This window comes from Zoogloea sp. GDB6 (assembly GCF_056724105.1).
This window is the reverse complement of record NZ_CM161497.1, coordinates 4,619,433-5,072,579: the sequence shown is the minus strand read 5'-3', so window position 1 is coordinate 5,072,579 and position 453,147 is coordinate 4,619,433. Positions and strand designations below refer to the sequence as shown.

401 protein-coding genes, 4 tRNA genes, 1 other RNA gene, 2 pseudogenes, 1 CRISPR repeat array and 1 riboswitch (2 of these 410 running past the window's edge) are annotated in these 453,147 nt (G+C 65.7%); of the genes and pseudogenes, 202 read left to right on the top strand and 206 right to left on the bottom strand.

From position 1 onward, the window contains the following. The 5 genes from AC1PQG_RS23120 to AC1PQG_RS23100 all read left to right on the top strand — a co-directional run. Positions 1-665, top strand: the 3' portion of a protein-coding gene (locus AC1PQG_RS23120) for a sll0787 family AIR synthase-like protein (protein ID WP_481120081.1). It extends 328 nt beyond the left edge of the window; only the last 665 of its 993 coding nucleotides appear in the window; its start codon lies beyond the left edge, outside the window; the stop codon is at positions 663-665. Further along, positions 662-1,903: an MSMEG_0565 family glycosyltransferase gene (locus AC1PQG_RS23115; protein WP_481120080.1), complete on the top strand. Its 1,242-nt coding sequence runs from the start codon at positions 662-664 to the stop codon at positions 1,901-1,903. The genes AC1PQG_RS23120 and AC1PQG_RS23115 overlap by 4 nt, the downstream gene beginning before the upstream one ends. Beyond that, positions 1,896-2,189, top strand: a complete 294-nt coding sequence (locus tag AC1PQG_RS23110) for an MSMEG_0570 family nitrogen starvation response protein (protein WP_481120079.1) — start codon at positions 1,896-1,898, stop codon at positions 2,187-2,189. Before AC1PQG_RS23115 ends, AC1PQG_RS23110 begins: the two co-directional genes overlap by 8 nt. A 67-nt stretch (positions 2,190-2,256) precedes the next feature. Next, entirely contained in the window at positions 2,257-3,561 is a 1,305-nt protein-coding gene (locus AC1PQG_RS23105) for an MSMEG_0569 family flavin-dependent oxidoreductase (protein ID WP_481120078.1), read from the top strand. Between the two features lie 29 nt (positions 3,562-3,590). Next, positions 3,591-4,499 carry a Pnap_2097 family protein gene (locus AC1PQG_RS23100; protein WP_481120077.1) on the top strand — a complete coding sequence of 303 codons (909 nt, stop codon included), beginning with the start codon at positions 3,591-3,593 and terminating at the stop codon, positions 4,497-4,499. Between the two features lie 7 nt (positions 4,500-4,506). Here the strand turns inward: AC1PQG_RS23100 and AC1PQG_RS23095 are convergent, their stop codons facing one another. The 6 genes and pseudogenes from AC1PQG_RS23095 to AC1PQG_RS23070 all read right to left on the bottom strand — a co-directional run bounded on the left by AC1PQG_RS23095 (position 4,507) and on the right by AC1PQG_RS23070 (position 14,079). Continuing rightward, the gene (locus tag AC1PQG_RS23095) at positions 4,507-7,473 is read right to left on the bottom strand and encodes a PAS domain-containing protein (RefSeq protein ID WP_481120076.1); all 2,967 of its coding nucleotides are present in this window, start codon (positions 7,471-7,473) and stop codon (positions 4,507-4,509) included. An 88-nt stretch (positions 7,474-7,561) separates the two neighbouring features. Then, positions 7,562-9,148: a tetratricopeptide repeat protein gene (locus AC1PQG_RS23090; RefSeq protein WP_481120075.1), complete on the bottom strand. Its 1,587-nt coding sequence runs from the start codon at positions 9,146-9,148 to the stop codon at positions 7,562-7,564. A 209-nt stretch (positions 9,149-9,357) separates the two neighbouring features. Further along, entirely contained in the window at positions 9,358-10,137 is a 780-nt protein-coding gene (locus tag AC1PQG_RS23085) for an enoyl-CoA hydratase/isomerase family protein (protein WP_481120074.1), read from the bottom strand. 78 nt (positions 10,138-10,215) lie between these two features. After that, positions 10,216-11,067 (bottom strand): 3-hydroxybutyryl-CoA dehydrogenase, encoded by an 852-nt coding sequence (locus AC1PQG_RS23080; protein WP_481120073.1) that lies wholly within the window; start codon positions 11,065-11,067, stop codon positions 10,216-10,218. Between the two features lie 37 nt (positions 11,068-11,104). Beyond that, a pseudogene (locus AC1PQG_RS23075) lies at positions 11,105-11,527 on the bottom strand (acetyl-CoA C-acyltransferase); the annotation flags it as partial. Positions 11,528-11,673: 146 nt separating this feature from the next. Continuing rightward, on the bottom strand, positions 11,674-14,079 hold the full coding sequence (locus AC1PQG_RS23070; protein WP_481120072.1) for a hypothetical protein: 2,406 nt from the start codon (positions 14,077-14,079) through the stop codon (positions 11,674-11,676). Between the two features lie 139 nt (positions 14,080-14,218). Between AC1PQG_RS23070 and AC1PQG_RS23065 the strand changes: the two genes are divergently transcribed. The 7 genes from AC1PQG_RS23065 to ruvB all read left to right on the top strand — a co-directional run bounded on the left by AC1PQG_RS23065 (position 14,219) and on the right by ruvB (position 19,713). Beyond that, the gene (locus AC1PQG_RS23065) at positions 14,219-15,181 is read left to right on the top strand and encodes a UbiA family prenyltransferase (protein WP_481120071.1); all 963 of its coding nucleotides are present in this window, start codon (positions 14,219-14,221) and stop codon (positions 15,179-15,181) included. Further along, positions 15,178-15,864 (top strand): HAD family hydrolase, encoded by a 687-nt coding sequence (locus tag AC1PQG_RS23060; protein ID WP_481120070.1) that lies wholly within the window; start codon positions 15,178-15,180, stop codon positions 15,862-15,864. The genes AC1PQG_RS23065 and AC1PQG_RS23060 overlap by 4 nt, the downstream gene beginning before the upstream one ends. Next, a complete protein-coding gene (locus AC1PQG_RS23055) occupies positions 15,864-16,205 on the top strand; it encodes a hypothetical protein (protein WP_481120069.1) in 342 nt (113 codons plus the stop codon). Before AC1PQG_RS23060 ends, AC1PQG_RS23055 begins: the two co-directional genes overlap by 1 nt. Next, positions 16,202-16,813 (top strand): glutathione S-transferase family protein, encoded by a 612-nt coding sequence (locus tag AC1PQG_RS23050; protein ID WP_481120068.1) that lies wholly within the window; start codon positions 16,202-16,204, stop codon positions 16,811-16,813. Before AC1PQG_RS23055 ends, AC1PQG_RS23050 begins: the two co-directional genes overlap by 4 nt. Positions 16,814-16,846: 33 nt before the next feature. After that, the gene (gene ruvA / locus AC1PQG_RS23045) at positions 16,847-17,437 is read left to right on the top strand and encodes a Holliday junction branch migration protein RuvA (protein WP_481120067.1); all 591 of its coding nucleotides are present in this window, start codon (positions 16,847-16,849) and stop codon (positions 17,435-17,437) included. Positions 17,438-17,560: 123 nt separating this feature from the next. Further along, positions 17,561-18,640 carry an AI-2E family transporter gene (locus tag AC1PQG_RS23040; RefSeq protein ID WP_481120066.1) on the top strand — a complete coding sequence of 360 codons (1,080 nt, stop codon included), beginning with the start codon at positions 17,561-17,563 and terminating at the stop codon, positions 18,638-18,640. Next, positions 18,637-19,713: a Holliday junction branch migration DNA helicase RuvB gene (gene ruvB / locus AC1PQG_RS23035; protein ID WP_481120065.1), complete on the top strand. Its 1,077-nt coding sequence runs from the start codon at positions 18,637-18,639 to the stop codon at positions 19,711-19,713. The genes AC1PQG_RS23040 and ruvB overlap by 4 nt, the downstream gene beginning before the upstream one ends. Here the strand turns inward: ruvB and AC1PQG_RS23030 are convergent. The 5 genes from AC1PQG_RS23030 to AC1PQG_RS23010 form a co-directional block, all read right to left on the bottom strand. After that, positions 19,710-20,240, bottom strand: coding sequence for a hypothetical protein (locus tag AC1PQG_RS23030; protein ID WP_481120064.1), 531 nt, complete (start codon positions 20,238-20,240; stop codon positions 19,710-19,712). The genes ruvB and AC1PQG_RS23030 overlap by 4 nt on opposite strands. A gap of 118 nt (positions 20,241-20,358) precedes the next feature. Further along, positions 20,359-21,543, bottom strand: a complete 1,185-nt coding sequence (locus tag AC1PQG_RS23025; RefSeq protein ID WP_481120063.1) for a class I SAM-dependent rRNA methyltransferase — start codon at positions 21,541-21,543, stop codon at positions 20,359-20,361. Positions 21,544-21,743: 200 nt separating this feature from the next. Then, the gene (locus AC1PQG_RS23020) at positions 21,744-22,394 is read right to left on the bottom strand and encodes a DUF484 family protein (RefSeq protein ID WP_481120062.1); all 651 of its coding nucleotides are present in this window, start codon (positions 22,392-22,394) and stop codon (positions 21,744-21,746) included. Between the two features lie 31 nt (positions 22,395-22,425). After that, positions 22,426-23,265 carry a diaminopimelate epimerase gene (dapF, locus tag AC1PQG_RS23015; RefSeq protein ID WP_481120061.1) on the bottom strand — a complete coding sequence of 280 codons (840 nt, stop codon included), beginning with the start codon at positions 23,263-23,265 and terminating at the stop codon, positions 22,426-22,428. Continuing rightward, positions 23,262-23,675, bottom strand: coding sequence for a CoA-binding protein (locus AC1PQG_RS23010; RefSeq protein WP_481120060.1), 414 nt, complete (start codon positions 23,673-23,675; stop codon positions 23,262-23,264). Before AC1PQG_RS23010 ends, dapF begins: the two co-directional genes overlap by 4 nt. Before the next feature lie 87 nt (positions 23,676-23,762). On the opposite strand from AC1PQG_RS23010, the gene sppA reads away from it, so the two are divergent. Next, the gene (gene sppA, locus AC1PQG_RS23005) at positions 23,763-25,598 is read left to right on the top strand and encodes a signal peptide peptidase SppA (protein ID WP_481120059.1); all 1,836 of its coding nucleotides are present in this window, start codon (positions 23,763-23,765) and stop codon (positions 25,596-25,598) included. Between the two features lie 78 nt (positions 25,599-25,676). On the opposite strand, the gene AC1PQG_RS23000 is transcribed toward sppA, so the two are convergent. Together AC1PQG_RS23000 and AC1PQG_RS22995 are read right to left on the bottom strand one after the other, a co-directional pair. Beyond that, entirely contained in the window at positions 25,677-26,015 is a 339-nt protein-coding gene (locus AC1PQG_RS23000; RefSeq protein WP_481120058.1) for a DUF2782 domain-containing protein, read from the bottom strand. 46 nt (positions 26,016-26,061) lie between these two features. Next, complete coding sequence (locus tag AC1PQG_RS22995) at positions 26,062-26,787, bottom strand: LOG family protein (protein WP_481120057.1); 726 nt, start codon at positions 26,785-26,787, stop codon at positions 26,062-26,064. A 60-nt stretch (positions 26,788-26,847) separates the two neighbouring features. Between AC1PQG_RS22995 and polA the strand changes: the two genes are divergently transcribed. Both polA and AC1PQG_RS22985 read left to right on the top strand, forming a co-directional pair. Further along, on the top strand, positions 26,848-29,574 hold the full coding sequence (polA, locus tag AC1PQG_RS22990) for a DNA polymerase I (RefSeq protein ID WP_481120056.1): 2,727 nt from the start codon (positions 26,848-26,850) through the stop codon (positions 29,572-29,574). A 97-nt stretch (positions 29,575-29,671) separates the two neighbouring features. Further along, the gene (locus AC1PQG_RS22985) at positions 29,672-30,964 is read left to right on the top strand and encodes a lytic murein transglycosylase (RefSeq protein ID WP_481120055.1); all 1,293 of its coding nucleotides are present in this window, start codon (positions 29,672-29,674) and stop codon (positions 30,962-30,964) included. On the opposite strand, the gene AC1PQG_RS22980 is transcribed toward AC1PQG_RS22985, so the two are convergent. Continuing rightward, positions 30,887-31,282: a response regulator gene (locus AC1PQG_RS22980; protein ID WP_481120054.1), complete on the bottom strand. Its 396-nt coding sequence runs from the start codon at positions 31,280-31,282 to the stop codon at positions 30,887-30,889. The genes AC1PQG_RS22985 and AC1PQG_RS22980 overlap by 78 nt on opposite strands. A gap of 112 nt (positions 31,283-31,394) precedes the next feature. On the opposite strand from AC1PQG_RS22980, the gene queF reads away from it, so the two are divergent. From queF to AC1PQG_RS22955, 5 genes are all read left to right on the top strand, one after another. Further along, positions 31,395-32,246 carry an NADPH-dependent 7-cyano-7-deazaguanine reductase QueF gene (gene queF / locus AC1PQG_RS22975; RefSeq protein ID WP_481120053.1) on the top strand — a complete coding sequence of 284 codons (852 nt, stop codon included), beginning with the start codon at positions 31,395-31,397 and terminating at the stop codon, positions 32,244-32,246. Continuing rightward, positions 32,243-33,295, top strand: a complete 1,053-nt coding sequence (gene murB / locus AC1PQG_RS22970) for a UDP-N-acetylmuramate dehydrogenase (protein WP_481120052.1) — start codon at positions 32,243-32,245, stop codon at positions 33,293-33,295. The genes queF and murB overlap by 4 nt, the downstream gene beginning before the upstream one ends. Before the next feature lie 81 nt (positions 33,296-33,376). Then, complete coding sequence (locus AC1PQG_RS22965) at positions 33,377-33,943, top strand: hypothetical protein (protein WP_481116259.1); 567 nt, start codon at positions 33,377-33,379, stop codon at positions 33,941-33,943. Between the two features lie 85 nt (positions 33,944-34,028). Beyond that, complete coding sequence (locus tag AC1PQG_RS22960) at positions 34,029-34,388, top strand: cupin domain-containing protein (RefSeq protein ID WP_481120051.1); 360 nt, start codon at positions 34,029-34,031, stop codon at positions 34,386-34,388. Positions 34,389-34,418: 30 nt separating this feature from the next. Next, the gene (locus AC1PQG_RS22955) at positions 34,419-34,901 is read left to right on the top strand and encodes a hypothetical protein (RefSeq protein WP_481120050.1); all 483 of its coding nucleotides are present in this window, start codon (positions 34,419-34,421) and stop codon (positions 34,899-34,901) included. 28 nt (positions 34,902-34,929) lie between these two features. Here AC1PQG_RS22955 and AC1PQG_RS22950 read toward each other — a convergent pair whose 3' ends face one another. Continuing rightward, positions 34,930-35,739 (bottom strand): alpha/beta hydrolase, encoded by an 810-nt coding sequence (locus AC1PQG_RS22950; protein WP_481120049.1) that lies wholly within the window; start codon positions 35,737-35,739, stop codon positions 34,930-34,932. 311 nt (positions 35,740-36,050) lie between these two features. On the opposite strand from AC1PQG_RS22950, the gene AC1PQG_RS22945 reads away from it, so the two are divergent. Together AC1PQG_RS22945 and AC1PQG_RS22940 are read left to right on the top strand one after the other, a co-directional pair. Next, positions 36,051-36,872: a PhnD/SsuA/transferrin family substrate-binding protein gene (locus AC1PQG_RS22945; protein WP_481120048.1), complete on the top strand. Its 822-nt coding sequence runs from the start codon at positions 36,051-36,053 to the stop codon at positions 36,870-36,872. Next, the gene (locus AC1PQG_RS22940; protein ID WP_481120047.1) at positions 36,869-39,286 is read left to right on the top strand and encodes an EAL domain-containing protein; all 2,418 of its coding nucleotides are present in this window, start codon (positions 36,869-36,871) and stop codon (positions 39,284-39,286) included. Before AC1PQG_RS22945 ends, AC1PQG_RS22940 begins: the two co-directional genes overlap by 4 nt. Here AC1PQG_RS22940 and AC1PQG_RS22935 read toward each other — a convergent pair. The 6 genes from AC1PQG_RS22935 to cas4 all read right to left on the bottom strand — a co-directional run bounded on the left by AC1PQG_RS22935 (position 39,247) and on the right by cas4 (position 47,630). Continuing rightward, positions 39,247-39,792 carry a hypothetical protein gene (locus AC1PQG_RS22935; protein ID WP_481120046.1) on the bottom strand — a complete coding sequence of 182 codons (546 nt, stop codon included), beginning with the start codon at positions 39,790-39,792 and terminating at the stop codon, positions 39,247-39,249. The genes AC1PQG_RS22940 and AC1PQG_RS22935 overlap by 40 nt on opposite strands. Before the next feature lie 82 nt (positions 39,793-39,874). Further along, the gene (locus AC1PQG_RS22930) at positions 39,875-40,144 is read right to left on the bottom strand and encodes a cupin domain-containing protein (RefSeq protein WP_481120045.1); all 270 of its coding nucleotides are present in this window, start codon (positions 40,142-40,144) and stop codon (positions 39,875-39,877) included. A gap of 472 nt (positions 40,145-40,616) precedes the next feature. After that, entirely contained in the window at positions 40,617-41,708 is a 1,092-nt protein-coding gene (locus AC1PQG_RS22925; protein WP_481120044.1) for an IS5 family transposase, read from the bottom strand. A gap of 128 nt (positions 41,709-41,836) precedes the next feature. Then, a CRISPR array of direct repeats spans positions 41,837-45,475; the repeat unit is 37 nt; unit sequence GTTTCAATCCACGTCCGTTATTGCTAACGGACGAATC. Positions 45,476-45,661: 186 nt separating this feature from the next. After that, positions 45,662-45,952: a CRISPR-associated endonuclease Cas2 gene (cas2, locus tag AC1PQG_RS22920; RefSeq protein WP_481120043.1), complete on the bottom strand. Its 291-nt coding sequence runs from the start codon at positions 45,950-45,952 to the stop codon at positions 45,662-45,664. A 10-nt stretch (positions 45,953-45,962) separates the two neighbouring features. Beyond that, on the bottom strand, positions 45,963-46,991 hold the full coding sequence (gene cas1c / locus AC1PQG_RS22915) for a type I-C CRISPR-associated endonuclease Cas1c (protein WP_481120042.1): 1,029 nt from the start codon (positions 46,989-46,991) through the stop codon (positions 45,963-45,965). Positions 46,992-46,994: 3 nt separating this feature from the next. Further along, positions 46,995-47,630 (bottom strand): CRISPR-associated protein Cas4, encoded by a 636-nt coding sequence (cas4, locus tag AC1PQG_RS22910; protein WP_481120041.1) that lies wholly within the window; start codon positions 47,628-47,630, stop codon positions 46,995-46,997. A gap of 8 nt (positions 47,631-47,638) precedes the next feature. On the opposite strand from cas4, the gene AC1PQG_RS22905 reads away from it, so the two are divergent. After that, complete coding sequence (locus AC1PQG_RS22905; protein WP_481120040.1) at positions 47,639-47,761, top strand: hypothetical protein; 123 nt, start codon at positions 47,639-47,641, stop codon at positions 47,759-47,761. Between the two features lie 7 nt (positions 47,762-47,768). On the opposite strand, the gene cas7c is transcribed toward AC1PQG_RS22905, so the two are convergent. From cas7c to AC1PQG_RS22880, 5 genes are all read right to left on the bottom strand, one after another. Beyond that, the gene (gene cas7c, locus AC1PQG_RS22900) at positions 47,769-48,650 is read right to left on the bottom strand and encodes a type I-C CRISPR-associated protein Cas7/Csd2 (RefSeq protein ID WP_481120039.1); all 882 of its coding nucleotides are present in this window, start codon (positions 48,648-48,650) and stop codon (positions 47,769-47,771) included. Continuing rightward, on the bottom strand, positions 48,650-50,389 hold the full coding sequence (cas8c, locus tag AC1PQG_RS22895; RefSeq protein ID WP_481120038.1) for a type I-C CRISPR-associated protein Cas8c/Csd1: 1,740 nt from the start codon (positions 50,387-50,389) through the stop codon (positions 48,650-48,652). Before cas8c ends, cas7c begins: the two co-directional genes overlap by 1 nt. After that, a complete protein-coding gene (cas5c, locus tag AC1PQG_RS22890; protein WP_481120037.1) occupies positions 50,386-51,042 on the bottom strand; it encodes a type I-C CRISPR-associated protein Cas5c in 657 nt (218 codons plus the stop codon). Before cas5c ends, cas8c begins: the two co-directional genes overlap by 4 nt. Before the next feature lie 35 nt (positions 51,043-51,077). Further along, positions 51,078-53,375: a CRISPR-associated endonuclease Cas3'' gene (locus tag AC1PQG_RS22885; protein WP_481120036.1), complete on the bottom strand. Its 2,298-nt coding sequence runs from the start codon at positions 53,373-53,375 to the stop codon at positions 51,078-51,080. Between the two features lie 64 nt (positions 53,376-53,439). Beyond that, positions 53,440-54,417 carry a helix-turn-helix transcriptional regulator gene (locus AC1PQG_RS22880; protein ID WP_481120035.1) on the bottom strand — a complete coding sequence of 326 codons (978 nt, stop codon included), beginning with the start codon at positions 54,415-54,417 and terminating at the stop codon, positions 53,440-53,442. 186 nt (positions 54,418-54,603) lie between these two features. On the opposite strand from AC1PQG_RS22880, the gene AC1PQG_RS22875 reads away from it, so the two are divergent. The 4 genes from AC1PQG_RS22875 (at position 54,604) to AC1PQG_RS22860 (ending at position 60,625) form a co-directional block, all read left to right on the top strand. Next, positions 54,604-55,380 carry a 3-hydroxybutyrate dehydrogenase gene (locus tag AC1PQG_RS22875; protein ID WP_481120034.1) on the top strand — a complete coding sequence of 259 codons (777 nt, stop codon included), beginning with the start codon at positions 54,604-54,606 and terminating at the stop codon, positions 55,378-55,380. A gap of 243 nt (positions 55,381-55,623) precedes the next feature. Beyond that, positions 55,624-57,468: a nitric oxide reductase activation protein NorD gene (locus tag AC1PQG_RS22870; protein ID WP_481120033.1), complete on the top strand. Its 1,845-nt coding sequence runs from the start codon at positions 55,624-55,626 to the stop codon at positions 57,466-57,468. A 296-nt stretch (positions 57,469-57,764) separates the two neighbouring features. Then, a complete protein-coding gene (locus tag AC1PQG_RS22865; RefSeq protein WP_481120032.1) occupies positions 57,765-59,162 on the top strand; it encodes a cytochrome-c peroxidase in 1,398 nt (465 codons plus the stop codon). Positions 59,163-59,200: 38 nt separating this feature from the next. Next, positions 59,201-60,625, top strand: a complete 1,425-nt coding sequence (locus AC1PQG_RS22860) for a hypothetical protein (RefSeq protein WP_481120031.1) — start codon at positions 59,201-59,203, stop codon at positions 60,623-60,625. Between the two features lie 12 nt (positions 60,626-60,637). Here the strand turns inward: AC1PQG_RS22860 and AC1PQG_RS22855 are convergent, their stop codons facing one another. Next, positions 60,638-61,453: an EAL domain-containing protein gene (locus AC1PQG_RS22855; protein WP_481120030.1), complete on the bottom strand. Its 816-nt coding sequence runs from the start codon at positions 61,451-61,453 to the stop codon at positions 60,638-60,640. A gap of 206 nt (positions 61,454-61,659) precedes the next feature. On the opposite strand from AC1PQG_RS22855, the gene AC1PQG_RS22850 reads away from it, so the two are divergent. Then, complete coding sequence (locus AC1PQG_RS22850; protein ID WP_481120029.1) at positions 61,660-63,408, top strand: serine hydrolase domain-containing protein; 1,749 nt, start codon at positions 61,660-61,662, stop codon at positions 63,406-63,408. Here the strand turns inward: AC1PQG_RS22850 and AC1PQG_RS22845 are convergent. After that, a complete protein-coding gene (locus AC1PQG_RS22845) occupies positions 63,381-64,268 on the bottom strand; it encodes a LysR family transcriptional regulator (protein ID WP_481120028.1) in 888 nt (295 codons plus the stop codon). The two genes, AC1PQG_RS22850 and AC1PQG_RS22845, sit on opposite strands and share 28 nt — an antisense overlap. A 123-nt stretch (positions 64,269-64,391) precedes the next feature. Here AC1PQG_RS22845 and AC1PQG_RS22840 point away from each other — a divergent pair, with 123 nt between their 5' ends. Then, complete coding sequence (locus AC1PQG_RS22840) at positions 64,392-64,991, top strand: cysteine hydrolase family protein (RefSeq protein WP_481120027.1); 600 nt, start codon at positions 64,392-64,394, stop codon at positions 64,989-64,991. Positions 64,992-65,052: 61 nt separating this feature from the next. On the opposite strand, the gene AC1PQG_RS22835 is transcribed toward AC1PQG_RS22840, so the two are convergent. Then, positions 65,053-65,379: a DUF1840 domain-containing protein gene (locus AC1PQG_RS22835; protein ID WP_481120026.1), complete on the bottom strand. Its 327-nt coding sequence runs from the start codon at positions 65,377-65,379 to the stop codon at positions 65,053-65,055. A 130-nt stretch (positions 65,380-65,509) separates the two neighbouring features. Here AC1PQG_RS22835 and rarD point away from each other — a divergent pair, with 130 nt between their 5' ends. From rarD to AC1PQG_RS22815, 4 genes are all read left to right on the top strand, one after another. Further along, positions 65,510-66,403: an EamA family transporter RarD gene (rarD, locus tag AC1PQG_RS22830; RefSeq protein ID WP_481120025.1), complete on the top strand. Its 894-nt coding sequence runs from the start codon at positions 65,510-65,512 to the stop codon at positions 66,401-66,403. 57 nt (positions 66,404-66,460) lie between these two features. Further along, on the top strand, positions 66,461-67,378 hold the full coding sequence (locus AC1PQG_RS22825; RefSeq protein WP_481120024.1) for an ROK family protein: 918 nt from the start codon (positions 66,461-66,463) through the stop codon (positions 67,376-67,378). Between the two features lie 5 nt (positions 67,379-67,383). Then, complete coding sequence (locus tag AC1PQG_RS22820) at positions 67,384-68,055, top strand: MOSC domain-containing protein (RefSeq protein WP_481120023.1); 672 nt, start codon at positions 67,384-67,386, stop codon at positions 68,053-68,055. 93 nt (positions 68,056-68,148) lie between these two features. Next, complete coding sequence (locus AC1PQG_RS22815) at positions 68,149-68,487, top strand: hypothetical protein (protein ID WP_481120022.1); 339 nt, start codon at positions 68,149-68,151, stop codon at positions 68,485-68,487. A gap of 6 nt (positions 68,488-68,493) precedes the next feature. On the opposite strand, the gene AC1PQG_RS22810 is transcribed toward AC1PQG_RS22815, so the two are convergent. From AC1PQG_RS22810 to AC1PQG_RS22795, 4 genes are all read right to left on the bottom strand, one after another. Then, a complete protein-coding gene (locus tag AC1PQG_RS22810) occupies positions 68,494-68,805 on the bottom strand; it encodes a hypothetical protein (protein WP_481120021.1) in 312 nt (103 codons plus the stop codon). Positions 68,806-68,985: 180 nt separating this feature from the next. Next, positions 68,986-70,911 carry a PAS domain-containing hybrid sensor histidine kinase/response regulator gene (locus tag AC1PQG_RS22805; protein ID WP_481120020.1) on the bottom strand — a complete coding sequence of 642 codons (1,926 nt, stop codon included), beginning with the start codon at positions 70,909-70,911 and terminating at the stop codon, positions 68,986-68,988. Then, positions 70,908-72,200, bottom strand: coding sequence for a cyclic di-GMP phosphodiesterase (locus AC1PQG_RS22800; RefSeq protein ID WP_481120019.1), 1,293 nt, complete (start codon positions 72,198-72,200; stop codon positions 70,908-70,910). Before AC1PQG_RS22800 ends, AC1PQG_RS22805 begins: the two co-directional genes overlap by 4 nt. Before the next feature lie 53 nt (positions 72,201-72,253). Then, the gene (locus tag AC1PQG_RS22795; protein ID WP_481120018.1) at positions 72,254-75,142 is read right to left on the bottom strand and encodes an ATP-binding protein; all 2,889 of its coding nucleotides are present in this window, start codon (positions 75,140-75,142) and stop codon (positions 72,254-72,256) included. Positions 75,143-75,328: 186 nt separating this feature from the next. Between AC1PQG_RS22795 and AC1PQG_RS22790 the strand changes: the two genes are divergently transcribed. Further along, on the top strand, positions 75,329-76,081 hold the full coding sequence (locus tag AC1PQG_RS22790; RefSeq protein ID WP_481120017.1) for a sulfite exporter TauE/SafE family protein: 753 nt from the start codon (positions 75,329-75,331) through the stop codon (positions 76,079-76,081). A gap of 3 nt (positions 76,082-76,084) precedes the next feature. Here the strand turns inward: AC1PQG_RS22790 and AC1PQG_RS22785 are convergent, their stop codons facing one another. From AC1PQG_RS22785 to AC1PQG_RS22695, 19 genes are all read right to left on the bottom strand, one after another. Then, positions 76,085-79,258 (bottom strand): eCIS core domain-containing protein, encoded by a 3,174-nt coding sequence (locus tag AC1PQG_RS22785; RefSeq protein WP_481120016.1) that lies wholly within the window; start codon positions 79,256-79,258, stop codon positions 76,085-76,087. Positions 79,259-79,368: 110 nt separating this feature from the next. Next, a complete protein-coding gene (locus tag AC1PQG_RS22780) occupies positions 79,369-80,766 on the bottom strand; it encodes an ATP-binding protein (protein ID WP_481120015.1) in 1,398 nt (465 codons plus the stop codon). A 10-nt stretch (positions 80,767-80,776) separates the two neighbouring features. Continuing rightward, a complete protein-coding gene (locus tag AC1PQG_RS22775) occupies positions 80,777-82,603 on the bottom strand; it encodes a contractile injection system tape measure protein (protein WP_481120014.1) in 1,827 nt (608 codons plus the stop codon). 13 nt (positions 82,604-82,616) lie between these two features. Next, positions 82,617-85,367 (bottom strand): hypothetical protein, encoded by a 2,751-nt coding sequence (locus tag AC1PQG_RS22770; RefSeq protein WP_481120013.1) that lies wholly within the window; start codon positions 85,365-85,367, stop codon positions 82,617-82,619. After that, complete coding sequence (locus AC1PQG_RS22765; protein WP_481120012.1) at positions 85,360-88,068, bottom strand: hypothetical protein; 2,709 nt, start codon at positions 88,066-88,068, stop codon at positions 85,360-85,362. Before AC1PQG_RS22765 ends, AC1PQG_RS22770 begins: the two co-directional genes overlap by 8 nt. Continuing rightward, positions 88,068-91,202 carry a hypothetical protein gene (locus AC1PQG_RS22760; protein WP_481120011.1) on the bottom strand — a complete coding sequence of 1,045 codons (3,135 nt, stop codon included), beginning with the start codon at positions 91,200-91,202 and terminating at the stop codon, positions 88,068-88,070. The genes AC1PQG_RS22765 and AC1PQG_RS22760 overlap by 1 nt, the downstream gene beginning before the upstream one ends. 6 nt (positions 91,203-91,208) lie before the next feature. Beyond that, the gene (locus tag AC1PQG_RS22755) at positions 91,209-91,634 is read right to left on the bottom strand and encodes a GPW/gp25 family protein (protein ID WP_481120010.1); all 426 of its coding nucleotides are present in this window, start codon (positions 91,632-91,634) and stop codon (positions 91,209-91,211) included. A 10-nt stretch (positions 91,635-91,644) separates the two neighbouring features. Next, positions 91,645-91,917, bottom strand: coding sequence for a PAAR domain-containing protein (locus AC1PQG_RS22750; protein WP_374479028.1), 273 nt, complete (start codon positions 91,915-91,917; stop codon positions 91,645-91,647). A gap of 19 nt (positions 91,918-91,936) precedes the next feature. Then, positions 91,937-93,631, bottom strand: coding sequence for a type VI secretion system tip protein VgrG (vgrG, locus tag AC1PQG_RS22745; RefSeq protein ID WP_481120009.1), 1,695 nt, complete (start codon positions 93,629-93,631; stop codon positions 91,937-91,939). Between the two features lie 73 nt (positions 93,632-93,704). Next, positions 93,705-94,373: a CIS tube protein gene (locus AC1PQG_RS22740; protein WP_481120008.1), complete on the bottom strand. Its 669-nt coding sequence runs from the start codon at positions 94,371-94,373 to the stop codon at positions 93,705-93,707. Positions 94,374-94,376: 3 nt separating this feature from the next. Then, complete coding sequence (locus AC1PQG_RS22735; protein ID WP_374479022.1) at positions 94,377-94,538, bottom strand: DUF5908 family protein; 162 nt, start codon at positions 94,536-94,538, stop codon at positions 94,377-94,379. Positions 94,539-94,551: 13 nt separating this feature from the next. Then, the gene (locus AC1PQG_RS22730; protein ID WP_481120007.1) at positions 94,552-94,995 is read right to left on the bottom strand and encodes a phage tail protein; all 444 of its coding nucleotides are present in this window, start codon (positions 94,993-94,995) and stop codon (positions 94,552-94,554) included. Between the two features lie 32 nt (positions 94,996-95,027). After that, positions 95,028-95,462, bottom strand: a complete 435-nt coding sequence (locus AC1PQG_RS22725) for a phage tail protein (protein ID WP_079435316.1) — start codon at positions 95,460-95,462, stop codon at positions 95,028-95,030. Between the two features lie 80 nt (positions 95,463-95,542). Continuing rightward, positions 95,543-97,501: a phage tail sheath family protein gene (locus AC1PQG_RS22720; protein ID WP_481120006.1), complete on the bottom strand. Its 1,959-nt coding sequence runs from the start codon at positions 97,499-97,501 to the stop codon at positions 95,543-95,545. A gap of 27 nt (positions 97,502-97,528) precedes the next feature. Continuing rightward, complete coding sequence (locus AC1PQG_RS22715; protein ID WP_481120005.1) at positions 97,529-98,530, bottom strand: hypothetical protein; 1,002 nt, start codon at positions 98,528-98,530, stop codon at positions 97,529-97,531. Continuing rightward, the gene (locus AC1PQG_RS22710; RefSeq protein WP_481120004.1) at positions 98,527-99,096 is read right to left on the bottom strand and encodes a Pvc16 family protein; all 570 of its coding nucleotides are present in this window, start codon (positions 99,094-99,096) and stop codon (positions 98,527-98,529) included. Before AC1PQG_RS22710 ends, AC1PQG_RS22715 begins: the two co-directional genes overlap by 4 nt. Positions 99,097-99,267: 171 nt before the next feature. Continuing rightward, positions 99,268-99,822 carry a crossover junction endodeoxyribonuclease RuvC gene (ruvC, locus tag AC1PQG_RS22705; protein ID WP_481123051.1) on the bottom strand — a complete coding sequence of 185 codons (555 nt, stop codon included), beginning with the start codon at positions 99,820-99,822 and terminating at the stop codon, positions 99,268-99,270. 13 nt (positions 99,823-99,835) lie between these two features. Further along, the gene (locus tag AC1PQG_RS22700; protein ID WP_481120003.1) at positions 99,836-100,693 is read right to left on the bottom strand and encodes a DMT family transporter; all 858 of its coding nucleotides are present in this window, start codon (positions 100,691-100,693) and stop codon (positions 99,836-99,838) included. Beyond that, complete coding sequence (locus tag AC1PQG_RS22695; protein WP_481120002.1) at positions 100,690-100,923, bottom strand: hypothetical protein; 234 nt, start codon at positions 100,921-100,923, stop codon at positions 100,690-100,692. The genes AC1PQG_RS22700 and AC1PQG_RS22695 overlap by 4 nt, the downstream gene beginning before the upstream one ends. 190 nt (positions 100,924-101,113) lie before the next feature. Between AC1PQG_RS22695 and AC1PQG_RS22690 the strand changes: the two genes are divergently transcribed. Both AC1PQG_RS22690 and AC1PQG_RS22685 read left to right on the top strand, forming a co-directional pair. Beyond that, entirely contained in the window at positions 101,114-101,590 is a 477-nt protein-coding gene (locus AC1PQG_RS22690) for an EVE domain-containing protein (protein WP_481120001.1), read from the top strand. A gap of 17 nt (positions 101,591-101,607) precedes the next feature. Then, positions 101,608-102,411 carry a sulfite exporter TauE/SafE family protein gene (locus tag AC1PQG_RS22685; RefSeq protein ID WP_481123050.1) on the top strand — a complete coding sequence of 268 codons (804 nt, stop codon included), beginning with the start codon at positions 101,608-101,610 and terminating at the stop codon, positions 102,409-102,411. A 54-nt stretch (positions 102,412-102,465) separates the two neighbouring features. On the opposite strand, the gene AC1PQG_RS22680 is transcribed toward AC1PQG_RS22685, so the two are convergent. Both AC1PQG_RS22680 and AC1PQG_RS22675 read right to left on the bottom strand, forming a co-directional pair. Continuing rightward, positions 102,466-102,927, bottom strand: coding sequence for a bacteriohemerythrin (locus AC1PQG_RS22680; RefSeq protein ID WP_481120000.1), 462 nt, complete (start codon positions 102,925-102,927; stop codon positions 102,466-102,468). Positions 102,928-103,155: 228 nt separating this feature from the next. Next, positions 103,156-103,938 carry an enoyl-CoA hydratase/isomerase family protein gene (locus AC1PQG_RS22675; protein WP_481119999.1) on the bottom strand — a complete coding sequence of 261 codons (783 nt, stop codon included), beginning with the start codon at positions 103,936-103,938 and terminating at the stop codon, positions 103,156-103,158. Between the two features lie 226 nt (positions 103,939-104,164). On the opposite strand from AC1PQG_RS22675, the gene AC1PQG_RS22670 reads away from it, so the two are divergent. Both AC1PQG_RS22670 and AC1PQG_RS22665 read left to right on the top strand, forming a co-directional pair. After that, complete coding sequence (locus AC1PQG_RS22670; protein WP_481119998.1) at positions 104,165-104,500, top strand: DUF485 domain-containing protein; 336 nt, start codon at positions 104,165-104,167, stop codon at positions 104,498-104,500. Continuing rightward, positions 104,500-106,164 carry a cation acetate symporter gene (locus AC1PQG_RS22665; RefSeq protein ID WP_481119997.1) on the top strand — a complete coding sequence of 555 codons (1,665 nt, stop codon included), beginning with the start codon at positions 104,500-104,502 and terminating at the stop codon, positions 106,162-106,164. The genes AC1PQG_RS22670 and AC1PQG_RS22665 overlap by 1 nt, the downstream gene beginning before the upstream one ends. A 120-nt stretch (positions 106,165-106,284) precedes the next feature. Here the strand turns inward: AC1PQG_RS22665 and AC1PQG_RS22660 are convergent, their stop codons facing one another. Continuing rightward, positions 106,285-106,953 carry a GntR family transcriptional regulator gene (locus AC1PQG_RS22660; RefSeq protein WP_481119996.1) on the bottom strand — a complete coding sequence of 223 codons (669 nt, stop codon included), beginning with the start codon at positions 106,951-106,953 and terminating at the stop codon, positions 106,285-106,287. Between the two features lie 283 nt (positions 106,954-107,236). Between AC1PQG_RS22660 and scpA the strand changes: the two genes are divergently transcribed. The 6 genes from scpA to AC1PQG_RS22630 all read left to right on the top strand — a co-directional run bounded on the left by scpA (position 107,237) and on the right by AC1PQG_RS22630 (position 116,310). Next, the gene (gene scpA, locus AC1PQG_RS22655; RefSeq protein ID WP_481119995.1) at positions 107,237-109,399 is read left to right on the top strand and encodes a methylmalonyl-CoA mutase; all 2,163 of its coding nucleotides are present in this window, start codon (positions 107,237-107,239) and stop codon (positions 109,397-109,399) included. Positions 109,400-109,466: 67 nt separating this feature from the next. Next, on the top strand, positions 109,467-110,459 hold the full coding sequence (gene meaB, locus AC1PQG_RS22650; RefSeq protein ID WP_481119994.1) for a methylmalonyl Co-A mutase-associated GTPase MeaB: 993 nt from the start codon (positions 109,467-109,469) through the stop codon (positions 110,457-110,459). A gap of 36 nt (positions 110,460-110,495) precedes the next feature. Beyond that, positions 110,496-112,031 carry an acyl-CoA carboxylase subunit beta gene (locus AC1PQG_RS22645; protein WP_346287192.1) on the top strand — a complete coding sequence of 512 codons (1,536 nt, stop codon included), beginning with the start codon at positions 110,496-110,498 and terminating at the stop codon, positions 112,029-112,031. A gap of 20 nt (positions 112,032-112,051) precedes the next feature. After that, a complete protein-coding gene (gene accC, locus AC1PQG_RS22640) occupies positions 112,052-114,055 on the top strand; it encodes an acetyl-CoA carboxylase biotin carboxylase subunit (RefSeq protein ID WP_481119993.1) in 2,004 nt (667 codons plus the stop codon). A 228-nt stretch (positions 114,056-114,283) separates the two neighbouring features. Beyond that, a complete protein-coding gene (locus tag AC1PQG_RS22635) occupies positions 114,284-115,027 on the top strand; it encodes an ABC transporter substrate-binding protein (RefSeq protein WP_481119992.1) in 744 nt (247 codons plus the stop codon). Next, positions 115,027-116,310 (top strand): GGDEF domain-containing protein, encoded by a 1,284-nt coding sequence (locus tag AC1PQG_RS22630; RefSeq protein ID WP_481119991.1) that lies wholly within the window; start codon positions 115,027-115,029, stop codon positions 116,308-116,310. Before AC1PQG_RS22635 ends, AC1PQG_RS22630 begins: the two co-directional genes overlap by 1 nt. Here AC1PQG_RS22630 and AC1PQG_RS22625 read toward each other — a convergent pair. The 5 genes from AC1PQG_RS22625 to AC1PQG_RS22605 all read right to left on the bottom strand — a co-directional run bounded on the left by AC1PQG_RS22625 (position 116,301) and on the right by AC1PQG_RS22605 (position 122,587). Further along, the gene (locus tag AC1PQG_RS22625) at positions 116,301-117,563 is read right to left on the bottom strand and encodes an Hsp70 family protein (protein WP_481119990.1); all 1,263 of its coding nucleotides are present in this window, start codon (positions 117,561-117,563) and stop codon (positions 116,301-116,303) included. The genes AC1PQG_RS22630 and AC1PQG_RS22625 overlap by 10 nt on opposite strands. A 139-nt stretch (positions 117,564-117,702) precedes the next feature. Continuing rightward, complete coding sequence (locus AC1PQG_RS22620) at positions 117,703-118,053, bottom strand: YajD family HNH nuclease (protein ID WP_481119989.1); 351 nt, start codon at positions 118,051-118,053, stop codon at positions 117,703-117,705. Beyond that, the gene (rocD, locus tag AC1PQG_RS22615) at positions 118,050-120,179 is read right to left on the bottom strand and encodes an ornithine--oxo-acid transaminase (protein ID WP_481119988.1); all 2,130 of its coding nucleotides are present in this window, start codon (positions 120,177-120,179) and stop codon (positions 118,050-118,052) included. Before rocD ends, AC1PQG_RS22620 begins: the two co-directional genes overlap by 4 nt. Before the next feature lie 137 nt (positions 120,180-120,316). Beyond that, on the bottom strand, positions 120,317-121,852 hold the full coding sequence (gene ubiB, locus AC1PQG_RS22610; protein WP_481119987.1) for a ubiquinone biosynthesis regulatory protein kinase UbiB: 1,536 nt from the start codon (positions 121,850-121,852) through the stop codon (positions 120,317-120,319). 72 nt (positions 121,853-121,924) lie between these two features. Beyond that, a complete protein-coding gene (locus tag AC1PQG_RS22605) occupies positions 121,925-122,587 on the bottom strand; it encodes a hypothetical protein (RefSeq protein ID WP_481119986.1) in 663 nt (220 codons plus the stop codon). A gap of 154 nt (positions 122,588-122,741) precedes the next feature. On the opposite strand from AC1PQG_RS22605, the gene argS reads away from it, so the two are divergent. From argS to AC1PQG_RS22585, 4 genes are all read left to right on the top strand, one after another. Then, positions 122,742-124,475, top strand: a complete 1,734-nt coding sequence (argS, locus tag AC1PQG_RS22600; RefSeq protein ID WP_481119985.1) for an arginine--tRNA ligase — start codon at positions 122,742-122,744, stop codon at positions 124,473-124,475. Between the two features lie 18 nt (positions 124,476-124,493). Then, on the top strand, positions 124,494-125,261 hold the full coding sequence (locus tag AC1PQG_RS22595; RefSeq protein ID WP_481119984.1) for an SPOR domain-containing protein: 768 nt from the start codon (positions 124,494-124,496) through the stop codon (positions 125,259-125,261). Positions 125,262-125,290: 29 nt separating this feature from the next. Then, positions 125,291-125,932, top strand: coding sequence for a thiol:disulfide interchange protein DsbA/DsbL (locus AC1PQG_RS22590; RefSeq protein WP_481119983.1), 642 nt, complete (start codon positions 125,291-125,293; stop codon positions 125,930-125,932). Positions 125,933-126,004: 72 nt separating this feature from the next. After that, positions 126,005-126,772 carry an SDR family oxidoreductase gene (locus tag AC1PQG_RS22585; RefSeq protein ID WP_481119982.1) on the top strand — a complete coding sequence of 256 codons (768 nt, stop codon included), beginning with the start codon at positions 126,005-126,007 and terminating at the stop codon, positions 126,770-126,772. Between the two features lie 21 nt (positions 126,773-126,793). Here AC1PQG_RS22585 and AC1PQG_RS22580 read toward each other — a convergent pair whose 3' ends face one another. The 5 genes from AC1PQG_RS22580 to ald all read right to left on the bottom strand — a co-directional run bounded on the left by AC1PQG_RS22580 (position 126,794) and on the right by ald (position 132,854). Then, positions 126,794-128,347 (bottom strand): DHA2 family efflux MFS transporter permease subunit, encoded by a 1,554-nt coding sequence (locus tag AC1PQG_RS22580; RefSeq protein WP_481119981.1) that lies wholly within the window; start codon positions 128,345-128,347, stop codon positions 126,794-126,796. A 3-nt stretch (positions 128,348-128,350) separates the two neighbouring features. Further along, positions 128,351-129,598, bottom strand: coding sequence for an EmrA/EmrK family multidrug efflux transporter periplasmic adaptor subunit (locus tag AC1PQG_RS22575; RefSeq protein WP_481119980.1), 1,248 nt, complete (start codon positions 129,596-129,598; stop codon positions 128,351-128,353). 23 nt (positions 129,599-129,621) lie between these two features. Next, the gene (locus tag AC1PQG_RS22570) at positions 129,622-131,043 is read right to left on the bottom strand and encodes an efflux transporter outer membrane subunit (RefSeq protein WP_481119979.1); all 1,422 of its coding nucleotides are present in this window, start codon (positions 131,041-131,043) and stop codon (positions 129,622-129,624) included. A gap of 109 nt (positions 131,044-131,152) precedes the next feature. Then, complete coding sequence (locus tag AC1PQG_RS22565) at positions 131,153-131,629, bottom strand: MarR family winged helix-turn-helix transcriptional regulator (RefSeq protein WP_481119978.1); 477 nt, start codon at positions 131,627-131,629, stop codon at positions 131,153-131,155. A 109-nt stretch (positions 131,630-131,738) separates the two neighbouring features. Continuing rightward, positions 131,739-132,854 carry an alanine dehydrogenase gene (gene ald, locus AC1PQG_RS22560; protein ID WP_481119977.1) on the bottom strand — a complete coding sequence of 372 codons (1,116 nt, stop codon included), beginning with the start codon at positions 132,852-132,854 and terminating at the stop codon, positions 131,739-131,741. Positions 132,855-132,957: 103 nt separating this feature from the next. Here ald and AC1PQG_RS22555 point away from each other — a divergent pair, with 103 nt between their 5' ends. Further along, the gene (locus AC1PQG_RS22555; RefSeq protein WP_481119976.1) at positions 132,958-133,776 is read left to right on the top strand and encodes a helical backbone metal receptor; all 819 of its coding nucleotides are present in this window, start codon (positions 132,958-132,960) and stop codon (positions 133,774-133,776) included. A gap of 13 nt (positions 133,777-133,789) precedes the next feature. Here the strand turns inward: AC1PQG_RS22555 and AC1PQG_RS22550 are convergent, their stop codons facing one another. The 4 genes from AC1PQG_RS22550 to AC1PQG_RS22535 all read right to left on the bottom strand — a co-directional run bounded on the left by AC1PQG_RS22550 (position 133,790) and on the right by AC1PQG_RS22535 (position 138,127). Then, the gene (locus AC1PQG_RS22550) at positions 133,790-134,608 is read right to left on the bottom strand and encodes a mechanosensitive ion channel family protein (RefSeq protein ID WP_481119975.1); all 819 of its coding nucleotides are present in this window, start codon (positions 134,606-134,608) and stop codon (positions 133,790-133,792) included. A 61-nt stretch (positions 134,609-134,669) separates the two neighbouring features. Further along, positions 134,670-135,170, bottom strand: a complete 501-nt coding sequence (locus AC1PQG_RS22545) for a putative toxin-antitoxin system toxin component, PIN family (protein WP_481119974.1) — start codon at positions 135,168-135,170, stop codon at positions 134,670-134,672. Between the two features lie 91 nt (positions 135,171-135,261). Beyond that, the gene (locus tag AC1PQG_RS22540) at positions 135,262-137,088 is read right to left on the bottom strand and encodes a PHA/PHB synthase family protein (protein ID WP_481119973.1); all 1,827 of its coding nucleotides are present in this window, start codon (positions 137,086-137,088) and stop codon (positions 135,262-135,264) included. 16 nt (positions 137,089-137,104) lie between these two features. Next, positions 137,105-138,127, bottom strand: a complete 1,023-nt coding sequence (locus AC1PQG_RS22535) for an MBL fold metallo-hydrolase (RefSeq protein ID WP_481119972.1) — start codon at positions 138,125-138,127, stop codon at positions 137,105-137,107. A 127-nt stretch (positions 138,128-138,254) separates the two neighbouring features. On the opposite strand from AC1PQG_RS22535, the gene AC1PQG_RS22530 reads away from it, so the two are divergent. From AC1PQG_RS22530 to AC1PQG_RS22475, 12 genes are all read left to right on the top strand, one after another. Continuing rightward, entirely contained in the window at positions 138,255-138,692 is a 438-nt protein-coding gene (locus AC1PQG_RS22530) for a MerR family transcriptional regulator (RefSeq protein ID WP_481119971.1), read from the top strand. Positions 138,693-138,888: 196 nt separating this feature from the next. Beyond that, positions 138,889-140,031 carry a carbonate dehydratase gene (gene can / locus AC1PQG_RS22525; protein WP_481119970.1) on the top strand — a complete coding sequence of 381 codons (1,143 nt, stop codon included), beginning with the start codon at positions 138,889-138,891 and terminating at the stop codon, positions 140,029-140,031. A 113-nt stretch (positions 140,032-140,144) separates the two neighbouring features. Then, positions 140,145-140,585, top strand: coding sequence for a PaaI family thioesterase (locus AC1PQG_RS22520; protein ID WP_481119969.1), 441 nt, complete (start codon positions 140,145-140,147; stop codon positions 140,583-140,585). A gap of 16 nt (positions 140,586-140,601) precedes the next feature. Further along, on the top strand, positions 140,602-141,222 hold the full coding sequence (locus AC1PQG_RS22515) for a DsbA family protein (protein WP_481119968.1): 621 nt from the start codon (positions 140,602-140,604) through the stop codon (positions 141,220-141,222). Positions 141,223-141,322: 100 nt separating this feature from the next. Then, positions 141,323-141,925, top strand: coding sequence for a DsbA family protein (locus AC1PQG_RS22510; protein ID WP_481119967.1), 603 nt, complete (start codon positions 141,323-141,325; stop codon positions 141,923-141,925). 11 nt (positions 141,926-141,936) lie between these two features. Further along, the gene (locus AC1PQG_RS22505; RefSeq protein WP_481119966.1) at positions 141,937-142,521 is read left to right on the top strand and encodes an LOG family protein; all 585 of its coding nucleotides are present in this window, start codon (positions 141,937-141,939) and stop codon (positions 142,519-142,521) included. A gap of 66 nt (positions 142,522-142,587) precedes the next feature. Continuing rightward, on the top strand, positions 142,588-142,788 hold the full coding sequence (locus AC1PQG_RS22500; RefSeq protein ID WP_481119965.1) for a DUF1289 domain-containing protein: 201 nt from the start codon (positions 142,588-142,590) through the stop codon (positions 142,786-142,788). A gap of 9 nt (positions 142,789-142,797) precedes the next feature. Continuing rightward, positions 142,798-142,977: a DUF1289 domain-containing protein gene (locus AC1PQG_RS22495; protein WP_481119964.1), complete on the top strand. Its 180-nt coding sequence runs from the start codon at positions 142,798-142,800 to the stop codon at positions 142,975-142,977. Positions 142,978-142,986: 9 nt separating this feature from the next. Then, positions 142,987-143,904, top strand: coding sequence for an MBL fold metallo-hydrolase (locus AC1PQG_RS22490; protein WP_481119963.1), 918 nt, complete (start codon positions 142,987-142,989; stop codon positions 143,902-143,904). A gap of 154 nt (positions 143,905-144,058) precedes the next feature. Beyond that, the gene (rapZ, locus tag AC1PQG_RS22485) at positions 144,059-144,898 is read left to right on the top strand and encodes an RNase adapter RapZ (protein WP_481119962.1); all 840 of its coding nucleotides are present in this window, start codon (positions 144,059-144,061) and stop codon (positions 144,896-144,898) included. Continuing rightward, on the top strand, positions 144,895-145,305 hold the full coding sequence (locus tag AC1PQG_RS22480; RefSeq protein ID WP_481119961.1) for a NusG domain II-containing protein: 411 nt from the start codon (positions 144,895-144,897) through the stop codon (positions 145,303-145,305). Before rapZ ends, AC1PQG_RS22480 begins: the two co-directional genes overlap by 4 nt. Continuing rightward, positions 145,286-145,843 (top strand): Gx transporter family protein, encoded by a 558-nt coding sequence (locus tag AC1PQG_RS22475; RefSeq protein ID WP_481119960.1) that lies wholly within the window; start codon positions 145,286-145,288, stop codon positions 145,841-145,843. Before AC1PQG_RS22480 ends, AC1PQG_RS22475 begins: the two co-directional genes overlap by 20 nt. Here the strand turns inward: AC1PQG_RS22475 and AC1PQG_RS22470 are convergent. Next, a complete protein-coding gene (locus tag AC1PQG_RS22470; RefSeq protein WP_481119959.1) occupies positions 145,818-146,282 on the bottom strand; it encodes a ribonuclease HI family protein in 465 nt (154 codons plus the stop codon). The genes AC1PQG_RS22475 and AC1PQG_RS22470 overlap by 26 nt on opposite strands. Positions 146,283-146,422: 140 nt before the next feature. Here AC1PQG_RS22470 and AC1PQG_RS22465 point away from each other — a divergent pair, with 140 nt between their 5' ends. The 3 genes from AC1PQG_RS22465 to fumC all read left to right on the top strand — a co-directional run bounded on the left by AC1PQG_RS22465 (position 146,423) and on the right by fumC (position 149,626). After that, complete coding sequence (locus AC1PQG_RS22465; RefSeq protein WP_481119958.1) at positions 146,423-147,631, top strand: glycosyltransferase family 4 protein; 1,209 nt, start codon at positions 146,423-146,425, stop codon at positions 147,629-147,631. A 3-nt stretch (positions 147,632-147,634) separates the two neighbouring features. Beyond that, positions 147,635-148,159, top strand: a complete 525-nt coding sequence (locus tag AC1PQG_RS22460) for a phosphatase PAP2 family protein (protein ID WP_481119957.1) — start codon at positions 147,635-147,637, stop codon at positions 148,157-148,159. A gap of 81 nt (positions 148,160-148,240) precedes the next feature. Further along, the gene (fumC, locus tag AC1PQG_RS22455; protein ID WP_481123049.1) at positions 148,241-149,626 is read left to right on the top strand and encodes a class II fumarate hydratase; all 1,386 of its coding nucleotides are present in this window, start codon (positions 148,241-148,243) and stop codon (positions 149,624-149,626) included. Here the strand turns inward: fumC and AC1PQG_RS22450 are convergent. Then, positions 149,566-150,507, bottom strand: a complete 942-nt coding sequence (locus AC1PQG_RS22450; protein WP_481119956.1) for a zinc dependent phospholipase C family protein — start codon at positions 150,505-150,507, stop codon at positions 149,566-149,568. The two genes, fumC and AC1PQG_RS22450, sit on opposite strands and share 61 nt — an antisense overlap. A gap of 150 nt (positions 150,508-150,657) precedes the next feature. Between AC1PQG_RS22450 and AC1PQG_RS22445 the strand changes: the two genes are divergently transcribed. Further along, a complete protein-coding gene (locus AC1PQG_RS22445) occupies positions 150,658-154,071 on the top strand; it encodes an ATP-binding protein (RefSeq protein WP_481119955.1) in 3,414 nt (1,137 codons plus the stop codon). Between the two features lie 33 nt (positions 154,072-154,104). On the opposite strand, the gene AC1PQG_RS22440 is transcribed toward AC1PQG_RS22445, so the two are convergent. Next, complete coding sequence (locus AC1PQG_RS22440; protein WP_481119954.1) at positions 154,105-154,434, bottom strand: YnfA family protein; 330 nt, start codon at positions 154,432-154,434, stop codon at positions 154,105-154,107. 107 nt (positions 154,435-154,541) lie between these two features. Between AC1PQG_RS22440 and AC1PQG_RS22435 the strand changes: the two genes are divergently transcribed. From AC1PQG_RS22435 to AC1PQG_RS22385, 11 genes are all read left to right on the top strand, one after another. Beyond that, positions 154,542-155,963, top strand: a complete 1,422-nt coding sequence (locus AC1PQG_RS22435; protein ID WP_481119953.1) for a sensor histidine kinase — start codon at positions 154,542-154,544, stop codon at positions 155,961-155,963. Continuing rightward, entirely contained in the window at positions 155,960-158,395 is a 2,436-nt protein-coding gene (locus tag AC1PQG_RS22430) for a two-component system response regulator (RefSeq protein WP_481119952.1), read from the top strand. The genes AC1PQG_RS22435 and AC1PQG_RS22430 overlap by 4 nt, the downstream gene beginning before the upstream one ends. A 175-nt stretch (positions 158,396-158,570) precedes the next feature. Next, complete coding sequence (locus AC1PQG_RS22425; RefSeq protein ID WP_481119951.1) at positions 158,571-159,440, top strand: phosphate/phosphite/phosphonate ABC transporter substrate-binding protein; 870 nt, start codon at positions 158,571-158,573, stop codon at positions 159,438-159,440. Between the two features lie 9 nt (positions 159,441-159,449). After that, positions 159,450-162,206: a response regulator gene (locus tag AC1PQG_RS22420; RefSeq protein ID WP_481119950.1), complete on the top strand. Its 2,757-nt coding sequence runs from the start codon at positions 159,450-159,452 to the stop codon at positions 162,204-162,206. Between the two features lie 73 nt (positions 162,207-162,279). Then, a complete protein-coding gene (locus AC1PQG_RS22415) occupies positions 162,280-163,401 on the top strand; it encodes an HD domain-containing phosphohydrolase (protein WP_481119949.1) in 1,122 nt (373 codons plus the stop codon). A 106-nt stretch (positions 163,402-163,507) separates the two neighbouring features. Continuing rightward, a tRNA-Val gene (locus tag AC1PQG_RS22410) sits at positions 163,508-163,584 on the top strand. Between the two features lie 83 nt (positions 163,585-163,667). Beyond that, complete coding sequence (locus tag AC1PQG_RS22405) at positions 163,668-165,845, top strand: UvrD-helicase domain-containing protein (protein WP_481119948.1); 2,178 nt, start codon at positions 163,668-163,670, stop codon at positions 165,843-165,845. Further along, positions 165,836-166,504, top strand: coding sequence for an RluA family pseudouridine synthase (locus tag AC1PQG_RS22400; RefSeq protein ID WP_481119947.1), 669 nt, complete (start codon positions 165,836-165,838; stop codon positions 166,502-166,504). The genes AC1PQG_RS22405 and AC1PQG_RS22400 overlap by 10 nt, the downstream gene beginning before the upstream one ends. Positions 166,505-166,666: 162 nt before the next feature. Further along, positions 166,667-168,157, top strand: coding sequence for an efflux transporter outer membrane subunit (locus AC1PQG_RS22395; protein ID WP_481119946.1), 1,491 nt, complete (start codon positions 166,667-166,669; stop codon positions 168,155-168,157). 10 nt (positions 168,158-168,167) lie between these two features. Continuing rightward, the gene (locus AC1PQG_RS22390) at positions 168,168-169,352 is read left to right on the top strand and encodes an efflux RND transporter periplasmic adaptor subunit (RefSeq protein WP_481119945.1); all 1,185 of its coding nucleotides are present in this window, start codon (positions 168,168-168,170) and stop codon (positions 169,350-169,352) included. A gap of 130 nt (positions 169,353-169,482) precedes the next feature. Then, positions 169,483-170,079, top strand: a complete 597-nt coding sequence (locus tag AC1PQG_RS22385) for a hypothetical protein (protein ID WP_481119944.1) — start codon at positions 169,483-169,485, stop codon at positions 170,077-170,079. A gap of 83 nt (positions 170,080-170,162) precedes the next feature. On the opposite strand, the gene AC1PQG_RS22380 is transcribed toward AC1PQG_RS22385, so the two are convergent. The 4 genes from AC1PQG_RS22380 to AC1PQG_RS22365 all read right to left on the bottom strand — a co-directional run bounded on the left by AC1PQG_RS22380 (position 170,163) and on the right by AC1PQG_RS22365 (position 172,869). Continuing rightward, positions 170,163-170,585, bottom strand: a complete 423-nt coding sequence (locus AC1PQG_RS22380) for a bacteriohemerythrin (protein WP_481119943.1) — start codon at positions 170,583-170,585, stop codon at positions 170,163-170,165. 155 nt (positions 170,586-170,740) lie between these two features. Then, complete coding sequence (locus AC1PQG_RS22375) at positions 170,741-171,043, bottom strand: DUF5710 domain-containing protein (RefSeq protein WP_481119942.1); 303 nt, start codon at positions 171,041-171,043, stop codon at positions 170,741-170,743. A gap of 133 nt (positions 171,044-171,176) precedes the next feature. Then, positions 171,177-172,307 carry a hypothetical protein gene (locus AC1PQG_RS22370; protein ID WP_481119941.1) on the bottom strand — a complete coding sequence of 377 codons (1,131 nt, stop codon included), beginning with the start codon at positions 172,305-172,307 and terminating at the stop codon, positions 171,177-171,179. A gap of 488 nt (positions 172,308-172,795) precedes the next feature. Continuing rightward, positions 172,796-172,869, bottom strand: a tRNA-Gly gene (locus AC1PQG_RS22365). A 68-nt stretch (positions 172,870-172,937) separates the two neighbouring features. On the opposite strand from AC1PQG_RS22365, the gene thiS reads away from it, so the two are divergent. The 4 genes from thiS (at position 172,938) to AC1PQG_RS22345 (ending at position 175,067) form a co-directional block, all read left to right on the top strand. Next, the gene (thiS, locus tag AC1PQG_RS22360) at positions 172,938-173,165 is read left to right on the top strand and encodes a sulfur carrier protein ThiS (RefSeq protein ID WP_481119940.1); all 228 of its coding nucleotides are present in this window, start codon (positions 172,938-172,940) and stop codon (positions 173,163-173,165) included. 88 nt (positions 173,166-173,253) lie between these two features. Then, positions 173,254-174,039 (top strand): thiazole synthase, encoded by a 786-nt coding sequence (locus tag AC1PQG_RS22355; protein ID WP_481119939.1) that lies wholly within the window; start codon positions 173,254-173,256, stop codon positions 174,037-174,039. A 61-nt stretch (positions 174,040-174,100) separates the two neighbouring features. Continuing rightward, positions 174,101-174,838: a tRNA (guanosine(46)-N7)-methyltransferase TrmB gene (gene trmB / locus AC1PQG_RS22350; protein WP_481119938.1), complete on the top strand. Its 738-nt coding sequence runs from the start codon at positions 174,101-174,103 to the stop codon at positions 174,836-174,838. Position 174,839: 1 nt separating this feature from the next. Next, positions 174,840-175,067: a hypothetical protein gene (locus AC1PQG_RS22345; protein WP_481119937.1), complete on the top strand. Its 228-nt coding sequence runs from the start codon at positions 174,840-174,842 to the stop codon at positions 175,065-175,067. A 70-nt stretch (positions 175,068-175,137) separates the two neighbouring features. Here AC1PQG_RS22345 and AC1PQG_RS22340 read toward each other — a convergent pair whose 3' ends face one another. After that, on the bottom strand, positions 175,138-176,010 hold the full coding sequence (locus tag AC1PQG_RS22340) for an LpxL/LpxP family acyltransferase (RefSeq protein ID WP_481119936.1): 873 nt from the start codon (positions 176,008-176,010) through the stop codon (positions 175,138-175,140). Continuing rightward, entirely contained in the window at positions 176,007-176,894 is an 888-nt protein-coding gene (locus AC1PQG_RS22335) for a lysophospholipid acyltransferase family protein (protein WP_481119934.1), read from the bottom strand. Before AC1PQG_RS22335 ends, AC1PQG_RS22340 begins: the two co-directional genes overlap by 4 nt. Positions 176,895-177,108: 214 nt before the next feature. On the opposite strand from AC1PQG_RS22335, the gene metK reads away from it, so the two are divergent. Next, positions 177,109-178,275: a methionine adenosyltransferase gene (gene metK, locus AC1PQG_RS22330; RefSeq protein WP_481119932.1), complete on the top strand. Its 1,167-nt coding sequence runs from the start codon at positions 177,109-177,111 to the stop codon at positions 178,273-178,275. Between the two features lie 66 nt (positions 178,276-178,341). Here the strand turns inward: metK and AC1PQG_RS22325 are convergent, their stop codons facing one another. Beyond that, the gene (locus AC1PQG_RS22325; protein WP_481119931.1) at positions 178,342-179,313 is read right to left on the bottom strand and encodes an MBL fold metallo-hydrolase; all 972 of its coding nucleotides are present in this window, start codon (positions 179,311-179,313) and stop codon (positions 178,342-178,344) included. A 45-nt stretch (positions 179,314-179,358) separates the two neighbouring features. Then, complete coding sequence (locus AC1PQG_RS22320) at positions 179,359-179,679, bottom strand: cupin domain-containing protein (protein ID WP_481119930.1); 321 nt, start codon at positions 179,677-179,679, stop codon at positions 179,359-179,361. Between the two features lie 433 nt (positions 179,680-180,112). On the opposite strand from AC1PQG_RS22320, the gene AC1PQG_RS22315 reads away from it, so the two are divergent. Beyond that, positions 180,113-182,518, top strand: a complete 2,406-nt coding sequence (locus tag AC1PQG_RS22315) for a sensor domain-containing diguanylate cyclase (RefSeq protein WP_481119929.1) — start codon at positions 180,113-180,115, stop codon at positions 182,516-182,518. 41 nt (positions 182,519-182,559) lie between these two features. Here AC1PQG_RS22315 and ccmI read toward each other — a convergent pair whose 3' ends face one another. The 16 genes from ccmI to AC1PQG_RS22235 all read right to left on the bottom strand — a co-directional run bounded on the left by ccmI (position 182,560) and on the right by AC1PQG_RS22235 (position 199,689). Further along, a complete protein-coding gene (gene ccmI, locus AC1PQG_RS22310) occupies positions 182,560-183,798 on the bottom strand; it encodes a c-type cytochrome biogenesis protein CcmI (protein WP_481119928.1) in 1,239 nt (412 codons plus the stop codon). Then, entirely contained in the window at positions 183,795-184,289 is a 495-nt protein-coding gene (locus tag AC1PQG_RS22305) for a cytochrome c-type biogenesis protein (RefSeq protein WP_481119927.1), read from the bottom strand. Before AC1PQG_RS22305 ends, ccmI begins: the two co-directional genes overlap by 4 nt. Position 184,290: 1 nt before the next feature. Next, positions 184,291-184,884, bottom strand: a complete 594-nt coding sequence (locus AC1PQG_RS22300; RefSeq protein ID WP_481123048.1) for a DsbE family thiol:disulfide interchange protein — start codon at positions 184,882-184,884, stop codon at positions 184,291-184,293. After that, positions 184,878-186,833, bottom strand: a complete 1,956-nt coding sequence (locus AC1PQG_RS22295; protein WP_481119926.1) for a heme lyase CcmF/NrfE family subunit — start codon at positions 186,831-186,833, stop codon at positions 184,878-184,880. The genes AC1PQG_RS22300 and AC1PQG_RS22295 overlap by 7 nt, the downstream gene beginning before the upstream one ends. Positions 186,834-186,950: 117 nt before the next feature. Next, on the bottom strand, positions 186,951-187,391 hold the full coding sequence (ccmE, locus tag AC1PQG_RS22290; protein WP_481119925.1) for a cytochrome c maturation protein CcmE: 441 nt from the start codon (positions 187,389-187,391) through the stop codon (positions 186,951-186,953). A 2-nt stretch (positions 187,392-187,393) separates the two neighbouring features. Beyond that, on the bottom strand, positions 187,394-187,576 hold the full coding sequence (gene ccmD / locus AC1PQG_RS22285; RefSeq protein WP_481119924.1) for a heme exporter protein CcmD: 183 nt from the start codon (positions 187,574-187,576) through the stop codon (positions 187,394-187,396). Next, positions 187,573-188,322: a heme ABC transporter permease CcmC gene (gene ccmC, locus AC1PQG_RS22280; protein WP_481119923.1), complete on the bottom strand. Its 750-nt coding sequence runs from the start codon at positions 188,320-188,322 to the stop codon at positions 187,573-187,575. Before ccmC ends, ccmD begins: the two co-directional genes overlap by 4 nt. 30 nt (positions 188,323-188,352) lie before the next feature. Next, positions 188,353-189,018: a heme exporter protein CcmB gene (gene ccmB, locus AC1PQG_RS22275; RefSeq protein WP_481119922.1), complete on the bottom strand. Its 666-nt coding sequence runs from the start codon at positions 189,016-189,018 to the stop codon at positions 188,353-188,355. Beyond that, on the bottom strand, positions 189,015-189,629 hold the full coding sequence (gene ccmA / locus AC1PQG_RS22270) for a cytochrome c biogenesis heme-transporting ATPase CcmA (protein ID WP_481119921.1): 615 nt from the start codon (positions 189,627-189,629) through the stop codon (positions 189,015-189,017). Before ccmA ends, ccmB begins: the two co-directional genes overlap by 4 nt. Positions 189,630-189,742: 113 nt before the next feature. After that, positions 189,743-190,450, bottom strand: coding sequence for a nucleotide-binding protein (locus AC1PQG_RS22265; RefSeq protein ID WP_481119920.1), 708 nt, complete (start codon positions 190,448-190,450; stop codon positions 189,743-189,745). Between the two features lie 84 nt (positions 190,451-190,534). Beyond that, the gene (locus AC1PQG_RS22260; RefSeq protein WP_481119919.1) at positions 190,535-191,311 is read right to left on the bottom strand and encodes a class I SAM-dependent methyltransferase; all 777 of its coding nucleotides are present in this window, start codon (positions 191,309-191,311) and stop codon (positions 190,535-190,537) included. A gap of 211 nt (positions 191,312-191,522) precedes the next feature. Beyond that, the gene (locus AC1PQG_RS22255) at positions 191,523-191,918 is read right to left on the bottom strand and encodes a GNAT family N-acetyltransferase (RefSeq protein WP_481119918.1); all 396 of its coding nucleotides are present in this window, start codon (positions 191,916-191,918) and stop codon (positions 191,523-191,525) included. Positions 191,919-191,921: 3 nt separating this feature from the next. Further along, positions 191,922-192,431: a GNAT family N-acetyltransferase gene (locus AC1PQG_RS22250; protein WP_481119917.1), complete on the bottom strand. Its 510-nt coding sequence runs from the start codon at positions 192,429-192,431 to the stop codon at positions 191,922-191,924. 99 nt (positions 192,432-192,530) lie between these two features. After that, the gene (locus AC1PQG_RS22245) at positions 192,531-196,103 is read right to left on the bottom strand and encodes an indolepyruvate ferredoxin oxidoreductase family protein (RefSeq protein ID WP_481119916.1); all 3,573 of its coding nucleotides are present in this window, start codon (positions 196,101-196,103) and stop codon (positions 192,531-192,533) included. A 160-nt stretch (positions 196,104-196,263) separates the two neighbouring features. Continuing rightward, a complete protein-coding gene (locus AC1PQG_RS22240; protein ID WP_481119915.1) occupies positions 196,264-198,297 on the bottom strand; it encodes an SDR family NAD(P)-dependent oxidoreductase in 2,034 nt (677 codons plus the stop codon). Between the two features lie 165 nt (positions 198,298-198,462). Continuing rightward, positions 198,463-199,689: a methyl-accepting chemotaxis protein gene (locus AC1PQG_RS22235; protein WP_481119914.1), complete on the bottom strand. Its 1,227-nt coding sequence runs from the start codon at positions 199,687-199,689 to the stop codon at positions 198,463-198,465. 241 nt (positions 199,690-199,930) lie between these two features. Here AC1PQG_RS22235 and AC1PQG_RS22230 point away from each other — a divergent pair, with 241 nt between their 5' ends. From AC1PQG_RS22230 to ubiA, 4 genes are all read left to right on the top strand, one after another. Further along, positions 199,931-200,311, top strand: a complete 381-nt coding sequence (locus tag AC1PQG_RS22230) for a RidA family protein (RefSeq protein WP_481119913.1) — start codon at positions 199,931-199,933, stop codon at positions 200,309-200,311. Between the two features lie 71 nt (positions 200,312-200,382). After that, positions 200,383-202,419 (top strand): ATP-dependent DNA helicase RecG, encoded by a 2,037-nt coding sequence (gene recG, locus AC1PQG_RS22225; protein WP_481123047.1) that lies wholly within the window; start codon positions 200,383-200,385, stop codon positions 202,417-202,419. 142 nt (positions 202,420-202,561) lie between these two features. Continuing rightward, complete coding sequence (locus AC1PQG_RS22220) at positions 202,562-203,077, top strand: chorismate--pyruvate lyase family protein (protein WP_481119912.1); 516 nt, start codon at positions 202,562-202,564, stop codon at positions 203,075-203,077. Beyond that, on the top strand, positions 203,074-203,955 hold the full coding sequence (ubiA, locus tag AC1PQG_RS22215) for a 4-hydroxybenzoate octaprenyltransferase (RefSeq protein WP_481119911.1): 882 nt from the start codon (positions 203,074-203,076) through the stop codon (positions 203,953-203,955). Before AC1PQG_RS22220 ends, ubiA begins: the two co-directional genes overlap by 4 nt. Positions 203,956-203,958: 3 nt before the next feature. On the opposite strand, the gene waaA is transcribed toward ubiA, so the two are convergent. Beyond that, positions 203,959-205,236, bottom strand: a complete 1,278-nt coding sequence (gene waaA, locus AC1PQG_RS22210) for a lipid IV(A) 3-deoxy-D-manno-octulosonic acid transferase (RefSeq protein ID WP_481123046.1) — start codon at positions 205,234-205,236, stop codon at positions 203,959-203,961. Positions 205,237-205,421: 185 nt separating this feature from the next. On the opposite strand from waaA, the gene AC1PQG_RS22205 reads away from it, so the two are divergent. The 4 genes from AC1PQG_RS22205 (at position 205,422) to AC1PQG_RS22190 (ending at position 219,382) form a co-directional block, all read left to right on the top strand. Next, a complete protein-coding gene (locus AC1PQG_RS22205; RefSeq protein ID WP_481119910.1) occupies positions 205,422-206,429 on the top strand; it encodes an NAD-dependent epimerase in 1,008 nt (335 codons plus the stop codon). A 339-nt stretch (positions 206,430-206,768) separates the two neighbouring features. Further along, positions 206,769-216,371 carry a DUF4214 domain-containing protein gene (locus tag AC1PQG_RS22200; protein ID WP_481119909.1) on the top strand — a complete coding sequence of 3,201 codons (9,603 nt, stop codon included), beginning with the start codon at positions 206,769-206,771 and terminating at the stop codon, positions 216,369-216,371. 131 nt (positions 216,372-216,502) lie between these two features. After that, entirely contained in the window at positions 216,503-217,330 is an 828-nt protein-coding gene (locus AC1PQG_RS22195; protein ID WP_481119908.1) for a SapC family protein, read from the top strand. 78 nt (positions 217,331-217,408) lie between these two features. Next, positions 217,409-219,382 carry a glycosyltransferase family 9 protein gene (locus tag AC1PQG_RS22190; protein WP_481119907.1) on the top strand — a complete coding sequence of 658 codons (1,974 nt, stop codon included), beginning with the start codon at positions 217,409-217,411 and terminating at the stop codon, positions 219,380-219,382. On the opposite strand, the gene AC1PQG_RS22185 is transcribed toward AC1PQG_RS22190, so the two are convergent. The 4 genes from AC1PQG_RS22185 to AC1PQG_RS22170 form a co-directional block, all read right to left on the bottom strand. Continuing rightward, complete coding sequence (locus AC1PQG_RS22185; protein WP_481119906.1) at positions 219,334-220,959, bottom strand: hypothetical protein; 1,626 nt, start codon at positions 220,957-220,959, stop codon at positions 219,334-219,336. The genes AC1PQG_RS22190 and AC1PQG_RS22185 overlap by 49 nt on opposite strands. Positions 220,960-221,033: 74 nt before the next feature. Beyond that, positions 221,034-222,323 (bottom strand): glycosyltransferase family protein, encoded by a 1,290-nt coding sequence (locus AC1PQG_RS22180; protein WP_481119905.1) that lies wholly within the window; start codon positions 222,321-222,323, stop codon positions 221,034-221,036. Continuing rightward, positions 222,320-223,369, bottom strand: coding sequence for a glycosyltransferase family 4 protein (locus tag AC1PQG_RS22175; protein WP_481119904.1), 1,050 nt, complete (start codon positions 223,367-223,369; stop codon positions 222,320-222,322). The genes AC1PQG_RS22180 and AC1PQG_RS22175 overlap by 4 nt, the downstream gene beginning before the upstream one ends. Positions 223,370-223,400: 31 nt before the next feature. After that, positions 223,401-224,825, bottom strand: a complete 1,425-nt coding sequence (locus tag AC1PQG_RS22170; RefSeq protein ID WP_481119903.1) for a class I SAM-dependent methyltransferase — start codon at positions 224,823-224,825, stop codon at positions 223,401-223,403. A gap of 208 nt (positions 224,826-225,033) precedes the next feature. On the opposite strand from AC1PQG_RS22170, the gene AC1PQG_RS22165 reads away from it, so the two are divergent. Next, a complete protein-coding gene (locus tag AC1PQG_RS22165) occupies positions 225,034-226,125 on the top strand; it encodes an acyltransferase family protein (RefSeq protein ID WP_481119902.1) in 1,092 nt (363 codons plus the stop codon). Between the two features lie 55 nt (positions 226,126-226,180). Here the strand turns inward: AC1PQG_RS22165 and AC1PQG_RS22160 are convergent, their stop codons facing one another. Genes AC1PQG_RS22160 through AC1PQG_RS22150 form a run of 3 tightly spaced genes read right to left on the bottom strand, consistent with a single transcriptional unit; the run spans position 226,181 to position 228,566 of the window. After that, positions 226,181-227,428, bottom strand: coding sequence for an ABC transporter ATP-binding protein (locus AC1PQG_RS22160; protein WP_481119901.1), 1,248 nt, complete (start codon positions 227,426-227,428; stop codon positions 226,181-226,183). Continuing rightward, a complete protein-coding gene (locus tag AC1PQG_RS22155) occupies positions 227,425-228,225 on the bottom strand; it encodes an ABC transporter permease (RefSeq protein ID WP_481119900.1) in 801 nt (266 codons plus the stop codon). Before AC1PQG_RS22155 ends, AC1PQG_RS22160 begins: the two co-directional genes overlap by 4 nt. A 20-nt stretch (positions 228,226-228,245) precedes the next feature. After that, entirely contained in the window at positions 228,246-228,566 is a 321-nt protein-coding gene (locus AC1PQG_RS22150) for a hypothetical protein (protein ID WP_481119899.1), read from the bottom strand. 100 nt (positions 228,567-228,666) lie between these two features. Between AC1PQG_RS22150 and AC1PQG_RS22145 the strand changes: the two genes are divergently transcribed. Beyond that, positions 228,667-229,776, top strand: coding sequence for a glycosyltransferase (locus AC1PQG_RS22145; RefSeq protein WP_481119898.1), 1,110 nt, complete (start codon positions 228,667-228,669; stop codon positions 229,774-229,776). Here AC1PQG_RS22145 and AC1PQG_RS22140 read toward each other — a convergent pair. Next, a complete protein-coding gene (locus tag AC1PQG_RS22140) occupies positions 229,746-230,894 on the bottom strand; it encodes a glycosyltransferase family 4 protein (RefSeq protein WP_481119897.1) in 1,149 nt (382 codons plus the stop codon). The two genes, AC1PQG_RS22145 and AC1PQG_RS22140, sit on opposite strands and share 31 nt — an antisense overlap. Positions 230,895-230,924: 30 nt before the next feature. On the opposite strand from AC1PQG_RS22140, the gene AC1PQG_RS22135 reads away from it, so the two are divergent. The 4 genes from AC1PQG_RS22135 to AC1PQG_RS22120 all read left to right on the top strand — a co-directional run bounded on the left by AC1PQG_RS22135 (position 230,925) and on the right by AC1PQG_RS22120 (position 234,087). Beyond that, positions 230,925-231,791, top strand: a complete 867-nt coding sequence (locus AC1PQG_RS22135; protein WP_481119896.1) for a DNA ligase — start codon at positions 230,925-230,927, stop codon at positions 231,789-231,791. A gap of 90 nt (positions 231,792-231,881) precedes the next feature. Continuing rightward, a complete protein-coding gene (locus tag AC1PQG_RS22130; RefSeq protein WP_481119895.1) occupies positions 231,882-232,139 on the top strand; it encodes a hypothetical protein in 258 nt (85 codons plus the stop codon). Positions 232,140-232,145: 6 nt separating this feature from the next. After that, positions 232,146-232,664 carry a hypothetical protein gene (locus AC1PQG_RS22125; RefSeq protein ID WP_481119894.1) on the top strand — a complete coding sequence of 173 codons (519 nt, stop codon included), beginning with the start codon at positions 232,146-232,148 and terminating at the stop codon, positions 232,662-232,664. 133 nt (positions 232,665-232,797) lie between these two features. Next, positions 232,798-234,087: a glycosyltransferase gene (locus AC1PQG_RS22120; RefSeq protein ID WP_481119893.1), complete on the top strand. Its 1,290-nt coding sequence runs from the start codon at positions 232,798-232,800 to the stop codon at positions 234,085-234,087. 70 nt (positions 234,088-234,157) lie between these two features. On the opposite strand, the gene AC1PQG_RS22115 is transcribed toward AC1PQG_RS22120, so the two are convergent. Genes AC1PQG_RS22115 through AC1PQG_RS22095 form a run of 5 tightly spaced genes read right to left on the bottom strand, consistent with a single transcriptional unit; the run spans position 234,158 to position 241,093 of the window. Then, on the bottom strand, positions 234,158-235,537 hold the full coding sequence (locus AC1PQG_RS22115; protein ID WP_481119892.1) for a TolC family outer membrane protein: 1,380 nt from the start codon (positions 235,535-235,537) through the stop codon (positions 234,158-234,160). Positions 235,538-235,540: 3 nt separating this feature from the next. Next, positions 235,541-236,914, bottom strand: coding sequence for an HlyD family type I secretion periplasmic adaptor subunit (locus tag AC1PQG_RS22110; RefSeq protein WP_481119891.1), 1,374 nt, complete (start codon positions 236,912-236,914; stop codon positions 235,541-235,543). 36 nt (positions 236,915-236,950) lie between these two features. Beyond that, positions 236,951-238,678 carry a type I secretion system permease/ATPase gene (locus AC1PQG_RS22105; protein WP_481119890.1) on the bottom strand — a complete coding sequence of 576 codons (1,728 nt, stop codon included), beginning with the start codon at positions 238,676-238,678 and terminating at the stop codon, positions 236,951-236,953. A gap of 27 nt (positions 238,679-238,705) precedes the next feature. Continuing rightward, positions 238,706-240,430: a type I secretion system permease/ATPase gene (locus AC1PQG_RS22100; RefSeq protein WP_481119889.1), complete on the bottom strand. Its 1,725-nt coding sequence runs from the start codon at positions 240,428-240,430 to the stop codon at positions 238,706-238,708. Positions 240,431-240,451: 21 nt separating this feature from the next. Next, a complete protein-coding gene (locus AC1PQG_RS22095) occupies positions 240,452-241,093 on the bottom strand; it encodes a hypothetical protein (RefSeq protein ID WP_481119888.1) in 642 nt (213 codons plus the stop codon). A 135-nt stretch (positions 241,094-241,228) separates the two neighbouring features. Here AC1PQG_RS22095 and AC1PQG_RS22090 point away from each other — a divergent pair, with 135 nt between their 5' ends. The 3 genes from AC1PQG_RS22090 to AC1PQG_RS22080 are packed head-to-tail and all read left to right on the top strand — an operon-like array spanning position 241,229 to position 244,949. Continuing rightward, positions 241,229-242,239 (top strand): MraY family glycosyltransferase, encoded by a 1,011-nt coding sequence (locus AC1PQG_RS22090; RefSeq protein WP_481119887.1) that lies wholly within the window; start codon positions 241,229-241,231, stop codon positions 242,237-242,239. Between the two features lie 8 nt (positions 242,240-242,247). Beyond that, positions 242,248-244,113 (top strand): polysaccharide biosynthesis protein, encoded by a 1,866-nt coding sequence (locus tag AC1PQG_RS22085; protein ID WP_481119886.1) that lies wholly within the window; start codon positions 242,248-242,250, stop codon positions 244,111-244,113. A gap of 2 nt (positions 244,114-244,115) precedes the next feature. After that, positions 244,116-244,949, top strand: a complete 834-nt coding sequence (locus AC1PQG_RS22080) for a symmetrical bis(5'-nucleosyl)-tetraphosphatase (RefSeq protein ID WP_481119885.1) — start codon at positions 244,116-244,118, stop codon at positions 244,947-244,949. Between the two features lie 4 nt (positions 244,950-244,953). Here the strand turns inward: AC1PQG_RS22080 and AC1PQG_RS22075 are convergent, their stop codons facing one another. From AC1PQG_RS22075 to AC1PQG_RS22025, 11 genes are all read right to left on the bottom strand, one after another. Further along, the gene (locus tag AC1PQG_RS22075; protein ID WP_481123045.1) at positions 244,954-245,817 is read right to left on the bottom strand and encodes a lysophospholipid acyltransferase family protein; all 864 of its coding nucleotides are present in this window, start codon (positions 245,815-245,817) and stop codon (positions 244,954-244,956) included. Further along, complete coding sequence (locus tag AC1PQG_RS22070; protein ID WP_481119884.1) at positions 245,703-246,476, bottom strand: GNAT family N-acetyltransferase; 774 nt, start codon at positions 246,474-246,476, stop codon at positions 245,703-245,705. Before AC1PQG_RS22070 ends, AC1PQG_RS22075 begins: the two co-directional genes overlap by 115 nt. A 146-nt stretch (positions 246,477-246,622) precedes the next feature. Further along, positions 246,623-247,081 (bottom strand): outer membrane lipoprotein, encoded by a 459-nt coding sequence (locus AC1PQG_RS22065; RefSeq protein ID WP_481119883.1) that lies wholly within the window; start codon positions 247,079-247,081, stop codon positions 246,623-246,625. A gap of 14 nt (positions 247,082-247,095) precedes the next feature. Next, the gene (locus AC1PQG_RS22060; protein WP_481119882.1) at positions 247,096-248,031 is read right to left on the bottom strand and encodes a carbohydrate kinase family protein; all 936 of its coding nucleotides are present in this window, start codon (positions 248,029-248,031) and stop codon (positions 247,096-247,098) included. 97 nt (positions 248,032-248,128) lie between these two features. Further along, positions 248,129-249,595 carry a DUF3426 domain-containing protein gene (locus tag AC1PQG_RS22055; RefSeq protein WP_481119881.1) on the bottom strand — a complete coding sequence of 489 codons (1,467 nt, stop codon included), beginning with the start codon at positions 249,593-249,595 and terminating at the stop codon, positions 248,129-248,131. Beyond that, the gene (gene prmA / locus AC1PQG_RS22050) at positions 249,592-250,494 is read right to left on the bottom strand and encodes a 50S ribosomal protein L11 methyltransferase (RefSeq protein ID WP_481119880.1); all 903 of its coding nucleotides are present in this window, start codon (positions 250,492-250,494) and stop codon (positions 249,592-249,594) included. The genes AC1PQG_RS22055 and prmA overlap by 4 nt, the downstream gene beginning before the upstream one ends. A 47-nt stretch (positions 250,495-250,541) precedes the next feature. Continuing rightward, complete coding sequence (accC, locus tag AC1PQG_RS22045; protein WP_481123044.1) at positions 250,542-251,903, bottom strand: acetyl-CoA carboxylase biotin carboxylase subunit; 1,362 nt, start codon at positions 251,901-251,903, stop codon at positions 250,542-250,544. A 9-nt stretch (positions 251,904-251,912) separates the two neighbouring features. Beyond that, positions 251,913-252,371: an acetyl-CoA carboxylase biotin carboxyl carrier protein gene (accB, locus tag AC1PQG_RS22040; protein ID WP_481119879.1), complete on the bottom strand. Its 459-nt coding sequence runs from the start codon at positions 252,369-252,371 to the stop codon at positions 251,913-251,915. A gap of 59 nt (positions 252,372-252,430) precedes the next feature. Continuing rightward, positions 252,431-252,928, bottom strand: a complete 498-nt coding sequence (gene aroQ / locus AC1PQG_RS22035) for a type II 3-dehydroquinate dehydratase (RefSeq protein ID WP_481119878.1) — start codon at positions 252,926-252,928, stop codon at positions 252,431-252,433. Positions 252,929-252,988: 60 nt separating this feature from the next. Further along, entirely contained in the window at positions 252,989-253,549 is a 561-nt protein-coding gene (locus AC1PQG_RS22030; RefSeq protein ID WP_481119877.1) for a TlpA family protein disulfide reductase, read from the bottom strand. Next, positions 253,546-254,172, bottom strand: a complete 627-nt coding sequence (locus AC1PQG_RS22025) for a hypothetical protein (RefSeq protein WP_481119876.1) — start codon at positions 254,170-254,172, stop codon at positions 253,546-253,548. Before AC1PQG_RS22025 ends, AC1PQG_RS22030 begins: the two co-directional genes overlap by 4 nt. An 86-nt stretch (positions 254,173-254,258) precedes the next feature. On the opposite strand from AC1PQG_RS22025, the gene mpl reads away from it, so the two are divergent. Further along, positions 254,259-255,605, top strand: coding sequence for a UDP-N-acetylmuramate:L-alanyl-gamma-D-glutamyl-meso-diaminopimelate ligase (mpl, locus tag AC1PQG_RS22020; protein WP_481119875.1), 1,347 nt, complete (start codon positions 254,259-254,261; stop codon positions 255,603-255,605). Positions 255,606-255,611: 6 nt separating this feature from the next. Here mpl and AC1PQG_RS22015 read toward each other — a convergent pair whose 3' ends face one another. Genes AC1PQG_RS22015 through AC1PQG_RS22000 form a run of 4 tightly spaced genes read right to left on the bottom strand, consistent with a single transcriptional unit; the run spans position 255,612 to position 258,879 of the window. Further along, on the bottom strand, positions 255,612-256,673 hold the full coding sequence (locus AC1PQG_RS22015) for a COX15/CtaA family protein (RefSeq protein WP_481119874.1): 1,062 nt from the start codon (positions 256,671-256,673) through the stop codon (positions 255,612-255,614). Continuing rightward, positions 256,670-257,569 carry a heme o synthase gene (gene cyoE, locus AC1PQG_RS22010; protein ID WP_481119873.1) on the bottom strand — a complete coding sequence of 300 codons (900 nt, stop codon included), beginning with the start codon at positions 257,567-257,569 and terminating at the stop codon, positions 256,670-256,672. The genes AC1PQG_RS22015 and cyoE overlap by 4 nt, the downstream gene beginning before the upstream one ends. A gap of 21 nt (positions 257,570-257,590) precedes the next feature. Then, positions 257,591-258,145: a hypothetical protein gene (locus tag AC1PQG_RS22005; RefSeq protein ID WP_481119872.1), complete on the bottom strand. Its 555-nt coding sequence runs from the start codon at positions 258,143-258,145 to the stop codon at positions 257,591-257,593. Next, a complete protein-coding gene (locus AC1PQG_RS22000) occupies positions 258,145-258,879 on the bottom strand; it encodes an SURF1 family protein (protein ID WP_481119871.1) in 735 nt (244 codons plus the stop codon). The genes AC1PQG_RS22005 and AC1PQG_RS22000 overlap by 1 nt, the downstream gene beginning before the upstream one ends. 28 nt (positions 258,880-258,907) lie before the next feature. On the opposite strand from AC1PQG_RS22000, the gene AC1PQG_RS21995 reads away from it, so the two are divergent. Next, positions 258,908-259,102 (top strand): twin transmembrane helix small protein, encoded by a 195-nt coding sequence (locus tag AC1PQG_RS21995; protein ID WP_481119870.1) that lies wholly within the window; start codon positions 258,908-258,910, stop codon positions 259,100-259,102. Here AC1PQG_RS21995 and AC1PQG_RS21990 read toward each other — a convergent pair. The 5 genes from AC1PQG_RS21990 to AC1PQG_RS21970 form a co-directional block, all read right to left on the bottom strand. After that, positions 259,099-259,971, bottom strand: coding sequence for a cytochrome c oxidase subunit 3 (locus tag AC1PQG_RS21990; protein ID WP_481119869.1), 873 nt, complete (start codon positions 259,969-259,971; stop codon positions 259,099-259,101). The two genes, AC1PQG_RS21995 and AC1PQG_RS21990, sit on opposite strands and share 4 nt — an antisense overlap. 10 nt (positions 259,972-259,981) lie before the next feature. After that, a complete protein-coding gene (locus AC1PQG_RS21985; RefSeq protein ID WP_481119868.1) occupies positions 259,982-260,539 on the bottom strand; it encodes a cytochrome c oxidase assembly protein in 558 nt (185 codons plus the stop codon). Positions 260,540-260,680: 141 nt separating this feature from the next. Beyond that, positions 260,681-262,279 carry a cytochrome c oxidase subunit I gene (ctaD, locus tag AC1PQG_RS21980; RefSeq protein WP_481119867.1) on the bottom strand — a complete coding sequence of 533 codons (1,599 nt, stop codon included), beginning with the start codon at positions 262,277-262,279 and terminating at the stop codon, positions 260,681-260,683. Between the two features lie 10 nt (positions 262,280-262,289). Continuing rightward, positions 262,290-263,465: a cytochrome c oxidase subunit II gene (coxB, locus tag AC1PQG_RS21975; RefSeq protein WP_481119866.1), complete on the bottom strand. Its 1,176-nt coding sequence runs from the start codon at positions 263,463-263,465 to the stop codon at positions 262,290-262,292. Positions 263,466-263,507: 42 nt separating this feature from the next. Next, positions 263,508-263,981 (bottom strand): DUF2244 domain-containing protein, encoded by a 474-nt coding sequence (locus AC1PQG_RS21970; RefSeq protein WP_481119865.1) that lies wholly within the window; start codon positions 263,979-263,981, stop codon positions 263,508-263,510. A 128-nt stretch (positions 263,982-264,109) separates the two neighbouring features. Between AC1PQG_RS21970 and AC1PQG_RS21965 the strand changes: the two genes are divergently transcribed. Then, positions 264,110-264,718: an SCO family protein gene (locus AC1PQG_RS21965; RefSeq protein ID WP_481119864.1), complete on the top strand. Its 609-nt coding sequence runs from the start codon at positions 264,110-264,112 to the stop codon at positions 264,716-264,718. A 58-nt stretch (positions 264,719-264,776) separates the two neighbouring features. Here the strand turns inward: AC1PQG_RS21965 and rpoH are convergent, their stop codons facing one another. Further along, the gene (rpoH, locus tag AC1PQG_RS21960; RefSeq protein WP_481119863.1) at positions 264,777-265,631 is read right to left on the bottom strand and encodes an RNA polymerase sigma factor RpoH; all 855 of its coding nucleotides are present in this window, start codon (positions 265,629-265,631) and stop codon (positions 264,777-264,779) included. A gap of 438 nt (positions 265,632-266,069) precedes the next feature. On the opposite strand from rpoH, the gene AC1PQG_RS21955 reads away from it, so the two are divergent. The 17 genes from AC1PQG_RS21955 to AC1PQG_RS21875 all read left to right on the top strand — a co-directional run bounded on the left by AC1PQG_RS21955 (position 266,070) and on the right by AC1PQG_RS21875 (position 287,445). Beyond that, a complete protein-coding gene (locus AC1PQG_RS21955; RefSeq protein WP_481119862.1) occupies positions 266,070-267,716 on the top strand; it encodes a 6-pyruvoyl-tetrahydropterin synthase-related protein in 1,647 nt (548 codons plus the stop codon). Next, positions 267,716-269,206: a glycosyltransferase family 39 protein gene (locus AC1PQG_RS21950; RefSeq protein ID WP_481119861.1), complete on the top strand. Its 1,491-nt coding sequence runs from the start codon at positions 267,716-267,718 to the stop codon at positions 269,204-269,206. Before AC1PQG_RS21955 ends, AC1PQG_RS21950 begins: the two co-directional genes overlap by 1 nt. Further along, entirely contained in the window at positions 269,203-269,586 is a 384-nt protein-coding gene (locus AC1PQG_RS21945; protein ID WP_481119860.1) for a GtrA family protein, read from the top strand. The genes AC1PQG_RS21950 and AC1PQG_RS21945 overlap by 4 nt, the downstream gene beginning before the upstream one ends. Next, on the top strand, positions 269,583-270,620 hold the full coding sequence (locus AC1PQG_RS21940) for a glycosyltransferase family 2 protein (protein ID WP_481119859.1): 1,038 nt from the start codon (positions 269,583-269,585) through the stop codon (positions 270,618-270,620). The genes AC1PQG_RS21945 and AC1PQG_RS21940 overlap by 4 nt, the downstream gene beginning before the upstream one ends. Before the next feature lie 50 nt (positions 270,621-270,670). After that, a complete protein-coding gene (locus AC1PQG_RS21935) occupies positions 270,671-271,492 on the top strand; it encodes a glycosyltransferase family 2 protein (RefSeq protein WP_481119858.1) in 822 nt (273 codons plus the stop codon). 42 nt (positions 271,493-271,534) lie between these two features. Then, complete coding sequence (locus tag AC1PQG_RS21930) at positions 271,535-271,921, top strand: GtrA family protein (RefSeq protein ID WP_481119857.1); 387 nt, start codon at positions 271,535-271,537, stop codon at positions 271,919-271,921. Positions 271,922-271,931: 10 nt separating this feature from the next. Then, positions 271,932-272,870 carry a glycosyltransferase family 2 protein gene (locus AC1PQG_RS21925; protein WP_481119856.1) on the top strand — a complete coding sequence of 313 codons (939 nt, stop codon included), beginning with the start codon at positions 271,932-271,934 and terminating at the stop codon, positions 272,868-272,870. 283 nt (positions 272,871-273,153) lie between these two features. Beyond that, complete coding sequence (locus AC1PQG_RS21920) at positions 273,154-274,338, top strand: response regulator (protein WP_481119855.1); 1,185 nt, start codon at positions 273,154-273,156, stop codon at positions 274,336-274,338. Further along, positions 274,335-277,016, top strand: a complete 2,682-nt coding sequence (locus tag AC1PQG_RS21915; protein WP_481119854.1) for a PAS domain-containing hybrid sensor histidine kinase/response regulator — start codon at positions 274,335-274,337, stop codon at positions 277,014-277,016. The genes AC1PQG_RS21920 and AC1PQG_RS21915 overlap by 4 nt, the downstream gene beginning before the upstream one ends. Before the next feature lie 4 nt (positions 277,017-277,020). Beyond that, the gene (locus tag AC1PQG_RS21910; protein ID WP_481119853.1) at positions 277,021-280,965 is read left to right on the top strand and encodes a response regulator; all 3,945 of its coding nucleotides are present in this window, start codon (positions 277,021-277,023) and stop codon (positions 280,963-280,965) included. Between the two features lie 94 nt (positions 280,966-281,059). After that, on the top strand, positions 281,060-281,560 hold the full coding sequence (napF, locus tag AC1PQG_RS21905) for a ferredoxin-type protein NapF (RefSeq protein ID WP_481119852.1): 501 nt from the start codon (positions 281,060-281,062) through the stop codon (positions 281,558-281,560). Then, positions 281,557-281,844, top strand: a complete 288-nt coding sequence (locus AC1PQG_RS21900; RefSeq protein WP_481119851.1) for a chaperone NapD — start codon at positions 281,557-281,559, stop codon at positions 281,842-281,844. Before napF ends, AC1PQG_RS21900 begins: the two co-directional genes overlap by 4 nt. Beyond that, positions 281,841-284,405: a nitrate reductase catalytic subunit NapA gene (napA, locus tag AC1PQG_RS21895; protein ID WP_481119850.1), complete on the top strand. Its 2,565-nt coding sequence runs from the start codon at positions 281,841-281,843 to the stop codon at positions 284,403-284,405. The genes AC1PQG_RS21900 and napA overlap by 4 nt, the downstream gene beginning before the upstream one ends. Before the next feature lie 160 nt (positions 284,406-284,565). Next, positions 284,566-285,414, top strand: a complete 849-nt coding sequence (napG, locus tag AC1PQG_RS21890; protein WP_481123043.1) for a ferredoxin-type protein NapG — start codon at positions 284,566-284,568, stop codon at positions 285,412-285,414. Positions 285,415-285,416: 2 nt separating this feature from the next. After that, positions 285,417-286,277 carry a quinol dehydrogenase ferredoxin subunit NapH gene (gene napH, locus AC1PQG_RS21885; protein WP_481119849.1) on the top strand — a complete coding sequence of 287 codons (861 nt, stop codon included), beginning with the start codon at positions 285,417-285,419 and terminating at the stop codon, positions 286,275-286,277. Next, positions 286,277-286,765: a nitrate reductase cytochrome c-type subunit gene (locus tag AC1PQG_RS21880; RefSeq protein ID WP_481119848.1), complete on the top strand. Its 489-nt coding sequence runs from the start codon at positions 286,277-286,279 to the stop codon at positions 286,763-286,765. Before napH ends, AC1PQG_RS21880 begins: the two co-directional genes overlap by 1 nt. A 23-nt stretch (positions 286,766-286,788) precedes the next feature. Further along, a complete protein-coding gene (locus tag AC1PQG_RS21875) occupies positions 286,789-287,445 on the top strand; it encodes a NapC/NirT family cytochrome c (protein ID WP_481119847.1) in 657 nt (218 codons plus the stop codon). A gap of 180 nt (positions 287,446-287,625) precedes the next feature. Here the strand turns inward: AC1PQG_RS21875 and AC1PQG_RS21870 are convergent, their stop codons facing one another. Beyond that, a complete protein-coding gene (locus AC1PQG_RS21870) occupies positions 287,626-288,744 on the bottom strand; it encodes a phosphoserine transaminase (RefSeq protein WP_481119846.1) in 1,119 nt (372 codons plus the stop codon). Positions 288,745-288,754: 10 nt separating this feature from the next. Further along, positions 288,755-289,972 carry an ATP-grasp domain-containing protein gene (locus AC1PQG_RS21865; RefSeq protein ID WP_481119845.1) on the bottom strand — a complete coding sequence of 406 codons (1,218 nt, stop codon included), beginning with the start codon at positions 289,970-289,972 and terminating at the stop codon, positions 288,755-288,757. Positions 289,973-290,261: 289 nt separating this feature from the next. Here AC1PQG_RS21865 and AC1PQG_RS21860 point away from each other — a divergent pair, with 289 nt between their 5' ends. The 4 genes from AC1PQG_RS21860 to AC1PQG_RS21845 all read left to right on the top strand — a co-directional run bounded on the left by AC1PQG_RS21860 (position 290,262) and on the right by AC1PQG_RS21845 (position 294,012). Continuing rightward, entirely contained in the window at positions 290,262-290,687 is a 426-nt protein-coding gene (locus AC1PQG_RS21860) for a c-type cytochrome (protein WP_481115998.1), read from the top strand. 26 nt (positions 290,688-290,713) lie between these two features. Continuing rightward, entirely contained in the window at positions 290,714-292,093 is a 1,380-nt protein-coding gene (locus tag AC1PQG_RS21855) for a cbb3-type cytochrome c oxidase subunit I (RefSeq protein ID WP_481119844.1), read from the top strand. A gap of 257 nt (positions 292,094-292,350) precedes the next feature. Then, positions 292,351-293,652: an ammonium transporter gene (locus tag AC1PQG_RS21850; RefSeq protein WP_481119843.1), complete on the top strand. Its 1,302-nt coding sequence runs from the start codon at positions 292,351-292,353 to the stop codon at positions 293,650-293,652. A gap of 36 nt (positions 293,653-293,688) precedes the next feature. Continuing rightward, positions 293,689-294,012, top strand: a complete 324-nt coding sequence (locus tag AC1PQG_RS21845) for a hypothetical protein (protein ID WP_481119842.1) — start codon at positions 293,689-293,691, stop codon at positions 294,010-294,012. Here AC1PQG_RS21845 and AC1PQG_RS21840 read toward each other — a convergent pair. Beyond that, positions 293,991-295,424, bottom strand: coding sequence for a bifunctional aminoglycoside phosphotransferase/ATP-binding protein (locus AC1PQG_RS21840; protein WP_481119841.1), 1,434 nt, complete (start codon positions 295,422-295,424; stop codon positions 293,991-293,993). The two genes, AC1PQG_RS21845 and AC1PQG_RS21840, sit on opposite strands and share 22 nt — an antisense overlap. 107 nt (positions 295,425-295,531) lie before the next feature. Between AC1PQG_RS21840 and AC1PQG_RS21835 the strand changes: the two genes are divergently transcribed. From AC1PQG_RS21835 to AC1PQG_RS21825, 3 genes are all read left to right on the top strand, one after another. Further along, positions 295,532-295,771 carry an oxidoreductase-like domain-containing protein gene (locus AC1PQG_RS21835; protein WP_481119840.1) on the top strand — a complete coding sequence of 80 codons (240 nt, stop codon included), beginning with the start codon at positions 295,532-295,534 and terminating at the stop codon, positions 295,769-295,771. Positions 295,772-295,820: 49 nt separating this feature from the next. Next, positions 295,821-295,892, top strand: a riboswitch (S-adenosyl-L-homocysteine riboswitch). Positions 295,893-295,979: 87 nt separating this feature from the next. Continuing rightward, positions 295,980-299,681, top strand: coding sequence for a methionine synthase (metH, locus tag AC1PQG_RS21830; protein ID WP_481119839.1), 3,702 nt, complete (start codon positions 295,980-295,982; stop codon positions 299,679-299,681). A gap of 93 nt (positions 299,682-299,774) precedes the next feature. Beyond that, complete coding sequence (locus tag AC1PQG_RS21825) at positions 299,775-300,407, top strand: trimeric intracellular cation channel family protein (RefSeq protein WP_481119838.1); 633 nt, start codon at positions 299,775-299,777, stop codon at positions 300,405-300,407. Between the two features lie 82 nt (positions 300,408-300,489). Here AC1PQG_RS21825 and AC1PQG_RS21820 read toward each other — a convergent pair whose 3' ends face one another. From AC1PQG_RS21820 to AC1PQG_RS21810, 3 genes are read right to left on the bottom strand one after another with little or no spacing between them, the layout of a single operon-like run. Further along, positions 300,490-301,287: an AAA family ATPase gene (locus AC1PQG_RS21820; RefSeq protein WP_481119837.1), complete on the bottom strand. Its 798-nt coding sequence runs from the start codon at positions 301,285-301,287 to the stop codon at positions 300,490-300,492. Further along, on the bottom strand, positions 301,284-301,556 hold the full coding sequence (locus AC1PQG_RS21815; protein WP_481119836.1) for a cytochrome C oxidase subunit IV family protein: 273 nt from the start codon (positions 301,554-301,556) through the stop codon (positions 301,284-301,286). The genes AC1PQG_RS21820 and AC1PQG_RS21815 overlap by 4 nt, the downstream gene beginning before the upstream one ends. After that, a complete protein-coding gene (locus AC1PQG_RS21810) occupies positions 301,553-302,143 on the bottom strand; it encodes a cytochrome c oxidase subunit 3 family protein (protein WP_481119835.1) in 591 nt (196 codons plus the stop codon). Before AC1PQG_RS21810 ends, AC1PQG_RS21815 begins: the two co-directional genes overlap by 4 nt. Before the next feature lie 147 nt (positions 302,144-302,290). Here AC1PQG_RS21810 and AC1PQG_RS21805 point away from each other — a divergent pair, with 147 nt between their 5' ends. After that, the gene (locus AC1PQG_RS21805) at positions 302,291-303,262 is read left to right on the top strand and encodes a diguanylate cyclase (RefSeq protein ID WP_481119834.1); all 972 of its coding nucleotides are present in this window, start codon (positions 302,291-302,293) and stop codon (positions 303,260-303,262) included. Positions 303,263-303,280: 18 nt separating this feature from the next. On the opposite strand, the gene AC1PQG_RS21800 is transcribed toward AC1PQG_RS21805, so the two are convergent. Further along, on the bottom strand, positions 303,281-303,595 hold the full coding sequence (locus AC1PQG_RS21800) for a hypothetical protein (RefSeq protein ID WP_481119833.1): 315 nt from the start codon (positions 303,593-303,595) through the stop codon (positions 303,281-303,283). Between the two features lie 111 nt (positions 303,596-303,706). On the opposite strand from AC1PQG_RS21800, the gene AC1PQG_RS21795 reads away from it, so the two are divergent. Both AC1PQG_RS21795 and AC1PQG_RS21790 read left to right on the top strand, forming a co-directional pair. Then, positions 303,707-304,969, top strand: coding sequence for an AmpG family muropeptide MFS transporter (locus AC1PQG_RS21795; protein ID WP_481119832.1), 1,263 nt, complete (start codon positions 303,707-303,709; stop codon positions 304,967-304,969). Positions 304,970-304,985: 16 nt separating this feature from the next. Then, positions 304,986-305,693, top strand: coding sequence for a uracil-DNA glycosylase family protein (locus tag AC1PQG_RS21790; RefSeq protein WP_481119831.1), 708 nt, complete (start codon positions 304,986-304,988; stop codon positions 305,691-305,693). 81 nt (positions 305,694-305,774) lie between these two features. Here the strand turns inward: AC1PQG_RS21790 and AC1PQG_RS21785 are convergent, their stop codons facing one another. Continuing rightward, positions 305,775-307,319, bottom strand: coding sequence for a helicase HerA-like C-terminal domain-containing protein (locus AC1PQG_RS21785; protein WP_481119830.1), 1,545 nt, complete (start codon positions 307,317-307,319; stop codon positions 305,775-305,777). A gap of 158 nt (positions 307,320-307,477) precedes the next feature. On the opposite strand from AC1PQG_RS21785, the gene AC1PQG_RS21780 reads away from it, so the two are divergent. Next, positions 307,478-309,022, top strand: coding sequence for an extracellular catalytic domain type 2 short-chain-length polyhydroxyalkanoate depolymerase (locus AC1PQG_RS21780; protein WP_481119829.1), 1,545 nt, complete (start codon positions 307,478-307,480; stop codon positions 309,020-309,022). 77 nt (positions 309,023-309,099) lie between these two features. Further along, entirely contained in the window at positions 309,100-309,831 is a 732-nt protein-coding gene (locus AC1PQG_RS21775) for a YebC/PmpR family DNA-binding transcriptional regulator (RefSeq protein ID WP_481119828.1), read from the top strand. A gap of 114 nt (positions 309,832-309,945) precedes the next feature. On the opposite strand, the gene AC1PQG_RS21770 is transcribed toward AC1PQG_RS21775, so the two are convergent. Continuing rightward, positions 309,946-310,845, bottom strand: a complete 900-nt coding sequence (locus AC1PQG_RS21770) for a PEP-CTERM sorting domain-containing protein (RefSeq protein WP_481119827.1) — start codon at positions 310,843-310,845, stop codon at positions 309,946-309,948. Positions 310,846-311,106: 261 nt separating this feature from the next. On the opposite strand from AC1PQG_RS21770, the gene AC1PQG_RS21765 reads away from it, so the two are divergent. Then, positions 311,107-311,883 carry a ferredoxin--NADP reductase gene (locus tag AC1PQG_RS21765; RefSeq protein ID WP_481115979.1) on the top strand — a complete coding sequence of 259 codons (777 nt, stop codon included), beginning with the start codon at positions 311,107-311,109 and terminating at the stop codon, positions 311,881-311,883. 137 nt (positions 311,884-312,020) lie between these two features. Here AC1PQG_RS21765 and infA read toward each other — a convergent pair whose 3' ends face one another. From infA to ybgC, 12 genes are all read right to left on the bottom strand, one after another. Next, positions 312,021-312,284 (bottom strand): translation initiation factor IF-1, encoded by a 264-nt coding sequence (gene infA, locus AC1PQG_RS21760; protein WP_079435438.1) that lies wholly within the window; start codon positions 312,282-312,284, stop codon positions 312,021-312,023. Between the two features lie 844 nt (positions 312,285-313,128). Continuing rightward, positions 313,129-313,204: transfer RNA gene (locus AC1PQG_RS21755), tRNA-Lys, on the bottom strand. Positions 313,205-313,247: 43 nt separating this feature from the next. Then, positions 313,248-313,323: transfer RNA gene (locus tag AC1PQG_RS21750), tRNA-Lys, on the bottom strand. 134 nt (positions 313,324-313,457) lie between these two features. Continuing rightward, positions 313,458-314,141 (bottom strand): 7-cyano-7-deazaguanine synthase QueC, encoded by a 684-nt coding sequence (gene queC / locus AC1PQG_RS21745; RefSeq protein WP_481119826.1) that lies wholly within the window; start codon positions 314,139-314,141, stop codon positions 313,458-313,460. 73 nt (positions 314,142-314,214) lie between these two features. Then, entirely contained in the window at positions 314,215-314,874 is a 660-nt protein-coding gene (queE, locus tag AC1PQG_RS21740) for a 7-carboxy-7-deazaguanine synthase QueE (protein ID WP_481119825.1), read from the bottom strand. Positions 314,875-314,933: 59 nt separating this feature from the next. Further along, on the bottom strand, positions 314,934-315,680 hold the full coding sequence (gene ybgF, locus AC1PQG_RS21735) for a tol-pal system protein YbgF (protein WP_481119824.1): 747 nt from the start codon (positions 315,678-315,680) through the stop codon (positions 314,934-314,936). Then, entirely contained in the window at positions 315,680-316,237 is a 558-nt protein-coding gene (gene pal / locus AC1PQG_RS21730) for a peptidoglycan-associated lipoprotein Pal (RefSeq protein ID WP_481119823.1), read from the bottom strand. The genes ybgF and pal overlap by 1 nt, the downstream gene beginning before the upstream one ends. 50 nt (positions 316,238-316,287) lie before the next feature. Beyond that, positions 316,288-317,574, bottom strand: coding sequence for a Tol-Pal system beta propeller repeat protein TolB (gene tolB, locus AC1PQG_RS21725; protein WP_481119822.1), 1,287 nt, complete (start codon positions 317,572-317,574; stop codon positions 316,288-316,290). 20 nt (positions 317,575-317,594) lie between these two features. Continuing rightward, positions 317,595-318,629 carry a cell envelope integrity protein TolA gene (gene tolA, locus AC1PQG_RS21720; RefSeq protein WP_481119821.1) on the bottom strand — a complete coding sequence of 345 codons (1,035 nt, stop codon included), beginning with the start codon at positions 318,627-318,629 and terminating at the stop codon, positions 317,595-317,597. Further along, the gene (tolR, locus tag AC1PQG_RS21715; RefSeq protein WP_481119820.1) at positions 318,626-319,033 is read right to left on the bottom strand and encodes a protein TolR; all 408 of its coding nucleotides are present in this window, start codon (positions 319,031-319,033) and stop codon (positions 318,626-318,628) included. Before tolR ends, tolA begins: the two co-directional genes overlap by 4 nt. Before the next feature lie 16 nt (positions 319,034-319,049). Then, positions 319,050-319,724, bottom strand: a complete 675-nt coding sequence (gene tolQ / locus AC1PQG_RS21710) for a protein TolQ (protein WP_481119819.1) — start codon at positions 319,722-319,724, stop codon at positions 319,050-319,052. Continuing rightward, positions 319,711-320,169 carry a tol-pal system-associated acyl-CoA thioesterase gene (gene ybgC, locus AC1PQG_RS21705; protein WP_481119818.1) on the bottom strand — a complete coding sequence of 153 codons (459 nt, stop codon included), beginning with the start codon at positions 320,167-320,169 and terminating at the stop codon, positions 319,711-319,713. Before ybgC ends, tolQ begins: the two co-directional genes overlap by 14 nt. A 308-nt stretch (positions 320,170-320,477) precedes the next feature. Here ybgC and dksA point away from each other — a divergent pair, with 308 nt between their 5' ends. The 11 genes from dksA to AC1PQG_RS21650 all read left to right on the top strand — a co-directional run bounded on the left by dksA (position 320,478) and on the right by AC1PQG_RS21650 (position 330,453). Beyond that, positions 320,478-320,912: an RNA polymerase-binding protein DksA gene (dksA, locus tag AC1PQG_RS21700; protein ID WP_481115969.1), complete on the top strand. Its 435-nt coding sequence runs from the start codon at positions 320,478-320,480 to the stop codon at positions 320,910-320,912. 44 nt (positions 320,913-320,956) lie between these two features. Continuing rightward, entirely contained in the window at positions 320,957-322,015 is a 1,059-nt protein-coding gene (locus AC1PQG_RS21695; RefSeq protein WP_481119817.1) for a CobW family GTP-binding protein, read from the top strand. Further along, positions 322,012-322,377 carry a hypothetical protein gene (locus AC1PQG_RS21690; protein ID WP_481119816.1) on the top strand — a complete coding sequence of 122 codons (366 nt, stop codon included), beginning with the start codon at positions 322,012-322,014 and terminating at the stop codon, positions 322,375-322,377. Before AC1PQG_RS21695 ends, AC1PQG_RS21690 begins: the two co-directional genes overlap by 4 nt. A gap of 84 nt (positions 322,378-322,461) precedes the next feature. Next, positions 322,462-323,898, top strand: coding sequence for a hypothetical protein (locus AC1PQG_RS21685; protein ID WP_481119815.1), 1,437 nt, complete (start codon positions 322,462-322,464; stop codon positions 323,896-323,898). A gap of 11 nt (positions 323,899-323,909) precedes the next feature. Then, complete coding sequence (locus AC1PQG_RS21680) at positions 323,910-324,818, top strand: metal ABC transporter substrate-binding protein (RefSeq protein ID WP_481119814.1); 909 nt, start codon at positions 323,910-323,912, stop codon at positions 324,816-324,818. A gap of 10 nt (positions 324,819-324,828) precedes the next feature. Beyond that, a complete protein-coding gene (locus tag AC1PQG_RS21675) occupies positions 324,829-325,398 on the top strand; it encodes an ATP-binding cassette domain-containing protein (RefSeq protein ID WP_481119813.1) in 570 nt (189 codons plus the stop codon). Further along, on the top strand, positions 325,395-326,186 hold the full coding sequence (locus tag AC1PQG_RS21670) for a metal ABC transporter permease (protein WP_481119812.1): 792 nt from the start codon (positions 325,395-325,397) through the stop codon (positions 326,184-326,186). The genes AC1PQG_RS21675 and AC1PQG_RS21670 overlap by 4 nt, the downstream gene beginning before the upstream one ends. Before the next feature lie 73 nt (positions 326,187-326,259). Then, positions 326,260-327,486, top strand: a complete 1,227-nt coding sequence (locus AC1PQG_RS21665; RefSeq protein WP_481119811.1) for an STAS domain-containing protein — start codon at positions 326,260-326,262, stop codon at positions 327,484-327,486. Between the two features lie 72 nt (positions 327,487-327,558). Next, the gene (gene hslV, locus AC1PQG_RS21660) at positions 327,559-328,098 is read left to right on the top strand and encodes an ATP-dependent protease subunit HslV (protein WP_481119810.1); all 540 of its coding nucleotides are present in this window, start codon (positions 327,559-327,561) and stop codon (positions 328,096-328,098) included. Next, complete coding sequence (gene hslU / locus AC1PQG_RS21655) at positions 328,095-329,432, top strand: ATP-dependent protease ATPase subunit HslU (protein WP_481119809.1); 1,338 nt, start codon at positions 328,095-328,097, stop codon at positions 329,430-329,432. Before hslV ends, hslU begins: the two co-directional genes overlap by 4 nt. Positions 329,433-329,580: 148 nt before the next feature. After that, the gene (locus AC1PQG_RS21650) at positions 329,581-330,453 is read left to right on the top strand and encodes an AEC family transporter (RefSeq protein ID WP_481119808.1); all 873 of its coding nucleotides are present in this window, start codon (positions 329,581-329,583) and stop codon (positions 330,451-330,453) included. Between the two features lie 16 nt (positions 330,454-330,469). Here AC1PQG_RS21650 and AC1PQG_RS21645 read toward each other — a convergent pair whose 3' ends face one another. From AC1PQG_RS21645 to AC1PQG_RS21635, 3 genes are read right to left on the bottom strand one after another with little or no spacing between them, the layout of a single operon-like run. Then, positions 330,470-330,871: an RNA-binding S4 domain-containing protein gene (locus tag AC1PQG_RS21645; protein WP_481119807.1), complete on the bottom strand. Its 402-nt coding sequence runs from the start codon at positions 330,869-330,871 to the stop codon at positions 330,470-330,472. Then, complete coding sequence (locus tag AC1PQG_RS21640; protein WP_481119806.1) at positions 330,868-331,410, bottom strand: response regulator transcription factor; 543 nt, start codon at positions 331,408-331,410, stop codon at positions 330,868-330,870. Before AC1PQG_RS21640 ends, AC1PQG_RS21645 begins: the two co-directional genes overlap by 4 nt. After that, a complete protein-coding gene (locus AC1PQG_RS21635) occupies positions 331,407-332,666 on the bottom strand; it encodes an ATP-binding protein (protein ID WP_481119805.1) in 1,260 nt (419 codons plus the stop codon). Before AC1PQG_RS21635 ends, AC1PQG_RS21640 begins: the two co-directional genes overlap by 4 nt. 290 nt (positions 332,667-332,956) lie before the next feature. On the opposite strand from AC1PQG_RS21635, the gene AC1PQG_RS21630 reads away from it, so the two are divergent. Together AC1PQG_RS21630 and AC1PQG_RS21625 are read left to right on the top strand one after the other, a co-directional pair. Then, on the top strand, positions 332,957-333,175 hold the full coding sequence (locus AC1PQG_RS21630) for a Nif11-like leader peptide family natural product precursor (protein WP_481115955.1): 219 nt from the start codon (positions 332,957-332,959) through the stop codon (positions 333,173-333,175). Positions 333,176-333,433: 258 nt separating this feature from the next. Continuing rightward, positions 333,434-333,640 (top strand): cold-shock protein, encoded by a 207-nt coding sequence (locus tag AC1PQG_RS21625; protein WP_079435412.1) that lies wholly within the window; start codon positions 333,434-333,436, stop codon positions 333,638-333,640. 208 nt (positions 333,641-333,848) lie between these two features. Here AC1PQG_RS21625 and AC1PQG_RS21620 read toward each other — a convergent pair whose 3' ends face one another. From AC1PQG_RS21620 to AC1PQG_RS21590, 7 genes are all read right to left on the bottom strand, one after another. Beyond that, on the bottom strand, positions 333,849-335,519 hold the full coding sequence (locus AC1PQG_RS21620) for a cation acetate symporter (RefSeq protein ID WP_481119804.1): 1,671 nt from the start codon (positions 335,517-335,519) through the stop codon (positions 333,849-333,851). Further along, a complete protein-coding gene (locus AC1PQG_RS21615; RefSeq protein WP_481119803.1) occupies positions 335,516-335,827 on the bottom strand; it encodes a DUF485 domain-containing protein in 312 nt (103 codons plus the stop codon). The genes AC1PQG_RS21620 and AC1PQG_RS21615 overlap by 4 nt, the downstream gene beginning before the upstream one ends. A 104-nt stretch (positions 335,828-335,931) precedes the next feature. Beyond that, positions 335,932-337,563: an electron transfer flavoprotein-ubiquinone oxidoreductase gene (locus tag AC1PQG_RS21610; protein WP_481119802.1), complete on the bottom strand. Its 1,632-nt coding sequence runs from the start codon at positions 337,561-337,563 to the stop codon at positions 335,932-335,934. A 95-nt stretch (positions 337,564-337,658) separates the two neighbouring features. Continuing rightward, a complete protein-coding gene (locus AC1PQG_RS21605; RefSeq protein ID WP_481119801.1) occupies positions 337,659-339,449 on the bottom strand; it encodes an acyl-CoA dehydrogenase C-terminal domain-containing protein in 1,791 nt (596 codons plus the stop codon). A 79-nt stretch (positions 339,450-339,528) separates the two neighbouring features. Then, positions 339,529-340,464, bottom strand: coding sequence for an electron transfer flavoprotein subunit alpha/FixB family protein (locus tag AC1PQG_RS21600; protein WP_481119800.1), 936 nt, complete (start codon positions 340,462-340,464; stop codon positions 339,529-339,531). A gap of 99 nt (positions 340,465-340,563) precedes the next feature. Further along, a complete protein-coding gene (locus AC1PQG_RS21595; RefSeq protein ID WP_481119799.1) occupies positions 340,564-341,313 on the bottom strand; it encodes an electron transfer flavoprotein subunit beta/FixA family protein in 750 nt (249 codons plus the stop codon). Positions 341,314-341,335: 22 nt separating this feature from the next. Further along, positions 341,336-342,976: an acyl-CoA synthetase gene (locus AC1PQG_RS21590; protein WP_481119798.1), complete on the bottom strand. Its 1,641-nt coding sequence runs from the start codon at positions 342,974-342,976 to the stop codon at positions 341,336-341,338. Between the two features lie 234 nt (positions 342,977-343,210). Here AC1PQG_RS21590 and AC1PQG_RS21585 point away from each other — a divergent pair, with 234 nt between their 5' ends. From AC1PQG_RS21585 to AC1PQG_RS21575, 3 genes are all read left to right on the top strand, one after another. Next, positions 343,211-345,301 (top strand): PAS-domain containing protein, encoded by a 2,091-nt coding sequence (locus AC1PQG_RS21585; RefSeq protein ID WP_481119797.1) that lies wholly within the window; start codon positions 343,211-343,213, stop codon positions 345,299-345,301. 16 nt (positions 345,302-345,317) lie between these two features. Further along, positions 345,318-346,037: a response regulator transcription factor gene (locus tag AC1PQG_RS21580; RefSeq protein WP_481119796.1), complete on the top strand. Its 720-nt coding sequence runs from the start codon at positions 345,318-345,320 to the stop codon at positions 346,035-346,037. Between the two features lie 129 nt (positions 346,038-346,166). Further along, positions 346,167-346,643 (top strand): copper chaperone PCu(A)C, encoded by a 477-nt coding sequence (locus AC1PQG_RS21575; protein WP_481119795.1) that lies wholly within the window; start codon positions 346,167-346,169, stop codon positions 346,641-346,643. A 38-nt stretch (positions 346,644-346,681) separates the two neighbouring features. Here the strand turns inward: AC1PQG_RS21575 and AC1PQG_RS21570 are convergent, their stop codons facing one another. The 4 genes from AC1PQG_RS21570 to AC1PQG_RS21555 all read right to left on the bottom strand — a co-directional run bounded on the left by AC1PQG_RS21570 (position 346,682) and on the right by AC1PQG_RS21555 (position 350,358). Continuing rightward, positions 346,682-347,179, bottom strand: coding sequence for a CZB domain-containing protein (locus AC1PQG_RS21570; protein WP_481119794.1), 498 nt, complete (start codon positions 347,177-347,179; stop codon positions 346,682-346,684). Positions 347,180-347,260: 81 nt separating this feature from the next. Continuing rightward, positions 347,261-347,635, bottom strand: coding sequence for a hypothetical protein (locus AC1PQG_RS21565; protein WP_481119793.1), 375 nt, complete (start codon positions 347,633-347,635; stop codon positions 347,261-347,263). After that, complete coding sequence (locus tag AC1PQG_RS21560; RefSeq protein WP_481119792.1) at positions 347,628-349,322, bottom strand: AAA family ATPase; 1,695 nt, start codon at positions 349,320-349,322, stop codon at positions 347,628-347,630. The genes AC1PQG_RS21565 and AC1PQG_RS21560 overlap by 8 nt, the downstream gene beginning before the upstream one ends. Before the next feature lie 139 nt (positions 349,323-349,461). Continuing rightward, entirely contained in the window at positions 349,462-350,358 is an 897-nt protein-coding gene (locus tag AC1PQG_RS21555; protein ID WP_481119791.1) for a LysR family transcriptional regulator, read from the bottom strand. A gap of 97 nt (positions 350,359-350,455) precedes the next feature. Between AC1PQG_RS21555 and AC1PQG_RS21550 the strand changes: the two genes are divergently transcribed. Further along, positions 350,456-351,349 (top strand): DMT family transporter, encoded by an 894-nt coding sequence (locus AC1PQG_RS21550; protein WP_481119790.1) that lies wholly within the window; start codon positions 350,456-350,458, stop codon positions 351,347-351,349. 39 nt (positions 351,350-351,388) lie between these two features. Here AC1PQG_RS21550 and ppnN read toward each other — a convergent pair whose 3' ends face one another. Beyond that, positions 351,389-352,771, bottom strand: coding sequence for a nucleotide 5'-monophosphate nucleosidase PpnN (ppnN, locus tag AC1PQG_RS21545; RefSeq protein WP_481119789.1), 1,383 nt, complete (start codon positions 352,769-352,771; stop codon positions 351,389-351,391). A gap of 295 nt (positions 352,772-353,066) precedes the next feature. On the opposite strand from ppnN, the gene AC1PQG_RS21540 reads away from it, so the two are divergent. Together AC1PQG_RS21540 and cowN are read left to right on the top strand one after the other, a co-directional pair. Then, positions 353,067-353,711, top strand: a complete 645-nt coding sequence (locus tag AC1PQG_RS21540) for a Crp/Fnr family transcriptional regulator (protein WP_481119788.1) — start codon at positions 353,067-353,069, stop codon at positions 353,709-353,711. Between the two features lie 86 nt (positions 353,712-353,797). Further along, a complete protein-coding gene (gene cowN, locus AC1PQG_RS21535) occupies positions 353,798-354,106 on the top strand; it encodes a N(2)-fixation sustaining protein CowN (protein ID WP_481119787.1) in 309 nt (102 codons plus the stop codon). Positions 354,107-354,116: 10 nt separating this feature from the next. On the opposite strand, the gene AC1PQG_RS21530 is transcribed toward cowN, so the two are convergent. Next, positions 354,117-355,622, bottom strand: coding sequence for a diguanylate cyclase domain-containing protein (locus tag AC1PQG_RS21530; RefSeq protein WP_481119786.1), 1,506 nt, complete (start codon positions 355,620-355,622; stop codon positions 354,117-354,119). Positions 355,623-355,867: 245 nt separating this feature from the next. Beyond that, positions 355,868-356,083, bottom strand: coding sequence for a VF530 family protein (locus AC1PQG_RS21525; RefSeq protein ID WP_481119785.1), 216 nt, complete (start codon positions 356,081-356,083; stop codon positions 355,868-355,870). Positions 356,084-356,249: 166 nt separating this feature from the next. Here AC1PQG_RS21525 and AC1PQG_RS21520 point away from each other — a divergent pair, with 166 nt between their 5' ends. Continuing rightward, positions 356,250-356,657 (top strand): MAPEG family protein, encoded by a 408-nt coding sequence (locus tag AC1PQG_RS21520; protein WP_481119784.1) that lies wholly within the window; start codon positions 356,250-356,252, stop codon positions 356,655-356,657. Between the two features lie 18 nt (positions 356,658-356,675). Here the strand turns inward: AC1PQG_RS21520 and lgt are convergent, their stop codons facing one another. The 4 genes from lgt to uvrA form a co-directional block, all read right to left on the bottom strand. Then, positions 356,676-357,461, bottom strand: coding sequence for a prolipoprotein diacylglyceryl transferase (gene lgt / locus AC1PQG_RS21515; RefSeq protein ID WP_481119783.1), 786 nt, complete (start codon positions 357,459-357,461; stop codon positions 356,676-356,678). A gap of 101 nt (positions 357,462-357,562) precedes the next feature. Beyond that, entirely contained in the window at positions 357,563-358,261 is a 699-nt protein-coding gene (locus tag AC1PQG_RS21510; protein ID WP_481119782.1) for a YceH family protein, read from the bottom strand. 160 nt (positions 358,262-358,421) lie between these two features. Beyond that, a complete protein-coding gene (locus AC1PQG_RS21505) occupies positions 358,422-359,330 on the bottom strand; it encodes a DUF1186 domain-containing protein (RefSeq protein ID WP_481119781.1) in 909 nt (302 codons plus the stop codon). Between the two features lie 93 nt (positions 359,331-359,423). Then, a complete protein-coding gene (gene uvrA / locus AC1PQG_RS21500) occupies positions 359,424-362,249 on the bottom strand; it encodes an excinuclease ABC subunit UvrA (RefSeq protein WP_481119780.1) in 2,826 nt (941 codons plus the stop codon). Positions 362,250-362,339: 90 nt separating this feature from the next. On the opposite strand from uvrA, the gene AC1PQG_RS21495 reads away from it, so the two are divergent. The 8 genes and pseudogenes from AC1PQG_RS21495 (at position 362,340) to AC1PQG_RS21460 (ending at position 369,485) form a co-directional block, all read left to right on the top strand. After that, on the top strand, positions 362,340-363,512 hold the full coding sequence (locus AC1PQG_RS21495) for an MFS transporter (protein WP_481123042.1): 1,173 nt from the start codon (positions 362,340-362,342) through the stop codon (positions 363,510-363,512). 33 nt (positions 363,513-363,545) lie between these two features. Continuing rightward, positions 363,546-364,184 (top strand): single-stranded DNA-binding protein, encoded by a 639-nt coding sequence (gene ssb / locus AC1PQG_RS21490; RefSeq protein WP_481119779.1) that lies wholly within the window; start codon positions 363,546-363,548, stop codon positions 364,182-364,184. 237 nt (positions 364,185-364,421) lie between these two features. Next, positions 364,422-364,835, top strand: a complete 414-nt coding sequence (locus AC1PQG_RS21485) for a VOC family protein (RefSeq protein ID WP_481119778.1) — start codon at positions 364,422-364,424, stop codon at positions 364,833-364,835. 324 nt (positions 364,836-365,159) lie between these two features. Then, a complete protein-coding gene (locus AC1PQG_RS21480; RefSeq protein ID WP_481119777.1) occupies positions 365,160-365,627 on the top strand; it encodes a hypothetical protein in 468 nt (155 codons plus the stop codon). A 710-nt stretch (positions 365,628-366,337) separates the two neighbouring features. Then, positions 366,338-366,859 carry a DinB family protein gene (locus AC1PQG_RS21475; protein WP_481119776.1) on the top strand — a complete coding sequence of 174 codons (522 nt, stop codon included), beginning with the start codon at positions 366,338-366,340 and terminating at the stop codon, positions 366,857-366,859. Positions 366,860-367,137: 278 nt separating this feature from the next. After that, positions 367,138-367,824 carry a hypothetical protein gene (locus AC1PQG_RS21470; RefSeq protein WP_481119775.1) on the top strand — a complete coding sequence of 229 codons (687 nt, stop codon included), beginning with the start codon at positions 367,138-367,140 and terminating at the stop codon, positions 367,822-367,824. Between the two features lie 138 nt (positions 367,825-367,962). Continuing rightward, positions 367,963-368,798 (top strand): annotated as a pseudogene (locus AC1PQG_RS21465) (IS110 family RNA-guided transposase). Between the two features lie 291 nt (positions 368,799-369,089). After that, positions 369,090-369,485 carry a hypothetical protein gene (locus tag AC1PQG_RS21460; RefSeq protein WP_481119774.1) on the top strand — a complete coding sequence of 132 codons (396 nt, stop codon included), beginning with the start codon at positions 369,090-369,092 and terminating at the stop codon, positions 369,483-369,485. A gap of 261 nt (positions 369,486-369,746) precedes the next feature. Here the strand turns inward: AC1PQG_RS21460 and AC1PQG_RS21455 are convergent, their stop codons facing one another. Then, positions 369,747-369,911, bottom strand: a complete 165-nt coding sequence (locus AC1PQG_RS21455) for a hypothetical protein (protein WP_481119773.1) — start codon at positions 369,909-369,911, stop codon at positions 369,747-369,749. 99 nt (positions 369,912-370,010) lie between these two features. Here AC1PQG_RS21455 and AC1PQG_RS21450 point away from each other — a divergent pair, with 99 nt between their 5' ends. The 4 genes from AC1PQG_RS21450 (at position 370,011) to AC1PQG_RS21435 (ending at position 376,636) form a co-directional block, all read left to right on the top strand. Further along, complete coding sequence (locus AC1PQG_RS21450) at positions 370,011-370,292, top strand: hypothetical protein (RefSeq protein WP_481119772.1); 282 nt, start codon at positions 370,011-370,013, stop codon at positions 370,290-370,292. 305 nt (positions 370,293-370,597) lie between these two features. Then, on the top strand, positions 370,598-371,821 hold the full coding sequence (locus AC1PQG_RS21445; protein ID WP_481119771.1) for a helix-turn-helix transcriptional regulator: 1,224 nt from the start codon (positions 370,598-370,600) through the stop codon (positions 371,819-371,821). A gap of 434 nt (positions 371,822-372,255) precedes the next feature. Then, positions 372,256-373,839 carry a methyl-accepting chemotaxis protein gene (locus AC1PQG_RS21440; RefSeq protein WP_481119770.1) on the top strand — a complete coding sequence of 528 codons (1,584 nt, stop codon included), beginning with the start codon at positions 372,256-372,258 and terminating at the stop codon, positions 373,837-373,839. Positions 373,840-373,873: 34 nt separating this feature from the next. Further along, positions 373,874-376,636 carry a response regulator gene (locus tag AC1PQG_RS21435; protein WP_481119769.1) on the top strand — a complete coding sequence of 921 codons (2,763 nt, stop codon included), beginning with the start codon at positions 373,874-373,876 and terminating at the stop codon, positions 376,634-376,636. An 83-nt stretch (positions 376,637-376,719) separates the two neighbouring features. Here AC1PQG_RS21435 and AC1PQG_RS21430 read toward each other — a convergent pair whose 3' ends face one another. Then, the gene (locus AC1PQG_RS21430; protein WP_481119768.1) at positions 376,720-377,655 is read right to left on the bottom strand and encodes a helix-turn-helix domain-containing protein; all 936 of its coding nucleotides are present in this window, start codon (positions 377,653-377,655) and stop codon (positions 376,720-376,722) included. Between the two features lie 86 nt (positions 377,656-377,741). Between AC1PQG_RS21430 and AC1PQG_RS21425 the strand changes: the two genes are divergently transcribed. Then, entirely contained in the window at positions 377,742-379,187 is a 1,446-nt protein-coding gene (locus AC1PQG_RS21425) for a cytochrome P450 (protein ID WP_481119767.1), read from the top strand. On the opposite strand, the gene AC1PQG_RS21420 is transcribed toward AC1PQG_RS21425, so the two are convergent. The 13 genes from AC1PQG_RS21420 to AC1PQG_RS21360 all read right to left on the bottom strand — a co-directional run bounded on the left by AC1PQG_RS21420 (position 379,163) and on the right by AC1PQG_RS21360 (position 396,678). Beyond that, positions 379,163-380,896, bottom strand: a complete 1,734-nt coding sequence (locus AC1PQG_RS21420; protein ID WP_481119766.1) for a putative bifunctional diguanylate cyclase/phosphodiesterase — start codon at positions 380,894-380,896, stop codon at positions 379,163-379,165. The two genes, AC1PQG_RS21425 and AC1PQG_RS21420, sit on opposite strands and share 25 nt — an antisense overlap. Positions 380,897-380,946: 50 nt before the next feature. Further along, on the bottom strand, positions 380,947-381,714 hold the full coding sequence (locus AC1PQG_RS21415; RefSeq protein WP_481119765.1) for an oxygen-binding di-iron domain-containing protein: 768 nt from the start codon (positions 381,712-381,714) through the stop codon (positions 380,947-380,949). A gap of 30 nt (positions 381,715-381,744) precedes the next feature. Further along, the gene (locus AC1PQG_RS21410; protein WP_481119764.1) at positions 381,745-382,344 is read right to left on the bottom strand and encodes a methyl-accepting chemotaxis protein; all 600 of its coding nucleotides are present in this window, start codon (positions 382,342-382,344) and stop codon (positions 381,745-381,747) included. 11 nt (positions 382,345-382,355) lie between these two features. Continuing rightward, on the bottom strand, positions 382,356-384,293 hold the full coding sequence (locus tag AC1PQG_RS21405) for a methyl-accepting chemotaxis protein (protein ID WP_481119763.1): 1,938 nt from the start codon (positions 384,291-384,293) through the stop codon (positions 382,356-382,358). Between the two features lie 35 nt (positions 384,294-384,328). Further along, a complete protein-coding gene (locus tag AC1PQG_RS21400) occupies positions 384,329-384,862 on the bottom strand; it encodes a chemotaxis protein CheW (RefSeq protein WP_481119762.1) in 534 nt (177 codons plus the stop codon). Between the two features lie 33 nt (positions 384,863-384,895). Further along, entirely contained in the window at positions 384,896-386,539 is a 1,644-nt protein-coding gene (locus tag AC1PQG_RS21395; RefSeq protein ID WP_481119761.1) for a methyl-accepting chemotaxis protein, read from the bottom strand. Positions 386,540-386,577: 38 nt separating this feature from the next. Then, positions 386,578-388,731 (bottom strand): chemotaxis protein CheA, encoded by a 2,154-nt coding sequence (locus tag AC1PQG_RS21390; RefSeq protein ID WP_481119760.1) that lies wholly within the window; start codon positions 388,729-388,731, stop codon positions 386,578-386,580. 2 nt (positions 388,732-388,733) lie between these two features. Continuing rightward, entirely contained in the window at positions 388,734-389,042 is a 309-nt protein-coding gene (locus AC1PQG_RS21385; protein WP_481119759.1) for an STAS domain-containing protein, read from the bottom strand. A gap of 28 nt (positions 389,043-389,070) precedes the next feature. Further along, positions 389,071-389,439: a response regulator gene (locus tag AC1PQG_RS21380; protein WP_481119758.1), complete on the bottom strand. Its 369-nt coding sequence runs from the start codon at positions 389,437-389,439 to the stop codon at positions 389,071-389,073. Between the two features lie 10 nt (positions 389,440-389,449). Next, entirely contained in the window at positions 389,450-390,127 is a 678-nt protein-coding gene (locus AC1PQG_RS21375; RefSeq protein ID WP_481123041.1) for a methyl-accepting chemotaxis protein, read from the bottom strand. A gap of 899 nt (positions 390,128-391,026) precedes the next feature. Further along, positions 391,027-391,665, bottom strand: coding sequence for a response regulator (locus tag AC1PQG_RS21370; protein WP_481119757.1), 639 nt, complete (start codon positions 391,663-391,665; stop codon positions 391,027-391,029). Continuing rightward, positions 391,662-393,167, bottom strand: a complete 1,506-nt coding sequence (locus AC1PQG_RS21365; protein WP_481119756.1) for a PAS domain-containing sensor histidine kinase — start codon at positions 393,165-393,167, stop codon at positions 391,662-391,664. Before AC1PQG_RS21365 ends, AC1PQG_RS21370 begins: the two co-directional genes overlap by 4 nt. A 19-nt stretch (positions 393,168-393,186) precedes the next feature. Next, on the bottom strand, positions 393,187-396,678 hold the full coding sequence (locus AC1PQG_RS21360; protein WP_481119755.1) for a PAS domain-containing sensor histidine kinase: 3,492 nt from the start codon (positions 396,676-396,678) through the stop codon (positions 393,187-393,189). Positions 396,679-397,176: 498 nt separating this feature from the next. On the opposite strand from AC1PQG_RS21360, the gene AC1PQG_RS21355 reads away from it, so the two are divergent. Both AC1PQG_RS21355 and AC1PQG_RS21350 read left to right on the top strand, forming a co-directional pair. After that, positions 397,177-397,803, top strand: a complete 627-nt coding sequence (locus AC1PQG_RS21355; protein ID WP_481119754.1) for a response regulator — start codon at positions 397,177-397,179, stop codon at positions 397,801-397,803. A gap of 482 nt (positions 397,804-398,285) precedes the next feature. After that, on the top strand, positions 398,286-398,792 hold the full coding sequence (locus AC1PQG_RS21350) for a hypothetical protein (RefSeq protein WP_481119753.1): 507 nt from the start codon (positions 398,286-398,288) through the stop codon (positions 398,790-398,792). A gap of 38 nt (positions 398,793-398,830) precedes the next feature. Here the strand turns inward: AC1PQG_RS21350 and AC1PQG_RS21345 are convergent, their stop codons facing one another. The 12 genes from AC1PQG_RS21345 to AC1PQG_RS21290 all read right to left on the bottom strand — a co-directional run bounded on the left by AC1PQG_RS21345 (position 398,831) and on the right by AC1PQG_RS21290 (position 410,325). Beyond that, positions 398,831-399,343 (bottom strand): hydrogenase maturation protease, encoded by a 513-nt coding sequence (locus tag AC1PQG_RS21345; RefSeq protein ID WP_481119752.1) that lies wholly within the window; start codon positions 399,341-399,343, stop codon positions 398,831-398,833. Beyond that, positions 399,300-400,766 carry a Ni/Fe hydrogenase subunit alpha gene (locus tag AC1PQG_RS21340; protein WP_481119751.1) on the bottom strand — a complete coding sequence of 489 codons (1,467 nt, stop codon included), beginning with the start codon at positions 400,764-400,766 and terminating at the stop codon, positions 399,300-399,302. The genes AC1PQG_RS21345 and AC1PQG_RS21340 overlap by 44 nt, the downstream gene beginning before the upstream one ends. A gap of 10 nt (positions 400,767-400,776) precedes the next feature. Next, positions 400,777-401,334 (bottom strand): NADH-quinone oxidoreductase subunit B family protein, encoded by a 558-nt coding sequence (locus AC1PQG_RS21335; protein ID WP_481119750.1) that lies wholly within the window; start codon positions 401,332-401,334, stop codon positions 400,777-400,779. Then, positions 401,331-402,038 carry a 2Fe-2S iron-sulfur cluster-binding protein gene (locus AC1PQG_RS21330; RefSeq protein WP_481119749.1) on the bottom strand — a complete coding sequence of 236 codons (708 nt, stop codon included), beginning with the start codon at positions 402,036-402,038 and terminating at the stop codon, positions 401,331-401,333. The genes AC1PQG_RS21335 and AC1PQG_RS21330 overlap by 4 nt, the downstream gene beginning before the upstream one ends. Next, positions 402,035-403,846, bottom strand: a complete 1,812-nt coding sequence (locus tag AC1PQG_RS21325) for an NAD(P)H-dependent oxidoreductase subunit E (protein WP_481119748.1) — start codon at positions 403,844-403,846, stop codon at positions 402,035-402,037. The genes AC1PQG_RS21330 and AC1PQG_RS21325 overlap by 4 nt, the downstream gene beginning before the upstream one ends. A 78-nt stretch (positions 403,847-403,924) precedes the next feature. Further along, the gene (locus AC1PQG_RS21320; protein ID WP_481119747.1) at positions 403,925-405,079 is read right to left on the bottom strand and encodes a MalY/PatB family protein; all 1,155 of its coding nucleotides are present in this window, start codon (positions 405,077-405,079) and stop codon (positions 403,925-403,927) included. Positions 405,080-405,104: 25 nt separating this feature from the next. Next, positions 405,105-406,037: a cysteine synthase A gene (gene cysK, locus AC1PQG_RS21315; protein ID WP_481119746.1), complete on the bottom strand. Its 933-nt coding sequence runs from the start codon at positions 406,035-406,037 to the stop codon at positions 405,105-405,107. Positions 406,038-406,153: 116 nt separating this feature from the next. After that, positions 406,154-406,639 (bottom strand): D-glycero-beta-D-manno-heptose 1-phosphate adenylyltransferase, encoded by a 486-nt coding sequence (rfaE2, locus tag AC1PQG_RS21310; protein WP_481119745.1) that lies wholly within the window; start codon positions 406,637-406,639, stop codon positions 406,154-406,156. Positions 406,640-406,717: 78 nt separating this feature from the next. After that, positions 406,718-407,878: a cardiolipin synthase ClsB gene (gene clsB, locus AC1PQG_RS21305; RefSeq protein ID WP_481119744.1), complete on the bottom strand. Its 1,161-nt coding sequence runs from the start codon at positions 407,876-407,878 to the stop codon at positions 406,718-406,720. Between the two features lie 10 nt (positions 407,879-407,888). Beyond that, positions 407,889-408,641 (bottom strand): endonuclease/exonuclease/phosphatase family protein, encoded by a 753-nt coding sequence (locus AC1PQG_RS21300; protein ID WP_481119743.1) that lies wholly within the window; start codon positions 408,639-408,641, stop codon positions 407,889-407,891. A gap of 112 nt (positions 408,642-408,753) precedes the next feature. Continuing rightward, positions 408,754-409,854 carry a quinolinate synthase NadA gene (gene nadA / locus AC1PQG_RS21295; RefSeq protein ID WP_481119742.1) on the bottom strand — a complete coding sequence of 367 codons (1,101 nt, stop codon included), beginning with the start codon at positions 409,852-409,854 and terminating at the stop codon, positions 408,754-408,756. Positions 409,855-409,872: 18 nt separating this feature from the next. Beyond that, positions 409,873-410,325: a rhodanese-like domain-containing protein gene (locus AC1PQG_RS21290; RefSeq protein WP_481119741.1), complete on the bottom strand. Its 453-nt coding sequence runs from the start codon at positions 410,323-410,325 to the stop codon at positions 409,873-409,875. 63 nt (positions 410,326-410,388) lie between these two features. On the opposite strand from AC1PQG_RS21290, the gene AC1PQG_RS21285 reads away from it, so the two are divergent. From AC1PQG_RS21285 to AC1PQG_RS21235, 11 genes are all read left to right on the top strand, one after another. Further along, complete coding sequence (locus AC1PQG_RS21285) at positions 410,389-411,567, top strand: cation diffusion facilitator family transporter (protein WP_481119740.1); 1,179 nt, start codon at positions 410,389-410,391, stop codon at positions 411,565-411,567. 197 nt (positions 411,568-411,764) lie between these two features. Continuing rightward, on the top strand, positions 411,765-413,174 hold the full coding sequence (gene glnA, locus AC1PQG_RS21280) for a type I glutamate--ammonia ligase (RefSeq protein ID WP_481119739.1): 1,410 nt from the start codon (positions 411,765-411,767) through the stop codon (positions 413,172-413,174). A 175-nt stretch (positions 413,175-413,349) separates the two neighbouring features. After that, positions 413,350-413,793 (top strand): DUF4124 domain-containing protein, encoded by a 444-nt coding sequence (locus tag AC1PQG_RS21275; RefSeq protein ID WP_481123040.1) that lies wholly within the window; start codon positions 413,350-413,352, stop codon positions 413,791-413,793. 70 nt (positions 413,794-413,863) lie between these two features. Next, positions 413,864-414,937: a nitrogen regulation protein NR(II) gene (gene glnL, locus AC1PQG_RS21270; RefSeq protein WP_481119738.1), complete on the top strand. Its 1,074-nt coding sequence runs from the start codon at positions 413,864-413,866 to the stop codon at positions 414,935-414,937. Between the two features lie 84 nt (positions 414,938-415,021). Beyond that, positions 415,022-416,428 (top strand): nitrogen regulation protein NR(I), encoded by a 1,407-nt coding sequence (gene ntrC, locus AC1PQG_RS21265; RefSeq protein ID WP_481119737.1) that lies wholly within the window; start codon positions 415,022-415,024, stop codon positions 416,426-416,428. A 180-nt stretch (positions 416,429-416,608) separates the two neighbouring features. Continuing rightward, positions 416,609-417,412, top strand: coding sequence for a biotin--[acetyl-CoA-carboxylase] ligase (locus AC1PQG_RS21260; protein WP_481119736.1), 804 nt, complete (start codon positions 416,609-416,611; stop codon positions 417,410-417,412). Beyond that, positions 417,412-418,131: a type III pantothenate kinase gene (locus tag AC1PQG_RS21255; protein ID WP_481119735.1), complete on the top strand. Its 720-nt coding sequence runs from the start codon at positions 417,412-417,414 to the stop codon at positions 418,129-418,131. The genes AC1PQG_RS21260 and AC1PQG_RS21255 overlap by 1 nt, the downstream gene beginning before the upstream one ends. 70 nt (positions 418,132-418,201) lie before the next feature. Next, a complete protein-coding gene (locus AC1PQG_RS21250; RefSeq protein WP_481119734.1) occupies positions 418,202-418,912 on the top strand; it encodes an SPOR domain-containing protein in 711 nt (236 codons plus the stop codon). Beyond that, positions 418,909-419,532: a dephospho-CoA kinase gene (gene coaE, locus AC1PQG_RS21245; RefSeq protein ID WP_481119733.1), complete on the top strand. Its 624-nt coding sequence runs from the start codon at positions 418,909-418,911 to the stop codon at positions 419,530-419,532. Before AC1PQG_RS21250 ends, coaE begins: the two co-directional genes overlap by 4 nt. Positions 419,533-419,586: 54 nt before the next feature. Continuing rightward, positions 419,587-420,342, top strand: coding sequence for a cell division protein ZapD (gene zapD, locus AC1PQG_RS21240; protein ID WP_481115882.1), 756 nt, complete (start codon positions 419,587-419,589; stop codon positions 420,340-420,342). Continuing rightward, positions 420,342-420,548, top strand: coding sequence for a DNA gyrase inhibitor YacG (locus AC1PQG_RS21235; RefSeq protein WP_481119732.1), 207 nt, complete (start codon positions 420,342-420,344; stop codon positions 420,546-420,548). Before zapD ends, AC1PQG_RS21235 begins: the two co-directional genes overlap by 1 nt. On the opposite strand, the gene AC1PQG_RS21230 is transcribed toward AC1PQG_RS21235, so the two are convergent. Further along, positions 420,549-421,487, bottom strand: a complete 939-nt coding sequence (locus tag AC1PQG_RS21230; RefSeq protein WP_481119731.1) for a Nudix family hydrolase — start codon at positions 421,485-421,487, stop codon at positions 420,549-420,551. After that, on the bottom strand, positions 421,484-422,347 hold the full coding sequence (locus tag AC1PQG_RS21225) for an ATP-binding protein (protein WP_481119730.1): 864 nt from the start codon (positions 422,345-422,347) through the stop codon (positions 421,484-421,486). Before AC1PQG_RS21225 ends, AC1PQG_RS21230 begins: the two co-directional genes overlap by 4 nt. A 186-nt stretch (positions 422,348-422,533) precedes the next feature. Here AC1PQG_RS21225 and mltA point away from each other — a divergent pair, with 186 nt between their 5' ends. Next, a complete protein-coding gene (gene mltA / locus AC1PQG_RS21220; protein ID WP_481119729.1) occupies positions 422,534-423,784 on the top strand; it encodes a murein transglycosylase A in 1,251 nt (416 codons plus the stop codon). A 136-nt stretch (positions 423,785-423,920) separates the two neighbouring features. Continuing rightward, positions 423,921-424,769, top strand: a complete 849-nt coding sequence (locus AC1PQG_RS21215; RefSeq protein WP_481119728.1) for an EAL domain-containing protein — start codon at positions 423,921-423,923, stop codon at positions 424,767-424,769. Positions 424,770-424,794: 25 nt separating this feature from the next. Here the strand turns inward: AC1PQG_RS21215 and AC1PQG_RS21210 are convergent, their stop codons facing one another. The 3 genes from AC1PQG_RS21210 to AC1PQG_RS21200 all read right to left on the bottom strand — a co-directional run bounded on the left by AC1PQG_RS21210 (position 424,795) and on the right by AC1PQG_RS21200 (position 427,172). Beyond that, the gene (locus AC1PQG_RS21210) at positions 424,795-425,523 is read right to left on the bottom strand and encodes a DsbC family protein (protein WP_481119727.1); all 729 of its coding nucleotides are present in this window, start codon (positions 425,521-425,523) and stop codon (positions 424,795-424,797) included. 39 nt (positions 425,524-425,562) lie between these two features. Then, a complete protein-coding gene (locus AC1PQG_RS21205) occupies positions 425,563-426,726 on the bottom strand; it encodes a UbiH/UbiF family hydroxylase (protein WP_481119726.1) in 1,164 nt (387 codons plus the stop codon). A 65-nt stretch (positions 426,727-426,791) separates the two neighbouring features. Continuing rightward, the gene (locus AC1PQG_RS21200; protein ID WP_481119725.1) at positions 426,792-427,172 is read right to left on the bottom strand and encodes a hypothetical protein; all 381 of its coding nucleotides are present in this window, start codon (positions 427,170-427,172) and stop codon (positions 426,792-426,794) included. Positions 427,173-428,026: 854 nt separating this feature from the next. On the opposite strand from AC1PQG_RS21200, the gene AC1PQG_RS21195 reads away from it, so the two are divergent. From AC1PQG_RS21195 to AC1PQG_RS21105, 19 genes are all read left to right on the top strand, one after another. Beyond that, positions 428,027-428,461 (top strand): hypothetical protein, encoded by a 435-nt coding sequence (locus AC1PQG_RS21195; protein ID WP_481119724.1) that lies wholly within the window; start codon positions 428,027-428,029, stop codon positions 428,459-428,461. 43 nt (positions 428,462-428,504) lie between these two features. Next, positions 428,505-428,890, top strand: an RNA gene (gene rnpB / locus AC1PQG_RS21190) — RNase P RNA component class A. Between the two features lie 334 nt (positions 428,891-429,224). Continuing rightward, positions 429,225-429,671: a division/cell wall cluster transcriptional repressor MraZ gene (gene mraZ, locus AC1PQG_RS21185; protein WP_481115872.1), complete on the top strand. Its 447-nt coding sequence runs from the start codon at positions 429,225-429,227 to the stop codon at positions 429,669-429,671. Continuing rightward, positions 429,671-430,597, top strand: a complete 927-nt coding sequence (gene rsmH / locus AC1PQG_RS21180; RefSeq protein WP_481119723.1) for a 16S rRNA (cytosine(1402)-N(4))-methyltransferase RsmH — start codon at positions 429,671-429,673, stop codon at positions 430,595-430,597. The genes mraZ and rsmH overlap by 1 nt, the downstream gene beginning before the upstream one ends. A 1-nt stretch (position 430,598) precedes the next feature. After that, positions 430,599-430,865, top strand: coding sequence for a cell division protein FtsL (ftsL, locus tag AC1PQG_RS21175; RefSeq protein WP_079436376.1), 267 nt, complete (start codon positions 430,599-430,601; stop codon positions 430,863-430,865). Next, a complete protein-coding gene (locus AC1PQG_RS21170; RefSeq protein WP_481119722.1) occupies positions 430,862-432,619 on the top strand; it encodes a peptidoglycan D,D-transpeptidase FtsI family protein in 1,758 nt (585 codons plus the stop codon). The genes ftsL and AC1PQG_RS21170 overlap by 4 nt, the downstream gene beginning before the upstream one ends. Next, positions 432,620-434,137, top strand: a complete 1,518-nt coding sequence (locus AC1PQG_RS21165) for a UDP-N-acetylmuramoyl-L-alanyl-D-glutamate--2,6-diaminopimelate ligase (protein WP_481119721.1) — start codon at positions 432,620-432,622, stop codon at positions 434,135-434,137. It abuts the gene before it with no gap. Beyond that, positions 434,134-435,510: a UDP-N-acetylmuramoyl-tripeptide--D-alanyl-D-alanine ligase gene (locus AC1PQG_RS21160; RefSeq protein ID WP_481119720.1), complete on the top strand. Its 1,377-nt coding sequence runs from the start codon at positions 434,134-434,136 to the stop codon at positions 435,508-435,510. Before AC1PQG_RS21165 ends, AC1PQG_RS21160 begins: the two co-directional genes overlap by 4 nt. 60 nt (positions 435,511-435,570) lie before the next feature. Continuing rightward, positions 435,571-436,659 carry a phospho-N-acetylmuramoyl-pentapeptide-transferase gene (gene mraY / locus AC1PQG_RS21155; protein ID WP_481119719.1) on the top strand — a complete coding sequence of 363 codons (1,089 nt, stop codon included), beginning with the start codon at positions 435,571-435,573 and terminating at the stop codon, positions 436,657-436,659. A 6-nt stretch (positions 436,660-436,665) separates the two neighbouring features. Next, on the top strand, positions 436,666-438,057 hold the full coding sequence (gene murD / locus AC1PQG_RS21150) for a UDP-N-acetylmuramoyl-L-alanine--D-glutamate ligase (protein ID WP_481119718.1): 1,392 nt from the start codon (positions 436,666-436,668) through the stop codon (positions 438,055-438,057). Next, a complete protein-coding gene (ftsW, locus tag AC1PQG_RS21145) occupies positions 438,054-439,289 on the top strand; it encodes a putative lipid II flippase FtsW (RefSeq protein ID WP_481119717.1) in 1,236 nt (411 codons plus the stop codon). Before murD ends, ftsW begins: the two co-directional genes overlap by 4 nt. Beyond that, complete coding sequence (gene murG / locus AC1PQG_RS21140) at positions 439,289-440,347, top strand: undecaprenyldiphospho-muramoylpentapeptide beta-N-acetylglucosaminyltransferase (RefSeq protein ID WP_481119716.1); 1,059 nt, start codon at positions 439,289-439,291, stop codon at positions 440,345-440,347. Before ftsW ends, murG begins: the two co-directional genes overlap by 1 nt. 9 nt (positions 440,348-440,356) lie before the next feature. After that, positions 440,357-441,751 carry a UDP-N-acetylmuramate--L-alanine ligase gene (murC, locus tag AC1PQG_RS21135; protein WP_481119715.1) on the top strand — a complete coding sequence of 465 codons (1,395 nt, stop codon included), beginning with the start codon at positions 440,357-440,359 and terminating at the stop codon, positions 441,749-441,751. Positions 441,752-441,767: 16 nt separating this feature from the next. Continuing rightward, positions 441,768-442,682, top strand: a complete 915-nt coding sequence (locus AC1PQG_RS21130; RefSeq protein ID WP_481119714.1) for a D-alanine--D-alanine ligase — start codon at positions 441,768-441,770, stop codon at positions 442,680-442,682. Beyond that, on the top strand, positions 442,675-443,550 hold the full coding sequence (locus tag AC1PQG_RS21125; RefSeq protein WP_481119713.1) for a cell division protein FtsQ/DivIB: 876 nt from the start codon (positions 442,675-442,677) through the stop codon (positions 443,548-443,550). The genes AC1PQG_RS21130 and AC1PQG_RS21125 overlap by 8 nt, the downstream gene beginning before the upstream one ends. Further along, on the top strand, positions 443,547-444,776 hold the full coding sequence (gene ftsA, locus AC1PQG_RS21120; protein ID WP_481115860.1) for a cell division protein FtsA: 1,230 nt from the start codon (positions 443,547-443,549) through the stop codon (positions 444,774-444,776). The genes AC1PQG_RS21125 and ftsA overlap by 4 nt, the downstream gene beginning before the upstream one ends. Before the next feature lie 150 nt (positions 444,777-444,926). Continuing rightward, positions 444,927-446,066 carry a cell division protein FtsZ gene (gene ftsZ, locus AC1PQG_RS21115; RefSeq protein WP_481115859.1) on the top strand — a complete coding sequence of 380 codons (1,140 nt, stop codon included), beginning with the start codon at positions 444,927-444,929 and terminating at the stop codon, positions 446,064-446,066. Between the two features lie 168 nt (positions 446,067-446,234). Further along, complete coding sequence (gene lpxC / locus AC1PQG_RS21110) at positions 446,235-447,152, top strand: UDP-3-O-acyl-N-acetylglucosamine deacetylase (protein WP_481119712.1); 918 nt, start codon at positions 446,235-446,237, stop codon at positions 447,150-447,152. 8 nt (positions 447,153-447,160) lie between these two features. Then, positions 447,161-447,349: a hypothetical protein gene (locus AC1PQG_RS21105; RefSeq protein ID WP_481119711.1), complete on the top strand. Its 189-nt coding sequence runs from the start codon at positions 447,161-447,163 to the stop codon at positions 447,347-447,349. Here AC1PQG_RS21105 and AC1PQG_RS21100 read toward each other — a convergent pair. Next, positions 447,346-447,777, bottom strand: coding sequence for a DciA family protein (locus tag AC1PQG_RS21100; protein ID WP_481119710.1), 432 nt, complete (start codon positions 447,775-447,777; stop codon positions 447,346-447,348). The two genes, AC1PQG_RS21105 and AC1PQG_RS21100, sit on opposite strands and share 4 nt — an antisense overlap. Positions 447,778-447,920: 143 nt before the next feature. Between AC1PQG_RS21100 and secA the strand changes: the two genes are divergently transcribed. From secA to argJ, 3 genes are all read left to right on the top strand, one after another. Continuing rightward, a complete protein-coding gene (secA, locus tag AC1PQG_RS21095) occupies positions 447,921-450,647 on the top strand; it encodes a preprotein translocase subunit SecA (RefSeq protein WP_481119709.1) in 2,727 nt (908 codons plus the stop codon). A 106-nt stretch (positions 450,648-450,753) separates the two neighbouring features. Beyond that, on the top strand, positions 450,754-452,193 hold the full coding sequence (locus tag AC1PQG_RS21090) for an HDOD domain-containing protein (RefSeq protein WP_481119708.1): 1,440 nt from the start codon (positions 450,754-450,756) through the stop codon (positions 452,191-452,193). A gap of 90 nt (positions 452,194-452,283) precedes the next feature. Next, on the top strand, positions 452,284-453,147 hold the 5' portion of the coding sequence (gene argJ, locus AC1PQG_RS21085; protein WP_481119707.1) for a bifunctional glutamate N-acetyltransferase/amino-acid acetyltransferase ArgJ. 375 nt of this gene lie beyond the right edge of the window; the window shows 864 of its 1,239 coding nt (coding positions 1-864); the start codon lies at positions 452,284-452,286; its stop codon lies off the right edge, out of view.

Here is a 453,147-nt window from a genome sequence, read left to right as displayed (position 1 = left end):
CGCTGATGCGCGGCCTGTCCGACGCGGCGGCGGCCTTTGGTGTGCCGCTGGTCGGCGGCCACAGCAACACCCGCTGCGACCGCGCCCAGCTGGCGGTGGCGGTGCTCGGCGAGGCGACGCGCCTGCTGACCAGCTTCGCCGCCCGCCCCGGCGACGCGCTGGTGATGGCAGCCGACCTGCGCGGCGCCTACCGGGAGCCCTTCGACAACTGGGACGCGGCCACCGCCGCCGACCCCGCTCGCCTGCGCAGCGACCTGGCCTTACTGCCGGAGATTGCCGAGGTCGGCCTTGCCCACGCCGCCAAGGACATCAGCCAGGCCGGTCTGCCCGGCACCGTGCTGATGCTGATGGAGTGCTCCGGGGTCGGCGCCCGCATGGACCTGGACGCCGTGCCGCGGCCGGCCGGCGTGGCGCTGGCGCGCTGGCTGCGCTCCTTCCCGAGCTTCGGCTACGTGCTGGCCTGCCGGCCGGCGCAGGCGGACGCCTTGTGCGCCCGCTTCCACGCCCGCGGCATTGCCGCCGCAGCCATCGGCACAGTGACTGACGGCAGCCGCTTGATGCTGGGTCAGGGCGGCGCCGAGGGTCTGTTCCGCGACCTGGCCGTTGAGCCCTTGATGGGCGTCGGTCCGCAACGCGGCGTCTCGTCACAAGGAGGCCGGTCATGAACCGCGACAACCGCCCACTGCGCATCGCGTTGCTGACCCATTCCACCAACCCGCGCGGCGGCGTCGTGCATTGCCTGGAGCTGGCCGACGCGCTGGTGGCCCTCGGCCACCGGGTCACGCTGCACGCGCCGGCGGCGCCCGGCACGCGCCTGTTCCGCAGCACCGCCGCGCAGCTGTGCTTGATCCCCGAGATGCCGGCCGGTGGCGATCTGCGCGAACGCGTCGAGCGGCGCATCGCGACCTTCACCGAATGGCTTTCCCAGCCCGGCCACGCCGACTTCGACGTCTTCCACGCCCACGACGGCATCGGTGCCAACGCGCTGTACGAGCTGCAGGCACGCGGCGTGCTGCCGGGCTACGTGCGCACCGTCCATCACCTGGAGGACAGCTTTGGCGATGCGCGTCTGGATGCCCTCGAGCGCCGCTCCATCGCCGGCGCAGCGCGCCTGCTGTGCGTCAGCCCGAGCTGGGCGGCGCGGCTGGCGGAGCGCTGCGGGCGTGCCGCGGAGGTGGTCGGCAACGGCGTCAACCTGCGCCGCTTCGGCCCCGCCGCCGGGGCCCGCGACCGCCAGCTGCGGCAGCGCCTGGGCCTCGGCGCCGGGCCGGTCTTCCTGGCCGTCGGCGGCATCGAGGCGCGCAAGAACACCGTCGCTACGCTGCGTGCCTTCGCCCGCCTGCGGGCCACCCTCGGCAATGCCCGGCTGGTGGTGGCCGGCGGCGCCAGCCTGCTCGATCACGGTGCCTGCCGGCGCGACTTCGACGCCGTGCTGGCGTGGGAAGGGCTCGCCGCGGCGGCGCTGCCGGACGACGGCGGGCCGCTGCCGCCGGAGGCGCCGGTGATCCTCGCCGGCGTCCTGGCCGATGCCGACATGGCGCCGCTGTACCGGCTCGCCGATGCGCTGGTCTTCCCGTCCCGTGTCGAGGGTTTTGGCCTGGCCATCGTCGAGGCGATGGCCTGCGGCACGCCGGTGGTGGTGTCGCAGATCGCGCCCTTCACCGATTTCCTCGCCGACGGGGACTGCCTGTGGGCCGATCCCGACGACCCGGACTCCATCGCCAACGCCATGTGCCGGGCGCTGATGCCCGGCACCCGCGAGCGCATCGTCGCCCGCGGCTTCCAGGTGGCCGCCCGCCACGACTGGCCGACCTGCGCCCGCGCCCACCTGCCGGCCTACCGGGCCGTGGCGGACCTGCCGCTTCCTGTCTCCCAACCTGCCAAGGAGCTCAACCATGCCTGAAATGTATTTCCACGTCCGCTGGCCCGACGGCCGCGAGGAGCGCTGCTATTCGCCGTCCCTGGTGATCGGCGATTTCCTGCAGCCCGGCCGCAGCTACCCGGTGGCCGACTTCGTACAGCGCTGCGAGCAGGCCCTCGGCGAGGCCAGCGCGCGGGTCCAGCAGAAGTACGGCTACTTCTGCTCCAGCGCCATGGACCAGCTCGGCCGCATCCGCGACGCCGCCCGCCCCTTCGAGGGGAGCGACGGCACGGTGCAGGTCGAGTCCTTCCAGCCCGGCGCGCGCTGAGCCGCCGCCCGTTCCCGCCGTCTTTGCCCATCCATTCCCGCGTCCATCCTCTTTTCAAGGAGCCGTCATGAACACCCTGTTTCCCCAATCCACCCAGCTGCTGGCGCGCCGCGACTACCCCGTGGTGATCGTCGGCGGCGGCCAGGCCGGCCTGTCCACCAGCCACTTCCTGCAGCAGCACGGCATCGCCCACATCGTCTTCGAGAAGAACCGGGTCGCCCATTCCTGGCGCAACGACCGCTGGGACACCTTCTGCCTGGTCACGCCGAACTGGCAGTGCCGCCTGCCGGACTTCCCCTATCAAGGCGACCATCCCCAGGGCTTCATGCTGAAGGACCAGATCGTCGACTACGTGGAGGCCTTCGCCCGCAAGATCGCGCCGCCCATCGTCGAGGGCGTGGCGGTCAATCACGTGCTGCGCGGCAAGTCCGGCCGGCTGGAGGTGAGCACCAGCGCTGGCCACTTCACTACCGACCACATCGTGGTGGCCACCGGCGGCTACGACATCCCCATCGTGCCGGCCTACGCGGCCAGCCTGCCGGCCCACATCCACCAGGTGCACTCGGTGGACTACCGCAACCCGGAATCCCTGCCGGCCGGCGAGGTGCTGGTGGTGGGTTCCGGCCAGTCCGGCGTGCAGATCATGGAAGACCTGCACCTGGCCGGCCGCAAGGTGCACCTCTGCGTCGGCCCGGCGCCGCGCTCGCCGCGCGTCTATCGCGGCCGCGAGGCGACCGAGTGGCTGATGGACATGGGCTACTACGAGCTGACCGTCGATCGCCATCCCCTCGGCGAGAAGGCCCGCGAGAAGACCAACCACTACATGACCGGGCGCGACGGCGGCCACGAGATCGACCTGCGCAAGTTCGCGCGGGACGGGGTCAGGCTCTACGGCAGCCTGGCCAACATCCAGGGCGCCACGCTGGAGTTCCTGCCCGACCTGACGGCCAACCTGGACGACGCCGACGAGGTGTACGTCAGCATCCGTAACGATATCGACAAGTACATCGCCGCCCATGGTATCGACGCGCCGGAAGAGCCGGCCTTCACCAAGGTCTGGGCGCCGGAGGCCGACCCGCTGAGCGTGGACTGCGCGGCGGCCGGCATCACCACCATCGTGTGGGCCATCGGCTTCCGCCCGGACTACCGCTGGATCGAGCTGCCGGCCTTCGACGGGCGCGGCCATCCCAAGTACCAGCGCGGCGTGTCGCCGGTGCCGGGCCTGTACTTTCTGGGCCTGCCGTGGCTGCACACCTGGGGTTCCGGGCGTTTCCTGGGCATCGCCGACGACGCCCGCCACCTGGCCGGCGTGATCGCCGGGCGCGTTGCGCAAGGGGCCGAGGCCGAGCCGCCCCACGCGGCCGTGGCCTGAGGCGCGACAGCCGAGAAAGGAGGCTTCCGATGCTCGAACTCGTCCTGTCCGAAGCGTTCCGCCCGAGCGCCCCGGCCCTGCACGGCCGGCAGCGGGTCGGCATGCCGCAGCTGGCCTTGAACGGCCTGTCGGAGAGCTGGCTGCTCGCCGACTGTGGCGACCGTCACTGGCAGCTGCTGGCGGCCGCCGCCGGCATGCCGGTGTCCCGCCTGCGTGACGGAGGCGGGCGGCGCGTCTATCCGGCCTTCCGGGCGGTGCGTCTGCGCCACGGCCGGCTCGGCAGCGTGGCGGAGGACGACGAGCTGGAGGTCGCAAGCCAGCTCGGGCGCGTCAGCCGCACGCAGTTCTACAGCAAGCACGTAGTGTCGGCCGGCGCCGGCCTGTGCGCGGTGGTGGAGATGCAGTCGGTGTTCGTCGCGCGGGAGACGGCCGGGCTCAATACCTCGGCCGTGCGCAGTCCGGTGGCGGGGCTGGAGCACGTGCCGGCGCTCGACGAGGGACTGCGCTTCGCCGAGCTCAACCGGCGTGTGGCTCAGGCGCCCCAGGAGCGGGAGCCGGGCCGTGCGGCGCGCGGCGGGCACAGTTATGCGCCGCTGTCGGTGCGGCCCTGTCCGTCGCTGTATTTCAACGGGGCGGGCTTCCTGTATTTCGCGCGCTTCCACGAGCTGGTCGATCAGGCCGAATGGAGCTGGTTCGGCCCCCGTGCGGCAGCCTGCGTGACGACCGAGCGGCATCTGCTGTACCACGGCAACGCCGACGTGGGCAGCGCGCTGTCGGTGCAGCTGTGTGCCGTGGAGCAGGGCGAGGCGGGGCTGCATCACCACTGCCAGTTGCTGGCCTCGGCGGACAAGCGCCCGCTCGCCGACGTGTTCACCCGGCGCAGCCAGCGCCTGGAGCAGGGGGATTTTCTCGAAACCCTGTTCGAGCCGCGGGGCTGACGCGGTGTCAGCTCTGTGTGACCGGCTTCTCCAGCCACCTGAGGAGGATGGCGTACAGGGCGTCGGGCTCGAAGGGCTTGGCGATGAAGTCGTTCATGCCGGCGGCCAGGCAGTGTTCCCGGTCTTCGGCGAAGGCGTTGGCGGTCATCGCCAGGATCGGCACTTCGGCGCGCTGACCGGGCAGGCGGCGGATCTCCCGCGTAGCCTGCAGGCCGTCCATCACCGGCATCTGGATATCCATCAGGATCAGAGCGTAGTCCTGTTCGCCGGCCAGGCGCAGGGCTTCGGCGCCGTCCTCGGCCAGGTCGCAGCGGAGGCCGGCGTCGCCGAGCAGCAGCAGGGCGACCTCCTGGTTCACCGGGTTGTCCTCGACGAGCAGTACGTGCGCGCCCGCATGGTTCCGGCTCAACCTGGCTTCCAGGCGCCCGTCGGACGGATCCGCCGCCACAGGGTGCGTGTCGCCGGGCTTGCCGAAGCGTCCGCTCATCCAGAAGGTGCTGCCGGTGCCTGCTTCGCTGCGTACGCCGACTTCGCCGCCCATCAGTTGGGCGATATGGCGGGTGATCGCCAGGCCCAGGCCGGTGCCGCCATATTTGCGGGTGGTGGAGTTGTCGGCTTGCTCGAAGGCCTCGAAGAGGTTGGCCTGCTGTTCCGCCGACATGCCGATGCCGGTGTCGCTGACCTCGAAGCGCAGCAGATAGCCGTCGGCGTCTTCTGCTAGTAGATGGCCACACAGGCTGATTGTGCCGTGCTCGGTGAATTTCAGCGCGTTGCCGATGTAATTGACCAGCGCCTGGGACAGGCGCGTCGGGTCGCCGTGTAGCACCTCCGGCAGGCCCGTGAAGTCGGTGTGGAGCTGCAGGCCCTTGGCCGCCACCGCGTCGCCGGTGACGGCCAGCGTGGCGTCGAGCATGTCGTGCAGCCGGAAGTCCCGCTCGTCGAGGGCCAGCTTGCCGGCCTCGATCTTCGACAGGTCGAGGATGTCGTTGATGATCTGCAGCAGGTGCCTGCCGGAAGCGGCGATCTTGTCGAGCTGTTCGGCCTGGCGTTTGTTGACGTGGCTGCGCCGGACCAGGTGGGCCATGCCGATGATGCCGCTCAGCGGGGTGCGGATCTCGTGGCTCATGTTGGCCAGGAAGGCACTCTTGGCGACGTTGGCGCCCTCCGCTGCGGTCTTGGCCTCGGCCAGTTCCAGCGTGCGGAGGGTGACCAGTTCTTCCAGGTGGTGGCGGTAGCGGTCGAGTTCCTCCAGGTTGCGCTGCCTCTCGGTGATGTCTTCCTGCACCGCTACGTAATGGCTGATGCGACCGTCGGCCTGACGGATCGGTGTGATGATGGACAGGGCGGTGTAGCTGCTGCCGTCCTTGCGCCGGTTGAACAGCTCGCCCTTCCAGGTTTCGCCATGCTGGAGCGCGCGCCACAGGGACTGGAAGGTCGCTGGCGGCGTGCGGCCGGACTGCAGGAAGCGTGGGTTGTGTTGCAGCACTTCGTCGCGGCTGTAGCCTGTGTTGCGCAGGAAGGCTTCGTTGGCGTACTCGATGCGGGCGTCGAGGCCGGTGATGAAGATGTTGCCGGGGCTCTGCTCGACGGCCTGGGCCAGCTTGCGCAGCTGCTCCTCGACCTTCTTGCTCTCCGTGATGTCCAGCGAGATGCGGCATACGAAGCGGGCCGCGCCCGATGCGTCGAGGATGGGGAACATGTGCGACATGAAGGTGTGCGGCTGGCCGTCCACCAGCATGTTCTCCTCGATCGCATGGGGCTGCAGGGTTTTCAGCACGCAGGCGTCATTGGCGCGGAAGGTCTCGGCGGTGTCCACGGGGTAGAGATCGAAATCGGTCTTGCCGACGATCTGGTCTTCGCGGCGTGTGTGGATGGCCTGGAAATTGGGGTTGGCCAGCGCGTAGCGGCCGTCCGGTGTCTTGAGGGTGAGGGCCGAGGGGTTGTGGCGGACGATCGCACCGAACTTGAAGTCCCGTTCCATCAGCGCCGCTTCGGCCTGGTAGCGTTCGGTGATGTCGCGGGACAGGATGAGGACGCGCGCGTCGGGGCCCGTGTTGCTGCCCTTGCGGGCGACCGACAGCTCGAACCATTTGCACTTGCTGTCACGCCCGAGGCGGAGCACCTGGCCGTAGGAATGGCCCCTGGCGATGGCTTCGCGGATCGCTGCGAGCACGCCCGTGGCGGCGTCGGCGGGCAACACGTCGGTGACCTTGCGCCCGAGCAGGCGGGTTTTCTGGTCGGCCAACTGGGCCGGGTTCTGGGCCCAGATGCCCCGGTAGACGCCCTCGGCGTCCATGTCGAAGAGCAGGTCGGGAATGGCCTGCAGCGTGGCGGTCAACTCGGCATTCAGCTGGCGGATCGTGTCGGCGGTGTGCTGGTGCTCGGTGATGTCTCGGGAAATGCCGAAGACGCCGATCACACGGCCATCGGGGCCGCGGAGGGGGCCCTTGGTGACATGCAGGACGCACATGCCCCGCGGGGTGGCGACGTTTTCCTCGTAGGTCCGGGTGTCGCCGGTGGCGATGATCTGGCGGTCGATGGCGATCAGGCGTTCGGCCTGCTCGGGCGGAAAGAAGGCATGGTCGCCCTGGCCGTGTACGCTGGCGGCGGGATGTCCGAGGATCTGGCTGGCGGCCCGGTTGATCAGCATGTAGCGGCCTTCCAGGTCTTTTGCGAAGATCGCGTCCTGGGAGCTTTCGGCAATCGCTTCCAGCAGCTGCAGCGTCTGCTGGCGCTCGCTGCGGGCGTGGGAGGTGCGCTGCCAGGCGTGCTGCATCAGCGTGTACAGCAGTACGGCGGTGACGGCGACGAAGATCCAGCCCTTCGCGATGCTGGCGAAGGTTCTCTGCGCGGGGTCGGTGAGCAGGGCTTCCAGCGCCTTGTCGGACAGCAGGATCCACGCGGAGGCGAACAGGACGTAGATCGCGACGACTCTCAGGATGTGCGGGCGTTCTTCGGGTGGGCGGCCTGTCATGGAAATCTCGGCAGCAAACGGCGTCTGGACGCGCGGTGGTTGGTATTCCGACCCCGGCCATCATCGACAGGTCGGCCGCAAACTTCAATCAAGTTTTCCACGCTGCGCGAAGTTGTTCCAGTGCGGCGGCCAGCGCTGCCACCGGCGTGTGCCAGTCGCCGTGCTGCAGCTGGTGGAACAGCCGCATGGTGGGGTACCAGGGGCTGTCGGTGCGTGCGCGTAGCCAGCGCCAGTCGGTCTTGCGGGCCGGCAGCAGCACCCAGCAGGGGCGGCCGAGGGCGCCGGCCAGGTGGGCGACGGAGGTGTCCACACTGATCAGCAGATCGAGGCCGGCGAGCAGGGCTGCGGTGTCCGCGAAGTCGCCCAGATGGGGCGCCAGGTCGACCAGCGGAAGCGCCTGCGGGGCGGGCGGCAACGGCTGGCGGCTCTTCAGCAGGCTGAAGAAGCGTACGCCCGGCACCGTCCATAACGGGGCGAGGCTGTCCAGGGCCGGCAGGGAGCGTGCTTCGTCGTTGCTGTGATTGGGATTGCCGCGCCACACGAGGCCGACCCGCAGGGCGCCGTCGTCGCCGGTCGCGTCCAGCAGCGGGGCCAGCCGGCGGACCCGCTGCGGATCGGCGTGCAGGTAGGGCGCTCCGGCGGGAATGGAGTCCAGCCTGGTGCCGGCATGCAGCGGCAGGCTCAGCAGCACGGTCCAGTAATCGTGCTGGGCAAGCAGGGCCAGCCCTTCGTCCTGGTCGACCACCTGGTCGGCGCCGGCGAGGGTTTGCATCAAGGGCGTGAGTTCCGGACGGCAGGCCACTGTGACCCGGCTGGCGCCGAGCGACTTCAGCCACGGGACGTAGCGGCAGAACTGGATCTCGTCGCCGTAGCCCTGCTCGGGAAGGACGATGATCGTACGCCCCTGCAGCGGTTCGCCCTGCCATTGCGGCGTGCTGGTGGAGAGGGGGATCTCGCCCTTGCGGCGGGCCCGGACGAGCCGGCTTTCATGGTGCGGCCAGCCTTCGTCGAAGCGCCCCTGGACCAGCAGCAACTGGGCCAGATTGACGTGGAACTGGGGAAAGTCGGGCTGTAGCGCCAGGGCGTGGCGGAAGGAGGCCTCGGCGGCGCGGGCATCGCCTTGGTCGGTGAGCAGCACGCCGAGGTTGCAGTGGGCGGTGGCGAAGTTCGGGTCCCGGGCCAGTGCGGTGCGGTAGAGCGCGAGGGCTTCGTCGGGTCGGCCGTGGTGGGCGAGCAGGTCGCCGTGGTTGGTGAGGATGGGGGCCGAGTCTGGTGCAAGGGCCACGGCGCGGCGCTGGTACTGCTCGGCCTCGGCCAGCGCGCCGCGCTCCTCCAGCAGCAGGCCCAGGTTGGTGTGCAGGTTGGCGTCGTCCGGCAGCAGTGCGAGGGCCCGGCGCCACGCGGTTTCGGCTTCATCGACGGCGCCGAGGCGCTGCAGTGCGATGCCGAGGCCGTTCCAGGCCTGGGCGTAGTCCGGGACGAGTTCGCCGAGGCGCTGCCAGTAATCGGCAGCGTCAGCGTTCTGATCGAGCTGGCTGGCGCTTTCGGCGGCAATCTCCAGCAGTGCCGGGTCGCCGCCGCCGAGGCTCAGGCCCATGCGGGCGATGCGCAGTGCGTCGCGTGGGTTGTCTGCCAGCAGCGCGAGTTCCGCCTGGGCGACGAAGGGGTTGTCCATGGGCCGGGCCCGGTGCGGGAACAGTGAAGGGGACGCACAGGATAGGAAGTGGACGCCGTGCTGCCAAGCGGGTGTTGTCGAGCACGAAACAAGCAAGGCAGGCGTCACCCCATGGGGTCGAATTCACTCCGCCCAGCGGGCGCCTGGCGGTGCCGCATGAGCGGGCCGATCTCGTTGCCAGGCGCGTCGGCGTGTGGGCAGGGTAATGCTCAGCGCCCCGTGTAGGTCGCGGGGCGCTTTTCGAGGAAGGCGTTGACCGCTTCCTTGAAGTCTTCCGTCGCCGCGCAGGTGGCGAAGCCCTGGCGTTCGGCATCCAGCTGGCCGGCGAAGTCCCGTTCGATGGAGCGGCGCATCAGCTGCTTGAGGGTGCCCTGGGCGATCGGCGCGCCGGCGGCCAGGCGGCGGGCCAGCTTGTCGGTTTCCTCCGCCAGCTGGTCGGCTGTCACGACGCGGCTCACCAGGCCCAGGCGCTGGGCTTCGGCGGCGTCGATGGGGTCGGACAGCAGCGCGATCTCCAGCGCCTTGTGCAGGCCGACGGTGCGCGGCAGGCTCCACGAGGCGCCGAGGTCGCAGCAGGTGCCCAGATTGACGTAGGCGAAGTTGAAGCGGGTGGTCTCTGCGGCGACGATCAGGTCGCAGGCCAGCGCCATGCTCATGCCGGCGCCGGCCACCGGGCCCTGGATGCTGGCGATTACAGGCGCGCGCAGGCCGGCGATGATCTGCATGCTCTCGTTGAGCGGCGTGATCAGCGTGTTGGGCACCGCCGCCGGGTCGTCGCGGAACTGGGCGATGTCGCCGCCGGCCATGAAGGAGCGGCCTTCGCCGCTGAGGATCAGCACGCGCAGCGCCGGGTCGTCCTGCAGGCGGCGCAGGGCGGCCAGCAGGGCCTGGGCGGTGGCGGTGTCGATGGCGTTGAGGACCTTCGGGCGGTTGAAGTGCAGGCGGTGGATCCCGCCGTCGCGGCTTTCGATGATCGGGCTGTCGCTCATGCTGGGGTCTCCTTGTCGTTCTTATGGTTTGTGGCGGCGCCGATCGAAAGGATCGACCGGCGTCCGCCGGTGACGCGCTTAGTCGTACTTGTAGAAGCCCTGGCCGCTCTTGCGACCCAGGTAGCCGGCATCCACCATTTCCTTCAGCAGCGGGGCCGGGCGGTACTTCGGATCATTGAAGCCATCGTAGAAGACTTCCATCACCGCCAGCATGGTGTCGAGGCCGATCAGGTCGGCAAGGGCCAGCGGGCCGATCGGTTGGTTGCAGCCAAGCTTCATGCCGGCGTCGATGTCCTCGGCGGTGGCGAGGCCTTCCTGCAGCGCGAAGATCGCTTCGTTGATCATCGGGCACAGGATGCGGTTCACCACGAAGCCCGGGCTGTTCTTGGCGGTGATCGGGGTCTTGCCGATGGCGGTGGCGAAGCCTTGCGCGGCGGCCAGCGTCGCGTCGGAGGTCTGCAGGCCGCGGATCAGCTCGACCAGGGCCATCATCGGCACCGGGTTGAAGAAGTGCATGCCGATGAAGCGCTCCGGCGACGACACGGTAGCGGCCAGCTTGGTGATGGAGATCGACGAGGTGTTGGTGGCGATCAGCGTGGTGGCCGGCACGATGCTGTCGATTTCCTTGAGGATGCGCAGCTTGAGCCCCTCGTTCTCGGTGGCGGCCTCGATGACCAGCTCGGTGGCGGCCAGGTCGGCGTAGGCGGTGGTGCCGCGGATGCGGGCCAGCGCTGCGTCCTTGTCGGCGGCGCTGATCTTTTCCTTCTTGACCATGCGGTCGAGGCTGCCGGCGACGGTCTTGACGCCGCGCTCGACGGCCTCGGTGGAGATGTCCACCATCACCACATTGATGCCGGCCAGCGCACAGACCTGCGCGATACCGTTGCCCATGGTGCCGGCGCCGATCACGCCGATGTTTTGAATTGCCATGCTGTTGCTCCTGTTTGCGTAGTTTTTAAGAACTTTTTTAAACGCGTTCGAAGATGGCGGCGATGCTCTGTCCGCCACCGATGCACATGGTCACCAGGGCATAACGGGCCCCGTGCGGTGGAGCTCGTAGATGGCCTTGGTGGTGATGATGGCCCCGGTCGCTCCCACCGGATGGCCCAGGGAGATCCCCGAGCCGTTGGGATTGACGCGGGCCGGATCGAGGCCCAGTTCTCGTGTCACGGCGCAGGCCTGGGCTGCAAAAGCCTCGTTGGACGTCGATGACGTCCAGATCTGCGACGGACAGCCCGGTGCGCTGGAGCACCAGGCGGGTGGCGGGAACGGGGCCGATGCCCATGTACAGCGGTTCGACGCCGGCGTGAGCATACCCGACAAGTCGGGCCAGCGGCTTGAGACCAAGGGCTGCCGCGCGTTTCGCCTCGGCCACCACCGCCGCCGCGCTGCTCGCTCTCCAGCGCAGTTCGACGCGTTCTTGCCGGAGATCGGCAGCTTGCTGCAGGTCGAGATGACGGCCTGTCGGAAGTGCATCGCTGGAGCCTGGCGCGGCACATCCTGAAAAAGGCCGGTGATGCGGAAAGCGGGAGTCGTTCAGCCCGGTGATTGGCGCGGAGGGCTGGGGCGGAGGGTCAGTCCCAGCCATAGGGCCAGGCAGACGAAGACGCTCAGACGGGGCATGTCGAGCAGGCTGTCCACCATCCCCACGACCATCAGCCCGCTCAGCCCACCCATCAGCGCCCGGGCGAAGGGCATGGCGCGGGTGGTGCTGCGGAGCAGGCGCAGGCCGATGAAAACCAGAGCGGTGAGCAGCGCGGCGATGCCCAGCCAGCCCTGCTCCACGTACAGATGGACGAGGAGGTTCTTGGCGTGCCAGGGCAAGTGGTCCCGGTCGGAGGTGATGAACCAGTGGTCGACCCCCTGCTCGAAGTCGCCATTGGCGAGCAGGGAGCGGCCGTCGGCGGCGATGAGCTCCAGGTCATCCACCAGCACCCGTCCCGGGGAGGACAGGGACAAGGACGCCACGGCCGGCCGCGGCGGGAAGCCTGGTGTAAGGGTGCCGGGGTCGGAGACGCCTTCGATGGTCTGCCAGCCGTCCGCGCCCTTGACCGTAAAGCTGCGGCCCACACAGTCCGCGGAATAGATCAGGTGTTTCCGGCACAGGCTGATCAGCAAGGTGGCTTCAGCGCTGCTCTTCACCCTTAAGCGGAAGCGGAACGGGACCGTGGCGTCCGTGGCGACCCGTTGGGATACCCGCAACTCCTCTCCGTAGCCGATGGTGTGGCGGGCACCCCCCAGCTCCAGCTGACGTCCGCTGGCGTCCCGGTGCAGATGGGCCGTGCCGGGCAGGCCCTCGTCGGGAAGATTCCAGAAGAACGCCTCGGGAAACCGTCCCAGTCCTAGGCCGAGGATCTGCTCCAGCGGGCTGTGGACCATGTTCGCGCTGGCCCGGAAGTGGGCCATACGCCCGCTGAGGTCCTGGCTGCTCGTGGCCATGCGTTCGCCCATGTAGGAGCTGGTCATCGTCGCTACGCCAAGGCCTCCGATGGCCGTGAAGGCCAGCACGGTGGGCAGTGGGAGCATGCTCGGAAGCCACAGGGGGCGGGGCAGCAGGGTCTGGCAGAGCAGGACGGCAAAGGCGCCGCCGGCCGCCAGGGCCGCACCGGGCAGTGCTTCCGGCCCGCCCCAGTGGATGCCGACCCAGGCGGTGTTGCCCGCTGTCCAGGTCAGCAGGGCGAGCATCAGGGCCGGACTCGGGCCGTTGCGCCGTTGCAGCAACAGGACCGTGGCGGTTGTGCCCGCCGCCAGCAGATAAGCCAGATAGACGCCCTTGGGCAACCAGAACTGGGCCAGCGGGGTCAGCGCCAGCAGTGCCAGGCCGGCCACCACGCCGGCGAAGAGCGGTCCCGGCGACATGCGGTGAATGGCACCGCCGGCCTGGTGGCCCAGCACGACCAGACCGACGAAGGCCACCAGACCCCGGTAGCCGCCGCCGCTGAAGCTGCCCAGGCAGCCCGCGGCCACCAGTCCGGCCAGCAGCAGCGTCGGGAACAGGTGGAGTCGTGGCATGTCCTGACGGGCAGGATGTCGGCTCAGCAGCTGCATCCCGAACATGACGAGCAGGGACAGGCCGACCGCGGCATAGACGATTCGCGAGAAAGTCGTGAAGATCGCGTAGATCCCCAGCGCGGAGGCCACCGCTGCGACGATGCGGAGGGCTGGATGGCGGTGGGTGGTGAGCAGCAGGGCGAAGGGCAGGGTAAGGGCCAGCCAGGCGTCGAGGAGTGCCCCCCCTACGTGCATTTCCCAGAACAACGCACTGCTCCGGTAATCCGCCGAGAAATTGGTGAAACCCGGAAAGCTGATCCGCTCCCACAGGGCGGCCAGGCTGCAAGTGGTCAGACCGAGGGTCATGCCCAGGGCGAAGCGGGTCAGGGCGGCTTCACCTTCCCGGCGTATGCTCAGGTGCAGGAAGGGGATGAGCAGGAAGGCCAGCACGAAGCCCTTGCCGATCCGCAAGGCGTTGAGGGGGGAGGCATAGCTGATCAGATCCCCCGGGTCGGCGCTGCCGACTCCCTGGAGACCGAGTACGCCCGAAACGCCCACACTGGCCGCCAGCAGGCCGAAACTCGCGAGGGCGCCCGGGTTGAGGCGGACGGGCGCCGGTTCGCTGTTGCTACTCGGTTGGGCGGCAAAGGTTTCGTGCAGGCCCAGGGCCGCCAGGGTCGCTAGGAGTAGCGCATCGCTTTCCGTCGCATAGATGTGGCCACTCCACGGCGCCAGGTCGGCCACCGGCCAGAGGGCCGGCAGCAGGGTCAGCCACAGGCCCGGCCAGCGTACTGTCGCGCCCATGTAGGCGGCCAGCAGGACGCCTGCCAGCAGGGGGGCGAGAGGGTAGGTATACAGCCAGGCGGCCAGACCGGCCAGGGCCGGGAGGGCGATCAGCACGCCGTACAGGCGCGCCCGGGCAGGAGCGGGGCGGACAGCAGCAAGAGACACGATGAATGAGGGCTGGAACCGGTCGGCCGGATGCTAACTGATTGACCACGGGCTTGTCCCGTCTGTCGGGGCGTTGCCGTCCTTGACCGGCCCGCCTGAGCGCCGCAGCATGGCGACCTGTCACCCCACGTCTCGAACCATGTCGTCCGTACCCCTGGAACCTACCCCCGCCCTGCGTTGCCGGCCTCTGCTGATGCGGGTGCAGGCCACCCGCCCAGCCTTTCTCGGCGTGACGCTGTTTGCCTGCCTGATCGGGTTGGCGGTGGCCCACGGTAGTGGCGTCGCTATCGACGGGTTGAAGGCCGGGCTGACGATCTTCTTCGCTCTCGTCGCCCATGCCGGCATCAATGTCCTCAACGACTACTACGACGCCCGCAGCGGTGCCGACGCGGCCAATGAGGAGCGCCTGTTCCCCTTTACCGGCGGTAGTCGCTTCATCCAGAACGGTGTGCTGTCCGAGGCGGAGACCGGGCGTCTGGGCTTCGGCCTGCTGGCCGCGGTGGTGCCCGCCGGCTTATGGCTGGCCTGGTCATCGGCGCCGGGCCTGGTCCTGATCGGCCTGGCTGGCTTGTTCCTCGGCTGGGCCTATACCGCGCCGCCGCTGGCACTGGTCTGCCGTGGCTTGGGCGAGCTGGCGGTAGCGGCGGGTTGGCTGATCGTGGTGGTCGGCACTGACTTCGTGCAGCGTGGCGGTTTTTCGCTCGTGCCTGCCATCGCCGGCCTGTCCTATGCGCTGCTGGTGGCGGCAATCCTGTTCATCAACGAATTCCCCGATCGGCGTGGTGATGAAGCGGCCGGCAAGCGCACGCTGGTGGTCCGCCTCGGGCCGCACTCCGCCAAGTGGGCCTATCTCGGCCTGATACTGCTGGCCTACGGCTGGCTGGTACTGATGGTCGGGCAGAATGTGTTGCCGCGAGGCGCAGCCGCCGCCGCGCTGACGTTGATCTTTTCTTTCCGTGCCGCCCGCTATCTGCTGATCCATGCCAGTGAGCCGGTCGAGCTGGCGCCAGCCCTCAAGCTGACGATCGTCGCCGCCAACCTGCACGGCCTGGTCCTCGCTGCCACACTGGCGTTCGGACGTTGGCCGGGAGCCCTGTCATGAGTTTCGAGCTGCCCTTCGCTGCCGCGGACATTCACGGCATCATCTTCGACATGGATGGCCTGCTGCTGGACAGCGAGCGCGTCGCCCTCGCCACTGTCGCCACAGCGGCTGCCGAGCTGGGGCTGGAATGGCGCGCCGAAGTAGGGTTGGCGATGGTCGGTCTCAACTCGCAGGACGGCCCGAAGGTGATCCGCCACCACCTGGGCGAGGACTACCCGGTGGCCGATCTCTATGACGCCTTCGGGCGCATCTACGAAGAGGCCATCGCCGCCGGCAGCATCCCACTGAAGGGCGGCGTGGTGGAGCTCTTCGACGTGCTCGATGGCCTGTCCCTCGGCCGCGTGGTCGCCACTTCGACGCGTCGCTCCCGTGCCGAGCCCAAGCTGGCGGCGGTGGGCCTGCTGCCGCGGGTGCACGGCATGGTATGTGGCGACGAGGTGAGCCGCGGCAAGCCGGCGCCGGACATCTTCCTGGCGGCAGCCGCGCGCCTCGGCGTACCGGTGGCGAACTGCCTGGTGCTGGAAGACTCCAACGCAGGTGTGCGCGGCGCACTGGCGGCCGGTACGCGGGTGGTGATGGTGCCCGACCTGCTGCAGCCCGCCGACGACGTGCGGGCGGCCGGCGTGCCGGTGGCGGTCAGCCTCCGCGACATCGCCGGTTTCCTGCTGACGAGGAGCGCCTGATGCGTCGAATACTCTGGCTGGCGGCCTGCCTCGTGGCCGCGCCGGTGCTGGCGGAGGACGCCGCGTCGACGGCCTTCTGCCTGTTTCCGCTGCCGTCCGACAGTGGCGTGCAACGCTGGATCAACCTGGGCATCGTGCAGTACCTGGATGTCCGCTCCGACGAGGTCCGGATCTATTTCGGCGGCGGCAACCTGGGTAGCGGCCATGAGGCACGTATCCCGGTGAAGGGGCGCGAGGAGGCCGACGCGCTCCTCGCCAGCCTGCGCCGCACGGCCGCCGCCTGTGCCAGATCAAATTCAGTCAACCCGGCCAATTCGGCCTACCTGGGAGGAACTCCGTGAAACTCATCGGCATGCTGGATTCACCCTTCGTACGACGAACCTTCATCACCGCCCGGATGCTCGGGATTCCCTTCGAGCACCAGTCCCTGTCGGTCTTCCGCAATTTCGACGAATTCCACACCATCAACCCGCTGGTCAAGGCCCCGACGCTGGTCTTCGACGATGGCGCGGTGATGGTGGACAGCACCCACATCATCGCCTGGCTGGAGCGTATCGCGCCGCCGGGCAACAGCCTCATGCCGTCCGACGCGGCCGGCCTGCGGCGCTGCCTGCAGCTCACCAGCCTGGGCCTGGCGGCGGCCGAGAAGAGCGTGCACCGGGTCTATGAGATGAAGGTGCGCCCGAAGGACTACCGCGACCCGGACTGGCTGCGCCGCGTCGAAGGGCAGATCCGCGATACCTACGCGGTGCTCGAGCAGCACGTAGGCGACGCCGACTGGCTGTGCGGCGCGCGCCCGACCCAGGCCGACATCACCGTGGCGGTGGCCTGGCGTTTCACGCATTATTCGGCCCCCGGCCTGGTCGCCGACAGCGACTACCCGGCCCTTGCCGCGCTGGCCGCCAATGCCGAGGCGCTGCCGGCCTTCATGGCGGCGGACTACAGCTAAGCACTCTGTGACCCCCTTTCCCCGCGAGATTCGATGATCGGACGCATCACCGGCCGCCTGGCCGAAAAAAACCCGCCGCAGATCCTGGTCGACGTGAATGGCGTCGGCTACGAACTGGAAGTCCCGATGAGCACCTTCTACGGCCTGCCCGCCACCGGCCAGGCCGTCAGCCTGTCCACCCACATGGCGGTGCGCGAGGACGGGCACTTCCTGTACGGCTTCGCCACCGAGGACGAGCGGGCCGCCTTCCGCCAGCTGCTCAAGGTGGCCGGCATCGGCGCGCGCACCGCGCTGGCGGTGCTGTCCGGCCTGTCGGTGGCCGACCTGGCCCAGGCGGTGGCGCTGCAGGAGAGCGGCCGCCTGGTGAAGATTCCCGGCATTGGCAAGAAGACTGCCGAGCGCCTGCTGCTGGAGCTGCGCGACAAGCTCGCCAAGGCACTGCCGGCGGTGGCCGGGAGTGTCGCCGCCAGCCTGCCCGGCGACGACCGGGCCGACATCGTCAACGCGCTGCTGGCCCTCGGCTACAACGAGAAGGAAGCCCTCGGTGCGGTCAAGAATCTGCCGGAAGGCGTCGGCGTCTCGGACGGTATCCGCCAGGCGCTGAAGGGCTTGTCGAAGGCCTGACGCCGCAGCGGGCGGCGTGGGCTCCCAGGTCTGCCGGGGCGGCGGGATCGTCCTGCTACGGTGGACGTGGCACTGTCTAAAAGATCAGGGATAATTCCGCCCATTCCATCCGAGAGGGCGCCCATGACTCCCAGACGCACTGCCCAGCTGGCCATCACCGCCGTGCTGATCCTCGGCTGCGCCCTCGTGCTCAGCCCCTTTTTCGCGGCCATCCTGTTCGCCGGCACGGTGTGCGTGACCACTTGGCCGATGTACCAGGCCCTGCACCGACGCTTCGGGCGCCGCGACGGGTTGGCGGCGCTGACCATGACCCTGTTGCTGACGGCGGTGCTGCTGGTGCCTATGGTCGGTCTGGCCGCTTCGCTGACCGATTCGGCGATCACGCTGGTCGATTATGTGCGCGGCCTCATCGAGCAGTCCGACGGCCAGCCGCCCCACTGGCTGAAGGACATCCCGCTGGTCGGCCACGACATCGACGCCTATGTGCGCAAGCTGGCCCACAGCCAGACCGAGGTGCGCAAGCTGGCGCTGGAAGCCATCGAGCCGGCGCGCAAGTTCGCACTGGGCCTCGGCGGCATGGTCGGTCAGGGCCTGCTGCAGATCTCGCTGGTGCTGTTCATTGGCTTCTTCCTGTACCGCGACGGCGCGCGCATCGAGGCCCAGTTGGAGGTCGGCGCTGCACGCCTGGGCGGCCCGGTGTGGGGCGACCTGCTGCACCTGGCCGGCAGCACCGTGAAGGCAGTGATGATCGGCATCGTCGGCACCGCTGCAGCCCAGGCCCTGGTGGCGCTGATGGGCTTCCTGGTGGCCGGTGTGCCGGGGGCGTTGCTGCTCGCCGCCGGGGTGTTCTTCCTGTCGCTGGTGCCCGTCGGGCCGCCGCTGATCTGGGGCGGCGCAGCCTTCTGGCTGTACCAGCAGGGGGACAACGGCTGGGCCATCTTCATGGTGCTGTGGGGCCTGCTGGCGATCAGCTCGGTGGACAACTTCCTCAAGCCGATCCTGATCAGCCGCACGTCCAGCCTGCCGATCCTGCTGATCGCCCTCGGCGCCTTCGGTGGCGTGCTGGCCTTCGGCTTCATCGGCATCTTCCTTGGACCCACTTTCCTGGCCCTCGGCCAGGCCTTGTTCACCAGCTGGACTGTCAGCCAGTCGGCCGATGCGCCGGCCGCTGAACTCGCAGAGGCTCCGGAGGGCCGTTCATGATCCACACCGACGACATCAAGGGTGGTCAGCCCGATCCTTCCGCCCGCCTGATCACCGCCCAGCGCGCCAGCAACCAGGAAGAGGCGCTGGAGCGGGCGCTGCGCCCCAAGCGGCTTGACGACTATGTCGGCCAGCAGAAGATCCGAGACCAGCTGGATATCTTCATCGAGGCCGCCAAGCGGCGTAGCGAAGCGCTGGATCATGTGCTGCTGTTCGGCCCACCGGGCCTCGGCAAGACGACGTTGGCCCACATCGTGGCAGCCGAGATGGGCGTCAACCTGCGCCAGACCTCCGGCCCGGTGCTGGAGCGCGCCGGCGACCTGGCGGCGCTGTTGACCAACCTCGAACCCCACGACGTGCTGTTCATCGACGAGATCCATCGCCTGAGCCCGGTGGTGGAGGAAATCCTCTACCCGGCGCTGGAGGACTTCCAGATCGACATCATGATCGGCGAAGGCCCGGCGGCCCGCTCGGTGAAGCTCGATCTGCCGCCGTTCACGCTGGTCGGCGCGACGACCCGCGCCGGCATGCTGACCAATCCGCTGCGCGACCGCTTCGGCATCGTCGCCCGCCTGGAGTTCTATACGCCACAGGAGCTGTCCTACATCGTCAGCCGTTCGGCTGGCCTGCTCGACGTGGAGATCGAAGACACCGGCGCCTTCGAGATCGCCCGCCGGGCCCGCGGGACGCCGCGCATCGCCAACCGCCTGCTGCGCCGGGTGCGCGACTACGCTGAGGTGCGCGCCGACGGCCGCATCACCGCGGGCGTGGCGGACGCGGCGCTGACCATGCTGGACGTGGACCACCTGGGCCTCGACCTGATGGATCGCAAGCTGTTGGGGGCGATGCTGGAGAAGTTCGGCGGCGGCCCGGTGGGCCTGGACAACCTGGCGGCGGCGATCGGCGAATCGTCCGACACCATCGAGGACGTGCTGGAACCCTACCTCATTCAGCAGGGCTACCTGCAGCGTACGCCGCGGGGCCGCATGGCCACCGCGTCGATCTGGCAACACTTCGGCCTGCTGCCGCCCGGCGCGGCGGGCAGCGGCAGTCTGCGGGAGGGCGACGCCTAGGCGTCAGAACTGCCCAGCGCGGTGTGCACCCGCTCGGCGGTGCTCAGGAAATCGTCGAGGTTTTCCTGGTCGAGGGGCTGGATGTACAGCCGTGCGGCCTTGGCGGTGATCGTCAGGCCGCCTTTCTGGTCGCGTGCGATCCAGCCTTGCTGGATCAGGTTGCTGACCTTGCGGCGCACGGTTTCCCGCGGGATGCCGGTGGATGAGCTGATCGAGAAGGCATTGCAGGGGCGCAGCGGCAACTGTCGGAAGTCGTCGTCGGCGGTGCTCCGGATGATCGACGTCAGGGTCTGGTCGTCCAGGCCGAGGCCGCCGATGTTGTAGAGGCCGACTTCGCCGAGGACGATCGGCAGCAGCAGATCGCCCTCGAAGGCGGCATACAGACGCACCAGGTAGCGCAGGTTGTAGCGGGAAAGCAGGAGGGCTGCGGCGCGTCGGTCGGGGCCTGCCAGGGCCCCGTTATCGCCCGCCATGGGGGGGGCGAGGAAGACCGACTCGCGGGAGCCAGGGGGCAAGGGGGTGTCCATCGGTAGCTCCATCGGGATAATCAATCGGAATGCGGAAACACTATTTAACTTTTCAGTGGCTTGAGCATACACACCTCTTGCCACTCGCATGCCGAAAAACTACCCGTTTTGGGTTTTTCTATATCTGACAGGCCAGTCCCTTGAGGTATTCGCCTTCGGGTACGGCCAGCCCGATGGGATGGTCGGGGGCTGCGGACAGGCGGTGCAGGATGCGCGCTTCGACGCCGACGTCTGCAGCTGCTCCGGCAACGATTTTCTGGAACAGTTCCTGGCCGATGCCGCCGGAGCAGGAATAAGTCATCAGGATGCCGCCCGGATTGAGTAGGCGGAAGCCCAGCAGATTGATGTCCTTGTAGGCGCGCGCAGCCCGCTCGGCGTGGGCGGCGGACGGCGCGAACTTGGGCGGATCGAGGACGATCAGGTCGAACTTGCGGCCCTCGGCCTTGAAGCCGCGCAGGGCCTGGAAGACGTCGTCCTCGCGCCATTCGGCGCGGCTGGCGTCGAGCTGCGGGTTGAGGGCCAGGTTGCGGGCGGCGGTGAGCAGCGCCGGGCCCGACGAGTCGATGGAGATCACGCTCTTCGCGCCGCCGGCCAGTGCCTGCAGCGAGAAGCCGCCGGTGTAGCAGAAGCAGTTGAGTACGTCGCGGCCGGCCGACAGCTGGCCGGTGAGCAGGCGGTTGTCGCGCTGGTCGAGGTAGAAGCCGGTCTTGTGGCCGCCGACCACGTCCACTTCCATGCGCACGCCGTTCTCGACGATGCTCAGCGTCGCCGGCAGCTCGCCATGGGCCAGGCCGGTGACCGGGCCGAGGCCTTCGAGCTTGCGCACATCGGAGTCGGAGCGCTCATAAACGGTGCTGCAGCCGGTGGCCTGGACAAGGCCGGCGACGATCGCCTCGCGCCATTTGTCGGCTCCCGCGCTGGTCAGCTGGACGACGACGACAGGGCCGAAGCGGTCGGCGATGACGCCCGGCAGGCCGTCGGACTCCCCGTGGATCAGGCGCACGCCATCCTGCCCGGCCAGCCAGGGGTGGGTGGCCCGCCGCGCCACCGAGGCGGCAACGCTGCGCTTGATGAAGGCGTGATCCACCGACTGATCGCAGTCGAAGGTCCATACCCGCGCGCGGATCTGCGATTCCGGCGACCACGCCGCACGCGCCAGTGCCCGCCCGTCGGCGTCCTTCACCAGCACCGTATCCCCCGGCCGCGCCCGCCCCTCCAGCCGATCCACGGAGCCGGCAAAGATCCAGGGGTGACAACGGAGCACGGAACGTTCCTTGCCGGGCTTGAGAATGAGATCGGTCATGACAGTGGCGCTATGAAAAGGAGGAGCAAACAGAAGGAAAGGGGACAACCAAGGAAAACAACAGAGCAACAAACAACCCCTGCGGCTAGGGGGCAGAAGGCGTAGCGAGCGGTTCGAGGTCGCAACGAGAAGCACAGCCGTACTCGAGTACGGCGAGCATCACAGTTGCGAGATCGAGCCGCGCAGTAGCCTTATGCCCCCTAGCCGAGTTGGCGGATGAGGGCGGCGCTGACCATCTCGCCGATGCGCGTGACGTACAGCGTACCCATCTCAGGATAGAACCGTTCCGGGTCTTCGCTGCCCATCGCGAGCATGCCGAAGGTCTGCTCATCGCGGCGCAAGGGCACCAGCGCCACCGAGCGGATCAGCCGGCTGGCCGGGCCGAACCAGCCGGTGGCCTCGCGCAGCGCCGGTGTGCCGCAGTAGGGCTGCATGAGGTCGCCGCTGAAGAAGCGGACTTCCTCACCGACGGGAAGGAATTCGGGCCCGCTGCGCGTCAGCACGCTGTTCCACACGCGAAAGGCCACGTGGGGCACGGCGAAGTCCTCCTGAAGATGCAGGTAGATGACCCGGCGGATCGCCTCGAAATCCTCGGCTTCCAGCAGGGACACGGTCAGGCGATGGACCTTGGCGCTGATGCCGTCGTTCTCCTCGCCGAAGGACAGCAGCTCGGCGAACTTGTCCTCCAGGTGAGCGATGCGGTCGCGCAGGGCGATCAGCTGGCGCTCGGTGAGGGAGATCGCGTGGCCGGTGTGCGGGTGGCCCACCGTCAGGTCGGTCAGCAGGGTCGAGTGTTCGTCGAAGAAGTCGGGATGCTCCTGCAGGAACTGGACGATGTCGGAAGGGTTCATGGCGTTCGGGCCGGAGGGCGCAGGTGAGGGTTCAGGGAAGCGTCAGCTCACCCGAAAAGACGGTGACCGCCGGGCCGGTCATCAGGACCGGGGTGCCGACACCGTTCCACGCGATGGTGAGTTCGCCGCCACGGGTTTCGACGGTGACGGGAGAGACAACCAGCTCGCGCAGGATGCCCGCCACCACCGCGGCGCAAGCCCCCGTGCCACAGGCCAGGGTTTCGCCAGCGCCGCGTTCGTAGACCCTCAGGCGTACCCGATGTTCATCGACAACCTGCAAAAAGCCGGCATTGACCCGCGCCGGGAAGCGCGGATGGTTCTCGATCAGGGGGCCCTGGACGGCCACCGGGGCGGTATCCACGTCGGCCACCACCTGCACCGCGTGGGGATTGCCCATGCTGACGGCGGTGATGGCGACGGTGGTGCCGGCCACGTCGAGGGGCTGAACGTGGGCGTCGGAGTCGCTGACGAAGGGCACGTCGGCCGGCTTGAGGACCGGCACGCCCATATCGACGGTGACGTTGCCGTCCGCTTCGAGGCGCGGTGCGATGATGCCCTTCTTGGTCTCGACGCGGATCTCCTGCTTGTCGGTGAGGCCCTGGTCGAAGACGAAGCGGGCGAAGCAGCGGGCGCCGTTGCCGCACTGTTCCACCTCACCGCCGTCGGCGTTGAAGATGCGGTAGCGGAAGTCTACGCCCGGTGCCTGGGCAGGCTCGACGACCAGCAGCTGGTCGCAGCCGACGCCGAAGTGGCGGTCGGCCAGATGGCGGACCTGTTCCTCGGTGAGCTGGATGTCCTGACGCACGGCGTCGATCATCACGAAGTCGTTGCCGAGGCCCTGCATCTTGGTAAAGGCGAGTTTCTTGCTCATGGGATAAGATCCAGGTAATCGCGCCACACGCAGCGGTCCATCACGACGGTGATGCCCGCCGCACGGGCCCGCTCGGCCGCTTTTTCGTTGATCACGCCGTCCTGCAGCCACAGGCGCTTGACGCCCATCGCGATGCACTCGTCGACGATCGGGTCGATCTGGTCGGCAGAGCGGAACACGTCCACCAGGTCGATCGGGTGGGGAATGTCGGAGAGGTGCGGATAGGCCTTTTCGCCGAGAACTTCGGCAACGGCCGGCCGAACCGGTACGATTCGGTATCCGAAACCCTGCATGCCCTTGGCCACCCTGTGGCTCGGGCGATCCGGACGCGGCGACAGGCCGACCACGGCGATCGTCTTGACCTCCTGCAGCAGGCGGCGGACCTGGTCGGGCGGGGGATTGGTAAACATGGCGGGATTCTACCGGATTGGTGGGGTGCAGAAAGCCTGCGGATGTCCGCAGGGAATAGGGCCAGGTGGCCCGGTTTGGAGAATGCAATGGAGCGCAATGCACGGCCTGGTGTCGTGAGAAGGGGATTCTCGTCGGTCTGGCGGGCGGTGGACCGCCTGCGGCAGGTGAGTCTCAACGTGTTGTTCATCGCCGTGGTGGTGTTCGTGGTGGGCGGCTGGTGGGCGGCCCGGCCGGCTCCGTTGCCTGCTGACGCGGCGCTGCTGGTGGCGCCGGTCGGTCAGCTCGTCGAGCAGCGCAGCGCGCGCAGTCCGATGGGCGTGCTGCAGGGCGTCGAGGGTATCCATCAGGTGCTGCTGCGCGACGTGGTGGATGGCATCCGTGCCGCCGCCACCGACTCGCGCATCAAGGCGCTGGTCATCGAAACCGACGGCCTGTCGGGTGCAGGGCTGGCCAAACTGCAGGAAATCGCTGCGGCCATCGGCGAGTTCCGCAAGGCAGGCAAGAAGGTCTATGCCTACGGCAAGCGCTTCGATCAGGGGCAGTACCACTTGGCGTCCCGGGCCGACGAGGTTTTCGTGAACCCCGATGGCTACGTGCTGCTGTCCGGCTTCGCGCGCTTCCCGACCTACTTCAAGGGTTTGTTCGACCAGGTTGGCGTGAAGATGCAGGTCTTCCGCGTCGGCACCTACAAGTCCTTCGTCGAGCCCTACACTCGCAGCGACATGTCGCCGGAGGACCGGGAGGCTACCAAGGCTTACCTGGACGTGGCCTGGCAGGCCTATCAAGCGGATATCGCCGCGGCCCGTCCGAAGGCGGGGGCCAACCTGGCCGCTTACATCGGCGACGCGCCAGCACAACTGGCCGCAGCCGGCGGCGATGCGGCCAAGATGGCGCACAACGCCGGGCTGGTGGATGGCCTGAAGACCGCCGACCAGTGGCGCGACTTCCTGAAGCAGCAGATCGGGGCGGCGGACGATAACAAGGGTTATCGCCACGTGGATCTGGCCACCTATGTGGCCCGTGTGCGCGACGAGCAGCCGCATCCGGCCGACAAGATCGGTGTGGTGGTGGCCCAGGGCGCGATCGTCAACGGTGAGCAGCCGCCCGGCGTGGTCGGTGGTGACACGCTGGCCGGCCTGATCCGCCAGGCCCGCGAGGACAAGGCGATCAAGGCGGTGGTGCTGCGCGTGGACAGCCCGGGCGGCAGCGCGACGGCATCCGAAGTGATCCGCCGCGAGCTGGAACTGACCCGCGAGGCCGGCAAGCCGGTGGTCGTTTCGATGGGCTCGGTGGCGGCTTCCGGTGGCTACTGGATCAGCATGGCGGCCGACGAGGTGTGGGCCAGCCCGACCACCATTACCGGCTCGATCGGCATCTTCGCGATGATGCCGGACATCTCCGGCCCGATGGCCAAGCTGGGCCTGACGGTGGACGGGGTTGGCACCACCGTGCTGGCCGGCGGCCTTGACCCGCGTCGGCCCCTCGACCCGCAGGTCGCCAACCTGCTGCAGCAGAACATCGAGTTTGGCTACCGGCGCTTCGTCGAACTGGTCGGCAAGAACCGCAAGATGACGGTCGAGGCGGTGGACCACGTCGCCCAGGGGCGGGTGTGGATGGGCAGCCAGGCCCGCGAAAAAGGCCTGGTGGACAAGCTCGGCAACTTCGACGCGGCCCTCAAGGCTGCCGCCGCGCGAGCCGGTCTGAAGGACTACGACGTGAGCTACGTGGAAAAGCCCCTGTCGCCCCGTGACCAGCTGTTGCTGCGCTTGCTCGACAGTGGTGAGGAAGAAGCCCGCGGCGCAACGCGCCAGGCGTCGGTGGTGGACCAGGCCGTGGCAAAGATCCGCAGCGAGCTGGCCGGCTTGGCCCTGTGGAACGACCCTGGCCACGTCTATCTGCATTGCCTCTGCGACGCGCCGTAAGAGCGGCAGGAGTCAAATGCGGAACGGGGCAGCCTGCTGGCTGCCCCGTTTTTTCTGGTGCTTTGCTATTTGGGCGCCTTACCAGCGCTTGATGACCCACTTCGGCACGCGCAGTCCGCTATCCTGGGAACTGCGGCGCGTGAAGTCGCCCTGGCCGACGTCGTCGTAGAGATAGTAGGACGGGCCGTTGGGCGGCGTCACCTTGATCATGTAGAGCTGGCCGTTGACGCGGTATTCCTCGACGGTGTCTTCGCCCTTCTTGACGATCGTGACCTGGGGCTCCTGTTCCTGGTCCAGCTCCATGCCGGGCGGCGGCGGGGGCGGCTCGGGCAGGGGTTCGAGTTTCGGGGGCTGCTGGGCCCATGCGGAGGCGGTGACGGCGATCAGCAGGGTGGCGAAATGGCTAACGCGGGGCATGAAGGTCTCCTGACTATGCCGTGATTGTAAGCTGCGGCGCCGGCCGTCAGAGGTTGAGCATCAGCTCGTGCTCTTCCGGCAGCGGCAGGAAGCCGCGGCTCTGGTAATGGTTGAAGATCGCATCCACCACCTTTTCGGGTTCGTCGATGACCTGAACCAGATTGATGTCTTCCGGGTTGATCATGCCTTCGTCGACCAACCGGTCCTTGAACCAGTCAATCAGGCCGCGCCAGAAGGGCTCGTGGACCAGAATCACCGGGATCTTGCTGCTTTTGCCGGTCTGGATCAGCGTCATCGCCTCCAGCAATTCGTCCAGGGTGCCGAAACCGCCGGGCATCACCACGTAGGCCACCGCGAACTTCACGAACATGAACTTGCGCGCGAAGAAGTGCTGGAAGGTCTGGGAGATGTCCTGGTAGGGGTTGGCCTGCTGCTCCATCGGCAGCTGGATGTTCAGCCCGACGCTCGGCGACTTGCCGAAATAGGCGCCCTTGTTGGCGGCCTCCATGATGCCGGGGCCGCCGCCGGAGATCACCGAGAAGCCGGCGTCCGAAAGCAGGCGTGCGATGCGTTCGGTTTTCTCGTAATACGGATGGTCGGGCTTGGTGCGGGCGCTGCCGAAGATCGAGACGGCCGGGCGGATCGGCTTGAGGCGCTCAGTGGCCTCGACGAACTCTGCCATAATTCCGAAAATCCGCCACGACTCCCTGGCCGTGAAGTTCTGCGCTGCCGTGTTCGGCACCATCCGGGGGAGTTTGTCTTTTGCAGTCATTTTTCTTGTAAGGAGTGAGGGGTGAGGGGTGAGGTTCCGCCTGCTCTGCCTCGCGAACCCATGCCGACCTTGTTGCTCGTAGACGGTTCCAGTTACCTGTACCGTGCCTTCCATGCCTTGCCCGACCTGCGCAATTCGTCGGGAGAACCGACTGGCGCGGTGCGCGGGGTTCTTTCCATGCTACGTCGGCTCGAATCCGACTACAAGGCGGAATACCGCGCCTGCGTATTCGATGCCAAGGGCAAGACTTTCCGCGACGACTGGTTTCCCGACTACAAGGCCCAGCGTCCACCGATGCCGGATGACCTGCGTGCGCAGATCGAGCCGCTGCACGAGGCCGTGCGGGCCGAGGGCTGGCCGCTGCTGATGGAGGATGGCGTCGAGGCCGACGACGTGATCGGCACGCTGACCCGCCGCGCCGTCGAGGCCGGCTGGGAGGTCGTCATCTCCACCGGCGACAAGGACCTGACCCAGCTCGTGCAGCCCGGCGTACGCTGGGTGAATACGATGAGCGAAGAGGTTCTCGACGAAGCCGGCGTGACCGCCAAGTTCGGTGTGCCGCCAAACCTGATCGTCGATTACCTGACCCTGATCGGCGACACCGTGGACAACGTGCCCGGCGTCGAAAAGTGTGGTCCCAAGACCGCGGTGAAGTGGCTCACCGAGTACGGCAACCTGGACAACCTGGTCGCCAATGCAGACAAGGTCGGCGGCAAGGTCGGCGAGAACCTGCGCAAGCATCTGGACTTCCTGCCCCTTGGCCGCAAGCTGGTCACCGTCGTCACCGACCTGCCGCTGCCGGTCGGTCCCGCCGACCTGCCGGCGCGGGAGGACGACAAGGAGGCGCTGGCGGCGATCTACCGGCGCATGGAATTCAAGGGCTGGCTGAAGGAGCTGGAGCAGGGCGTGCATCGCGCCGCGCCGGCCGCCGCCGAGGCGCCGCCCGAGGCTGTCGTGCCCCAGGGCGAGCCGGGCGCCCATCGCAACGGCTACGAGACGCTGCTCGACTGGGCCGCCTTCGACGCGTGGCTGGCGAAGATCTCCGCCGCCGACATCACCGCCTTCGACACCGAGACCACCGGCCTCGATCCGCTGGTCGCCACCCTGGTTGGTATGTCCTTCGCCACCGTCGAGGGCGAGGCGGCCTACCTGCCGCTGGCCCATAACTACGCCGACGCGCCGGCCCAGCTGCCGCTGGCCGAGGTGTTGGCCAGGCTGAAGCCCTGGCTGGAGTCCGACGCCCATCGCAAGCTCGGTCAGAACCTCAAGTACGACGCCCACATCCTGGCCAACCACGGTATCGCGCTTGCCGGTATCGCGGAGGACACGCTGCTCGAGTCCTACGTGCTGGAGAGTGACAAGTCCCACGACATGGACTCCCTGGCCAGCCGCCACCTGGGCCTCAAGACGCTGACCTACGCCGAAGTGTGCGGCAAGGGCGCCAAGCAGATCGGCTTCGGCGAGGTCGAACTGGCCCGCGCCACCGAATACGCCGCCGAAGACGCCGACATCACGCTGCGCCTGCACCATGCGCTGGTTGCCCAGCTGGCCGTCGAGCCGGGCCTTGCCGCGCTGTACCGGGACGTGGAGCTGCCCACCGCGCGGGTGCTCTTCGAGATGGAGCGCAACGGCGTACTGATCGACGACTTCCTGCTCGCCCAGCATTCCGAGGAGCTCGGCCGCCGCCTGCACGAACTGGAGCTGCAGGCCCATGAGCTGGCCGGCCAGCCCTTCAACCTGGGCTCGCCCAAGCAGCTCGGCGAGATCCTGTTCACCAAGCTGGGCCTGCCGGTGGTCAAGAAGACCGCCACCGGCCAGCCGTCCACCGACGAAGACGTGCTGACCCAGCTCGCCGACGACTACCCGCTGCCCAAGCTGCTGCTGGAGCACCGCAGCCTGGCCAAGCTGAAGAACACCTACACCGACAAGCTGCCGCTGATGGTCAACCCGAAGACCGGCCGCGTGCACACCAGCTTCAGCCAGGCGGTGGCGGTCACCGGGCGGCTCGCCAGCTCCGAGCCCAACCTGCAGAACATCCCGATCCGCACGCCGGAAGGGCGCCGCATCCGCGCCGCCTTCATCGCCCCGGCCGGCCACAAGATCGTGTCGGCGGACTACTCGCAGATCGAACTGCGCATCATGGCCCACCTGTCCGGCGACAAGGGCCTGCTCGACGCCTTCGCCCATGGCGAGGACGTGCACCGCGCCACCGCTGCCGAGATCTTCGGCGTGACGCCGCTGGAAGTCACCAGCGAGCAGCGCCGCTACGCCAAGGTGATCAACTTCGGCCTGATCTACGGCATGAGCGCCCACGGCCTGGCCAAGAACCTGAGCATCGAGCGGGCCGCCGCGGCCAACTACATCGACCGCTACTTCGCGCGCTATCCCGGCGTCGCCGCCTACATGGAGCGCACCCGCGTGGAGGCCAAGACCAACGGTTACGTCGAGACGGTGTTCGGCCGCCGCCTGCACCTGCCGGACATCCGCGCCCAGCAGGTGGGGCGCCGCCAGGCCGCCGAGCGGGCGGCGATCAATGCGCCGATGCAGGGCACCGCTGCCGACCTGATCAAGAAGGCGATGATCGCCACGTCGGCCTGGCTGAAGACGGCCGGCGTGAAGTCGCGCCTGATCCTGCAGGTCCACGACGAACTGGTGCTTGAAGTGCCGGACGACGAGGTGGAATTGATCCGCGTCCAGCTGCCGAAGCTGATGGCCGGCGTCGCGCAACTTTCCGTGCCGCTGGTGGCCGAAGTGGGTGTCGGCGCCAACTGGGACGAGGCCCACTGATCCCTTTTTGGGGCGTCGTGGCGTTTCCCGGTCGTGGGGCGAGGTGATCTCCGTGGCCGGGCCCATCGCCCTATCGTCAAACTGTGTCCGCAGATCAATGAAACGAAATAACTCCGTGGGTGCTTGTGCCAGCGCCCGCTTCGCCATCTTTGGTGCGTCACTGTGCATTTTGGTGTCGGGTGCCGCCGCCAATGCCCAGGCCGCGCCCGACCCGGCCGGTTTCGCACCCTGCGTGGCCGGCCTGAAAGCCGCCGCGGTGGCCCGCGGCGTGTCGCCGGACGGCTACGAGCGCCTTACCGCCGGCCTCGCGCCGGACATGAAGGTGCTGGATCTGCTCGACTACCAGCCGGAGTTCCGTACTCCGATCTGGGATTACCTGGCCGGTCTGGTGGACGGCGAGCGAATCGCCGACGGCCAGGCCATGCTCGCCCAGTGGGGCGACACGCTGGCGGCGGTGGCGGCCCGCTTCCGCGTGGACCCGGCCACGGTCGTCGCGGTGTGGGGTGTGGAAAGCAACTTCGGCCGCAACTTCGGTTCCCGTCCGCTGCTCACGTCGCTATCCACGCTGTCCTGCTACGGGCGGCGCCAGGCCTATTTCCGTGGCGAGTTCTACGACGCGCTGAAGATTGTCGACAGCGGCGACGTCAGCGTTGATCAGCTCACCGGTTCGTGGGCCGGGGCCTTCGGTCACACCCAGTTCATGCCGTCCACCTTCCTGCGCCTGGCCGTCGATTTCGATGGCGACGGCCGCCGCGACCTGGTCGGTAGCGTTCCCGACGCGCTGGCGTCCACCGCCAACTTCCTGAAAAGGGCGGGCTGGCGTGAAGACGAAGTGTGGGGCTATGAAGTGCGCCTGCCGGCCGGTTTTGATGCCAGCGGCGCCGGGCGGCGCAACAAGCAGCCGCTGGCAGCGTGGAGCGGCCGCGGGGTGACGCGTGTCGACGGCACGCCGCTCGACGGCGCCGGCAACGCCGGCCTGCTGCTGCCGGCCGGACCGAAGGGGCCGGCCTTCCTGGTGTTCCGCAATTTCGATGCGATCTATGGTTACAACGCCGCCGAGAGCTATGCGCTGGCCATTGCCCATCTGTCGGACCGCCTGCGCGGCGGCGGGCCTTTCGTCACCCCGTGGCCGACCGACGACGCTGGCCTGTCCCGCGCCGAGCGGCGCGAGCTGCAGACGCTGCTGGCCGCTCGCGGCCACGCAATCGGCACCGTGGACGGCATGCTCGGCGACGCCAGCCGGGCGGCGATCCGCATCGAGCAGGAGCGTCTCGGCCAGCCGGTGGATGGCCGTGGTGGGCAGAAGCTGCTGTCAGCCCTGCGACGGGAAGGCGGCGCGGGGCAGTCGCTGCAGCAGGACGGCCTCGATGCGCCGGCGCAGGGCCGGTAGCTGGAAGGGCTTCAGTACATAGCCCTGGATGTCGAGGGCCAGCATCGCGCCGACCTGATCGCGGGCCCCTTCGGCGGTGAGGACGATGATATGGGTCTCCGGATCCTCGGCGCGGATGTGCTTGATCAGTTCGTCGCCGCGCATGCCCGGCATGTTCCAGTCGGTGACGACCAGATCGGGCTGTTCCTGCCGGCACAGTTCCAGCGCCCTTGCCCCGTTGTGGGCTTCGAGGATCGAGTAGTTCAGCGAGGCGATGGCAGCCCGCACGAAGCCGCGTATCGTCGCGACGTCGTCGACGATGAGGACCTTGTAAGTCATGCTGTGATGCAGGTAGGCGGAATTGCCACATTAACGGAGCTGTGGCGGCCGAGCTTGAAAAGATTGTGTCCTGTACTCCCGGCCGGCCGCTGCTGGCCTGAGTCAGTACAATATGAGGATGTCTACGAAACACCCCGCTCACCCCAACGCGTCGCCTCTCGGCAAGCCGGTGGCCTACGCCGAGCACTACGCACCGGAACTGCTCTTCCCCATCGCCCGTCAGGGCAAGCGTGACGAGATCGGCCTGGCCGACGGTGCGCTGCCTTTCGTCGGCGAGGACCTGTGGAACGCGTATGAACTGTCCTGGCTCGACCCTCGCGGCAAGCCGGTGGTGGCGCTGGCGAGTTTTCGCGTGCCGGCCGATTCGCCCAACATCGTCGAGTCCAAGTCCTTCAAGCTGTACCTGAACTCCTTCAACCAGACCCGCGTGCACAGCGTCGCCGACCTCGGCAAGACCCTCGCCCGCGACCTGTCGGATGCCGTCGGCGCGCAGGTGGCGGTGCAGGTCGAGCCCCTTAGTACTCGCCCCGAACGGGCCATCGGCTACCCCGACGGCGTGCTGCTCGACACCCTCGACATCGACATCGACCGCTACACGCCCGATCCGTCCCTGCTGAAGGCCGACCACGGTGCGCCGGAGGTTGGCGAGACGCTGTATTCCCACCTGCTCAAGTCCAATTGCCTGGTCACCGGCCAGCCCGACTGGGCGATGGTGGTGGTGCGCTACTACGGCGCGCCGATCGACCGGGAGGCGCTGCTGCGTTACATCGTGTCCTTCCGCCAGCACAACGAGTTCCACGAGCAGTGCGTCGAGCGGATCTTCGTGGACATCCTGCGTGAGTGCCGGCCGTCCAAGCTGTCCGTGTGGGCGCGCTACACCCGCCGCGGTGGGCTGGACATCAATCCCTACCGCCGCACGCCGGGCCTGCCGGCGCCGGAACCCGTCGCCGAGGTCCGCCAATGAGCCACGCCGCCAACGCCATCGACCTGCTGCGCCAGGACGTCCCCCTCGACAATCTGAACACCCTGCGCCTGCCGGCCCGTGCGGCCTGGTTCGCCGTTGTGGACCACGTGGATGCGTTGCGCGCGGTGCTTGAAGATCCGCGCATCGCCGGCCTGCCCCGGCTCGTCATCGGCGGCGGCTCCAACCTGGTGCTGACCGGCGATTTTCCCGGCCTGGTGTTGCATGTGGCCTTCCATGGCCGCAGCCGTGTGCAGGAGGACGCCGAGGCTTTCTACATCCGCGCCGGTGGCGGCGAGAACTGGCATGACTTCGTGCGATGGACGCTGGAGATGGGCTGGCCGGGTCTCGAGAACCTGTCGCTGATCCCCGGCACCGTCGGCGCTGCACCGGTGCAGAACATCGGTGCCTATGGTCTCGAGATGGCCGAGCATTTCTACAGCCTGCGCGCCTACGACCTGGAAACCGGCAAGACCGTGGGCTTCGACAAGCGCGACTGCGCCTTCGGCTACCGCGACAGCTTCTTCAAGCAAGCCGGCAAGGGCCGCTACCTGATCGCTGCCGTCACCTTCCGCCTGCCCAAGGCCTGGAAGGCGGTCACCGGCTATGCCGACGTGGCGAAGGAGCTCGACGCCCAGGGCATCAGCTCGCCGACGCCGCTGCAGGTGTCGGACGCGGTCATCGCGATCCGTCGCCGCAAGCTGCCCGACCCGGCCGAGATCGGCAACGCCGGCAGCTTCTTCAAGAATCCGGTGGTCGATGCTGATACTTACGCCCGCCTGGTCGCGCAGCATCCTGGCCTGCCCCATTACCCACAGGCCGACGGCCGGGTGAAGCTGGCCGCCGGCTGGCTCATCGATCAGACCGGCTGGAAGGGCCGCCGTCTCGGCCCGGTGGGCTGCTACGACAGGCAGGCCCTGGTGCTGGTGAACCACGGCGGTGCCACCGGCGCCGACGTCATCGCTGCCAGCAACGCGGTGCGTGCCGACGTGCTGGCCCGTTTCGGCGTCGAGCTTCAACCGGAGCCGGTCTTTGCCGGCGCCTTGCCGTAGCATGCGAGCCTGACCTGCCCTAAAGCTTTTCGGCGCCATGCCGAATATTCGCCATCAATCAACCGGTCTCCGGAGAATGTCATGACTGCACCAGAAGAACGCCGCGGCACCAGCGCCCATGCCCCTGACCTGGACTGGAGCCAGGTCCGAGAGACGGTGCTGCTGCTCGAACTGGCCGTCGGGCAGATCGAGTCGGCGATGAAGGAAGGCAACAGCTCGGTGGAGGTGCTGACCGATTCCTTCACGTCGATGGCCGGCTACATGCGCATGATGGGTTCCGCCCTCGAGCAACTGCCGGACACGCCGGCCACCGCCCAGCTGAAGGAATCCCTCATCGGCCATGCCGGCGAGGTGGCGGGGCGCGTGCAGAAGTCCATCATGGCCTTCCAGTTCTACGACAAGCTCAGCCAGCGCCTGGCCCACGTGTCCCACAGCCTGGAGGCCCTGTCCAGTCTCGTCACCGACCAACGCAAGCTCTACAACCCCTTTGAATGGGTTGCACTGCAGGAGAAGATCCGCGCCAAGTATTCCACCCGCGAAGAGGTGGAAATGTTCAACGCGGTGATGCAGGGCGTGCCGGTGAAGGAAGCTCTGAGCCACTACAAGGCCGAAATGAAGGACAAGGGCGACGACGTCGAACTGTTCTGAACACCCGTAGGGGTGAGTCCATGTGCCATCGGATTTCCCCTCAACCCGCAGCAGGCGAATGCCTGCCTGCACATGAGAATCCCCCGTGCCGTCCGTGATCCATTTTGCCGACCCGGCGCCCGCCGCGGTCGAAGACCATCCCGCCGTCGAACGGGCCATCGGCGCGCCGCCGCGGCGCCTGACCGCCGAGCGTTATGCTGCCGACAATGGTGCGCTGTCCATCGGAGACTGGCACTGCGAGCCGGGCGCCTGGCGGATCGCCTTCCATCCGGGGCGTCACGAGTTCTTCCAGGTGATCAGCGGGCGTTTGCGCATCGTCGATACGAAGGGCGTGGCGCGGGAGTTCGGCCCTGGCGACGCCGGTGTCATCCCGGCCGGCTTCACCGGCACTTTCGAGGTGCTGGAGCGGGTCAGCAAGCGCTACGTAATGCTCGACCGCGCCTGAGGGTGGCCCGGCGCACGGTAAAATGTGCTGATGACACATGAAGCAGACGATTTGCCCGAGGTGGTCAAGGAAGACCGCTTGTGGTGCGACAACGGATGGACCGCCCGCGTCATCAAGAACGAGGACGACGACGGCTGGGCCGTGGCGATGATCAAGCATGGCGAGGCCGAGCCGGCGCTGGTTGGGCCTTGGACGATGGGCCGCGACAAGAAAAACCCCAAGCCTCTCGACGCGGCGGCCTTCAGCACGCTGGTCAAGACCGCCTCCGAGGTGTTGCGCCGCCACGAGCAGCACTTGCATGCACTGCTCCACAAACGCATGACGGTGAGCACCGATGACGGGCCGGTGGAGGTGACCCTTGATATCGTGCCTGACGACTACGAACCCTATGCCAGGCTGGCCGCCCACGACGCCTTCGGCGAAGTGATCGCCGAAGTGCGCGTGGAGGCCGGCTTCAAGCTCAACCGGGCCAGCGCCGCAGCCTGGGTCGAGGGCGGTTTCCGCCGGCCGTAGAGTCCTGCGTGGAGTCCGCTGGCCGGGTTCAAGCCTGCGCCGACGGAATCGTGTCCAGCCAGTCGCCGAGCGCGGCGGCGGCCTGCGGCCATTGGGGGTCGAGCATCAGCATGTGCCCGGCGCCGTCGATGACGACCTGGCGGGCTTTCCACTGCAGTGCGGTGAAGAACAGCATCGATGCAGGAAACACCGCGTCTTCCCGCCCACCCATCACCAGTGCCGGAATGTCCGGCCGACGCCCTGCCGGCGTGAAGGGCAGGGTGACCATCTCGGCAACGGCCTGTTCCGATTCGGGCTGGATCATCGGCATGTACTGCAGCACGTCCTGGCGCGGCATGTCGGGTGAGAAATACACCTCCGCCATGACGCGCAGCGTGTGCTCCGTCGGTCGTCCGGCCACCACGTTCGGCAGTTCGCGGAAGAAGTCCGGCTGCAGCAGCGCCAGCCGGCTGGCCGAGCCACCGGTGCCGGTGGGCGGCACCGGTGCCAGCAGCGCCACCCCGGCGGCCGGGCTGCGGGCCAGGTAGCGCTGCACCACCAGGGTTCCCATCGAATGGCCGATCAGCACCGGCGTGGCGGGCAGTTCGTCCACCGCCTGGGCCAGATCGTCGGCGAAGTCGTCCAGGCCGAAATCGTCCAGGCGCTCGCGGCCTTCGCTGCCGCCGTGGCCGGAGAGATCCAGCGCATAGGCGTCATAACCGCGATGGTTGAAATACGGAATGAAATTGTGTTCCCAGCACAGGGCGTTGGTATAGCCGCCATGTACGAACAGCAGCGGCGGACGGGGCGTGGTGTGCGCTGCGGGATGGCGGTGGATCTTCAGGCGACGTGGGGGCATGGGGATGGAATGGTCCGGATGGCATCGAAAAGTCGGTAGCCGGCAGGTAAATCGTGCCGGCCGTGGATTCCTGCATGGGGAGCGGCGGGCCGAATCGGTAAGCTGCGCGCCATGACGGATGCCGCGGTTGCACCGCAGCAAATGCCGTTACGGCAATCAAGTTACCAGCGGCCCGGCCGATAGGATTCACATGTCCGTTTGTCGGGCGTTGTGGTCCTGCGACCCCTCGAATGAATCCCATTGTACGAATGGAGTGTGGCGAGATGACAGCGCAATGCGGTGGAGTCCCTGCTAGGGCCTGGCGTACGTGGGTGCTGCTCGTCCTCCTGGTGCTTGCCGGGCCGTTGTTGGCCGCCGACGGCGCGACCCTGCGTTTCGGCATCCTGCCTTTCAACAGCACGCTGGCCTTGATGAAGACACACCAGCCGTTGCGCCAGTTCCTGCAGACGCGCCTTGGGCGACCGGTGGAGATCTTCACCGCACCGGACTATCAGACCTTTCTGCGCGAACAGCTGGACGGCAACTACGACCTGATGATCACCCCGCCGCATTTCGGTCTGATGGCGCTCGACAAGGGCTATGTGCCGCTGTACCACTACAAGGCCCGCATGGAGCCGATCATGGTGGTGCGCAAGGACGATGCGGCCGCTGACGCGAAGGGGCTGCGCGGACGGCGTATCGCGATCGCCAACCGCATCGCCTTCGCCTCCATTGCCGGCCTCAAGTGGCTGGGCGAGAAGGGTATGCGCCCGGACAAGGACTTCGTGTTGCAGGAACGTCCCACCCACGGCGCTGCAATCGCCGCGGTGGCCGTCGGCGACGCGGACGGGGCGATCACGACGACGACGCTGCTCGGCCAGGTGCCGGAGGACGTGCGCCAGCGCCTGCGCTATTTTTCGTCGGAGATCCGGCTGCCCCACGTGCTGTTCATGGCTCATAAGCGGCTGGGGCCGGCCGAGTTGCAGCGCCTCAAGGACGTGCTGCGCGCCTTCGAGAGTGCGCCGGAGGGCCAGGCCTTCTTCCGGGAAACGTCGTATATCGGCTTCGAGGAGCTCGATGCCGGCGAGCTGGCGGTCTATAAGCCCTACTTGGCCACCTTGCGGCAGCTGATGGATCAGAGCCGCCCGCAATGATCCGCGTGCCCTTCTTCCGCTCCTTGCGCAGCAAGCTGCTGCTGGCCAGCTTGCTGATCGAGGCGACCATGCTGGCGTTGCTGGTCGGCAACGGCATGCGCTTGATCGAGGCCCAACTCGAACACCAGCTCGAAGTGCGTATCCAGGCCATCGAGCTGGCCTACAAGACTGCGGTTGCGGTGCCGCTGGCGGCGCGCGACTACGCGACACTGCGGGACATCCTGGACGGCTGGCAAGTCTCTGCCGACGTCAGCTATCTGGCCGTTACCGACCCCCGTGGCCAAGTGCTGGCCGCCTCCGGTTGGGACGGCACCGGCGGCCTGCCGGAGGCCTCCCACAGCTTTAATGGTGCCGGCGTCTATCATGTGGTCTTCGATGTGGAGCTGCAGGGGCAGGTTTATGGTGCGGTGCATTACGGGCTGTCCACGTCCTATATCGAGGCTGCCAAGGCGGCGCTGTTTCGCCAGGGCAGCCTGATCGCGCTGATCGAACTGAGTCTGAGCCTGTTGCTGCTGCTCGCCACGGGTTACTGGCTGACGCGCCATCTGGTCAATCTGGCCGAGGCCAGCGCGCGCGTGGCGGACGGGGATTTCAGCGTACGGCTGGACTACCGTACCCGCGATGAGGTGGGCCTGCTCGCCCATAGCTTCAACGCGATGATCGATGCCGTGCGCCAGCGCATCGCCGAGCTTAGCGACAGCGAGCAGCGCTTCCGCGCCATCGCTGACCACACCTACGCCTGGGAGAACTGGTTCGGGCCGGACGGCCGCCTGCGCTGGGTGAACCCGGCGGTGGAGCGCCTGACCGGTTACACACCGCGGGAATGCCTGGCCTTGGAAGATTTCCCGTTGCCGCTGGTGCTGGCGGACGACCGCGAACTGGTGCATAACCAGCACCAGTGGGCGCTCGCCGGCCAGACCGGGCAGGACCTGGAGTTTCGCGTGCAGCGTAAGGACGGGCAGGTGATCTGGGTGGCCATGTCCTGGCTGCCGATCCATGCCGACGACGGTAGCAGCCTGGGCTACCGTTCCAGCCTGCGCGACATCACGGTGCAGCACTTCGTCACCGAGGAACTGGCCTTCCACGCTTCCCACGATCCGCTGACCGGGCTCTACAATCGGCGCGCCTTCGAGAACCAGCTGACCCGTTCGCTGGATGACGCGGCGCGCAGCCGCGAGAAGGTGATCCTGGTTTATATCGATCTGGACCAGTTCAAGGCCGTCAACGACGCCTGCGGCCACTCGGCCGGGGACAGCCTGCTGCAGAGCCTGGCCGAGGCGATGCAGACCCGCTTCTCCTTCGGCTATCTGGCCCGGCTGGGCGGCGACGAGTTCGGCCTGATCATGCGCGGTGTGAGCCTCGACGAGGCGGTGCGCCGCGCCCAGCTGATCATCGACGACATCCGTGCGATGCCCTTCACGTGGGAAGGCAAGGTCTTCCGCATTGGCGCCAGCATCGGCATCGTCGAATCTTCGGCCAGTCTCGGCTCCGTTACCGACCTGCTGATCGCTGCCGACACTGCCTGCTACGCGGCCAAGGAGCGTGGCCGCAACCGGGTGCAGGTCTTCATGGCGACCGACGACTACTTCCGCGCCCGCCAGGCGGAGTTCATGTCCCTGCCGCAGATCTCGGCGGCGCTGGAGCAGGGGCGCTTCGCGCTGTATCACCAACGTTATCGTTCCCTGCGGCCGGGGCACCGGGATCACCTGGAGATCCTCGTCCGCATGGTCGGCGAGGATGGCCGGATCATCGCGCCGGCCTATTTCATTCCCGCTGCCGAGCGCTACAACCTGATGCCCTTCATCGACCGCTGGGTCATCGAGAACACCTGCCGTGCCATTGCAGGCTGGGTGGCGGCCGGCGCCACCGCGCTGCCGCGGGTGGCGATCAACCTGTCCGGCGCGACGCTGGCCGACGAGGAACTGCCGGACTTCATCCGCGAGACCTTTGCGCGCAATGGAACCGACCCGGCCTGCATCAGCTTCGAGATCACCGAGAGCTGCGCCATCGCACGCGTCGAGCGGGCCTTCGAGTTCATCGACTTCGCTCACAGCCTGGGCTGCGTGCTGGCCCTCGACGACTTCGGCAGTGGCCTCTCGTCCTTCGGCTACCTCAAGCAGTTCAAGGTCGATTACCTGAAGATCGACGGCATGTTCGTCAAGAATGCGGACAGCGACGCCGCCGATCAGGCGGTGGTCGAATCGATGGTTAGGGTCGCCCAGGTGCATGGGTTGGCGACCATCGCCGAATTCGTTGGCAGCGAGGCGGTGCTCGACGTGGTGCAGGGGCTTGGCGTGGACTATGCCCAAGGTTTCGCCGTGCACGTCCCGTCACCGCTGACGGACACGGTGCCGGTCTTCGGCGCCGTGGAGGCTCAGGCGGACGGCGTCTCCTGCTCCGCCGCCTCGGCGTAAACCACGCGTACCTGCCGGGCCGTCAGCAGATAGGCGGTCGCCAGCAGGCTGATGGCCAGCGGCGGCAGCATGCCGAGCAAGAAGTCCGGCGCCGGGACGGCCGCCAGAGCAGCGACCTGGCCGGCCGCGAACAGGTACAGCGCATTCACCAGTGGCCCTGACACCCACAGTGCGATCAGCGCGCGCCACACGATGGAGTGTCGCCGTCCGGTCAGCACGCCGACCCCGCCGTACACACTGAGCACCAGCGCCGCCGCGGTCAGGAAGATCGTGAACGTGTAGTAGAGATCCCAGTATGGATTGGCCGCGATGGCCGGATGCTGGTTGGCGATCACCTGCAGATAGCCGACCGCAGCCATCCGGTACAGCGGATTGACGGCCAGCAAGACCAGCGCAATCAGCGCCAGCCCGCCGCGCAGGCCGTAGGTGGTGCCGATGCGGCGATAGGCAAAGAACAAGAGCCCGGCAAGACTGAGGGCGAGGGCAATACTGAGGAGCGGATTCACGAGCAATTCCCGGGGAGTCAATCAGGGAGAGGGGGCTGTATAGCGCACAAAGCTTGCATCCAGCCCACCGCGACGCCGAGGCTCAGCGCCGGCCGACGACGTAGCGCACGCCGTCCGGCCCATAGGTTTCCGTGTGAGGCTGCCCGGCCGCCAGGTGGAAAATGTCCCCGACCTTGAAGTTGCGGGCTTTTTCGCCATCGCAATGCAGGCAGATTTCCCCAGCCAGGATCAGCGCTCGTGCCTCGAAAGGGTGGGTGTGCACATCGAGATGGCCATTGGGCGGCCGCTCGACGATGACGATTTCGCCAAAACCGTCGCGGCGCAAAGCCGCCTCAAACTCGTGCTGGTTCATGCTGCCGGGCCTTGTGTGGGGTGAACGGAGCGCACCGGGTGGCGCGCGGCTGGGGGATCGTATCTTAGCGTGAGAGTCGGTGGGTAACCCGATGCACAGAATGGACGAATCCGATTGAGCGTTGGACGGTGACGCCGGAGTGGATACAGTTTCAACTCACGTCCGCTATTGCTAATGGACGAATCGCGGGAACATCACGACGATGATGCAGGGGTCGCGGTGTTTCAATCCACGTCCGTTATTGCTAACGGACGAATCGTTGTCTGCGCGTGGCCGGGTGGGCCGACGAACCGTTTCAATCCACGTCCGTTATTGCTAACAGGCCGATGCAAAAAGCTCAGAGCCCACGTCCAGCCTGACGCTCATCATCCGGTGTCTCATGACTTCATTCCCCGAAATGGATTGTCAATTCTGTTTTGATGCCCGCCGAATGGGCTGGGGAATGAGTTTTTACCCAATCCCGGATACCGCTTCATGCCGCGCTCCCCACGTCCTGCAATTTCGCAATCCGCAGCAGGTTATACGCAGCGGCCGACAGATAGGCTGCGATCTGGGTTCGAGCTTGGCCGATGAAACGGGTCTTTCTCATTCCGCCCACCGTCTTCAGCCAGCCAAAAATCTCTTCAACCCGCTTTCGTTTGCGCTGGCTGACCTTGTAGCCCTCGGTGCAGGTCGTCCGTCCATCGAGGCCCGGTGTCTTGCGCCCGTCAATACGGGCGATATGCGGCTTGATCTTGTGCTCGCGCAGATGCTGGACGAAGTCCTTCACGTGGTAGCCCTTGTCGGCCCCCAACGTCTTGGGGTGAATCCGGCGGCGCCGGGCGCGGGTGAGCAACTGGCGGGCGGCTTTGTGTTCGGCCAGAGTGGCATCGGTGATGAGCAGATCGATACACAGGCCACTGCGGTTCTCCATGAGCGCATGGCCGCCATAACTGAGCTTGGCCGGCTGGCCGTTGCCCTTCCTCATGAGCTTCGCGTCGGGATCGGTCGTGCTCTGGTGAGTGGCGTTGGAGCGCTTCTCGCCCTTGAAGTCCACCATGCCGGTGCCGTCGCCGGGCTTGGGAGGTTCGTTGTCGCCCTTGCATTTGAAGCTCTTGAAGGACGCCCAGGCGTCGATCAAGGTGCCATCCACGGTGAAGTGATCGGACGACAGCAGCTTGTCCTTGCGGGCCAGACGTACCACCTCGTCGAAGAAACGGCGGGCGATATCGGTTTCCACCAGGCGCTCGCGCAGGCGGCTGAAATTGGATTGATCCAACCCACCCGATTCCAGGTCCAGATCGAGAAACCAGCGAAAGAGCAGGTTGTAATCGAGTTGCTCACAGAACTGCCGATCCGAGCGCACCGAGTAGAAGGCGATCAGCAATTGGGCCTTGAGCAGCCGCTCTGGCGGAATCGACGGTCGGCCGCCCTTGGCGTAAAGCCCATCGAGCTCCGCCGAAATGGCCGACAGTGCCGAGTCGGCCAGTTTCTTCACCGGCCGCAGCGGATGATCGGCCGGAATCCGGGACTCGACCGAGAAATAGTGAAACATCGAGGACTGGGGATCGACTTCGCCGCGCATCGGTGCAGTGCCTGGGGTTCGGGAGATACGGCTAGGACAGATGGGTGGTCGGATCGTTCACTGGGTTCTGCATCAACCTGCTAACGGACGAATCGGTTTCGCCGAGGGCGTCGGAGGCCATTTCGATCTGTTTCAATCCACGTCCGTTATTGCTAACGGACGAATCCCCGCATCGGTGGGACAGACGCGATGCATCAAGGGGTTTCAATCCACGTCCGTTATTGCTAACGGACGAATCACCCTGGAACCGAGGAAAGCGGATGGGTTTGGTATGTTTCAATCCACGTCCGTTATTGCTAACGGACGAATCACATTCCCACCATTCCCAGAAATCCCGCTGCCAGCCTGTTTCAATCCACGTCCGTTATTGCTAACGGACGAATCCAATTGACGCCCACCAGATAGTTCTTGAATGGCCGTTTCAATCCACGTCCGTTATTGCTAACGGACGAATCTCCCCTGGCCGGTGGGCAGCTTGTCCCGATCCAGATCGTTTCAATCCACGTCCGTTATTGCTAACGGACGAATCGCCTGGAATGGCCAGCAGCACGGTCACGGTCGGGCGTTTCAATCCACGTCCGTTATTGCTAACGGACGAATCGTGGCAGGCGAGGGGGTAACGCCGTCGAGGGTGTAGTTTCAATCCACGTCCGTTATTGCTAACGGACGAATCAAGGGGGCCAAGTGATGGCCTCCGGCAAGTTCTATAAGTTTCAATCCACGTCCGTTATTGCTAACGGACGAATCGTGTCGGGATGCCCGATGCAATGACCTCAAACGTGTTTCAATCCACGTCCGTTATTGCTAACGGACGAATCTGGCCACCAACGAATCCAAGATCATCCTCACGGCGGTTTCAATCCACGTCCGTTATTGCTAACGGACGAATCCCCTGCTGCGATCCGGCCTGCCGCAATCGCAGCGAGTTTCAATCCACGTCCGTTATTGCTAACGGACGAATCCTGTAGCTGGGCCGGGTGATGTCGTCGTCGATCTTGTTTCAATCCACGTCCGTTATTGCTAACGGACGAATCGGGTCTTGATGCTGACTTGCGCCGTGATCTGGAAGTTTCAATCCACGTCCGTTATTGCTAACGGACGAATCGAAGCCGTGGGAAGTCGAGGCGGAGTGGTTACGGGTTTCAATCCACGTCCGTTATTGCTAACGGACGAATCCAAGGACCAGCCGAGGACGGTAAGCCCTGCCAGTAGGTTTCAATCCACGTCCGTTATTGCTAACGGACGAATCGCAATCAGGCGTAGAAGTTGTTCAGATCAAGGCTGGTTTCAATCCACGTCCGTTATTGCTAACGGACGAATCGTGCTGCCGGGCTGCGTGATCTTCGGCCCGACGATGGTTTCAATCCACGTCCGTTATTGCTAACGGACGAATCAGTTCGAGCACGATGGCGGGAGATGCTGCTTCAATGTTTCAATCCACGTCCGTTATTGCTAACGGACGAATCGCATCACCAGGCCCCCGCCATGCCACCGAGTTCATGTTTCAATCCACGTCCGTTATTGCTAACGGACGAATCGCGCCGCTGCCGAGATTGGGAGGGCAATGCAATGGTTTCAATCCACGTCCGTTATTGCTAACGGACGAATCAAATGGTCGCGCAGGTGGGGGAGTCGATTTACGGAGTTTCAATCCACGTCCGTTATTGCTAACGGACGAATCTGTTGCCAGTCTTCCGGATGGCGAGGATATGGAAAGTTTCAATCCACGTCCGTTATTGCTAACGGACGAATCTAGTGCGCGATGACGACGACGCGCAATACCAGCGGTTTCAATCCACGTCCGTTATTGCTAACGGACGAATCCAGTTGCCAAGGGCCACCCGATGTATTTCGGCGAGTTTCAATCCACGTCCGTTATTGCTAACGGACGAATCGCTTGCGCCGTGACGACTTACAAACTCGAGATTGACGTTTCAATCCACGTCCGTTATTGCTAACGGACGAATCCGGTTGTTCGGCTCGCCATCCGTGAAGACCACGATGGTTTCAATCCACGTCCGTTATTGCTAACGGACGAATCGTTTGCTTACTCGTTCTGGCAGCTCGGAAAAGTCGTTTCAATCCACGTCCGTTATTGCTAACGGACGAATCTTTCAGTAGCAGCGATGGGGGTGCGACCTGGTCGCGTTTCAATCCACGTCCGTTATTGCTAACGGACGAATCTGAGGGCGTCGGAGGCAAAGCGGACGGGGACGTCGTTTCAATCCACGTCCGTTATTGCTAACGGACGAATCCGGCCCCAATCATTTCAAGCCCCGTCGCTAGGTAGCGTTTCAATCCACGTCCGTTATTGCTAACGGACGAATCAACCGTGAAGAGATGGGCCGCCTGCGCGGACTGACGTTTCAATCCACGTCCGTTATTGCTAACGGACGAATCAAGGACCAGCCGAGGACGGTAAGCCCTACCAGGAGGTTTCAATCCACGTCCGTTATTGCTAACGGACGAATCGCACGTCCGCTTGCTCTACATCGCTCTGTGGTGCGTTTCAATCCACGTCCGTTATTGCTAACGGACGAATCGCGTGGGTAAGCTCGGTGACGGGCGTGTCCGCACCGTTTCAATCCACGTCCGTTATTGCTAACGGACGAATCACCAGGCACACGAAGGTCGGCATTCCGATCAGGTGGTTTCAATCCACGTCCGTTATTGCTAACGGACGAATCCCTTGCGTCTTGCGGGTGTAATCGGCCTGCATCAGGTTTCAATCCACGTCCGTTATTGCTAACGGACGAATCTGTAGATCTCGGTCGGCAGCTGCTCGCTGTTGCCCAGGTTTCAATCCACGTCCGTTATTGCTAACGGACGAATCGTCGCTGTCTAATAGCCGGGGAGAGGTGCAAACAAGTTTCAATCCACGTCCGTTATTGCTAACGGACGAATCCGACGCCGATGCCACGCAAGCGGCCCTGGTGGTGGTTTCAATCCACGTCCGTTATTGCTAACGGACGAATCGGTAGTGACAGCCTCAATGCGCTTGATTCCCAGGTTTCAATCCACGTCCGTTATTGCTAACGGACGAATCCATGTTGGAGGCAGCGTTCGCCCAGAAGGAAGAGAGGTTTCAATCCACGTCCGTTATTGCTAACGGACGAATCGGTTCGAACGCCTAGTCATCTACCGAAAGATGCGAGTTTCAATCCACGTCCGTTATTGCTAACGGACGAATCGCGACCTGCTACTGATGACGGTCAGCGACTGCAAGGTTTCAATCCACGTCCGTTATTGCTAACGGACGAATCGCTGCGAGCACCCGGTATGTCGTCTATGCGGGGCTGTTTCAATCCACGTCCGTTATTGCTAACGGACGAATCGGGAGCAGGAGCCGGCTGGCTATGTAAACAGCGACGTTTCAATCCACGTCCGTTATTGCTAACGGACGAATCTAATCACTCCACATGGGTTGGTGATGGGTATAAAAGTTTCAATCCACGTCCGTTATTGCTAACGGACGAATCGCACACATGCGCGCCAGTGACGCACAGGGAGGAAGGGTTTCAATCCACGTCCGTTATTGCTAACGGACGAATCGTGAGGATTCTGGTGCTTCGAGAAATTGGTAACCTGTTTCAATCCACGTCCGTTATTGCTAACGGACGAATCATATGCAGATTTCAAATGGGGTTGCCTACGACAAGTTTCAATCCACGTCCGTTATTGCTAACGGACGAATCCAGCGGGCAGCGCTGTCGTAGTCGTCGAGTTGGAGGTTTCAATCCACGTCCGTTATTGCTAACGGACGAATCCCTTCACGCGCAAAAGTCTGATCCGTCACGGAAAAAAGTTCGCTTTGCGCGAACCTGCGCGTGAAGAGTGGTGACGGATGTTCCATGGAGGGGTTCTATTTTGCCTTACTGCTTCGAATCAACAACTTGATGTTCGCGCGAACCTGCCGGGAAAATCCTGGGCACTGGGGGTTCGCGTTCGGGATGTTACAACACCAGCGGTCCGTTGAAGTCGGTGGCACGGAAGGTACCGTGTTCGCGGACTTCGGCGCCACGGCTTTCAGGGAGGCGGTAGAGGCGGAGATTATCTTCGGTCAGTTCGATCTCGGCCAGAAGTTCCCGTTCGAGGGTTTCGAACTGCATCAGGTTGACCTGGCATTCGAAGACGGATTTCTGGACGCGCTGGCCGATGCCTTCGCAGACCTTGGCAATCCGGCGCAGGCGTCGGCGGCCGGCTTTGGTTTCGGTATTCACGTCGTAGCAGACGATGACGAGCATGGCAGTGCTTTCAGCGGATGATGAAGGGTAGGTATTCGGGCATTTCACCTCGCAGGCTGCGTGCCAGCAGGCGGGCCTGGACCAATGGGACAACGCCGAGGGGGATGGCTTGTTCGAGGAGTGGGTGGGTCAGCTCTTCTTGTTTGCGTTCCTGCCAGGCCACAACGACGGCTTTGCGGGCCTCGCCTTCGAGTAGTACCGCGCCACCTTCCCGTTCGACAAAGTCGCCGACGCCAATCTGGCCGCGATTGATGAGCGTCAGCGCGACGCGGTCGGCGATGGCGCGGAATTCTTCCATCAAGTCGAGCGCTAATGCGGCGCGCCCGGGGCGCAAGGCATGCAGGAAGCCCACCTGCGGGTCGAGACCGGCGGCCTCGACGGCCGAGCGGCAGTCGCTCATCAGCATGGAATACAGGAAGGACAGCAGCGCATTCATGCGGTCACGGGGTGGGCGCCGGCTGCGGCCATCCATCTGGAAGGCGGTGCGGGCCTCGGGGCGGACCACCAGGTTGAGCCCCGCAAAATACTGGCGGGCCGCTTCGCCCTCGATGCCGCGCAGGGTGTCCAGGTCAGTAGCATTGGGGAGCGCACGCACGGCGGCGGCCAGATCATCGGCGGCGCGGGTCAGGCTGGCTGCATCGGCGGGCTCTTTGGCTTCCCGGGCGCCGCGCTGCAGCACCTGGCGGGCATTCTTGATCTTGCCGGCCATGCAGCAGCGCGCAATGCTGAGGGCGAAGCTGGCGTCCCGGCAGCGTTCGTGCTGTGCCTGGCGCAGCAGCACGTTGCCGGAAACGGGGCCTTCCAGGCGTGCCTTGAAACGGCCGTTGCCGTCGAGCAGCACCAAGCCGGTGCCACTGTCGGCCAGCCGGTGAATCAAGGGTGTGGACAGCTTCACGTTGCCAAAGCAGACCACGCTGCCCACATGGTGCAGTGGCACGCGCAGGCGGGTTTCGTGTTCCACCTCGATGCGCAGGGTGTCGTTCTCCAGATGCAGGTAGCTCTCTGGCAGGGTCACGTAGAGGGTGTTAAGCAGTTGCATCGGTCAGGCATCCGGGTCAAAGAGGGTTTGGTGGAGCTGGTCCAGGTCGGTGCCATGGGACAGCGCCGCCGGTTGGCACAGATCGAACAGGGAGCAAGCGCGGCAGCGTTCGTCATTGACGGGCGGTGGGGTCTGGCCGTTGGTCAGCATGGCGCGGATTTCCGCCGTGGCAGTTTCGACGGCTGTGCGTAGCGCCGGCGTGATCGGCACCACCCGGCGGCGTTTGGAGGTGGCGTAGAACAGCGCCCCTTCGGGCACCGCCCTGCCACTCATTTCCTCCAGGCACAGGGCCTGGCCGGCCAGTTGCAGGTCGTCGCAGGCGGCGATGGCCGCTTTCTTGTTGCGCGAGCCGTGCTTGTATTCCACTGGGTAAGGCGTGCCGTCTGGCTGGAACTCCACCACGTCGGCCTTGCCGATCAGGCCGAGGCGATCACTGAACACCGGTAGCGCCCGCTCGGCCCGGAGGCCGGCACGAACCTCCACACCGGGCTGGTCGGCACGGGCATGGACGGCCTGCCCGCGCAGCGTGAACACGTTGTCTTCGAAAGCCTGCTCGAGGTAGATGAGCGCGCACTGGCGCGGGCAATAGGCCCAGTGCTGGAGGGCGGAAAGGGGTATCGGGTCGAGTGGTTCCGGCATGAGGCGTCATGAGCAGCATCGAACAATTGGAGGCGGAAGTGCTCACTAACCAGATCGGCCCGGATAGCCTGAGCATCACTGCCATTGCTCACCAGCGCCGCCGCCCGGGGTATTGGGCAAAACGGCGCTGACGAGTCACTACCCCACGCGCCGGATCAGCGACACGCCGGCGGGCATGTTGGCTTCATCGACGGTGACTTCGTAGTCTTCAAAGTTGCGCGGAATTTCCGACACCGGCTTGGCCTCAATGCGCTTGAACAACTCATGGGCGCGGGCGTTGCCGAGTTCCGAGTCGTGCTTGAAAACGTACAGCCCGCGGGTCGCCATTTCGCCGCGGGCGGCGGAGCGGTCGTGCTCGAACATGTTCTCAAGTGCCTGCCACAGCAATTCCAGGTCTTCCTCTCCGAAGCCGGTCTGCTTGGCCAGGAAGGAGGACACGAAGCCGTGGGCCATGTAGAGGCCGTAGGGCACGGTGTGCTTGCGGCCCATGGTGCGGTTGTCGCCTTGCTGCTTCTCCGCCTCGGCTTCGGTGGCGACGGCCATGCGGGTGATGGAGTGTTCCAGCGCCACGATGGGCGCCACCGAGCGGGCGAAGGTGAGCTGAACCGGGCCGCGCACCTGACCGCAGTTGATGCCCAGCGACATCACCGCGCCGAAGCTGCGCACGTCGAAGAAGTTCTGGCACATCCATTTGCGGGCCTGATCGACGGTGTCACCGCTGCCCTTGCGCTTCTTGTCCTCGCCCTTGAGCGCGTCTTCAGCGCCGATGGCCTTGTAGGCCTTTTCATGGGCTTGTACGAGGATGGCCTTCTCCTTCACGTAGATGTCGTAAGGCGGCGTGTCGTTTTTTACCAGACTGACGAAGTTGCGCACCTTGCGCTTGAGGGATACGTCAGTGACCAGTCCGTGGCCGGATTCGGCGTCGAGGCGCGGCAGGTTGCCGGCGTCCGGGTCGCCGTTGGGGTTGCCGTCTTTCACGTCGAAGAGCAGCACGAAGTCGTAGCGGTTGTTGAGAGCCATCAGTTGTTCTCCTCGGTGGATTCAGTCTTGTCGGATTTGGTGAAGAAGGCCTGGCGCTGGTGGTAGTAGCCGAGGGCGAAGCGGCCTTGCTCGGCGAGGGCCAGGTGGGCGGGGAAATCGGTGACGCAGGACAGCACCTCGCCAAGCAGTTTCTCGAACCACACCGTGCGGCCCTGGGAGAGCTTTTTGAGGTGGGCGTTCTTGAGGCGCAGCAGAGTGGTAAACACGACTACCGGCGTGGAGGATGCGGCGCCGTAATAGCGGTCGCGGATTGTCGCGTTGAGACCCGGTGAGGCTTCTTCCTGGATTTTTTCCAGGACGGCGAACAGCCGGCCCAGGCGATAGGCCGTGTGGGTGTTGTCGGGGTCGAGCATGGGAAGAAACTCCTTTTCCTGCGCAAGGCGGCGGATGGAACGATTGAGGCAGGCCTTGATGGCGGCTGCGCGGGGGTAGCTCACGTCCTGTTCGGCGCGACAGCGGACGACGGCCAGATTCAGCAGTTGGCTGGGGTAGGGCGCGTTACGGTCGGCGAGGATGGCATCCACCACAGCGCCGCCCAGGTTGGGGGGAATGTTGTCGGCCTTGCCCTGCACGGCACAGGCGACCAGCAGGCGGAACAGGGACAGGTGGGCGTGTTCCCGCGGGCCATGCACGAGGCAAATGTCATCGAAGTGCTGGCGGATGCGTTCCGCGAGTTCATGCAGTGGCAGGCAGTGGAAGAAGCGCACCGCGATACGCGCGGCATTGGGGGCCAGGCCCAGCACGTAGTAGCGCGTGGCGCCGTCCGTGCCGGCCAAGCGGCCGCTGTCGATGGCTTGGTAGAGCGCCTTGACCGCCTGCACATGACGGTCCGGATCGTCCTTTGGCGGCTCGCCGAAGAGATCGGGAATGGCAGTTTCCAGCGGATCTTCCCGCTCCGCCCAGAATACCGTGGAGGCATCGCCGACCTGGGTCCGGTTGCGGGAATCCCGCACCAGCAGGTGGTTGAGGGCCGTGGTGTAGGCGAAAGCGGCGGGTTTGCCGACCGGGGCATTTGCACCTTGGGCCTTGCCGTAGGAGGTGAAAGCGTCCAGGTTGAAGGAGACGATATTTGCGCCGGATGTTTGTGCGCCCCACACGCCCTTGATGGCGGAATGCAGGCGTTCGGTTTCCACCGCATCGCCTGTCACCAGGCAATGTTCGCTGCGCGCGGTCGTTTGATTGTCGGCCATGGCGGCGGCGATCACCGCTGGTCGCTGGCAGATCAGGTCGCCGTCACCTTGGAGGCGGAAGGTCATCAACGGATTGGCCGCGAGGATTTCGGGCCATGGAGGCTCGGCTTCCAGCCGGGCGCGGTCGGCCTTGTCGAGAAAACGGAGGACGGCCGTGATGCCTTGGTCTTGTCGGGTGACTTCGGGCAGGGCGTCGAGCCGTGCCCGGTATGCCGCGTGCTGCTCGGCAACGCGTTCCGGTTTGCCGCGGGTGTCGACCCCGAGTACGTATTCGGCGGTGTCCCACAGCAAGTTGGCGGCCACGCCGGAGGTCTTCTTGACGCCTTGCGGTACGCGTTCGCGGCGGCCGATCTTCTTCTTGCCTTCGGTTTCACGGGTGTCGTGGATGCGCACAAGCTCGCCGTCGGCGGTGATTTCCAGCACGAAGGGAATTTCCTTCTCCTCGAGCCCGAAGGCCGGCAGCCGCTTGCTCGGATCAGGGTCGGCGGCCTTGCGCCGGTAATAATCGTTGAGCGCTTGCAGGATCATCCCCTGACCTCCGGGCTGTCCCAGGCCGGCACGTGGAGGCTGCCTGCCCGAATGTAAGCGTTGAAAAAGCGGGGTCTCGGGTCCGCCGGATTGCCGAAATCCAGGTCGTAGAGCATCCAGCCCAGTGCGGAGGTGTCGGGAATCGGAGGCGGCTCGTTGTCCGGCGATTCGACCAGCCGGAAGTCGGCGGCGAATTCCCGGCACCCCAGGTAGGGTTGGTTCACGCACTGGCCCTTGGTGGCGCGGCGGGCGAACATCTCGGTGTACTTCTGGACCGGTAGGTCGCGCTTCAGGACTTCCAGCCGGGCGTGCAGGCGATAGGCCACGTCACGCAGGAACAGGCCGGCACGCTGCTGGCGTTCGTCCTCGATGAACAGCGCCAGATCGCCATGGCCGGCATTCATGGCTTGCTGGATGTTGTGCACCGAAGCCTTGGCACCGACTTCATTGCGCCGCAAGTTGATGTGCCGCACGGGTTTGAGCACATCGATGCGTTCCACGTGCCAGCGGATTTCCGGCTTCCACAGGATCGCCTCGAAGACCGCGCGGGCCGCCGATGGCGTGATCACGTCGTACGACACCCGCTCGACTTTCATTTCAGGGCGGGTGAAGCAGGCGAAGGGGCCTGAGACTTCGAGGCAGAAGGTGCTCATGTAGGGGCTCCGGGGTGATTTCGATTGGAGAGGGGTCAGCACACAAGGCGGCTGGGTTCGACCGGAAGGCTGTCGTCGATCAGACCAGTGGCATCGTCGTAGAGCAGATCGTTGGTTTGCACATACAAACCGGGTATGGCGAGGGCGATATCCCCTTGACGGAGCAGGCGGGTGGCTTCCTTGTCATGGATATTCACCACGTAGCGCTGCAGCTTGCGCATCAACCAGCGTTCGGGGCCACTCTTGGCGAGGGTGGCGAGCAGCATGCCGACGGTGTCGTCGTCCGGGGCGTGGCGGTAGCGCACGATTACGCTGGCAGTGTCGGCGTCGTCGATCAGGCGGAAGCGGTCGGCGGCGCTGCGGAAGGCGATGGTGACTTCGCGGGCGTTTTGCGTCAGCAAGTCGCCGATACGCTGTTTGTCGGTGTCGGCAGCCCGGTAATAGGTGCGGAAGTAGGGCTCGAAGAGGCGACGATCCAGTGGATCGGTGGCGATGCCGTGCAGGGTGCTGACGCAGGCATCGGCGGCTTTGCGCATCAGGCCGGCGGGGGGCGCCTCGGGCGGGACGAAGAGGAACACTTCGCCCAGGCCATCGAGGAGGCCTTCCCGGTTGCAGCGACCGGCGGCCTGGGCGAGGGAGTCGAGGCCGGCCAGCGCACGGAAGACGACAGGAAAGTCCAGGTCCACGCCGGCCTCGACCAGGCTGGTGCTGACGACGCGTAGCGGCCTGTCGTCGGTGCCGGAACGCCGCGTTCTCAGGCGTGCCTTGATGTCTGCGATCACGTGGGCCTTGTGGGCGCCGCACATGCGATTTGAAAGATGGACCGTGCCGGCCGGCAACAGGTGGTGCAGTTCGCGGGCCTGATTGCGGGTATTGACGATGGTGAGGGCGCAGTCGTGCTCGGCAATGCGGTTCGCCACGGTATTCCAGGGTGTTGGCATCGCGAGATCGGCTGGCAGGTGTACGCGGACCCGTTTCAACTCGGCGAACAGGGTGTCGGGGTCGGCGATGATCGGGCGGATGTCGTCCAGGCCGCGTAGGTTGTTGTCGAAGTAGCGGGTCGTGCCGAGGGCGGGCTGGGTGGCGGTGCACAGCACGACCGTGACGCCGTAGTGGGTGACGAGCAACCGCAGCGTATCGAGGATGGGCTGCAGGAATTCCGGTGGCAGCTGCTGGGCTTCATCGAGCACGATGACGCTGCCGACCAGGTTGTGCAGTTTGCGGCAGCGGGAGGTGCGGGCGGCGAACAGCGATTCGAAGAGCTGGACGTTGGTGGTGACGACCAGCGGGGCGTCCCAGTTCTCGCAGGCGAGGCGGGAGCGCGGGGTTTCGTCCCGCTCGTCGGCTTCGGCCTGGCTGTGATGTTCGACGACGATGTCGCCAAGGTCCGCGAAAACCTCGCGGAAGATGTCGGCGGTCTGCTCGATGATGCTGGTGTAGGGAATGGCGTAGATCACGCGCCGCTGGCCATGGTGTGCCGCATGCTTGAACGCAAAGGCGAGGGACGAGAGGGTTTTGCCGCCGCCGGTCGGTACTTCGAGGGAGAAGAGGCCGGGCGGCAGTGTGGCGGCGCTTCGGCAATCGGCGAGAGCGCGGGCGCGCAGGGTATTGACCCGCGTCGTGGGCGCACTGGCTGCCTTGCGGGCGAGATAGGTGTCGCAGGCTGCCAGGAGTTCGGGAAGGGCCGGGAAGCCGCTGCGCTTGGCCGCCTGGTTGGTATCCATGAAACGTTCGGTGTCGAGGAAGTCGGCGTCCACCAGGCAGGAGAACAGCATGCGGATCCACAGCGCGAGGCCGGCGCTGCCGCCCGGAACGTCGTTCAGTTTGGGGAGTTCGGTGGGGGGCGCGAGGATGTCGTCGGGGGCCTGCGCCAAGGCTTCGGTGTATTCGGTGAGGCTTTCCTCGGTGTCGAGGCGGAACGACAGGCCCGCATGGGGGCCGTCGTCGTGCCAGTCGGCGAGGCCGGCGTGGTGTCCGGCGATCAGGTAGGCGAGTACGCGTGCGAGGTAGCTGCCGGTGCGTCCGCCGAGTCGCTCGAAGCTGGCCAGCGCATGCAGGGCGCCGGCCGCCGAATGGGTCTTGTCCTTCGACGGCACGCGGCCTTCGATGTGGGCGTCGGCGCAGTCGCGGATATAGCGCTGGAAGCCTGGGCGATATTTGCCCAGGTCGTGCCACAGGCCGGCCAGGTGGGCCCAGTCGGCGGCGCCGAAGCGTTTGGCGCTGGCGGCAGCGCCCGCAGCGACCTGCCGGAGATGTTCGGCCAGTTCGTGGACGCGGGGAGTTCCGCCGTTGTCGGCGCAGTGGGCCAGCAGAATGTCATCCGGAAATGTCATGTCTTGTTTTTCCTGCGGTGCGTTGCTGGGGATTGTCCCGGACGTCATGCTCAAAACCTGATCATCACGAATTGTTCCTCCCCGCCATTTCATGCTCCCGTCGGACGGCCTCGCGCAAAGCCGCAGGTTCGAGCACTTCCACGTGGCGGCCGTGGCGCAGGATGTCCATCAGCAGTTCGGGTTCCTGGCTGTAAGGGATACGCAGTTCGTAGCCGCCGTCGTCGAGGAGGCGCCCTTGCTGGTCGGGGTGCCATTTCTCGGTGGCGACCCAGCGGCTGCGTTCGGCGCTGAAGCGCAGCACCGCCCATTCCACGTCGGCACCGGCGAAGATGCCGTAGCCGCTGCCGAGTACCCGGTCGAGGGTGGCGTCGTCGATGTCGCGCGCCGGCTGGTCGAGGATTTCCGCGCGGCGGATGGCGTCCACCGCGAAGCTGCGCAGTTCGCCGCGGAGGTGGCACCAGGCATCCAGGTACCAGTTGTCCCGGTAATGGATGAGGCGCTGGGGCGAGGTTTCCCGGCGCGTGAGCTGGTCTTTGCCCCGGGCGTGGTATTCGATGACCAGGCGCCGGCGGCGCAGGGTGGCGGAGGCCACGGCCTGGAAGTGTTCGAGGCGGAAGCTGCGAGCGCCGACGGTCTGGATGCGGATGCGCCGGGCGACCTCGGTGGCGGAGTCGTCGGCGCTGCCGAGGATGTGGCCGAGGCGGGTTTGCAACGGGCGGATATGCGGGCCGAGCAGGCCGCCGGTGTCCAGGTTGGCCAGCAGGTATTGCATGGTGAGGAGGGCGTGGATTTCCTCGGCGGTGAACCACAGGCCGGGGAGTTCGAACTGGGGGCCGAGCTGGTGGCGGTCGTGGGTCAGGCGGTAGCCGCCTTGTTCGCGGTCGAACTCGACCGGAGCGCCGAGCGCGTCGCGCAGGTCTCGTATGTAGCGGGTCAGCGTGGCGCGCGAGATACCCAGTTCGTATTGCAGGTCATTGGCCGGGATGGCCCGGCGATGACTGAGAAGGCGTAGCAGTTGGTGCAGGCGGTCGTTTGAAATCACTCAAGTGCTCGCATTGGGCATATGTTGAACGCGTGTTTGATCATAGCCATGCGCATGCTGTTGGCTTGTGACGCGGGACGCCCGGTGGCTGTGAAGTGGTTGGCAAATCACCGCTGCGCTAGCATCCATGCCTGACGGGTGCATTCGCCCCGCATGCAATCGACAACACAACAGAGGAGAGTGGTAATGCTTGCAGGCAAGACGGCGTTGGTGACGGGTTCCACTTCGGGTATCGGGCTGGCGGTGGCGCGGGCCCTGGCGAAGGCCGGGGCGAAGGTGATGCTCAACGGTTCGCGTCCGGCGGCCGAGGCGCTGCGTGCCGAACTGGCGGCCGAGGCCGGCGTGGAGGTGGGTTACACGCCGGCCAATCTGGCCGATCCGGCTTCTGCGCAGGCTCTGGTGGAAGCCACCAGCGCGGCCTTCGGTGGCCTGGATATCCTCATCAACAACGCCGGCATGCAGCACGTAGCGGCGGTGGATGCCTTTCCGGACGAAATCTGGGACCAACTCATGGCCCTCAATGTATCGGCGGTGTTCCACACTACGAAGGCGGCGCTACCGGGGATGAAGGAGCAGGGCTGGGGGCGTATCGTCAATATCGCCTCTGCCCACGGCATCGTCGCGTCGCCGTTCAAGGCGCCGTACACGGCCAGCAAGCATGCGGTCGTCGGCTTCTCGAAGGCGGTGGCGCTGGAGGTGGCCGAGCAGGGCATCACCTGCAACGCACTGTGCCCGGGCTATGTGCGTACACCGTTGATCGAGAAGCAGGTGGTCGACCAGGCGGTCGTGCATAACCTGCCGGAAGACCGGGTGATCCGCGAGGTGATCCTCGCCGCCCAGCCGACCAAGCAGTTCGTCGAGGCGGAGGAGGTGGCGGCCTTCGCGGTGTTCCTGTGCTCCGATGCGGCCAAGTCGGTGACTGGCTCGGTGCAGCTGATCGACGGCGGATGGACAGCGCGCTAAACCTCGCTGTGCCCTGGCTGGGCGCTCCTCAGTGGAGGCGGTTTCATTCGCCCTCGGCTGGTTGGCAAGCGCCGCGGGCGAGTGAGTCCGCTCCCTCGAGTAGCCCCAGCGGCGGTGTGCGCCGGAAATTGAGCCAGGACAGGGACGCGCCGCCGGGGTGCCCCGTACAGTCGGGGTCGTCCCGGTTTCCTGCGCCGTCGTATCGACGTCGGGAGCCGGTGGCAGTCTTGGCGGAGGGCGGACATGGAAGAGTTTGTCGGTGGCTTGTGGCACCGTTTCATCACGCGGGCGGCGACGCGCACGTACCCGCAGGCGGCGGTGCGGCTGGCGGACATTGAACGCAGCGCTGGCATCCTGTTCCGCGCGCTGGGTGGCGATCCGGGCCTGCGTGTGGCGCCGGCCGCCGAAACCGAACATGGCGCGCGGCGCGGCTGGCTGGCGCGTATCGCCCACACCGGCGAGAAGACCGCCCACGCGGCGCGGGACGCCGAGACCCTGCGCCTGCCGGCGGAGATCGCGCTGTTCCCCGAGCGGATGCTCAACCGTGACCTCTATCTATGGCTGATCGCCCAGGGGGCGGCGCTGGGTGAGGCTGATCTGTCCGCCAACAACTGGATCGTCGCCAACCAGCAGGCCAGCGCGGCCACGTTGGCGGCCTTTCCGGGCTTTGGCTCGCGTTATCGACGGCTGGTGGAGGCGATCACCGCGGAGCGGCCCGAGCCGCGCAAACTGCCGGCCGATGAGGCGGCAGTGGAGACGGCGATCCGGCGCGCGTTGGCCGAGCCGGGCAGCGTCGCCGCGCTGCCGTCCGCGCGCCGTCCACCGGTACCGGTGGCCCTGTGGCTGTATCCGGCGCCGGTAGCCATCGATCGTCGCCAGAACGAGGCCAATCCGACGCCGGCCGAACAGCGGGAAAGCGGCAAGACGGAGGATGCCACCGAGAGACGCCGCCAGGCCCAGCGGGAGGACATGCCGGATGGCCGCAACGGCCTGATCCTGCCCTTCCGTGCCGAGAGCCTGCTGTCCTTCGCCGAATACGTGAAGGTCAATCGTGGCCATGAGGAGGGTGACGGCGAGGACGCGCCGCGGGCGGCCAGCGAGATGGACAAGATCGCGGTGGCCCAGGACGGCCACGACACCGCCTCCAAGGTGCGTTTCGACTTGGACCTGCCGTCCGCGGCGGCCGACGACGTGCCGCTGGAAAGTGGCATCCTGCTGCCGGAATGGGACTGGAAGAAACAGGTGCTGAAGCGTGACATGTGCAGCGTGGCGCTTCTCGATCCCCGCGACGCGACGCCCGGCCCCTTGCCTGCGCATCTGGTACGCCCGGCGCGGCGCCTGCGCCGCCAACTGGAGGCGCTGACCCCGGCCAAGCGCTGGCTGAAGAACCAGCCCGACGGCCCCGAGTTGGATATCGATGCCTGCGTGCGCGCCTTCGCCGACCGGCGCACCGGCCACGTTGCCGCCAGCAGTGGTGGTTATTTGTCCTGCGAGCGTCGCGAGCGCGACCTGTGCTGCCTGGTGCTGGCCGACCTGTCCTTGTCCACCGACACCTGGGTCAGCGACGAGCAGCGCGTCATCGACGTGATCCGCGACAGCCTGTGGCTGTTCTCCGAGGCCCTCGGCGCCACCGGCGATCCCTTCGGCCTGTACGGTTTCTCGTCGCGGCGGCGCGATCACATCCGCTTCCACCGCATCAAGGATTTCGGCGAGAAGGTGGATGACCGCATCCGCGGCCGTATCGGCGCCCTCAAGCCGGGCTTCTACACCCGCATGGGGGCCGCCATCCGCTACGCCACGCAGATCCTCGCCAAGCGGCCGGAGGCGCTGCGCCTGCTGCTGATCCTGTCCGACGGCAAGCCCAACGACGTGGACCACTACGAGGGCCGCTACGGCATCGAGGACACCCGCATGAGCCTCAACGCCGCCCGCCAGGAGGGCGTGCGGCCGTTCTGCGTGACCATCGACAAGGAAGGCCAGGGCTATCTGCCACACCTCTTTGGCCCGTCCGGCTACACCATCCTGCGCAATCCGGCCGAACTGCCGGCCCGCCTGCCCAAGTTGTATGCCCAGCTGACGGCCGTTTGAGGTCTACCCCAGGGATGTCGTGCTTACGACGACTCAATTCGTTGTGTAGTTAATAATACAACGATGATTTTCCATGCGATGCCGTTCGGTATCGCTGGAAGTGCCGCGCCGCGCCCGGCTGCCGCTGCGGCATGAACCGTCTTCACCAAATTACGCCTGTTTCTCTCCCCGTATCCCGGAGGCCGGTACGGATATTGCCTTCACTATCCTTGCATTGTTCTGACAGGTTTTTGTGACTGTCGTTATGTAAAGAAAAATATAGTGAATTGCCGTCCACGGGGCGGCAGGGAGTCGATATGCGGAAATGGTGGATTGGCGGCGCGCTGGTCGTAGCGCTCGTTGTGCAGCTTGCGGGCTGCGGTGGGGGAAGTGGCAGCGGCGCTGATGGGACATCGGCGGGAACATCGACAAGAGCCGACACGGGTACGACAAGTGGCACGGCGACGGATCTGGATACGCCGCTACGTGCCTACCTGGCCAGTAACGGCGTCGTCGCCCCGGCCGAGCCGGCGGTTTCCGACGCCTTGTACAACCTGGGCTCGGTGCTCTTCCAGAGCACTCTCCTGTCCGCTACGCGTAGCGTGTCCTGCGCCAGCTGCCATCCGATCGGCAATGCCGGCCTCGACAACCTGGTGCTGTCCATCGGCATCAACGGCAGCGGCACGCCGCCCAACCGCACCGGCTCGCCGCTGATCCACCGTAACGCGCCGGACCTGCTCAACAAGGTGGTCGGCAATCCGCGCTTCATGTTCTGGGACGGCCGGGTCAGCGTCAGCAATGGCGTCTATACGAGCCCGGCCGGCGCTGCGCTGCCCGCCGGGCTTGGCAGCCTGGCCGCGGTCCAGGCCCTGTTTCCGCTGCTGTCCCGCCCCGAGATGCTGGGCTACAACGACCCCGCCGACGCCAACGAACTGGCCGACCTGAACCCGGCGGGCGCCACGGTGGAGCAGGACCCGCTGCCGGTGTGGAACGGCATCATGGCTCGCCTGCGCGCCGACACGCAGATCGCTGGCCTGCTGCAGCAGGCCTACCCGGACACGCCGCTGTCCGCCATCGGCATTGCCGCCGTCGGCAACGCTCTGGCGGCCTTCGAGTCCCGCCGCTGGTACGCCTTCGGCATCAAGACCTATTTCCACGGCTACATGGCCGGCGTGCTGGACATTCCGGACAGCGCCAAGCGGGGCGGGCTGCTGTTCTTCGGCAAGGCCGGGTGCGCCGCGTGCCATGGCGGTCCGCTGCTCAGCGACCAGATATTCCACAACCTCGCCGTTCCGCAGATCGGCCCCGGCTTTGCGGCCGGCGCTGCGATGACGCCGCCCCACGACCTGGGGCGCTACGGCGTCACCGGCAGCGACGCGGACAAATACGCCTTCCTGACCCCGTCCCTGTGGGAAGTGAAGAACACCTGGCCGTACTTCCACAACGGGGTGTTCGCAACGCTGGAAGAAGCGGTCCGCCACCACCTGGACCCGGCCGCCTCGGCGATGGCCTTCCGCTGCAGCGACGCGCTGCGCAGCGGCGGCAACGTGCTGCCGTGTCAGGACAGCACGACCGCGCCGGCGCTTTACGCCGACCTGGTGGCCCGCCTCGACCCCGCGCTGAAGAGTCCGCCGAGGCTCAGCGACAGCGAATTCGCCGACCTCATTGCCTTCCTCAACCAGCTCACCAACGGCAGCAACAACTCGGTGCGCTGAGGCCCATCACCCACCTAAAATCAGAAAGGAGTCATCCCGTGAACCCGTTTTCGATCCGGACCTTGATCGTGCCGCTGACCGCCGCCGTCTTCCTCAATGCCTGTGGGAGCGGCGGTGGTGGCGGGGGTAGCAGCACGCCGCCGAAGCCGTCGGCGTCCTTCGACATCAAGCAGGGCGGCACCCAGAGCCTGATGCCGACCGATCTCACCACCGCCCAGGACCCGACCAATCCGGCCAACAGCCCGTCGGGCTCGACGCCCTATTTCCAGGCCCGGGCGGGGATCACCGTCACCGACCTGAAGACCCTGATGAACGACGCGACGACCTTCCCGGCCGTCGAGAACCCGGTGCTGGTCACGGTCGGCAGCGACACCTACAAGGGTTATCGCCTCGCCGATGTGATCGTGCGGGCTACCCGATTCCGCCCGGCCGACTACAACACCGGCGCCTTCGGGGCGACGACGGCCATCATCGCGGTCGGCCTCGACGGGCGCATGTCGGCCTTCTCGTTTACCGAGCTGATCCGCACCGGCAACGGTGACAAGACCATCGTTGCCTACGAGAAGAACGGCAGTGCGCTGCCTGACAGCGAGGGCAACATGGAGGTGATCGCCGGCAACGACACCGACCCGGCCCTGCGCAAGACGCCGCGCCTGGCCGAACTGCACGTGCGCAACGATTTCGAGGCCACCAGCTACACGCTGGCGTCGGCGGCCAGCGCACCGGCGCTGCAGCCCGGCGACATCGCCTTCCAGGTCGGCGGTGACGTGGCCACGCCGATCACCGTGTCCGCCGCCACGCTGTCGGCCACCTCGTCCCAGGGCTATTACGCGGTGGACCGCATCGGCAGCAAGGCGGCCAGCGCCTTCTCCACCTACTACTTCCAGGAATACGGGCCGCGCCACATGAACTACTGGTTCGGTCAGGGCATCCGCCTGACCGACGTGCTCGACACTGCCGGCCTGGCCTATCCCAACGAGAAGAACCGCTGCTTCGTGGTCGTCAAGAACGCCAACAACCAGCACGCCACTTTTTCCTGCGGGGAGCTGTACAACTCGAAGGTCGGCGTCGGCGACGGGCTCGCAGGGGTGGGCAACCGCGGCCGCTCGAAGGGCGTGCTGCTGGTCACCGACGACTTCCGTCAGGGCACCGGCAACAACATGATGATGACTTGCTGGAACGACCTGGGCACCTGCACCAAGAGCAACGCCGGCGATGCATTGGGCTACACCGCGGCGATGGATGCCAACGGCGACCGCATCAACTACCAGTTCATCGCGCTGGTCTCCACCGAAGACAAGCTGCCCTTCATTCCCTTCGGGCGCTGGTACCCGATGCCGTCCAACTGCGCGAGCCTCGTGTGGAAGTGCAATCCGTGGATCGATGTGGGCGAGCGTCTGCAGCAGGGCATCAAGTCGATCACCGTCGTCTATGCCGGTGGTAGTGGCAGCATGGCCCATTGAGCCCGCAAGGGCTCAGTGCACCAAGGTGCCCGTGGAGGCGGGAGCCGGCACGGGCAGGCGGGGTAGCCGATGCTGCGCGTCGAGGATGCCGCTGACCCCGCGGGACAGCTGGCGGAAGGGCTCGGTGGACGGCCGGCCGAGCAGGAAACCCTGGGCGAAGACACAGCCCAACGCGTTGAGGGCGGCCAGCTCGCGGGCGTCCTCGACGCCTTCGGCGACCAGCTGCACGCCGAGCCGCTCTGCCCGTTCGAGGCAGGCCGCCACCTCCTGCTGGCGCGGCAGGTTGGTGTGGATCTGGCGGACCTGCAGCGGGCTGAGCTTGATGAAGTCGGGCTGCGGCGCGCCGCTGTCCGTAGCCGGTGAGAGGCGATCGAAGGCCAGTCCGACGCCCTGCGCTGCGATGGCCTGCAGCGTGGCGGTGAGGCGGCTGAGGTCGTCGTCGGGCTGCTGTCGCAATTCGATGACCAGCCGGTCGGGCGTCAGCCCGGCGTTGGCCAGCAGCTTCGGCAGATCGCCGCTTTCCGCGTGGTCGGCGACCATTGCCATGCTCAGGTTGATGAACAGGCGGCCGGGCAGCTTGGCGTTCACGAAAGCGGCGACCGCCAGGCACGTGGCCAAGCGCTCCAGCTCAAGACCCAGGTTGGCTTCGCGGGCGACGCGCAGTAATTGCTCGGGGGTGTGCAGCGGGGAGGCTTCCGGGCCGCGCATCAGTGTTTCGTAGCCCAGCACGGTCCGCCGGCGGAGATCGAAGATCGGTTGAAAGACGAAGCTGAGGGCTTCGCTGGCGAGCAGTTCACGGAGGTGAATGATCAGACCGCTGAGGTACATGGTGGCGGGACGGCACGGCAAAACGTAATACCGCCATTGTGGTCAGCGCTTCACGCCATTTGAATTAAGCTTTTGTGACGCTTCATGGTGTGCGTGCCGGCCCTTGATGGTGGGGTGTGAAATACGCTAGGGTCATTGCTTTGTATTCCAAAGGAATTGACGGAATGGCTTTACGTGGATCTCTCCTGCTCAGGGTGGGAATGTTTTTGACATCAATCCTGCTGCTGGCCGCATGTGCGGGCGCACCGTCGCGTCCGCCGGCGCTGGCGCGCAACGATGATGCGCAGGTGCAGGACTATGCGACCCGCCTCATCGAGTACGAAATGCGCCAGCAGTCCATCGTCGGCCTCAGCGTCGCCGTGGTGGACGACCAGAGGCTGCTGTGGGCGCGGGGTTTCGGTTTTGCGGACAAGGAAAAGGGTGTGCCGGCGACGCCGGATACGCTGTACCGGGTCGGCTCCATCTCCAAGCTGTTCACCGACACGGCGGCCATGCAATTGGCCGAGCAGGGCCGCCTCGACATCGATGCGCCGCTGGCCCGTGCGCTGCCGGGCTTTTCGATCCGCAGCCGCTTTGCCGATGCGCCGCCGATCACCCTGCGTGGCCTGATGACCCATCACGCCGGCCTGCCGCGGGACTACCTGAAGGACTTCTTCACCGAGACGCCGCCGCCCTTCACCAGCGTGATTCCTCTGCTGGCCGACACCGACACGGCCTATGCGCCGGGCACCGTGCTGTCCTATTCCAACCTCGGCATCACGCTGGTCGGCGCGGCGGTGGAGCGGGCGGCGGGCCAGCCCTTCGCCGACCACCTGCAGCGGTCCCTGCTGGCGCCGCTGGGTATGGCCGAGGCGTCCTTCAGCGCCGCGCCGTCGGCTTCGCCGCTGATGGCCCGTGGCTACCATAAGGGCCGCCTGCGGGACGAGCCGGCCTTGCGCGACGTGCCGGCGGGTGGCCTGAACGCCAGCGTGGCGGATCTGGCGCGCTTCGTGTCGATGGTCTTTGCCGATGGTCAGGCTCGCAGCGGCCGTGTGCTGAAGGCGGAAACCGTGGCCGAAATGCTCCGTCCCCAGAATGCGGACGTGCCGCTGGACCTGGATGGCCGTGTCGGCATCGGCTGGTTCATCGGCCGGCCGCCGCTCAAGCATGGTGGCAAGGTCGTGCTCCACGGCGGGGCGACCTACAACTTCCATTCGGCGCTGGTGGCCTTGCCGGAACACAAGCTGGCGGTGGTGGTGCTCAGCAACAGTGCCGGCTCGTCGGCAACGGTGGACCGGATCGCCACCGAAGTGCTGTCGGTGGCGCTGGAGGCCCGCAGCGGCTTGCGGCCGCCACCCGCCACGGAGCCCGCGGCGGCTGCGCCGCTGGCGGAGGCCGAGGTGGTCCGCTGGGAAGGGGACTACGCCACGCTGTTCGGGCATGTGCGGGTGGAGCGCCGCGGCAACGCCCTGACCGCCGATGTGCTGGGCACCCGCCTCGACCTGGAGCCGCGGGCCGACGGGCGCCTGGGGTTGGGCTACCGCCTGTTCGGCCTGTTCCCGATCGGCCTCGGCGAGATCGGCCAGTATGGCATCAGCCGGCGTACCGTCGCCGGGCGGGAAGTGCTGGTCGGCGAGCGCCTGGGTGCCGAGGCGCTGGTCGGCGAGAAACTGCCGCTGCCGGTGCAGCCCGGCTGGGTCCGGCCCTACCTGGGGCGCTACGCGATCAGCAACCAGGGCAAGGATGTCCCGCTCTTCAAGGAGATCCGTGTCCGCGAGAGCAATGGTTATCCCTTGCTGGAGGTACAGGTCCTGGAAGGGCCGCCGGTACGCCAGGTGCTGCTGCCCCAGGGTGAGGACAAGGCCCTGATCCTCGGGCAGCTGGCCGACAGCGGCGAGACCGTGCATTGCCGGAAGGCCGACGCCACCGTGGCGTGCCGTTTCGCCGGCTACGTGCTGACCCGCGTCGGCGACTGAAGCTCGCCGCGGAAGGTCGCCGCATCGTTGGCGAAGCACTCGGCCAGCCAGTCGGCGACCGCCGCCACGCGGGCCTGCTGGCGGGCATCCGGATGGACCAGCAGCCAGATCTCCCGGCTCAGCAGCGGCTGGGGGCCGGACAGGCGCTGCACGCCCGGCTCCGGATCGGCCAGAAAGCACGGCAGGATGCCGCGGCCGATGCCACCAGCGATGGCCCGCATCAGGCCTCGAATGTTGCCCGAGCGCAGGCGGATCCGGCCGTTGCCGCGCAGGCTTTCCAGGGCCTGCATCTCCGGCGTGTGGGCAAGGTCGTCCAGGTAGGCGACCCAGTCGTTCGCCACCTCACCGTCCTGGCTGGCCGAACCATAGACCGCGAAGCCACTGTCGGCCAGCTTGCGGATCAGGAAATCGCCCCGCGTCGGGCGGGCCAGACGGATCGCGATGTCGGCTTCGCGGCGGGCCACGTTGAGGTTGTCGTTGCTGGCGATCAGCTCGACGCTCAGGTCCGGGTGGCGGGCGTACAGGCCGGCCAGCCGCGGCGCCAGGTAGTCGCCGATGAGGGTGCCGACCGCAGTGACGCGCACCAGGCCGTTCACCGCGCCGGCACCGGCTTCCGCCACACGGAGCAGGGCGATCACGTCCTCCTCGATGCGCCCGGCGCGCTGCAGCACGTCGGTGCCGACGGCGGTTGGCTGCCAGTGTCCGTCACCGCGTTCGAAGAGGGCTGCGCCCAGTTCTTCTTCCAGCGCACGCAGGCGGCGGGCGACGGTGGTCTGGTCCACCTTCAGGCGGCGGGCCGCGGCGGCGAGGGTGCCGGCCCGGCCGATCTCGACGACGAAGCGCAGGTCGTCCCAGTTCATGGTGGGTTTCCGATCGATGCGAAGGCCTGCATTTTTGCAGGAATGAGCTGCGGATGTGTCGATTTACGCAGGTATTCCAGCGGCCTAAGCTCGCTCCACCTTTAATCGTCCTGGAGAAAGTCCATGTCCGCTCCCTTCCTGCTCCGCCAGATCGCCGGCAAATCGATGACGCCGCCGCAATTGTCCGAAACCACGCTGATCATCATCGACGCGCAGAACACCTATCGCGGCGGCACGATGGAGCTGACCGGTATCGAGCCGGCTCTCGATGCCTGCGCCAGGCTGCTGGCCCGTGCCCGCCGCCTGGGCGTGCCGGTGATCCACGTGCAGCACGACGCCGGCCCCGGCAGCCTGTTCGACATCCGCGCCGAGATCGGCGCCATTGCCGACAAGGTCGCACCGGTGGACGGCGAGCCGGTGGTCGTGAAGCGCCTGCCGAATGCCTTCGTCGGCACCGAGCTGGATGCGTTGCTGAAGGAAAAGGGCGCAAAGAACCTGCTGATCATCGGCTTCATGACCCACAACTGCGTCAACTCCACCGCCCGCGGCGCCTACAGCCTGGGCTACGGGGTGACGGTGCCGGCCGACTGCACGGCCACCCGCAGCCTGCCGGCCCTCGGTGGCGGCGTGGTCAGCGCTGAAGATCTGCAGGTCTCGGTGCTGGCTACGCTGGCCGACATGTTCGGGGTCGTCGTGGCGAGTGGGGAAGAGATTCCGGATTGATGCAGGGCCCGGGGGCTGGCAGACGCAGCCCCGTCGGCTCCCCGTTGGGGCGGTCTTGCGGTCAGACGCCCCAGGTGACCGGCACCTTGTCCTTCAGCGAGCGTTCCAGCAGTTCGAGCAGCGGTACCGCGCGCTGGAAGAAGCTCACCCCGCCGCCACCGGGCTTCACGTCCTGTTCGTCCTCATTGTCGTCGTTCTTGTCGGTCTGGCGCGTCTTGTCGGCGGCGATGGCGGCTTTCAAGGTGTCGATGGCGGCCGGCAGTTGCTCGACGGTGAAGATGCCCTTGGCGTCGTCCTTGTCCTTGCCGAGCACTTCCAGCATCTCCTTGCCGTTCTTTCCGAACATGATCACGTCGCCGCTGGCGGGGGATTTGAAGATGATCAACATGGTCTTGCCTGTCTTTCGGATTGGAATGGCGCCATTGTAGGCGTGCCGCCGCGTTGCGGCGGAAAACCCCAAGGGTGCGGCGCAGCAGGCGGTGCTACCGTGCGGTCTTTCCCTGCATACGATTCTTCCCGTGGATAAAGGCAAGACCCTCGCCGGCATCGGCTTCGGCCTCGGTGCCTACGGCATCTGGGGCTTCTTCCCGCTGTTCTTCCGTCAGCTTGGCCATGTGGCGCCCCTCGACCTACTGTGCAACCGGGCGGTATGGGGCTGCGTGTTCGTCAGCCTGGTTCTTACTGCGCGTCGCCACTGGGCCAGCACGCTGGTGGCGGCGCGGCGCCCCGGTACGCTGTGGCGCCTGACGCTGGCTGCGCTGCTGGTGGGCGCCAACTGGCTGGCCTTCCTGTGGGCGGTGGACCAGCGCCAGGTGGTGGCCTGCAGTCTGGGCTACTTCCTGACCCCGCTGGTCAATGTGCTGCTCGGCATGCTGGTGCTGAAGGAGCGCCTCAACGCCAAGGAATGGGGCTCGGTGGCGCTGGCGGTGGCTGCGGTCGGCAACGAGTTCTTCACCCTCGGCAGCCTGCCGTGGATCTCCCTGTTCCTCGGCGCCAGCTTCGGCCTCTACGGGTTGGTCCGCAAGCAGGTGGCGGTGGATGCGATCTCCGGGCTGTGGCTGGAGACCCTGTCCCTGATGCCGCTGCTCGGCGCCTATACCCTGTGGCAGGCCGCCCACGGTCATGGCGTTCTGACCGGTTTCGACGGGCTCACACAGGTGTTGCTTGTCGCAGCCGGCGGGCTGACCGCGCTGCCGCTGATGCTGTTCGCTGCGGCAACCCAGCGCCTCAACCTGGCCACCGTGGGCATGCTGATGTACATCAACCCGACGCTGCAGTTCCTTACCGCGGTGCTGATCTTCGACGAGCCGCTGCAGCCGGCCCGCCTCGGTACCTTCGGGCTGATCTGGGCCGGCCTGCTGCTGTACAGCTGGAGCGGATGGACCAAGTACCGCCAGGCCAGGCCGGCCTGAGGACGCATCGCGGGCTATCATTCGCCCATTGTTTGTCATCTCCCGCGGAGCTTCCCCTTGCGCATCGGTATCGACCTCGGCGGCACCAAGATCGAAGTCATCGCCCTCGACGACGCGGGCCACACCTTGGCCCGGCGCCGCGTCGCCACGCCGCAGGGCGACTACGCGGCTACGCTGCAGGCGGTGGCCGGGCTGGTCGAGGCGGTCGAGACAGAGCTCGGCCAGCGTGGCTCCGTCGGCATCGGCACGCCTGGTGCGGTATCCAAGGCCAGTGGGCTGATGAAGAACGCCAACTCCACCTGCCTGAACGGCCAGCCGTTGCCGGACGACCTGCGCCGCCTGCTCGGCCGCGAAGTCCGTACCGCCAACGATGCCAACTGCCTGGCCCTGTCCGAGGCGGTGGATGGCGCGGCGGCAGGGGCTGAGGTGGTCTTCGCGGTGATCCTCGGCACCGGCGTCGGCGGTGGCATCGTGGTCCGCGGGCAACTCCTGTCAGGCATCAATTCGATTGCCGGCGAGTGGGGGCACAATCCGTTGCCCCTGCCGGCAAGTGCTGATCTGCCGCTGCCAGCCTGTTATTGCGGGCGGGCCGGCTGCATCGAAACCTACCTGTCCGGGCCGGGACTGGCGGCGGACCACTTGCGCAGCGGAGGCGCCGCGCTGGCGCCGGAGGCCATCGTTGCCGCCGCGCTGGCTGGCGATGCCGACTGCGAGGCCAGCCTGCAACGCTACGAGGAGCGTCTGGCGCGGGCGCTGGCCGGCGTCATCAACATCCTCGATCCGGACGTGGTCGTGCTTGGTGGTGGCCTGTCGAACCTGGGCCGGTTGTACGAGCGGGTGCCGCAGCGGTGGGCGCAACATGTTTTCTCCGACACCGTGGCGACCCGCCTGTCCCCGGCCGTCCATGGGGATTCGTCGGGCGTGCGCGGGGCGGCCTGGCTATGGCCGGTGGCCGGGCAAAGCTGGGAGAGATAATTTTCGTGAAAGCCGTCGTCGATTCCGTTTATACCGGCCGCCTGCGCGCCTTGCCGCCGGAGGGGCAGCAGACCGGCATCTTCAAGAACGCTGTCGCGGGACGCGTGGCGGTCGGCCCGGAAGGCCTGGCTGGCGATGCCCAAGCGGATCGCCGGGTCCATGGCGGGCCCGAGAAGGCTGTGCATTACTATCCTGCCGAACACTATGCCGGGCTGGCGGCGGAGGTGCCGGAGCGGGCAGGCTTGCTGCACCCTGGCGCCCTCGGCGAAAACCTGTCGGCCTGCGGGCTCACCGAGCAGAACGTATGCATCGGCGATGTCTTCGTGCTGGGTAGCTGCCGTCTGCAGGTCAGCCAGCCGCGCCAGCCGTGCTGGAAGATCAGCCACAAGCTGGACCACCCATCCATGTCCCGGCTGATCGCTGCGAAGGGTTGGACCGGCTGGTATTTCCGTGTGCTGCAGGAAGGGGAGATCGCAGCCGGCGACGTGCTTGAACTGATCGAGCGGCCGGCGCCGGAGTGCAACTTGGCGCGCCTGTGGGTGGTCTGCCAGCAGCACCGGGCCGACCCGCGGGAACTGCAATTGCTCGCTGCCGCAGCGGGCCTGAACGAAGCGTGGAGCCGACGCCTGCGCGAGCGGGCTGCCTGGCTGCTCAGCCAGGAGGTGCCGCCCTGTTGAATCAGGGGCCAAGGCTTGCTTCTGCTGTCTGCTCGGCTAAAACGATAGACAGGCTGGCAACGATGCCAACCTCAACAGAGAGCGATTACAAAAATGGGATTCCTACCGACGGCGCTGAGCTGCGCCACCCTCTGCCAAGGAGCCTTGCTGGGGCGCCTGTGGCTGGCCCACGCCGATGTGGTGCAGCGCATGCACTTCCTCGGCAGCCGTCTCGTCGTGGGGACGGCGGAAAACCGTCTGCGCGCGCAGGCGTTGAACCGGGACGATGTGCTCGATGAGCGCGATCGCGTCACCCACCAGGCCCGTCTCGACCTGCTCCTCGAGGCGGGGGCGGAAGGCTGGGCGACGATCTATCGCAACTACCTGGACGAACTGACTGCCGCCTACCTGTGCTGTCTGCGGGGTCAGGCGGTGCCGAAGATCGGCTTATGATGCACGTCAGCGCAGCGGGAAGACCAGCGGCGGCACGCTGACCACTACCGACGGCCGGCTCGGGTAGGCATACACCGGCTGCGGCGCGTAGATGATCGGACGTTCATAGACGACCGGCGGCGGTGCCACATAGACGGGCTGCGGTGCGTAATACACCGGGCCGTAGCCGCGGCCGCCGTGATGATGATGGTGGCCGCGCCATTCTCCGCGGTGGCCCCAGCCATGGCCTTCGCCGCGGTCGGCGCTGGCGGTGGCAGACAGGCCCAGGCCGGCAATGCCGATCAGGGCAGCGGTGATCCATTGGCGGGTATTCAGCATGGTTTTCTCCTTGGCGCGCCCGCGGGAGCGCGGTACGTTTCAAGGATAGCCGCTGGCCTTGCACCGTCCTTGCATGGCTTTGTAAGAAAATTTATGCGCCTGCACCGTGGCCTCCAGCGAAGAAACCCAGCATTCGCGGGGCTTCTTGCCGTGGCGGGCCGATGCAGCCCGGATGCCCGCTTACACTTCCTCGGGCGGTTTGATTGCCAGGCCGGCACGGTAGGCGGCGATCAGGGTCTGCCGCCAGCGCTCGATGGCCGCCGCCAGTGCGTCGCGGGCGATCGGCTTGATCACGTAGTCGTCCATGCCGGCGGCCAGCGCATCGCGGCGCTCCTCCGGCATCGCGTCGGCGCTGACACCGATGATGTAGGCCTTGTAGCCCTGCTCGCGCAGTCTGCGGGTGGCAACTAGACCGTCCAGACGTGGCATGCGGGCATCCATGAAGATCAGCTCGTAGTCGGCCGTGGCACAGCGGGCCAGCGCGTCCTCGCCGTCCTCGGCGAAGGCCACATCCTGGGCGCCGAAGCGTTCCAGCATGCGCGCCAGCACGGTACGGTTGATCGGGTTGTCCTCGACGACGAGGATGCGCGTGTTCTTGCGCAGGATCACGCGCGGCGCGTCGGGGGTGTGGGCTTCCTCGCCGACGCCGGTTTCCAGTTCGGCGGTGAACCAGAAGCGTGAGCCGGCACCTTCCTGGCTGTCCACGCCGATCTGACCGCCCATCAGCTCGCACAGCATGCGGCAGATCGCCAGGCCGAGACCGGTGCCGCCGTAGCGGCGGGTGGTGGACATGTCGGCCTGCTCGAAGGGCGTGAAGATGTGCGCGCACTTGTCCGCGGCGATGCCGATGCCGGTGTCGCTGATGGTGACGCGCAGGCTGATCCGGCCGGGACCGAGCGGCGCAGAGGTGGCATGTACGCCGATCTGCCCGTGGGCCGTGAACTTGAAGGCATTGCCGACCAGGTTCATTAGGATCTGGCGCAGACGGGTCGGATCGCCGACCACCACACGCGGCACGCTGTCGGCAACCATCGCGGTGAACACGATGGATTTTTCCGCGGCGCGGGCGCGGAACAGTTTCTCCACGTCGGCGACCAGCGGGCGCAGGTCGAAGCCGATCTTCTCGAGGCTCAGCTTGCGGGCCTCGATCTTCGAGTAGTCGAGGATGTCGTTGATGATGCCCAGCAGTGCATCGCCACTGCTCTGGATGGTGGCGATGTATTCCTGCTGCTCGGGTGTGTGCGGTGACATCTCGAGCAATTGAGCCATGCCGATGATGCCGTTCATCGGGGTGCGGATCTCGTGGGACATCATCGCCAGGAAGTCGCTCTTGGCCCGATTGGCGGCGTTCGCCGCATCGCGGGCGGCGATCAGGGCCTGCTCGGCCTTGTGGCGCTCGGTGACGTCGGTGATGCAGAACACCCGGCCGATGACCTCCTCATCGTGGCGGGCCGGCCGCGAGCTGGCCTCGAAGATACGGCCGTCGCGCAGTGGCAGGATGTCGAAGGTCTCCTTCAGATCCTGGCTGTGGCGGGTCAGCAGCGCGTGCAGGTCGGTGCCGCTTTCCACCGCGTCGGCCATGTACTGCAGGATCGCATTGTCGTCGTGGCGGGCGAGGAGTTCCTCGGGCAGGTTCCACAGGCGCGCCAGGCGCCGGTTCATGTTGGTGACATGACCGTTGCGGTCGAGCACCAGGATGCCGTCGGCAGTGGCTTCGAGCGTCGCCCGCAGGCGCGAGGCCATCAGCGCGAGTTCGTCCTCGGCGCGTTTCTGCGCGCCGATGTCGGTGGCTCTCACCAGGATGCCCTCGGAGATCCGCCGCACCGTCTTGCGTGCCGATAGGAGGCTGTCGTCGGCGCGCCGGTAGAGGCCTTCCATGACCTGATCCTCGGTGCCGCCGCCGGCCCGCATCTCCTCCCAGAAGAACAGGTCGGTCAGTGCGCATTCGATGTCAGTGATCGACTGGCCGGGCAGGCTGCCGGCCGGATAGCCGAGCAGGCGCGAGGCGGCGGGGTTGGCGGCCAAGATGACCAGGGACTCGGGGTCGACGAGGAGGAGGATCTCTTCGGCGGCGGCGAACAGCAGGTCCTGGTAGCGTTCGCTCATTGCCGGCGTCCCTTGCGCGAGTCGGAGTCGAAATAGTAAGTCACGCGCTTGCGCGGGCTGAGGTATTCATAGACCTCGGGCGGAAGCTGGATCGGGCGCAGGGCCTTGGCGATGTTGATGTCCGGCTCGTCTTCCAGGTCGAGCAGGATCGCTTCGTCCTTCGGAATGCTGGGGTCGTAGACTGTGACCCATGGGCGTAGCGGCTTGGCCGGGTTTACCGAGGACACCAGCGCCAACGCGTCGTTGGACAGCTTGACCACGGTGCCCGGCGGATAAACGCCGAGGCAGCGGATCATCACCTGCAGCACCTTGCCGTCGAACTTGGCGCGGCGCTGGGCGAACATCAGCGACAGCGTCTCGTGGGGCGTCATCGCTTTGGCCAGGTCGGGCGGATTGCACAGGTTGTCGTAGTAATTGACCAGCGACACGATGCGCGCCAGCGGATCGATCTGGTCGCCCTTGAGCTTGTTGGGATAGCCGCTGCCGTCGGACAGCTCGTGGTGCTGGAAGATGATGCGCAGCACCGGTTCGGGCAAGCCGAGCTGCTTGCCCATGCGCAGTCCGTACTCGCAATGAAGCTGGCGCAGGTTGCGTTCCGGTGTGGTGAGTTCCTGGCGCGGCCGTGCGATGCGGTCGGGCACGTCGCTGAGGCCAACATCGTGGAGCAGCGCGCCGACGCCCAGCAACTGGCAGGCGGGCCGGTTGAAACCCAGGTCCTTGGCCAGCATCATCGACAGGATCGAGGTGTTGAGGCCATGGAAGTAGGTTTCCTCGCCACCGGCGTGTTCACCGATCACGTGCAGCGCTACATCGGGTTGGTCGAGGAAGGCGGTGACCATCTGATTGACCAGCTCGTCCACTTCCTCCAGGCATTCCTTTGGGCGGGCGAACAGGTTCTTGTTGATGTTGCGCATCACGCCGGCGGCCTTGACCAGGGCCTTCTCCACCTCGACGACCTGGCGCTTGCGCTGGGCCAGGCGGGCGATGCGCTCATGCTTGCTGGCCAGCGCGGCGTTGGTGGCCACATCCTCGACGGGGGGCGTGGCGGGCGGCACCTCCACTGGCAGCGTCGTCACCATGCCCCGCGGCAACACGTCCGAGCGGTCCGGGTCGTAGCGGAAGTGCTTCAGACCCAGTGTGCGCAGGGTCTGCAGCTGGTCGGCGCTGCGGATCTTGAAGCTGTTGAAGCTGAACGGGTGGCTGAACCAGGGCAGGTCGATATGGATGAACAGCCCTATGCAGAGCTGGTCAGGGGTGACGACGAAATCCTGGGACGGGGTGTCTGGCATCGGAGGTCAGGCGGCGGACGGTTTCTGCTATTTCGGCCGGCAAATGACGAAGTTTAGCTGCCCTGCGTATCAGTGGCGCTCGCGTCCGGCAGTTCGGGCCGTTTTTCAAGCCAGCGCAGCAGCGCGCGGAACAGCAGGTCCGGGTCGGCGGGCTTGGCGATGAAGTCGTCCATGCCGGCGGCGCGGCAGGCCAGCCGGTCTTCCTCGAAGGCGTTGGCGGTCATCGCCAGAATCGGCGTGTGGCGGTGGGCCGGCAGCGCGCGGATCGCACGGGCCGCGGCGAGACCGTCCAGCACCGGCATCTGGATGTCCATCAGGATCAGGTCGTAGGCCGTCCTTTCGGCCAGGCGCACCGCTTCGGCGCCGTCCTCGGCCAGGTCGGCGGAGAGGCCGAGGACTTCGCGCAGCAGCTCCAGGCCGACCTCCTGGTTCACCCAGTCGTCCTCGGCGAGCAGGATGCGCCGCTCGCTGAAGTGGGCGCGCAGTCGCTGTTCGGCGTCGGTGCCGTCCGGCAGCGGGGTTTCGGCGGTCTCGGCGGTGTGCGTGGTGCGGCGTACGCGGCACGTGAACCAGAAGGTGCTGCCTTCGCCGGGCCGGCTGGTCACGCCGATCTCGCCGCCCATCAGGCGCACCAGGCGCTGGCAGATCGTCAGCCCCAGGCCGGTGCCGCCGAAGCGGCGGGTGGTGGAGCTGTCGGCCTGCTCGAAGGGCTGGAAGATGCGCTGCTGCGCGTCGGCGGGGATGCCGATGCCGGTGTCGCGGACTTCGAAGCGCAACAGGATGCCGTCGGCGTCCTCGCCGCTCTGTGCGACGGTCAGGGTGATGCTGCCATTCTCGGTGAACTTGATCGCATTGCCGACGATGTTGAGCAGCACCTGCTGCAGGCGCAGGGGATCGCCGAGCAGCGCCTGGAGGGCCAGCCCAGGTGCCAGGACCACGTGGAATTGCAGGCTGCGAGCCGCTATGTCGGCACCGACCAGGTTGTCCACATTGGCGATCACCGTTTTCAGCTGGAAGGACACTTCCTCGATCGGCAGCCGCTCGGCGTCGATGCGTGACAGCTCCAGCACGTCGTTGAGCAGTTGCAGCAGGTGGCCGGCGGCGCGCGAGATGCGGCCGAGGCGCTCGCGCTGGTCGGGGTCGGCGTTCTTGCGGCTGAGGATGTGGGTGAGGCCGATGATGGCGTTCATCGGCGTGCGCAGCTCGTGGCTCATGTTGGCCAGGAAGCTGCTCTTCGCGCGGTTGGCGGCTTCGGCGGCTTCCTTGGCGATGGACAGGTCGGCGGTGCGGGCGGCGACCAGTTCCTCCAGGTGGTCCCGGTGGCGCGCCAGTTCCGTGTTGGCCGCCGCGATGTCCTGGGTCTGGCGTTCGACGCGGCGCTCGATGATGGCCGTACGGCCGGTCATGCCCAGCATCAGGGTCTGCAGCAGCGTCGCGAAAAGCAGGCCGACGACGCCGACGCCCCAGGCGATCCAGGGCCGGTTGAGGGCTAGGTAGTGGTCATCGGCGAAGACCCGCAGCGACCACTCCCGGTCACCGGCGTGGATCTGGCCGCTCCATATGGCGCGGGTGCCCGTCGCGTCGATGGGCGCATCGGGGCGGTCGAGGCGCAGTGGCCCGTGGCTGCCGGCGGGATCGACGAGTTCCAGGTGCAGCCCAAGCGGCAGCCCGTCGCCGGTAGCTACAGCGACCAGCTGGTCTATCTTGATGATCGCGACGGCGAAGCCGCGCAGCGGGTCCGTTGTGACCGGCTGTTCTCCGTGCCCATGGACCGCGGCGAGCGCCAGCACGGCGATCCGGTCGGCATTGTCCTGGACCAGCTTCAGGGGCGCACTGATGGAAATCCCGGCGTCCCGTTCCCGGCTGCGGTGTACCGCGTCCCGGCGCACGCTTTCGGAGGCGAGATCGAAGCCCAGGGCGAGGCGGTTCGGGGGCGCTGGCGAGATGTAAGTCACCGGCACGTAGGCATCGCGCCGCGAGGCCGGGATGCGCTGGCCCTGCGCGTTCTTTTCGTTGATGCCGAAGTCGGCATCGTGCAGGCGTTGCTGCATGGCGTGTTCGAAGCTGGAGCGGTTCGCGTCGAGCACGTAGGCATTGAAGCTGAAGGCCGACAGGTCCGGGTTGTCCTGCAACGTGGACAGCGTGAAGGCCTCGAACTGGGTGGGGCCGATGTCGGGTGTCACTTCGAGCAGGCGGCGCAGCGACAGCAGGGCTTCCCGGTGGGTCTGCAGGCGGTCCTCGATGCGTTTCTGGATCTGCGCCCCGTCGGCCTCCAGGCGGTGCTGCTGGCTGTTCTGTTCCCAGCGGGCGGTGGCATAGATGGCGATGCCGACGAACAGCATGGTCAGCAGCATCGGTGCGGTGATCTGCCGTCGGCGGGTCTGCCACAGACGGTTGGAGCGGATCAGGAAGCACAGGCACAGGGGTGCGAAGGTCAGCACGCCGAGGGTATCGCCGATGAACCAGTTCCACCACGCAAAGGCCAGCTGCGGCGTGGCCATGACTTGCAGCAGCGCCAGGCTGCCGACGCCGACCGAGGCGGAAACCAGACAGGACAGCGGGCCGCCGATCAGCAGGAAGTGCAGCACCATCCGCTCGTGCTCCAGTGCATGCCAGCTGTTGCCGCCCCAGCGCCGCACCAGGGCCTGGCCGAGCCAGGCCTGGGCGGTGGCGCCGCAGGCGATCAGGTTCGCCGCGACGGCCGTCCGCGGATCGAGTGTGTGGTTGAGGAAGGCCAGGCTCAGGTTGAGGCTCGCCGAGCCGAGCCAGATCCCCGGCAGTGCGCTGCGGCCGAAGCACAGGGTGGCCGCCAGTGCCAGGCCGGAGGCCGGGAAGATCGGGCTGGCGTAACCCGGCGCGATCGCGAACAGCAGTCCGAGCCCGCCGAGGAACAGGTAGCCGGCGGCAACGAGCAGGAGTCTGCTGGGCGTGGCGTTCAACATCTTCGGACAGGGGCCACGACGGAGGCGGCGGATCAGCTGGCCGGAAAAAACCGGCCGGAAGTGGAAAATGTACTACTTAAGGCATAGGCATGGGTATGCGCGGTGCCGCCCTGCAACATGGATTCACATTGCCTGCTATGCTGCGGCGCTCCCTTCCCCGACCCCGTTGTCCCTGCTCCGATGGAAATGAACGCCGCTGGCTGGATCGTCACCGCGATCGCCGTCCTGCTCACCGGCATCTCCAAATCTGGCCTCGGTGGTGCCCTCGGCGGGCTGGCCGTGCCTTTCATGTCCATGTGGCTGTCGCCGCGGGACGCGGTGGCGGTGATGCTGCCGATCCTCGTCTGTATGGACATGGTCGGCATCCGCGCGTGGCGTGGAAAAGCCGACTGGGCCGACCTGCGCCTGCTGATCCCCGCCGCGGTGGCTGGCATTGCCGCCGGCACGCTGGCCTTCGGCGTGATGTCGGAGACGATGGTGAAGGGCGCGCTGGGTCTGATCTCGGTGGCTTTCGCGGCGGATCGCGTGCTGCGCCGCAGCCGCCAGACCGCCGGAACGGGCGGCCAGCCGCCGCGCCGCGGTTTTGCGTGGCTGTGTGGCGCCGGAGCCGGCTTCACCAGCACGCTGGCCCACGCCGGCGGGCCGCCGGTGATGGTCTACTTCCTCAGTCGTAGCCAGCCGCGCCAGGTTTTCGTGGCCACCTCGGTGTTCTTCTTCGCCTTCATCAACCTGGCCAAGCTGCCCTTCTACCTGGGCCTTGGCCTGTTCTCCCGCGATACGCTGCTGATGTCGGCGATGCTGCTGCCGCTGGTGCCGATCGGCGTATGGACCGGCATGCGCGTGCTGGCGAAGCTGCCGGAGCGCGGCTTCTACCTGTTCGCCACGGCGGCACTGGGCTTGTCGGGCGTGAAGCTGCTGTGGGATGCGCTGGCCGGCTGAGCGCTACTTGCCGAGGTCGAAGACCTCGGCGTCCGGTCGGGCGCCCTGGCGGGATGCGATGGTGCTGGTGAAGGCTTCCTGCTGCTCGCCGTCCTCGTTCTTGCGGATCGCGTAGCAGTTGAAGTCGGCGTTCACGAAGTTGCGCGGGCTCTTCTTCCCGGGCACCGGGAAGCTGGAGGCGACGATGCCCACCTTCACCTCGTACCACACCCAGCTGTTCTTCTTTTTCAGCCAGCCGAGTACCGTCGATTCGGTGGAGTAGCGGTGGCGGCTGTTGGCGATGGCGGTGATCGGGAACAGGTTCCTGTCGTCGCCTTCGCCGCCCAGCTTGTCGTTGAGCAGGTGGCCCTTGATGTACTTGCGTTCGGCGCTCTCGCCCGGATCGGTGACCAGCTGGTTCATCACCGCTGACAGCGCCGACGAGGACGGCCCGCTGCCGTGGGCGCCGGCATATTTGGCGTCGAGCCAGTCGATGCTCATGTGCACCGCCACCTGGCTGCCGCCGAGGCCGGTCTGGACCTGGCTCAGGAAGCTGGTTTTCTTCGGCGCACCGACTTCCTCGAAGGCCTCGAAGAGGGTCTTCATGTCGGCCACCACCGTCGGCGACTCCGGCGTCGTGGCGAGGGTCTGGCGCACCCGCCCGATCACCGCCACGGCGTTCTTGCGGGCCTTGCTGGCGTCGGCCTCCTTGGCCATCGCGGCGTACTGGTCGAGCTTGCTGAGGATCGGCTTGGGATCCTTGCTGGCCACCATCGGCACCGGCTTCTTCTCGTCGCCGGTGAAATACACCTCGTGGGATTCGCCGCCGGCGGTGCGGAAGGGCTTGCGCTCCTTCCACCATTCGACGACCTTGCCGACCGCCGCCTTGGTCTTGCCGTACAGCGCCTTGCCGATCTTGACGATCCAGCCGACCAGCCAGTCGAGGGCCTTGTCGATGGGCGCGCGGATCTTCTGGATCACCGCCATCACCTTGTCGGCCACCTTGCCGAGGCCGATGAAGCCGGCCAGGAAGCTGATCGCCAGGGACAGCAGGTTGGCCAGCGTGGATTCCACGCGCCTGGCCGCCGCGTCGATGGCGCCGCCGGCGATCGCCACGATGGAATCGACGAAGGCCTTCACGGTCTGGGCGATCTGCGCCAGCTTGCTGACGAAGACCATCACCGTGTCGTAGATCGACAGGATCGCCGAGATGAAGCCGGCGCCGGGGATGAACATCGCCACCAGCTTGGGCACCGCCTTCTTCACCACCATGTCGATGACGAAGTCGCTGATGCCGCCGATCACCATGTCCTTCAGGTTACCGAGCATCTCCTTGATCTTTTCCCAGGCCGCCGCCGGCCCGCCGGTGACCAGCGCGACGACCACGTCGAAGCCGGTTTCCATGGCCTTCACCACCGGCTCGCCGACCGCCGTGACGAGTTTCTGGCGGATGTTCTGCCAGGTCAGGCCGAGCACCGACAGCACGAACTTGAGGATTTCCTGCAGTTCCAGCTTCTGCGGGATGTAGATCCCCGGCAGTGAGCCGGTGAGCCACTCGATGAGGCCGGTCTTGAGGTGGGTGCCGATGCGGTCCACGAAGCCCTCGAAGCCGGCCTTCGCCGCCCGCACCAGGTTGCGCACGAAGCCGATCGGGTTGCGGAAGATGCTCTGCAGCGCGCCGGCGGTGCGGCGCAGGTAGGGCATCACGCTGGGGGCGACCACCTCGAAGATGATCTCCAGCAGGCTGATCACCTGCTGCCCAGCCCAGCTGAAGAAGCGCCCGGCGAAATCACCGAAGACCCGCGCGATGCGCACGAAGGTCTGCGGCAGCGTCAGCAGGTCGGAGACGCCGAGGCTGCGCAGGGTGTCCATGAACATCCCCGGCAGCGCCGTGACGAAGCCCATCAGGCCGGCCAGCGCGCCCTGGAACCAGGCCCAGGCGCGGGGGATGGCGTTGCCCTTCTTGATGTTCTCCCACACCTCGTCCTGGCCGATCAGCTTCATGAAGCCGCCGATCAGGTTTTCAGCACTGCGCGGCACCGGGTCGCCGGTGATCGGATTGCGGCCGAGCACCGCGCACAGCAGATCCCAGCCGCGGGTGCCGGCGGCCAGCCCGGCCAGCGGGCGCAGGATCGCGTCGCGGATGAACTGCAGCACGCCGGACACCAGGTTGCCGACGAAGCTGGTGATGCGCGAGATGGGATCGGTGACGATGCGCTTGGCCCGCTCCCACACCCCGCCCAGGTCGAAGATGTCGCGCCAGCCCAGGCTGTCGAGGAAACGGTCCACTGCCTGGCGGATGCTGCTGCCGATCAGCCCAAGGGTGGCGATCTGCTGCTGCACCCATACGGCTACCCGGTCGATGATGCCGTGGTTGTCGAGGGCCTGGGTGATCAGCGCGCCGCCGGGTATCAGCTCCACCACCGCCCGCAGCAGGTTGGCCGGGGTGCGCTCGACGGCCCGCATGTTGATCGGGTTCACCCCCAGCACCAGCGTGAACATGCGGAAGCCGGGCAGGTTGTTGGCGTGGTCGGCGAAGAAGTCCAGTGCGTCGCTGATGCCGAGGCGCTGCACTGCCGGCGGGCTGTGCTCGACGACGCCGGGCAGCAGGCTGCGCCGGACCTGGGCTGGCCCCTGCGCGGTGGCGCCCTGCTGGATGGTGTGGGTCAGCTCGTGGGCGATCAGCTCGCGGCCGGCGCTGCTGTCGGGCTGGTAGGCGTCGCGACCGAAGAAGATGTCACGGCCGACCGTGAAGGCCGCTGCGTTGAGCCGGCGGCTGGCCTGGGCCGCCTGCGGCCCGGTGTGGATGCGCACTGCCGAGAAGTCGGCACCGAAGCGCGGCTCCATGAAGTCCCGCAGGCTGCGCGGCAGCGGCTGGCCGCCGGTGGGTAGCGCGGCCGCGGCGGCGGGGGCTGGCCGTGGCGCAGCGGCTGCCGTCGTCGCCGGTGCGCGCTGGGCCGCCGCCGGCACGAGGCCGGCAAAGCGGGTGGCACTGGCCGACACCGGCGCCGCCGGCAGGCTGACCACCCGGCGGGCGACCTGCACCGCCTCCCGCTCGGCCGCATCGTGGGGGCTGGATACCGTCAGCTCGCCGGCCGTCGCGCGCTGCGGCATGACCGGCGCCGGCGTCCTGACCAGTGCTGCCACGGCCCGATGCTCGGGCGTGCGCAGGATGTGGCGGGACAGCGGCGCGTTCATGGCGGCGTTCCGCAGCGTGCGGGGGCGGGTTTGCGCGCCGCCGCAGGTGAAGCCTGCTGGCGCAGCCGGGCCGCCTGGCGGAGTCCGCGGGTGCCCATCGTGGCGCCGGCCTAGCTGGCCCGGCCCTCCTTCAGCAGTTCGCGGCGCAGGCCTTCGTCCACCGCCGCCGCGCTCACCGAGCCGTCGCCGCGGCCGAGGGCCTGCAGGCAGGCGTAGCGCACCACGTTCATGATGGTGCCGCCGGAGATCTCGTGCTGACGGGCCAGCTGGGCGAGGTCGAGGGCCGGGTCGAGGCGCACCGGGGCCGGGAAGGCCTCGCGCCACAGGCGCAGGCGCTCGGCCGGGCGCGGCAGCGGGAAGGCCACCACCGACTGGAAGCGGCGCAGGAAGGCGTCGTCGATGTTGTGGCGCAGGTTGGAGGCGAGGATCACCACGCCGCTGAAAGCCTCGATGCGCTGCAGCAGGTAGCTCACCTCCTGGTTGGCGTAGCGGTCGTGGGCGTCGGAGACGCTGCTGCGTTTGCCGAACAGCGCATCGGCCTCGTCGAAGAAGAGAATCCAGCCGGCCTGCTCGGCGGCCTCGAAGAGGCGGGCGAGGTTCTTCTCGGTCTCGCCGATGTACTTGGAGCTGACCTGGGACAGGTCCACGCGATAGACCTCGCGCCCGCAGCGCTGGCCGAGCAGGCAGGCCGACAAGGTCTTGCCGGTGCCGGACGGGCCGTGGAAGAGGCTTACATAGCCCGGCGCGATGCGCCGCCCGAGGCCCCAGTCGTCCATCAGCGTGCGGCTGTGGACCAGCCACAGGGCGATGTCCTCGAGTTGGGCGAGGGTCTGGGTGGGTAGCACCAGATCGCTCCAGTCCAGCCCAGTGAACACCCGCCGCGCCGGGATGCCGGCTTCGCCGCCGCCGGGCAGTGGCAGGCCGGGCAGGGCTTCGGCGAGGAAGCGCGGCGAAAGCTGCAGCGGGCCGCCGAAGGGGCTCGCCGGCCCGTCGCCGGGCGCCGCGGGGCCCAGGCGCAGCACGTCCTCCCGCGCCAGCCGGCCTTCCGGGGCGAGTCGGCGGATGGCTGCGAAGCGCAGGTCGAGGGCGTCGCCGGCCAGCAGGAAGCAGGCCGTCTCGCCGCTGGGCTGGAAGCTGGCGCCGTCGGTGCGGCTGCCGAACTCCGTGAACGGGCGCTGGGTCGTCTCGTTGCGCGACCACAGCACGTCGAGCAGTTGCGGGCGCAGTAGAGGCGCTAGCGTCAGCGCGAGGAGCAGCCGGTCGGCCGGGTCGAGGCCGCGGCGGCGCACGGCGGCGGCGTAGGGGCAGCCCGCCCGGTCGAGGGGCGGGGCGTCGGCGGGCAGCGGCGGCGAGTCGGGCGGCTGGCCGAAGTAGCGCTGCAGGCGGACACGCAGGCAGTCGGCCAGCCATTCCAGTTCGGCCTCCAGTGTGGTGGCGGCGGCCTGCAGCAAGCGGTCGGCCGGTTCGCCGCCGTCGGCGGGGCGCCAGGGCAGGTCGTGGCTGTTCATCGCCCGGCCCTCATGGCGTGCCCCACTCGGTCAGCAGCGGCCATGGCATCCACGGCAGGCGGACCAGGCCGATGCTCCACGGCAGCAGGCCCAGCAGCATGTCGAAGGATTCCGGCTCGACGCGTAGCTGCCAGGCCTCGTCCTGTCGACGCAGGTGGCCGCGGCGGCGCAGGAAGGCGGTGCGCAGGCCGTCCGTGGTGGTACCGCGCAGGGCCTGCCAGTGGGCCAGCACTGCGGCCAGCAGGGCCTCGGCCTCGGCACGCTCGGCCTCCGTCGGGTCGGGCAATGCATGGGAGAACGGCTTGTCCGGCGTGAGGCCGAGCAGCAGCTTGACGAAGGGCAGTTCGAATTCGAGGGCCGCCGTGCCGGTGGCCAGCCAGTGCAGCAGCGCCGCGGCGCGCGGCACGGCCGCCTCGGGCAGCGGTCCGCGGTGGCCGGCAGCTACCAGCCCGGTGGCTTCGAACAGGCGCGGCAGGTAGGGATGCAGCAGCGCCAGCCCGGCCTGGGGCACGAGCATGCCGGCGGCGCTGCGGGCGGCCGGGCGCTGGTCGAAAGCGAGGGGGGCGTCGGTGGGTACTGCGGAGGCTGCACGGGACGCGGCCGATGCTTGTAGAGCCTGGTTTGGCGGCGTGTCGACGGGCAGCGGGGGATGCGTTGCCGGTCCCTCGACAGGGGAGGGCGGGGCGTCGGCCAGCAGGTCGAGGACGGCCTGCCAGTAGGGTTCCGGCGAGCGCGTGGCGAACAGTGCGGCGAGCCAGGCGCGGGCGACCGCCAGCCAGGGGTGGCGGCCGTCGGCGGCGGGCGGGTCGCCCTCCAGCGTCCACGCCAGCCACAGGGCCTGGGCATGCAGGCTGTCGCCGTCGTCCCGGTCGGCGGTGGCGGCGAGCAGGGCCAGCAGGGCGCGGCTCAGCGGATGCCTGGGGGCGGCGGCTGCATGGGTGCTCACCACGTGCCGGCGCCAGGCCGCCGGCAGCAAGGCCAGCCAGCGGCTCAGACTGCCCAGTCGTTCCGTGCGGGCTTGAGCACGGATGTCGGGCGGGATGCAGCCGAGGCTGGCCCAGGCCAGCGCGGCTTCGGCCAGCAGCGCGCGCAGGCTTTCGTCCGGCAGGCCGGCCAGCGGCCAGTCAGGGCTACCGTGATGCAGGTAGGCGGCCAACCCGGCCTGGGCCTGGATGCTGGCGATGGCCGGTTGGGCGGGGGGCTGATCGGTCGCACCGAGGAGCGCTGCCGGGGCGCGGTCGCCACTGGGCAGGGCGTCCAGGTGGCGGGCCAGCTCGTGTAGCGTCTGGACCGGCAGGGGCAGCGGTTCGCCACCGAGATCGAGTGTTGCGCCCTCTGGCGCCTGACCGTGGGCGGCTGCGGCATCGACCCCGGCGAGGGCCGTGCGCACCGCGGCGCGCAGCTCACCCAGTGCGTTGTAGCGCCAGGCCAGCAGCAGTGGTGCGGTGTCGGCGGGGCTGGATTCGGCACGGCTGGGGAAGCTGCCGGGGGCGGCGGTCGGCGGTGTGCGGTCGGTCGGGTCGGGCTGGCCAGTCGGCAGCGTCTCGGCTTGCTGCAGGGCCAGCCCGGCCAGGGCGGCGTCGGCGGCTGCGGCAACCTGGGCCGGCAGCGCGTCCGCGCCAGGCGTGGTGTCGAGCCTCAGCTTCAGCTCCAGGCGCGGCAGGCGCACCACCCGGTCGTCGGGGACGTGGGCCGACAGGCTGTCGGCGAGGGCCGCCAGTACGGGCTCGGCGGCGTCCCGCAATACGCCGCGCAGCGTGAAGGCGGCAGCCGGCGTGGGGGCCCGCGCCTGCCACAGCAGGCGGCGGATGCGGTGGGGGAAGGGCGCGTTGCTCATGATGGTTTCCGCGTCAGCGCTTCAGCCGGTTGAGGTTCTGCAGGTTGCTGATCAGCACTGCCTGGGCCGGCACCGCGGCGCTGCCCTTCAGGGTGTCGAGCCGGGTGCCCAGGTTGGCGGAAACAGTCGGGTCGGTGACGTACACGGTGCTGTTGGCGAGCACCGAGGCTACGCCGGCCGCTGCGCCGCTGGAGGTGTCCACCTGCTGGCTGACGACCCGGGCGGTGGTGTCGGCGACCGCGTCGCCCAGCTCGGTCTGGGCCTTGGTGAGCATGGCCTGGGCCTGCTTCATGTTGTCGTCCGACAGGTTGCCCTGGCTGACCATGTCCACCAGGCTCTGCACGGTCTGGCGCTTGTTCTCCACGTCCTTGACCATCTGGTCGAGCACGACGTCGCCGGTGACGACGGTCTTGAGGCCGACGCTGCCGGCGGCGGTGGCGTCCTTGGTGCTGAAGGCGCCCTTGACGAGGCCTTCCACGTTGGCGGTCTGGGTGTCCAGCTTGCTGCGGATGTCGGTCTGCACGGCTTTCAGGTCGGCGGCGAGGGCTTGCCGTGCGGTGTCGAACTGGGCGCTGACAACGCTGCCGACCAGGGTGTTGACCATCAGGTCCACCGGCTTGACGACCTTGATCGGGAGGACGTCGATGGGCGGCCGGCGCAGCGGCGGGCGTGGCAGCGGCGGCTCGACGGGTTCGGCTTCGTCGGCCTCGGCGCAGGGGTAGGCGAGGGTGAAGTCGGCGACGATCTTGCCGCTGTCGTCGTAGGCCAGCACGAAGCAGCCGCCGCGCCACACGCCGCCCAGGTGGTCGAGGCCCGGGTTGTCGGTGGCGAAGCGGGCCAGCAGCAGCTTGTCGTCGGCCTTGTCGTCCTTGGCCTGGATGAGGTTGTCGAGCCAGTCCAGCCAGATCGGGTGGGTGGTCTGGATCAGGGAGTCCACCGGCGACACGAAGTCGCTGCGCGACAGCTTGCCCAGGTTGACCCGCGCGGTGCCGACGGTGCGCAGGGTTTCGGCGATGCCGTTGTTCCAGCGGGTGGCGTCGGTGGTGGCCCGGTAGGCGCTGTAGGTGGGCTGGTCGAGGGCCGGCTTGGCGCTGCCGGCCAGGCTGCTGACGGCGCTGCGGGCCTGGGTGGCGGCGGCGATGACGGACACGCCGGTATCGGTCTGGTCCGGGATGTCCTTGCTGTCGATGGCGGTCTTCAGGTTGTCCAGGTACTGGCCGGAGAAAGTGTCGCTCTCGTCGAGGCGCAGGGACACGTCCTGGCGCAGCAGGTAGTGGAAGCGATGCAGGTCGGTGTAGCGGATGCCGGGGCGGATCTTGATCAGCTCCTTGCGGTTATGCACCAGCACCGCGTGAACCTCGAAGGGCAGGTTGCGGTCGGCGATGAGCTTCTTCAGCTCGCTGCGCACGTCGTCCACCGGCCGGCCGAGGTGGCCTTCGACGCGGAAGAAATCGTGGGCAGCGATGCTGCCGGCCAGCGGGTCGAGGGCGCGCGGGCTGCCTTGGTACTCGGCAGCCCGGTAGCCGAGGTTGTGGTTGCCGAGTCGGCGGGCGGCGAGGCGCGGGTTCCAGGCGGTGTTCATCGCGGCGGTGTAGTACCAGGGGATCGCCCGTTCGCCGAGGGGGCGGTCTTCGCCATGGCTGGGCGTCACGCGCAGTGCGGTGTCGGCAGGCGGCGCGTAGTTGGCGATCAGCTGGTCGAAGCGGGCCAGCAGCAGGCCGAGCGCGCTGGTGGCGGCGCGGCTGAGGCTGTCGGCGGCGGCCGGGTAGAAAGCGGTGCGGGCGTCGTCAGGCGCATCCAGCGCGCCGGCTGCCAGGTGCTTGGGAAAGGCCAGCGGCAGCGGGCCGGCTGGCAGCGCATCGATGTCCTGCAGCGCGTCGCGGATGGCGTTCCAGGCTTCGCAGAGGTCCTTCAGGAAATCGTGGAAGGGCAGCACTGCGCCGGCCGGGGTGTCCTGCTGGCGCTGCAGCGTGGCAATCCAGTCGGCGACGGGATTGCGCCGGAACACCGTGGCCAGCACGCCGGGGAAGCTCTCGGCGAAGTTCTTCAGGGCGTCGATCAGGCCGGCGAGGGTCTTGCCGGCGGCATCCCGGTAGCGGGCGATCAGCACTTCGGCGGTGGACAGGTCGCTGCCCAGTTGCGGCCGCCAGGCGATCAGTTCGGGCAGCTCGCGAGCCTGCTCAGCCAGAGTCAGTGGGCCGGCGGCCAGGTTGGCGGCAGTGCTGCGGCTGGTCAGCAGCACGCGCAGGCGTTGCTGGCGCTCGCGGCCGAGGTTGTCGCAGTCGGCGCCGGTGCATAGGTCAGGGTCGCTGACGGTGGTCTCCGCCAGCAGGATCACCGCCTGGCCTTCCAGCGCGCTGGCCGTGATCGGCACGCCGAGCGGGTCGTCGCCGGAGGTCAGTTCGCCGCTGATCAGCAGCACGCCGCTGGCCGTATCGAAGAAAGGCTCGTAGCGCGGCGCGGTGGCGTCATAAGGGCGCAGGCGCGGATAGGTGGTGGCGGCATCGATGCGTACCAGGTCGCCGTCGCAGGTGAGGCCGAGGCCGGCACCGACGGTCACGCTGGCGCCGTCGCTGCCCACCGCGAAGCCGGCGACGATGCCGGCGCCGACCAGCGCGACACGGGACAGGCGGTCCTGCTGGTCGAGCCAGCTGGTGACTTCGTTGAGTTGGGTGTGGGTGAGGACCTGGTCGCGCTCGAAGACCGCATACTGGCTGGCGAGGGGCGCGGTGAGACTTTGCAGGACCTTGATCGGATCAGCCATGGTCCGTCTCCTGGTTGATGACGTGGTCGGGGGCGCTGCCGAGGGCGGTGCTGCCGAGGACGAAGGGCGGCTTGGGCGATTCGGCGAAGCAGTCGAACAGGGTGCGCTGCGGGTAGATGCTCTTCATCGTCGTGAGGGCGTCGATCAGCGCCTGCAGTTTGGTCTGCCGGTCGGCGCTGGTGTCGCCGGCGTGCAGGGACAGCCAGTCCCGGTAGGCGAGTTCGAAGCGGGCCATGTCGTCGGCGTTCACCCAGCAGATCTTGGGCAGCAGGTGGGCCGGTACTTCGCTGCGGATCACGTGCTCGGCGAAGCTGCGGAAATCCATCTGCTGGAAACGCCCGGCGTAGGCCGGCAGCACGATCTGCAGGCGCCAGGAATAAGGATCGGCATCGGCACAGTCGCTGCAGTCGCCGTCCACGCAGATCGGCAGCAGCGGGTCGTCGTCCTGGCCGGGGCGCAGCAGCAGGTTCTCGATGACGTACAGGCCTTCGCCGCTGTAGTGCTCGCGCAGGTAGTCGGCCAGGTCGGCGATCACGTTGCGCGCCACGGCCTCGCTGGGGAAGCCTTCGACGCGCCGCGCCAGCAGCTGGCCGTCGCTGTCGACGACGCTGAAGTAGAAGCGCTGGTCGCTGCCCTGGATGATGCGGTAGTGCTGGTCGTCGGCCTGCTGGCCGCGGGTGATCGCGGCGATCATGCGGGCGCGGGCGTCCTCGCGGGTGGCGAAGTTGGCGGTGGACGACAGCAGGATCTTGTTGTCGCTGGCGCGGAAGAGGCGGAAGCGGAATTCGTCGCCGGGGGTGGTATCGATCTCCGCGTAGGTCTCGTAGGAGATGGCGCCGAGGTTGCGGCGGCTGAAGTCGGCGATGCCCAGCAGGCGCGCCAGGCGCTTTTCGAGGCCGCTGACGTTGAAGCTGTTCCACAGGTCGGCGGGGCCGTCGAGGCTCTGGTCGTAGGCGCCGGCGCGGTTGGCCGACAGTTCCGCGGCGTCGGCCAGGAAGGCGCACTTGTCGGCGATCACTTCGTCGTCGGTGTGGGCGAAGGCGGAGGCCATCGCTGCGGCGTACTCGGAGAAATCCTCGCCGAGGCGGGCCAGCAGGTGGTCGAGCAGACGGTGCTGGCGGGTGGCTGCCTCGGCCGGCGTCTCCTGCAGGTTGGCGAGCAGCGTCGGGGTGACGTCGGCGGCATACACCCGGTCGTGGCCGACGATGCTGTCCACGGTCTGTGCGGCCAGCACGTGGGCGTCGTCGGGCAGGCCGTCGAAGCGGTCGGCGGTGGCGGTGAGCTCGGCCGGTGCCACCGACAGCAGGCTGGCGGCCTGGGCGAGCTGGGCCAGGTCGTTGGCGATTTGCTGGTCGAAGAAGGTGAGATAGGCCTTCAGCTGCAGCACCTGGGCCTGGCGCTGGGCGTCCGGGTTACCGGCCAGGCCGGCCGCGCCGAGGCCGTAGAGGGGCGGGAAGTCGAGCTGCACCGAGCGGTAGGCGGCGAGGTCACGCCAGCGCCCGTCGGGCACCGGCAGGTCTTCGGCGCGGGGCGTTTCGACGGCCTGGCGGGCGGCTTCGAGCAGCGCGTCGAGGCGGTCGCGCACGGCGGTCGGCATCTGCGCGACGTTCCAGCCGGCCACCGGCAGGCCGCGCTTGCGGAACACCAGCCGGCCGGCCGGCGTCTCGCCGTCGGTGTCGATGGCCAGGCGCGGCAGGTGGCCGGCCGTGACCGGCACCCGCCAGCGGTTGGGCACCGGCAGCGGGTTGCCGCTGCCGTCGAGGGGGTTGAGGACGATGTCGCTGATCGCCCGCACGCCGGGCACGTCCATCAGCACGCCGATCAGGTCGGACAGGCGCAGCTCGGCGGGCAGCTCGGAGGCCGCCAGGTCGGCTTCGTCGATGAAGCCGTCCTGCAGCGCCGGGCCGTCGAAGATGTCGTCCACGCCGTGCGGGCGGCCGTCGGCCAGCGGGCGCGCGCGCATCTGCGCCAGGCTGTAGCTGGGCACCGGCGGGGCGATGGCCTGGGCGGCGGCGAACAGCAGGCCGGCGGCGACCTCGGTGACGTCGGCGGTGGCTTCCAGGTCCAGTTCGGCGCACAGGGCGAATCTCTCCGTCGGCACCGGCTCGATGGCGACGAAGTCCTCGCACAGGTTGCGCTGGGCTTCCAGCGTGGCGCGTACCGCACGCAGCACCGGCTCGCGCTCGGCCTGGGTGTTCACCGCGTCCATGAAGTCGATGGCGACCCGGTACAGGCCGCGGATGCGCACTTCCCGGTAGTGGCCGTGGGCCGGTGGGGTGCGGGCGAGCTGGCGCTGCAGCAGGTCGGCGTAAAGCAGCGGCGCGTCGGCGGGCATGATCCAGGCGTTCTTCACGCCGGGCAGGTCGATCAGCTGCTTGCGCCAGTCGAGGACGGTCAGCGGGCGCGTCGGCAATGCCCGCCGGGCCCGGTGGAAGCGGTCGGCGAGGGCCAGGGATGCGCCGGGCGGCGGGGTCAGCAGGTCTTTCAGCGGCAGCTCGGCCCGGTAGCCCAGCTCGGATTGAGCCCAGGTGACCAGTTCGAGGATGGTGATGCCCGGGTCGTGCAGGTTGTGGTCGGTCCAGGTGGCGCCGGCGAGGCGGCGCAGCAGGGCCAGCCCCTCGTCGTAGAGGGCCTGGGCGTCGCGGCCGACGGGCTCGGGGGCGCGCGGCAGCGTGGGCGGTATGGACAGAGGGGTGGCCATCAGCTCACCTCGGCGATCAGGTGGTCGGGCGCGGAGACGAGGATCACGTCCGGCGCGTCGGGGGCCAGCTCGGGCCGGTCTTCGGCCGGGCGGTCGGCGAAGCACAGGCGGAAGTCGGTGACGTAGTCCACCCACGGCAGGCCTTCGACGAAATCCACCAGCGCCGAGCGCAGCACACGGCCGCCGAATTCGAGGGCCGCGCCGGCGTCGAAGGCCCACGGCGACAGCGCCTGCAGCAGGGCCTGGTTGATCTGCGCGCGGTAGTAGCTAAAGGCGTAGCCGGGCCGCATGGCGACCTTGAAATCCACCTGCACGGCCCGGTAGGCCGGGTTGCGTACGGCCAGCGTGGCGGCGTCCAGCCCCATCGGTGCGCGGGCCAGCAGGAAGGCCTTGATCCGCTCCAGGGTGTCCAGGTCCACCCGCGGCTGCAGCGGGTCCACCGCGTTGCGGTTGCGCAGGTCCGGCACCACCACCACGCGCACGTGGCCGGGGGCCAGCCACGACGTGTCGCTGGTGTGGGGGATGCACTTGATGCGGTCCACTGCCGGGAAGGCCTGCAGCACCAGGCGTTCGTAGTCCCAGCGGGCGATGGCCCGGTTGCGGTGGCGCAGGCGTTCGGCGGCGCGGCGGGCCAGTGCGGCGGCGTCTTCCTGCAGCGCGCCGCCGAAGGACGCGTAGGGCTGGTTGACCGTCTTCAAGGTCGGCGCCGGCACCAGGAAGCGTGCGATGCTGCCGGCCGGCAGTGCGCTGGCCAGGTGGTCGGCGGCGTTGGCGTGGTCCTCGAAGACCGCCTCGAAGGCGTTGGCATGCACGCCGACCAAGCGGCAGGCGGCTTCCGGCTGCGTCGTGATGGCGGCCCGCAGCCAGATCAGGCCGGTCGGCAGGCGGGTGTTGTCGGTGGTGGCTTCGCTGGGCAGCACCACGCTGACGAGGCCGCTGGCGCGCAGGTCGCGGCTGGTGTCGAGGATGAGTTCGGCACCGCTGGCGAGGGGCCGCCAGGCGTTGTCGGCGAGCACCGCCCAGCTCAGGCGCTGGGCGTTGGCGAGGGGATCGGCGCTGCCTTCGGCGACCTGGAACAGCAGACTCAGCGGGTCGCCGGGGCCCACGCCGGACAGCCCGAGCAGCAGCTCGCCGGCGTCCCGGTGCGGCGGCAGCAGCGGGATGGGGCCGGCGGCAGCGGCCTGCAGCCACGGGTGGCGGCCGGTCAGCCAGGCGTGTTCCCGCGACACGCCGAAGGCGTCCACGTGGAAGAACTCCACTTCGGCGTTGGCGAAGCTGGCGTCGCTGTCGTCGTCCACGCGGCTTGGGCCGGCATCGGCCTGGTAGGACAGGCTGATCTCCTGGGCCTTGGGCGTCCACGGTTCGCCGAGGATCACCTTCGGCGTGGCGAGCAGGCCGGCGACGGCCTCGCTGCGCCAGGCGGCGTGGAGCAGGTCGGTATCCAGCGCCAGGGTGATGAAGCCGGCCCGCGGCGCGGTGGCGGCCGGCGCATCGGAGGCCACGCCGCGGCGCAGGCGCAGGAAGCCGGCCTCCCGGCGGGCATAGGCGCTGCCGGCGCGGGCGAAGGCTTCGTAGAGGGTTAGCCAGCGGTAGGGGCGGGGCAAGCCGGCGCGGCTGGCGGCGCTCAGGTCGAGTGTCACGCGGCCGCCGGCGGCCGGCGCCAGGCCGACCCGCCCGGCCGGATGGGTGCCGCCGGCGTCGGCCCATTCCGCCTGGGCCCACACGCCGCTGGAGAGGCTGGCCTGGCCGGAATAGTGGGCGTACAGCGCGCTGAGGGCGGTCTGGGTGGTCGGTGCGCCCTGCCAGCCGATCTGCAGGCTGAGGGCCGACAGGCGCTTGCCGAGGGCCTCCGCGCAGCCGATGTAGAAGCGTGTGCCGACGCCGGGCTGCGGGCCGAAGGGCAGGAAGGCCTTTTTTGGATCGAGCTGGCCGAAATCGCTTTCGAGGGCCAGCGTGCGCAGGCCGTCCGCCTTCACGCCGATGCGCGCCCGGCGCAGCTTGAGGCCGGCGAGGCGGCCGAAGGCGGCGGAGCCTTCCTTGAGCATCAGCTGGAGTACCGGCAGCCCGGCCGGGAAGGCTTGCTGATGGAGCGCCGGGCTGGCGTCGACGATGGCCGGCTGGGTGGCGTCGATGCGCAGGCTCAAAGACCAGCTGCCGGCGGCCAGTGTGGAGTCGGCGCGGGCGATGGGGAAGGGGCCGAGCCAGCCCTTGGGGCCGGACAGGCGCGCTTCGAAGGCGTCGGCGAGCAGATCGCCGCTGTGGCTGGCGGGGTCGATGCCGTCCAGTTCCAGGCTGACGTCGATCTGCCGGCTGCCTTCGGCAAGGCGCAGCACTGCCGACGCGAGGGCGAAGCCGACCGGCGCGTCGGGCAGCGCGACTTCATCGCTCCGGCGTACGCCGAAGGGGTGCCAGCTGGGTGGATCGGTGGCCAGCTTCGCGCCGAGGCCGTTGGCGGAATCGGCGACCGGCGCGAAGCGCAGCCGGCCGTCGCTGCCGAGGGCGACGCTGCACAGGCTGGCGATGCGCGCCTGGGTGGCGACCATCGGGCGGACCGGCCGGTAGAACAGCGGTTGCTGGCGGGCGTCCTTGCCGGCGGCCAGCAGCGCGTCAGTGCCGATCTCCAGCGCAGCGGCGCCTTTCTTCAATTCGACCAGCACATGCACCCGGTCGGCCACCGGCGGCCGCGGCGCGAAGCCGAGCACTGTCTGCATCTGGAAATCCAGGTGCTTGCGGGTGAAGTCGTTGAGCAGCGCGCGCGGGCGGGCGGCGACCTGGAAGGCGGCGACCAGCAGGGCCAGGTGCGGTGGCAGCGTGCCGTCGTCGCCATCGGCCAGCGCGGCGAGGCGGGCCTGGTAGGCGGCGTCGCTCTCGCCAGCCGCCTGTTGCGGCAGGAAGTCGCGCCAGTCGCCAGCCGCCTGTTGCGGCAGGAAGTCGCGCCAGTCGCCGGACGGCAGCTGCGGGTCGGCGCCGTAGTAGTTGAGATGGCCGGCCAGCGCGGCAGCGGCGCGCAGCAGACCGCCTACGCCACGTTCGTCGAGGGGCGCCGAGGCCGGATCGAGATGCGGGTCGAAGCGGTCCGCCTGGCGGGTGCCGGCGGCGGCGATGAGGGCGGCGAGGATCTCGTGCCGGGCCATGGTCGCTTAGCCCCGGCGGACGGCGCGTAGCGCCTCGCTGGCTTCGCCCTGGTAGAAGGGGAAGACCAGGTTGAAGCGCGAGTTGGTGCTGCGCACGAGGTAGTCGAGGCGGATCGTCAGCACCCCTTCCATCAGCCGGCTGTCGTCGATGTCCAGCGCGTCGACGCGGATGCGCGGTTCGTACACCAGCACGGTGGTGAGGATGCGGTCCTTGAGCACGCTGGCGACGGTGGTGCTGAGGGGCTCGAACATCAGCTCGTGCATGTCCAGCCCGTACTTGGGCTGCAGGAAGCGCTCGCCCGGCGCGGTGCCGAACAGGATGTGCAGGCTGGCCTGAATGTCGGCTTCGTCCTGGGTCATGCGCACGCTGCCGTTGGCGAAGCTCGGCGGGAAGGACCAGCCGCGGCCGAGGAAAGAGGGCGTGTCGCTCATGGCGGGCTCCTCAGCCGATCTGCACCGTCGGTTCGCCGATGGCGGGGCTGGCGCCGCAGCCGCAGCTGTCGCCGACCCGCAGGGCCGGCTTGCCGCCGATCAGCACGGTGGCGCTGCCAGCCACGAAGGGGGTCACCGGCGGGTGCGGCGGTGGGATCACGCAGCTGTGCAGGTCGCCGAGCACGGCGGCGGGCATGCCGCCGATCAGTACGGTGGGCACGCCGGGGCCGGTGACGGTGCCGCCATGGACGCTCAGATCGGTGACGCGGGCTGCATTGGGCATGGTGTCCTCGGGCGTGCGTTCAGTTGATCTGCACCAGCGAACCCTTGAGCTTGGCGATGGCCGGCGTGGTGGCTTCCAGCCCGCCGCTGCCTTCGAGCTTGAGGGCGGCGCCGGCCTTGATGTCGAGGGCCGCGGCGGTCTTGATCTCGCCGGCCGCGCCGATGTCGAGCTTGGTGTCGGTGCCGGTCTTGATGTTGAGGGCCTTGGCGCTCTCGACGGTGATGCCGTCGCTGTCGAGCTTGATGCTGTTGCCGTTCTTGTCCTTCAGCAGCACCGAGCCCTGGTCGTCGTCGAAGATGAGCTGCTGCTCGGCCGGGGTGGTGATGGTCAGTACCACCTTGTCGTCGTTGATGTGCAGCTTGATGCCGCTGCGGCTGACGAAGACTTTCTCGTGGTTGTCGTTGCTCGGGGTGAGCGGCGCGGCCTTGGCGCTGCTGTGGAGCATGCCGAGGATCACCGCGGCGCGCGGGTCGTCGTCGAGGAAGCCGACCACCACCTCGTCGCCGATCTCGGGGCGGATCATCACGCCGCGCTGGTCGCCGGCATCGCCGGCCGCGACCCGCGCCCACACGCCGTCGCTGGCCGGATCGACGAGGGGCAGGCGCACGCGCACGCGGAACTCGTTTTCCGGGTCTTCGTTGTCGGTGACCACGCCGATCTGCAGGCCGTGGGCCGGCGCCAGCAGGCTGGTGCTGCGGCGGGCTTCGAGGCGTTCCCGGCGGGCCGGGTCTTCCGGCACGCCGCCGAACTGCAGGTGGGTGCGCCAGCCCTGCACGGTGTCCATCTCGTGGCGCACGCCGGTGACCAGCACCTTGCCGCTGAAATGCTGGCCGACGCCGGCCAGCTCGACCACGTCGCCGGGCTGGACCTGGCCGAGGCCGACGCACATCGCGCGGCCGCTCACCTGGTCGAGGCGGGCGTGGGCAAAGCGGGCGTCGGCAGCGGCGGTGGCCTCCGCGTCGGGCAGCATCGCGTGGCGCAGTTCGAGGGCGTCCACGCCCATCGCGGCGGCGAGGTCGTCGGGCTTCAGGTCGCCGGGGCCGCTGAAGGACGGCGGGCTGGCGTCGAGGGTGTGGACGGCCTGGTCGGCGGCGTTCCAGGTCAGCGTCTTGACCGCCTGGGTCTGCTGGCGGGCGTCCACTTCGGCGTCGAATTCGAGCAGCGTGGCGCCGTAGTTGAGGCTGGCCACGGCGGCGGCGCTGGCGTCCGGCGCGCGGGTTTCCAGGTCGGCGCCACGGGTCAGCACCAGCTGGCCGTTGGCCTGGGCGCGGGTGACGAGAAAGTCCCAGTCGGTGCAGTCGTACTGGACCAGATGCTTGTGGCTGAGCGAGGTGCTGGCAGCCGTCATGTTGATGCCGGCGTCGGAGCAAAGCTGGCCGATCACGTCGCCGTCCGTCATGTCCAGATAGGTGGCGCCGTGGCGTTTGAGGCTCATCTTGGTGGCCGCGTGGCGGCATTCGATGATCAGCTGCGGCGGCGAGCCCTCGCGCACCTTGAGGCGCTGGCGCACCACCAGGCCCTTGAACAGCTGGTCGGGCTGGTTGCCGGCGCCGGCCAGCACCTCGACCTCGGCGCCGGGGGCGAACAGTGCGTCGTTGCTGAGCGGGAAGTCGCCGCTGGAGGCGCTGCCGTCTTGGTAGGCGAGGCGCGCGAAGGCGATGTGGTTGGCGGTGTTCACCACGCTCACCGACAGCAGCTGGTGGCTGCGGGGCACGGGGCTGCCGCCCACCTTGATGGTGAACTCCCGGTGTTCCGCGGCGATGGGGAGGGTGCGGGCGGGGGAAATTTCACTTCTCCAGGGGCGGGAAGACCACGCGCGTGCCGGCAGCGAGCTGGCGGAAGCCGTCCAGGCCGTTGGCCCGCGCCACGCCGGGGGCGTAGCGCGGGTCGCCGTAGATGGCGGTGCACAGCGCGGCGAGGGTTTCACCGGCGTGCACGATGCGCACGTGGGTCAGGTCGGGGGACGCGTCCTGGGCCAGCGCAACGCGGGTCTGGTCGTCCGAGTTGTCGGTGAAGACGGCGGTGATCACCGCCCGCAGCGGCACGCCGCTGGGCTTGAAGAGCTTGTAGACGATGGAGGCGCTCTTGAGGACGCAGCGCTTCACCTGGATGCGGCCCCACATCACCTTGAGGTAGTTGGGGCGGTGGATGTCGCCGTTGTAGCCGGTGACGGTCTGGAAGGATTCGACCTTCTGCTGCACGTCGAGGGGCCGCCCGTTGGCGCCGGTGCCGTCGAGGAAGAACACCAGGTTGAGGTCGCCCGGCTTGACCTTCTTGAAGTCCATGCGGCTGCCGGTGGTGCCGCTGCCCTGGCCGCTGTCGTACTCCATCTCGTAGGCGAGGGTGATCTCGGCCGGGTTCACGTAGGCTTCGAAGCTGCTGATGGCGGCGCCGCTGTAGTCGGCCTTGGTGTAGGCGTCGATGCGCAGGCGCTCGAGCTGTCCGCGTTCCGGCATGGCTCAGGGCTCCTGTTGCTGGCGCAGGATCTCCAGCACCTGGGCGACGCATTCTGCGATCAAGGCCTGCTTGTCGAGCTGCGCCGGCGGCGGGCTGGCCGCGCCGCCGGAGTCGGCGTTGCTGACTTCCACCGAGATCACCACTTCATCGACGATGATGGGCATGACGGGCTCCGTTTCAGGACTTGTCCACGGTGAAGTACTGGTAGGCCAGCTGCAGGCTCTCGACGACGATCGCATTGGCGCTGGCGGACAGGTCGCTGACCGACCACTTCACCGGCCACGCGCCGACCAGGTGCCAGGTGACGAGCGGCTCGTGCTTGTCGTTGAGCAGCTTGACGTCCACGTTCTTCGGCTTGATGTCGAGGTTCTCGATGCCGTTGCGGATCCACTCCCAGATCGCCGAGTCCTTCAGCAGGCCGCGCTTGAGGACCAGGTCGGGGTACTTGCTGCGCACCGGGTAGCGCTGGATGTAGCGGTTCTCGCCGCCTTCCGGCACCTCCTCGGTGGCCACCTCCAGCGACAGGCCGCCCACGTCGGTGAAGCGCACGTCGTCATCGACGGCGCGGGCAAGACCGAGGACTTCCACCTTGAAATGGAATCCGACGGGGGGCGTATACATGGCGGGGCCTCAGCGGCGCGGTCCGGTCGTGCTCACTCGTTCTGCAGTTCGAGGCCTTCGTGGGCCAGCTCGATGGACTCGATGGCCACCTCGTTGGCGCTGGCCTTGAGCTGCGGACCCTCGACCTTGACCGGGAAGGCGTTGTGCACCTTCCACACCATCACCGGCTCGTGGCTCTCGTTGAGCAGGCTGACGGTGAGGTCGCGGCGCTCGACGGTGTTGAGCTTGATCGTCGACAGCCACTTGAAGAAGTCGTTGTCCGACTTGACGATGCCGCGCTTGAGGGTGACGTTGCTGAACTTGCGCAGCCCCGGCATCTTGATCGACGAGTACTCGGGGAAGGAGCCGTCGCGGTACTCGATGGCCTGGTTTTCCTGGGTCAGGCCGGTGACCTCGGAGAAGCCGATGCGGGTGCCGCCCCACTGGACGGTGAAGTGGAAGACGGGCAGGGGATACTGGGCAGGCATGTCGGTTCCTTTCGCATTCGGTGGCGGGATGCGGGCGGGCCGGGGCGTGTCTCAGGCGGGCATGGCCCCGGCGGTGCCGGTCAGGACGTCTGGAGCTTGTGGTAGAACTTGAGGATGATGAATTCGGCCGGACGGACCACCGCCATGCCGATTTCTACGTACATGCGACCCTCCAGGATGTCCTGGCTGCTCATCGTGGTGCCGAGCCCGCAGCGCACAAAGAAGGCGTCCTTGGTGGTGGAGCCGGCCAGCGCGCCTTCGCGCCACTTCTGCGTGAGGTAGCTCTCGATCATCCCGCGTACCTTGACCCAGGTGTTGGCGTCGTTGGGTTCAAAGACCGCCCAGTAGGTGGATTTCTTCACCGACTCCTCGACCATGTTGAAGAAGCGTCGCACCGAGATGTAGCGCCATTCGTTGTCGTTGCCGGCCAGCGTGCGGGCGCCCCAGATCAGCGTGCCCTTGCCGACGAAGCTGCGGATGGCGTTGATCGACTTGCCGGCGGTGGCGTCCACGTTGAGGTTGTCGGTGTCGTCGCTGTCCAGCGCATAGGTGGGGGCGATGACGCCGGTCAGGCTGACGTTGGCCGGGGCTTTCCAGACCCCGCGCTGGTTGTCCACCAGCGCGTAGATGCCGGCGATGGCGCCGGACGGCGGGCACACCGTGAGGGTGTTGTTCACGCCGCGCACGATGTCCCGGTAGGTGGCGAAGCTGTCGAGCAGGTTGGCTTCGGTGTTGGCGGCGTAGCCGGCGGCGGCGTCGTCGAGGCTGGCCAGCGCCGACGACAGGGTGCCGAAGATGCGCTGGATCGCCGCCTGCGCGGCTGCCAGGCGGCCGACGTCGTCGGCCGCGGCACTGATCGCAGTGGTGGACGCGGCCGGCGCGTCGGCGCCGAACAGGGTCGCCCAGCCGGCGGTGGTGAGGGCGCCGATCGCGGTGTACTGGGCGACATAGGCGGCGGCGAGCTTGCCGTCGAGCTCCCGTTCGAGGGCGATCAGCTCGCTCATCGCCGGGATGAAGCTGTGGGTGATGGCCCGCCCGGCGTCGCCCTTCAGGCCCGCGTGGGTGAAGGCGCCGGCGCCGCTGGCCATGCCGTCCACCAGCGGGGCGATCTTGTAGACGAAGGTAAACAGGTCCTGCATGTGGGCCGCGTCCGGCGTGCCCAGGTAGGCCAGCAGGGTGGTGCCGAAGGTGTCCGAGATGGCCTTGTCGGTGCCGCCGCTGACGGTGGCGCGGCGGGCCGGAAGGCCGGCCAGGTCGGCCAGGGCCTGGTCGAGGCCCTGCAGCAGCGCCAGCACGCCGGCGTCGCCGGTGAGGGCGTTCAGCGTGACCGCGACGCCGCCTTTTTTCAGCTTGCTCTTGATGTCGGCGTAGCCGACGTTCTTCGGGTAGTTGAGCTTCAGCCAGGGGGCGTAGGCGGCGCCGTACTTGAGGCTGTTGATGCCGATGCGGTTGCGCAGCTCGTCCACCACGGTGCCGTGGCTGGTCTTGTCGGTGGCGAGACGGGTGTCGAGCACGGCGACCCGGTCGCCGAGCTTGCCGCACTGGTTGAGGGCCACCATCTGCACGGCGGCCAAGTCGTCGGCGGGCAGGCCAGCGGCGTCGGGGAAGAGCAGGATGGTCGGTTCATCCACCGTCGCGATGCGCGCCAGGCCGGCGATCAGCTGGGTCTTGTCCACCGCGTCGGTGTGCTTGCCGACCGAGCAGATCCAGGCCTTGCCGCCGCCGTTGTCGAAGAACAGGCGCAGGCTGTCGTAGAGGTACTTGGTGTTGGTGGCGGCCAGCGTGGCGTTGACGAAACGGTTGCCGGCATCCAGGTCCACGTGGTCGAGGTCGAGCTCCGGCGCGCCGCCGAACAGGGTCTCGAATTCGAGCAGCGAGGTGATGCGCGTCGGTACGTTCTTCAGGTCGCCGGCGGTGAGGCGGGTGGCCATGGCGGTGTAGCCGACGAAGGCGGGCACCGCGGTTTCCACCTCTGCGACCGAGGGGGGAAACACCGAAATCTCTTCGACGTACACATCGGGCGTGCGGTAGGTGGGCATGGCGGCTTCGCTCCTCTCCTAGGTTTCCTATCTAAGGTGGACGACGAACTGGGCGTCACTGCGTTCGGCGCCGGGTTGTGGCAGGTTGCCGATGAGCACCTCGCCGTTGCGATGCAGCTCGAATCCGTGCGGCCCTGCGGCGCGTCGGGCGACCGGGGTCTGAGCTTCGAAGAGCACGATCCTGCGGGTTCCGCCCGGGTCGAGCAGGGCCGGGGCGAGTCGGTCGCCGCTGAAGGGCGGCAGCAGGCGGGTGAAGGCGATCGCCGGGCGGGCGTCGCCGGCGGCGCCATGGTCTTCGACCTGGATGCTGGCGAAGTCCGCGTCGCTGGCCGGCTTGAGCACCACGTAGTAGCGCAGCAGCGCGCTGCCGGCGCTGAAGGCCAGCGTGAAGGCCTGGCCGTTGGCGACGTGGTCGGCGCTGGCGGTGAGGCTCAGCACACCCCAGGGCGGATCGGCGGCGAGCCCGGCGTCGACGAGCAGGCGACGGCTGGCGGTGAGTCTGCCGGCGGCGCTCTCGCTGACGACGAATTCACCTGCGTCGGCGCCGCGGAAGACCCAGCCGGCGTCCGCCGGGCCGAGGCGGGCGCCGGCCAGCGGCGCGCCGTCCGGGCGGGTGACGGTCAGATCGAGCGGGCGGGCGGCCAGGCGCGGCACGATGGTCGGCGCGGGGCCGGCCAGTTCGACACCGCGCGGCGCCGCGTTGAGGGCGTCGGCGGACGTTTCGTTGGCGAACAGCGGCGTCTCGCCGGGGGGAAGGGCCGGCAGCTGCGTGTATTGCGTGAAGCTCGGGCTGCGCGGCGCGAGGCCGAACAGCAGACGCCGCCCGATGCAGTCGCCGAGCGGGTTGCCGTCCTCGTCCACGGCGATCAGCACGTGCAGCACGCCGTCGCGCTCGCGCACCAGCGCGTGCATGCCGGCCAGCGTGTCGCGGGTGGCCGGCGGCACCACGAAGGCCAGGTCGTCGCAGGGGCCGCCGCGGAAATCATGGCTGACGGCCACCGTCCATAGACGGCGGAAGGCGCTGTTCATCGCAGGCCCGCGTGGGTGTGGATGTCGAGGATCGGCGTGCCGGTGGCGCCGGGCTCCTGGTCCTGCAGGACCAGCATGCGGATGCGATAGACCACCGATGGCAGGTGCTTGGCGCCGAGGCAGGTCCACATCTGGTTGGCCTGCTCGGGGCCGTAATTGACCAGCTCGACGGCCAGCCGGTCGACGCCGGGCGGCAGTGCCGGATAGTCGCTTGGCGTGAACAGCGGGTGGGCCTGGAAGAAGGTCAGCAGCAGCGACAGCTGGCGCAGGCCTTCGGCATAGGTGGTGAAGCTGGCGGCGAAGAGGACTATCAGATTGATTGCCAGTGGCGGCGGCAGCGTGACGCTGCGCCCGTCCACGATGACCTGCTGGGGCACCTGGGCGCGGGCATGGCGTTCTTCCTCGATCTGAAAGAGGGTCAGCCGGACGGTGTCGGTGGTGGCCTGCCAGTTGCCCTTGTCATCGACGAGAGCGCCGAGCTCGACCTTGCCGAAGTCGGAGTTGAGCCGCCGCTGCAGGTAGGCGTTGACTTCGTCGACGAGGAACTTGAGCGAAACATCGATCATCGTCGCGTCCCTCCTCCCGTTCAGGCGGGGCGATCTATGCCGTCCCTATGCCAAAAGCGAAACCGTCGTACGCTTCACTATGGCATGTGTGACAAAAATCACAATGTCTTTATGCGGATCTCCAGTGATTTCCTGCAATGAAGGGTGTGGTGCGCTGCCGCCTCGGAACGCTTAGTCGGTCAGGCGGCTGCCGCGCTTGCGGGTGCCGACGCCGGCGATTGCCGCCAGCCCGCGGCTGCCGTGGGCGTGACAGATTGCACAGGCAAGGGCGTCGGCGGCGTCCGACGACGGTGCGCCTTCGAGGGCGAGCAGGCGCTGGACCATGTGGCTGACCTGCTCCTTGGCCGCCTTGCCGTGGCCGACGACGGCCTGCTTGACCTGCAGCGCGGTGTATTCGGCCACCGGTAGGTCGCACGACACGGCGCCGCAGATCGCCGCGCCGCGGGCCTGGCCGAGGAGCAGCGTGGACTGGGGATTGACGTTGACGAAGATGATCTCCACCGCGGCCTGGTCCGGCTTGTAGGTGGCGATCACCTCGCGGATGCCGTCGAGGATGATCTTCAGGCGTTCCGGCAGGCTGCCTTCGCCGGTCTTGATGCAGCCGCTGGCCACGTAGCGCAGCTGGCTGCCGAGGGTGTCGATGAGGCCGAAGCCGGTGCTGCGCAGGCCCGGGTCGATGCCGAGGATGCGCGTCGCGACGCTGGCCGACGCGGACGGTCCGTTGATCCTCACCGGCCCCTCACTTGCGGGCCAGCCACACGCCGAAGACGGTCAGCCCCATGCCGGCCAGGGCCAGGCCGGTGAGCGTCTCGCCGAAGGCGGCCCAGGCGATCAGTGCGGTGGTGGGGGGCGTCAGGTAGAACAGGCTGGCCACGTTCACCGCGCTGCCACTCCTGATCAGCAGGTTGAGCAGGCTGATCGCGCCGACCGACAGCACCAGCACCAGCCACAGCAGCGCGAAGATGAACTGGGTGCTCCAGTCGATGTGCATCGTCTCGGTCTGGCTGGCGACCAGCAGCGACAGGGCGAGGGTGGGCAGGAACTGGATCACCGAACCCGTGCGCAGGTCGAAGGCCGGGCAGAAGCGCTTCTGGTAGAGGGTACCGACGGTAATGCCGAGGAGGGCTGCGACGGCCGGCAGCAGCATGGCGGCCAGTTCGGGCGTGCCGGCTGCGGCGGCTACCTTGTGGGCGACCACCAGCCCGACACCGCCGAAGCCGAGGGCCAGGCCGGCCCACTGGCGCGGCAACACTTTCTCGCCAAGCAGCGCGCCGGCGCCGAGGGCCGTGAGCAGCGGCTGCAGGCCGACCACCAGCGCGGTGATGCCGGCCGGCAGGCCGTGGCGGATGGCGGTGAACACGCCACCCAGGTAGACCGCATGGACCAGCACCCCGCTGACGCCGATATGCAGCCACTGGCGCGGCTCCCGCGGCCAAGGGGCGCGGGTGGCGACGGCGACCAGGCCCATCAGCAGGATCACCAGCCCGTAGCGGGCGCACAGGAAGCTGAGGGGTTCGGCATAGGGCAGGCCGTACTTGGCACCGATGAAACCGGTGCTCCACAGTACGACGAACAGCAGCGGGTACAGGCGCGTCATTGCTGCCCGTGCTTGCTGCGGTAGATGCGGGTGGCGACGGAGACGATGATCTGCGCATCCTGCGCCGGGATGCCCGGCAACTGTTCGCGCAGCACGCGATACGCCAGGTGTTCGAGGGTCTGGCCGTTCCAGGCGTTGGCCGGGTCGAAGAAGGGTTCGATGAGGACGTAGGCCTGGTCGACGAGCTCGCGTAGGCTGAGGTTCTTGCGGCGTTCGACGGGGGTGTTCATGCGGGGCTCCAGGGGGATCGGCGGGAAGACGGGCAGGCCCCGATGATACCCCAGGCGGCCTGGGCTGCCGGGTATGGCGCTGGCCTGCCGCCGCGGTGGGCGGGGCGTTCCGGCTTGGCGTGGGGCGGCCGGCTGGGCAATATGCGGATTTCGGCACCCGGTCGGGCGCCGCCTGTGGAGTGAGTGAATCATGCGTTACTGGCTGATGAAGTCCGAACCGGACGACGTGTCCATCGACGACCTGCAGAAGCGCCCGGACCAGACCGTGCCGTGGTATGGCGTGCGCAATTACCAGGCGCGCAATTTCATGCGCGACGGCATGCAGATCGGCGACGGCGTGCTGTTCTACCATTCTGGCTGCGCCGAGCCTGGCATTGCCGGCATCGCGCGGGTGGCCACCACGGCCTACCCGGACGCCACCCAGTTCGATCCGGCGAGCCGCTATTACGATCCGAAGGCCACGCCGGAGCAGCCGCGCTGGCTGCATGTGGACGTGCAGTTCGTGCGCAAGACGCGGCTTGTGGGTTTGCCCGAGTTGCGCAGCCAGCCCGAACTGGAGAACATGCGCGTCCTCGCCCGCGGCAACCGGCTGTCGATCACACCGGTGGAGCCGGCCGAGTGGCGATTCATCGTCGGGCAACTGCTCGGCGCAACCGATCTGATCTGAATATCGACAAGCTGACCATGGGTATCGAATGGCTGGCGGCCTACCTGCTTCTGGGGGGCTGCGTGGGATTTTTTGCGGGACTGCTCGGCGTGGGCGGCGGCGGCATCATGGTGCCGATGCTGACCACGCTGTTCGCAGCCCAGGGGTTTGCGCGCGAGCATTTGGTGCATGTGGCCCTCGGCACGTCGATGGCGGCCATCGTGATCACCTCCATCTCCAGCCTGCGCGCCCACCACGCTCATGGCGCGGTGCGTTGGGATATCGTGAAGGGCATCACCCCGGGCGTGCTGGCCGGCACCTTCGGCGGCACCTTCATCGCGTCGCGGGTGGCGACGGCGCCGCTGGCGATCTTCTTCGGCTGCTTCATGGCCTATGTATCGGTGCAGATGATTCTCAACGTCAAGCCGAAGCCGTCGCGGGAGTTGCCCGGTGCGGCCGGGCTGGCCGGAGTCGGAGGGGTGATCGGCGGCATCTCGGCGCTGGTGGCGATCGGCGGCGGCTCCCTGTCGGTGCCGTTCATGACCTGGTGCAACGTGAAGATGCAGAACGCCATCGGCACCTCGGCGGCCATCGGCCTGCCGATCGCGCTGGCTGGTGCGCTGGGCTACCTGATCAATGGCTGGGGGGCCCCCGGCCTGCCCGAATGGACGGTGGGCTTCGTGAACCTGCCGGCACTGGTGCTGGTGAGCCTGGTGTCCACCTTCACCGCGCCGATCGGCGCCGGGCTGGCCCACCGCCTGCCAGTGGCGACGCTGAAAAAAATCTTCGCTGCTCTGCTGGTGCTGCTGTCGCTGAAGATGCTGCACACCGTGCTGGGTTGAGGCTGCAAGCGTGCAGCCTCGCGGGGCGCATGAACGCGCCCCGCGACGTCTTGCTTAGCCGAAGAAGCGCTTCAGCGAACGGCTGAACCAGCCTTCCGGGGCTCTCTCCTCGGCGAGGGCCTTCATCTGCGGGCGGACCGCGGCGACGTATGCGTGGTCGTCGTGGCGGATGTGGCTGAACAGCCAGCGGTGCAGCAGGCTGTGCAGCTCGTGGGAGATGTCCTCGCCCTTCTTGATGCGGTCGTGGAAGCCGCTGACCCGCCGGACGAAGAGTTCATGCACCTTCTTGTGCCCGCGCACGAATTCGTAGCCGGCGTCCTCCATCAGACATTCTTCGAAGGCGAAGTGGGACAGGGTGTACTCCACCAGGTCGTCCACCACCGCGATGACGCCGAGGCGGTCGGCGTGCTGCCGCGCGTCGTGCAGGCGGTTGATGAAGTCCATGATCTGCTTGTGCTGGTTGTCGATCTCCAGGATGCCGGTGTCCAGGTCGGGAGACCACGAGAGATATGCCATTGTTTTTCCTTGTGCGGGCGCACGCCGCCAATGGCTACATGCCGTCCGAAGCATGCGGACGGCTTTATGGGTCGCGGGGCGGTCGTGCGGGGAGTATCTGCCGGGGAGCGCAGGGCGGTATGTTAATCGCCTATGCCTACCGAGTGACAGACAAAGTGCAAAGAAAGTTTCCCGAGCAGGGTAGTCGGCCGCCGCGGGAGGGGTGTCCGCGGCGCTCGAGCAGGGGGCTTAGCGTCCCTTGAAAACCGGCGTGCGCTTGGCGAGGAAGGCGGCCAGGCCCTCTTGGTAGTCCTCGGTGGCGAGGAAATCGAAGGCGGCACGCTTTTCCGCATCGTCGAGGGGGCTGCCCTGCATCAGACGATGCACCCATTGCTTGTGCCAGCGCGCAACCAGCGGCGCGCCCTTGAGGATGCGCTCTGCAGTGGCGAGGGCTTCCTTCTCCACCTCCTCGTCGTCCACCACGCGCGTCAGCAGGCCCTTCGACAGGGCTTCGCGGGCGCCCAGGATGCGGCCCTCTAGCAGGATCTCGAGAAGTACCGCCGGACCGACCAGTTCCAGCAGGCCGGCCATCTCGCCGGGATACATGGAAAAACCCAGCTTGTTGATCGGCGCACCGAAGCGGCTCGATTCGCCGGCAATGCGGATGTCGCAGCAACCGGCGATCTCCAGGCCGCCGCCGACGCAGGCGCCACGGATCATCGCCACCGTCGGCACCGGGCAGGCGCGTACCGCATCGAGGGCCGCGGCGACCAGTTCCTCGTGGTAATGCAGGGCGTCGTCCACCGTTGCGCGGACGGTAATGAATTCCTCTATGTCACCGCCAGCGGCGAAGGCCTTTTCACCAGCGCCGCGCAGGATCACGCAGCGTACGTCTTGATCGGCATTGACCGCCGTCATGCGGGCATGCAGGCCGCGCCACATGCCGGCATCGACGGCATTGAGCTTGTCGGGATTGGAAAGGATCAGGGTGGCGACGCCGCCATCCTGGCTGAAGAGGATTTCACCGGACATTGGGGTTTCCATAGTGGGTGGTGGTGGCGGTGTTACGCTGCGCAATAAACCCGCCGTACGTTATGGTATGGAGTCATATAGATGTTATATCATCCCATCGGGCGAAGTAATGGCGCGGCTTCGTCCACCGGGACGCACCACACTAAAAAAGCCATCCGATCGCCGCATTACAAATCCAACAGGCAGATCGCGCCGCATCCACTGACGTTCTCTAGGGAGGGAATTCATGTCGAGCACATCGTCTCAACGTGCGGTCTACGCACGTATCCGGAGCAACCCGCGCTTCGCCGAGCTGGTCTCGAAGCGCCAAGGTTTTGCCACGCTGCTGTCGGTGATCGTCCTGACGATCTTCTACGGCTTCTTCATGGTCGTGGCCTTCACGCCCAAAGTGATCGGCCAGCGCCTGTCCGAGGGTTCCTACGTGACGGTCGGCATCGCCGCCGAACTGTTCATGTTCATCTTTTTCTGGGTGTTGACTGCCGTTTACGTAAAGCGCGCGAACGGTGAGTTCGACGACATCACCACCGAAATCGTCCGCGATGCCGCCAAGGAGGTGAAGTGATGCTGGCCCGTCTGAATGTCCTGCTGCTGGGCCTGCTGGCGCCGGCCCTGTCCTTCGCCGGTGACGCGATTTCCGCCACCGAGAAGCAACCCCTCAATCTTCACGCCATCGGCATGTTCGTGGTCTTCGTCGGGATGACCCTGGGCATCACCAAGTGGGCCGCCGGACGCACCAAGTCGGCGGCCGACTTCTACACCGCCGGTGGCGGTATCACCGGCTTCCAGAACGGCCTGGCGATCGCCGGCGACTACATGTCGGCGGCGACCCTGCTGGGCCTCACCGCGATGGTGTATGCGAAGGGCGTCGACGGCTACATCTACATGATCGCCTTCTTCGCCGGCTGGCCCATCATCTTGTTCCTGATGGCCGAGCGCCTGCGCAACCTGGGCAAGTTCACCTTTGCCGACATCACCTCCTACCGCTTGAATCAGAGCAAGGTGCGGACGATGGCGGCGGTGTCCTCGCTGACCGTGGTGTGCTTCTACCTGGTGGCCCAGATGGTTGGCGCCGGCCAGCTGATCAAGCTGCTGTTCGGCCTCGACTACACCATCGCGCTGTTCGTCGTCGGTGCGCTGATGATGGTCTATGTGACCTTCGGCGGCATGGTTGCCACCACCTGGGTGCAGATCATCAAGGCCTGCATGCTGTTGGCTGGCGGCACGCTGGTGATGATCCTGGCGATGTCCCAGTTCGGTTTCAGCTTCGAGACGCTGATGGACAAGGCCATCTCGGTGCATAGCCTGGGCGAGAAGATCCTGTTCCCGGGCTCCCTGCTGCCGGATCCCGTCACCGCGCTGTCCCTGGGCCTCGGCCTGATGTTCGGCACCGCCGGCCTGCCGCACATCCTGATGCGCTTCTTCACCGTCACCAACGCCAAGGAAGCCCGCAAGTCGGTGCTCTACGCGTCCGGTTTCGTCGCCTACTTCTTCAACGTGATCCTGCTGATGGGCTTCGCGGCGATCATCATCGTCGGTCAGAACCCCGAGTTCTTCGAAGGCGGAAACATCGGCGGCAAGATCATCGGCGGCGGCAACATGGTGGCAATGCACCTGGCCAAGGCGGTCGGCGGCAACCTGCTGCTGGGCTTCCTGTCGGCGGTGGCCTTCGCCACCATCCTGGCGGTGGTGTCCGGCCTGGCGCTGGCCGGCGCGGCGTCGATCTCCCACGACATCTACGCCCGCGTGCTCCGCAAGGGCAAGGCCACCGAGACCGAGGAACTGCGCGTTTCCAAGCTGTCGTCGATCGGTCTGGGTATCGTGGCGATCATCCTTGGCATCGCCTTCGAGAAGATGAACGTGGCCTTCATGGTCGCGCTGGCCTTCGGTATCGCCGCGTCCGCCAACTTCCCGGTGCTGATCCTCTCCATGTACTGGAAGGGTCTGACCACCCGCGGCGCAGTGGTCGGCGGCTACTCCGGCCTGGTGGCGGCGGTGCTGTTCGTGCTGCTGTCCAAGTCCGTGTGGGTCACCGTGCTGGGCAACGCCCAGGCGCTGTTCCCGTACGACCAGCCGGCTCTGTTCTCCATGCCGCTGGCCTTCCTGGTGACGATCATCATCTCCAAGCTCGACAACAGCGCCGAGGCCCAGGCCGAACGCGCCCAGTTCGACGACCAGTACGTACGTGCCCAGACCGGTTTCGGTGCCGCTGAAGCCAGCGCCCACTGATGCCGTTGCGCCCTGCGGGGCGCCGGGCTGAATGAACAAACCCCCGACGGGTTCGCCCGTTCGGGGGTTTGTTCATTGTTGGGGCGGATCACCCCTGCGGTGAGGCTATGGGTGGGAGGCTCAGGTCGATCTGTCCCGGTGGGCGAGCTTGGCGAGGGCTGCGCGGCCGCTGGAGATATGGTCGCGCATCGCAAGTTCGGTGGCCGTCACATCGCGCCGGTCAAGGGCGTCGAGGATGGCCCGGTGCTCGGCGAGGGATTGTTCCAGCCGGCCCTCGATGAACAGGGAGTGGTGGCGCGACAGCTTGATGACCTTGCGCAGGTCGGTGATGGCCTGGGTCAGCCAGCGGTTGTCGGCGATCAGCTGGACTTCCTGGTGGAAGGCCTGGTTGGCCTCGAAGAAGCCGTCGATGTCGTTGGCGGCGGCAGCCCGTTCGAGATCCTGGTGGATGGCGGCCAGGCGCTTCAGGTCGGCCTCGCTGGCCTTGTGCACGGTATTGACCGCGCACTGTCCCTCGAGCAGGGCCAGCACGGTGAAGATCTCGTCCAGGTCACGCTCGGAAATCTCCGTCACGTAGCAGCCGCGGCGCGGCTTGAGGGTCACCAGGCCTTCGGCGGCGAGCACCTTCAAAGCTTCACGAAGCGGGGTGCGCGAAATGCCATACTGGCTCGCCAGCGCCTGCTCATCCACCCAGGTGCCGGGCGGCAGTTCGTGGGAGAAGATGCGCTGGCGCAGGCGTTCCGCGACTTCCTGGTACAGGGCGAGGGGGGCGATCCGGCCGGCATTCATGGGTTCGGTCGAAAGTTTCGTCAGAGCGTTGTCGGCAGTGGTTGCATCCATAATTATGGATAAAGTATTATCTACAAGACAGCAAGTCAAGTTCCTGCGCAGGATGTAACCCTTGTACGGATCCACCGCCGAAAGGCTGGTGGGCCACAAAACAGAGGGAGGGAGAAAACTTCCCTGCGCGGGACACGGCAGCCGGCCGTGGCCAGGGGTCACGGCCGGTACTGACGTCACTAATTACCAAGGGTTGCAGTAAACAGCCCAGCTACGTGAGGGTAGAAAAGCCATGGCGCACAACACCGAACCGACCTTCCCGCAACCTGATCTGGCCGCCTGGAACAAGGCCGCCGCCAAATCGGCTCCTGAAGGCGATGTCGCCAAGCTGAACTGGGTGACGCCGGAAGGCATCACGGTCAAGCCGCTGTATACCGCAGCCGACCTCGAAGGCCTCAAGTACACCAACACGCTGCCGGGCTTCGAGCCCTTCCTGCGCGGCCCCCAGGCCACCATGTACGCGGCTCGTCCTTGGACCATTCGCCAGTACGCCGGCTTCTCCACCGCCGAGGCCTCCAACGCCTTCTACCGCAAGGCGCTGGCCGCCGGCGGCCAGGGCGTGTCGGTGGCTTTCGACCTGGCCACGCACCGCGGCTACGACTCCGACAATCCCCGCGTGGTCGGCGACGTCGGCAAGGCCGGCGTGGCGATCGACTCCGTCGAGGACATGAAGATCCTCTTCAACGAGATCCCGCTCGACAAGATCTCTGTCTCCATGACCATGAACGGCGCCGTGCTGCCGATCCTGGCCGGCTACATCGTCGCCGCCGAGGAGCAGGGCGTCTCGCAGGACAAGCTGTCCGGGACCATCCAGAACGACATCCTCAAGGAGTTCATGGTCCGCAACACCTATATCTACCCGCCGACGCCGTCGATGAAGATCATCGCCGACATCTTCCAGTACACGTCGGCCAACATGCCCAAGTTCAACAGCATCTCGATCTCGGGCTACCACATCCAGGAAGCGGGCGCGAACCAGGCCATCGAGCTGGCCTTCACGCTGGCCGACGGCGTCGAGTACGTGCGCACCGGCATCAAGTCCGGCATGGACGTGGACACCTTTGCCGGCCGCCTGTCCTTCTTCTGGGCGGTGGGCATGAACTTCTACCTCGAGATCGCCAAGATGCGTGCCGCGCGCATGCTGTGGTGGCGCCTCATGAAGCAGTTCGAGCCGAAGAGCCAGAAGTCCATGATGCTGCGGACCCACAGCCAGACCTCCGGCTGGTCGCTCACCGAGCAGGATCCGTACAACAACGTCGTGCGTACCACCATCGAGGCGATGGCCGCGGTGTTCGGCGGCACCCAGTCCCTGCACACCAACGCGCTCGACGAAGCCATCGCGCTGCCGACCGAGTTCTCGGCGCGTATCGCCCGCAACACCCAGATCATCATCCAGGAAGAAACCCACATCACCAGCGTGGTGGACCCGTGGGCCGGCTCCTACATGATGGAAAAGCTGACCCAGGACATGGCCGACAAGGCCTGGGCCCTGATCGAGGAGATCGAGGCGATGGGCGGCATGACCAAGGCCGTCGAATCCGGCTGGGCCAAGATGAAGGTCGAGGAGTGCGCCGCCGAGAAGCAGGCCCGCATCGACTCCGGCAAGGACGTCATCGTCGGCGTCAACAAGTACAAGCTGGCCAAGGAAGACCCGATCGACATTCTCGACATCGACAACCACGTCGTGCGTGAAGCCCAGATCGAGCGCCTGGCGCGCATCCGCGCCACCCGCGACCAGGCCGCCGTCGATGCCGCGCTGGCCGCGCTGACCGAAGCCGCCAAGAGCGGTGACGGCAACCTGCTCGACCTGACCGTCAAGGCCGTGCGCCTGCGCGCCACCGTCGGTGAAATCTCCGATGCGCTGGAAGTGGTCTTCGGCCGCTATCGCGCCAACCCGCAGGCCGTCACCGGCATCTACAACTCGGTGGTCGAAGGCAATGAAGACTGGCAGGCCCTCAAGGCCGACATCGACGCCTTCGTCGCCGAGGAAGGCCGCCGTCCGCGCATCATGATCGCCAAGCTCGGCCAGGACGGCCACGACCGCGGCGCCAAGGTGGTGGCCTCCGCCTTCGCCGACCTGGGCTTCGACATCGACATCGGGCCGCTCTTCCAGACTCCGGAAGAAGCTGCGCGTCACGCAGTCGAGAACGACGTGCATGCCGTCGGTTGTTCCAGCCTCGCTGCCGGCCACAAGACCCTCGTGCCGGCCGTCATCAAGGCCCTCAAGGAGCAGGGTGCCGACGACATCATCACCTTCGTCGGTGGCGTGATCCCGGCCCAGGACTACGACGCGCTGTACCAGGCCGGCGCGGCCGGCATCTTCGGACCGGGTACCCCGATCCCGACCGCCGCCCGTGAAGTGCTGAAGCAGATCCGCGCCGCCCGCAAGGCCTGATCCGCGACCGAAGTCCGAAAGTGCGCCGGCCATGGCCGGCGCACAGGTCATTATCGAGCCCATGAACATGCCCGCCGATCTTCCGCAACGGGATGCTGCCGACCAGGCCCTGGTCGATGGCGTCCTCAAGCACCAGCTGCGCCCGCTGGCCAAGACGATCACGCTGATCGAGTCCCAGCGCACGGACCACAAGCAGCGCGCCCGCAACGTGCTGGAAGGCCTGCTGCCGCACACCGGCAAGTCGATGCGCGTCGGCATCTCCGGGGTGCCCGGGGTCGGCAAGTCCACCTTCATCGAAGCCCTCGGCCTGTATCTCATCGAGCAGGGCCACAAGGTGGCGGTGCTGGCGGTGGATCCGTCGTCCAGCGTCACCGGCGGTTCCATCCTCGGCGACAAGACCCGCATGGAGCTGCTGTCCCAGCGCACTGAGGCCTTCATCCGCCCGAGCCCGTCGGCCGGCAGCCTCGGCGGTGTCGCCGAGAAGACCCGCGAGGCGATGCTGGTCTGCGAGGCCGCCGGTTTCGACGTGATCATCATCGAGACGGTCGGCGTCGGCCAATCCGAGACCGCGGTCGCCGGCATGACCGACATCTTCTGTCTGCTGCAGCTGCCCAACGCCGGCGACGACCTGCAGGCGATCAAGAAGGGGATCATGGAGATCGCTGACCTGATTGTCATCAACAAGGCCGACATCAACCCGCAGGCCGCCAACGTGGCACGCGGACAGATCAAGAGCGCACTGGGCATGCTGCGTCATGCTTCGCCCAACTGGATGCCGCCGGTGCTGATGCTTTCTGCATTGCAGAAGCAGGGCATCGCCGAATTCTGGAATACCATCAACGATTACCGTTCCGCCATGAAACGGAGCGGGGAGTTCGAGGCCCGCCGGTGCCAACAGGCCCGCGCGTGGATGTGGGAACTCATCGACCAGGGCCTGCGGGCCCGGTTCGCAAGTCACGCCCGGGTGCAACAGGACCTGCCCGGTTTGCAAGCGGCCGTCGAGGCCGGCCAGACGACGCCCTCCGCGGCCGCGCTGCGGCTGCTGGGCTATCTGGGCTGAAACAAATACATCCCGATTTTTGACTGGAGGCTGTAAATGCACGACATCATCCACCAGCTGGAAAAGAAGCGCGAAGCGGCCCGCCTCGGTGGCGGCCAGAAGCGTATCGACAGCCAGCACAAGAAGGGCAAGCTGACGGCCCGTGAACGTATCGAGCTGCTGCTCGACCCGGATTCCTTTGAGGAATGGGATATGTTCAAGGAGCACCGTTGCGTCGACTTCGGCATGAACGAAGCCGAAAAGACCCCGGGTGACGGTGTGGTCGTCGGCTACGGCACCATCAACGGCCGCCTGGTCTTCGTGTTCTCCCAGGACTTCACCGTGTTCGGCGGCTCCCTGTCCGAAACCCATGCCGAGAAGATCTGCAAGGTGATGGACCAGGCCATGAAGGTCGGCGCCCCGGTGATCGGCCTCAACGACTCGGGCGGCGCCCGTATCCAGGAAGGCGTGGCGTCCCTCGGCGGCTATGCCGACGTGTTTCAGCGCAACGTGATGGCCTCCGGCGTCGTGCCCCAGATCTCCATGATCATGGGCCCCTGTGCCGGTGGTGCGGTGTACTCCCCGTCGATGACCGACTTCATCTTCATGGTGAAGGACTCGTCCTACATGTTCGTGACCGGTCCGGAAGTCGTGAAGACTGTGACCCACGAAGACGTCACCGCCGAGGAACTGGGCGGCGCGGTCACCCACACCAGCAAGTCCGGCGTGGCCGACCTGGCCTTCGAGAACGATGTCGAGGCGCTGTCCATGCTGCGCCGCTTCATGAACTTCCTGCCGGCCAACAACCGGGAGCAGCCCCCCGTCACGCCGACCAACGATCCGGTCGCCCGTTACGACTACTCCCTCGACACCCTGGTGCCGGACAACGCCAACAAGCCGTATGACATGAAGGAGCTGATCGTCAAGGTGGTCGACGACAGCGACTTCTTCGAGCTGCAGCCCGACTACGCCAAGAACATCATCATCGGTTTTGGCCGCATCGACGGCAGCCCGGTGGGCATCGTCGCCAACCAGCCGCTGGTGCTGGCCGGCTGCCTGGACATCAAGAGCGCCATCAAGGCCGCGCGTTTCGTGCGCTTCTGCGACGCCTTCAATATTCCGGTGGTCACCTTCGTGGACGTCCCGGGCTTCATGCCGGGTACCGCCCAGGAATACGGCGGCATCATCAAGCACGGCGCCAAGCTGCTCTACGCCTACGCCGAATGCACCGTGCCGAAGGTTACCGTGATCACCCGCAAGGCCTACGGCGGCGCGTATGACGTGATGTCCTCCAAGCACCTGCGTGGCGATGTGAACCTTGCCTGGCCGTCCGCCGAAATCGCGGTGATGGGCCCGAAGGGCGCGGTGGAGATCATTTTCCGCGAAGAGAAGAACGATCCCGCCAAGCTCGCCGAGCGCGAAGCCGAGTACAAGGAAAAGTTCGCCAACCCGTTCGTGGCCAGTGCCCGCGGCTTCATCGACGACGTCATCATGCCGCACGCCACCCGCAAGCGGATCGCCCGCTCGCTGGCGATGCTGAAGGACAAGCAGCTCGATAACCCGTGGCGCAAGCACGGCAACATTCCGCTGTGATCGCCGAGGACGCCCAAGACATGTTTACCAAGATCCTGATTGCAAACCGCGGCGAAATCGCCTGCCGCGTCATCAAGACTGCCCGCAAGATGGGCATCAAGACCGTCGCCGTCTATTCCGAGGCCGACAAGGACGCCCTGTTCGTGGATATGGCCGACGAGGCCGTGTGCATCGGACCGGCGGCTTCCAAGGAATCCTACTTGGTCGCCGACAAGATCATCGCCGCCTGCAAGCAGACCGGCGCTGAGGCGGTGCACCCCGGCTACGGCTTCCTGTCCGAGAACGCCGAGTTCTCCCGTCGCCTGGAAGAAGAAGGCATCAAGTTCATCGGTCCGAAGCACTACTCCATCGCCAAGATGGGGGACAAGATCGAGTCCAAGAAGCTGGCCATCGAAGCCAAGGTCAACACCATCCCCGGCTACAACGACGCCATCGATGGTCCCGATGCAGCTGTCGAGATCGCCAAGAAGATCGGCTACCCGGTGATGATCAAGGCCTCCGCCGGCGGCGGCGGCAAGGGTCTGCGGGTTGCGTACAACGACGCCGAAGCCCATGAAGGCTTCTCCTCCTGCGTCAACGAAGCGCGCAACTCCTTCGGCGACGACCGCGTCTTCATCGAGAAGTACGTGCTCGAGCCGCGCCACATCGAGATCCAGGTGCTCGGCGACAGCCACGGCAACTACGTGTATCTGAACGAGCGTGACTGCTCGATCCAGCGCCGCCACCAGAAAGTCATCGAAGAGGCGCCGAGCCCCTTCGTCGACCCCGAAATGCGCAAGGCCATGGGCGAGCAGGCCGTGGCCCTGGCCCGCGCGGTGAACTACGAATCCGCGGGTACCGTCGAATTCGTGGTGTCCGGCGCGACCAAGGAGTTCTACTTCCTCGAGATGAACACCCGTCTCCAGGTGGAACACCCGGTTACCGAGCTGATCACCGGCCTCGACCTCGTCGAGCAGATGATCCGCGTCGCCTACGGCGAGAAGCTGCCGCTGACCCAGGCCGACGTGCAGATCAACGGCTGGGCGATGGAATGCCGTATCAACGCCGAAGATCCGTTCCGTGGCTTCCTGCCGTCCACCGGCCGCCTGGTCAAGTTCCAGCCGCCGAAGGAAGTGGCGGGCCAGGTGCGCGTCGATACCGGCGTCTACGACGGCGGCGAGATCTCGATGTACTACGACTCGATGATCGCCAAGCTGATCGTGCACGGCGCCACCCGCGAGCAGGCGATTTCCCGCATGCGTGACGCGCTGAACGGCTTCGTGATCCGCGGCATTTCCTCGAACATTCCGTTCCAGGCCGCGCTGATGCAGCATCCGGTTTTCCATTCCGGCATCTTCGACACCGGCTTCATCCCCAAGCACTATCCGACGGGCTTCGACGCCTCGATGGTGCCCCACGATGATCCGGCCCTGCTGGTCTCGGTTGCGGCTTACGTCTACCGCGCCTTCACCGACCGTTCCGCGTCGATCACCGGCCAGCTGCAAGGCCACGAGCGCATCGTGGACGACCACTGGATGGTCATCCGCCTGAACAAGGAAGGCAACGAGCACCACCCGGTCGTTGCCCGTCCGATCGACGGCGGCTACCACGTGGAATACAAGGGCGAGAGCTACGAGATCAAGTCCGACTGGAAGCTCGGCGAGTCCCTGTTCAACGGCACCTGCAACGGCGAGGAATTCACCCTCCAGGTCGAGCGCCACAAGATCAAGTACAGCCTGTTCCACTGGGGCACCCGCGCCGACTTCATGGTCATGAGCGCCCGTGCCGCCGAACTGCTGGCGCTGATGCCCGAGAAGCTGCCGCCCGACCTGTCCAAGTTCCTGCTGTCCCCGATGCCGGGCCTGCTGCGCGAAGTTTCCGTGCAGGTCGGCCAGGAAGTGAAGGCCGGCGAGAAGCTGGCGGTCATCGAAGCGATGAAGATGGAAAACATTCTCAAGGCCGAGCAGGACTGCAAGGTCAAGAAGATCTCCGCCTCGGCCGGCGCAAGCCTGTCGGTGGACGAAGTCATCATCGAGTTCGAGTAAGCAATTCACCGCCGCGCCCAGGCTCTCCCAGCCGGGCGCGGTCACAGTTGGTTTTCGTTCGATGGGGAGGGAGATCCGCTCGAAAAGCGGGTTCCTGTCGAGGGAGCGGGGTCGTCTCAGGACGGCCCCTTTTTTTGCAGTCTTCTCGGGGATATGGTGGTGTCGAGCGGGCTGCATCGGTCTGCCAAGGTTAGAATTCGACGAATTAATAATATTCGGAGTTTTGTAGTGTTTTCTGGGGCTGTGCGCCGTCTGTTGGCCGGGCTGCTATTCCTGCTGGCCTGCAACGGTACGGTGGCGGGCGAGCGGGTGTTGAAGGTGGCAGTTTTGAATCATTCTCCGCCGATGTCGTATACCGACGCTTCCGGGACGCTGGTCGGCTTCAACGTGGAGATCATGCAGGCCCTCTGCGACACGATGAAGGTCCGTTGCCAGGCTGTGCCGATGCCCCTCGACCAGGTGGTGGATGACGTGGCAGCGGGCAACGTCGACTTTGCCGCTGTCAGCCTGGTGGCGACGCCAGCCCGTAAGGCCCGAGTGGCCATGACGAAGCCTTATTACCGTTCGATCAGCGTGTGGTTTGCACGACCCGGTGTGACGCCAGGTGCGCTGCGTGCGGCGCTCGTCAAGGGGAGTGTGCAGGCCCGTTACGCCGAGACACAGGGCTGGCCTGAGCCTTTGTTGGTGGAGAGTCACGATACGGTGGTGAGTATGCTGGCCGATGGGCGCATTGCTGCAACGCTGCTGCCAATGCCCACCGCGTTGGCGCTGCAGCAGGACCGGCGGGTGCAGGGGCTCGGGTTGGTCACGACGGTGGTTCATGGTGCTGGGCTGGCCGGGGATGTCTGTTTGTCCGTGACCCCCCGCGACGACGCCCTTGTCGGCATGCTCAACAGGGCCATCGATCAGATCAAGCGGGATGGCCGCTTCGACCGCATCAATACCCGTTACATCCCGTTCCGCCTGCAGTGATGGAAGGTTCGCAGCCCGTCCAGCACTCTGCGTTGCGGCTCGGCCGCTGGTCGGCCGTGCGGGTTTTCAATAGGCTGGGGCTGCTCTGTGGCGTGCTGACAATCAGTGTCGCCGTCTGGCTGGCGGCAGACCAGTGGCGTGTCGTTGAAGCGGCGGCGCAGTTGCATGCTGAAACCGTGCCATGGACGCTGGAGCGACAGCGTCTCGGGCGCAATCTGGAGGCCCTGCGCCTGCAGGGAGAACGGGTTCTGGCCGCACGGACACCGGAGGCGCGGCGTCAGGCACTGTTTCTGGTCAGCATGATGACCAGCCATCCTGGTATGCAGGAAGATGTCCGAACGGCGCGGCTGGCCGACGAGGTCCAGCATTTCCTGGTGAAGGCGGGCGGTGGCGAGATGGATGGTCAGGCCTGGAACGCTTTGTCCGAACGTCTGCGCTTGCTCGCCGACGATTTGTCGGTGGAAGGGGGGCAACGCATCACCCTCGAACTCGAGCGCATGGTCGACACCATGGGGCGGGCTCGTTACAAGCTGATCGTCAATCTGGTGCTGGTGATCGGTTTTCTGCTGGTCTTCATGTTCATCGCACGTCGGCATCTGATCCGGCCGCTGCAGCGGATCGATCAGACGCTGGCGGCCATGGACAACGCCGGGAACAGGCCCGGCTTTCCCGCTCCGCTCATGACGGAAATCGGTGCCGTGGAAGGTGCCATCGTGCGTCTGCATGCGACGCTCGAAGAAAACGAACGGGTGCGTCGCGAACTGCTCCGCCTGGCGACCACTGATTCGCTCACAGGACTCAGTAACCGACGGCATTTCTGTGATGTGGCGGACCAGGAGAGGGCGCGTGCATCGCGCTACAACCGCCCGATCACCGTCGGGATCGTGGATCTCGACCTTTTCAAACACATCAATGATGGCTTCGGCCACCAGGCGGGTGACCGGGTGCTTCAGGCATTCGCACAGCTCCTGAGGGATGCGCTACGTAGTTCCGATCATGTTGGCCGTTATGGCGGAGAGGAGTTCGCGCTGTTGTTCCCGGAAACCACGCTGGATGAAGCCGCTCGTTTCGGTGAGCGCCTGCGGGAGCAGGTCGCCGGTACCTCTTTTGCGCTGGCGGATGGAACGACCATCCGCATCACCCTCAGCCTGGGTTTGGCCGATGCTTCCGTGGCCGACAGCCTTGATGCCGTACTGGCGCGGGCGGATGCCGCGCTTTACCAAGCCAAGCAGGCCGGTCGGAACCGGGTCGTGGTGGCTGGCGCTGCCAGCAGTCAACCGTAGCGGCGCGACGCTTCCACGGCGAGGCCGGCGCCGATGCTTCCGAACAGATCACCCTCCACCGCGCGGGCCTTGGGCAGCTCGGCGGCGATGCGCTCGCGTAGTTGAGGCACGCCGCTGGCACCGCCGGTGAAATAGAGTGTGTCGACCCGGTCGCGGGCCACGCCGGCTTCGTCGAGCAGCTTGCCGACGGTGGCCGCGACGCGTTCCACCAGGCTGCGGGTGGCCAGCGTGAAGGCCTCACGGGTGATCTCGTGGGCCAGCCCCGCTTCCAGGCGGTCCAGCTCCATGTGGGCCGTGCTGGCGGTGGACAGGTCGATCTTGGCCTGTTCGACCTGCAGGGCCAGCCAGTGGCCCTCGCGCTGGCCGATCAGGCGGGCCAGGCGGTCCAGCTCCTGGCGGGCCGCCGCGTCCCGGTAGATGGCCTGGAAGTCGGCGAAGGCCTGCCGCGTGTAGGCGAAGTTGATGGTGTGCCAGGTGGCCAACTGGAAGAACAGCGCCGACGGTACTTCAGCGCCGCTCTTCATCAGTCCCTTGTAACCGAGCAGCGGCATTACGCATTCCAGGCTCAGCGCCCGATCGAAATCGGTGCCGCCAACGTGCAGGCCGGCATTGCCGAGCAGGTCCTCGCGGCGGTCGACGCTTTTGGCCCGTTCCGGCGACAGGCGTACCAGCGAGAAGTCCGCGGTACCGCCGCCGATGTCGGCGATCAGCACCAGCTCCTCCCGGTCGAGTCCGGCCTCGTAGTGCAGCGCCGCGCCGATCGGCTCGAACTGGAAGCTGACGTCCTTGAAGCCCACCTGGCGGGCGATCGCCTCCAGGGTGTCCTGGGCGCGCTGGTCGGCGGCCGGGTTATCGTCCACGAAGTACACCGGGCGGCCGAACACCGCCTGCTCGAAGCTGCGCCCGGCCTCAGCCTCGGCGCGGCTCTTCAGCTCTCCGATGAAGCTCGCCAGCAGATCGCGGAAGCGCAGCGCGCGGCCACCGACCTCGGTGCTGCCGTCCATCAGGTTGCTGCCCAGCAGGCTCTTGATGGCCCGCATCAGGCGGCCTTCGTAGCCCTCCAGGTATTCCGCCAGCGCATCCCGTCCGTAATGGGTGGTTTCCTCGTCGGCATTGAAGAACACGGCGGAGGGCAGCGTCGCCTTGCCGTCTTCAAGGGACAGCAGGGTCGGCAGACCGGGCCGCAGCCAGCCGACGGTAGAGTTGGAAGTGCCGAAGTCGATGCCGCAGGCGCGGGCAGGGCTGGAGCTCATGGTGACGCGGGGGGAAGACAAGGGGCCGAATGCTACGCCCGTTGGCGGGTGGGGTGAAGACGGCGATGGCAGGCCGGCGTGCAGGCCGTGACAGGGGGCTGGCGGAGTTCCGTTGCGGCGGTGTGTGCTCCGCCCGGGCTCAATCCTTTTTCAGCAGCGCACCCAGCCCCGCGAACGGCGAATGGGTGGCGGCCTTGCCGGGCTGTTTGGCGGTTACGTTGCCCTGGGTGGCTTCGAGTTGGCGCTGGTGTTCGTTGTCGTGGCAATACACGCACAGCAGCTCCCAGTTGCTACCGTCGGGCGGGTTGTTGTCGTGGTTGTGGTCGCGGTGATGGACCGTCAGTTCGCGCAGGTTGGTGACGGTGAACTGGCGCGCGCAGCGGCCGCATACCCAGGGGTAGATCTTCAGGGCTTTCTCGCGGTAGCCCTCCGCGCGCTTGTCGGCGGCGCGGCGGGCTTCGAGGACGAGGCGGTCGAGTTTGTCGCTCATGGCTTGTTTCCGGAAAGGCGTTGTTCGAGGTCGGCGAGCGCATCCTGGATGACACCGACTGCCCAGTCCAGCTCGGCTTCGGTGATTACCAGCGGTGGGGCGAAGCGCAGCACGGAGTCGTGGGTGTCCTTGGTCATCAGGCCGCGGGCCAGCAGCCATTCTGCCGCGGTGCGGGCATTGACGCGACGGATGTCCAGCTCCATGCCGATCAAGAGGCCGCGGCCGCGCACCTCGCGGATCAGCGGGTTGCGGATGGCCTGCAGGCGGGCCATGAAGGTGCTGCCAAGGCGATCGGCGCGTTCGACCAGTTTCTCCTCGCTGAGCAGGGCCAGGGCTTCGGCGGCGACGGCAGCACCGAGCGGGTTGCCGCCGAAGGTGGAGCCATGGTCGCCGGGGCGGAATACCTGCATCACCGCCTCGTCGGCAAGGAAGGCCGATACGGGCAGCAGGCCGCCGCCGAGGGCCTTGCCGAGGATCACGCCGTCGGGGCGCACGCCGTCGTGCTGGCAGGCCAGCAGGCGGCCGGTGCGGCCGAGGCCGGTCTGCACCTCGTCGGCGATCAGCAGCACGTTGTTGGCGCGGCAGATCTCGGCACAGCGAACGAGCCAGCCGTCCGGCGGCACGTGGATGCCGCCCTCGCCCTGTATCGGTTCGAACAGGAAGGCGGCGGTGTGCGGCGTGATGGCTGCGGCGAGTGCGTCGGCGTCACCAAAGGGAATGCTGCGGAAGCCTGGTGCGAAGGGGCCGAAGCCGTCCCGGTACTGGGCCTCCGACGAGAAGCCGATGATGGTGGTCGAGCGGCCATGGAAATTGTCGGCGCAGACGATGATCTCGGCCTGCCCCTCCGGCACGCCCTTGATCTTGTGGGCCCACTTGCGGGCCGCCTTGAGGGCGGTTTCGACGGCCTCCAGGCCGGTATTCACCGGCAGTGCTTGGTCGTAGCCGAGCAGCGCCGACAGGCGCTCCAGCATCAGGGGCAGGCGGTCGTTGGCATATGCGCGGGAGGTCAGCGCCAGTCGCTGGGCCTGGTCGGTGAGGATCTTGACGAGGCGCGGATGGCTATGACCGAAGCTGACCGCCGAGTAGGCGCTCATCATGTCGAGGTAACGCCGGCCCTCCACGTCCCACAGCCAGACCCCTTCGCCGCGGGTGAACACCACCGGCAGCGGCGCGTAGTTGTGGGCGCCGAAAGTGTGCTCGCGGGCCAGCAGGTTGGTGGTGGTCGGGCCGAGGGCCGCCGCCGCGAAATCCCGCACCCAGGCGGCACCGCTGCCGTTCCGGTCCCGTTCGGGCACGTATTCGACGATTTCCAGTGCGACCAGATCGGCGCAGCTGCGCAGGCCGTGCAGGCTGTCGGCGAGCTCCTGCGGATCGAGGCCGCCCGGTTCAAGGCAGGTGGTGGCCGGCAGCAGCGCGCAATCGACGGAGTCGAGGTCCACCGACACGCCGAAGCCGGCGGTGCCCTCGCGGGCGATGCTCATCGCCTCGCACAGCACGGCCGGCAGGCCGCGGCGCTTGACCTCGGGCATGAAGAAGATGCGCACGCCGAGGCGCTTGAGCAGGGCCAGTTCTTCCGTCTCCCAGGAGCGTGCGCCGACGATGGTCACGTGGGCCGGGTCGAGATGGGGGCCGGGAATCCCGGTCATGCTCGCGTCGCCGACGCCGAGCAGGCTGGCCAGCGGCATGCCGTGGATGTTGCCGCTGTGGCTGGTCTGCGGTGTGTGGGAGTCCAGGTGGGCGTCGATCCAGATCAGGCCCAGCTTGCCGCGCCCTTCCAGCGCTCGCGCCGCGCCGCGCCAGGTGCCGGCGCCGATCGCATGGTCGCCGCCCAATACCAGTGGCACTGTGCCGTCGGTGCACAGGGCGGCGACTTCGTCGGCCAGGTCGTGGAGCAGGGCGCTGACGTTGGCAAGCCGTTCCGGCAGCGATGCACGGGGCGGCTTGGGGGCGCTCGGTTCGTGCAGGGACTGCCAGCGGGCTGGGATGCCGCGGCTGCGCAACTGCGCGTCGAGGCCGAGGTCCTTGAGGATGCGTGGGCCGGCGGCAGGGCCGAAGATCGGTGCGCCGAGGCAGGATCCGACTCCGATGATGCTGACCGGGCGGACGGGCGCGAGCGGGGCGGGCATGGTCTTCCTCCGAAGGCGGTTGGGCCGAGATGGCCGTCATGCCTGTTTGAGCGGGTGATGGTGGCTTCGTTCAGCAGCGCCGCCGCGGCAGTGTGTGGGGTGTGACGGAGTTGCGCCGCCTCACCCTGCGCCCCCGTTCAATGCAGCAGGTGCCAGGCCTCGATGGCGGCCAGTGCGGTCAACAGCACGGTGCAGCCGATCAGCCAGTAGCGGGTGCGGCGGCTTTCGACGACGAGTCGGGCGAGTTCGGCGCGGTGGTCCTCCGCCACCGGCTGGGCCAGGGCCTTGTGCATCAGGCGCGGCAGCTGCGGCAGCGTGGCGGCCCACGACGGTGCTTCGTCCTTGACGTGGCGCAGCAGCGCGCGCCAGCCGATCTGGTCGTTCATCCAGCGTTCGAGGAAGGGCTTGGCGGTCTTCCACAGATCAAGGTCGGGGTCGAGCTGGCGGCCGAGGCCTTCGATGTTGAGCAGGGTTTTTTGCAGCAGCACGAGCTGGGGCTGGACTTCCATCTCGAAGCGGCGGGCGGTCTGGAACAGGCGCAGTAGCGTTTTGCCGAAGGAGATGTCCTTCAGCGGGCGGTCGAAGATCGGTTCGCAGACCGCGCGGATGGCGCCCTCGAACTCGTCCACGCGGGTGTGCGACGGCACCCAGCCGGCCTCGATGTGGGCCAGCGCGACGCGCCGGTAGTCCCGCTGGAAGAAGGCCAGGAAGTTGGTGGCCAGGTACTTCTTGTCGGAGTCGTTGAGGGTGCCGATGATGCCGAAGTCCAGCGCGATGTAGCGCCCGCGGGCCGGGCCGTCGGTGGCCACGAAGATGTTGCCGGGGTGCATGTCGGCGTGGAAGAAGCCGTCGCGGAACACCTGCGTGAAGAAGATTTCGACGCCGGCGCGGGACAGGTGCTTGAGGTCGATGCCGTTCTGCTTGAGGGCCTCGAGTTGTGAGATCGGGATGCCCTTCATGCGCTCCATCACCATCACGTTGGTGGAGCAGAAGTCCCAATGCACCTCGGGCACCACGAGCAGCTCGGAGTCCTTGAAGTTGCGCCGCAGCTGGGAGCAGTTGGCGGCCTCGCGCATCAGGTCGAGCTCGTCGCGCAGGTACTTGGAGAACTCGGCGACCACTTCCCGTGGCTTGAGGCGGCGGCCTTCCGGCCACACCTTTTCGAGCACCGTGGCGGCCACGTCGAGCAGGGCCAGGTCGTGGGCGATCACCGGGGCGATGCCGGGGCGCAGGATCTTCACCGCCACTTCGGTGCCGTCGGGCAGTTCGGCGAAATGCACCTGGGCGATGGAGGCGGAGGCGACCGGCTCCCGCTCGAAGCGCGCAAAGACCTCGTCGACGGGCTTGCCGTAGGCTTCCTGCAACTGGGCGAGGGCTTCCGCGCTGGAGAAGGGCGGCACCCGGTCCTGCAGGCGTGCCAGTTCTTCGGCGATGGCCGGCGGCAGCAAGTCGCGGCGGGTGGACAGCATCTGGCCGAACTTGACGAAGATCGGACCGAGGGATTCGAGGGCCTGTCGGAGCCGCGCGCCTGACGGCTCGTCGAAGGTCCGGCGGAAGCGGGTGAGCTTCGCCAGCCAGGCCAGGCGGCCGGTCGGCTCGTTGGAGAGGACCATCTGGTCGAGCCCGTATTTGAGGCTCACGGAGACGATCTTGACGAGTCGGAAGAGACGCACGGCGGCAGTAGAAAAGGAAAACGCGGATTGTGCCCGGAAAGGCTGGGCGACGAAAGCCGCCAAGGCTCCTCGTCAGCGCCGCTTGGCAGGGCGCGTCGGTACTGTTGGCGGCGGTGGGGGCGTCGCAACCGGTGCGGCGGCACTGCGGCCCGGCTGCACCTGCTCCAGCAGCCAGCGGGTTGCCGTATGGATCTCCCGCTTCAGCGCCTTGTCCTCGTCCGGGCTGCCGAAGCTCAGGCTGGCCATGCCGGTGTCGTCGATCGAGAAAGTCGGTACGCGCCATTCCCGCTCGACGACGAACAGGTGGTCGCCGTCGCGGATCGCCTTCTGGGTGATGACATAGCCGTAGGGGCGGTTCTGGAAGTTGCTGCAATAGGCCGTGCGGGTGGCACTGGGCAGGCCGTCACGGACACTGCTGACCATCCCGCTGGTGGTGAAGCCGGCACAATGCCGGGCCAGTCCGGCGGCGATGGTGGCGAGGTAGGCGTCGGGGCCCATGTCCTGGGCGGCGAAGCGTTGCACCAGGATGCGGTCGCGGTAGTCTTCCAGGCCCTGGCCGCGGGGCAGGTATTCCTCGTGGCGGATGCCCTGGCCTTCACGCAGATCGACGATGCGCCAGCCTGCGCCGGCCGGCATCGGCATCGGCACCGGCCAGTGCAGCGTAGCGGGCTCGGCGTGGGCACCCGCAGCGGCCAGCAGGCTGGGGAGGAGAAGGGTCGGTCGGAAGAGGCTCACGGTCGGTTCCGGCAGCACACACAGGGTGCAAAGATAGGGCAAGGACATCTTTTTTGCCATGCTGGTCGCACTTTGTTACCGCCGCCGCACCGGCGTCCCGCCGTGGTAACGCCTGCTTGGATATAATCCTGTGCTTTTAGTCGCAGTGTTTGCCATGAGCGCCGATTCCAAAACCCAGCTTGCCGACCTCCTGCGCGCCGCCTTGTTGAGCGTCGCCCCCGAACAGGCCGAAACCCCCATCAACCTGGAACGTCCCAAGCAGGCCGGCCACGGTGATTTTGCAAGCAACCTGGCGCTGCAGCTGGCCAAGCCGCTGAAGCGCAATCCGCGCGAACTGGCCAACCTGCTGCTGGCCGAATTGCCCAAGTCCGATCTGATCGCCAAGGCTGAAGTGGCCGGCGCCGGCTTCATCAACTTCACGCTGGTCTCCGATGCCAAGACCGCCGTCGTGCGCAACGTGCTCGAGCGCGGCGAGGCCTTCGGCCGCGGCGACAAGAGCGGCGTCAAGGTGCAGGTGGAGTTCGTCTCCGCCAATCCCACCGGCCCGCTGCACGTGGGCCATGGCCGCGGTGCGGCCTACGGCGCATCCCTGTCCGACGTGCTCGACTTCGCCGGTTTCGAAGTCACCCGCGAGTACTACATCAACGACGCCGGCCGGCAGATGGACATCCTGGCGCTGTCCACCTGGCTGCGCTACCTCGATCTGTTCGGCATCGCGATTGCCTTCCCGCCCAACGCTTACCAGGGCGACTACGTGAAGGACATGGCGGCGCAGATCAAGGAATCCCACGCCGACCGCTTCGCCAAGGTGTCCGCCGCCGACGTGCTGGCCGGTGCGCCGTCCGTCGAGGCCGACAAGGAAGGCCACCTGGATGCGCTGATCGCCAACGCCAAGAACCTGCTCGGCTCCGACTATGCGTGGGTGCATGGTTTTGCACTCACCGAACAGCTCGGCGATGGCCGCGAGGATCTGGGCGAGTTCGGCGTGACCTTCGACAAATGGTTCTCCGAACGCTCCCTGTTCGACACCGGCCTGGTCGAGAAGGCCGTCACCGCGCTGGAGGCCGGCGGCCACCTGTACGAGCAGGACGGTGCCAAGTGGTTCCGCTCCACCGCCTTCGGTGACGAGAAGGACCGTGTCGTGCAGCGTGAGAACGGCCTGTACACTTACTTCGCCTCCGACATCGCCTACCACGCCAACAAGTACGAGCGCGGTTTCGACCGCATCATCGACATCTGGGGTGCCGACCACCACGGCTACATCCCGCGCGTGAAGGGCGCCCTGCAGGCCCTCGGCCTGCCGCCCGAGAAGCTCGACGTGGCGCTGGTGCAGTTCGCGGTGTTGTACCGCGACGGCCAGAAGGCGGCGATGTTTACCCGCTCCGGGGAGTTCGTCACGCTGCGCGAGTTGCGCAAGGAGGTCGGCAACGACGCCTGCCGCTTCTTCTACGTGCTGCGCAAGGCCGATCAGCACCTGGACTTCGATCTCGACCTGGCCAAGAGTCAAAGCAACGAGAACCCGGTGTATTACATCCAGTACGCCCATGCTCGCCAGTGCTCGGTGCTCAACCAGTGGAACGGCACGCCGGCCGACCTGCTCGAGGCCGACCTCGCCCGCCTCGATAACGAGCGCGAGCTGGCCCTGTGCGCACGCCTGACCGCCTTCCCCGAGATTGTCCGCAGTGCGGCCGCCGATTACGCCCCGCACCAGATCGCCTTCTACCTGAAAGACCTGGCCGGCGAGTTCCACAGCTACTACAACGCCGAGCGCATGCTGGTGGACGACGAAGGCCTCAAGCTGGCCCGTCTGGCCTTGGCCGCGGCGGTGCGCCAGGTTATCCGCAACGGCCTGCGTCTGCTTGGTGTCTCAGCCCCCGAATCCATGTAATTGCCGGACCCGTCGTTCATGAGCCGTGATCTGAAACCCCGTCTGCAGACCAACAAACCTAAATCGGGCAGCCGGGGCAGCACCCTGGTCGGCATCTTCGTTGGGCTGATTCTCGGCGCATTGGTCGCGGCGGGGATCGCGCTGTACTTCACTTCGGCGTCGCCGTTCCAGAAGTCGAAGCAGGAGGAGAAGCCGGTGGTGGTACCGCCGCCGCCCAAGCCGCAGAGCAGCGAGCCCATTGCGCTGCCCGGCAAGGCCGGCGACAAGCCGGTGGAGAAGCCGCGCTTCGACTTCTACAACGTGCTGCCCAAGGGCACTGATGCACTGCCGGCACCCGGCAAGCCCGAGGAAACCACCGAGGATATCAAGCCGGCCAAGCCCGAGAAGAGCGAGAAGACGGCCAAGACCGACAAGCCTGTCGCGACCAAGCCGGACGAGACGCAGAAGAGTGACAAGGCCAAGGCCGACGCCGAGCATGCCAAGGCCGAAGCGGCGCTGCTCGACAAGCCGCTGACGCCCGAAAAGTACTACCTGCAGGCGGGCTCCTTCGAGGATCCCTCCGAGGCTGACAACCTGAAGGCGCGTCTTGCGTTGATGGGAGTGGAGGCCAGCGTGCAGAAGGTGGATGTGCCCGACAAGGGCACCGTGCACCGCGTCCGGACCGGCCCTTACCTCGGCGCCGATGAAATGAACAAGGCACGCCAGCAGTTGGCGACTGGCGGCATCAACGCCGCCATCGTCCGGATCAAACCCAAGGAACCAAAGCCGGCCGGTACTGCTCAATGAGAGCTTTGCCGCTTCAAGGAGAAACCGTAATGCAGCGTCGTGATGTCCTCAAACAGCTTTCCGCCGCAGTGGCCGTCGGCCTCGTCGGGCGGCCCGTCCTGGCCCAGAGCGGCAGCGGCTTTGAACTGGTTTCGCCGCCGCAGCCGACCGAGACCAAGGGCAAGGTTGAGGTGATCGAGTTCTTCCATTACGGCTGCCCCCACTGCCGCGCCTTCGATCCGCTGCTGGAGCAATGGGTCAAGAAGCTGCCCGCGGATGTTTACTTCCACCGCGTGCCGGTGACCTGGGGCAATCCCCAGCTGACCGGTCTGGCCCGCCTGCATCTCACGCTGGCGGCCACCGGTGACCTGGCCCGCCTGCACGGGCAGGTTTTCGAGGCGGTGCAGACCGACAAGCAGCCGCTGCACACCGAGGCTGGCGCGCAGGAATGGGCGGTCAAGAAGGGTGTCGACAGCAAGAAGTTCCTCGACGCCTACCGCTCCTTCGGGGTCCAGGTTAGCCTGCAGCGTGTCGAGAAGCTCGGCCGTGACTACAAGATCCAGGGCGTGCCGACCCTCGCGATCGACGGCAAGTACTTCACCTCCGCCTCCATCGCCGGTTCCCATGAGGCATCCCTGAAGGTGGCCGACCAGCTGATCGCCCGCGCCCGCGGCGAACAGGGCCGCAAGTAAGCGTCTTCCATCCGGGCCGCGGTGCGATCGTGCCGCGGCCTCAGCCTTCTTTCTTTCCTGTTTCCTTCTTCCGTGGCTCTCCGCGTCTTCATCACCGGCGCCTCGAGCGGCATCGGCGCCGCGCTGGCACGCCATTACGCCGCTGCCGGGGCTAGCCTGGGCCTGGTCGGGCGGCGTCGCGATGCGCTGACCGGGCTGGCTGCCAGCCTGCCCGGTGAGCATGCGGTGTATTGCGTCGACGTGGCGGAACCGGGCGCGCTTGCGGATGCCGCTACGGACTTCATGGCCCGCTTCGGCGTGCCCGACGTGGTCATCGCCAACGCCGGCGTGTCGGTGGGTACGCTGACCGAGGAGGCCGACGATCTGGCGGCCTTCGAGCGCGTGCTGCGGACCAATGTGCTCGGCATCGTCGCCAGCTTTCAGCCCTTCGTTGCACCCTTACGCGGCTGTGGTCGCGGCCGCCTGGTCGGCATCGCGTCGGTGGCCGGTATCCGCGGCCTGCCCGGCGCGGGAGCCTACAGTGCGTCGAAGGCGGCGGCGATCGCCTATCTCGAGAGCTTGCGTGTCGAGCTGCATGGCAGCGGCGTGAAGGTGGTGACCATTGCGCCCGGCTATATCGACACGCCGATGACCGCCATCAACCCGTATCCGATGCCCTTCCTGCTGCCCGCCGACGAGGCCGCGCGGCGCTTTGCGCGGGCCATCGAGGCGGGCGTCGGTTACACCGTCATCCCGTGGCAGATGGGCGTGGTGGCCAAGCTGCTGCGCCTCCTGCCCAATCCACTGTTCGACCGCCTGTTCGCGCGGGCCGGGCGCAAGCCGCGGGGTTTGCCGCTGTAGCCTGCGTCGGTCGCCGCGGGGTCAATGCGCCGCGTCGCCGCTGGCTGCGGCCGGACGACTGTGGCCCGGACGGGTCAGCCACACGCTGATGAGGAGCAGCAGGAACAGGCAGCCCGATGCCCAGAACACGTCGTTGGCGGCCAGTGAGAAGGCCTGCACATTGACCTGCCGTTCCAGTACGCCGAGGCCGCGGGCCAGATCGAACCCCTGGGCCTGCAGCTGGCCGAGGGTCTCGCTGGCGACCGGGTTGTAGGCGCTGACGTGGGCCGCCAGCTGCTCATGATGCAGCGCCGCGCGGCGCTCCCACAGGGTGGTCATCAGCGACGCACCGAAGGCCCCGCAGGTGATCCGCACGAAGTTCGACACCCCCGACGCCGACGGCACTCGCTCCATCGGCAGGCCCGACAGGGTGATGGAGACCAGCGGGATGAAGAAGCAGGCCATCGCGATGCCCTGGATCAGCTGCGGCACCACGATGCTGCCCGGTGCAATGTCGGTGGAGAAGCCCGAACGCATGAAGGACACCAGCGCGAACACCAGGAAGGCCACGGTGGCCAGCCGGCGCGGGTCGGTGCGCGGAAGGATCTTGCCGACCGCCGGCGACAGTAGCAGCGCCAGGATGCCGATCGGTGCCGTCACCAGTCCGGCCCAGGTAGCCGTATAGCCCATGTATTGCTGCAGCCACAGGGGCAGTACCACCACGTTGCCGAAGAACACCCCGTAGGCGGTGGCCAGCGCGATGACGCCGAACAGGAAGTTGGGGCGGGCGAACAGGCTCAGGTCCACCACCGGGTGCTCCTCGGTCAGCTCCCAGACGACGAACAGCGCGAAGCCCACCACCGTGACCGCCGCCAGCGCGATGATCTCGCCGGATTCGAACCAGTCCAGCTCCTTGCCCTTGTCGAGCATGATCTGCAGTGCACCGACCCAGATCACCAGCAGCGCCAGCCCGACCTTGTCGATGGGGAGCTTGCGGGTCGGCGTCTCGCGGTGTTTCAGCAACTGCCAGCTCATCCAGGCCGCGCCGATGCCGACTGGCACGTTGATGTAGAAGATCCACGGCCAGGACAGGTTGTCCGACAGCCAGCCGCCGAGGATGGGGCCCATCACCGGCGCGACGAGGGTCGTCATCGACCACATCGCCAGCGCCATGCCGGACTTTTCCCGCGGGTAGGCCTGCAGCAGCAGGGCCTGGGACAGCGGGATCATCGGCCCGGCGACGGCGCCCTGCAGCACCCGCGCGGCGATCAGCATCTCCAGGCTGCCGGCCAGGCCGCACAGCAGCGAGGCGAGCACGAACAGCACCACCGAGGCGACGAACAGGCGTACCTGGCCGACGCGCTGGCTGAGCCAGCCGGTCAGCGGCACGGCGATGGCGTTGGCGACGCCGAATGAGGTGATGACCCAGGTGCCCTGGGTCGGGCTGACACCCAGGTCGCCGGCGATGTTGGGCAGGGACACGTTGGCGATGGTGGTGTCCAGCACGTTCATGAAGGTCGCCAGCGACAGGGCCACGGTGGCCAGCCGGCGCGCCCCCGGTTCGAGGGGCGGCAGCGGAGCAGGGGCGGCGCTCATGGCTCAGGCCCGGGTGCGGCGCGGAGTGGCCAGGGCCGCCGCCGGTGGGATGCTCGGCAGCGTGAGCTCGGGCAGTTGCAGGTCGGCGGCCTGTCCGCCATTGTTGGCCGAGATGATCGCGCGGATGCGTTCGTGGGCGGCCTTGCCCAGGTCGGCGAAAACGTCGGTCTGGGCAACCGGCGCGGTCGGGGCGATGCCGAGCGGGCCGTCGCCGCCTTCGTGAAGATCCACCTCCACCTGCATCGACAGGCCGATGCGCAGCGGATGGGCGGCGAGCTCCTGCGGGTCGAGGCTGATCCGCACCGGCACCCGCTGCACCACCTTGATCCAGTTGCCGCTGGCGTTCTGGGCCGGCAGCAGTGCGAAGGCGGCGCCGGTGCCGGCAGCCAGGCCGGCGATCTTGCCGTGGTATTCCACCTTCGAGCCGTACACGTCGGCGCTCAGGCTCACCGGTTGTCCGATGCGCATGCGGCCGAGCTGGCTTTCCTTGAAGTTGGCATCCACCCACACCTGCTCCAGCGGCACGACGGCCATCAGCGGCGCGCCGGCTGCCACGCGCTGGCCGACCTGCACGGCACGGCGGGCGACGAGGCCGCCGAGCGGGGCGGGTACCACGCTGCGCGCGTAGGCCAGGTAGGTCTCCTCGACCTTGGCGGCTGCCCGCAATACGTTGGGGTGGCTTTCGACGCGGGTGCCGCTGGTCTGCACGCGGTTGGTGGTGAGCTGTTCGCGGGCCGTCTGCACCGCGGTTTCGGCGGCGCGCAGCGCGGCGCGGGCATGTTCGATCTCTTCGGCAGCGACGGCGCCGGTGCCGGCCACCTGCTGGCGGCGGCTCAGATCGTCCTTTGCCTTGGCGAGGTCGGCTTCCTTCTGCTTCACCGCGGCTTCAAGGGCGCCGCCACCGGCATACAGCGCGCGCACTTCCCGCACGGTCTGGCCGAGCTGGGCTTCGGCCTGCTCCAGCGCGACGCGGGCGTCGGCGTCGTCGAGGTGCACCAGCGGCTGGCCGGCCTTCACCAGCTGGGTGTCGTCGGCGTCGATGGCGACCACGGTGCCGGCCACCTGCGGGGTGATCTGCACGACGTTGCCGGCCACGTAGGCATCGTCGGTGTGCTCCAGGTAGCGGCCGTGGGTCATCCACCAGCCGCCCCAGGCGGCGCCGGCCAGTGCGCAGGCGACGGCGATGGTGATGAGGCTGCGCTTGCGCTTGCCGTTGGTGGTGTTTGCAGCGGTGCTGTCGGGGGTAGTCATGGTCCGGTTCCTTCTTGGCGGGATCAGTGGGACGTGTCGGTGGGCAGGTAGCCGCCGCCCAGCGCGCGGGCGAGACCGGCGCTGGCGTCGAGGCGGCGGGTGCGCAGCTCCGCGGTGAGGCGGCGCTGGGCGAGCAAGGGGGTTTCGGCGGCGAGAACCGCCGTGTAGCTGGCGAGGCCAGCCTTGTAGCGCACTTCGGTGAGGCGCCAGGCGTCCTCGTAGCGGGTCAGCGCGGCTTGCTGGTCGCGTCCTTCGATGTCGGCACCGCGCCAGCTGGCGAGTTGGTCGGCCACGTCGCGCAGGGCATCGACGAGGGTCGCGTTGTACTGGGCGATGGCCGCGTCCTGTTCGGCGTTGCGTGTGGCCAGGCGACTGCGCAGGCGGCCGCTGTCGAACACCGGCAGGTGGATCGCCGGGCCGATGCCGAGCATGCGGCTGCCGCCTTCGAAGAGATTGGACAGGCCGATGGACTGCAGGCCCACGAAGGCGCTGAGATTGACGTTCGGGTAGAAGTCGGCGCGGGCGGCGTCGCTCTCGCGGCGGCTGGCCTCGACGCGCCAGCGCTGGGCGTTCACGTCGGGCCGGCGGCCGAGGAGGTCGGCCGGCAGCTGGCTCGGCAGCGTTGCGGCGACGTCACGCAAGGTCGGCGGCGTGAGGTCGAGGCCGGCGTCGGGGCCGTGGCCGGTGAGGGCGGCCAGCTGGTTGCGGACCAGCGCCAGCTGTACGTCGAGGGCGCTGCGTTCGGCACGGGCGGCGGAAATGCCGGCGTCGGCCTGGCGCAGGTCGGCCTGGTTCTCGAGGCCGGCCTTCAGGCGCAGGCGGACCAGCTCCTGCAGCTTCTCGCGCTGCGTGACGGTGGCGTCGGCGATGGTGCGCAGCTGGTGCAGGCGGTCGAACTGCAGGTAGGCGCGGGTGATCGCGCTGCTCAGGATCAGGCGGGCGCCGGCAGTTTCGGCTTCGGCGGCGCGGGCCTGGCCGACGGCGGCGTCCAGTGCGGCGCGGTTGCGCCCCCAGAAGTCCAGGTCGAGGCTGAAGTCCAGCGCGGCCCGGTTGAGGCTGGTGTAACGCCCGCCGAGCCCGGGCGGGAAGATGTAGTTCTCCGACAGGCGCTGCTGGGCACCCTCGGCGTTGGCGCCGACCTGCACGCCATCGGCGGCGGCGGCCAGGCCGGCCATGGCGCGGGCCTGGTCGAGGCGGGCCTCGGCGAGGGTCAGGCTGGGGCTGTCGCGCAGCGCATCGGCAACCAGGCGGTCGAGTTGTGGGTCGCCGTAGGCGGTCCACCAGCTGTCGGTCGGCCAGGCGCCGGCCGGAACGTCGGCCAGGCTGCGGCTGCCGGCGAGTCGTTCCGTGCGCAGGGCTTCGGCGCGGGGGGCCAGTCCACCGGGGCTGGTGCAGGCGGCCAGCAGGCTGAGCAGCGGGAGCAGAAGGGTGAGATGTCGTTTCATATGAATTCCCTGTATTGGGCTGAAACTGTCTGTGCTGTATCTGCCAAGGCAGGTATTCGTTTCAAAAAAAGCGGCGTGCTCCGCCGCCTGCCCCACGATCGTTCCAGCTTCAGCTATTGAGTTTGTCCAGGTTGGCGACGATGCGGCCGATCAACTGCTTGGTCAGTGCGACCTCCTCGGGTGTGAAGTCCGTCAGCGCCTGATTGAGGACATCGACGACCCGCGGCACGATCAGCGGGAGCAGGGCCTTGCCGGTGTCCGTCACATGCAGAAGCACGACCCGCCGGTCGGTGGTGCTGCGTTCCCGGCGGATCAGGCCTTTTTCTTCCAGGCGGTCGAGCATGCGCGTCATCGAGCCGGTGTCGCAGCCGCTGCATTTGCACAGCGTGCTCGCGGTTTCACCATTGCGCAGGGCGATCTGTTTGAGCACCGTCCATTGGGCGGTGGTGATGTCCAGATCGCCGACGCGCTCATCGAGAGTCTGCATGAGGCGCAGTTTGGCTTGGTGCAGCAGGAAGCCGACGCTCTCTTCCTGTTGGTAGTTCTCGACGGTGTAAGGCGGAGGGGTGTTCTTTGTATCGGGCATTTACAGTCAAGGCAATTACTGCATAGGCAGATAATTCGCTCTTTTGCAGCCCGTGTCAACGGTGCTCCGTCACGGCATGCGGCCGAATGACGTGACGGAGCGAGGGCGGTCAGGCCAGCTGGGTGATGGCCGGCAGGTACTTCTTGCCGAGGGCTTCGGCGACCTGCGGGTGGGTCACGTTGCCGGCGCAGATGTTGAGGCCGGCGCGCAGGCCGGCGTCGTCCTTGAGGGCTTCCTTCCAGCCCTTGTCGGCGATGGCCAGCACGAAGGGCAGCGTGGCTGCGTTGAGCGCGTAGGTGGCGGTGCGGGCCACGGCGCCGGGCATGTTGGACACGCAATAGTGGACGATGCCGTCCACCAGGTAGGTGGGGTCGGCGTGGGTGGTCGGCCGGGAGGTCTCGAAACAGCCGCCCTGATCGATGGCCACGTCCACGATGACCGCGCCGGGTTTCATCGCGGCGAGCATCGTGCGGGTGACCAGCTTGGGGGCGGTGGCGCCGGGGATCAGTACGGCACCGATCACCAGGTCGGCCTGCAGGACCTGGCGCTCGATGGCGTCGCGGGTAGCGTAGAGCGTCTTGACGCGGCCGCCATAGACTTCGTCCAGGTGGCGCAGCACCGGCAGGGACTTGTCGAGGATGGTCACGTCGGCGCCGATGCCGACCGCTGTATGCGCGGCGTTGTTGCCCACCGTGCCGCCGCCGAGGATGACCACGCGGCCCGGCTCGACGCCCGGCACGCCGCCGAGCAGCACGCCACGGCCGCCGTGGGATTTTTCGAGGGCAGCCGCGCCGGCCTGGATGCTCATGCGGCCGGCAACCTCCGACATCGGTGCGAGCAGCGGCAGGCCGCCGCCGGGGGTGGTGACGGTCTCGTAGGCGATGGCGGTGGCGCCGCTGGCGATCAGGTCTTCGGCCTGGCCGGGGTCCGGCGCCAGGTGCAGGTAGGTGAAGATCACGTGATGGGGCTTGAGGCGGGTGCGCTCCTCGGCCAGCGGTTCCTTGACCTTGATGATCAGCGTGGCTTCCCCGAAGACGTCGTCGGCACTCAGGGTGACTTTGGCTCCGGCCCGCTCGTAGTCGTTGTCGCTGGCGCCGATGCCGTGGCCGGCTCCTGACTCGACGAAGACCTCGTGGCCGTGGGCGACGAGTTCGCGGACCGACGCGGGGGTCAGGCCGACGCGGTATTCGTGGTTCTTGGTTTCCCTTGGGACGCCGACTTTCATGATTTTCTCCGTTATATGGTGCGGCTGCAGCTTAGCGCCCGAGATTACCGCGACTTGCGCCGGCTTCCAACAAGGATACGGGTCTTGAGATACTAGACGGATGATGAACGAGAATGATGTCGATTTCCTGGTGGATGCGGCCGGGCAGCGCCACCGTCCGTGGGAGGGGCTGGCCCGCATCGTGTCGCTGGTGCCGTCGCTGACCGAGCTGGTGTGCGAGCTGGGGCTGGCTGACCAATTGGTTGGGCGTACCGGGTTTTGCGTCCATCCGTGGGCGACCCTGAAGAGCATCCCTAAAGTCGGTGGGACGAAGGACGTGAACCTCGCCCGCCTGCGGGAACTGGCGCCGACCCACGTGATCGTCAATATCGACGAGAACCGCAAGGACTGCGTGGAGGAGATCGCCCGTTTCGTGCCCAATGTGATCGTCACGCATCCGTGCCGGCCCGAGGACAACCTGCCGCTGTACCGCCTGTTCGGTGCGGTGTTCGGCTGTGAGGCGCGGGCTGCTGAGCTCGCCGCCGGGCTGGTGGAGGCGATCGCACTGGCGCAAGCGGCCGGCCGTGAGCTGCCGCGGGAGAAAATCCTGTACCTGATTTGGCGCGAGCCGTGGATGACGGTGGCGCCTGACACCTACATCGCGGCGAGCCTGGCATTGGTCGGCTGGGACTGCTGGCCGGCACTCGGAGACGGTGTGCGTTATCCGGCCTTCGACTGGGATGCGCCGTGGCTGGCGGACGTGAGCCGGGTGTTCCTGTCGTCGGAGCCCTATCGGTTTGGCGACCGGCACATGGACGAGGTGGCCGGACTGGCTCGTCGGCCGGCCCGGCTGATCGACGGGGAAATGACGTCCTGGTATGGCAGCCGCGCCGCCGCCGGGCTACGCTACCTGGCCGCGCTGCGGCGGGAGCTGGCCGCCTGACGACGGCCGTGTGTCAGACCTGCTGGCGCAGCACCTGGTGTGGCGCGGGCACAGGCCAGCCGTTGGCACTGCCGATCTCGGCCAGCATCTTGTTGGTGTCGAAGTACACCTGCCAGTAATGGTCGTTGTGGCAATGGGGGCGCACCACGAGACGCGTGCCGGCGGCGTTGAATTCGAGGATTTCCACGTCCGGTGCCGGGGTGGCGAGCACGTTGGGGATCTGCGCGACGCGGTTGCGGATCAGCTCCATCGCCTGCTGCGGCGCGACGCTGTGGGCCAGCTGGGCGAACAGTTCGACACGGCGGGACGGGTTGGCGGTGTAGTTCACTATGTTGTCGGAGAACAGCTTGTTGTTGCCGACGGTGGTGCGCACGTCGTCGGGCTGGTCGATGGTGGTGGCGAACAGGCCGATCTCCTTCACCGTGCCGGTGATGCCGGCGCCGCTGATGAAGTCGCCGACCTTGAATGGGCGCAGGATGATCAGGAAGGCACCGGCCGCGAAATTGGACAGCAGGCCGCTCCAGGCCACCCCGATGGCCACGCCGGCGGCGGCGATCAGCGCCGCGAAGCTGGTCGTCTCGATGCCGAAGACGGACAGGATGACGATCACCAGCACGATCCGCATGATGACCCGCAAGGTGGCGCCCACGTAGCGCACCAGGGTTGGCTCGACCTTCTGGCGGGTCATGCCGCGGCTCGACAGGTTGCTGATGGTGTTGATCAGCCAGCCGCCGATGACCCACAGGGCAATCGCGCCGGCAAGCTTCCAGCCGAAGGGAATCAGATAGGTGGTGACGAGTCCGCTGAGGTCGAAACCGTTGTCGAGAGCCATGGCCTTACTCCGGAGTGAAGAGGTGTAGAGCCAGTCTAGTCCTGTGACATGGCATCCGGTGTCATGCCGGGTTAATTTTTTGTGGCGCGCCGCCGTCATCGGGCAGCAGCGCCTGCAGGCGTTCCGGGGGGATGATCGCGAAGCGGGCGGCGATCACCGGGCGGCGGCCGAGCTTGAGGACCAGCTTGTCGCGGGACAGCAGGGCCCGGGCGCCGCTGTCGCGGGCGACTTCGAGGAATTTCTGGTCGTCCCGGTCGAGGCACTTGGGCAGCTCGCAGGCCGGCGGATCGGTTGGCTCGACCAGCTGGCAGAGGGCCCGGTAGGTGGCGGCGATCTCCGCCTGGCGTTCCGGTGTCTGCTTGAATTGGGAATAAGCCAGTACGCGGGTCAGTTCGTCGAGGCAATCCTCGCGGCTGACGGGGCGCAGTGCACCACTCTCGACGGCTGCCCGCAGGTAGGCCAGGCTGGGATCTTCGAACATCCAAAGGGACAGCACCACGTTGGTGTCGAGGACGACCGGGAGGCCGTGGGGCAAGGGGGCTTCGAGGGGATGGGTGGCCACGGCAGGGGAATTCGGAGGCTAAAGAACTCAGGAGAAAACAGAAAGGGGGCCGAAGCCCCCTTTTCCGCTCGTTACGGTGCTACGTGTCCGTTCAGGCAGCCTTCTTAGCGGCGTCCAGGCGGGTCTTGACGTAGGAGCCCGGCGCGTCTTCCAGCACCTTGAGGTTGCCCTTGACGGGGTCGCGGGCCGGTACCTTGCTGGCGTCCTGGCCGAGCAGCCAGGCTTGCCAGTCGGTCCACCAGGAGCCCGGTTGCTGCTCGGCGCCGGTGAAGAACTCGTCGGCGGTGTCCGGCAGCTTGGCACTGGCGTTGGTCCAGAAACCGTACTTGTTGGCCGCCGGCGGATTGACGATGCCGGCGATGTGGCCGGAGCCGCCCAGCACGAAGCGCACGGGGCCGCCGAAGTTGCGCGCACCGGAGTAGGTGCTCTTCCACGGGGCGATGTGGTCTTCGATGGTGGAGATGAAGTAGGTCGGGACCTTGATCTTGCCGAGGTCGATGGGCACGCCGCCGACTTCGATGCCGCCCGCTTCCTTCAGCAGGTTCTTCATGTACATGTTGCGCAGGTAGAAGCTGTGCATCTTCGCCGGCATGCGCGTGGAATCGGAGTTCCAGTACAGGAGATCGAAGGGGAAGGGATCCTTGCCCATCAGGTAGTTGTTGACCACGAAGGACCAGATGAGGTCGTTGGCACGCAGCATGTTGAAGGTGCCGGCCATCTCCGAGCCCTCCAGGTAGCCGCGCTCGAACATCTTCTTCTCGAGGCTGGAGACCTGGCCTTCGTCGATGAACACGCCCAGCTCGCCCGGATCGGCAAAGTCGGTCATGGTCGTGAAGAAGGTGCCGGAGGCGATCCGCTTGTCACGCTTGCCGGCCATGTAGGCCAGCGTGGTGGCGAGCAGGGTGCCGCCCAGGCAGTAGCCGGCAGCGTTGATTTCCTTGGCGCCGGTCTGTTCGACGATGGCATCCACCGCGGCCAGCGTGCCTTCCAGCAGGTAGGAGTCGAAGCTCTTCTCGGCCAGGCGTTCGTCCGGGTTGACCCAGGAAATCACGAACACGGTGTGGCCCTGGTCCACGCACCACTTGATGTAGGAGTTTTTCTCGCGCAGGTCGAGGATGTAGAACTTGTTGATCCACGGCGGCACGATCATCAGCGGACGCTTGGAGACCTCGGGGGTGCTCGGCGTGTACTGCAGCAGCTGCATCATGTCGTTCTGGAAGACGACCTTGCCCGGCGTGGTGGCGACGTTCTTGCCCAGCTCGAAGGCCGTGGTGTCGGTCATCTTGACGCGCAGGTTGCCATCGCCGTCCTCGACGTCGCGCAGCAGGTTGTTCAGACCCTTGATGAGGTTCTGGCCGTGGCTCTTGACGGTTTCGCGGAAGACTTCCGGATTGGTCAGCGCGAAGTTGGACGGGGACAGGGCGTCGATGTACTGACGGGTGTAGAAGTTGACCTTCTTCTGGCTCTGGTCGTCGAGGCCGTCCACGCTGCTGACCGTGTCATGGATGTGACGGGCGGCGATCAGGTAGGACTGCTTCATGAAGTCGAACAGGAAATGCTCCTGCCATTCCTCGTCCTTGAAGCGCTTGTCGTCCTTGGCCGGCGAGACCACGGGACTGCCGCCCATGCCGCTGAAGCGCATGACGGAGTGCTGCCACAGGGAGAAGTAGTCCCAGACGAGGTTCATCTGGGCCTGGGCCAGCCGGTACGGGTTGGCGAGCAGCTTGCCCATCATGTCCATGAAGGCCTGGGCGATGCCCAATTCGTCGGACGGCGTGGTGAGGCCCTTCTTGACCTGCTTCTGGATATGGTCGGCGAGCAGTTTGGAGGCCCGCTGCGCGACTTCGGCGTAGGTCTTGGCGACTTCTTTAGGGTCCGGCAGTTCGGACTTGACGGTTTCTTTTTCTGGCGCAGCCATTCGTGGGCTCTCCTGGTTATTGGCTTTTGACGAAACGGACTATCCCATCGCTATCCACCGACCGGCACACCTCCCTTTTGCGCTCGAGATGGTTCAGGTGGGCGATGGCTTCCCCCATGGCAAACATGACCTGATGCGTGTCGAGCGGGCGCGGGAACAGCGTTGTCAGCAATTCCCCCGCGCAGCGCGGTACGTCACAGGCATCGAGCAGTTCCGCACAGCGGGCGTCGTGGTGCTCGACGAGCTGATCCACACGCAAACCGATATTGCGGAAAGGACTCCCGTGTGATGGTAGCACGAGCGTTGTTACCGGCAATCGCTTGAACTTGCGGATCGAATCGAGGAAGCGGCCGAGGGGATCGTCGTCCGGCGTGACCGCGAAAACGCTGACGTTGGTGGAGATCCGCGGCAGCAGCATGTCGCCGGAAATGAGGATGCCGGCCTCCGCGCAGTGCAGGGACATGTGCTCCGGCGAATGGCCGTAGCCGACGATGACCTCCCAGTCGCGGCCGCCGATATGCAGGCGCTCGCCGTCCACCACGCGCTCGTAGTGGGACGGCAGCGACGGTACGCCGCGTTCATAGGCGTTGCCACGCTCGGCGAGTGCCTGACAGCGTTCCTCGTCGAGGCCGTTGCGGCGGAACTGGGCCACCATCGGCACGGTGCCGTAGCCGCCTAGCTGGTGCCACACCGCGTGGCCGCTGAGGTATTCGCCGTGGGTCATGGTGATGCCGGCGCTGGTCCGGTCCGACAGCCACTGGGCGAGGCCCAGGTGGTCGGGGTGGAAATGGGTCACGATGATCCGCGTCACTGGCTTCCCGAAGTCCGCCAGGATGCGTTTCCAGGCTTCCTGGGTAGCCTCCAGGCCGTAACCGGTGTCCACGATCGTCACTCCATCTCCATCCTCGATCAGCCATAGGTTGATGTGGTTGAGGGCGAAGGGCAGCGGCATCCGGATCCAGTGCACTCCGGGTGCCACCTCCAGCGTAGCCCCTTCGGCCGGCAGCGTGTCGAAGGGATATTCCAGCGTCTCGCTCATATGCTTTTCTCCTAGTTGGGTCTTGTAATGTTTATTGGGAATTGCCCGCGTTGCCCGCGCAGGTGAAATCTGATCTACTGCGCGCCATTCCGTGCCCTGACGCCGTATGCCGCGTCCGACTCGACTCATGAGCCAGGAACAAACCTACACCATCACCGATCTCGCCCGCGAGTTCGGGATAACCCCGCGGGCAATCCGTTTCTACGAGGATGAAGGCCTGCTGGCGCCGACTCGTGCCGGCCGCAACCGTATCTATGTGCGTCGCGACCGTACCCGGCTGCGCCTGATCCTGCGCGGCAAGCGCCTGGGCCTGTCGCTGGCCGAGATCGGCGAACTGCTCGGCATGTACGACGGCGTGCGCAATTCCGCTCCCCAGCTGAAGCGTTTTCTCGATGTGCTGGCGGATCGGCGCCGGGCCATCGAGCAGCAGCGCGAAGACATTGAGGCCGTGCTGGGGGAAATCGCCATGCTCGAAAAGCAATGTACCGAACTCCTTGCCGAAAACCCTGCCGGTGCAGCGGCGGCACGGGCGGAACTGGCAGCCCGTTTGCGCGACTCATCATGAGTTTTTAGCAGGAAAATTACGTTAACGTAAGCGTAATTTGTTGTATCAAGATCCAGGCAAGACGGGCTATGCAGGCCTTCCTGTGCGAGAAAGAGGGGGCGTCGTGGAAGGCTTTCCCGACGCCGGCAGGGGTGAAACAGGGGGCGAGGACGGGTATCGTATCGGCCTGTTCCGTTTCCAAAGGAAGAGAAGATCGATGGCAGTAACACTCCGCGTTCTCGGCTCCGATAACACCGCCGAACTCGAACATGTCCGCCAGTTTTTCCGTAACTATGCCGGATGGTTGGGCGTGGACCTGGCATTCCAGAGTTTCGGTGATGAGATGGCAAGTCTGCCGGGCGCATATTCGACGCCGGCCGGGCGGCTGTTCTTCGCCGAACTCGATGGCCAGCCCGCCGGTTGCGTCGGTATCCGTCCCTTCACCGAGGGCGTCTGCGAGATGAAGCGCCTGTACGTGGAGCCCGAGCTCCGCGGCAACGGTGTCGGCCGTGAGCTGGCGCTGGCGGCCATCAAGGCGGCCAAGAGTCTGGGTTACCGCCGGATCCTGCTCGACACCCAGCCGGCGATGCGCATTGCCGTCAAGCTGTACCGGGAGCTGGGCTTCATGGAAGCGCCGGCCTATTACCCGGCGCCGCTCGAAGGCTCCATGTTCTTCGCTCTCGACCTCGAGAACTGGAACGAAGCCGAGATCAAGAACGAGAACCTGTTCCATCTCTTCGACTACAACCTGGCCTGGGCCAAGCACATGCGCCAGGTGGACCCCGGTTTCTTCGAAAAGCTGTCCACGCTGCAGGCCCCCGAATACCTGTGGATCGGCTGTTCCGACTCCCGCGTGCCGGCCAACGAGATCATCGGCCTGTTGCCGGGCGAGGTCTTCGTCCATCGCAACGTTGCCAACGTGGTGGTGCACACCGACCTCAACTGCCTGTCGGTGATCCAGTTCGCCGTCGAGGTGCTGAAGGTCAAACACATCATGGTGGTCGGCCACTACGGCTGCGGCGGCGTCGGTGCCGCGCTGCGCCGCGAGCGCGTCGGCCTGGTGGACCTGTGGCTGCGCCACGTGCAGGACGTGCATGTGAAGCACGCCCGGCGTGTCGATGCCTTGCCGCCGGAGCTGCGCCAGGATCGCCTGTGCGAACTCAACGCGCTGGAGCAGGTGGTCAACGTTTGCCAGACTATCGTCGTGCAGGATGCCTGGCGCCGTGGTCAGCGCCTCACCGTGCATGGCTGGGCCTACGGGCTGAAGGACGGCCTGATCCGTGACCTGGGCATCAATGTCGGCCGGCCGGAAGATCTCACGCCGCGCTACCTGGCTGCCCTGGAGGCGCTGGACGGCTGAGCCTTACCCACGCCGACTGCCGGCGCATTCACCGCGCCGCGCCGGCAGCATTACCACCATGAACTGAACGACAAGGCGCCGGGACAGCCGGCCAATACCGGAGGAGAATACGCATGGCCGAAATGCGCTTGCGCGAAGGCATCAGTCTGGAATCCCTCAACGCCCGCGGTGCCGGCCATCTGCCGGGCTGGTTCGGCTTCGAGGCCGTGGCGCTGGAGCCCGGCAAGCTGTCCTCGCGGTTGTTGATCCGTCCGGAGATGCTGGCGCCCAATGGTTTTCTGCACGCGGCGACGATCATCGCGCTGGCCGATACCTCGGCCGGCTACGCCACCGTCGCCCACCTGCCCGACGGCGCGCAGAGCTTCACCACCATCGAACTGAAGAGCAATTTCCTGGGCACCCAGACCGACGGCGTGCTGCTGTGCGATGCGACGGCCGTGCATCTCGGTCGCAACACCCACGTGTGGGATGCCGAAGTGCGCAGCGGCGACAGCGACCGGCGCTTGGCCTTGTTCCGCTGCACGCAGATGATCCTGTGGCCGAAGGCCGCCTGAACAGGAGAACTTCGTCGTGAATACCCCACAACGTTCCGCCGCCCCGCTGGATTTCTATTTCGACTTCTCCTCTCCATACGGTTACTTCGCTGCCGAGAAGATCGACGAGTTGGCCGCCCGCTATGGGCGCAGTGTGTTGTGGCATCCCTTCCTGCTCGGCGCCACCTTCAAGGTCACCGGCCTCGGGCCGCTGCCCAGCATCCCGCTGAAGGGCGCCTATTCGCTGCACGACATTCTGCGTTCGGCGCGCTACTTCGGCCTGCCCTACCGCCAGCCGAGCAGCTTTCCGCTGCCGACCCAGCATGCCGCCCGTGCCTTCCTGTGGATCAACGACCGGGATCCGGCGTTGGCCCGGCAGTTCGGTCTGGCGATCTACCGCGCCTACTTCGTGGACGACCAGAACATCTCCGACCTGGCGGTGGTGCTCAATGTCGCCGCCGGCCTGCGCCTGGACCGGGACGAGCTGTCCGCCGTGCTCGGCAGCGCGGAGATCAAGGCCCGCCTGATCGCCGAGAGCGAATTGGCGTTGGCTCGCGGCGTCTTCGGTTCGCCCTACATCTTCGTGGACGGCGAGGCCTTCTGGGGCGCCGACCGTTTGTCGCAGATTGAGAAGTGGCTCGCCGAAGGCGGATTCTGAATCCGCACGGAACTTGGCAGCGGGCCTGTTGCCAATCTTGAGGCGACGGCCATGGATAATGCGGGCCATTGAACACCGCCCCACGACCCCGGAGACCTGGATGTCCGCCCCGATCGATTTCTACTTCGACTTTTCCTCGCCCTACGGCTATCTGGCTTCCGAACAGATTGACGCCATCGCGGAAAAGTACGGCCGCACCGTGATGTGGCACGCCATCGTCCTCGACGCCCACTTCCAGCCCCAGGGCGGCATGCGCATTCCGTCCGCACTGATGCGCTCCGAGTACGTACGGCGTGATGTGGAGCGTTCGGCGGCTTTCTTCGAGATCCCGTTCAAGGAGCCCAGCCCCTATCCGCTGCACACCGAGCACGCAGCCCGCGCCTTCCAGTGGCTCAGTGACCGCAATCCGGACGAGGCGCGGGAGTTCGCCCACGCGGTGTATCGCGCTTACTTTGTGGACGGCCGCAACATCGCCGAGACCGCGGTGCTCCTCGAAATCGCCGATGCGCGGGGCCTCGACCGGGACGACATCTCGGCGGCCTTCGCGGACGCCGGCACCAAGGCCCGCCTGAAGGCCGAGATCGACCTGGCTGAGGCACGTGGCGTGTTCGGCGCGCCCTTCTTCATCGTCGAGGGCGAGGGCTTCTGGGGCAACGACCGCTTGCCCCAGCTCGAGCACTGGCTGGCCAAGGGGCCGTATTGAGGAGCAGGGAGATGCGGCATCTCTGCGTATTCTGCGGTTCCCGCATGGGGGGCCGGCCGGTATACCGGGAAGTGGCGGAGACGCTCGGCCAGACCCTGGCGGAACGGAACATCGAGTTGGTCTATGGCGGCGGCAATGTCGGCCTGATGGGCGCGGTCGCCGATGCCTGCCTGGCGGCCGGTGGCAAGGTCGTGGGGGTGATACCGCGCGCGCTGCTGGAATGGGAGGTCGGCCACGAAGGCCTGACCCGCCTGGAAGTGGTGGACTCCATGCACACTCGCAAGGCGCGCATGGCCGAACTGGCGGACGGCTTCATCGCACTGCCCGGCGGGCTTGGCACCTTTGAGGAGCTTTTCGAGATCCTGACCTGGGCCCAGCTGGGTTTCCACGCCAAGCCGGTCGGTCTGCTCAATGTGGACGGCTACTATTCGCCACTGATCCAGATGCTCGACCGCGGCATCGCCGAGGGCTTCATGAAGGCCGAGAACCGCGGCCTGCTGCAGATCGAGGACAACGTCGTGGCGCTGCTGCGGGCCATGGGCCAGCATCATCCGCCGGCTGTCGGAAAGCGTATCCGCGACGAAAAACAGCTCTAAACGGCTTCCCCAACCACGATCCGCCGCCATGCAGCGGTGGGCATGTCTTTACCCCGAGAGTGTTTCATGAGTATTCCTTCCCCCTGTATCAACGTCTGCCGCATGGATGAGGCCAACGCCTATTGCGAAGGCTGTTTCCGCACCATTCCCGAGATCACCGAATGGAGCGGCGCCAGCGAGGCCCGCAAGCAGGAGATCCTGGAGCTGATCGCTGCGCGCCAGGCGGCCCTGTTCGATGGTCCGACGGCCGGCGCGCAGCCCGCCTGAGAGACCACGATGAGCGACGACAATCCCTGCGTCGGCATCTGCCAGATCGACGAAAGCGGCTACTGCATCGGCTGCGGCCGCAGTGCCGACGAGATCTTCGGCGAGACCGATTCCTCTGCCGACGGGCAGGACAGTGCGACCGACAGCCTGAAACCCGTCGCCGGCCAGCCGGCCGACCAGGCCGACTGAGAGCCGGCCATGTCTGCCTGTCCCTTGCCGCCCGGCATCCGGGTGCTGGAACGGGGCTGGCTGTCCGCCAACAACGTGCTGCTGTTCGACGGCGACGCGGCAACGCTGGTCGACAGCGGCTACGTGACCCATGCCGGGCAGACCGTCGCGCTGCTGCGTGAGGCCTTGGACGGACGGCACCTCGGCCGCCTCATCAACACCCATTCCCATTCCGACCACATCGGCGGCAACGCCGCGGTGCAGCGTGCCTTCGGTTGCGCCATCGGCGTGCCGGCGGGCATCGCCGAGGCTGTCCACGCGTGGGACGAGGCGGCCCTGCTGCTGAGCGCCGCCGCCCAGCAGGGCGAGATCTTCCGGCACGATCACGTTATCGCCGCCGGCGAGCGCCTGCAGATGGGCGGCTACGAATGGCAGGTCCTGGCGGCCCCCGGCCACGACATGGACGCGTTGGTCTTCCACGCGCCCGACGCACGCCTGCTGATCTCGGGTGACGCCCTGTGGCGGGACGGTTTCGGCATCCTGTTCGCCGAGGTCATCGGTGCCGGCGGCGGACTGGAGGGCGCGCGCTCCACGCTGGAGGCCATTGCCCGCCTGCCGGTGGAGCGGGTCATCCCCGGCCACGGCGCGCCCTTCGTCGAGGTGGAGGAGGCGCTGGAGTCCGCGTTCGCCCGTCTGCGCGCCTTCGAAGAAGATGGTGCACGGATGGCCCGCAATGCGATCCGGGCGTGCTTCACCTTCACGCTGCTGGAGCGGCGGAGCCTGGATATCGGTAGCCTGCCGGACTATCTGGCGAGCGTCCCGCTTTATCGGGAAGCCAATGAGCGCTTTCTCGGTCTAAGCTTCGGGGAGTTGGCCGAATGGTTGTTGCGTGAACTCCTGCGAGCCGGCGTCGCGAAGCTGGAGGGACAGCTTCTGTATGCGCGTTGATTTGTCAAAATTGACGAGGTCTATAAAATCGACATGGTTCTCGTGTGGGAAATTGTTTATGCTGTTTCTGTATCCATGATTTTCCCGTCATGAAGCTGTGTAAGGCTGCATGCTGCAGCCCCTTGTCGTTCTAGAAACAGGATCGCCTGAAGTCATGCAACTCGTTCTGATCAGTGGTCTGTCCGGTTCCGGCAAGAGCGTTGCGCTCAATGTCATGGAGGACTGCGGCCATTACGTGGTGGACAACCTGCCGTCCGCGCTGCTGCCGCAACTGGTGTCCCACCTGCGCGGCGCCGGCTACCAGCGCATCGCTGTGGCCGTCGACGTGCGCTCGGGGGCCGGCATCGCCTCCCTGCCGAGACAGGTCGAGGCGCTGCGCGGGATGGTGGACGACCTGCGCTTCCTGTTCCTGGATGCCCGTGACGACGTGCTGATCGCGCGCTTTTCCGAGACCCGGCGCCGCCACCCCCTCGGCGACGCTTTCAGCACCCTCGGCGAAGCCATCGCCCGCGAGCGCGAAGAGCTGGCGCTGATCGCCGAGCTGGGCCAGCGCATCGACACCAGCGACCTGGCGGCCAACACGCTGCGCAACTGGATCAAGAGTTTCATGGATCTGGAAGCGGGCAGCCAGATCGCCGTGCTGTTCCAATCCTTCGGCTTCAAGCATGGCATTCCGGTGGACGCCGACCTGGTGTTCGACGTGCGCTGCCTGCCCAACCCCCATTACGACCCGCTGCTGCGGCCGCTGACCGGACGCGACCAGCCGGTCATCGACTTTCTCGAGAAGGTGCCTGAAGTGGGGCAGATGGTGGACGACATCTATGCCTTCGTGGCGTCCTGGCTGCCGGCCTATGTCAATGACAACCGCAGCTACCTGACCATCGCCATTGGCTGTACCGGCGGCCAGCACCGTTCGGTGTATGTGGCCGAGCAACTGGCCGCGCGCTTCCAGGACAATGCTCGGGTGCAGGTACGCCACCGTTCCTTCAAATGAAACAGCGGGCGGTCGCCCTGCAGCGCTGGCTGGCCGCCTGGGCGGCCTACCTGCGGGCGGGCGACTTCCTGGTTCTCGGCGGCGCGCTGGCGGTATGCGTGCTGTCGGCCATGACCCTGTGGCAGGGTGGCCATCCGGACAAGGCCATCATCCGCGCCGGCGGCCGCGTCTTTGCCGAAGTGGATCTCAACGCGCCGCGCATCGTCGACGTGCCGGGCCCGATCGGCACCACCCGCATCGAGGTGCAGCCGGGCCGTGCGCGCGTCGCGTCCGACCCCGGCCCGCGCCAGTACTGCGTACGTCAGGGCTGGCTGAACAGCGCCGGCGCGGTGGCGATCTGCGCCCCCAACGAAGTCAGCCTGTCCCTGTCCGGACGCAATGCCGACTATGACTCCCTCAACTACTGAGATCGAACTCAAGCCGACGGCGGACGACCACCGGGTGGCCCGCCACGCGGCGGCGGCCATCGTGCTGACCGTCGCCGAGGCGGCCATCCCGTTGCCGCTGCCGGGCATCAAGCCGGGCCTAGCCAACATCATCACGCTGGTCGTGCTGGCCCGCTGGGGTTGGCGCGAGGCCGCCTGGGTGGCGCTGCTCAGGGTGCTGGTCGGCAGCCTGCTGCTCGGCCAGTTCCTGGCGCCCGGTTTCTTCCTGAGCCTGACCGGTGGCGTGATGAGCCTCGTCGTGCTGGGCGTTGCGATGCATCTGCCGAAGCGCTGGTTCGGCCCGGTCAGCCAGAGCGTGCTGGCGGCCTTCGCGCACATCGGCGGCCAGGTGCTGGTGGCACGCGTGTGGCTGGTACCCCACGACGGGGTGTTCTACCTGGTGCCGATCTTCGCGCTGGCGGCGACGGTGTTCGGCCTCGCCAACGGCCTGATCGCCGCCCGCCTGCTGTCCGAAGAGCTGGCGGACCAGGGGGTCAGCGCCGCCGACGCCGCGAAATAGGCCGGCTTGCCGGCTTGTCCGGCAGGCCGAGGGCGGCCCGCGACAGGCGGTCGGCGTCCGGATTGCGGTGGCGGGGGACCCATTCCAGGCTGACGCTGGCGAAGGTCCCGAGCTGGGCCCGTAGCCGCGCGAGGATGTCGTGCAGGCGGACGATGTCCGTCTGGGCGTTACCGTTCAAGTGGCGCACCACGAAGTCGCTGTCGCCACGCACCCTCAGATGGGTGGCGCCCGCCTCCCGGGCCAGCTGCAGGGCCTGTTCGAGGGCCAGCAATTCGGCCTCGTTGTTGCACCCCGTGCCGTGGGCGGTGGTCGATAGTTCAATGTGCTGCCCGTCCGGGCCACGCACGACCGCCCCCAGCCCCAGCCGCCCCGGGTTGGGGTAGGCCGAGCCGTCGAACCAGAGCTGCCATTCGGTGCTGGAAGGAGGTGTCGGAACCATGGTGCGTGGGGGATTTCATGTGCCCGCGGGGTGGGGCGCAAGCATGCGGGAAAACAGGCCGGGCGGAAAGGCCGCCGTCCGTCATCCTCCCATCACTTCGCCGTAACACCCGTGCAGCATCGCGCCGTGACACTGGCGCAATGGACCGCTCCGGACTCATCTGCCAAGAACTCACGAGCCACCAGACCTCCCTTCGGGTGGCGGTGGTGACCGAGACTTATCCGCCCGAAATCAACGGTGTGGCGATGACCACCGGGCGTATGGTCGACGGCCTCGTCGCCGCGGGCCATCGGGTTGATCTGATCCGCCCGCGCCAGGCCCACGAGGGCGGCGCCATCGACGGTGGTGGTGGTGGCGTCGAGGAGATGCTGTCCCGCGGTATTCCATTGCCGCGCTATGCCAACCTGCAGCTCGGCCTGCCGGCCCGCAAGGTGCTGCTGCGGCGTTGGTCCCACCAGCGGCCGGACGTGGTACAGGTGGTTACCGAAGGCCCGCTCGGCTGGTCGGCGCTGACCGCCGCGCGCAAGCTGAACCTGCCGGTGATCAGCGAGTTTCACACCAATTTCCATCGCTATAGCGGCCACTACGGCGTCGGCTGGCTGAAGCGCCCGATCGCCGCCTACCTGCGCAAATTCCATAACCGCGCCGACCTGACCCTGGTGCCGACCCGCGCCCTGTGCCACGAACTGGCCGGCCAGGGCATCCCGCGCGTGGATGTGGTGTCGCGCGGCGTGGATACCCAGCTTTTCGATCCCGTCCGCCGTAGCGGCATGCTGCGCCACAGTTGGGGCCTGGCACCGGACGACTTGGCCGTGGTGTATGTCGGCCGGATCGCCCCGGAAAAGAACCTGGCCCTGCTGGAAAGAGCCTTCGAGGCGATCCAGGCCCGCCAGCCGCGGGCCCGCCTGATCATGGTCGGCAGCGGCCCGGCCATGGCGGCCATGCGGGGACGCCAGCCGCGGGCCATCTTCACCGGCCCGCAGACCGGCGAGGCGCTGGCCGAGCACTATGCCAGCGGCGATCTGTTCCTCTTTCCGAGCCTCACCGAGACCTATGGCAATGTGGTTGCCGAGGCGCTGGCCAGCGGCCTGCCGGTGGTCGCCTACCGGGACGCCGCGGCCCAGGAGCTGCTCAGCCACCAGGTACAGGGCTGGCTGGCCGCGCCGGGCGACGAGGCGGCCTTCGTGGAAGGCGCCGTGGCCCTCGCCGAAGCCCCCGAATTGCGCGCCCGCCAGCGTCTCGCTGCGCGGGAGCGGGTAGCCAGCCTGGCCTGGCACGCCATCGTCGACAGCCTGGTCGCCCTGCAGCGCCAGGTCATCCTGAGTTCCCCCGTCGCTGCCCGGAGGTAAACCATGTTCGTGTTGCCCGCCCGCCTGCAATTGCTCGACGACCGCCTGGCGGTCCGCTCCAACCGCCTGTCCCGTTACCGTGGGCTGCGCGACCTGATGCGTGCGGTCAGCCGGCTCGGCGACGGCGTGGCGTGGTACACGCTGGCGGCCTGCCTGTTCGCGCTGTTCGGTGCCGAGGCCCTGCCGGCCCTGCGCCAGATGCTGGCGGCCGGCGTAGTTGGGGTGATCGTCTACAAGATCCTCAAGATCCGCACCTTGCGCCCGCGCCCCTTCGAGGTGGTCAGCGACGTGGTGTGCGCCGGTTCTCCCCTCGACAAGTTCAGCTTTCCGTCCGGCCACACGCTGCACGCGGTGAGCTTCTCCATCGTGCTGGCCCAGCACTTTCCGCCGCTGGCGCCGGCGGTGTTCGGCTTTGCGGCGCTGGTGGCGGTGTCCCGTCCGGTACTCGGCCTGCACTATCCCAGCGATGTGCTGGCCGGCGGCGCGATCGGTGCCACGCTGGCCTACGGCGCCATCACGCTGCTCTAGCCCTGGTTGCGCTGGCCGGCCATGCGGCCGGCGAGGGACTAGACTGGAAGCTACCCCGGTAGCCAGGAGAGGCGCATGAGCATGCCGACCCGATCCGAGCGGGACGCCTTCGGTCCCATCGACGTTCCCGCCAGCGCCCTGTGGGGTGCCCAGACCCAGCGCTCGCTGCGCCATTTCGCAATCTCCACCGAACGCATGCCGGCCGCGCTGATCGCCGCACTGGCCGAGGTCAAGCGTGCCTGCGCGGTGGTCAATGGCGAACTCGGCGTGCTGGCCACCGACAAGGCGGCGGCCATCGTCGCGGCCGCCGACGAGGTGCTGGTCGGCGACCATCCGGACGCCTTCCCGCTGTCCGTGTGGCAGACCGGCTCCGGCACACAGACCAACATGAACATGAATGAAGTGCTCGCGAACAGGGCCTCCGAGTTGCTCGGCGGCGAGCGCGGCATGGGGCGGCGGGTGCATCCCAACGATCATGTGAACCTCGGCCAGTCGTCCAACGACGTCTTTCCGACGGCGATGCATGTGGCGGCTGTGCAGGTGCTGGCCGATGGCGTGCTGCCGGCGCTGCGCGCGCTGTCGGCGACGCTGGCGGCCAAGGCCGCGGAGTTCGCCGACATCGTCAAGATCGGCCGCACCCATCTGCAGGACGCCACGCCGCTGACCGTTGGGCAGGAGATGGGCGGCTGGGTGGCCCAGCTCGATCTGGCGGAGGCGGCCATCGCCGCCAGCCTGCCGGCGCTGCAGGCGCTGGCTATCGGCGGCACCGCGGTGGGCACCGGGCTCAATGCGCCGCCGGGCTTCGGCGAGCGGGTCGCCGCCGAGCTGGCCGGGCGTACCGGGCTGGCCTTCCGCAGCGCGCCCGACAAGTTCGCCGCATTGGCCGGCCACGATGCGCTGGTCGGCGCCCACGGCGCCCTCAGGCAGCTCGCCACGGCGCTGATGAAGATCGCCAACGATGTGCGCTGGCTGGCCTCGGGGCCGCGCTCCGGCCTCGGCGAACTGCTGATCCCGGAGAACGAGCCGGGCAGTTCGATCATGCCCGGCAAGGTCAATCCGACCCAGTGCGAGGCGCTGACGATGCTGTGCTGCCAGGTCTTCGGCAACGATGTGGCGCTGACCTTCGGCGCGGCCTCCGGCAATTTCGAGTTGAATGTCTTCAAGCCGTTGATCGCCCACAATTTCCTCGGCAGCGCGCGTCTGCTGGCGGACGGCATGACCAGCTTCGATGTGCACTGTGCGCGGGGCATCGATGTGAACCGCCCGCGCATTGCCGAACTGGTGGAGCGTTCGCTGATGCTGGTGACGGCGCTGAGCCCACACATCGGCTACGACCGCGCCAGCGAGATCGCCAAGCTGGCCCACCACCGCGGCACCACGCTGCGCGAGGCGGCGCTGGCGCTGGGTTATGTGACGGGGGAAGAGTTCGATGCGTGGGTGCGGGCGGAGGCGATGGTCGGGCAGTAGGCCGCGTGGGCCTGGGCGACGAACAGATCTTCCGGCAGCGGCAGGCAGGCGCGCAGCAGGCGGCGCGGCGCGGTGATCAGCTTGGCGCGGGCTTCGACCGGTTCGACTTCGGCCAGCCAGCCGGGCTGCTCGCCTTCCAGCAGGCGGCCGAGCTGGCCGAGGCGGCGGCCGGTGTGGCCGAGGTAGAGGTTGAAGCGGCGCTGGACGCGGCGGTCGACGAAGCGCGCCGCGTGGTACAGGCCGGCGTGCAGGCCGCTGTTGCGCAGCCAGGTTTCGCCCTTGGTGAGGGTGGCCAGGGCCTGGCCGACTTTGTCCGGATGGCAGTGGAAGGCGCGGCCCATCAGCGGTGAGAGAACGGCACGCTCGCTGCGCATCAGGTCCGCCGGGCGGGCGAACAGCTGGGGTGCTACGTGGCGGTCCATGGCCCATTCAACGGCCACGTGGGTGGCCAGCTCCGACTCGAACCACAGCCGTTCATGGGCCGGCACGAAATGGTTGTGGGCGATGATGTCGGCCATCAGGTGGCTGGCGTAGCCGAGTACCGCGGCCTGTTCGGCGTCGCCGCGGGCGGCGTCCATCAGCGCGTGCAACTGGGGCCAGCGGTGGCTGGTGACCAGCGCCTCGGCGCCGGCGCTGCGGGCGGTGAGGGCCACGTCGGGCAGACAGGCGCCGGCCATCACCAGCTTCGGGTGGCGGCGCGCCAGACGGCGCAGGGCCGGGTCGGCGAGGGGAATCGCCCACAGCAGCAGCTGGGCGAAATAGACATGGGTGTACAGCCCCCAGGCCAGCGCGTCGGCACTGGTCAGCAGCAGGGCCGGCAGCCACAGCAGCGTGTGCGTGGCGAGCCGCCGGCGGGCGGGGCGCAGGGGGAAGATGTCCATGCGTGACAATGTGCACGCTGGCTGTGACGAAACCGTGGAGTCGGGGTGTCAATGCCGTGACAGCTGCCTTCAGACTGGCAGAGACCTGCCGTTAGCTCTTGCCACGCCGTTTTTGATGTTCTTCAGGTACGGCGCTTTTTGGGTTCGTTCATGAAATTGCCGTCGTTCGCGTTCTTCTCCGCTTCCGTTTCAGGTCGGTTCCAGCGCCTGTTGCTGACGGCCGTGGTGCTGACCAACATGGCGGCCATTGCGTTGGCGATCTTCAACTTGAACCAGAGCCAGAACAAGGCGGAGGCATTGGCGACGCTGACGACCCGTAATCTGGTCGAAGCCGTCGAGCACAGCCTGGTCAGCACCGCCCGCACCCTCGATGTGGTGTTACTGGCCTTGGTGGACGAGATCGAGCGGGCCGAGCGCGGGGGCGCCGGCTATCTGTCCAATGCCGAGTTGCTGGGCCTGCTGGCACGTTACAAATCCTGGCTACCGGAGATCGACGGCCTGCGCGTCTATGATGCCCATGGGCGGCCGCGCTGGTGGTTCAGCCGGAGCGGTTCGGCGGCTGGCATCGACGTGTCCGACCGGGATTACTTCAAGGTGCTGCACGACGATCCGCAACGTGGTTTGTTCGTTGCCCGCCCGGTGCTGAGCCGGGTGACCGGCACCTGGGTGATCACCTTCGCGCGCAGCTTGCGGCATGGGGACGGGACCTTTGCGGGCGTCGTCACCGCGGTGGTGCCGCTCGAACATTTCAACCGGTTGCTGCCCCGGCAGCAACTCGGCCCCCAGGGCGGCGCCACGCTGCGTTACGAAGATCTGAGCCTGATCATGCGCGTGCCGTCGATTTCCGGGCCGGCGGGGATGATCGGCAGCACCGCGGTATCCGACGAGCTGCGGGCGCTCGTCGCCAGCGGCCGGCCGGAGGCAAGCTACCGGACGGTCACCGCGTCGGATGGCATCGAGCGCCTCAACACCTTTCGTCGGGTCGAGGGGCTGCCCCTGGTGCTGGTGGTCGGCATGGCCACCGACGACTACCTGGCCGACTGGAAGGAGGCGGTACGCCATTCCGTTGAACTGCTTGCGGTGTTCCTGCTGGTGTCGCTGGGTTCCGCGGTGCTGATCGGCCGGTTGTACCGCCACCAGTTCCTGAATGCCGAGCGGCTGCGGGAGAGCCATGCCCGCCTGGAGGAGACTCTCGCCGATCTGCGCAACCGCGACCAGGTGCTCAGCGCCACCGAGCAGGTCGCCGGCTTGGGCGTGTTTTCCATCGATCTGCATAGCGGCGAGGCCTACAGCTCCGCGCAGTTGCGCCGGATCCTGGGCGGACAGGCGGACGAAGTCCTGAGTGTCGACAGCTGGGTCGAGCGCCTCCATCCGGATGACCGGGAGCGGGTCGTGTCCCGCTTCCGCGAGGGCCTGATGCAGCGTGGCGAGCCCTTCGACGAGGAATACCGGATCCTGCTGCCCGACGGTGCCATCCGCTGGATCCACGGGATTGGCGGGGTGGATCTGGATGCCGATGGCCGGCCGGTCAGCGTGCACGGGGTCTCGCTGGACATCTCCGAGCGCAAACAGGTGCAGGCCTCCCTGCAGGACGCCCTGAACGAATACGAAAAGCTGGTGGAGCGCATGCCCGCCGGCGTCTTCAAGCAACGGGTGTGCGCCGATGGGGACTTCCACGTCATCTACGTGAGTCCGCGTTTCTGCGAACAGATCGGCATCGACGAGGCGACGATCCTGGCCGATCCCCGCAGCGTCACGCGAAAGATCCATCCCGACGACTATCCCGGCTACGCGGCGCGCTGCCGGGCCGTGCGAGAACGGCCGGGGCCCTTCGACTGGGAAGGGCGCGTGGAGGTGAATGGCGAGCTGCGCTGGATGTCGCTCCTGTCGCGCCCGACTCGCCTGCCGGATGGCGACATCCTGTGGGAGGGGGTGCAGTCCGACATCACCGACCGCAAGCGCGCCGAACTGGCGCTGCGCGAAAGTGAGGCGCGTTACCGGTTGCTGCTGCAATTTTCCCCGGTGGGCATCCTGCAGTACGACACCGAACTCAGGGTCAGTTACTGCAACGTCCAGTTTGCCGAGATCATGCAGGTGCCCTACGACTACATGGTGCACGTGGATTGCAGCAAGCTCAGCGACCAGCGCGTGCTGCCGGCGTTGCAGGCAGCGCTGGAGGGGCGTCTCGGCGAATACGAGGGGCCTTACCGGACGACCTTTGCGGGCAAGGAACTGAACATCGCGATGCACTGTTCGCCGCTGCGCGATCCGGTCGGTGGGCTGGTTGGCGGCATTGCGATCCTGCAGGACATCACCGAGCGGGTGTTGAAGGACCAGGAGCTGGCACGCTACCGTGACCATCTGGAGGAACTGGTGGCGGAGCGCACCGCCGACCTGGTGGCCGCCCGCGCGGAAGCCGAACGCCTGGCGCAGGCGAAGAGCGAGTTCCTCGCCAATATGAGCCACGAGATCCGCACCCCCCTCAACGGCGTGCTCGGCCTGGCCCATGTCGGCTACCGGGAGAGCCGCGGCCGCGACCGGGCGCGGGACACTTTTGCGCGCATCGTGGCGTCCGGCCAGTTGCTGCTGGGCATCATCAACGACATCCTCGATTTCTCGAAGATCGAGGCCGGCAAGCTGCATATTGAGGCGATTCCGGTGGAGCTCGCCAGCGTCATCGGCGAGAGCCTGGCCCTGATGGAGGCGCGGGCCCAGACCAAGGGCCTGGTGCTGCGCTTCCGCCGGGGCACGCCGCTTCCGGAGCGCTGCGTCACCGATCCGTTGCGGATCGGGCAGATCCTGCTCAACCTGTTGTCCAACGCGATCAAGTTCACCGAAAAGGGCAGCGTCACACTGAGCGCCGAATTTGCCGATGGGCAGCTGGTACTGAGGGTCAGCGACACCGGCATCGGCATGAGCGAGGAGGAGATCGCCAAGGTCTTCGCGCCCTTCGAGCAGGCCGACAACTCAGTGACCCGCCGCTTCGGCGGCACCGGCCTGGGGCTGGCGATCACGTATCGGCTGGTCGAGCTGATGGGCGGCATGCTCCAGGTCGACAGCCAGCCGGGCTGCGGCAGCACCTTCGAGGTGCGTCTTCCCTGCGAGCCGCTGCCGCCTGGAATGGGGCCGGCGCAGCCCTTGCTGGCCGAGGATGTGCTGCCGGGTACCCGCCTGGTGGACATGACGGTGCTGGTCGTCGAGGACAACGAGGTCAACCAGATGGTGCTGGAAGCCCTGCTGGAGGAAGAAGGCGCCTGCGTCACGCTGGCCAGCAACGGCCAGGAGGCGGTGGAACGGGTGCGCGCCAGTGGTGACGCGGCCTTCCAGGTGGTGTTGATGGACGTCCAGATGCCGGTGATGGATGGTTACGCGGCGACCCGTGAAATCCATGCGCTGGCGCCCACGCTGCCGGTCATCGGGCAGACCGCGCATGCCTTCGAAGAAGAGAAGGCACGCTGCCTGGAGGCGGGGATGGTGGCCCATATCGCCAAACCGGTGGATCCGGAACTGCTGGTGCGGGTGATCCTCCGACATGCCCGTCCGTCCGTGGCGGCAACGCTATAGGCTGCCGGGGCGGCCTCTCCCACAAGGGGAAGTCTAAGCCCGTGGCGCGAACATGATGATGGCCATGCCAGCCAGGGCCACGCTGCCACCGACAGCGTCCCACAGGGTCGGACGGATACCGTCCACCGCCCACAGCCACAGCAGCGCCACGCCGATGTAGACACCGCCGTAGGCCGCGTAGGTGCGGCCAGCGGCGGTGGGGTGGAGGGTCAGCAGCCAGGCGAAGGCGGCCAGGCTCAGCGCCGCCGGCAGCAGCAGCCAGACACTGCGGCCTTCGCGCAGCCACAGCCAGGGCAGGTAGCAGCCGAGGATCTCGGCCAGCGCGGTGAGGGCGAACAAGGCCAGGGTCTTCAGTTCGGACATGATCGGATGGAGGCAGAAATGTGGATCAAGAGTAACCCGTCACAGCAGGAACCGTGCCCTTCGGCGACGATCCAACTCCTGCAGGCCGGCCCATCGGAGAGTCGTCCATGAACGAGAAATCCCGTAGCGAGCCTTTTCCTGTCGGCGATGCGTCCTTCAGCCGGGTCGTCGAGTGGGTGCCGACCGCCATGGTGGTGGTGGACCGCGAAGGCTGCATTGTGCTGGTCAATGCCCAGGCGGAACGCCTGTTCGGCTACGGCCGCGACGAGTTGCTGGGCGAGTCGGTAGACCGCTTGGTACCGGCGCGCTTGGCGGGCCACCATCCCTCCTACCGGGCCAGCTTCTTTGCCGATCCGCACTCGCGGCCGATGGGTAGCGGGCGCGATCTGTTCGCGCGGCGGCGGGACGGTAGCGAGTTTCCGGTGGAGATCGGCCTGACGCCCATCGAGGCCGGCGGCAGCTTCATGGTGCTGGCGGCGGTGGTGGACATCACCGAGCGCAAGCGCCAGGAAGAACGCTTCCGGCGGGTCGTCGAGTTTGCACCGAGCGCGATGGTGATGGTGGACAGGGGCGGCCGCATCGTGCTGGTCAATGCACAGACCGAGCAGCTGTTCGGCTATCCCCGTGAGGCGCTGATCGGTGAAGCGGTGGAGATCCTGGTGCCCGAGCGCCTGCGCAGCGAGCACCAGCAGTTCCGCAGCGGCTTCTTCCACACGCCGCTGGCGCGGCCGATGGGTGTCGGCCGCGACTTGTTCGCGCGCCGCGCCGACGGCTCCGAGTTCCCGGTGGAGATCGGCCTCAACCCCATCGATACCGACGAAGGGCCGATGGTGCTGGCCTCCATCGTGGACATCACCGAGCGGCGCCGCGTGCAGCAGACCCTGGAGAGCGCGCTGCAGGAGAAGACCGTGCTGCTCAACGAGGTGCATCACCGGGTCAAGAACAACCTGCAGGTCATCTCCAGCCTGCTCAACCTGCAATCCACCCATGCCAGCGATCCGCGCCTGCGCAACATCCTGGCGGAGAGCCAGAGCCGCGTGCGGGCGATGGCGCTGACCCACCAGCTGCTGTACGAGCGCAAGGACTTCTCGCGCATCGACCTGGGCGAATACCTCGACCGCCTCACCCAGCTGCTGCTCGGCAGCTACCGGGAGGACAGCGCCCGCATCGCGCTGCGCTGCGTGCTGCCGGGCGAACCGCAGTTCCTCGACCTGGAGCGCGCCGTGCCCTGCGGCCTGATCGTCAATGAGCTGGTCACCAATGCCTTCAAACATGCCTTCCCGGCCGTGCGCAGGGGCGCCGTGCAGATCGAGCTGAAGGCGGTCGGTGAGGAGCTCGATCTGGCAGTGAGCGACGATGGCGTCGGCCTGCCGGAGGGCTTCGACCTCGCTAGCGTGACCTCCCTCGGCCTTCAGCTGGTGCCGCTGCTGGCGGACCAATTGCGCGGCCGGTTCACCGTGGCGAGCGGCGAAGGGGCCCGTTTCGAGCTACGCTTCCCGCTGGCCCTGCCGACCCGGAGACCCCGATGATTGCCGACAAGCCGATCAATCTGATGCTCGTCGAAGACGAACGTGTCGTCGCCTTCGACCTCAAGAACCAGCTGCAGGCCCTCGGCTATCGTGTGGGCGCGATGGTCGGGAGCGGTGAGCAGGCGGTCAGCCAGGTGGCCGACGTGGCGCCGGACCTGGTGCTGATGGATATCCATCTGGAAGGGGACATGGATGGCGTCGAGGCCGCCACCGAGATCCAGGCCCGCCACCGGATCCCGGTGATCTACCTGACCGCCTTCGCCGAGGACGACACCCTGCGCCGGGCCCTCGACAGCCGGCCCTTCGGTTACCTGGTGAAGCCCTGGGACGTGCGCGAACTGCATGCCTCGATCCAGATGGCGCTGGCCCGCCGGGAAGTGGAGGTGGCCGTGGAGCGCAGCGAGCTGCGCCTCAAGCTGGCCCTGGAGGCGGCTGCGCTGGGGGTGTTCGAATGGCAGCCCGTGCAGCACCGCATCCAGGGCGACGGTTGTCCCAGCGCCCTGTTCGGCGAGGGCAGCCTGGTCGCGGAGGGGGACCGGGAGGCATCCTTCCTGGCCCGTGTCAGCCCCGACGACCGCGAACGGGTGGCCGCCGGCCTGCAGGCCGCCCTGCTCAGCGAGGACGCGCGGCGCATCGAGTTCCGCACCGCCCGGGACAACGGCGAGGCCCACTACATCGAGGCCCACGTGAAGGCCCATGCGTCGCGACCGGCGCGCCGGGTGGTCGGCGTGCTGCAGGACGTGACCGAGAGACATAAGACCGAAGAACGCCTGCGCCAGTCGAGCGTGGTCTTCCATACCGCCGCCGAGGCGATCCTGATCGCCGACCGGGAGCGACGCGTCTGCGCCGTGAACCCCGCTTTCACGCGCATCACCGGCTACAACGAGGCCGAGGCGCGTGGTTTCGACGTGGACGTGCTGCTGCGCATCCAGCGCGGAGCGCAGGGCAGCGCGACTTTCTTCGCTGAACTGGCGGCCAATCCGGACGGTTACTGGCAGGGCGAGGTGAGCTGTCGGCGGCGCGGCGGCGAAATCTTTCCGGCCTGGCAGAGCCTCAGCGTGGTGCGCGATGCCCAAGGGCAGGTCGGCAATTACGTGATCGCCTTCTCCGATGTCAGCGAGATGCATGTGGTCGAGGAGAAGCTGCACCACCTGGCCCACCACGATCCGCTCACCGGTCTGCCGAACCGCCTGCTCTTCGATGACCGCATCGAGCAGATCATCGAGCAGGCCCGGCGGAGCCAGCAGCACTGTCTGCTGCTGTTCCTCGACCTGGACAGCTTCAAGGTGGTGAACGACACCCTCGGCCACGTGGTCGGTGACGAATTGTTGCGCATCGTTGCCGGCCGCCTGCGCGGTGCGCTGCGCGGTACCGACACCATCGCCCGGCTGGGCGGCGACGAGTTCGTGATCCTCACCGGCTGCAGCAGCCCCGAGTACGCCGCCGAGCTGGCCAGCAAGATCCTGCAGACCGTCAGCGCGCCGGTCTGCCTCGGCCGGGACAGCATCACCGTGTCGGGCAGCATCGGCATCGCCGTCTACCCGGAGGATGGCGGCGACCGCCACGCGCTGATGCGGGCCGCCGACATCGCGATGTATTCGGCCAAGGCGGCGGGGCGCAACCGCTACCAGTTCTATTCGCCGGAAATGGCGGAGCGCAGCAACGAGCGCCTGAACCTGGAGCAGGGCCTGCGCCGTGCCATCGAGGAAGACCAGCTGCTGCTCCACTACCAGCCGCAGGTTGAGCTGGCCGACGGGCGCATCGTCGGCGTCGAGGCGCTGGTGCGCTGGAACCATCCGCAGCACGGCATGATCCCGCCGGTGCGCTTCATCCCGGTGGCCGAGGAGAGCGGCGTCATCGACAGCCTCGGGCGCTGGGTGCTGGAGCGGGCGTGCCGCGAGGTGGCCGGCCTGTGCCAGCGCGGCGGTGAGCAGCTGCGCCTGGCCGTCAATGTGTCGGCGCGGGAGTTCATGCGCGAAGACTTCATCGCCAGCGTGCTGGCCACGCTGGAGCGGACCGGTTTTCCGGCCTCGGCGCTGGAGCTGGAGATCACCGAAAGCACGCTGCAGGCGATGGAGCGCAGCATGGAGATCCTCGCCGCCCTTCGGCAGCACGGCATCGCGGTGAGTATCGACGATTTCGGCACCGGCTATTCGTCCCTCAGCGTGCTGCGCGACTTGCCGATCGACCGCATCAAGATTGACCGTTCCTTCATCATCCACCTCCCCGAAAAGCGGGAAGGCATGGCGATGATCGAAGCCATCGTAGCCCTCGCCGGCTCCCTCGGCATGGAGATCATCGTCGAGGGCATCGAGCGGCACGAGCAGGCGACGCTGCTGCTGGAACTGGGCTGCGGCGGCGGCCAGGGCTACCTGTTCAGCCGTCCGGTGCCCCATCCGCAGTTGCTCGACCTGCTGACCGGCCCAGACTGAAATCCCGCGGCTACGGTGGCGTTGCGGTCCCGTCCGTGCGTTCGTGTACGCGGACGGGGCAAAGTGCCATCATGCTGCCCAGGCACACGAGAAAAAGAATACGTGGGCCATGGCGCCCAGCCCGACAGACTTAGCCCCGCCCGACGACGCCATGGCCGGATCCAGGGAGCTCGGCATGAGTCCGTTGCGCGATCATACTTACCGGCCCGGCCGGCGCCGCTGCCTGCACCTGCTGGCAGCGCTGGCGACCATCCGTCTGACAGGGGCGCACCCGGCAGCCGCGGGCACCACCTATACCTTTGGCGTCGTCCCCCAATTCGAGCAGCGCAAGCTGTTCGCAATCTGGAAACCGCTCGTCGATGAGTTGGCCCGCCGTACCGGGCTCGATCTCAAGCTCGTTGTGACCCTGTCGGTGCCGGAGTTCGAGGCTGCCGTGGAGGCGGGCAGTTTCGACTTCGTGTATGCCAACCCCTATCACATCCTGAAGGTGCGGGATTCCCAGGGCTATGTCCCGTTGGTCCGCGACGAGGAGGCTCTGCGCGGCATCATCGTGGTGCGCCAGGATAGTCCGTTGAAGAGCGTGAAGGAACTGGACGGCAAGACCCTCGCGGTGCCGTCGCCGAATGCGGTGGGGGCCAGCCTGTTGGTGCGCGCCGAGCTGGAGCGCCTGTATGGGGTGCGCATGCAGATGCTCAACGTGAAGACCCACAGTTCCGTCTATCTGCACGTACTCAATGGCCTCACCGAGGCCGGTGGCGGTGTGCAGAAGACCCTCGCCGAGCAGGCGCCGGCGATCCAGGCCCAGCTGCGGGTGCTGTACACGACCCGTGACATGCCGTCCCATCCGGTTGCCGCCCATCCACGCGTGCCACTCGCGGTACGGGATGCGGTGCGCCAGGCGCTGCTGGCCATCGGCGCCAGCCCGACCGGCAAGGCGCTGCTCGACGACATTCCGATGCCGCGGCCGGTGGCAACCTCCATCGACGACTATTTGCCGATGCGCCAGTGGGGGTTGGAGAAGTACTGGATCGCTGAACGCAAATAGGTGGCCGCCGTGAGCCGTTCCCTGCGCTGGAAACTGCTGTTGCCGCTGCTGCTTGGCAGTGCGCTGATCCTGGCGGGGCTCAACTTCGTGTGGACCCCGCGCTACCTGGAGGACCAGCGCGCCGAGTATCTGGAGGAGGTCAATCAACACCTGGACAGTGTCATCGAGGGGCTGATCCCGCTGATGCTGGCCAACCAGCTCGACATCATCACCGAGAATCTGGGGGAGCTGCAGAAGAAGAACCCTGACTGGCACGAGATCCGCCTGAGCGATGCAGGTGGTCGGCAGATCTACCCGCCGATGGTCGGTGCGCCGCCGGCGACCGCCGCCCATCCGGCCATGCAGGTGATGGACAAGGATATCGCTTACCTGGGTGTGCCGGCCGGCCACCTGCGGGTGCAGATCGACCTGAGCCGCTGGCTGGCCAAGCGCCACGTCCAGCATGGCCAGTTGAGCCTGATGCTGGCCGGCTGCGTGGCCCTGCTGGGTCTGACGTGGAGTGTGATGGTGGAGGGCATCGTGCTGCGCCCGCTGCTGCGCCTGTCCAGGGCGGCCAAGGCACTGGCCCAGCGCCGTGTCGATGTGGCCTTGCCGCCGGCGGGGCGCGACGAAGTGGGCGATCTGGTGACCAGCTTCGCCGCGATGCGCGAGGAGCTGCAGGCCTATCACGAGGAACTGCTCGGCGAGATCGGCGAGCGGGAGAAGGTCGAGCAGGCCCTGCGCGAGCACCGCCAGCACCTGGAGGAGCAGGTCGTCGAACGGACCGCCGAACTGGTCGCCGCCAAGGAGACGGCCGAATCGGCAAGCCGTGCGAAGAGCGTCTTCCTGGCTACGATGAGCCATGAGATCCGGACTCCGATGAACGCCATCGTCGGCCTCACCCACCTGTTGCAGCGCCATGTGCAGGAGCCGCGTCAGCTGCAGCAGCTGGCGACCATCGCCGACTCCGCCCAGAACCTGCTCGGCATCCTCAACGACATCCTCGATTTCTCAAAGATCGAGGCCGGTAAGATCGAGCTGGAATCAACGGACTTCGAGCTCGAGTCGATCTTTGAGAACACCGCCGCGCTGATCGGGGCCCGTGCGGCGGAAAAGGGCGTCGAGGTGGTCTGCCAGGTGGACCCGGCAATCCCGCGGGTGCTGCGCGGTGATGCGCTGCGGGTGGCGCAGATCCTGCTGAATTTCGCCAACAATGCGGTCAAGTTCACCGAGCACGGCAGCATCGCGCTGCGGGCCCGCCTGCAGTCGCAGAGCGGTGAGTTGCTCGGCCTGCGTCTGGAAGTCCAGGACAGTGGCGTCGGTGTGCCGGCGGAGTTGCGCCCACGCCTGTTCCAGGCCTTCGAGCAGGCCAGCAGCGGCACGACCCGCCGCTACGGCGGCAGCGGCCTGGGGCTGGCCATCGTCAAGCGCCTGGCCGTGCTGATGGGCGGCGAGGTCGGCGTGGACAGCACGCCGGGCGAAGGCAGTACCTTCTGGTGCGTGATCCACCTGCAGCCGGGGGATGGCAAGGGCATCGTGAGGCTGGTGCACTTTGCCGGCGAACGCGTGCTGGTGGTGGACGATCTGCCCGATGCCCGCGAGATGCTGCAGGTGCTGCTCGAAAGCCTGGGCCTGCAGGTCGATACGGCGGCCTCGGGGCCCGAGGCGCTGGAGCTGATTGCCGCTGCCGACAGCGCTGGCGTGCCCTACCGCGTGATCCTGCTCGACTGGCGCATGCCTGGCATGGATGGCTACGAGGTGGCCGCGCGGATCCGCAGCCTGCCGTTGGGCGCGCCGCTGTTGATCCTGATGATCACTGCCTACGGTGCCGAACTGCCGCCCGATGAGGCCTCCGCGGTGCATTTCGACGGGGTGCTCGCCAAGCCCGTGCAGCGCCTGCAGCTGACCGAGGCCCTGGCGCGGGTCCTGACACCCAATGCTGGTGGGCAGGAGAGCGTGAAAACTTCGGCTGGCGCGGGCTTCGATGCCGCCAAGGCTGGGGCGCGCATTCTGCTTGTCGAAGACAACGTGGTGAACCAGCAGGTGGCGCGGGACCTGTTGCAAGAGGTCGGACTGCAGGTGGAGGTGGCCGACAACGGTGCGCTGGCAGTCGAGCGCATGGCCAGCGGCGCCCATTTCGATCTGATCCTGATGGACATCCAGATGCCGGTGATGGACGGGCTGGAAGCGACCCGGCGCATTCGCCAGCTGGAGACCGGACGCAGCCTGCCGATCCTGGCGATGACTGCCAATGCTTTCACGGAGGACCGGGAACAATGCCTCGCCGCTGGCATGAACGGCCATGTGCCGAAGCCCGTCGAACCGGACCGGCTATATAGGATCCTGTCCGAGTGGCTACCGCTTGCCGCGCTGGCCCCGTCTGAACCGCCTCCTGGCGTCGCAATGCCAGCCGGCGAGAAGGCCGACGAGGCGGATTTTGGCAAGCTGGAAGCCCGCTACCAGGCCAAACCGGCCTTCGTCGCCAAGCTGCTTGGTACCGTGCAGCAGGAATTGCCAGGCGATGCAGCGCGGCTGCGTCAGTGTGCAGAGGCGCGGGATTTTGTCGCGCTGGCCAAGGCCGCCCACGGCTTGAAAGGCATGGCAGGCAGCGTCCTGCTGGACCCGCTCGTCAAGCAGGCCAGGGAGGCCGAGCTGGCGGCCCGCGATGGCCAACCGCAGGCCGTGGAGCTGGCGCTTGTGTTGGCCGGGCGTCTGGAGCACCTGGCGGCCGAGATCGGCGTGTATTTGACACAGCGCAACGCCGAGTCCGCCCCGTTGGAGGGCTGATGGGGGCGGAGCCGGGCGTATACTGAACGCAAACCGGAAAACTGATTGTGTCCGCGCCTCGCGAGAATCGGTGATGCCCTACAAGCGCCATATCCTGATCGCCGATGACCAGCCTGCCATCCTGCTGGTGCTCGAAGAAATGCTCGAGGAGCGCTTCGAGGTGCATGCCTTTGCCGACGGCCGCGGCCTGCTCGACTACGTCAGGGACGGAGGCCGCGCCGACCTGGTGCTGACCGACGTGATGATGCCGGAGGTGGATGGCTTTGAGGTATGTCGCCAGTTGAAGGCCGACGCGGCGACCCGCGATATCCCGATCTTGTTCCTGTCCAGTCTCGAAAGCGATACCGATGAGGCTTATGGGCTGTCCCTCGGCGCCGAAGACTTCATCCACAAGCCCTTCTCTCCGCCGGTGGTGCTGGCGCGGGTACGCAACCACCTGGCCCTGGCGGATGCGAGCCGGCAACTGCTGCGGCGCAACGAGGAACTGGAGGAACTGGTCGCTGAACGTACCCGTGAGGTGGTACGCCGCGGCCAGCAACTGATCGATGCCCAGGACGCGATCATCACCGCGCTGTGCACACTGGCCGAGGTGCGCGACAACGAGACCGGCAACCACATCCTGCGTACTCAGGCCTACGTTGGCGTGCTGGCGCGGGCGCTGCAAGGCCATCCAGACTTTGCGCCCCTCCTCGACGACGAGGCGATTGCGTTGATCACCAAGTCGGCTGCGCTGCACGATGTGGGCAAAGTGGCGATTCCTGACGCGGTGCTGCTCAAGCCCGGGCGCCTGGATGCCGAGGAGCGCCTGATCATGCAGAGCCACTGCGCCTACGGGCGGGACGCCATCGCCAAGGCGATTACCGGTGCCACGGCCGATAACCGTTCCTACCTCGACTACGCGCTGGAGATCGCCTACAGCCACCACGAGCGTTGGGATGGCGCGGGCTATCCGCAGGGCCTCAAGGGGGCGGTGATCCCGCTATCGGCGCGCCTGATGGCCATTGCCGATGTCTATGACGCATTGATTTCACGGCGCGTCTACAAGCCGGCCTTCCCGCATCCCAAAGTCGTTGCGATCATTGCCGGGGAACGTGGCAGGCAGTTCGATCCGGACATGGTGGACGCCTTCCTGCGGGTCGCTGATCAGTTCGAGCAGATTGCCTTGAGTCACAAGGATGCGGGATTCAGTCGTTGAAAGTTTTCGGCAGAATGCTTGCAAAGCGGCGTTTAGCGGCTATAATGCGCGCCCTTCCCCAGTGCAAAGCCATCAGCGCCAAGCACAGGCAATCATTGCCGGGTATGCGTCCTTAGCTCAGTTGGTTAGAGCGCCACGTTGACATCGTGGAGGTCGGCGGTTCGACTCCGTCAGGACGCACCAATAATTTCCCGCCGCTTCCCCCCGCCAGCGCTCCCCGTTACAGTCCGGTTCCGTCTCCGCCGCGGCCCTGCCGACGATCCGCCATGACCCGTACTTCGACTCCGCCGAGCCCGCCTTCCGCGCCCCAGTTCGTGCCCGTCGGCATCGTGCCCACCGCTGAACAGCGCGGGATCCAGACCTGCCGCGCGCGTTACGTGATCGCCATGGCCAACGCTGGCGCGGCCAAGACCACCACGTTGGCGCTGCGCATCGCCGAGTCGATCACCCGCGGCGTGTGGCCGGAGAGCATCCTGGCGCTGACGTTTTCGGCCGAAGCGGCGCGGGTGCTGCAGGCGCGCCTGGTGGACATCGGCATGGACGAACGTACCGCGCGGCGCGTCAAATGCCTGAGCTTTGATGCGTTCGCCCGTCAGGTGCTGCTGCAGGCCGAAGGGGCGGAGGCGCCGCGGCTCGATACACCGGAAGCCCTGGCACCCCAGGTGCGCATCGCGGCCGCGCGTTTGCAGGCCGACAACGCCGCCCGGCGCCATCCGCGGGAGCTGTGGCTGCCCGAACACAACGAGCCGATCTTCGAGTTCCTCGAACTGTCGCGTCGCCTCAAGGCACGCCTGGTGCCGCCCGGCGGCGACGACGAGGAGAGCGCCGAGGACTGCGCCGAACGTTTCGATGTCCCCCTTGCCGCCTTCCTGCTGCATGGCGCGCTGGAAGCACTGCGCTCGGGCCTTGAGGATGTGCCGCGCTGGCGCGCCGAGTTCGACGCGACCTACGACCTGGCCCGCCGCCTGAGCGACGTGGATCGCCCGATCGATCTGCCGGCCTACCGTATCGTGGTGGTAGACGAACTGCAGGACATGAACCCGGCCAGCTACGCGGTGCTGGAAGCGCTGCTGATGCGCGGCAAGGCCTTCTTCACCGGGGCCGGCGACTTCGACCAAGTGATCCACCGCTGGGCCGGCGCCGGCACCGATTTCCTGCACACCCGCTTCGGCCAGGGCTGGCCCGGCGTGGTGCGCCTGCCGCTGACCTGCAGCTACCGCTACGGCCCGCCGCTGGCGGCGGCCACCGCGGCATTGAAGAACAAGGTTGTGGACTCCGGCCGCGAGCACGAGACGGTGCTGCGCGTGCAGCCCTGCGCCGACCACCGGGCTGTCGCCGCGCAGGTGGCGGCGGATCTGGCCGACTGGAAGCGGCGCGGCGGCCGGCCGGCCGCCTGCGCGGTGATCCTGCGCGCGCCTTACCAGTCCATCCCCATCGAGAACGCCTTGCTGGAGGCCGGCATCGGCTGGCGCATGGAGGGCCTGGCGAGCTATCTGCTGCGCTCCGAGGTGCTGATGCTGCGTGGCGTGATCGCCTTCGCGCTGCAGGACTACGAGTCCATCCCCGGCGTCGACAAGCGCCTGCAGGTGCTGCAGGCCTTGCTGCAATGGCAGCAGTTCGAATGGGGCGCCGAGCGCCGCGACGACGACGCACTGAAGACCGCCGCGGCCCAGCCCGCGCTGTTCGAGGATTTCCTCAACGGCACGCTGCTCAAGCCCCAGACCCGCGCCGACAAGCGCGCCGCCGGCCAGTCCGATGAGGCGCAGCTGCAGGAGGAATTCCGCTTCCTCGACAAGCTGAAGGCCCTGCGCCAGGGCGGCCAGCACCACGAGGCCAACGCGCTGCAGCACTTGCGCGAGGTGGAGGCGGCGAGTGTCGATGAAAGCCCGGCCCAGCGCAGCGCTCGCGAGCGCCTCGCCCATACCCTGGCCGCCCTGCGCGCCGCACCGCCGGATGCGCCGGCCGCGGCGCTCCTCGAACAGGCGGTGACGCTGCTCGACCTGAAAGGCGTGGCGCGGCGGCTGTTCCTGGCGCCGGCCACGGCGGCGCTGGTGGCCCGTTCCATCGACGGCTTCATCGACGTGGCGCGCCGCCAGAACCTGCCGCTGCGCGACTTTGCCCGCTGGCTGCACAAGGCAGAGACCAAGGCCGAGCGTCTGCGCAAGTCCGACACCGTGCTGCTGTGCTCCGTCGAGGCGGCCAAGGGCCAGGAGTTCGAGGCCGTGCTGCTGCCCTTCCTGGAAGAAGGCGCCTTTCCGCTGGCCGGCAGCGATGCCGGGGAGGAGAGCAACCGCTTCTATGTGGCGGCGACCCGCGCCCGCGACGAACTGCACCTCTACGTGCCGGAGGCGGCCGAGCGGGTCAGCCGCTACGTGAAGGCGATGCGCATCGACAAGGCCGTGCTGCGCGGCCGCCACCAGCTGGCCAGCGGCCAATGGAGCTGAAGGACACGGACCTGGCGCCGCCGCCGGGCGTCGTCATTGTGCATGCCGACGACGCCTTGATCGTCGCCGACAAGCCGTCCGGCCTGCTGACCATACCGGCCCGCGGCGAGGACCGGCAGGACTGCCTGGTGGCCCGTGTGCAGGCGCAATTCGCCGACGCGTTGCCGGTGCACCGCCTCGACATGGCGACGTCGGGCCTGATCCTGCTGGCCCGCGGCGCCGAGATGCAGCGGCGCCTGAACCTGGCCTTCGAGCAGCGCATCGTCGGCAAACGCTACGAAGCGCTGGTGCATGGACACCTCGGGCCGGACGCCGGCGAGATCGACCTGCCGCTGGCCGCCGACCCAGAGCGCAATCCGCAGCAGATCGTCGATCGGCAGCACGGCCGCCGCGCGTTGACCCGCTACCGGGTCGTCGAACGCCGCGGCGCCGGGGCCGACGCCGTCACCCGCGTGGAGCTGAAACCCGTCACCGGGCGTACCCACCAGCTGCGTGTGCATCTGCAGTCCCTCGGCCATCCCATCCTCGGCGACCCGCTCTACGCGCCGCCGGACAGCGCCGCGCGTCACCGCCGCCTGCACCTGCACGCCGCCGCCATCACGCTGATCCACCCGCAGCGGCGCGTGCCGCTGGGTTTCGAGAGCGCGGTGCCGTTTTGAACCCATCGTCCGCCGATGGGTCCGACACATGCTGTTTCAAAAGTTCACTTGAAGCAGGGAGGGGGGGCTAGCACTCTCGCCAGTCTGGCGCGGGGTAGTTTTTCCGCGCATTGGCGAGCGGGCCCTGACCCCGGCGCAGTCGAAGGTAAGAAGTTCAAGAACATGCTGTTTCAAGCCCTGAAGGACATTCGCTGGACGTCGCTGGCCTGCTTGTGCGTGCTCGGCGGATGTACGGCGGTGGGGCCCAATTACAAGTCTCCGGAGCTGTCGTCGGCGGATGTGCCGAACAAATGGACGTCCCGCTCGGACGTGCCTGCGCCGGCTTCCGTGAAGGGCGCCGGCGTGAAGGACATGCCGGTCAACTGGTGGGCGGAGTTGTCCGACCCGGTGCTCGACCACATGGTCGACAAGGCCTTTGCGAGCAGCCCGACGCTGGAAGCGGCGATGGCCAAGCTCAACCAGTCCCGCTCGCTGACCGGGCAGGCCAATGCGGCGGCAGGGCCGACAGTGGGTGGCTCCAGCGGCGTGCAGGCCTCCGGCGCGTCGAACAGCAGGAGTTTCACCCAGTCCTGGCTGTCGATGAATTCCTCCTGGGAAATCGACCTGTTCGGCGCGGTGCGCCGCGGCCGGGAGGGGGCACTGGCGCGTGAAGCTGCACAGGCGGCGACGCTGGCCGATGCACGGGTCAGCCTCGCCGCGGACGTGGCGGACGCCTACCTGAGCTACCGGGCCTGCCAGTCCTATGCGGCGCTCAGCGAGCAGGACGTGACCTCGCGGGAGGCCACCGCGCGGCTGACCGAGGCCAGCGTGAAGGAGGGCTTCACCGCGCCCTACCAAGCCATCCGCAGCACTGCCTCGGTGGCCGAGGCGCGCACCCAGCTGGCGGCCACGCGGGCCCAGTGCGAGCGCCTGGAGAACCAGCTGACGCGCCTGACCGGTATCCCCCGGCCGGAGCTGATGCTGGCGATGGCTGACAAGCCGACCGGGCTGGAACGCCTGCCGGTGCCCAAGCATTTCGATATTTCGATTCCCCGCGATGCGTTGATGCAGCGGCCGGACATCCGCTCCGCCGAGCGCAGCCTGGCGGCGGCGTCGGCGGACATCGGGCTGGCTGAGGCGGATCGTTACCCGCGCTTGACCCTCAACGGGGACTTCGGCTTCACGACGAACAAGAGCGGTGGCTCCGGCAGCGTGTCTTTCGGGTCCTGGTCCTTCGGGCCCTCGGTGAGTCTGCCGATCTTCGATGGCGGGCGGCGCAAGGCGGCGGTGGAACTGGCCAAATCCCGCTACGACGAGGCGCTGGCCGACTACAAGGCGCGGATCCGCCTAGCCATCCAGGAGATGGAAGATGGCCTTACCCGGTATGCGGCGGCCCATGAAAGGGCAGAAAATGCACGCATATCCGGTAGCGAGTACCAGCGCTTTTTCGAATCCGTCGAAGTCCGCTTCCGTGAAGGGGCCAGCAATCTGCTGGAGCTGGAGGATGCCCGGCGCTCCATGCTCAATGCCCAGCAAACCTATCTGAGCGTCCAGCAGGAACGCCTGCAGGCGTGGATTGCGCTGAACCGGGCGACCGGTGGCGGGGCGCACTATGCGTCGGCGGCCGAACCGGCCCAACGCACCGTGGCGGTCGACGCGCCGGCTCCGAATTGAGGTTCCAATCTTGTCTTTTGCAAATCAATCCTTCCTGAAGAAATGCACCGTCTCGGCGCTGGCCCTGGCCACGCCGCTGGCCTTGCTGCTCGGTTCGGCGTCGTTCTCGAGCGCCGAGCAGGCTGCGGCGTCCCAGTCCGCAAGCAGCGCCCCGCCGGCCAAGGCGCCTGCCGCCCCGGCCGTGGTTGCGGCACCGCCTCCGCCGCCCCCACCGCGCGTGGTGTCCTGGCTGCATCCCAAATCCGCCGTGTGGCCCGACCTGATCCGCGCCAGCGGCAATGTGATGCCGTGGCAGGAGACGCGCGTCGGCGCCGAAGTGGGCGGGTTGCGCCTGTCCAGCGTGCTGGTGAATGTCGGTGATCAGGTCAAGAAGGGGCAGGTGCTGGCGCGCCTGGATACGGCCACGGTGGAAACCGACATCGATGCCGCCAAGGCCCAGGTGGCCGAGGCCGAGGCGACACTGGCCCAGGCGGTCGCCACGCTGGAGCGCGGTAAGCGCCTGGCGCCGTCGGGGGGCGTCAGCCAGCAGGAGCTGACGCTCTACGAAACCCAGAAGCACACCGCCGACGCCCGTGTGAACGCCGCGCGGGCGCAGGAAAGGCGCCAGCAGCTGCGCATGCAGTACGCGACGCTGGTGGCGCCGGACGACGGCCTGATCTCGGCCAGCTTCGCCGCCGAAGGCACCATCGTGCAGGCCGGCAGCGAGCTGTTCCGCATGATTCGCCAAGGGCGCCTGGAGTGGCGCGCCGAAGTGAAGGGCGAACTGCTCGGCAAGCTGGCGCGCGGGCAGGATGTGACCGTCGACAGCCCCCTCGGGCCCGACGTGAAGGGCCACATCCGCCTGGTGTCGCCGACCATCGACCTGACGAGCCGCAACGGCCTGGTCTATGTGGATCTGCCTGCGGATACCGATCTCAAGGCCGGGCTGAACGTCTCCGGCAGCATCCTGCTGGGCCGCCACAAGGTACTCGCCGTGCCGGTCGCTGCGGTGCAGCGCCAGAAGGGCAGCGCGCGGGTGTTGATCGTCGATGCGGACAACAAGATCCAGGCGGTCGAAGTCGGTGTCGGCCGGACCAAGGATGACTGGATCGAGATCACGTCCGGGCTCGATGAGCGCAGCCGCGTCGTGACCAAACCCCAGGGTGAGCTCCACGTCGGCGACGTGGTCAAGCCGGTGTCCGATGATCAGGCTTAGAATCACGCCTTCGCAACCAATCTTCCGGCGTTCGCCCGCGTTCCGTACGGGAATGGACGTCACATTCGTGGCCCGGGGCCTGTTCCAGGCAGGTCCGGCGGCCCGCACCTAACGTTTGCACGAGAAGTCCATGCTTTATCGTTACATTCTTCCGGGCCTGGCGCTGGCCGTCTCCCTTGGCGCCCAGGCTGCTCCGCATGAAACCGCGCATCACGCTGCTCCCGCAGCCAAGAGCGCTTCGGCCAGCAAGACCGCCAAGGCGGCACCGAAGAAGGCGGCGGTGAAGCCCGTGCCCCACAGGGAGCACAAGGAAAAGGCCTCGCCGCCGGTCGCCAGGAAGAGTACGCCGGCGCCGGCCCCGGTGATTCCGCCGGAAGTCGTTCGGCGGATGACCGAGCTGGAAAACGCCAATCGGCAACTGGAGAGCCGGGTCGAGGAACTGGGCCGTCAGATGGGGGGCCTCAGCCAGGCCCATGCCGAACTGAAACGTGCCCATGCGGCACCGGCGACCCCGGCCATGCAGCCGGCCTCGCCGGTGCCGATCATCGGCTCGCTGGTGGCCAGTGTGTTCGGTGGTTTGTTCGGCTTTTTCGGTGCGCGCCTGGGGCGCGGCATGAAGCTCTCGGCCCGACCCAAGCCTGAGGACAAGAAGCCCGTGCAGTCCAAGGCCCAGGCGGCTGCGCGCATGGAATCGACGGGCGAGCGCATCGAGCCGGTGCTGATGTAAGCCGTCTCCCGGGTTCTCGCGGCCCGGGTTGCGCAGATCCCGGAAGCGGCGTGTCTGAAGAGGCCGCTTCTGGAGGCGCGTCCTTACCCGGTGTGGGTGGAGTCGCTGTGCTTGCGTTCCTGCAGGTACGGGCTGCAGGCAGCGTCCGACACCAGCAGGTGATGGGTCGTCCAGTCTTCCATGACGCCCAACAGTCCGCTGCGGTCGAGATTCCCGGCCATGGCCTTCATCAGCAGGTCGAGGATCCGCTCGCTGAAGGCGGCATGCTCCTTCTGGTGCGCTTCGAGCGTCGGGCAGCCATTCCTGCGCAGCAGGGCTTCCTCGGTATGAAAATGCCTGGCTGCCAGCGTGGCCAGGTTATTGAGCAGGGTGTGAAACTCGCTCGAGTTGCCGCCCCGGCTCTCGTCGAAGTGGCTCATGGCTTCGCGGGCGAGGGTCAGTATGTCCTGGTGCTGCTGGTCGATGACCTTGTTTCCGGTGATCAATCCCGGTCTGACGATCTCCATTTGCTTGTCCCCTCTTTTGTTTTGGTGTGCCTCATTCTTTCACGTGAGGATACAGGGATACAAATCCACGGGGCAGATGGGTTTGTATCGAAAATGGACAGTTTTGGGGGGGAGTGCCGTCCGAGTGCTCAGCCGCCGTCGGCGGCGGTGTCATTTCACCAATCCTTGGCGGCGACGATGGCCTGGCACTTCGGGCAGCCTTCCCAGGGTGGGCAGTCGCAGTCGAGCTCGAAGTAGCGCACCCCGACCTTCGCCGCCGCCGCCGCGGGTTTGCTGCGGGCGGCGGGCTTGGCGGTCGGTGCGGCAGCGGCTTCGCCAGCGGCGGGGAGCCAGCGGGCGAAGGCCGCCAGGTCCTCGACGTCCTTCACGTACCAGATCTTGTTGGCCGGGTCCCAGCGTGCGCCAAGGCGCTTGGCTTCGTCCTTCTCGGCGAAGGGCACCTTCAGGTTGGTTCTCATTGCACGTCCTGTATTGGCGATGGGCTGCGCAGTCTGACAGGACTTGGACGGATCGTCTCGATTTCTGCCCCGACGCTGGACAGCAAAAAGGCCAACCCTTGCGGATTGGCCTTCTGACCCAGGCGGGCGACAGTTAATTCACGCGGGTCATCTTCAGGGCGGCGATATCAGGGACTTGGCGCTTGGCTGCCACAAACAGCTGGCCATCGGGACGTGGGGCGAGGACTCCCTCGATGAAAGCCTTGGGGTTCTTGCAGGGGGCCGGCCCGAAGGTGATCCCGAGGTAATAGACGTTGCGGTCCACCCAGGGGGCCTGGACGCCTCCTTCGACCGTGCACCCCGGCTCGGTGCTGCGGACGCTGCCGTTCGCGTCGACGACGATCCGCTCCCCAGAGCCGAGGTCGTAGCTGCCCGCGACCTGACTCAAGGCGGAGGGCGAGAAGTAACTCGTGACCGGCGTGAGCGTCCTGGGCAACTGGGTGAGTCCATCGAGTCTTGCGATGCTGATCGATGGGGTCGGGGTGTCGGAAATGGTCGCCACCAGGCTTGACGCCGTTACGCTGGATCCGACGACCCGATTGAGCGTTGCCGTCAGACTCGTCCCTTGTCGTGCCAAGGGCCCTGTGTACAGTGCCGGCGTGGCCGCAGCGGTGTCGATGGCCCAGACGACGTCCACCGCTGAAACAAAGAGCTGCAGCGTTTCCGAAACCCAGATTCCCTCTGGCTGTGGGCCCCCGGGCGGGCCGTCGAACACGAACTGCCGCACGCATTGATTGGCAACGCAGTTCAGGGGGGTGAAATCTAACCTCTCGAAGCAGATGCCACTGAGATTGCTCGGCGGAGCAATGGCGGCAGCTTGGGCGGAGAGCTTGTTGTAAGCGTCGGCAGCGGCACTGGCCGCAGCTGCGGTCGGCGAGGCCAGGGAGTAGTCGTAGCGCTGAATGAAGGAACAGGGGGCAGTCCGGGAGTCTAGAGCCAGGGTGCTGCATTGCGACGACGCCGTGCACGGGGTGGTGCTCACGAGGGATTCCACCTCCGCCTGCTTTTGGGCTGCTTGGCTCAGCAAAGCCGTGTATTCGGTCAGTGGCGGCGTCTCCGGAGCAGGCGTCGATGGTGCAGGTGTCTCCGGAGCAGGCGTCGATGGTGCAGATGTCTCCGGGGTCGGTGTCGATGGTGCCGAAGCCGCCTGTTGCGCGGGGTCGCTACCACCGCATGCCGAAAGCACGGCGGTCGTCATCAGGGCCAGAAACATCGAGCGGTACAATTTTTCATCTCCCGGAATTGAAGCAGGGGTCTGCGTGCGGATACCGAAAAACTCAACGGCATATGTATAGTGAATTAGATATCACATTCCCTGCACCGGCAAGTTTGGCGGTGTGAAATATCTCCGAAGCCGAAGAGGCATGCCAGCTCCTCACTGCGTTCCGGCACGAAGGCGGCGAGTGTGGTGACGTGTGGGCAGCAGGCGTTGAGCGAGACGGCCCTGAAGCGCGCCTTGTGGCGACAGGCCGCATCGCTGCAATAGCGGGAACGCAGGGCTGAGAGATCGAGTTCCTTGAAAGGCTGAAACTCGCATGTGCCGATATCTGGCCAATGGGAACACGTTCAGGGCTGACACGACGCGGCTGTCAGTCGTCCTGTGCCGGTCACGGCTTGATCCGACCCGATCCACTCGTGACCGGACAACAAAAAGGCCAACCTCTTCAGGTTGGCCTTTGTGCTTGCAGATCAACGATCCGCCGGAATTCGATGTGGAGCGGGCGATGGGAATCGAACCCACGGCTCTAGCTTGGGAAGCTAGGGTATTACCATTATACGACGCCCGCTCGAAGGACCGTGATTGTACTTATGGTGAGGGCAGAGGGCAACCGGCGAGGCGTGGTAAACTGCGTTCATGTCTTCCCAAGTCTCTTCTACCCCCCTGGTTCTGACCGTCAACGGCGAAGCGCGAAGCTTTGCGGCGCCCCTCAGCGTGGCGGCCCTGCTCGACAGCATGGGCCTGACCGGCAAGCGCCTGGCGGTGGAGTGCAACGGCGAGATCGTGCCGAAAGGCCGGCATGCCGAGGCCCAGCTGGCCGATGGCGATCGGCTCGAGATCGTCGTCGCCGTCGGCGGCGGCTGAGCGGCTTCCGTACCGCCGTACCGTATCCCCGGTCCGCGTACTTTCCCCGCTTCCTACGTTCAACTCATTTTTCAGGTTGGCTTTCCCCATGGATGATTTGCTGACGATTGCTGGCAAGAGCTATTCCTCCCGGCTGCTGGTGGGAACCGGCAAGTACAAGGATTTCACCGAGACCCGCGAGGCCATCGTGGCCAGCGGCGCGCAGATCGTCACCGTGGCGATCCGCCGCACCAACATCGGCCAGGACCAGAAGGCGCCGAGCCTGCTGGATGCGCTGCCGCCGTCCGAATTCACCTATCTGCCCAACACGGCCGGCTGTTACACCGCCGAGGACGCGGTGCGCACGCTGCGCCTGGCCCGCGAGCTGCTGGACGACCATAAGTTGGTCAAGCTGGAAGTGCTCGGCGATTCGCACACCCTGTTCCCCAACATGCCCGAAACTCTGAAGGCCGCTGAGGTGCTGGTGAAGGAGGGTTTCGAGGTGATGGTTTATTGTGCCGACGATCCGATCCAGGCCAAGATGCTCGAAGACATCGGCTGTGTGGCGGTGATGCCGCTGGCCTCGTTGATCGGCTCCGGCATGGGCATCCTCAACCCGTGGAACGTGCAGCTGGTGCGTGACGCGGTGAAGGTGCCGGTGCTGGTGGATGCCGGTGTCGGGACCGCGTCCGACGCGGCCATCGCGATGGAGCTGGGCTGCGACGGGGTGCTGATGAACACCGCGATCGCGCTGGCCAAGGACCCGGTGAAGATGGCCGGCGCCATGAAGAAGGGCGTCGAGGCTGGCCGCGAGGCCTTCCTGGCCGGACGCATGACCAAGAAGTACTACACTGCCAGCCCGAGTTCGCCGACCAGCGGCCTGATCGGCAGCTGAGCCGCTTTTCGATCGACCCGCGGCGCGCTGAGGCGCGCCGTTTTGCATTCCGGAATCCGCCATGAGCGAAGAACAGCAAACGTCCCACTCCGACGAATCCACCGATCAGCCGTCCACGCCGGGCGGCCGTCTCACGTCCCAGTCCATCCGCAGCTTCGTGCTCCGCCAGGGACGCATGTCGGAGGCCCAGCACCGTTTCCTCGACGAGATGATGCCCAAGGTCGGCCTGCCGTACCGGCCGGAGCCGGTGGATCTCGACGCGGTCTTCGGGCGCAAGGCGCCGCACATCGTCGAGATCGGCTTCGGCATGGGCCAGGCCACGGCGCAGATCGCCCAGGTGCGTCCGGGCGACGACTTCGTCGGCATCGAGGTGCATGCGCCCGGCGTCGGCGGTCTGTGCAAGCTGATCGACGAGGGTGGCCTTACCAACCTGCGCATCGTCCAGCACGATGCGGTGGAAGTGCTGCGCGACATGATCCCGGAAGGCTCGCTGGCCGGCGTGCATATCTACTTCCCGGATCCGTGGCCCAAGAAGCGCCACCACAAGCGCCGCCTGGTGCAGGGGCCCTTCGTCAAGCTGATCGCCTCGCGGCTGGCACCCGGCGGCTACCTGCACTGCGCCACCGACTGGGAGGAATACGCCCACCAGATGCTGGAGGTGCTGTCCGCCGAGCCGTTGCTCGCCAACACTGCCGATGGCTTCGCGCCGAAGCCCGACTACCGGCCGCTGACCAAGTTCGAGAACCGCGGCCTCAAGCTCGGTCACGGCGTCTGGGACGTGGTCTTCAAGCGGGTCTAACATGGCCCTCAAGCGACTGCCCGCCGGCGCCTGGTTGATGGGGATCCCCGGCCTGCTGTGCCTACTCGCCGGCGGCCTGCTGCTGGCCGGCTTCGGCACCGATCTGCATCCCTTGCTACAGGAGTCGGGAGCTGGGCTGGTGCTGCTGGTGTCCGGCGTGGCGCTGGTCGGCAGCGCCGCCTTTCCGCTGGTGCTGGCGGAGCTGGCGGCGAAGGACGAAGCTCCCTAGGAAATATCGGGCCGTCCCCGGTTTCCTTGCCCTCTGCGAAGGGCGGAGCGAAGCCCGGCCCTGAGGACTCTCAGTAGATCTTCGGCTCGCCGGGTGGGCGGGTCTTGAAGCGGCGGTGCACCCAGTAGTACTGGGCGGGCATTGTGCGGACCAGGTCTTCGATGCAGGCGTTCATGCGGCGGGTGTCGGCTTCCACGTCGCTGCCCGGGAAGTCCGTCCACGGTTCGCCCAGTTCCACCACGTAGCCCTGGCCGCCGGGCAGCATGCGCGTCACGCAGGGCACCACCACCGCGCCGCCGAGCCGGGCCAGGCGTGGTAGGGCCGACAGTGTGGCGGCCTGCACGCCGAAGAAGGGCACGAAGACCGAGTCTTCGGGGCCGTTGTCCATGTCCGGCAGGTAGTAAAAGGGCCGGATCTCCTTCATCGCCTTGATCGACGCCCGCACGCTCTCGTCGCGGCGCAGCAGCACCTGGCTGCCGAAGCGGCTGCGGCCGTGGTAGAGCCAGCGGTCGATGACGGGGTCCTTCTGGCGAGCATAGATGCTGACGCTGTCGAAGGATGCTGCGATGCGCGTGCCGCCCAGGTCGAGGCCGAGGAAGTGCGGTGTCAGCAATATCACCGGCTGGCGGGCTTCGATCAGCTTGGCGAGCGTCTCTTCTCCTCGAATCCGGACGATACGGCGGACCCGCTCTTCCGACGCGAACCATGCGATACCGCGCTCGATCAGGCTGCGCCCGGCCAGCGCGAAGTGTTCCTTGGCCAGCGCGCGGCGCTCGGCTTCGGACTGATCGGGAAAGCACAGACGCAGGTTGGTCAGCACCACCTTGCGGCGCGGTGCGATGATCCAGTACAGCAGCAGGCCGAGGCCGCGGCCGATGGGGGCCTGCATGGACAGGGGCAGCCAGTGGAGCAGCCACAGCAGGGCGACGACGATACGGCTCATTGTTGGTTTTCTCGGGAGGCGGGAGGTGTGGGAGATGAGGTAGGCGCGGCGCCGCGGGGGCGTTTGTAACGGTTGTAGCCCCACAGGTACTGGGACGGATTCTCGCGGATCAGGGCTTCCATCTCGCGGTTGATGGCGGCGGCGCGGGTTTCGGTGTCGCCAGTCAGTGCTTCGAGGGCCGGCCGCAGGCGCAGGTGGAAGCCGCTGCCGCCGGGCAGGCGTTCGGCCCATGCGAAGATCGTGCTGACGCCCGACACCTCGGACAGGCGCGCGGCCAGTGTCATCGTGTAGGCCGGGCGGCCGAAGAAGGGCAGCCAGGCGCCTTCACCGGCGCCTGGTACCTGGTCCGGCAGCATGCCGACCGCCTCGCCGGCGCGCAGGGCCTTGATCAGACGCCGCACGCCGCCGACGTCGGCGGGCGCCAGACGCATGTTGCCGCGACTGCGCCCTGTGTTGATGACCGGCTGCAGCACTGCCTTGCGCGGTGCCCGGTACAGCACGGTGATCGGCTTGTGGGTAGAGAAATACTGAGCTGTGATCTCGAAGCAACCCAGGTGTGGCGTGATGAACAGGATGCCGCCGCCGCTGGCCTCGGCGGCTTCCACGTGTTCCCAGCCGCTGACGCGGACGACCTTGGTGACGATCTCGGCCTGTGGGCGCAGCAGCAGCCATGGCAGTTCGAGCGCCTGCTTGCCGGTCTCGCCCACAGTTCGCCGCCAAGTCCGTGCCGCTTCATCCTGGCCCAGGGCCTGGGCCAGATTGTCGCGCAGGCGCCGCCGGTAGGTGGGCGAGCCCGCGTAGGTCAGCCAGCCCGCGAAGGCGCCGAGACGTTGCAGGAGTCCGAGGGGGAGGCGGGCCAGAAGGGAAAAAATGAGTGATGCCATTGGGGGCTGCGTGATGGCCGAATTGACGGGCCGGAAGGCAAAGCTATAATTGTGATTCCGCCGAGTTAATCCGACAACTTGCAGGGCGGTGGCGGTTCGCAGGTCAGCTGTGGATGTGCCGGCAAAAATACTGCTAAAGCGTCGCCGCTCCGAGAATCCCCCGAGACGGCAACGCCGTCAGTCAAGGGGATTTTTGTTTTTCAGGAGCGCCTCCATGGCCAGAGAATACCTTTTTACTTCGGAATCCGTCTCCGAAGGCCATCCCGACAAGGTCGCCGACCAGATTTCCGATGCGGTGCTCGACGCGATCCTCGCGCAAGACCCGCACGGTCGTGTCGCCTGCGAAACCCTGGTGTCCACCGGTCTGGTGGTGATTTCCGGCGAAATCACGACGCGCGCGGACATCAACTACATGGACATCGCCCGTAACACCGTCAAGCGCATCGGTTACGACGATTCCGAGATCGGCTTCGACTACAAGAGCTGCGCGGTACTCACCGCCATCAACCGTCAGTCCTCCGATATCGCCCAGGGCGTGAACGAAGGCGAAGGCCTCGATCTGGATCAGGGCGCCGGCGATCAGGGCCTGATGTTCGGTTACGCGACCAACGAGACGCCGAGCCTGATGCCCTTCCCGATCTACTACGCCCACCGCATCATGCAGCGTCAGGCGGAAGTGCGTAAGGATGGCCGTTTGCCGTGGCTGCGTCCGGACGCCAAGAGCCAGCTGACCGTCAAATACGTGGACGGCAAACCGGTGGCGATCGACACGGTGGTGGTGTCCACCCAGCATCATCCGGATATTTCCCATGCTGCCCTTACCGAGGCGGTCATCGAGGAGGTCATCAAGCCGGTGCTGCCGAAGGAGTTCCTGAGCGGCAACACCCGCTACCTGATCAACCCCACCGGCCGCTTTGTCATCGGCGGCCCGAACGGCGACTGCGGCCTGACCGGTCGCAAGATCATCGTCGATACGTACGGCGGCGCGGCCCACCACGGTGGCGGTGCGTTCTCCGGCAAGGACCCGTCCAAGGTGGATCGTTCCGGCGCCTATGCGGGCCGCTACGTGGCAAAGAATGTGGTTGCCGCCGGCCTGGCCGACCGTTGCGAAGTGCAGGTCGCCTACGCGATCGGTGTCGCCAAGCCGGTGAGCCTGATGGTGGAAACCTTCGGTACCGGCAAGATCGCCGACGAGAAGATCGTCGAGCTGATCCAGGCCCACTTCGACCTGCGTCCGAAGGGCATCATCGCGGCGCTCGACCTGCTGCGTCCGATCTACTCGCGTACTGCGGCCTACGGTCACTTCGGCCGTGACGAGGCCGACTTCACTTGGGAAAACACCGACAAGGCTGCCGTGCTGCGCGCCGCTGCCGGTCTGTAATTCCTGTCTGTCGGTTGGTAAAAGGGGCGCTCCGTGGAGCGCCCCTTTTGTTTGCTCAGGACAGGATCACTTGTTGCTGCGCAGCGGGCTGTACTCCACCGGGACCCAGCCGAAGGCTTTCCCGTCGGCGCGGATGTGGCCGAGGCCGGGGAAGGGCAGGTGCATGCCGGCGACGGTCATCTTTTCCTTGGCAGCCCACGAGAACAGTTTCTTGCGGGTCGCGACGGCCTGCTTCTTGTCGCTGTCGAACTCGATAGCGACGTCCGGGCGGGCGAATTGGACCGCGTAGCTGTGTACCGAGTCGCCGAGGATCAGCAGGCGCTGGCCCTTCGATTCGACCAGGTAGGCGCTGTGGCCCGGCGTGTGGCCGACCGCCGCCACCGGCTTGATGCCCGGCGCGAGCTCTGCGTCGCCGCTGAAGGGTTTCCACTTGCCGGCGGCCTGGTAGGGCGCGGCGGCCTTGCGGGCGATCGCGAACATTCCCTGTCTGTCCTTCGGGGCCTTGGTGGCGTTGTCCTCGGACAACCAGAAATCACTTTCCGTCTGATTCACGCGGATTTCGGCGTTGGGGAAGAGGGGCTTGCCGTCGGCGTCCAGGAGGCCGGCGACGTGATCGGGGTGCAGATGGGTCAGCAGCACCAGATCCACCTGTTCCGGCTTGTAGCCGGCGGCGCGGATGTGCTCGGCGACGTAGCCGAGGGTCGGGCCGAAGACCTTGGCGGTGCCGGTATCGACGAGGATCAGCTTGCTGCCGGCGTTGATCAGGTAGGTATTGACGGCGGTCTGCACCTTCTCGCCAGCGATGAACAGGCGCGCCAGTAGCTGCTGGACCTCGGCCTGGCTGGCGTTGGTCAACAGCTTGGCGTCCAGGTCCACGTAGCCGTCGTAGAGGGCGGTGAGCTCGTAGTCGCCGACGTTCAGGCGGTAGTAGCCCGGCACCTGGGTCTTCACGGCCGGCGCTTCGGCAAAGGTCGGGGCGACGGGGAGCAGGCTGGCACTGACGGCGAAGGCAAGGGCACTGAGACTGCGGCGGATCATGGATGCATCTCCGGAGGACTGAAAAGTACAACAGGATAATCCGGATCACGTGTCCGTGGTATGGACGGCCAACCACACGCTGTCCGGGCCGGTGGCGGCGACGCGGTGGCGGCAGCCGGCGGGGATCACCAGCCAGTCGCCCGCTGTGAGCACCTTGCGGCGGCCGTCGTCGAATTCCAGCTCGGCGTTGCCCTGGACGAGCATCACCCATTCGTCTCCAGCCTGGTCGTACCAGAAGCCGGGCGGGCTGGCGTGGCGGTGGGAAACGATGCGTTCGATGCGCGTGCCGCCAGCTTCGAAGAGGGTCTCGAAGGCTTCGTCGGGGCCGGGGACGGGGAGGTTCTGCAGCAGATTGCGGAGAGGCATACCGGCGGGTCCAGGGGGAGGAGTGGCCAGTATGCCTCAGCGCCGGGGGCGGCCGCGCTGGCGGCCGGTACGGCTGGAATAAAGAGGCGACGCCGGGAAAATCTCTGTCAGGGTTTTGGGGGTCTTGTGTGCCCCGGCGCGCCGTTCAAGCGGTGGGATGGCCGGTTGGCCGACCATCTCGAATGATTTCAATGCTACGCCGCCCGCCACGATGCAGCCAATTGAATGTAGGCATGAATTGAATAGTACCTGCCTATTGCTTCACATTGCTTTGCATTCGAATTGATTGTGCGGACTAGGCGGGGGCGGGGTACGCGCTTAAGCTAGCACTGATATTAGAACAATCCAGAACGACGGCAGCAGCTTGCCGGATGAGTGCGGGAGGGCCGGCGCCATGGGCAGGCTGGGCCATTGGGGATCACCACTTCGCTCCTTGCGGACACGCATTGCGGCAGGGGTTCTGCTGGGCCTGCTGCTGGCTCTGTGGGGTGCCACGCTGCTGGTGGGCTATGTGCTGCGCCAGGAAATGCAAGCCACGCTGGCCGCCCAGCAATTTTCGGTGGTGACGCTGCTGGCGGACGAGATCGACCGTTCGGTATCGGAGCGCATGCGGGCGCTACAGGCTGTCGCAGACGACTTCGATGCCGCCAAGCTGGCATCTCCGGCAGCGCTGGAGAGGGAGTTGCGCGACCAGCACGTGTTGCTGACCCTGTTCAACTGGGGCGTGCTGGTTACCGATCGGCAGGGCACCACGCTGGTCAGCCTGCCCGATGAACTCGGCCGAGGCGGCGTCAATTACATGGATGTGCCGGCGGTCCGCCGGACGCTGGAGAGTGGCGAGGCGCAGATCGGGCCCGCGCTGATCGGCAAGACGACGCTCCAGCCGGTGGTGCCGATGATCGTGCCGATCCGTGATCCGGGCGGTGCAGTGCTAGGGGTGGTGATTGGCCTGATCAATCTGGCCAACGCCAATTTCCTCGATGAGATCAGCGCCAACCGTTTCGGCCGCCATGGGGGCTACCTGATCACCGATCCGGTCCAGCGCCTGTTCATTGCCGCCACCGACAAGAGCCGCGTGATGACGCCAGGGCCACCGCCGGGCGTCAATCCGGTTTATGACCACTACCTTGCGGGTAATGACGGCTCGGGCCTCGCGCGCAGTTCCCGCGGCGTGGTCGAGTTGTCGTCGAGCCGCCGCGTGAAATCCACCGGCTGGCTGATGCAGTCGGTACTGCCGGGGGAGGAGGCTTTCGCGCCGCTGTATGCGATGCAGTGGCGCCTTCTGGGTTTGGCTGCGGCGCTCACGGTGCTGGCCAGTGTGCTCGTCTGGTGGTGGCTGCGTCGCCAGCTGCGACCCCTTGGCGAAGCGGCTGAACAGCTCGGCCGCATGCGCGACGGTTTGATCCCCCGTCAGGCCCTGCCGGTACGGCGGGACGACGAGATCGGTGCGCTGACAGGGGCCTTCAACGGCCTGTTGACGACGATCCTGGAAGGCGAGGCGCGGGCTGCCGAGCATGCCCTCAACCAGCGCCTGCGCAGCATCGTGTCGCAGATCCCCGGCCTGGTCTTCCAGTACCGCCTGGATGGCGACGGGCATCACAGCGTGCCGTTCGCCAGCGACGCGCTGCGCGAGCTGTTCGGCCTCGAGCCGGATTGTCTGCTGGCGTCAGCCGATGCCCTGCACGCGCGGGTGCTGCCTGAGGATCTGCCGGCGCTGCTCGCTGCCGTCAGCGAATCCGCCCGGGAGCTGAGCCGCTTGCACCGGGAGTTCCGCATCGCCCACCCGGCACGCGGGGTGCGCTGGATGCGTTTCGATGCGCTGCCCGAGGCGGCGGACAGCGGTGGCGTGACCTGGCAGGGCTTCGCCACCGACATCACCGAGGCCAAGGAAACCGAACTCAAGCTGCGCATCGCGGCGGCGACCTTCGAAGGTCAGGAGGGGATCTTCATCACCGATGCGGAAGGCCGCATCGTCCAGGTGAATCAGGCGTTCACCGCGATGACCGGTTACTCGGCGCGGGAGGCGATCGGCCAGACGCCTGCCATGCTGCGCTCCGGCCGTCATGGGCAGGAGTTCTACCGGCGCCTCTATGCGGGGCTCGAGCGCGATGGCTTCTGGCAGGGCGAGATCTGGAACCGCCGCAAGAACGGAGAGGTGTTCGTCGAATGGGTGACAATCTCGGCGGTGCGCGACGATGCGGGCCAGGTCACCCATTACGTGGCGGCGTTTTCCGACATCACCGAGCACAAGAAGGCCGAGGAGCAGGTCCATCAGCTGGCTTTCTATGATCCGCTGACCCAGCTGCCGAACCGCCGCCTGTTCCACGACCGGCTTGAACAGGCGCTGGTGGCCAGTGCCCGCAGCCGTCATGGTGGGGCATTGCTGTTCCTCGACCTGGATGGTTTCAAAGGCCTCAACGACACCCACGGCCATGTGATGGGTGATGCCTTGCTGGTAGAGGTGGCCCATCGCCTGGTGGACAGCCTGCGTGAGTCGGACACCGTGGCCCGCCTGGGGGGCGATGAGTTTGTGGTGATCCTCGAAAACCTCGACGAGGAGGAGCGCGACGCCGAGTCCCATGCCGGGCGGGTGGCCGAAAAACTGCGCGAGGAACTGGCCAGGCCTTACCACCTCAGTGTGCCGGGCGGTAGCGACAGTGTGATTCACCAATGCACGGCCAGTGTCGGCGTGTGCATGTTCCTCGGTCACGAGGAGAGTCGGGACGAGCTGATCAAGCGGGCCGACATCGCGATGTACCGGGCCAAGGCCGCCGGCCGCAATGCGGTGCGTTTCTTCGATCCGCGGCGCCTGCCGGTGCCGCTGAAGCTGGGGTGCTGAAGGTGTGAGGGGGGTCGGGCGGACGCCCGACCCTGAGAGCCTTACGGTACGAGCTTGTCGATGACCAGCTTGAGGCCCTTGGCGCCGGGTTTGACCGGCGTGAGCTCGCCGGCCAGGTCGCCGGATTTCGGGATCGCGTCGCCGGACTTGGAGATGCGTGCCTCGATGCGCAGCTCGGCGGCGGACGACAGTTTCATCTCCGGGCTCATCGCCATGCTGTCGTCGAGGGTGAACTCCTTCGGCAGCTCGGCAGCCTTGAGGCGCAGCACGGCCAGCGGCATGCGCGGGCCGTTTGCGTGGCGGGCAAAGATGAACAGGGTGTCGTCCGGGCCGGCCTTGTCCTTCAGAGCCGGGGCCAGGCTGACCCGGCCACTGACCGAGGTGGCACCGGCGGCGGCCTTCTGGGTTGTTTCCCGCGCGGCCGGTTTGGCGCCCGCGCCGTCGCCCATCAGCTGGCGGACCTTCTCGATGCCGGCGGACAGGTTACGGGCGTCTTCGGAGTCCGGCGGCACCTGGGCCAGCACCTTCTCCCAGTAGCGGGCTGCATCCGCGTAGTTCTTGCGGAAGTAGGCGTCGGTGCCGGCCAGCACCAGGGCCTGCGGGTTGTCCGGCTGGTCGGCCAGCACGCGCTTGAGGAGCTCCAGGCCCTTGCCTTCCACCTTGCCTTCGTTCTGCGCGGCGGACAGCTCGGCCATTTCCAGCATCAGCTCCGGTTCTGTCTCCATCACCGGGCCGGCCTTCTCGAAGGCGTGGGCGGCTTCGTCGAGACGGCCCATGACCTTGTAGCTGCGGCCGAGCATGACCCAGCCCTTGGGATTGTCCGGTTCCTTCTCGAGTTTGGCAGCCAGGGTGGCGACCATCTTCTCGACTTCAGCCTGGGTCGGCGCGGCGCCGCTGTCCGCCTGCAATGCGGCCGGGTTGAGGGCGGCCGGCGTGCCGAGCACCAGGTAGAGGAGGACGGCCGTGGCGGGCAGCGCCAGGCCGAGGGCGATGGCGGTGCGCGGCAGGCGGCGTGGCTCCGCGACGGCTTCGGCGCCGTCGTCGGCCAAGTCTTCGAGAATGCGCCGTTCCAGTTCGTCGCGGGCGGTGGCGTGGTCGGCGGCGGATAGCGCCCCGCTGGCCAGATCGCGTTCCAGTTCGGCCATCTGGTCGCGGTATATGGCGGTATTGAGGGCTTTGCGGGACGCGTGGTTGGCTTGGCGCTGGCGCAGTAGCGGGCGGCTGATCAGAGCGAGGACAAGGGCGGTGAGCAGCCCGGCGGCAATCCAGAAGGCGGTCATGCCTGGTCTTTCGGTTGGGTAGATTTCGGGTCGCCGGCGAGCAGGGCTTCGGCGGCGGCGCGGTCGGCGGCGGACAGCGTCGGCGGGGTGATCTGGCCGGCGCGGCGGCGCAGGTAGGCGATCAGGCCGATGATGGCGCCGGCGAGGATCACGAAGGGGCCGAACCACAGCAGCCAGGTGGTCGGCTTGACCGGCGGGCGGTAGAGCACGAAGTCGCCGTAGCGGCTGACGAGGTAGTCGCGGATCTCCGCGTCGCTCTTGCCCTCGCGGATCAGGCTGCGCACTTCCCGGCGCAGATCCTCGGCCAGTTCGGCGCGGGAGGCCGCCAGGCTTTCGTTCTGGCACACCAGGCAGCGCAGCTCTTCGGAGATGCTGATCATGCGCGCCTCGACCGCCGGATCGGCGGCCAGCGGGGCGGCTTCGCCAGCATGGGCGACGGGCGCCAGGCCGAGCAGGGCGGCGGTGGCCAGGATGGCTAGACGCTGCTTCATGTCAGGACTCCCCGGCCAGTTGTTTGGCCAGCGGCAGGATCTTCTTCTCCAGCGCTTCGGGGGTGATCGGGCCGATCTGCTTGTAGCGGATGACGCCCTTCTTGTCGATCAGATAGGTCTCCGGCACGCCATACACGCCGTAGTCGATGCCGACCCGGCCGTCCATGTCGAGGGCCGACAGCACGTAGGGGTTGCCGTGCTGGGACAGCCAGGCCGACGCGCGTTGGCGGGTCAGCGTGCTTTCCTCGTCGGCGGCCAGCTTCTTCACGTCGGTCTCGCCGTCGCCGCGCACTTCCTTGTAGTTGAGGCCGACGATGGGCAGGCCGCCCTGGCGGGCGAAGGCCACCAGCAGCGGGTGCTCGGCGCGGCAGGACACGCACCAGGATGCCCACACGTTGAGCAGCCAGACCTGGCCGCGCATGTCCGCCGGGGAGAAGGTCTTGCCCGGCTCGGCCAGTTGCGCCAGCTTGAAATCGGGCGCCGGTTTGCCGACCAGCGGCGATGGGACTTCGTGCGGATCGCGGTTGAGGCCGACGGCCAGGAATACGACGAGGACCAGGAATAGTCCGAGGGGAATCAGGAAACGTTTCAAGATGCAGCTCCTTCAGCGGCCAGGCGCGCGGCCTTGGCGGCCTTGGACGTGATGCGGTAACGACGGTCGCTGGCGGCGAGCAGGCCGCCGAGGGCCATGCACACGGCACCGGCCCAGATCCAGTCGACGAAGGGCTTGTGATAGACGCGCACGCTCCACGCGCCGTCGCCGCCTTCCAGCGGATCGCCGAGGGACACGTAGATGTCGCGGGTCAGGCCCGGGTCGATGAAGGCTTCGGTCATCGGCATCGCCGACGAGAAGTACTTGCGCTTCTCAGGGTGCAGCGGCATTACAACCTGACCGTCCTTCAGCAGCTCCAGGTCGCCACGGGCGGCCACGTAGTTGGGGCCGGGCACGTCGCTGACGCCCTGGAAGCGGATCTCGTAGCCGCCGATCTTCACCGTGTCGCCGGGCGCCATGCGCACGTCGCGCTCGGTCTCGTAGTGCTTGACCATCACGATGCCGATCACCGTCACGGCGATGCCGACGTGGGCCAGGTGCATGCCCCAGAAGGCCCGCGGCGGGGTGCCTGACTTGCGGCGGGCGAGGATCTGCACCACCGACGCACCGATGATCCAGATCGCCAGGCCGATGCCCAGCGCCACGCCGGCCGACCAGGCGCCGGCCAGGAAGGGCACGCCGACGCCCGCCACCACGGCGACGGTGAAGGCCCAGCGCAGCGGCCGCGCGATGTCGGCCAGGTCGGCCTGCTTCCAGCGCGCCACCGGGCCGACCGCCATCAGGAACAGCACCGGCACCATCAGTGGCGCAAACACCGCGTTGAAGTACGGGGGGCCGACCGACAGCTTGCCCAGGTTGAGGGCGTCGATCACCAGCGGATAGAGGGTGCCGAGCAGCACCGCACCGGCGGCGGACAGCAGCAGCACGTTGTTGACCAGCAGGAAGGTTTCCCGTGACACCAGCGCGAAGGCGCCGCCGAGGCTGACCTTCGGGGCGCGCCAGGCGAACAGGGTCAGGGACGAGCCGACGACGGTGGCCAGGAAGAACAGGATGAAGATGCCGCGCTTCGGATCGGATGCGAAGGCGTGCACCGAACTCAGCACACCGGAACGGACCAGGAAGGTGCCGAGCAGGGACAGGGAGAAGGCGCCGATGGCCAGCAGCACGGTCCAGTTCTTGAAGCTGCCGCGTTTCTCGGTGACGGCCAGGGAATGGATCAGCGCGGTGCCCACCAGCCAGGGCATGAAGGAGGCGTTTTCCACCGGGTCCCAGAACCACCAGCCACCCCAGCCCAGCTCGTAGTAGGCCCAGATCGAGCCGAGGCCGATGCCGAGGGTCAGGAAGATCCACGCGGCGGTGGTCCATGGCCGCGACCAGCGCGCCCAGGCCGCGTCGAGGCGGCCCGACAGCAACGCCGCAATGGCGAAGGCGAAGGCCACCGAGAAGCCCACGTAGCCCATGTAGAGCATCGGCGGGTGGAAGATCAGGCCCGGGTCCTGCAGCAGCGGGTTGAGGTCGCGCCCGTCGTCGGCGCCCGGCAACAGGCGCTCGAAGGGGTTGGAGGTGCTCAGGATGAACAGGATGAAGCCGGCGGCCACCAGCCCCAGCACGCCCTGCACGCGGGCCACCATGTCGTCCGGCAGGCTGCGCGAGAAGGCCGCCACTGCCAGCGCCCACAGGCTCAGCATCTGCACCCACAGTAGCAGGGAGCCTTCATGGCCGCCCCACACGCCGGCGATCCGGTACTGCAGCGGCAGCTTGGAGTTGGAGTGCTGGGCGACGTAGAGCACCGAGAAGTCGTTGTTGATGAAGCTCGCCGTGAGGCAGCCGAAGGAGACCGCGACCAGCAGGAACAGCGTTGCCGAGGCCGGCCGCGCCAGCCCGATCCAGGCCGGGATGCCGCGCTGGGCGCCGATCAGCGGCAGGCTGCCCTGCACCAGGGCGACCAGCAGGGCGAGGATGAGGGCGAAGGTTCCGATTTCAGGGATCATGGCTGGGATGCCCGGTTGGAGGTGACAAGGAGACGTCGGATGGCGTGCAGTCTGTCCGCATCGCGAGGGACGAAGCGGATCACGGGAACGCTACAGGCTTTTCCTTGCATCACCGATTCACTGCTTGAGGGTCTTCGCGGCCTCGTGGGCCTGGTCGACGGCGTGCTTGGCTTCCGGCGGCATGTAGTTTTCGTCGTGCTTGGCGAGCACTTCGGTGGCGGTGAACTTGCCGTCCGCGCCGAGGGCGCCCTGGGCGACAACGCCCTTGCCCTCGCTGAACAGGTCCGGAAGGATGCCGGTGTAGGCCACCGGGATCTCCTTGGCCGTGTCGGTGACGACGAAGCGGGCGGTGATGTCGGTGCGCTGCAGGCTGCCTTCCTTCACCAGACCGCCGATGCGGAAGGCCCGGTCTTTCGGGGCCTCGCCGTTGGCCACCTGGGTCGGCGTGAAGAAGAACACCAGGTTGCTCTGGAAGGCGTTGAGGATCAGCGCCGCGGCGATGCCGAGGGCGGCCAGACCACCGAGGACGATGGCGAAACGTTTGTGTCGTGCTTTCATGGTTAGTCCTGACTCTCTCTGTCGGCCGCCAGTTCCCGGCGCAGCAGGCGGCGGGTGTCGCCGAGGCGCTTCCTGACCAGCAGGGTTTCGATCAGCAGGGCCGCGGCGGTGACGCCGAAACTGCCCCACACGTAGAAGCCGTAGCCTCCCATCGCGAAGAATTCGCTCGTGCTGCCCCAGTTCATCGTTGCATCTCCGGCAGTTCGGCCACCCAGGTGGCGTGGCGTTCCCGTTCGAGGATGATGGCGCGCACCCGATACAGGGCCACGGCGATGCTGTACATCCAGAAGGCCAGCGCCATCAGCAGCATGCCCCACAGCATCGTGGCGGCCATCGTCGGGGCCTTGGTCATCGATACAGAGGCGCCCTGGTGCAGGGTGTTCCACCACTTCACCGAAAAATAGATGATCGGCACGTTGATGACGCCCACCAATGACACGATGGCGCCGGCCTTGTCGGCCCGGCGCGGGTCGTCGATGGCGGCGGTGAGGGCGATGTAGCCGAGGTAGAGGAACAGCAGGATCAGCTCGGAGGTGAGGCGCGCGTCCCATACCCACCAGGCGCCCCACATGGGCTTGCCCCATAGGGCGCCGGTCCATAGGGACAGGAAGGCGAACAGCGCGCCGGTGGGGGCCAGCGCCGAACTCATCATGCCCGACAGGCGGGTGTTGAAGCCGATACCGATGGCCGACCAGAAGGCCATCACGCAGTAGATGAACATGGACATCCACGAGGCCGGGACGTGGATGAAGATGATCCGGTAGCCCTCGCCCTGCTGGAAGTCGGTGGGCGCGACGAAGAAGCTGATCCACAGGCCGGCGGCGGCAAAAGCGGTGGCCAGTGCGGCGAACCACGGCCACATCTTTCCCGCGAGGGGGTAGAAGCTGGCCGGGGAGGCGAACTTGAACCAGTTGATCAGGGGCTGACTCATGGGCGAATCCGGTTGGGGAAGGTTCGGGTGTTATTCGAGGGCGATGCGCAGGGCCGCCGTGGTCGCCCACGGGGCGAAGAACAGGCCGAGGGCGAGCAGCGCGCCGAGCAGTGACAGGTGGCCGCCGGCACCCAGGCCGGCCATATCGGCCTCGACGGCGCCGGCGCCGAAAATCAGCGCCGGAATATACAGGGGCAGCACCAGCAGCGACAGCAGCACGCCGCCGCCGCGCACGCCGAGGGTCAGCGCCGCGCCGATGGCGCCGATCAGCGACAGCAGTGGGGTGCCGAGCAGCAGCGAGAGCATCAGGATACCCAGCGCCCGTGACGACAGATCGAACTGCAGGCCCAGCACCGGTGCCAGCAGGACCAGCGGCAGGCCGGCGGTCAGCCAGTGGGCCAGCACCTTACCGCTGACCAGCAGGGCTAGCGGAGTCGGCGACAGGGCCATCTGTTCCAGCGTGCCGTCCTGGTAGTCGGCGGCAAACAGGCGGTTGAGGGACAGCATTGCGGCGAGCAGCGCCGCCACCCAAAGTACGCCGGGGGCGATGCGCCGCAGTAGCGCGGTCTCCGGCCCGATGCCGAGGGGGAACAGGCTGACCACGATCATGAAGAAGAACAGCGCGGTGAGCATCTCGCTCTTGCGCCGCATGGCCAGTAGCAGGTCGCGGCGCAGGATGGCGACGAAGGCGTTCATTTGGTGAGCTCCAGGCGGGCGCCGTTGCCCTGCAGTTGCACCGCCTGGTGGCTGGTGAAGATCAGCATGCCGCCGCGGCCGATATGTTCGTCGAGGATGCCGCACAGCATGTCCACGGCACCCACGTCGAGGGCCACGAAGGGCTCGTCGAGGATCCACAGGCGGGCCTGGCCGCACAGCAGGCGGGCCAGCGCCACGCGGCGCTTCTGGCCCTGGGACAGCACGCGGCTGGGCAGATCCTCGCGGCCCTTCAGGCCGATGCGGCGCAGCGCGGTGAGGGCGGTGGCTTCATCGAGGGGGCGACCGCCCACCGCGGCCGCGCTCTGCAGGTTCTCGAGGGCCGACAGGTCGTCCTTGATGGCTGGCGCGTGGCCCAGGTAGAGCAGACGGGCGTGGAAGTCGTCGCGCACGTCGGCGACCGGCCGGCCTTCCCATTCGATGCGTCCGTCGGCGGCCGGCGACAGGCCGGCCAGGATGCGCAGCAGGCTGGTCTTGCCGGCCCCGTTGGCGCCCTCCACCTGCAGCCATTGGCCGGGCGCGACGGCGAGATCCACACCGGAAAACAGGCGGCGGTCACCGCGGACACAGGCGAGGCCGTGGGCTTGAAGCATTGGAAGGGCAAAACCGGGAAATCGAGTCGGCGCATTCTGCCCGACCCCCCGAAGTGGGTAAACCGGTTACATCAAGCAGAAGCGCCGATACCGCAGCGGCTACGGTGCGAGAGTCAGTGGCGGGCCGTGCTGGCGTAGTCGTCGGGGACCACGGTGGATGGCGTGCTGCCGGCTTCCTCGCTTGTTTCCGACCCTGCGGACGGGGTGCCATCGGCATCGCCGATCTCGAGGATTTCGATCACTTGGCGGGCCAGCGCGCGGCAGGCGTTGCCGAGGTTGGTCGGCAGGCCGTCAGGCACGTTCTTCTGCAGCAGCAGCTTGGACGCCGACAGGCTGATGACCGGGTTCAGGATGCGGTGCTTGTGGGCTCCGAGGATCTGCGCCACGTTGCGGTCGGCGGCGTCGCGCTGCCAGGCATTGGTCGGCCACTGGGACGGCAGCGCATAGGCACGCGGGAAGGTCTCCAGGTCGCGCAGCACGGTGCGCAGGTCTTCGTGGGAGTCGCGGAAGGGCAGCAGCACGATGTCGGCCAGGCCGTCGAGCATGCGGTCCACGTCGGCCCGGTTGCCGCCGCCGTCCACTACGCCGACCCAGTGCTCCATCGCCCGCAGCTTGCCGACGACCCGGTTGAGGGACTCGGGGGTGCGCGCATCGGCGATCGCGTAGCGGCGCCCTTCCGGCGCCAGGGGCTCGCGGGACGTGTCGGTCAGCACGCAGGCCGAGCGCTGGCCGAGCAGGCCGAAGCCCTGGCACAGGAGATGGGAAAGGGTGGTCTTGCCGGTACCGCCCTTGTTGCCGATGATGCAGATGATCGGGGACATGGTTGAAACCTCTCGCAATGAAGCCAGGCGCAATGGCGCCATTATTCGCGCATTAACGGGAAAGATGCGGCCCGAATTAAGGGTTCATCGGCCGGCATTTCGGAATTTTCCGCTCAGCCCGGGGCCGGCTGGCAGATAGCAGTAAAGCTGGGTGCGCCGCCGGTCGTCCACCTCGACGACCGTTTCGGGTTCCACGCCGGGCACCGGGAAGCTGTTGCTGACCAGCAGGCTGCCGGGGCGCATCTCGGCACAGGCTTTCGTCCAGACGGCGGACATCGGCACCGGGGACAGGAAAGCGTACACCACATCGTAGTCCGCCCACGGGATTTTCCAGAAGTCGCCGCGGGCCAGGCTCACGTTGGGTTGGCGGCGGGACAGCAGGCGGGACAGGGCATAGGGGGCGGGCGCCGACTCCAGCCCCTCGAAGCGACAGTCGGGGCGCAGGCGGGCCAGCGGGCGCAGCAGCGCGCCGGTGCCGCTGCCCAGGTCGAGCAGCATCGCCGGCCGGCCGCGGGGCAGCAGCCCGGCCACGGCTGCGGCGGTGTGGTGGTTGGACAGGTAGAGCGGCACTTGGGTGCGGAAGCTGCTCCAATAGACCAGTGCGCACAGCAGGAACGCCGCCAGGTACCACAGAGGTGCGATGCCCAGGCTGAGCGCGCCGACCACCAGCGGCGCAAAGCCGAGATGGATCCAGCGCCACCACGGGGCGCTGCGCAGCAGGCTCGCCGTGCCGGCCGCCGCTGCCGCCTGCACCGCCACCACCGGCGCGAGGCCGGCCGGCAACAGGCCGGCCTGGGCGCTGCCGTAGGCAACGGCGGTGCCGGCGAACTGGGCGAGAAGGGCTTTCAGGAACGGTGGCATGGCAGGCGTGGGGCGGCGACGGGCGCAACAGGCCGGAGTGTAGCCGACCACCGGGTCGGCTGCCCGTGACGGGTGGCGCAGGCTGCGATCGTCGGGGCAGATGGGGCGGGCAAGGACAGGGGCAGGAAGTGCGCTCGGCGAGGGCGAACTCCCTCGCCTGTGGATTGTGCTCAGCCGACGGGGGGCGGATGAACCTGCCCCCAGGTCGTAGTCAGCGCCGGCGGCGCAGCACGAAGCCGTTGTCCAGCTTCTCGAAGCCGAGCTTCGGGTAGTAGTTCAGTGCATCGGGGGCGGACAGCAGCACGATGGAAACCTCGTCGCCGACGGCGGCCTGCACGCGGGCCACCAGCTCGCGGCCGATGCCTTGGTGCTGGAAGGCCTGGTCCACCGCCAGGTCGGACAGGTAGCAGCAGTAGCTGAAGTCGGTCAGCGCCCGGCACACGCCGACCAGTTGCTCGCCCGACCAGGCCGAGACGACCAGGTTGGCGTTGGCGAACATGCGGGCGATACGCGACAGGTCGCCGGTCGGCCGCTTGATGCCGGAGGCGTCGAAGAGGCGGGCGATGTCGGCGGCGGCGAGGGGCGTGTGCAGGCGGTAGTCGATCATGGCTCAGGGAATCAGCGAATACACGGAGGCGGCCACCGGCCCGTCGGCCAGCTGCAGCCGGTTGCGGGCCATGCCCTCGAAATGGGCGCCGACCTTGCGGGCGACGGCTTCGCTGCCCGTGTTGCCGGCGGCAATGACGATCTCGATGCGGGTCTGGCCCAGCTCCCGGAAGCCGAACTCGGCCAGGCGGCGTGCTGCCGTCACGGCGACGCCCTGGCGCTGGCGGGATTCGCGCACCCAGTAACCGAGGTTGCAGAAGTTGTGAAGGCGGTTGAACTGGTTGAGGCCGACCAGGCCGAAGAGTTCGCTGCCGTCCGCGCTGAAGATCCCCAACTCGTAGGCACTCTGGTCGGCGCGGGCCTGGGTGCAGTGGTCTATCCATTCCAGGGCGTGGGCCGGGGTGTAGTCGGGGGTACACCAGGGCATCCAGCGCCCGACGGTGGCGATGGATTCGAGGGCGGCGGCCGACAGCGCGTCGGCATCAGCGGGCAACAGGGGGCGCAGGGTCAGCATGGGCGAGGGCTGGCGGAAGGGGAACAGGCCGACAGCATACCGCGTGGCTGCTGCCCCCTTTCGCCCAGCGCAGGTTCCGGCGGGGCTCACGGTGAAGTTTCAGGCCGCTCGGGCGCCGCTGCCGGTCTTGCCGTCCCACTGGGCCCATAGCTCGTTACGGTGCTTCTCCGCCCAACCGATGGAGGCCGTCTTGATGTGGCCATAGCCGCGCACATGGTCGGGCCACGCGGCGATCTGCGCGGCCAGCGCCAGCTTTTCGGCGGACAGGCCCCCGAGCAGGCGTGCCACGTCCTGCTCGTACTCCACGATCAGCGCCCGCTCGGCCTTGCGGTCCGGGTGGTAGCCGAAAACGTCGAAGGGCGTGCCGCGCAGGCGGCGCAGCTTGGCCAGCCACTTGAAGCCGCTGCGCATCCACGGCCCGAAGACCCGCTTGGCGATGCGCCCGGAAGCCGGGTCGGGGTGGGCCAGGAAGGTCGGGGCGAGGTGGAAGCGCACCGCGAAGTCGCCGTCGAAGGCGGCGCCGATGGCGTCCCAGAAGGCCGGATCGCCGTACAGACGGGCCACTTCGTATTCGTCCTTGTAGGCCAGCAGCTTGAAGTAGTTGTCGGTCACCGCGCGGGCTAGCCGTTCGCCGCCCAGCGGGCCTTCGGCGGCGCGGACGCGGGCCAGTAGCTCGGTGTAGCGGCGCGCGTAGGCCGCGTCCTGGTAGTCGGTGAGGATCGCCGCCCGGCGGGCGATGCGTTCGTCCAGTGTTTCCGGGCGGATCGGGATGACCGGCGCGGGGGTTACCTCGCGCTGCACGGCGGCCAGGTCCACCGCCGCGCGGCGGCCCCACCGCAGGGCCCGGCGGTTCATCGCCACGGCGGCGCCGTTGAGCTCGATGGCCTTGTCGAGGCTGGCCTCGCTGACCGGCACCCAGCCTTTCTGCCAGGCGTAGCCAAGCAGGAACAGGTTGGTGGCGATGGCGTCGCCGAGCAGGCGGATCGCCAGCTGCTGGGCGTCGAGGAAGTCGCAGCCGTCGCGCCCGACGGCCTCGGCGACGGCGGCCTCCATCTTGTCGAGGGGGAACTGCCAGTTGGGGTTGCGGGTGAATTCGGAGGTCGGCGTCTCGGTGCAGTTCACAACGCCGCGGGTGCGTCCGACGGCCATCTTGGACAGGGCGTCCACGCTGGCAGTGACCACCAGGTCGCCGCCGATCACCGCGTTGGCCTCGCCCGCGGCGATGCGCACCGCGTGCAGATCCTCCGGTCGGTCGGCGATGCGCACGTGGCTGAACACCGAGCCGCCCTTCTGGGCCAGGCCGGTCATGTCGAGCACGGTGACGCCCTTGCCGTCCAGGTGGGCAGCCATGCCGATCAGTGCGCCGATGGTGACTACGCCAGTGCCGCCGACGCCAGTGACCAGGATGCCCCACGGCTCGCGGGTGGCCGGCAGCGTCGGGGCCGGCAGCGCGCCGACGCGGCTGTCGTCGGTCTGCATGGCCTTGCCCTTGCGCAGCTGTCCGCCTTCGACGGTGACGAAGCTCGGGCAGAAGCCGTTCATGCACGAGTAGTCCTTGTTGCAGGCCGATTGGTCGATCTGGCGCTTGCGGCCGAAGTCGGTCTCCACCGGCAGGATCGCCATGCAGTTGGATTCGCGTCCGCAGTCGCCGCAACCTTCGCACACCGCTTCGTTGATGAAGACGCGGGTCTGCGGGTCGGGGTAGCGGCCGCGCTTCCTGCGCCGGCGCTTCTCGGCTGCGCAGGTCTGGTCGAAGACCAGGGCCGACACGCCGGCCAGCGTGCGCAGCTCGCGCTGGATCACCTCCAGCTCGTCCCGGTGGCGGATCGGCACGCCGTGCGGGATGTCGGCCACGTGCCAGGGCCGGTCGGTGCCGTCGGTGACGAGGACGATGTTGTTCACCCCTTCGGCCTGCAGCTGGCGGATCAGCTTGGGTACGCTGAGGGCGCCGTCCACCGGTTGGCCGCCTGTCATCGCCACCGCGTCGTTGTAGAGGATCTTGTAGGTGATGCCGCTGGTCACGCCGGGCTTGTTGAAGGCCGCCACGGACTGGCGGATCGCCAGCAGGCCGGAGTGGAAATAAGTGCCGTCGCCGAGGTTGGCGAAGATGTGCGGCTCGTCGGTGAAGGGGGCCTGGCCGACCCACGGCACGCCTTCGCCGCCCATATGGGTGAAGGCGCCGGTCTTGCGGTCCGGCATGAAGGTGGCCATGTAGTGGCAGCCGATGCCGGCCATCGCGCGGCTGCCTTCCGGCACCACGGTGGATGTGTTGTGTGGGCAGCCGGGGCAGAAGGTGGGTACCCGGTCGATCGCGAAGACCCGCTGGGCCAGCGTCGCTTCCTTGGCTTGCAGGAAGGCCAGGCGGGCGCGGATGCGCTCGGACGTGAAGAAGCGTTCGATGCGGCCGGCGATCACCTGGGCGATCATCGCCGGAGTCAGTTCGCCAGCCGCCGGCAGCAGCCACTTGCCGTGATCGACCGTGGCGCGGCCGTCCGCACCGAGGGTAGTGAGGATCGCCCATTCGCCCTTTTCGTCGAACTTGCCGATCACCCGCGGGCGCACGTCCTCGCGCCAGTTGTAGAGCTCTTCCTTGAGCTGGTATTCGATCAGCTGGCGCTTTTCCTCGACGACCAGGATTTCTTCCAGCCCTTCGGCGAAGTGCCGCACGCCCTCGGCTTCCAGCGGCCATACCATGCCGACCTTGTAGAGGCGGATGCCGATCTGGGCGGCGAGGGCCTCGTCGATGCCCAGGTCGTCGAAGGCCTGGCGCACGTCCAGGTAGCTCTTGCCGGCGGTGATGATGCCGAGCCGCGGCTGCGGTGAATCGATGACCACCCGGTTGAGCCCGTTGGCCCGGCAATAGGCCAGCGCGGCGTACAGCTTGGCGTGGAGCAGGCGTTTTTCCTGTACCAGCGGCGGGTCCGGCCAGCGGATGTTGAGGCCGTCCGGCGGCAGCGCGAAGTCGGATGGTTCCCGCGTCTCAACGCGCAGCGGATCCACGTCCACCGACGCGGAGGTTTCCACCGTGTCGGCCAGCGCCTTGAAGGCCACCCAGCAGCCCGAGTAGCGGGACATGGCCCAGCCGTGCACGCCGAAGTCGAGATATTCCTGCACGCCGGCCGGGGCCAGCACCGGCATCATCATCGACTTGAAGAAGTGGTCGGTCTGGTGCGGCAGCGTGGATGACTTGGCGGCGTGGTCGTCGCCAGCGATCACCAGCACGCCGCCGTATTTGGCGCTGCCGGCCGCGTTGGCATGGCGGAACACGTCGCCGCAGCGGTCCACCCCCGGTCCCTTGCCGTACCACATGCCGAACACGCCCTGCACGCGGGCCTTGGGCGACAGGGATACCTGTTGGGTGCCCCACAGCGCGGTGGCAGCCATGTCTTCATTGATGCCGGGCTGGAAGACGATGTCGTGCTCGGCGAGGTGGTCCTTGGCCTTCCACAGCGCCAGGTCGAGTCCGCCCAGCGGCGAGCCCCGGTAGCCGGATACGAAGCCGGCGGTGTTGAGGCCGGCGGCCCGGTCACGGTCGCGCTGGATCATCAGCAGGCGCACCAGCGCCTGGTAGCCGGTGAGATAGACCCGCCCGGCGGCGGTGTACTTGTCGTCCAACTGTGCCGCAGGAGCGCCGGAAGTGGATAGCATGCGGACGGGATCTTGCTCGGCCATGGTGGTTTCCTCGCAAAAATCGTGTTCTTGATCCGCTCGCGGCCGGGGCCTTGTGGGCCGTGCCGCCGAGGTACTGCAGGGCAAGCCTGGATGCGCCAGAATGCTGCGCAACTCGACCATTGGATTGTTGGCGCCGGCCGGGGTTCCGGCCGGGCAGGATTCAGAACTTCTCCAGCCATGGGCGCAGATCCAGTTCCTGCGTCCAGGTGCTCGGGTGCTGGCGATGCAGGGCCAGGTAGTTCTCGGCGATCTGATCGGGGAACAGGCCGAGCATGCGCTCCTGCATGAAAGTCGGGGCGGTGTCCTTCAGGATGCCGCCGTCGAGGATCACGTGGGCGACGTGGATGCCTTTGGGCCCAAGCTCCCGTGCCATGCATTGAGCCAGGGCCCGCTGCCCCCACTTGCCGACGGCCATGTTGGCGTATCCATCGCGGCCGCGGGTGGCTGCGGTGGCGCCCGTGAAGATCAGGGTGCCGCAGCCGCGTGTCAGCATTGCCTTGGCAACCTCGCGGCCGACCAGGAAGGCACCCAGACAATTCACCCGCCAGCATTCGAGGAAGGCGGCGGTTTCGATGTCAACCACATGGCCGGGGCCGAAGTGCTCGACGTTGTATACCGCCAGCTGCGGCACGCCCAGCTCACCGCAGACCGCGCGGACCATGTGGCTCACCGCGCCGTCGTCCGTGATGTCGCACGCATAGGCGCGGGCGGTAACCCCGAGGGCATCGAGTTCGGCGACCAGCGCGTCGAGCCGCCGGCCGTTACGTGCGATGACGGCCACGTCCATGCCGGCCTGTGCGAAACGGCGTGCAAGGGCGCTGCCGAGGCCGGGGCCAGCACCCACGATGAGGGCGACGCCATTCTGGCGATCGGCCTCCTTTCCGAATGGATTCACAGTTGTGGCCTCCTGCTTGGAGTCCCGCCGCGTCAGCGGTCGCGGGGGATGTACCGGATGGGTGCGCTCCAGGTGCCAGCGCACTGCCAGCCCACCGATTTGCCAGACGTGTCCGGCCTTGCCCTTTCGCCACAGGTGGCGCGCCAGGGTACGCGGCGCCTCCAGCACGGCCCGCAGGCCGCGGGGGCGCAGCTGGATCGCCTTCTCATGGCAGGCGTCGGCGCACACCATGCAGTCGGCGCAGGTCCGGTAGTCGATCCGCGGCCGGCCGGCAGTGTCGCGGCCGATGGCGTGGAGCGGGCAGACCTGCAGGCAGGTGGTGCAATCGCTACAGCGCGCCCTGTCGATGTGTGGGCGTGGTCGAAGGTGGGTCTTGTTGAGAATTCGCATGGCCCTCGCCAAGCGGGGCTCCGGTGGTTCGGGCGATGGCGCGGCGCATGCCGGGGTGATGACCGGCAGGTCCTGCCAGTCCAGTCCGCGCAGTACGATGCTCTCCCGCTGCCATTCGCCGACACCCAGGCGGGCGCCCCAGGTCAGGCTTGGTATCGTCGCGGGCTCCCAGCCCAGTGCTTGCAGGCAGGTACTGTCGAGGGCGACCGGGTCGGTGGATGCGCCGATCAGGCCGACCCGCCACAGCGCCTGCTTGAAGCCCGGACAGACGGTGGTCATGTCTGCGACCGAGATCGTGGGCCGGGCCAGACGGCAGACGTCGGCGACGGCGCCGGCCAACTCGGCGGCGTTGGGCAGCAGGGACGAGAGTTGTGTGTTGCCGGCGCCGATGATCGCGTTGAACATGTTCTTCAGCGCGCCGCTCCAGACCAGGGACGGATGCGGCTGGGCATTGACGAGGCTGATCACGACGTCGGTGTCGAGAACCGCGGTGCTGAGCAGATAGCTTGCAGGGCGAGGGATCCCGCTCTGCAGAACCCTTCCGCCGGAGGTGGCGAAGCTCACCAGTTCGGTGTCGAAACGTTCGGCGAGCTCATGCAGCCACAGGGCCTCGTGGTGTAACTGTGGTTTGCCGGGGCAGCGGGAGCCTTCGTCACCGAGTTGCGGCCGTCCGCCGCTATCGCGAACCAGCCCCAGCATGGCCTCGACGAAGGCCGGGTGGGAGACCATCCGGGTCTCGGGAAGCCGTACGCTGCCATGACGCAGGTAGGGTTTGACTAGGACCCTGTCACCAGGCCGGATCAGTGCTGTCAGCGGTTGTCCGATCAACTCCAGCGCATGTTCGATGACAGCGCGCAACCTGTCCGGCGCATAACTGTCGTTGCGGACCAGAGAAACCAGAGATGCCATGACGCCCTCCCCTAGGGTGATATGGACTTGGTTCCGGACGTCCGCATGCTGTTGGGCCGTGTGCCGCGGACTCTCGCCGGTCGTTCAGAGCGTACGCCTTACCGCATTGCCTAGTGAATAGAAAGAGGGTGAAAGTTTGTCTCCTGCTCCGCGGGCGGCGCTTCGTCAGAACAGATCCACGTCGCCGGCGCTGACGGCGGTCTGGCGGAGCGCGTCGAAGCGGATCTCCTGCTCCGAACGGGTCGAGTCTTCGAGCAGCAGATTGAGGGTGGTGTTGCGGCGCTGGATGCGTGCCACGCCGTTCCGTTCCTCCACGTCCCGATGGGCATCGAAGAAGCCGTGGGCGTAGCGGCTCATGAAGTCGGTGTGCTGGCGCAGCTTGTCGAGTACCTGGCTGACGATGTCCTCGAACTGCATCGACAGCACGCCCTGCATGACCAGCCGGTGGATCGCCTCGGACACCTCGTTGATGCGGCGCGACTGCTCGGCGGCGCGGGCGGTGAGTTCGCGCATTTCGGCGCCCAGCGCGGCCACGTTGGCCTGGGAGCTTTCCGCATGGCTGATGTCGGTGGAGGCTGTGACATCCACCGCGGCTCCCACATCGTCGATCGCGGTGTGGATTTCCCGCAGCAAGCCGTCAATCTGGTCGCTGAAGTTCTCGGTGCGTTGGGCCAGCTTGCGCACTTCGTCGGCGACCACCGCGAAGCCGCGTCCGGCTTCCCCGGCGCGGGCGGCCTCGATAGCCGCATTGAGGGCCAGCAGCTCGGTCTGGCTGTTGATCTGGTTGACCTCGGTCATCAGGCGGGTGACCGCATCCACCTTGGCGCGCATGTCTGCAAAGCGGCGGGCGATGTCGGCGCCGCTGGCCTGCAACTGTTGGACCGTGGTGACGAAGCTGCCGATGGCGGCCTGCGTCTCGGTACTGAAGCGCTCGATGCCGCCGTCGCGGGTGGCTTCGTCCTGGGTGGCGGCGAGGGCGACCAGCTCATCGGCCAGGTTGCGCAGGGAATCCTGCTGGTTCTTGCCGTCGCCGGTCAGGCTGCGGTGCAGGTCGCCGACCGCGCTGCCGAACACGTCCTGCATCTGTTCGAGGGATTCCCGCAGGCGCAGGTACTGGGTTTCGCTGTTGCCGGCAATGCGGGCACATAGCGCATCGTATTCGCGCACGCTGTCATCGATCAGTTTGTTCTGCGCGAGTTTGCCGGCGCGGGCACGGGCGCGGGCACTGTGGCTGATCATCGTGGCCGCGATCAGCGCGACGATGGTGCCGCAACCCAGCGCATAGTTGAGCTCCGATGGACCGCCCAGTGCGACCGAGGCCATGCTGGCGACGGACAGGGCGATACCCGAGAAGGTGGCGATATCGTCGGCGCGGAGAGCGGATGCGTGCATGGGATAAGCCGGCGTGGCATGCGGACAGTGTGCGTGGGATGGCGACTTTAAGGCCGACTATGACGTAAGGCATAGATCTGGCTCAAATTTTTACCTTTTGCCAGATCTTTGTTTGTTATAGCTCGCGTCGGGATGTTTTGGTGTCCTTCATTGCCTGGAGGCATGTGTGGCGCTTCGGCAGGGTAAACTCCGCTCCGTGTGACTTTTCGCCGGCTTGTCGGCACTTTTTCGGAGCACCCCCATGTCCAAGCAGATCATCGCCACTCCCAACGCCCCCGCGGCCATCGGCACCTATTCCCAGGCTGTGAAGGCCGGTAATACCGTCTATATGTCTGGCCAGATCGGCCTCGACCCGGTTTCCATGCAGCTGGTGGACGGCTTCGAAGCGCAAACCGTGCGCGTTTTCGAGAACCTCAAGGCGGTGGCCGAAGCGGCCGGCGGTTCCCTGGCCGACGCGGTCAAGCTGAACATCTACCTGACCGACCTGGCCAACTTCGCCAAGGTGAATGAGGTCATGGCCCGCTACTTCAGCGAGCCCTATCCGGCCCGTGCCGCCGTCGGCGTGAAGGAACTGCCCCGCGGTGCGGTCGTCGAGGCCGACGCGGTGCTGGTGCTCGGCTGAGCCTGAGCTTGCCCGTGGAGTCCGCCGCCGCCACGCCGCCGCCTTCTGCCGCTCCGGCGAAGAAGCCGGCGGTGCGCGGCTGGCCGGGCGTCGGCCCGCAACTGGCCGAACGGCTGGCGAAGATCGACATCTTTTCGCCGGCCGACCTGATCTTCCACCTGCCGCTGCGCTACGAGGACGAAACCCGCCTGACCATGCTGGCCGATGCGCGCCCTGGCGTGCCGGTGCAGTGCGAGGTGGAGGTGCGCTCCTGCGAGGTCACGCCGCCGCCGCGCCGCCAGCTGGTGGCGCACGCGACCGACGCCAGCGGCGAGGTGATGCTGCGCTTCGTGCATTTCTACCCGAGCCAGCAGAAGCAGCTGGCGGCCGGCGCCCGCCTGCGCATCTTCGGCGAGCTGCGCGACGGCTTCTTCGGCGCCGAGATGATCCACCCGCGCATCAAGCCGGTGGCTGCCGGCGAGCCGCTGCCGGAGAGCCTGACGCCGGTCTATCCGACCACCGCCGGGCTGGCCCAGTCGGCGCTGCGCAAGCTGATCGGCGGGGCGCTGCGCCACAACGGCATCCGCGACGAGCTGCCGGATGAGCTGCGCCGCCGCCTCAATCTGCCGTCCCTGCCGGATGCGCTGCGCCTGCTACACGCGCCGCCACCGTCGGTGTCGATCCTCGACATCGAGGACCGCGGTCACCCGGCCTGGCAGCGCGTCAAGCTGGACGAGCTGCTGGCCCAGCAGATCTCCCTGCGCCGCGCCTACGCCGCCCGGCGCGCCAAGAACGCACCCAGCCTGCCGCTGCTCGACACCCTGACCCGCGACCTGCTGGGGCAGCTGCCTTTCGCGTTGACCGGCGCCCAGACTCGCGCCTTTGCCGAGATCGCCCGCGACCTGGCTTCCGACCACCCGATGCAGCGTTTGCTGCAGGGCGACGTGGGCTCCGGCAAGACTTGCGTCGCCGCGCTGGCCATGCTGCAGGCCGCCGAGAACGGCCGCCAGGCGGTGCTGATGGCGCCGACCGAGATCCTCGCCGAGCAGCATTTCCGCAAGCTTGCCGCCTGGCTGGCGCCGTTGGGCATCGAGGTGGCGTGGTTGTCCGGCAGCCGCAAGAAGAAGGAGCGCGAGGCGACGATGGCCCGCCTCGCCAGCGGCGAGATCCTGCTCGCCGTCGGTACCCACGCGCTGATCGAAGACCCGGTGGCCCTGCCGCTACTGGCGCTGGCGGTGGTGGACGAGCAGCACCGCTTCGGCGTGCGCCAGCGCCTGGCCCTGCGCGAGAAGGGTCAGGCTGGCGAATCGCCGCACATGCTGATGATGTCGGCGACGCCGATCCCGCGCACGCTGGCGATGAGCTACTACGCCGACCTCGACGTGTCGGTGCTGGACGAGCTGCCGCCCGGGCGTACGCCGATCATCACCAAGCTGATCAAGGACGAGCGCCGCGACGAGGTGATCGCGCGGGTCCGCCAGGCCTGCGTGGCCGGCCGCCAGGCCTACTGGGTGTGCCCGCTGATCGAGGAGTCCGAGGCGCTGCAGCTGAAGACCGCCCAGGAGACCTACGAAATGCTGTCGGAGGCATTGCCCGACCTGCCGGTGGGGCTGGTCCATGGACGGCTGAAGAATGACGAGAAGTCGGCGACGATGGCCGCCTTCGTGGCCGGCGACATCAAGGTGCTGGTGGCGACGACGGTCATCGAGGTCGGCGTCGATGTGCCCAACGCCAGCCTGATGGTCATCGAGCACGCCGAGCGCTTCGGCCTCGCCCAGTTGCACCAGCTGCGCGGGCGGGTCGGCCGCGGTGTGCATGAATCGGTGTGCATCCTGATGTTCGCCCAACCCCTGTCGCAGACCGGCCGCGAGCGCCTGAAGGCGATCTACGAGAACACCGACGGCTTCGTGATCGCCCGCGAGGACCTGCGCATCCGCGGCCCCGGTGAGTTCATCGGCGCCCGCCAGAGCGGTGTGCCCTTGTTGCGCTACGCCGACCTGGAAGAGGACGCGGTGCTGGTGGATATCGCCCGCGAGCTGGCCGAGGAGATCCTGCGCGACGCCCCGCGCGTCGCCGACGCCGTCACTGCCCGCTGGTTCGGTGGCCGGGCGGCGCTGTTGAAGGCGTGAGGGCGGGCTGCCCGTTTGTGCGGTTGCCGGGGTTAATGGCAATAGCCCCCACGGGGATCGGCCACTACAATACGGCCGCTTTCCTTCGTATCCCTGCTTTCCGATGACCCTCGCCCATTTCCCGGGTCGCGACCCTTTTCGTATGGCGGCCTGGCGTGCGCCGCGCGGTATGCGCGGCTGGCTGACCGACGATAGCTCGCTGACGGCCCGTATCCGTGCCCGTTGCGGGCGGTTTTCACTCAAGGTAGTGAGCCAGGGCAAGGGGGTCGTGCTGCCGGACGAGATGGCGGCGCTCGGCGTATATCGCCACGGCGACCTGTGGCAGCGGGAAGTCCTGCTGCTGGCCGATGGGGCGCCGGTGGTGTTTGCCCGCTCGCTGGTAGCCGGCACGTCGATTCCGGCTGCCTGGCATCTGCTGCGCCAGCTGGGCGGGCGGCCGCTGGCGGCGGTGCTGTTCGACGACCCGCGGGTGCGTCGTTCGCCGCTGGAGGCAGCCCGCCTGGATGCCCGCGATCCGCGCTGGCACGATGCACGGCAAGCCACCGGCCGGCCGGATCTGCCGCCGCTGTGGGCACGCCGCTCGGCTTTTCACCGCAGCGGCTCGCCGCTGTTGATCACTGAAGTTTTCTTGCCCGCGATCGGGAGCCTGGCACCATGATGAGTCTGACCTTTTCCGAACGGATGTCCGAATACGGCAAGCTGATGCGCATCGACAAGCCCATCGGCACCTTGTTGCTGCTGTGGCCGACCTTGTGGGCCCTGTGGGTGGCCGGGGAGGGGCGGCCGTCGCTGCTGGTGGTGGCGATCTTCGTGGTCGGTACCTTCTTGATGCGCTCGGCTGGCTGCGTGATCAACGACTACGCCGACAAGGACTTCGACGGTCATGTGGAACGCACCCGCAATCGCCCCCTCGCGGCACGGCGGGTGACGCCGAAGGAGGCCCTGCTGCTGGCTGCCGGGCTGGCGCTGGTGTCCCTGTTGCTGATCCTGCCACTCAACGGGCTGACCATCGCGCTCAGCGTGCCGGCGGTGTTCCTGGCTGGAAGCTACCCCTACACCAAGCGTTTTCTGGCGATTCCGCAGGCTTACCTGGGTATCGCCTTCGGCTTTGGCATCCCGATGGGTTTTGCTGCGTTGCAGGGCGATGTGCCGGCTGTGGCCTGGGTGATGCTGGTGGCCAATGTGTTCTGGGCGGTGGCCTACGATACCGAGTACGCGATGGTGGACCGTCCGGACGACTTGAAGATCGGCATCAAGACCTCGGCGATCACTTTCGGCCGCTACGATGTGGCCGCCGTGATGACCTGCTATGCGGTGACGCTGGCGCTGATCGGCTGGGCTGGCCTGCACACCGGCCGCGGCGCGGTGTTCCTGGCCGGGCTGGCGGTGGCCGCGGGCATCATGGTCTATCACTACACGCTGATCTGCGAACGTGACCGGCCAAAGTGCTTCAAGGCCTTTCTGCACAACAACTGGGTCGGTGGAGCGATCTTCGCCGGTTGGGTGCTGGACTACCTGTTGGCGTCCGTTCAGTAAGCCTCAGTGGCGCTGGCGTGCCGCGATGAGGGGCGCCAGCAACTCCACCGTGCGTGCGGTGGCGCCCCGGTGGGCGCGGGCAAAGGCGCGCCCGGCCTCGCCGATGGCCTGACGGCGCGGCGCGTCGTCGAGGAGTTCGACGGCATCCCGTAGACCGGCTTCGATGTCAGTCGCGCGCAGCGCGGCACCGGCCTCGATGGCCTGCTCGCAGACCGCCGTGAAGTTGAAGGTGTGCGGGCCGACGATCACGGGGCAGCCGACAACACTGGCTTCGATGGGGTTCTGCCCGCCAAGCTTTTCCCACGAACCGCCGATCAGCGCCACGTCGGCGGCGGCGTAATACGCATACATCTCGCCCATCGAATCGCCGAGCCACACGCGGGTGTCGGCGGCCAGCGGCGTGTCTTCCGAGCGGCGCTGCATCGTGAGGCCGCTGCGTTTGATCAGGCGGGCCACCTCGTCGAAGCGTTGCGGATGGCGGGGTACGATCACCAGCAATGCGTCCGGCGGTGTCAGCCGCGCGAAGGCTTCCAGCAGCGGGCCTTCCTCGCCGTCGCGGGTGCTGGCGGCGAGCAGCACGCGGCGCTGGCCGAAGCCGGCGCGGAAGCGCTGGCCCAGTTCCAGCAGGGCCGCCGGGGCCTCGATGTCGAACTTGATGTTGCCGGTGACCGCCGCGGTGGCGGCGCCGAGCTCGGCCAGCCGGCGGCGGTCGCCCTCGCTCTGGGCGCCCACCCTGGTGAGGTGGGCGAAGGCGTCGCTGGCCAGCCGGCCGATGCGCCGGTAGCCGCGGGCGGAGCGTTCCGACAGGCGCGCGTTGACCATCGCCAGCGGCGTGCCGCTGCGCCGGCAGGCTTCCACCAGGTTGGGCCACAGTTCGGTTTCCATCAGGATGCCGACGTCCGGGTGGTAGCGGCGCAGGAAACGCCGTACCGCCCACGGGAAGTCATAGGGCAGGTATACGCTCTGCACCCGCGGCGCAAGTTCGCCAAACAGCTCGGTGGCGGTGGCACGGCCGGTGGGCGTCATGTGGGTCAGCAGCACACCGTGTTCCGGGTAGGCGTCGAGCAGGGCGCGCAGCAAAGGCGCGCAGGCTCGGGTCTCGCCGACCGACACCGCGTGCAGCCAGATCAGAGGCCCGGCGGTGCGCGTGCGGTAGCTGCCGATGCGCTCGCCCAGGTGATGCAGGTACTCGGGTTGGCGGCGTGCACGCCAGGCCAGGCGCAGCACGATCAGCGGTGCGGCCAGGTACCAGGCGGCGGTGTACAGGAAGCGAGGGATCAAGGGGCGCAAGGGTGGTGCGGAGGCGGCAGTATAAAGTCGTAGCGGAAAGCACGGATAGGGCCGAGCGCCGATTTACCCTGTCATTGGGCCGTGCGAAAATGCCAGTCTCTTGGCCGGTTTATTCGCGCGTCGTTTTTTCTGCGCAGGCCGAACCCGCTTTCAACTACCCAGGCGTTTCCGCAACCATGAAAATCCTCGTAACCGGTGCCGCAGGTTTCATCGGCATGCATACCTCCCAGGTTTTGCTGGGCCGTGGCGATCAGGTCGTCGGCATCGACAACCTCAACGACTACTACGACGTCCAACTCAAGCACGACCGCTTGGCCCGCCTCACGCCCCACGAGAACTTCCGTTTCGTGAAGATGGACGTGGCCGACCGGGAAGGCATGGAGAAGCTGTTCGCCGAAGAGAAATTCGACCGCGTCATCCATCTGGCGGCCCAGGCCGGCGTGCGCTACTCGCTGGTCAATCCCCACGCCTACGTGGAGAGCAACCTGGTCGGCTTCATGAATATCCTCGAAGGCTGTCGCCATAACAAGGTGCAGCATCTGGTGTATGCCAGCAGTTCCAGTGTGTATGGCGGCAACACCAAGATGCCATTCTCCGAGCATGACAGTGTGGATCACCCGGTCAGCATCTACGCCGCCACCAAGAAGGCCAACGAATTGATGGCCCACACCTACAGCCATCTGTACGGCCTGCCCACCACCGGGCTGCGCTTCTTCACGGTGTATGGCCCGTGGGGCCGGCCCGACATGGCCCTGTTCCTGTTCACCAAGGCCATCCTCGAAGGCCGCGCCATCGACGTGTTCAACCACGGCAAGATGAAGCGCGACTTCACCTACATCGACGACATCGTGCAGGGCGTCATCAAGACCCTCGACCACACCGCTGCTGCCGACCCGGCCTATAACGCCGACCAGCCCGACCCGGGCCGTAGCAACGTGCCTTACCGGGTCTTTAATATCGGTAACAACGATCCGGTAGAACTGATGGCATTTATCGAAGCGATCGAAGCTGCCGTCGGCGTGAAGGCTGAGAAGAACTTCCTGCCGCTGCAGGACGGCGACGTACCGGCGACCTACGCCAATACGGACGAACTCAACGCCTGGACCGGTTTCGTGCCGGCAACGCCGGTGGCGCAGGGCGTCGGCCGCTTCGTGGAGTGGTACCGGTCTTATTTCGGTCTTTAACTGCAGGCGGGCGTCGGTGCATATCGACCCCCGAGTTGGAGGGGCTCGACTTACCTCGCGGCAATAGGATCTATATGTGCCAAATTACCAAAAAAGTGCAGCTTTATTCCCTGCCCTATTGGGATATAAAAAAATGATGCTTCGTTTCCCCAAGTTCTAGTTGTGTGTGATAATCACGAGGGATGTTGTGTTTGTGCAACACGTCGGCTTCCGTGTGTTTTGCTTCCTGGAGTAGCTTGACACACAGGTTGGGGCACGGATACCTTGCGTCCAACCCTGATACTGAAGATGGTTGAGGGTTGTATCTTTGCAGCGGATTCACTAATTGAGGAGAATTTCATGGCTGTCGCTGATTACATCAGTACTGTTCAAAAGATTTATATTGCATTTTATCAGCGGCCCGCTGATCCTGCAGGTCTGACCTACTGGGCGCAGCAATTGGATGCTGCACACGGGAACGTTGCTTCGATCATCAATAGCTTCGCAACGTCCGCTGAAACCACGGCTCTCTATGGGCCGATCAATAACACCACCATTGGCAGTGTCATTGACAGCATTTACCAAGCGCTTTTTAATCGGGCTCCGGATGCTGCTGGTAAGCAGTTCTACGTGGATGGCTTCGCGAAAGGTGATTTCACCGCTGGCTCGATCGCCCTTGCTGTTCTGAACGGCGCCCGGAATGACGACCAAACCGCTATCAACAACAAGGTGGCGGTTGCTCAGGCTTTTGCTGCAGCCCTTGATACTCCTGTTGAAGTCGCTGCCTACGCCGGCGATGCCGCTGCTCAAACCGCCCGCGACCTGCTCGCTTCGGTGGTTTCGACCACGAATCCCGCGACCTTCTACGGTGTCGATAACGCCATTCAGCAAATCGTCAATGGCTCGGTCGAGCATGTCTTCACGCTGAAGAACGTCGATGTCGCATATGTTCCCCCGACCACGGCCATTTACTGGGGCTACAACCCCCACGACAACACCAGCGCCACTGGTGCTCCGGCTGATGGCGGTATCCCGGTTGCCGATCTGCTCAAGTTCCTGACCAGCATCACCGGCCTGACCTTCGCCGAACTGGGTGTTATCGATCCGAATACCGGTAATCCGTTCCAGAACGTCACCAACCTGACGTTGAGCAACCCCCTGAGCTCCACCGGCGGTCAAAACGCCAATAACGGTGGTTCCAACCAGCTGACCATCACCTACGCCGATGGCACGACGCTGACCACCGAAGCCAAGCTTGGTACCGAGTACTTCGATTTCCTGAATGGCCTGCTGTTCGACAAGAATGGCAATACTCGTCTTTTCGAGAAGGTCATTTCCTCGGGTTCCAGCGGCGAAAGCGCTCCGGCGATCAAGCTGACCGGCTCCGTCAACAACGGCGGCACCGTGGAGCAAGGCTTCACCACCGCTGGCGATGACACCATCGTTGCGGGCCGTCTGGATCTGCTGCACGGCGCGTACATTGATGGCGGCGCTGGCTACAACATCCTTGAAGTCGATGCCAAGGGCCAGTACGCACAACCGCTGCAACTCCTGAACATCCAGGAAGTCCGCGTTAACGATCTGCCGAACTTCTACACCGACGCGAGCGGCGTCGACCACTACCCGGATCTGACCAACCAGCTGGATCCGACCAACAACGACAGCTGGCTCGACCTGAGCCGCGCCACCGCGATCAAGCGTCTGGTCGTGACGGACGAGAGCGCCAACAGCGGCAACCTGACCATCGTTGGTGTCCGCAATGCGGCCACCCTGCGCCTGGAAGGTGGTTTTGCTGGTGGTGACAACGACCTGACCGTGCAATACGGTCAAGGCCAGACCGGTACGCTCAACCTCGAGCTGGCTGTCGGCACTGTTGATGGCACCATCAACCTGCTGCAAAACGCCTCGGTGTTGAACATCGACTCCCAAGGCGTCGAAAACTACCTGAACCACTTCTTCGCGGGTGGCAACATCAGCCGCATGATCGTGACCGGTACGGGCGTTTTCGGTGCTGCTGGCAATATCGCCTCGAGCTTCAATGCTGGCCGCCCCGCCATCATCGATGCCAGCGCCAACACCGGCGGTCTGGACATCGAACTCGACGGCCACTACAACCTGAAGGTCACTGGTACCCAGGCTGATGACGAAATCATCGCCCGTAACAGCACCAAGGTTGTCATCGCCGCCGGTAATGGCGACAACACCATCACGACCGATGGTAGCCAAACCGTCAGCATCACCGCGGGTACCGGTGCTGACACCATCTCTGCGAAGAACGGCCAGACCGTCGTGATCGATGCGCAGGGTGGCAACAACGTCATCGACGCCAGCCAAGACGTCAATAGCAGCCACTTCGGTACGGCGAGTGTCTCCATCACCACCGGCAGCGGCAATGACGTCATCACCGCGGTCCGTAACGATGTGGTGACCATCAATGCGGGTGACGGCGCCAACAAGATCGAAGCCAGCGCCAACACCATCAACATCACCACCGGTGCCGGCAACGACAAGCTCGTGCTCTCCGGCATGGACACCGTGTTCCCGCAAGGTGACAACACCGACACCGATAACTACCCGGTGGTCATCAACGGCGTTACCCAACCGGGCGCGCTGCTGAACATCGATGTCGGTGGCGGCAACAACACCATCGTCCTCGGCCGCGATCCGTTCGGCGTTGATACCGGTGCTCAATTCGGCATCACCGCGCTGGAAGGTTCCAGCATCACGGGTTCGAACATCTCCCTGTTCGTCGAGAACAACAGCAACCTGACTCAGGCGACGCTGACCGGCATCACCAACGTGACGCTGAAGCAAGAACTGACCATCACTGCTGCCCAGTTCTCCAGCATCGGTGCTGCTGCGTTCAACGTGTACCACGCCGCCTTCGGTGCGACCGAAGACCTGCACATCGTTGTGAGCAGCGACACCACGCTGAGCAGTCTGGTCGACCTGACCAAGCTCAGCACCAACGTGCGTCTGAGCTTCGAACTGCACAACGGCGCCACGCTGACCCTGTCGGCTGAAGAGCTGTCCAAGTACGTGGCTGTCAATGGCATCCATGCCGACGACGGCCTGAATGGCAAGGTCGTGATCACCAGCGCGGGCGAGAATTTCGATCCGTTCAGCAGCGGTGACAGCTACCAAGTGATTACCGGCGGCACGGTTGCGGGCGGTTCGCTCGACAACCTCGGCGTCAATGTCACGATCGTGCGTACCGCCGATGGTTACGAGCGTCCGGCTCCCGCCACCTCGACGGACACCCTGACCATCGACTCCGACGGGACCCCGGTCGTCGGCTCTGCTGTCATCAGCGAAGCCCAGACCCTGAAGATCGTTGGCGGCCAGAACCTCACCTTCAACAAGGTTGTGGATCTGGGCGGCGAAGCCGCGCTCAAGGGTGCGGATAACGTCTTTGGTCAAACCATCAACGGTGTGACTCAAACCACGCCGAACGGTACGACCATCGTTGCTACCGGTGACCTCTCGCCCGAAAGCGATGGTTTCAAGGTCGATTTCTCCGCGCTGACCGGCACCCTGACCGGCCTGACCCTGGATCACTTCCAGGACGTCAAGCAGATCGTCGGTAACAACACCGGCACCCGCATCGATGTCAAGCTCAACGCCGACGTCGGCGCTCCGGGCGTTGGCAAGGGTCTGAACACCAGCGGTGTGGCCGAGTACGTCGTCACCTCGATCGACACCAACCAGGATGGTGCCAAGGATTCTGGCAGCACCGTCATCGTCAACCTGTGCGACCTGACCAAGGACGTCACCACCATCGGTCTGCAAGGGAACGTCGGCAACACCCTGAAGATCACCGGTGTGCCTTGGGGCGTCGTTGCTCCGCACATCCTGCTGGAAGGCGATCATCTCGCCAACTGGAGCGATGAAATCAAGGCCAACGGCAACCCGGATACGTCCAACATCGGTACCGTTGAAGTTGATTACTTCAACGCAGGTGCGCCGGCAATCATCGACATCAACAATGGTGGCGTGGCCCTGGGCACGACCTCCACGGGTGGCGAGCGCAAGTTTGCGATCGATGGCATCAAGCTGCTGAACGCTGTCTCCGCAACGGTCAATGTGACCGACGGCGACGCCGTGATCGCATCCATCGCTGATGTGGCCGTCACGCCGACCCTGAAGACCTTGACCGTCACCGCGACCGAAGACGTCACCGTGACTGCAGAACTGCCCGATTCGCTGAACAAGATCGACGCTTCTGCCGTGACCGGTGTCTTCACCGCGACCATCGACCATTCCGAGGTTGCTCACCCCGTCGACTTCACCTTCGTGGGCGGCGCGGGTGGCACGGTGCTGACGCTGGACGAGGTCGTTGCCGGTACCCAAACCTCCATCGACGGCGGCCCGCTGGGCGCTACGCTGAAGGTTTCCGACCATGTCGAACTCGACAACGCTACGCTGGCCAACGTCACCCACGTGGTTCTGGCGAATGGTGCTGATCTCTCCCTGAACTTCACCGAGTTCGCGGCCATCGGCGCTGCCAATATCACCGTCGTCGAGGGAACCTTTGATCTCCCCCACCCGGCTGGCACGCTGAACCTCGTTGGTCTGAGCAACCAGCCGTTCTCTGTGACCAACCTGACCACCGGTGTTAACCTCGGCACCGTGACCCTGGCGACCGACGCTGTCGTGACCCTGGATCCCGCTACCGATCTGACCGGTGTGGATGGTCTGGTTCTGCACAAGGATCAGGTGCTGAACCTGACTGCAGCCCAGTATCAGGAACTGGTGAAGAGCAACCCCCTCGCGCTCTCTCTCATCACGGTTGACGGCGGCCAGAAGGCTACGGTCAACATCACCGACCTGACCCAGGCGGATGTGGCCAAGGGCTTCGACACCAGCCTTATCGCTAGCCAGATCAACCTCAGCCTGACCCTGGCTGAAGATGTCAACTTCCCGCTCGACCAGACCGTCCCGGTTGCCAAGGTTCTGACCAACCTGACCGGTGTGGACACCATCAACGTCGGTGACAACCTGACCCTCGGCCTGCCGCACGTCGAAGACGCCAGCGGTGTGAAGATCGTCGGCGGCACCAGCAGCACCGTGGTGATCCACGATGCGACTCTGGGCCTGACCACCAGCATCGATGCCTCCGGCTTCGATGTGGACAGCCTGCAAGTGCTGAACACGCTGGTGGGTGGTTCCAACATCGACGGGATCTTCGCAGGCCTGCCGGCACGTGTGATCAAGACGGTCACCAACGGCGAAGGCAACGTCCTCGAAGTCGACCAGACGGTCAATGTCACGGCGGGTACCACCGTGCCGGGCGGCCTGGATGTCTTCAAGACCGAAAACAACGTCGAAGTGCAGAATCTGACGGTCAATCTGCTGGGCGGTGCCGACGTTAGCGGTGATCTGGGCATTGCTTCCGTGTCCAAGGACCCGCTGCTGCACACCCACCTGAAGAGCCTGACGATCAACTCGTCCGGTACGGCTGCCAACATCCTGTCCGGCAAGACCACCAACATCATCGCGGGTGACATCGATCCGTTCGCTGGTCTGGGTACTGTCGATAACAACCTGCTGAACGTCACCATCAACGCCACCCAGGCGCTGCAAGTTGGCGGCAGCATCAAGTTCTCGTCGGTTGTCGGCGACGATGCGGTCACCGGTAACGATGACTACCAAGCCACCGCCACCCTGAATGTCACTGGCTCCGCCGATGTGACGATTCAGCACTTGGACGTGACGGATACCGAAGTCAGCACGCTGGCCATCAACACCACCAGCACGGGTACGCTGACGGTGACGGGTGGTTCCGCCGCCATTCTGGGCGAGACCAATGGTCCGTTCGGAGCGGGTCCGGTGACCAATCACTTTGACAAACTGGTGTTCTCCGGCACCGGTAATGTTGTGCTGGGTGATACCGACACCGCCACGCCGCAGTTCGGTCTCGAAGCCGACAATCTGTCCAAGATCGACGCTTCGGCCCTGTCCGGTAACCTGAACCTGGGCCAGATCACGGATATCGATTCCGAGAACTTCGCCTTCATCTCCGGTACCGGCGTTACCAAGCTGACGCTGACCAACGACGTCCTGGACAAGATCGAGACCACCGATACCGGCTGGAGCTTCGACCTGACCAAGGCTGCGGCGGGTAGCGAACTGCACCTCGGTTCCTCCACTGCGGCGATTCCGCTGAACTTCCAGGGCGGTGCGCTGAATATCGCGCTCGGTGCCAATGCGACCCTCTACATCGATGGTCCTCTGCCTAGCTCCACGGTTGATCTGACCGCGCTGGACAGCGTTTCCATCACCGGTGCGAAGTCCATCGTGCTGGCGGCGGGTGTTCACCTGGTCCTGACGGCTGCCGAAGCCAACGGTCTGCACATCGTTGCCGATCCGAGCATCGTTCTCGACAAGAACGCTGCCGGCTACGACTCAACCAAGGTGCCGTCCGTCAATATCATCAACCTGGATACGGCTGCCACCGATCTCAGCGGCATCGATTCCCACATCGCGGGTACGGTCACGCTGAAGGAAGCTGCGAACCCCACCTACGCTCACCAGGCGGATGTGACTCTCGCGGCAGCAACCGATCTGGGCGCCTTCTCGGTGACCCTGAACGACGTCGACTCCCTCGTGGGTACTGACAATGAGATGGCTGGCCAGACCATCCGCTTCGCTACGGCGACGCAGGCCCAGCGCAAGATCATCGTCGTCGGTGCAGATAGCGATGCCGGTACTCCTTGGACTGGCGCGGGTGATGGCTCTCTCGAGCGCGACACCAACGTGGTGTGGAACTTCAACACCATCAACACCGCCAACGGCAAGATCGACACCAGCGGCTACGCTGCGTCGCTGGGCCGTGTGTGGGTGAATGACGCACTGGTCAATGGCAAGAACGTCGAGGACATCTTCTCCAGTCCGAGCGCGGTTCAAGCCAACCCGACCGAGGGCATCATCAACCTGAACAGCACCACGATCATCCGTGTTGCCAACACCGCCGATCTGAGCACCTTCACGACCAACGTGAACGTGAATCGTACGGTGGAAGTCGATGCCTTCACTTCGCTGCCGGCTGGCCTGGTCTTCAACAACGCCGACAAGCTGGTGGGCGTGAAGAACCTGACCCTGGATCTGGGCGGTGCAGTGACGCTGGGTGCCATCTCCGTGGATGACATCGTTGCGGCGAATATCGCCAACAACAACAGCTTCGGCACGCTGACCATCAACTCCAAGCTGGCTACGGAGTTGACCGATACTTACTTGCTGCCGCAAGGTTTCGATCCGCTGAAGAATAGCTACCCGACCGCGCACAACGTGGTGGGTGACATCTCCAGCGGTGCGAGCCGTGGCGAGCTGACCAGCGTCGTGCTCAACGCGACCGGTGTGGAGCTGGATACGGGTACCGTCAAGTTCAACGAAACGACGAACACGACGACCAACCCGACGAAGAACTCGATTGCCGGTTTGGTGGTGCAAGGTAGCAAGGACGTGACGGTCAAGTCGGTGGATGCGACCGATACCGACCTGACCACCGTGGGGGTCATCAATGCGGGTACTGCTGATCTGACCGTGACGGGTGCCAGCCCGGCCGTTCAGTTGGGTACTGCTGTGGAAACGCTGGTTGTTGGCGTTGCCGCTGGTGGTTCGAGCGTTACGCTGGGCAAGGTGGACGCCACGACTGGTGCCGTCATCAACGCCGGTGTTGCGGGCCAAGAAGTGAGCTTCATCACGACGGGTATTGTTGGCGACCCTGGTACCGTCAGTACTGTGGATCTGGGCACCCTGGCTCAAATCGACAGCACCAACGATGACCGCAACCATAATGGTGTCACCACCGATGCCGGTGAGGAGGCCTTCAAGCTGACCGCGGGTAGTGGCGTCATAACGAAGGCCAAGGTTGGTGCAGCAAACGGCCTGACTCCGACGCTGAACGCGCATAGCGAGTGGGTGTTCGACTACTCCAGCGCAGCGGTTGGCAGCTCCCTGACGCTGACCTCCACGGCCAGCCTGCAGCAGTACTCCACCCTTGACCTGATCAACGTGCCGTTGATCATCGACGGGGCGGTGGATCTGAGCCAGCTGATCGACGATGCTTCGACTGCTTCCGTCACGGAAGGTCTGAAGGTTGCGGGTACCACCAGCATCACGGTTCTCGCCGGTGCAACCCTGACCCTGACGGCCGCTCAGGCACATGTCCTTGATGTGGCTGGTGTGCAGATCTACGGTGCCGGTACGCTGAAGCTGACGGGCGATGCGTCCAACCTCACCCTGGGTGCCAACCTCCACACGGCATCGGTGGATATCTCCGGCGTGACCCTGGTCGCGGCTCCGGCGGTGGGTGCGGATGCGGACAACAAGGTCGATCTGACCGCGCTGGCCGGCTCCAAGCTGACTGCTGCTGATCCTGCATTCCTGCCCCAGACCATCGTCGGCTCGCCGAGCGATGATCTGATCACCACCACGGCCAATGGTGCCAACGTGATCTCCGGTAATGGCGGCAACGACACGATCGATGTCTCCGGTACCGATCACAAGAACACCATCAACGTGACGTCGGGTACGGATGCTGTTGTTGGCGTCCAGACCGGTGATGTGCTGGTTGTGTCTTCCGGTGCAACGGCTAACGTCACCGCCAGTGGCCCCTTCATTGCCACTGCCGCCACGTCGAATAACGGCACCGCGACCATCACGGGGACGGCTGTCGATGTGAGCCACGCCACGGGTTCCAACGGCTTCACCGTGCTTGGTACCGGCCTTGCCCCCAGCACCTTGATCGGCAGCGCTCAGGCTGACGTCATCAACGGCGGTAACAAGGGCTATCTCGGCGGTTTCGATACTCTGACTGGTAGCGGTGGTGCGGATACGTTCGTGTTCGACGTCCATACCTCCACGCCGGCCACGTTGTCGACGGCTGCGGCTCCGGCTCCGGTTGCTGCGGTGGATCAGGAAACCATCACCATCAACACCGATGGGGTGAACAGCACTCCGACCACTGCGAGCCTGACGATCAACTACACGGTCAATTCGACGATTGCAGCAGTAGTGATCGACTTGGCCCATGTGGATCTGACCAGCAAGCAGGCTGTGACTACTGCGATCGCAACCGCTCTGGATGCGATTCCGGGTGTGGATGCCAAGGCCGAGCAGGTTGGCGGTATTTGGCAGGTGACGGCGCAAGGAACGGCTGGCGGTAAGTTCGACATTAATAACGCATTGGTTCCGGTCGGTATTGATGCCGCTGGTTTGACGTTCAACGCCGTTGATACGGCCACCGGAGATGTTCTACAGCAGGATCACGTTGCGATTTCGGGTCCGGCCAATGCGATCGGCGAGGTCTACAACATCACGGCGACGCTGGCTGATGGCACCACGATCGTTGCGAACTATGCGGCAGCATTGGTTGACACGATTGCTCCGGGCGCGTTGAGTCTTGACATCGCAGCCAAGTTCAACACCCTGGCGGCTGGTAAGATCCTGGCTACTGGTAACATTATTACCGGCGGGATTGACTTCGTTGATCAGAGCGCCAACGACGGCGGTTACACGCTGAGCTTCAGCTCGACGGGCGCTGTCGATGGTTCCGGTGCATCGAAGTTCCAGAATGGTCCGAGTGCGTATATCGATGCGCTTGACCTCTATCAGAGCGCTGATATCGTCACCGACTTCACCAGCGGTACGGATCACCTCAAGCTGAATGTGGCGGCGGGTACCAGTGCCAACTACAAGGAAGCGGCGGCTGCTACCGACATCAGCACTGCGTTGATCAATGCGAATTTGAACTTCGCGGCTGGCGCCGGTACGGTCCAGTACTACCTGGGTTGGGTCACTGCTCACGCAGTGGATAACACCACTTCCGGCACCACGATCAAGGAAGGCGATACCGTTGGTGTGCTGTTCGTCGATTCCAACAAGGATGGTACGGCCGATATGGCTGTCCGCCTGGTCGGGGTTGATGCCACCAAGCTTGATCACGCGGATATCGTTGCCTAAGCAGGCGTGCTAACGGACTGGACCCGATATACAGTCGGGTCCAGTCAAAAAATACAACCCTCGGGTCTCACAAGGATCCCGAGGGTTTCTTTTTTGGTAATCGGTGTTTTTTCTTTGTTGAATCTCCTGTCATGAATACAACGCTTGTGGCTTTGCGCTCCGATGAGCACCGCATGCACGGCTTCTGTCGTGTCGAGAACTACCGTTTTGCCCTCAATCAACCTGTAGTTGCGGTGCAACTGGCCGAACTCAGCGCCCTGGTTCCAACCCTGCCTCTTGCTTTCGCCAAACTGCCGGGGGGGCGCTTCATGCTGGTTGCGGTGACCGGCTTTGCAGATGGACGCAATTTGATGATCAATGAGGCGGGGCGATGGGGTGGCTTGTATCTCCCCAATCAGTTCCGGGCCTATCCGTTCAGCCTGCAAGTCTCGCTTTCCGGCACGGAGGGCCAGAGCGATCCGGAGAGGCGGTTTGTCCTCTGTTTTGATCACGCCAGTGGTCTTTATCGTGAAACCCCGAGCCTGGCGGCAGGCGAGGTCCGTTTTTTTGACGATGAGGGGCAGCCGCAGCCCATGATCCAGGGGATATCGGACTTCCTGACCCAGATAGCGGTGGCCCAGGAGGTGACCCAGCAGGCAGTCGCCGCGCTGGAAAAGGCGGAATTGCTGACGCCCTGGCAATTGCCCGCAGAGAGCGAACAACAATTGCCGAAAGGCTTATATCGGGTGGATGAGGCACGGCTTCAGCAACTGGACGGCGCACAACTCGACTCACTGCATAAACTGCATGCCTTGAGTCTGGCTTATGGTCACCTTTTCTCGATGAGCAGGGTTGTTGTACTGCAGCGCCTGCAGCAGGAACACCGGAAGCACGTGAAGGTGCCGCCCGCTGTTGATCTTGACCTGCCGCAGAAGCTCTTCGATTTGACGCAGTCGGATACGTTGAAATTCAACTGGTAAGCCACGTCGCTGGACGGCATTGCGGTGCTTGAATGGCCGGCCCGCCGTGGTAGCCGGACGGGTTTGCCGGAGAACCCCATGTATTTCTACTATCTGACTCGTCCGCTGCAATTGCGCACGCGGGAACAAAGCAAGTATCTGCCCGCGGCGGCAAAGCCGGGTGCGCCGGCTGCTACCGAGGTGTATGTTGCTGCGCAGCGGGAAGTGAAGTTGATCCACCAGGCGGTACGCCAGACTTATCCGGATACGCCCCCGGGAGACACATTGCGTTTGCTGGCGCCCGCCATGCAGGGCTTATTGCCGGGCGTTCCGCCGCGTCTTGGGGCCGAAGAAGGGCTGGCCACGAATGGAAAGGTGCAGGCGGATTGCCTGGCCGGACAGTTGCTGGCGTTGCGGGCTGCCCAGCCCGATCGCCAGCATTTCCGCCTTCTGCTGGTCAATGGCTTCGGTGCCAATCTGGGTGACAATCTCGTCGGCCTCACCGCTTTTCGTTATGTGCTGCCTGTGCTGCAGGCACATCTGCCCGATTTCTCGGTGGATGTGCTGTTGGGGTGGCACGGTCACGATGAGCTGGCTTACCAGTTTCAGGGCCTGCAGGGTGTCGATACCATTCATACACAAGGGCTCACGCTGGCCGAACTCGGTCGCTACCAGGCTCTGTTCGATACCAGCAATCTGATCGAGGCGCCGCGTTACGGGGAGCTGCCGATGGTCGATTGGTATTTGTGGTGGATGGGCGTGGATTACTGTGCGATTGCACCGGAGGCCAAGCGCAACATGCTTGCCCTGCGGGACGCGGATCGCGGGGTCATCGCGGCGCGTCTGGCACAGATCGAGGCGGGGCCACGAATTCTGATCAATCCGAGCGCGTCCGTGCCGCTGCGCAGTATGCCGGGGCCCGCGCTGCATCGACTTGTCGTCCGGATTCTCTCCGATTGGCCGACGGCTCAGATCGTGCTCGTCCAGTCGTTTGATGTGGAACATCCGCGGATTCATGCGCTGGATGATGTGGTGAACACGCCCGGTCGGCTGGCTGCCCTGACTGCGGCGGTGGATGCCTTGATTGGGGTGGATACCTATACCCAGCATCTCGCCGATGCCACGGCGACGCCGGCGGTGACCATTTGTACGACGATGGGCGCCGAGCTCTTTCCCTATTACCCCCTTCAGGCCATACAGCTCCTGCCCCGCGCTGCAGCTTTGGCGGGTTGGGGGCGGCCCAAGGTTCCGGATGCGGAGTGGCATGGGATGGCCGCAGACTATGCGCTTGCCTGGCAGGAACTGGAGCCAGGGATTCTCCTTGAGACGCTACGGCGCGTCATGGCACGGAAGGCGGCAGATCCGGAGGCCTGGGCTCCCCGCTTCCGTTCGGTGAGGGCGGCTGCCGCGGTGGTGTCTCCCCTGCGTCGGCGGGAGGATCCGCTGGCTGGTGTGCTCGACGAGGTACTCAGCGATCTGGTTGCGCAGGTCTTGCGGGCCGGCGACACGGTCGTGCATCTCGGGCCGGGGGAAGGCGTGGTGACGCTGGGTCTGGCTCAGGCTGTGGGCCATCACGGGCGCCTGATTGCGATCGAGCCGCGTCGTGTCCTGCACCAGCAACTCTGCGCCAGGCTTGCCGAAGCGGGGTGTGGGTGGGCCGAGGTCCATTTCGCCTTTCCCGAGGGAGAGGGACTTGCCCTGCGTGAGATCCAGGCCCTGAGGACGATGGATGAGTATCGGCCGCTGATGTTCGCAAATAGCCGGCAACCCGAGCCCGTCGTTTGTTGGCCGCTCGATACCCTGAACCTGGCTGTCTGTGCGTTGCTGGTGATCTATTCTCCGCTGGCGCTTTGCTCTGTCCTCGAGGGGGCGCGGGACACCCTGGTTCGCCTGCGGCCGGTGGTGTTGATCGGTGTGCTTGAACAGGCTGAGTTCGAGGCTTTCGAATCCTGGCTTACCGCACTGGATTATCGTGTCCGCATCCTGTTGATAGGGCCTGCGGCGCAGGCCGAGAAGCAACCCCGTTACGGCATTCTGGTTGCGGAACCGGTTGCAGGCCGACTGGCCTGCTGATGGTTGTAGCAGGACTGCGCGATGTTGATGTAGACCCAGCCGAATTCCACGCTATGCGTGGCGATATCGGGGCAGTGCGCCTTGCGGGTGGCCATTTCGCCGGCAATCACATCCGAACGGACGAGGATCTTGGTCGGCTGCTCGGGATTGGGGAATGCGTAGACGCCGGAGCCTTCCATGTTGCCTGGGTGAAAGGTGTCGATGCCCTGCAGGCGTTCGGCGAAGATCTCCGGCAGTGGGTTGTAGAGTTCCGGGTGGTGGAGCATGACAGGGATGACGAACGGCTTGAACGCGACGTAGTTGAGTGCTGCTCGCCGTCCCCAGAGCCCGTAGTAGGAGACCGTGGCGACTTGGCATACCAGAAGAAACGTTGCCAGGAAGAGGGCTTTTCTCCGACCCAACTTGCCGATGGTGATAACCAGCCCGAACGTGATCGGTATCGCGAGCCAATAGGCATAGCGGGCGAAGATTGTCTGGCCGTGATTCCAGTTGGGTGCCCCCAATGCGGGGATGGCCATGACGATGCTGGCACCGACACCGACGAGGAGGGGCAGTCCCCAACTACGCCGGGGCTGTGTCGCCCCGTTGTGTGGTGTGATCATTCCGATCACCCAGATGCCGAGTAGAAGGGCGCCGACAAGCAGCACGGCCGGTAAAGCGGTGACCATGCCCATATTCAGATCGAGGAATAAGGAGATCAGGCGCTCAAGGCTGATCATGGAGGTGTCGGCCCAGCCGGCGGCCGCGATGGGGTTGGTTACCCGGCTGGTGAGCCAGTAGAACGCGACCGGCAGCATTGCAAGGGCGAGTGCGAGCCCCGTGCCGGCGATAGGACGGATCGCCGAGCGGATCCGCTCGATACTGTTGCCGGATGCAGGTTGGGACTGCCAGATCGACCAGGCGCCCATGCTCAGCACGAGAAACAGCAGGGGCGGATTCTGGGTGGCCGCCGCCGCCGTAGCCCCCATTGCCAGACCGTAGCGTTTGTCGTCGAAGGCCATCAAGCCGAGCAGCACAAGGGATGCGGTAAAGACTTCAGGGTGGGTCCACCAAACGTAATAAGTCGTTCCTCCCAGCAGGAACAGGCTGGCAAGAAGCTGTTTTTGAAGGGCAGTCCCGCGCCAGAAACGGCACAGGTAAGCCAATGCCAATCCAACGAAGGCTCCGTTACAAAGGACGAAGGCTGTTTCCGGCTTGCCGCCGACTGCAGTGACTGCGGCGAGGAAGGGGGCGACGCATAGCGAATACAGCCAGAAGTGCCAGGCGTAAACCTGCCCCCCCGTGGCCCGGACGAATCCCTTTGCATCGAACTGTGCGCCGCCGCTTGGATATGCATGCCCTTCGCCGAGGGTGGAGAAATCGAGGTTGGCTTCACCGCGGGTCGGGGCGATGTCGGTGTTGAAGAACGCAATGTCCCCGGCCCGCAGATCGGGCGATGCGTGGCTTGCAAAGGCATGGGCGCCGAGGAGGTATTCGCGGCCGTCACCCGTCAGTGTGCCTCTTGAGACGCTGGTCAGCAGGAGGGCGATCACTGCTATTGCCCACAAGGCGATGGCTGTCCGATTCAATAAGGTCATGGGTGTGTTTCAAGGTTCACTGATGGAGCGGTGCGGGTTGTCCGGACCTTGTCTTGTGGTTTGCCTGCTTGGGTTCAGCTTGTGAACAGGTCTCCTACCGCTCTGGGTACCAAGGCCTGGCCTGAGATGAAGTCGGCCATCAGAGCACCGGCACGGCGTGCCATCTGCCTGGCCAGCCAGCGCAGGTGCCATTCCTGGCGCTCGGCGGTGCACAGGCCGATCAAGCTATTTGCGTAATGTTCGGGGGCGTGGATGGCCAGTTGCCGGGCACCGGCGGCGCCGACATGCTGTACCTGTTCCGGCTGTGCGACGAGACGCTGGAGCAGGTGGTCGAGGTCCTCCCGCTCGTGGTCAGGGCGGATCTTGAAGACGCATTCGTCCGGGAGACCTGCATACCAACCAGTGTCGGTGACGACCGAGGCCAGGGCGCGCGACCAGATGCGCAACTGACTGCCGGAGGCTTCGCCCATGCTGGGATAGCGGAGGTTGAGGGCCAGATGAGCTTGGTCGAGCAGGCTGTCGAGGGTATGGGCGCTGACGAAGCCATGCAGGTTCGCCTGGCCGGTGAGGCCATGTTCCGCCAGCTTTTGCCGGACGAGCGCGGGGTCCCAGAGCTCGCCGCATATGTCGAGCTGGATTTTGGCGCGTACCGGGCTGGCGGCCCAGGCGTCGATGAATTCGAGCAGCCGGCGGTTCGGGCCGGTGAAGCCGAACGAGATCAGGCGCAGGCTGGTGCCAGCGGCTCGCTCGGCCGGTGCCGGGGTGGCGGGCGCGGGATAGGGCAGGGGGAGGCTATGGACCGGGAGCAGGGGCAGGCGCTGGCGCAGGTCGGATTCGAGCCGTGGGTTGTGGGTCAGTATGGCCAGGGCTCCGTCTGCTACGGCTTCGCACAGGGGGAACTGCTCGGCGGCGACGGCGGGGGATAGGCGGCCGGCGTTGACGGCGAGGGCGGCTTGGTAGCCGGCGTCGCCGTACAGCGCTGTCATTAGCCTGATGTAGTGCTGGCCCTGCTGCGGTGTGTCCCGATTGCCGCTGACGTTCAGCATGCCGCAGACGAACTCGTGGACGGCGAAGTCGTGCAGGACGACGAGTCCGGGATGGCGCTGGGCGGTGCTCCAGATGGCGCCGTGAAAGTCGGCGTTATTGCCGATGTGGTAGATGTTGAGGTCGGCCTGGTTGAGCTCGGTGGGGCTGAGGTCGCGGATTGCCCGAACGGGGTAGGGAAAGTCTTCGGGCGTTTCTGCCTGATCGTGGCAGAAGACGACCTCGGCATGCGCTGCCAGGTGAGGGGCCAGTCGTGCCGTGTAATTGGCGATGTCGGTGCGGGCCGGTGGCAGTGGTGAAAACCAGTGGATTTTCATCATGCGAGCAGGGTGTCGACGACGTTGCGCCAGCTGACGTTGCGGGCTGCGTAAAGGGCTTTCCCTTCCCGACCCCAGCGCTGGGCGCGGGCCTTGTCGGACCAGAGTTCGTCCATGGCGGCGGCGAGAGCCTGGGCGGTGGGGGTACATGCCAGACCGGTGTGCCCGTTCTCGACGAATTCCAACGGACCTCCGGCATCCTCGGTGGTGATGACGGGCTTGGCGGCCAGCATCGCTTCGAGGGTGATGTAGCCGTAATCCTCGTCGATCGGGGGGTAGACCACGCCCAGGCAGCGGGCATAAAGGCTGAGTTTTTCTTCTTCGCTGACGCGGCCGGCCCAGGTGATCCGTGCGGCAACGCCGAGGCGCTCGGCGAGGGCCTTGAGCTCGTCGCCGTAGGCTGGGTTGTCGGCGGCGCCGGCGAAAATCACCCTGACCGGTTGCCGGGTGTGGGCCAGCGCTTCGATCACCAGCGACTGCCGCTTGAGCGGATTGAGGCGGCTCGGGAAATACAGGTAGGGCTCCGCATCGGCGCTGTAGAAGGCCTCGGCGTTGCCGGGCGGGTGGTACAGCGGTTGACTGTCGATACCGCAGAAGTGCTTGAGGCGGCCGGCTACGTTGCGGGAATTGGCGTAGATCGCCCTGGCTTCCGGAATGTAGCGGCGGTCGGCCTGTTCGATCGCCCCGATAACTGCACTGCCATGTTCCTGGTGGATGAGGTCGGCGTACTGGGGGTGGTTCTTCAGATCATAGGCCGTGCGGTGCTGATGCAGGATCCACAACACCTTGTTGGGGTGCGGAATCAGGTAGGCCGGAAACTTGAGGCCGATGACCCGGTCGATCTTTTCCCCGTTGGCTTCTTCCAGATCGAGCAGACGGCAGGCGAGGATGTGGTCGAGGATCTTGGGGGCTGGATACCACTTGAAAGGGATGGCGACCATCTCGGCTTCCACGCCGCTCTGGCGCAGGGCGGCGAGGAGGTTTTCGGCGTGGATTTCGGCGCCGCCGCGGATGAACGGGACCTGGGTGGTGGCGACAACGACTTTCATGGCGGGTCTGGCGTACGGGTTGGCGGCGGGTTTAGCGGCGGGCGACGAGGGCGTAATCCTGGCCGACGAACAGGCGTTCGAGCAGTTCGGCCGGGATGCCGGGCGGCAGCGCGTCGTAATCGACGGTGCCGCGGGGATGCAGACGGCGGATATCGACGCTGGCGAAGCCATGGCTCTGCACACGGAAGCGTGTGGGCTCCGGCGGTAGTGGGCTGAGGTGGGTCGGGTCGTTATAAAAGTTGCAGCTGCCGACGATGAAGTTCTCGGGGTTCGGTGTTTCCAGGATGAGCAGCCCGTCGGGGCGCAGGGCGTGCAGCGCCGAGGCGATCAGCCGGTCGAGCAGTTCTCCTGGGATGTGCTCGATCAGGTGGAAGGCGGTGATCAGATCCAGGCTGCCTGCGGGCTGGCGGGCCATGTAGGCGACGGCATCGTCGTGCAGGACGTCGAGCCCTTTGTGTTGGCACAATTCGCAGACAACCGGGTTGAGGTCGACGCCATGGCCATCGAAGCCCTGGTCGCGCATGAGTTCGAGCCATTCGCCGCGGCCGCAGCCGATGTCGAGCACCTTGGCGCCGGCTTGCAGGCCGGCGTCGGCCAGCAGCGGCAGGTAGTCCTCGGCGAACTGGTCGCGGACCTTGGCCGGATGGCCGCGGAAGTGGTCTTCGAAGGCGACGTAGCGGGCGGCGTCGCGGGCTGCCGTGGGGGCTTCGGGGAGCGGACCCGCGGGCGCTGCAGGTGTTGCCGGCAGGCTCGTCTGGGGGGGCGCCGCGCCGCGGTCGATCAGGAACTGGATCCATTGGGCCTGCATCTGGATGGTGCTGCGGCTGACTCGCAGGTCATCCTCAAGGCTTGCAACGCGGGTTTCCATGCGCTGCAAGTAACGGATGTCCTGTTGCAGTCTTTCTTCCCGGTGGCGATGTTCCTGTTCCTGCAGGGCGATTGTCGAGGCCAGTTGCTGAAGGGTCTGGCGCTGGGTGTCGGATTGGGCGCTGAGTTCGGTGAATCTGGCGGCCAGGGCTTCGTGAGCCGTGTCTGCCTTGTCGCCGTGGCGGAAGGCCTCGTCGATACGTTCCTGCAGGTGATCGCGGGCATGGGTCAGTTCGTGACTCATGAACCACTGGTTGCGGGTATAAAGCTGCAGGAAGTCGCGCCACGCATTGATCTGGGCCAGACCGGCAGTGCGCTGCTCCCGGAAAAGCAGTTCATAGATACGAAGTACGAATTTTCTGACGGCTTTGAAGCGCAGCAGCGGTAGTTGCTCAAGTCGGCCGGGGAGGTCGCTACGCACCTGGTACTTGCTGGCGGCTTGTTCCAGGTGGGATTCGATCAGTGCGATCAGCCGCTCCATGTCTGGAGCGGTCAGCCGGCTGCTTTCCTGGCCAGGGCTCCGTTTGCGTTGCTCGAAGGCCTGCAGGAATGCCTGTTCGGCTTGTTGCTTTAGTTCATCGTTGCGCATAGATAAATTCTCTCGGCATTTCGGCTGGTGCCGGCATGCGCCTTTTCCTCGGCTGCGATGATAACCCGCCGCCTGGCCTTGTCGCACTCGACGGGCTTGTTTGAGAATTGATTTGATATAGTCTGGGCGACCTTGATAACCGACGGTTTCGAGCTGTCGGCCGGCGTTTATAGTGTCTCCGCCGGATTATGACAAGTATTGGATTTTCATGCGTTCACTCAATCTGGCTTATGAGCCCAGGCTGGATCACATTCGCTGTTTGGCTGCGTCGATGTTGTTCCTGTTCCATCTTTATCATTTGAACTATTTGCACTGGCAGCCCGCATCGGATCGGCCGTGGCTGGGGCTGTTGGTCGAGGGGCATACCGGCGTGGGCTTGTTTTTCACGCTGTCGGGCTTCCTGTTCATGTCGATTGCGCTGCATTACGACCATCTGAATTATGCGGATTTCGTGCGCAACCGGTTCCTGCGCATCTTTCCGCTTTTCGTAACGGTGTATTTCATTGCCATTTCGGTAAGCCGTGACCGCTTCAACGCGCAGGATGTGCTGTATCTTTTCTTTTCCAATCTGGGGCAGGCGCCGACCTCGAATTCCTTCATCACGGGGGCGGCGTGGACGATCTCGGTGGAGTTCACCTTTTATCTCGTGTTTCCGTTCCTTGGCCGGTTTGCCAAGGAGCAGGGGGTGCCTTATCTGCTCCGCTTGCTGGCCTTGATGCTGGTGTTCAAGGTGGGCGCCTATTTCGTCACCGAGCGCAGTACCCATATGTTTTATTCGACGCTGGTGGGGCGTTTCGATCAGTTCCTGATCGGCATGCTCGCCGCCATGCTGTCTGCGCGCTGGAAGCAGCAGATGGTGCGTCATGGCACGCCCCTACTGGTTCTGGCGGCGATCCTCGTCGTTGTGGCATGTACGGCCCAGGCCCGTTATGCCAGCTATTTCCTGCCGCAGCCGAAACAGGTGTTCTGGATCTTCTGGTCGTTCATCGAGTCCGGTTGCTGGGCATTGTTCATCTGCGCCTGGCTGGCGGCACCGCTGCGCATCCCGGCGTGGCTCGATCGGGCCTTGTGTCGTGGAGGCGAGGTCAGTTTCTCGTTCTACTTGCTGCATGGCCTGGTGCTGTTCATCCTCCACGAGTTGCTTGGAGAGTTGAAGATCACCGGCAGGGTGTGGCTGGATGGTGGAGTGCTGGTGCTGATTGCTTATCCGCTGGTGTGGATTGTGGCCAATCTGAGCTATCAGGCCATCGAGAAGCCTTTCCTGACCCTGCGTCGCCGTTATGGTGAAGAGGCGGTCTGAGGTGCAGGGAGGCGGCCCGGCATGGCCGGGCCGCCTCCCCTGAGCGCGTCGGTGTTCAGGCTGAGGTACGGGTTTCGGTCGTCAGCAGTTCGGGCTGTACCTCCAGCATCGCCACGCCGGCGAAGTGGTAGTCGCTGCGTTCGGCTACCTGGAAGGTGATGGCCTGGTCCCACCAGTCGTAGTTGTCGCCAATGTGGGTGTGGGCGCTGTGTAGGGCCAGGGTGACACTGTAGCTGCCCGGGCCGAGGTTGCAGGCAGGCAGCCTGAATGCCAGGCGGTGGCGGGTTGGGCCTGGTTCCACCGGGAGTGGTAGGCCGAGGTGGAAGGTGTTGGTCCCGAAGATGTCGTTGCCCAGTCGGTCGCGGATCATCATGCCCAGGGTCAATTCCTCGAGCGGGGCGTCGATCCTGAAATCCACCTCGAGGGTGATCGGTGTGCCAGCCGTGAAGATCGTGGCCGGCTGGCCATTGACCAGGATCTGCCCGTCCAGCAGCTTGGCTTCGCCGGTGCCGGAGCGGGTCTGCCCGCCCTGCTGGGCGATGTGCTCGCCGTGTTCGTCGGCGCGCGCCTCGTCCAGCGCGATCAGCGCGTTGTAGTAGTCGAAGATCTCGTCGGGGGAGGCGTCCATCGCGATGCCGCCCTTTTCGATCAGGATCGCCCGGTCGCACAGGCTCTTGATGGCCAGCGGGTCGTGGGACACGAACAGCAGGGTCACGCCCTGTTCGCGGAAGCGCCGGATGCGCTTGAAGCACTTGTGCTGGAAATAGGCATCGCCGACCGACAGGGCTTCGTCGACGATCAGGATGTCGGGCTGGGCGGCGGTGGCCACGCTGAAGGCCAGGCGGACCTGCATGCCGCTGGAGTAGGTGCGGACCGGGTGATCGATCGCCTCGCCGATTTCGGCGAAAGCCTCGATTTCCGGCATCAGGCGGATGATCTCATCGCGCTGCAGACCCAGCATGTAGCCGGCCATGAAGACGTTCTGGCGTCCGGAAAAATCGGGGTGAAAGCCCATGCCGAGTTCGAGCAGGGCGGCGACGCGGCCTTCCAGTTCGACCTGTCCTTCGTTGGCCTTGGTGGTGCCGGTCAGGACCTTCAGCAAGGTACTCTTGCCGGCGCCGTTGCGGCCGATGATGCCGACGGATTCGCCCGGACGGATGCGGAAGTTCAGATCGCGCAGCACCCAGCGGGTCTGGTGCTGGGGACGTCGGCTGAGACCGAACCACTCGATCAGGCGGTGATGGGGCGCGGGGTAGTGCTTGAAGCATTTGCCCAGGCTGCTGACGCTGATGGCACCTTTCATAGTTCGTCCAGGATCTCGAATTGCAGGCGGCGGTGGATCAGCGTGGCGAGCATTGCCAGTGCGAGGATCCACAGGCAGGGCGCGGTCAGCTCGCTGAGGGGCGGGAGCTTCATTTCAAGCAGCGCGCGTTGCGTGAAGCCGGCGATGTGGAAGAAGGGATTGGCGCGGACCACCGGCAGCGCCCATTCCGGCAGGACCGTAGCGGGATAGACGATCGGCGTGCACCAGAACAGCAACTGCAGTCCGGTCCCCAGGAAGGGCCCCAGGTCGCGGAAGAAGACGAACAGGAAGGACAGCGCGTAGCCGAGGCTGCCGGCGATCGCCGTCGTCAGCAGCCAGCCGATCAGCAGGGCGAATAGCCCGGCGATGGATAGCTGGGAGGATGCGGCGAGGAACAGCACGAACAGGGCCGTGATGATGGCCCAGTTGATGCTGCCGGAAATGACCACGATGGCCGGCAGGGCCAGGCGGGGGAAGCGGGTCTTCTTCAGTAGCCCGGCGTTGTCGATGAAGATGGACTGGCAACGCTGCGTGATCTCCGTGAACAGGTTCCACAGCAGCAGGCCCGAGCACAGGTAGATGCTATACGCGAAGGGCGTGTCGTTGCCGGGAAGGCGCGAGTGCATCACGTTGGAGAAGACCAGCGTGTAGACCAGGATCATCGTGATCGGCGGGATCAGGAGCCAGGTTGCACCGAGGATGGAGCCCCGGTAGCGCAGGTGGAATTCCCGCAGGACGCTGGCGAGGATGAAGCCCCGATGGCGCCAGATTTCCTTGGCGTGCAGATGTATTTGCATGGATGGGTCGGATAGGAGGGCTAGGTCGCCCAGTGGCCCAGCGCGGGGATGTGCCAGAGCCCGATTGCATAAAGGGCGCCGAGCAGGTTGGCGAGCTGGTCGTGCCAGCAGAAGCCGCTGCCGAAGTGTTCGTCCCAGATCTCCTTGGCGTAGCCGATGCACAGCGTCAGCACGATGCTGGTCCAGGCGTCGAAGCCTGCGACCATGAAGAAGAGCTGGATGGCGAGGCTGTAAAGGAAGTGCTTCTGTTTGTCTTCCTCGCCTGCACGAACTTTCAGGTAGGTGATGAGTCTGCGGGGAAAGGAAGTGGAGGGCCGTTGAACGACTTCTGGATGAGCCATTGCCTTTGCTCGATGCTGGAGCAAAGGCAGCATTATATTATGAAGTCCATTAATATGCGGCTGCCTCAACGGCGGCCCGTTTGCGACTTTCGGATATTCAATGCGCGTATTGCATTTTTACAAGACCTTCCTGCCTGATACGACGGGGGGAGGGGAGCAGGTCATTCGCCAACTGTGCCTGGGAGGGGCTGCGCATGGCATCGAGTCGCGCGTGCTGACCCTTAGCCGCAAAGGTGGGCCGAGCGAGCTGGAGGTTGATGGGATCCACGTGACGCGTTTGCCTCAAGCGGTCGAAATCGCGTCTTGCCCAATGACCTGGAGGGGGCTGGATGTTTATAGGCGCTTGGCTCGTTGGGCCGACGTCATTCACCTCCATTATCCCTGGCCGTTCGGTGATTTGGTGGCGTTGCTGGGGCCACGGCGCCCGATCGTCATCACCTACCACTCGGATGTGGTTGCCCAGCAGCGTCTGATGCCGTTGTATCGGCCGTTGAAGAATCGTTTGTTCAAGCGGGCTTTCCGGGTGGTGGCGACCTCTCCTCAGTACGCAATGAGCAGCCCGGTTCTGCAGCGCTGGGCCTCCAAGCTGGAGGTCGTACCGCTGGGGATCGATCCGGAATCCTATCCGCGTCCGGATCCACAGCGGCAGGCGGCCTGGCGGGCCCGACTGGGAGAGGAGTTCTTCCTTTTTGTCGGCGTGTTCCGTCATTACAAGGGATTGCCTTTCCTGCTGGACGCGGTGAAGGGTACGGGGCTGCAGGTGGCGATGGCTGGTGAGGGCCCGTTGTGGGATGGGGTCGCAGGGCAGGTGCAAGGGTGGCCGAATGTGCATCTGCTCGGGCGTATCAGCGACGAGGACAAGATGGCCTTGCTGTCCCTGTGCCGTGGAGTCGTTTTTCCATCCCATCTGCGGGCCGAGGCCTTTGGCGTGTTTCTGCTCGAGGCCGCCATGCTGGGTAAGCCGATGATCAGCTGCGAGATCGGAACGGGGTCGAGCTACGTCAATGTGGATGGAGAAACCGGAATGGTCATTCCGCCGCAGGATCCCTTGGCCTTACGTAATGCGATGCAGCGCTTGGCTGACGATTCCGCACTTGCGGAAGAGCTTGGGAGGGGGGCAGCCCGCCGTTTCGACGAGTTGTTCCGTATGACCAAGGTCAATGCGGCGTATGCGGAGGTCTACCGCGCTGCGCTCAAGGCGTCGGCATAAACTTGCACGGTCGCGTCTACGCAGCGGTCCCAGCTCATGTCAACGGCACGGAGCGGGCCATCGCGACGCAGGCGGTCGCGCAGCATGTTGTCTTCGAGCAGGCGGGCAAGCTGTTCGCTCAGTTCAACTACATCGGCCGTGTTGCAATTCAAGGCGGCATCGCCAGTCACTTCCGGCAAGGAAGAGGCATTGCTCGTCAGGGTGGGAATGCCTGAGGCCATGGCTTCCAGCGCTGGCAGGCCGAATCCTTCATAAACGGATGGATACGCGCAGGCCCATGCACCGGCATATAAGGCTGGTAGATCGGCCTCCGGAACGTAGCCGAGGCGGATCACGTCGCCCCGGCTTTCCAGCGCGCGCAGGCGCTGGCTGATGTTCTCGTTGAGCCAGCCGACTGCACCTCCGACGACGATGGGGTGGCGCGTGCGCACATTGTCGGGGAGGCGGGAGAACGCGTCGAATAGGCGCAGCAGGTTCTTGCGCGGCTCCAGGGTGCCGATGGCAAGGATGTAATCCTTCCCTTCCAGGCCGAATTTGCGGCGGACGGCCAGTGTTTCAGCTGCATTCATCGGATGGAAAACCGGGTCCACGCCGTTCTTGACTGCGACGACCTTGTCGGGCGGCAGGCCAAAATGCTCCAGGACTTCGCCACGGACAAACTCCGAGACGGTGATGATGCGGGCTGCCCGTTCGAGGCTGTCGGTAAGGCCCCGTTCGAGATGCTCGACGGCGTCGGGACGATGAAATTCCGGATGCCGAACATGGGACAGGTCGTGCACGGTGACTACCAGCGGGTAACGGACACGGGCTGCGATGTAGCGGGGCTCGTGATAAATCACGTCTTTGCTGGAGACCGCGGGACGCCCCTGCTCGCGGGCGTTGCGGACATGTTCGTAGGTGCGCCGCAAGATGCTTTGAAATGGTAGTTTCTTGGCAACCCGGAGCCAGCGTGGTTCGGTCCTCAGGCGACTTGCCAGATCCACTTCGCGGCCGCCAGCGAGTGCGTCGAGGCATGCGATTCTCGGGTGGGTCTGCAGACCGGTAGCCAACCGGAATGCGTATCGTCCGATTCCCGTAAGGGGCGGGTAAATGCAATCGGCATTGATTAGAATGTGCACGTCATGGACCAGAAAAGGGAGAGGCGGAGAATGTTAGCTGATCTGCGACGCGGATTTATCGCGTTGATGCTGCCGGTGTGCTGGGGGTGCGTGCTGGTGCCAGCCTGGGCTGGCGAGCCGACTGCTCCGCCTCAGCTGTTGCTGGCCGAGACGATGCGCGGTGATGTGGATGTTACGCGCTATTGGGTGAGCGAGAAGCTGGACGGGGTGCGCGCCGTGTGGGACGGAAAGGTGCTGCGCTTTCGTAGCGGCCGCCAGGTCAACGCGCCCACCTGGTTCATTGCGGCATTGCCGCCGGAACCGCTCGATGGCGAATTGTGGATGGGGCGGAGACGCTTCGAGGCGCTGTCCGGCATTGTGCGGAAGCTGCAGCCCAGAGACGAGGATTGGTTGCAGGTGAAATTCATGGTTTTCGAACAGCCCAATGGGCGTGGCGACTTCACTGCACGGATCGGGGCCTTGCGCGGACTGGTGCAGCAGGCTGGGGTCCCGTGGCTGGAACTCGTCGATCAGTTCAGTGTAACCGACCGCCAGGTGTTGAAAGAGAAGCTGGATGAAATCGTCTCGGCAGGAGGCGAAGGGCTGATGCTGCATCTGGCCGACGCGCCGTACCTGACCGGTCGAAGCGACGTCCTCCTCAAGCTCAAGCCACTGCGAGATGCTGAGGCGACCGTTGTCGCTCATGTGCCGGGGCGTGGCCGGCTGACCGGGATGATGGGGGCGCTGCAGGTCGAGACGCCAGAGGGGCGGCGCTTTGAGATCGGCACCGGCTTTACCGATGCGCTACGTCGTGACCCGCCGGCGGTAGGCAGCGTGGTGACCTACCAGTATCGTGATGTAACGAAGAATGGCGTACCGCGTTTTGCGAGCTATCTGCGTCGTCGGGTGGAGCCCTGAAAGAGACTTCTATTGAAAAACGGTCGGGAGAGGCGTGGAGGGCACGGGGTACTTGCACTTGTCCGACTCTAACGCGAAACTTCGGGCGCCATGAACGATACCCTTATTATCAGCGGCACGACGCTCGTGCCCGAAGTCAACGTTGCTCAGCACACGGCCGCAGGTGCGTGCGTGGATGAGGTGCTCGAGTTGCGCGCTGTGGAGGCGGAGTCCATCGGTTGGTGGCCTTTGGGTGAGGACGCCTATTTCCATCCTGTAGACAGATCCGGTGTCGGTGTGACCGTCATCAGTGTGGTCGGCCTTCCTGAGGATGCCCAGGAGGGTGTCCCGACCTTGTTGTTGGTGTGATCTCCGATGAGCGAATTGCAGCGTTTCACTACCGAGTACGTGGACGTGGAAGACCGCATCCGTCTGAGTGGCGAGATTGCGCCGGGTGAGGCTCAGATCTTGTGGCTGACCCGGCGATTGATTGGCCGCCTGCTCCCCCATCTCTGCGAGTGGCTTGAGAAGCAGCATGGAGCCGGGAATCGGCAAACGGACGCCAGTATGACCAATGTCATGCAGGGGTTTGCCTTGCAGGCTGCGCTGCTGGCGCTCGTCCCCCAGGCTCCGGTGCGATCGGAGAAGGTTCAGTGCAGCTGGTTGGTGCAGGCAGTGGACATTTCCGGGGGGAACGAAGCAGCGCTGCGTCTCGCCTTCCGTGGAAGAGAGGGCGAAAGGGTGATGTTGACCTTGCCGCCGCAGGCTCTACGGCAATGGTTGGGTATCCTGCACAGTCAGTGTAGCGTGGGAGGATGGCCCTTGGAGGCCTGTCCCCCCTGGTTGGCAGAGTTGGCATCGGGCGGCGCGCAGAGTCCGACAAGCTTGCATTGACGCGCGGGGCGCTGACCACCCCATGAGGTGATCGGGGATAATGCAGCCTTCCGCCTCGTATCACTGATGTAATGCCCTCGCCTAGCGACGACCCCATGAGTTCGCTTCCCGTGCTTCCTGAAATTGTACCCGCATGAACATTCTGATCATTCATCCGCATTTTCCCGCCCAGTTCTCTCATTTGGCACCGGCACTGCTCCAGGCTGGACATTCTGTCGTTGCTCTGACCATGCAGACGGAGGCCGCAACGCAGTGGGAAGGTATCCGCCTGGTTCCGTTTGCATTGCAGCGCGGTGCTACGGCAGGTGTGCATCCCTGGCTGGCTGAACTGGAGGGCAAGATCGTTGTTGGCGAGGCCTGTATGCGCGCAGCTGTCGGCCTGAAGGCCGAGGGGTTCGAGCCCCAGGTGATCCTTGCTCATTCGGGTTGGGGTGAGGGTTTGTTCGTCAAGGACGTCTGGCCGGAGGCTCGTTTAGGCATCTGTTGTGATTATTTTCGACAGTCTGCCGATGGGGATTTCGATGCAGAGTTCGCGGGGCAGGATCCGCTTCGTGCGGCGGGCTTGCGGGTGCAGCAACTGGCTCAACGCCTGCAGTTCGATCAGGCGGACCAAGGCATGGTGCCGACCCGCTGGCAGGCCGACTCCTTTCCAAAAGCCTGGCGCGACCGCCTGACTGTGGTGCCTGAGGGAATCGACATCGATGCACTGGGGCCCAAGGAAGACATCAGCCTGACCCTCAATGGGCAGTTGAGCTTGACGCGCCAGGACGAGGTGATCACCTTTGTTTGCCGCGAATTGTCACCCCAGGTCGGTTTCCATGTTTTCATGCGTGCGTTGCCCGATATCCTCAAGCGTCGGCCGTACGCTCATGTGCTGATCGCCGGTGGTGATGGGGTTGCAGCAGGAGCAGCCGCTGGTCGGGGCTGGCGGGAATCCCTGATTGCCGAGTTGAGGTCCCAGGCTGCTGAGGCCGACTGGCGCCGGGTGCATTTCGTCGGTGAGTTGACTGCACCCCAGTGGGTCGGTCTGTTGCAGCTGTCGACGGTACATGTCCAGATGCGTTATCCCTCGGCGGTTCCCGCTGGTCTGCTGGAGGCGATGGGGATAGGCTGTACCGTCGTCGGCAGCCGGACGGCTCCATTGGAGGCGATCATCCAGGATGGTGAAACCGGGCGATTGGTGGATTTTTTCGATAGCCGGGGGCTGGCCGGTGAAGTGTGTCGCCTGCTCGACGCGCCCGAGGAGCGGGCGCGGCTCGGGCGACAGGCCAGGGAGTTTGTCCGTAATCACCATGACGCGCGGACGGTATGCCTTTCCCAGCAACTGGCTTGGGTCGAAGGGCTTGCCGTGGTGTCGTCGGCGTCTCCGCTTGGTGCAGGCGAACTACGTAGCAGCCTGAAGGATATCCTCGCTCTCTTGTGAACGTAGGAGGCGTTCGGGGCCAAGCCCTGTGGGCCCCAAGCCATTCGCCTCCAGGCTCTGCTTGCAGGGTTCAGCTGCGCGGTGTTTCCAGCCAGTTGTTGATGGTCTGGATTTCCTTTTCGTTGAGGGAACTCACCAGCCCCTGCAGGCGGACGCGGGCAAGGATGTAGGTGAGGCGGGCTTGGACCAGATCGCGTTTGGCGTTGATCAACTGCTGCTGGGCGTTGAGGATGTCCACCAGGCTGCGGGTACCGGCAGGGAGGCCCTTCTGGTTCGAGTCGAGTGCCCGTTCGGCGGAGCGCTCGGCCTGTTGCAGGGCCTGGATCTTGGCGATGCCTTCGGTAATGTTCTGATATTCCTTGCGTACCTGCAGGCGGATTTCCCGACGGCGGCCTTCGTATTGCTGTTCGATCTTTTGGATGTTGGCGCGGGCTTGACGCATTTGCGAGGAGACGTAGCCGCCGGAGAACAGCGGAATGCTCACTTGCACGCCAGCCTGAGAGGTCAGGTAGCGGCTATTGATTGACACGTTGTTGTCGCTTTCGCTCATGCTCCGCTGAACGAACAGATCGGCAGTCGGGTAATGGCCAGAGCGGGCTTTGGCGAGTTCCTGGTTGGCCGATTCCATGGAGGCGCGTAGCGCACGCAACTCAGGGTTGGTCTCTTCAGCACGCTCGATCCATTCCTCTACATTGTCCGGGAATGGCGGGGTCAGTTCCATGCGGGCGGGAACCAGATCGGCGACGTTTTCCACGGGTTCGTTGACGATGACCTGTAGAGCTCGGCGGGTGTAGCTGAGGTTCTGAAGGGCTTCCAGTTCCTGGGCGACGGTCATGTCGTAACGGGCCTGGGCGTCGTCCACGTCAATGACCGTGCCCTGTCCCTTGGCAAAGCTCTGCTTGGCCGCTGCCAGCTGTAAGCCATAGGCATTTTTTTGGGCCATGATCAATGCGTACTGGGCTTTGGCCATCAGCGCATCGAAATAAGTGCCCGCCATACGAACGACGAGGTCCTGCAAACTCTTGTCCAGAGTGGCTTCAGCGGTTTCCACGTCGGATTTGGCCTGACGGTAGAGCGCGAAGTTGTACTTACGGAACAGTGGCTGGCGCAGGCTGATACCGTAGTTGCTGCTGAAGTATTCGTAGTTGGTCTTGCTTAGGTTGCCTAGACCGTTTGGGGAGCGCTGCTCCGTGACGTTCTTGCTGCGGGACAGGTTGCTGGATACATTGGGCATCAATTGGGCGAGGGCTTGTGGCACGGCTTCCCGGCGAGCGTCGGTGTCGGCACGGGCTGCTTGATAGCTGGCGTCCTGGCTGAGGGCGCGTTCATAGGCTTGCATCAAGTCGATGGCGCTGGCCGGCGAGGCGGCCAGTGCCAGGCTGAGCGCGCCAGTCAGGCGTGACAGGCGGGTGCCGGGCAGGAGGCGGATGAGGGGGCGAATAACGGACACGACTTATTCCTCTTTCATCGATGCAGCGAGGCGCTTGATCAGCGGGTGTAGCAGATAGTTGAGCACGGTACGTTCGCCGGTCTTGATGACGACTTCGGCGGGCATGCCAGCCTGCATTTGGCGATCACCCAGTTCCTTCAGGCCTTTTTCCGTCAGTGCTATGCGGGCCAGGTAGTAGGAGCTGGCGGGAGCGTTGGCACTGGGGGGTTCGGTGATCAGGTCGGTGGAAATGGAGACCACTTTGCCTTCCACTACCAGAGCCGGGGAGTGGGCGAAGGTCGAGAAGCGTACGTCGGTTTCCTGACCTGATTTGAGGCGGTCGATGAGGTGGGGGGGCACATGGGCCTCAAGCAGCAGGGATTCGTGGCGTGGCACGATATCCATCAGCTTCTGGCCAGGTCCGATGATGCCGCCGACAGTCTGGGTCGTCAGGCCAACGACCTGCCCTTCTACCGGAGACCGGATGGTGGTGCGGGTCAGTTCGTCTGTAGACGCTTTCAGCTTGTCGGCATCCGCGTCAACTTCCCGACGTACGTCTGCAAGCTGACTGTCCACCTCTTTGCGGTATTCCTCCTGGCGCTGGCGGGCACGGGCGCGGGCCTCGGCGATACCCTGGCGTGCGCGGAGGATGTTGCCTTGCAGATCGGCCATGGCACCGGTGGAGTCAGCCAGCATGCGCTCCAATTCCAGTTGCTTGTTGCGCGGGGCGTAGCCTTCCTTGACCAGGTCGCGGACGCCGCTCAGTTCTTCCTGAATGTTGTCATGCTGAACTTTGCGGCTCGCCAGTAGGCCTTGGTAGCCCTGGATAGAAGCTTCCAGGCCGCGGATACTCTCTTCATAGGCCAACTGGTCCGCGGCCAGCGCACTGCGACGGGACCGGAACAGACTTTGTTGGGTGTCCAGGGTCTGTTTCACCTGAGGATCGCTAGCTACCTTCTGCAGGTCGGGATGGAAGCTGATTCTGGTTTGTCCTGTCTGCTCCGCGACCAGTCGGCCTTCCATCGCACGGAAGGTCAGGTAATGTTGGCGGACCGCTTCGAAATTGGCCTGGGTGCTTGCGTCGTCGATGCGTATAAGGGGGGCTCCAGCCTTCACGAACTCGCCTTCCTTGACGAAGATCTCTGCGGCGATGCCACCAGTCAAGTGCTGGATGGTTTTGCGCTTGGTATCGATCGTTACGCTTCCGGAGGTGGGAACGCCTTCGTCGAGGGGGGCCAATGAGGACCATAGCAGGAAGCCACCCAAGCCAAGGCCGAGAACCCAAAGGCCGATACGGGCGGGGCGCTTGGTGTCGGTGGGCAGCGGGGCTTCCGTGTCCTGGGGCTGCTGGGCTGCGACGGGTAGGTCGCTGGAGTGGGAGGCGGTTTGATTGACCATAACGGTTTCTCTGGAAAATTTCGGGGGCGACTGGGGTCAGGCGGGCTGGGCCGCGGGGCTGTGACCCGGCTGGGTGGACGCTTGAGCCTGCAGTGTGGCTATGACGTCTGCGCGGGGACCATACAGGGCGATGCGGCCATCGTTGAGTACCAGCAGGCGGTCGGCAGCGTTGAGGATGCTGGGCCGGTGGGTGATGACGATAACGGTGCTGCCCTGTTGCTTGAGATCCTGGACTGCTTTGAGCAGTGCGGCTTCGCCGATATCGTCCAGGTTGGAATTGGGCTCATCGAGCACCAGCAGTCTGGGATCGCCGTACATGGCGCGGGCCAGTGCGATGCGCTGGCGTTGACCACCGGACAGCTGTCCGCCTGCCTGGCCCATCTCCGTATCGTAGCCATTGGGAAAGTGCAGGATCATGTCGTGCACGCCGGCGCGCTTGCAGGCACGGATGACCTTGTCCGGTTCCACATCGCCAAAACGCGCGATGTTCTCGGCGATCGTGCCTTCGAATAGTTCTATGTCTTGGGGAAGATAGCCCAGGTGGGGGCCGAGGTCGTCCCGTTCCCAGCGCTCCAGCGGTACGCCATCGAGCAGCACGCGCCCGTCGGTATAAGGCCAAATGCCGATTAGCGTGCGAGCCAGGGTGGATTTTCCGGAGCCGGAGGGACCAACGATGCCGATGACTTCGCCAGCCGGGAAGTCCAAGCTGAGATCCTTGAGAATGGCTCCAGGGCGAGCGGGGGCGGTGGCAATTACATTCTGCAGGCTCAGTTGTCCCTTGGGTTCGGGATGGACCAGGCAGGCGTCGCGCGGCGGGTTCTGGGCCAGGGTTTCTTCCAGGCGCAGAAAGGCCTTGCGGGCGGCCAGGAATGATTTCCAGCTCGTGACCATCATATCTACTGGTTGAGTGGCACGGCCGAGTAGAACGTTGGTGGCGATCATCGCGCCAGGGCTGAGCTCGCCGCGGATGACCAGTATCGCACCGGCCGCGAGGGCCAGGGACTGCTGGGTATAACGCACGAACTTGGTCAGGGCCTTGACGCGCTCGGAAATGTCGCTGGCGTGCTGGTTGAGTTTCAGGTAGTGCTGCTGACGAGTCTTCCAGTGAGCGCGCAAATTGCTGAGCATACCCATCGCTTCGATGACTTCGGCATTGCGCAGCTTGCTGTGGATATAGCCGTTGACCTGGCTGCCAGCTTCCTGCGCCGCTTCGATGGAGGCATGGGACAGACGGTGGGAGAGCCAGGCAATGCCGATGAGGATCAGCGAGAAGATGACGCCCAGCGCGCCGAGCCAGGGGTGCAGCATGAACAGTACGGCCAGATAGATCGGTGACCACGGCGCGTCCATCATTGCGAACAGCCCGTTGCCGGTGAGGAACTGTCGGACGTTGGCCAGATCGCTGAAGCCCTGGGTGGGGTTTTTGCCCTGCTGCCGCAGCGCCGCTTCAAAGCTGGCAGCAAAGACGCGGGAGTTCAGTTTCTGATCGAGCTTGACGCCCAGACGAACCAGCAGGCGCGAGCGGGACCATTCGGCAAAAGCTACTGCTGCGAAGCAAAACAGCATGACGATGGTCAGGACCGACAGCGTGACGAGGTTCTGACTGAGCATCACTCTGTCGAACAGCTGCAGCATGTACATTGTCGGAGTCAGCATCAGGATGTTGACTAGCACCGAGAACAACAGGCATACCGCGAACTCGCGGCGGAATGCCCACAGAATGGTGCGCAGCTCGCTGTGCTGGAAGGAGGAAGGAGTTTTCATCAGGGTTCGATGGGCGGAATATAAAGATCAGGCCGCGGCCGGCTGAGGAGCGGGTATGGCTTGCTGGGCGCCTTGCTGCAGGGCGGCGAGGACTTCGTCGCGAGGGCCGTAGGCCTTTGCTTGACCATCCTGAAGCACGAGCAGGTTGTCCACCGCGACCAGCACGCTGGTGCGGTGGGTAATGACGATGATGGTCGAGCCTTGGGCCTTGAGGTTCCGCAGTGTATGAACCAGAGAACGCTCGCCGGCTTCGTCGAGGCTGGAGTTGGGTTCGTCCAGCACGATGAAGCGTGGGTTGTCGTAGATCGCGCGGGCAAGGCCGATGCGTTGGCGTTGACCACCGGACAGTCGGCAGCCGTCGTCGCCAATGTTCGTTTCATAGCCATCGGGTAGTGACATGATCATGTCGTGAAGGCCGACGGCGCGCGCCGCTGCTTCCACCTTGGCCATGTTTACATCACCAAAGCGGGCAATGTTCTCGGCCAGTGCCCCGTCGAAGAGTTCAACTTCCTGCGGCAGATAGCCGAGGTGAGGACCCAGTTCAGCCTTGTTCCACGGATAGATGTCTACCCCGTCCAGGCGTACCTTGCCGTTGGCCGCGGGCCACACGCCAACCAGTAGACGCGCCAGCGTGGATTTGCCAGAGGCGGATGGTCCGATCAGACCCACAACGGTGCCGGGGGGGACGCTGAAAGTCACGCCGCGCAGGATGACCGCGTGGGAGCCAGGGGCGCCGGCAACCACATTTTCGACGGACAGTTGCCCCTTGGGTGCGGGCAGCGGCATGCCGGCGTGCCGCAGTGTGACGTTGCTGAGGAGGACGTTAAGGCGTGCATAGGCGCCCCGCGCCGCTACCACCTGTTTCCAGGCACCGATGACTTGCACGATCGGCGACAGCAGTTTGCCGCCGAAGGTCGAGGCGACGATGACCAGGCCACCGCCATGGGGAAAGAGGCCGATGATGATGAACCAGACGCCGGCGCCGAGCAGCAGGGAGGACTGGGATTGCTGCACGAATTTGGATAGCGCCGAGTAGGTGCCGGCCTTGTCGGAGGCATGGGCTTGTTGGCGCAGAGTTTCGTTCTGGCGTTTGAGCCAGCGCTTGTGGATGCCACTCTGCATGCCCATTGCTTCAATGACCTGGGCGTTGCGCAGGCTGTCCGCGGCGTAGTTCTGCGCAGCAATCGTGGAGCGGTTGGCCGCGCTGAGGGGCGCCTGGGTGTCCCTTTCGGTGAGCCACGCCAGGCCGACCTGGATCAGTGCGCCCACGATGGACATCCAGCCCATTTCCGGATTGATGTAGAAGATTGCAAAGATATAGAGCATCGACAGGGGAACGTCGATGATCGCGGTCAGTGCATGGCTGTAGATAAAGTCGCGTAGGGTGCGCAGGTCCTGCAGCACTTGAGCGGTGGCGCCAGGGATACCACGCAGATTGGCTTCGAAGACTGTATTGAAGATCCGTTCGTTGATGCGGGAGTCGAATTTCAGCGCGATCTGATGGAGGAGGCCGCTACGTACCCATTCCAGTGCCTCCATGACGATGTAGAGCAGGACGATCATCAGGGTCAGCATACCCAGCGTCGTCAGGTTTCGGCTGTTCACCACCCGGTCGTACACTTGGAGCATGTACACGGTAGGTGCCATGACCAGCAGGTTGATGAAGAAACTGAAGAAGATCACCTTGTGGAAGGCGGGTTTCTGCAGCAGCAATGCTTCGCGCAGAGCGGAGGGTTTTTCGCCGGGTTTCATGGCTGTTACCTGAAAGGGGGCTTAGATAGATGCCGGCTGGGGAGCGTCCGCAGCCGGGTGTGGAAGAGGGGTGTCTTCTGAGACCAGAACGTATTCGGGCAGGTCGCCGTTCTCGTCGAAATTGGTGTCCGTGCTGTCATCCCCGTCCGACTGAGGAGCTGCAAAGGTGAAGGAGAGTCGGTAGCCGTTTGGCGTCTGGGTCAGAACGATTTCGCGCAGCTTGTTTTCCTTGAAGCGCTGCACGTCGGCGTCGGTGAGATCGAGTTGGAACTTCATGCGCCCGTCGAGGGTGTACATGGACAGCTGGCCGACCTTGACACTCAGAGTGTGGCGGTCGAAATACACCGGCAGACTCGGCTGGAACTGCAGCAGCGGTAGTGGCTTGTCGGGGTTGCGAGCGACGTTGAACGGGCTTTGTGGATGCTGGAACAGCAACCGGCAGGTGCGTGACACCGAATAGATCGCATTGCAGACCATCTGGGAGCCGACTTGTGGGAAGCGCTCGCGCAGGCTGCGATAGGCCAGGTGATGCAGTCCGACCCGGTTCCAGCAGCGGGTGTCGCGCACGACAGGGGCCAGTGCGTTGCACACTTCTGCCACCGCCCTCTGCAGGGCTGAGAGACGCTCCAGCTGTTCGGGTTGGGCGTGGAGGGGGATGTGCACGGAAAAGTTCATATAGGAGAATGTACCATAAATTCTCCTATATGAACTTTTCCGCCTTTGTTCCCTTTACTGTTGCGGCATGAAAGGCTGTTGCCTGATACTGGGGCGGACTTCAGTTTTCAATGACAGGCAAGCATGTCCGATACATTGCGTTGGCTGGCTGTGCCGATGGCATGGCTGACGGCCTGGCTGACCACGCGAGCGTGCTGCCATCCCGCGAGTCGGCTGTATTTTCTGGATCATCCGAACGACCGTTCCCTGCATTCGCAGCCGATTCCGCGCACCGGCGGCGTCGGCGTGATGGCGGGTAGCCTGGTCGGTGTGGGGCTGGCTGCGGCGTCCGGATGGTTGCCAGTCAACGTCTTGTTGGCAGTTGGCGGGGCGAGTGTGCTGGCCTTGCTCGGGCTGCTCGACGACCGTCACACCTTGCCGGCCCGCCTGCGTTTTCTCGTGCAGGTGCTGGTGGCTGTCGGCTTTCTGTATGGCGCAGGCTTTTCGCTGGGATGGGCGATGGGGTTGCTGTTGTTGGTGTCGCTGGTGTGGCTGGCCAATCTGTATAACTTCATGGACGGCTCGGATGGACTGGCGGGGGGGATGGCTCTGTTCGGCTTCTCCGCCTATGCGGTGGCGGCTTATCTGGGAGGGCGCTTCGGTCTGGCCCTTGCATGTGCGGCCGTTGCGGCCGGTGCGGCCGGTTTTCTGTTGTTCAATTTCCATCCGGCCCGCATCTTCATGGGTGATGTGGGTTCGGTGCCACTCGGTTTTCTGGCCGGGTCTCTCGGCCTGGTGGGCTGGGGCGGCGGTGCCTGGCCGTTGTGGTTCCCGCTGCTGGTCTTTGCGCCTTTTGTGCTGGATGCGACGGTCACGCTGCTGCGGCGTGCCTTGCATGGCGAGAAGGTCTGGCAGGCGCATCGCAGCCACTATTACCAGCGGATGGTCCGGATGGGACTGGGGCACCGGGGGACGGCCTTGCGGGCTTATGGCTTGATGCTTGGAACGGGGATTTCGGCCGTGTTGATCTTGCCATCAGGGTTTTCGCTGCAGTGCGTCACGCTTACAATGTGGGCCATTGTCTTTCTGGCGGTCGGTGTGTGGGTAGACCAGCGCTGGCGGCGTTTCGAAGCCGCTGAAGCCGCCAAGCTGTGAAGGAAGTTATGTCCCGGTCATTGCTGGTGTTCCTGTCGGACCTGTTCGGGGTCGCGTTGACGTGGTGGCTGGCCTATCTGATCCGTTTCAATACCGATATCCCCACTGATTTCATGCCGGCCTTTGGGGTAGCGCTGCCCATTGTGCTGTTTCTGCAGGGCATGTTGCTGCGGGCATTCGGCCTGTATCGGGGAATCTGGGTCTTCGCCAGCTTGCCTGATCTACTGCGCATCCTGCGTGCGGTGGGGGTCGCCACCCTGGTGACGCCTTTGGTGTTGGTCGTCGCAGTGCGCTATCACCCGACGGTGCCGCGCCTGATCTATGCGCTGCAGCCCTTGCTGCTAGTCATGTACATGGGGGGCACGCGAGCCCTTTACCGGACCTGGAAGGAGTTCCGCCTGTATGGCGCGCTGCGTGCCCAGGGGCAACCTGTCATCGTGATGGGGGCCGGGGAAGCCGCGGTGAATCTGATCAAGGATCTGTCCCGCTCGTCCGAGTGGCGTGTCGTTGGGTTGCTGGACAAGACAGGCGAGCGTGAAGGGCGGGAGATCTACGGCTACAAGGTGTTGGGCGCCTTCTCGGATCTGGCGCGGGTGGCGACGGAGCACCGCGTTGGTCACGCCATCATCGCCCTGCCCCATGAGCGCCACGAACTACGCCGCAGCGTGACCAGCATTTGTGTACGGGCCGGCGTCAAGGCGTTGACGGTGCCGGCTATCGAAGATGTGATGCTGGGTCGAGTGAGCGTGGGTGATGTCCGTCAAGTGGATGTGGAAGACTTGCTGGGGCGCGACCCGGTGCGCATCAATGCGGCGGAGGTCAAAGAGTATCTGCGCGGCAAGGCCGTGATGGTGACTGGCGCCGGCGGATCGATCGGCTCCGCGCTGTGCCGTCAGATCGCCCGTTTCGAACCGTCTGTGCTGATCTGCTTCGAGCTGTCCGAATTTGCGCTATATCGCTTGTGCGAGGAATTCCACACCTATTTCCCGAACGTGCAGCTGGTGCCGCTGGCCGGTGACGTGAAGGATGCGATCCGTGTGGACGAGGTGCTCAACCGTTACCGGCCTCATGTGATCTTCCATGCGGCAGCCTACAAACACGTGCCGCTGATGGAGGATGACAACGCTTGGCAGGCGGTGCGCAACAACGCGTTGGGTACCTGGCAGGTGGCGCGCAGCGCGGTGGCCTTTGGTATTCCGCGTTTCGTGCTGGTGTCTACCGACAAGGCGGTCAACCCGGTCAACGTGATGGGGGCCACCAAGCGCCTGGCGGAGCAGGTGTGCCAGGCCCTGGCTGTCCAAGGGGGCACACAGTTCGAGATCGTGCGCTTCGGTAACGTACTGGGTAGCGCCGGGAGCGTGATTCCCAAGTTCCAGGAACAGATCGCCGCTGGTGGACCAGTGACCGTGACCCATCCCGAGATCACCCGTTACTTCATGTCGATCCCGGAGGCTGCCCAACTGGTGCTACAGGCTGGATCGATGGGCAAAGGGGGAGAGATTTTCGTGCTCGACATGGGCGAACCGGTGAAGATCGCCGAACTGGCGCAGGACATGATCCGCTTGTCCGGGCGTACTGAGGACGAAATCCGGATCGTATTTACCGGCTTGCGTCCCGGTGAGAAGCTGTACGAGGAAGTTCTGGCCGACAGCGAGGAGACCCGCGCTACCCATCATCCTAAATTGCGCATTGCGCGGGCGCTGCCGGTCGAGGAGGGCTGGCTCGATGCGCTGCTGCTGTGGCTGCGTCAGCGTCGTGCGGTGGATGCGCCTGAAGTGCGTCGGGAACTGCGCCGCTGGGTGCCCGAGTATGTTCCGGCCAACCAGACTGCGCCGCATCTGCGGTCGGTGGCGCAAACCGCCGGAGGACATTGAAAATGGCAACTTATGCAATCGGCGACATCCAGGGCTGTTTCCAGTCCCTGACCGCGCTGCTCAACCGCGTCTCCTTCGATCCGGCTCACGACCGCCTGTGGTTGGTCGGTGATCTGGTTAACCGTGGGCCGGATTCCCTGAACACCCTGCGTTTTGTGCGTGATCTGGGACCGGCTGCGGTCACCGTGTTGGGCAACCACGACCTGTACCTGTTGATGGTGGCCTATGAGGCGATTCGCAACCGGGGCAAGGACGACACCATCCAGGCGGTGCTCGATGCGCCGGATCGGGAGGTCTTGCTGGGTTGGCTGCGCACGCGCCCCCTGATGCATGTCGAGAACGGTTTTGCGATGGTCCATGCCGGACTGCTACCGGGCTGGACGGTGGAGCAGGCGCGCGCGCTGGCCCGCGAGGTCGAGGGGGCGCTGGCCGGGCCTTATCACGCGGATCTGCTGCATAACATGTGGGGCAGTGAGCCCGCCGCGTGGAGCGATGACCTGCGCGATTACGAGCGCATGCGGGTGATCGTCAATGCGATGACGCGCATGCGCTTCTGTACGGCGGATGGCGTGATGGATTTCAAGGTCAAGGGCGAGGTGACCAAGGCGCCGAAGGGCTATCTACCCTGGTTCGAGGTGGTGGGGCGGAAGAGCGCCGATACCACCGTCGTCTTCGGCCACTGGTCGGCGCTGGGCCTGCGTATCGAGCCCAATCTGATGGCTCTGGACTCCGGCTGTCTGTGGGGGCGCGAGCTGACCGCTGTGCGCCTGGAAGACCGGGCCGTGTTCCAGGTGGCCTGTCCGGGTCTGGCCCACGGCAAACCCAAACCCTCCTGAACGTTCAGTCGGCGATGCGTGCGGCGATGCTCTCCCGCGCCGCGTGGGCGATGGCCTTGCGGTCTGGTAGTTCGCCAGGCTGGAAGGCCGGCGCGACGCGTACGCGGGCGATGATTTCCGGCTCGGCGATGATCGCCTTGATGCAGTCGACCAGGCTGATGTCTCCGTCGTAGGCCGGAGCACGGGTGTAACGCCCGTCAGGCAGACGGTAGGTGATGGCCAGCGGCTGGATCGGTGCACCGGCTTCGATGGCCGGCTGCAGCAGCGCAGCGTGGAAACCCAATACGTGGCTGCCGTCGGTGGTGGTGCCTTCGGGGAAGATCGCCACGTGGCGGCCGCGGCCGAGCAGGTCACCGATTTCCCCATTCACGATCTTTGCGTGGCCGCGGCTGCCGCGGCGCAGGAAGACCGTGTCGTTCTTCGCGGCGAGCCAGCCGATCAGCGGCCATTGACGGACCTCGGCCTTCGAGACGAAGGCTGCCGGGTAAGCTGCGTTGATCACGAAGACATCGAGCCACGACACATGGTTGGCAACCAGCAGGCTGCCGGGTACGACGAAGGGCTCGTCGGCCTGCAGGCGCACGCCCAGCGTGCCCAGCAGGTGCGCAGACCAGCGCTGGCGCAGGCGCAGGCGCTTGGGGGCGGACAGGAAGGGGAAGGCGAACGCCGCCAGCGACAGGCCTTGCAGCAGGTGAACTGTCAGATGGGCGGCGCGGACGATGCGGGTCAGGCGAGGGGTGGAGCTGGCGGGTTTCAGTCCTTGCGTCCCATGAAGTGTTTGGCGTAGCGGGCGTCGAGCCGGGAAACCGGCAGCAGGATCGGCAGGTCGGCCGTGTTGAAGTCCGGATCCCAGGCCGGATCGCCGCAGATCCACGCACCCGCGCGCAGGTAGCCCTTGATCAGCGGCGGCGTGTCGGCGTCGAGATCCTGGCGCAGGGCCTGGATCGGCAGTGGCGTGCGGGGGAAGACCCGGTATTCGAGCGGGCACAGATGCTCGTCCTTGAGGCGATTATACAGGCTGGCTGCGGCATGCCCGCCGTCGGCCATGCTGATCGACGCACAGCCGATCAGGTAGTCGTGGTTGTTCTCGAGCATGTAGCGGGCGAGGCCGGCCCACAGTAGCGTGATGACGGCGCCGGAGCGGTACTCCGGGTCGATGCAGGAACGGCCGATTTCCACCATGCGGCCGCGCAGGTGGCGCAGGCGGGTCAGGTCGAATTCGCTCTCGGAATAGTAGTTGCCAACTTCGCGGGCCGCCGACGGCGACAGGATGCGGTAGGTGCCGACGATACGGCCGGCATCCTCGTCGCGCACGATCAGATGGTCGCAGAACGCGTCGTACAGATCACGGTCGACGCCCGGCGTGCGGCTCGACAGGCGGGCGCCCATTTCTTCGGCGAATACGCGGTAACGCAGTTTCTGGGCTTCCAGAATCTCGGTGGAGCAGCTAGCCAGCCCGACGTACAGGTTGCGACCGGGGCGTTGGGCGACGTGTTGTTCCTTGTGCAGCATTGACGGAATCCTCATTGGGTTTCCGCGCATTGTGAAAATGCTGCATTGCGGCGCCGTGAAGAGGGCGTTACGGACGTGTGACCGGATACTGCGTCCGGGCGCTTACTGCCTGGCGTTCATTCCGTGGGGGGCTTCGATCAACCCCACGGAATGGAATGGGCTCAGCGGCTGACGCGGGTGTTGCGGCCGTCCTGCAGCAGGCGCACGCGCTCACCGGGCTTGAAGTTCTCGCCGCCGTCTTCCTGCACGATGGCCAGCAATTCGCCGTTGTCCATCTTGAGGGTGACTTCGACGCCCTGCTTGCGGGTGAAGCCCTCTTCGGCCGCTGCACCGGCAATGCCACCCGCAACGGCGCCGACTACTGCGGCGATCGCTGCGCCCTTGCCTGAGCCAACGGTACTGCCGGCCACGCCGCCAATTGCAGCGCCGGCGACGGTGCCGAGTGGTGTGTTGGTGCCTTCCAGCTTCACCGGGCGGACGCTTTCGACGATGCCCATGCGCACGCTCATCACGCGCCGGGCTTCGGTCCGTTCGTAGTCGCCGCCACCGAGGCCGGATGCACAGCCCACCAGGTTCACCGTGGTCAATAGGGCGAGGGTCAGGGGAAGGATTCGCATCATGTTGTGTCCTTTTTTCACCACAGGGTTGAGCCGAACGCCGTGCGATAGGCATCGGCAATTTCATCGCGGCTGGGCGCGTGGTTCTGCCCGCCGCGGCTGGCGATCTTGAGGGCGCCCATCAGCGAAGCCAGGCGTCCGCTCTGGTCCCAATCCAAGCCATTCTCGATCCCGTACAGCAGACCGGCCCGGTAGGCGTCGCCGCAGCCAGTAGGGTCTTCGAGAGCGGCGGCACGGGCACACGGGATATCGAGGCGGTGACCACCGGTGTAGATCTCGGAACCTTCGCCGCCACGGGTGACGACCAACGCCTTGACCTCCTTGGCCAGTGCTTCAAGGCTGCGTCCGGTGCGTTCGCTGAGCAGGCGTGCTTCGTAGTCGTTGACCGTGCAGTAGTCGGCCAGTTGCAGGCAGGCCAGCAACTCTTCGCCGTTGAACATCGGCAGGCCCTGGCCGGGATCGAAGACGAAGGGAATGCCGGCCTCGGCGAACTGGCGGGAATGCTCCAGCATGCCGTCGCGGCCATCGGGGGCGACGATGCCGAGCGTGACGCCGGTTGTGTGTTCCACCTTGTTGAGGTGGGAATGGACCATCGCGCCCGGATGGAACGCGGTGATCTGGTTGTCGTCCAGATCGGTGGTGATGAAGGCTTGGGCCGTGTAGGTGCCGGGGACGTGGGTGACGTGGGCACGGGACAAGCCAAGGCGCTCGAGGCGCTCCAGATAGGGGGCGACGTCGTCGCCGACGGTGGCCATGATCAGCGGATCGCCGCCGAGCAGCTTGAGATTGTAGGCGATATTGCCGGCACAGCCGCCGAACTCGCGGCGCATTTCGGGCACCAGGAAGGAGACGTTCAGGATATGGATCTGCTCGGGAAGGATGTGATTCTTGAAATGGTCCTGAAAGACCATGATCGAATCGAAGGCGATGGAACCGCAGATGAGCGTGGACATGGTGTCGGCAAGATGTAAGCGAAACGATTATAGGAGTGGCCCGGCCGGGCCCGCTTCGGTGAGTGTTGCCGGATGTTATGCCGGCCGGTCTGCGCGTTCAGGGGTAGAACGCGTAGACCCGATAACCTGCTGCTGCAACGCCGGGCGCTTCGAAGCGGACCCGGGCTGCTACTTCCTTGCGGGCTGGGAAGGCGTCCGGCGGCATGTCGGCGGGCAGCCATTGCTTGGGCTCCAGAACCCGGCGGACCAGAGCCTTGTCGCGGGCATCGGTCAAGGTGATTTCCAGGTGTGGCCAGGCCTGGGCGAACTCGGCGCGGTTGCGTAGCGTGGCATGCAGTGTGAAGAAGGCCTCGCGGTTGGCGTCCGGCTGGATGTCGGAGCTTTCGATGGTGATAGAGGCCGACTCGCGGGGCAGTGGCAGTTCGCAGCCCATGCCCGCGCACACGCTCTCCATGAAGAGCCGCATCTGAGGCGACGACTGGGCGATTTCACTGCGGAATACCAGAATGCCCTGGGCGAGTATGGCGAGCACCAGTAGCGTGGCACCCGCTGCCCAGGCAGCTTGTTGCAATGGCGAGGGACCGGTGGGCTCTTCGATTTCCTCTACAAAAGGCTCGTGCTCGTCTTGTTCGAGTTCCGGCTCGCTCGTCGCTGTTGCTGCGATGGGGGGCTCAATCGGCAGCCCCGTTGAAGGCTGTTCTGCCGTCGGCGCAGAGGGGCGGTCCTGGTCCAGGGCCTGTTGGGGAGTGCCCGGTGTATCGTCCACGACCTTTTTGTGCAAGAGCGAGTCGAAGTCGAGTGGGCCGTCCTCGACGAAGGACGGGTCGGGGGGATTCTTCAGGTCGAGTTCGGAGGCGTCCGGCCAGTCGGGCTTGAACGGGAGCGGCGCGACAGATGCCTCCACATCCGTTGCGGCTTCGTCCTCGTCCTCGTCTTCGTCGAGGGCGAGGGGGCTATGGGTTGGCAGCTGATCCTTGGCGGTTGCCTTAGTCGCCGACAGCATGTCCTCCGCCAGCCGTTCATCGAGGGCTTCAAGGCGGATTTCACCGACCGGTTCGATGCGGTCGTCCGCGATTTCCGGGATGGCCGGGGTGGTGTTGGAGGGCGGGAGGGCCTCGTCCTCGAAGGTGATGAACGCCGGGGCTTCCAGCGCAGCACCGTAAGTGTCGGCTTCGGGCTGCGGGGGCCGAGGTGCGTCCGCCTCCTGCGCATCGTCGTTGGCGACGTTGTCGATAACCAGGGCCGGCGCGTCTTCCTGAAAATGCTCCTCGGTGGGAGGATTGCTCCCGGCCGAGGGGAGGTCGGACACAGACGACGCCAGGACGTCTGTGGTCGCGGGTGGCTTTTCCTGCAGGACGAACAGGGAGGGTGCTGCGCTCCCCGTCGGGGCCTGTAGCGGCTCCGGCGGGAGTCCGTCAGCCGAGGTCCCTTCCTCGATCTGATTCTCCAGCGCGTTGAAGGCGTGCTGGCACTGGCCGCAACGGACCCGCCCATGGCGGGCGTTCAATTGCTCTGGGCGCACCCGGAAGGTGGTTGAGCACGCCGGGCAGCGCGCGAGGATCATGACTCGGTTGACGCTGGCCGTTCGCCCTCGAGGCGGACCCAGCCGTCCAGGGTGGCACCCACGTGCAGGGCGATGAAGGGGGCGTAGGCCTCGATGACATCACCGGCCTGGGCTTCCAGTACCCCGGACAGGGCCAGCTTGCCGCCGGGTGCGACGCGGGCGGCGAGCAGCGGGGCCAGCATCTTGAGCGGATTGGTCAGGATGTTGGCGACGACCCGCTGGAAGGTGCCGTCGAGAGGCTTGGCGGAGACCTGCAGGTGCAGGCTGACGCCATTGTTGGCGGCGTTGTCGGCGGCGGTTTCGACGGCTTTCTCGTCGATGTCCACGCCGGTGACCTCACCCGCTCCCAGCTTGGCGGCGGCGATCGCCAGAATGCCGGAGCCACAGCCGTAGTCGAGCACACTGACGCCCGGAGTGATCTCTTCGGTCAGCCACTCGAGGCACAGACGGGTGGTTGGGTGCGAACCGGTGCCGAAAGCCATGCCCGGATCGAGCACCAGATTGATCGCGCCGGCATCCGGGGATTCATGCCAGGACGGCACGATCCATAGCCGGTCGGTGATGCGGATCGGGTCGAACTGGCTCTGGGTGAGCTGCACCCAGTTCTGTTCTTCGACCTCCTCAATGGTGAACGGTGGTACGGCGTCGAGCCCGACCGCCGCCGACGCGGTGGCCAGCGCTGCAGCCAGATCGGTGTCGGTGTCGAACAGTGCGACGACGCGGCTGTGGTCCCACAGGCTGGCCGGGTGCATGCCCGGTTCGCCGAACTGGGGTTTTTCCGCGTCAGTGCCGGCGTCGGCGTCGTCGATGCTGACCGACAGCGCGCCATGCTCCATCAGTGCTTCGGACAGGGCCTCGGCGCGGGTCGCGTCAGCCTGCAGGATGACTGAGATCCACATTCAGGCCTCCTTGGACGACAGTTGGAGTGAGTGGGGGCACTGCATCATCAGTTCTTGTTGACGTCGTTGCGGCCCGCCAGCTTGTGCTCCAGATAGTGGATGCTGGTGCCGCCTTCGACGAAGCGGGCGTCGAGCATCAGTTCCTGGTGCAGCGGGATGTTGGTCTTGATGCCTTCGACCAGCATCTCGGACAGCGCGATGCGCATGCGGCGGATGGCCTGGTCGCGGGTGTCGCCGTAGGCGATCAGCTTGCCGATCATCGAATCGTAGTGCTGCGGCACGGTGTAGCCGTTGTACACGTGGGAGTCCACTCGGATGCCCGGGCCGCCGGGGACGTGCCAGTTGCTGATCTTGCCCGGACAGGGCGTGAACTTGAACGGATCTTCGGCGTTGATGCGGCATTCGATCGCGTGGCCACGGAATTCGATGTCCTTCTGCCGGTAGCTGAGCTTCTGGCCGGCGGCGACGCGGATCTGTTCCTGCACGATGTCCACGCCGGTGATCATTTCGGTGACCGGATGTTCGACCTGCACGCGGGTGTTCATCTCGATGAAGTAGAACTCACCGTTCTCGTACAGGAATTCGAAGGTGCCCGCGCCCCGGTAGCCGATCTTGCGGCAGGCATCGGCACAGCGTTCGCCGATGCGGATGATGTGGCGGCGCTCGATGCCCGGTGCTGGGGCTTCTTCGATGACCTTCTGGTGGCGGCGCTGCATGGAGCAGTCACGCTCGCCCAGGTATATGGCATTGCCGTGCTGGTCGGCCAGTACCTGGATTTCCACGTGGCGCGGGTTCTCCAGGAACTTCTCCATGTACACGGTCGGGTTGCCGAAGAACGCACCAGCCTCGGAGCGGGTGGTTGTGACGGCGTTGATCAATGCTGCTTCGGTGTGCACCACGCGCATGCCGCGACCACCACCACCGCCGGCGGCCTTGATGATCACCGGGTAGCCGATGGCGCGGGCGATCTTGACGATCTCCTTCGGGTCTTCCGGCAGCGCGCCGTCGGAGCCGGGCACACAGGGTACGCCGGCGGCCTTCATGGCGTCCTTGGCCGAGACCTTGTCACCCATCAGGCGGATGGTTTCGGCGCGCGGGCCGATGAAGACGAAACCGGACTGCTCGACCCGTTCGGCGAAATCGGCGTTCTCGGACAGGAAGCCGTAGCCAGGGTGGATCGCTTCTGCGTCGGTGACTTCAGCGGCGGAAATCAGCGCGGGGATGTTGAGATAGCTGAGGGCCGAGGAGGCAGGCCCGATGCACACGGATTCATCGGCCAGCTTGACGTACTTGGCCTCTGCGTCCGGTTCGGAATGGACCGCGACGGTCTTGATGCCCAGCTCACGGCAGGCGCGCAGCACACGCAGCGCGATCTCGCCCCGGTTGGCGATCAGGAGTTTTTCGAACATCGCCATGATTTAGCCGATGACGAAGAGGGGTTCGCCGTATTCCAGCGGTTCGCCGTTCTCAACGAGGATGGCCTTTACGGTGCCGGCCACTTCGGCCTCGATCTCGTTCATCAGCTTCATGGCTTCGATGATGCACAGCACGTCGCCGACGGCGACGCTCTGGCCAACTTCGACGAGGGGCTTGGCACCCGGCGCGGAGGCGCGGTAGAAGGTACCGACCATCGGTGACTTGACCACGTTGCCGTCCGGCAGGGCCGATTCGGCTGCGGCAACAGGGGCTGCTGGCACGGCAGCAGGGGCACTGACGGCGACCGGCGCGGCAGGGGCCTGGGCTACATAGTTGACTGGAGCGGGACCAGCGATGTGCTTGGCGATGCGGACTTTTTCCTCGCCTTCCGTGACTTCCAGTTCGGAGATGCCGGACTCCTGGACCAGATCGATCAATTTCTTGAGCTTGCGAAGATCCATAGTATTCCCCTTGATATGTGAAGCGGCCGGCACCAAGGCCGGCCTGCCGATGTCTTGCTTTAGGCGCGAGCTGCGCGCAGACGGGCGAGGGCGAATTCGAGGGCGAGTTGATAGCCCTGGGCGCCCAGCCCGCAGATCACCCCTACCGCCTTGTCGGAGAAGTAGGAGTGATGGCGGAACGGCTCGCGGGCGTGGATGTTCGACAGGTGTACTTCGACGTACGGGATGGCGACGCCGGCAAGAGCGTCCCGCAGTGCGACGCTGGTGTGCGTGTACCCGGCCGGATTGATGATGATGAAATCGACGGCTTCGCTTTCCGCAGCCTGCACCCGGTCGATGAGCTCGCCCTCGTGGTTGCTCTGGAAGGACTCCAGCAGCACGCCGTCGGCCTTGGCCCGGCTTTCCATCGCCGCATGGATGTCGGCGAGGGTCGTCAGCCCGTAGATGCCGGGTTCCCGGCGGCCGAGCAGATTGAGGTTGGGACCATGCAGAACGAGAATCCGCGGCTGCGGGAGGTTCTCGTCGGTGGCTTCCTGGGTGCTGGTTTTGCGCGTCATGAGTGCAAGTTTGCCGTAATTACGCGCAAGTTGTCCACCGCGCGACCCCTGCGGTATGCGTCAGGACTTGCTCAGTTCGGCGAGTTTACGGTCCAGTTCCTGTTCGGACAATTCACCCAGTTTGATCAAGCTGATGTTGCCGTTGCGATCGATGACCAGCGTGAAAGGCAGGCCCTGGGCACTGTTGCCGAGTTCCTCTGTGAGCTGGACCAGCGATGGGTCGGCGATCACCAGCGGGTAGTCCACCTGCTGTTTGGCCTGATAGCCGGCGACGTTCTTGGCGGTATCGATGCTCACACCGACGAATTGAACGCCTTTGCCTGCATATTTGCGGCTCAGCGCCGAAAATGCCGGAATTTCCTTGCGACACGGCGGGCACCAGGTAGCCCAGAAGTTGACCACCAGCACTTTGCCCTTCCAGGCCGAGAAAGGTTGTTGGGTGCCTTTGGCGTCGGGCAGATCGAGGGCCAGCAGCTTGCCGAGGGCTGTACGCTGGGGCTGGGACAGGTTGGCCGTCGGCGTCGCGGCGTTGGCGCTCGTCGAGTAAGAGGTGTACAAGCCGGCGGCGGCGGAGGCCAGTGCGACGGCGGTGACGAGGGCGAGGGTGGTGCTGCGACTCATGGATGGATATGGGCTTCGGCCGGCGTTTCGTTGACGAGGGCTTCGACGATGGACAAGCGCGCGCGTTCCATCTGGCGTGCGCCGTGGCTGCCGCGACGGTTCAGGCGCTCCACGTCCGGGGAGTAGATGCGCAGCTTGAACGGGATGTCGTCCCAGTCGAAAACCAGGATCGCTTCGGGGCCATCGGGCTGGTTGCGGCGCGGTTCCCGGTGTTCGTAAGCGACGTTGTTGTTGAGAAAGAAAATCTCCACTTCCTTGGCGCTCTCGGGAAAAAGGTCGATTTCCACTTCCGAGTAGCGCCCGGCGGTGCCTTCCAGCACGGGCCCGGTGAGGTAGGGGCGGAAGGTCTCCAGTTCGCGCATCACCTCGATGGCCGCCGAACGCATGACGTGCTGGCGTTCGAGGTGCTCTTCGTCCTGGAAAACGGCGAGGTAAGTGCGGACTTCGGCTTCGATTTCCGCGTTGTTGGGCAGTTCGTCGGCGGCGAGGGCGCCGAGCTGGCGCGCGGCCTTGCGTTTGGCGAAGCCGTAATCGCTGATGCCGTCTTCGGCGATCATGCGGGCCGCCAGGGCGGCAATTTCACGGCGCAGGTTGCTGCGGTGTGGAACGGCAGGGCGCGGCATGGAAGGTCGAAGCTCCCCGTTCGATTAGAATAGATCCCATTCTACACACGACTGTTGCGGCACTGTTTCTGTCGCTTAGACGAATAATGCACATACACATTCTCGGCATCTGCGGAACCTTCATGGGCGGCGTGGCTCTCCTCGCGCGGGCTGCCGGTCATACCGTGACGGGCTGCGATGCCAACGTCTACCCGCCGATGAGCACTCAGCTGGAAGAGCAGGGCATCCGCCTCGTCGAAGGCTACGGGGTCGAACAGCTGGACCTGGAGCCGGACGTGTTCGTCGTCGGCAACGCGATTTCCCGCGGCAACCCCCTGCTGGAAGAAATCCTCGACAAGGGCCTGCCCTATGTGTCCGGCCCCCAGTGGCTGGCCGAGAACGTGCTGCAGGGGCGTTGGGTGCTAGGTGTGGCCGGCACCCACGGCAAGACCACGACCACCTCGCTGCTGGCCTGGATTCTCGAGGATGCCGGCCTGAATCCAGGCTTCCTGGTCGGCGGCGTGCCGAAGAACTTCGGCCTGTCGGCGCGGCTGACCGAATCGCCGTTCTTCGTCATCGAGGCGGACGAATACGATACGGCCTTCTGCGACAAGCGCTCCAAGTTCGTCCATTACCGCCCGCGAACGCTGATCCTGAACAACCTGGAGTTCGATCACGCGGACATCTTCGCCGATCTGGCGGCCATCGAGACCCAGTTTCACCATTTGGTACGTACCGTGCCGCGGCTCGGCCGCATCGTCGCCAACGCCGCCGAAGAGTCGCTGCCGCGGGTCATGCAGCGCGGCTGCTGGTCCGAACTCGAATGGTTCAACGACGCGGCCGGCTGGTCGGTGGCGGAGGGGGCCAGCGAGGACGAGGTGGTGATCCGCCACCTGGGCAAGGAGATCGGCCGCCGCCGGCTGCCGCTGTCCGGTCGTCACAACCGGGCCAATGCGCTGGCGGCGATCGCTGCAGCGCGGCATGTGGGCGTCACGCCGGAAGTGGCGCTAGATGCGCTGAGCCGCTTCGAGGGCGTCAAGCGCCGTCTCGAATTGCGCGGCACAGTGCGTGGCGTGGCGGTGTACGACGACTTCGCCCATCACCCGACCGCCATCACGCTGACCGTCGAAGGCCTGCGCCGCCAGGTCGGCGATGCGCGCATCCTGGCGGTGCTGGAGCCGCGCTCCAACACCATGAAGCTCGGTGTCATGAAGGACCAGTTGCCGGCCAGCCTGGCCCAGGCCGACAAGGTCTTCTGCTATGCCGCCAACCTGGGCTGGGATGCCCGTACGGCCTTGGCGCCGATTGCCGGCAAGACCGTGGTGGAGGACGATCTGGACGCGCTGGTTGCCGCTATCGTCGCCGAAGCCCGCGACGGCGACCGTATCTTGGTCATGAGCAACGGTGGCTTCGGCGGCATCCACGGCAAGCTGCTGGCTGCGCTCGGGCAGTAAGCCTGCTTATCGCGCCGATTCGGTAGTCAGCTTTTCAAAACGCCGCGGGAAGCCTGCTGCCGGTTGCCGGTGGCGGGCTTTTCTCTTCTGGAAAAGAGGCAGGGCCACCGCCAGCGTGACGCACAGCAGCAGCGCCGCGCCAGTGTTGTGGGCGACGGCCAGCGGAAGCGGCAGTTGCAGCAGCACGTTGGCAATACCTAGCCCGATTTGCAGGCCCAGTGCGTCGAGTAGCGCGATGCCGGCTCTGCGCAGGTGCTGGCGGGCCAGCAGGCGCAGGCCGAGGCTGCCGGCGACCAGCAGCACCACGCCGGCGAACAGGCGATGGGTCCAGTGGATGGCGGTCAGGGCGCTGGCCGGCAGCAGGGCGCCGCTGGCGGTGATGCCCAGTTCCCGGTCCAGCGTGAAGGCGTGGTGGAAATCCAGCGCCGGGTTGAAGCTGCCCTGGCAGGTCGGGAAATCCGGGCAGATGGCGGCCGCATAGTTGCTGCTGACCCAGCCACCGAGAGCGATCTGTACCACGACGGCGATGAGCGCCATCGCCGCGTGGGTCTGCAGACCGGTGCCGATGCCCGGGCCCGGACGGAAGATGCGGCCTTCGCGCAGCACGAGGGCCGCCAGCAGCGCCAGCGTCGTCATGCCGCCGAGCAGGTGGCAGGTGACGATCACCGGCTTCAGCAACTGGGTGACGGTCAGCATGCCGAGCGTGGCCTGTACCAGCACCACGGCGAGCAGGGCAAGTTCGAGCGTCGGCTTGCGTCGGGCGCGTTGCCGCCAGCCGAGCACTGCCAGGCCGGCGATGCACAGGCCCAGCGTGCCGGCGGCGTAGCGGTGGATCATTTCTTTCCAGGCTTTGCCGGCCTCGACGCGCTGGCCGAAGGCCGCTTCGGCGGCGCTCACTTCGTGGGCATGTTCGGGCACGCCGACCAGCTTGCCGTAGCAGCCGGGCCAGTCGGGACAGCCGAGGCCGGCATCGGACAGGCGCACCCAGGCGCCGAGGGACACCACCACAAGGGCAAGCAGAAAGGCGACGATAGCCAGGGTACGCCGGCCGGACGGGCGGGTCCTCATGCCATGCGGTCCAGGAAGAGGGCCACGAACAGGCCGGTGAGGTAGATCAGCGAATAGCGGAAGGCGTGCCGCGCACGGGCGTCCGAGTAATCGCGCCACAGGATCCAGGCTTCCCGCAGATAGCCGAGGTTGAGCAGACTGACCAGCGCCGCATAGATGCCGCCGGACAGGCCCAGCGTGCAGGGCAGGTAGGACACGGCCGCCAGCAGCACGGTGTACAGCAGGATGTGCAGGCAGGTCAGCGGCACGCCGTGGCTGACCGGCAGCATCGGCAGGCCGGCGCGGGCGTATTCCTCGCGCCGGTAGCAGGCCAGCGCCCAGAAGTGCGGCGGCGTCCACAGGAAGATGATGAGGAACAAGGCCAGCGCCGGCAGGCCGATGTTGTTCGTCATCGCCGCCCAGCCGAGCACCGGTGGCATGGCGCCGGAAGCGCCGCCGATGACGATGTTCATTGGTGTGGCCGGCTTCAGGATCACGGTGTAGACGATCGCGTAGCCGAGGAAGGTGGCGAGGGTCAGCCACATGGTCAGCGGATTGACCGCCACGTGCAGTAGCCACAGGCCCGAGCCGCCGGTCAGGCAGGCCAGGCCGAGGGTTTCGGCGGGGCTGATCAGCCCCAGCGGCAGCGGGCGGCCGCGGGTGCGCGCCATGCGGGCGTCGATGCTCCGCTCCACGAGGCAGTTGATCGCCGCGGCGGCGCCGGCCACCAGCGCGATGCCGACGGTGGCGGCGAGCATCCGGCCGGCCGGCGGCCAGCCGGGCACTGCGAGGAACATGCCGATCAACGCGGTGAACACGATCAGGCTGTTCACCCGCGGCTTGCACTGGGTCAGGAAGGCGCCGAGGCGCAGGCCAAGGGGGGCGGGGGCGGCGGTGCTGCGGAGGGTCGTCGGCATAGCGGGTCTCCGGGGTTGTTGTCAGCCGGCCCACGCATAGCGGAGCAGGCGTTCCATGTCCTTCAGGATGCCGCGCGGGTCGGCGTCGGGGGCGTAGCGCAGGATGATCTTGCCCAGCGGATCGACCACGTACACGCGGTGGCCGCGGCCATCCAGGTCGAAGGCCGCGCGGGCCGCGGCGCTGCGTGCCACGGCGGCGTGCAGGTCGGGTTGCAGGGCGTGCAGCGGGGCGACGTCGGGCGCTGCCTGATCGGACAGCCAGGTGCGCTGGACCCGTGGCATCTGCTTGTAGAGGGCGACGTGGATCTGGCGGGTGGCGACGATCCAGTTGCGGCAGGCGGCGTCGCAGGGGCCGGGGCCGGCGACCACCAGGCTCCAGTGGCCGTCGAAGTCCTGTTCGCCGAGGGGCTGGCCGACGGCGTCGGCCAGCGGCGGCAGCGCGCGCGGCGGCGACAGCAGTTCGCCGTGGTTGCCGGGCTGGTCCGGGTGCCAGCCCCAGGCATACAGCCCTGCGCCGATGGCGAAGGGCATCAGCAGCAGGGCCAGGATCAGCAGCAGCGGGCGGTAGCGGCGCATCAGCGGCGCCTCCAGCCGAGGGCCAGCCAGATCAGCATTGAGGAGGCCGCGAAGCCGTACCACTGGTAAGCGTAGGAAAGATGGCGCTCGAGGCGCTCGTCCGGGCGCGGCCAGTCGCGCACGAAGCCGGCCGGCGCGGCAGCATCCAGTTGCACCACCACCGGCTGCACCGGCCACGGGACGAGCCGGACGAAGCGCGCCAGGTCGAGGTTCTGCCAGACCGGCTGCCAGGCGCCGTTGCTGCTGTCGCCGCTCAGCGTGAAGAAGCGGGTGCCCGGTATGACGGCGGTGCCGCGCAGCTCCAGCGGGCCGCTCGGCGTATCCACCGCGGGAATGTCGGCGTGGCGGGCGGAAGCCGGAATCCAGCCGCGGTTCACCAGCACGCGCATGTTGCCGCCGTCGATGTGGAAGGGCGTGATCACGTGGTAGCCGGCCTGTTCCCGATAAACACGGTTATCGACGAGGAACTGGCGTTCGGTCTCGAAGCGGCCGCGGATCAGCACCGGCCGCGAGCGCAGGCTGTCGGCGTCGGCCAGCGTGTTGCCAAGGCTCACCGGTGCGTCGGTGCTGCGCTGGTCGAGCAGGGCCTGGGCGGCCTGCTTGCGTTCGGCCTTGCCGTACTGCCAATTGCCGAGCTGGAGGCAGCCTGCGGCGACGGCCAGCGCGAGTGCGCCGCCCCACAGGGAGGGGTGGAGGCGGCGGCCGCTTGTGATGGCCCGGACGCCGGCGCACAATCGGCGAACCGGGTTCGGGGAGCGGGCTGTGGCATTCAAGTTGGCCGTGGTGTTCATGCTGTTGCTGGTGGTCGGCAGCCTCTTTTCGGGCTTGTTTTTCCTTTATCGCGACAGGGGCAACGGCGACCGGGTTGTGCGGGCGCTCACCTTGCGCGTCTCCCTCTCCCTTTTGCTCTTTCTCGGCCTGCTGCTGGCCTGGCATTTCGGCGCCGTGGGGCGCTAGAGCCAATAGACCACGACGAACAGCAGCAGCCACACCACATCCACGAAGTGCCAGTACCAGGCCACCGCCTCGAAGGCGAAGTGGCGCCTGGCGTCGAAGTGTCCGGCCAGGCAGCGGCCGGCGACGACGGCCAGCATGATCGCGCCGAGCGTCACGTGGAAACCGTGGAAACCGGTCAGCATGAAGAAGGTCGCGCCATACACGCCGGCGCCCATCGTCAGGCCCATCTCGGTGTAGGCGTGGTGGTATTCGTAGGCCTGGAAGCCGAGGAAGATCACGCCGAGCAGCACGGTGAGGATCAGGCCCAGGTTGAGCTGGCTGCGGGAGCCCTTCATCAGGCCCCAGTGGGCAAAGGTCAGTGTGACGCCGGAGCTCAGCAGCAGCGCCGTGTTGATCGCCGGGATGCCCCAGGCGCCCATCGGCGTGAACGGGGCGCCCTTCGGGCCGGCAGTCGGCCAGGCGGCGGTGAAGTCTTTGTACAGCGTGAAGGCCGGGTCCATGTGGGCGAGGGCCGGCACCGAGATGTTGCGGCAGTAGAACAGCGCACCGAAGAAGGCCGCGAAGAACATCACCTCCGAACCGATGAACCACACCATGCCCTGGCGGAAGGACTTGTCCTCCCAGTCGGTGTAGGCGCCGCGCTGGTTTTCGGCGATCACTGCGCCGAACCACTTGAACAGCACGAAGATGATCACCGACGCGCCGCCGGCCATCACCCACGGCCCCGGCGCGAACTTGTTCATCAGCAGGATGAAGCCCAGTGCCAGCAGGAACATACCGCCCGACAGGAAGACCGGGTAGAGGGTCGGCTGCGGCACATAGTAGTGGCCGGCGTGCGGCGCGGCGGAGTTGGCGTGCGAGGCGTTCAAGGCGGACTCCCTAGTTAGGATTCGGTGCCGGGAAGAAGGCGTAGGCCAGCGTCAGTTCGCTGACTTCCTCGCCGATGTCGCCGTCGATGACGAAGGTCAGGGCCATCTCGCGGCTCTCGCCGGGGGCGAGGGTCTGTTGCTTGAAGCAGAAGCAGTCGAGCTTGCGGAAATGGCGGGCCGCCACGGTTGGCGACACGCTGGGCACGGCCTGGCCGACGATGGTCTTGTCGGACAAGTTGCGGACCAGGAAGCGGGTGGTGCGCAGTTCGCCGGGGTGGAGCTCGATGGACGGCTCGAGGGGGCGGATCTCCCACGGCAGGCCCGGCATCAGCGTGGCGGTGAATTGCACGCCGAGGCTGCGGGCGTAATTCACCGCGCTCGGCGGTATGTCCTTAGTCTCGATGGCGTCCTTCAGCGTCTTGCCGTTGAACCCGACCGCCCGGCACAGGGTGTCGTAAAGGGGCACCAGTGCGAAGCCGAAGGCGAAGAAGGCCGCCGCGATCAGTAGCAGACGGACCACCAGTCTGCCGTGCCGCCGCGGCGGTGGATTGAGGGCGGCCTCGCGCATGGCGCCGTCAGCGCTCGATGAGGAAGCCGATCAGGTACAGCCCCAGCGCGATGGCGCCGAGGGTCCACGCGAAGCGGGCCGAAGCACGGCGGCGTTGGGCCAGGTCATCGGACGTGAGATGCATGATGTGCTCCTTCATGTTCAGCTCGTCTTGATGACGGGCTGGGTTTCCCAGGAGTGGTGGGGCGGCGGCGAGCTGAGTTCCCACTCCAGCCCCGCTGTGCCTTCCCATACCCGGTCGGTCGCCTTGTCGCCGCCCTTTACGCAGCGCCACACGTTGTAGGCGAAGATCAGCTGCGACAGGCCCAGCGCGAAGGCCCCTACAGTCGATATGGCATTGAATTCGGCGAACTGCAATGCGTAGTCGGGAATGCGTCGCGGCATGCCGGCAAGGCCGAGGAAGAACTGGGGCATGAAGGTGAAGTTGAAGCTGATCACCGTCAGCCAGAAGTGCAGCTTGCCGAGCTTTTCGCTGTACATGTGGCCGGTCCATTTGGGTAGCCAGTAGTACACGCCGGTCATCACGCCCATGATGCCGCCCGCGAACAACGCGTAGTGGAAGTGGGCCACGACGAAGTAGCTGTGGTGGTACTGGGCGTCGGCGGCCACGTCAGCCAGCACCAGGCCGGTCAGGCCGGCGATGCCGAACAGCACGATGAAGCCGAGGGCGAACAGCATCGGCGTCTCGAAGCTCATCGCGCCGCGCCACATGGTGGCGATCCAGCAGAAGAACAGCACCGCCAGCGGCAGCGAGATCGACATGGTGCTGTACATGAAATACAGCAGCGCCGGGATCGGCAGGCCGGAGGTGAGGAAGTGGTGGGCCCACACGATCAGGCCCAGCACGCCGATGGCGATGAAGGAATACACCTGGGCGTCATGGCCATAGACCGGCTTGCGCGTGAAGGTGGACAGCACGTGGGGCATCAGGCCCCACACCGGCAGCAGCAGGATGTACACCTCCGGATGGCCGAAGAACCAGAACAGGTGCTGGAACAGGATCGGGTCGCCACCGCCGGCGGCGTTGAAGAAGTGGGTGCCGAAGTGGCGGTCGGTGAGCAGCATGGTCACGCCGCCGGCGAGCACTGGCAGGGTGATGATCAGCAGCACCGCGGTGACCAGCCAGCCCCAGCAGAACAGCGGCATCTTCATCAGCGTCATGCCCGGGGCGCGCATGTTGAGGATGGTGGCGATGATGTTGATCGAGCCCATGATCGAGCTGATGCCGAGGATGTGGATCGAGAAGATCGCGAAATCGACGCCGATGCCGCCCTGTACGGACAGCGGCGCGTAGAGGGTCCAGCCGGTGGCGACGGCGCCGTCGCCGATGCCGAACAGGGCCAGGAAAAAGGGCATCGTCAGCAGCAGGGCGGCCGGCGGCAGCAGCCAGAAGCCCCAGTTGTTGAGGCGCGGCAGGGCCATGTCCGGCGCGCCGATCATCAGCGGGATCATCCAGTTGGCGAAGCCGGTGGCGGCCGGCATCAGCGCTGCGAAGATCATCACCAGCGCATGCACGCCGATCAGCTGGTTGAAGAACTCCGGCTTCATCAGCTGCAGGCCGGGCTGGAACAGCTCGGCGCGCACCCCGAGGATCATTGCCCCGCCGACGAAGAACATCAGCAGGGAGAAGGTCAGGTACATCGTGCCGATGTCCTTGTGGTTGGTGGTGGTGAGCCAGCGCAACAGGCCGGTCGGGTGGTGGCCGTCATGGTGATCGAGAGCATGGGACGCGGTGTTCATGCTGGGCTCCTCAGCGAAGTGCCTTGATCTGGGCGGGCTGGATCATGTCGCCCTTGGTGTTGCCGAAGCTGTTGCGCTCGTAGGTAATGACAGAGGCGATGTCGGCGTCGGACAGGGTGGTTTTGAAGGCCTGCATCGCAGTGCCGGCCTTGCCGTTCATGACCCGGTCCACGTGGCTGTCGGGGATCAGCTTGCCGTCCGGCGACAGCAGCGGACCGTTGACGATCTTGCTGCCGGCCAGTGCGGGGAAGGCCGGTGGCAGGCCCTGGCCGGTGGGTTGGTGGCAGGCGGCGCAGATCTTGTCGTAGGTTTCCTTGCCGTGGGCCATCAGCTCATCGCGGGTCCAGGTGCGGTCGCCACTGGCGGCAGCGGCAGCCAGTTCGGTCTTCTTCTTATCCACCCAGGCCACGTATTCGGCTTCCGGCACCGCCTTGACGACCACCGGCATGAAGCCGTGGTCCTTGCCGCACAGCTCGGCGCACTGGCCGCGGTAGATGCCGGGCTCCTCGATGCGCACCCAGGTTTCCCGCAGGAAGCCGGGGATCGCGTCGCGCTTGACGCCGAACTGGGGCACCCACCAGGTGTGGATCACGTCGGTGGAGGTGAGCAGGATGCGCACCTTCTTGCCGACCGGCAGCACCACAGGGTTGTCCACTTCGAGCAGGTAGTGCTCGCCCTTGGCTTCCTTGCCCTCGATCTGCTCCCGTGGCGTGGCCAACGTGCTGATGTACTTGATGCCGGAGTCCGGGTATTCGTACTGCCACTTCCACTGCATGCCGGTCACCTTGAGCACCATGTCGGCCTTGGTGCGGGTGTCCTCCATGTCGATCACCGCGTGGAAGGCCGGAATGCCCATCAGCACGAAGTCGATGAAGAGCAGGATTGCGAAGGGCACCAGCACCCAGAACCACTGCAGGGCGCCGCGTGGGCCGCTGAAGCGGGCCGGCTCGGCGCCGACGCTCTTGCGGTGGTTGATCATGGAATACACCATGATTGCGAACACCACCACGAACAGCACCGTGATGATGACCATGAACTGGTTGTGCATCGACAGCGTGTCGCGCCCGATCGGGGTGACAGGCTTGGGGAAGTTCCACGTGAAGTCGGCGAGAGCTGAGCCGGAGACGAACGGGAGGCCGAGTGCAGCGAGAAGTCTGGCCTGGGAGCGGGGGGCGGTTGGGCTCAAGTCTCTACCTCTCTGTTCGTGGGATGATCGGACCCGCGGCGGTTAATGAGGTCTGGCGAGGTGGCGGGAGAGATCCGAGAAAAGCAGCCTGCGTTCATCCGCTGTCAGCAGGCGTCCCACGCGGGCGGTGTGCCCGTGGGAGCGTACGTACAGTAGTGGGTCGGGACCGTCGGCGGCTTCGAGCGAGACGCGGGCCCAGCCGGCATGGAAGCGCTGGCGGAACGAAACGGAAGACTGGTGAGTCGAGACGATCAGGCTGTCGTCGTCGAGCTGGATGGATTCGTAGTCGGCGGCCTGACGATCGATTGCACGCAGCGCGATGAAGAGTACGAGAAGTTCGAGGCCGGCGAAGGGGAGTACCAGCCACGCACCGGCCAGCAGGAAGCCCGTACTGACGATGAGGCTGGCGGCAAGGATCAGGGCGATCACGCCGCGCCGCAGTGTGGGGGTGAATGAGCAGTTGGGGCGCGCGATCCAGGATCGCGCGCCCGCTGCCTCTTTCATTGTTATAGCCATGGCGTCTCCTCCAGGCCCGTCTGCGTCTTTTTGACGCAGATCAAATTCTGGCGGCAGTGTAGCATCGCCTTCCCGTTTTGCAGTGCACTTTTTAAAACTCAGTTAATTGAGCCATAAGGATTTTTTAAATGTTTGCTTTGTTGCGATGCAGCATTGCTGGTTTGGCAGTACTTTGTGCACTCACTGCCTGTTCGCCGGAGGGCAGCGGCGGGTCGCGGGAGAGTTTTGCCAACACCGACATCACGGGTGCGAACTATGCGAACGGGTTCCGTCTGACGGATCACCACGGACAGGTGCGCACGTTGGCTGACTACAAGGGCAAGGTGGTGACTTTGTTCTTCGGCTATACCCAGTGTCCGGACGTGTGCCCGACCAACCTGCTCAACATGGCGCAAGTGATGCGTGAACTGGGGCCGGATGCGGACAAGGTGCAGGTGCTGTTCGTGACCATAGACCCCGAGCGGGATACGCAGGAACTCTTGGCTCAGTACGTGCCGGCCTTCGATCCCCGCTTTGTCGGCCTGTATGGCGACATCGCCACGACACAGGCTGTGGCCCGGGATTTCAAGGTGTTCTACCAGAAGCAGGGCGATGTGCAGGGCGGGCGCTACACGGTGGATCACTCGACCGGTACTTATGTCTACGATCCGCAGGGCCGGCTGCGTTTGTACATCAAGCACGGCGAGAAGCTGGCCCCGATCGTTACCGACCTGAGGCGTCTGCTGGCCGGCAAGTAGAAAGAGAAAGGGCAGCCCGCAGGCTGCCCTTGGCAGGGAGACGCGTGTGCCGGGGCCGTCAGGCCAGCGCAATCAGGTGGCTGCGCATCTTTTGCATGGCTTTGGCCTCGATCTGGCGGATGCGCTCGGCGGACACGCCGTACTCGGCGGCCAGCTCGTGCAGCGTGGCTGCATCGCCTTCGGTCAGCCAGCGGCGTTGCACGATGGCCCGGCTGCGTTCGTCCAGGCTGGCTAGTGCTTCGTGGAGCCCCACGTCCTGCAGGCGCGAGGCCTGGCGCTGGGCGAGGACCTCGGAGGGTTCGGCGTGCGGATCGGCCAGATAGGCGATCGGCGCAAAGCGTTCTTCCTCGTCGTCCGGCCCGCTTTCCAGCGCCACGTCCTGGCCGGACAGGCGCGTTTCCATCTCGCGGACTTCTTCCGGCTTGACGCCCAGTTGATCGGCGACTGCCAGCACCTCCTCACCCTGCAGTGTGTTGCTGCTGCTCTTCAGGCTGCGCAGGTTGAAGAACAGTTTGCGCTGGGCCTTGGTGGTGGCGATCTTGACCAGGCGCCAGTTCTTGACGATGTACTCGTGGATTTCGGCCTTGATCCAGTGAATCGCGAAGGACACCAGACGCACGCCGCGGTCCGGATCGAAGCGCTTGACCGCCTTCATCAGGCCCACGTTGCCTTCCTGGATCAGGTCGGCGTGGGGCAGGCCGTAGCCGAGATAACCGCGCGCAATGGCGACCACCAGGCGCAGGTGGGATAGCACCAGCTTGCGCGCCGCTTCCAGATCCTCATGTTCCCGGAAGCTGTGGGCGAGATCGGACTCCTCCCTCTCAGTCAGCAGCGGGATGCGATTCACGCTCTGGATGTACTGATCCAGACTGCCAACCGCGGACGGAACGGGAAACGACAGGGTTTGAGACATCGACGGCTACCTCCTTCGCAGCAATATTAGCACTCCCGTTCTATGAGTGCTAAGGGGGTGAATGGTTCCGTGTATTTCAGCCTGGTTCTGTATCGGTTTCAGGGCGAGCCGTTCTTGCGGCGTTCGTCAATCCGTCATTTTCAGGGGCATGCCTGGTGTGGTGACGGGCGAGTGCCCGCGGGCTGCTTGGGAGGCAAGAGAATGCCGGAGAAAGGTCGATGGCATGCAAGCGGTTTATGCACAATTCACGATATTGATCCCGGCCTTCCGGTTACAATCCGGCAGCCTGTTGCCGCTTGGCCGATAGCGCCGTCCCGTCATTCCGTCGCACGGATCGACGTATCAAAACCATTTACAGCGCCGTCGCGCTCTCATCCGATGCAGAACTGCGAACGACCCCGACCTCCCGCCGGTTCTTTGTCCGTATTTCGAGATTTGTTGCTGCTTGCAGGTGTTGCCGTACTGGTGATGGCCGTCCCGGTTCTGCTTGATCGGACTCTCTACAATATTGACCAGGAAACTCATTTCCGGTGGATCAACCAGTTTTTCCTGAGCCTGGAAAAAGGTGAGCCTTACCCCCGGTGGATGTTTCTCGCCAATGGTGGCCTCGGCGAACTCCATTACGGCGCCTATCTTCTGTACTGGTATCTCGTTGCCGCTTTGATGAAGCTGGGTTTGAACACCTGGGCAGCCCTTCGCCTGCTGGCCTTGTGTGCCACCTGGGCTTCTGCGTCGATGGTTTATCTGGTCTGCGGGCGGCTTTTTTCAAGGAGGGCGGGGCTGGCGACTGGGGCACTTGTTGCCGCTACGCCTTTTTCCCTGTTCCTGTTTACTCATTACGCGGCTTTTCCCTGGCACTTCACCCTGAGCTTCGCGGTCTGTTTCCTCTTGCTGTCCCTGAATACGGCCAATACGCCGGCCCGCCTGATCCTGCTTGCCCTGTGTGCGGCGGCCATCACCCTCTCTCATACTTTGGTGGCCTTCATGACCCTGCTTTGTGCCGCGCCTGCGGTGCTCTATATGCAGGGTGGCAAGCCGGCAGCACGGCTGACCGGCTTCCTGACCTGCTGGGCCCTGCCGGTGCTGTGTGGTGTCGGGATGGCGGCTTTTCATCTGATTCCTGCCATTGCAGCCCGGGGCCTGCTGGCTGATGCTTCTAGCGACCCCCTGTACTTCAATTGGAAGAACAGTTTCGCCTTCCCTACATTCAGTGCCCGGGAAAATGGCATGCGTTGGTTTGCCATCCAGTGGATCTACGCAAGCCAGATTCTCCTGTGCGCCCTCGTGGCGCTGTTCGCCCTTGCCAAATCCCGATCCACTGCGCCGCACTTGCGGCGTTTCATGGGAGGTGTGCTGGTGTTTGCCTTTGTGGCACTGGCCATGTCGTCGGAGCTTGCCTACCCTCTTTACCAACACATCGGGACGTTGAACAACCTGCAATGGCCTTATCGCTTCCTGTCCGTGGCCGGCCTGGCCACTGCCATTGCCTTGGGACTTGCCAGTACCCTGGATTTTGACGGGCGCCTGCGTGTCGTACTGCGAGTCGCGGTGGTCCTTGCTATCGCCCTTTCGGTAGCCCTGTGTGGCGTGGTCGCCTTCCAAGCCTTCAAGGAGGGGCGTCCGAGCGTTATGGGGCCCCAGTTGCTCCAAGGGGACTTCAAACAATATGGACTCGAGTTGAAAACCCAGGGTAAGGGCGCCGAAATCTATCGACGTAACGGTGGCCTGACCGGCTACTGTGCAGGGATTCCTGCGGAATGCAAGGAAACCCGGGACACGGTGCATGAACGGGAGTGGGAGGTTCGGGCGTCCAGGCCCTTCCAACTCCTGCTACCCCTGTTTCACTTCCCTGGCTGGGAAACCTTTCTGGACGACCAGCCGGCGCTCCATGCTCTGGATACGGATAGCGGGTTGATTGTGATGGCGGTGCCCGCGGGGACGCACCGCATCCGTATCGTGTTCAAAGGCTTGCCGGAGGAGGAGACCGGTAGGCGCATTGCTCTCGGGGCTTTCGCTCTGCTGGCGATTATGTGCATTCTGTCAAGTGTTGGGCGTCGTCGCGCGTCCTCCCCGGAGGCCGCCTGATGAATTCGAGTCTATTTTTCACCCTCTCGCGTCTTGCCGGTACGACGCTGGAGCGTGCAATGAGCCTCGTGGCAGTACTGACCCCGGGATGCATCGTTTACCTTGGTGCGGTAGGCGCACTTGGCGAGGCTAAGGCGGCTGTGGTCGCCGTGGTGGTGGTTCTGGCTTCCCTGGCGGGAGCCCGCTGGCTGGCTGGCTGTTCCTTTTCCGGTTTGCTACAGAGTCTGGCCCGTCTGGCGGAGCGTCCTTTCCGCAACGCGGAATTCGCCTCCTTGCTCGTGATCGGCCTGCTGTTACGCATCGGCTTCAGTGTGATCTATATGGCGCCACCTCAATCCGATGGTGCCGTGTATCTGTCGCTGGCCGATCTCTTCCTGCGTGATGCACCTTACCAGGATCCGCGTGGAGATCTCGCATACTGGCCTCCTGGCTACCCGATGATATTGGCTGGTTTTTTGGCCGTCCTGGGCAAGGTCAGCTGGATTCTTGTAATCAGCAACTGCGTGTTCTTCATTCTCACGGCCCTGGCGGTGCGCAGTCTTGCGTTGCAGCTCGCAGGCGGCCTCACGGCGCGTATCGCCGTTACGGTTATCGCCCTGTGGCCCAATCTGATCTTGACGACTACTGGTGGAGCCAAGGAACTTCCGGCGTTGCTGTTCTTGACCGTGAGCTGCGTGCTGTTCCTGAAGGCCAGTCGCAAGCAAGGTCCGGCCCCGTTGGCGGGGATCGCTGCGGGTATTGCACTAGGGGCTGCGTCGTTGATCCAGCCCTCGTTCATGCTTCTGCCCGTAGCGTATGCAGCCCATCTGCTGGTCCAGCGGGCGCGTCTGATGCCGGCGGTCGTGTTGCTGCTGTCGATCGCGCTGGGTATGGCCTTGGCCATTGCTCCCTGGAGCTTGCGTAATGTCGCCGTGCTGCATAAGTTCGTACCCATCGCCACTAACGGTGGCGAGGTCTTCTACCGGGCTAATAATCCCCTTGCCACGGGGGGATATATCGACAGGGGGGAGGTGGATCTGTTCGTTTACCCGGAGGTTGAGCGTAGTGCGCTGGGGTTCGCTCTGGGCAAGCAGTGGATCAGAGAGAATCCGGGCGATTTCGCCCGTCTGGCCGGGACCAAGATGGCGTTGTTCCAGGGAGACGATGCTTATGGCGCCTACTGGTGTCTCAAGCGGGCTCTGGGGATCGAGGGCTTGCACTACGCTGGTTACAAGGTCGTCTCCAACCTGTACTGGTTGCTGCTGTGGTTGACTCTGCTGGTGTTGATGTTGCGCCGACCCGCTGGAGAACGCCTGTCCCTCGGTTTGTCGCTGCTTAACTTGATCTATCTGTACTTCTTTGTGATTGATAGTATCTTCGAGAGCGGCAGTCGCCATCACATACCTCTAGCCGGTGTGGTGGCTGTCTTGGTCGGTGCCCTACTGGAGGCTGAAGCCTGCAAGAAGGTACGGCCCGAGGCTCAGGTCAGGTTGATGGACGTAGTGCAATGAAGATGGCGGTTGCGCAGTTCGGTACCTTCTGCCTGATCGGCCTGGTCGGTACGGGGGGACACTTCATGACACTGTATGGCTTGACTTCCAGTGGTGTCAGTGGCCCTCTGGCGGCATCCGCCGTCGGGGCGGTGGTGGGAGCGCTGATCAACTATTCGCTCAATTATTCGATTACCTTCTCCTCGGATCGTCGCCATGTCGAAACATTGCCACGTTTTCTCACGCTTGCCGGTGTAGGCTTTGGATTGAACTACCTGTTCATGATGCTGCTATTGGGCCTGAGCCTCCATTATCTGCTTGCCCAGACCGTTGCCAGCGGCCTGATTCTTGTTTTCAATTTCATCGGCAATAGACTATGGACGTTTCGGGTAAATCCATGAGCTCGAAAAAGACCTCCATCCCCGGCGCGGGCTACAGCTTGTCGGTCGTGGTGCCTGCTTACAACGAGCAGGAAGTGCTGAGCGAGTTCCATCGCCGACTGGCCCAAACGCTTGATCAGATGAGTTGCGAGGCGGAAATCGTTTATGTCAATGACGGGAGTCGTGACAATACGATGGTTGTGTTGCATGCCATCCGGGCTGTGGATCCGCGTGTCTCCATCGTGGATCTGAGTCGTAATTTCGGTAAGGAAATTGCTGTCTCGGCCGGTCTGGAGCATTCCGCAGGCGACGCGGTGATCATCATCGATGCCGACCTGCAGGACCCCCCCGAGTTGATTCCCGCCTTGGTGGCCAAATGGCAGCACGGCTATGACAATGTATATGCCAAGCGCAAGGTCCGGGACGGCGAGTCCTGGTTCAAAAAGATCACGGCTCACTATTTCTACCGAGTCATGCAATCGGTCAGCCGTATCAAGATTCCAGAAGATACAGGCGACTTCCGGCTGTTGAGTCAACGTGCCGTCCTCGCCCTCGGGCAGTTGAACGAACAGCATCGTTTCATGAAGGGGCTATTTGCGTGGATCGGTTATCCCAGTATAGCCGTCGAGTATGACCGGGATCCCCGCTTTGCCGGCGAGACCAAGTGGAACTACTGGAAGCTCTGGAATTTTGCGCTGGAGGGCATTACCTCATTCACGATTGCTCCGCTGAAGATTGCGACTTACTTGGGAATTTGTGTAGCTGGTCTCGCGTTCATGTATGCAATCTACACGATTTACAAAACGCTGATGTATGGTGAGTCGGTCAAGGGCTATCCTTCCCTGATGGTCGTCACGCTGCTGCTCGGCGGAAGCAACCTCATTGCGGTCGGGTTGCTTGGAGAGTATCTGGGGCGCATATTTAACGAATCGAAGGGGCGTCCCCTCTATTTCGTCAATGTCTTCGAGCCGTCCGAACTGCACCGTCTTCATGCGGCGGCAGGCCGTGAGTCCGTCCCCAGCGAACGTAATCCTGGTGCGGTAACGTCTAGCTGACGTTCCGTTGCAGCCGCAAGCTGTCTTTTTGCAGACCATAATTCGATGTCATGATCACTCCCAAGGTATCTGTGTGCATCCCCACTTGGTGTGGGGGAGATTTTCTCGAGATGGCCATTCGTTCCGTCCTGGCCCAGACCTGGCAGGATTTCGAGCTGATCGTCATCGATGACGCATCCCCGGATGACACCGGTACGCGGGTCGCCCGTTACCTCGGAGACCGTCGGGTCCGCTACCTGCGGAATCCGTCCAACCTGCGCGCAGAGGGAAACTGGAACCGCTGCCTGGAGGAGGCCAGAGGGGAGTACGTAAAGGTGCTGCCCCATGATGATCTGATTGAGCCGGATTGCCTTGCACGCCAGGTGGCAGCCCTGGATGCCCATCCTGATGTGGTGTTGAGCTTTGCCAGTCGGCACATCATCGGGAAGGGTGACAAGCCGCTGTTCGTGAAGCGCGCCCCTTGGAAGAGTGGTCGCGTGGCTGCTGACGAGGTATTGCGGGCCTGTGTCCGGGCCGGTACCAACCTGATCGGCGAGCCGGGTGCGGTCCTCTTCCGGCGCAGTGCTGCCGAACGTGCTGGCGTGTTCAATGCGAGCATTCCTTATGTGCTCGATCTGGACTACTGGTGTCGTCTGTTGGCCCATGGCGATGCATGGTGTGATGATGCGCCGCTAGCGTCCTTTCGCGTATCCACGGGGTCGTGGAGTGTGGCTATCGGCCGGGAGCAGGCCAGCGAATTCAGTCGCTTCATCCAGGCTATTGCTCATCTTCCCCAGGTGCGGGCGGGTGACATGGATATCGCCGTAGGTCGCTTGCGGGCGCGTCTCAACAACCTTGCCCGCCGCATCATCTACACCTTCGTCCTTCGTTAGAGATCCTCGAGCCCTTTGCTGCTTTAGTCACCAATGCACATCTTGAAGCATCCCGCCGCATCCCAGTTCTTGCGCTTCGGCGTGGTGGGTCTGGCCAATACCGGCCTCTCCTATGGGAGTTATGTGCTACTGCTGGCCTTGGGTCTTAATTATGCCGTGGCCAATTTCGGCTCCCTGGTTTTCGGGATCGCTGTGTCCTTCTTCAGTCAGGGACGCTTTGTGTTCGGGAATTCCTCGATCCGCCGCTTGCCGCGTTTTGTGGTGCTCTGGCTCTTCCTCTATTGCGTCAATATTGCCTTGATTGCCTTGTTCCTTGAGTACGGCATCAATGCTTACCTAGGAGGCGGGCTGGCACTGGTGCCGATCACCCTGTTGTCCTTTGTCTGTCAGCGCTACATCGTTTTCAGGCCCGCCAAGGCCAGCCAATAAGGAAAATTCCATGCCTCCCCGTCTCGGACTCGTCATCCCGTGTTACAACGAAGAAGAAGTCCTGCCGGAAACCCAGCGCCAGTTGCGGGTTCTTCTCGATGAGCTGATCGCCGACGCCTGCATTGCACCGGACAGTCGTGTGTATTTCGTGGATGACGGGAGCCGGGATCGGACATGGCGCCAGATCGAAGCCTTTAGCGCGGCCGATCCCAATTTTGGTGGCATCAAGCTGTCGCGCAACTGTGGTCACCAGCGTGCCCTGTTGGCTGGGTTATTGTCGGCGGAAGGCGATGTGATCGTTTCGATGGACGCGGACCTGCAGGATGACCCCCGGGCAATCAAGGGGATGCTTGCAGCCCATGCCGAAGGCAGTGACATCGTTTATGGGGTGCGCAGCAGCCGCACCACCGATACGGCCTTCAAGCGGCTTACAGCCCAGGGCTTCTACCGCTTGATGACGGTGATGGGGGTGGACGTGGTCTTTGATCATGCAGACTACCGGCTCATGACCCGGCGGGCGATCGAAAATCTGCGTGAATTCGACGAGGTAAACCTGTTCCTGCGTGGGATCATTCCCCTGATCGGCTTCAAGACCGCAAAGGTGGAATATGCCCGCTCCGAACGTTTTGCGGGGGAGTCCAAGTACCCCCTTCGCAAGATGCTTGCGTTTGCCATCGATGGCATTACTTCTTTCAGCGTGGTGCCGCTGCGCTTCATTTCTGGCATTGGTTTGGCCACCTGCTTGGTCAGCCTGATGATGGCGGGCTGGGTCGTCATCCGTGCGTTGGCGAGTGGTGCGACGGTTCCTGGCTGGGCTTCCACTGTCGTGCCGATGTACTTCCTGGGAGGCGTGCAGTTACTGTCGATCGGCATTCTTGGTGAATACGTTGCGAAGTCGTATCTGGAGACCAAGCGGCGTCCTCGCTTCTTCATTGACAAGTTGCTGTGAGTCAGTTGTCACGTTTGATGAACTATTTCCGGGATGGGCTGGGATTGGGAATTCGAAGAAGCGTTTGTGGTCGGAGTTTCAGGTGGCGCAACTCTCCCCTCAAGCCCCTTGGGGAAGTGCCGTTAAGCTTGCCGTAATGGAATATGCCGATGGCTAGGCAAAAGGGCTACTAGACTCATGCTCATGAGGGGCGCGCATGCCGCTTGTATGGGATGCTGATGTCGCCCCTGGCCTACTCCCTCGCCCTTTGCCGATCGCCCTGCTCCGGGGTGGAGACTTCCTGATGAGCATTTACGCGAGTAGCGACAAGCCTGAGGCCCTTGCAGCCCGGCACACGATCCTGATCGTCAACGATACGCCGCAGAATCTGGCCGTTCTGGGGGAACTGCTGCAGTCCCATTACCGGGTGCGCGCCGCCAATTCCGGCGAGCGGGCGCTGCGGGCGGCAGGACTTTCGCCGCGCCCGGACCTGATCCTGCTCGACGTGATGATGCCAGGGATGGACGGTTACGAGGTCATGGAGCGCCTGCACGCTGACCCGGCCACGCGCAACATCCCGGTGATCTTCGTGACGGCCATGAACGCCGCCGAGAATGAGGAGCACGGTCTGGCCCTCGGGGCTGTGGATTACATCACCAAGCCGATCAATCCGGCGATCGTGCTGGCGCGGGTGCGCACCCACCTGGAGCTCAAGCAGGCCCGTGACCGGCTGGCCAACGAGAACGAATGGCTGGAGCGCGAAGTCAGCCGGCGCATGAGCGAGAACCTGCTCGTGCAGGAACTCAGCGTGCGCGCGCTGGCCTGCCTCAGCGAGGCCAGGGACAACGAGACCGGGCGGCACATCGTACGTACCCAGACCTATGTGGACATGCTGGCGCGCCATCTGGCGGAGCACCCCCGCTTCAATTCGGCATTGGGCGGCGCCCGTCTGGGCATGGTCGTGAAGGCAGCGCCGCTGCATGATATCGGCAAGGTCGGCATCCCCGACAGCATCCTGCTCAAGCGCGGCCGGCTGACCAGCGATGAATTCGAGATCATGAAGGCCCATCCGGCCATCGGCGCCGATGCCATCGACAAGGCCATGGCCCAGGCCCTGGAAAGTGCCGACGAGGCCTCCGCCGCCCAGGCCGGCGAGGCTTTCGCCTTCCTGTGCATCGCCCGCGAGATTGCGCTGGGCCACCATGAGAAATGGGACGGCAGTGGCTATCCGGGCGGTCACGTCGGCGATGCGATCCCGGTCTCGGCGCGCCTGATGGCACTGGCCGACGTCTTCGACGCGCTGATGAGCCGGCGTGTCTACAAACCGCCGATGACGCTGGAAGAAACCACCCAGATCATCGTCGACGGGCGAGACAGTCATTTCGATCCAGATGTGGTGGATGCCTTTCTTGCCTGCCGCGACCGTTTTGCCGACATTGCTATACGTTTCGCCGACCCTGAGCCGGAGGTGGACGGAGCTCACCGATGAAGCTTCGCCTGCCGTACCCGTTGTTGCTCTTTCTGCCGGTGGCGGTGGTTGCCGTGTTGGCGGCTGGTTTCAACTTGTTATCCCTGTACAGCCTGCAGGCCGACCGACGGCTGATCGAGGCCCTGCGGACACAGGGCATCACTGCGTTGGTTGGGCACGTTGCGTTGTTCTGTGGTGTGCTGATGCTGGTGCTGATGGCCTTGTGGGCCACCATCATCCACTGGGTGACCCACCGCCTGCATGGCTTGAGCGCCGTGCTGCAGGCGCTCGCAGCCGGGCAGGTGGATCCGCCGGAGCTGGCCGAGGTCGAGCGTCTCGGGGCCGACCCGCACAGCGTACTGCGTCGGCTGGCCAACGCGGTGCTGGCCTTCCGGCAGGCGTTGATCAACCAGGAGGAAGCCCAGGCCGAACTGAACAAGCTGGTGATGGCGGTCGAGCAAAGCCCGGAGAGCATCGTCATTACCGATCTCGAGGCGCGTATCGGCTACGTCAATGAGGCCTTTGTGCGCAATACCGGCTATGCCCGCCAGGAGGCGGTTGGCCAGAACCCCAGCATGCTGCAGTCGGGCCGCACGCCGAAGGAAACCTACGATGGCATGTGGGCGACGCTGACGAGCGGTGAGGCCTGGCACGGGGAGCTCATCAACCGGCGCAAGGACGGCAGCGAATACGTGGAACTGGCCAATATCGCGCCGGTGCGCCAAGCGGATGGCCGCATCACCCACTACGTGGCGATCAAGGAAGACATCACCGAGAAGAAGCGTAACGCCGAGGAACTGGAACACTACCGAGCCCACCTGGAGCAATTGGTGGCAGCACGCAGTGCGGAAGTGATCGTCGCCAAGGAGGCGGCGGAGGTAGCCAGCCGCAGCAAGAGCGAGTTCCTGGCCAACATGAGCCACGAGATCCGCACGCCGATGAACGCGATCATCGGCCTGACCCACCTGCTGCGGCGCGACCTCGACGAGCCGCGCCACATCGACCGCCTGTCCAAGATTTCCGGCGCCGCCCATCACCTGCTGGGGATCATCAACGACATTCTCGACCTGTCCAAGATCGAGGCCGGCCGCCTCGAGTTGGAGTCCGTCGATTTCGAGGTCGGAAGGGTCATCGACAACGTGATCAGCCTGATCCGCGACAAGGCCGAGGCCAAGCACCTCGCCGTGCACGCCGACCTGCAGGATGTGCCGCCGCTAATGCGCGGGGATGGCCTGCGCCTGCAGCAGATCCTGCTCAACTTCGCCGGCAATGCGGTCAAGTTCACCGAGCGTGGCGAGATTATCCTGCGGGCCCGCCCATTGCCGACGGACGACGGGCGCCTGTGGGTGCGCTTTGAGGTGTGCGACACCGGCATCGGCCTGTCCGCCGGGCAACAGGCCGAGCTGTTCCAGCCCTTCCTGCAGGCGGATGCGTCTACGACCCGCAAGTACGGCGGTACCGGCCTGGGGTTGGCGATTTCGCGGCGCCTCACCCAACTCCTCGGTGGGCGCATCGGGGTGGGCAGCGAACTCGGGTGCGGCAGCACCTTCTGGGTCGAACTGCCGCTGCAGCCGGGGCAGGGACGCTCACGGGGGCCGTCTCCGGTGCCGGCTGTCGAGCCCGAATGCCCACCGGCCGGCGATGCCGAGTGTCGTCTGCTCCAGCGCCACGGCGGGCGGATCCTGCTGGTCGAGGACAACCCCATCAACCGCGAGGTGGCGCTGGCGCTGCTGGAAGGCGTTGGACTGCAGGTCGAGGTGGCCAGCGACGGGCAGCGGGCGGTGGAGCGGGCGCGCAGCGCGACCTACGACGTGATCCTGATGGACATCCATATGCCGGTGATGGACGGCCTCGCCGCCACGCGCCTGATTCGTGCCCTACCGGGCTACAGTGTCACCCCCATCCTGGCGATGACCGCCAATGCCTTCGACGAGGACCGGGAACGCTGCCTGGCCGTTGGCATGAACGACCACATCGCCAAGCCGGTGGTGCCGGAAACCCTCTACCGGACGCTGCTGCAGTGGTTGCCCGAAGGGGCGGGCGGACAGTCCGCCGTGCCGGTGCCCGCCGCGTCCTCGGACGATCTCCTGCAGGCCCGCCTGGCGGCGGTCGACGGCCTCGACCTGACTGCTGGCCTGCGCGCCACGCGCGGCCGCGTAGATGCCTATGCGCGGCTGCTCGACAGCTTCGTGGCCAGCGAGGTGCCGGCCGAGCTGAAACGGGCACTGGTGGTCGGGGATATGAAAACGGCCCACCGCCATGCCCATACCCTCAAGGGGCTGGCCGCAACCCTCGGCATCACCCGCCTGCAGGCTGCTGCGCCGGTGCTGGAAGGGGCCCTGCGCGACGGTAGCGGCGTGCCGAGCGGCGAACTGGTGGTACAGGCGGTCGCCCTCGAAGCCGACTTCGTCGCGCTGTGCCAAGCCCTGAAGGACGTGCTGCCGACGGCAGTGGCGCCGTCGCCGGCGCCCGTGCTGGTGGATTGGCGGCTGCTGCGACAGGTGGCGGCACGCCTGCAGGTTTTGCTGGCCGAGTACGACCTGGCAGGTACGTCGTTGTTCCGGGAACACCGGGCACTGTTCGCGGCGGCCTTCGGCCAGCATGCCGCAACGCTGGAGCGGCAGATCGCCGATTTCGATTTCGATCATGCGCTGACGACCCTGCGCATGGCGTTGAACGATGTGTCAGTCATGGACTGAATACATGCCTGCCCGTCTCTTGCGTCGTCTGTCCGTCCTGTTCGCCGGGGGCTGCCTCGGTGCCGGGATGCTTGCTGCGGATGAGGGGGGGCTGCCGCGTACGTCGATCACCGTGGTGCTCGACGACAATTTTCCACCCTATACGCTGCGTGACGCGAGCGGAGTGCTGCAAGGCGTCGTGCCGGATCGCTGGCGGGCCTGGCAGGCCCAGACCGGCGTAACGGTCCGTCTGCTGGGCATGGATGGCGCGAAGGCCGAGGAGGCCATGCGGGCCGGTACGGCGGACGTCATCGACACCATCGTCCGGTCCCCGGAAAGGGATGGACGCTACCTGTTCTCCGCCCCCTATGCCCGCCTCGACACCATGCTGTTCTTCCAGCGGGACCTGTCGGGCATCGTCGACGCGGGCTCCAGTCGCGGCTTCGTGGTCGGTGTGAAGGAGGGCGACGCCTGTCCCGAGCGGCTGGCCGTCGAGGGCTCCACCAACGTGCGCCGCTACCGCAGCTTTGCGGCCCTGGTTGGCAGTGTGGCGGAAGGGCAGCTGCGGGTGTTCTGCATGGACGAGCGACCGGCGGCGTATCTGCTGCACCAGTTCGGCATTGCCGACGAGTTCCGGCATACCGCGCCGATGTACGTGAAGCACTTCCATTGGGCTGTGCGGCGCGACGACGAAGCCTTGCAGCGCTTCATCGCCAGCGGCTTTGCGGCCATCCCCGAGGGGGATCTGCAGCTCATCGACGAGAAGTGGTTCGGTGCGCTGCTGGAGCCGTCTGCGCTGCCCTACCTGCGCTACGCCGGCTACGGCTTCGTCGCACTGGCCCTGGTTGTGCTGGCCCTGGTGGTATGGAGCCGCCAGCTCAGCGGGCGCGTCGATGCCCGTACCGAGGAGTTGCGCCGGGCTCTTGAGGAAGTGCGGCTGGCGCGCCATGAAAGTGAGGCGGCGCGGGATCGCCTGGAGGACGAGGTTGCCCGCCGCACTGCCGACCTGGCGGCGGCGATGGCTGAGCAGCAGGCGCTGTTCGAGTCGGCCAGCATCGGTATCGTGCTGACCCGCGAGCGCCATATCGTGCGCGGCAACCGGCGCCTCGACGAAATGTTCGGCTATGCGCCGGGTGAGCAGATCGGCCAGTCGAGCCGCATCTGGTATCCGGACGACGCAGCTTACGAGCAGGTCGGCAAAGCGGTCTACGAGATACTCTGGAATGGCGGCACGCACACCTGGGAGCAGCAGGCCGTGCGCAAGGACGGCACGCGCTTCTGGGTGCGCATGGCCGCTCATGCAGTGGACGGCGGCGATCCGTCTCGGGGCGTGGTCGGCATCTTCGAGGACATTACCGCCGAGCGGGAGGCCGCCGAACGGCTGCGCCTTGCCTATGCCGAGCAGCAGGCGATCTTCGACGCGGCGACGTCGGGCATGGCGCTGATTGTTGACCGCACGCTGCAGCGCGGCAACCGCCAGCTGCACGATATGTTCGGCTGGCCGCCGGGCGCCATGCTGGGCCGCCCGACGCGCATCTGGTACGCCGACGACGCGGCCTGGCAGATCGGTGGCGAGCCCTACGCACAGATCTGGCGCGGCGAGACCCACAGTCGCGAGCAAGAGCTGATGCGCCGGGACGGCAGCCTGTTCTGGGCGCGGCTTACCGCCCGCGCCGTCGATTTGAACGACCACGCCCGTGGCTCGGTGTGGATTATCGACGACATCAGTGCCGAGCGGGATGCCATTGAGGCCATGCGGCAGGCTACTGCGATGGCCGAAGAGGCGGCCCGCGTGAAGTCCGACTTCCTGGCCAACATGAGTCACGAGATCCGCACGCCGATGAACGCCATCGTCGGCATGGCCTACCTGACGTTGCGTTCCGAGCTGACGCCGCGTCAGCGTGATTACCTGGAAAAGATCCAGAGCTCCAGCCAGCACCTGTTGGGCATCATCAACGACATCCTCGATATCTCCAAGATCGAGGCCGGCAAGCTGGTCATCGAGCGCACCGATTTCGAACTGGAACGGGTTCTCGACAACGTCGCCAGCCTGATCGCCGACAAGATCGCCACCAAGGGGCTGGAGCTGATCGTGGACGTGGCCGACGACGTGCCGGGCAGTCTGGTCGGTGATCCGCTGCGCCTCGGCCAGATCCTCGTCAACTACGCCAACAACGCGGTGAAGTTCACCGAGAAGGGCGAGGTGGCGATCCGTGTGCGGGTCGTCGAGGCGGGGCACGACGGCGTGCTGCTGCGTTTCGAGGTCCGCGACACCGGCATCGGGCTCAGCAGCGAGCAGCGCGCCCGCTTGTTCCGCAGCTTCGAGCAGGCCGATTCGTCCACTACCCGCAAGTACGGCGGCACTGGTCTGGGGTTGGTGATCAGCAAACGTCTGGCCGAACTGATGGGCGGCGAGGTGGGCGTGGACAGTACGCCGGAGGTGGGCTCCACCTTCTGGTTCACGGCGCTGCTCGGCCGCAGCACGGCGGTAGTGCGCCGGCTGCTGCCGAGCGCCGACCTGCGGGGCCGGCGCATGCTGGTGGTGGATGACAATGCCAACGCCCGTGAGGTGATCGGCGAGATGCTGCGACGGATGGCCTTCGCCGTGCACGCCGTGGATTCGGGGCCGGCGGCGCTGGCCGAGCTGGCGCGCGCGTCGGCGGCTGGGCATCCGTATGAAGTAGCCTTCCTCGACTGGCAGATGCCGGGCATGGACGGTATCGCCACGGCCGGCGAGATCCGCCGCCTGTCCTTGAACCCGCCGCCACGCCTGGTGATGGTGACGGCCTACGGGCGCGACGAGCTGATGAAGGCCGCCGAGGAGGCGGGCATCCGCGACGTGCTGATCAAGCCGGTCGGGGCCTCCCTGTTGTTCGATACGGTGATGCACACGCTGGGGAGCGACGGCGGCCTACGCCCGCGGCCGGCGCAGGCCGTGGACGTTTCGGAGCCCGGTCCGCTACGTGGCGCCCGCGTGCTGCTGGTGGAGGACAACGAGCTCAACCAGGAGGTGGCCAGCGAGATGCTGCTGCAGGTCGGCTTGCAGGTGGACGTGGCCGACAACGGCCAGGTGGCCATCGACAAAGCGTCCGGTGGGCACTACGACCTGATCCTGATGGACGTGCAGATGCCGGTGATGGACGGCCTGACCGCGACCCGCGAGATCCGCCGGCTGCCCGCCTGTGCAAGGCTGCCCATCGTGGCGATGACCGCCAACGCGATGGCCGGTGACCGTGAGCGCTGCCTGGCGGCCGGCATGAACGACCACGTGGCCAAGCCCATCGACCCGGAAGCCCTGTGGGCGACGCTGATGCGCTGGATCACCGTGCCCGGCGTCGGGGCTGCACCGGGGGCAGCGCCGGCGTCTGCCCCGTTGCGGGAGATTCCCGGCCTGGACATGGTGGCCGGCCTGCACCATGCCCTCGGACGGGAGGCGCTCTACCTGTCCCAGCTCGACAAGTTCGTGAAGGGGCAGCAGGATTTTGCCGGGCGTCTGAAGGAGGCGCTGGAGGTCGGCGACTGGGCGACCGCGACCCGCCTCGCCCATACCCTGAAGGGCGTCACCGCGCAGATCGGCGCCCATGAGCTGAGTGCGCGTGCCGCGGACCTGGAGCAGGCCCTGCGCCGGCAGGACGTACCATCCGTGCTGGCACCACTGCAAGCCGAGGTGGCGGTCGGACTGGCGGCTCTTGTTGGGGTAATCACCGCGGCGCTGCCTGTGCCAGGGGCATCGGTCACCGAGTCGCCCGTGGATGCCGGCGCCGTGGCCGCCGTGTTCGGCCGCCTGGCCGAATTGCTGGCCGCCGACGATTTTGCCAGCGGGCAGCTGCTCGATGCCCAGCGTCCGCTGTTGCAAGCCGCCATGGGCGAGCGCTTCGAATCCTTCGCCAGCGCGGTGGCGGATTTCGACAGCGACCGCGCCTTGGCCGTACTCGTAGCCTGCGCCGCGGAGCAGGGCATCCCGCTGTAGGCACCATCTACGCTGAATTCCTTCGCACAGATCAAGGTTTCTTCCAGGCGCGGGGAATAGGATCGCCTCGTCCGACAAAAACCACGAGCCTGCCATGGATGTTTCCCGCCGTCGTTTTCTGGGTGTCAGGGCGCCCGGCGGGGTTCCATTTCGTCCGCCCTGGAGCACCACCGAAGACCGCTTTCTCGAATTGTGCTCGCGCTGCGATGCCTGCCTCCCGGTGTGCCCGACCGGTCTGCTGAAGCGCGGTGCCGGCGGCTATCCGGAAGCCGATTTCGCGTCCGCGGCGTGCACCTTCTGTGGCGACTGTGCCCGGGCTTGCTCCACCGGCGCCGTCGGCCGTGACACCGCGCAGCGCCCGTGGGCCTACGGCATCCGCATCGATGAAGGCTGCCTGGCGGCCCGCCACGTGGAGTGCCGGGTGTGCGGCGAGATCTGCGAGGCCGCGGCGATCCGCTTCCGGCCGCGCATCGGCGGCGTTCCGCTGCCCGACGTGGACAACACAGTTTGCACCGGCTGCGGCGCCTGTCTGGCGCCCTGTCCCACGACGGCCATCGTGCGCGTCGCCCTCGATCCTGCTCTGGAGTCGTCATGAACATCGCTAGTCTCGTCCTGCGCATCCATCCCCACGCCCGTGCCGCCGCCGAAGCGGCGCTGCTCGCTTTTCCAGGCGTCGAGTGCCACGGCATGTCCGACGACGGCAAGCTGATCGTCACCGTCGAGGACGCGGATGGTGCCGCCATGTCGGACACCCTGATCGCCATTCACCGGGTCCCGCAGGTGCTGGCTGCCACGCTGGCCTACGAACACCGCGACGATCCCCAGCTTTCGAATCAACAGTCCGAAACGAATTCCCCCTGCGAGGAGGCTCAATCATGACCATCAACCGACGCGACTTCATCAAGACCCAGGCGATTGCCGCGGCTGCCGCCACGGCCGGCGTTTCCCTGCCCGCCCTTGCCGCCAAGAAGGAGGCCGCACCGGCGCCGGCCGACACCGGCAACGCCAACGCGGTGCGCTGGGACAAGGCCCCGTGCCGCTTCTGCGGCACCGGCTGCTCGGTGCTGGTGGGCGTGCAGAACGGCCGCGTGGTGGCTACTCAGGGCGATCCGGACGCGCCGGTCAATCGCGGCCTGAACTGCATCAAGGGCTACTTCCTGTCCAAGATCATGTACGGCGAGGACCGTCTGACCCGTCCGCTGCTGCGCATGAAGGACGGCAAGTACGACAAGAACGGCGAGTTCACGCCGATCAGCTGGAACCAGGCTTTCGACGTCATGGCCGAGAAGTGGAAGGCCGCGCTGAAGTCCGAAGGGCCGGGTTCCGTCGGCATGTTCGGGTCCGGCCAATGGACGATCTTCGAGGGCTATGCCGCCTCCAAGCTGATGAAGGCCGGTTTCCGCTCCAACAACCTCGACCCCAACGCCCGCCACTGCATGGCCTCGGCGGTGACCGGCTTCATGCGCACCTTCGGCATGGACGAGCCGATGGGCTGCTACGACGACATCGAGCAGGCCGATGCCTTCGTGCTGTGGGGCTCCAACATGGCCGAGATGCATCCCATCCTGTGGACCCGCATCACCGACCGCCGCCTGACCAAGACCGACGTGCAGGTGCACGTGCTGTCCACCTTCGAGCACCGCAGCTTCGAGCTGGCCGACAACGGCATGGTCTTCGTGCCGCAGACCGATCTGGCGATCCTCAACTACATCTGTAACTACATCATCCAGTCGGGCAAGGTTAATCAGGACTTCGTCAAGGCCCACGTGAACTTCAAGCAGGGTGAAACGGACATTGGCTACGGCCTGCGTCCCAACAACCCGCTGGAGAAGGATGCCAAGTTCAACGGCTATCCCGGCGCCGACGGCAAGCCGAAGAACAACCCCAACGACGCCAAGCCGATCACCTTCGAAGACTTCAAGAAGTTCGTCTCCACCTACACGCTGGACTACACCTCCAAGCTGTCCGGTGTACCGAAGGAGCGCCTGCAGAAGCTGGCCGAGCTGTACGCCGACCCGAAGAAGAAGGTCGTCAGCTTCTGGACCATGGGTTTCAACCAGCACACCCGTGGCACCTGGGCCAACAACATGATCTACAACGTCCACCTGCTGGTGGGCAAGATCGCCACGCCGGGCTCCGGCCCGTTCTCGCTGACCGGCCAGCCCTCCGCCTGCGGCACCGCGCGGGAAGTGGGCACCTTCTCCCACCGCCTGCCGGCCGACATGCTGGTCACCAACCCCGAGCACCGCAAGCACGCCGAGGAGATCTGGCAACTGCCGGAAGGCACGATCCCCGACAAGATCGGCTATCACGCGGTGGCGCAGAGCCGTGCGCTGAAGGACGGCAAGCTCAAGGTCTACTGGACCAGCACCACCAACAACATGCAGGCCGGCCCCAACGTCAACCAGGAGATCTACCCGGGCTGGCGCAATCCGGCGGCCTTCGTGGTGGTCTCCGACGTGTACCCGACCGTGTCGGCGATGGCTGCCGACCTGATCCTGCCGGCGGCGATGTGGACCGAGAAGGAGGGCGCCTTCGGCAACGCCGAGCGGCGTACCCAGGTGTGGCGCCAGCAGGTCAAGGCGCCGGGCGAGGCCAAGTCCGACCTGTGGCAGTTCCTCGAGTTTTCCAAGCGCTTCAAGATGGAAGAGGTGTGGCCGGCCGACCTGCTCGCCAAGAAGCCCGAGTACAAGGGCAAGACGATGTATGACGTGCTGTACGCCAACAAGGTGGTGAACAAGTTCCCGAAGAGCGACACCGTCAAGGTGAATGAGCACGCCATCAAGAACTACACCAACGAGGAGGCCGAGGCTTTCGGCTTCTACGTGCAGAAAGGCCTGTTCGAGGAATACGCCAGTTTCGGCCGCGGCCATGGCCACGACCTGGCGCCCTTCGACATGTACCACAAGGCACGCGGCCTGCGCTGGCCGGTGGTGGACGGCAAGGAAACCCTGTGGCGCTACCGCGAGGGCTACGACCCGTACGTGAAGGCCGGCGAGGGTATCAAGTTCTATGGTCAGAAGGACGGCAAGGCGGTGATCTTCGCGCTGCCCTACCAGGATCCCCCCGAGAAGCCCGATGCCGACTACGACATGTGGCTGTGTACCGGCCGTGTGCTGGAACACTGGCACACCGGCACGATGACCCGGCGCGTGCCCGAACTGCACAAGGCCGTGCCGGAAGCCCAGGTCTTCATGCACCCGGACGACGCCAAGAAGCGTGGCCTGCAGCGGGGCATGGTGGTCAAGGTCCAGTCCCGGCGCGGTGAAATGACCGCCCGCCTGGAAACCAAGGGCCGCAACAAGCCGCCGGTGGGGCTGATCTTCGTGCCTTTCTTCGATGAGTCCAAGCTGGTGAACAAGGTCACCCTCGACGCCACCTGTCCGATCTCCAAGCAGACCGACTTCAAGAAGTGTGCGGTCAAGGTGGTGCGCGCCTGAGACCTAGGGTAACGCGCGGCGTGGTGTGTGGGGCAAGTGAGCTTGCTCCCGCAGCTGTCGCGTGCGCTCAACGAATGGACTGATCGTGGACTCCGCCCGCCAACCCGCTCGCAAGTCGCCCGCTGCCGAATCCCCGGCATCGGCGGCGCGGCGCCGTTTCATCAACGGCGTGGCCGCTGCTGCCGGTGGCGGCTGCCTGATGGCGCTCGGCGCCGGGCTGTACTCGCGCAGCGCGTCGGCGCTGCCGGCCCAGGCCCTGCGGCCGCCGGGGGCGCTGGCGGAAAGTGATTTCCTGGCCGCCTGCGTGCGCTGCGGGCTGTGCGTGCGCGACTGTCCTTACCACATCCTCAAGCTGGCCGATCTCGGTGAGCCGGTGCCGACAGGCACCCCGTATTTCACGGCCCGCCAGCTCCCCTGCGAGATGTGCGACGACATCCCGTGCGTGAAGGCCTGCCCGACCGGCGCGCTGGATCGGGAACTGACCGACATCAACCAGGCCCGTATGGGCCTCGCGGCGCTGGTGGACCACGAGAGCTGCCTGAACTTCCTCGGCTTGCGCTGCGATGTGTGCTACCGGGTGTGCCCGGTGATCGACAAGGCAATTACGCTGGAGACGCAGCACAACCCGCGCTCCGACCGCCACGCGATGCTGCTGCCGACGGTGCATTCCGACGCCTGCACGGGTTGTGGCAAGTGCGAGAAGTCCTGCGTGCTGCCGGAGCCGGCGATCAAGGTCTTTCCGCACAAGCTGGCCCAGGGCGCGTTGCCGGCCCATTACCGCAAGGGCTGGGAAGAGAAAGCCCGCCACGGCGGTTCGCTGATCGGCGAGCAGGTAGAGCTGCCGGTGCGAGGTTTCGAGGGTTCGACCGCTGGCCGTAGCGCTACCGAGACGGTGGTGGCCCCCGCCACGCCAGAGCCGTCGGCGGCGCCGGCTGCACCCGTGCTGCCGTCGAAGGACACCTCCGGCGTGGTCCGTCGCGGCGGTCTGGATTCCCACTGGAAGCCTTGATCATGGCAAGCGTGCCCGTGTCTTCCGCCGATTCCGCCGCACCGCGCAGCCTGTGGCAGCGCCAGCGCTGGCTGGTGTTGCGCCGGCTGAGCCAGGCACTGGTGCTGCTGGCCTTCCTGTCCGGACCGTGGTTCGGGCTGTGGATCGCCAAGGGCAACCTGTCCTCGTCGCTGACGCTGGGCGTGCTGCCGCTGACCGATCCGCTGCTCGCCTTGCAGACCCTGCTGACCGGTCATCTGCCGTATTCGGCGGCGCTGACTGGCGCGGCCATCGTGCTGGGCTTCTATCTGCTGGTCGGCGGACGGGTTTTCTGTGGCTGGGTGTGTCCGGTGAACGTGGTGACCGACGCCGCGGCGTGGACGCGCCGTCGGCTGGGTATCAAGACAGGCCGGGTGCCTGACGCTGCAACGCGTTACTGGCTGCTCGGCGGGATCCTCGTGGCGGCCGCCGTCACCGGCCGGCTGGCCTGGGAATGGGTCAATCCGGTGTCCCTGCTGCACCGGGGGCTGATCTTCGGCATGGGCGGCGGGCTGTTCGTGATCGCCGGCATCTTTGTTTACGACGTGCTGGTGGCCAGCCGCGGCTGGTGTGGCCACCTGTGCCCGATGGGTGCTTTTTACGGGCTGCTCGGCCGGACTGCGCTGCTGCGCATTTCTGCCTCCAAGCGCAGTGCCTGCGACGACTGCATGGACTGCTTCACCGTGTGTCCCGAGCCGCAGGTGATCCGTCCGGCCCTCAAGGCGGTCGGGCAGGCCGGGCCGCTGATTCTTTCGTCCGATTGCACGACCTGCGGGCGCTGCATCGATGTATGTGACAAACAGGTTTTCAAGATGACTCATAGGTTCGACCAAAGGAGCGAGTGATGAACAAGCCGACCTTCAATTCCGCCCGCCTGCGGGCTGCCGCACTGGCCCTGACCTTGTCTGCGGCCCTTGCCCAGACCTTCTTCGCTCCCGTTGCCGAAGCTGCCACGGAGGCGCCCGTCAAGCTGCAAAGCCTGCGCGGGGCCGACATCAACGCCAGCGATCCGGAAGGCGACGGCACTCGCTACGGCCGCGATCAGCCGCCGCTGCCGCGGGACTTCGTCCAGCAGCCGCCGCTGATCCCGCACCAGATCAAGGGCTACAACATCACCAAGAACTTCAACAAGTGCCTGGACTGCCACGCCTGGAGCCGCGCCAAGGAGACGGGTGCGACCAAGATCTCGGTGACCCACTTCAAGGACCGGGAAGGCCAGGAGCTGTCCAGCGTGTCACCGCGCCGTTATTTCTGCGTGCAATGCCATGTGCCGCAGAGCGATGCGCGTCCGCTGGTGGGCAACACCTTCAAGCCCGGCGCCGGCATGCGCTGAGCGCCAGCCAGGGAGTTTGAAAAATGGATACCAACAAGAAAGGCTTTATCGGCCGCATTCGCTCGGTGGGCTGGGGCTTTGCCGCCATGCTGTTCATCGGCGGCATCCTGTTCTGGGGTGCCTTCAATACGGCGATGGAATTCACCAACCGGGAAGAATTCTGCATCTCGTGCCACGAGATGAAGGACAACGTCTACCAGGAGTACCGCAACACCATCCACGCCTCGAACCGCTCGGGCGTGCGCGCAACCTGTCCGGACTGCCATGTGCCGAAGGACTGGACGCACAAGATGATTCGCAAGATCCAGGCGTCCAACGAGGTGCTGCACAAGATCCTCGGTTCCATCGATACGCCCGAGAAGTTCAACGCCAAGCGCCTGGAACTGGCCAAGCATGAATGGGAGCGGATGAAGAAGACCGACTCCCGCGAATGCCGCAACTGCCACAACTTCGAGGGCTTCGACTACGCCGAGCAGGGCCGCCGTTCGTCGCGGATGCACCAGACCGGCCTCAACGAGGGCAAGACCTGCATCGACTGCCACAAGGGCATCGCCCACACGCTGCCGGCCGTCGAGCAGTCCATCGGTTCGCCGAAGGAGGGTGCGACGCCGGAAGAGTTCCATCCGCCGCTGAAGCCCGAAGAGGCCAAGCCGGAAGCTGACAAGCCACCGAAGAGCTAGAACCTGTAGAAGGGGGGAGCAGACGCCGGGTCTTCGGGCCCGGCCCCTGGGGAGTAGGCGGGCCGCATTTGCGGCCCGTCTGCTTTTTGTGCGACGGGAGTCCTGGCTGGAGGCGTTTTGTCGCGGCTGCGCCGCCTTCCCGCGGTTTTCACGACGGGGGCGCGGCGTCCTGCAGGGCGCTTACGGCTTCGGCGTCCGGCGCCGGAAGCCGTCCATGAAGTCCACCAGCTTTTCGACGGCGGCCAGCTGCAAGCCGTTGTAGATCGACGCGCGGATGCCGCCGATGCTGCGGTGGCCGGTCAGGCCCGAGAAGCCGGCGGCGCGGGCCGCGGTGATGAAATCCGCCTCGAGTTCCGGGGTTGGCAGGCGGAACACCACGTTCATCTTCGAGCGGTCGGCGGGGGCCGCATGCCCGGCGTAGAAGCCATGGCTGGCGTCCAGCGCGCCATACAGCAGCGCAGCCTTGGCGGTGTTGCGGTGGTCCATCTCGACGAGGCCGCCGATGTCCTGCAGCAGCCAGCGGGTCACCAACAGCACCACGTAGATGGCGAACACCGGCGGCGTGTTGAGGATGGAGTGGGCGGCGATCTGCGCCCGGTAGTCGAGGAAGGCCGGCAGGTCGTCCGGCGCGTTGGCGAGCAGTTCGTCGCGCAGCACCACCACCGTCACACCGGCCGGGCCGATGTTCTTCTGGGCGTGGGCGTAGATCATCGCGAAGCGGCTGTAGTCGCCCGGCGCCGACAGGAAGTCGGACGACATGTCGCAGATGCGCGGCACGTCGTCGCGGCCGAGCAGCCGGCGGAACTGCAGGCCCTCGACGGTCTCGTTGGAGACGTAGTGCAGGTAGGGCGCCTGCGGGTTGAAGTCGAGCTCGTCGTCGGTCGGCAGTTGCCGGAAGCGACAGGACTCGCCGCTCCACAGTACGCGCACCGGCCCGACCTTGCGCGCCTCGGGCAGCGCCTTGCCGCTCCAGTAGCCGGTGTGCAGGTAGTCGGCGGGCTCGCTGCTGCCGGCCAGCAGGCTCATCGGCAGCATCGAGAACTGCTGGGTCGCGCCACCCTGCAGGAACAGCACGCGGTAGTCCGCCGGCAGGCCCAGCAGCGTGCGGACGTTGTTCTCCAGTTCGTCCACGACGGCGGCGAACCAGTCGGAGCGGTGGCTGATGCCGAGGATGGACAGGCCGACGTCGGGCACGGCCTGGATGGCTTCCTGCACCTGCTGCAGTACGACGTCCGGCAGCGCGCCGGGGCCGCCGGAGAAGTTGAGCGCGTTCAGCGGGTTGGATGCTGGGGTGGTCATCGGCGGGCGCTCAGAGCAGGGTGGGCCGGGAAGCCTGGAGACGGTAGAGATAATCCTCGAAAGCCTGCTTTACCTTCAGCATGTGCACCTGCTTGTAGGGGAAGAGTTCTTCCGGATCCATCGCATGGACGACCATCGCGTGGTCGATCTCGAAGATCAGCAATTCGCCGTCGCGGGTTTCGGCACAGTCGATGCAGATGTAGTCCAGCCCCGAACGGCGATGGATTTCCGCCAGCGCCGTGGCATGGCGGGCGGCGAAGTCGGCGAAGCCGTCCATGAAGGCCAGCTCCGCGGCGCGCTTGGCGGCATCCTCGTACATGCCGGCGTTGAGGTAGTGGATCATCCAGTGGGACGACACGCCCATGTGGCAGGCGAAGGGGCGGCCGTCGATCAGCGCCACGCGCAGCTTGCGGAACAGCCCGTCGGCGCCGCTGTAGTCGATGAAGTTCGACAGATAGAAGCTGTCGTCGGGCTCGGCTGCCAGATAGCCGTCGATCTCCATCGCACTGTCGATGCGCGCCAGGCCGTGGCCGCCGTGGGAGCCGATGGGGCGCAGGATCAGCGGGAAGCGGCCGCCGGGGAAGGCGTCTTCGACGACGCGGCGACCGTCGGCGATGGCGGCCAGCGTGGCGCGATCCACCGGCCAGGTGGCCGGGATCAGCAGACCGGGAACGTCCTGCAGTAACGTGCTGGCGGCTTCCCGTTCGACGTTCGGGATGTGCTGCGGGGCGTTGATGACCGGCTTCGACCAGTTGGCCAGCAGGGGCACGAGGGCGTCCAGGATGGGCTGGCTGGTCTCGCTGACCGACAGGCCGACGAGCAGCGCATCGTGCTCCGGCAGATCCGCCGGCAACGGCTCGGCGGCGCTGACGTACTGGTAGATCAGCTCCACGTCGCTGTCCTCGAGCAGGCAATCGATCGGCGTGTTCTCGGCCAGATCGCCGGCGTTCTGCAGCACCAGCAGGCGGCAGCGGGCCGGCTGGCGGCGGGCCGGCAGCGTGTAGCGGCGCTCCATCTGCAGGGCCTGGGCCTGGATCGTCAGGCCCAGATCCCGCTCGCCGATCGTGAAGAAGGCGGTAGCGAGGTTCATCCACAGGTTCGGGTTGTCCTGGTCCTGCCGGGCCTGTTCGAGCAGTGCCTGGGCAACCTGGCGCAGGTCGCCGCCGGAGATGCTCAGGCGCAGGAAGGGCGCGAGGCCGATGAAATCGAGTTCGGGGCGAAGCGTCATGGCGGGGCGCGAGGCGCGGGGATCGTTCGGACGGTGGCGATTATCGGGCCTTGCCGCGGGGCTGACTACCGTCGTGTTGCACTGAGCGTTTGCGGCGGTCGCGTGAGGCTTCCGGATGACATGCAGTGGTACTTTCCCGCGCTACGAGTGCATATCCCCATGGCGTTCCGGCACCCGGGCCGCGGGCTGCCATCCGGCGCGCTTGACCCGAGTCAAGGACGCCGCCCCCCGCGATCCGGAACATCCGGCCCAAGCTGCGCCGTGCAGCGAAGCCATCCAGGGAGGTTCCATGAGCGGGACATTCACAAAATCCATGGCGCGAAACATCTTTTTCGGGGGCACCGTGTTTTTTGCGCTCCTGTTCCTCGCGCTGACCTTCGATTCGATGCAGACCATTCCCAAGCGGGATAACCACGCCAACCTGACGCCGGCCGTCGTGGCGGGCAAGAAGGTGTGGGAGACCAACAACTGCATCGGCTGCCACACCCTGATGGGCGAGGGCGCGTACTTCGCTCCCGAGCTGGGCAACGTCTACAAGCGTCGTGGCCCCGAGTTCATCAAGGCGTGGATCCAGTCCCAGCCCACCGGGGCGCCGGGCCGCCGCCAGATGCCCAATTTCCATCTGACGGAACAGCAACTGAACGACCTCGTTGAATTCCTGAAGTATTCGTCGGAAATCAACACCGCCAATTGGCCGCCCAACATCGAAGGCTGATCGCCGATCTGAAAGGAGCCATCACCATGCAATATTCCTCCCAGTCGGTCGCGAAGCCCTACTTCATCGCGGCCATCGGGTTGTTCCTCGGTCAGGTGCTGTTCGGCCTGATCATGGGTCTGCAGTACGTCATCGGGGACTTCCTGTTTCCCGCCATCCCGTTCAACGTGGCCCGGATGGTCCACACCAACCTGCTGATCGTCTGGCTGCTGTTCGGCTTCATGGGCGCGGCTTATTACATGATCCCGGAGGAAACCGAGACCGAGCTGTATTCGCCGAAGCTGGCGATTGCGATGTTCTGGGTCTTCCTCGTCGCCGGGGCTGCCACCATTCTGGGCTATCTGCTGGTGCCGTACGCCACGCTGGCGCACCTGACGGGTAACGACATCCTCGAGACGATGGGGCGGGAGTTCCTTGAACAACCGTTGATTACCAAAGTCGGCATTGTTGTCGTGGCCCTGGTGTTCCTGTTCAACCTCACGATGACCATGTTGAAGGGCCGCAAGACCTCGATCAGCCTGGTGCTGATGATGGGGCTGTGGGGCCTGGCGGTGTTCTTCCTGTTCTCCTTCTACAACCCGTCCAACTTGGTGCTCGACAAGTACTTCTGGTGGTGGGTCGTGCACCTTTGGGTCGAAGGCGTCTGGGAACTGATCCTCGGCTCCCTGCTGGCCTTCGTGCTGATCAAGGTGACCGGTGTCGACCGCGAAGTGATCGAGAAGTGGCTGTACGTGATCATCACCCTGACCCTGATCACCGGCATCATCGGTACGGGTCACCACTACTTCTGGATCGGTACGCCGGAATACTGGCAGTGGTGGGGTTCCGTGTTCTCCGCGCTCGAGCCGATCCCGTTCTTCGCGATGACCGTCTTCGCCTTCAACATGGTGAACCGCCGCCGCCGCGAGCACCCCAACAAGGCCGCCACCCTGTGGGCCCTGGGCACCGGCGTGATGTCCTTCCTCGGCGCCGGCGTGTGGGGCTTCCTGCACACCCTGGCTCCGGTGAACTACTACACCCACGGCACGCAGATCACCGCGGCTCACGGTCACATGGCCTTCTACGGCGCCTACGCGATGGTGGTGATCACCATCATCAGTTACGCGATGCCGATCCTGCGCGGCCGTGCCGCCAACAGCGAGCGTTCCCAGGTGCTGGAGATGTGGTCGTTCTGGTTGATGACCATCGCGATGGTGTTCATCACCCTGTTCCTGACCGCCGCGGGCATCCTGCAGGTGTGGCTGCAGCGCTACAGCAGCACCCCGATCCCCTTCATGGCAGCCCAGGATCAGATCTCGATCTTCTACTGGCTGCGTGAAGGTACCGGCGTGATCTTCCTGATCGGCCTGCTGATGTACATCCTCAGCTTCTTCGTCGGCGGCAGCGAGAAGGCCAAGGCGGCCTGATCCTTCGCTTCCTGATGTACTGATGGATAAAGCCCGGCTCCGGCCGGGCTTTGTCCATTTGGGGTGCCCATTCCGGGGTGGCGACGATCCGATGCCAGCGGCTTGCACCAGGCCGGTGCTCCATGTCGGATGAGTGAGCCATCCAGGGGCGCAAGACGAGCGAAAACACGGGCTTTCCGGCCGATCCGGCCCGGCACAGGATTTGCTGCATGTGCACATATGCCGCCCCGTGCGCGGTCCGTCTGCCGAAAGTGCTCATGCCGAAGAGTCCTGCCTTGCCTGTTCTGGCCCGCCTTGCTGCGGTGCCATTTCTCTGGTCACTGTTTTCCGATGTCGCGCTGGCTGCTGCTCCGGCCCACCCGGATGGCGGCAACACCGCCTGGATGCTGACCGCCAGTGCCCTCGTGCTGCTGATGACGCTGCCCGGCGTCGCGCTGTTCTACGGCGGCATGGTCCGGCGCCGCAACGTGCTGTCCACCATGAGCCAGAGCGTGGCGATCGCTGGGGTGGTGACGCTGACCTGGAGCCTCGTCGGCTACAGTCTGGCCCTGCGCCCCGGTTCGGCCTGGCTGGGCGGGCTCGACCGGCTGTTCCTCGACGGCCTGCAACTGGATGGCCAGGCTGGCATCGATGGCGCGGGCATCCCCGAATCCGTGTTCGCGATGTTCCAGCTCAGCTTCGCGATCATCACCACTGCGCTGGTGCCGGGTGCCTTTGCTGAGCGCATGAAGTTCTCGGCAGTTCTGTTGTTCGCTGCCCTGTGGTCGGTGCTGGTGTATGCGCCGGTGGCCCACTGGGTGTGGGAGCCGGGCGGCTGGCTGGCGAAGCTGGGGGCGCTCGATTACGCCGGCGGCACCGTGGTGCACATCAACGCGGGCGTGGCCGGCCTTGTCTGTGCACTGGTGCTGGGGCCGCGGGACGGTTTCGGCCGGCAGGCCATGACGCCCTACAACCTGGCCCTGACGCTGACTGGCGCGGCCTTGCTGTGGGTCGGCTGGTTCGGCTTCAACGCCGGTTCGGCGCTGGCTGCGGACAGCCGGGCTGGCATGGCGATGCTGGTCACCCAGCTGGCGGCGGCGACTGCTGCGGTGTCCTGGATGGGCGCCGAGTGGCTGATGCGCGGCCGGCCGAGTGCCCTCGGCTTGGTGTCCGGTGCAGTCGGCGGGCTGGTCGCGGTGACGCCGGCCTCCGGCTATGTCACGCCGCAGGCGGCGCTGCTGATCGGCTTCGTTGCCGGTGTCGGCTGCTACCTGGGTGCCACCGCGCTGAAACGCATGCTCGGCTACGACGATGCGCTGGACGCCTTCGGCATCCACGGGGTCGGCGGCATTCTCGGTGCGTTGCTGACCGGCTGGCTGGCCTCACCGGCCATCGGCGGTGTGCGGGGCAACCTGCTGGCCCAGCTGGCGGGCATTGCCGCCACCCTGGTTTATAGCGGCGGTGCCACCTTTTGCGTGCTGCAGCTCATCGACCGCCTGGTGGGCCTGCGGGTGGACGAGCGTACCGAGGCGGAAGGCCTCGACCTCGTCGAGCATGGTGAAACCATCAGCCACGCCTGATCAACTGATTTTCAACGGAACCGGAAAGGAATCGCTATGGAGTCCGATACCGTCATTTACGGCCTGATGGGCCGCATCCACCTGCTGATGCGCAGGGTCAGCAACCGTATCACCGATGTGGAATACATGCGGGTGAACAAGGACTACGCGCGGGAGATCGTGCGCCTGGCCGGGGAGGCCGGCAATGCCGAATTGACCGACCTGGCTGAGCGGCTGACAGCCGCCATGGAGCTGGAAGAGAGATCGGTCGATGGCGACGCGGCCAATGATCGGGTGGCCCGGGGTCTCCTCGAGCGGCTGCGCTCATCGCGCCCCAACTCCACCCACCCGACCGAGCGTTACGTCGGCTCCCTGCGCTGAGGCGGCGGGATGACGTGGGCCTGTTCGTCCGTATCCAGTTCCTCGATCCACTCCAGCTGCCGTTCGAGCACTTCGACGGTGGCTTCGGAAGGGTCGTTGCGACGGGCCCGCAAGCGGCTGCGCAGCTCGTCAAGCGGCGCCGTGCAGGCGAGAATCGCGAAATCGGCGCCATGCCGCTGGGCCAGTTCGGCGAAGGATCTGCGCTCGTCACGCTGGAGGAAGGCCGCGTCGACGATTACCGACCAGCCGGCATCCAGTATTTGGCCGGCCACTTCGGTCAGGCGCGCATAGGTGCGGCGGGTCGCTTCCGGTGTATAGATGCCGCCGGCCACGCAGGAACGGCTGCTGGCCAGCGGCGGTAGTCCGTACAGGCGCTTGCGTTCCACGTCGGAGCGCAGGCGCAGCGTGGCGGCGTGGGGGTCGGCGCGCAGCAACTCGGCGCTGAGGCTGCTCTTTCCGGAGCCGGACAGGCCGTGGGTGATCACCAGTCGCGGACGCGTAGGTGCAGTCAGGCGTGCGGCCTGGGCCAGGTAGTCATCGGTGGTGTCCGGCTGGCCGGCGAAAGCGGCCACCTTGGCGCGGACCATTGCCTTGTACACCGCGTAGAAGCGCAGCACCGGCACGGCGTCGAAATCGCCGGACTCGGTCAGCCATTCATTGAGCAGCCAGACGGCCAGGTCGGGCCGGCGGTGGTCGAGCAGGTCCACATAGGTGAAGGCCAGCTCGGAGGCCACGTCGATCCAGCGGAAGTCGTCATTGAATTCGATGCAGTCGAAAGGGATCACCTCGCCGTGCAGCAGCACCAGGTTGCCCAGGTGCAGGTCGCCATGGCATTCGCGGATGCCGCCGGCGGCCTTGCGGGCCGCCATCCGTGGGGCGATGCGCGCAAACTCGGCCTCGGTCCACGCTTCCAGGCGCTCGAGGCGTGGCGCCGCATCCGGCCGCAAGCCGCGGATGGCGGTGAAGTTGTCGATGGCCGGCGTGCGGATCTGCTCCGGTTCGCCGAAGCGGCTGGCGGCGGGGGCCGTTGCTGCGGCGCGGTGGAAGGCATGCACGACGCGGGCGAGGGCCGACAGGTGCGTCGGCGTCAGCGCGCCGCGGGCACAGACGTGGTCGAGGCGCTGGCTCTCGGCGAAGCGGCGCATCTTGACCGCCCATTCCCCGCTGTCACCGACCGCCTCCAGGCCCAGGTAGAGCTCGGGCGCGAAGCGTCGGTTGAGGCGCAGCTCCTCCTGGCAGAAGAAGTGCCGGCGCGCCGCGGAACCGTAGTCGAGGAAGGGCAGGGTGATCGGCTTCTTCAGCTTCCATGCGAAGCCGTCGGCCAGCAGCAGCCAGGAGATATGGGTTTCGACGAGCTCTGCGCCGAGCTGGGCGCGGAAGGCTTCGAGCCAGGGCGGGAGTGGGGCGGACATGACGTCATTATCCTCCCGTCGCATTAGGCCGAGCGTTCAAAAGTGTCCGCTGCATCCCTGCATTGGGCCGTGTTATCGTCGCGGCCCCCGCTGCTGGAGCTGCCGCCATGACTGCGTTTGTCGATCCCTTCACCTCTCGTCCCGCCGACCTTGCCGAGGCCGAGGCGCAGATTGCCGCTATCCGTGGCCTGCTGGACGCGGCCGGGCTGGCACATCGCAATCCGCCACCAGCGCCGACCACCTGCTGCGGACGTGGCTGCAACGGCTGCGTGTGGGAAGGCTTCTACGCGGCTCTCGGCTGGTGGCGGGATGACGCCCGCGAATTGCTCGCCGCGGTCGACGCCTGAACGCTGCCCGATCTTGGCAGATGGACTGAAAACCCCGTAAAATCCGCCCCTTGCCGAGGAGCGTTGCGACCTGCGAAACCCGTGGGCCAGGCTCGGCAATCATCAACGGCGCTCGCAAACCTTCCAGCCGGGTTTGCCGCGCTGTTCGCTTTTGTGCCGCTGCAGCGCGCGTCCCTCCCGGCTGACAAATCCGTACCGAGGTAGATCCATGCAAGCCGACCGCACCGCCGAACTCCAGTCCGCCCTGACCCATCGCATCCTGATCCTCGACGGGGCGATGGGCACGATGATCCAGCAGCACAAGCTCGGTGAGGCCGACTACCGCGGCCAGCGCTTCGCCGATCATCCCAAGGACCTGAAGGGCAATAACGACCTGCTGGTGCTGACCCGCCCGGACGTGGTCGGCGGCATCCACCGGGCCTACCTGGAGGCCGGCGCGGACATCATCGAGACCTGCACCTTCAACGCCACCCGCGTGTCCCAGGCCGAGTACGGGCTGGGCGACGTGGCCTACGAGCTGAACGTGGAGGGCGCCCGCCTGGTGCGTGAGCTGTGTGACGAATTCACCGCCGCCAACCCGGCCAAGCCGCGCTTCTGCGCCGGCGTGGTCGGCCCCACGTCGCGCACCCTGTCGATCTCGCCGGACGTGAACGATCCGGGCTTCCGCAACATCAGCTTCGATGCGCTGGTCGATGACTACTACGACTCGGCCAAGGGCCTGCTCGAGGGCGGCGCCGACATCCTGCTGATCGAGACTATCTTCGATACGCTCAACGCCAAGGCGGCGGTGTTCGCCGTCGAGAAGCTGTTCGCCGACATCAAGCAGCGTGTGCCGGTGATGATCTCCGGCACCATCACCGACGCCTCTGGTCGCACCCTGTCCGGTCAGACCGCCGAGGCCTTCTGGAACTCTCTCAGCCACGCCCAGCCGATCAGCTTCGGCCTCAACTGCGCGCTGGGCGCCAAGGAGCTGCGCCAGTACGTGGATGAACTGTCCACTGTCTGCGACACCTTCGTCTCCGCCCACCCCAACGCCGGCCTGCCCAATCCGCTGTCGCCCACCGGCTACGACGAGACGCCGGAGCAGTTGGCCTCCGAGATCGTCGAATGGGCCCGCTCCGGCCTGGTGAACATCGTCGGCGGCTGCTGCGGCACCTCGCCGGCGCACATCAAGGCGATTGCCGAGGCGGTCGCGCTGGTCACCCCGCGCAGCATCCCGCACATCGAGAAGAAGCTGCGCCTGTCGGGCCTGGAGCCCTTCAACGTCGGTCCGGAATCGCTGTTCGTGAACGTCGGCGAGCGCACCAACGTCACCGGCTCCCGCGCCTTCGCCCGCATGATTCTCGAAGGTCGCTTCGACGACGCGCTGGCGGTGGCCCGCCAGCAGGTTGAAAACGGCGCCCAGGTCATCGACATCAACATGGACGAGGCCATGCTCGATTCGCTGGCCGCGATGGAGAAGTTCCTCAAGCTGATCGCCTCCGAGCCGGACATCTCCCGCGTGCCGATCATGCTCGACTCCTCCAAGTGGAGCGTCATCGAGGCCGGCCTGAAGTGCATCCAGGGCAAGGGCGTGGTCAACTCCATCTCCATGAAGGAGGGCGAGGCCGAGTTCCTGCGCCAGGCGCGCCTGTGCCGCCAGTACGGCGCGGCGGTGATCGTGATGGCCTTTGACGAGAAGGGCCAGGCCGACACCTTCGCCCGCAAGACCGAGATCTGCGCCAAGGCCTACGAACTGCTGACCGGCATTGGTTTCCCGCCGGAAGACATCATCTTCGACCCGAACATCTTTGCCATCGCCACCGGCATCGAGGAGCACGACAACTACGCGGTGGACTTCATCCAGGCCGTGGCGTGGATCCGGGAGCATCTGCCCTACGCCAAGATCAGCGGTGGCGTTTCCAACGTGAGCTTCAGCTTCCGCGGCAACGACCCGGTGCGCGAGGCGATCCATACGGTGTTCCTGTACCACGCCATCAAGGCCGGCATGAGCATGGGCATCGTCAATGCCGGCATGCTCGGCGTCTACGACGATCTGGAGGCGGAGCTGCGCGCCAAGGTCGAGGACGTGGTGCTCAATCGCCATCCGGGCGCCGGCGAGGCGCTGGTTGAGTTCGCGCAGACCGTCAAGGAAGGCAAGGCCAAGGATTCCGGCCCCGACCTGTCGTGGCGCGAGCAGCCTGTCGAGGCGCGCCTGTCCCATGCGCTGGTGAAGGGCATCACCGACTTCGTCGTTGCCGATACCGAGGAAGTGCGCGCCAAGCTGGCTGCCGAAGGTAAGCCGCCCCTCGCAGTGATCGAAGGCCCGTTGATGGTCGGCATGAACGTGGTCGGCGACCTGTTCGGAGCCGGCAAGATGTTCCTGCCCCAGGTGGTCAAGTCGGCCCGCGTGATGAAGCAGGCGGTGGCCCACCTGATCCCCTACATCGAAGAGGAAAAGGCCCGTACCGGCGCCCGCAGTAAGGGCAAGATCGTCATCGCCACCGTGAAGGGCGACGTGCACGACATCGGCAAGAACATCGTCGGCGTGGTGCTCGGCTGCAACGGCTACGACATCGTCGACCTGGGCGTGATGGTGCCCTGCGACAAGATCCTCGCCGCGGCGAAGGAGCACGGCGCCCAGGCTATCGGCCTGTCCGGCCTGATCACGCCGTCGCTGGAAGAGATGAGTCACGTGGCGTCCGAGATGAAGCGCCAGGGCTTCGACGTGCCGCTGCTGATCGGCGGCGCCACCACCAGCCGCGCCCACACGGCGATCAAGATCGCCCCGCACTACGACCAGCCGGTGATCTACGTGCCGGACGCCTCCCGCGCTGTCGGCGTGGTCACCAGCCTGCTGTCCGAGGCGCAGAGCGCCGGTTACGCCGCCGAGGTGGCCGCCGACTACGAGAAGATCCGCGCCCAGCACGCCGGCAAGAAGGGCGTCGCGATGGTCACGCTGGCCGAGGCCCGCGCCAATGCGTTCAAGTGGAACGGCGATGCGGCCTACGTGCCGCCGGCGCCGGCCCAGCTGGGCGTGCAGGCCTTCGACATCGACCTGGCCGAGCTGGTGGATTACATCGACTGGGGCCCGTTCTTCCAGACCTGGGACCTGGCCGGCAGCTACCCGAAGATCCTCCACGACGACATCGTCGGCGAGACCGCCCGCGAGCTGAAGTCCGACGCCGAGGTGATGCTGGCCCGCATGGTCGCCGAGCAGGACACCAACCCGTGGGTCAAGGCCCGCGCGGTGGTCGGCCTGTTCCCCGCCAATGCGGTGGGCGACGACATCGAGATCTACGCCGACGAATCCCGCAGCCAGGTGCAGATGACGTGGCGCGGCCTGCGCCAGCAGCACGAGCGCCCGGCCGGCAAGCCGAACTACTGCCTGGCCGACTTCGTGGCCGGCAAGGACAGCGGCGTGGCCGACTACGTGGGAGCCTTCGCGGTGACCGCCGGCCTCGGCATCGAGGGCCGCCTGGCCGCCTACGAGCGCACCCACGACGACTACCACGCGATCATGCTGAAGGCGCTGGCCGACCGCTTCGCCGAAGCCGCCGCTGAATGGCTGCACGCCAAGGTGCGCAAGGAGCTGTGGGCCTACGCGCCGGCCGAGACGCTGAGCTGCGACGAGCTGATCAAGGAAGCCTACCGCGGCATCCGTCCGGCGCCGGGCTACCCGGCCTGCCCGGACCACACCGTCAAGGGCGACCTGTTCACGCTGCTCGACGCCCCGGCCAACACCGGCATGGGGCTCACCGAGAGCTTCGCGATGACGCCGGCAGCGGCGGTCAGTGGCTTCTACTTCGCCCACCCGGACAGCCACTACTTCGCAGTCAGCAAGATCGGCCAGGACCAGCTGGCCGACTGGGCCGCGCGCACCGGCATGACGGTGGACGAAGCCCGCAAGTGGCTGGCGCCGCTGCTGTAATACGCCGGCCGTGTAAAACGGTCTAGATTGGAGGGCGGCTGCGGCCGCCCTCCGCGCTTTTCAGGGGGCCGGTACAGACGCCCCGTTTCCACCATGAAGATCGAACTCCTCCTTACCGCCATCGAAATCGCCGCGACCATCGCCTTTGCGCTGTCGGGCCTCATCGAGGCCACGCGCAAGCGCATGGACGTCATCGGCGTGTTCTCGGTGACCTTCGTCAGCGCCTTCGGCGGCGGCACGCTGCGCGACATCCTGCTCGACCGCCGCCCGCTGTTCTGGGTGCAGCATCAGGAATACGTGTGGCTGGTGCTGGGGATGACGCTGATCACGCCGCTGCTGCTGCGCGCCCGGCGCTTGCAGCTGACCGACACCCTGATGGAGGCCGCCGATGCCTGCGGGCTGGGCCTGTTCGCCATTTCCGGCGCGTCGGTGGCGCTGGCGGCGGGCATGCCGGGCATTGTCGCGGTGCTGATGGGGGCCATCACCGCGGTGTTCGGCGGGGTGCTGCGCGACGTGCTGTGCAACGAGATTCCCAAGGTCTTCCACGACCACCGGCCGTACACGCTGTGCGCCTTCATCGGCTGCGGCCTGTTCCTCGGCCTGCATGCGCTGGACGTGGCGCCGCAGCTGTCCACGCTGACCGGCATCTGCATCATCACCGGCCTGCGTCTGCTGGCTGTCGGCCGGGGCTGGCGGATTCCCGCCTGGCCGCCGGAGAAGGGCTAGCCGGCGTGCCGCGGCCGGCGCGTCGAAGGCGAAGTATTTTTGCGTGCTCGTCCACCGTCACGGCGAGCCCGCGAGCGGGGGCTCAGCGTCCGAAGGTCGCCTTCACCACTTCCAGCAGCGCGTCCGCCACGTCCTCGTCGTCGGTGAGGCTTTCCACCAGCGCCGAGCGGCAGGCGTCCACCGGGTCGAGGCCGACCTTGACCAGCTTGGCGGCGTAGACCAGCAGGCGCGTCGATACCACTTCTTCCAGGTCCACGTCCTTCAGGCTGCGCAGGCGCTGGGCGATGGAGACGAGCTGGCGGGCCAGCAGCGGGTCGCAGGCGGTCTCGCCGATGAGGATGGTCTCCTCGCGGCTGGCCGCCGGGAAGTCGAAGCGCAGGCTGACGAAACGCTGGCGGGTGGACGGCTTGAGGCCCTTGAGGAAGTTCTGGTAGCCCGGGTTGTAGGACATCACCAGCATGAAGCGCTCCGGCGCGTGCAGCACTTCGCCGGTACGCTCGATGGGCAGCGTGCGGCGGTCGTCGGCCAGCGGGTGGATCACCACCGTGGTGTCGCGGCGGGCTTCCACCACTTCGTCCAGGTAGCAGATGCCGCCCTCGCGCACCGCGCGGGTCAGCGGGCCGTCGCACCACACCGTCTGCCCGTCGCCGAGCAGGTGGCGGCCGACCAGGTCGGCGGCGGTGAGGTCGTCGTGGCAGGCCACGGTGTACAGCGGCAGGCCCAGGCGGGCGGCCATGTGGGCCACGAAGCGGGTCTTGCCGACGCCGGTAGGGCCCTTGATGAGCAGCGGCAGGCGGTTCTTCCAGGCTTGCTCGAAGACCGTGATCTCGTTGCCGGCGGCTTCGTAGAAGGGGATTTCGGTGGGCAGCGGTGCGTTCATTTGAGGGCGATCCAGTAGGCGATGGCGATCAGCGCCGAGACGAGCAGCAGCCAGCCGAGCAGCAGGCTGCGCCAGAAGAATTTGACCCCGCGCAGACCCATGAAGTCGAGCGCCACGAGGCGGCCCTTGACGAAGCAGATGGCCAGCAGTGCAGCCATCGCCAGCGGGCCGGTGAGCCCGAAGCGGGCGCCGAACTCGCCGATACCCAGCGTCGCCAGCGTGGCGAGCATCAGCACGACCCAGACGGTGTTGAGGTGACGGGTGTTCATCGCATCACATAGACCAGGGGGAAGAGGACGATCCACACCAGATCCACCATGTGCCAGTAGGCTGCGCCGCTCTCGATTCCGTTCATGTCGGCCGGGCCGTAGGCGCCCTGGCGGGTCTTCACCCACAGCGCGACGAGGATCACCAGGCCGAGGATCACGTGCATGAAGTGGAAGAAGGTCAGCGACAGGTAGAACATGTAGAAGGTGTTGGTGGACAGGTTGATGCCGGCGCTGAACTTGTCGGCGTACTCGAAACCCTTCACCACCAGGAAGCCGCCGCCGCAGGCGATGCCGGCCAGCAGCCAGCGCGCCCCGGTGGCCGAACGGCTGCGCCCGACCGCCTCGACGGCGCGCGCCACGCACCAGCTGGCGGTGATCAGCAGCACGGTGTTGACGGCCCCGGCTTCGCGGTTCAGCGTTTTCTGCATCTCGTTGAACAGCTCGACGTTGTGCGCGCGGCCGAAGGCGTAGGCGGCGAAGAACACGCCGAAGGCGAGCAGCTCGGCGAGGATGAAGAACCAGATCGCCAGATCCCCCGGCGGCGCGGCGGCCGGGGTGGCGCGGGAAGTGTCGGGGGCGATGTCCATGACGGCAGTGTCGTTCGGGCCGGGGCGCAAAACCTTGATCTGTCCCAAGTTCCGGATCAGCTTGTTACGCGGTGTGCGGGAAGGCCGATTTCTCCCGTGGACTGCGCTACTATTACTTTCGATATAAAAAAATCGAAAGAGTGCACGATGCGGATTCTGCTGGTGGATGATTCGCGCGCGGTGTCTGCCGTGATGGCTGCCCGCCTGACCCTTCTTGGTCACGAGGTGACGCAGGCCGAGAACGGCGAGCAGGGGGTCGAGCGTTTCTGCTGCTGTCCGCCGGACCTGGTGCTGATGGACGTGGAAATGCCGGTGATGAACGGCTTTGTGGCGGCCGAGCGGATCCGTGCGCTGGAGGCCAAGCAGGACTGGGCGTGGACGCCGATCATCTTCCTCACCGCGTCCGACACGCCGGAGAACCTGGTCACGGCAATCGAGGCCGGCGGTGACGATTTCATCGCCAAGGCGGTGCCCGAGACGGTGCTGCAGGCCAAGATGAAGGCCATGGCGCGCATCGCCGGCCTGCGCAAGCAACTCTTCGAGGCCAACCACAAACTGGAGGCCCTGGCCCACCAGGACGGTCTGACCGGCATCTACAACCGCCGCTACATGGATCTGCGGCTCGACCACCAGTGGGACGAGGCCCAGCTGTGCGGCGCGCCCTTCGGCCTGCTGCTGATCGACGTGGACAACTTCAAGCGCTACAACGACCACTACGGTCACCAGGCCGGTGATGATTGCCTGCGGGCTATTGCCGCTGCGATGGCTGGCGTCGTCGAACGCACCATCGCCAATGAGTTGAGCCGGGATGCCTTCGTCGCTCGCTACGGTGGGGAGGAATTTGCGGTGCTGCTGCCCCGTTGCGCCGAGACGGATTACCTGATTGTCGCCGAGCAGCTGCTCGAGGCCGTGCGGCAGCTGGCGATCCCCCATGCGCTCAATGCGGAGTGGGGCATCGTGACGCTGTCGGTGGGCGGCGCCTACGTGGAGCGGGCGGAAGGCCGCCTGGCCATGCTGTTCCGCAACGCCGATGCCAATCTCTATCAGGCCAAGCGGGATGGGCGCAATCGCGCCGAAGTGTGTGCCGCCCCCGAAGCCGTCGCGGCGACGGGAAGCTAGGACGCTCGGGCGAGGGCCTCAGCCGACCACGAAGGCCGGCACATCCACGCGCACCGCCGGCCGGTCGAGGGCCACGCCGACGCAGGCCGCGAAGCGCCGTGCCCAGTCGCCCCCCTGTGCAAAGCGTGCCTCCCCGGCGTACTTGGCGACGTTGAGGATCACGTCGAGGATCAGCACCTTGCCCATCGGGTTGCTGGGCGTGCATTCCAGCGCTTCGAACTCCGCCAGCAGCCAGGCCCGCGCCGCTTCGCCGGTTAGCCCGGCGATTTCGTCGGCGTGCACGGTGAATTCGTATTCCCGGTCGGCCCGCAACACGACGCTGACCTGATGCATGCTGCCTCCTGTTGTTCTTCTGTCTTGCATGGCTGCATTTTTCGGCGCCACATCAACGGAAGCAAGTAACCGATTGTTATCATTCGCAGCTCGTTCCGAGCCGTGTTTCCCATGACCGAATCCCCCTGGCGTGCCCTCGCCAACCGCCGCATGCTGATCTGTGTGCTGACCGGCTTTTCTTCCGGGCTGCCGCTGTACCTGTTGCTCAACCTCATCCCGGCCTGGCTGAAGACCGAGGGGCTGTCGCTGAAAGCCATCGGCGCCTTCGCGCTGATCCAGTTTCCCTACACCTGGAAGTTCGTCTGGTCGCCTTTCCTCGACCGCTATGCGTTGCCGCTGCTCGGCCGCCGGCGGGGCTGGATGGCGACGACCCAGGTGTTGCTGCTGGCGGCCATTGCCTGGCTGGGCAGTCAGTCGCCGACGGCCAACCTCGGTCTGGTGATCGGGCTGACGGCGCTGATCGCCTTCCTGTCGGCGACCCAGGACATCGTGCTGGATGCCTACCGGCGCGAGCTGCTGCCGGAGATCGAGCTGGGCATCGGTAATGCAATCCACGTCAATGCCTACAAGCTGGCCGGTCTGGTGCCGGGCTCGCTGTCGCTGGTGCTGGCGGATCACCTGCCGTGGGCCGAGGTCTTTCTGGTGACGGCGTTGTTCATGGCACCGGGCCTGGCGATGACGCTGCTGGTGAAGGAGCCGGCGGCGGTGAGCAGGGCGCCGCGCACGCTGCGGGACGCGGTGGTGGAGCCCTTCCGGGAGTTCTTCGGCCGCCACGGCGTGCGTTCCGCGCTGGTGGTGCTGGCCTTCATCTTCCTCTACAAGCTTGGCGACTCCCTGTGCACCGCGCTGGCGACGCCCTTCTACCTGGACATGGGCTTCTCGAAGACCGAGATCGGCCTGGTGGCGAAGAATGCCGGCCTGTGGCCGAGCGTGATCGGTGGCCTGCTGGGTGGGCTGTGGATGGTCAAGCTGGGGATCAACCGCGCCCTGTGGGTGTTCGGCTTCGTCCAGTGGCTGGCGATCTACGGTTTCGCGTGGCTGGCCTGGCTCGGCCCGGCCGAGGCCGACGCTGGCCGCCTGGGCGTGCTGGCGGTGGTCATCGGCCTGGAGGCGCTGGCGGTCGGGCTCGGCACGACGGCCTTCGTGGCCTACATGGCGCGCACCACCCATCCGGCCTACACGGCGACCCAGCTGGCCTTGTTTACCAGCCTGATGGCGGTGCCGCGGACCTTCATCAACGCGTCTGCCGGCTGGCTGGTGGAAAGCCTGGGCTGGTTCGATTTCTTCATGCTGTGCGGCGTGCTGGCGGTGCCCGGCATGTTGCTGTTGTTCAAGGTCGCGCCGTGGCGCGAAGCGCAGGTCGCGACCGCCTGACCCTCTTGTTCCTGCTATGACGCCTCTCGAATCTGCTGCCCGCACGCTGTGCGACATCCTCGACCCGATGCGCTTTGCGGCGCCCGTGTCCCACGTCTATAACCCGCTCAGCTACGCGTGGGCGCCCAATGCGGTGTACCTGCAGCGTTTCGGCCAGGGCCGCAAGAAGGTGGTCTTCGTCGGTATGAACCCCGGTCCGTTCGGCATGGTGCAGACCGGCGTGCCCTTCGGCGAGATCGCCGCGGTGCGCGACTGGATGGGCATCGAGGCGGAGGTCGTGAAACCGGCCGAAGAAAACTCCAAGCGCCCCATCGAGGGCTTCGGCTGTGCCCGTTCGGAGGTCAGCGGGCGGCGCCTGTGGGGCTTGTTCGCCGAGCGCTTCGGCACCGCAGAAGCCTTCTTTGCCGAGCATTTCGTCGCCAACTACTGCCCGCTGGCCTTCTTCGACGGTGGCCGCAATGTCACGCCGGACAAGCTGCCGGCGGCCGAGCAGGGGCCGCTGCTGGCGGCCTGCGACGTGCATCTGCGCCAGGTAGTGGAGGCTTTGCAGCCGGAATGGGTGATCGGGGTCGGCGCGTGGGCCGAGCTGCGCGCCCGTGAAGCGCTGGCCGGCTTGCCCTTGCAGTTCGGCCGCGTGCTGCACCCCAGCCCGGCCAGCCCGGCGGCCAATCGGGGCTGGAGTGAGGCCGCGACCAAGCAGCTGGAGGCGCTGGGCGTCTGGTAAGGCCCGGGCGCCGCTGTGTGGCGGCGTTGCTGTTTGTGACTGGCGTGGGGCACTGACGGCGCCCACGCCTGCGCGGACTGCTTAGCGTCGGCGGCCGCTGTTGCCGCCGAGGATGGAGCCCAGCACGCCGCGCACGATTTCCCGTCCGATGGTCGAGCCGACGGTGCGCGCCACGCTGCGGGCGGCGGTTTCCGCCAGGCCGGGGTGACGCCCGCCACGCGGTCCGGTGCTGCCGAAGAGGATATCGCTGAGGCCGCCGAAGAGGCCGCCGCCGCTGCTTTCCTCCTGCGCCGGCGCGGGTGCGCCGCGGGTTGCGGTGCCGTTTGCCGCCGGGGCGCCGTTGGTGCCAGCGGCCGCGCCGGTCAGTTTCTCGAAGGCCGACTCCCGGTCCACCATTTGTTCGTAGTGCCCGTAGATCACCGAGCCCTCGATGGCGGCCTTGCGCTCGGCCGGCGTCAGAGGGCCGAGGCGCGATTCGGGGGCGACGATGAAGCCACGCTCGACGATGGCCGGGCGGCCTTTCTCGTCGAGGAAGGAGATCAGCGCCTCGCCGACGCCCAGTTCCATGATGGCCGTCGCGGCGTCGAATTCCGGGTTGGCGCGCATCGTTTCGGCGGCGGTCTTGACGGCCTTCTGGTCTTTCGGCGTGAAGGCCCGCAGTGCGTGCTGGACCCGGTTGCCGAGCTGGCCGAGGACGGACTCGGGCACGTCGAGCGGGTTCTGGGTCACGAAATAGACGCCGACGCCCTTCGAGCGGATCAGGCGCACCACCTGTTCGATCTTCTCCAGCAGTGCCTTGGGCGCCTCGTTGAAGAGCAGGTGGGCTTCGTCGAAGAAGAACACCAGCTTGGGCTTGTCCACGTCGCCGACTTCCGGCAGTTGTTCGAACAGCTCGGCGAGCAGCCACAACAGGAAGGTGGAGTACAGCTTGGGCGAGTTGTAGAGCTTGTCGGCGGCGAGGACGTTGATCACGCCGCGGCCGTCGGCGTCGGTCTGGATCAGGTCGGCGATGTCGAGCATCGGCTCGCCGAAGAACTTGTCGCCGCCCTGGGTTTCGATCGTCAGCAGGCCGCGCTGGATGGCGCCGATCGAGGCCGCCGAGATGTTGCCGTACTGGGTGGTGAAGTCCTTGGCATTGTCGCCGACGTACTGAATGGTGGCGCGCAGGTCCTTCAGGTCGATGATCAGCAGGCCCTGGTCGTCGGCGATCTTGAAGACCAGCTGCAGCACGCCGGTCTGGGTGTCGTTGAGGTTGAGCAGGCGCGCCAGCAGCAGCGGGCCCATGTCGGAGATGGTGGCCCGCACCGGGTGGCCGGCCTCGCCGAAGACGTCCCAGAACACCGCGGTGTTGGCGCGCGGTGTGAATTCGTCGATGCCGATGGCGGCCAGGCGCTCCTTGAGTTTGGGGGATTCCACGCCGGCGGCGCCGATGCCCGACAGGTCGCCCTTTACATCGGCCATGAAGACCGGCACGCCGATGCGGGCGAAGGATTCGGCCATCTTCTGCAGCGTGACGGTCTTGCCGGTGCCGGTGGCGCCGGTGATCAGGCCGTGGCGGTTGGCCAGCTGGGGCAGCAGGTGGATTTCCTTGTCCTTGGTCTTGGCGATGAGCAGCGGTTCGGTCATGGGGTGCTCCAGGCAAACGGGTGAAGCCGTGAGGGTAGCGGGATTGATCGCTGCCGGCCAGCCGGGCGCGATAGCCGAATATTCATTTCTGTCATTGTGCTTTGCAACATTGACGTCTACGTTAGATGGATTCCATCTGTCATTGCGAGGATTTGCCCATGCGTGCTGTTTCCCTGTCGCCGTTCGCGGTGCTGCGTCTGGCTGCCCTGCTGGTTGTCGTGCCCGCAGTGCAGGCCGCAGACCTGCCCGAATTGAATATCGATCTCAAGCAAACCACTGTCTCAGGAATCTCGTCCGGTGCGTTCATGGCGGTACAGATGGGCGTCGCCCATTCCGCCGCGGTGAAGGGTGTGGCGGCGACGGCCGGGGGGCCGTATTTCTGTGCGCTGCAGGATGCGTTGGGCGGAGCGGGCGTGAGCCGGGCGATCCGGCGCTGTATGCAGGGCGATCCGGACTACGGGGTGACTCCGATCACTGCCGACAGCTTGGCGCAGATGCAGGCGGCGGCCCGTGCCTGGTCGGCTCGAGGTCTGATCGACCCGGTGGACGGTTTGGCCGGGCAGACAGTTTGGCTGTTCCACGGCTACAACGACGGCATCGTCAAGAAGCCGGCCAACGATGCGCTGCGTGATTGGTATGGCGGTTTTACGCCGGTCAGCCAGGTTTTCTACAAAGACGATCTCAACGCCGGACATGCGCAGATATCCGCCGCCTGTGCCGATGCGTCGAGCGGATCCTGTAATCCCTGCGCACAAACCGGTGGCAAGTTCATCAACGCCTGCGCCGACAAGCCGGTTGCAGGTGGGCTCTACGACGCCGCTGGTGCGGCGCTGCAACTCTTCTATGGCCCGCTGCAACGCGTGGCGACGGCTCAGTTGGGCAGCCGCCTCGAGCCCTTTGAGCAGAAGCCCTTCACCAAGGACCGCCAAGGAGAATCGGTGATGCCGATCCGCCTGGCGATGGGTGACACCGGTTATGTCTATGTGCCGCAGGCCTGCAAGGCCGGCGAGCCCTGCCGCCTGCACATCGCCTTCCACGGCTGCATGCAGGATGCGGGTTCGATCGGTACTCAGTTTGCGGCTGGGGCCGGCTTCAATGAATGGGCGGACAAGAACCGCATCGTGGTGCTGTATCCGCAGGCGCGCGCCACGATCACCACGTCGGTCTCATTGTCCGTACCGACGAATCCCATGGGCTGTTGGGATTGGTGGGGCTACAACGATTTCCTCTATGACAGCAGTGCTGGTCGTTATGCGCAGAAGGGCGGTGCGCAGATTGCGGCGGTGTGGCGGATGGTCGAGAAGCTGGCGGCTCGGGTTGAGCGGGTGGAAGACGTAATCCCTGCCGCCAGTGTGCCGGCGCTGCAGGTGGTGGATCGCAGCGCCAGCCAGGTGGCGCTGGTGTGGACGCCGATGGCAGGGGCCTCGGCCTACCGCGTGGCGCGGACTGCAGATGGCGTGACAGAGTCCGACGTCGCGACACTCCCGGCGTCCCGCACGAGTTTTGTGGATGGCAGCCTGAGTCCGAACAGTGCTTATCGCTACCGGGTCAGTGCGCTGTTTGGCAGCGGCGAGCCGGCGTCGTCCGGTGTCGTCGAGGTGCGTACCGCGACGTCTGCGCCGACCTGTGATCCGTACTTCTCATTGGCCAAGAACACGGCTGTGACTAAATCCAAGCGGCCGACTACGCAGACCTGCCCTTGATCGATAGCGCGCGCATGGGCAGCCCACCTGCCCGTGCGTTATACTTTAAAGCTTTCGATTTATAGGTTTAGCGCATCATGGCGGGTCATTCCAAGTGGGCCAATATCCAGCATCGCAAGGGCCGGCAGGACGAAAAGCGCGGTCGCATCTTCTCGCGGCTGGCGAAGGAAATCACCGTTGCGGCCCGCATGGGCGGGGGCGACGCAGCTTTTAATCCGCGCCTGCGTCTGGCGGTGGATAAGGCCAAGGCAGTGAACATGCCCGCCGACAACATCGACCGGGCGGTCAAGAAGGGTACCGGCGAGCTGGAGGGCGTCACCTACGAGGAGGCCCGCTACGAAGGCTATGGTATCGGCGGCGCGGCGGTGATGGTCGATTGCCTGACCGACAACAAGACTCGTACGGTGGCCGATGTGCGTCATGCCTTCAACAAGTACGGCGGCAACATGGGCACCGACGGCTGTGTGGCCTTCCAGTTCAAGCACTGCGGCCAGCTGTTGTTCGCGCCGGGTACCTCGGAAGATGCGCTGATGGAAGCCGCGCTCGAAGCCGGTGCCGACGACGTAGCAACCAACGACGATGGCTCCATCGAGGTGCTGACCGATCCTTACCAGTTCGGTGAAGTGAAAGAAGCCCTCGAGAAGGCCGGGTTCACCGCCGAGTTCGGTGAAGTGACGATGAAGCCCCTCAACGAGACGGAACTGGCCGGTGACGACGCACTGCGTATGCAGAAGCTGCTCGACGCGCTGGAGTCTCTCGACGACGTGCAGGCCGTGTATACGTCGGCGGCGATGGACGAAGAAGAGTAAGGCTGGTTTCTTCCGCTCGCGGCTGCTTTTCTTCACGGAGCGGCAGCCCGTAAAAAAGCCGGCAGCGCCCTGGGGCGGTGCCGGCTTTTTTGTGCTCTTTTACAGGGCGGGCGCTCAGGCGGCCTTGCGGCGGCTCCGGATCAGCGTGACCGCGGACAGGCCCACCAGCGCCAGCGTGCTGGGTTCGGGCACTTGGCTGGTCTGCCCGGTGGGGGCCGGGTCGCGCACCCACAGGCTAATGTGCGACAGGCCGGCACCGCCGCCGCCGCCGTTCTTCAGCGTATCGCTCACGTCGTAGGTGCCTGACCAGTTCATGACCGGATCCGTGACCTTCGGGGCGGTCATGCCAAACTCTGCTGGCGTGAAGTCATACACCGAGAAGGCATTCCCTGCCTTGAAAACCAGTGCGAACTGATCGAAGTAGTTACGGCCGAGCAGGCTGCTGGTGCGTTGGGCGACCGTGGCGTCAGGTGTGAAGGACCAGGTCCCGGTGCCCTGTCCGGTGATGGTGGCCGTGAAGAAGGAGCTCAGCACGATGGCGGAGCTGCCACCGACGGTACTGGGGGTGAAGCCCCAGCTACCGTTGTTCCCTTGCTCAAACTTGCCGAGCATGATCCAACCCGGGTCGTTCACCTGGCCATTCTTGTCGAGATCCTGCAGCGGGGATTGGGGGGTGATGAAGGCGCCACCCGGGAAAAGGGTTGCGCCGCTTTGATTTTGGATTCCGCCGTTGAGCAGGCCATCACCCGCGTAGCCGAGGTTGGTGGAAGGGTAGAAGCCGTCATTGCCGGAGAAGGCTCCGGCACAGGCGGCTGCAGCCATGTTGCCGTTGTAGATGGTGTTCAGCGTTGCGTTGCTGGTCGTGCCGGAATATTGGCTGACCTGCGTGATCTCGACGTCAGTCGTGCCGCAGGGCGCCGCGGTGCTTGTGGGGGCGGCGCTGGCGTGTACGGATAGGGACAGCAATCCACCTGCGAGAAGAAGCTTGCGTGCTGGAGAGAGAGTCTTTTTCATGAGTTTTGAGGCCTCAAAGGGTCTTCACGTCAATTGGGCTGGACACGAATTTTTCTGTGCGCACAGGGGTATGGCTGCTTTATAACTGAGGGCTATTACTGCGTCCGTGATGAAAGTCTGCCTTCTGCCCGTTTTGAGGTGGATGTAACACGTTGAGATAGATTTTTCACACTTGGGTGGGCGCCAGCAGGCGCGGGCTGCGTTGGTGTGGGTGTCCCGCGCTAGAATCCAGCCCTGTTCTTTCGTTCTTTTTACGACCCCATGGCTGCTTACATCACCGAAAAAGTCCTGTCCGTTCATCACTGGAACGACACCCTGTTTTCATTCACCACGACGCGTGACCGGGCGATCCGCTTCGAAAACGGTCAGTTTGTGATGATCGGCCTGGAGGTGGATGGTCGTCCGCTGACCCGTGCCTATTCGATCGCCAGCGCCAATTACGAGGAAACCCTGGAGTTCTTCAGCATCAAGGTGCCCAATGGTCCGCTGACTTCCCGCCTGCAGCACCTCAAACCGGGGGATGATCTGCTGGTGTCACGAAAGCCCACCGGGACGCTGGTGCTGCATGACCTGCTGCCGGGCAAGCATCTGTACTTGTTTTCCACGGGTACCGGGCTGGCGCCATTCATGAGCGTGATCCGCGATCTGGATGTGTATGACCGCTTCGAGAAGGTCATCCTGATCCACGGTGTGCGTACTGTCAGTGAAGTTGCCTACGAGCACTACATCACCAATGAGCTGCCGCATCACGAATTTCTCGGCGAGGCTGTGCGGGACAAGCTTATCTACTACCCGACCGTAACGCGGGAGCCTTTCCGCAATCAGGGCCGGCTGACCGATCTGATTGAAAGCGGCAAGCTGTTCGAGGACATCGGTCTGCCGCCGCTGGATCCGGCGGTGGACCGGGTCATGATCTGCGGTAGCGCCGCGATGCTGAAGGATTCCCGTGATTTGCTCGACAAGCGGGGTTTCAAGATGTCGAGGCGGATCGGCGAACCCGGCGATTATGTGATCGAGCACGCCTTCGTGGAGAAGTGACGGCCGTACACGCAAACGCGTTCAGTTGAGGCGCAAAACCAAAAGCCCCTGCCGTTGTGTCGTCAGGGGCTTTTTCATGATCTGCCGCCATGCTTGCGTAGCGGTGGATTCCAGGGGCTGTTCTGTGGTGCAGGCGCTCAGTAGCGGCGGGCCGGCGGCGGAGCCATGTTGCCGGTCTTGGGCGGCAGGTGGCGGAAGGTGATGCGGCCCTTGCTCAGATCGTAGGGGGACATTTCGAGGGTGACTTCGTCACCGGCGATGATGCGGATGTGATTCTTCTTCAGTTTGCCGCCCGCGTAGGCGATCAGGTTGTGCTCATTGTCGAGGGTGACGCGATAACGCCCGTCGGGGAGAACTTCGGTAACCTTGCCGTGCATCTCGATAAGTTCTTCTTTGGCCATGTACATGCTCCATAGGGTGGCCGGGCGGCATCCCGGGATGGGGCGCGTCGGCCGCGGCCCGCCACCGCCTTGGTGGGCCAAGTTCTGCCAGGGCCTCGAAGGGCTGTGGCGATCGAATGTCGGCGCGGAGACTGGCGGGCCGGCGGATAGGGTGTCTGCGCGCAAGCGTCGCAGGCGAACATGAAGAGTGCGTTGCAGTTAGTTTGCTCGATCAGCAAAGATGGAGCCTGATCGGCAAGAAACTAACTGAGCCTGAAGAGCTTGGGCCACCGCGCAGGCGGGCCAAGTCTTTGAAATTCTGGATGGTTGTAGAGCGATCAAGACGCTCGATCTACGAATCTAGAGTCCGCTGGCTTGAGTAGCGAGCGGGAAGGGCGACTCAGCGAATCTTCAAAACCTACCGAATGATAGTCCCGAGGGAAGGGGGATTGCAAGGTCTTTGTCCTCTTTCCAGGTATCGGAAAGGGGAATAAGTCGTTGTTATATTTTGTTTTTCTGCTTTTATCCAGGGCTTGGAAGCGCTGCTTGGGAGGCAAAAAGAAAACCCGAGAGGCGTTAGCCGCTCGGGTTGAAATCCACACCAATGGAGGAGGGGTGGAGGAGACGCTTAGAGGATAGGCTAAAGTATTGTGCAATGCAACATTTTTCTGTGGGGCGCAGTGTGGGGCGGTCTTTGTGCCGTGGATGCCGGATTTGCCGAGTCCGGCGTCTCGGAAATGCGGGGCCAATAATTGCTGAGTTGTGATGGGCGAAGAGGAGGGGCAGGTGCCGCCAAATAGCGGAATCTGCTCCGTTCGACAAAAGCAAAAGGCCAACCCCGAAGGATTGGCCTTTTGTCTGAATCTGGTGGGTTGTGAGTGGCTCGAACACTCGACCTACGGATTAAGAGTCCGCTGCTCTACCAACTGAGCTAACAACCCATTTTCTCTTTGGAGCCGGTTATCTTTTATAGCCCCACCTTGCTGGTGGGTCGGGCGAGATTCGAACTCGCGACCAACGGATTAAAAGTCCGCTGCTCTACCGACTGAGCTACCGACCCCGGAAGAGATGCGCATTATAGCGCCAAAATCAGCGTTGTCAACTGATTTCTTGTTATTGTGGATTTTGGCCAGATTTGTTCTGCAGCGTGCTGGGTGTGCGCGTGCGGGGCATGAGGGCCTGCTGCGCGTCAGTTCAGCGGTAAGGGGTTGGGTCGGCGAGGCCAGCTGTCTCGAAGCCAGCCCGGCGTAGCCGGCAGGCGTCACATAAGCCGCAGGCGCGACCGTCATCATCAGCCTGGTAGCAGGACACGGTGAGACCATAATCGACGCCTAGCGCGGTACCGCGCTGCACGATGTCAGCTTTGGAAAGGTCGATCAGTGGCGCGTGGATGTGCAGCCGTTGGCCCTCGACGCCGGCCTTGGTAGCCAGGTTGGCCATCTTTTCGAAGGCTTCGATGAAGGCCGGCCGGCAATCCGGGTAGCCGGAGTAGTCGACGGCGTTCACGCCCACGTAGATGTCCTGCGCGCCGAGAACTTCCGCCCAGGCCATCGCGATGGATAGCATGATGGTGTTGCGGGCAGGCACGTAGGTGATCGGGATGCCGCCATCGACGCCATCGGTGGGCACCGCGAGGGCCGGGTCGGTGAGGGCGGAGCCGCCGAACTGACCGAGGTCCACGTGGGCGACCCGGTGGGCGACGGCGCCCAACGCTTTGGCGACGCGCTGGGCGGCGGCCAGTTCTGCGGCGTGGCGCTGGCCGTATTCGACGGATAGCGCGTAGGCGTCGAATCCTTCGGCATTGGCGATGGCGAGGCAGGTGGCGGAATCGAGGCCGCCGGACAGCAGTACGACGGCGCGCGGACGTGGGGTGTTCATGGAGTCTCCGGGCAAGTCGGAAAATGGTAACGCCGACCGGTGGTCGGTGGGGCAAAACCGTGACGACGGCTATTCAACGTCCGGGTTCGTTGCCCCAGATGATCTTGTGCAGTTGCACCTGCATGCGCACCGGCAGGCGGTCGCGCAGGATCCAGGCGGCCAGGTCGGCCGGTTTCAGCTGGCCCTGTACCGGGGCGAGAAGGACCGGGCAGCGCTCGGTCAGGCCGTATGTGGCGATCTGGGTTTTGGCCCACTCGTAGTCGGCCTCGCTGGCCAGTACCAGCTTGAGTTCGTCGTGGAGGGTCAGCAGCGGGATGTTGCTGAGCAGGTTGCGCTCTGACTCACCGGAGCCTGGGGCCTTGAGGTCAACGATGCGTGACACGCGCCGGTCGACGCCGCTGATATCGAGGGCGCCGCTGGTCTCCAGCGAAACCGAGTAGCCCGCGTTGCACAAGGCGCTGAGCAGGTTCAGGCAGGCTTTCTGGGCCAACGGTTCGCCGCCGGTCACGCAGACCGTCTGGCAGCCGTAGCTGGCGATTTCAGCGAGGATGTCGTCCAGCGTGCGTGTGGTGCCGCCGGTGAACGAATACTCGGTGTCGCACCAACTGCAGCGTAGCGGGCAGCCTGTGAGGCGGACGAAGACCGTGGGCAGTCCGCTCCGCGAGGTTTCCCCCTGCAGCGAATGGAAGATCTCGGTGATGCGCAGCGTGAGGGGGCGGCCGGATGAAGACATTGTGCTGAAAAAATGATGCCGCCCCGCACGATGCGGGGCGGTAAGTTGCTTCTGTGGGATTACTTCTTGAGGCGCTGGCGGGCGATCTGCGCCGCCGAGCTGTTGGGGTACTTGGCAAGCAAGCGTTCCAGGCTCTTGGTGGCACCCTTGGTGTCGTTGAGCGCTTGCTGGGCATTGGCCAGGCCGAGCAGGGCGTCGGGTGCGCGGGTGTCGTCCGGCCACTGGTTGGCGACCTTTGCGTAGTGCTCGGCTGCGCCGGCATTGTCCTTGGCCTGGTACTGCGCGCTGGCGGCCCAGAAGTTGGCGTTCGGCTGGAAGCTGCTGTTCGGGTAGTTCTTGATGAAGGCGTTGAAGCCCGCTGCGGCGTCCTTGTACTTGCCGCCACGCAGCAGATTCAACGCAGCTTCATAGTCGCGGGTCTCCGCGGCTGGATCGGCCGCCGCAGCGGGCTGTGGCACAGCCTGCTGCGCCCCGTCGGCGGCGCCCGGCGTGGTCTCCAGCTTGCGCAAGCGGTTGTCGAGATCGACGTAGAAGTCCTTCTGGCGCTTGTTGGTGTTGGCCAGATCGTTGGTCAGCACCTCGTTTTCGCCGCGCAGGCGGGCGATCTCGGCCTTCAGTTGCTCGACCTGATTGGCGAAATCGAGCTGGGCCCGGTTGTTCGCGTCTTCGAGCTTGGTGATGCGGCTGTTGAAGTCGTCACGCATCTTGTTGATGCGGGCCCGGGCCTCGTCGTCGTCGAACAGGCCTGCATGGGCGTGGGCACTGAACAGCCCGACCAGCAGTAGCGGCAGAAGACGGCGGACCATCAGAATTCACCCGAGTAGAGCATGTCGCCACGGCGGTTGGCGGCCCAGCAGGATTCGGTAAACTCGTCGCAGCTCGGCTTTTCCTCGCCGAGGCTGACCGATTCGAGTTGGGCTTCGGGGACGCCGAGCAGGCTCAGGGCCTTCTTCACCGCGTCGGCGCGCTTCTGGCCCAGGGCCAGGTTGTATTCGCGGCTGCCTCGTTCGTCGGTGTTGCCCTGGATCAGCATCTTCATCTTCGGGTTGGCGAGCAGAAACTTCGCGTGGGCCTCGATCAGCGCCTGGTACTCACTCTTGATCACGTAGCTGTCGTAGTCGAACAGTACGCTGCGCTTGGACAGAATGCTCTTCGGATCCTTCAGGGCAGCGATGCCGGTGCCGCTGGCACTGCCCGCATCCACCGGCACGACCCGGCTGTTGTCGACACCGGAGGTGGATGCGCCGCTGGAGCGCTCTTCGACGGCCGCTCCGGCCTGGTCGGCGTCGGTCTTGGGGGCGGACGAGCAGGCGGCCAGCAGGCCGACGGCGATCAGGGACAGCGTGAGGCGGGCGAACTTCATGGTGGGCTCCGTGGGCGGTCGGGCGGGTTGGGGATGGTCCGTTGGTCTTGTCAGTTGCGCGGCTGCGGACCCCAGGCGGGTTCGCGCACGTCGCCGGATTGTACCGACAGTCGTTGCTTCACACGACCGTCCGCAGATACCGCCGCCAGGACGCCGCGACCACCAGTTTCGGTGGCGTAGAGGATCATGCGGCCGTTGGGGGCGAAGCTGGGTGATTCGTCCTTGGAGGTGTCGGTGAGGATCTGGGTCTGGCGGGAGGCCAGGTCGAGCATGGTGATCTGGAAGCGTCCGCCGTTGCGGGACACGTACACGAGGCTCTTGCCGTCCGGCGACGGACGCGGACTGACGTTGTAGCTGCCTTCGAAGGTGACGCGCTCCGCAGTGCCGCCGCCGGCCGAAACGCGGTAGATCTGCGGGCTGCCGCCCCGGTCGGAGGTGAAGTAGATCATGCCGTCGATGGACCAGGACGGTTCGGTGTCGATGCCGGCCGACGAGGCCAGGCGCTGCACGCCGGAACCGTCGGCATTCACGCTGTAGAGCTGGGATTGACCGTCCTTGGTCAGCACCACGGCCAGGCGGCGGCCGTCCGGCGCCCAGGCGGGGGCGGAGTTGGAGCCCTTGAAGTTGGCCGCCACGTTGCGCTGGCCGGTGGCCAGGGAGTGCACGTAAACCACCGGCTTCTTGGATTCGAAGGATACGTAGGCCAGGCGGGTGCCGTCCGGCGACCAGGCCGGGGAGATGATCGGTTCCTTGGAGGCGAGGGCGGTCTGGGCGTTGCTGCCGTCGGCATCGGCGATCTGCAGCTCGTAACGCGGGCCGACCTTCAGCACGTAGGCGATGCGCGTGGAGAATACGCCGGGTTCGCCGGTCAGCTTCTCATAGATGAAGTCGGCGATGCGGTGGCCGGTGGCCCGGTACTGGTTGGGGGCCATCGTCATGGCCTGGCCGCCGAGGCTGACCTGCTTCTGGCTGTCGTGCAACTGCACCTGGACCTGATAGCGGCCACCGCCACCCGGGCTGACAGTGCCCACGGCGACTGCGTCGGCACCGCGGGAGCGGATGCGGCCATAGTCCACCGGGGCGTTGGCGCCCATCGGGGACGGGCCGAGTTCGACCATCTTGAACAGGCCGCTGCGCTCCAGGTCGGCACGGACAATATCGGTGACGGCGCGGGGCAGCGCATTTTCGCCTTCGAAGGCGGCAACGGCCACCGGCATGCGGTTGGCGCCGGCGCCGGTGATCTCGATGGCCAGTTGCGCCTGGGCGGCGGCGGAGGCCAGGACCAGCGCGCAGCCCGGGACGGCGCTGCGCAGGACGGTCAGGATGCGTTCATTCATGGGCATGGCTCGTTTGTTTGTTAGTCGCGGAGCGGATAGAACTTCAGTTCCAGCGTGCGGTTGAACAGTTCGGGCTTGTCCGGCTTGGGCAGCGGGCTGGACTTCTGGATGGCCCGCTCGATGGCGCCGTCGAGTTGCGCATTGCCGGTCGAGCGCTTCAGGCGCACCTCGATCACCGAGCCGTCGGGCAGCTGATCCACGGTGAACAGCGCGAACGGATCACCGCTGACGCCTGGCGGCAGCACGATGTTGCCCTTCACCTTGGCGCGGATCTTCTCGATGTAGGCCTCGATGGCCTTGCTGCGCGCCGCGCTGGCTTTGGCTCCGGCGACCCGCGCAAGTTCCTCCTGGAGCTGCTTGCTCTGGTTGGCGTTTTCGCTGTCGCGGGCCATCAGCTCGCGCATGCGGCGGTCTTCCAGCTCCCGGCTGTGGTCGGCTTCCGCCTTCGAGTTCTTGTCGGTCTTGACGTTCTTGTCCACCGGCTTGGCCGTTTTGTCCGTCCTGGACGGCTCAGGCTTGGCTTCAGGCTTCGGCTTGGGTTCCGGCTCGGGCTTCTTGGGCTCAGGCTTTTTCGGTTCGGGCTCGGGTTTCTTCTTCGGCTCCGGTTTGGGTTCGGGCTTGGGCTCCGTTTTCGGCTCGGGCTTCTTCTTAGGCTCGGGTTTGGGTTCCGGCTTGGGCTCCGGCTTCGGTTCGGGCTTGGGCGTCGGCTTCTTGTGCTCAGGCGCCTTGATCGCGATGTCCGGCTGCTTGTGCGGGGGCGGCTCGTGGGCGGGCTCCGGTGCAGGTTTGACCACCGCTCGTGGTGGAGGCGGCGGCGTGGGGCGGGGCCGAGGCGCCTCTTCCTCCACCGGGGGCGGAGGCGGTGGCGGCGGTGGGGCGGGCGATGCCGCAGCCGGCAGCGGCGCGCCGACCAGGTCCACTTCGACGGTTTCCGGCAGGCGGTTCTGCCAGCGCACCCCGTAGAACAGGAACAGGCCGAGGGCGATATGGACCGCGGCGGCCAGCAGCAGCGATGCCCATTTGCCCCGTTCGTTGGCGGGTGGGGCAGGATTCATTGCTTGCCGACCTGGGTTTGCAGGCCGACCTTGCTGACGCCCGCGTTGCGCAGGTCGTTGAGGGTGTTCATCACCTGCTCGTACTTGACGCTCTTGTCCGCGGCGATGACCACGGGCTGGTCGGGCTTGGCGGACACGGCGGACTGTACTTCGGCGATCAGGTCCTGGCGGCTGAAGCTCTTCTCCGGTGCATTGCCGGAGGTGCGCAGGCTAAGTTCGCCATCCGGCTTGACCTGGACGATCATCGCATCGGTGGGCGGAGCGGGGACCTTGTCCACGCTGGGCAGGTTCACCGAGCCGGACTGGATCATCGGTGCGGTGACCATGAAAATGACGAGCAGCACCAGCATCACGTCGATATAGGGCACGACGTTGATCTGGTTCATCAGGCGGCGTTGACGCATGGTGGCGGGGCTCCGGTCAGCGCAGCTGGCGCTGGAGGATGTTCAGGAACTCCTCGGTGAAGCTCTCGAAACGGATCGCGATGCGGTCGATGTCGTGGGCAAAACGGTTGTAGGCCACCACGGCCGGGATCGCCGCGAAGAGGCCGATGGCCGTGGCGACGAGGGCCTCAGCGATGCCAGGTGCCACATGGGCGAGGGTGGCGGAGCCCACGTTGGACAGGCCGCGGAAGGCGTTCATGATCCCCCAGACGGTGCCGAACAGGCCGACGTACGGCGATACCGAACCAACGGAGGCGAGGAAGGCCAGGTGGGCTTCCAGGTCGTCCACCTCGCGCTGGTAGGTTGCGCGCATGGCCCGGCGGGCGCCGTCCATGATCGCCCCGTGGTCGAGGTTCTTGCCGCGTAGCTTGGCGAACTCCCGGTAGCCGGCCTCGAAGATACGCTCCATGCCGGCCGCTTCGTGGCGGCTGGTGGCTGCGCTCTGGTACAGCGCGTTGAGGTCGCCGCCGCTCCAGAAATCGCGTTCGAAGACGTCGGTCTTCTTCTTGGCGTTACCGATCTGGAACCACTTGCGGAAGATCCAGTACCAGGACATGAAGGAAACGGTGCCGAGGATTGCCATCACGAGCTTGACGAGCAGGCTGGCGTTGGCGATCAGGGACAGGATGGAAAGGTCTTCAGTGACGTTCATCGGTTTCAACCAGGGTGGCGAACAGGGCGCGTACGGCGGGGGGAATCGGAGTGGGGCGTTTGGTGCTGGCGCGGATGCAGGCGATCGTGATGTTTGCCGCGAAAATCGTCGTGTCTTCGCGGCGGATCTGTTGGGCGAAGCTCAAACTGGCGTGACCGAGTTTGCTGATCGTGGTGGCGATGTCGAGCAGGTCGTCGAGGGTCGCGGAGCGCAGGTAGTCCGCCTGTACGGTGCGTACCACAAATAGGATATCCTGCTCGGCGGACAGACGGTTTTGCTCGAAGCCCAACGCTCGCAACACTTCGGTGCGTGCTCGCTCGCAGAACTTGAGGTAATTGGCGTAATAGACGACGCCGCCGGCGTCAGTGTCTTCGTAGTACACCCGGACCGGCAGCGAAAAGAGCCTCTTGCCCTCAACCGGAGCGGGGGGGGTCGATGCATGCATCGCAGCATTTTACCTTAGGGAATGGCCGCCACGCAGCGACTGTGGCGAATCAGTGTTTCAGAATGTAGGCGGAGACTTGCCGGCGATCGGCAGGGCGCCGTTGTAATTGCAGTGATCCTGTGCATAGAATCGCGCTCTTGATAAAAACTGGTGCGTTTCGTGCATTGGTTAATGCGCAGAGTTTTTGCGCGTGATGGGCGGATCGTGGCAAATGGGCTGCGTATCTTGCGAGAGTCGCGAAAAGGGCCCACATTCGGGATGGCCTTGGGCGCCCGGGTCCGACAGTCGATTCATGGGAGGAATGAGACATGGTTGCAACCACGACAAGCAATGAGAAGCTGCTTACCGAGGCCGAAATTCTGGCCATGCCGGAAGACGATTACATGAACCCGGCCCAGCTGGAGTTTTTCCGGGACCGTCTCACCAAGATGCGTGATGGGCTTCTCGAGAACGCTGCCAGCACGGGTGCCAACCTGCGCGAGAACGAATTGGTGGCCGATCCGGCCGACCGCGCGACGGTCGAGGAAGAGCATGCCCTCGAACTGCGGGTGCGTGATCGTGAACGCAAACTGCTGAAGAAGATCGACGAAGCCCTCGGCCGCATCGCCGAAGGCGATTACGGCTGGTGCGAGGAGACCGGTGATCCGATCGGCATCGGCCGGCTGCTGGCTCGCCCGACGGCAACCCTGTCGATCGATGCGCAGGAGCGTCGCGAGCGGACCCAGAAGCTCTACGGGGAATAAGCCGACCCCAGGCCCCGCCGCGAGGCGGGGCTGTGCCTGACTTCATGAGCGCTTCGGCGAACCGCATTCCTGTCACCCTGCTCACCGGCTTCCTGGGGGCAGGTAAGACCACGCTGCTCAATCAGTTGCTGCGCCGCCCCGAAATGGCCGGTAGCGTGGTGCTGATGAACGAGTTCGGTGCGGAGCCGATCGATCATCTGCTCGTCGAGCACCTCGACGAAAACCTTGTCCTGCTCGAGTCGGGTTGCATCTGCTGTTCCGTGCGCGGCGATCTGACCCGCGCGCTGCGGGATCTCTTCATGCGCCGGCTACGTCGCCAGTTGCCGGCGCTCGATCGCATCGTCATCGAGACCACCGGGTTGGCGGACCCCGCACCGGTGATCTTCACGCTGATGCGGGATTTCTTCATCGCCGAGCGTTATCGCCTGGATGGTGTCGTCACCGTCGTGGATGCGCAGTTCGGGCTCGACCAGCTGGGCGCACGGCCGGAGGCGGCCAGACAGGCTGCGCTGGCGGATCGCCTGGTGATCTCCAAGTGCGATCTGGCCGAAGCGTCTGCTATCGACACGCTGGCGGCAAGGCTGGCCGTGCTCAACCCCGGAGCACCGCAGATCCACGCGGTATCCGGCGCCGTCGAGCCGGCCGCGATCATCGGATGTGGCCTGCGGGATGGCGACGCGTCCTCGGCGGTGCTCCACTGGCTGGCCGAAGCGGCGGTACGTAGCGCTGGCCGGAGCCCTTCCTACACGTCGGTTCGTCCGCGTAGCGCTGATCTGTTCCGCCATGACGAGGCCGTGCGTGCCTTTGTCGTGATACTCGATGCCCCGGTCGCCTGGGGCGATTTCTCGGCAACCCTCGATACACTGCAGACCCGCTACGGCCCGCAGCTGTTGCGCATCAAGGGTCTCGTCCATGTGCGCGGCGAGCGGACTCCGCGTATCGTGCAGGGCGTGCATCACCTGCGCTATCCAGAAGTCGCGTTGCCGGACTGGCCGGATGACGACCGTCGCACACGCCTGGTCTTCATCGCGCGCGAGCTCGACCAGGCATTCGTCGAGGCCGCTTTCGAGCCATTCCGTCTGCCGGGGAAGGCGGCCGCGTGATACGCATCGGTCGTCGTCCTTCCGCCCTGTTCCGCAGCGTACTGGCGCTGTTGCTGGTGTGCGCGCAGGTTTTCGCGGCGGCCCATGCTGTCAGCCACGTGGGCGAACTGGCCGGCCTCGTCCGCGACGAATCCACGGCCGCGTCAGCGCCTTTCGAGGGCGGCGTGCCCGCTGCCGAGCGCCACGAACGCTGCCTGTTGTGCCTGGCCGCCGCCGATCTGGCGTCGGCCCTGCCGTCCACGCCGCCATCCCTGCCGCCTCAGGCGCTTCCGCCGGCCTGCCCGGCGGACAGTCCGGTTGCCGGTCGGGTGGCGCGTCTGCCGCGTCCCCATAGCCGCGGCCCTCCCACCTCTCCTGTTTGATCCGTTTCCCGACATCTGGACCGGTGCGCCTGCAGTGGCTGCGCCGGCCCGCCCCTATACGGACCGATCCCAGGAGATCCGACCATGACTTTCGTACGTCCGGGCGTGCTATGCGCCGCCCTGGCCGCGGCCTTTCCTGCCGCGGCATCTGCGGCCACCGACGCCGACCTGAAGCAACTCCGTGAGCAGTTGCGCGAGCTGCGCCAATCCTATGAACAACGTATCCAGGCGCTCGAACAGCGCCTGGCTGAAACCGAGAAGCAGGCCAGCCAGGCTGCCGCCAGCGCCGCGGAAGCGGGCACGACAGCCAGCGCCGCCGCCCGCTCCGTGGTGCAGGTGGAGAGCCGGGCCACCGAAGCCCAGGCCGCGGTCGATAGCGTAGCCCGTCGTCCCGCCGGGGAGGGCGCCTTCAACCCGGCTGTCTCGTTGATCCTCGACAGCAAGTTCACGCGCCTGCAGCGCGATCCCGCCTCCTATCGCATCGACGGCTTCATGCCGTCCGGCGGCGAGATCGGGCCACCCCGCAAGGGCTTCTCCCTCGGTGAGTCTGAGCTGGCCTTCTCGGCCAATGTGGACCACCTGTTCCGCAGCAATGCGCGCTTCTCGTTGGCCGAAGACAATGGCCAGGGCACCGTCGAGGTGGAGGAGGTCAACGTCGAGACGCTGGCTATGCCGTCCGGCTTCAAGCTGAAAGCCGGGCGCTTTTTGTCCGGCGTCGGCTACCTCAACCAGCAGCATCCCCACGAGTGGGATTTCACCGATGCGCCGCTGGCCTACAAGGCCTTCTTCGGGCCGCGCCTGCAGAACGACGGCCTGCAACTGCGCTGGGTCGCACCGACCGAACTGTTCATGGAGTTTGGCGCCGAAGTGGCGAGCGGCGAGCGCTTCCCTGGCGCCGAGCGCAAGGCTAACGGCGCCGGTCTGTGGACGGCTTTCGCCCATGTTGGCGGAGATATCGGTGAATCGTCGGCGTGGCGTGTCGGCCTGTCCCACGTGCATAGCAATCCGCGCGAGCGCAGCTTCGAGGACAACGGCGTCAATAACGCCTTCTCCGGGCGCAGCCAGACCTGGATCGCCGACTTTATTTACAAGTGGGCCCCCAACGGCAACAGCAGCGTGACCAACCTCAAGCTGCAGGGCGAGTATTTCCAGCGTCGCGAAACGGGTGAGCTGACCTACGACACGGATGGCGCCGCAGCCCTGTCGGCGGCCCGCTTCCGTCCGTCCGGTGCTTACCTGCAGGCGGTCTACCAGTTCATGCCGCAATGGCGCGTCGGCGTACGTGGCGACTGGCTGCGCAGCGGCACGACGGACCTGGGCACGCTCAGTGCGGGGGATCTGCCGATCCTCGCCGGCTACGATCCGCGCCGCCAGTCGGCGATGGTGGATTGGTCGCCGTCGGAGTTCTCGCGCCTGCGCCTGCAGGTGGCGCGCGACCAGTCGCGCAACGGGGAAACCGACAACCAGGTCTGGCTGCAGTACATCATGAGCCTTGGCGCCCACGGCGCCCACACGTTCTGAGGAGTTCCGGAATGTTCTCGAAAGCAATTTTGCGTCTGGCCGTCGTCCTGATGGCCATCGCCGCGATGCCGGCGTCGGCTGCCCTCAACGTCTTCGCCACGGTGCCCGAGTGGGCCGCGCTGGCCCGGGAGATCGGGGGCGACAAGCTGAATGTGTTCTCCGCCACCAATGCGCTGCAGGACCCGCACCGCATCGAGGCCAAGCCGTCGCTGATCGCCCGCGCCCGCAGCGCCCAACTGGTGATCGCTACCGGCGCCGACCTGGAGGTCGGCTGGCTGCCAGTGGTCCTGCGGGAAGCCGGCAATGCGGCGATCCAGCCGGGGCAGCCGGGCTATCTGGAAGCGGCTTCGACGGTTCGCCTGCTGGAGGTGCCGGCGCGTCTCGACCGGGCCGACGGCGACGTGCATCCCGGCGGCAACCCCCACATCCAGACCGATCCGCGCAATCTCCTGAAGGTGGCCGACGCGCTGACTGCCCGGCTGACCCAGCTGGATCCGGCCAACGCGGCCGCCTACAAGGCTGGCCTGGCCCGCTTCAGCGAGCGCTGGAGGGCCGCGCTGGTCCGTTGGGAGCAGGCTGCCGCGCCGCTGCGCGGCGTGCCGGTGTGGGTCCAGCACCGCTCCTTCCCCTACCTGGCTGACTGGCTGGGCCTGAAGGAGCTCGGCGCGCTGGAGCCGAAGCCCGGCGTCGAACCGTCGAGCGCTCATCTGGCCGGTATTCTCGAACGTCAGAAGGCCACGCCGGCGCGCCTGATCCTGCGCCCGGCCTATTCCCGTCCCACCGCGTCGGAATGGCTCGGTGAGCGGGCGCACCTGCCGGTCGTCGTGCTGCCGTTCACTGTTGGCGGTGATGCGGAGGCGGGCGATCTGTTCGCGCTCTTCGACGACACGATCCGGCGTCTGCTGGCCGGGCTGAAGTAGGGAGTGCGGAATGGCCGATGATTTCCTGCTCCGGGTTAGTGGCTTGGTGGCGGGCTATGCCGCGCCGGTGGCCGGCCCCCTGAGTTTTGCACTGCACCGGGGCGAGATCCTCGGCCTGGCCGGCCCCAACGGGGCCGGCAAATCCACGCTGCTGAAAGCCCTGTGGGGCGGCGTGAAGGTCTTCGAGGGCCAGATCGAGAAAGTGCCGGATCTGCAGATTTCCCACCAGGCTCAGGGCTTCGACGATCTGCGCGGCGTGCCGCTGACCGGGCGGGAGCTGCTGGGCCTCACCGGAGCCAGCGCGGATGGTTTGCCGTCCTGGCTCGCCGAAAGGCTGGACCGGCGCCTCGATCGCCTGTCCGGTGGTCAGTTGCAGTTCCTGCGCCTGTGGGCCTGCCTGACGGCACCGGCCGACCTGATCCTTCTCGACGAGCCGACCAACAACCTGGACCGGGCCGGTGTGGCCTACCTGATCGACTGGTTGGGCCATGCGCACAGTGGTCAGGGAATCGTCATCGTGTCCCATGACCATGGGCTGATCGACGAGGTGTGTACGCGTGTGGTGGAGGTCGGCGCATGAGTTTCGATCTGTTGTTCGACCCCCTGTTCCGCGTGCCCTTTTTCACCGGTCTGCTGCTGGCCGGGCTGCTGCCGCTGCTCGGCATGTACCTGCGGCTGCGCAATGAATGGCTGGCGGCACTGGCTTTTGCGCAGATGGCCTCGGCCGGTGCATTGCTGGCGATGGTGTTCGATTGGCCGATGGTGGCCGGCGGTGTACTGGCGGCCCTGCTGGCGGCCTTGTTGAAGGGGCTGGCGGCGCGCGCCGGCGCCAATGCCTATGCGCTGATGATGCTGTTGGCGTGGGCCGGCGGCGTGCTGCTGGTGGCCAATCATCCCCTCGCCGAGCAGGCCGGCCATGCCCTGTTCGATGGCCAGCTGTATTTCACCGGAGAAGGCCATCTGGCCGCTGCCGCACTGGTCTGTATCGTCGTACTGCCGCTGCTGGCCTGGCTGTCCCGGCCGCTGCTGCTCGGGCGTTTCTTTCCGGCCTTTTATCGGGCGCGGGGGCGTGATGAGCGGCCGCGCCTGATGCTGTTCGACCTGCTCGCCGGTCTGGCGGTGGCCCTGGCCACGGTCAGCCTCGGTGTGATGGCAGCCTTCGCGCTGGTGTTCGTGCCGCCGCTGATCGCTTATCGTTTCGGCAGCAGCTGGCGGGCTGGTCTGGTCTGGTCGGCGCTGATCGGCATGGCGGGCTACACCTGCGCTTTCGTGGCTTCCCTGGGCTTCGATCAGCCGTTCGGGCCGGTCTGCGCATTACTTATGGTTATGCTCTTTGTGATCTCGTCCGTGAAATACAACCGGATGTAAAACAGAGAAGGGGTGCCTTGTTGAGTGGTATCCTCTTTAATCGTCAAAACGAATGACCGCGGAGGATAGTGGAGTGGTGCTACCGTTTTTCGGCAAGAAGCCTGCACCTGCCGGAAGTCCTGCACCCCGTTCCCGGGCTTCGACGGCTTCTGCTTCAGCGTCGGTCGCCCGATCCCCCTCTGCCGGCCAGCGCAGCGCCTCGTCCCGTTCGCCGGGGCCTCGTACCGAGGCCTCGTCCCTCGAGTTCACCGTTGCCGGTGGCGACCTGAACCGGGTTCTGGCCCAGTGCGCCGAGAAAGTGCATCTCGAGGAGGGCGTGGAGGAAATGTCCCCGCCTGCCGAAGAGGCGGCCATCCTCTATGCCAACGGTGGCTACGAGGACGCGCGTTCCGTGCTGGAACACGCACTCGACACGACAGCATCCGGCGACGCGCGCTTCATTCTGTGGGGCATGTTGCTCGATCTCTTCCGGCTGACCGGCCAGAAGGAGCGCTTCGAAACCCTGAGCCTGACGTTCGCAACCGAGTTCGAGCGCTCGCCGCCCGCGTGGCAGGATTTGTCCATGCAGTCGCCGCGTGGTGGCGAGGCCAAGGCCCAGACCGTCAATCTGTCCGGCGTATTGGGAAGCCAGGCGGCGGCCCAGTTTGCGCAGCTGATCCAGATCGGCATGCGCGCCGGTGCGCTGCGCATCGATCTGACCCGCTTGAGGGGTGTCGATAGTGCTGGGGCGGAGTTGCTGCTGCGTGCTGTGCGAGGTTTGCGCCGGGCCAAGATCAAGCTGTCCCTCATCGGTGCCCCACACTTGGTCTCCGTGCTGGGCGGCATGGTCAACAGCGGCAAGCGCGAGAATCAGACCATCTGGCTGCTGTTTCTCGAAATCCTGCAATACACCGATCAGCAGGAGCGTTTCGAGGAGCAGGCCCTCGAATATGCGATGACCTTCGAGGAGTCGCCACCGTCCTGGGAGCCGCCTCCGGCCGCGACGGACAGTCAGCTGGAAACGGATTCCCTTGCCGTGGAGATGAGCGATACCTACGTGCTGGAAGGTGAAGTCATTGGCGCCAACGCCGACATCCTGCGCAAGATTTCCAGCTTTGCCCATAACCGCACCAAGGTGGATGTGGACTGTAGTCGCTTGCGTCGTATGGATTTCGTGTCTGCCGGCACGTTATTCAATGTGATCTCGCAACTGCACGCCCAAGGGCGGCTGGTGGTCCTGAAGAGCGTCAACTCGATGGTGGCCGCCCTGATGCAGGTGATGGGGGTGCATCAGGTGGCGCGGATCGAACTGCGCGGCTGAGGCCGCTTGCTCCGTTCCAATTTGCTGCCCAGCAGGGCTTGCAATCCGTTTTTCTGCCCCCAGATCGGTCCGATGGAACAATATCACGGCACTACCATTCTCTCGGTCCGGCGCGGCCGGCACGTGGCCCTCGGTGGCGACGGCCAGGTCACGCTCGGTAACATCGTCATCAAGGCCAGCGCCCGCAAGGTCCGCAAGCTGTACCAGGACCGCATCCTGGCGGGCTTCGCCGGCGGCACCGCCGACGCCTTCACGCTGTTCGAGCGCTTCGAGGCCAAGCTCGAGAAGCACCAGGGCAACCTCGTGCGGAGTGCCGTCGAGCTCGCCAAGGACTGGCGTACCGACCGCGCGCTGCGCCGCCTGGAAGCCATGCTGGCGGTGGCCGACCTGGACAGCTCCCTGATCATCACCGGTAACGGCGACGTGCTGGAGCCGGAGCAGGGCATCGTCGCCATCGGCAGCGGCGGCGCCTACGCCCAGTCGGCGGCGCGCGCCCTCATCGAGAACACCGAGCTGACGCCCGAAGAGGTCATCAAGAAGTCCCTGACCATCGCTGGCGACCTGTGCATCTACACCAACCAGTGCCACACCATCGAGGTGCTGACCCCATGACCCAGATGACGCCTCCGGAGATCGTCTCCGAACTCGACAAGCACATCGTCGGCCAGGGCAAGGCCAAGAAGGCCGTCGCCGTGGCCCTGCGCAACCGCTGGCGGCGCGCCCAGGTGGCCGAGCCGCTGAAGAGCGAGATCACCCCCAAGAACATTTTGATGATCGGGCCGACCGGCGTCGGCAAGACCGAGATCGCCCGCCGCCTGGCTCGCCTGGCCAATGCGCCGTTCATCAAGGTGGAGGCGACCAAGTTCACCGAGGTCGGCTATGTAGGCCGTGACGTGGACACCATCATCCGTGACCTGGTTGAAATCGCCATCAAGAGTCATCGCGAGCAGGCCATGAAGAAGGTCCGCGACCGCGCGCTGGATGCGGCCGAGGATCGTGTGCTCGACATCCTGCTGCCGCCGGCTCGGCCGACCATCGGTTTCGGCGAGGAGGCCCCGGCTGCTGAAGATAACGCCACCCGCCAGAAATTCCGCAAGAAGCTGCGCGAGGGCGAGCTCGACGACAAGGAAGTCGAGCTCGAAGTGTCCGTGCCCGGCATGACCGCCGAGATCCTCGCGCCCCCGGGCATGGAGGAACTCACCGGCCAGCTACAGAGCATGTTCCAGAACATGGGCGGCGGGAAGAAGAAGTCCCGCAAGCTGAAGATCAGCGAGGCTATCAAGCTGCTCGCCGACGAAGAAGCCGCCAAGCTGGTCAATGAAGAAGACCTCAAGACCGAGGCGCTGCGCATGGTCGAGCAGAACGGCATCGTCTTCCTCGACGAGATCGACAAGATCGCCACCCGTTCCGACAGTCACGGTGCCGACGTGTCCCGTCAGGGCGTGCAGCGCGACCTGCTGCCGCTGGTGGAAGGTACGACGATCAGCACCAAGTACGGGATGATCAAGACCGACCACATCCTGTTCATCGCCAGCGGGGCCTTCCACCTGTCCCGCCCGAGCGACCTGATCCCCGAACTGCAGGGCCGCTTCCCGATCCGCGTCGAGCTGGAGTCCCTGTCCGTCGAGGATTTCGAGCGCATCCTGACCCAGACCGACGCCTGCCTGACCCGCCAGTATGAAGCGCTGCTGGCCACCGACGACGTGAGCCTCGAGTTCGCGCCGGAAGGCATCCGCCGCCTGGCCGAGATCGCTTTCCAGGTGAACGAGAAGACCGAGAACATCGGTGCGCGCCGCCTGTACACGGTGATGGAGAAGCTGCTCGAGGAGCTGGCCTTCGAAGCCGGCAAGGCCGGCTCGCAGCAGGTGCTGGTCAACGCGGCCTACGTGGATGCCCGCCTCGAGATGCTGGCCCAGCGCGAAGACCTCGCCCGCTACGTGCTGTAAGGCATCGCATTCGCGCGATAGATCGAATGAGGGGCTGCCGGGCAGCCCCTCATTTCATTTGCAGGATGAATCGCGTATATGTGTCGAGGCACGCAGCCACTGGGAGGGGGCGGCGTGTCGCTTCCTTCAACTACTTGCTTGCGTCCCCATGCTCCTCCGCATCGTCTCCATTCTGTTCCCGCTGTTTGCCATCACCACCGTTGGTTACCTGGTCGGCAAGCGTTCCCGTCCAGACCTGTCCCACGCCAACAAGCTGAACCTGGACGTCTTCGTGCCGGCGCTGATTTTCGCCGCGCTCGCCAACAAGTCCTTCCATATTGTCGAATATCTGCCACTGCTGTGGGTGACGCTGGCCCTGGTGATCGGTTCGGGCCTGCTCGGCTGGGCTGCGGCCAGGCTGTTCGGTTATGCGCCGAAAACCTTCATGCCGCCGATCATGTTCAACAACTGCGGCAACCTGGGGCTGCCGCTGGCCGTGCTGGCCTTCGGCGAGCAGGCGCTGGCGCCGGCGGTGGTGATGTTCATGGTCTCTAACCTGCTGCACTTTTCTTTCGGTGCCTGGCTGCTGGATCACCACACCCGCTTGATCAATGTCTGGAAGGTGCCGTCGGTACTGGCGACCGTGGCCGGGCTGACGGTCGGCATCGCCGGCATCGAGGTGTGGCAGCCGGCGATGCTGGCGATCAGGATGCTCGGCGACATCTCGATCCCGCTGATGCTGTTCGCGCTGGGGGTGCGCCTCACTGAATCGCGCATCGCGGAGATTCGCCTAGGCCTGCTCGGCGCGGTGGCGCGCCCGGTTATCGGCATGGCGCTGGCGGCCGGGCTGATGCTGCTGGTGCCGCTGGCGCCCCAGGAGCGGGCCTTGTTGATGGTGTTCGGCGCGCTGCCGCCGGCGGTGCTCAATTACATGTTTGCCGAGCGCTATCACCAGGAGCCGGAGAAGGTTGCGTCCATCGTGCTGATCGGCAACCTGGCCTCGCTGGGTTTCCTGCCGCTGGCTCTGGCCCTCGGCCTGTAAGCCACGCTCCGTAAGCTCAATACTCGCCGGTGAAGCGGCCCATCTGGCGGCGGTCGCGCTTGGTCGGGCGGCCGTGCAGGTCGGCGCCCGGCGTGGCGGCGAGCTGGCGCTGCTCCTTCTGGCTTTCCCGCGCGGCGATGCTGTCGGCGGTTTCCTCGTAAAGGCCCTGGGCGACCGGGGCGCTGCCGCGCTTGTCGGCGATGCCCTTCACGATCACCTTGAAATGGGTTTCGGCGATCTGGATGTCCACGGTGTCGCCGATCTTCACTTCCTTGGCCGGTTTTACGCGGATGCCGTTGAGCTGGATCTTGCCACCATCGACGGCCTCGGTAGCCAGCGTGCGGTGCTTGAAAAAGCGTGCCGCCCACAGCCATTTGTCGAGGCGGACGCGATCGTCGGGATTGTCTGAGGGCTTCATTCCTTGACCGGCCGTTTGGCCAGCTTCCGTTGCAGGGTGCGTCGGTGCATTTTAAGCGCACGCGCCGTGGCCGACACATTGCCGTCGTGTTCGGCGAGTACCCGCTGGATGTGTTCCCACTCCAGCCGGTCCACCGACATCGGGCTGGCGGCCACTTCGTCGTCGATGACCACCTCGGTGGCGTTGAGGGCTTTCAGGATAGCATCCACGTCGGCCGGTTTGGCCAGATACTGGGTGGCGCCGAGCTTGATCGCATCCACGGTGGTGGTGATGCTGGCGTAGCCGGTGAGGACCAGGATGCGGCAGTCGGGATTGACGGCCAGCAGCGGCTCGATCAGGCGCAGACCAGAGCTGCCGCCGATGTTTAGGTCCAGCACCACGTATTCCGGCTCGTGCTGGCGGGCCAGCGCTAGTGCCGTCTCTGGCTCCTGGGCGCCGAAGACGGCGAAGCCGCGCTGGTTTAGCGCACGGGTCAGCACGCGGTTGAAGGCGGGGTCGTCGTCGATGATGAGGATGTGGGGGGCGTCCGGTTGAGTCATGGGCGAAGGGCTGGCAGAGGAAGGGTGAGGGTGGCTTCGGTGCCGCCGCCGGGGCGAGAGGCGAAACGGATCTGCCCGCCGCAACGCTCGACTGCGCCGAAGGCCAGCAGCAGGCCGATGCCGAGCCCTTCGCTGCGGCTGTCCAGGGCTTCGCGGCCAGCCTGGGGGCGCAGCGCGGCGGGCATGCCGGGGCCGCGGTCGAGGACACGCACGAGCAAGGCATCATCCGCGATAGTTGCCTCGAGCTCGACGCCTGCAGGGCAGGCATCGGCTGCGTTGTTTATGAGATTGTGGATGGCCTGCTCCAGCGTGGCGTCGGCGACCAGAGCTGGTTGGCCGCAGTTGCAGCGGACGGTCAGTGGGACGAGGGGGCGCAGGCGTTGCCAGTGATCGGCGATGCGCAGCAGCCAGGCATCGGCGGGGATCGCTTCGCCGCCTTCGGCGCGCAGGCTGCCGGCGCGCAGGGTGAGACCGCCGAGGATGGTCTTGCAATGGGCGATCTGCTCGCGCAGCAGTTCGGCGTCTGCGCGGGTGTCGTCGTCCAGTTGCGGATTGCGGGCCAGTTCCCCGGCCAAGATCGCCATCGTACCCAGCGGTGTACCCAGTTCGTGCGCGGCGCCGGCGGCAAGGTTGCCCAGGGCGACGATGCGTTCGTTGCGCAGACGGGCTTCACGAGCTTCGGCGAGGGCCTGGTCGCGCAGGCGAAGCGCGGCGGTCATGCGCACCACGTACCACACGATGACGCCAGCCGACAGCGCGAAGGTCAGCCACATGCCGGCCAGATGCCAATGCACGGCGAGGCCGGAGTCGTAGATGTCGAGCTGTTCATTGAATTCCCATAGGGTCGAATAGGCGGCCACCGCCAGTACGGCCAGCAGCCAGGCCCATGGGGCCGCCAGGGTGGCGGCGCCGATGGCCACCAGCGGCAGCAGCAGGGAAATCAGCGGATTTGTGGCTCCGCCGGTGAAGTACAGGAAGGCGCTCCAGCCGCAGAGATCGATTGCCAGTTGAAGGAATAACTCGACGCCGCGAACTTCACTGAGATGCCGCGCGCGCAGCAGGCTGCCCCCGTTGAACAGCGCCAGCACCAGCCAGATGTCCAGCAGCGGGCGCGCCGGCAGTGGGATGTCGAGCAGCCAAGGTACCGCGACGATGGTCGTCAGCATACCGCCGAGGGACAGCCAGCGCAGGCTGATCAGGCGGCGCAGGGCATCGGCTGGGCGGAGGGGGCTGTCGGCAAGCATCGGTAGCGGCATTGGGCCATTATCCCCGAAGCGGGGTGGGGGTAAGCACCGGCAGGCAGCGGGTGACAGGGCGCCGGGGGGAGCGGCGTGCCTGCCGGTGGAGCGCACTGTAGCGGGTGTGGCAGATGTCGGGAATGCGGTCGATTGTCGCAGGTGGCGCATTCCTTGCTGTCAGCTTGTCGGCGTCTGGGTTCACAGGCGTTTTGGAGGGCTTGCGACGACAAAAGCCATTCCCACCGAAGGGTTTTGTCGGAAACCTCGCAGTCCGAGCGTTCGATGAGTTATTGCACAGGAAGAACCGTATGGCTATCAAGGACATCAAGGCCTTTTCCGATCTGGCCCGTACCAACCCCGAACTGAAGGACAAACTTGCCGCTTGCCAGAAGATCCGTGAGATGTTGACCCTGGCAAAGGAGTACGACTTCAACCTCGACGAGCAGGAACTCTACCCGCCCAATGAGCCGCAGTTCACGGCGGAGCAACTGTCCGAGCGCATGGTGAAGGCACTGCTGCGCGCCTGATCTGCGAAGGCCATCGTGGCGTGGCTGATGGCGCGGCAGGATGGCCAGAACTATTTTCGTGTCGTGATGCAAATAGTGTTTGCGTTGGCGTGGGTTTCAGTGCACAGTGCGGCCTTGCGATCTTCAAGAAGTAGTGTTGTTGTTGTCTGGTTCAGTATCCGCAGTCCTGCGGTTGTCTTCCCTTCATCACCCCGCCGTCTTGAGCTTCGCCCTGCCCTGGGGGCAACTCCGTATTTTTTTATTTTAGGATTTATCAAAATGGCAACTGGTACCGTGAAGTGGTTCAATGACTCCAAGGGCTTCGGCTTCATCACCCCGGAAGGCGGCGGCGACGATCTGTTCGCCCATTTCTCCGCCATCCAGTCCAAGGGTTTCAAGACCCTGGCTGAAGGCCAGCGCGTGACGTTCGACATCGTCAGCGGCCCGAAGGGTCAGCAAGCCGCCAACATCCGCGCCGCCGAGTAATTTCGGATTCGCGGAGCGGTTCTGCCAGGTGCAGAATCGCGGCACAGAAAGGCCCGGCATATGCCGGGCTTTTTGCATTTGTGGCTGCTGCGCTCTGTTGTCTTCATGGCGGCAAAGTAGGGCGGCAAAAAAAAGCGGGCGCCCAAGGGCGCCCGAAACATTTCCTCGAGGGGGAGTGAGGAAAGATAAGGGATAGTTTGCGGTCTCCTCAGTGGGCGCTGGCCGCCGCGGCACCGATGCCGGTCTGGGAGCGCACGTACTGGTCTTCGAAACCGGCCTTGTCGGTCTTGGCGCGGGCGCTGCTGTCGGTCACCGAGAACAGCCAGGTGAAGAAGAAGGCCAGCGGCATCGAGAACAGGGCCGGCTGCTCGTACGGGAAGACCGGTGCGGCATTGCCGAGCACCACGACCCAGACGGCCTTGGACAGCACCACCAGGGCCACCGCCGAGATCAGCCCGACCAGGCCGCCGAGCAGCGCGCCGCGGGTCGTCAGGCCCTTCCAGTACATCGACAGGATCAGGATCGGGAAATTGGTGGAAGCGGCGATGCCGAAGGTCAGGCCAACCAGGAAGGCGATGTTCTGCTTCTCAAAGAGGATGCCGAGCAGCACCGCGACCACGCCGAGGGCTACGGTGGCCAGCTTGGAGACGCGCATTTCCTGGGTTTCGCTGGCACTGCCCTTGCAGATCACCCGGGCGTAGATGTCGTGGGCGATGGCTGATGCACCGGCCAGGGCCAGGCCGGAGACGACCGCCAGGATGGTGGCGAAGGCAACCGCCGACATGAAGCCGAGGAACAGGTTGCCGCCGACGGCCTTGGCCAGGTGCATGACCGGCATGTTGCCGCCGCCGATCAGCTTGCCGGCAGTGTTGCCGCCCTCGAAGAACTCGGGATTTGTGCCGACGATGACAATCGCCATCAGGCCCAGCGCGCACACCACCATGAAGAAGTAGCCGATGCAGCCGCTCGCCACGAAGACGCTCTTGCGGGCTTCCTTGGCGTTGGGCACGGTGAAGAAGCGCATCATGATGTGCGGCAGGCCGGCAGTGCCGAAGACCAGGCCGAGGGACAGGGACACCGCGTTGACCGGATCGGCCAGCAGGGAGCCGGGGCCCATGATCTTGATGCCGTCCTTGTGTGCTTCCACGGCCTTTTGGGCGGCGGTTTCGAGGCTGAAACCGAACTGGCTCAGGGACAGGAACAGCAGCACGGTGCCGCCGAACAGCATCAGGCAGGCCTTGATGATCTGCACCCAGGTGGTGGCGATCATGCCGCCGAAGGTCACATAGATCACCATCAGCACGCCGACGACGATCACCGCGGTGGTGTAGTCGAGGCCGAACAGCAGCTTGATGAGCTGGCCGGCGCCGACCATCTGCACGATCAGGTAGAAGCACACCACGGTCAGCGAGCCGAAGGCGGCGAAGCTGCGGATGGTGCCCTGGTCGAGGCGGTAGGAGGCGATGTCGGCAAAGGTGAACTTGCCCAGGTTGCGCAGGCGCTCGGCCATCAGGAACAGGATCACCGGCCAGCCGACGAAGAAGCCGATGGCGTAGATGAAGCCGTCCAGGCCCTTCGAGAAGGTCATCGCCGACAGGCCCAGCAGGGTCGCTGCCGACATGTAGTCACCGGCGATGGCGAGGCCGTTCTGGAAGCCGGTGATGCCGCCGCCGGCGGTGTAGAAGTCGGCGGTGGACTTGGTGCGGCTGGCCGCCCAGTAGGTGATGCCCATGGTGCCAACCACGAACACGAAGAACATGCCGATGGCGGTCATGTTGAGAGGCTGCTTCTGCACGGCGCCGATGGCGTCGGCAGCGTAGGCGGCGGCGCCCATCAGGGTCAGCAGCGTCGCGCCGAGGAGTTGTTTGCGTGCGCTCACTTGGTGGCCTCCTGGATGATCTCGTTGTTGAGACGGTCGAACTCGCCGTTGGAGCGGTTGACGAACCAGCCGGTGAGCAGCCAGGAGCCGATGATGATGACGGCGCCGATGGGCACCCCGATGGTGAGGGTCGAGCCCGCCGAAATCGGTGTGCGCATCACCTCGGGGGCGAAGGCGACGAGCATCATCATCGCGTAGTAGGTGATCAGCACGATGGCGCTGAGCAGGTAGGCAAAGCGGCTGCGCTTGCCTTCAAGTTCCGAGAAGCGCGGGTTGGCCCGTACTTTTCTGTAGATCTCCGCTGACATGGTTCCTCCTTTGGAAGGTGTTGAAGGTCTCTGGTTTTTCTAGTTGTATGGGGGTGAGTGCTGTTCTCCCCCCGGTCCTGCTTTTTTATGGGTACTACGGGGTCTTACATGTTCGGGTAGTTCGGGCCGCCGCCTCCTTCGGGCACAGCCCAGTCGATGTTCTGTGTTGGATCCTTGATGTCGCAGGTCTTGCAGTGCAGGCAGTTCTGCGCGTTGATCTGCATGCGCGGGCCGCTCGTGTCCTCGACGATTTCGTACACACCGGCCGGGCAGTAGCGGGTTTCCGGTGCGTTGTAGAGGGCCAGGTTGGTGGCGACCGGCACCGAGGCGTCCTTCAGGCGCAGGTGGCAGGGCTGCTCCTCGCTGTGGTTGGTGGCCGAGATGAACACCGAGGACAGGCGGTCGAAGCTGATCTTGCCGTCCGGCTTCGGATAGACGATCGGCGCACACTCGGAGGCCTTCTTCAGCTGGGTGTGGTCGGCGTGGTGGCGCAGCGTCCACGGTGCGCGGCCCTTCAGCAGGAAGGTGTCGATGGCGCTGTAGGCGATGCCGCCCCACAGGCCCCAACGGAAGCTCGGGCGGATGTTGCGCACGGTGTACAGTTCGTCCCACAGCCAGCTCTTCTTCAGGCGCTCCGGGTAGCCGAGCACTTCATGGCCGGTCTGCCCTTCGGCGCCGAGGTGGGCGAAGATCGCCTCGGCGGCCTCGATGCCCGACTTCATCGCCATGTGGGTGCCCTTGACCTTCGGCACGTTGAGGAAGCCGGCGGTGTCGCCGACCAGCACGCCGCCGGGGAAGGTCAGCTTGGGCACCGACTGGAAGCCGCCTTCGTTGAGGGCCCGCGCGCCGTAGGCGATGCGTCGGCCGCCTTCGAAGTACTTGCGGATCTCCGGGTGGGTCTTGAAGCGCTGGAATTCCTCGTAGGGCGACAGGTGTGGATTGCTGTAGTCGAGGCCGACCACGAAGCCGACCGCGACCTGGTTGTTCTCCAGGTGGTACAGGAAGGAGCCGCCATACACGTCCGACGACACCGGCCAGCCGACCGTATGCACGGTGAGGCCGGGCTGGTGGACTTCGGGGCGGACTTCCCACAGCTCCTTGATGCCGATGCCGTAGGTCTGCGGATCGGCGCCGTCGCGCAGATTGAATCTGGCGAACAGGCCCTTGGTGAGGGAGCCGCGGCAGCCTTCGGAAAACACCGTCTGGCGTGCGTGCAGTTCGATGCCCGGCTGGTGGTTGGGGCCGGGTTCGCCGTTCTTCTCGAGGCCCATGTCGCCGGTGGCGATGCCCTTCACCGAGCCGTCCTCGTGGTAGAGCACCTCGGCGGCCGCGAAGCCCGGGTAGATTTCGACACCCAGTTCCTCGGCTTGCTGGCCGAGCCAGCGCACCACATTGCCGAGGCTGACGATGTAGTTGCCGTCGTTGTGCATCTGCGGTGGCGTCGGCAGCTTGTAGGCCTTGTCGGTGGTCAGGAACAGGAAGCGGTCTTCCTTCACCGGCGTATTGAGGGGCGCGCCGCGTTCCTTCCAGTCGGGGAGGAGTTCTTCCAGGGAACGGGTTTCGATGACCGCGCCGGACAGGATGTGGGCGCCGACTTCGGAGCCTTTCTCGACGACGCACACCGAAAGCTCGCTGCCGGCCTTCTCGGCCAGTTGCTTCAGGCGGATCGCGGTCGACAGGCCGGAAGGGCCTGCGCCGACGATCACCACGTCGTATTCCATCGCGTCACGGGTCATTGCTGCGTTCTCCGAACAAAAAGGGGCTCCTGCCCGCCTCCGGAGAGGCGGGACACGGACCGGCCGTCAGGCCGGGAAAGGGTGGGGAAAAGCCTTTAGAAGAGGGCTTCTTCCAGCGCCAGCACCGACTCGGCGCCATTCACGATGGCATCCCGGTAGCTGTTGGCTTCGGGAGTCACGTGCTGGGCGAAGTAGGCGGCGGTGGCCAGCTTGGCCTTGTAGAAGTCGCCATCGGCCGCCTCCAGGCGGGTGGCGGCGATCTGCGCGGAACGGGCCATCAGCCAGCCGCCGACGACGATGCCGGTCAGCTTGAGGAAGGGCACCGAGCCGGCCGCGGCGGCCTGCGGGTTGGCGTCGTAGTTGGCGAGCAGCCAGTTGGTGGCTTCGTCCAGCGCGGCGATGCCGTTGCCCAGCGCGTCGGCCAGGGCCTTCAGCGTCGGGTTGTCGGAGTTGCGCAGCACGGAACCGGTCTCGGCGATCTCGGCGAGCAGTTGCTGCATGCTCTTGCCGCCTTCCTTGGCGGTCTTGCGACCGATCAGGTCGTTGGCCTGGATCGCGGTGGTGCCTTCGTAGATGGTGATGATGCGGGCGTCACGCATGTACTGGGCGGCGCCGGTTTCCTCGATGAAGCCCATGCCGCCATGCACCTGCACGCCGTTCCAGGTGATGCCCTGGGCGTTCTCGGTGCACCAGCCCTTCACCACCGGGGTCAGCAGTTCGAGGCGGCGCTGGTTGGCTGCGCGCACGTCGGCGTCCGGGTGGCTCTTGGCGCGGTCCATGCAGCCGGCCACGTAGTAGGCGATGGCGCGGCCTGCTTCGGTGCGGGACTTCATGTCCATCAGCATGCGGCGCACGTCCGGATGGTGCAGGATGGGCTTCTTCTCGCCGGACTTGTCGCCGATGATCTTGCCCTGGATGCGCTCACGGGCGTAAGCGAGGGCGTGCTGGTAGCTGCGCTCGGAGACGCCGACACCTTCCAGGCCGACGTTCAGGCGGGCGTGGTTCATCATCGTGAACATGTACTCGAGGCCGCGGTTCGGTTCGCCGACCAGGTAGCCGATGGCGCCGCCCTTGTCACCGAAGGACATCACCGCCGTTGCGCTGCCGTGGATGCCCATCTTGTGCTCGATGGAGGCGCAGATCAGGTCGTTGCGTTCGCCGAGGCTGCCGTCCGCATTGACGAGGAACTTCGGCGCGATGAACAGGGAGATGCCCTTCACGCCCGGAGGGGCGTCCGGCAGGCGGGCCAGCACGAGGTGGACGATGTTCTCGGCCATGTCGTGCTCACCCCAGGTGATGAAGATCTTGGTGCCGGTGATCGCGTAGCTGCCGTCGGCGCGGGGTTCGGCCTTGGTACGGATGGCGGCGAGGTCGGAGCCGGCTTGCGGCTCGGTGAGGTTCATCGTGCCTGTCCACTTGCCGGACACCATGTTGGGCAGGTAGGTCGCCTTCAGCTCGTCGGAGCCGTGGTGGGCAATGGCTTCCACCGCGCCGAGCGTCAGCATCTGGCACAGGGAGAAGGAGATGCTGGCGGACTTCCACATTTCCAGCACGGCGGTGGACACGGTCACCGGCAGGCCCTGGCCGCCGAACTCGGTGGAGGCGGGCATGCCGTTCCAGCCGGTTTCACAGAAGGAGGCATAGGCCTCCTTGAAACCGTCGGCGGTGGTTACCACGCCGTTGTTCCACTTGTTGCCCTGCTTGTCGCCCACGGGGTTGAGCGGATCGACGACTTCGGTGGCGAACTTGCCGGCTTCCTCGAGGATGGCCTCGACCAGGTCGGTGGACACGTCCTCATTGCCGGGCAGGCCGACGATTTCCTGCAGGCCGGCCAGCTCGTTCATGGCGAACAGCATGTCCTTCACGGGGGCGACGTAGTTGCTCATGGTGTTTCCTTGCGAATTCGGTAGATGGGTTTGTCGCCGTGGGCGGCGACTTCACGCGCGGCCCACGGAAATGGCGTGCTTAGAGTGCGGACGCCAGCTGCGGCACGGCCTCGAAGAGGTCGGCGACGAGGCCGTAGTCGGCCACCTGGAAGATCGGCGCTTCCGGATCCTTGTTGATCGCGACGATCACCTTGGAGTCCTTCATGCCGGCCAGGTGCTGGATGGCGCCGGAGATGCCGACGGCCAGGTAGAGCTGCGGGGCGACGATCTTGCCGGTCTGGCCGACCTGGTAGTCGTTGGGCACGAAGCCCGCATCGACGGCAGCGCGGCTGGCGCCCATGGCAGCGCCGAGCTTGTCGGCCAGCGGTTCGAGCACGGCGCGGTAGTTGTCGCCGCTGCCGAGGCCGCGGCCGCCGGACACGATGATCTTGGCGGCGCCCAGTTCCGGGCGGGCGGACACGGTCAGCTCGCGGCCGACCAGCTTGGACAGGCCCAGGTCGGCACCGGCAGCGATGGCTTCCATAGCAGCGGAGCCGCCTTCGGCGACCGCGTCGAAGGCGGTGGTGCGCACGGTGATGACCTTGACCGCGTCGGCGGACTTGACGGTGGCCAGTGCGTTGCCGGCGTAGATCGGGCGCACGAAAGTGTCGGCCGACTCGATGGCGACGATGTCGGAAATCTGGGCCACGTCGAGCAGCGCGGCGACGCGCGGCAGCACGTTCTTGCCGAAGGTGGTGGCGGGGGCCAGCACGTGGCTGTAGCCGCCGGCCTTGACCACGTCCACCAGCAGCGCGGCGAGGTTCTCGGCGCTCTGTTCGGCATAGGCGGCGCTGTCGGCGAGCTTGACCTTGGCGACGCCGGCCAGCTTGGCGGCGGCTTCGGCAGCCGCACCGCAGGCGGTGCCGGCGACCAGCACTTCGATGTCGCCACCGAGCTTGGCGGCGGCGCTGACGGTGTTGAGGGTAGCGGCCTTCAGGCCGGCGTTATCGTGTTCGGCAATGACGAGAATGGGCATTTTGTCTCCTGACTCGCTTTCTCTGTTCCTGTGGGGGCGCGCATGCGCCCGTGGCGGAGATCGACGCTGAGAGGGCGAATGAACTTCGCCCCCGGCGGATCAGATCACCTTCGCTTCGTTCTTGAGCTTGTCGACCAGCTGGGCCACATCGGCCACCTTGATGCCGGCACCGCGGGCGGCCGGTTCGACGACTTTCAGCGTGCTCAGGCGCGGGGCCACGTTGACGCCCAGGTCGGCCGGCTTGACGGTGTCGAGCGGCTTCTTCTTGGCCTTCATGATGTTCGGCAGCGTGGCGTAACGCGGCTCGTTGAGGCGCAAGTCGGTGGTGATGACCGCCGGCAGCGGCAGGGACAGGGTCTCCAGGCCGCCGTCGATCTCGCGGGTGACGCTGACGCGCTCCGGGCCGACCTCGACCTTGGAGGCGAAGGTAGCCTGGGGCCAGCCGAGCAGCGCGGCGAGCATCTGGCCGGTCTGGTTGGAATCGTCGTCGATGGCCTGCTTGCCGAGGATCACCAGGCGCGGCTGCTCCTTGTCCACCAGGGCCTTGAGCAGCTTGGCGACGGCCAGCGGCTGCAGGTCGACGTCGGATTCGACCAGGATGCCGCGGTCGGCGCCGATGGCCATCGCGGTGCGCAGGGTTTCCTGGCACTGGGCGACACCGGCAGACACGGCGACCACTTCGGTGGCCTTGCCGGCTTCCTTCAGCCGCACGGCTTCCTCGATGGCGATTTCATCGAAGGGGTTCATGGCCATCTTGACGTTGGCCAGCTCGACGCCGGACTGGTCGGCCTTGACGCGGATCTTGACGTTGTAATCGACGACGCGCTTGACGGGCACGAGGATCTTCATGGGTTCTTGTCTCCGATTGTGTTTATTCGATCGCCGAGGCCGACTTGGCCTGCTGGCGCAGTACGAATTTCTGGATCTTGCCGGTGGAGGTCTTGGGCAGTACGCAGAACTCCACGAACTTGGGCACCTTGTAGCGGGCCAGGTGCTCGCGGCAGTGGGCGACGATGTCTTCTACCGTGACCTTGGCGTCTTCCTTCACCTCGATGTAGGCGGCCGGCACTTCGCCCCACTTCTCGTCGGGCTTGGCGACCACCGCGGCGGTCAGCACGGCCGGGTGGCGGTACAGCACTTCTTCCACTTCCAGCGAGGAGATGTTCTCGCCGCCGGAGATGATCACGTCCTTGGAACGGTCCTTGATCTTCACGTAGCCGTCCGGGTGCAGCACGGCCAGGTCGCCGGTGTGGAACCAGCCGCCGGAGAAGGCCTCCGCGGTAGCCTTCTCGTTCTTCAGGTAACCCTTCATGACCAGGTTGCCGCGGAACATGATCTCGCCCATGGTCTCGCCATCGGCGGGGACCGGCTCCATGGTCTGCGGGTCGAGCACGGTGATGCCTTCCTGCATGTGGTAGCGCACGCCCTGACGGCCGTTGCGCTCGGCGCGCTGGGCGATCGGCAGGTCGTCCCATTCCGGGTGCTTGGCACACACGGCGGCCGGGCCGTAGGTTTCGGTCAGGCCATATACGTGGGTGATGTCGAAGCCGATGCGCTCCATGCCTTCGATGATCGCGGCGGGGGGCGCGGCGCCGGCGATCAGCGCCGACACCTTGTGCTCGATGCCGGCGCGCAGGCCTTCCGGCGCGTTGATCAGCATGCCGTGCACGATGGGGGCGCCGCAGAAGTGGGTCACCTTGTGCGTGCGGATCAGCTCATAGATCAGCGCCACGTCCACCTTGCGCAGGCACACGTTGACGCCGGCGTTGGCGGCCAGGGTCCAGGCGAAGCACCAGCCGTTGCAGTGGAACAGCGGCAGCGTCCACAGATAGACGGCGTGCTGTGGCATGCCCCAGCTGATGATGTTGGAGGCGGAGTTGAGGTAGGCGCCGCGGTGGTGGAAGACCACGCCCTTCGGGTTGCCGGTGGTGCCGGAGGTGTAGTTGAGGGCGATGGCGTCCCACTCGTCGGGAGGCAGCGACCACTTGAACTCCGGGTCGGCGTCGGCGAGGAAGTCCTCGTACTCGATCTCGCCGAGGCGCGTGTCGCCCGGGTATTCCGGGTCGAGGGCATCGATGACCAGCGGTTTGGGGCCTTCCAGCAGTTCGAGGGCCGGGGCGATGATGGCGGCGAACTCGGGGTCGGTGATCAGCACCTTGGCTTCGCCGTGGGCCAGCATGAAGGCGATGGCTTCCGGGTCGAGGCGGGTGTTGAGGGTGTTCAGCACGGCGCCGATCATCGGCACGCCGAAGTGGGCCTCGACCATCGCCGGGATGTTGGGCAGCATGACCGCCACCGTGTCGCCACGGCCGATGCCGCGCTTGGCGAGGGCGCTGGCCAGGCGGCGGCAGCGGGCGTAGGTCTCGCTCCAGGTGAAGCGGCGGGCGCCATGGATCACCGACAGGCGGTTCGGATAGACCTGGGCGCTACGCTCGAGAAAGGACAAGGGCGACAGCGGGACATAGTTGGCCGCGCATTTGTCCAGCCCTTGCTCGTACGGATTGTTCGACACCTGTTTTTCTCCTCTTGGTTCTTGGCGCCACGACTTGATGAGGCGGTGGCTCTGGGGCCTGTTCCCCGAGGCGGCCTTGTGGGCGGAATCCCGAGGATCGAGAGAAGGTTCGCAGACAACCTTGTCGGAAGTTTCGTGAAAATGTACTCAATTTTGTCGGCCGTCTCCGTCGCCCGGGACGCTGGCTAAAATCGGATCAGGCAGCCATTCAGGCCGTACGGAAACAGGACAGCGATGAACGAGCAGGACAGGCCCGAAACCCCCGTCGAGGAACGCCAGCCCAGCGGTGAACACCCCGCGGACGGCGCGCAGCCGTCCTCAGACCGGCGCTACCGGGAAATGCTCGGGGCGGGGCTCGACTTGCTCGACCAGGGCGTCACCGTCTTTGACGAGGAGTTGCGCATGGTGGCGTGGAACGGCGCCTTTCTGCGCCTGCTCGACTTTCCGGCGGAACTGGCTAGCCCCGGCGTGTCCTTCGAGGTTTTCATCCGCTACAACGCCGAGCGCGGCGACTACGGCCCCGGCGATCCGGAGGCGCAGGTCGCCGAGCGGGTGGCGCGGGCGCGCAGCTTCCTGCCCCACGTCACCGAACGGGTGCGGCCCAATGGCCAGGTGCTGTCGATCCGCGGCTTTCCGCTGCCGCACCAGGGTTTCATCACGGTGTATACCGACGTCACGGAGCAGCGCCGTTCCCAGCAGCAGATCGCCGATCATCAGGCCGAGCTGGAGGCGCACATCCATGCCCGCACCGAGGAGTTGACCCGCGCCAACGTCGAGCTGACCGCGGCGATCCAGTCCAACAAGGCGATCACCCAGGCCCTGCAGCGCAGCGAGCAGCGCCTGCGCGAGATCACCGACGCGATCCCGGCGGCGATCGCCTATTTCGACCGCAACGGCATCTACCGTTATGCCAACAAGGGCTACGCCGAGTGGTTCGGCTGGTCGGCGCGGGAGGTGGAAGGCAAGCAGATCCGCGACGTCACCGGGCAGGAGGTGTACGCACTCGTCGCCGGCTACCTGGCCCGCGCGCTGGCTGGCGAGCAGGTCTCCTATGAATACACCCTCACCGGCCGCGACGGCATGCCGGCCCGCGCCAGCAGCACACTGGTGCCGGACATCGGGCCGGACGGCGAGGTGCAGGGCTGCTACGTGCATTCGGTGGACGTCACCGAGCAGCGCCGCACCGAGGCGGCGCTGGCCCAGGCCCAGAAGATGGAAGCCATCGGCCAGCTCACCGGCGGCCTCGCCCACGACTTCAACAACATGCTGACGGTGGTGATCGGCAACCTGGTGGCGCTGAAGGAAAACCACCCCAACGACCCGCTCACCGAGAACTTCGTCGAGCCGGCCATGCAGGCCGCCAACCGCGGCGCCGAGCTGATCCGCCGGCTGCTCGGCTTCGCCCGCCGCCAGCCGCTGGAGCCGCGGCCGGTGGAGGTCAACGAGCTGATCCTCGGCATGTCCAAGCTGATCCGCCGCAGCCTGCCGTCCACCATCGCGGTCAGCACGGCCAGCCGCGAGCCCTGTCTGGTGGCGATGGTGGACGCCCACCAACTGGAGAACGCGCTGCTCAACCTGGCCCTCAACGCCCGCGACGCGATGCCCAACGGCGGCGAGCTGCGCATCGAGTCGTCGCTGGAACAGCTCAGCGTGCATGCCGCCGCCGACCTCGAAGTACCGCCCGGCGACTACGTGCAGATCGCCGTCAGCGACAACGGCATGGGCATGGACGGCAGCACCCTGGCGCGGGTCTTCGAGCCCTTCTTCACCACCAAGCAGTTCGGCATGGGCAGCGGCCTCGGTATGTCGATGGTGTACGGCTTCGTCAAGCAGTCGGGCGGCGGCGTGCGCATCCGCAGCCGTCAGGCCCGCGGTACCACGGTGGCCCTGCTGCTGCCCAGCATCGCCGAGGACGACCAGCCCGACGCGCTGCCGGCCGGCGCCGACGTGAATGCCGCCGACCTGGCCGGCAAGCTGGTGCTGCTCGCCGAGGACGACGTGGATGTGCGCACCGTAGTGCGCATGCAGCTCGCCGAGCTGGGCTGCGCGGTGGTGGAGGCCGAGAACGGCGCCGAGGCGGCCGACATGGTGGAGAACATCCCGGCCATCGCGTTGGTGATCTCCGACGTGGTGATGCCCGGCACGATGGACGGCCGGGCCCTGGCGCGTTTCGTGCGCCGCTTCCGTCCGGAGCTGCCGATCGTGCTGATGAGCGGTTTCGCCGAGGCCCAGGCCAGCGTCGAGGCCGACCCCGATCTGCCGCTGCTGGCCAAGCCCTTCTCCCGCGACAAGCTGCTGGCGGCCTTGCGTCCGCTGGCTGCATGAGCCAAGCTTCCGGGCTATGGCTCATACCCGTCCCCCAGAACTGATCTACGTGGTTGAGGACGAGGCGGCGATTGCCCGCCTCATCGCCGACACGCTGGAAAAATTCGGCTACCGGGCCGAGTTGTTCCGCACCGCCGAGGCCTTCTTCCACGGTCTGCGCCACAAGGCGCCGGAGCTGGTGATCCTCGACCTGGGCCTGCCCGATATGGACGGCATGGCGGTGCTGCAGCAGCTGCGCGGCAAGCACGCCTGCGGCCTGCTGGTGGTGACCGGGCGCAGCGATACCTACGACCGGGTCATGGGCCTGGAGCTGGGTGCCGACGATTACGTGGTGAAGCCCTTCGAGCCGCGCGAGCTGATCGCCCGCGTGCGCAGCATCCTGCGCCGCTACCCCGGCCAGGTGGTGCTGCCGGCCGACCCCAGCCAGCGCGTCGCCGAGTTTGCCGGCTGGCGCTTCGAGCCGGGCAGCAACACCCTCATCAGCCCCAGCGGCGAGCAGGACACCCTCAGCACTGCCGAGGCCCAGCTGCTGTCGGTGCTGCTGGCCCACCCCAACCACATCCTGACCCGCGAACAGCTGCTCGGCGGGCGCGACGTGTCGGCGCTGGACCGCAGCATCGACCTGCGTGTCTCGCGGCTGCGTCGCCGCTTCGAGGAAAACCCCCAGCACGCCAAGCTGATCAAGACTGTCTACGGCGCCGGCTACCTGCTGGCGGCCACGGTGAACTGGTCCTGAGCCGGCCGTAGCAGCCGCCGTGCATCCATCCACCGGCTGCGGCAAATGGTCGCGCCGGCCTTCATCCGTTTCCGCGCCAACCGCCGGGCGCGCTAAGCTGCGCCCCGGTTCCAATCAAGGAGTGATTCCGTGCCCATCATCCACAAGCTCGCAGGGCTGGCGCTGGCCGGCCTGTTCATCGGCAGCGCCGCTGCCGCAGACCTGGACGTCAAGGACCCGTGGGTGCGCGGCACTGTGCCGGCCCAGAAGGTCACTGGCGCCTTCATGCAGCTCAGCAGCCAGGGTGGCGTCACCGTCGTCGGCGCGGCGAGCCCGGCGGCTGGCGTCGTCGAGATCCACGAGATGGCGATGGATGGCGGCGTGATGAAGATGCGCGCCGTGCAGCGCCTCGACGTGCAGCCCGGCAAGCCGGTCGAGCTGAAGCCCGGCAGCTACCACGTGATGTTGATCGACCTGAAGAAACCCCTGGCGGCGGGCGAGGTGGTGCCGATCACGCTGAAGGTGGAGGGCAAGGACAAGAAGGTCGAGTCCGTCGAGGTGAAGGCCCAGGTGCGCGCCCTGACCGCCGCCGCGCCGGTGGAGCACGATCACAAGCACATGCACTGACGCCGGCATGGCCCGTTGCGGCCCCGCGCCGGCGCCTGTTACGGGAGCCGCGTATTCCGCGCCGGGCCTGTCGCTTCTTCGAACAGCCGGGTGATGGTCTGGCGCAGGCGCTGGGAGGCGCGCGCGTAATCGCCGCCGGTGACCAGGCGGATGGCCTCGTCCTGCTGGCCGGCATTGAAGGCCAGCACGGCCTGGCCGGCGTAGCGGTGGAATTCGGCGTGGTGGCGGCGCAGCTCGCTGAAGGTGTCGAGGGTGCCGAAGCGCTCGTGGCCGCGGCCGTAGAGCCAGCGGCCGAGGGTGCTGCGTTTGTCGAGAAAGACCTGGTCGGCGGCGATCGGGTCCTTCTTGGCGCCGAACAGGCGGGCCTCGAGGCGGGCTTTCCAGCGCATGTGGGCCTCGATGGCGTCGATGGCGTCCAGATCGATGACCCGCGTGGTGGGGGCCTCGGGCAGGATCGTCAGCGGCTCCTCTTCCCGTTCCTCGTTGGCGGCCGCCTCATCGGCATGTTCGCGGCGGAACCATTTCTTCCAATTCATCCATCGACCTCGCGTGTCTCTTGTGCTCCGGCTGCCCGGAAAGGGTAGGCCGGATGGCGGAGAGCTTAGTCGATATCCTGTTTAAATATCTTCGGTGGAGTGCTCCGATTGGGCGGTGGCGAGCACGCCGCTGGCCCGCAGCATGGCCTTGTAGGCCTTCATGACGGGGCGGGAGATCATCGTCTCGGCAATCAGGCGCTGCTCGTAGATGCGCTCCACCAGCGCGTCATCCATGCCCTGGCGGGCGAGGGCGATGAGGCGGTGGTCGGTGTCGTCGAGGATGTGGCCGGGGCGGTCCTTCACCACGTCGTAGATGACGGCGATGATCTCCTTCTCCTGCGGGTTCATCTTGCACTTGCCGTCGAGGATCTTGAGCATCACCGTCGTCGTGCAGTCGATGTCGGTGGGCGTCAGCGCCGCCTGCCGGGCCCAGGCCGCTGCGGGGTGTTCAGGCATGGGCCACCTCCAGGCCGCGGAAGGTGGCGCAGCGGGTGAAGGCGGCCAGATCCGGCGGACAGGCCTTCTGTTTGCAGTACTTGGCGGTCAGCTTGGCGAGGCCCTTGATGTCGCGCCCGCTGGCGTCGGGGAACAGCGTCGCCAGGCGTTCGATCAGCGCGGCGTCGAGGACCAGCCCGAACTGCTCGGCCATCACCTGCCAGATGCGCTGGCGCGCCGCGGCGTCGGGCGAGGCGTACTTGATGAGGGCGATGCAGCGCGACACGATGGCTTCGTCGATGTCGTCGATGCGGTTGGTGGTGAGGAACAGCAGGCCGTTGAAGTATTCGAGCACGCGCAGGAAGACGCCGACCACCGCGTTCATCGTGATGTTGTCGTCGCGCCGCTTGATGTACACGTCGGCCTCGTCGATGAGCATCACCGCCCCCCAGCGCTGGGCGCGGGTCAGCACCTCCTTGAGGGTGGTCTCCATCGCCGCCACATTGAGGCCGAGCTGGCCGGAGTGCACCCGGTACAGCGGCCGCCGGATGATCTCGGAATACACCTCGGCGGTGAGGGTCTTGCCGACCCCCGGTGGGCCGGCGCACAGCACCGTGGTGCCGCCGGACTTGCCGGCCACGATGTCGTCCATCAGCAGATCCATCTCGGCGGTGAGGATGTCGATCAGGTCGGTCTGCTCGGCGGGCAGGATCAGCTTCTGCTTGAGGGCCGGCTTGTACTCGTAGGGGTGGATGTCGCCGACGTGCACCCACAGGTAGTGGTGCAGGTCGAGGTGGAACATCAGGATGAAGAAGTGCACCGGCAGGCTGGTGAACAAGCCCTTGGGCATCGCGTCGCGGGACGCCTCCACCACATCGTCGGCCTTGTAGCGCAGGCTCTTGGCGGCGCGGCGCAGGTAGGGGCCGAGGATGTCGCCGGGGGCGTCGAGGGTCAGCACGCGGTCGGACAGGATGCCTTCGTCGTTCACCAGGCGCGCGTCGCCGCCGCTGGAGGACAGGATCACCACGTCCTTGCGCGACCAGTCGGTGTCCCGGTGGCTGGCGGTGGGGTTCTCGGCGTAGAGGGCGGTGCCGCGGCCTGAGAACTGTTCGCCGTAGCGGGCGCGCCAGTCGAAGTAGCGCTCGGCCATGTCGTCGTAGGCGGTGATCAGCTCCGGCGTTTCTTTCAGATAGCCCTTGGCCGCGAAGATGCCGCCGACCGTGCGGTTGGCGATGTCGCTGGCGACGATGCGGATGTTGCTGGTGACGATCTTGCCGCGGGTGTTGGCCTTCAGTTCGATCAGCACCTTGCCGGTTTCCTCGTTGGAGGCCGGCGTGTAGTCGAGGCGGGTGACCACCCAGGCGGTCGGCTTGCCGGCGCTGGCGGCGCTGAACAGCCAGCCGCGGATGGCGTCGTCGGCCAGGTAGCGGGCGATGGCCGGCACCAGCAGTTCCAGGTCTTCCGATTCGAAGCGCATGCCGTCGCCGGCCAGCGCCTTGCGCAGCGTGGAGATCTGCGCGGCGCGGGTGCGCATCTCGGGGCCGGCGCCTTCGAACAGCACTTCAAGGAAATGCAGTTCGTCGTGCTCCATCTGCAGGAAGCTCACTTCGGCGCGGTTGCCGAAGCGCATCTGCTCCAGCAGCCAGGACAGGCGTGGGTGGGCCTGCACCAAGGCCTCGACGAACGGGCGTTCGAGCTGCAACTTCATCGGTGATTCCTCCGCATGGGTCGGAGGCTCTCACGCAAGTTTCGCGCCGCCGTGCCGGCGCCCGGCCGGCCCGGCTATTTCAGGCTTGCGGAGGGCGTGGGCGATGCAATCCGTGTGGGGAAGCCGACAAGGGCGTGCGTCAATGTGCGTTCCGTCCGCCGGCCAGGGCGTCCACCAGGGCCTGGGCGTGGGGCGACAGGGCCAGTTCGCGGCGCACGACGATGGACAGGTCGCGGCTGGCCCAGGGTTCGTCCAGGTCCACCACCGCGAAGGGGCGCTGGCGGCCGGCCCGCTCCGCCGCCGAGCGCGGCACCAGGCCCAGGCCGACGCCGGCGCCGGCCATGCGCAGCACGGCTTCGAAGCTGCGCACCTCGATGCGCACATCCAGCCGGCCGCCGGTTTCCGCCACGTAGTTCATCAGCCCGGTGTGGAAGGCGCTGCCGGTGTGCAGCATCACGAAGGGCTGGTCGAGCACTTCGGCGATGCGCACCCGGGCCCGCGCCGACACCGGATGGCCGGGCGGGGTAACCAGCACGATGCGGTCCTGCCGGTAGGGGCGGGCGAGCAGCACGTCGGGCGGCACTTCGCCGGCCACCACGCCGATCTCCGTCTCGCCGCTGGCCACGCAGCGCAGGATCTCCGGGCTGGTCATTTCCTTGAGCGTCACGCGGATGTGCGGCTCGGCGCGCAGGAAGTCGCCCAGATCGTCGGGCAGGAAGCAGTTGATGGCGTTGGTGTTGGCGTACAGGCTGACCTGGGCGCGCACGCCACGGGCGAAGGGCGACAGGTCGGCGTGCATCTGTTCGAGCTGGGCGAACACCTGGCGGGCGTGGCCGAGCAGCGCCTCGCCGGCGCGGGTCGGGCGCAGGCCGCGGGCGTGGCGGTCGAAGAGGGCCACGCCGAGGCTTTCCTCCAGGCGCGCCAGACGATGGCTGGCCGATGACGGGGCCAGGTGGGCGCGGGCCGCGCCACGGGTCAGGCTGGCCTCCTCGGCAATCGCCGCGAAAAGGCGCAGGTCGGTGAGGTCGTAGTGCAAGCTTTCGTCTCCGGCGAATACAGCCCCCGGATCTTACCAATTCCCGCCGCGGCGATCCGGTGGCCTAATGGGAGCCGTTCCATTTTGTCGAATGCTCATGAATCCCGGTCACCGTGTCGGGCTCATCTACGCCGTTCTTGGCGCGGTGGGCTTTTCCTTCAAGGCCATCCTGATCAAGCTGGCCTATCCCTACGGCGTCGATGCGATCACCCTGCTGGCCTTGCGCATGGGCATGTCGCTGCCCTTCTTCATCGCCCTCGGCTGGCAGGACCAGCGCCGTCGCCAGCCGGCGCCGCTAACCGGGCGGGACGTGCTCTTGCTGCTGGGCCTCGGCACCTCGGGCTACTATCTGGCGAGCTATCTGGATTTCCTCGGCCTGCACTACATCTCGGCGGCCCTCGAACGCTTGATCCTGTTCGCCTACCCGACGCTGGTGGTGGTGCTGTCGGCGCTCTTCCTCGGCAAGCCGATTACCCGCCGGGCGCTGGCCTGCATCGTGCTGTGCTATGCGGGAATTGCGCTGGCGCTGGCCCATGACCTGACGATCACCGGCACGGCCCGCGACGTGTGGATCGGCGGCAGCCTGGTGTTCGCCAGTGCGGTGTCCTATGCGCTGTACCTGATGGGCAACGGCCAGGCCGTGGTGCGTCTGGGGGCAGCACGCACCACCGCTTGGGCGAGTACCGCCGCCTGCGTGCTGTGCCTGGCCCATTTCGCGCTGACCCGGCCCCTCGGCCTGCTGGTGCAGCCGGCGCCGGTGCTGCTGCTGGCGGCAGCGATGGCGCTGTTCTCGACGGTGCTGCCGGTGTGGATGGTGTCGGAGGCGATGCGCCGCCTGGGCGCCGGTCCGGTGTCGCTGATCGGCACGCTTGGACCGGTGATCACCCTGTTCCTCGGCTGGCTGATCCTCACCGAGCCGATCGGGCTGTTCCAGCTGCTCGGCGGCTCGCTGGTGGTGGCGGGCGTGGTGTTGGTGGGGAAGAAGGCCTGAGTGCGCCGGGCCGGCGGGGCGAGCCCGCCGGCCCATTGCTCAGTCGTGCTTGGCGGCGACGATGCGGTAGCAGGGGTTGTACTTCTTGCCCGGCAGCTTCATGCGCCCCTGGGCCACGAAGGAGGCCATCAGCGCGTCCATCGGCTCCATGATGGCCGGGTCGCCGTGGATTTCGAAGCTGCCGTGCTTCTCGATCTCGCGGATGCCCTCGTCCTTCACGTTGCCAGCCACCACGCCCGAGAACGCGCGGCGCAGGTTGGCGGCCAGCAGGTGGGCAGGCTGTTCCTTATGCAGCTTGAGGGCGCGCATGCGCTCGTGGGTCGGGCGGAAGGGCTGCTGGAACTCGTGCTCGATGCGCAGCAGCCAGTTGAAGTAGTAGGCGTCGCGCTTCTCCTTGCGGAAGCTGCGCACCTGCTCGACGCCGCCCTTGATCTCCCGCGCCACCCGCGCCGGGTCGTTGATGATGATCTTGTAGCGCTGGCGGGCCGCGTCGCCGAGGGTTTCGGCGATGAAGCGGTCGATGCGCACGAAGTATTCCTCGGCGCTCTTGGGGCCGGTGAACACCAGCGGGAAGGGGATCGCCGCGTTGTCTGGGTGGAGCAGGATGCCGAGGATGTAGAGAATTTCCTCGCAGGTACCGACCCCGCCGGGGAAGACCACGATGCCGTGGCTGGTGCGCACGAAGGCTTCCAGGCGCTTTTCCACGTCGGGCAGGATGACCAGCTCGTTCACCACCGGGTTGGGCGCCTCTGCAGCGATGATGCCCGGCTCGGTGAAGCCCAGGTAGCGGCCGCCCTTGAGACGTTGGGTGGCGTGGGCGATGGCGGCGCCCTTCATCGGCCCCTTCATGGCACCGGGGCCGCAGCCGGTGCAGATGTCCATGCCGCGCAGGCCGAGCTGATAGCCGACCAGCTTGGTGTAGTCGTATTCCTCCCGGTTGATCGAATGGCCGCCCCAGCACACCACCACGTTGGGCTGGGTGATCGGCTGCAGCACGTTGGCGTTGCGCAGGATGTGGAACACCGCGTCGGTGACGCCGGCCGAGGTGCGGAGGTCGAACTTGGAATTGCCGTTGATCTCGTTGCCCACGTACACCACGTCGCGCAGCACGGCGATGAGGTGTTCCTGGATGCCGCGGATCATGCGCCCGTCCACGAAGGCGCTGGCCGGCGCGCCGTGGATGTCGAGCTTGATGCCGCGGGCCCGCTGCTGCACGCGGATGTCGAAGTTGCTGTAACGCTCCAGCAGCTCCTTGCCGTCGTCCATCTCGTTGCCGCAGTTGAGCACCGCCAGCGAACAGTTGCGGTACAGGGTGTTCAGGGCGCTGTCGCCCTGGGTCGACAATTTGGCGGCCTCCGAGCTGGACAGCACTTCCAGGCGCCCGGTGGGGGAGACTTGCGTGTCTACGGTTTCGTATTCCATGGCTGCGCTCTCATTGTCGTTGGGGGACCAGGCGGCAGCCAGCGGGACGTGAGCCTTCCCTCTGGCTGCCGGTACGGCGCCGCTCGGGAGAGGTCGGACGACCGGCCGCGTTGGCCGGTGCGGGGGCAATGCGACACCCGTCCGAATCCAGAACAAGGCGACGCTCTGTGGGGCATCTTAACGTAGGGATATTTGTCCGGGAAAGCGGCGGATCTCACGGAAGGGGCGCCGGGTCTCGCTCCGGGGCAGTCTGGCGGGACTGGCCGGGCCGCCGCCGTGTGCTATGGTCATGGCCATGGCCGCCCCGCATCCCGATCCGCTGGCCGGCTTTCCGGCCGGTTTTCTCGATGGTTTTACCTCCCGCGAGGTGGCCAAGGGACAGCTGCTGGCCACCCCCGGCCAGGCCCTGAACCAGGTCTTCATCGTGCGCAGCGGCCGTCTGCGGGTCTACCTGGCCAGCGATGCGCGGGAGCTCAGCCTGGCCATCCTGGAGCCGGGCGACATCTTTACCACCCACACGCCGACCTTCGTGCGCAGCCTGGAGCCGGCAGTGCTGTGGGTAATCGGCATCCGCGAGTTCGCCGCCAAGCTGGCCGGAGCGCCGGCGGTGGCGCCGCTGATGATGAAGGTGCTGGGGCGCATCCTCGACAACGCGGTATCGCTGGTGGAGGACCTGGCCTTCCGCGACGTGCCGGCGCGGCTGGCGCGCTTCCTGGTGCGCCAGGCCGAGCGGCGCGGCGAACAGGGCCCGGAAGGCTGCGTGCTGCCCATCGACCTGGGCACCGAGGACATTGCCTGCCTGCTCGGCACCACGCGCCAGTCGGTGTCCTCGCTGATCAACCAGTGGCAGCGGGAAGGCGTGTTGAGCCGGCGTGGCCGACGGGCTCTGCTGATCCACGATCTGCCGGCGCTGGCCGCCCGCAGCCTGGCGCAAGGCTAGCTACCGGCCGGAGTGTCGGCTGGCCGACGGAAGCGGCGGCGGCCTTTCCGTACAGTCCGTTTCATCCATTTTTCAGGAGAAACGTGATGAAGCGGGAAAGCGAACACCTTCAGCCGTCCGGCCAGCCGGATCGTTACATCAGCTTTTGCGGGATCGACTGCGATCTGAATGCCCGGCGCCTGATGGAAGTCCTCGACGCCCGGCTGCAGGAGCCGGGGCGCGGCAACGTCTTCTGGGACTATTTCCAGAAGAAGCGTCGCGGCGACGGCGGGCCGCAGGTGGACGACCTGTTCCTGATCCACAGCAACATCAACCAGATCCGCGAGTTCCTGGAAGGCTGTGACGACGAAGCCGGGCTGGCTTTGCTCGAACAGATCGAGGTGGAGTGCTGCTGAGCGCTGCCGCTCAGCTGGCGAAGACCAGGCAGGCGCGCCCCACGTCCTTGGCCTGATACATGGCGTTGTCGGCGCTCTTCATCAGGCTGACGTCGTCCGTGCCGTGGTCGGGGAACAGCCCGACGCCGATGGAGGCGGAGATCTGCAGCTCCAGCCCGTCCACCTCGAAAGGGTGGGACAGGGCGCTGAGGATGCGCTCGGCGACCTGGCGGGCATCGGCTGGTGCGTCGATATGGGGTAGCAGCACGACGAACTCGTCGCCGCCCATGCGGGCCAGGGTGTCCGCTTCGCGCAGGCATTCGCGCATGCGCGAAGCGGCGGCGATCAGCAGTTTGTCGCCGACCGCGTGGCCGTGGGCATCATTGACCGGCTTGAAGCGGTCCAGGTCCACGAACATCAGGCCGGCCAGCGTGTTTTCCCGACGGGCCCGCGCCAGTGCGGAGTGCAGGCGGTCGGCGAACAGCGCCCGGTTGGGCAGGCGGGTCAGCGGGTCGTGCTGGGCCATGTGGCGCATGCGCTCCTCGCTCTCCCGCAGTTCGCGCGTCATCGCCTGGGCGTGGGCGAAGGCGCGGCTGCGCCCGGTGACCAGCTGCCAGGTCAGCAGGGCGAGCAGCAGGCTCAGGCTGGTGCCGGCCACGGCGATGATCCGCGTCGAGCCGAGGCCGCGTTGCTGTTCGAATTCCGGCGTGCTGCGGATGGCCAGCGTCCAGTTGTGCTGGGGAAAGTTGATGTACTGGAATGTGGTGAAGCGCGGCTCGGCCTGTTCCTCAGATTGGGGGTGGGAGTCGAAGATCAGCGTTCCCGGCACGGCATCACTGCCGTCATAGATGCGCAGCGCGAGGCCGGGGATGCCTTCACCGTACAGGCTGGCCATCAGCGCTTCGAGCCGGAAGGCCACATGCACCCAACCGCGCAGGGCCTGGCGGCGGGCCGCCGGGCTGTCAATGGGCTGGTCCTTGGCGTAGAGGGCCTGGTACATCGCGAAACCGGGCTGGCTGGGGGCTTCATCCACCAGCAGCGTGATCTTGCGGGTCATCGCGGCGATACCGGCGTCCCGCGCCTGCTGCATGGCCTCGCGGCGCAGCGGGTCGGCGTACATGTCACGTCCGACGGCCCCCTCGTTGGCTGGCGTATACGGGGCGACATAGGCGATCGGCAGCGGTGCGTCGTCGGCATGCCCCGGTGGCCGGGGTGTGTAGGCCATGACCTGCAGTCCTGCGAAATCAGTGCCATCGGTCAGCACGTTCACGTAGCGCCGGAAGTCATCGGCGCTGACCTGGCTGGAAGCTTCGAACAGGCCACGGGCGCCGCGCAGCATCAGCTCGCAGGCGACCAGGCGCTGTTCGATGCGGCCGGTGGTCTGGCGCACACTGGATTCGAACTGGGTCCGCAGCCTGGCGTCCAGGCCCTGCCGCTCGTGCTGCCACAGCCAAGCGGTCAGGCACAGGGAGGCCAGGCCCACCGAAACAGGCAGCAGGCGTTCGAGGTGGCGCAGCGGGATCTTCACGAGCGACATGTTCCTGCCTCGGCAGGCGTGGCGCCCGGATGTGGGCCGTCAGCCTGCACGAGGGACGCGGCACCGAGACGCTGGCGGCCTGGCCGCAAGGCCGGGCCCCGAGGGCTGGACGGACGGCTTTTCCTCAAACTGCAAATCTCCGTTCTTTTTGTTGTGAGCGGGATTGAGGATGGATGGAGTATTGAATCTGCAGTATTTGCAGTTTTCTATCTGGGCACTATTAACTTTGGCACTCTTTGCCCAAATCAGCCGCGCTGCTGCAGGTACAGCCGCTCCACTTCGGCACGGGCCCAGGGAGTACGGCGCAGGAACTTCAGGCTGGACGGAACGCTGGGGTCGTTGTTGAAGCAGCGGATCGGGATTGCCGCGCCGAGGTTCTTCCAGCCATAGCGGGCGACCAGCTCGGTCAGCATGTGTTCGAGGGTGATGCCGTGCAGGGGATTGTTGGGTTGGGTGTTCATGGCACTCACTGTGAGTCGATTCGATCCGGCTGCCAAGCCAGGAAAACCCTGCTCGCATCTTGGACATTCCCGGGGTGCTCGCTTATGCTGTGCGCGTGTTCATGCATTATGGATGGTTCCGGCGGCCGTTGCCCGCGTTGCTCCACCTGCCCCCATGCGCGTTGCCATGCTCTATCCCCAGTTCGCCCTGGCGGCCTGGACCTTCGTGATCCTGCTGCTGATCGCCGTCAGGCGGCTTGGCGCCGGTTTTGCCGGTCGCGTCCAGGTGTCCGATTTCCGTTTTGGAGAATCGGCGCAGGTGCCGCCCGACGTGTGCCTGCCCAACCGGAACTACATGAACCTGCTGGAGCTCCCGGTGCTGTTCTACGTGCTGGGGCTGTTGTGCTACGTGACCGGCCAGCACTCGGCGCTGCAGCTGGGACTCGCATGGACCTACGTGGGGCTGCGGGTCGTGCATAGCCTGATCCACCTGGGCTACAACAACGTCTATCACCGCCTGGCGGCCTTCGCCCTCAGCAACGGGGTGCTGCTGGCCGCCTGGGTGCTGGCGGCCATCGGTCTGCCGGTGGATTGAGCGGCGCTGCGGCCCGCTTCAGGTTTCGTTGCGCTTGGCTGCCCACACGGCCATGGCGATGCCGGCGAGGATCATCGGCAGGGACAGCCACTGGCCCATCGACATGCCGAAAGTCAGCAGGCCGAGGAAGTCGTCCGGTTCGCGGCCGAATTCGGCGATGAAGCGGAAGCAGCCGTAGCCGATCAGGAAAGCCGCCGAGATCAGGCCGCGGGGCCGCGGCTTGGCGGCGAACCACCACAGGATCAGAAACAGGCTGACCCCTTCCAGCGAGAACTGGTAGAGCTGGGACGGGTGGCGGGGCAGGTTGTCTACCTGCGGGAAGATCATCGCCCATGGCACGTCGGTGACGCGGCCGACCAGCTCGCCGTTGATGAAGTTGCCGAGCCGCCCTGCCGCCAGGCCAAGGGGCACCAGCGGGGCGATGAAGTCGGTGACGGCCAGCCATGGCCGATGGGTCTTGCGGCCGAACAGCCACATGGCCACCAGCACGCCCAGGAAGCCGCCGTGGAAGGCCATGCCGCCCTGCCACACGGCGAGGATTTCGGCCGGATGGCTGAAGTAGTAGGCCGGCTTGTAGAACAGCACGTAGCCCAGGCGCCCACCGAGGATCACCCCGAGTACGCCGTAGAACAGCAGGTCGTCGATCTGCTGCGCATCCCAGCCCAGCTCCGGCCGCCGTTTGGCGTGGACCCGACCGAGGGTCACGAAGAGGATGAAGGCGACGAGGTACATCAGACCGTACCAGCGCACCGCGAGGGGGCCGATGGCGATGGCGACGGGGTCGAACTGGGGATGGACGAGCATGGGTTTCTTGGTCGGGACGATGAGTTAAGGATGCGCGGCGCGGCGCGGCCGGCGGGTGGTGCGGCCACCGCCCGGCATGTGCCTGCCGCGGTTCCGCACCCTCACTGGAACTGTTTGCGGAATTCCTCGAATTCGTTGGTCAGCCATTCCAGCTGCTGACGCAGACGGCGGACTTCCTCTTCGAGTTCCCCGACGCGGCTGCCGCGGGGGGCGGCCTGTTCGGCGGCTTCGAAGCTGTGGCTCTGCTGGGCGGCGGCTTCGCCGCTCATCAGGTGGGTGTAGCGGGCTTCCTTGGTGCCGGGAGCCTTCGGCAACTGGACGATCATCGGCGGGTACTTGTCGCCAAGTTTTTCCAGCACATCCTCGACTTCGGCCGGGGTGCCGAAGGCATGCATGCGTTCGCAACGGGCACGGATCTCGCCGACGGTCTGCGGGCCGCGCAGCATCAGGATGGTCAGCACCGCCTGCATCGGCGGCGTGAGGGAATGGCGCAGGCGGATCTGGTGCTCCCACTTGGACACGCGCGCCCCGGCCTGGTGGCGCTGGGTGACCAGGCCACGCTCGGAGAGGCGGTCGAGGGTGGCCAGCACGGTGGCCTCCGACAGGTTCATCACCGGTTCGCGGCCGGTGAGCTGGTTGCAGCCGGTGACCAGCGCATTGACCGACAGCGGGTAGGTGTCGGGGGTGACGAAGGATTTCTCGATCAGTACCGCCAGCACGCGGACCTCGAAATCGTCCAGATCGAAGCCGGCCTTGCTGTCGGAAGCGTCGGCGGGAAGGTCGGGCGTGGTGTCGGTCATGATGGGCTTCCAGTTCGTCGCGAGGCCGCCATGATAGCCGAGCGCGGGTGTCGGCCTGATGGCAGCAGGATGTCGGTGGTCCCAGGGAAGCCTCGGGCCGCCCCAAGTTTCCTTGTCCCCCTTGGGGGGCGGGCTGGGCGCTGCCCGGCCCTGGGGGCACTCAATTGGCGCCGTGGCACTTCTTGTACTTGCGGCCGCTGCCACAGGGGCAGGGGTCGTTGCGGCCGACCTTGGCGCCATCGCGGACGATGGGCTCGCGGATTGCGCCGAGAGGAATCGGTGCCAGCGCCACCGGCGGCATGTGGTGGATGTCCGGCCAGGCGGCGATCTCCGGGCGCAGGTCGTCGATCAGGCCGTGGCCGGCCTCGCGCAGCGCGGCCAGCGCGTCGGCCGGGTTGCGGCGGATGTCGTCCTCGAGCTGGTCGGCGTCCACATAGCTGTCGTCGATGAGACCGGCGGCGAACCATTCGTGGATCGTCGGCAGATGCTCCACCGCACCCAGGTCGGCCAGGTGGGTGACCAGCGCGTCGAGCAGCGGGAAGTCCTCGCCGCGCTCCGGCGTGTCCTGCAGGGCCTGGGCCTCGCGGGTGCCGAAGTCGGTGAGGAAGTCCACCACCGGCCCGCGCGGCGTGAGGCCTTCGAGGGCGGCGAGGCTCATCGCCTCCAGCGCGGCAGCGCGGGCCCAGCGGCTGGCGCCGTCGTCGTCGGCCAGCGCGGCGAGCGGGGCCAGGTCGCCGTCACAGGTGGAGGCCAGCGCGCGGCCATAGCTGTCATGGACCAGCTGGCCGAAGACGGTATCCACCTGGCTCTCGTCCAGGTGGCCCAGTTCGACCAGCGGCCGGTAGGCGCTGGGGGTGCGCCAGCGGGCGAGGAGCAGCATCGCATAGAGGTGCAGCACGTAGCCGTCGGCCTGGGCCGGGGTCGGATCGGCGGCCAGCGCCTCCAGTTCGGCCACCAGCAGCGGGGCGATCTCGTCCCGGTGGGCGTCGGCGAGTCCGAGGGCGGCCAGCGGCAGAGGCGTAGCCAGGTATTCGAGTTGCGGGCGGAGGGAGGACCAGAGTTCGGACATGGCGCGATAAAGGTGCGACGAGACGGGTGATCAGTGTACTGGATGCCGCCCCCGGCGGTGGCACGGGGGCGGATGGGGAAAGCGGGCGAGGGCTCAGGCGCCGGGCAGCAGCTTGGCCAGGTAGCGGCCGGTGTGGCTGGCGGGGTTGGCAGCCAGGGCTTCCGGCGTGCCGCTGCCGACCAGCGTGCCGCCGCCGTTGCCGCCTTCCGGGCCCATGTCGAGCAGCCAGTCGGCGGTTTTGATGACGTCCAGGTTGTGCTCGATGACGACGATGGTGTTGCCGTGATCGCGCAGGCGGTGCAGCACCGACAGCAGCAGCTCGATGTCGGCGAAGTGCAGGCCGGTGGTCGGCTCGTCGAGGATGTACAGCGTGCGGCCGGTGTCGCGCTTGGACAGTTCCAGCGCCAGCTTGACCCGCTGGGCTTCGCCGCCGGACAGGGTGGTGGCGCTCTGGCCGAGGCGGATGTAGCCGAGGCCGACCTGCATCAGGGTGTCCAGCTTGCGGGCGACGATGGGCACGGCGTTGAAGAATTCCAGCGCCTGCTCGACGGTCATCTCCAGCACTTCGTAGATGGTCTTGCCCTTGTAGCGGATCTCCAGGGTCTCCCGGTTGTAGCGCTTGCCGTGACAGATGTCGCAGGGCACGTACATGTCGGGCAGGAAGTGCATCTCCACCTTGATCAGGCCGTCGCCCTGGCAGGCCTCGCAGCGCCCGCCCTTGACGTTGAAGCTGAAGCGGCCGGGGCCGTAGCCGCGGGCCTTGGCTTCCGGCACGCCGGAGAACAGGTCGCGGATCGGCGTCAGCAGGCCGGTGTAAGTGGCCGGGTTGGAGCGCGGCGTGCGGCCGATCGGGCTCTGATCGACGTTGATGACCTTGTCGAAGTGGTCCAGGCCGTGGATGTCGACGCACGGCGCCGCCTCGATGCTGCTGCCGTTCACGTGGCGGGCTACGTGGGCATAGAGGGTGTCGTTGATCAGCGTGCTCTTGCCCGAACCGGACACGCCGGTGACGCAGGTCAGCAGGCCGACCGGGATGTCGATGGTGACGTCCTTCAGGTTGTTGCCGCTGGCGCCCTCGATGCGCAGGTATTTGTCCGGGTCGGCCGGATGGCGTTTGGCCGGCACGGCAATGCTGCGGGTGCCGGACAGATAGGCGCCGGTGAGCGAATCCGGATGGGCGGCGATGGCCGCCGGCGTGCCTTCGGCGATCACCTGGCCGCCGTGCTCGCCGGCGCCGGGGCCCATGTCCACCACGTAGTCGGCCATGCGGATCGCGTCCTCGTCGTGCTCGACGACGATCACCGTGTTGCCCATGTCGCGCAGACGGCGCAGCGTATCGAGCAGGCGGTCGTTGTCGCGCTGGTGCAGGCCGATGGAGGGTTCGTCGAGCACGTACATCACGCCGGTGAGGCCGGAGCCGATCTGGCTGGCCAGGCGGATGCGCTGCGCTTCGCCGCCCGACAGCGTGTCGGCGGAGCGGTCGAGGGACAGGTAGTCGAGGCCGACATTCATCAGGAACTGCAGGCGCGACGAAATCTCGCTGACGATCTTCTCGGCTACCTGGGCGCGCTGGCCGGTCAGGCGCAGGCCATCGAAGAAGTGCTTGCACTGGGCCAGCGGCAGGCGGCTGACCTCGGACAGGTTGCGTTCGCCGATCAGCACGTAGCGCGCCTCGGTGCGCAGGCGGCCGCCGCCGCAGGCCGGGCAGGGGCAGTTGGCGCGGTACTTGGCCAGCTCCTCGCGCACCGCGATGGAGTCGGTTTCCTTGAAGCGCCGTTCGAGGTTGGGGATGATCCCTTCGAAGGCGTGCTCCTTGAGCACCGGCTTGCCGCCGTCGGACAGGTAGCGGAAGGCGATTTTCTCCTTGCCGGAGCCGTTCAGCACGACTTCACGGGTTTCCGCGGGCAACTCCTCGAAGGGCGTATCGATGCTGAAACCGTAGTGGTCGGCCAGGCTGGCGAGCAACTGGAAGTAGAACTGGTTGCGCCGGTCCCAGCCGCGGATCGCGCCGGAGGCCAGCGACAGGTCGGGGTGGGCGACGACCCGCTGGGGGTCGAAGAAATCCACGTTGCCGAGGCCGTCGCACTTGGGACAGGCGCCCATCGGGTTGTTGAAGGAGAACAGCCGCGGCTCCAGCTCGGCCAGCGCGAAGCTGCACACCGGGCAGGCGAACTTGGCCGAGAACAGGTGTTCCTTGCCGGAGTCCATCTCCACCGCGATGGCACGGCCCTCGGCGTGGGTCAGCGCCGTCTCGAAGGATTCGGCGATGCGTCCGCGCAGGTCCTGGCGCACCTTCAGGCGGTCGACGACCACCTCGATGTCGTGGCGGCGGTTCTTGTCCAGTACCGGCAGGTTGTCCAGCTCATGCACGATGCCATCCACACGCACCCGCACGAAGCCCTGGGCGCGCAGCTCGACGAACAGGTCGGCCTGCTCGCCCTTGCGGCCGCTGATCACCGGGGCGACGATCATCAGCTTGGTTTCCTCCGGCAGCGCCAGCACCGCGTCCACCATCTGCGACACGCTCTGCGCTTCCAGCGCGTGCTCCGGGTGGTCGGGGCAGTGGGGCGTACCGGCGCGGGCGTAGAGCAGGCGCAGGTAGTCGTGGATCTCGGTGACCGTGCCCACCGTCGAGCGCGGGTTGTGGCTGGTGGCCTTCTGCTCGATGGAGATCGCCGGCGACAGGCCCTCGATGAGGTCCACGTCGGGCTTCTCCATCAGCTGCAGGAACTGGCGGGCGTAGGCCGACAGGGACTCCACGTAACGGCGCTGGCCTTCTGCATACAAGGTGTCGAAGGCCAGCGAGCTCTTGCCCGAGCCGGACAGGCCGGTGATCACGGTGAGCCGGTTGCGCGGAATGTCGAGCGCGATGTTCTTCAGATTGTGGGTGCGGGCACCGCGGATTCGGATGGCGTCCATGGGGCATTGTGGGCAGGGGCAACCTGTTAATATACGCCTCTTGACCCTCCCCACGCAGCACGTTTCATGGCTTCCTCCACTGACGACAAGATGAGCCCGGCTGAGCGCCGCGCCGGCCTTTCCCTGGCGGCGATCTTCGCGCTGCGCATGCTGGGCCTGTTCCTGATTTTGCCGGTGTTCGCGGTGCACGCCCACGGCATGCCCGGCGGCGACAACGTGGCCCTGGTCGGTATGGCCATTGGCGCCTACGGCCTCACCCAGGCCTTCCTGCAGATCCCCTTCGGCGCCGCCTCCGACCGCTTCGGTCGCAAGCCGGTGATCGTTTTCGGTCTGATCCTGTTTGTGATCGGCAGCATCGTCGCGGCGCTGGCCCAGGACGTCCATTCGGTGGTCATCGGCCGCGTGCTGCAGGGCGCCGGCGCCATCTCCGCGGCGGTTACCGCGCTGGCCGCCGACCTCACCCGCGACCAGCACCGCACCAAGGTGATGGCGATGATCGGCTCGTCCATCGGCCTGGTCTTCGCGCTGTCGATGGTCGCCGCGCCGCTGCTGTATTCGGTGATCGGCATGAGCGGCCTGTTCTGGCTCACCGCCGGGCTGGCCGCGCTGGCCATCCTCGCCGTGATCTTCGTGGTGCCGGCTGCGCCGCCGGTGCCGCGGGCCACCGCGCGCTTCTCCGAAGTGCTCGGCAACGGCCAGCTGATGCGCCTCAACTTCGGCGTCTTCGCGCTGCATCTCATGCAGACCGCCATGTGGGTGCTGGTACCGGCCGGCCTCGTGCGCGCCGGCCTGCCGGTGGCCGAGCACTGGAAGGTCTATCTGCCGGCGGTGCTGGTGTCCTTCACGGTGATGGTGCCGGCGGTGATCGTCGCCGAGAAGAAGAACGCCATGAAGACCGTCTTCAACTCCGCCATCGCGCTGCTGCTGGCGGTGCAGGTCGGCCTCTACTTCGAGGGCAACGCCGGCATGTGGCCGCTGGCGATCCTGCTGACCCTGTTCTTCGTCGCCTTCAACGTGCTCGAGGCGACCCAACCTTCGTGGATTTCCAAGATCGCCCCGCCCCACGCCAAGGGCACGGCGCTGGGCATCTACAACACGCTGCAGTCCATCGGCCTGTTCCTCGGCGGTGCGCTGGGCGGCTGGCTGGCCCAGAACGTCGGCCCCGGCGCAGTGTCGCTGCTCGGCGGCGGCCTCGCGGTGGCCTGGCTGATCCTCGCCTCCAGCATGCCGGCACCGGTGCGCCGCAATGTGGCTACGGCCTGAGCGACTGCCCTACAGAATTTTTAGGAGAGACATATGGCTTCGGTCAACAAAGTGATTCTTGTCGGCAACCTGGGCAAGGATCCCGAAACCCGCTACGCCCCGAGCGGCGACGCGATCTGCAACATCACCCTCGCCACCACCGACACCTGGCGCGACAAGGCCAGCGGCGAGAAGCGCGAGGCCACCGAGTGGCACCGTGTGGTGTTCTTCGGCAAGCTCGCCGAGATCGCCGGGCAATACCTGCGCAAGGGCAGCCAGGTGTACGTGGAAGGCTCCCTGCGCACCCGCAAGTGGCAGGACAAGGACGGCCAGGACCGCTACACCACCGAAATCCGCGCCGACGAGATGAAGATGCTCGGCAGCCGCCAGGGCATGGGCGGTGGCGACGAGTCGGCCCGCAACGAAGGCGGCTTCGGCGGCGGCCGCCCGGCTGGCAACTACGGCGGTGGCGGCAACCGCGATAGTGGTGGTGGTGGCAACTACGGCGGCGGTCGTGACAGCGGCGGCAACTATGGTGGTGGTGGCGGCGGTGGCGGCTCGTCCTATGGCGGTGGCCGCGACAGCGGTGGCTTCGGTGGCGGTTCCGCCCCGGCCCCCAGCGCTCCGTCCGCGCCCCAGCGTCCGGCCGGCGGCAACGATTTCGGCGGCTTCGACGACGACATCCCGTTCTGAGGCATCCCCCGTCGAGGGAATGTAGAAACCCGGGCCGGCCCCTGCGCCGCCCGGGTTTTTTATTGGCTGTCGCAGGGGCGTGTCAGAAATTCCGTGTTCAAGGTGCGTGAGGCACCGGCAGTTATCGCGCTGTAGTGTCGTCGCCCTGAAATGAAGTTATGTTTATGATATAAAGCTGTATGTGTATACAGTTTATGGTCCACTACTTCACCTCAACTTCATCTCAGGAGATCCCGCATGCTTGACCACATGACGTTCCGCGTTATCGATATCGCCCGGGCAAAGGCGTTTTATGGCGCTGCCCTGGAACCGCTGGGTTACAGCGTGTGTTTCGAAGGCCAGTACGGCTCGAACATCCTCGGGTTTGCCTATCCTGACGCATCCGAGCCGGATGGCAAGAAGGCCGACGTGTGGTTCATCGACGGTCCTTCACCCTACGGTGGCCCCGCCGCAACGTCCGGTTGCCACCTCGCCTGGCGAGCCACGAATCGTGCGCAAGTCGATGCCTTTTACAAGGCCGCCATCGCCGCCGGCGGGAAATGCAATGGTGCCCCTGGGCTCCGACCGGACTATCACGCAAATTATTACGGCGCGTTCGTGATTGACCCTGAAGGCAACAACATTGAAGCGGTCTGCCATTTGCCCGAATAATTCAACAACATGGCCCCGACCCCCAGGTGTTGGGGCTCTCCTGCACGCAACATCGAGCCTCTGCGCTCAGCCTGACGGTCGCCAACGACTTCCCCGTCGAATACCGTCAGCCAAGGACCGGCCGCCAGGCCGGTTTTTCTTTCCTGACGACCGGCTTGCTTCCCTGCCTCTGTGCGCAGCGGGATGAGTTGGGGCTTCGTGCGGTGCCGATGAATGTCATTGAGATAATCTGTATGTAATATTCGTGGTGTTGCCGTTGGCATTCATGCAGGCGCGGGCCTTCATGGCCACGGCCACATCACTTCAATCTCAAGGAGCTTCACCATGACCCAGAATCTGGTCTCGATCACCTTTGCCCCGGCCGATATCGACGCCATCGACACCATGCTCACCGCGCTCGAAGCCAAGCTCGGCGGCCTCATCACGCTTTCCGCCGACGAGCGCCGCAAGGCTGTCAAGATGGGTGACAAGTCCGAAGCCTTCTGCCGCCAGACCGAGCTGGTGTTGCGCCAGAACCCGGGCATCGTGCCCGGCAATTTCGACCTCGCCGCTTTCCAGCAGGACATCGCCGCCCTCGATGTCCTGCGTCCCTGCCTGCAACGTCTGCGTACCCTTACCGACCGGGCCGACGATACCGAGCTGGCCCTCGGCAGCGACATCATGAGCGCCGCCTACGACGGCTATGCCCTCGCCAAAGTCGGCGGCAAAGGCACCGCCCTCGACACCCTCAAGGAATCCATGCAGACCCGCCTCTCCCGCAAGCCGCGCAGCGCCGCCAAGCCGGAAGCCTGATCGTCCTTCCGCCAGCCGGCCGGCCCGTTCTCCGCGGCCGGCCGGGACGCTGCCAAGACGCTGCAGCGCCCTGGCGATATCCGCTCGCCCCCGGTTGAATCGCTCAGCACCCGCAATCCACCCCGCCAGACACTTCCGGAAGCCGATCCGGCAACCTCCGAACCCGTCCCGACCCTCCGAAAGCTCCTCGTGAGGAGCCCGGCGAGTGTCCTGCCCTATCCGCGAGTCTCTCGCGAGTACCTCCGGGACAGACCACCCCTATCCCGCCGACACTCCCGCCCTATCCGAAAGCTCCTCGCGAGGCCCACCGGGATAGGGGCCGACTGTCCGGGAGCTCCTCGCGAGGAGCCCGGAGACAGGCCCGTCCTATCCCCCGTACCCAAGCGAGGACTTCCGATACAGGACGGACCACCTCGGTGGGGCGCGCGAGGTCCTCCGGGGTACTCGCGAGTACCTCCGGGATAGTCGTGAGTACCTCCGGGATAGTCGCGAGTACCTCCGGGATAGTCACGAGTACCCCAGAGGTGGTCGCGAGCCCATGCGACAGCGGGGCGATCATCTCCAGGACTCCGCTTGGCTCCCTCCCGGACGTCGCCAGTCCCTGTTGAATCAATACATGAGGATAAGAAAACACGTTGACATCATGCTTGCCGCCCTCTATGGCTCGCAGTAGATTCGGACAGGACACGGCACTGGGCAGCGCGCCCAAATTGGACAACGCCATTTTTCTTACCCTCATGCACCTCCACACCCCCCTCAAGTACAAGGCCTGGGCTGATCGCCGGACCCTGGATGCCGTGGCCCAGATCGACCGCGAGATTCATGTCGCTCAGTTCGACTTCGCCAGACAGCAGTTGAATCACATGGTCCGTGTCGAAGAACTGTTTCGCGCCCGGCTCTCTGATGGCGCCGAACCGCATGACTCAACCAATACGCCGGAACTGCCCCTCCTCGAAGCGCTGGCTTCCCGCCTCAGCGCATCGAACCAGTGGCTGCAGGACTACGCCCAGGCCTTGCATCCCGATCACTTCCAACAGCGAATCCACTTCACGTTCGTCGACGGCAAGAAGGGCACGATGAGCCGGGAGGAAGTGCTCTACCATCTGATCAACCACGGCACGTATCACCGCGGCGCGATCGGTCATGCGCTCGATCTCGCCAACGCACCCCGGCCGGCGGACACGTTTACCGTCTTCATTCACGCAACTGAGCCGGATCGCAGAGAGGCCTGACGGGGTGCTGGGGAGCCCACTTGCAACGGCCTGTCGCCATTCCCGGCCGGTTTGAAACTTCAGCTGTACACGATCATCTGTTTCTCAAAACCACACGGTCGATGCTGGCGGAGCGCAAGTGACGTAATTCATAGTGTCCAGCCATACCGGGTGGATACTCCATGGGACGCACTTTTGGCGTTGAGATGGAAGCCTGGTTCTGGCGATTGATTGGCTGAAACTGTTGCTCAGCTACGACGTTCGGCGTCTCTGACACGGATTCGCTTATGGAGTTGATAATGAAGAAGTCCTGCATCGGGAGCATCGTACTGTCGCTGATTTGCGTCTGTAATTTAGCCATTGGCGCTGAAGCATTTGAATTCGAGTCAGTCACGTCTCTTGACGATATGTCGTCTCTGATTCGGTCGAGATTTCCTTTGGGATCATCTCGTACCGATATTCGGCGTGCTTTCGTTGTCGAGGGGAAGGCGACTCAGAAGATCAAGGCAAGCGATTCTGCCGTCGAAAAGTACATCTACGACATCGATTTATGTCGTTACTACATTTGGCGCTGGAACATTTCGGCTGACTACGACGCCAACAATCAATTGCGGCAGGCTTATGTAAATGGAAATCCCGTATTTGCCGATGGAACCCCCAAGAGAATAGTTTCAAAGGTCGCCGAGGAAGGGAAGAAGTCGTCCATCTATCGGGTACAACGTCCGAGGCCAGAGGCTTATAAGGGCGAAAAATCCCTTGGCTTCCTGCTCTTTGATCGTGATAGCGACCCCGCTACCACAGAAGATCAAGCCCTTGTTGGTGCTGGGCCGAGTCGTGCCGACCCCATGAACATGGGCAAGATGGTTGTCTATACCGAGGTTGATCCCTGGCGCTCGATCTTTGATTTCGACACCGTAGATCGAATCGTCCCGTACCGAGGCGACTGCAAGGAGGTCGATAAACAAATGGAGGCCCAGAGGCGGTGACGCCGAACCCATCATTCGAGCGGACCTCGCGCGAAAAGCCGCGCAGGCCGGTTACCTAATGAAATGGTCTCCCCCGCTCGATAGCATGACACTGACGCCCAGGTAGCCATGGGACTGAGATCATCAAGTGGATGTGACATGAAACAGATTGCCCGTATCGGTCTCGACATTGCCAAATTCGTCTTCCAACTCCACGGTGTAGATAGCCACGGCAAACCGGTCTGCAAAAAGACCTTATCCCGTGGTGAAGTCCTGACTTTCTTCGCCAGCCTGCCATCATGTCTGGTCGGCATCGAAGCCTGCGCCGCGTCCCATTACTGGGCCCGGGAACTGATCAAACGGGGGCACGATGCGCGGCTCATGGCGGCGCAACTCGTCAGCCCCTACCGCAAAAGTGGCAAGAACGACGCCAACGATGCCGAAGCGATCTGCGAAGCCGTGGGTCGGCCCAACATGCGTTTCGTTCCGGTCAAGAGCGAAGAAGCACAAGCCATCCTGGCGGTTCATCGTGCCCGTGCACTGACTGTTTCGGAACGCACCGCCCTCATCAATCAGGTGCGCGGCCTTGGCCCGGCAAAGCGAAGCCGCCCAACGGCTGATGGCCATCGAGGGGATTGGCCCTATTACGGCAACGGCTCTGGTCGCCAGCGTAGGCAACGCGCAAGCCGTTCAAGAACGGGCGGCAGTTTGCCGCCTGGTTGGGGCTCATGCCCCGGCAACACTCCAGCGGCGGCAAAACGCGGCTTGGCGCCATCAGCAAGCGAGGGGATGTGGTGCTGCGGACCTTGCTGATTCACGGCACGAGATGGATCTTGCGCTTAACGGCTGGCAAGGAAGACAAGAAAAGCCGCTGGGCCGAGGCCCTGAAATCGAGAGCATGCAACAACGTGGCTGCTGTTGCCTTGGCGGCCAAGAATGCCCGTATCATCTGGGTGATGTTGGCTCGGGGAGCCGAGTACCGAGTGGCCGCCTGAACCATACAGGCTGTCGATCTTCAACCGCAGTACCCGTGATTTCCTACCGTAGGTTTGCGAGCGAAAGTGTTGATGGGATGACGGATAAAACCGACACGGAAAGAGCCTGATAACGTTGTTGGCTGAAGCCAGGCCGTTTACCTAATGAGGCTTCCGTGGTGCGTATGTCATCAGGGCCGGCGCCGACGGGTGCCATAGTAGGCCGGATAGATTCCTGCAGGCTTGTCCATCAAACCAACAGCACATTCATCTTGCAAAATCGGGGGAGTCCATAGATCTACGTTAGCGTGTATGCAACTCCGGCGAGTGGCGTATCGGCTTTTCGAGCATGAAGTCGCCCCAGACTTGGCAAAAGCGATGCCTTGGCATCAGCTCGATGGCGAAGTCATGCTCATCGGCGCTGACGGTGCCGAGTTCATTTCGTGGTGCAGCCAGCCAGTCCAGTACAGCATCGGTACAAGTTCGTCGTCTTTCTTCAGTCCCGAGGTGCTGCGCACCGTTGATCTTTCCTCGCACCCGTTCTGGCGCGATCTAATCGGATGTGAGCTGTCGATGCGCTTCGTTGATTCAATGCACCAAGTCCTTCAAATCGAGAGTGCAGGACATTCCGTTTATATTTCGTCTCAGTACGACGACGATCAATTTCACGGAGACTGTGTCCGTGTCTCTGCAAGCAATCCGCTCTAACTGCGCATTGCAACGGACGGCTACGCCACCCGTTGAATTTCAACGCTGAACGACAGCTTTCGTCAAAGCTCAACGACTGCATTGGGTCGGTAACAGACATTGATCTCACCGGCCCTGATCGTGCGCTCCACTATATAAGCAACCGCCTAATACAACCCCTCCAGCGCCGTTACCGCATTCAGCCGCACGATCCCCACGTGCCTTGCTCTCCGCCTTCCCCTTGACCTCGCCAACTTCCCCCACCCATACTCCCGCCGTCGCCTAAACAGTGGTGACCGGGTTTGACAGCTCGATGAATCCAGGCGGATATCCGGCCGCATTGCGGCCGTTTTTATTCGTCACGCCCTTGGTGCGCCCTGATTTCATGATCAATGGCGGGCTGGGTGGGGTGACGTAGCGTAGCCATCTACCCAGGAGTTCCATCATGGCTGTTCAAGCTCCAGCGCGTGCAGATCTGCACGCCTCTGCTTCATTCCCACCGCCCGCATCGCTTCGTGCTTGCCACTCCGCAAGGAGGGCCGAGCGATGAGTACGTCGATGCAGTTTTCCGCTTCGCCCGACACGCTGTACGAATTGGCCGACAGTGCGAATGCCATGGTCGTCACCGATCAGCTCACGGCCCGCCTCGCGCAGTTGCATGCGATGCTGGCGGCGACTCATGGCAACGCGGGCATTACTTTCCGCCGCCTCGATCATGAGCATCAGGAGCATTACCTGTGGGCCTGCTACATGCTGGCGGCAGAAACGCGGGAATTGATGACGGCGCTGGCGGAGAAGCAGCGCCTTGCGGCGTTGCCGGTCGGGTAGGCATCCGGAGGAGCGGGCCGGATCACCGGCCCCTCACACCCACAACCGATACATCCAGAACGACTCATCCTCGGTGAAGCGGCGGGGTTCGCGGCTCATGTGGACCTGATCGGCGAAGCCTTCGTCCTGGGCGAGGGCCGCCCATTCGAAGGGGCGGCCGTTCTCGTAGCGTTCCCGCGCTGCGAAGAAGATGCACCTCGGTGCGTACGAGGGCCTGCCATTCGCGCAGGGCGCGTCCGCTGAAGATCAAATCAATAAGGCAGCATGTAGTATGCGCGGCAAGAGGAAATCATGAGGACGGTGGTATGTCGATCGAGTCAGAAGAGGGCGCGGCGCGGCCTTCAAAAAATAGTGAATTGAAGATTCCTCAGGGCGAAACACAGGCTGTATCGGAGCTGCGCTCGCAATCAGAGGAACTACGTCATGAGAGCGAGCTGTACTTAAAACTGGCTGCTCAAGCGACCAATCTCGGCGCTTTCAGCCGCGATCTGAAAAATGGCTTGGCCTTTTGGTCCCCGGAAATGCGGGAGATTCTCGGCGTGCCCGACGACTACCCTGATCCTCCTTACAACATGATTCCGGATTTTATTCATCCCGATGACCGTGATTGTGTCCAGGCGAAGTACGAGCGGGTATTCGATCCCACCGGAGATGGCCGGATAGATGATGAGCACCGCATCATAAGACCGGATGGCAGCATCCGCTGGGTCCGACTCATAGGGCAGGCGGAGTTCCAGGGAGAGGGCTCGCGACGGCAGGCTGTTCGGTTGCGAGGGTTTATCCGCGACATCACGGAACACAAGCTGTCGGAGATAAAACTCGCTGAGAGCCTTCACCTGCTGGAGCTTGCGCTTTCAGGTGCCGAATTGGGAACATGGGATATGGATATCGCCAGTGGAAAGTGCGCCTACGATGAACGCTATTCCGCCATGCTCGGATACCAGCTGGATGAGATTGCACCGACGATGGAGGGGTGGATGCACCTTATCCATCCCGATGATCTTCCGGTGGTTAACGAGGCGGTCCGAACCCATATGGCGGGCGAAACGCGCATCTATGAAGCCGAGTTTCGCATGAGACACAAGGACGGACATTGGCTGTGGATTCTGTCCCGCGGGAAGATCACCCATGACGAAGCCGGCCAGCCGATCCGCGCGACAGGAACGCTTCAAGACATCAACAATCGCAAGCGCCTCACGACGGAAGGCAGCGAACTGATCCGCAGAGTCGGGGAGCTCATCGCCAGGCTTGACGGGCAATCCGTTGGACCCGCAAGCGAATCTGCAGGTGGGGCCGGAACCGGGGCAGGAGCGTTGCGGCTCCCGGGTCAGATTCGTTTGAGCGGTCGCAACCGCGAAGTGCTTCAGTTGATAGCAGAAGGAAAAACCACGTCCCAGATCGCTGAAGCGCTGGGGGTCTCGGTCGGAACGGCGGCAACGCACCGGCGCAACTTGATGCGCAAGCTGGGGCTGAAGAACAAAGCCGAACTGATTCGTTACGCTTTCAAGAACAACATCGTTACTTTGTGATGTGAATAGCGATGCACTACCATCTTTCCGGTAAGTATTTACCGGTTTTGGTAGATATCCACTGCTCGTCCAGTTCGATAAGCTCTGATCGAAAGTAAGCGGAGCCGTGCTTCAAGTTGTTACTGTTTCTTTGTCCATCCCGGATAAATTTCCACGTGAGGCGAGAGCGTTGATTGGCTCAATGGATTTGACGAAGAGAAGATCAGGGGGCTGAACGTTCAGGCGCCGTAGCCGAGTGGCTGATGTCTCAGTCACTGAGATCGATTCCGGCGAAGACTTGATTCTTTGATCCCTCGGCGAATGAAATTGTCGTTGGGCACACAGCAGGCAGATTAGTCAAGGGCCGTTGCCATGCAGTACTTGGCGAATGGCAGACCATAAAAACAATTGCCAATTTCTGGCGATTTGTCGTTGTGTGAGATGGGAGGGGGGAAATGACTTCAAATACCTCGGCCGGCGGTTGGACGCTGCGGAAGCGTTTTTCGATTGCGCTGGGAACGATTGCTGTCGTTATCGTGACATCGCTGTATGGAGTGCGCCTCATGGGCAAGGCGGCGACATTCCATTTTCTTGAGCGCAATCACATGGAACTGGCGCTGCGTATCGATGCGGCACTCGCCAACGTTGAGAACGAAGCGAAGAACGCTGGCAATACGCGTATCGAGGACATCGCCGATCAATTGAAGCAGACACGTAAGACCGCTGTTGAAGCCGACAACGAGATCTTTGCCTTTGAACAGTTTCTATTCCGCGCGTTAGGTTTCGGCCCCTTGATCGATCTGCCAAAAAAGGACATCAGCGATGTCGAAGGCATGGAAGGCGTCCTTGCAGCCTATTCGATCAAAGCGGGAGCAATGCCAAGAGAACTGGCCGTTCAGTTACGTCCGGGAATGAACGCCATTCTCGAGAACTCGATTCAATTTGCGCCCCTGACGTCGGACGCAGCGCGTTTCATCAAGATCACGGTCTCCATTCTTTCGCTCATCGGCGCAGCGATTCTGATGGCCACCGCAATCAGCTTGCGGCAACGCACCTTGCAGCCGTTAGCAACGGCGATCGCTGCTGCCCAACGGGTCGCCAGCGGTGATTTGACTGAAGAAATTGAGGCTAGAGGCAACGATGAAGCGGGGATGTTAATGACCGCCCTTGGCTCCATGGTCAGCGCGTTGCGAGAGTTGGTCAAGGAGATCAACACGGGTGCCAACGACGTGGTACAAAATGCGGAACGGATCAGCGTCGCCTCCCGGGAAGTCAGTCTCGCTGCCGAACACCAGGCCGATGCAACATCTGCCATGGCTGCAGCCATTGAAGAACTGACCGTCAGTTCCAACCACATTTCGGCAAGCGCCAGCGATACCGAACAGGATTCGCTTGCTGCAATGACAGAAGCCGCCGAAGGCAGCCAGCGGGTTGAACAGGCGACCATTGCCATTCAGAAGATTGCGGCGACGGTTGCCGAAGCCGCCCGGCAGATTCACGAACTGGAAGATCGGACCAAGCAGGTTTCGTCCATCGCCAACGTCATCAAGGACATTGCCGGGCAGACCAATTTGCTGGCCCTCAATGCCGCCATCGAGGCGGCCCGCGCCGGTGAGCAGGGACGCGGCTTTGCCGTGGTGGCGGACGAAGTCCGAAAGCTCGCCGAACGGACATCATCGGCGACCATCGAGATCGAGCAGATGATCGTCGGCATTCAGAAGGACACCATCGGCGCCGTCTCGGCCATGAACTCCGCACTACCGGAGGTCGAACAAGGTGTCGAACTGGCCGGTTCAGCCTCCGATTCCCTGCGTGCCATTGAAGTCGGGGCTGGCCGTACCCTGGGACGCATCCGCGAAGTGGCCAATGCCACCCGGGAACAGAGCTCGGCGAGCACCTCGATCGCCCAACGTGTCGAGACCATTGCCCAGATGGTTGAGGAAACCTCTTCAACCATGCGGGGCACGGCGGAAACAGCTGATCAACTGGAACTCATTGCCCACGGACTGAAAGGCAAGATCGAACGTTTCCAGGTTTGATATCTGACGAGACAAACTGGTCTGCATCTACGCCATGAGTCAATTCGGCAGATTCAAGGGCCTCTTGCTTCCGGTCTTCGTTGTCATCCTCATGGCGGCGGCGGTTTTGTACTTACTCGGCAGTATTGCGAACATGACAGAGCGCTTGCCTTTGGGGAGCTTGGTCTCGGAACGGAGTTCTTCCGCCTTGCCGCTTGACGTTTCCCGCGTTGATGCTGTGTTGAGTCAATATCTGATGGCAGCCATATTGATCTTCTTCTTGGGGGTTACCTTACTGCTGTTGTTAGCCTTGTTCTTGCAAAGGCAACGCCGTCTCGACGTTATCCGCCGCCACGAACAGCAATTGCGAGCCAGCGAGGAATTGCTGAGCCAACGTACGAACGAATTGGTCTATCGCGAGGCCGTATTCAGCTCACTGTTCGATCACTCGGACTTTCTCATCGGAGTCCTGGACGAGAACCTCAGACTGATCGAGGTTAACCGGAACGCATTGGACATCATTGAGATGCCCGCCGAGAAGGTCATCGGCCGACGCTTTATTGATACCCCTTGGTGGACCGAGGCCGACAAGGTCAAGTTGAATGCGGTGCTGGATCGTGCGCTCAACGGCAGCATGGCCAGCCTTGAAGCGGTACATCCAAGACCCGATGGAACCTGGATCACGGACCTTTTCCACGCCTTGCCGGTACGGGTTGGCGAAAGACGTCTGGTCACGGTCATCGGCATGGACATCTCCGACCGCAAGCAGGCCGAGGCTGCCCTTGAACAAAGCGAAACCCAACTACGCCGCCTGTTTGAGCTTGCTCCGATCGGTATTGCGCTGAATGATCTTGAAACGGGCGCATTTCTTGAAATCAATAGCGCGCTGTATGCCCCAGCAGGTTATACCCAGAAGGAGTTCACGTCCCTCTGTTACTGGGACCTCACGCCCAAGGAGTACGAGGCTCAGGAAAAGCAACAATTGGAGAGTTTGAAAAGGACCGGTCGCTACGGCCCTTACGAAAAGGAGTTCATCCGCAAGGACGGGTGCCGCTACCCCGTATTGCTTAACGGCATCGCGGTGCACGACGCACGAGGACGGGAGCTGATCTGGTCAATTGTTGAAGATCTGACGGAACATAAATGTGCTGTTGCCGAGCTTGAGCAACACCGTTTCCACCTTGCGGAACTGGTCGAGGCGCGTACTGCAGAACTTACCGCAGCCAAGAACGTCGCCGAAGCCGCGAGTCGGGCCAAAAGTACCTTCCTTGCCAACATGAGCCACGAACTGCGTACGCCGATGAACGCCATCGTTGGCCTCACCCACCTCCTGCGTCGTGCCTCGCCGCGGCCGGAGCAGGACGACAAACTGGGCAAGATCGCCTCTTCGGCCGACCACCTGCTGGGTGTCATCAACGACATCCTCGATGTGTCGAAGATCGAGGCCGACAAACTGGTGCTGGAGAAATCCAACTTTGAACTCGAAGCGCTGCTGAACCGCATCTGCTCGATGTTGATGGATCAGGTACGTGAGAAAGGCCTGGAACTGGCGATCGACATCCAGCCAGGACTCAGCTTTTTCAATGGCGATGCATCGCGCCTGGGGCAGGCCCTGTTGAACTATCTGGGCAACGCGGTCAAGTTTACCGAGCGCGGGGTCATTACCCTGCGCGTCAGGCTGGTCGAGGAGGCTGCTGACGATGCTCTTCTGCGCTTCGAGGTGCAGGACACTGGCATCGGTATCGCTCCTGAGGTGTTGGCGCGCCTGTTCCATGCCTTCGAGCAGGCCGATAATTCGACCACGCGCAAATACGGCGGTACCGGTCTCGGCCTGACGATTACCCGCCGCCTTGCGAATTTGATGGGCGGAGAGGCCGGTGTCGAAAGCACGCCAGGTGCGGGAAGCACGTTCTGGCTGACAGCCCGTCTGGCACGGGTCAGCAAGAGCGCGGCGTACGGCCGAATTGCCGAGTTGGAAGGACTGCGTGCGTTGGTGGTCGACGACACGCCGGTATCGCGCCTGGTACATGTCCAGTTGCTGCGTACGGTCGGTGTCGACAGCGAAGCCGTGGCCTCGGGCACAGAGGCGCTCGCAGTCATCATGACAGCGGACCGGGAGGGCCAGCCCTTCGACTTGGTGCTGATAGATTTGAACATGCCCGACATGAGCGGTTTCGAAGTTCTGGCCACAATGAACCAGCAGGAGTTGCAGCACTTTCCCGTTAGCTGGCTAGTGACCGCGTCGGGTAACGAGACCATCGCGGTTGATGCACGCATCGCTGGCTTCGACGAGGTTCTGCTCAAGCCTTTGTCTACAGCCGCGCTGGATGCGGCGCTGCGGACAAGCCTGGATGCCCTGCTGAATACGAAACCCTCCGGGGTGGCAACACCTGCTGCTGCAGAGCCGGATATCACTGCCCAGCTACGGCGCGACCATCACAAAGCACGCTTGCTGCTGGTTGATGATGAGCCCTTGAATCGTGAAGTCGAGCTGAATCTGCTTGAAGACATCGGCTGGAGGATCGACACGGCAGCTGATGGTAAGCAGGCGCTCGACATGGCGACCGAAACTGACTACGACCTGATTTTGATGGACATGCAGATGCCGGTCATGAATGGACTGGAAGCCACGCGGGCGATCCGTAAGCTGCCAAACCGGCAGGCTGTATCCATCCTGGCAATGACTGCGAATGCTTTCAGCGAAGATCGCAGAGCCTGCCTGGAGGCTGGTATGAACGATTTTCTGATCAAGCCCGTGGAGCCCGCGAAGCTGTTCGAGATGCTGCTCAAGTGGCTGACGCAGAAACACAGGAGTTGATGGCTGCGCTGGTGGAGAAACAGCGCCTTGCGGCGTTGCCGGTTGGGTAGGCAACAGGAGGAACGGGCTGGATCACCGGCCCCTCACACCCATAACCGATACATCCAGAACGACTCATCCTCGATGAAGCGGCGGGCGAATTCCGTGGGGGCGAAGCCGGTGATGCGGCGGGATTCGCGGCTCATGTGGGCCTGGTCGGCGAAGCCTTCGTCCTGGGCGAGGGCGGCCCATTCGAAGGGGCGGCCGTTCTCGTAGCGTTCCCGCGCCGCGAAGAAGACGCCTTCGGTGCGCACGAGGGCCTGCCATTCGCGCAGGGAGCGTCCGCTGAAGGTCTTGATGCGCCGTTCGACCTGCCGCGGGCTGTGGGTCTGCCGCCAGTCGCGGGCCTGCAGGGCGAGGCGCTCGACCCAGTGGCGGCCGAGCTGGCGTAGCGACGGCGTGGCTGAGCTGCGCCCCTGCAGGGCCTGCCAGCGGGGGGCCAGGTGTTCTTCCAGCACGGCCAGCGTGGCGGCATCGTCGGGGGCGTGGGCCAGTGCGTCGAGAAAGGGGCGCCAACGGGCGTCCAGCACTGCGTCGGCGGGGACGAAGCGGTCGTGGATGGCGCTCAGGTCCAGGTCGAACAGGGCCCGCGCCACATCGGGGGTGAAGCACACCACGCCGCCGCGCCCGCAGGTTGGCGCCCAGCTTACCCGTGGGCGGGACTGGCTGCCGGAGATGACCACCGGCTTGCCGAAAGGGGTCCAGCGGCCGCGGTCCGCGTCCGGCTCGACGAGTCCGACATCCATCTCCTGGAACCAGGACAGGGAGATCAGCGGCGAGGCCGGGAAGTGTGACAGGCGCTGGGCGTCGCTGAGGGCGACGCCGCGGGTGTCGCGACACAGCACCGCCACGATGGCCCCCTGCAGGGCTGGCGGGGCGGGGTACAGCCGGGACCATGGGGCCGGATCGTCGGCAGGCCGCCGCGGCGCGCGGGTCAGCGGATGGGGGCAGGCGGCGGAGGGCGGCGGGCACGGGGACATGGGCCGACAGTATAGGCAGCGCTGCCGTTGTGGACATGTCGTTTGCGTTCAAGACGGCCCCGTTGGGCGGATCAAGAATGGCCGCCATGAACACACCGACCTCGCCCCGCTGCCCGATCCATTCGGGTTCTTCGTCCCCGGCGCCGCTGTCCGGCGCGCCGGGATCCTGGCCTCCGGGCCCCACCGCTGGCGTTACGGGCTGGAGCCTGCTGCGGCGCATGTCGCGAGATCTGTTCGGCGAGCTGTCCGCCTGGCAGGCGCAGTTCGGCGACGTGGTACATCTGCGCATCTGGCCGGAGCACCAGGTCATCGTCACCGATCCCCAGCTGGCGCGCGAGCTGCTGGTCAGCCACCACGATGCGCTGATCCGTTGGGAGCGCGGCATGCGCGTGTTTGCCCAGCTCCATGGGCACAGCGTATTCATCGCCGAAGGGAAGGCCTGGAAGGACAAGCGCCATGCGTTGCAGCCGGCTTTCTCGGGCAAGGCCGTGGAGGCCTTCGTGCCGACCATTGCTGCCGCCACGGCCGCGGCGCTGGATCGTTGGCCGGCGGATGGCACGCCGTGGCAGATCGAGAGCGCGCTGACTTCGCTGACGATGGACGTGATCCTGCGCATGCTCTTCTCGAGCGAGATCGGCGACGAGGCACGGGTGGCCGAGGAGGCGGTGCGCACGGTCAGTGCGGTGGCCAATGCAGAGTTCTACTGGCCGGTCAGCGCGCCCGACTGGATGCCCTGGAAGCGCGACAAGCGGCAGGCGCTGGCGGCGCTGAACGGCCTCGTCGAGCGCCATCTGCAGGCCCGCCTGAAACTGCCGGAGGATGCTTGGCCCGATGACCTGTTGGCCCGCCTGCTGCGGCTGCACCGGGACAACGGGCAGGCCTGGCCGCTGCAGGCGGTGCACGACGAATGCATGACGACCTTCCTCGCCGGCCATGAAACCGCCGCCGCGACGTTGAGCTGGTGGGCGTGGTGCATGGCGGCCAATCCGGAGGCCCAGGCGATGGCGGCGGCGGAAGTTCGGCGTGGCCTTGGCGATTGCCCACCATCCCCCGCCGACCTGCCGCAGCTGCCCTACCTGGCTCAGACGGTGCAGGAGACGTTGCGCCTCTATCCGACGGCGCCGATGCTTAACAGCCGGCGTTCGACCCGGCCGATTGCGCTGGGGGACTGGTATTTCCCGGCGGGGACGATGTTCATGCTGCCGGTGCTGCTGATGCACCGCGATGCGCGCTGGTTTCCGGAGCCGTTGCGCTTCCAGCCCGAGCGCTTCGGCCCTGAGGCGGCGGAGTTTCCGCGCGGTGCTTATCTGCCCTTCGGCGCCGGCCCCCGGGTGTGCCTCGGCCAGCATCTGGCGCTGACCGAGATGAAGGTGATCGCCGCGATGATCCTGCAGCGCTATGTGCTGTCGGCGCCCGACGGCATGGCGCCGCCGCAGCTGCGCTTCCATGTGTCCCTGAGGCCGGAGCGGGCACTGCAGTTGCGGGTGAGCCCCCGCCAGCAGCCGGGCTATTCGACGGCGACTGCGGGCTGAGTGGTCGCGAGGGTGAGGAAGCGCGCGAAGTCAGCGGCCGTCAGCGGACGGCTGTACAGGTAGCCCTGCATCACGTCGCACTCGCAGGTGACCAGGAAGGCGCGCTGGGACTCGGTTTCGATGCCTTCGGCGATGACCCGCAGGCCGAGGCTGTGGCCCATCGCGACGATGGCCCGCACGATGTTGCGGTCCGCCTCGCTGGCGTCCAGGTCGGTGATGAACATCCGGTCGATCTTGAGGGAGTCGATCGGAAAGCGCTTCAGGTAGCCCAGCGACGAATAGTCCGCGCCGAAGTCGTCGAGGGCGATGCGTACGCCGAGGCGGTGCAGCGCATCCATCACGGCGAGCGTCTCGGCCTCGCCGTTGACCGCGACCCGCTCGGTGATCTCGAGCACCAGGCGTTCGGGCGGTAACTGGGTCTCGGCCAGGATGTCGCGGATCGTGTCGGTGAGGCCGGATTCGTGGAACTGGTTGGCCGACAGGTTCACCGCGATGTTGATCGGCGGCAGGCCTTCTTCCCTCCAACGACAGGCCTGCCGGCAGGCCTCCTCGATGACCCAGCGCCCTACGTCTACGATGAGGCCGGTGTCTTCCAGGATGGGAACGAACTCCAGTGGCGAGATCGGGCCCAGCGTGGGGTGCCGCCAGCGCAGCAAGGCTTCGGCGCCGACCACGTGGCCGTCCGAGATGGAGGCCTTGGGCTGGTAGTGCAGCTCGAACTCCTGGCGGGGCAGGGCCTGGTGCAGCGCGCTTTCCAGGATCAGCCGGCGTTGGCCGACCTGATGCATGTCCGGTGTGTACAAGCTGTAGGCGCCGCCGCGGCGCGCCTCCACCTGCAGCAGTGCGGCGGTGGCGGCGAGCAGCATGTGCTCTGCGTCGGCGTCGCTGGAACGGCGCGGGCAGGCGCCGATGCGGCTGCTGATCGCGATGCGGTAGTCGCCGAGCTCGAAGGGTGGCTCCAGGCTGTGGTTGAGGCGCTTGGCGATGGCGGCCAGGCTGGCCTCGCTGTCGCAGTGGGGCAGGGCCAGCGCAAAGCTGCCGTCGTCCAGGTGGGCCAGAAAGTCCTCGGGGCCGACCTGCGTGGCCAGGCGCCGGGCCATCTCCTGCTGCAGTTTGTGACCGGCGTCGGGCAGCAGGGCACGGATCGCGTGGCTGCGGCGCCCCACCTCGATGAGCAGCAGGGCTGCGTTGGCCTGCTCGTGCAGCAGGGCTTCCAGGTGCAGTTCCAGGCGGGCCCGATTGGGCAGGCCGGTGACCGGGTTCTGTTCGGCGCGCTGCTGCAGCGTGGCCCGCGCGGTGCGCAGCTCCGCCTCGGCCCGGGCGTGGGCGATCTCCCGTTCGAGGATCGGCAGCAGCTTGGGCAGGTCGTGCTTGGCCATGCAGTCGCGGGCGCCGCGGTGCATGGCCTCCACGGCCTCGGCGGTCTCCATCGTGCCCGACATGACGATCACCGGCATCGCCGGTCTGCCGCCGCCGGCGGCCCCGATCATGTCGAGGGCGATGAGGGCGTCCAGGTCCGGCAGGTGGTGGTCGCAGACGATCAGGTCCCAGCTTCCGTCGCGCAAGGCGGCACTCAGGCCGGCGCGGTTGGCGACACGGCTGAGCTGGGCCGGTATCGCGCTGTCGAGCAGCGCCAGGCGCAGCAGCTCGGCGTCGTCGTCCGAGTCTTCGATCAGCAGGATCTGCAGCACGGCGTTCTCCTTGGGCATGGCTTTGCTCACTCAGCGCAGGGGCTCACAGTGAATGGTCGGCGATCTTCTCACGCCTGGGTGTGCAGCGGGCTGCCTCCGCGGCGCAGGCCGCTGCCCACCGGCAGCTCGTCGAACCAGTTGATGAAGCGCATCACGTCGGCGCCCTGGTAGATGGCGCCATGTTGCGGACAAAGCATGTCGATCGGCAACTGGCTGACCCGCTCGCACCAGTCGCGCTTGGCTTCCGCCGAACCCATCCAGCGGCGGTGGAAGCCCTCGGCCTGGCGGATGTGCTGGTCGAAGTCCTCGACGAACAGCGGGTAGTCGCCGGTGAGGCGGGCGGCCCCCACGTCACCGCTGAAGAGGATGCGGGCCTTGCGGTCGTACAGGTGGAAGTTGCCGGACGAATGCAGGTAATGGGCCGGCAGGGCCTCCAGGTTCAGGCGCCCGAGGCGGATCGTACAGCCCTCGTCGGGGATGTCGATGAAGGTGTCGTCCTTGCCGCCGAAATGGGGCACGAATTCCGACCACAGCCAGCTCAGGTGGCACTTGAGCGCCGGGTTGAATTCCAGCCACAGGGCCAGCGACGAGATGATGTCCGGGTCCTGGTGGGAGGCGAACAGGGCTTCGATGTGGCGCGGATCGACGGCGGCGGTGAGGGCCGAGAAGACCGCCGAGAAGATCTCTGAGCCGCCCGGATCGGTGAGCAGCGCGCGCTGGCCATCGACGATGAGGTATTCGTTGGTGTCGATCAGGTAGTCCGGGCGCTTCGGGTCGCGGGCGACGACGATCCATTGGTGGGCGCCATCCTGGAAGATCGGGGTGGTTGTTTTCATTATTGTTCCTGTCGGGCGTGGAGGGCCGGCTTAGGCGGCGTGGTGGGCGAGGGCCCGACGCAGCTGCTTGATGGTCTGCAGGATGGTGACGATGGAGTCTTCGATCTCGTCGGCGACCTGGCGCAGGCTGGCGGCCAAGGCCTGGCCATAGACGGCCTCGATCTTGGCCGCACGGGACAGCGCGATGCCGGTGTTGCACAGGCGCAGGGCGTGGTCGAGGCGGTTGCCGAGGCCGAACCAGCGCTCGCTGCCGTCGCTGTCGATGCGTGCCTGGCGGGCTTCGATGCGCGTGGCGGCGCCAGCCAGGTGGGGCTGGATGGCGGCCGGGATCTGGTCGAGATGGGCCACGTGCAGCCGGATGCGAGCCGACTCGGCGACCGAATGGACCAGGTCGCCGATGAAATCGCCGAGCTCGTGCATCTGCCGGTCGAGCTGGCCGCTGAACTGGCGCAGCTCGCCGGAGACGATGCCGAAGCCGCGGGCCTGGCTGCCGGCCTGCTTGGCGGCCAGCATCGCGTTGAGGGCCACCAGGTTCACCTGGCTGGACAGGGCAGTGACCTGGCGGATGCCGGCGCTGATCTCCACGACCAACTGCAGCGAGTGTCCTCCGGTGGATGACGGAATTTCCATTGACGTCCTTGTCAGCGGTGGCCGGCCGGCGTTGCGGTCCGGAAGTAGGCCACCAGTTGTTGCAGTTGCTCGGCTTGAGCGCTCATTTCCTCGGCGGTGGCGGCCAGCTCTTCGGAGGCCGCGGCGTTCTGCTGGGTGACCTGGTTGAGCTGGTGCATCGCGGTGCTGATCTGGCCGACGCCGCCGGATTGTTCCTCGGAGGCGGCGGCGATCTCCTGCACCAGCTCCGACGTCTTGCGGATTGCCGGGACCATGGCCTGCAGCAGGTGGCCGGCCTGGTCGGCGAGGCGCACGGAGCTGCCGGCGACTTGGCCGATCTCCTGGGCGGCTTCCTGGGAGCGTTCGGCCAGCTTGCGTACCTCGGCGGCGACGACGGCGAAGCCCTTGCCGTGCTCGCCGGCGCGGGCCGCTTCGATGGCGGCGTTGAGGGCCAGCAGGTTGGTCTGGTAGGCGATGTCGTCGATGATGCCGATCTTCTCGGCGATCTCCTTCATCGCTGAGACGGTCTGGGACACGGCGTCGCCGCCGGAGGCGGCTTCTTCGGCGGCCTTGGAGGCCATGCTGTCGGTGAGGCGGGCGTTGTCGCTGTTCTGGTTGATGGAGGCGGAGGCCTGTTCGACGGTGGCCGACACTTCCTCGACGCTGGCGGCCTGCTCGCTGGTGGCCTGGGACAGGCTCTGGGCGGTGGCGGAGACCTCTTCGGAGGCGCTGCCGAGGCTGTCGGCGGTGCTGCGCACCTGGCCGATGATGTCGGACAGCTTCTCGCTCATGTCGCGCAGGGCGGCCAGCAGCTGGCCGGCCTCGTCATTGCCATGCACTTCGATGCGGGTCGTGAAGTCGCCGCCGGCGATCACCCGGGCGGTGCTCACGGCCTGCTGCAGCGGACGGCGCACCAGGCGGCGGATCATCCCGTACAGCACCAGGTTGAGGGCCAGCACCAGCAGGGCGGTGCCGCCAAGGATCACCGCCGACAGGGCGCGGGATTCGCGGGTGAATTCGTCCCGGTAGGTGGTGACCATGATCTCCCAGCCCCACGGCGCGTACATATCATGCACGGCGACCTTCTCGCGGGGTTCGGTGTCGCCGAGTTCCTTGTTGAACCAGGGGTAGAAAGTGATGCCTTTCTTCTTGCCAAGCACTTCGCGGATGAACTCACGGCCGCTGGAGTCCTTGGCGCCTAGCAGGTTCTTGCCCTCGGCGGCGGGGTGGATGTAGACCAGGCCCGGGTCGAAGCCGTTGTCGAGCACCGCCGCGTAGCCGGTCTCGCCGATCTTCATGCCGAGGAACTTGTCGCGCAGGCTCTTCATGCCGTCGGTCATGTTCATGCCGATGCCGTAGGCGCCGATGATCGCGCCGTGGGCGTCCTTGATCGGCTGGTAGTAGGCGTAGTTGAACATGCCGTCGCGCTTGGACGGGCCGGCGTAGATTTCGCCGCGCAGCAGGCGCTCGTAGGCCGGGTGCTTGCGGTCGAGGCGGGCGCCGAGGTTGCGCACACCGTTGGCATCCTTGCCGGAGCTGGTGACGATGAAGAAGTCGTCGCCCTGGCGCACCGAAATGGTGGCGACGAGGCCGGTGAGCGCGGTGAAGCGGTCGGCCGCCTCGTTGTCGTTGTTGAGGACCAGGTTGCCGCTCTTCAGCTGCGGCAGCTGCTGGTTGCCGGACGGGATCAGGTGGCCGGCGTCCACGCTCAGCGGGCTGCTGTAGGGCGCGCGGTAGAGGGCCAGGTTGCGTTCCATGCCGAGGCGCAGGCTGTCGTCGGCAGTGGCGATCATGTCGAGCAGGCGCTGGGTGGTGCGCTGCATCTCGGCAATGCCGCGATCCTCGAGGTAGCGTTCGGCGTAGTGGCCGATGACGCCCGCGAGGAGCAGCACCATGAGCAGGGACAGGGCGCTTTGAACCGCGATCAGACGGCTGCCGATGGCCATGTCCTTCCAGGACTTGAGTTGCATGACGGTCGTTCCTTGGGGGCGTGAGGGGCTGCCGTTCAGGCAGCGAGGATTTCGGGATCGCCGGCGGCGACCGAAGCGAGGCCGGCCAGTTCGTCCACCGAGAAGGTGCGGCTCACGTCGAGGAGGATCACGAAGCGCTCGCCGATCTTGCCCATGCCGCGGATGAATTCGTTACGGATATGCACGCCGAAGGACGGCGGCGGCTCCACGTCGGTGGCCGGGATCTCCAGCACCTCATTGACGGCGTCCACCAGCACGCCGAGCTGCTGGATGCCGTCCTCGCTGTCCACCTCGACGATCACCACGCAGGTGCGCCGCTTGGGTTCGGTGAGGCCCTGGCCGAAGCGGGCCAGCAGGTCCACCACCGGTACCACCGAGCCGCGCAGGTTGATGACCCCGCGGATGTAGCGCGGCATCATCGGCACCTGGGTCAGGTGGGCGTACTCGATGATTTCGCGGATCGACAGGATGCCGATGGCGAACAGCTCGCCGCTGAGGTTGAAGGTGAGGTACTGCTCCCGTTCGGCGGGGTGCTCGAGGGCGGTGCTGGGATCGTGTCTGGGCTGCATGCGCTGGCTCCGTTGGGGTTGGGGGCAGGCCGCTCAGAAGCGGACGAAGTCCTGCGGGGACAGGTTTGCGCCGGCGGCAGCCAGCTCGCCCGGCAGGCTGTCGGATTTCGTGACCACGCGCTTTCTGCTCTTTTCGCTGCGGGCTTGCTGACGCAGGCTGGGGGCCGTGCCGCCGGTCTTGAAGAACTGGATCAGCTGCTGCAACTGCTCGGCCTGGGCGCTCATTTCCTCGGCGGTGGCGGCCAGTTCTTCCGACGCGGAGGCGTTCTGCTGGGTGACCTGGTTGAGCTGCTGCATCGCGGCGCTGATCTGGCCGACGCCGCCGGATTGCTCCTCGGAGGCGGCGGCGATCTCCTGCACCAGCTCCGACGTCTTGCGGATCGCCGGGACCATGGCCTGCAGCAGGTGGCCGGCCTGGTCGGCGAGGCGCACGGAGCTGCCGGCGACTTCGCCGATCTCCTGGGCGGCTTCCTGGGAACGCTCGGCGAGCTTGCGCACCTCGGCGGCGACGACGGCGAAGCCCTTGCCGTGCTCGCCGGCGCGGGCCGCTTCGATGGCGGCGTTGAGGGCCAGCAGGTTGGTCTGGTAGGCGATGTCGTCGATGATGCCGATCTTCTCGGCGATCTCCTTCATCGCGGAGACGGTCTGGGACACGGCGTCGCCGCCGGAGGCGGCTTCTTCGGCGGCCTTGGAGGCCATGCTGTCGGTGAGCCTGGCGTTGTCGCTGTTCTGGTTGATGGAGGCGGAGGCCTGTTCGACGGTGGCCGACACTTCCTCGACGCTGGCGGCCTGCTCGCTGGTGGCCTGGGACAGGCTCTGGGCGGTGGCGGAGACCTCTTCGGAGGCGCTGCCGAGGTTGTCGGCGGTGCTGCGCACCTGGCCGATGATGTCGGAGAGCTTCTCGACCATGTCCTGCAGGGCCTGCAGCAGCTGGCCGGCTTCATCCTTGCGGCTCACTTCGATGCGGGTGGTCAGGTCGCCGTCGGCGAGGGCGCGTGCGATGCCTACCGCCTGGGCCAGCGGGCCGGTGATCGAGCGGGTGACGCTGATCGCCAGCGCAATGCCGATGACGATGGCGATGGCGCTCAGCACCAGCATGCTCTTCAGGGCGGTGTCGTAGGTGTCGCTGGCCTTGCGGGCGGCGATTGCGGTGGCCTTGGTTTCTTCATCGACGAACTTGGCCAGGCTGTCGAGCCATTCGCGCTGGGCCGGGCGGACTTCCTTGAACAGCAATTCGGTGGCTTCCGCTATCCGGCCCTGGCGGGCGACGTCGAGCACCTGGGTCTGCAGGCGAAACACGGTCTCCTTGAGACCCTTGATCTTGGCGGCGAGGGCGCGCTCTTCGTCGCTGGCGTTGGCGGCCAGCAGCTTGTCCAGCTCGGCTTCACCTTCCTGGTAGCTGTTCTTGCGCGCCTCCAGGCGAGCCGTTTCGGTCTTGGTGACTCCGTCGTCCTGGCTCAGCAGCAGGTTGCGCAGGGCGATCGCCGAGTCGCGCAGGTTGTCCACCATCGCGTTGCTGACACGGGTCTTCTCGTTGTTGACGGAGGTGATCTGCTGCACGCTGTCGTTGATGCTCATCATGCGGGTGGTGCCCGTATAGACGATGGCGACGAGCAGGATCAGGACGAGCCCGAACCCGAAGGCCAGGCGTTGGCTGATTTTCAGATTGCTGAACATGGGTGTGTGCTCCGGCTGGGGATTCAGGAAATGACGGTTCAGGCGGCAGCGCGGTCGATGACCTGCTGCAGGAGGCGCGGAATGTCGAGGATCAGGGCGACGGCGCCGCTGCCCAGGATGGTCGACCCGCTGATGCCCTGGACGCGGCTGAAGACGCGGCCGAGGGGTTTGATGACGGTCTGGATCTCGCCGTGCAGGCTGTCCACCACCAGCCCGGCGCGCTTGCCGCCGTACTGCACGACCACCAGGTTGCGGTCGGTATGGCGCCCGTCGGTGCCGGCCGGCAGGTCGAGGGCGTCGCGCAGGCGGGTGTAGGGCAGGATCTGGCCGCGCTGGTTGAGGTAGTCGCGGCGCGGGTCGGTCTGGCGTTCGACGGCGGGCAGCTTGATGCACTCGATCACCTGATCGAGGGGGATCACGAAGGAGGCGTCGCCGACGCCGACCAGGAAGCCGTCGATGATGGCGAGGGTCAGCGGCAGGCGGATGCGCATCGTGCTGCCCTGGCCTTCGACGCTGTCGATCTCGATGCTGCCGTGCAGGGCTTCGATGTTCTTCTTGACCACGTCCATGCCGACGCCGCGCCCGGAGATGTTGCTGAGCTGCTCGGCGGTGGAGAAGCCGGGAGCGAAGATAAGCTTGTAGACGTCTTCGTCGGAGAGGTGCTGCTGGGGGCCGACGAGGCCTTTCTCTACAGCCTTTTTGAGGATGCGCTCGCGGTTGAGGCCGTTGCCGTCGTCGCTGACTTCGATTAGCACGCCGCCGGAGTCGTGGCGGGCGTCGAGGCGGATCGTGCCCTGCGCTGGCTTGCCGCGGGCCACGCGCAGCTCGGCGGGCTCGATGCCATGGTCCATGGCGTTGCGCACCAGATGCATCAGTGGGTCGCCGATCTTCTCGACCATGGTCTTGTCGAGTTCGGTCTCGGCGCCGTTGATGACCAGGCGGATGTCCTTGCCCAGGTCGCGGGCGACGTCGCGCACCACGCGCTGGAAGCGGTTGAAGGTCTCGCCGATCTGCACCATGCGCAGGTTGAGGGTGCTGTCGCGGACTTCCTCGATCAGGCGTGCCATCGTCGAGGTGGCTTCGAGCATGCGGCGGGCCTTCAGCTGGCCGGCGATCATGTTGGCGCCGGCGCCGGCGATGACCAGCTCGCCGACCAGGTTGATCAGCTTGTCGAGCTTGTCCGCATCCACGCGCAGGGTTTTGGCGCGGCCGCTGTCGCGGGCTGGCTTGGCGCTGGTGGCGGGAACGGCGGCATCGATGACGGCGGGCAGGGCCGGTGTTTCGTCGGCGATGACGGGCACGAGGGCCGTCGTCGCGGCGGGGGCGGGCGCCAGGGCCCGTTCCAGCTCGGCGGCGTCGAGGGTGCCGCAGCGCACCAGCGCTTCGCCGAGGGTGGCCGGCTCCGGCGACAGGGCCGTCAGCATGTCGGCGTAGGCCTGCAGCGGGCTGTGCGGCGGCAGGATGTGGATGGTGGCGTCGTCGCGCACGAAGTCGAAGGCGCCGTCGATGTCGGCGTGGCTGGCTTCGCTCTTCAGGCTGATCTCGAAGCCCAGGTAGCAGGCTTCCGGGTCCAGCTCGCCGAAGGGCGGCAGTGCGTCCTGCAGGGTGACGATACCTTCGATGTCGCCGAGGCTGCCAAGGTAGCGGATGAAGGACAGCGGGTCCATGCCGTGCTGCAGGACTTCCCGGCTGAAGCGCAGGGAGATGTGCCAGTTGCCAGTGACGGCGGTGCCGCCGTCGCTTTCCACGGCAGGTGCGGCGACAGGCGCGGCGCTGGTGGCCGGAGCCGGCAGCGTGCTGGCGGTGGTGAAGCGGGCCAGCTGGCCGAGCAGGTCGTGGCCGATTGCATTGACGACCGGGTCGTGGCCGTGGGCCTTGTCGGCGACGCGCTGCAGCAGGGTGCCGATGTGGTCGCCGCTGGCCAGCAGCAGTTCGGCCAGCGGGCGGTCGATGGTGAGTTCGTTGCTGCGCACGCGGTCGAGGACGTTCTCGACGGTGTGGGTGAAGCCGACCACCTCGTCGAAGCCGAAGATGCCGGCCGAGCCCTTGATGGTGTGGGCGGCGCGGAAGATGGCATTGACGGTCTCGCCGTCGCCCGCGCCGTTCTCGATCTGCAGCAGGCCGTCCTCCATCTGTTCCAGCAGTTCACGGGCTTCGAGGAGGAAGGTCGGGATGGCCTGATCGATGTCCATGTTCATTGGGCTCCGCTGGAGGTGGGGGCGGCAGGCAGCAGCGCGTCGAGGCCGCACAGGGCGAAGCAGTCGCGTACCGGCGTGCTGCAGGCTTCAAGGGTGCTGGCGGGCAGGCTGCGCAGCGCGGCCAGCACAACTTGCAGGCCGGCGCAGTCGATTTCGATGACGTCGCCGAGGTCGAGGCGGCAGGGCGTGCCGTCCGCCGGCAGGGCCAGCAGGGCGTCCTTGACGGCGGCGGCGGTGTAGATGTTCAGCTCGTCGCTGAAGCGGACGCGGATCTGGCCGTCGTCCCGGGCGATGTCGAGGCTCATGGCGCTTTCCTGGATGCCGGCCGGCCGCTCAGGGCAGGATCAGCTTGGAGACGGCGTTGAGCATCTGCGCCGGGGCGAAGGGCTTGACCATCCAGGCTTTGGCGCCGGCGGCCTGGCCTTCGGCCTTCTTGGCTTCCTGGTTTTCGGTGGTCAGCATGACGACCGGGGTGAACTTGTAGCTGGGCAGCTTCTTCATCTCCTTGACGAAGGTGATGCCGTCCATGTTGGGCATGTTCACGTCGCTGATGACCAGGTGCACCTTGCGGCCGTCGAGCTTGCCGAGGGCGTCCTTGCCGTCGCAGGCTTCGACGACGTCGTAGCCTGCGCCTTTCAGGGCAATGCTGACGACCTGGCGCAGGGAGGCGGAATCGTCCACCACGAGAATGGTTTTGGCCATGGATGTACTCCTAGAAGAAGGTGATTTCTGACGGGTCGTCACCGGCGGCAGTGCCGCCGCCGGCGTGGATCTGGCGTTCTTCGGCGGTGGCGTAGCTGCCGGACAAGCTGGCCAGCATGCGGTCCACCGGCAGGGGCTGCGGCCAGCCGCCGCGGCCCACGTCTGCGTGGCTGGCGGCCAGCTGGGCCGGCAGCGCGTCGATGCTGTCGCGGACGTGGCTGAGGATCTGGCTGACGCGGTCCTGGAACTGGAGCTGGACGAGGGCCTCGGAGACGTCGGACTTGATGCCGGCGCTCTCGTTGCGCAGCGTGTGGCTGGATTCGACGAGGCCGTCGATGATGTTGCGGAAGCCGCCGAGCACGTCGCCGATGGTCTCCTCTGAGGCCTGCAATGCGCGGGCGTCATTGATGGCGGTGCTCTCGGCGCTGGCAACGGCGGTGGTGATGGCCTTGCTGATGGCATCCACTGCGCTGCCCATGTTGACGCCGGTGGTCTTGGACTGGCCGGACAACTTGCGCACTTCGTCGGCCACCACCGCGAAGCCGCGGCCGGCTTCACCGGCGCGGGCGGCCTCGATGGCGGCGTTGAGGGCCAGCAGGTTGGTCTGGTCGGCGATGCCGGCGACGTCCACCGCCATCTTCTGCAGCTCGACGATGAACTGCTGCAGGCGCTTTACCTCGGCAACCATCTCTTCCTTGTGGCGGTTGGCGGTCTGCAGGGATTCGATCAGGGACTGCAGGCGGCTTTCGCTGCGGGTGAATACGCCGAGCAGGCCGCCTTCGCCGTCGGCGGCGCCGGAGGCCGCATCGGCAATGCGCACCGATACGTCGAGGCGATCGACGATGGCGGAGAAGGCGAGGGTCAGGCCGACCACGGCGGTTTCCATCTGGGAGCGGCCGCTCTCGATCTGGCGGCCCCACAGGGGGAACAGGCGTTCGGCCAGTTGGTCGAGGCTGGCCACGTAGGGCGTCAGTTTTTCCACTTGGGTCGTTTCCGTTTCACGATGGAGTTGCTGGGTGGCGCGGGCGGCGTCCTGGCGCAGGCCGTGGCGGATCGCCCAGCCGATGCCGCCGCCGACCAGCAGTGCGGCACCGGCGGTGACGAAGGTGGGCCAGGCGGGAGCACCGACCACGGCGACAGCGATGGCACCGGGCAGGCCGGCGCCGAGGGCCAGCAGCGGCGAGGCGGCGAGACGTGTCATGGCCGTGCTCCGGCGTGAAGGCGGGTGTCTGGCGTGCTGTCGATGGGTCCGCTGACCGTCATTGCTGGGCTCTCCTCGGGCGGCGCCGCCGTCTGCACAGGTGCAGGGACGGGATGCCGCACTCATTGGTCTGCGCGCATCTGCTGGTCGGGCGGGCCGCCGTCATGCGCCTGGATTACAGACGCAATGGTGCCGATCGCTGCGGAGGGCGAATATCGGTGGAGGCTTAAAGTTTTTGTCGGACGAGGCCGGTTGCCTGTAGGAGGATTCCTAGGGCCGGCGGGGAGAAGGGAAGGGTTTCAGCTGGCGCGCCGCGGCCGGCGGCCTGATTTGTCACGGACGCCCGGGCGGTGGCCGACGGGCGAATGGCGTCGCCCGCGGGCGCTTCAGCGCAGCTCGACGAGCTGGTGTTCGATGGCGTAGTGGATCAGCTCGGCGCTGCTGCTCATACCCATCTTTTGCAGGATGCGCGACTTGTGGGTGCTGACGGTCTTGACGCTGAGGGACAGGCGTTCGGAGATGGCGGTGATGGTGGCGCCGGCGACGATCATCTGGAAGATCTGGTATTCCCGGTCGGACAGCGTGGTGTGCGGCAGTTCGTTGTGGCGGGCGCTGTATTCGAGGGCCAGGCGCTCGGCGACCGCCGGGCTGATGTAAACGCCGCCGCCGGCGACCTTGCGCAGCGCGCCGATGAGCTCGTCGCCGGCGTGCTCCTTGGTCAGGTAGCCGGCGGCGCCGGCCTTGATGGCGCGCACCGCATACTGCTCTTCCTTGTGCATGCTGAGGACGAGGATCGGCAATTTGGGGTACTCGCTTTTCAACTGCTTGATCAGTTCGATGCCGCTGCGGCCCGGCATCGACATGTCGAGCAGCAGCAGGTCGGGCGGCGATTGGCGGACCTGGGCCAGAACCTCGTCGCCGGTGGCGGCTTCGGCGCACACGCTGAATTCCGGCGCGTCGCCGAGGACCTGCTTGAGGCCGGTGCGGACGATGCTGTGGTCGTCGGCCAGCATGAGACGGATCATCGGGGGCTGTCCTCGTGGTCGGGAGTGGATGCACCCAGGGGGATGCATACCGAGATGGTGGTGCCCTGGCTCGGGGCGCTGCGGATCTCGCAGTGGCCGCCCAGAGCTTCGGCCCGCTCGCGGATGCCCAGCAGGCCGAAGGATGAGCGGGTGCCGGCGGTGGCCGGATCGAAGCCGCGGCCGTTGTCGCTGACGGTGATGTCGATGGCGTCGGTGTCCCGCTCGAGGGAGACCAGCACGCGGCTGGCGGCGGCGTGGCGGGCGATGTTGGTGAGGCATTCCTGGATGATGCGGAAGGCCGCGGTGGCGCGGGGCTTGTCGGTCTGCAGATCTTCGGCGGCGGCGGCGTCGAAGCTGCAGTCGATGCCGTGGCGGTGGCCGAAGCCTTCCAGGAACCATTCGACGGCGTCGCGCAGGCCGAGGTCGTCGAGCATCACCGGGCGCAGTTCGGAGGACATGCGGCGCACCCAGTCGACGGTGCTGTCGATCAGCTGGGTCATGCCGGCGAGCTTGCCGTGCAGTGCATCGGCGTCGGCGGGCAGGCGGGCGCGCAGCCAGCCTGCGTCCATCTTGATGGCAGTGAGCAGCTGGCCGAGCTCGTCGTGCAGCTCGCGGGCGATGTGGGTGCGCTCTTCCTCGCGTACCGACTGCAGGTGGGCCGACAGCTCCTGGGAGCGGCGGCGGGCGTCGAGCAGTTCCTGCTGGACGCGCTTGCGGGCGCCGATGGGTTGGGCTGCGGTGACTGCGCCAACGATGCGGCCGTCTTCGATGAGCGGTGTGGCGACGAAGGAGACGGGCACCGGCGTGCCGTCCTTGTGCAGGTAGATGTCGTCCTCGATGTGCTGGGTCTTGCCGCTGCGCAGCGCCAGCAGGCTGCCACAGCAGGCCGGGTCGGACGGCGGCGCGTCGGCCGCGGGGCGGTGGATGATGAAATGGATCTGCTTGCCGAGCAGCTCTTCTTCGGACCAGCCGAGCAGGCGCTCGGCTTCCGGGTTCATCCACAGCAGTGCGCCATGGGCGTCGGTGGTGAACAAGGCCTCGCCGACGGCATTGGTGATGGCGCGCAGGCGCTTCTCGCTGAGGCGCAGGGCTTCCTGGGCGCGTTCGTGGTCGCGCCGGATGGCCGCTTCGCGCAGGGCCCGCTCGATGGCGGCTTGCAGGCGCGGCAGATTGTCCTTGACGACGAAGTCGGAGGCGCCGGCCTTGATGAGCGCTGCGGCCGATTCCTCGCCGACGAAGCCCGAGACGGCGATGAAGGGCAGGTCGCAGCCCAGTTCATGCAGCAGTTCAAGGGCGGCGGTGGCGCCGAAGCGGGGCAGGTGGTAGTCGGAGATGACCACGTCCCAGGGCTGGGCGCCCAGTGCTTCGCGCATCTGGGCTGCGTCATCCACCCGCTGGAAGACGATGTCCGGCCAGTGCATTTCGAGTTCCAGCAGGATCAGGTCGGCGTCATCGCGGGAATCTTCGATCAGCAGGACGTGCAGGCGGGCGGGTGGGCTCATGAAAGGTGGCAGCGTGGCATCAGGTCTTATTGTCCCTTGCGCTTTCCCGCTGCGGCAAGGTGAAGTGGATCGTCGCGCCGGTGCCGACAGCCCCTTCGGCCCACACCTTGCCGTGGTGGCGGCGCACCACCCGCTCGACGGTGGCGAGGCCGATGCCGGTGCCTTCGAACTCGCTCTCCGCATGCAGGCGCTGGAATTCCTTGAACAGCTTGCGGGCGTAGGTGGGGTCGAAGCCGGCGCCGTTGTCGGCGACGAAGAAGACCAGGCGTTGCTCTTCCATCCGGCTGCCGAAGCTGATCTGCGGCTGCGGGGTATGGCGGGTGAACTTCCAGGCGTTGCCGAGCAGGTTGTCGAGCAGGATGCGCAGCAGGCCGGCGTCGCCGAAGACGGTCAGTCCGTCCTGAACCTGGATTTCGACGTGGCGCTCCGGATCGTTGCGTTGCAGTTCATCCAGGACCTGGCGGGCCATGGCGCTCAGATCCACCTGTTGGCGATGAACGGGGCCGCGGGCCACGCGGGACAGCTTGAGCATGTCGTCGATGAGCCGTCCCATGCGCTGGGCGGCGCGCCGCACACGGTCGAGGTAATCGCGCCCGGCATCGTCGAGATGGTCCTGGTAGCGGCGCTGCAGGGCCTGGCTGAAGCCGTCGATGCCGCGCAGCGGTGCGCGCAGGTCGTGGGACACCGCTGAGCTGAAGGACTCCAGTTCGCGGTTCGCGTCTTCGAGCGCGCGGGTCCGCTCGGCGACCCGCCATTCCAGTTCCTCGTTGAGCTGACGCAGCTCGGCTTCGGCCTTCTGGCGCTGGGCGTTCTGGTGGGCCGCGTCGAAGGCGAAGGCCACGTCCTGGCACAGATCGTCGAGGAGGGCGACGATCTCCGCGGTGAAGAAGTAGGGCTCCGGCGCGTACAGGTTGAAGAGGGTGACTTCGCCCTGGTGGCTGATCTGGAAGGCCGCCGACGAACGGTAGCCGCGCTTAAGTGCGGCCTCACGCCAGGGAAGCATGTCGGGGTCGGTGGCGATGTCGTCGCACAGCACGTGGCGACCTTCGCGCGAGGCGCGTTGGGTGGGGCCCTGAGCGTTCGCCAGGGTTGCGTAGATCGCCAGCGTCGCGTCGATGTAGCCGTCCTCGTGGCCCCAGTGGGTAATGTGGGTGGGTTGGCCGTCTTCCATGCGGCAGGTCCAGGCCATCACCAGGCCACCGTCCTCGACCATGATGCGGCACAGGGCCTGGCGCAACTCGTCGTTGTCGCGGATCCGCACGATGGCCTGGTTGGCCTTGCTGAGCACGGCATAGAGGCGTGCCAGGTAGGCCAGCCGCGTCTTGGCGCGGATCTGTTCGGTGATGTCGAGGTTGGTGCCGATCAGGCGTAGGCGGCGCCCGTTGGCGTCGGCGGTGAGCTCGGCGTGGCTGTCCAGGTAGCGGATCTCGCCGTCGGGGCGCCGGATGCGCATCTGGTAGGAGCACGGCTGACGGGTCGTGATCACGGTGTCTATATGCGCGAGGACGGTGGGCAGGTCCGCCGGTACGACCAGACGCTTGAACTGTTCCAGGCTGGCGGCAATTTCGTTCGGCTCGTAGCCGAAGAGCCGGAAGCACTCGTCGGACCACAGCTGCTCGTCTGTGTCGAGGCGCCATTCCCAGCTGCCCAGGTGGGCGATGCGCTGGGCTTCGTTGAGGAAGACGTCGCGGCGGCGGATCTTATCCGCTGCGCGCACGTGCTCGGTAATGTCGTGGGTGACGCCGACGATGTTGCGGGCGGTGCCGTCTGGACGATGGAATACCTTGCCTTGCACGTGAACCCAGCGGCGGCTGCCGTCGGCTATGGTCAGCTGGTGCTTGATGTCCAGCGGCATGCCGCTGTTGAGGGCAGCCCCGAGGGCCAGCCGGACGTCCTGGTGCTGCTCGTGGGGAATGTGTGCGAAGACCGCGTCGAGGGTGGACAGGTCCACCGCTGGGCCGAGGCCGAGCACTTCGGCAGCATCCTGGGTCCACGCCAGGGTGCCACTGGCGATGTCGTATTCCCAGCTGCCGATGCGTCCGATGCGCTGCGCCTCGTTGAGGTGCAGGCGGGTGCGGGCCTGCTTGCTGACCGCCGGGCTGATGCGGCTGTACAGGAGTACGGAGCCGGCCAGCACCAGGATGCCGATCAGGAGCGCCGAGATCCGCAACTGTTCGAGCAGCAGGTTGTGGATGTCGCCGGTATCCAGCTTCTGCACGACGCCGAGCCCGAATTCGGGCAGCGGGGCGTAGGCAGCGAGCACGGCATTTCCCCGGTAGTCGCGGGACAGGCCGAAGCCGTGTTCACCGTCCAGTGCGCGGGCGGACGGAATCCGCTCGCCATCCACGAGCTTGGGCGTGGTGAAGACGTAAGGTGTGAGGCGGGTTGGAAAGCAATCGACATTCATGCCGCCGGATTTGCACACGACGAGTTCGCCGGAATGGCCGAGGTGATCGGAGTGATTGAGGACGTCGGTGAGATGGTCCAGGCGTGCCTGGACCACGATCTCGTTGGGCGCGAGCGCGCCGGTGTCGACCGGGATGCGCACTTCGATCCAGTAGGCGTCGTTCCAGAACAGCCAGGTGCGGCGGTCGATGCGCAGACGGTTGCGCTCAATGCTGGAACGCTCACCCGTGCTGGCCAGGATCCTGCTGTCGCCACTGGTGACCCACAGGGCCTTCAGACCCGCGGCCCGGCCGCTGATCAGGATGCGCTGCAGTTCGGTGTGCAGCACCGGGCCACTGATTCCGAGTCGGACGAGGTTTTCCATGCGGGCCAGCTGGATGCCCTGCTCCGCCGCTGTGGCGGCATGACGGATCGCGCTGCCGAGGACGCTCATGTTGGCGCTCAGGGCGGACTGCAGGGTGTGATGGAACAAGGATAGGGTCTGGCCGGCGAAGGTCCCCACGCCGATCAGCCAGGCGGCGATGGCGGCGATCAGCAGCATGGCACTGCCTACTGCGAGCACTTGCCGGTCCTGGCGGTGGCGGTAGAAGTTGCGGAGCCCGGGCTGGCTCAAGAGGGTCAGCCCCAGGCCGACGGCGAGGATTGTCAGGGCCAGCGCGGATGCCCAGTCGAGGGCGAAGTGGCGTCCGGCGAAATCGAAGAGGTCGAAGCCGACGATGCCGTTCAGCAACTGGGCCGCACTGCCGAGCAGGATCAGCAGACACAGCCACTGCAGTAGAAGCTGCAGGACGAGATGGGGGAACTGGCTCTTGGCCTTCGGGAGGCTGGCCAGCATGACGGCTGCGAGGGCCAGCGCGATGGCGATGGTCGGTGAGGGTAGGCCGGTCGGTGTGGCGGCTGTCTGCAGCGCGCGCAGCAGGCTCAGGGCGGCCAGGGTGCCGAGGGCGACGGCCAACAGGGTTTGCAGGGTCTCTCCCCGCGGCAAGCGGATGTTGGCTACCAGCAGGCTGGCGCCTGCCAGTGCGAAGCCGACCAGGGCTCCGCTGCTGGGGGCGCCCAGGGGGGAGAACCCCAGGTCCAGCCATCCGCTCCATGCGATGAGCATTAGTCCGGCAAGTGCTCCCGTCCGGCCGCTTCGATCTGCGTGCATTAGCACACTCGGATATCCGTCCCTGGTTGAGAAGGTGGCGGCCTCACATCGCTGCGGCCTGCCAGTATAAGTGGCCACTTTCCGCACGGTGATTTTGTGAACGTCGACAAGTGGGTCATAATCTGCCGCCTTGTCGTGAACACGAACCCGCGAGTATGCGAAGCGGTAGGTTCGGCTGTGACAAAGCCAGTCTTTTCAACGTTTTCGCGCTTGTGCCCCCATCTTTGCCGTATGCTTGGCTGAAGGTGCTGGTTGTCATCTTGGGAATGACAACGGCGAACGGAAGGGGTGGGATTGCATATTCACGGAAACGATTTTTTAGGTGATCTCTTCAAATCTTGCGGACTGGCGATCCTACGCCCATTTCTGGCGTACTGATCGTGAGCTTTTCGTCATGTCCGGCTACACTGATAAGATCTTTTGCAACCGCTGTCCGTATTGCCCGATTGATCCATGGCCGCCACGCCCGACTCTCCTGAAAAGGAATATTGCAGTACCTCCGAAGCTGCCCAGCGCCTGGGTTTGTCCTTGGGGACCGTTCAGCAGATGGTCGAGAACGGCCAACTCGAGGGCTGGAAGACTGCGGGGGGGCATCGCCGGATTCGCGTCAGCTCCATCGAGGAGTTCCGGGCCCGCGCAATGGCGGGAGGCGGGCAGAGCGGGCAGGCACGGGCACCAGGTAATGCTCTGATGGTCCTGGTTGCCGAGGATGACCGTATCCTGCAGAAGCTGTATGAGCATACGTTCACCTCATGGGGCCTGCCCCTTCAGGTGCGTCTGGTTTCCAGTGGCATTGACGGCCTGCTCGAGATTGGCCGCGAGGCCCCTGATTTGCTGATCACGGATTTGCGCATGCCCGGTATCGACGGGTTCGAGATGATCCGTCGCCTGCGCGCGGATCCCCAATTGCAGGATCTCGACATCGTGGTGGTCAGTGGCCTGACCGATGAAGACATCGCCGAGCAGGGCGGGCTGCCTCCGGACGTCATCCTGTATTCGAAACCGGTGCCGTTCCGTGAGCTCAAGGGCTACGTACAGGCCAAGATCATGGCCTTGCAGCGGCGCGTGCGAGGAGCCTGAGCGCTCTCGGGCAATTCTCAGGAGAGAAATCGATCGGCCCCGGCAGACTAGTGCTGTCGGGGCCGATCTTTTTGGTGCTGCTGTCCGGTGGATATCGGCGGACGGGCAGAAGACGCGGCCCGGCTGCGTGTTTCCGACGATCGATCTCCGGAACCGGATTCCATCCTATTTGTCCGAAATTGAAATCAGTCAAGGTATGGCGCGCCATATGCGGCCATGCTGTGATGGTGTCGACGTTTGGGTGGGGAAAGGAGATGTATATGTCAGGATCTTATGTGACAATTTCCATTGTGCGGTAGAATTTAACAATAATGATATATTTTATGTTTATGCTTGTGTCGTTATTTGAAGGGCTTGATGTTGCTATCCATCCTGCGTCTGTCCACCTTCAGCCGGGGCAGGCCAAGCGCTACGGACCGGGTTGGGCCGTGGCTGATATGTTTAGCCAGGGGAATCGATGAACCTGTCAGATGAGGTTGCCCGTGGGTGACCTTGTGACCGAAGCGGCCATCACCGGGGCGGCGCTGGTGCGTCATCTGAACGATGCGCGCTTCGCCAGCCTGCGCGCGCTGCGGCAGCTGCTGCGTGCCCTCGATGCGGAACGGATCGCTATCGGAGTATTGCATCCGGATGGCTCCAGCCTTCAGGAGGAGTTGGTGTGGGCCAGCGGTTTTGGACGTTGCGGCGAGTCGGAACGGGTGTTGTCCTGCGCCGCCTTCGCCGATGAGATCCGTGGCTGGCTGGCTTCCACGAAGGACGCGTTGAGCATCTCCATCGACACGCGTTCGCCGGCTTGGCACGAGGTGCCGTGCGACCAGTTGCTGCTGGTGCGCGATTGCCGTAGCAAGAACGATGGCGGCACCTTGATCCTGGCTGCCCAGTTGCGTGGCAGTGTCGTGCTGCCAGATGAAACGGCACGGGCGATCGCCGTGCTCATCCGTGAATATGCGGGCCGGCGGGAGCCGGTCACGCTGCAGACCGGGACGTAATCGTCACCGGATTCAATCGTCTTTTTCCTGAGCTTCTGCTAGCTCGCCAGCTGTCGCCAGCGCTCCGCGTCGACGCTGGCTAGGCAGGCCTGCAGGTGACGCCGGCCTGCTGCCAGATGTAACTTGGCTGCCGGACTCAGGCCTTCGCCGAGCCGGAAATCCTCACCTCGCAAGCACAGCACGAAGGCCGGTGGTGGTGGCCGGCGGATTTCCCCATACACGTACAGGACAGCTTCTGGCGACAGCGCGTGGGATGTGATCGAGTGGTCAGGAGCGGGGCGGATCTCCCGGAACGAGAACGGCGCCGGCGTGCCCGTGCCTGCATCGATGAACAGCGCCAGATCCCGGTCGTCCAGGTCGAGAGCATGCTCAATCTGCAGCTGGAAGTCGCCGACCAAGCGCAAGTCTGGCAGATTCCAGCTTTCCAGTTCGGCCATCAAGGTTGGGCCGAGGGCGTCGTCGCCCCGTGACGGGTTGCCGACGGCGAAGATCACCAGTCGCAATTGTTCACCCTCCACTGATGGCCCGATCCACCAGTTGTCCGTGTTCATCCACCAACTCGACGGCCAGCGGCATCTTGCCAAGCGCGTGGGTGGCGCAAGACAGGCAGGGGTCGAAGGCACGGATCGCCACCTCGATGTGGTTCAGCAAGCCTTCGGTGAGCTGGCGCCCGTCCAGGTAGCGGCGGGCGACCTGGCGCACGGCCTCGTTCATGGCCTGGTTGTTGTGGGTGGTGGACACGATCAGATTGCAGTAGCTGATCAGGTCGTCCTCGCCGACGCGGTAGTGGTGGATCAGTGTGCCGCGCGGAGCCTCGATGATGCCGACCCCTTCGCGTCCCTTCGGGCCACTGGTGAGGCGATCGTCGGACAGCAGATTCGGGTCGTCCAGCAGGTCGCGCACCACTTCGGCGGCGTGCAGCATCTCGATCATCCGTGCCCAGTGGTAGGCCAGCGGTGCGTGTATCGGCTCGCCGTCGCCGCGGGCGATGAAGTCCTGGCGTTCGGCCTCGGCCAGCGGGCTGGGGATGAAGTCGCAGTTCTGTACGCGGGCCAGCGGGCCGACCTTGTACCATCCTTTGGCTGGACCCAGGTCCCGGATGAAGGGAAACTTCATGTAGCTCCAGGGCTTCACTTCCTCGACGATATGCTGCTCGTAGTCGGTGCAGGGCAGCCCGTCACGGACGATCTGGCCGCGGGCATCGCGCAGGCGCAGGTGGCCGTCGTAGAGGTCCATCGCGCCATCGGCCCGAACCAGGCTGAACAGGTGGCTTCGGAACAGACCGAATTCGTCGTACAGCGGGCTGTTGCTTTCATGCAGGCGGCGGGCGAGGTGCACCGCGTCACGGCTCCAGCTGACGACCTGATCGGCGTCCTTGCGCAGCAGGTCGCGGTCGGTTGCGCTGACTGACTTGTTTACCCCGCCGGGGATCGCGCCGGTGCCATGCACGCGTTTGCCGGCGGTGACGCGGATGACTTCCTGTCCGAACTTGCGCAGCAGCACGCCTTCCTTCGCCACGTGGGGATAGGCGGCGGCGACGCCGACAATGTTGCGCTGGTGGACCGGGGATTCGAAGCCGAACAGCAGGTCCGGCGAGGACAGGTGGAAGAAGTGCAGCGCGTGGGACTGCAGGATCTGCCCGTAGTGCATCAGGCGGCGGATCTTTTCGGCCGTGGGGGTGATCCGTGTGGCGCCGACCACCGGGTCGAGGGCCTTGGACGCGGCGAGGTGGTGGCTGACCGGGCAGATGCCGCACAGGCGCTGGACCATCACCGGCACTTCCCAATATGGGCGGCCCTGGATGAATTTCTCGAAGCCGCGGAATTCGACGATGTGCAGCCGGGCTTCTTTCACATGGCCGGCGTTGTCGAGCAGCAGCGTGACCTTGCCGTGGCCTTCGACCCGTGACACGGGGTCGATGGCGACTCTGCGCAGGCTCTCCCGGTTGGCGGCGGTTTCCAGTTCGAAGCTCATGGTGTGAACCTCAGTCGTAATGCAGCAGTCCGCCCGCCAGCCGAGGTGTGCGGCCGGCGATCAGGTCGGTGAGGAATTTCCAGATCGCCGGGCCAGATGGCGGGCAGCCGGGCAGGAAGTAATCGACGCGGACCACCTCGTGGATCGGCCTCACCTTGTCGAGGGGCAGCGGCAGCTCCGGGTCGTTGGGGATCTGTCCGTTCTCGAGGCCAGGTCGGAACTGGTAGACCTCCCGCAGGCATTCGGACAACGGCAGGTGGTTGCGCTGGGCCGGCAGGCCGCCATTGACCGCGCAGGCACCGAGGGCGATCAGGGTCTTGCAGTGGCGGCGGAACTCGCGCAGGACGTGGACGTTTTCTGCGTTGCAGACCCCACCTTCGATGAGGCCGATGTCGCAGGGGCCGACGTCCTTGATGTCGGTCAGCGGCGAGCGATCGAACTCGACCAGCTCGACCAGTTCGAACAGATGCTCGTCGATGTCCAGGAAGGACATGTGGCAGCCGAAGCAGCCGGCCAGCGAGGTGGTCGCGACGCGCAGCTTGCGGGCAGGGGCGGGAGCCGGGCTCATGATTCCTCCTCCTTCAGCGTCTTGCTGCGGATCGTCTCGGTATCGAAGGTCCGTTCGCCGATCGGTACCGCAAAGCCGCGGCCCTTGGGCAGGATCACGCCAACTGGGCAGATGCGCGCGGCCAGGTCGTCCTTCGAGAAGTTGGTGTCGGCCAGTCGGCCGGACTCGGCATTGACCGTCAGGTGCTTGTGGATGCCGCGGCCGGTCAGCGCAAACACCGACTTGCCGTCCACATCGCGGCTGGCGCGCACGCACAGTTCGCAGAAGATGCAGCGGTTGAAGTCGAGCAGCATGTCCGGGTGGGAGGCATCCACGGGGCGCTCCGGGAAGAAGTGGCGGAAGCGCGGCGTGAGCATTTCGTACTCGTAGCCGAGGGCTTGCAGCTCGCAGTTGCCGCTCTTTTCGCAGGATGGGCAGAAGTGGTTGCCTTCGACGAACAGCATTTGCAGCAGGCCGCGTCGCTCGCCGTTCATCTCCGGGGTGTTGCTCTCCACCTCCCAGCCTTCCTTGGCTGGTGTGGCACAGGCGGACACGTGGCGGCCGGCAGCCTTGACGATGCACAGCTTGCAGCTGCCGTGCGGCGGGAAGTCCTGGTGCCAGCACAGGCTGGGAATGTAGTGGCCGGCTTTGCGGGCCGCTTCGAGGATGGTCTGGCCGTCCTCGAAGGGAACCGGCTGGCCGTCGAGGAGAAACTGTTTTGTCATTTTTCTTCTTCCTCGTGAGTGTGCAGGTGGGCGCCGGGGTCGTCGCGGGCGGTGAGCTGGCGGGCTTCGGCTAGGGCTGCATCGAGGTCGAAGGCCGGTTCGAAATCCAGCGACACCAGGCGCCGCTCGTAGGCCGGGCGGAATTTCTGCAGCGTGTCGATCACCGGGTTCGGTGCGGCGCTGCCGAGGCCGCAGTGGCTGGCGTTCTTGAGCAGGCGGTCGAGCCAGTCGATGTCGGCCAGGTCGGCCTTGGCGCCGTGGCCGTCGGCGAGCTTGTCCATGAAGCCCTGCAGCAGTGAAGTGCCAACCCGGCACGGGGTGCAGAAGCCGCAGCTCTCGTGGGCGAAGAAATGCACAAAGGCGCGGGCAACGTCGAAGAGGTCGCGGCTGCCGTCGAAGATCATGAAGGCGCCGGCGGTGGGGACGTCCTCGTAGGCGATACGGCGCTGGAATTCGTAGCCGGCCAGGCACACGCCGGCCGCGCCACCGACCTGCACGGCCTGGGTGTCGCTGGCGCCGCAGTCTTCGAGGATGCGGGCGATGGGCACGCCGAAGGGGTATTCGTAAATGCCCGGCGCTGCGCAGTCGCCGGAGATGGACAGGAGCTTGGTGCCGGCCGACTGGGCGGTGCCGCTGGCAGCGAAGGCCTCGCCGCCGCCGAGGGCGATCAGGCAGGTTTTGGCCAGAGTCTCGACGTTGTTCACGACCGTCGGGCGGCCCAGGTAGCCCTTGGTGACCGGGAAGGGCGGGCGGATCCGTGGCGTGCCGCGCTTGCCCTCCAGGGATTCGATCAGTGCGGTTTCCTCGCCGCAGACGTAGGCGCCGGCGCCCAGGTGGATGCGGATGTCGAAGTCGAAGCAGGGCTCGTGCAGGATGTTGCGGCCGAGCAGGCCGGCCTCGCGGCGGAGGGCCAGTACGGCTTCAAGCTGCGGCAGCAGGTAGCGGTATTCGCCGCGCAGGTACAGGAAGCCCTCCGACGCACCGACCGCCCAGGCGGCCAGCGTCATGCCTTCGAAGATCAGGTCGGCGTAGCTGTTGAGCAGCACCCGGTCCTTGAAGGTGCCTGGCTCGCCTTCGTCGGCATTGCAGACGATGATCTTGGGCTCGCCCGACGCATTGCGGGCGCTGGCCCATTTGACAGCTGTGGCGAAGCCGGCGCCACCGCGACCGCGCAGGTTGGATTTCTGCACTTCCTGCAGCCAGCCTTCGCGGCCCAGCTCGATGACGGCGGCCAGCGCCGCGCCAGGCTTCATGTCCAGGTTGAGCAGGCTGTCCTTGCGGCGGATGTTGTCGCCGATCTGGAAATACTCGGCGGGCCACAGCTCGAGAGGGCGCTGCTGGCGGATCATCTCGGCGATCTCGTTGATGCGCCGGTGGGTCAGCTGGCCGATGGCGCGGCCATTGACCAGCATGCCCGGTCCCTGGTCGCAGAGGCCGGTGCAGGAGGTGGTGGCGATGCTCACCAGGCCGTCTTCCGACAGCTTGCCGGGTTCGATCCACAGCTTGCGGCACAGGGCATCCATCAACTCGGCATTGCCGAGCATGCGGTCGGTGATGTTGTCCGAGAACAGCACCCGGTAGCGGCCGACCGGCAGGGTGTAGAGAAAACTGTAGAAGCCGGCGACCCCTTCGACCCGGCTGCGCGGGATGTGCAGCGATTGGGCGATATGGGTAAGGGTTGGGGCCGGCAGCCAGCCTTCGAGATCCTGAGCTTCGATCAGGATCTGCAGCAACTCGGTCGGGTAGTGGCCGTGGCGCTGAAGAACGCCGTCGAGGGCGGCGGTCGGGGTGGCAGGGAGAGCACTCACAAGAACCTCCGGCTGCAGGTGGCAACGCACAAAGTATGCGCGCCGGGAAGCCGGGATTCTTGCGCTAGATCATGAAACTCAGGAAATGACCGCGTGGCGTATGCGTGCCAGGCCCTCTTCCAGGCGGGCCGGCGGGCAGCCGAAATTGAGGCGTACGAAGCCTGGCAGCCCGAAATCCTTGCCGTCGGACAGGCCGACGCCAGCGGCTTCGAAAAAGGCCGCTGCATTGGCGATACCGCGGGCGGCGAGGAACTCGCGGCAGTCGATCCAGGCCAGGTAGGTAGCTTCGACGGGCGTGGTGGCCAGGCCCGGCAGGCGGTTGATGACGTCCACGACGCGGGCCGCATTGGCGCGCAGGGTACCGATCAGCGCCTCCCGCCACGGGCCGCAGTCCCGGTAGGCAACTTCGGTGGCGGCCAGCCCGAGCACATTGACGTGGGGCACGATGCCCGCCATCGCGCGCTTGTAGCGGGCGCGCAGGCCTGCGTCGGGGATGATCGCGAAGGCGCAGTACAGGGCTGGGATGTTCCATGTCTTGGACGGCGCCATCAGTGTGATGGTGCGTTTAGCCACGGACTCGTCGAGGGACGCGATGGGAATGTGCGGCTTGGCGGGATCGAGGACCAAGCCGCAGTGGATCTCGTCGGAGCAGATCACGAGATCGTGACGTTCCGCCAGCGCGGCGATGCGGCCGAGTTCGTCCCGGTCGAAAACACGGCCGACCGGGTTGTGCGGATTGCACAGCATGAACAGGCGCACGCCGTCGGCCATGGCAGCCTCGGTGCGGCTCCAGTCCCATTCCCAGCGCGTGCCGTGCTGGAGCAGCGGTGTGGTGACCAGGCGCTGCTCGAAATTGCCCGGCGCGTGCAGGAAGGGCGGATAGACCGGCGTGGCAGTGAACACCCCGTCACCCGGCTGGCCGACCGCGCGTACCGCGACGTTGAAGCCGGTGACAACCCCTGGCAGCCACACCAGCCACTCCGGCTTGATCTGCCAGGCGTGGTCGCGGGCGATGCCGTCGATGACCGCCTCGGCTACGCTGGGCCACGGATCGGCATAGCCGAATACGCCGTGGTCGATGCGCGTGTGGAGGGCTTCCAGTACCGCCGGCGGGGCAGCGAAGTCCATGTCCGCTACCCACATGGGGATCACGTCGTGGCCGGCGTAGCGGCGCCACTTGATGCTGTCGGAGCCGGCCCGCTCAGGGCCGGTGTTGAAGTCGAAGGTCGTCAAGCCGGGATCTCGCTGAAGGGGAGGGTCAGACTTCCAGATGCTGATAGAGCACGGTGGACAGGTAACGTTCGCCGAAGGACGGGATGATCACCACCACCAGCTTGCCGGCGTTCTCCGGCCGCTCGGCCACCTGCAGTGCGGCCCACACGGCGGCGCCGGAGGAGATGCCGACCAGCAGGCCTTCGTCGGTGGCCAGCTTGCGGGCGGTGTCGAGGGCGGCGTCGTTGGGCACCTGCACGATCTCGTCGTAGATCGAGGTGTTGAGGATGGCCGGCACGAAGCCGGCGCCGATGCCCTGGATCGGGTGCGGGCCGCGCTGGCCGCCGGACAGCACCGGGCTGGCGGCGGGTTCGACAGCGATGATCTTGACGCCCGGTTTGCGCTCCTTGAGCACTTCACCGACGCCGGTGATGGTGCCGCCAGTGCCGATGCCGGACACGAAGATGTCCACCTGGCCGTCGGTGTCGGCCCAGATCTCCTCGGCCGTGGTCTGGCGGTGGATGGCCGGGTTGGCGGGGTTCTCGAACTGCTGCGGGATGAAGTAGCGGGCGTCGGCGGCAGCCAGTTCGGCGGCTTTTTTCAGCGCGCCGGGCATGCCTTCCGGACCCGGAGTCAGGATCAGCTCGGCGCCGTAGGCCTTGAGCAGGAGCTTGCGCTCGCGGCTCATGGTCTCGGGCATCACGAACGCACACTTGTAGCCGCGCGCCGCACAGACCATCGCCAGGCCGATGCCAGTGTTGCCGGAGGTGGGCTCGAGGATGATGGTGTCGGGCTTGATCTTGCCCGCAGCTTCGGCCGCATCGAGCATTGCCGCGGCGATACGGTCCTTGACGCTATGAGCTGGATTGAAAAATTCCAGCTTGAGGGCGAGGGTGGCGCCGTTGGCGGGGGCCAGCCGGTTGAGCTTGACGAGCGGGGTGTTGCCGACCAGTTCGGCCACATTGTTGGCGATACGCATGGCGTTTCTCCTCGTTGGGAAAATGGTTATTGTTTCTCTAATTCATTCTAGAACTAGCGGCCAGCATTCCATAGATCGAAAGCGCATATGCAAATAATCGCCCACCGGCGGCGGGCTTAAAGACGCCGGATCTTTTCGAGTAGTGCGGTGGTGGAGCGTTGGTGTTCGAAAGGGATCGAATGCACGCTGCCGCCGCGGGCAAGGGTTTCGGGGGCGCCGACGATGCGGTCCGGGGCCCAGTCGCCGCCTTTGACCAGTACGTCGGGCTGGCATTCGAGAATGCGGGCGATCGGCGTGTCTTCGTCGAACCAGGTGACCAGATCGACGCAGCCGAGGGAGGCCATCACCGCGAGGCGGTCTTGCAGCGTGTTGATCGGCCGGTCGTCTCCCTTGCCCTGGCGGCGCACCGAGTCGTCACTGTTGAGGGCGACGACCATCGCCGCGCCGAGGGCGCGGGCCTGGGCCAGGTAGGTGACGTGGCCGCGGTGCAGGATGTCGAAGCAGCCGTTAGTGAACACCAGCGGGCGCGGCAGCGCGGCGATCCGCTCGCGCAGGTGGTCAGGCGGGCAGATCTTGGCTTCGAAGGCGGGGGCGGAATACATGGCGGCAGGGCAGTTCGGAAACTTGGAAGCCTCGTATGGTAGCCGCTGCCATGCCGTCTGGCGCTGTGCGGATCGTTTTCAGTGGTGGTTGCCGTAGCCGGCAATGCCGATCATCAGCCGTACCAGTCCGTAGGCTGCCCAGTTGAGCAGGCGCTGCAGGCGGGGGCCCCGCTGCCAGCTGGCGGCGGAGATTTCCTGCCCGCCGTCGCGGATCGCTTGGGTCAGGCGGCTGCGCAGGCGCTCGGCGAAGCCGGTGTCGCGGACCACCACGTTGGCCTCGCGGGCCAGCAGCAGGCTGAACGGGTCGATGTTGGACGAGCCGACGGTGGCCCAGCGCCCGTCGATGACGGCCACTTTTGCGTGCAGGTAGCTGCGGTGGTATTCGACGATGCGCAGGCCGCCGGCCAGCAATTGGCCGTAGAGGGCACGGGTGGCTCGGTGTTGTAGGGGATGATCGGCGAGACCCTGGACCAGCAGTGTGATCTGGACGCCGCGTCGTGCCGCTTCCAGCAAGGCCTGGCGGAAGCGGCGGCCAGGCAGGAAATAGGCGTTGGCGAGGATGATTTCCCGCCGGGCGCCAGCAATACCGAGCAGGTAGGCATTTTCGATGTCGCGTCGATGGCGGATGTTGTCGCGGATCAGGAAGGCGGCCTCGACGTCGCCGCAGGGCTGTGGCATGAAGGACGGGCTGGCCGGCAGACGCAGCCGCCGGCGGAAGGAAGCCCAGGCGACCAGTTCCCACACGTGGCGCACGCCGGCGTGGATGGGGCCGAGCAGGGGGCCTTCGATGCGCACCGCGTAATCGTGGCGAGGCGCATCAAGGCTCGGTGCCTCGTAGTCGCTGATGATGTTGATGCCGCCAACGAAGGCGATCCGCCCGTCGATGACCGCCAGCTTGCGGTGCAGGCGGCGCAAGCGGCGGCGGCGCAAGGGTAGGGCGCCGACCTCGCGGCGGTAGATCAGCACGTTGACGCCGGCCTCGCTCAGCGGTTCGAGCAGTGTGGCGACGAATTCCCGCCCGCCGAAGCCATCCACCAGCAGGCGCACGGTGACGCCGCGGGCGGCGGCGCGTGTCAGCGCGGCGGCGATCGTCCGGCCGATGTCGTCATGGGCGAAGATGTAGGTCTCGAGGAGGATCTCGTCGCGGGCGTCGTCGATGGCCGCCTGCAGCGCAGGGAAGAATTCGGTTCCGTTCTCCAGCAGGGTCAGCACATTGCCGCGCAGCCAGGTCGTGCTCATGGGGCGGCGGTCAGCGGAGACGGATCTGGGCGGTCAGTGGCGCGTGGTCGGAAATCTGGCTCCATGGGGCGCCGTAGTGCACCTCGGCCCGGTCGACCGCGAAGCCGCGCACGTAGATGCGGTCCAGGCGCAGCACTGGCAGCGTGCTCGGAAAGCTGCGCGCCGGGCGGCCGCGGATCGACGTGAAGACCTCCGTCAAGCCGAGCGGCGCAGTCAGGCAGTCGTCGGCGTGGTTGCGCCAGTCGTTGAAGTCGCCGGCAATGATCAGCGGTGCGCCGTTCGGGGCCAGCGTGTCCAGTCGCTTGACAAGGGCCGCCATCTGGCGGCGCCGGCTGCCGGCGGTGAGGCCCAGGTGCACGCAGACGCAATGTACGGGCTGCTTCACGCCGTCGACGCGGATCTCGCAATGGAGCAGGCCGCGGCTCTCGAAGCGGTGGTCGGAGACGTCCTGGTTGGCCTGGGACAGGATGGGATGGCGGCTGAGGATCGCATTGCCGTGGTGGCCGTGGTCATATACCGCATTGCCGCCGTAGGCCGTCTGCTGCCATACGTCGCGGGCGAGGAATTCATGTTGTGGCTGTTGCGGCCAGTCTGGGTGGCGGCTGGCGTGGCGCAGGTGCATGCCCTGGACTTCCTGCAGGAATACCACGTCGGCGCCCAGCAGGCGCAGGCGGTCGCGCAGTTCGTGGATGGCCAGGCGACGGTTGAACTGGGAGAAGCCCTTGTGGATGTTGTAGGTGCAGATGTGCAGCGTGGTGCTCATCGCGGTCTCCTTTTTTCCTGCATTCTGCGCCTGTCGCCGGTTTGTCGCATCTTGCGCAGTTCCATGCAAAACGGCGCCCGCAGGCGCCGTCGTGGGCTGGCGAGGGGCGCGCTCAGGATACTGCGAGCATGCGCTCGAGGGCGACCTTGGCCAGCGCGGCCTCGTGTTCGGGCACCGTGATGCGATTGACCACCTTTCCTTCGGCGAGGTTCTCGAGGGTCCAGGCCAGGTGCTGCGGGTCGATGCGCTGCATCGTCGAGCACATGCACACGGTCGGGGCCATGAACTGGACGATCTTGCCCTCGTGCTTTACTTCCTCGGCGAGACGGTTCACCAGGTTCAGTTCAGTGCCGACCAGCCAGCGGGTACCGGGGGCGGATTCCTTGACGACCTTGATGATGTACTCGGTGGAGCCGACGAAGTCGGACTGGCGGCACACTTCCAGCGCACTCTCCGGGTGGGAGATGACCTTGCCGTCCGGGTACTGGTTGCGGAATTTGATGATGTGGGCCGGCTGGAACATCTGGTGCACCGAACAGTGCCCCTTCCAGAGTAGGATCTTGGCCTTCTTGATCTGCTCGACGCTGAGGCCGCCGTATTCCTGGTCGGGATCCCACACCACCATCTCGTCGAGGGGAATGCCCTTGTTGAAGCCGGTCCACCGGCCCAGGTGCTGGTCGGGGAAAAACAGCACCTTCTCGCGCTGCTTGAATGCCCAGTCGAGGATGGTGGGGGCGTTGGTGGAGGTGCAGACGATGCCGCCGTGCTCACCGCAGAAGGCCTTCAGGTCGGCCGCCGAGTTGATGTAGGTGACCGGCGTGATCAGTGTGTCGGGGGTGTCCAGTACTTCGGACAGCTCGCGCCAGCAGCGCTCAACCTTGGCCAGGTTGGCCATGTCGGCCATCGAACAGCCGGCGGCGAGGTCGGGCAGGATGGCCTGCTGGTGCGGCTTGGACATGATGTCCGCCACTTCGGCCATGAAATGCACGCCGCAGAACACGATGTATTCGGCGTCGGTTTCGGCGGCGAGGCGCGACAGCTTGAGGGAGTCGCCGGTCAGGTCGGCGTACTGGTACACGTCGGCGCGCTGGTAGTGGTGGCACAGCAGCACGGCCTTGTCGCCGAGGCGGGCACGGGCCGCGCGGATGCGCTCATGGGCGTCGGCGTCGCCGAGGGTGTTGAAACGGTCGAAACTGATCGGTACGGCTTGCATCGATTGAGTCCTGTTGGTTCAGCCCTGGTTCCATGGCAGGCCGGCATGGCGCCAGCCACCGACCGTGTTGCGGCGCCCGTTGGCGTCCTTGTCGCCTTCGAAGCCTTCCAGGATGTTGTAGGCATTGGTGAAGCCCGACGCCGCGGCCAGCGTGGCGGCCGCATTGGAGCGGGCGCCGCTGCGGCACAGGAACATCACCAGCGCTTCCGGATCGACCTGGCGCTTGAATTGGGCCAGAAAATGCGGATTCGGTTCATTGCCCGGATAGAGCATCCATTCGATCTCGACGGAGCCCGGCACACGCCCGACCCAGTCCCATTCGGCGCGCGTGCGCACATCCACGAGCCGGGCGCCGGGGGCGAGCTGGAGGACTTCCCAGGCTTCCTTGGGCGTGAGACTCCCGGTGTAGGGAACGTTCAGGCCTTGGCCGCGTTCCTGCGCGAGGGCGAGTGTTTCGCTTAATTTTCCCATGGCGGACATCCGGCTAGAATGGCGGGCTTGCGAGTATACCCCCGGCCCTACGGGCTGCAAGTCATGTCTTTCGAAGCTCATCCCGTCTCCGCGCCGGACGAGGCCCTCGACGCCGACCGCGCCCGCCAGGCTCAACGGGCGACCTGGGTCAGCGTCGCCGTCAATGTCGTGCTGACGGTGCTGCAGATCACCGTCGGCCTGATCTCCCACGCCCAGAGCCTGGTGGCCGACGGCATGCACACGCTGTCCGACCTGCTCGGCGATTTTCTGGTCCTGTTCGCGAGCCGTCACGGGGCGAGCCCCGCTGATGAACTGCACCCCTACGGCCACGGACGCTACGAGACGGCCGCTTCGCTGGTGCTGGGGCTGGTTTTGGCCGGTGTCGGGGCCGGATTCTTGTTGACTGCGGCCGTTCGCCTGCAAAGCCTGGAGTCCTTGCCCCAGCTGCATCCGATGGCGCTGTGGATGGCCTTGCTGACTCTCGCCGGCAAGGAAGGCCTGTTCCGCTACATGCTGGCGGTGGCACAGCGCCTGCGTTCACCGATGCTGGTGGCCAATGCCTGGCATGCGCGCGCCGATGCGGCGTCGTCGTTGGTGGTGGCGGTAGGCATTGGCGGCAGCCTGCTCGGTTATCGCTTTCTCGAGCCTCTTGGGGCCGCGCTGGTCGGTTTCATGATCCTGCGCATGGGGGCGATGCTCGGCTACGAGGCGCTGCGCGAGCTTATCGATACCGGCGTGCAGCCCGATGAGGTCGCCAGGATCCGCGAGACGGTGACGACGACCCCCGGCGTGATCGATGTTCATGAATTGCGTACCCGCCGCATGGCCCATCGGGTGCTGGTGGATGCCCACGTCCGCGTGGATGCGCGGATCAGTGTGTCGGAAGGGCACCGCATTGCCGAACTGGCCCGCCATCGGGTACGCAGCCGTCATGAGGATGTGCTCGACGTGCTGGTGCATGTGGATACCGAAGAAGACCAGATGGCCGCGCTGGGGCGCACACTGCCCGGCCGTGAGGCGCTGGTCGCCGAACTCGATGCATTGCTCGGTGACGTGCCGCAGGCGGCACCGGCCGTTTTTCACTACGTCGGCGAGCGCGTGGAGGCCGAGGTGTATCTGCCCTTCGAGTGGTGTGCCGATACCGATCGGCTGGCGGGCCTGCAGCAGCGGCTGCGGGATTACGGCAATGGTGCATCGTCCCACTGGGGACAGATTGCTCTGCTCTGCAAAATTGCACTGTAATGGTGCATTTTGATTTTTTGCGCACGAATGTAGTGCATGTTTTTTTAAGAACCTCGCGCATTAGCCTTATGGCACAATGAAGTGTTTTCAATCGCGTGCTGGCATGCTTGCTGCTTGTTGGTTCCGTCGACTGAATTGTCGTAATAATTGACCTTTATCCACTGCGCAGCAGCTTCAACCCGTTAGGAGTGAGTTATATGACCCCGCAAGACGTCATGAAGATCGTCCAGGAGAACGAAGTCAAGTTCGTCGACTTCCGCTTCACCGACACCAAGGGCAAGGAACAGCACGTCGGCGTGCCCATCAGTGCTTTCGATGAAGACAAGTTCGAAAGCGGTCATGCCTTTGACGGTTCCTCCATCGCGGGCTGGAAGGGTATCCAGGCCTCCGACATGCTGCTGATGCCGGACCCCAACACCGCCTACATCGATCCGTTCTTCGACGAAACCACTCTGGTTCTGACCTGTGACGTGATCGACCCGGCCGATGGCAAGGGCTACGACCGCGATCCGCGCTCCATCGCCAATCGTGCCGAGGCTTACCTGAAGTCTTCCGGCATTGGCGACACCGCCTTCTTCGGTCCGGAACCCGAATTCTTCATCTTCGACTCCGTCGAGTGGAAGGTCGGCATGTCCGGCGCCTACCACAAAATCTTCTCCGAAGAAGGTGCCTGGTCTTCCGACATCAAGTTCGAAGGCGGCAACACCGGCTACCGTCCCGCTGTGAAGGGCGGCTACTTCCCGGTTCCCCCGGTCGATTCCTTCAACGACATGCGTGCCGCCATGTGTCTGGCTCTCGAAGCTTGCGGCGTGCCGGTTGAAGTGCATCACCACGAAGTGGCGACTGCTGGTCAGAACGAAATCGGCACCAAGTTCAACACCCTGGTGCGTCGTGCCGACCAGACCCAGATCACCAAGTACATCGTTCAGAACGTCGCTCACCAGTACGGCAAGACCGCGACCTTCATGCCGAAGCCCATCGTTGGCGACAACGGTTCCGGCATGCACGTGCACCAGTCCATCTGGAAGGACGGCAAGAACCTGTTCGCTGGCAACGGCTACGCTGGCCTGTCCGAAACCGCCCTGTACTACATCGGCGGCATCATCAAGCACGCCCGCGCTCTGAACGCGATCACCAACCCGCTGACCAACTCCTACAAGCGTCTGGTGCCCCACTACGAAGCTCCGGTGAAGCTGGCCTATTCCGCCAAGAACCGTTCCGCTTCCATCCGTATCCCGTTCGTCAACAGCGAAAAGGCTCGTCGCATCGAGACCCGTTTCCCGGATCCGGGCGCGAACCCCTACCTGTGCTTCGCTGCGCTGATGATGGCTGGTCTCGACGGCATCCAGAACAAGATCCACCCGGGCGACCCCGCCGACAAGAACCTGTACGATCTGCCGCCGGAAGAAGACGCGCTCATCCCGACCGTCTGCTCCAGCCTCGAACAGGCTCTGGAAGCCCTGGACAAGGACCGCGAGTTCCTGACCCGTGGTGGCGTGTTCAGCAATGACTTCATCGACTCCTTCATCGCCCTCAAGAGCGAAGAAGTAAACCGTCTGCGCGTCGAAGTGCACCCGGTCGAGTTCGAGATGTACTACGCCATCTGATCTTTGGGTCGGAGCCGGTCAGCGTGCTGGCTGGCTGCTGCGTTGAAAAAGGACGGGATCATTCCCGTCCTTTTTTTGTTTCCGGGGCCTGGGTTTGTGTTTGTCCCGCCCGGCCCCTAAACTATCTGCCGCTTCCGGTTTCCACTGTCCGACGATGAGTCTACGAATAGCCTTGGTGCTGGCCGCATTGTTGTGTTCGCCGCTGGTGCGTGCCGACATCTTCAAGTGTGTCGATGAAGCGGGTCATGTGACCTATACCAACAGTAAGACCTCCGCCAGAGGGTGCAGTGTTCTGGCCCGGGATCAGGCGGTGTCGTCGGTGCCTAGTGGGGGAGGTCGGCCTGCAGCCCAGTCCGCCTCGGTTGGCTCCGCTTCCAGTGGTTCCGCCGGTTTTCCGCGGGTTGATGCGGGTACGCAAAAGGCGCGTGATACGGATCGTCGCCGGATTCTTGAAGAAGAGCTCGGCGCGGAGCAAAGTGCGCTGGATGTTGCCAGCCGGCAACTGGCCGAGCAGGATTCAGCACGCCGTGGTGGTGATCGGCAGCCGTTGAAGGACAAGATCCAGCTGCATGAGCGCAATATCGAGGCCCTGAAGCGCGAGATTTCCAATTTGCGCTAAATTCAAGTTGGGGTGAGGTTGTCTGGATGCAGTATGCTCGCCTGGTCTGCTTCTTGCATTGGGCCCTCGTATGCAAAACGATCAGCTCGACACAACGCCCCCCGCCTTTGCCGGTCTGGAGCTGCTGTCTTCGGCAGTAGTCCTGATCGACGACGAATTCGTGGTCCGTTACCTCAATCCAGGGGCGGAGAACCTGTTTGCCGTCAGCAGCCGCAAGATCATCGGTTTCTCCTTGCGGCGCCTGCTCGGGGAGCCCGCCGGACTCGATGGCGCCCTGAACAACGTTTTGCGGGATAACTGGAGCTACACGGGACATAATCTGACCGTCAGCCGTCCCGGCATGGTGGCCCTGCATCTGGACTGTACCGTCACGCCGGTCGAAGTAGCTGGGGCGCGCCTCCTTCTGGAATTCCGCCCGATGGACGCGCACCTGAAAGTGGCACGGGAAGAACAGCTGGCGCACCAACAGCAGGCGAACCGGGAACTGATCCGCAATCTGGCTCACGAGATCAAGAATCCCCTTGGCGGAATTCGCGGTTCGGCCCAATTGCTGGAGCGAGAACTGGACGATCCCCAGCTGCGGGAATACACGCAGGTCATCATCGCCGAGGCGGATCGCCTGCAGGACCTGATGAACCGCTTGCTCACGTCCCACCGCATGATGCAGCCGTCGCAGCTCAATCCCCACGACGTGCTGGAGCGCGTGCGGCGCCTGATCCTGGCGGAATTCCCGTCCGTCGAGGTGCGTCGCGACTATGACACCAGCTTGCCCTGCATCACCGGCGACCGGGAGCAACTTATCCAGGCCATTCTCAACATCGCCCGCAACGCGGCTCAGGCCATGCAGGGGGATGGGGAGATCGTATTGCGCACCCGGGCAGCCCGGCAGATCACGCTGGCGAAGCGCCGCTTCAAGCTGGCATTGCAGTTGCAGGTCATCGACAATGGGCCGGGCGTGCCGGAAGAGATCCGCGACAAGATCTTTTATCCGCTGGTTTCGGGGCGCGAAAACGGCAGTGGTCTGGGGCTATCGTTGGCGCAGAGCTTCATCGACCAGCATCAGGGTGCGATCGATGTGGATTCCCGTCCGGGGCGCACTTGTTTCACCGTCTTTCTGCCTATTGCACGGGAAGCGGATGCTTAAGGCTTGAATAGCTGATGCACCTTATTGGTGCGTGAATTGTGAGGCAGAGTACTGCCGTGTTTCACTCTTGTGCGTGTGAATGATATGAATGCAGCCGTCTGGATAGTTGATGATGACCGCTCGATCCGTTGGGTGCTCGAAAAAGCCCTGGCTCGGGAGGAAATTCCGTACAAGAGCTTTGGTACTGCCGGTGAAGTCATGTCGGCGCTGGAGGGGGCGACCCAACCTCCGCGCGTGTTATTGTCCGATATCCGGATGCCCGGTGAGTCGGGTCTGGCCCTGCTGAGCAAGGTCAAGGCACGTTTCCCGCACATGCCGGTCATCATCATGACCGCGTACTCCGATCTGGACAGCGCCGTTGCGGCCTTCCAGGGCGGTGCGTTCGAATACTTGCCTAAACCTTTCGACGTGGATCAGGCCGTCGAACTGGTGCGTCGTGCGATCGACGAAAGTGCCCACCAGGCCGGCACCGAAGAGGTGCTCAGCGCCGTGCCCGAGATCCTCGGCCAGGCGCCGGCGATGCAGGAGGTCTTCCGCGCAATCGGCCGTTTGTCCCAGTCCCACGCCACCGTGCTCATCAACGGTGAGTCGGGCACCGGCAAGGAACTGGTGGCGCGCGCGCTGCACCGCCACAGTCCGCGCCGGGACGCACCCTTCATCGCGATCAATACTGCGGCGATTCCGCGAGATCTGCTCGAATCCGAACTGTTCGGCCACGAGCGGGGTGCCTTCACCGGTGCGCAGACCATGCGTCGCGGGCGTTTCGAGCAGGCGGAAGGCGGTACGCTTTTCCTCGATGAAATCGGTGACATGCCGGCTGAGTTGCAGACGCGGCTGCTGCGCGTGCTGTCCGACGGCAACTTCTACCGGGTCGGCGGGCATCAGCCGATCAAGGCTAACGTGCGGGTCATTGCCGCGACCCACCAGAACATGGAGGATCGTGTCCGCCAAGGCCTGTTCCGCGAGGATCTCTTCCATCGCCTGAATGTGATCCGGCTGCGCTTGCCGCCACTGCGCGAGCGGCGCGAGGATATTCCGCCGCTGGCCAAGCACTTTATCGCGCTGTCGGCGCAGGAGCTGGGTGTCGAGGCCAAGCGCCTGTCCGACGCGACGCTGAAGTATCTGCAGAGCCTCGACTTCCCCGGCAACGTGCGTCAGCTGGAAAATCTGTGCCACTGGCTCACGGTGATGGCCCCCGGTCAGACCGTCGAAGTCGTGGACCTGCCGCCCGAGTTGAAGGACCAGCCGACCCGCGAGCTGCCGGCCAACTGGGGCGACGCCCTGATGGCGGAGGCGGACCGGGCGCTGGCGCAGAATCCGGGCGAGGTCTTCGACCGCCTGAGCCGGGACTTCGAACGGATCCTGATCCGTCGCGCGCTGGCCGCTACCGGTGGGCGGCGGATCGAGGCGGCCCAGCTGCTGGGCATCGGCCGAAACACGATCACCCGCAAGATCCAGGAGCTCGGGCTCGAAGAGTCAGACCACGCCTGAGCGAGTGGGGGGGCACCATCGGGCTCCCTGTCCGACGGGCCGGTGGTCGCGCCTCCTCCTGCCAGATCAAGCAACAATCTGGCGCGGCTCTGCAGTGGTCGGATTGCAGCTGCCCGTTTCTCACCTTTGCTGCCTTGGCTCATAATGACCGGCTTGTTTTCAACAGCCGGGAAGTGATTCTTGGACCATTCCGCTTACGAGGCCCTCAGCGGGGCAGAGGTGGCTGCTGCCCTTGGCGGTGACGCCGCCGGGTTTTCCGTGGTGCTCCTGCCGGAGTGCGACTCCACCAACAGCCGCCTGCTGGCCGATCCGCCGCCGGACGATGGGCGTGTCCACGTGCTGGCTGCTGATGTGCAGACGGCTGGCCGTGGCCGACGTGGCCGGGTCTGGCAGTCTTGGCCGGGTGCCAGCCTGACCTTCTCGGCTCTGTGGCGTTTTGAGCCGGGGGCGCCGGTGCCGGCTGGCCTGTCCCTGGTGGCTGGCCTTGCCGTGGCGAGGGCGCTGGAGGATCTCGGCGTGGAGGGCGTGCAGCTCAAATGGCCCAACGACGTGCTGATCCATGGCCGCAAGCTGGCGGGCATCCTCATCGAGTTGTTGCCGGGGCGTGGCAGAACGCCGGCCGCGGTGATCGGGATCGGCATCAATCGGCGCCTGCCGCCGGATGCCGGCGTCGACTATCCGACCGGCGTGACCGATCTGGCGGCCTGTCTGGGGCAGCCGCCGAGCCCGAGTCGATTGCTCGGTGTGGTGCTGGCTCACTTGAACTGCCTGCTCGACATCTATGCCGCCGCCGGTTTCGGTGCGCTACGCGGTGCTTGGCAGCAGCGTAATGCCTTTGCCGATCTGCCGGTGCGCATTTTCGGGGAGGCCGAAGAGCTGGCCGGGACCTGTCTGGGGGTCGATGAGGACGGTGCCTTGCTGCTGCAGGCCGCCGATGGCGTGCGCCGGGTGCTGTCGGGCGATGTTTCCCTGAGGATGGCCTGATGGATCTGTTGCTTGACGTGGGCAATACCCGCCTCAAGTGGGGGCTCCATGACGGTGCCGGCTGGAAGGGGCAGGGAGCAGTCCTGCTGACCGCGCTGGATGGTTTTGCCGATGTGCTGGCCGGGCTTGGGCCGATCCACCGCATGCTCGGCGCCAATGTGGCGGGTGCTACTGTTGGAGGGCGGCTGGGGGCGATGCTCGCCGCCGGTCAGGTGGAGTCCACGTGGATCCGGCCGCAGGCTGAGGGCCATGGGGTCGTCAATCGCTACCTGGAGCCGGCCCGTCTTGGTGCGGACCGCTGGGCGGCACTCGTCGGCGCCCACGCGCTGCATGCCGGCGGGGCGCTGGTGGTGACGTCGGGCACCGCCACGACGGCGGACGTGCTCGATGCCGCCGGTGTCTTTCAAGGGGGGGTGATCCTTCCAGGGTTGGACCTGATGCGCCTGTCCCTGGCCCGCGATACGGCCCAGCTTCCCTATTCGGACGGCCGCTTCGTCGCCGCGCCTCGGCGGACGGCGGATGCCATCGTCAGTGGCTGCCTGCAGGCCCAGCTCGGAGCTATCGAGCGCATGTTTCGCCTTGTGGGCAACGAACCATCTGCCGTCTGCCTCCTCAACGGCGGTGCGGCGGCGACACTGGCGCCGCACCTCGAATGCCCGGTGCGTGTGGTGGACAATCTGGTTCTCGAAGGCCTCGTCCGCATGCTGGCCGAAGCTTGAGGCTTCGTACGCTGTTCCGCCTGTGGCGGGTGCCTTTTCCGCATGCGGCGGATACGTTAGTCTTGCGGACATGGCCTCATTGCGCGTGTTCGTCATCGTCCTGCTGTTCGCCAATCTGCTCGCCCTGTCCCTTTGGAAGGGCTGGCTGGGCGGAGAGCTCCATCATGGGGAGCCGGAGCGGCTGAGCAATCAGCTGAATCCGGAAGGAATCCGTCTGGTCGGCGAGGAGCCGCGCCCGCCGGTTCGGCGGGCGCCCGTGCCGGTAGTGCCGCCGCCGGCTGTGGAAAGGAAGATCGAGGAAGCGCCTGCCCAGGAGACCGTGGCGCCGCAGGCTTGTGTGATCTTCAGTGGCCTGAGCGCCGATCAGGCGCGGGAATTGTCGGCGCGTATCGCCAAGGCCGGCTCTGGCTTCAAGCTGACCGAGGGCCGTGGTGAAGCGCCCTCGTCCTGGTGGGTGCATGTCCCGTCGCAAGGTAGCAAGGATGCTGCAGACAAGAAGGCCGCCGAGTTGCGCAAGCTCGGTGTCTCCGATCTTTTTGTCATGCAGGAGGCCGGGCCGAGCCAGTTTGCGATCTCTCTTGGCCTGTACAAGAACGAGGCGGCGGCCAGTCGCCAGCTGGAAGCCTTGAAAGAGAAGGGTGTGCGCGGTGTCCAGGTGCTGGCGCGCGGTGGCGGTGCCTCTCGTCTTGAGGTGCGCGGGCCCAGCGACACGCTGGCTACCGTGGTCAGTGATCTCTCAGAACGCCTGCGGGGCGTCAATCGTCTCGAGTGCACGCCATGAGCGAACACGCCTTTGTCGTAGGTTTGACCGGTGGTATCGGCAGCGGCAAGAGCGCTGCGGCTGATCTCTTTGCCGAGCTGGGGGCGACCGTCGTCGATACCGACCGCATTGCCCATGCGCTGACCGCGTCGGGTGGGGCCGCGATGGCGGCGATCCGCGAGGCTTTCGGGGCTGGGGTGATCGCCGAGGATGGTTCCCTGAATCGTCCCGCCATGCGCGCGTTGGCCTTCGAGGATCCCGACGTGCGCAAGCGGCTCGAAGGCATTCTCCATCCGATGATCCGTGAAGAGAGCGACCGCCAGTGCAGGGAGGCGCATGCGCCCTACGTGGTGCTGGTGGTGCCGCTGCTGATCGAGTCCGGGACTTATCGCGGGCGGGTGCAGCGCCTGTGCGTTGTGGATTGCCCGGAAGATGTCCAAGTCGAGCGCGTCGTCAGCCGCAGCGGCCTCGAGGCCTGCCAGGTGTGGGCGATCATGGCGGTGCAGGCCCGGCGGGCCGACCGCCTGGCGGCGGCGGATGACGTGGTGGACAACAGTGGTGACCTGCCACAGCTACGGGAGCAGGTTGCCAGTCTGCATTGCCGTTACCTGGCGCTCGCCGCGCAGCGGGAGGGCGTGTGATATGATTCGCGCCGGTCAGACCGACACCTTTCCATTCGATATTCAGGCGCGCGCGTGATCACTTACGAATATCCGCTCAACGAGAGGATCCGGACGCTCCTGAGGCTGGAAGACCTTTTCGACAAGGCTGCGCATTTCCTGGCATCGGACGGCGCGCTTGAACACCATGTAGCCTTGCTGACACTATTCGAGATCCTTGAGGTCGCCAGCCGGGCGGATCTGAAAGTCGATCTCGTGCAGGAGCTCGAGCGCCAGCGTCAGATCCTGCTGTCCTTCCGCAACAATCCCCAGATTTCCGAAGATGCGCTGTCTGGCGCCCTCTACGAGATAGAACAGGCGTCGGCGTCCCTGCTCGCGATGGCGGGCAAGACCGGCCAGTATCTGCGCGAGAACGAATGGCTGATGAACATCCGCAGCCGCGCCGCGATTCCGGGCGGGGCCTGCGAGTTCGACCTGCCGTCCTATCATCACTGGCTGAACCGGGATCCGGAGTTGCGCCGCCATGATCTGAGTGCCTGGCTGCAGCCGTTGCTGCCGATCCGCGATGGCCAGGCGATCGTGCTGCGCCTGCTGCGTGCCAGCGGCCAGCCGGAAGACCTGACCGCGCTGCACGGGGCCTTCCAGCAGACCATGGGGGGGCGTACCGTGCAGATGATCCGCATCCGCCTGCAGGGCGGGGCTCACTGCGTGCCGGAAACCAGCGCCAACAAGTACGCTCTCAACATCCGTTTCATGAATGCCGAAACCGTCACCCGCCCCGGGCAAGTGGATGTGGATGTGGCATTTCAGCTGACTTTCTGCAATCTCTGATGGAAAAGCCGCGTGCACCTCGCGAGGTGAAATGCCCGACCTGTGGGGCGCCCGTTATGTGGGGGCCGCAGAGTCCCCATCGTCCGTTCTGCTCGGAACGCTGCCGCAAGATCGATCTGGGCGCCTGGGCGTCCGACGCGTACCGGGTGGAAGGGGAAACGCCTCTCGACGACGAGACGGATCCCCTGTCGCGCTTCGGCCGCTGATCAGTCTTTCCAGATCGACCGTATTGCCGCGATGCCGTGGGCGCCGGCCGCCTTGGCGGTGTTGAGGTCATCCGCATCGAGGCCGCCCACTGCGAACACTGGCAGCGGCAGGTTGCGCACCCGCTCCGCAAAGACCTCCCAGCCCAGTCCCGCCTGGCCTGGATGGCTTGAGGTGGTTTTCACGGAGCCCAGCATCGCGTAGTCGAGGCCCAGCGCAGCTGCGTGTTCGAGCTCCGCACGGCTGTGGCAGGCTGCGCCGACCCATTCGAAATCCGGTCGTGTCGCCGTGCTGGTCAGCAGATGGCCGGGCAGGTGTACGCCATGGGCGTTGCTGCGGCGGGCCAGTTCCATGTCGCCATTGAGCAGCGCGATGGCGTCGGCGGCACGGCAGCGGGCGACGACCTCCCGTGCAAAGTGTTCCCGCTCGCTTTCGGCCAGGCCGGCTTCACGGATTTGGATCAGACGCAGACCGTTGGCGAGGGCCTTGTCGATACGCGCCAGCTGGGTGGCCACGCCGACTTCTGTCGCCTGCGTGATGCCCATCGTGCGGGGCAGGCGCAGCGCCTTCAGGATCGGGCCGTTGGCCGGCAGCATCGGCTCGACGGTCATCGCGTCGGCCTGTTGCCATGAGAGCGCGGCATGCACGCGGTCGTGGATCTCGCCGTGCCAGGCCGGCACCTCGAAGAAATGCAGGCTGACGTGGGCGTGTTCATAAACGTGTTCGCGGGTCAGCCACGGCCAGGCTTCGTCCACTTGCATGTCGAGTTCTTCGTGCAGTTCGCGGATCAGCGCGTCGCGCGGGGTCTCGCCGGGTTCCACCTTGCCGCCCGGGAATTCCCAGTAGCCGGCGTAGAAGGTGTCGGCAGCGCGCTGGCCGACCAGGAAACTGCCATCGGGCCGGGTGATCACCGCGGCTGCCACATGGACGATCTTTTTCATGCTTCGAAGCGCCCCGCGTAGTCACGGGCGAACTGCCAGGCTACCCGCCCGCTGCGCGAGCCGCGCAGCAGCGCCCATTGCAGCGCATCGCTGCGGGCGGCCGGAATGGCTTCGGCGGGCACGCCGAATTCGCCCAGCCAGTGCTTCACCACCGCCAGGTATTCGTCCTGGCTGAAAGGGTAGAAGGAGATCCACAGGCCGAAACGCTCGGACAGGGAGATCTTTTCCTCCACGGCCTCGGAGGGATGGACCTCGCCGTCTTTGTGGACGGTGGCGGCGTTCTCGGCGAAATACTCCGGCATCAGGTGGCGCCGGTTGGAGGTGGCGTAAATGAGCACGTTATCCGGCACCGCGGCGAGGGAGCCGTCGAGGATGCTCTTGAGGGCCTTGTAGGCCGGTTCGCCATCTTCGAAGGAGAGATCGTCGGTGAACAGGATGAAGCGTTCGGGGCGGCCTTCCAGCAATTCGACGATGTCCGGCAGGTCCACCAGGTCGTCCTTGTCCACTTCGATCACGCGCAGGCCGTCGGCGGCGAATTCGTTGAGCACCGCCTTCACCAGCGAGGACTTGCCGGTGCCGCGGGCGCCGGTGAGGAGCACGTTGTTGGCGCGCTTGCCGGCCAGGAACTGGCGCGTGTTGGCGACGATGCGTTCCTTCTTGTCGTCGATGTCCTGCAGATCGTCGAGACGGATCTGGTGCGGATGGGCTACCGGCACCAGCCCGGCGGTGTTGCGCCGACGGCGCCAGCGGAAGGCGATCGCGGCGTTCCAGTCGGGGGGCGTGGGGGCGGCGGGGAGGATGGCTTCGAGGCGTTCGAGCACCCGCTCGGCGCGGGCGAGAAACTGGTTCAGGTCAGTCATGGGGAGGGGAATCCGAGTCCTTGTTCCTAGGGCTGCGCAGGGCCAGTCCGACGATGGCGAGCAGCACGGCGGCGACGCCGAGTTCAAGACCGATCAACCACATGGGGTGTCCTTCTGTGCGCCCGGCCGGCGAACCGGTGGTTATACTGAAACGGTTGTTCTGCAAGCCGTGAGTGTACCCCATCCATGTTCCGCCCCTTTCCCCGTCTGTCCGTCGTTCTGGTCTCATCCCTGCTGGCCGCTTGTGCGAGCGCTCCGAAGCCGGTCGGCGATGCCGGTTGTGCCCATTGTGCGCCGCCCGCCCATACCCCGGCCGCGCCGGCCGCAGCCACACCGTCTGGTGCGGCCCCTGCCGCGCGCAGTGGTGGCGTCGTGCCGCAAACGTTGAGCCGGCCGCTGTTGTCGTCGTCCTGGTCCGATCTTCCCGGTTGGGGGAGCGATGCCCTGGATGAGGCTTGGCCGGCTTTCCTGGCGTCCTGCCGTGCGCTGACGCGTCAGCCGGTGTGGCAGACGCCTTGCGATGCTGCCAAGTCCCTGGGAGCGCGCCCCAGTGCCTCGGCGGTGCGCAGCTTCATGGAGGCTCGCTTCAATCCATGGCGGGTCGTCAATCCCGATGGGACTCAGGAGGGCCTGGTGACGGGCTATTACGAGCCCCTGATCAAGGGCAGCCGGACCCGTTCGAAGAGCTACCAATGGCCGGTGCTGGGCGTTCCGGAGGATCTGCTGACCATCGAGTTGGGCGATATCTTCCCCGAGCTGAAAGGGCAGCGGGTGCGGGGCCGCCTGGTCGGCAACAAGGTCGTCCCGTATTTCTCCCGCAGCGACATGGCGCGCCAGCCCGACAAGTTTGCCGGCAAGACGATCCTGTATGCCGAAGACCCCATCGAGTTGTTCTTCCTGCAGGTGCAGGGGTCGGGGCGTGTGCAGCTGCCGGACGGTGGTGTGGTTCGACTGGCCTATGCCGACACCAACGGCTACGCTTACCAATCGATAGGGCGCTGGCTGGTGGATCGCGGCGAAATCAAGATGGAACAGGCATCGATGGATGGCATCAAGAATTGGGCGCGGGCCAATCCGGCGCGTCTGCAGGAGTTGCTGAATGCCAATCCGAGCTACATCTTCTTCCGCGAGGTGGCCAGTTCTGCCGGTGGGCCGGTCGGTGCCATCGGGCAGCCGCTGACGGAAGGGCGCAGCATGGCAGTGGACCCGCGCAGCGTGCCGCTGGGCGCGCCGGTGTTCTTGTCCACGACCTACCCCAACAGCCCGCAACCCTTGCGTCGCCTGATGCTGGCGCAGGATACCGGTAGTGCGATCAAGGGCGGCGTACGCGGGGACTTCTTCTGGGGCTTTGGCGCCGAGGCGGGCGTGCAGGCCGGGCGGATGCGCCAGAAGGGCGAGATGTGGGTGCTGTGGCCGCGGGACCAGGTGCCTCGCTGAGCCAAGCGGCGGGCGGCTGCAGCAGGGAATAAGTTTTGCGTTATTTCATTGTTGGCTGACATGGGGGGCGCCGGTATCTTGCTCCGGTTTGGAGCCGGCGTGCCGGCGCCGCAGGATTCATTCGCGGGAGAACATCGTGCCCCTCACAGAACTCGTCCATTACTTCAACAAACGCAACCAGCTGGCTTGCTCATCCGCACCGGAGCAGAGCTTTGTGATCGTCGATGGCCGGGTGCGGGCGCGCTTCGGCTCGATGCAGCTGGGTACGCTGTTTCAGCCGGTGATGGCGCGGGAGGGCGATGTAGTGCTCGGCCACGAGGCGCACCTGGAAGTGCTTGAGGGCCGTGCCGTCGGCCTGTCGCCGCAGGCGGTATTCCTCGATGCGCGTGACGATGCCGAGCTGGTGCATCTCGACCGGCTGGCGCGCACGCTGCATGCGCTGAATTTTCTGCAGGAGCGCCACCAGCATGGTGGTTTCCTGTCCCTCAACGTGCATCCCCAGCACCTGCGCACGGTCCGCGAGCACCACGGGCATGTCTTCGAGTCCATCCTGGCCCGTTGTGGCCTGACGCCGGAGCGCATCGTGCTGGAGGTGTCGGACGACGGTTTCGAAGCGCTGCCGGATTTGTTGCGCGCGATCTCCGGCTATCGGGAGCGGGGCTACCGGATCGCCATCGACAATTTCGGGCGTCACTCCTCGGATCTGGAGCGCCTGGAGGCGCTGGCGCCGGATGTGGTCAAGCTGGACCGCAGCCTGATCGGACATTCCGGCCATCTGAGCCTGGCCAGGAAGGTGATGAGCGATCTGGCCGTGGAGATCCGCCGCCTTGGGGCCCAGGTGGCGTGCCAGTGCATCGAGCATCCACTGCAGCTGGATGTGGCCCGGGATGCCGGCGTGGATTGGTTGCAGGGCTTTCTGTTCGGCCAGCCGTCGGCCAGCTGCCAGCCCATCGTCAGGCCGCGCCGCTCTCGCGCAGCGGCCTGACAACCGACCGGCTGGCTCAGCCTTCTTACTTGCCGCCGGCGGCCTGGGTCATCGCCTGTTCGAGCTGGGCGAGCGGGACGGCGCCGGGCAGGCGGTTGCCATCGGCGGTGAAGATGGTCGGAGTGCCGCTGACCTTCAGCTTCTGGCCGAGGGCCACATTGCGTTCGATGGCGCTGGTGTCGCAGTTCGCGGCGGCGGCGGGCGGTGCTTTGGCCGCGGTCATCCAGTCGTTCCATGCTCCGGCACGGTCCTTGGCGCACCAGATGTTCTTCGACTTCTCGGTGGAGTCGGGGCTGAGGATCGGGTAGAGGAAGGTGTAGACGGTGGCGTCCTTGAGACCCTGCATGTCCTTGGCGAGGCGCTTGCAATAGCCGCAGTTGGGATCTTCAAAGGTGGCAATGACGCGTTTGCCGTTGCCACGCACCTGTTTGATGGCGTGATCCAGCGGCAGGGTATTGAAATCGATCTTCATCAACTGGGCCATGCGAGCCTGGGTGATGTTCTTGCGTGTCTTGGCGTCGATCAGGCTGCCGTCGATGATGAAACTGACGCCTGAGTCGGTGTAAAGCAGTTCTCCAGACTTCAATACCACTTCGTACAGATTGCCGTAGGGGGTTTTCTTGACGCTGTCGACGGCCGGGGCGTTGAGGAAGCTCTCCAGGTTCTTCTTGACCGAGGCTTCGTCGGCTGCATGGGCGACACCTGCTGCGAGAAAAAGGGTGGCGAGCAGCGAGCGTACGAAGGGGAATTTCATCCAGGATCTCCAGAGACTACAGGTTCAGGGGCGGCGCGTTCAGAATCGGCCGGCGATGGCATAGCGCATCAGCGCATTGCGTACGACCGGCAGGCGGTTGGTGAGGTTCAGTCCGAAGTTGCGTAGCCCGGACAAAAGCGGGTCGGCGGGTTTGAATAGACGGTTGAGGCCGTGCGTGGTGTATTGCAGCAGGGCGGTTTCCTCGGCGCGGGCGCGGGCATAGGCACGCAGGAGCGACAGTTCGCCCGGATCCCGCCAAGCGGGCAGCGTGGCCAGTTGTTCGGCGAGGACGCGGGCGTCCTGGTAGCCGAGGTTGATGCCGTGCCCCGAGAGCGGATGGATCGCGTGGGCGGCGTCGCCGATGAGGGCCAGACGTGGCTGCACGACGGTTTCGACGCGCATCAGTCGCAGGGCGAAGGCGGCGGCCGGGGTGATCAGTTCGAGGGCGCCGAGGCGGTATCCACCTGCTTCGGCGACGCGGGCACACAACTCGGCTGGCGGCAGGCCGACCAATTCGTCGGCGAGGGCGTCCGGCGCAGACCATACCATCGACATCTGCTGCTCAGGCAGAGGGAGGTAAGCGAGGATGCCGTCCTTGCGGAACCACTGGAAGGCCGTGTTTCGGTGAGGTTTCTCGCAGCGAAAGTTGGCGACCACACCCTTTTCGCCATACGGGGTATTACGTGCTCCGATCGCGGCCGCCTGGCGGACCCACGAGTCCCGTCCGTCGGCGGCGACGATGAGGCGCGCTTCCAGGCGCCGTCCATCGGCCAGCGTCAGCCGGCCAGCATCTTCATCCATGGCTAGCGCAGAGGGTTCGGCAGGGCACAGTAGCGTGACGTTGTGCTGGCGTTTGACGGTTTCCCACAGTTCCAGCTGCATCAGGCTGGATTCGATGATCCAGGCCAGCTCGCGCAGGCCGCAGTCGTAGGCGGAAAGTTCCAGCTGCCCGCCGGCGTCACCGTGGATCTCCATGTCGTAGACCGGTGCAATGCGGCTGGTGTCCAGATGCGGCCAGATGCCGATGGCGGTCAGGAAGTCCACATTGCTGGGGCTGATCGCGTAGATGCGGGGGTCCCAGCCGGTAGGTCGATAGGGCGGGCGGGCTTCGACAATCCCAATCTTCAGGCTGCTGCTGCGCAATGCGGCGGCAAAGGCGGCACCGGCCAGTCCGGCGCCTACGACGAGTACATCGAATTTCATGCAAGGTTCTCCTGCGCCGGATTGTGCCGGACGGCGCAGGGGAAGTCATCCGTGGTGCGCTGCGATCAGCGCGGCGGCGGATAGCAGCAACTGGGGGCTGGATGGGGTCTGCCGATAGCCGCAGTCAGATAGCTGGTTGCCCTTGGCGTACTGCATTGCTGGTAAGTGATGTCGTAGCGGAGCTGGGTTTCAGCACCGGAATAATCCGCCTGGGAGGCGCAGCTGGCAGTACCGGCAACCCTGCTATAGGCTGCGCCGGTCGCCGCACCGTTGTGACCACCGCCAAGCGCACCGACTGTTGTGCCGACGGCTGTGCCCACGGCGGCGCTGTTGATCATGCTCTGGGTGGCCGATCTGCGGGCAGTGCCGATCGATTGCTCTGCAAAGGCGCGGCACTGCCGGTTCTCGACGACGAACAGGCCGAAAGGCTTGCCCGGCGCAGGCATGGCAGCGACGCGAGGGCCGCTCGGCAGGCTGGCGCAGGCGCTCAACAGAATGAGCGGGAGTCAGGCGTATGGGGTTTCATTGGGCGCCTCCAGAGGCCGCGTTGCCGGGCGGTGGCGAGGCCGGTGTGGCGCGCCAGCCTTCGGGGCAGCTCTGCACATAGGGGTAGTAGGTCTTGGCGCTGTTGCAGTAATACCAATTGCTCTGTGTCCCAGAGGCGCTCTGAGGGCCGGTCGGAGGGGTGGCGGGTACGCTACGCCACCCTTCTGAGCAGCTTTGTACATAGGGATAGTACGCGTTGGCGCTGTCGCAGTAATACCAGTTCTGCGCCGCGGGCTGCGGCGCCGGTTGGGCCACTGCTGGCTCGGGGGCTTGCTGGACGACCACCGGAGGGTATGGATAGACCGGCTGTGGGTAGAATAGCCAAGTTGCGCCGGCGACCCACCACCAGCCCAAATTCCCATTGTGGTAGCCGTGATGCCAGTATCCGGGGTTGCCTATCGGCCCACGATGGCCGGGAAAGCCGCCTGGCCCTCTGCCATGGCCATGCGGTCCATCAGCGCTGGCCGGATAGGTTGTGAGCAGCCCGGTGCCCGCGAGGAAGGCGAGTGCCACGCAATGGATGAGTCGTGTTGTCATATTGTTAGACTCCGGAACGGAACGCTCTCATTGCAGCACCGGGGCGACGGCGGGGCGTGTGGGCAGCGATTACATGAGTAAGCGAATGCAACTGAAGCCGGCTTTTGCAATATTTGCTGACAAGTCCGCCTGGATCTTGAATGCACCTGCCGCAGTGTGTGGTGCTGTAACTGTTGGCGTGGGACGATAGACCTCATTGTGTACTACGGTAACAGTCATGGATGTAAGAAAACTCGCGGTGATGCTGTGTGTGCTAATCCTGCTGGCTGTCGGCGCTGTGTTGTATTTCCAGGTGCGCACTCCGGACGACGGGATGCGCCCCAAGGGCAACCCGGAGATCGTCAAGCAGATCGAGGCGCGCCATGGCGCTGCGCTGAGGGCTGTCGGTGTCCGCAGCCTTGGGGTGGATCCCCGGAACAGCGAGGACGTAGTGGTGGTATTGGCTGGTGGAGGGCATTTGGGGCGCAAGGTTGCCGGGCGCTTGCCGGGACTTGTCAGCAGCGCTGCTTGCGGCAGGCTGGAAGTCGGGATTTCTGTGGGTGATTCGCTGACGGCTTGGGGGAGTATGGACGACCCGGCGTTCATGTCCCGTCTGGATTGTGTGGTTGGTAAGGTGGTCGAACAAGCGGCCGAGTTGCGCGATCCAGGGTGATTTTCGGGCACGGGCAGGGGCAACCCGCTATACTGCGCGCCGGGAAGTTCGCCAGGCAATCGCGGTGTTCGTGCATCGAGGAAAGTCCGGGCCCCATAGAGCAGGATGCCGGCTAACGGCCGGGCGCCATAGCCTTCGGGTGAAAGCGACGGAAAGTGCAACAGAGAGTAGACCGCCGATGGCTCTTCGGAGATCAGGTAAGGGTGAAACGGTGGGGTAAGAGCCCACCGCGGCACTGGTGACAGTGACGGCACGGTAAACCCCATCCGGGGCAAGGCCAAATAGGGGGACGTTGACGCTGCTCGCGGAGTCCCCGGGTAGGCTGCTAGAGCGGCGCGGCAACGCGTCGACCAGAGGAATGATTGCCCGGCGACCGGATCATCCGATTCAGTCGCTCGACAAAACCCGGCTTATCGGCGGGCTTCCCCCACATTCTCGGTTTCCCCACTTTTTTCCACCTGCGGAGGCTTTGCGGCCTGTCCGCAGTGGAGTGGTGTTCTATTTCACCTTCTTTTTCCTTGCCGGGCGGCGTCCGACGGACGGTGCAATTGATCCAGCACTTTTGCATTCCTTCTCATGGGCATTGATTTATAAGCGGATTTGCTTTACGCCTTTCTTAACTGTAAGTGCTTGTGTCAAAAAGAAATTTACGTGGCGGTCAAGTTGACCGAGTATTTCTTTTCCTCTAAAGTGGGGCGAAGTGGATGAAAGTGGGAAAAAGTGAGTTTTTCCGGTTCGTCCGAGTGGAGAAGTGGGGGAAGTGATGTTTCAAGGCGCTGCAGCGCTCAGTCTCGATGCGAAGGGTCGCTTGGCGATTCCGGCGCGGCATCGGGACGTGCTGACGAAGCTCGCCGAGAATCAACTCGTTCTCACTGCTCATCCCCATCGTTGCCTGCTGATCTATCCGGCGCCGGCCTGGTTGCCGATCCGTGACAAGGTGTTAGCCGGCTCCAGCCTCGATCAGCATTCCGCCCTCCTCAAGCGTCTCCTCGTCGGCTTTGCCCGTGACGAGGAGGTGGATTCGGCAGGGCGTGTGCTCATCGCGCCGGAGTTGCGGGCCTTCGCTCAACTGGAAAAACAGGTGCATCTGGTGGGGCAGGGCGATCACTTCGAGCTTTGGTCGGATGCCGGATGGCAGAAGCAGCAGGAGGCGATCTTTGCCTTGGGCGAACAGCTCATGCCTGCCGGTTGGGAAACTTTGCCGCTGTGATGAATACACCGCATATCACGGTGCTACTGAATGAAGCAGTGGCAGCCCTGGCTATCAAATCGGACGGCGTCTACGTGGACGGCACCTTCGGGCGGGGCGGGCACAGCCGTGAAATCCTGGCCCGTCTAGGGCCGCAGGGAAGGCTGATCGCGTTCGACCGGGATCCGGTAGCGATTGCCGCCGGGCAGGCAGTTACGGATCCGCGCTTCGAACTGGTGCATGCACCTTTCTCGGACTTTGCTGAGGCCCTGGCCGAGCGGGGCATCGAGCGGGTGGATGGGGTTCTGCTGGACCTGGGGGTGTCGTCCCCCCAGCTGGACGAGGCTGAGCGGGGCATGAGCTTCCGTTTCGATGCGCCGCTCGACATGCGAATGGATACGACCCGCGGGGTGACCGCCGCGGAATGGCTGGCGGAAGCGCCTATTGCTGACATCACCCGCGTACTGAGGGAATACGGTGAAGAACGGTTTGCTTATGAGATTGCAAAGGCGATTGCAGCTGCTCGGGCAGGGGGGGCTGTTGCAACCACGGGACAGCTTGCCGCGATCGTGGAGAAAGCGGTCCGCACACGCGAGCCGGGCCAGCACCCCGCGACGCGCACCTTCCAGGCTCTACGGATTTGTGTCAATCAAGAGCTCGAGGAACTGGCGCTGATCCTTCCGCAGGTTGTTGCAAGGCTGGCTGTGGGAGGCCGCCTTGTGGTGATCAGCTTTCACTCGCTCGAGGATCGCATCGTCAAACGCTTCATGCGGGACGAATCGCGTCCGCCGCAGCTTCCCGCCCGCCTGCCGGTTCGAGCGGCCGATCTGCCGAAGCCGAAGTTGGCGCTGGTGGGTAAGCCCGTTTGGCCGTCTGATGCTGAGGTGGCAGCCAATCCGCGTTCGCGCAGTGCCGTGATGCGCATCGCCGAGCGGCTGGAGGCCTGAGATGGCACGCCTCAACGGGTTCCTCCTGATGCTGGTGGTGGCCAGCAGCCTCGGTGTCGTGGCTTCGCAGCATCAGGCCCGAAAGCTGTATGCCGCCGTGGAACGGGAGCAGCAGCGTTCCAGCCAGCTGGAAGTCGAGTGGGGGCAGCTCCAACTGGAGCAGAGCACCTGGGCCGCCCACGCCCGTATCGAAAAACTCGCTCGCGAAAAACTCGCGATGCGCCCGCCTCAGTCTGGGCAGATCATTGCCATCGAGGAGCGGCCATGACCAAGGCCAAGAAGGGCGTCACCTTCAATCACAATCCTCTCCTGCGGTCCGAGTTGCCGGCTTGGCGCCCGCGTTTCGTGCTGCTGTGCCTGCTCGGTGGCTCGTTGGCGTTGATCGGTCGGGCGGCTTACCTGCAGGGCGTCAATGACCAGTTCCTTCAGGCTAAGGGCGAGTCCCGCTACGCTCGTCTGCTGGGCGTGCCGGCGACCCGTGGCAAGATCACCGACCGCCAGGGCGATGTGCTGGCGGTATCTTCGCCGGTCAAATCGATCTGGGCGATCCCCGAGGATGCCCGTCTCAGCCCAGCCCAGACGCGTCAGTTGGCCGGCTTGCTGGAAATGGACGTCAACGAGGTTAACCAGAAGCTGGCGGTGGACAAGGAGTTCGTCTATCTGAAGCGTCAGGTTTCGCCGGAGTTGGCGGACCACATTGCTGCGCTGAAGCTGCCGGGCATCCACGACCAGCGGGAGTACCGCCGCTTCTATCCTGGTGGCGAGGTTACGGCCCACATGCTGGGCTTCACCGGAGTCGACGACAAGGGGCAGGAAGGCATCGAACTGGCTTATGAATCGGCGCTGGCCGGCAAGCCTGGTTCCCGTCGGGTGGTCAAGGACCGGCGTGGCAATGTGGTCGAGGACGTGCAGTCCATCCGTCCGCCGCAGGACGGTAAGGAAGTGGCGCTGGCGCTCGACAACAAGATCCAGTACCTGGCCCACGCGGCACTGAAGCAGGCCATCACCGACAACAAGGCCAAGGCCGGCGGCGTGGTGGTGCTCGATGCAAAGACCGGAGAGATTCTGGCGCTGGCCAATGCGCCGACCTTCAATCCGAACAACCGGGTCCACCTCACCGGTGATCAGCTGCGAAACCGGGCCCTGACCGACACCTACGAGCCGGGCTCGACGATGAAGCCCTTTACGGCGGCTCTGGCCCTCGAGAACGGCAAGTTCACGTCAAACACCATCATCAATTGTGCGCCGGGCCGGATGACCATCGGTACGGCGACGATTTCCGATGCCCACCCTCATGGTGCCCTGACGGTGGCCCAGGTGATCCAGAAGTCGTCGAATATCGGCGCCGCCAAGATGGCGCTGACCTTCCAGCCCGAAGTGATGTGGAAGATGTTCGACAACCTCGGCTTCGGTTCGCCGCTGAAGCTCGGCTTCCCGGGCGAGGTCGGTGGACGGTTGCGTCCGGCCAAGAGCTGGCGTCCGATCGAGCAGGCCACGATGTCCTATGGCCACGGCATCTCGGTGAGCCTGATGCAGATGGCCAATGCCTACCAGGTGTTTGCCCGCGACGGTGACATGGTGCCCTTATCCCTGTCGCGTCTGGATGCACCCCCGCTGCATGGTACGCAGGTGTTTTCCCCGCAGACGGCCCGTGAAGTGCGCCAGATGCTCGAAATGGTGGTCCAGCCGGGAGGGACCGCCACCCAGGCCAATATTCCGGGCTACCGCGTTGGCGGCAAGACCGGTACGGCCATGAAGCTGGTCGGCGGCCGCTATGCGCTCAAGTACGTGGCGTCCTTCGTCGGCATCGCGCCGATTTCTGATCCGCGGCTGATCGTCGCGGTGATGATCGACGAGCCGACGGGCGGCAAGCACTACGGCGGTGACGTCGCGGGTCCGGTTTTCGCGCAGGTGATGGGCGGTGCCCTGAGAACGCTCGGCGTGCCGGCCGATGCGCCCTTGAAACCCTTGCAGGTTGCCCGTCAGGGCGCCACGTCCGCCGCTTCCGGGGAGTCCATGTAGATGCAGTTGCCTCAGCAGAAGGCGCGCGCCATTCTCGATGCCTTGGCCAAGGCCGGTGTGGCCGTGTCGCGCTTGTGCGTCGATTCACGCCAGGTGCGTCCTGGTGATGTCTTCCTGGCCCATCCGGGGCATCGGGTGGACGGGCGGCGCTTCATCAAGGATGCCGTCAATGCAGGCGCTGCGGCTGTATTGTGGGAGCGCAATGGCTACGTCTGGGATGCCGACCTGAAGCTTGCAAATCTGGCAGTGGACGGCCTTGCGACGCTGTCCGGTTATCTGGCCGATGAAGTTTTCGGACGCCCGTCGGAAGCCTTGTGGCTGGTCGGCGTGACCGGCACCAATGGCAAAACGTCCGTGAGCCAGTGGTTAACCCGTGCCTTTGCGGCCCTCGGCCGCAAGTGTGGGGTGGTCGGGACACTGGGCATCGGCTTTCCCGGTGCGCTGTCGGCCAGTCTCAACACCACGCCGGACAGCCTGACCCTGCATCGCACGCTGGCCGAATTCCGTGCCGCCGATGCCCAGGCCGTGGCCATGGAGGTGTCCTCTATCGGGCTCGACCAGGGGCGTCTCAACGGGCTGCGCTTCGATGTGGCGGTGTTTACCAACCTGACCCGCGATCACCTCGACTACCACGGCAGCATGGAAAACTATGCGGCTGCCAAGGCTCGCCTGTTCGACATGCCCGGGCTGCGCTCGGTGGTGCTCAACCTGGACGACCGTTTCGGCATGGAGCAAGCCCGTCGCCTGGCGGGGCATGGGCTCGAGGTGATCGGTTATACGCTCATCGCCAGCAATGCCGATGCGGCGCCGGTCAATCGTGTGTTGATTGCCGACAAGCTCACCACGACGGCCGCCGGGATGCGGTTCACCGCTCGTTGCGGCAATGAGTCCGCTGATCTTTACCCCAATCTGGTCGGACAGTTCAACGTATCCAATTTGCTGGCTGTCATCGGCACGCTGATGGCGTCCGGCTTCACGTTGGACGATGCAGCTTCGGTGGCTGAGGGGCTGACGCCGCCGCAGGGCCGCATGCAGACCCTGGGGGGCGTCTGCGACCCGTTGGTGGTGGTGGATTACGCCCATTCGCCGGATGCCCTCGAACAGGTGTTGCGCGCCGTGCGCGCGACCGTTACCGCGCGTGGCGGGCGCATGACCTGCGTGTTCGGCTGTGGCGGTGACCGCGACCCCGGCAAACGACCGATCATGGGCGAGTTGGCTGCGCGTCTTGCTGACCGGGTCATGCTGACCAGCGACAATCCGCGCAGTGAGGACCCGCTGGTGATCCTGCAGCAGATCGCTGTGGCGACCAGCGGCCCCCAGGTGGAGATCGTTCCCGACCGCGCTGAGGCGATCCGCAAGGCCATCCTGTCCGCCGCCGCCGACGACGTGATCGTGGTGGCCGGCAAGGGGCATGAGCCTTATCAGGAAATCAAGGGTGTGCGTTACCCATTCTCCGACGTGGAGCAGGCCAGGGGCGCGTTGCAAGCCTGGAACGATGCTCAGGGAGATCTGTTGTGATGGATATTCAGGAAGCCGCGCTGGCTACGGCGGGTACGGCGGTGGGTGGGAATGCCGTTTTTTCGTCCGTGAGCACCGACTCCCGCGCGATCCAGCCGGGGCAGCTGTTCGTGGCCCTGCGTGGCGAGCGTTTCGATGCGCACGCCTTCGTGTCTGCAGTGGCGGCGCAAGGCGCTGTGGCCGCAATGGTGGACCGCGCTTGGGCAGCGGCCAATCCGGTGCCGCTGCCGCTGGTGATCGTCGACGACACGCGCCTGGGGCTCGGCCGCCTGGCCGCGAGTTGGCGCAGCCGTTTCGAATTGCCGCTGATCGGTGTGACCGGTAGCAACGGCAAGACCACCGTCAAGGAAATGTGTGCGGCGATCCTGCGCGAGCAGACGCGTCGCGACGGCTTCGACCCGGACCTCGCCGTGCTGGCCACCAAAGGCAACCTCAACAACGACATCGGGCTCCCGCTGATGCTGCTGCGCCTGTCGGGTAACCACCGGGCGGCGGTCATCGAGATGGGCATGAACCATCCAGGCGAGATCGACTACCTGACCCATCTGGCACGGCCGACCGTGGCGTTGGTGAACAATGCCCAGCGCGCGCACCTGGAGGGCATGGGCAATCTCAAGGAGGTCGCCCGTGAAAAGGGGGCGATCTACAACGGCCTGGCGTCGGACGGTATCGCGGTGATCAATGCCGACGACGCCTTCGCGGGCCTCTGGCAAGGTCTCAACGAAGGGCGCCGGACGCTCACTTTCGGCCTGAAGGCGGCGGCCGACGTCACGGCGCACAGCACTTGCCACGGTTTTGCCAGTGATGTCGTGTTGAATGCCCCTCAGGGCGAAGTCCGTTTCCGCCTGCAAGTGCCAGGCGAGCATAACGTGCGCAATGCGCTGGCGGCTGCGGCAGCCTGTCTGGCCGCGGGGGTGTCCCTCGACGCGGTGGCCGAAGGACTGGCTGGATTCACCGGCACGCCGGGGCGCCTGCATCTGTGCAAGGGCCTCAACGGCGCGGTGGTCATCGACGACAGCTACAACGCCAACCCCGACTCGATGCGTGCCGGCATCGCAGTGCTGGCTGCAACCCCGGGCCGCAAGATCCTGGTGATCGGCGACATGGGGGAGATCGGCGAGCAGAGTTTCCAGTACCACGACGAGATCGGCGGCTACGCGAAGAGCGAAGGCGTCGATTTCCTGTTCGGGCTGGGTGAGATGAGCGAGATTGCGGCACGCAATTTCGGCGAAGGCGGTTTCCATTTCAGCAAGCTCGACGACCTCGTCGCGGTGCTGAAGCAGGAGCTCAATGCAGATACGGTGGTGCTCGTGAAAGGTTCCCGCTTCATGAAGATGGAACGGGTCGTGAACGCCATCGCGGAGAAGGTTTGATGATTTTTTGCAGTACAAGGGTGGGCAGTCCGGTTTCCTTCGTGAGCGGGGAGGCTTGGAATGCTGCTTGAACTGGCCCTGTGGCTGGGCAAGGATGCCCGTTTCTTCAATGTGTTCGGCTACATCACACTGCGCACGGTGCTGGCTGCCGGTACGGCGCTGGTGCTGTCGCTCGTCTTCGGTCCGCCGGTGATCCGCTGGCTGGCTGCCAAAAAGATCGGCCAGGCGGTGCGTGATGACGGACCCAAATCCCACCTGACCAAGGCCGGCACGCCCACCATGGGCGGTGCGCTGATCCTCATTGCCATCGCCATCACCACGCTGCTGTGGGGTGACCTGCGCAACAAATACGTGTGGGTGGTGCTCTTTGTGACCCTCGGCTTCGGCGCTGTGGGCTGGGTCGATGATTGGCGCAAGGTGGTCTATCGTGACCCGAAGGGGTTGGCGAGCCGTTGGAAATATTTCTGGACCTCCGCTATCGCACTGGCGGCGGCCATGTTTCTCGGTCTGACCGCCACGCTGCCGGCCCAGATCGAGCTGATCGTGCCTTTCTTCAAAACCGTAGCCTATCCGCTCGGTGTGATCGGCTTCATCATCCTGAGCTACTTCGTCATCAACGGCACCAGCCACTCGGTGAACCTCACCGACGGCCTTGACGGTCTGGCGATCATGCCGACCGTGATGGTCAGCTCGGCGCTGGCGATCTTCGCCTACGTGGCAGGCCACACGGGCTTCTCCAAGTATCTCGGGGTCCCCTACATCCCGGGCGCCGGTGAACTGGCGGTGATCTGCGGTGCGATCGCCGGTGCCGGTCTTGGCTTCCTGTGGTTCAACGCCTACCCGGCTGAGGTCTTCATGGGCGACGTCGGCGCACTGGCCCTTGGCGCGGCGATGGGCACCATCGCGGTGATCGTCCGCCAGGAGATCGTGCTGTTCATCATGGGCGGCCTGTTCGTCGCCGAGGCCTTGTCGGTGATGGTGCAGGTGCTGTACTTCAAGTACTCCGGCGGCAAGCGCATCTTCCGCATGGCGCCGCTGCACCACCACTACGAGCTCGGTGGCTGGAAGGAAACCCAGGTGGTCGTGCGTTTCTGGATCATCACGATCATGCTCGTGCTGTTCGGCCTGTCCTCCCTCAAGCTGCGGTAAGCCGACATGAGCACTGCCCAAATCACCCTCGTTCTCGGCCTCGGTGAGTCCGGTCTGGCGATGGCCCGCTGGCTGGCCCGGGTGGGGGGCGCGCTGCGGGTAGCGGACTCCCGTTCACAGCCGCCCGGTGTGGATCGCCTGCGTGGCGAGGTGCCGGAAGCGGAGATCGTCACCGGTCCGTTCGAACTGGGTCTGCTCGATGGTGTGGACCGCATCGCGATCAGTCCAGGTGTCGACCCGCGCCAGACCCTAGTGCAGATGGCCCGCCAGCGCGGCATCCCGGTCGTCGGTGAGATGGACTTGCTGGTCCAGGCCCTCGAGGCCCTCGGCGTGCGTGAGCAGACGAAGATCATTGCCATCACCGGCACCAATGGCAAGACCACCACCACCACGCTGGCCGGCGAGATGGTGCAGGCCTGCGGTGTGGATGGCGTGGTCGCCGGCAACATCAGCCCGGCGGCGCTGGATGTATTGATGGATCGCCAGGCCGCCGGCCAGGCGCTGCCCGCGGTGTGGGTGCTGGAGCTGTCGAGCTTCCAGCTGGAAACCTCGCCGGCGCTGGACGCCGTGTCGGCCACGGTGCTCAACGTGACCGACGATCACCTGGACCGCTACGACGGGCTGGACGACTACGCGTCCACCAAGGCCGCCGTCTTCCAGGGAAATGGCGTGCAGGTCCTGAACCGGGAAGATGCCCGCGTGGCGGCGATGGCGCTGCCGGGGCGGCGCGTGTTCACCTTCGGCGTCGATGCGCCGGCCGGCGCCGATGATTTCGGCGTGGTGCAGGCCGCCGACGGCGAATGGCTTGCGCGTGGTGCCGAGCGCCTGCTGCCGCGTTCCGAACTGAAGCTGGCGGGCAGCCACAACGTTGCCAACGCGCTGGCCGCGCTAGCCTTGTGCGAGGCTGCCGGTCTGCCGCGGCCCGCCCTGCTGGCGGCACTGAAGACATTTCGTGGACTGCCGCACCGGGTCGAGCAGGTTGCCGAGCGGGATGACGGCGTGACCTATTACGACGACTCCAAGGGCACCAACGTCGGCGCGACGGTTGCCGCGCTGGAAGGCCTGCACCGCAAGGTGGTGCTGATCGTCGGCGGCGATGGCAAGGGCCAGGATTTCTCGCCGTTGAAGGACGCCTTCAGCCGCTATGCCCGTGCAGTGGTATTGATTGGCCGCGACGCGCGAACCATCGAAGCTGCGGTGGTTGGTTGCGGTGTGCCGCTGATCCACGCCGTGGATATGGACGCGGCGGTGCTGGACGCCGACGCCCGCGCCGAAGCCGGCGATGTGGTGTTGCTGTCGCCGGCCTGCGCCAGCCTCGACATGTTCCGCAACTATGCCCACCGCGCCCAGGTTTTCATCGACGCGGTGAAACGTCTGCCCGGAGTGCGTGCCGTATGAAACTCGCTGCCCGCCTGTCCGATTTCTGGGCCCGTCATGCCGGCGACAACGGCTCGCTGGTGACCGGTCGTGCGGTCCATCGCCTGATGCGTCCGCTCAGCCAGCCGCGCGAGCTCGACCCGGCACTGATCTGGTCGTCGGCGGCGCTGTTGCTGATGGGGCTGGTGATGGTGTTTTCGGCGTCCATCGCGACGGCGGAAGGCAGCCGCATGTTCGGCCACCAGCCGGCCTATTTCCTGATCCGCCATGCGGTCTTTCTGACCATCGGCCTGATCGCTGGGGTGATGGTCTTCCAGATCCCGATGCGGGCTTGGCAGGAGATGGCGCCATTGCTCTTTATCGCCGGCGTGGTGTTGCTGCTGATCGTGCTGATCCCCCACGTGGGGCGGGATGTGAACGGTGCCCGGCGCTGGTTGCCGCTGGGGGTCGTCAATCTGCAGCCATCCGAGTTGATGAAGCTGTTTGCCGCCCTGTATGCGGCGGATTACACGGCCCGCAAGCTGCCCTTGATGGGCAGCTTCAAGCAGGGCTTCCTGCCGATGGCCGGGGTGATCCTGTTCGTTGGTTTCCTGCTGCTGAAGGAGCCGGACTTCGGTGCCTTCGTCGTGATTACTGCGATCGCCTTCGGCGTGCTCTTTCTGGGCGGCATCAACGTCCGCCTGTTCGCGCTGCTGGCCGTGGTGGCGGCGGTGGGCTTCGTGCTGCTGATCACCTTCTCCGAATATCGCCGCCAGCGCATCCTCGGTTTCATGGACCCCTGGCAGGATGCCTACGGCAAGGGCTACCAGCTGTCCCACGCGCTGATCGCCTTCGGGCGCGGCGAGTGGTTCGGCGTCGGCCTCGGTGGCAGCATCGAAAAACTCTTCTACCTGCCGGAAGCCCATACCGACTTCCTGCTCGCGGTGATTGCCGAAGAGCTCGGCTTTGCCGGCGTGGTGACGGTCATCGTGCTGTTCGCGATCCTGATCCAGCGCGCCTTCGCGATCGGTCGCCAGGCGGTGGTGCTGGAGCGCAACTACGCGGCGCTGGTGGCGCAGGGGATTGCCATCTGGTTCGGCGTGCAGTCCTTCATCAATATGGGCGTGAACATGGGCCTGCTGCCCACCAAGGGTCTGACTCTGCCGATGATGAGTTTCGGCGGCTCCGGCATTCTCGCCAACTGCGTGGCCATCGCGATCCTGCTGCGGATCGATTGGGAGAACCGCCAGATCATGCGTGGAGGCAAGGCCTGATGCCGACGCTGATGGTCATGGCCGGCGGTACCGGCGGCCACATCTACCCCGGTCTGGCCGTTGCGGACGCCTTGCGCGCACGCGGCTGGAAGGTGGTATGGATGGGCAATCCGGAGGGCATGGAAGCGCGCATCGTGCCGGCCAGCGGTTACGACATGGCCTGGGTGCGCTTCTCGGCTCTGCGTGGCAAAGGCGTGCTGCGCAAGCTGCTGCTGCCGTTCAACCTGTTGCGTGGTTTCGCCCAGGCCCTCGGCCAGATCCGTCGCGTCAAGCCGGATGTGGTGCTAGGCATGGGCGGCTACGTGACCTTCCCCGGCGGCATGATGGCGGCGCTGCTCGGCCGGCCGGTGGTCGTGCATGAGCAGAATTCCGTTGCGGGCCTGGCCAACCGCGTGTTGGCAGGTGTTGCCGACAAGGTGGTGACCGGCTTTCCTGGCGTGCTGAAGAAGGGCGAGTGGGCCGGTAACCCGGTGCGTGCCGAGATCACCGCGGTAGCGCCGCCAGCCGCGCGCTTTGCCGGCCGAAGCGGTCCGCTGCGGGTGCTGGTGGTTGGTGGCAGTCTCGGCGCAGCGGCTCTCAATGACGCGATGCCGAAGGCACTGGCGCTGCTGGCACCGGAGCAACGGCCGTTGATCACTCATCAAGCCGGCGCCAAGCAGATTGATGCGCTGCGCGCGGCCTATCAGGCCGCTGGTGTGGAAGGTGAGTTGCTGCCCTTCATCGACGATATGGCGGCGCGCTATGCCAATGCCGACCTGGTGATCTGCCGTTCCGGCGCGCTGACCGTCGCCGAGCTGGCGGCCGTCGGTGTGGCCAGCGTGCTGGTGCCTTTCCCCCACGCGGTGGATGACCACCAGACCGGCAACGCCCGTTTCCTCGCCGATGCCGGTGCGGCGGTGCTGTTGCCGCAAACCGAACTGACACCGCAGCGCCTAGCCGCGCTGCTGCAGGAGATGGATCGCGAGCGCCTGCTGACGATGGCCGACAAGGCCCGCGGGTGTGCCAAGCCGGAAGCGACGGCCCGTGTGGCGGACGTCTGCGCCGGTCTCGCCGGCTAAAGGAAGAACGTGAAACACAAAGTCAAAAGCATTCATTTCGTCGGAATTGGCGGCGCTGGCATGAGCGGCATCGCCGAGGTGCTGCTCAATCTCGGTTACGAGGTCAGCGGCTCCGACCTGGGCGACAACGTGGCGACCCGCCGCCTGCAGGCTCTGGGCGCCCGCGTGGTGCAGGGGCATGCCGCCGAGAACGTCGCCGAGGCCGACGCAGTGGTGACCTCCACCGCCGTCAAGGGCGACAACCCGGAAGTCATCGCCGCCCGCAACCGTGGTATTCCGGTGGTGCCGCGAGCCCAGATGCTGGCCGAGCTGATGCGCCTCAAGCAGGGCATCGCCATCGCTGGCACCCACGGTAAGACTACGACCACCTCGCTGGTGGCGAGCATTCTTGCCGAGGGCGGGCTGGATCCGACCTTCGTGATCGGCGGCAAGCTCAACGCCGCCGGTGCAAATGCGCGCCTCGGCAAGGGCGATTTCCTGGTCGCCGAAGCAGACGAGTCGGATGCGTCCTTCCTGCTGCTGACGCCGGTGATCTCGGTGGTCACCAACATCGACGCCGACCACATGGAAACCTACGGCCACGATTTCGCGCGGCTCAAGCAATCCTTCGTGGATTTCCTGCAGCACCTGCCCTTCTATGGCGTGGCGGTGCTGTGCGACGACGACAAGCATGTGCGCTCCATCGTGCCGCTGGTGTCCAAGCAGATCGTCCGTTACGGCTTCTCCGAGTCGGCCCACGTGCATGCGGAGAACATCCATGCGGTGGACGGCAAGATGACGTTCGACGTGCTGCGTCGCCACGGGGAATTCGAGCCCCTGCACGTGGTGCTCAACCTGCCGGGTCGTCACAACGTGCTCAATGCGCTGGCGGCTATCGCGGTGGCGACCGAGGTTGGCGTGTCCGACGAGGCTATCGTGAAGGCCCTGGCCGAGTTCAAGGGCGTCGGCCGGCGCTTCCAGCGCTACGGCGAGGTGGCGCTGCCGAGCGGCGGCGCGATTACCGTCATCGACGACTACGGTCACCATCCGGTGGAAATGGCGGCGACCATCGCTGCTGCCCGCGGTGCCTTCCCGCACAAGCGCCTGATGCTGGCCTTCCAGCCGCATCGCTACACGCGCACACGGGATTGCTTCGAAGATTTCGTGAAGGTCTTGTCCACCGTCGATGCATTGCTGCTCGGCGATGTCTACGCCGCTGGCGAGGCGCCCATCGTGGCGGCCGACGGCCGTTCGCTGGCGCGGGCGCTGCGCGTGGCGGGCAAGATTGAGCCGGTGTTCGTCGAGAACATCGAAGACATGCCGACGGCCATCCTGGCCGCGGCGCAGGACGGGGACGTGGTGATCACGATGGGCGCCGGCAGCATCGGCGCCGTACCCGGCAAACTGGTGAGTGGTGGAGTCTAATAAGGTGGCAACTGAGGTGAGCAGTCGATTCGGAAAAGTGGCGGTCCTGCTGGGCGGGACGTCCGCTGAACGGGAGATTTCCCTGATGTCGGGTGGCGCCGTGCTGGCGGCGCTGCAGGGCGCGGGCGTGGATGCTCATGCCTTCGATCCGGCCGAGCGGGATCTGCACATTCTCAAGGAAGAGGGGTTCGACCGTGTCTTCATCGCGCTGCACGGGCGCGGTGGCGAAGACGGCACGGTGCAGGGGGCCCTCGAACTGATGGGCATTCCCTATACCGGCAGCGGCGTGATGGCCTCGGCCATCGCCATGGACAAGTGGCGCACCAAGCTGGTGTGGCTGGCCAGTGGCCTGCCGACGCCGCGCTTCGCAATCCTCGACGAGAAGACGGACTGGGATGCGGTGGTGGCTCGGCTTGGCCTGCCGATCTTCGTCAAGCCGGTGCATGAAGGTTCCAGCATGGGCGCTGCCAAGGTCACCGAGGCGGGCCAGTTGAAGGCGGCCTGGGAACTGGCGGCCAGGTACGATTCGCTCGTGCTGGCGGAGGAGTTCGTGACCGGCCAGGAGCTGACCGCGCCCTTCCTCGGCGATCAGGCCCTGCCGCTGGTGCGCATCGTCGCGCCGGGTGGCAACTACGATTACCAGCACAAGTACTTCACCGACGACACCCAGTACTTCTGCCCGAGCGGTCTGCCGGAGGCCCTTGAGGCGGAGATCAAGGCGGCCGTCGTGCGCTGCGCGCAGGTGCTGGGCTGCCGCGGCTGGGGCCGCGCCGATCTGATCCTGCGGGACGACGGCAGTTTCACGTTGCTTGAGATCAACACTGCGCCAGGTATGACCAACCACTCGCTGGTGCCGATGTCGGCCCGCGTGTCCGGTCTGTCCTTCGAGGCCCTGTGTCTGGAAATCCTTGCCGGAGCGCGTCTTGGCTGACCAGCGCACCACCTCCAACGTTCCGCCGCCAGGGGGAGGCAAGGCCGCCCCGGCGAAGCGTGCGCGCGCCGCGCGCCCGGCTCGGGACGCGGGAGGGAACGGGCTGTGGGATCGTCCACAGCTCCTCAATCTCATTTCCGATGTGCTGATGGTGTTCGGTGCGGCGGGCCTCGGCTATGCGGCGGTGGCGGCGATTTCGCGCCTGCCGGTGTACCCGCTGCGTGAGGTGGTGGTGATGACGCCGCTGGCCCAGGTCACTACGGCCCAGCTGGAATATGCAGCACGTTCGTCCCTGCGTGGGAATTTCTTCACGGTAGATCTGGATGATGTGCGTGGGGCATTCGAGAAGCTGCCGTGGGTGCGGCGCGCCGATGTGCGCCGGCACTGGCCGGGCGGTATCGAAGTGCGTCTCGAGGAGCACGTTGCATCAGCCTACTGGAGAGTGGGCGAAACCGGTGACATGCGCCTGGTGAATCGCTACGGTGAAGTGTTCTCGGCGGCCAGCAATGCGCGTATGCCGATCTTCAGCGGACCGGAGGGCTCGTCCGGGGCGCTGCTGACCAAGTTCGACGAATTTACCCGCAAGCTCGGCCCGCTTGGCAAGCAACTCGTCGGCGTCTCCCTGTCGGCCCGGGAGGCCTGGCAGCTGAAGATGGACGATGGCCTCACCATTGAGCTCGGACACGACCAGCCGAAGGCGCCGATCGATGAGCGCCTGGCCCGCTTCGTGAAGTATTACCCCAGCGCCAAGGCGCAAGTGAACATGAATGTGGCGGTAGTGGATCTCCGCTACCCCAGTGGTTTTGCCCTCCGGCCGATACCGCCTGCTGTGGCGGCGGGCAAGCAAGAAAGCAAAGGTAAGCGATGAGCAAGGAATATAAGGAACTGATCGTCGGCCTCGATATCGGTACATCCAAGATCACCTGTGTGGTGGCTGAACTCAAGCCGGACGGCCGTATGGACGTGATCGGCCTCGGCACGCAGCCGTCCTCGGGCCTGAAGAAGGGCGTGGTGGTGAATATCGAGGCTACCGTCGATGCGATCTCGCGGGTCATCCAGGAGGTCGAGTTGATGGCCGAATGCAAGATCCGCGACGTGTATACCGGTATCGCCGGTAGTCACATCCGTAGCTTCAACTCCAACGGCATGGTAGCGATCAAGGACAAGGAAGTCTCGCCGATCGACGTCGAACGGGTCATCGAGACTGCCCGCGCGATGCCACTGCCGGCCGACCAGCAGATCCTGCATATCCTGACGCAGGAATTCATCATCGACGGCCAAGATGGCGTGCGCGAACCGATCGGCATGAGCGGCGTGCGTCTGGAAGTGAAGGTGCACATCGTCACCGGTGCGGTGTCGGCGGCCCAGAACATCGTCAAGTGCGTGCGCCGCTGTGGCCTTGAGGTGCTCGACCTTGTCCTGCAGCCGCTGGCCTCCAGCTACGCCACTTTGTCGGAAGACGAGAAGGAGTTGGGCGTGTGTCTGGTGGACATCGGCGGTGGCACCACCGATCTGGCCGTGTTCACGCAGGGCGCGATCCGCCATACCGCGGTGATTCCCATTGCCGGCGATCAGGTCACAAACGATATCGCGATGGCGCTGCGTACGCCGACCGCCGAGGCAGAGGAAATCAAGATCCGCCACGGTGTGGCGATGCATACGCTGGCCGATGCCTCCGAGATGATCGAGGTGCCGGGTGTCGGTGATCGGCCGCCGCGCAAGCTGTCCCGCCAGGCTCTGGCCGATGTGATCGAGCCGCGGGTGTGTGAACTGTACGAACTGGTCCAGGCCGAACTGCGCCGCTCGGGCTACGAGGAGCTGCTGTCCTCGGGCATCGTGTTGGCCGGCGGTGCCGCCGTCATGCAGGGCATGGTCGAACTGGGCGAGGAGATTTTCCACATGCCGGTACGGATCGGCTATCCGAAATACGACGGTGCGCTGGCCGACGTGGTTTGCGAGCCGCGCTATGCCAATGCGATGGGGCTGGTGATGGAGGGCGCCGCGCAGAAGCGGCGGGGCATTCAGGCGCGTCAGACGCGCAATGTGGGGCAGGTGTTTTCGCGGATGAAGTCTTGGTTTGAGCGCAATTTCTGAGGGCCATGGGGCCCGCCGGGTGAAATCATTGCAATTGGATAACAGTGTGCGAGCGGCCCTTATTTAGCTGTAAAATTTGCGGTTATCACTAAATATGGGGCCGGTTGCGCAGTGGCACGATCAGCGCAGTATCTCTTGGAGGCGAGGTAAATGTTTGAAATTGTTGAAAAGGCTGCTGGCGGCACGAACATCAAGGTGATTGGTGTCGGTGGCGCTGGTGGTAACGCGGTCGATCATATGATCCGCGAAGGGGTGCAGGGTGTCGATTTCATCGCCGCCAACACCGATGCCCAGGCCCTGACTCGTTGTCTGGCGCACACCAAGGTCCAGCTCGGTAAGAGTGGTCTGGGTGCCGGCGCGAAGCCTGAGGCCGGTCGTGCCGCGGCCCAGGAGTCCCGCGACGCCATCGCGGCAGCACTGGAGGGGGCGCACATGTGCTTCATCACTGCCGGCATGGGTGGTGGTACGGGGACGGGCGCCGCACCGGTGGTGGCCGAGATCGCCAAGGAAATGGGCATCCTGACCGTGGCCGTGGTGACCAAGCCTTTCGACTTCGAGAACCGCATCCGCGTCGCCGAGAGTGGCGTGGAGGAGCTGTCCAAGCAGGTGGATTCGCTGATCGTGGTGCTGAACGACAAGCTGCTCGAAGTCTATGGCGACGATGCCAGCTTCGAGGAGTGCTTCCGCTCCGCCGACAACGTGCTGACCTGCGCAGTCGGCGGCATCGCCGAGATCATCAACGTGCATGGCCTGGTGAATGTGGACTTCCAGGACGTGCGTACTGCGATGGCCGAAATGGGCCGCGCGATGATGGGTTCTGCCGAAGCGTCCGGTCTCGATCGTGCCCGTATTGCTGCTGAACAGGCTGCTGTATCGCCGCTGCTGGAAGGTACCGAACTGGCTGGAGCTCGTTGCGTGCTGATCAACATCACCGCCAACCGCAGCCTGAAGATGGCTGAAGTCCGTGATGCCGTGCGCACCGTGCAGGCCTTCGCTGCTCAGGAGGCCTTCGTCAAGTACGGTACGGTCTTCGACGAGGACATGGAAGATCGTATCCGTGTCACCGTCGTCGCCACCGGCCTTGGCGTGGTGCGAGCTGCGGCGGCGCGCAAGCCGGAAATGCAGGTGATCCGCACCGGTACGGACAACGTCGGCATGGAGGTGGATTACGGCAACCTCGAACTCCCGGCTGTGATCCGTCGCACGTCCCGTACGACGGTCGAGGCCATGAGCGCCAACGGTATGTCCACGCTGGATATCCCGGCTTTCCTGCGCAAGCAGGCGGACTGACCCGCAAAGAGCCGCCCCTCGTGGTGGCTTAGACAAACGCGCAGTGGGACGTTGCCTCCGTCCGCTGCGCGTTTGTCATTTGGGGGTCGAGTGGTCTACGCTTGATGCTGCGGTGCGGCAAGGGTGGTGTGTTAAAATTCAATGAGTTGAATGCGAGGCCGGATCATCATGTTGAAGCAGAGAACCCTGAAAACCCTCGTCAGCGCTACCGGTGTGGGGCTTCACAGCGGCAACAAGGTCTCGCTCACGCTGCGTCCTGCGGCGCCGGATACTGGCATCGTGTTCCATCGCGTCGACCTCGATCCGGTCGTGGATCTGCCGGCCGACCCCTATGCCGTGTGCGATACGCGCATGTGCTCGGGTCTGCAGAAGGATGGTGCGAAGGTCAATACCGTCGAACACCTGATGTCCGCGCTAGCCGGGCTAGGCGTCGATAACGCGCACATCGACGTGGACGCGGCGGAAATTCCCATTCTCGATGGTAGCGCCGGCCCGTTCGTGTTCCTGATCCAGTCCGCCGGTATCGAGGAGCAGGAGGCGCCCAAACGTTTCCTGCGGGTCGTCAAGCCGGTCGAGTACGTGGAGGGGGACAAATGGGTGCGCCTGGAACCCTACGACGGCTTCAAGCTGAGTTTCTCCATCCTGTTCAACCACCCGGCCATCGACAGCACTGGAACATCCGTAACCGTAGATTTCGCCGAGCACTCCTATGTGCGTGAAGTCGCCCGCGCCCGCACCTTCGGCTTCATGCAGGACGTGGAGTTCATGCGCGCTAACGGTCTTGGTCTGGGCGGGAGCCTCGATAACGCGATCGTGATGGACGAATACCGCGTGCTGAATGCTGACGGCTTGCGCTATGCGGACGAGTTCGTGAAACACAAGGTGCTCGATGCGATCGGCGACCTCTACCTTGCCGGCCACTCCCTGCTGGCGAGCTACAGTGCCTACAAGTCTGGGCACGCGCTGAACAACCAGATTCTGCGCGTGCTTCTGGAAGACTGCAGCGCCTGGGAAATCGTCACCTTCGAGGAGGACGCCAAGACGCCGCCGGCGGTGGCGCAACTCTTCGACCTTGCCAGCGTCTGAGGCGTGCCTTGCTGATCCTGCGCTTCGTGGCGGTGCTGGTGGCGATCGGGATCGGCGCATCGGTGTTTGCCTTCATCTTCACGCGGGAACGGCGTTATCTGGTGTTGGGCTGGCGCCTGTTCCGTTACGCCATAATCATTGCACTTCTATTCTTCGCGCTGCTGGTCCTCGAGCGCGTGCTCGTTCCGTTCGTCTAACCCGTATTCTTCACGAAACGCTTCAGGGCCTTGGCCAGCGGTGAGTCGGCCGGAAGGCCGGCGGCTAGCTGGTCGAGTCCGCTGCGCGTCGAGTCGCTGATGTGGCGTGATGGCGGTGGGGGAGGGGCCGGGCGGTATTCCCGGACCGCAACCTTCACCTTGATGTCGCGGAGCAGCACGCCGGCCCGGGCAAAGTCAGTCAGCAGGCTGGGTACGGCCTGACGCAGCTTGACGGCCAGCCCGGCGCTATCCACATGTAGCACCAGCTCCTCCCCCTTCAGGTTGGCGACCTTGCAGCTGCGGGCCATGTAGTCGGGCAGCAGGGCGTCGAGCTGGCGCTGCAGGCGCAGGAGTCGGCCCGCATGGGCCTGCAGGCGGGACAGGGCGGTGCCGTTGCCGAGGAAATTGTCGATCGAACTGGTGCTCATGGGCTTGGATTTCCGGGATGCGCCCCCATGCTATGGAGAAGCTTTGTGTCGTACAAGCGGGCGCCGGTCCGCAGGCCTGTCACGGCCGCGTCCGGACGTCATGTTAGAATCGGCGTTTTGCCGCGTTTTCCCTTCCAAATCAAATGATCGCAGGCCTACTCAAGAAAATTTTCGGCAGCCGTAACGACCGCCTGATTCGCCAGTACACGCAAACGGTGCGCAGCGTCAACGCGCTGGAGCCGAAGATTCAGGCCTTGTCCGATGAGGAACTGCGTGGGAAGACCGATGAATTTCGCCAGCGCGTCGCGAATGGCGAGAGTCTTGACGCGTTGTTGCCGGAAGCTTTTGCTGTGGTTCGGGAAGCGGGCAAGCGCGTGCATGGAATGCGCCACTTCGACATGCAGCTGGTCGGCGGCATGGTTCTGCACGACGGCAAGATCGCCGAAATGCGCACCGGCGAAGGCAAGACCCTGACCGCGACGCTGCCGGTGTATCTCAATGCGCTGTCCGGCAAGGGTGTGCATGTCATCACCGTCAATGACTATCTTGCCAGTCGTGACTCCGACTGGATGGGCCGCATCTACCGTTTCCTCGGTCTGTCCGTGGGCTGCAACCTGTCGCAGATGCCCCACGACCAGAAGAAGGAAGCCTACGCGGCGGATATCACCTACGGCACCAACAACGAGTTCGGCTTCGACTACCTGCGCGACAACATGGTGTACGACGTGGCCGAGCGGGTGCAGCGCGGCCTCAACTACGCGATCGTCGACGAGGTGGACTCCATCCTCATCGATGAGGCACGGACGCCGCTGATCATTTCCGGCCAGGCCGAGGATCACACCGAACTCTACCTGCGCATGAACGCGGTACCGCCGATGCTCAGCGTCCAGGAAGGCGAGGGCGAGAACATCACCACGCCGGGCGACTACACCGTCGACCTGAAGGCGCACTCGGTGCTGCTCACCGAGCAGGGCCACGAACACGCCGAGCAGATCCTCGCCAACCTGGGCCTGCTGGCGGAGGGAACCAGCCTCTACGATCCCGGCAACATCCTGCTGATCCACCATCTCTACGCGGCGCTGCGCGCCCATGCGCTGTACCACAAGGACCAGCATTACGTGGTGCAAGAGGGTGAGGTGGTGATCGTCGACGAATTCACCGGCCGTCTGATGTCGGGGCGTCGCTGGTCCGAGGGCCTGCACCAGGCCGTCGAGGCAAAGGAAGGTGTACGCATCCAGGCCGAGAACCAGACGCTGGCCTCGATCACCTTCCAGAACTACTTCCGGATGTATGGCAAGCTGGGTGGCATGACCGGTACGGCAGACACCGAAGCCTACGAGTTCCACCAGATCTACGGTCTCGAGACTGTCGTCGTGCCGACCTCCCGTCCGATGATCCGCAAGGACCAGAACGACAAGGTATACCGTACCCTGAAGGAGAAGCACGACGCTATCGTTGCCGACATCAAGGAGTCGGTTGCCCGCGGACAGCCGGTGCTGGTGGGGACGACGTCGATCGAAAACTCCGAAGTGCTGTCCGACCTGCTGACCCGCGCCAAGTTGCCGCACAACGTGCTCAACGCCAAGCAGCATGCCCGTGAAGCCGAGATCGTCGCCGAGGCTGGTCGGCCAGGCATCATCACGATCGCCACCAACATGGCCGGTCGCGGTACCGACATCGTGCTGGGCGGCAACGTGGAGAAACCCATTGCGCTGATTCGTGAAGACGAGTCCCTCGCAGCAGCGGACAAGGACGCTCAGATCACCAAGCTGCGTGAGGAATGGAAAGTCCGCCACGAACAGGTGCTGACGGCCGGCGGCCTGAAGATCATTGGTACCGAGCGTCACGAGTCGCGTCGTATCGACAACCAGTTGCGCGGTCGTTCCGGCCGTCAGGGTGATCCGGGCGAGAGCCGCTTCTACCTGTCCCTCGAAGATCCGCTGATGAAGATCTTCGCCGGCGAGCGCCTCAATGCGATCATGGTGCGCCTCAAGATGCCTGAGGGCGAGGCCATCGAGGCGGGCATGGTGACCCGTTCGCTGGAAACCGCCCAGCGCAAGGTCGAGCAACGCAACTTCGATATCCGCAAGCAGCTCCTCGAGTACGACGACGTTTCCAACGACCAGCGTAAGGTGATCTACCAGCAGCGCAACGAGTTGCTGGAAAGCGCCGACATTGCCGAAACCATTACGGCAATGCGCGAGGGCGTCCTGCACGACCTGTTTCGCATCTATGTGCCGGTTGATTCCGTCGAGGAGCAATGGGACATCCCGGCGCTCGAACTGGCACTGGAGTCCGAATATCAGCTCAAGTTGCCGGTGGCCGAATGGGTCAAGGCGGAGCCCAATCTCGCCGACGAGGACATCCTGCAGCGCATTCTCGAGGCGGGCGCCCAGGCTTATGCGGACAAGGTTGCCCTGGTGGATATCAATGCCTGGCGTGGCTTCGAGCGCAACGTGATGCTACAGAGCCTGGACACCCATTGGCGAGAGCACCTGTCTGCCCTCGATCATCTGCGCCAGGGCATCCACCTGCGCGGCTATGCGCAGAAGAATCCGAAGCAGGAGTACAAGCGTGAAGCTTTCGAGCTCTTCGAGAGTCTCCTGCAGGTGGTCCGCACCGAAGTCACCAAGCTGCTGATGACCGTACAGATCCGCTCGGAGGCGCAACTGGAGGAGGCTGAGGCGCCGCCCGAGTTGGAGAACGTTCAATACCACCATGCCGATTACGACGAGGCCCTGGCGATCGCCAACCCGGACCGGGACACCGCACAGCCGCAGGTCAACCTCGCGCCCAAGGCGGGCCGCAATGATCCTTGCCCCTGCGGCTCCGGTAAGAAGTACAAGCATTGCCACGGTAAGCTGAGCTGAGTTAGCTTGATGTGGACTACGGGGCCGGCGTCATGCCGGCCCCGTTCGTTTACAGTCTGCCTCAAGATGGGCAGTCGGCGGCCGTTATGGGGCGAGAGGTGAGGGCATGAGTCAGAACGATCAGGATTTGTCTGCGTGGATTGAGCGGATTCGCGGGTGTGAAATGCCCGTCTTCGGGCATACGGTCCAGGCCCTGCGCGAGATCATGAGCGATGAGCGGGCGTCGGCGTCGGCGTTGGCGCAGGTCATCCTCAAGGATGCGCCGATGACGTCCAAGGTCTTGCGCCTTGCCAACAGCGCCTATTTCAACAACGCGCGCCAGAGCGTCAATACGGTGTCGCGAGCCATTGTGGTGCTGGGCTTCGATCCGGTTGCGGAACTTGCGCTGTCGGTGTCGCTGATCGATTCCCTGTTGAAGGGTGGTGTGCGTAGCCGTGTGCAGATTGAGATGGCTCGTAGTTTCCACGCCGCAGTGCAGGCGCGTTGGGTATCGGCGCGACGGGGCGACGGATCCGGTGAAGAGGTTTTTATCGCCGCGCTGCTGGCACGCGTCGGTGAAATGGCGTTTTGGTGTTTCGGCGGTGCGCACGCGCAGACTCTCGACCGCTGCCTTACCCAGTCCCAGATGCGCGAGGAGGAGGCGCAGCAGATCGTGCTGGGTTTTCCGCTACGGCATCTGTCGGTCGGCTTGGTCCGTGAATGGCGTCTTGGCAGCCTGGTGGCGGCGGCCCTGGAAGGGGATCCGCGCAGCCGCGGTCCGGAGCGGGCTGTCGTCCTCGGGCATCGGCTGGCCCGTGCGGCGGAAAGCGGCTGGGACTCTCCTGCCGGCAGGCAGGCCATCCGCGATGTGGCTGATTACCTTGGGCAAAGTGTCTCGGTCGTACAGGCGGAGGTGATTGCCAATGCCAATGAAGCGGCGCGGGTGGCCGGTACCTTCGGGGCGCCGGAGGCGGCCAGGATCATCCCGCATCGAGACCTGCCGGCTGAGCCTGAAGTGCCTGCGGTCGTGGTTCCGGCGGGGCCGGATGCCGGCTTGCAGTTGCGGATTCTGCATGACCTGACTGCACTGACCTTGAGCCGCGCGAGCATTGCCGACATTCTTCAACTGGTGCTCGAAGGCGTGTATCGAGGTGTCGGCTTCGAGCGCGTGGTTGTTGCCTTGCTGACGCCAGGCCGGAGTGAGCTGCAGGGCAAGGCTGCGTTGGGTGTTGGTGGCGAGAGCTTGTGCGCCCAGTTTGTGTTCCGGATGGACGGCGATCCAGAAGATGTGATCGATGCGGCCATCGACAGCGGAGTGGCTGGCTGGGTTACACCAAAGCGCAGTCAGAAGGAGATCCGTCGTCTGTTACGGGTGACCGCTTGTAACCACGCTTTTGTCGTGCCTTTCGGCATGGCCAATCGATGGATCGGCGTGCTGTATGCCGATCGGGGGGGCAAGCCACTTGACGATGAGAGCTGGCGTGCTGTCCAGCATTTCGCATTGCAAGCAAGCCTGGCCGTCGGGATGCGTGCGTCAGACAGCGATTATTCTCAGGCCAAGTGGTGAGACAGGTACAGGTCGCGGGTGCGCCGGTAAGGACTCCAGGATTATCATTGCGGGTCTTTATTCATCCGCACTTGTTTCCGGAGTCCTGTCATGCCCGTTCTGCTTTCTCCCCCTGATGCTGCAGCCCTCTTACCCGTTGCCGGTGTCCGTCTCGGTGTGACCGAGGCTGGTGTCCGCAAGGCTAACCGGAAGGATCTGACGCTGATCGAATTGGCGCCGGGTTCCCGGGTTGCTGGCGTGTTCACGCAAAACCGTTTCTGCGCCGCGCCCGTCCAGGTGTGCAAGGCACATCTCCCATCCGGAAACATCCGTGCGCTCGTGATCAATACCGGTGTCGCCAATGCCGGTACTGGCGAACCGGGCTTGGCGGCGGCTCGAGAGACCTGTGCTGCGGTCGCAGCGGAACTGGCTGTCGAGCCTGGTCAGGTGCTTCCGTTCTCGACCGGCGTGATCCTCGAGCCGCTGCCGGTGGAGCGGCTGGTGGCCGGCTTGCCGGGCGCCAAGGCAGCCCTCAAGGCGGATGGGTGGTACGACGCAGCCCACGGCATCATGACTACCGATACGGTGGCCAAGGCCACTTCCCGCCAAGTGCAGATCGGCGGCAAGACGGTGACGTTGACCGGTATCTCCAAGGGGGCTGGCATGATCAAGCCGAATATGGCGACCATGCTGGGCTTCCTGGCCACGGATGCAGATGTCGCCCAGCCGGTCCTGGATGCCTTGCTGAAGGAAGTGGCTGATCTGTCCTTCAATAGCATCACCGTCGATGGCGACACCTCCACCAACGACAGCTACATTCTCATTGCCACTGGCCAGGCCGGCAATGCCAGTATCGCCGATACGACGTCGGCAGACTATGCGGCCTTCCGCTCCGCAGTGCTGGACGTGTCGATCTGGCTGGCCCAAGCCATCGTGCGCGACGGCGAGGGCGCGACCAAGTTCATCACCCTGCAG

Bases quoted from the DNA above. Each gene is read 5' to 3' on its own strand.
- AC1PQG_RS21670 (WP_481119812.1), top strand. From the start codon at position 325,395: ATGAGTTTCGATCTGTTGTTCGACCCCCTGTTCCGCGTGCCCTTTTTC.
- AC1PQG_RS22675 (WP_481119999.1), bottom strand. From the start codon at position 103,938: ATGTCCGGTGAAATCCTCTTCAGCCAGGATGGCGGCGTCGCCACCCTG.
- AC1PQG_RS21345 (WP_481119752.1), bottom strand. From the start codon at position 399,343: ATGAACACGGACAACTGGTGGATCGGGCCATCAGTGGAGGGTGAACAA.
- AC1PQG_RS21370 (WP_481119757.1), bottom strand. From the start codon at position 391,665: ATGATCCGTCTCATGCTGGCCGACGACCACAGCATCGTCCGCACCGGC.
- AC1PQG_RS22740 (WP_481120008.1), bottom strand. From the start codon at position 94,373: ATGCCGGAACGCGGACAGCTCGAGCGCCTGCGCATCGACGCCTACACC.
- AC1PQG_RS22155 (WP_481119900.1), bottom strand. From the start codon at position 228,225: ATGCAAATACATCTGCACGCCAAGGAAATCTGGCGCCATCGGGGCTTC.
- AC1PQG_RS22100 (WP_481119889.1), bottom strand. From the start codon at position 240,430: ATGAAACCCGGCGAAAAACCCTCCGCTCTGCGCGAAGCATTGCTGCTG.
- AC1PQG_RS22790 (WP_481120017.1), top strand. From the start codon at position 75,329: ATGAACGCCGCTGGCTGGATCGTCACCGCGATCGCCGTCCTGCTCACC.
- AC1PQG_RS22205 (WP_481119910.1), top strand. From the start codon at position 205,422: ATGAAAATCCTCGTAACCGGTGCCGCAGGTTTCATCGGCATGCATACC.
- AC1PQG_RS21230 (WP_481119731.1), bottom strand. From the start codon at position 421,487: ATGAAAAAGATCGTCCATGTGGCAGCCGCGGTGATCACCCGGCCCGAT.
- AC1PQG_RS22875 (WP_481120034.1), top strand. From the start codon at position 54,604: ATGCTTGCAGGCAAGACGGCGTTGGTGACGGGTTCCACTTCGGGTATC.
- AC1PQG_RS23110 (WP_481120079.1), top strand. From the start codon at position 1,896: ATGCCTGAAATGTATTTCCACGTCCGCTGGCCCGACGGCCGCGAGGAG.
- AC1PQG_RS21870 (WP_481119846.1), bottom strand. From the start codon at position 288,744: ATGACCACCCCAGCATCCAACCCGCTGAACGCGCTCAACTTCTCCGGC.
- AC1PQG_RS22130 (WP_481119895.1), top strand. From the start codon at position 231,882: ATGAACGATACCCTTATTATCAGCGGCACGACGCTCGTGCCCGAAGTC.
- mraY (WP_481119719.1), top strand. From the start codon at position 435,571: ATGCTGCTTGAACTGGCCCTGTGGCTGGGCAAGGATGCCCGTTTCTTC.
- AC1PQG_RS22235 (WP_481119914.1), bottom strand. From the start codon at position 199,689: ATGCACGCATCCGCTCTCCGCGCCGACGATATCGCCACCTTCTCGGGT.
- AC1PQG_RS22720 (WP_481120006.1), bottom strand. From the start codon at position 97,501: ATGCCCACCTACCGCACGCCCGATGTGTACGTCGAAGAGATTTCGGTG.
- AC1PQG_RS22925 (WP_481120044.1), bottom strand. From the start codon at position 41,708: ATGCGCGGCGAAGTCGATCCCCAGTCCTCGATGTTTCACTATTTCTCG.
- AC1PQG_RS22425 (WP_481119951.1), top strand. From the start codon at position 158,571: ATGAGTCCGTTGCGCGATCATACTTACCGGCCCGGCCGGCGCCGCTGC.
- AC1PQG_RS21835 (WP_481119840.1), top strand. From the start codon at position 295,532: ATGACTGCGTTTGTCGATCCCTTCACCTCTCGTCCCGCCGACCTTGCC.
- AC1PQG_RS22440 (WP_481119954.1), bottom strand. From the start codon at position 154,434: ATGTCCGAACTGAAGACCCTGGCCTTGTTCGCCCTCACCGCGCTGGCC.
- AC1PQG_RS21965 (WP_481119864.1), top strand. From the start codon at position 264,110: ATGTTTGCTTTGTTGCGATGCAGCATTGCTGGTTTGGCAGTACTTTGT.
- AC1PQG_RS21675 (WP_481119813.1), top strand. From the start codon at position 324,829: ATGGCCGATGATTTCCTGCTCCGGGTTAGTGGCTTGGTGGCGGGCTAT.
- AC1PQG_RS21210 (WP_481119727.1), bottom strand. From the start codon at position 425,523: ATGAAATTCCCCTTCGTACGCTCGCTGCTCGCCACCCTTTTTCTCGCA.
- AC1PQG_RS22305 (WP_481119927.1), bottom strand. From the start codon at position 184,289: ATGAAGCAGCGTCTAGCCATCCTGGCCACCGCCGCCCTGCTCGGCCTG.
- AC1PQG_RS22985 (WP_481120055.1), top strand. From the start codon at position 29,672: ATGAAACGAAATAACTCCGTGGGTGCTTGTGCCAGCGCCCGCTTCGCC.
- meaB (WP_481119994.1), top strand. From the start codon at position 109,467: ATGCCCGCCGATCTTCCGCAACGGGATGCTGCCGACCAGGCCCTGGTC.
- AC1PQG_RS21580 (WP_481119796.1), top strand. From the start codon at position 345,318: ATGGCTCATACCCGTCCCCCAGAACTGATCTACGTGGTTGAGGACGAG.
- AC1PQG_RS22520 (WP_481119969.1), top strand. From the start codon at position 140,145: ATGGCCGAAATGCGCTTGCGCGAAGGCATCAGTCTGGAATCCCTCAAC.
- AC1PQG_RS22905 (WP_481120040.1), top strand. From the start codon at position 47,639: ATGAGCAGCATCGAACAATTGGAGGCGGAAGTGCTCACTAACCAGATC.
- AC1PQG_RS22435 (WP_481119953.1), top strand. From the start codon at position 154,542: ATGAACGAGAAATCCCGTAGCGAGCCTTTTCCTGTCGGCGATGCGTCC.
- AC1PQG_RS21540 (WP_481119788.1), top strand. From the start codon at position 353,067: ATGGCCGCCCCGCATCCCGATCCGCTGGCCGGCTTTCCGGCCGGTTTT.
- AC1PQG_RS22800 (WP_481120019.1), bottom strand. From the start codon at position 72,200: ATGCCAGACACCCCGTCCCAGGATTTCGTCGTCACCCCTGACCAGCTC.
- AC1PQG_RS21400 (WP_481119762.1), bottom strand. From the start codon at position 384,862: ATGCAGCCCAGACACGATCCCAGCACCGCCCTCGAGCACCCCGCCGAA.
- AC1PQG_RS22620 (WP_481119989.1), bottom strand. From the start codon at position 118,053: ATGAGCGACAAACTCGACCGCCTCGTCCTCGAAGCCCGCCGCGCCGCC.
- AC1PQG_RS21680 (WP_481119814.1), top strand. From the start codon at position 323,910: ATGTTCTCGAAAGCAATTTTGCGTCTGGCCGTCGTCCTGATGGCCATC.
- AC1PQG_RS21090 (WP_481119708.1), top strand. From the start codon at position 450,754: ATGAGTCAGAACGATCAGGATTTGTCTGCGTGGATTGAGCGGATTCGC.
- cas8c (WP_481120038.1), bottom strand. From the start codon at position 50,389: ATGATCCTGCAAGCGCTCAACGATTATTACCGGCGCAAGGCCGCCGAC.
- AC1PQG_RS22160 (WP_481119901.1), bottom strand. From the start codon at position 227,428: ATGAAAGGTGCCATCAGCGTCAGCAGCCTGGGCAAATGCTTCAAGCAC.
- AC1PQG_RS22625 (WP_481119990.1), bottom strand. From the start codon at position 117,563: ATGAGCTCCAGCCCTGCCCGCGCCTGCGGCATCGACTTCGGCACTTCC.
- AC1PQG_RS21940 (WP_481119859.1), top strand. From the start codon at position 269,583: ATGAGCTCGAAAAAGACCTCCATCCCCGGCGCGGGCTACAGCTTGTCG.
- AC1PQG_RS22220 (WP_481119912.1), top strand. From the start codon at position 202,562: ATGGCGGCCTGGCGTGCGCCGCGCGGTATGCGCGGCTGGCTGACCGAC.
- AC1PQG_RS22105 (WP_481119890.1), bottom strand. From the start codon at position 238,678: ATGAAAACTCCTTCCTCCTTCCAGCACAGCGAGCTGCGCACCATTCTG.
- AC1PQG_RS22325 (WP_481119931.1), bottom strand. From the start codon at position 179,313: ATGATCCGCCGCAGTCTCAGTGCCCTTGCCTTCGCCGTCAGTGCCAGC.
- AC1PQG_RS22405 (WP_481119948.1), top strand. From the start codon at position 163,668: ATGACCCGTACTTCGACTCCGCCGAGCCCGCCTTCCGCGCCCCAGTTC.
- AC1PQG_RS23020 (WP_481120062.1), bottom strand. From the start codon at position 22,394: ATGAACCCTTCCGACATCGTCCAGTTCCTGCAGGAGCATCCCGACTTC.
- AC1PQG_RS22645 (WP_346287192.1), top strand. From the start codon at position 110,496: ATGCACGACATCATCCACCAGCTGGAAAAGAAGCGCGAAGCGGCCCGC.
- ruvB (WP_481120065.1), top strand. From the start codon at position 18,637: ATGATCCACACCGACGACATCAAGGGTGGTCAGCCCGATCCTTCCGCC.
- AC1PQG_RS22060 (WP_481119882.1), bottom strand. From the start codon at position 248,031: ATGTCCACGCTCATCTGCGGTTCCATCGCCTTCGATTCGATCATGGTC.
- AC1PQG_RS21570 (WP_481119794.1), bottom strand. From the start codon at position 347,179: ATGAATTGGAAGAAATGGTTCCGCCGCGAACATGCCGATGAGGCGGCC.
- accB (WP_481119879.1), bottom strand. From the start codon at position 252,371: ATGGATCTTCGCAAGCTCAAGAAATTGATCGATCTGGTCCAGGAGTCC.
- AC1PQG_RS22685 (WP_481123050.1), top strand. From the start codon at position 101,608: ATGGGTATCGAATGGCTGGCGGCCTACCTGCTTCTGGGGGGCTGCGTG.
- AC1PQG_RS21855 (WP_481119844.1), top strand. From the start codon at position 290,714: ATGCAATATTCCTCCCAGTCGGTCGCGAAGCCCTACTTCATCGCGGCC.
- AC1PQG_RS21635 (WP_481119805.1), bottom strand. From the start codon at position 332,666: ATGCCGCTACCGATGCTTGCCGACAGCCCCCTCCGCCCAGCCGATGCC.
- AC1PQG_RS21470 (WP_481119775.1), top strand. From the start codon at position 367,138: ATGAAGAAGTCCTGCATCGGGAGCATCGTACTGTCGCTGATTTGCGTC.
- AC1PQG_RS21915 (WP_481119854.1), top strand. From the start codon at position 274,335: ATGAAGCTTCGCCTGCCGTACCCGTTGTTGCTCTTTCTGCCGGTGGCG.
- AC1PQG_RS21450 (WP_481119772.1), top strand. From the start codon at position 370,011: ATGAGTACGTCGATGCAGTTTTCCGCTTCGCCCGACACGCTGTACGAA.
- AC1PQG_RS21330 (WP_481119749.1), bottom strand. From the start codon at position 402,038: ATGACAAAACAGTTTCTCCTCGACGGCCAGCCGGTTCCCTTCGAGGAC.
- AC1PQG_RS22090 (WP_481119887.1), top strand. From the start codon at position 241,229: ATGTCCGATACATTGCGTTGGCTGGCTGTGCCGATGGCATGGCTGACG.
- prmA (WP_481119880.1), bottom strand. From the start codon at position 250,494: ATGTGGATCTCAGTCATCCTGCAGGCTGACGCGACCCGCGCCGAGGCC.
- AC1PQG_RS22385 (WP_481119944.1), top strand. From the start codon at position 169,483: ATGCTTTATCGTTACATTCTTCCGGGCCTGGCGCTGGCCGTCTCCCTT.
- AC1PQG_RS22465 (WP_481119958.1), top strand. From the start codon at position 146,423: ATGGACCGCTCCGGACTCATCTGCCAAGAACTCACGAGCCACCAGACC.
- thiS (WP_481119940.1), top strand. From the start codon at position 172,938: ATGTCTTCCCAAGTCTCTTCTACCCCCCTGGTTCTGACCGTCAACGGC.
- ftsZ (WP_481115859.1), top strand. From the start codon at position 444,927: ATGTTTGAAATTGTTGAAAAGGCTGCTGGCGGCACGAACATCAAGGTG.
- AC1PQG_RS21480 (WP_481119777.1), top strand. From the start codon at position 365,160: ATGACCCAGAATCTGGTCTCGATCACCTTTGCCCCGGCCGATATCGAC.
- cas4 (WP_481120041.1), bottom strand. From the start codon at position 47,630: ATGCCGGAACCACTCGACCCGATACCCCTTTCCGCCCTCCAGCACTGG.
- AC1PQG_RS22775 (WP_481120014.1), bottom strand. From the start codon at position 82,603: ATGAGCAACGCGCCCTTCCCCCACCGCATCCGCCGCCTGCTGTGGCAG.
- ccmA (WP_481119921.1), bottom strand. From the start codon at position 189,629: ATGCTTCAAGCCCACGGCCTCGCCTGTGTCCGCGGTGACCGCCGCCTG.
- ccmD (WP_481119924.1), bottom strand. From the start codon at position 187,576: ATGAACTGGGGCAGCACGAGCGAATTCTTCGCGATGGGAGGCTACGGC.
- AC1PQG_RS22085 (WP_481119886.1), top strand. From the start codon at position 242,248: ATGTCCCGGTCATTGCTGGTGTTCCTGTCGGACCTGTTCGGGGTCGCG.
- queE (WP_481119825.1), bottom strand. From the start codon at position 314,874: ATGTCTTCATCCGGCCGCCCCCTCACGCTGCGCATCACCGAGATCTTC.
- murB (WP_481120052.1), top strand. From the start codon at position 32,243: ATGAGCCACGCCGCCAACGCCATCGACCTGCTGCGCCAGGACGTCCCC.
- AC1PQG_RS22070 (WP_481119884.1), bottom strand. From the start codon at position 246,476: ATGAGGATTCCGTCAATGCTGCACAAGGAACAACACGTCGCCCAACGC.
- AC1PQG_RS21290 (WP_481119741.1), bottom strand. From the start codon at position 410,325: ATGGGAAAATTAAGCGAAACACTCGCCCTCGCGCAGGAACGCGGCCAA.
- ftsA (WP_481115860.1), top strand. From the start codon at position 443,547: ATGAGCAAGGAATATAAGGAACTGATCGTCGGCCTCGATATCGGTACA.
- AC1PQG_RS21495 (WP_481123042.1), top strand. From the start codon at position 362,340: ATGAGCCCGGCTGAGCGCCGCGCCGGCCTTTCCCTGGCGGCGATCTTC.
- mpl (WP_481119875.1), top strand. From the start codon at position 254,259: ATGCACATACACATTCTCGGCATCTGCGGAACCTTCATGGGCGGCGTG.
- AC1PQG_RS21695 (WP_481119817.1), top strand. From the start codon at position 320,957: ATGAGCGCTTCGGCGAACCGCATTCCTGTCACCCTGCTCACCGGCTTC.
- AC1PQG_RS22355 (WP_481119939.1), top strand. From the start codon at position 173,254: ATGGATGATTTGCTGACGATTGCTGGCAAGAGCTATTCCTCCCGGCTG.
- AC1PQG_RS21435 (WP_481119769.1), top strand. From the start codon at position 373,874: ATGAGTCAATTCGGCAGATTCAAGGGCCTCTTGCTTCCGGTCTTCGTT.
- AC1PQG_RS21560 (WP_481119792.1), bottom strand. From the start codon at position 349,322: ATGAAGTTGCAGCTCGAACGCCCGTTCGTCGAGGCCTTGGTGCAGGCC.
- ssb (WP_481119779.1), top strand. From the start codon at position 363,546: ATGGCTTCGGTCAACAAAGTGATTCTTGTCGGCAACCTGGGCAAGGAT.
- AC1PQG_RS22245 (WP_481119916.1), bottom strand. From the start codon at position 196,103: ATGGCCGAGCAAGATCCCGTCCGCATGCTATCCACTTCCGGCGCTCCT.
- glnA (WP_481119739.1), top strand. From the start codon at position 411,765: ATGACCCCGCAAGACGTCATGAAGATCGTCCAGGAGAACGAAGTCAAG.
- glnL (WP_481119738.1), top strand. From the start codon at position 413,864: ATGCAAAACGATCAGCTCGACACAACGCCCCCCGCCTTTGCCGGTCTG.
- sppA (WP_481120059.1), top strand. From the start codon at position 23,763: ATGGAGCGCAATGCACGGCCTGGTGTCGTGAGAAGGGGATTCTCGTCG.
- AC1PQG_RS22730 (WP_481120007.1), bottom strand. From the start codon at position 94,995: ATGTATACGCCCCCCGTCGGATTCCATTTCAAGGTGGAAGTCCTCGGT.
- AC1PQG_RS23105 (WP_481120078.1), top strand. From the start codon at position 2,257: ATGAACACCCTGTTTCCCCAATCCACCCAGCTGCTGGCGCGCCGCGAC.
- AC1PQG_RS22795 (WP_481120018.1), bottom strand. From the start codon at position 75,142: ATGTTGAACGCCACGCCCAGCAGACTCCTGCTCGTTGCCGCCGGCTAC.
- AC1PQG_RS22710 (WP_481120004.1), bottom strand. From the start codon at position 99,096: ATGATCGATGTTTCGCTCAAGTTCCTCGTCGACGAAGTCAACGCCTAC.
- AC1PQG_RS21405 (WP_481119763.1), bottom strand. From the start codon at position 384,293: ATGCAACTCAAGTCCTGGAAGGACATGGCCATCGGCAGCCGTCTGATC.
- AC1PQG_RS23000 (WP_481120058.1), bottom strand. From the start codon at position 26,015: ATGCCCCGCGTTAGCCATTTCGCCACCCTGCTGATCGCCGTCACCGCC.
- dapF (WP_481120061.1), bottom strand. From the start codon at position 23,265: ATGAGCAAGAAACTCGCCTTTACCAAGATGCAGGGCCTCGGCAACGAC.
- AC1PQG_RS22780 (WP_481120015.1), bottom strand. From the start codon at position 80,766: ATGAACAGCCACGACCTGCCCTGGCGCCCCGCCGACGGCGGCGAACCG.
- AC1PQG_RS22175 (WP_481119904.1), bottom strand. From the start codon at position 223,369: ATGAAAGTCGTTGTCGCCACCACCCAGGTCCCGTTCATCCGCGGCGGC.
- AC1PQG_RS22200 (WP_481119909.1), top strand. From the start codon at position 206,769: ATGGCTGTCGCTGATTACATCAGTACTGTTCAAAAGATTTATATTGCA.
- AC1PQG_RS22630 (WP_481119991.1), top strand. From the start codon at position 115,027: ATGGAAGGTTCGCAGCCCGTCCAGCACTCTGCGTTGCGGCTCGGCCGC.
- AC1PQG_RS22835 (WP_481120026.1), bottom strand. From the start codon at position 65,379: ATGTTGATCATCTTCAAATCCCCCGCCAGCGGCGACGTGATCATGTTC.
- AC1PQG_RS22080 (WP_481119885.1), top strand. From the start codon at position 244,116: ATGGCAACTTATGCAATCGGCGACATCCAGGGCTGTTTCCAGTCCCTG.
- ybgF (WP_481119824.1), bottom strand. From the start codon at position 315,680: ATGGTCCGCCGTCTTCTGCCGCTACTGCTGGTCGGGCTGTTCAGTGCC.
- AC1PQG_RS23085 (WP_481120074.1), bottom strand. From the start codon at position 10,137: ATGAGCGACAGCCCGATCATCGAAAGCCGCGACGGCGGGATCCACCGC.
- queC (WP_481119826.1), bottom strand. From the start codon at position 314,141: ATGAACACCCCACGTCCGCGCGCCGTCGTACTGCTGTCCGGCGGCCTC.
- AC1PQG_RS21225 (WP_481119730.1), bottom strand. From the start codon at position 422,347: ATGACTGACCTGAACCAGTTTCTCGCCCGCGCCGAGCGGGTGCTCGAA.
- AC1PQG_RS22150 (WP_481119899.1), bottom strand. From the start codon at position 228,566: ATGGCTCATCCAGAAGTCGTTCAACGGCCCTCCACTTCCTTTCCCCGC.
- AC1PQG_RS21840 (WP_481119841.1), bottom strand. From the start codon at position 295,424: ATGTCCGCCCCACTCCCGCCCTGGCTCGAAGCCTTCCGCGCCCAGCTC.
- tolQ (WP_481119819.1), bottom strand. From the start codon at position 319,724: ATGAACGTCACTGAAGACCTTTCCATCCTGTCCCTGATCGCCAACGCC.
- AC1PQG_RS21385 (WP_481119759.1), bottom strand. From the start codon at position 389,042: ATGAGCCTCGACATCGCCCGGGACGACGGCCAGATCCGCGTCCGCTTC.
- AC1PQG_RS21525 (WP_481119785.1), bottom strand. From the start codon at position 356,083: ATGAACACCCAACCCAACAATCCCCTGCACGGCATCACCCTCGAACAC.
- AC1PQG_RS21195 (WP_481119724.1), top strand. From the start codon at position 428,027: ATGGATGTAAGAAAACTCGCGGTGATGCTGTGTGTGCTAATCCTGCTG.
- AC1PQG_RS21775 (WP_481119828.1), top strand. From the start codon at position 309,100: ATGGCGGGTCATTCCAAGTGGGCCAATATCCAGCATCGCAAGGGCCGG.
- AC1PQG_RS22135 (WP_481119896.1), top strand. From the start codon at position 230,925: ATGTTAGCTGATCTGCGACGCGGATTTATCGCGTTGATGCTGCCGGTG.
- AC1PQG_RS22055 (WP_481119881.1), bottom strand. From the start codon at position 249,595: ATGATCCTCGCGCGCTGCCCGGCGTGCTCAACCACCTTCCGGGTGCGC.
- AC1PQG_RS21250 (WP_481119734.1), top strand. From the start codon at position 418,202: ATGGCCTCATTGCGCGTGTTCGTCATCGTCCTGCTGTTCGCCAATCTG.
- AC1PQG_RS23100 (WP_481120077.1), top strand. From the start codon at position 3,591: ATGCTCGAACTCGTCCTGTCCGAAGCGTTCCGCCCGAGCGCCCCGGCC.
- accC (WP_481119993.1), top strand. From the start codon at position 112,052: ATGTTTACCAAGATCCTGATTGCAAACCGCGGCGAAATCGCCTGCCGC.
- AC1PQG_RS22565 (WP_481119978.1), bottom strand. From the start codon at position 131,629: ATGCCCGATACAAAGAACACCCCTCCGCCTTACACCGTCGAGAACTAC.
- metK (WP_481119932.1), top strand. From the start codon at position 177,109: ATGGCCAGAGAATACCTTTTTACTTCGGAATCCGTCTCCGAAGGCCAT.
- ftsW (WP_481119717.1), top strand. From the start codon at position 438,054: ATGAAACTCGCTGCCCGCCTGTCCGATTTCTGGGCCCGTCATGCCGGC.
- cas7c (WP_481120039.1), bottom strand. From the start codon at position 48,650: ATGGCTCTCAACAACCGCTACGACTTCGTGCTGCTCTTCGACGTGAAA.
- AC1PQG_RS23080 (WP_481120073.1), bottom strand. From the start codon at position 11,067: ATGGCAATTCAAAACATCGGCGTGATCGGCGCCGGCACCATGGGCAAC.
- coaE (WP_481119733.1), top strand. From the start codon at position 418,909: ATGAGCGAACACGCCTTTGTCGTAGGTTTGACCGGTGGTATCGGCAGC.
- AC1PQG_RS22885 (WP_481120036.1), bottom strand. From the start codon at position 53,375: ATGACATTTCCGGATGACATTCTGCTGGCCCACTGCGCCGACAACGGC.
- trmB (WP_481119938.1), top strand. From the start codon at position 174,101: ATGAGCGAAGAACAGCAAACGTCCCACTCCGACGAATCCACCGATCAG.
- AC1PQG_RS21935 (WP_481119858.1), top strand. From the start codon at position 270,671: ATGATCACTCCCAAGGTATCTGTGTGCATCCCCACTTGGTGTGGGGGA.
- AC1PQG_RS22230 (WP_481119913.1), top strand. From the start codon at position 199,931: ATGTCCAAGCAGATCATCGCCACTCCCAACGCCCCCGCGGCCATCGGC.
- AC1PQG_RS22750 (WP_374479028.1), bottom strand. From the start codon at position 91,917: ATGCCCAATGCAGCCCGCGTCACCGATCTGAGCGTCCATGGCGGCACC.
- AC1PQG_RS21910 (WP_481119853.1), top strand. From the start codon at position 277,021: ATGCCTGCCCGTCTCTTGCGTCGTCTGTCCGTCCTGTTCGCCGGGGGC.
- murG (WP_481119716.1), top strand. From the start codon at position 439,289: ATGCCGACGCTGATGGTCATGGCCGGCGGTACCGGCGGCCACATCTAC.
- AC1PQG_RS21685 (WP_481119815.1), top strand. From the start codon at position 322,462: ATGACTTTCGTACGTCCGGGCGTGCTATGCGCCGCCCTGGCCGCGGCC.
- AC1PQG_RS21375 (WP_481123041.1), bottom strand. From the start codon at position 390,127: ATGGTTGCCGAGGTAAAGCGCCTGCAGCAGTTCATCGTCGAGCTGCAG.
- AC1PQG_RS22495 (WP_481119964.1), top strand. From the start codon at position 142,798: ATGAGCGACGACAATCCCTGCGTCGGCATCTGCCAGATCGACGAAAGC.
- AC1PQG_RS22345 (WP_481119937.1), top strand. From the start codon at position 174,840: ATGGCCCTCAAGCGACTGCCCGCCGGCGCCTGGTTGATGGGGATCCCC.
- AC1PQG_RS22005 (WP_481119872.1), bottom strand. From the start codon at position 258,145: ATGCGCCGCTACCGCCCGCTGCTGCTGATCCTGGCCCTGCTGCTGATG.
- AC1PQG_RS23010 (WP_481120060.1), bottom strand. From the start codon at position 23,675: ATGTTTACCAATCCCCCGCCCGACCAGGTCCGCCGCCTGCTGCAGGAG.
- AC1PQG_RS23065 (WP_481120071.1), top strand. From the start codon at position 14,219: ATGTCGTCCGTACCCCTGGAACCTACCCCCGCCCTGCGTTGCCGGCCT.
- AC1PQG_RS21415 (WP_481119765.1), bottom strand. From the start codon at position 381,714: ATGAAAACAACCACCCCGATCTTCCAGGATGGCGCCCACCAATGGATC.
- ald (WP_481119977.1), bottom strand. From the start codon at position 132,854: ATGAAAGTCGGCGTCCCAAGGGAAACCAAGAACCACGAATACCGCGTC.
- ftsL (WP_079436376.1), top strand. From the start codon at position 430,599: ATGGCACGCCTCAACGGGTTCCTCCTGATGCTGGTGGTGGCCAGCAGC.
- AC1PQG_RS21790 (WP_481119831.1), top strand. From the start codon at position 304,986: ATGACGCCTCTCGAATCTGCTGCCCGCACGCTGTGCGACATCCTCGAC.
- AC1PQG_RS21390 (WP_481119760.1), bottom strand. From the start codon at position 388,731: ATGGACATCGATCAGGCCATCCCGACCTTCCTCCTCGAAGCCCGTGAA.
- AC1PQG_RS22450 (WP_481119956.1), bottom strand. From the start codon at position 150,507: ATGGACATCTTCCCCCTGCGCCCCGCCCGCCGGCGGCTCGCCACGCAC.
- AC1PQG_RS21595 (WP_481119799.1), bottom strand. From the start codon at position 341,313: ATGAAGATCCTCGTGCCCGTCAAGCGCGTCGTCGATTACAACGTCAAG.
- AC1PQG_RS21810 (WP_481119835.1), bottom strand. From the start codon at position 302,143: ATGGACATCGCCCCCGACACTTCCCGCGCCACCCCGGCCGCCGCGCCG.
- hslV (WP_481119810.1), top strand. From the start codon at position 327,559: ATGGAACAATATCACGGCACTACCATTCTCTCGGTCCGGCGCGGCCGG.
- AC1PQG_RS21865 (WP_481119845.1), bottom strand. From the start codon at position 289,972: ATGACGCTTCGCCCCGAACTCGATTTCATCGGCCTCGCGCCCTTCCTG.
- AC1PQG_RS21785 (WP_481119830.1), bottom strand. From the start codon at position 307,319: ATGACCGAACCGCTGCTCATCGCCAAGACCAAGGACAAGGAAATCCAC.
- AC1PQG_RS23090 (WP_481120075.1), bottom strand. From the start codon at position 9,148: ATGGACAACCCCTTCGTCGCCCAGGCGGAACTCGCGCTGCTGGCAGAC.
- cowN (WP_481119787.1), top strand. From the start codon at position 353,798: ATGAAGCGGGAAAGCGAACACCTTCAGCCGTCCGGCCAGCCGGATCGT.
- AC1PQG_RS22695 (WP_481120002.1), bottom strand. From the start codon at position 100,923: ATGAACACCCCCGTCGAACGCCGCAAGAACCTCAGCCTACGCGAGCTC.
- AC1PQG_RS21800 (WP_481119833.1), bottom strand. From the start codon at position 303,595: ATGCATCAGGTCAGCGTCGTGTTGCGGGCCGACCGGGAATACGAATTC.
- AC1PQG_RS21920 (WP_481119855.1), top strand. From the start codon at position 273,154: ATGAGCATTTACGCGAGTAGCGACAAGCCTGAGGCCCTTGCAGCCCGG.
- mltA (WP_481119729.1), top strand. From the start codon at position 422,534: ATGTTCCGCCCCTTTCCCCGTCTGTCCGTCGTTCTGGTCTCATCCCTG.
- AC1PQG_RS21765 (WP_481115979.1), top strand. From the start codon at position 311,107: ATGGCTGCTTACATCACCGAAAAAGTCCTGTCCGTTCATCACTGGAAC.
- rpoH (WP_481119863.1), bottom strand. From the start codon at position 265,631: ATGTCTCAAACCCTGTCGTTTCCCGTTCCGTCCGCGGTTGGCAGTCTG.
- AC1PQG_RS22335 (WP_481119934.1), bottom strand. From the start codon at position 176,894: ATGGCATCACTCATTTTTTCCCTTCTGGCCCGCCTCCCCCTCGGACTC.
- AC1PQG_RS22755 (WP_481120010.1), bottom strand. From the start codon at position 91,634: ATGAGCGACACGCCCTCTTTCCTCGGCCGCGGCTGGTCCTTCCCGCCG.
- tolB (WP_481119822.1), bottom strand. From the start codon at position 317,574: ATGAATGAACGCATCCTGACCGTCCTGCGCAGCGCCGTCCCGGGCTGC.
- AC1PQG_RS21650 (WP_481119808.1), top strand. From the start codon at position 329,581: ATGCTCCTCCGCATCGTCTCCATTCTGTTCCCGCTGTTTGCCATCACC.
- AC1PQG_RS22690 (WP_481120001.1), top strand. From the start codon at position 101,114: ATGCGTTACTGGCTGATGAAGTCCGAACCGGACGACGTGTCCATCGAC.
- AC1PQG_RS22680 (WP_481120000.1), bottom strand. From the start codon at position 102,927: ATGGCATATCTCTCGTGGTCTCCCGACCTGGACACCGGCATCCTGGAG.
- AC1PQG_RS22480 (WP_481119961.1), top strand. From the start codon at position 144,895: ATGAAACAGCGGGCGGTCGCCCTGCAGCGCTGGCTGGCCGCCTGGGCG.
- AC1PQG_RS22120 (WP_481119893.1), top strand. From the start codon at position 232,798: ATGAACATTCTGATCATTCATCCGCATTTTCCCGCCCAGTTCTCTCAT.
- AC1PQG_RS21340 (WP_481119751.1), bottom strand. From the start codon at position 400,766: ATGAGCTTCGAACTGGAAACCGCCGCCAACCGGGAGAGCCTGCGCAGA.
- AC1PQG_RS22845 (WP_481120028.1), bottom strand. From the start codon at position 64,268: ATGAACTGGGACGACCTGCGCTTCGTCGTCGAGATCGGCCGGGCCGGC.
- AC1PQG_RS21795 (WP_481119832.1), top strand. From the start codon at position 303,707: ATGACCGAATCCCCCTGGCGTGCCCTCGCCAACCGCCGCATGCTGATC.
- AC1PQG_RS22255 (WP_481119918.1), bottom strand. From the start codon at position 191,918: ATGATCGACTACCGCCTGCACACGCCCCTCGCCGCCGCCGACATCGCC.
- AC1PQG_RS22580 (WP_481119981.1), bottom strand. From the start codon at position 128,347: ATGAGCGCCGCCCCTGCTCCGCTGCCGCCCCTCGAACCGGGGGCGCGC.
- cyoE (WP_481119873.1), bottom strand. From the start codon at position 257,569: ATGCCGACGACCCTCCGCAGCACCGCCGCCCCCGCCCCCCTTGGCCTG.
- AC1PQG_RS21970 (WP_481119865.1), bottom strand. From the start codon at position 263,981: ATGGCTATAACAATGAAAGAGGCAGCGGGCGCGCGATCCTGGATCGCG.
- AC1PQG_RS21360 (WP_481119755.1), bottom strand. From the start codon at position 396,678: ATGCTCATCGCATGGAGCGGATGGCTGGACCTGGGGTTCTCCCCCCTG.
- AC1PQG_RS21485 (WP_481119778.1), top strand. From the start codon at position 364,422: ATGCTTGACCACATGACGTTCCGCGTTATCGATATCGCCCGGGCAAAG.
- AC1PQG_RS22510 (WP_481119967.1), top strand. From the start codon at position 141,323: ATGTCCGCCCCGATCGATTTCTACTTCGACTTTTCCTCGCCCTACGGC.
- AC1PQG_RS21420 (WP_481119766.1), bottom strand. From the start codon at position 380,896: ATGCCCAAGGAGAACGCCGTGCTGCAGATCCTGCTGATCGAAGACTCG.
- hslU (WP_481119809.1), top strand. From the start codon at position 328,095: ATGACCCAGATGACGCCTCCGGAGATCGTCTCCGAACTCGACAAGCAC.
- AC1PQG_RS21860 (WP_481115998.1), top strand. From the start codon at position 290,262: ATGAGCGGGACATTCACAAAATCCATGGCGCGAAACATCTTTTTCGGG.
- AC1PQG_RS21600 (WP_481119800.1), bottom strand. From the start codon at position 340,464: ATGCCCATTCTCGTCATTGCCGAACACGATAACGCCGGCCTGAAGGCC.
- cas5c (WP_481120037.1), bottom strand. From the start codon at position 51,042: ATGAGCACCTTCTGCCTCGAAGTCTCAGGCCCCTTCGCCTGCTTCACC.
- ruvA (WP_481120067.1), top strand. From the start codon at position 16,847: ATGATCGGACGCATCACCGGCCGCCTGGCCGAAAAAAACCCGCCGCAG.
- napF (WP_481119852.1), top strand. From the start codon at position 281,060: ATGGATGTTTCCCGCCGTCGTTTTCTGGGTGTCAGGGCGCCCGGCGGG.
- AC1PQG_RS22295 (WP_481119926.1), bottom strand. From the start codon at position 186,833: ATGATCCCTGAAATCGGAACCTTCGCCCTCATCCTCGCCCTGCTGGTC.
- AC1PQG_RS22930 (WP_481120045.1), bottom strand. From the start codon at position 40,144: ATGAACCAGCACGAGTTTGAGGCGGCTTTGCGCCGCGACGGTTTTGGC.
- AC1PQG_RS21845 (WP_481119842.1), top strand. From the start codon at position 293,689: ATGGAGTCCGATACCGTCATTTACGGCCTGATGGGCCGCATCCACCTG.
- AC1PQG_RS22950 (WP_481120049.1), bottom strand. From the start codon at position 35,739: ATGCCCCCACGTCGCCTGAAGATCCACCGCCATCCCGCAGCGCACACC.
- AC1PQG_RS22265 (WP_481119920.1), bottom strand. From the start codon at position 190,450: ATGTCCCCGATCATCTGCATCATCGGCAACAAGGGCGGTACCGGCAAG.
- AC1PQG_RS22180 (WP_481119905.1), bottom strand. From the start codon at position 222,323: ATGATGAAAATCCACTGGTTTTCACCACTGCCACCGGCCCGCACCGAC.
- scpA (WP_481119995.1), top strand. From the start codon at position 107,237: ATGGCGCACAACACCGAACCGACCTTCCCGCAACCTGATCTGGCCGCC.
- AC1PQG_RS21235 (WP_481119732.1), top strand. From the start codon at position 420,342: ATGGAAAAGCCGCGTGCACCTCGCGAGGTGAAATGCCCGACCTGTGGG.
- AC1PQG_RS22570 (WP_481119979.1), bottom strand. From the start codon at position 131,043: ATGAAACGACATCTCACCCTTCTGCTCCCGCTGCTCAGCCTGCTGGCC.
- AC1PQG_RS22595 (WP_481119984.1), top strand. From the start codon at position 124,494: ATGAGCCGTGATCTGAAACCCCGTCTGCAGACCAACAAACCTAAATCG.
- AC1PQG_RS21945 (WP_481119860.1), top strand. From the start codon at position 269,203: ATGAAGATGGCGGTTGCGCAGTTCGGTACCTTCTGCCTGATCGGCCTG.
- AC1PQG_RS21520 (WP_481119784.1), top strand. From the start codon at position 356,250: ATGCTCTATCCCCAGTTCGCCCTGGCGGCCTGGACCTTCGTGATCCTG.
- AC1PQG_RS22555 (WP_481119976.1), top strand. From the start codon at position 132,958: ATGAACGAGAATGATGTCGATTTCCTGGTGGATGCGGCCGGGCAGCGC.
- AC1PQG_RS23025 (WP_481120063.1), bottom strand. From the start codon at position 21,543: ATGACCGATCTCATTCTCAAGCCCGGCAAGGAACGTTCCGTGCTCCGT.
- AC1PQG_RS22735 (WP_374479022.1), bottom strand. From the start codon at position 94,538: ATGCCCATCATCGTCGATGAAGTGGTGATCTCGGTGGAAGTCAGCAAC.
- polA (WP_481120056.1), top strand. From the start codon at position 26,848: ATGCCGACCTTGTTGCTCGTAGACGGTTCCAGTTACCTGTACCGTGCC.
- rapZ (WP_481119962.1), top strand. From the start codon at position 144,059: ATGCAACTCGTTCTGATCAGTGGTCTGTCCGGTTCCGGCAAGAGCGTT.
- AC1PQG_RS21615 (WP_481119803.1), bottom strand. From the start codon at position 335,827: ATGTCAGCGGAGATCTACAGAAAAGTACGGGCCAACCCGCGCTTCTCG.
- AC1PQG_RS23115 (WP_481120080.1), top strand. From the start codon at position 662: ATGAACCGCGACAACCGCCCACTGCGCATCGCGTTGCTGACCCATTCC.
- AC1PQG_RS22550 (WP_481119975.1), bottom strand. From the start codon at position 134,608: ATGGCTCTCGACAACGGTTTCGACCTCAGCGGACTCGTCACCACCTAT.
- AC1PQG_RS21950 (WP_481119861.1), top strand. From the start codon at position 267,716: ATGAATTCGAGTCTATTTTTCACCCTCTCGCGTCTTGCCGGTACGACG.
- napA (WP_481119850.1), top strand. From the start codon at position 281,841: ATGACCATCAACCGACGCGACTTCATCAAGACCCAGGCGATTGCCGCG.
- cysK (WP_481119746.1), bottom strand. From the start codon at position 406,037: ATGCGTATCGCCAACAATGTGGCCGAACTGGTCGGCAACACCCCGCTC.
- uvrA (WP_481119780.1), bottom strand. From the start codon at position 362,249: ATGGACGCCATCCGAATCCGCGGTGCCCGCACCCACAATCTGAAGAAC.
- AC1PQG_RS22400 (WP_481119947.1), top strand. From the start codon at position 165,836: ATGGAGCTGAAGGACACGGACCTGGCGCCGCCGCCGGGCGTCGTCATT.
- AC1PQG_RS21815 (WP_481119836.1), bottom strand. From the start codon at position 301,556: ATGAACACCCGTCACCTCAACACCGTCTGGGTCGTGCTGATGCTCGCC.
- AC1PQG_RS21585 (WP_481119797.1), top strand. From the start codon at position 343,211: ATGAACGAGCAGGACAGGCCCGAAACCCCCGTCGAGGAACGCCAGCCC.
- ccmB (WP_481119922.1), bottom strand. From the start codon at position 189,018: ATGAACGCCTTCGTCGCCATCCTGCGCCGCGACCTGCTACTGGCCATG.
- AC1PQG_RS22660 (WP_481119996.1), bottom strand. From the start codon at position 106,953: ATGAATGCCGGCCGGATCGCCCCCCTCGCCCTGTACCAGGAAGTCGCG.
- AC1PQG_RS21460 (WP_481119774.1), top strand. From the start codon at position 369,090: ATGCAACTCCGGCGAGTGGCGTATCGGCTTTTCGAGCATGAAGTCGCC.
- AC1PQG_RS22445 (WP_481119955.1), top strand. From the start codon at position 150,658: ATGAAATTGCCGTCGTTCGCGTTCTTCTCCGCTTCCGTTTCAGGTCGG.
- AC1PQG_RS22840 (WP_481120027.1), top strand. From the start codon at position 64,392: ATGTCCGCTCCCTTCCTGCTCCGCCAGATCGCCGGCAAATCGATGACG.
- AC1PQG_RS21900 (WP_481119851.1), top strand. From the start codon at position 281,557: ATGAACATCGCTAGTCTCGTCCTGCGCATCCATCCCCACGCCCGTGCC.
- AC1PQG_RS21565 (WP_481119793.1), bottom strand. From the start codon at position 347,635: ATGCCTGAACACCCCGCAGCGGCCTGGGCCCGGCAGGCGGCGCTGACG.
- AC1PQG_RS22535 (WP_481119972.1), bottom strand. From the start codon at position 138,127: ATGAGCGAGACGCTGGAATATCCCTTCGACACGCTGCCGGCCGAAGGG.
- AC1PQG_RS22665 (WP_481119997.1), top strand. From the start codon at position 104,500: ATGCTGGCCCGTCTGAATGTCCTGCTGCTGGGCCTGCTGGCGCCGGCC.
- AC1PQG_RS22810 (WP_481120021.1), bottom strand. From the start codon at position 68,805: ATGCTGAATACCCGCCAATGGATCACCGCTGCCCTGATCGGCATTGCC.
- argS (WP_481119985.1), top strand. From the start codon at position 122,742: ATGAGCGCCGATTCCAAAACCCAGCTTGCCGACCTCCTGCGCGCCGCC.
- AC1PQG_RS21770 (WP_481119827.1), bottom strand. From the start codon at position 310,845: ATGAAAAAGACTCTCTCTCCAGCACGCAAGCTTCTTCTCGCAGGTGGA.
- AC1PQG_RS21425 (WP_481119767.1), top strand. From the start codon at position 377,742: ATGAACACACCGACCTCGCCCCGCTGCCCGATCCATTCGGGTTCTTCG.
- AC1PQG_RS22240 (WP_481119915.1), bottom strand. From the start codon at position 198,297: ATGGCATCTCTGGTTTCTCTGGTCCGCAACGACAGTTATGCGCCGGAC.
- clsB (WP_481119744.1), bottom strand. From the start codon at position 407,878: ATGAGCACGACCTGGCTGCGCGGCAATGTGCTGACCCTGCTGGAGAAC.
- ppnN (WP_481119789.1), bottom strand. From the start codon at position 352,771: ATGGAATACGAAACCGTAGACACGCAAGTCTCCCCCACCGGGCGCCTG.
- AC1PQG_RS21805 (WP_481119834.1), top strand. From the start codon at position 302,291: ATGCGGATTCTGCTGGTGGATGATTCGCGCGCGGTGTCTGCCGTGATG.
- AC1PQG_RS21395 (WP_481119761.1), bottom strand. From the start codon at position 386,539: ATGTTCAGCAATCTGAAAATCAGCCAACGCCTGGCCTTCGGGTTCGGG.
- AC1PQG_RS22415 (WP_481119949.1), top strand. From the start codon at position 162,280: ATGCCCTACAAGCGCCATATCCTGATCGCCGATGACCAGCCTGCCATC.
- AC1PQG_RS22460 (WP_481119957.1), top strand. From the start codon at position 147,635: ATGTTCGTGTTGCCCGCCCGCCTGCAATTGCTCGACGACCGCCTGGCG.
- murD (WP_481119718.1), top strand. From the start codon at position 436,666: ATGAGCACTGCCCAAATCACCCTCGTTCTCGGCCTCGGTGAGTCCGGT.
- AC1PQG_RS21410 (WP_481119764.1), bottom strand. From the start codon at position 382,344: ATGGAAATTCCGTCATCCACCGGAGGACACTCGCTGCAGTTGGTCGTG.
- AC1PQG_RS22165 (WP_481119902.1), top strand. From the start codon at position 225,034: ATGCGTTCACTCAATCTGGCTTATGAGCCCAGGCTGGATCACATTCGC.
- AC1PQG_RS21510 (WP_481119782.1), bottom strand. From the start codon at position 358,261: ATGACCGACACCACGCCCGACCTTCCCGCCGACGCTTCCGACAGCAAG.
- AC1PQG_RS21630 (WP_481115955.1), top strand. From the start codon at position 332,957: ATGGCTATCAAGGACATCAAGGCCTTTTCCGATCTGGCCCGTACCAAC.
- AC1PQG_RS21550 (WP_481119790.1), top strand. From the start codon at position 350,456: ATGAATCCCGGTCACCGTGTCGGGCTCATCTACGCCGTTCTTGGCGCG.
- AC1PQG_RS21645 (WP_481119807.1), bottom strand. From the start codon at position 330,871: ATGAAGCCCTCAGACAATCCCGACGATCGCGTCCGCCTCGACAAATGG.
- secA (WP_481119709.1), top strand. From the start codon at position 447,921: ATGATCGCAGGCCTACTCAAGAAAATTTTCGGCAGCCGTAACGACCGC.
- ccmE (WP_481119925.1), bottom strand. From the start codon at position 187,391: ATGAAAGCACGACACAAACGTTTCGCCATCGTCCTCGGTGGTCTGGCC.
- AC1PQG_RS21355 (WP_481119754.1), top strand. From the start codon at position 397,177: ATGGCCGCCACGCCCGACTCTCCTGAAAAGGAATATTGCAGTACCTCC.
- AC1PQG_RS21100 (WP_481119710.1), bottom strand. From the start codon at position 447,777: ATGAGCACCAGTTCGATCGACAATTTCCTCGGCAACGGCACCGCCCTG.
- nadA (WP_481119742.1), bottom strand. From the start codon at position 409,854: ATGCAAGCCGTACCGATCAGTTTCGACCGTTTCAACACCCTCGGCGAC.
- AC1PQG_RS21605 (WP_481119801.1), bottom strand. From the start codon at position 339,449: ATGAGCAACTACGTCGCCCCCGTGAAGGACATGCTGTTCGCCATGAAC.
- AC1PQG_RS21880 (WP_481119848.1), top strand. From the start codon at position 286,277: ATGAACAAGCCGACCTTCAATTCCGCCCGCCTGCGGGCTGCCGCACTG.
- AC1PQG_RS21825 (WP_481119838.1), top strand. From the start codon at position 299,775: ATGAAGATCGAACTCCTCCTTACCGCCATCGAAATCGCCGCGACCATC.
- AC1PQG_RS22955 (WP_481120050.1), top strand. From the start codon at position 34,419: ATGACACATGAAGCAGACGATTTGCCCGAGGTGGTCAAGGAAGACCGC.
- lgt (WP_481119783.1), bottom strand. From the start codon at position 357,461: ATGCTCGTCCATCCCCAGTTCGACCCCGTCGCCATCGCCATCGGCCCC.
- AC1PQG_RS22250 (WP_481119917.1), bottom strand. From the start codon at position 192,431: ATGCTGACCCTGCGCCCCCTGTTGCCCGCTGATGCCGACGCGCTGTCG.
- AC1PQG_RS22340 (WP_481119936.1), bottom strand. From the start codon at position 176,010: ATGAGCCGTATCGTCGTCGCCCTGCTGTGGCTGCTCCACTGGCTGCCC.
- AC1PQG_RS21530 (WP_481119786.1), bottom strand. From the start codon at position 355,622: ATGTCGCTCGTGAAGATCCCGCTGCGCCACCTCGAACGCCTGCTGCCT.
- AC1PQG_RS21165 (WP_481119721.1), top strand. From the start codon at position 432,620: ATGCAGTTGCCTCAGCAGAAGGCGCGCGCCATTCTCGATGCCTTGGCC.
- cas1c (WP_481120042.1), bottom strand. From the start codon at position 46,991: ATGCAACTGCTTAACACCCTCTACGTGACCCTGCCAGAGAGCTACCTG.
- AC1PQG_RS21170 (WP_481119722.1), top strand. From the start codon at position 430,862: ATGACCAAGGCCAAGAAGGGCGTCACCTTCAATCACAATCCTCTCCTG.
- AC1PQG_RS21365 (WP_481119756.1), bottom strand. From the start codon at position 393,167: ATGAGCCCACCCGCCCGCCTGCACGTCCTGCTGATCGAAGATTCCCGC.
- infA (WP_079435438.1), bottom strand. From the start codon at position 312,284: ATGGCCAAAGAAGAACTTATCGAGATGCACGGCAAGGTTACCGAAGTT.
- AC1PQG_RS21285 (WP_481119740.1), top strand. From the start codon at position 410,389: ATGTCTTTCGAAGCTCATCCCGTCTCCGCGCCGGACGAGGCCCTCGAC.
- AC1PQG_RS22870 (WP_481120033.1), top strand. From the start codon at position 55,624: ATGGAAGAGTTTGTCGGTGGCTTGTGGCACCGTTTCATCACGCGGGCG.
- AC1PQG_RS21850 (WP_481119843.1), top strand. From the start codon at position 292,351: ATGCCGAAGAGTCCTGCCTTGCCTGTTCTGGCCCGCCTTGCTGCGGTG.
- rfaE2 (WP_481119745.1), bottom strand. From the start codon at position 406,639: ATGTATTCCGCCCCCGCCTTCGAAGCCAAGATCTGCCCGCCTGACCAC.
- AC1PQG_RS22475 (WP_481119960.1), top strand. From the start codon at position 145,286: ATGACTCCCTCAACTACTGAGATCGAACTCAAGCCGACGGCGGACGAC.
- AC1PQG_RS21875 (WP_481119847.1), top strand. From the start codon at position 286,789: ATGGATACCAACAAGAAAGGCTTTATCGGCCGCATTCGCTCGGTGGGC.
- AC1PQG_RS21925 (WP_481119856.1), top strand. From the start codon at position 271,932: ATGCCTCCCCGTCTCGGACTCGTCATCCCGTGTTACAACGAAGAAGAA.
- AC1PQG_RS22575 (WP_481119980.1), bottom strand. From the start codon at position 129,598: ATGACTACCCCCGACAGCACCGCTGCAAACACCACCAACGGCAAGCGC.
- AC1PQG_RS21255 (WP_481119735.1), top strand. From the start codon at position 417,412: ATGGATCTGTTGCTTGACGTGGGCAATACCCGCCTCAAGTGGGGGCTC.
- rsmH (WP_481119723.1), top strand. From the start codon at position 429,671: ATGAATACACCGCATATCACGGTGCTACTGAATGAAGCAGTGGCAGCC.
- AC1PQG_RS22375 (WP_481119942.1), bottom strand. From the start codon at position 171,043: ATGAGAACCAACCTGAAGGTGCCCTTCGCCGAGAAGGACGAAGCCAAG.
- AC1PQG_RS22995 (WP_481120057.1), bottom strand. From the start codon at position 26,787: ATGACTGCAAAAGACAAACTCCCCCGGATGGTGCCGAACACGGCAGCG.
- AC1PQG_RS22185 (WP_481119906.1), bottom strand. From the start codon at position 220,959: ATGACCTTATTGAATCGGACAGCCATCGCCTTGTGGGCAATAGCAGTG.
- cas2 (WP_481120043.1), bottom strand. From the start codon at position 45,952: ATGCTCGTCATCGTCTGCTACGACGTGAATACCGAAACCAAAGCCGGC.
- AC1PQG_RS21335 (WP_481119750.1), bottom strand. From the start codon at position 401,334: ATGAGCCCGGCTCCCGCCCCTGCCCGCAAGCTGCGCGTCGCGACCACC.
- AC1PQG_RS22530 (WP_481119971.1), top strand. From the start codon at position 138,255: ATGAGCCAGGAACAAACCTACACCATCACCGATCTCGCCCGCGAGTTC.
- AC1PQG_RS22015 (WP_481119874.1), bottom strand. From the start codon at position 256,673: ATGAGGACCCGCCCGTCCGGCCGGCGTACCCTGGCTATCGTCGCCTTT.
- AC1PQG_RS22110 (WP_481119891.1), bottom strand. From the start codon at position 236,914: ATGGTCAATCAAACCGCCTCCCACTCCAGCGACCTACCCGTCGCAGCC.
- AC1PQG_RS23055 (WP_481120069.1), top strand. From the start codon at position 15,864: ATGCGTCGAATACTCTGGCTGGCGGCCTGCCTCGTGGCCGCGCCGGTG.
- AC1PQG_RS22320 (WP_481119930.1), bottom strand. From the start codon at position 179,679: ATGCCTCTCCGCAATCTGCTGCAGAACCTCCCCGTCCCCGGCCCCGAC.
- dksA (WP_481115969.1), top strand. From the start codon at position 320,478: ATGGTTGCAACCACGACAAGCAATGAGAAGCTGCTTACCGAGGCCGAA.
- AC1PQG_RS21780 (WP_481119829.1), top strand. From the start codon at position 307,478: ATGCGTGCTGTTTCCCTGTCGCCGTTCGCGGTGCTGCGTCTGGCTGCC.
- AC1PQG_RS22505 (WP_481119966.1), top strand. From the start codon at position 141,937: ATGCGGCATCTCTGCGTATTCTGCGGTTCCCGCATGGGGGGCCGGCCG.
- AC1PQG_RS22760 (WP_481120011.1), bottom strand. From the start codon at position 91,202: ATGGCCCGGCACGAGATCCTCGCCGCCCTCATCGCCGCCGCCGGCACC.
- AC1PQG_RS21300 (WP_481119743.1), bottom strand. From the start codon at position 408,641: ATGAGCACCACGCTGCACATCTGCACCTACAACATCCACAAGGGCTTC.
- AC1PQG_RS22065 (WP_481119883.1), bottom strand. From the start codon at position 247,081: ATGATGCGAATCCTTCCCCTGACCCTCGCCCTATTGACCACGGTGAAC.
- AC1PQG_RS21610 (WP_481119802.1), bottom strand. From the start codon at position 337,563: ATGACCCGTGACGCGATGGAATACGACGTGGTGATCGTCGGCGCAGGC.
- AC1PQG_RS22715 (WP_481120005.1), bottom strand. From the start codon at position 98,530: ATGAACAGCGCCTTCCGCCGTCTATGGACGGTGGCCGTCAGCCATGAT.
- AC1PQG_RS21380 (WP_481119758.1), bottom strand. From the start codon at position 389,439: ATGGCCAAAACCATTCTCGTGGTGGACGATTCCGCCTCCCTGCGCCAG.
- AC1PQG_RS21430 (WP_481119768.1), bottom strand. From the start codon at position 377,655: ATGTCCCCGTGCCCGCCGCCCTCCGCCGCCTGCCCCCATCCGCTGACC.
- AC1PQG_RS22590 (WP_481119983.1), top strand. From the start codon at position 125,291: ATGCAGCGTCGTGATGTCCTCAAACAGCTTTCCGCCGCAGTGGCCGTC.
- AC1PQG_RS21200 (WP_481119725.1), bottom strand. From the start codon at position 427,172: ATGCCTGCGCCGGGCAAGCCTTTCGGCCTGTTCGTCGTCGAGAACCGG.
- AC1PQG_RS22260 (WP_481119919.1), bottom strand. From the start codon at position 191,311: ATGCCACCGTTCCTGAAAGCCCTTCTCGCCCAGTTCGCCGGCACCGCC.
- AC1PQG_RS21440 (WP_481119770.1), top strand. From the start codon at position 372,256: ATGACTTCAAATACCTCGGCCGGCGGTTGGACGCTGCGGAAGCGTTTT.
- AC1PQG_RS22700 (WP_481120003.1), bottom strand. From the start codon at position 100,693: ATGACGCGCCTGTACCCGCTGCTGTTCGTCGTACTGTGGAGCACCGGT.
- ybgC (WP_481119818.1), bottom strand. From the start codon at position 320,169: ATGCATGCATCGACCCCCCCCGCTCCGGTTGAGGGCAAGAGGCTCTTT.
- AC1PQG_RS22190 (WP_481119907.1), top strand. From the start codon at position 217,409: ATGTATTTCTACTATCTGACTCGTCCGCTGCAATTGCGCACGCGGGAA.
- AC1PQG_RS22490 (WP_481119963.1), top strand. From the start codon at position 142,987: ATGTCTGCCTGTCCCTTGCCGCCCGGCATCCGGGTGCTGGAACGGGGC.
- can (WP_481119970.1), top strand. From the start codon at position 138,889: ATGGCAGTAACACTCCGCGTTCTCGGCTCCGATAACACCGCCGAACTC.
- AC1PQG_RS22785 (WP_481120016.1), bottom strand. From the start codon at position 79,258: ATGAACGCGCCGCTGTCCCGCCACATCCTGCGCACGCCCGAGCATCGG.
- AC1PQG_RS22805 (WP_481120020.1), bottom strand. From the start codon at position 70,911: ATGAGCGAACGCTACCAGGACCTGCTGTTCGCCGCCGCCGAAGAGATC.
- AC1PQG_RS22865 (WP_481120032.1), top strand. From the start codon at position 57,765: ATGCGGAAATGGTGGATTGGCGGCGCGCTGGTCGTAGCGCTCGTTGTG.
- AC1PQG_RS22815 (WP_481120022.1), top strand. From the start codon at position 68,149: ATGGGATTCCTACCGACGGCGCTGAGCTGCGCCACCCTCTGCCAAGGA.
- AC1PQG_RS22380 (WP_481119943.1), bottom strand. From the start codon at position 170,585: ATGGAGATCGTCAGACCGGGATTGATCACCGGAAACAAGGTCATCGAC.
- ccmC (WP_481119923.1), bottom strand. From the start codon at position 188,322: ATGAGTCAGCCCCTGATCAACTGGTTCAAGTTCGCCTCCCCGGCCAGC.
- AC1PQG_RS21820 (WP_481119837.1), bottom strand. From the start codon at position 301,287: ATGAACGCACCGCTGCCCACCGAAATCCCCTTCTACGAAGCCGCCGGC.
- AC1PQG_RS22395 (WP_481119946.1), top strand. From the start codon at position 166,667: ATGCTGTTTCAAGCCCTGAAGGACATTCGCTGGACGTCGCTGGCCTGC.
- AC1PQG_RS22540 (WP_481119973.1), bottom strand. From the start codon at position 137,088: ATGGCTGCGCCAGAAAAAGAAACCGTCAAGTCCGAACTGCCGGACCCT.
- metH (WP_481119839.1), top strand. From the start codon at position 295,980: ATGCAAGCCGACCGCACCGCCGAACTCCAGTCCGCCCTGACCCATCGC.
- AC1PQG_RS22980 (WP_481120054.1), bottom strand. From the start codon at position 31,282: ATGACTTACAAGGTCCTCATCGTCGACGACGTCGCGACGATACGCGGC.
- AC1PQG_RS22125 (WP_481119894.1), top strand. From the start codon at position 232,146: ATGAGCGAATTGCAGCGTTTCACTACCGAGTACGTGGACGTGGAAGAC.
- AC1PQG_RS22940 (WP_481120047.1), top strand. From the start codon at position 36,869: ATGATCCGCGTGCCCTTCTTCCGCTCCTTGCGCAGCAAGCTGCTGCTG.
- rocD (WP_481119988.1), bottom strand. From the start codon at position 120,179: ATGCCCGCCCCGCTCGCGCCCGTCCGCCCGGTCAGCATCATCGGAGTC.
- pal (WP_481119823.1), bottom strand. From the start codon at position 316,237: ATGAAGTTCGCCCGCCTCACGCTGTCCCTGATCGCCGTCGGCCTGCTG.
- aroQ (WP_481119878.1), bottom strand. From the start codon at position 252,928: ATGACGCGCAAAACCAGCACCCAGGAAGCCACCGACGAGAACCTCCCG.
- AC1PQG_RS21445 (WP_481119771.1), top strand. From the start codon at position 370,598: ATGTCGATCGAGTCAGAAGAGGGCGCGGCGCGGCCTTCAAAAAATAGT.
- AC1PQG_RS23040 (WP_481120066.1), top strand. From the start codon at position 17,561: ATGACTCCCAGACGCACTGCCCAGCTGGCCATCACCGCCGTGCTGATC.
- AC1PQG_RS22670 (WP_481119998.1), top strand. From the start codon at position 104,165: ATGTCGAGCACATCGTCTCAACGTGCGGTCTACGCACGTATCCGGAGC.
- AC1PQG_RS23030 (WP_481120064.1), bottom strand. From the start codon at position 20,240: ATGGACACCCCCTTGCCCCCTGGCTCCCGCGAGTCGGTCTTCCTCGCC.
- AC1PQG_RS22965 (WP_481116259.1), top strand. From the start codon at position 33,377: ATGACTGCACCAGAAGAACGCCGCGGCACCAGCGCCCATGCCCCTGAC.
- AC1PQG_RS23095 (WP_481120076.1), bottom strand. From the start codon at position 7,473: ATGACAGGCCGCCCACCCGAAGAACGCCCGCACATCCTGAGAGTCGTC.
- lpxC (WP_481119712.1), top strand. From the start codon at position 446,235: ATGTTGAAGCAGAGAACCCTGAAAACCCTCGTCAGCGCTACCGGTGTG.
- AC1PQG_RS22725 (WP_079435316.1), bottom strand. From the start codon at position 95,462: ATGCCTGCCCAGTATCCCCTGCCCGTCTTCCACTTCACCGTCCAGTGG.
- tolR (WP_481119820.1), bottom strand. From the start codon at position 319,033: ATGCGTCAACGCCGCCTGATGAACCAGATCAACGTCGTGCCCTATATC.
- AC1PQG_RS22025 (WP_481119876.1), bottom strand. From the start codon at position 254,172: ATGCCGCGCCCTGCCGTTCCACACCGCAGCAACCTGCGCCGTGAAATT.
- AC1PQG_RS21455 (WP_481119773.1), bottom strand. From the start codon at position 369,911: ATGATGGAACTCCTGGGTAGATGGCTACGCTACGTCACCCCACCCAGC.
- ctaD (WP_481119867.1), bottom strand. From the start codon at position 262,279: ATGAACACCGCGTCCCATGCTCTCGATCACCATGACGGCCACCACCCG.
- ntrC (WP_481119737.1), top strand. From the start codon at position 415,022: ATGAATGCAGCCGTCTGGATAGTTGATGATGACCGCTCGATCCGTTGG.
- AC1PQG_RS21640 (WP_481119806.1), bottom strand. From the start codon at position 331,410: ATGACTCAACCGGACGCCCCCCACATCCTCATCATCGACGACGACCCC.
- AC1PQG_RS22030 (WP_481119877.1), bottom strand. From the start codon at position 253,549: ATGAGTCGCAGCACCACCCTCGCCCTCGTCACCGCCGTCGCACTGGCC.
- AC1PQG_RS22500 (WP_481119965.1), top strand. From the start codon at position 142,588: ATGAGTATTCCTTCCCCCTGTATCAACGTCTGCCGCATGGATGAGGCC.
- AC1PQG_RS22770 (WP_481120013.1), bottom strand. From the start codon at position 85,367: ATGGCTGATCCGATCAAGGTCCTGCAAAGTCTCACCGCGCCCCTCGCC.
- AC1PQG_RS21985 (WP_481119868.1), bottom strand. From the start codon at position 260,539: ATGCGCGAGGCCGCCCTCAATCCACCGCCGCGGCGGCACGGCAGACTG.
- accC (WP_481123044.1), bottom strand. From the start codon at position 251,903: ATGTTCGAAAAACTCCTGATCGCCAACCGGGGCGAGATCGCGCTGCGT.
- AC1PQG_RS22170 (WP_481119903.1), bottom strand. From the start codon at position 224,825: ATGCGCAACGATGAACTAAAGCAACAAGCCGAACAGGCATTCCTGCAG.
- mraZ (WP_481115872.1), top strand. From the start codon at position 429,225: ATGTTTCAAGGCGCTGCAGCGCTCAGTCTCGATGCGAAGGGTCGCTTG.
- AC1PQG_RS23060 (WP_481120070.1), top strand. From the start codon at position 15,178: ATGAGTTTCGAGCTGCCCTTCGCTGCCGCGGACATTCACGGCATCATC.
- tolA (WP_481119821.1), bottom strand. From the start codon at position 318,629: ATGAATCCTGCCCCACCCGCCAACGAACGGGGCAAATGGGCATCGCTG.
- AC1PQG_RS22765 (WP_481120012.1), bottom strand. From the start codon at position 88,068: ATGGCCACCCCTCTGTCCATACCGCCCACGCTGCCGCGCGCCCCCGAG.
- queF (WP_481120053.1), top strand. From the start codon at position 31,395: ATGAGGATGTCTACGAAACACCCCGCTCACCCCAACGCGTCGCCTCTC.
- AC1PQG_RS21505 (WP_481119781.1), bottom strand. From the start codon at position 359,330: ATGTCCGAACTCTGGTCCTCCCTCCGCCCGCAACTCGAATACCTGGCT.
- fumC (WP_481123049.1), top strand. From the start codon at position 148,241: ATGCCGACCCGATCCGAGCGGGACGCCTTCGGTCCCATCGACGTTCCC.
- AC1PQG_RS22145 (WP_481119898.1), top strand. From the start codon at position 228,667: ATGCGCGTATTGCATTTTTACAAGACCTTCCTGCCTGATACGACGGGG.
- napH (WP_481119849.1), top strand. From the start codon at position 285,417: ATGGCAAGCGTGCCCGTGTCTTCCGCCGATTCCGCCGCACCGCGCAGC.
- AC1PQG_RS22470 (WP_481119959.1), bottom strand. From the start codon at position 146,282: ATGGTTCCGACACCTCCTTCCAGCACCGAATGGCAGCTCTGGTTCGAC.
- AC1PQG_RS22855 (WP_481120030.1), bottom strand. From the start codon at position 61,453: ATGTACCTCAGCGGTCTGATCATTCACCTCCGTGAACTGCTCGCCAGC.
- AC1PQG_RS21205 (WP_481119726.1), bottom strand. From the start codon at position 426,726: ATGAAATTCGATGTACTCGTCGTAGGCGCCGGACTGGCCGGTGCCGCC.
- AC1PQG_RS21625 (WP_079435412.1), top strand. From the start codon at position 333,434: ATGGCAACTGGTACCGTGAAGTGGTTCAATGACTCCAAGGGCTTCGGC.
- ubiA (WP_481119911.1), top strand. From the start codon at position 203,074: ATGATGAGTCTGACCTTTTCCGAACGGATGTCCGAATACGGCAAGCTG.
- ccmI (WP_481119928.1), bottom strand. From the start codon at position 183,798: ATGACCGCCTTCTGGATTGCCGCCGGGCTGCTCACCGCCCTTGTCCTC.
- AC1PQG_RS22430 (WP_481119952.1), top strand. From the start codon at position 155,960: ATGATTGCCGACAAGCCGATCAATCTGATGCTCGTCGAAGACGAACGT.
- AC1PQG_RS22195 (WP_481119908.1), top strand. From the start codon at position 216,503: ATGAATACAACGCTTGTGGCTTTGCGCTCCGATGAGCACCGCATGCAC.